The sequence below is a fragment of the Neoaquamicrobium sediminum genome, from assembly GCF_013240295.1.
Taxonomy (GTDB): domain Bacteria; phylum Pseudomonadota; class Alphaproteobacteria; order Rhizobiales; family Rhizobiaceae; genus Aerobium; species Aerobium sediminum.
In genome coordinates, this window is the sequence record NZ_JABETK010000001.1 from 112,041 (window position 1) to 573,413 (window position 461,373).

General features: G+C 63.4%; 369 protein-coding genes, 4 tRNA genes, 71 pseudogenes and 2 riboswitches (1 of these 446 cut by a window edge). Of the genes and pseudogenes, 202 read left to right on the forward strand and 242 right to left on the reverse strand.

All coding sequences use genetic code 11. The annotated features are described in order from the left end of the window. Nucleotides 1–112: 112 nt before the first annotated feature. Nucleotides 113–1,243, forward strand: coding sequence for an FAD-dependent monooxygenase (locus HK436_RS00610; protein WP_173186551.1), 1,131 nt, complete (start codon nt 113–115; stop codon nt 1,241–1,243). Between the two features lie 56 nt (nt 1,244–1,299). Here the strand turns inward: HK436_RS00610 and HK436_RS00615 are convergent, their stop codons facing one another. Next, entirely contained in the window at nt 1,300–2,301 is a 1,002-nt protein-coding gene (locus HK436_RS00615) for an MBL fold metallo-hydrolase (RefSeq protein ID WP_173186553.1), read from the reverse strand. Nucleotides 2,302–2,414: 113 nt separating this feature from the next. Beyond that, nucleotides 2,415–3,362 (reverse strand): cupin domain-containing protein, encoded by a 948-nt coding sequence (locus HK436_RS00620; protein ID WP_173186555.1) that lies wholly within the window; start codon nt 3,360–3,362, stop codon nt 2,415–2,417. Nucleotides 3,363–3,485: 123 nt separating this feature from the next. On the opposite strand from HK436_RS00620, the gene HK436_RS00625 reads away from it, so the two are divergent. The 10 genes and pseudogenes from HK436_RS00625 to hpaH all read left to right on the forward strand — a co-directional run bounded on the left by HK436_RS00625 (nt 3,486) and on the right by hpaH (nt 13,272). Then, entirely contained in the window at nt 3,486–4,256 is a 771-nt protein-coding gene (locus HK436_RS00625; protein ID WP_312860445.1) for an IclR family transcriptional regulator, read from the forward strand. 171 nt (nt 4,257–4,427) lie between these two features. Beyond that, on the forward strand, nt 4,428–5,432 hold the full coding sequence (locus tag HK436_RS00630; RefSeq protein ID WP_173186557.1) for an ABC transporter substrate-binding protein: 1,005 nt from the start codon (nt 4,428–4,430) through the stop codon (nt 5,430–5,432). Continuing rightward, the gene (locus tag HK436_RS00635) at nt 5,429–6,223 is read left to right on the forward strand and encodes an ABC transporter ATP-binding protein (protein ID WP_173186559.1); all 795 of its coding nucleotides are present in this window, start codon (nt 5,429–5,431) and stop codon (nt 6,221–6,223) included. Before HK436_RS00630 ends, HK436_RS00635 begins: the two co-directional genes overlap by 4 nt. Next, the gene (locus tag HK436_RS00640) at nt 6,223–7,008 is read left to right on the forward strand and encodes an ABC transporter permease (protein ID WP_173186561.1); all 786 of its coding nucleotides are present in this window, start codon (nt 6,223–6,225) and stop codon (nt 7,006–7,008) included. Before HK436_RS00635 ends, HK436_RS00640 begins: the two co-directional genes overlap by 1 nt. 146 nt (nt 7,009–7,154) lie before the next feature. Then, the gene (locus tag HK436_RS00645; protein WP_173186563.1) at nt 7,155–7,541 is read left to right on the forward strand and encodes a 5-carboxymethyl-2-hydroxymuconate Delta-isomerase; all 387 of its coding nucleotides are present in this window, start codon (nt 7,155–7,157) and stop codon (nt 7,539–7,541) included. Between the two features lie 11 nt (nt 7,542–7,552). Then, nucleotides 7,553–9,069, forward strand: a pseudogene (gene hpaE / locus HK436_RS00650) (5-carboxymethyl-2-hydroxymuconate semialdehyde dehydrogenase). A gap of 61 nt (nt 9,070–9,130) precedes the next feature. Continuing rightward, nucleotides 9,131–10,111: a 3,4-dihydroxyphenylacetate 2,3-dioxygenase gene (gene hpaD, locus HK436_RS00655; protein ID WP_173186565.1), complete on the forward strand. Its 981-nt coding sequence runs from the start codon at nt 9,131–9,133 to the stop codon at nt 10,109–10,111. Between the two features lie 61 nt (nt 10,112–10,172). Beyond that, nucleotides 10,173–11,594, forward strand: coding sequence for a pyridoxal phosphate-dependent decarboxylase family protein (locus tag HK436_RS00660; RefSeq protein ID WP_173186567.1), 1,422 nt, complete (start codon nt 10,173–10,175; stop codon nt 11,592–11,594). A gap of 41 nt (nt 11,595–11,635) precedes the next feature. Next, on the forward strand, nt 11,636–12,463 hold the full coding sequence (locus tag HK436_RS00665) for a fumarylacetoacetate hydrolase family protein (RefSeq protein WP_173189837.1): 828 nt from the start codon (nt 11,636–11,638) through the stop codon (nt 12,461–12,463). A gap of 5 nt (nt 12,464–12,468) precedes the next feature. Next, nucleotides 12,469–13,272 carry a 2-oxo-hept-4-ene-1,7-dioate hydratase gene (gene hpaH, locus HK436_RS00670; protein WP_173186569.1) on the forward strand — a complete coding sequence of 268 codons (804 nt, stop codon included), beginning with the start codon at nt 12,469–12,471 and terminating at the stop codon, nt 13,270–13,272. Between the two features lie 22 nt (nt 13,273–13,294). On the opposite strand, the gene hpaR is transcribed toward hpaH, so the two are convergent. From hpaR to uxuA, 3 genes are all read right to left on the reverse strand, one after another. Continuing rightward, nucleotides 13,295–13,759, reverse strand: a complete 465-nt coding sequence (hpaR, locus tag HK436_RS00675) for a homoprotocatechuate degradation operon regulator HpaR (RefSeq protein WP_173186571.1) — start codon at nt 13,757–13,759, stop codon at nt 13,295–13,297. Between the two features lie 84 nt (nt 13,760–13,843). Beyond that, nucleotides 13,844–15,337: a mannitol dehydrogenase family protein gene (locus HK436_RS00680; RefSeq protein WP_173186573.1), complete on the reverse strand. Its 1,494-nt coding sequence runs from the start codon at nt 15,335–15,337 to the stop codon at nt 13,844–13,846. Beyond that, entirely contained in the window at nt 15,334–16,551 is a 1,218-nt protein-coding gene (gene uxuA, locus HK436_RS00685) for a mannonate dehydratase (RefSeq protein ID WP_173186575.1), read from the reverse strand. Before uxuA ends, HK436_RS00680 begins: the two co-directional genes overlap by 4 nt. A gap of 106 nt (nt 16,552–16,657) precedes the next feature. On the opposite strand from uxuA, the gene HK436_RS00690 reads away from it, so the two are divergent. The 5 genes and pseudogenes from HK436_RS00690 (at nt 16,658) to HK436_RS00710 (ending at nt 21,338) form a co-directional block, all read left to right on the forward strand. Continuing rightward, complete coding sequence (locus HK436_RS00690) at nt 16,658–17,389, forward strand: GntR family transcriptional regulator (protein ID WP_173186577.1); 732 nt, start codon at nt 16,658–16,660, stop codon at nt 17,387–17,389. 41 nt (nt 17,390–17,430) lie between these two features. Next, nucleotides 17,431–18,411 carry a TRAP transporter substrate-binding protein gene (locus HK436_RS00695; RefSeq protein ID WP_173186579.1) on the forward strand — a complete coding sequence of 327 codons (981 nt, stop codon included), beginning with the start codon at nt 17,431–17,433 and terminating at the stop codon, nt 18,409–18,411. 61 nt (nt 18,412–18,472) lie between these two features. After that, nucleotides 18,473–18,979, forward strand: a complete 507-nt coding sequence (locus HK436_RS00700) for a TRAP transporter small permease (protein WP_173186581.1) — start codon at nt 18,473–18,475, stop codon at nt 18,977–18,979. A gap of 57 nt (nt 18,980–19,036) precedes the next feature. After that, nucleotides 19,037–20,157, forward strand: a pseudogene (locus HK436_RS00705) (TRAP transporter large permease). Between the two features lie 122 nt (nt 20,158–20,279). Continuing rightward, the gene (locus HK436_RS00710; RefSeq protein WP_173186583.1) at nt 20,280–21,338 is read left to right on the forward strand and encodes an L-idonate 5-dehydrogenase; all 1,059 of its coding nucleotides are present in this window, start codon (nt 20,280–20,282) and stop codon (nt 21,336–21,338) included. Between the two features lie 57 nt (nt 21,339–21,395). Here HK436_RS00710 and HK436_RS00715 read toward each other — a convergent pair whose 3' ends face one another. After that, the gene (locus HK436_RS00715) at nt 21,396–22,952 is read right to left on the reverse strand and encodes a hydantoinase/oxoprolinase N-terminal domain-containing protein (RefSeq protein ID WP_173186585.1); all 1,557 of its coding nucleotides are present in this window, start codon (nt 22,950–22,952) and stop codon (nt 21,396–21,398) included. Beyond that, nucleotides 22,949–24,028, reverse strand: coding sequence for an S-methyl thiohydantoin desulfurase family protein (locus HK436_RS00720; RefSeq protein ID WP_173186587.1), 1,080 nt, complete (start codon nt 24,026–24,028; stop codon nt 22,949–22,951). The genes HK436_RS00715 and HK436_RS00720 overlap by 4 nt, the downstream gene beginning before the upstream one ends. A gap of 128 nt (nt 24,029–24,156) precedes the next feature. Between HK436_RS00720 and HK436_RS00725 the strand changes: the two genes are divergently transcribed. The 9 genes from HK436_RS00725 to ku (HK436_RS00760) all read left to right on the forward strand — a co-directional run bounded on the left by HK436_RS00725 (nt 24,157) and on the right by ku (HK436_RS00760) (nt 32,132). Continuing rightward, the gene (locus HK436_RS00725; protein WP_173186589.1) at nt 24,157–24,591 is read left to right on the forward strand and encodes an AroM family protein; all 435 of its coding nucleotides are present in this window, start codon (nt 24,157–24,159) and stop codon (nt 24,589–24,591) included. Between the two features lie 8 nt (nt 24,592–24,599). Beyond that, on the forward strand, nt 24,600–25,094 hold the full coding sequence (locus HK436_RS32195) for an AroM family protein (protein WP_206680463.1): 495 nt from the start codon (nt 24,600–24,602) through the stop codon (nt 25,092–25,094). A 143-nt stretch (nt 25,095–25,237) separates the two neighbouring features. Next, nucleotides 25,238–25,915, forward strand: coding sequence for an AroM family protein (locus tag HK436_RS00735; RefSeq protein WP_173186591.1), 678 nt, complete (start codon nt 25,238–25,240; stop codon nt 25,913–25,915). Between the two features lie 36 nt (nt 25,916–25,951). Further along, nucleotides 25,952–27,541, forward strand: a complete 1,590-nt coding sequence (locus HK436_RS00740) for an ABC transporter substrate-binding protein (RefSeq protein ID WP_173186593.1) — start codon at nt 25,952–25,954, stop codon at nt 27,539–27,541. A gap of 55 nt (nt 27,542–27,596) precedes the next feature. Next, entirely contained in the window at nt 27,597–28,604 is a 1,008-nt protein-coding gene (locus HK436_RS00745; RefSeq protein WP_173186595.1) for an ABC transporter permease, read from the forward strand. Further along, on the forward strand, nt 28,604–29,518 hold the full coding sequence (locus tag HK436_RS00750; protein ID WP_173186597.1) for an ABC transporter permease: 915 nt from the start codon (nt 28,604–28,606) through the stop codon (nt 29,516–29,518). Before HK436_RS00745 ends, HK436_RS00750 begins: the two co-directional genes overlap by 1 nt. Further along, entirely contained in the window at nt 29,515–30,021 is a 507-nt protein-coding gene (locus HK436_RS30440; protein WP_206680464.1) for an ATP-binding cassette domain-containing protein, read from the forward strand. The genes HK436_RS00750 and HK436_RS30440 overlap by 4 nt, the downstream gene beginning before the upstream one ends. Beyond that, entirely contained in the window at nt 30,015–31,148 is a 1,134-nt protein-coding gene (locus HK436_RS00755) for an ATP-binding cassette domain-containing protein (protein WP_206680465.1), read from the forward strand. The genes HK436_RS30440 and HK436_RS00755 overlap by 7 nt, the downstream gene beginning before the upstream one ends. 162 nt (nt 31,149–31,310) lie before the next feature. Then, a complete protein-coding gene (gene ku, locus HK436_RS00760) occupies nt 31,311–32,132 on the forward strand; it encodes a non-homologous end joining protein Ku (RefSeq protein WP_173186599.1) in 822 nt (273 codons plus the stop codon). 3 nt (nt 32,133–32,135) lie between these two features. Here the strand turns inward: ku (HK436_RS00760) and ligD are convergent. Then, nucleotides 32,136–34,615, reverse strand: a pseudogene (ligD, locus tag HK436_RS00765) (DNA ligase D). Nucleotides 34,616–34,618: 3 nt separating this feature from the next. Next, entirely contained in the window at nt 34,619–35,461 is an 843-nt protein-coding gene (gene ku, locus HK436_RS00770) for a non-homologous end joining protein Ku (RefSeq protein WP_173186601.1), read from the reverse strand. A gap of 141 nt (nt 35,462–35,602) precedes the next feature. Between ku (HK436_RS00770) and HK436_RS00775 the strand changes: the two genes are divergently transcribed. Together HK436_RS00775 and HK436_RS00780 are read left to right on the forward strand one after the other, a co-directional pair. Further along, complete coding sequence (locus tag HK436_RS00775) at nt 35,603–36,583, forward strand: SDR family oxidoreductase (RefSeq protein WP_173186603.1); 981 nt, start codon at nt 35,603–35,605, stop codon at nt 36,581–36,583. Nucleotides 36,584–36,588: 5 nt separating this feature from the next. After that, complete coding sequence (locus HK436_RS00780) at nt 36,589–37,659, forward strand: DNA topoisomerase IB (protein WP_173186605.1); 1,071 nt, start codon at nt 36,589–36,591, stop codon at nt 37,657–37,659. A gap of 19 nt (nt 37,660–37,678) precedes the next feature. Here the strand turns inward: HK436_RS00780 and HK436_RS00785 are convergent, their stop codons facing one another. The 10 genes and pseudogenes from HK436_RS00785 to HK436_RS00830 all read right to left on the reverse strand — a co-directional run bounded on the left by HK436_RS00785 (nt 37,679) and on the right by HK436_RS00830 (nt 46,867). Then, entirely contained in the window at nt 37,679–38,149 is a 471-nt protein-coding gene (locus HK436_RS00785; RefSeq protein WP_173186607.1) for a deoxycytidylate deaminase, read from the reverse strand. Between the two features lie 5 nt (nt 38,150–38,154). Then, nucleotides 38,155–39,590: pseudogene (locus HK436_RS00790) on the reverse strand (aldehyde dehydrogenase family protein). A 17-nt stretch (nt 39,591–39,607) separates the two neighbouring features. After that, on the reverse strand, nt 39,608–40,462 hold the full coding sequence (locus tag HK436_RS00795) for a dihydrodipicolinate synthase family protein (protein ID WP_173189840.1): 855 nt from the start codon (nt 40,460–40,462) through the stop codon (nt 39,608–39,610). Nucleotides 40,463–40,466: 4 nt separating this feature from the next. Continuing rightward, nucleotides 40,467–40,814 (reverse strand): ferredoxin family protein, encoded by a 348-nt coding sequence (locus HK436_RS00800; RefSeq protein WP_173186609.1) that lies wholly within the window; start codon nt 40,812–40,814, stop codon nt 40,467–40,469. Nucleotides 40,815–40,820: 6 nt separating this feature from the next. After that, a complete protein-coding gene (locus HK436_RS00805) occupies nt 40,821–41,597 on the reverse strand; it encodes an enoyl-CoA hydratase-related protein (protein ID WP_173186611.1) in 777 nt (258 codons plus the stop codon). Next, nucleotides 41,594–42,775 (reverse strand): CaiB/BaiF CoA transferase family protein, encoded by a 1,182-nt coding sequence (locus HK436_RS00810; RefSeq protein WP_173186613.1) that lies wholly within the window; start codon nt 42,773–42,775, stop codon nt 41,594–41,596. Before HK436_RS00810 ends, HK436_RS00805 begins: the two co-directional genes overlap by 4 nt. Next, nucleotides 42,772–44,136 carry an FAD-dependent oxidoreductase gene (locus HK436_RS00815; RefSeq protein ID WP_173186615.1) on the reverse strand — a complete coding sequence of 455 codons (1,365 nt, stop codon included), beginning with the start codon at nt 44,134–44,136 and terminating at the stop codon, nt 42,772–42,774. Before HK436_RS00815 ends, HK436_RS00810 begins: the two co-directional genes overlap by 4 nt. 76 nt (nt 44,137–44,212) lie before the next feature. Continuing rightward, the gene (locus HK436_RS00820) at nt 44,213–45,022 is read right to left on the reverse strand and encodes an ABC transporter permease (protein ID WP_173186617.1); all 810 of its coding nucleotides are present in this window, start codon (nt 45,020–45,022) and stop codon (nt 44,213–44,215) included. Continuing rightward, a complete protein-coding gene (locus tag HK436_RS00825) occupies nt 45,022–45,819 on the reverse strand; it encodes an ABC transporter ATP-binding protein (protein ID WP_173186619.1) in 798 nt (265 codons plus the stop codon). The genes HK436_RS00820 and HK436_RS00825 overlap by 1 nt, the downstream gene beginning before the upstream one ends. A 4-nt stretch (nt 45,820–45,823) precedes the next feature. After that, the gene (locus HK436_RS00830) at nt 45,824–46,867 is read right to left on the reverse strand and encodes an ABC transporter substrate-binding protein (RefSeq protein WP_173186621.1); all 1,044 of its coding nucleotides are present in this window, start codon (nt 46,865–46,867) and stop codon (nt 45,824–45,826) included. A gap of 158 nt (nt 46,868–47,025) precedes the next feature. On the opposite strand from HK436_RS00830, the gene HK436_RS00835 reads away from it, so the two are divergent. Continuing rightward, nucleotides 47,026–47,931 (forward strand): LysR family transcriptional regulator, encoded by a 906-nt coding sequence (locus HK436_RS00835; RefSeq protein WP_173186623.1) that lies wholly within the window; start codon nt 47,026–47,028, stop codon nt 47,929–47,931. A gap of 106 nt (nt 47,932–48,037) precedes the next feature. Continuing rightward, nucleotides 48,038–48,487, forward strand: a complete 450-nt coding sequence (locus HK436_RS00840) for a pyridoxamine 5'-phosphate oxidase family protein (RefSeq protein WP_173186625.1) — start codon at nt 48,038–48,040, stop codon at nt 48,485–48,487. An 89-nt stretch (nt 48,488–48,576) separates the two neighbouring features. On the opposite strand, the pseudogene HK436_RS00845 reads toward HK436_RS00840, so the two are convergent. Then, nucleotides 48,577–49,663 (reverse strand): annotated as a pseudogene (locus tag HK436_RS00845) (DSD1 family PLP-dependent enzyme). A gap of 279 nt (nt 49,664–49,942) precedes the next feature. Here HK436_RS00845 and HK436_RS00850 point away from each other — a divergent pair. From HK436_RS00850 to HK436_RS00885, 11 genes are all read left to right on the forward strand, one after another. After that, nucleotides 49,943–50,998, forward strand: coding sequence for an ROK family protein (locus tag HK436_RS00850; RefSeq protein WP_312860447.1), 1,056 nt, complete (start codon nt 49,943–49,945; stop codon nt 50,996–50,998). 129 nt (nt 50,999–51,127) lie between these two features. Next, on the forward strand, nt 51,128–51,757 hold the full coding sequence (locus HK436_RS32200; RefSeq protein ID WP_280515570.1) for an ABC transporter substrate-binding protein: 630 nt from the start codon (nt 51,128–51,130) through the stop codon (nt 51,755–51,757). Further along, on the forward strand, nt 51,690–52,292 hold the full coding sequence (locus HK436_RS32205) for an extracellular solute-binding protein (protein WP_312860448.1): 603 nt from the start codon (nt 51,690–51,692) through the stop codon (nt 52,290–52,292). The genes HK436_RS32200 and HK436_RS32205 overlap by 68 nt, the downstream gene beginning before the upstream one ends. After that, nucleotides 52,265–52,387: a hypothetical protein gene (locus tag HK436_RS32210; RefSeq protein WP_280515571.1), complete on the forward strand. Its 123-nt coding sequence runs from the start codon at nt 52,265–52,267 to the stop codon at nt 52,385–52,387. The genes HK436_RS32205 and HK436_RS32210 overlap by 28 nt, the downstream gene beginning before the upstream one ends. Nucleotides 52,388–52,466: 79 nt before the next feature. Beyond that, nucleotides 52,467–53,354, forward strand: coding sequence for a carbohydrate ABC transporter permease (locus tag HK436_RS00860; RefSeq protein ID WP_173186628.1), 888 nt, complete (start codon nt 52,467–52,469; stop codon nt 53,352–53,354). Continuing rightward, nucleotides 53,351–54,223, forward strand: coding sequence for a carbohydrate ABC transporter permease (locus HK436_RS00865; protein ID WP_173186630.1), 873 nt, complete (start codon nt 53,351–53,353; stop codon nt 54,221–54,223). The genes HK436_RS00860 and HK436_RS00865 overlap by 4 nt, the downstream gene beginning before the upstream one ends. Before the next feature lie 20 nt (nt 54,224–54,243). Continuing rightward, nucleotides 54,244–55,338 carry an ABC transporter ATP-binding protein gene (locus HK436_RS00870; RefSeq protein WP_173186632.1) on the forward strand — a complete coding sequence of 365 codons (1,095 nt, stop codon included), beginning with the start codon at nt 54,244–54,246 and terminating at the stop codon, nt 55,336–55,338. 5 nt (nt 55,339–55,343) lie between these two features. After that, nucleotides 55,344–56,285, forward strand: a complete 942-nt coding sequence (locus HK436_RS00875) for an N-acetylglucosamine kinase (protein ID WP_206680466.1) — start codon at nt 55,344–55,346, stop codon at nt 56,283–56,285. A gap of 24 nt (nt 56,286–56,309) precedes the next feature. Next, on the forward strand, nt 56,310–57,302 hold the full coding sequence (locus HK436_RS00880) for an SIS domain-containing protein (protein ID WP_173186634.1): 993 nt from the start codon (nt 56,310–56,312) through the stop codon (nt 57,300–57,302). Between the two features lie 193 nt (nt 57,303–57,495). Beyond that, on the forward strand, nt 57,496–57,759 hold the full coding sequence (locus tag HK436_RS32215; RefSeq protein ID WP_206680467.1) for a nucleoside hydrolase: 264 nt from the start codon (nt 57,496–57,498) through the stop codon (nt 57,757–57,759). Further along, nucleotides 57,683–58,402, forward strand: a complete 720-nt coding sequence (locus HK436_RS00885; RefSeq protein WP_312860546.1) for a nucleoside hydrolase — start codon at nt 57,683–57,685, stop codon at nt 58,400–58,402. The genes HK436_RS32215 and HK436_RS00885 overlap by 77 nt, the downstream gene beginning before the upstream one ends. Before the next feature lie 121 nt (nt 58,403–58,523). Here the strand turns inward: HK436_RS00885 and HK436_RS00890 are convergent, their stop codons facing one another. Genes HK436_RS00890 through HK436_RS00900 form a run of 3 tightly spaced genes read right to left on the reverse strand, consistent with a single transcriptional unit; the run spans nt 58,524 to nt 62,520 of the window. Next, the gene (locus HK436_RS00890; protein WP_173186636.1) at nt 58,524–59,930 is read right to left on the reverse strand and encodes an FGGY family carbohydrate kinase; all 1,407 of its coding nucleotides are present in this window, start codon (nt 59,928–59,930) and stop codon (nt 58,524–58,526) included. Then, nucleotides 59,927–61,135 carry an FAD-dependent oxidoreductase gene (locus HK436_RS00895; protein ID WP_194248429.1) on the reverse strand — a complete coding sequence of 403 codons (1,209 nt, stop codon included), beginning with the start codon at nt 61,133–61,135 and terminating at the stop codon, nt 59,927–59,929. The genes HK436_RS00890 and HK436_RS00895 overlap by 4 nt, the downstream gene beginning before the upstream one ends. Beyond that, nucleotides 61,132–62,520 (reverse strand): NAD(P)/FAD-dependent oxidoreductase, encoded by a 1,389-nt coding sequence (locus HK436_RS00900; protein WP_194248430.1) that lies wholly within the window; start codon nt 62,518–62,520, stop codon nt 61,132–61,134. Before HK436_RS00900 ends, HK436_RS00895 begins: the two co-directional genes overlap by 4 nt. 175 nt (nt 62,521–62,695) lie before the next feature. Between HK436_RS00900 and HK436_RS00905 the strand changes: the two genes are divergently transcribed. Genes HK436_RS00905 through HK436_RS00920 form a run of 4 tightly spaced genes read left to right on the forward strand, consistent with a single transcriptional unit; the run spans nt 62,696 to nt 66,440 of the window. After that, complete coding sequence (locus HK436_RS00905; RefSeq protein ID WP_173186638.1) at nt 62,696–63,451, forward strand: DeoR/GlpR family DNA-binding transcription regulator; 756 nt, start codon at nt 62,696–62,698, stop codon at nt 63,449–63,451. Between the two features lie 35 nt (nt 63,452–63,486). Beyond that, nucleotides 63,487–63,999 (forward strand): TRAP transporter small permease subunit, encoded by a 513-nt coding sequence (locus tag HK436_RS00910; protein WP_173186640.1) that lies wholly within the window; start codon nt 63,487–63,489, stop codon nt 63,997–63,999. Further along, nucleotides 63,996–65,327, forward strand: coding sequence for a TRAP transporter large permease (locus HK436_RS00915; protein WP_173186642.1), 1,332 nt, complete (start codon nt 63,996–63,998; stop codon nt 65,325–65,327). The genes HK436_RS00910 and HK436_RS00915 overlap by 4 nt, the downstream gene beginning before the upstream one ends. A 36-nt stretch (nt 65,328–65,363) precedes the next feature. Continuing rightward, nucleotides 65,364–66,440: a type 2 periplasmic-binding domain-containing protein gene (locus HK436_RS00920; RefSeq protein WP_173186644.1), complete on the forward strand. Its 1,077-nt coding sequence runs from the start codon at nt 65,364–65,366 to the stop codon at nt 66,438–66,440. Nucleotides 66,441–66,863: 423 nt separating this feature from the next. Here the strand turns inward: HK436_RS00920 and HK436_RS00925 are convergent, their stop codons facing one another. From HK436_RS00925 to HK436_RS00970, 13 genes are all read right to left on the reverse strand, one after another. Next, the gene (locus tag HK436_RS00925; protein ID WP_173186646.1) at nt 66,864–68,192 is read right to left on the reverse strand and encodes a hypothetical protein; all 1,329 of its coding nucleotides are present in this window, start codon (nt 68,190–68,192) and stop codon (nt 66,864–66,866) included. Then, the gene (locus HK436_RS32220) at nt 68,189–68,317 is read right to left on the reverse strand and encodes a hypothetical protein (RefSeq protein ID WP_280515572.1); all 129 of its coding nucleotides are present in this window, start codon (nt 68,315–68,317) and stop codon (nt 68,189–68,191) included. The genes HK436_RS00925 and HK436_RS32220 overlap by 4 nt, the downstream gene beginning before the upstream one ends. After that, a complete protein-coding gene (locus HK436_RS00930) occupies nt 68,314–69,090 on the reverse strand; it encodes an HNH endonuclease (RefSeq protein ID WP_173186648.1) in 777 nt (258 codons plus the stop codon). The genes HK436_RS32220 and HK436_RS00930 overlap by 4 nt, the downstream gene beginning before the upstream one ends. Next, nucleotides 69,087–71,069 (reverse strand): chromosome segregation protein SMC, encoded by a 1,983-nt coding sequence (locus HK436_RS00935; RefSeq protein ID WP_173186650.1) that lies wholly within the window; start codon nt 71,067–71,069, stop codon nt 69,087–69,089. Before HK436_RS00935 ends, HK436_RS00930 begins: the two co-directional genes overlap by 4 nt. Beyond that, the gene (locus HK436_RS00940) at nt 71,053–75,447 is read right to left on the reverse strand and encodes an N-6 DNA methylase (RefSeq protein ID WP_173186652.1); all 4,395 of its coding nucleotides are present in this window, start codon (nt 75,445–75,447) and stop codon (nt 71,053–71,055) included. Before HK436_RS00940 ends, HK436_RS00935 begins: the two co-directional genes overlap by 17 nt. Further along, a complete protein-coding gene (locus HK436_RS00945) occupies nt 75,447–77,939 on the reverse strand; it encodes a DEAD/DEAH box helicase (RefSeq protein WP_312860449.1) in 2,493 nt (830 codons plus the stop codon). Before HK436_RS00945 ends, HK436_RS00940 begins: the two co-directional genes overlap by 1 nt. A 293-nt stretch (nt 77,940–78,232) precedes the next feature. Beyond that, nucleotides 78,233–78,670, reverse strand: a complete 438-nt coding sequence (locus HK436_RS30915) for a hypothetical protein (protein ID WP_244648432.1) — start codon at nt 78,668–78,670, stop codon at nt 78,233–78,235. 59 nt (nt 78,671–78,729) lie between these two features. After that, nucleotides 78,730–80,403 carry a helicase-related protein gene (locus tag HK436_RS30920; protein WP_244648435.1) on the reverse strand — a complete coding sequence of 558 codons (1,674 nt, stop codon included), beginning with the start codon at nt 80,401–80,403 and terminating at the stop codon, nt 78,730–78,732. Beyond that, the gene (locus HK436_RS30925) at nt 80,316–83,378 is read right to left on the reverse strand and encodes a DEAD/DEAH box helicase (protein WP_312860450.1); all 3,063 of its coding nucleotides are present in this window, start codon (nt 83,376–83,378) and stop codon (nt 80,316–80,318) included. The genes HK436_RS30920 and HK436_RS30925 overlap by 88 nt, the downstream gene beginning before the upstream one ends. A 236-nt stretch (nt 83,379–83,614) precedes the next feature. Further along, nucleotides 83,615–84,631 carry a nucleotidyl transferase AbiEii/AbiGii toxin family protein gene (locus HK436_RS00955; RefSeq protein ID WP_173186654.1) on the reverse strand — a complete coding sequence of 339 codons (1,017 nt, stop codon included), beginning with the start codon at nt 84,629–84,631 and terminating at the stop codon, nt 83,615–83,617. Beyond that, nucleotides 84,624–85,217 (reverse strand): DUF6088 family protein, encoded by a 594-nt coding sequence (locus tag HK436_RS00960; RefSeq protein ID WP_173186656.1) that lies wholly within the window; start codon nt 85,215–85,217, stop codon nt 84,624–84,626. Before HK436_RS00960 ends, HK436_RS00955 begins: the two co-directional genes overlap by 8 nt. Nucleotides 85,218–85,284: 67 nt before the next feature. Beyond that, entirely contained in the window at nt 85,285–86,622 is a 1,338-nt protein-coding gene (locus HK436_RS00965) for a hypothetical protein (RefSeq protein ID WP_173186658.1), read from the reverse strand. Further along, a complete protein-coding gene (locus HK436_RS00970) occupies nt 86,619–87,254 on the reverse strand; it encodes a hypothetical protein (RefSeq protein WP_173186661.1) in 636 nt (211 codons plus the stop codon). The genes HK436_RS00965 and HK436_RS00970 overlap by 4 nt, the downstream gene beginning before the upstream one ends. A 94-nt stretch (nt 87,255–87,348) precedes the next feature. On the opposite strand from HK436_RS00970, the gene HK436_RS00975 reads away from it, so the two are divergent. The 10 genes and pseudogenes from HK436_RS00975 to HK436_RS01020 all read left to right on the forward strand — a co-directional run bounded on the left by HK436_RS00975 (nt 87,349) and on the right by HK436_RS01020 (nt 98,417). Beyond that, nucleotides 87,349–87,903 carry a hypothetical protein gene (locus tag HK436_RS00975; RefSeq protein WP_173186663.1) on the forward strand — a complete coding sequence of 185 codons (555 nt, stop codon included), beginning with the start codon at nt 87,349–87,351 and terminating at the stop codon, nt 87,901–87,903. A gap of 16 nt (nt 87,904–87,919) precedes the next feature. Then, complete coding sequence (locus HK436_RS00980; protein ID WP_173186665.1) at nt 87,920–88,903, forward strand: HNH endonuclease; 984 nt, start codon at nt 87,920–87,922, stop codon at nt 88,901–88,903. 5 nt (nt 88,904–88,908) lie between these two features. After that, the gene (locus HK436_RS00985) at nt 88,909–89,835 is read left to right on the forward strand and encodes a restriction endonuclease (RefSeq protein ID WP_173186667.1); all 927 of its coding nucleotides are present in this window, start codon (nt 88,909–88,911) and stop codon (nt 89,833–89,835) included. A gap of 35 nt (nt 89,836–89,870) precedes the next feature. Then, the gene (locus tag HK436_RS00990) at nt 89,871–90,563 is read left to right on the forward strand and encodes a Fic family protein (RefSeq protein ID WP_206680469.1); all 693 of its coding nucleotides are present in this window, start codon (nt 89,871–89,873) and stop codon (nt 90,561–90,563) included. 190 nt (nt 90,564–90,753) lie between these two features. Next, nucleotides 90,754–91,155, forward strand: a pseudogene (locus tag HK436_RS00995) (DUF932 domain-containing protein); the annotation flags it as partial. 329 nt (nt 91,156–91,484) lie between these two features. Beyond that, nucleotides 91,485–92,840 carry a tyrosine-type recombinase/integrase gene (locus tag HK436_RS01000; RefSeq protein WP_245283067.1) on the forward strand — a complete coding sequence of 452 codons (1,356 nt, stop codon included), beginning with the start codon at nt 91,485–91,487 and terminating at the stop codon, nt 92,838–92,840. Continuing rightward, the gene (locus HK436_RS01005; RefSeq protein WP_173186671.1) at nt 92,837–94,675 is read left to right on the forward strand and encodes a site-specific integrase; all 1,839 of its coding nucleotides are present in this window, start codon (nt 92,837–92,839) and stop codon (nt 94,673–94,675) included. The genes HK436_RS01000 and HK436_RS01005 overlap by 4 nt, the downstream gene beginning before the upstream one ends. After that, a complete protein-coding gene (locus tag HK436_RS01010; protein WP_012112821.1) occupies nt 94,672–96,837 on the forward strand; it encodes a hypothetical protein in 2,166 nt (721 codons plus the stop codon). The genes HK436_RS01005 and HK436_RS01010 overlap by 4 nt, the downstream gene beginning before the upstream one ends. After that, a complete protein-coding gene (locus HK436_RS01015; protein WP_012112820.1) occupies nt 96,834–97,274 on the forward strand; it encodes a hypothetical protein in 441 nt (146 codons plus the stop codon). Before HK436_RS01010 ends, HK436_RS01015 begins: the two co-directional genes overlap by 4 nt. Before the next feature lie 216 nt (nt 97,275–97,490). Beyond that, nucleotides 97,491–98,417 carry an ArdC family protein gene (locus HK436_RS01020; RefSeq protein WP_012112819.1) on the forward strand — a complete coding sequence of 309 codons (927 nt, stop codon included), beginning with the start codon at nt 97,491–97,493 and terminating at the stop codon, nt 98,415–98,417. Nucleotides 98,418–98,433: 16 nt separating this feature from the next. On the opposite strand, the gene HK436_RS01025 is transcribed toward HK436_RS01020, so the two are convergent. Continuing rightward, on the reverse strand, nt 98,434–98,862 hold the full coding sequence (locus HK436_RS01025; protein ID WP_012112818.1) for a MerR family transcriptional regulator: 429 nt from the start codon (nt 98,860–98,862) through the stop codon (nt 98,434–98,436). Between the two features lie 86 nt (nt 98,863–98,948). On the opposite strand from HK436_RS01025, the gene HK436_RS01030 reads away from it, so the two are divergent. The 14 genes and pseudogenes from HK436_RS01030 to HK436_RS01090 form a co-directional block, all read left to right on the forward strand. Then, nucleotides 98,949–99,374 carry a mercuric transporter MerT family protein gene (locus HK436_RS01030; RefSeq protein WP_039194744.1) on the forward strand — a complete coding sequence of 142 codons (426 nt, stop codon included), beginning with the start codon at nt 98,949–98,951 and terminating at the stop codon, nt 99,372–99,374. A gap of 21 nt (nt 99,375–99,395) precedes the next feature. Continuing rightward, a complete protein-coding gene (locus tag HK436_RS01035) occupies nt 99,396–99,692 on the forward strand; it encodes a heavy-metal-associated domain-containing protein (RefSeq protein ID WP_012112816.1) in 297 nt (98 codons plus the stop codon). A gap of 1 nt (nt 99,693) precedes the next feature. Continuing rightward, nucleotides 99,694–99,942: a hypothetical protein gene (locus HK436_RS01040; RefSeq protein WP_036742955.1), complete on the forward strand. Its 249-nt coding sequence runs from the start codon at nt 99,694–99,696 to the stop codon at nt 99,940–99,942. Next, a pseudogene (merBA, locus tag HK436_RS01045) lies at nt 99,939–102,241 on the forward strand (bifunctional organomercurial lyase/mercury(II) reductase MerBA). The gene HK436_RS01040 and the pseudogene merBA overlap by 4 nt, the downstream one beginning before the upstream one ends. After that, nucleotides 102,226–103,212 (forward strand): FAD-dependent oxidoreductase, encoded by a 987-nt coding sequence (locus tag HK436_RS01050; RefSeq protein WP_312860451.1) that lies wholly within the window; start codon nt 102,226–102,228, stop codon nt 103,210–103,212. Before merBA ends, HK436_RS01050 begins: the two are co-directional and overlap by 16 nt. 137 nt (nt 103,213–103,349) lie before the next feature. Further along, nucleotides 103,350–103,637 carry an oxidoreductase dimerization domain-containing protein gene (locus tag HK436_RS33965; RefSeq protein WP_312860452.1) on the forward strand — a complete coding sequence of 96 codons (288 nt, stop codon included), beginning with the start codon at nt 103,350–103,352 and terminating at the stop codon, nt 103,635–103,637. A gap of 232 nt (nt 103,638–103,869) precedes the next feature. Then, nucleotides 103,870–104,667, forward strand: a pseudogene (locus HK436_RS01055) (DUF932 domain-containing protein); the annotation flags it as partial. A 173-nt stretch (nt 104,668–104,840) separates the two neighbouring features. Next, nucleotides 104,841–106,993: pseudogene (locus HK436_RS01060) on the forward strand (ParB/RepB/Spo0J family partition protein). A 169-nt stretch (nt 106,994–107,162) separates the two neighbouring features. Then, on the forward strand, nt 107,163–107,999 hold the full coding sequence (locus HK436_RS01065) for an NYN domain-containing protein (protein ID WP_173186673.1): 837 nt from the start codon (nt 107,163–107,165) through the stop codon (nt 107,997–107,999). Between the two features lie 182 nt (nt 108,000–108,181). Next, nucleotides 108,182–110,401, forward strand: a pseudogene (locus HK436_RS01070) (strawberry notch-like NTP hydrolase domain-containing protein); the annotation flags it as partial. Nucleotides 110,402–110,554: 153 nt separating this feature from the next. Beyond that, entirely contained in the window at nt 110,555–111,787 is a 1,233-nt protein-coding gene (locus HK436_RS01075; protein ID WP_007015824.1) for a site-specific integrase, read from the forward strand. Between the two features lie 143 nt (nt 111,788–111,930). Continuing rightward, nucleotides 111,931–113,139 (forward strand): tyrosine-type recombinase/integrase, encoded by a 1,209-nt coding sequence (locus HK436_RS01080; protein ID WP_244648437.1) that lies wholly within the window; start codon nt 111,931–111,933, stop codon nt 113,137–113,139. After that, nucleotides 113,136–114,140: a site-specific integrase gene (locus tag HK436_RS01085; RefSeq protein ID WP_009823939.1), complete on the forward strand. Its 1,005-nt coding sequence runs from the start codon at nt 113,136–113,138 to the stop codon at nt 114,138–114,140. The genes HK436_RS01080 and HK436_RS01085 overlap by 4 nt, the downstream gene beginning before the upstream one ends. A gap of 84 nt (nt 114,141–114,224) precedes the next feature. After that, nucleotides 114,225–114,978, forward strand: a pseudogene (locus HK436_RS01090) (strawberry notch C-terminal domain-containing protein); the annotation flags it as partial. A 199-nt stretch (nt 114,979–115,177) separates the two neighbouring features. On the opposite strand, the gene HK436_RS01095 reads toward HK436_RS01090, so the two are convergent. The 3 genes from HK436_RS01095 to HK436_RS01105 all read right to left on the reverse strand — a co-directional run bounded on the left by HK436_RS01095 (nt 115,178) and on the right by HK436_RS01105 (nt 117,992). After that, a complete protein-coding gene (locus HK436_RS01095; RefSeq protein ID WP_173186677.1) occupies nt 115,178–116,323 on the reverse strand; it encodes a site-specific integrase in 1,146 nt (381 codons plus the stop codon). A 104-nt stretch (nt 116,324–116,427) separates the two neighbouring features. Then, the gene (locus HK436_RS01100; RefSeq protein WP_152567572.1) at nt 116,428–116,871 is read right to left on the reverse strand and encodes a hypothetical protein; all 444 of its coding nucleotides are present in this window, start codon (nt 116,869–116,871) and stop codon (nt 116,428–116,430) included. Beyond that, nucleotides 116,868–117,992 carry a site-specific integrase gene (locus HK436_RS01105; protein ID WP_173186679.1) on the reverse strand — a complete coding sequence of 375 codons (1,125 nt, stop codon included), beginning with the start codon at nt 117,990–117,992 and terminating at the stop codon, nt 116,868–116,870. Before HK436_RS01105 ends, HK436_RS01100 begins: the two co-directional genes overlap by 4 nt. A gap of 30 nt (nt 117,993–118,022) precedes the next feature. Between HK436_RS01105 and HK436_RS01110 the strand changes: the two genes are divergently transcribed. Continuing rightward, nucleotides 118,023–118,337, forward strand: a complete 315-nt coding sequence (locus tag HK436_RS01110) for a hypothetical protein (protein ID WP_173186681.1) — start codon at nt 118,023–118,025, stop codon at nt 118,335–118,337. Nucleotides 118,338–118,483: 146 nt separating this feature from the next. Here the strand turns inward: HK436_RS01110 and HK436_RS01115 are convergent, their stop codons facing one another. Together HK436_RS01115 and HK436_RS01120 are read right to left on the reverse strand one after the other, a co-directional pair. Next, entirely contained in the window at nt 118,484–118,780 is a 297-nt protein-coding gene (locus tag HK436_RS01115; RefSeq protein ID WP_173186683.1) for a hypothetical protein, read from the reverse strand. 368 nt (nt 118,781–119,148) lie between these two features. Beyond that, entirely contained in the window at nt 119,149–121,143 is a 1,995-nt protein-coding gene (locus HK436_RS01120) for a hypothetical protein (RefSeq protein WP_173186685.1), read from the reverse strand. 24 nt (nt 121,144–121,167) lie between these two features. Between HK436_RS01120 and HK436_RS01125 the strand changes: the two are divergent. From HK436_RS01125 to HK436_RS01135, 3 genes and pseudogenes are all read left to right on the forward strand, one after another. Beyond that, nucleotides 121,168–122,601: pseudogene (locus HK436_RS01125) on the forward strand (strawberry notch C-terminal domain-containing protein); the annotation flags it as partial. Further along, nucleotides 122,601–123,638, forward strand: coding sequence for a DUF7146 domain-containing protein (locus tag HK436_RS01130; RefSeq protein WP_173186687.1), 1,038 nt, complete (start codon nt 122,601–122,603; stop codon nt 123,636–123,638). The pseudogene HK436_RS01125 and the gene HK436_RS01130, both read left to right, overlap by 1 nt. 309 nt (nt 123,639–123,947) lie before the next feature. Beyond that, nucleotides 123,948–124,871 carry a DUF2493 domain-containing protein gene (locus HK436_RS01135; RefSeq protein ID WP_173186689.1) on the forward strand — a complete coding sequence of 308 codons (924 nt, stop codon included), beginning with the start codon at nt 123,948–123,950 and terminating at the stop codon, nt 124,869–124,871. Between the two features lie 87 nt (nt 124,872–124,958). On the opposite strand, the gene HK436_RS01140 is transcribed toward HK436_RS01135, so the two are convergent. Both HK436_RS01140 and HK436_RS01145 read right to left on the reverse strand, forming a co-directional pair. Next, nucleotides 124,959–125,819 carry a restriction endonuclease gene (locus HK436_RS01140; RefSeq protein ID WP_173186691.1) on the reverse strand — a complete coding sequence of 287 codons (861 nt, stop codon included), beginning with the start codon at nt 125,817–125,819 and terminating at the stop codon, nt 124,959–124,961. Continuing rightward, complete coding sequence (locus tag HK436_RS01145) at nt 125,752–125,958, reverse strand: hypothetical protein (protein WP_173186693.1); 207 nt, start codon at nt 125,956–125,958, stop codon at nt 125,752–125,754. The genes HK436_RS01140 and HK436_RS01145 overlap by 68 nt, the downstream gene beginning before the upstream one ends. A 322-nt stretch (nt 125,959–126,280) precedes the next feature. On the opposite strand from HK436_RS01145, the gene HK436_RS01150 reads away from it, so the two are divergent. From HK436_RS01150 to HK436_RS01160, 3 genes are all read left to right on the forward strand, one after another. Next, nucleotides 126,281–126,448: a hypothetical protein gene (locus HK436_RS01150; RefSeq protein ID WP_173186695.1), complete on the forward strand. Its 168-nt coding sequence runs from the start codon at nt 126,281–126,283 to the stop codon at nt 126,446–126,448. 141 nt (nt 126,449–126,589) lie between these two features. Continuing rightward, entirely contained in the window at nt 126,590–127,033 is a 444-nt protein-coding gene (locus tag HK436_RS01155; protein ID WP_173186697.1) for a hypothetical protein, read from the forward strand. A 565-nt stretch (nt 127,034–127,598) separates the two neighbouring features. Further along, a complete protein-coding gene (locus tag HK436_RS01160; RefSeq protein ID WP_173186699.1) occupies nt 127,599–127,925 on the forward strand; it encodes a DUF736 domain-containing protein in 327 nt (108 codons plus the stop codon). A 287-nt stretch (nt 127,926–128,212) separates the two neighbouring features. On the opposite strand, the gene HK436_RS01165 is transcribed toward HK436_RS01160, so the two are convergent. The 3 genes from HK436_RS01165 to HK436_RS01175 are packed head-to-tail and all read right to left on the reverse strand — an operon-like array spanning nt 128,213 to nt 131,833. Further along, nucleotides 128,213–129,421 (reverse strand): MFS transporter, encoded by a 1,209-nt coding sequence (locus HK436_RS01165; protein ID WP_173186701.1) that lies wholly within the window; start codon nt 129,419–129,421, stop codon nt 128,213–128,215. 7 nt (nt 129,422–129,428) lie between these two features. After that, a complete protein-coding gene (gene chrA, locus HK436_RS01170; protein WP_173186702.1) occupies nt 129,429–130,832 on the reverse strand; it encodes a chromate efflux transporter in 1,404 nt (467 codons plus the stop codon). Between the two features lie 17 nt (nt 130,833–130,849). Beyond that, entirely contained in the window at nt 130,850–131,833 is a 984-nt protein-coding gene (locus HK436_RS01175; protein ID WP_173186704.1) for a chromate resistance protein ChrB domain-containing protein, read from the reverse strand. Between the two features lie 240 nt (nt 131,834–132,073). Between HK436_RS01175 and HK436_RS01180 the strand changes: the two genes are divergently transcribed. Then, nucleotides 132,074–133,120 (forward strand): IS110 family RNA-guided transposase, encoded by a 1,047-nt coding sequence (locus tag HK436_RS01180; RefSeq protein WP_173186706.1) that lies wholly within the window; start codon nt 132,074–132,076, stop codon nt 133,118–133,120. A 199-nt stretch (nt 133,121–133,319) separates the two neighbouring features. On the opposite strand, the gene relB is transcribed toward HK436_RS01180, so the two are convergent. Beyond that, nucleotides 133,320–133,538, reverse strand: coding sequence for a type II toxin-antitoxin system RelB family anti-toxin (gene relB, locus HK436_RS01185; protein WP_173186708.1), 219 nt, complete (start codon nt 133,536–133,538; stop codon nt 133,320–133,322). Between the two features lie 154 nt (nt 133,539–133,692). On the opposite strand from relB, the gene HK436_RS01190 reads away from it, so the two are divergent. The 26 genes and pseudogenes from HK436_RS01190 (at nt 133,693) to HK436_RS01310 (ending at nt 154,327) form a co-directional block, all read left to right on the forward strand. Next, nucleotides 133,693–133,947, forward strand: coding sequence for a helix-turn-helix domain-containing protein (locus tag HK436_RS01190; RefSeq protein ID WP_031304938.1), 255 nt, complete (start codon nt 133,693–133,695; stop codon nt 133,945–133,947). A 135-nt stretch (nt 133,948–134,082) separates the two neighbouring features. Then, the gene (locus HK436_RS01195; RefSeq protein ID WP_021239885.1) at nt 134,083–134,349 is read left to right on the forward strand and encodes a DNA -binding domain-containing protein; all 267 of its coding nucleotides are present in this window, start codon (nt 134,083–134,085) and stop codon (nt 134,347–134,349) included. 118 nt (nt 134,350–134,467) lie between these two features. Next, nucleotides 134,468–134,692 (forward strand): transcriptional regulator domain-containing protein, encoded by a 225-nt coding sequence (locus HK436_RS30930; RefSeq protein ID WP_025560838.1) that lies wholly within the window; start codon nt 134,468–134,470, stop codon nt 134,690–134,692. A 223-nt stretch (nt 134,693–134,915) separates the two neighbouring features. Next, a complete protein-coding gene (locus HK436_RS01200; protein WP_245442380.1) occupies nt 134,916–135,242 on the forward strand; it encodes a DUF2285 domain-containing protein in 327 nt (108 codons plus the stop codon). Between the two features lie 138 nt (nt 135,243–135,380). After that, entirely contained in the window at nt 135,381–135,662 is a 282-nt protein-coding gene (locus HK436_RS01205; protein ID WP_097622901.1) for a helix-turn-helix transcriptional regulator, read from the forward strand. A 10-nt stretch (nt 135,663–135,672) separates the two neighbouring features. After that, on the forward strand, nt 135,673–136,560 hold the full coding sequence (locus HK436_RS01210) for a replication initiator protein A (RefSeq protein ID WP_173186710.1): 888 nt from the start codon (nt 135,673–135,675) through the stop codon (nt 136,558–136,560). A 211-nt stretch (nt 136,561–136,771) separates the two neighbouring features. After that, entirely contained in the window at nt 136,772–137,425 is a 654-nt protein-coding gene (gene parA, locus HK436_RS01215) for a ParA family partition ATPase (RefSeq protein ID WP_173186712.1), read from the forward strand. Continuing rightward, nucleotides 137,422–137,673: a hypothetical protein gene (locus HK436_RS01220; protein WP_173186714.1), complete on the forward strand. Its 252-nt coding sequence runs from the start codon at nt 137,422–137,424 to the stop codon at nt 137,671–137,673. The genes parA and HK436_RS01220 overlap by 4 nt, the downstream gene beginning before the upstream one ends. Continuing rightward, the gene (locus tag HK436_RS01225; protein ID WP_173186716.1) at nt 137,670–138,191 is read left to right on the forward strand and encodes a DUF2840 domain-containing protein; all 522 of its coding nucleotides are present in this window, start codon (nt 137,670–137,672) and stop codon (nt 138,189–138,191) included. Before HK436_RS01220 ends, HK436_RS01225 begins: the two co-directional genes overlap by 4 nt. Next, a complete protein-coding gene (locus HK436_RS01230; protein ID WP_173186718.1) occupies nt 138,188–138,733 on the forward strand; it encodes a S26 family signal peptidase in 546 nt (181 codons plus the stop codon). Before HK436_RS01225 ends, HK436_RS01230 begins: the two co-directional genes overlap by 4 nt. Before the next feature lie 68 nt (nt 138,734–138,801). Then, nucleotides 138,802–139,149 carry a DUF736 domain-containing protein gene (locus tag HK436_RS01235; RefSeq protein WP_097622896.1) on the forward strand — a complete coding sequence of 116 codons (348 nt, stop codon included), beginning with the start codon at nt 138,802–138,804 and terminating at the stop codon, nt 139,147–139,149. 4 nt (nt 139,150–139,153) lie between these two features. Continuing rightward, a complete protein-coding gene (locus HK436_RS01240; protein ID WP_173186720.1) occupies nt 139,154–139,870 on the forward strand; it encodes a lytic transglycosylase domain-containing protein in 717 nt (238 codons plus the stop codon). 242 nt (nt 139,871–140,112) lie between these two features. Beyond that, nucleotides 140,113–141,850: pseudogene (locus HK436_RS33330) on the forward strand (relaxase/mobilization nuclease domain-containing protein). Between the two features lie 29 nt (nt 141,851–141,879). Then, complete coding sequence (locus HK436_RS01250) at nt 141,880–143,871, forward strand: conjugal transfer protein TraG (protein ID WP_173186722.1); 1,992 nt, start codon at nt 141,880–141,882, stop codon at nt 143,869–143,871. Nucleotides 143,872–143,876: 5 nt separating this feature from the next. Next, nucleotides 143,877–144,332, forward strand: coding sequence for a CopG family transcriptional regulator (locus HK436_RS01255; protein ID WP_173189852.1), 456 nt, complete (start codon nt 143,877–143,879; stop codon nt 144,330–144,332). Nucleotides 144,333–144,499: 167 nt separating this feature from the next. Next, nucleotides 144,500–145,528 carry a P-type conjugative transfer ATPase TrbB gene (gene trbB / locus HK436_RS01260; RefSeq protein WP_173186724.1) on the forward strand — a complete coding sequence of 343 codons (1,029 nt, stop codon included), beginning with the start codon at nt 144,500–144,502 and terminating at the stop codon, nt 145,526–145,528. A 17-nt stretch (nt 145,529–145,545) separates the two neighbouring features. Beyond that, nucleotides 145,546–145,857 (forward strand): TrbC/VirB2 family type IV secretion system protein, encoded by a 312-nt coding sequence (locus tag HK436_RS01265; RefSeq protein WP_173189854.1) that lies wholly within the window; start codon nt 145,546–145,548, stop codon nt 145,855–145,857. After that, complete coding sequence (locus tag HK436_RS01270; protein ID WP_048646184.1) at nt 145,857–146,138, forward strand: VirB3 family type IV secretion system protein; 282 nt, start codon at nt 145,857–145,859, stop codon at nt 146,136–146,138. The genes HK436_RS01265 and HK436_RS01270 overlap by 1 nt, the downstream gene beginning before the upstream one ends. Before the next feature lie 14 nt (nt 146,139–146,152). After that, nucleotides 146,153–148,592: pseudogene (gene trbE, locus HK436_RS01275) on the forward strand (conjugal transfer protein TrbE). Beyond that, a complete protein-coding gene (gene trbJ, locus HK436_RS01280; protein ID WP_173186726.1) occupies nt 148,589–149,347 on the forward strand; it encodes a P-type conjugative transfer protein TrbJ in 759 nt (252 codons plus the stop codon). Before trbE ends, trbJ begins: the two are co-directional and overlap by 4 nt. 13 nt (nt 149,348–149,360) lie before the next feature. Then, the gene (gene trbK-alt / locus HK436_RS01285) at nt 149,361–149,768 is read left to right on the forward strand and encodes a putative entry exclusion protein TrbK-alt (RefSeq protein ID WP_173186728.1); all 408 of its coding nucleotides are present in this window, start codon (nt 149,361–149,363) and stop codon (nt 149,766–149,768) included. A gap of 1 nt (nt 149,769) precedes the next feature. Continuing rightward, nucleotides 149,770–151,149 carry a P-type conjugative transfer protein TrbL gene (gene trbL, locus HK436_RS01290; protein WP_173186730.1) on the forward strand — a complete coding sequence of 460 codons (1,380 nt, stop codon included), beginning with the start codon at nt 149,770–149,772 and terminating at the stop codon, nt 151,147–151,149. Nucleotides 151,150–151,151: 2 nt separating this feature from the next. Then, nucleotides 151,152–151,835, forward strand: coding sequence for a conjugal transfer protein TrbF (trbF, locus tag HK436_RS01295; RefSeq protein WP_173186732.1), 684 nt, complete (start codon nt 151,152–151,154; stop codon nt 151,833–151,835). Next, nucleotides 151,832–152,857, forward strand: a complete 1,026-nt coding sequence (gene trbG / locus HK436_RS01300; protein ID WP_173186734.1) for a P-type conjugative transfer protein TrbG — start codon at nt 151,832–151,834, stop codon at nt 152,855–152,857. The genes trbF and trbG overlap by 4 nt, the downstream gene beginning before the upstream one ends. Next, the gene (locus HK436_RS01305) at nt 152,854–154,107 is read left to right on the forward strand and encodes a TraB/TrbI/VirB10 family type IV secretion system protein (RefSeq protein WP_173186736.1); all 1,254 of its coding nucleotides are present in this window, start codon (nt 152,854–152,856) and stop codon (nt 154,105–154,107) included. The genes trbG and HK436_RS01305 overlap by 4 nt, the downstream gene beginning before the upstream one ends. A 1-nt stretch (nt 154,108) precedes the next feature. After that, nucleotides 154,109–154,327 carry a DUF2274 domain-containing protein gene (locus tag HK436_RS01310; protein ID WP_173186738.1) on the forward strand — a complete coding sequence of 73 codons (219 nt, stop codon included), beginning with the start codon at nt 154,109–154,111 and terminating at the stop codon, nt 154,325–154,327. Here the strand turns inward: HK436_RS01310 and HK436_RS01315 are convergent. The 4 genes from HK436_RS01315 to HK436_RS01330 form a co-directional block, all read right to left on the reverse strand. After that, a complete protein-coding gene (locus HK436_RS01315; protein ID WP_244648707.1) occupies nt 154,324–155,241 on the reverse strand; it encodes a LysR family transcriptional regulator in 918 nt (305 codons plus the stop codon). The genes HK436_RS01310 and HK436_RS01315 overlap by 4 nt on opposite strands. Beyond that, complete coding sequence (locus HK436_RS01320; RefSeq protein WP_173186740.1) at nt 155,238–156,023, reverse strand: glutathione S-transferase family protein; 786 nt, start codon at nt 156,021–156,023, stop codon at nt 155,238–155,240. Before HK436_RS01320 ends, HK436_RS01315 begins: the two co-directional genes overlap by 4 nt. 24 nt (nt 156,024–156,047) lie before the next feature. After that, nucleotides 156,048–156,557, reverse strand: a complete 510-nt coding sequence (locus tag HK436_RS01325) for a DUF2269 domain-containing protein (protein WP_194248432.1) — start codon at nt 156,555–156,557, stop codon at nt 156,048–156,050. A gap of 301 nt (nt 156,558–156,858) precedes the next feature. Then, complete coding sequence (locus tag HK436_RS01330) at nt 156,859–157,740, reverse strand: class I SAM-dependent methyltransferase (protein ID WP_173186742.1); 882 nt, start codon at nt 157,738–157,740, stop codon at nt 156,859–156,861. 150 nt (nt 157,741–157,890) lie between these two features. On the opposite strand from HK436_RS01330, the gene HK436_RS01335 reads away from it, so the two are divergent. Together HK436_RS01335 and HK436_RS01340 are read left to right on the forward strand one after the other, a co-directional pair. Further along, entirely contained in the window at nt 157,891–158,469 is a 579-nt protein-coding gene (locus HK436_RS01335; protein ID WP_173186744.1) for a TetR/AcrR family transcriptional regulator, read from the forward strand. Between the two features lie 154 nt (nt 158,470–158,623). Then, the gene (locus tag HK436_RS01340) at nt 158,624–158,923 is read left to right on the forward strand and encodes a helix-turn-helix transcriptional regulator (protein WP_173186746.1); all 300 of its coding nucleotides are present in this window, start codon (nt 158,624–158,626) and stop codon (nt 158,921–158,923) included. On the opposite strand, the gene HK436_RS01345 is transcribed toward HK436_RS01340, so the two are convergent. The 4 genes and pseudogenes from HK436_RS01345 to HK436_RS30945 form a co-directional block, all read right to left on the reverse strand. Further along, nucleotides 158,889–160,145, reverse strand: coding sequence for a tyrosine-type recombinase/integrase (locus tag HK436_RS01345; RefSeq protein WP_173186748.1), 1,257 nt, complete (start codon nt 160,143–160,145; stop codon nt 158,889–158,891). The two genes, HK436_RS01340 and HK436_RS01345, sit on opposite strands and share 35 nt — an antisense overlap. Before the next feature lie 294 nt (nt 160,146–160,439). After that, nucleotides 160,440–162,013: pseudogene (guaA, locus tag HK436_RS01350) on the reverse strand (glutamine-hydrolyzing GMP synthase). A 67-nt stretch (nt 162,014–162,080) separates the two neighbouring features. Beyond that, complete coding sequence (locus tag HK436_RS30940) at nt 162,081–162,398, reverse strand: LysR substrate-binding domain-containing protein (RefSeq protein ID WP_312860453.1); 318 nt, start codon at nt 162,396–162,398, stop codon at nt 162,081–162,083. After that, nucleotides 162,395–162,970, reverse strand: a complete 576-nt coding sequence (locus HK436_RS30945) for a LysR family transcriptional regulator (RefSeq protein ID WP_244648439.1) — start codon at nt 162,968–162,970, stop codon at nt 162,395–162,397. The genes HK436_RS30940 and HK436_RS30945 overlap by 4 nt, the downstream gene beginning before the upstream one ends. Before the next feature lie 101 nt (nt 162,971–163,071). Here HK436_RS30945 and HK436_RS01360 point away from each other — a divergent pair, with 101 nt between their 5' ends. The 3 genes from HK436_RS01360 to HK436_RS01370 all read left to right on the forward strand — a co-directional run bounded on the left by HK436_RS01360 (nt 163,072) and on the right by HK436_RS01370 (nt 165,574). Further along, entirely contained in the window at nt 163,072–164,055 is a 984-nt protein-coding gene (locus tag HK436_RS01360) for an NAD-dependent epimerase/dehydratase family protein (RefSeq protein WP_173186750.1), read from the forward strand. A gap of 25 nt (nt 164,056–164,080) precedes the next feature. After that, nucleotides 164,081–164,515, forward strand: a complete 435-nt coding sequence (locus tag HK436_RS01365) for a DUF6220 domain-containing protein (RefSeq protein WP_244648441.1) — start codon at nt 164,081–164,083, stop codon at nt 164,513–164,515. Between the two features lie 195 nt (nt 164,516–164,710). Further along, entirely contained in the window at nt 164,711–165,574 is an 864-nt protein-coding gene (locus HK436_RS01370; RefSeq protein ID WP_173186752.1) for an alpha/beta fold hydrolase, read from the forward strand. A gap of 60 nt (nt 165,575–165,634) precedes the next feature. On the opposite strand, the gene HK436_RS01375 is transcribed toward HK436_RS01370, so the two are convergent. The 7 genes from HK436_RS01375 to katG all read right to left on the reverse strand — a co-directional run bounded on the left by HK436_RS01375 (nt 165,635) and on the right by katG (nt 172,362). Next, nucleotides 165,635–166,285 carry a 5'-methylthioadenosine/S-adenosylhomocysteine nucleosidase gene (locus HK436_RS01375; protein ID WP_173186754.1) on the reverse strand — a complete coding sequence of 217 codons (651 nt, stop codon included), beginning with the start codon at nt 166,283–166,285 and terminating at the stop codon, nt 165,635–165,637. Beyond that, the gene (locus tag HK436_RS01380) at nt 166,269–166,727 is read right to left on the reverse strand and encodes a PaaI family thioesterase (protein ID WP_173186756.1); all 459 of its coding nucleotides are present in this window, start codon (nt 166,725–166,727) and stop codon (nt 166,269–166,271) included. Before HK436_RS01380 ends, HK436_RS01375 begins: the two co-directional genes overlap by 17 nt. 85 nt (nt 166,728–166,812) lie before the next feature. Next, nucleotides 166,813–167,265, reverse strand: coding sequence for a TspO/MBR family protein (locus tag HK436_RS01385; RefSeq protein ID WP_173186758.1), 453 nt, complete (start codon nt 167,263–167,265; stop codon nt 166,813–166,815). Nucleotides 167,266–167,332: 67 nt separating this feature from the next. Next, nucleotides 167,333–168,622: an RsmB/NOP family class I SAM-dependent RNA methyltransferase gene (locus HK436_RS01390; protein WP_173186760.1), complete on the reverse strand. Its 1,290-nt coding sequence runs from the start codon at nt 168,620–168,622 to the stop codon at nt 167,333–167,335. A gap of 87 nt (nt 168,623–168,709) precedes the next feature. After that, a complete protein-coding gene (locus HK436_RS01395) occupies nt 168,710–169,357 on the reverse strand; it encodes a YoaK family protein (protein WP_173186762.1) in 648 nt (215 codons plus the stop codon). A gap of 44 nt (nt 169,358–169,401) precedes the next feature. After that, nucleotides 169,402–170,019, reverse strand: a complete 618-nt coding sequence (locus HK436_RS01400; RefSeq protein WP_173186764.1) for a L,D-transpeptidase — start codon at nt 170,017–170,019, stop codon at nt 169,402–169,404. Between the two features lie 165 nt (nt 170,020–170,184). Next, nucleotides 170,185–172,362, reverse strand: coding sequence for a catalase/peroxidase HPI (katG, locus tag HK436_RS01405; protein ID WP_173186766.1), 2,178 nt, complete (start codon nt 172,360–172,362; stop codon nt 170,185–170,187). A 209-nt stretch (nt 172,363–172,571) separates the two neighbouring features. On the opposite strand from katG, the pseudogene HK436_RS01410 reads away from it, so the two are divergent. Then, nucleotides 172,572–173,465 (forward strand): annotated as a pseudogene (locus HK436_RS01410) (hydrogen peroxide-inducible genes activator); the annotation flags it as partial. On the opposite strand, the gene HK436_RS01415 reads toward HK436_RS01410, so the two are convergent. The 8 genes and pseudogenes from HK436_RS01415 to HK436_RS01450 all read right to left on the reverse strand — a co-directional run bounded on the left by HK436_RS01415 (nt 173,466) and on the right by HK436_RS01450 (nt 185,082). Then, nucleotides 173,466–173,885, reverse strand: a complete 420-nt coding sequence (locus tag HK436_RS01415) for an MAPEG family protein (RefSeq protein WP_173186768.1) — start codon at nt 173,883–173,885, stop codon at nt 173,466–173,468. It abuts the pseudogene before it with no gap. Between the two features lie 272 nt (nt 173,886–174,157). Then, nucleotides 174,158–175,660 carry an IMP dehydrogenase gene (gene guaB / locus HK436_RS01420; RefSeq protein ID WP_173186770.1) on the reverse strand — a complete coding sequence of 501 codons (1,503 nt, stop codon included), beginning with the start codon at nt 175,658–175,660 and terminating at the stop codon, nt 174,158–174,160. Nucleotides 175,661–175,808: 148 nt separating this feature from the next. Further along, nucleotides 175,809–177,302: a glycerol kinase GlpK gene (gene glpK, locus HK436_RS01425; protein ID WP_173186772.1), complete on the reverse strand. Its 1,494-nt coding sequence runs from the start codon at nt 177,300–177,302 to the stop codon at nt 175,809–175,811. Between the two features lie 111 nt (nt 177,303–177,413). Further along, nucleotides 177,414–178,181 (reverse strand): DeoR/GlpR family DNA-binding transcription regulator, encoded by a 768-nt coding sequence (locus HK436_RS01430; RefSeq protein ID WP_173186774.1) that lies wholly within the window; start codon nt 178,179–178,181, stop codon nt 177,414–177,416. Nucleotides 178,182–178,473: 292 nt separating this feature from the next. Next, nucleotides 178,474–180,619 (reverse strand): annotated as a pseudogene (gene scpA / locus HK436_RS01435) (methylmalonyl-CoA mutase). Beyond that, nucleotides 180,619–182,627: pseudogene (locus HK436_RS01440) on the reverse strand (acetyl-CoA carboxylase biotin carboxylase subunit). The pseudogenes scpA and HK436_RS01440 overlap by 1 nt, the downstream one beginning before the upstream one ends. Beyond that, nucleotides 182,627–183,541, reverse strand: a complete 915-nt coding sequence (yghU, locus tag HK436_RS01445) for a glutathione-dependent disulfide-bond oxidoreductase (RefSeq protein ID WP_173186776.1) — start codon at nt 183,539–183,541, stop codon at nt 182,627–182,629. Before yghU ends, HK436_RS01440 begins: the two are co-directional and overlap by 1 nt. Nucleotides 183,542–183,549: 8 nt before the next feature. Further along, nucleotides 183,550–185,082: an acyl-CoA carboxylase subunit beta gene (locus HK436_RS01450; RefSeq protein ID WP_173186778.1), complete on the reverse strand. Its 1,533-nt coding sequence runs from the start codon at nt 185,080–185,082 to the stop codon at nt 183,550–183,552. 185 nt (nt 185,083–185,267) lie between these two features. Here HK436_RS01450 and HK436_RS01455 point away from each other — a divergent pair, with 185 nt between their 5' ends. From HK436_RS01455 to HK436_RS01495, 9 genes and pseudogenes are all read left to right on the forward strand, one after another. Then, nucleotides 185,268–186,680, forward strand: coding sequence for a helix-turn-helix domain-containing protein (locus tag HK436_RS01455; RefSeq protein ID WP_173186780.1), 1,413 nt, complete (start codon nt 185,268–185,270; stop codon nt 186,678–186,680). Between the two features lie 87 nt (nt 186,681–186,767). Further along, on the forward strand, nt 186,768–187,865 hold the full coding sequence (locus tag HK436_RS01460; RefSeq protein WP_173186781.1) for an enoyl-CoA hydratase/isomerase family protein: 1,098 nt from the start codon (nt 186,768–186,770) through the stop codon (nt 187,863–187,865). Between the two features lie 40 nt (nt 187,866–187,905). Continuing rightward, nucleotides 187,906–188,700: a 3-oxoadipate enol-lactonase gene (gene pcaD / locus HK436_RS01465; protein ID WP_173186783.1), complete on the forward strand. Its 795-nt coding sequence runs from the start codon at nt 187,906–187,908 to the stop codon at nt 188,698–188,700. A gap of 40 nt (nt 188,701–188,740) precedes the next feature. After that, nucleotides 188,741–190,834, forward strand: a complete 2,094-nt coding sequence (locus tag HK436_RS01470) for a 3-hydroxyacyl-CoA dehydrogenase NAD-binding domain-containing protein (RefSeq protein WP_173186785.1) — start codon at nt 188,741–188,743, stop codon at nt 190,832–190,834. A gap of 5 nt (nt 190,835–190,839) precedes the next feature. Further along, nucleotides 190,840–192,507, forward strand: a complete 1,668-nt coding sequence (locus tag HK436_RS01475; protein WP_173186788.1) for an AMP-binding protein — start codon at nt 190,840–190,842, stop codon at nt 192,505–192,507. Nucleotides 192,508–192,525: 18 nt separating this feature from the next. Beyond that, on the forward strand, nt 192,526–193,707 hold the full coding sequence (locus tag HK436_RS01480) for an acetyl-CoA C-acyltransferase (protein ID WP_173186790.1): 1,182 nt from the start codon (nt 192,526–192,528) through the stop codon (nt 193,705–193,707). A 147-nt stretch (nt 193,708–193,854) separates the two neighbouring features. Beyond that, the gene (gene pimC, locus HK436_RS01485) at nt 193,855–195,057 is read left to right on the forward strand and encodes a pimeloyl-CoA dehydrogenase large subunit (protein WP_173186792.1); all 1,203 of its coding nucleotides are present in this window, start codon (nt 193,855–193,857) and stop codon (nt 195,055–195,057) included. 15 nt (nt 195,058–195,072) lie between these two features. Then, nucleotides 195,073–196,223, forward strand: a pseudogene (locus HK436_RS01490) (acyl-CoA dehydrogenase family protein). A 98-nt stretch (nt 196,224–196,321) separates the two neighbouring features. Further along, nucleotides 196,322–196,657 carry a protein tyrosine phosphatase family protein gene (locus HK436_RS01495; protein ID WP_173186794.1) on the forward strand — a complete coding sequence of 112 codons (336 nt, stop codon included), beginning with the start codon at nt 196,322–196,324 and terminating at the stop codon, nt 196,655–196,657. 56 nt (nt 196,658–196,713) lie between these two features. Here HK436_RS01495 and HK436_RS01500 read toward each other — a convergent pair whose 3' ends face one another. The 6 genes and pseudogenes from HK436_RS01500 to HK436_RS01520 all read right to left on the reverse strand — a co-directional run bounded on the left by HK436_RS01500 (nt 196,714) and on the right by HK436_RS01520 (nt 201,666). Further along, nucleotides 196,714–198,036 (reverse strand): TRAP transporter large permease, encoded by a 1,323-nt coding sequence (locus tag HK436_RS01500; RefSeq protein WP_173186796.1) that lies wholly within the window; start codon nt 198,034–198,036, stop codon nt 196,714–196,716. Between the two features lie 121 nt (nt 198,037–198,157). Continuing rightward, nucleotides 198,158–198,268: pseudogene (locus HK436_RS30950) on the reverse strand (TRAP transporter small permease); the annotation flags it as partial. After that, complete coding sequence (locus tag HK436_RS30955; RefSeq protein ID WP_244648443.1) at nt 198,268–198,564, reverse strand: TRAP transporter small permease; 297 nt, start codon at nt 198,562–198,564, stop codon at nt 198,268–198,270. The pseudogene HK436_RS30950 and the gene HK436_RS30955, both read right to left, overlap by 1 nt. Nucleotides 198,565–198,680: 116 nt before the next feature. Beyond that, nucleotides 198,681–199,954: pseudogene (locus tag HK436_RS01510) on the reverse strand (flavin-dependent oxidoreductase). Between the two features lie 65 nt (nt 199,955–200,019). Further along, nucleotides 200,020–201,072 (reverse strand): TRAP transporter substrate-binding protein, encoded by a 1,053-nt coding sequence (locus HK436_RS01515; RefSeq protein ID WP_173186798.1) that lies wholly within the window; start codon nt 201,070–201,072, stop codon nt 200,020–200,022. 126 nt (nt 201,073–201,198) lie between these two features. After that, nucleotides 201,199–201,666 carry an Lrp/AsnC family transcriptional regulator gene (locus HK436_RS01520; RefSeq protein WP_173186800.1) on the reverse strand — a complete coding sequence of 156 codons (468 nt, stop codon included), beginning with the start codon at nt 201,664–201,666 and terminating at the stop codon, nt 201,199–201,201. 129 nt (nt 201,667–201,795) lie between these two features. Between HK436_RS01520 and hppD the strand changes: the two are divergent. Beyond that, a pseudogene (gene hppD / locus HK436_RS01525) lies at nt 201,796–202,907 on the forward strand (4-hydroxyphenylpyruvate dioxygenase). A 30-nt stretch (nt 202,908–202,937) separates the two neighbouring features. On the opposite strand, the gene HK436_RS01530 reads toward hppD, so the two are convergent. The 7 genes and pseudogenes from HK436_RS01530 to hmgA form a co-directional block, all read right to left on the reverse strand. Further along, the gene (locus HK436_RS01530; protein WP_173186802.1) at nt 202,938–203,135 is read right to left on the reverse strand and encodes a DUF2783 domain-containing protein; all 198 of its coding nucleotides are present in this window, start codon (nt 203,133–203,135) and stop codon (nt 202,938–202,940) included. Beyond that, entirely contained in the window at nt 203,132–204,748 is a 1,617-nt protein-coding gene (locus HK436_RS01535; protein WP_173186804.1) for an FAD-dependent oxidoreductase, read from the reverse strand. The genes HK436_RS01530 and HK436_RS01535 overlap by 4 nt, the downstream gene beginning before the upstream one ends. Next, nucleotides 204,748–205,281, reverse strand: a complete 534-nt coding sequence (locus tag HK436_RS01540; protein WP_173186806.1) for a DinB family protein — start codon at nt 205,279–205,281, stop codon at nt 204,748–204,750. The genes HK436_RS01535 and HK436_RS01540 overlap by 1 nt, the downstream gene beginning before the upstream one ends. 20 nt (nt 205,282–205,301) lie before the next feature. Then, nucleotides 205,302–206,252 (reverse strand): MBL fold metallo-hydrolase, encoded by a 951-nt coding sequence (locus HK436_RS01545; RefSeq protein WP_173186808.1) that lies wholly within the window; start codon nt 206,250–206,252, stop codon nt 205,302–205,304. 81 nt (nt 206,253–206,333) lie between these two features. Next, nucleotides 206,334–207,349: pseudogene (locus HK436_RS01550) on the reverse strand (fumarylacetoacetate hydrolase family protein). 10 nt (nt 207,350–207,359) lie between these two features. After that, nucleotides 207,360–207,713 (reverse strand): DUF1428 domain-containing protein, encoded by a 354-nt coding sequence (locus HK436_RS01555; protein ID WP_173186810.1) that lies wholly within the window; start codon nt 207,711–207,713, stop codon nt 207,360–207,362. Nucleotides 207,714–207,786: 73 nt separating this feature from the next. Continuing rightward, nucleotides 207,787–209,141 (reverse strand): annotated as a pseudogene (gene hmgA, locus HK436_RS01560) (homogentisate 1,2-dioxygenase). 125 nt (nt 209,142–209,266) lie between these two features. Between hmgA and HK436_RS01565 the strand changes: the two are divergent. After that, on the forward strand, nt 209,267–209,722 hold the full coding sequence (locus HK436_RS01565; RefSeq protein WP_173186812.1) for a MarR family winged helix-turn-helix transcriptional regulator: 456 nt from the start codon (nt 209,267–209,269) through the stop codon (nt 209,720–209,722). 40 nt (nt 209,723–209,762) lie between these two features. On the opposite strand, the gene HK436_RS01570 is transcribed toward HK436_RS01565, so the two are convergent. From HK436_RS01570 to tdh, 3 genes are all read right to left on the reverse strand, one after another. Next, nucleotides 209,763–210,698 carry a hypothetical protein gene (locus HK436_RS01570; RefSeq protein WP_173186814.1) on the reverse strand — a complete coding sequence of 312 codons (936 nt, stop codon included), beginning with the start codon at nt 210,696–210,698 and terminating at the stop codon, nt 209,763–209,765. A gap of 124 nt (nt 210,699–210,822) precedes the next feature. Beyond that, nucleotides 210,823–211,344, reverse strand: a complete 522-nt coding sequence (locus tag HK436_RS01575) for an HPP family protein (protein ID WP_173186816.1) — start codon at nt 211,342–211,344, stop codon at nt 210,823–210,825. A gap of 95 nt (nt 211,345–211,439) precedes the next feature. Beyond that, nucleotides 211,440–212,474, reverse strand: coding sequence for an L-threonine 3-dehydrogenase (tdh, locus tag HK436_RS01580; RefSeq protein ID WP_173186818.1), 1,035 nt, complete (start codon nt 212,472–212,474; stop codon nt 211,440–211,442). Nucleotides 212,475–212,608: 134 nt separating this feature from the next. On the opposite strand from tdh, the gene HK436_RS01585 reads away from it, so the two are divergent. The 3 genes and pseudogenes from HK436_RS01585 (at nt 212,609) to HK436_RS01595 (ending at nt 216,709) form a co-directional block, all read left to right on the forward strand. Continuing rightward, nucleotides 212,609–214,174 carry a trimethylamine methyltransferase family protein gene (locus HK436_RS01585; RefSeq protein WP_173186820.1) on the forward strand — a complete coding sequence of 522 codons (1,566 nt, stop codon included), beginning with the start codon at nt 212,609–212,611 and terminating at the stop codon, nt 214,172–214,174. A 31-nt stretch (nt 214,175–214,205) separates the two neighbouring features. Next, a complete protein-coding gene (locus HK436_RS01590) occupies nt 214,206–214,652 on the forward strand; it encodes a YqhG/Tai3 family protein (protein WP_173186822.1) in 447 nt (148 codons plus the stop codon). A 15-nt stretch (nt 214,653–214,667) separates the two neighbouring features. After that, nucleotides 214,668–216,709 (forward strand): annotated as a pseudogene (locus tag HK436_RS01595) (oxidoreductase). 4 nt (nt 216,710–216,713) lie between these two features. On the opposite strand, the gene HK436_RS01600 reads toward HK436_RS01595, so the two are convergent. Beyond that, on the reverse strand, nt 216,714–218,780 hold the full coding sequence (locus HK436_RS01600) for a putative bifunctional diguanylate cyclase/phosphodiesterase (protein ID WP_173186824.1): 2,067 nt from the start codon (nt 218,778–218,780) through the stop codon (nt 216,714–216,716). Between the two features lie 298 nt (nt 218,781–219,078). On the opposite strand from HK436_RS01600, the gene HK436_RS01605 reads away from it, so the two are divergent. Beyond that, on the forward strand, nt 219,079–219,903 hold the full coding sequence (locus tag HK436_RS01605) for a transporter substrate-binding domain-containing protein (RefSeq protein WP_173186826.1): 825 nt from the start codon (nt 219,079–219,081) through the stop codon (nt 219,901–219,903). 106 nt (nt 219,904–220,009) lie between these two features. Then, complete coding sequence (locus HK436_RS01610; RefSeq protein ID WP_312860454.1) at nt 220,010–220,951, forward strand: amino acid ABC transporter permease; 942 nt, start codon at nt 220,010–220,012, stop codon at nt 220,949–220,951. Between the two features lie 8 nt (nt 220,952–220,959). Here the strand turns inward: HK436_RS01610 and HK436_RS32770 are convergent, their stop codons facing one another. After that, a complete protein-coding gene (locus tag HK436_RS32770; RefSeq protein WP_173186827.1) occupies nt 220,960–222,135 on the reverse strand; it encodes a GGDEF domain-containing protein in 1,176 nt (391 codons plus the stop codon). A 171-nt stretch (nt 222,136–222,306) separates the two neighbouring features. Between HK436_RS32770 and HK436_RS01620 the strand changes: the two genes are divergently transcribed. The 3 genes from HK436_RS01620 to HK436_RS01630 all read left to right on the forward strand — a co-directional run bounded on the left by HK436_RS01620 (nt 222,307) and on the right by HK436_RS01630 (nt 225,910). Further along, nucleotides 222,307–223,491: a glycine C-acetyltransferase gene (locus HK436_RS01620; protein WP_173186829.1), complete on the forward strand. Its 1,185-nt coding sequence runs from the start codon at nt 222,307–222,309 to the stop codon at nt 223,489–223,491. A gap of 298 nt (nt 223,492–223,789) precedes the next feature. Further along, on the forward strand, nt 223,790–225,616 hold the full coding sequence (gene mutL, locus HK436_RS01625) for a DNA mismatch repair endonuclease MutL (RefSeq protein WP_173186831.1): 1,827 nt from the start codon (nt 223,790–223,792) through the stop codon (nt 225,614–225,616). Between the two features lie 63 nt (nt 225,617–225,679). Further along, nucleotides 225,680–225,910, forward strand: coding sequence for a DUF2093 domain-containing protein (locus HK436_RS01630; protein ID WP_173186833.1), 231 nt, complete (start codon nt 225,680–225,682; stop codon nt 225,908–225,910). A gap of 3 nt (nt 225,911–225,913) precedes the next feature. Here HK436_RS01630 and lpxK read toward each other — a convergent pair whose 3' ends face one another. The 6 genes and pseudogenes from lpxK to HK436_RS01660 all read right to left on the reverse strand — a co-directional run bounded on the left by lpxK (nt 225,914) and on the right by HK436_RS01660 (nt 231,578). Continuing rightward, nucleotides 225,914–226,948: a tetraacyldisaccharide 4'-kinase gene (gene lpxK, locus HK436_RS01635; protein ID WP_173186835.1), complete on the reverse strand. Its 1,035-nt coding sequence runs from the start codon at nt 226,946–226,948 to the stop codon at nt 225,914–225,916. A gap of 8 nt (nt 226,949–226,956) precedes the next feature. Then, nucleotides 226,957–228,282, reverse strand: a complete 1,326-nt coding sequence (gene waaA / locus HK436_RS01640; protein WP_173186837.1) for a lipid IV(A) 3-deoxy-D-manno-octulosonic acid transferase — start codon at nt 228,280–228,282, stop codon at nt 226,957–226,959. Further along, nucleotides 228,279–229,064 (reverse strand): lysophospholipid acyltransferase family protein, encoded by a 786-nt coding sequence (locus tag HK436_RS01645; RefSeq protein WP_173186839.1) that lies wholly within the window; start codon nt 229,062–229,064, stop codon nt 228,279–228,281. The genes waaA and HK436_RS01645 overlap by 4 nt, the downstream gene beginning before the upstream one ends. A 33-nt stretch (nt 229,065–229,097) precedes the next feature. Beyond that, nucleotides 229,098–229,334: a DUF4170 domain-containing protein gene (locus HK436_RS01650; protein ID WP_173186841.1), complete on the reverse strand. Its 237-nt coding sequence runs from the start codon at nt 229,332–229,334 to the stop codon at nt 229,098–229,100. 117 nt (nt 229,335–229,451) lie between these two features. Beyond that, on the reverse strand, nt 229,452–230,234 hold the full coding sequence (locus HK436_RS01655; protein ID WP_173186843.1) for a 3'(2'),5'-bisphosphate nucleotidase CysQ: 783 nt from the start codon (nt 230,232–230,234) through the stop codon (nt 229,452–229,454). 1 nt (nt 230,235) lies between these two features. Beyond that, nucleotides 230,236–231,578 (reverse strand): annotated as a pseudogene (locus HK436_RS01660) (TldD/PmbA family protein). A 194-nt stretch (nt 231,579–231,772) separates the two neighbouring features. Between HK436_RS01660 and HK436_RS01665 the strand changes: the two are divergent. After that, on the forward strand, nt 231,773–233,146 hold the full coding sequence (locus HK436_RS01665; RefSeq protein ID WP_173186845.1) for an MATE family efflux transporter: 1,374 nt from the start codon (nt 231,773–231,775) through the stop codon (nt 233,144–233,146). A 16-nt stretch (nt 233,147–233,162) separates the two neighbouring features. Here the strand turns inward: HK436_RS01665 and HK436_RS01670 are convergent. The 5 genes and pseudogenes from HK436_RS01670 to HK436_RS01690 all read right to left on the reverse strand — a co-directional run bounded on the left by HK436_RS01670 (nt 233,163) and on the right by HK436_RS01690 (nt 239,228). After that, a pseudogene (locus tag HK436_RS01670) lies at nt 233,163–233,938 on the reverse strand (patatin-like phospholipase family protein). Between the two features lie 136 nt (nt 233,939–234,074). Then, nucleotides 234,075–235,439: a M16 family metallopeptidase gene (locus HK436_RS01675; RefSeq protein ID WP_244648446.1), complete on the reverse strand. Its 1,365-nt coding sequence runs from the start codon at nt 235,437–235,439 to the stop codon at nt 234,075–234,077. Then, nucleotides 235,436–236,744 (reverse strand): annotated as a pseudogene (locus HK436_RS01680) (M16 family metallopeptidase). The gene HK436_RS01675 and the pseudogene HK436_RS01680 overlap by 4 nt, the downstream one beginning before the upstream one ends. A gap of 168 nt (nt 236,745–236,912) precedes the next feature. Then, on the reverse strand, nt 236,913–237,467 hold the full coding sequence (gene rsmD / locus HK436_RS01685) for a 16S rRNA (guanine(966)-N(2))-methyltransferase RsmD (RefSeq protein WP_173186847.1): 555 nt from the start codon (nt 237,465–237,467) through the stop codon (nt 236,913–236,915). Between the two features lie 2 nt (nt 237,468–237,469). After that, a pseudogene (locus tag HK436_RS01690) lies at nt 237,470–239,228 on the reverse strand (pseudouridine synthase). 78 nt (nt 239,229–239,306) lie between these two features. On the opposite strand from HK436_RS01690, the gene HK436_RS01695 reads away from it, so the two are divergent. After that, entirely contained in the window at nt 239,307–239,753 is a 447-nt protein-coding gene (locus HK436_RS01695) for a nucleoside deaminase (RefSeq protein WP_244648448.1), read from the forward strand. Nucleotides 239,754–239,903: 150 nt separating this feature from the next. Here HK436_RS01695 and HK436_RS01700 read toward each other — a convergent pair whose 3' ends face one another. The 7 genes and pseudogenes from HK436_RS01700 to HK436_RS01725 all read right to left on the reverse strand — a co-directional run bounded on the left by HK436_RS01700 (nt 239,904) and on the right by HK436_RS01725 (nt 247,461). Further along, a complete protein-coding gene (locus HK436_RS01700) occupies nt 239,904–240,428 on the reverse strand; it encodes a hypothetical protein (RefSeq protein ID WP_244648450.1) in 525 nt (174 codons plus the stop codon). Nucleotides 240,429–240,579: 151 nt separating this feature from the next. Continuing rightward, on the reverse strand, nt 240,580–242,847 hold the full coding sequence (locus HK436_RS01705) for an isoleucine--tRNA ligase (protein WP_376769116.1): 2,268 nt from the start codon (nt 242,845–242,847) through the stop codon (nt 240,580–240,582). Nucleotides 242,848–242,981: 134 nt separating this feature from the next. After that, nucleotides 242,982–243,653: pseudogene (locus HK436_RS33335) on the reverse strand (class I tRNA ligase family protein); the annotation flags it as partial. Between the two features lie 240 nt (nt 243,654–243,893). Continuing rightward, a complete protein-coding gene (locus HK436_RS01710; protein WP_173186849.1) occupies nt 243,894–244,700 on the reverse strand; it encodes a MipA/OmpV family protein in 807 nt (268 codons plus the stop codon). A 92-nt stretch (nt 244,701–244,792) separates the two neighbouring features. Further along, on the reverse strand, nt 244,793–245,779 hold the full coding sequence (locus HK436_RS01715) for a bifunctional riboflavin kinase/FAD synthetase (protein ID WP_173186851.1): 987 nt from the start codon (nt 245,777–245,779) through the stop codon (nt 244,793–244,795). A gap of 6 nt (nt 245,780–245,785) precedes the next feature. Then, nucleotides 245,786–246,636, reverse strand: a pseudogene (locus tag HK436_RS01720) (TIGR01459 family HAD-type hydrolase). A 153-nt stretch (nt 246,637–246,789) separates the two neighbouring features. Next, entirely contained in the window at nt 246,790–247,461 is a 672-nt protein-coding gene (locus HK436_RS01725) for a DNA-3-methyladenine glycosylase I (RefSeq protein WP_173186853.1), read from the reverse strand. A 168-nt stretch (nt 247,462–247,629) separates the two neighbouring features. Between HK436_RS01725 and HK436_RS01730 the strand changes: the two genes are divergently transcribed. Continuing rightward, entirely contained in the window at nt 247,630–248,406 is a 777-nt protein-coding gene (locus tag HK436_RS01730) for a L,D-transpeptidase (RefSeq protein WP_173186855.1), read from the forward strand. Nucleotides 248,407–248,621: 215 nt separating this feature from the next. Beyond that, entirely contained in the window at nt 248,622–249,479 is an 858-nt protein-coding gene (locus HK436_RS01735) for a bile acid:sodium symporter family protein (RefSeq protein ID WP_194248434.1), read from the forward strand. 4 nt (nt 249,480–249,483) lie between these two features. On the opposite strand, the gene glcF is transcribed toward HK436_RS01735, so the two are convergent. The 4 genes and pseudogenes from glcF to HK436_RS01755 form a co-directional block, all read right to left on the reverse strand. Further along, the gene (glcF, locus tag HK436_RS01740) at nt 249,484–250,815 is read right to left on the reverse strand and encodes a glycolate oxidase subunit GlcF (RefSeq protein ID WP_173186857.1); all 1,332 of its coding nucleotides are present in this window, start codon (nt 250,813–250,815) and stop codon (nt 249,484–249,486) included. Nucleotides 250,816–250,820: 5 nt separating this feature from the next. Next, nucleotides 250,821–251,198: a DUF4870 family protein gene (locus tag HK436_RS01745; protein WP_173186859.1), complete on the reverse strand. Its 378-nt coding sequence runs from the start codon at nt 251,196–251,198 to the stop codon at nt 250,821–250,823. Between the two features lie 45 nt (nt 251,199–251,243). After that, on the reverse strand, nt 251,244–252,449 hold the full coding sequence (gene glcE / locus HK436_RS01750) for a glycolate oxidase subunit GlcE (protein WP_173186861.1): 1,206 nt from the start codon (nt 252,447–252,449) through the stop codon (nt 251,244–251,246). A gap of 36 nt (nt 252,450–252,485) precedes the next feature. Continuing rightward, nucleotides 252,486–253,984 (reverse strand): annotated as a pseudogene (locus tag HK436_RS01755) (FAD-linked oxidase C-terminal domain-containing protein). 202 nt (nt 253,985–254,186) lie between these two features. Here HK436_RS01755 and HK436_RS01760 point away from each other — a divergent pair. The 4 genes and pseudogenes from HK436_RS01760 (at nt 254,187) to HK436_RS32790 (ending at nt 255,593) form a co-directional block, all read left to right on the forward strand. After that, complete coding sequence (locus HK436_RS01760) at nt 254,187–254,753, forward strand: heterodisulfide reductase-related iron-sulfur binding cluster (protein ID WP_312860457.1); 567 nt, start codon at nt 254,187–254,189, stop codon at nt 254,751–254,753. Further along, complete coding sequence (locus HK436_RS32780; RefSeq protein ID WP_312860458.1) at nt 254,723–254,869, forward strand: hypothetical protein; 147 nt, start codon at nt 254,723–254,725, stop codon at nt 254,867–254,869. Before HK436_RS01760 ends, HK436_RS32780 begins: the two co-directional genes overlap by 31 nt. A gap of 83 nt (nt 254,870–254,952) precedes the next feature. Then, nucleotides 254,953–255,069, forward strand: a pseudogene (locus HK436_RS32785) (serine/threonine protein phosphatase); the annotation flags it as partial. 101 nt (nt 255,070–255,170) lie between these two features. After that, nucleotides 255,171–255,593, forward strand: a complete 423-nt coding sequence (locus tag HK436_RS32790; protein ID WP_312860583.1) for a hypothetical protein — start codon at nt 255,171–255,173, stop codon at nt 255,591–255,593. 91 nt (nt 255,594–255,684) lie between these two features. On the opposite strand, the gene HK436_RS01770 is transcribed toward HK436_RS32790, so the two are convergent. Further along, on the reverse strand, nt 255,685–255,825 hold the full coding sequence (locus HK436_RS01770) for a hypothetical protein (protein ID WP_173186863.1): 141 nt from the start codon (nt 255,823–255,825) through the stop codon (nt 255,685–255,687). Nucleotides 255,826–256,075: 250 nt separating this feature from the next. On the opposite strand from HK436_RS01770, the pseudogene hisS reads away from it, so the two are divergent. From hisS to hisG, 3 genes and pseudogenes are all read left to right on the forward strand, one after another. Then, nucleotides 256,076–257,525, forward strand: a pseudogene (gene hisS / locus HK436_RS01775) (histidine--tRNA ligase). A gap of 223 nt (nt 257,526–257,748) precedes the next feature. Further along, nucleotides 257,749–258,866: pseudogene (locus HK436_RS01780) on the forward strand (ATP phosphoribosyltransferase regulatory subunit). Then, nucleotides 258,863–259,558 carry an ATP phosphoribosyltransferase gene (gene hisG, locus HK436_RS01785; RefSeq protein WP_173186865.1) on the forward strand — a complete coding sequence of 232 codons (696 nt, stop codon included), beginning with the start codon at nt 258,863–258,865 and terminating at the stop codon, nt 259,556–259,558. The pseudogene HK436_RS01780 and the gene hisG overlap by 4 nt, the downstream one beginning before the upstream one ends. Nucleotides 259,559–259,660: 102 nt before the next feature. Here the strand turns inward: hisG and HK436_RS01790 are convergent, their stop codons facing one another. The 9 genes and pseudogenes from HK436_RS01790 to HK436_RS01830 all read right to left on the reverse strand — a co-directional run bounded on the left by HK436_RS01790 (nt 259,661) and on the right by HK436_RS01830 (nt 268,305). Beyond that, nucleotides 259,661–260,041, reverse strand: a complete 381-nt coding sequence (locus HK436_RS01790; RefSeq protein WP_173186867.1) for a DoxX family protein — start codon at nt 260,039–260,041, stop codon at nt 259,661–259,663. A gap of 133 nt (nt 260,042–260,174) precedes the next feature. Beyond that, on the reverse strand, nt 260,175–261,566 hold the full coding sequence (fumC, locus tag HK436_RS01795) for a class II fumarate hydratase (RefSeq protein WP_173186869.1): 1,392 nt from the start codon (nt 261,564–261,566) through the stop codon (nt 260,175–260,177). 78 nt (nt 261,567–261,644) lie between these two features. After that, nucleotides 261,645–262,079, reverse strand: a complete 435-nt coding sequence (locus tag HK436_RS01800) for a YqaA family protein (protein ID WP_173186871.1) — start codon at nt 262,077–262,079, stop codon at nt 261,645–261,647. 40 nt (nt 262,080–262,119) lie between these two features. Further along, nucleotides 262,120–263,511 (reverse strand): MATE family efflux transporter, encoded by a 1,392-nt coding sequence (locus tag HK436_RS01805; RefSeq protein WP_173186873.1) that lies wholly within the window; start codon nt 263,509–263,511, stop codon nt 262,120–262,122. 287 nt (nt 263,512–263,798) lie between these two features. Next, nucleotides 263,799–263,978 carry a CsbD family protein gene (locus HK436_RS01810; RefSeq protein WP_173186875.1) on the reverse strand — a complete coding sequence of 60 codons (180 nt, stop codon included), beginning with the start codon at nt 263,976–263,978 and terminating at the stop codon, nt 263,799–263,801. A 213-nt stretch (nt 263,979–264,191) separates the two neighbouring features. Next, a pseudogene (gene groL / locus HK436_RS01815) lies at nt 264,192–265,833 on the reverse strand (chaperonin GroEL). 74 nt (nt 265,834–265,907) lie between these two features. After that, nucleotides 265,908–266,204 (reverse strand): co-chaperone GroES, encoded by a 297-nt coding sequence (groES, locus tag HK436_RS01820; RefSeq protein ID WP_173186877.1) that lies wholly within the window; start codon nt 266,202–266,204, stop codon nt 265,908–265,910. A gap of 173 nt (nt 266,205–266,377) precedes the next feature. Further along, nucleotides 266,378–267,591: pseudogene (locus HK436_RS01825) on the reverse strand (BaiN/RdsA family NAD(P)/FAD-dependent oxidoreductase). Nucleotides 267,592–267,597: 6 nt separating this feature from the next. After that, nucleotides 267,598–268,305, reverse strand: coding sequence for a type 1 glutamine amidotransferase (locus HK436_RS01830; RefSeq protein ID WP_173186879.1), 708 nt, complete (start codon nt 268,303–268,305; stop codon nt 267,598–267,600). A gap of 88 nt (nt 268,306–268,393) precedes the next feature. On the opposite strand from HK436_RS01830, the gene HK436_RS01835 reads away from it, so the two are divergent. Next, nucleotides 268,394–269,032, forward strand: a complete 639-nt coding sequence (locus tag HK436_RS01835) for a hypothetical protein (RefSeq protein WP_173186881.1) — start codon at nt 268,394–268,396, stop codon at nt 269,030–269,032. 3 nt (nt 269,033–269,035) lie between these two features. Here HK436_RS01835 and HK436_RS01840 read toward each other — a convergent pair whose 3' ends face one another. Further along, nucleotides 269,036–269,533, reverse strand: a complete 498-nt coding sequence (locus tag HK436_RS01840) for a GyrI-like domain-containing protein (protein ID WP_173186883.1) — start codon at nt 269,531–269,533, stop codon at nt 269,036–269,038. 134 nt (nt 269,534–269,667) lie between these two features. Here HK436_RS01840 and HK436_RS01845 point away from each other — a divergent pair. From HK436_RS01845 to HK436_RS01855, 3 genes and pseudogenes are all read left to right on the forward strand, one after another. Further along, a pseudogene (locus HK436_RS01845) lies at nt 269,668–270,404 on the forward strand (16S rRNA (uracil(1498)-N(3))-methyltransferase). A gap of 156 nt (nt 270,405–270,560) precedes the next feature. Continuing rightward, complete coding sequence (locus HK436_RS01850; protein WP_173186885.1) at nt 270,561–271,934, forward strand: glutamate--cysteine ligase; 1,374 nt, start codon at nt 270,561–270,563, stop codon at nt 271,932–271,934. A 121-nt stretch (nt 271,935–272,055) separates the two neighbouring features. Continuing rightward, nucleotides 272,056–272,941: pseudogene (locus HK436_RS01855) on the forward strand (DUF937 domain-containing protein). A gap of 99 nt (nt 272,942–273,040) precedes the next feature. On the opposite strand, the gene HK436_RS01860 reads toward HK436_RS01855, so the two are convergent. Continuing rightward, the gene (locus HK436_RS01860) at nt 273,041–273,331 is read right to left on the reverse strand and encodes a YjiS-like domain-containing protein (protein WP_173186887.1); all 291 of its coding nucleotides are present in this window, start codon (nt 273,329–273,331) and stop codon (nt 273,041–273,043) included. Nucleotides 273,332–273,513: 182 nt separating this feature from the next. Between HK436_RS01860 and HK436_RS01865 the strand changes: the two genes are divergently transcribed. Both HK436_RS01865 and xseA read left to right on the forward strand, forming a co-directional pair. Beyond that, nucleotides 273,514–274,470, forward strand: a complete 957-nt coding sequence (locus tag HK436_RS01865; RefSeq protein ID WP_173186889.1) for a LysR substrate-binding domain-containing protein — start codon at nt 273,514–273,516, stop codon at nt 274,468–274,470. Nucleotides 274,471–274,578: 108 nt separating this feature from the next. Next, nucleotides 274,579–276,102, forward strand: coding sequence for an exodeoxyribonuclease VII large subunit (gene xseA, locus HK436_RS01870; protein WP_173186891.1), 1,524 nt, complete (start codon nt 274,579–274,581; stop codon nt 276,100–276,102). Nucleotides 276,103–276,140: 38 nt separating this feature from the next. Here xseA and HK436_RS01875 read toward each other — a convergent pair. The 11 genes and pseudogenes from HK436_RS01875 to HK436_RS01930 all read right to left on the reverse strand — a co-directional run bounded on the left by HK436_RS01875 (nt 276,141) and on the right by HK436_RS01930 (nt 286,252). Continuing rightward, a pseudogene (locus HK436_RS01875) lies at nt 276,141–277,021 on the reverse strand (AbrB family protein). A gap of 261 nt (nt 277,022–277,282) precedes the next feature. Next, nucleotides 277,283–278,032: a type 2 periplasmic-binding domain-containing protein gene (locus HK436_RS01880; RefSeq protein ID WP_173186895.1), complete on the reverse strand. Its 750-nt coding sequence runs from the start codon at nt 278,030–278,032 to the stop codon at nt 277,283–277,285. 8 nt (nt 278,033–278,040) lie between these two features. Further along, the gene (locus tag HK436_RS01885) at nt 278,041–278,268 is read right to left on the reverse strand and encodes a type 2 periplasmic-binding domain-containing protein (RefSeq protein ID WP_173186897.1); all 228 of its coding nucleotides are present in this window, start codon (nt 278,266–278,268) and stop codon (nt 278,041–278,043) included. A gap of 53 nt (nt 278,269–278,321) precedes the next feature. Further along, on the reverse strand, nt 278,322–279,836 hold the full coding sequence (locus tag HK436_RS01890; protein WP_173186899.1) for a tripartite tricarboxylate transporter permease: 1,515 nt from the start codon (nt 279,834–279,836) through the stop codon (nt 278,322–278,324). 2 nt (nt 279,837–279,838) lie between these two features. Next, a complete protein-coding gene (locus HK436_RS01895; RefSeq protein WP_173186901.1) occupies nt 279,839–280,348 on the reverse strand; it encodes a tripartite tricarboxylate transporter TctB family protein in 510 nt (169 codons plus the stop codon). Next, nucleotides 280,345–281,226, reverse strand: coding sequence for an isocitrate lyase/PEP mutase family protein (locus HK436_RS01900; RefSeq protein ID WP_173186903.1), 882 nt, complete (start codon nt 281,224–281,226; stop codon nt 280,345–280,347). Before HK436_RS01900 ends, HK436_RS01895 begins: the two co-directional genes overlap by 4 nt. 29 nt (nt 281,227–281,255) lie before the next feature. Next, nucleotides 281,256–282,502, reverse strand: a pseudogene (locus tag HK436_RS01910) (MmgE/PrpD family protein). 179 nt (nt 282,503–282,681) lie between these two features. Further along, nucleotides 282,682–283,503 (reverse strand): annotated as a pseudogene (locus tag HK436_RS01915) (SDR family NAD(P)-dependent oxidoreductase); the annotation flags it as partial. Continuing rightward, nucleotides 283,427–284,050: a 3-isopropylmalate dehydratase small subunit gene (gene leuD / locus HK436_RS01920; protein WP_173186907.1), complete on the reverse strand. Its 624-nt coding sequence runs from the start codon at nt 284,048–284,050 to the stop codon at nt 283,427–283,429. The gene leuD and the pseudogene HK436_RS01915, both read right to left, overlap by 77 nt. Further along, entirely contained in the window at nt 284,047–285,450 is a 1,404-nt protein-coding gene (gene leuC / locus HK436_RS01925; RefSeq protein ID WP_173186909.1) for a 3-isopropylmalate dehydratase large subunit, read from the reverse strand. The genes leuD and leuC overlap by 4 nt, the downstream gene beginning before the upstream one ends. Beyond that, the gene (locus HK436_RS01930) at nt 285,443–286,252 is read right to left on the reverse strand and encodes an IclR family transcriptional regulator (RefSeq protein WP_173186912.1); all 810 of its coding nucleotides are present in this window, start codon (nt 286,250–286,252) and stop codon (nt 285,443–285,445) included. The genes leuC and HK436_RS01930 overlap by 8 nt, the downstream gene beginning before the upstream one ends. 133 nt (nt 286,253–286,385) lie before the next feature. On the opposite strand from HK436_RS01930, the gene HK436_RS01935 reads away from it, so the two are divergent. From HK436_RS01935 to HK436_RS30970, 3 genes and pseudogenes are all read left to right on the forward strand, one after another. After that, on the forward strand, nt 286,386–286,763 hold the full coding sequence (locus HK436_RS01935; RefSeq protein ID WP_173186914.1) for a VOC family protein: 378 nt from the start codon (nt 286,386–286,388) through the stop codon (nt 286,761–286,763). A 6-nt stretch (nt 286,764–286,769) separates the two neighbouring features. Next, nucleotides 286,770–287,108 (forward strand): annotated as a pseudogene (locus tag HK436_RS33340) (alcohol dehydrogenase catalytic domain-containing protein); the annotation flags it as partial. 127 nt (nt 287,109–287,235) lie between these two features. Then, the gene (locus HK436_RS30970) at nt 287,236–287,754 is read left to right on the forward strand and encodes a zinc-binding dehydrogenase (RefSeq protein WP_312860460.1); all 519 of its coding nucleotides are present in this window, start codon (nt 287,236–287,238) and stop codon (nt 287,752–287,754) included. 30 nt (nt 287,755–287,784) lie between these two features. Here the strand turns inward: HK436_RS30970 and HK436_RS01945 are convergent. The 5 genes and pseudogenes from HK436_RS01945 to HK436_RS01965 form a co-directional block, all read right to left on the reverse strand. Then, nucleotides 287,785–289,124: pseudogene (locus tag HK436_RS01945) on the reverse strand (CaiB/BaiF CoA transferase family protein). Further along, a complete protein-coding gene (locus tag HK436_RS01950) occupies nt 289,036–290,178 on the reverse strand; it encodes a thiolase family protein (RefSeq protein ID WP_173186918.1) in 1,143 nt (380 codons plus the stop codon). Before HK436_RS01950 ends, HK436_RS01945 begins: the two are co-directional and overlap by 89 nt. Beyond that, nucleotides 290,175–290,597: a Zn-ribbon domain-containing OB-fold protein gene (locus HK436_RS01955; protein ID WP_173186921.1), complete on the reverse strand. Its 423-nt coding sequence runs from the start codon at nt 290,595–290,597 to the stop codon at nt 290,175–290,177. Before HK436_RS01955 ends, HK436_RS01950 begins: the two co-directional genes overlap by 4 nt. A gap of 756 nt (nt 290,598–291,353) precedes the next feature. Beyond that, nucleotides 291,354–291,430: transfer RNA gene (locus HK436_RS01960), tRNA-His, on the reverse strand. Nucleotides 291,431–291,647: 217 nt separating this feature from the next. Further along, a complete protein-coding gene (locus HK436_RS01965) occupies nt 291,648–292,103 on the reverse strand; it encodes a phasin (RefSeq protein WP_173186923.1) in 456 nt (151 codons plus the stop codon). Nucleotides 292,104–292,357: 254 nt separating this feature from the next. Between HK436_RS01965 and HK436_RS33970 the strand changes: the two are divergent. The 3 genes and pseudogenes from HK436_RS33970 (at nt 292,358) to HK436_RS01985 (ending at nt 299,228) form a co-directional block, all read left to right on the forward strand. Then, a pseudogene (locus HK436_RS33970) lies at nt 292,358–296,208 on the forward strand (histidine kinase dimerization/phospho-acceptor domain-containing protein). Nucleotides 296,209–296,399: 191 nt separating this feature from the next. Beyond that, nucleotides 296,400–297,458 (forward strand): Fe(3+) ABC transporter substrate-binding protein, encoded by a 1,059-nt coding sequence (locus tag HK436_RS01980; protein ID WP_173186927.1) that lies wholly within the window; start codon nt 296,400–296,402, stop codon nt 297,456–297,458. Between the two features lie 69 nt (nt 297,459–297,527). Beyond that, the gene (locus tag HK436_RS01985; protein ID WP_312860461.1) at nt 297,528–299,228 is read left to right on the forward strand and encodes an ABC transporter permease; all 1,701 of its coding nucleotides are present in this window, start codon (nt 297,528–297,530) and stop codon (nt 299,226–299,228) included. Nucleotides 299,229–299,480: 252 nt separating this feature from the next. Here HK436_RS01985 and HK436_RS01990 read toward each other — a convergent pair. After that, a pseudogene (locus tag HK436_RS01990) lies at nt 299,481–301,438 on the reverse strand (acetoacetate--CoA ligase). 231 nt (nt 301,439–301,669) lie between these two features. On the opposite strand from HK436_RS01990, the gene HK436_RS01995 reads away from it, so the two are divergent. Both HK436_RS01995 and HK436_RS02000 read left to right on the forward strand, forming a co-directional pair. Continuing rightward, entirely contained in the window at nt 301,670–303,322 is a 1,653-nt protein-coding gene (locus HK436_RS01995) for an AsmA family protein (RefSeq protein ID WP_173186929.1), read from the forward strand. Further along, a complete protein-coding gene (locus HK436_RS02000; RefSeq protein ID WP_173186931.1) occupies nt 303,316–303,492 on the forward strand; it encodes a hypothetical protein in 177 nt (58 codons plus the stop codon). The genes HK436_RS01995 and HK436_RS02000 overlap by 7 nt, the downstream gene beginning before the upstream one ends. Before the next feature lie 6 nt (nt 303,493–303,498). On the opposite strand, the gene HK436_RS02005 is transcribed toward HK436_RS02000, so the two are convergent. The 6 genes and pseudogenes from HK436_RS02005 to HK436_RS02030 all read right to left on the reverse strand — a co-directional run bounded on the left by HK436_RS02005 (nt 303,499) and on the right by HK436_RS02030 (nt 310,243). Continuing rightward, nucleotides 303,499–304,317, reverse strand: coding sequence for an ABC transporter permease (locus tag HK436_RS02005; RefSeq protein ID WP_173186933.1), 819 nt, complete (start codon nt 304,315–304,317; stop codon nt 303,499–303,501). A 19-nt stretch (nt 304,318–304,336) separates the two neighbouring features. Further along, nucleotides 304,337–305,287, reverse strand: a pseudogene (locus HK436_RS02010) (ABC transporter permease subunit); the annotation flags it as partial. 15 nt (nt 305,288–305,302) lie between these two features. Beyond that, nucleotides 305,303–306,445, reverse strand: coding sequence for an ABC transporter ATP-binding protein (locus HK436_RS02015; RefSeq protein WP_173186935.1), 1,143 nt, complete (start codon nt 306,443–306,445; stop codon nt 305,303–305,305). A gap of 72 nt (nt 306,446–306,517) precedes the next feature. Beyond that, on the reverse strand, nt 306,518–307,615 hold the full coding sequence (locus HK436_RS02020) for a polyamine ABC transporter substrate-binding protein (protein ID WP_173186937.1): 1,098 nt from the start codon (nt 307,613–307,615) through the stop codon (nt 306,518–306,520). Between the two features lie 116 nt (nt 307,616–307,731). Further along, nucleotides 307,732–309,201 carry a glutamine synthetase family protein gene (locus HK436_RS02025; protein ID WP_194248435.1) on the reverse strand — a complete coding sequence of 490 codons (1,470 nt, stop codon included), beginning with the start codon at nt 309,199–309,201 and terminating at the stop codon, nt 307,732–307,734. Between the two features lie 88 nt (nt 309,202–309,289). Continuing rightward, a complete protein-coding gene (locus HK436_RS02030) occupies nt 309,290–310,243 on the reverse strand; it encodes a DMT family transporter (protein WP_173186939.1) in 954 nt (317 codons plus the stop codon). 113 nt (nt 310,244–310,356) lie between these two features. Between HK436_RS02030 and HK436_RS02035 the strand changes: the two genes are divergently transcribed. After that, complete coding sequence (locus HK436_RS02035; protein ID WP_173186941.1) at nt 310,357–311,334, forward strand: NADPH:quinone reductase; 978 nt, start codon at nt 310,357–310,359, stop codon at nt 311,332–311,334. Between the two features lie 187 nt (nt 311,335–311,521). After that, nucleotides 311,522–312,400, forward strand: a complete 879-nt coding sequence (locus HK436_RS02040; protein WP_173186943.1) for a LysR family transcriptional regulator — start codon at nt 311,522–311,524, stop codon at nt 312,398–312,400. A 14-nt stretch (nt 312,401–312,414) separates the two neighbouring features. Here the strand turns inward: HK436_RS02040 and HK436_RS02045 are convergent, their stop codons facing one another. Then, nucleotides 312,415–313,848 carry a helix-turn-helix domain-containing protein gene (locus HK436_RS02045; RefSeq protein ID WP_173186945.1) on the reverse strand — a complete coding sequence of 478 codons (1,434 nt, stop codon included), beginning with the start codon at nt 313,846–313,848 and terminating at the stop codon, nt 312,415–312,417. Between the two features lie 226 nt (nt 313,849–314,074). On the opposite strand from HK436_RS02045, the gene aceA reads away from it, so the two are divergent. The 5 genes and pseudogenes from aceA to HK436_RS02065 all read left to right on the forward strand — a co-directional run bounded on the left by aceA (nt 314,075) and on the right by HK436_RS02065 (nt 318,516). Then, a complete protein-coding gene (aceA, locus tag HK436_RS02050) occupies nt 314,075–315,364 on the forward strand; it encodes an isocitrate lyase (protein ID WP_173186947.1) in 1,290 nt (429 codons plus the stop codon). Nucleotides 315,365–315,404: 40 nt separating this feature from the next. Then, a complete protein-coding gene (locus HK436_RS02055; RefSeq protein ID WP_173186949.1) occupies nt 315,405–315,650 on the forward strand; it encodes an SMc00767 family acetate metabolism repressor in 246 nt (81 codons plus the stop codon). Nucleotides 315,651–316,040: 390 nt separating this feature from the next. Next, a pseudogene (locus tag HK436_RS02060) lies at nt 316,041–316,999 on the forward strand (glutamine synthetase family protein). Next, on the forward strand, nt 316,996–317,232 hold the full coding sequence (locus HK436_RS32225; RefSeq protein WP_280515573.1) for a hypothetical protein: 237 nt from the start codon (nt 316,996–316,998) through the stop codon (nt 317,230–317,232). Before HK436_RS02060 ends, HK436_RS32225 begins: the two are co-directional and overlap by 4 nt. Further along, nucleotides 317,233–318,516 (forward strand): annotated as a pseudogene (locus HK436_RS02065) (NAD(P)/FAD-dependent oxidoreductase). It begins immediately after the preceding gene. Here the strand turns inward: HK436_RS02065 and HK436_RS02070 are convergent. From HK436_RS02070 to HK436_RS02080, 3 genes and pseudogenes are all read right to left on the reverse strand, one after another. Next, nucleotides 318,513–320,283, reverse strand: a pseudogene (locus HK436_RS02070) (SLC13 family permease). The pseudogenes HK436_RS02065 and HK436_RS02070 overlap by 4 nt on opposite strands. 43 nt (nt 320,284–320,326) lie before the next feature. Next, the gene (locus HK436_RS02075) at nt 320,327–321,076 is read right to left on the reverse strand and encodes an SDR family oxidoreductase (protein ID WP_173186951.1); all 750 of its coding nucleotides are present in this window, start codon (nt 321,074–321,076) and stop codon (nt 320,327–320,329) included. Nucleotides 321,077–321,165: 89 nt separating this feature from the next. Continuing rightward, nucleotides 321,166–322,640: pseudogene (locus HK436_RS02080) on the reverse strand (aldehyde dehydrogenase family protein). Nucleotides 322,641–322,843: 203 nt separating this feature from the next. Between HK436_RS02080 and zwf the strand changes: the two are divergent. From zwf to edd, 3 genes and pseudogenes are all read left to right on the forward strand, one after another. Continuing rightward, nucleotides 322,844–324,313 carry a glucose-6-phosphate dehydrogenase gene (gene zwf, locus HK436_RS02085; RefSeq protein ID WP_173186953.1) on the forward strand — a complete coding sequence of 490 codons (1,470 nt, stop codon included), beginning with the start codon at nt 322,844–322,846 and terminating at the stop codon, nt 324,311–324,313. An 8-nt stretch (nt 324,314–324,321) separates the two neighbouring features. After that, a pseudogene (gene pgl / locus HK436_RS33345) lies at nt 324,322–325,019 on the forward strand (6-phosphogluconolactonase). Between the two features lie 14 nt (nt 325,020–325,033). Next, the gene (gene edd / locus HK436_RS02095; protein ID WP_173186955.1) at nt 325,034–326,851 is read left to right on the forward strand and encodes a phosphogluconate dehydratase; all 1,818 of its coding nucleotides are present in this window, start codon (nt 325,034–325,036) and stop codon (nt 326,849–326,851) included. A gap of 40 nt (nt 326,852–326,891) precedes the next feature. On the opposite strand, the gene HK436_RS02100 is transcribed toward edd, so the two are convergent. From HK436_RS02100 to HK436_RS02115, 4 genes are all read right to left on the reverse strand, one after another. After that, nucleotides 326,892–328,658, reverse strand: coding sequence for a vWA domain-containing protein (locus tag HK436_RS02100; RefSeq protein WP_244648454.1), 1,767 nt, complete (start codon nt 328,656–328,658; stop codon nt 326,892–326,894). 170 nt (nt 328,659–328,828) lie between these two features. Next, nucleotides 328,829–329,488, reverse strand: a complete 660-nt coding sequence (locus tag HK436_RS02105) for a glutathione S-transferase family protein (RefSeq protein ID WP_312860463.1) — start codon at nt 329,486–329,488, stop codon at nt 328,829–328,831. A gap of 1 nt (nt 329,489) precedes the next feature. Beyond that, nucleotides 329,490–331,187 (reverse strand): Rieske 2Fe-2S domain-containing protein, encoded by a 1,698-nt coding sequence (locus tag HK436_RS02110; protein ID WP_173186959.1) that lies wholly within the window; start codon nt 331,185–331,187, stop codon nt 329,490–329,492. A 20-nt stretch (nt 331,188–331,207) separates the two neighbouring features. Then, the gene (locus tag HK436_RS02115; RefSeq protein ID WP_173186961.1) at nt 331,208–332,110 is read right to left on the reverse strand and encodes an aromatic ring-hydroxylating oxygenase subunit alpha; all 903 of its coding nucleotides are present in this window, start codon (nt 332,108–332,110) and stop codon (nt 331,208–331,210) included. Between the two features lie 187 nt (nt 332,111–332,297). Here HK436_RS02115 and HK436_RS02120 point away from each other — a divergent pair. The 4 genes and pseudogenes from HK436_RS02120 (at nt 332,298) to HK436_RS02135 (ending at nt 336,994) form a co-directional block, all read left to right on the forward strand. Further along, nucleotides 332,298–333,841, forward strand: a pseudogene (locus tag HK436_RS02120) (ABC transporter ATP-binding protein). Beyond that, the gene (locus tag HK436_RS02125; RefSeq protein ID WP_173186963.1) at nt 333,825–334,928 is read left to right on the forward strand and encodes an ABC transporter permease; all 1,104 of its coding nucleotides are present in this window, start codon (nt 333,825–333,827) and stop codon (nt 334,926–334,928) included. Before HK436_RS02120 ends, HK436_RS02125 begins: the two are co-directional and overlap by 17 nt. After that, nucleotides 334,925–335,853: pseudogene (locus HK436_RS02130) on the forward strand (ABC transporter permease). The gene HK436_RS02125 and the pseudogene HK436_RS02130 overlap by 4 nt, the downstream one beginning before the upstream one ends. A gap of 91 nt (nt 335,854–335,944) precedes the next feature. Then, nucleotides 335,945–336,994 carry a BMP family ABC transporter substrate-binding protein gene (locus tag HK436_RS02135; protein WP_376769118.1) on the forward strand — a complete coding sequence of 350 codons (1,050 nt, stop codon included), beginning with the start codon at nt 335,945–335,947 and terminating at the stop codon, nt 336,992–336,994. 74 nt (nt 336,995–337,068) lie between these two features. Here HK436_RS02135 and HK436_RS02140 read toward each other — a convergent pair whose 3' ends face one another. The 5 genes and pseudogenes from HK436_RS02140 to HK436_RS02160 all read right to left on the reverse strand — a co-directional run bounded on the left by HK436_RS02140 (nt 337,069) and on the right by HK436_RS02160 (nt 341,443). Continuing rightward, complete coding sequence (locus tag HK436_RS02140) at nt 337,069–338,031, reverse strand: GlxA family transcriptional regulator (RefSeq protein ID WP_173186965.1); 963 nt, start codon at nt 338,029–338,031, stop codon at nt 337,069–337,071. A gap of 41 nt (nt 338,032–338,072) precedes the next feature. Then, nucleotides 338,073–338,968 (reverse strand): annotated as a pseudogene (locus HK436_RS02145) (bifunctional methylenetetrahydrofolate dehydrogenase/methenyltetrahydrofolate cyclohydrolase). A gap of 122 nt (nt 338,969–339,090) precedes the next feature. After that, complete coding sequence (locus tag HK436_RS02150) at nt 339,091–339,867, reverse strand: hypothetical protein (protein ID WP_173186969.1); 777 nt, start codon at nt 339,865–339,867, stop codon at nt 339,091–339,093. A gap of 41 nt (nt 339,868–339,908) precedes the next feature. Further along, nucleotides 339,909–341,153, reverse strand: a complete 1,245-nt coding sequence (locus tag HK436_RS02155; protein ID WP_173186971.1) for a GumC family protein — start codon at nt 341,151–341,153, stop codon at nt 339,909–339,911. Continuing rightward, nucleotides 341,150–341,443 (reverse strand): hypothetical protein, encoded by a 294-nt coding sequence (locus HK436_RS02160; RefSeq protein ID WP_173186973.1) that lies wholly within the window; start codon nt 341,441–341,443, stop codon nt 341,150–341,152. The genes HK436_RS02155 and HK436_RS02160 overlap by 4 nt, the downstream gene beginning before the upstream one ends. Nucleotides 341,444–341,640: 197 nt before the next feature. Here HK436_RS02160 and proC point away from each other — a divergent pair, with 197 nt between their 5' ends. Continuing rightward, nucleotides 341,641–342,453, forward strand: coding sequence for a pyrroline-5-carboxylate reductase (gene proC / locus HK436_RS02165; RefSeq protein WP_173186975.1), 813 nt, complete (start codon nt 341,641–341,643; stop codon nt 342,451–342,453). Between the two features lie 3 nt (nt 342,454–342,456). On the opposite strand, the gene HK436_RS02170 is transcribed toward proC, so the two are convergent. Further along, a complete protein-coding gene (locus tag HK436_RS02170; RefSeq protein WP_173186976.1) occupies nt 342,457–343,773 on the reverse strand; it encodes an NAD(P)H-dependent oxidoreductase in 1,317 nt (438 codons plus the stop codon). A 178-nt stretch (nt 343,774–343,951) separates the two neighbouring features. Here HK436_RS02170 and HK436_RS02175 point away from each other — a divergent pair, with 178 nt between their 5' ends. From HK436_RS02175 to HK436_RS02210, 8 genes are all read left to right on the forward strand, one after another. Then, nucleotides 343,952–344,833 (forward strand): methyl-accepting chemotaxis protein, encoded by an 882-nt coding sequence (locus tag HK436_RS02175; protein ID WP_173186978.1) that lies wholly within the window; start codon nt 343,952–343,954, stop codon nt 344,831–344,833. A 99-nt stretch (nt 344,834–344,932) separates the two neighbouring features. Next, entirely contained in the window at nt 344,933–345,961 is a 1,029-nt protein-coding gene (locus HK436_RS02180) for a LacI family DNA-binding transcriptional regulator (protein ID WP_173186980.1), read from the forward strand. A 94-nt stretch (nt 345,962–346,055) separates the two neighbouring features. Then, nucleotides 346,056–346,727 carry an amino acid ABC transporter permease gene (locus tag HK436_RS02185; protein WP_173186982.1) on the forward strand — a complete coding sequence of 224 codons (672 nt, stop codon included), beginning with the start codon at nt 346,056–346,058 and terminating at the stop codon, nt 346,725–346,727. A 13-nt stretch (nt 346,728–346,740) separates the two neighbouring features. Beyond that, entirely contained in the window at nt 346,741–347,397 is a 657-nt protein-coding gene (locus HK436_RS02190) for an amino acid ABC transporter permease (protein ID WP_173186984.1), read from the forward strand. 37 nt (nt 347,398–347,434) lie between these two features. Beyond that, nucleotides 347,435–348,226, forward strand: a complete 792-nt coding sequence (locus HK436_RS02195) for a transporter substrate-binding domain-containing protein (RefSeq protein ID WP_173186986.1) — start codon at nt 347,435–347,437, stop codon at nt 348,224–348,226. Nucleotides 348,227–348,244: 18 nt separating this feature from the next. After that, on the forward strand, nt 348,245–349,009 hold the full coding sequence (locus HK436_RS02200) for an amino acid ABC transporter ATP-binding protein (protein WP_173186988.1): 765 nt from the start codon (nt 348,245–348,247) through the stop codon (nt 349,007–349,009). A 12-nt stretch (nt 349,010–349,021) separates the two neighbouring features. Next, nucleotides 349,022–349,348, forward strand: a complete 327-nt coding sequence (locus HK436_RS02205; RefSeq protein WP_173186990.1) for a hypothetical protein — start codon at nt 349,022–349,024, stop codon at nt 349,346–349,348. A gap of 107 nt (nt 349,349–349,455) precedes the next feature. Next, a complete protein-coding gene (locus HK436_RS02210; RefSeq protein ID WP_173186992.1) occupies nt 349,456–350,571 on the forward strand; it encodes a saccharopine dehydrogenase family protein in 1,116 nt (371 codons plus the stop codon). Here HK436_RS02210 and HK436_RS02215 read toward each other — a convergent pair. Next, the gene (locus tag HK436_RS02215) at nt 350,520–351,023 is read right to left on the reverse strand and encodes an Lrp/AsnC family transcriptional regulator (protein WP_173186994.1); all 504 of its coding nucleotides are present in this window, start codon (nt 351,021–351,023) and stop codon (nt 350,520–350,522) included. The genes HK436_RS02210 and HK436_RS02215 overlap by 52 nt on opposite strands. Before the next feature lie 85 nt (nt 351,024–351,108). Next, complete coding sequence (locus HK436_RS02220; protein WP_173186996.1) at nt 351,109–351,789, reverse strand: hypothetical protein; 681 nt, start codon at nt 351,787–351,789, stop codon at nt 351,109–351,111. A gap of 276 nt (nt 351,790–352,065) precedes the next feature. Between HK436_RS02220 and HK436_RS02225 the strand changes: the two genes are divergently transcribed. Beyond that, the gene (locus HK436_RS02225) at nt 352,066–352,533 is read left to right on the forward strand and encodes a hypothetical protein (protein ID WP_173186998.1); all 468 of its coding nucleotides are present in this window, start codon (nt 352,066–352,068) and stop codon (nt 352,531–352,533) included. Between the two features lie 112 nt (nt 352,534–352,645). Here HK436_RS02225 and HK436_RS02230 read toward each other — a convergent pair whose 3' ends face one another. Beyond that, a complete protein-coding gene (locus tag HK436_RS02230; protein ID WP_173187000.1) occupies nt 352,646–352,867 on the reverse strand; it encodes a helix-turn-helix domain-containing protein in 222 nt (73 codons plus the stop codon). Nucleotides 352,868–353,056: 189 nt separating this feature from the next. After that, nucleotides 353,057–355,733 (reverse strand): annotated as a pseudogene (locus HK436_RS02235) (bifunctional acetate--CoA ligase family protein/GNAT family N-acetyltransferase). A gap of 108 nt (nt 355,734–355,841) precedes the next feature. On the opposite strand from HK436_RS02235, the gene HK436_RS34065 reads away from it, so the two are divergent. Further along, nucleotides 355,842–356,087 (forward strand): DUF302 domain-containing protein, encoded by a 246-nt coding sequence (locus HK436_RS34065; protein ID WP_512770943.1) that lies wholly within the window; start codon nt 355,842–355,844, stop codon nt 356,085–356,087. Further along, nucleotides 355,982–356,230 (forward strand): DUF302 domain-containing protein, encoded by a 249-nt coding sequence (locus tag HK436_RS34070; protein WP_376769119.1) that lies wholly within the window; start codon nt 355,982–355,984, stop codon nt 356,228–356,230. Before HK436_RS34065 ends, HK436_RS34070 begins: the two co-directional genes overlap by 106 nt. 143 nt (nt 356,231–356,373) lie before the next feature. On the opposite strand, the gene HK436_RS02245 is transcribed toward HK436_RS34070, so the two are convergent. From HK436_RS02245 to HK436_RS02275, 7 genes are read right to left on the reverse strand one after another with little or no spacing between them, the layout of a single operon-like run. Further along, nucleotides 356,374–357,162, reverse strand: coding sequence for an ABC transporter ATP-binding protein (locus tag HK436_RS02245; protein WP_173187002.1), 789 nt, complete (start codon nt 357,160–357,162; stop codon nt 356,374–356,376). A 49-nt stretch (nt 357,163–357,211) separates the two neighbouring features. Further along, the gene (locus tag HK436_RS02250) at nt 357,212–358,006 is read right to left on the reverse strand and encodes an ABC transporter permease (protein WP_173187004.1); all 795 of its coding nucleotides are present in this window, start codon (nt 358,004–358,006) and stop codon (nt 357,212–357,214) included. Further along, nucleotides 358,003–359,112 carry an NAD/NADP-dependent octopine/nopaline dehydrogenase family protein gene (locus tag HK436_RS02255; RefSeq protein ID WP_173187006.1) on the reverse strand — a complete coding sequence of 370 codons (1,110 nt, stop codon included), beginning with the start codon at nt 359,110–359,112 and terminating at the stop codon, nt 358,003–358,005. The genes HK436_RS02250 and HK436_RS02255 overlap by 4 nt, the downstream gene beginning before the upstream one ends. After that, complete coding sequence (locus HK436_RS02260; RefSeq protein WP_173187008.1) at nt 359,109–360,488, reverse strand: MmgE/PrpD family protein; 1,380 nt, start codon at nt 360,486–360,488, stop codon at nt 359,109–359,111. The genes HK436_RS02255 and HK436_RS02260 overlap by 4 nt, the downstream gene beginning before the upstream one ends. Nucleotides 360,489–360,526: 38 nt before the next feature. After that, nucleotides 360,527–361,924, reverse strand: coding sequence for a dihydroorotase (locus tag HK436_RS02265; RefSeq protein ID WP_173187010.1), 1,398 nt, complete (start codon nt 361,922–361,924; stop codon nt 360,527–360,529). 31 nt (nt 361,925–361,955) lie between these two features. Continuing rightward, nucleotides 361,956–363,005, reverse strand: a complete 1,050-nt coding sequence (locus HK436_RS02270; protein WP_173187012.1) for a CobW family GTP-binding protein — start codon at nt 363,003–363,005, stop codon at nt 361,956–361,958. Between the two features lie 59 nt (nt 363,006–363,064). Next, nucleotides 363,065–364,036 (reverse strand): ABC transporter substrate-binding protein, encoded by a 972-nt coding sequence (locus HK436_RS02275; protein ID WP_173187014.1) that lies wholly within the window; start codon nt 364,034–364,036, stop codon nt 363,065–363,067. Nucleotides 364,037–364,211: 175 nt separating this feature from the next. On the opposite strand from HK436_RS02275, the gene HK436_RS02280 reads away from it, so the two are divergent. Next, on the forward strand, nt 364,212–364,982 hold the full coding sequence (locus tag HK436_RS02280; protein WP_173187016.1) for an IclR family transcriptional regulator: 771 nt from the start codon (nt 364,212–364,214) through the stop codon (nt 364,980–364,982). Nucleotides 364,983–365,059: 77 nt separating this feature from the next. On the opposite strand, the gene HK436_RS30450 is transcribed toward HK436_RS02280, so the two are convergent. From HK436_RS30450 to HK436_RS02305, 6 genes and pseudogenes are all read right to left on the reverse strand, one after another. Then, on the reverse strand, nt 365,060–365,611 hold the full coding sequence (locus tag HK436_RS30450; RefSeq protein ID WP_206680471.1) for an FAD-dependent oxidoreductase: 552 nt from the start codon (nt 365,609–365,611) through the stop codon (nt 365,060–365,062). Further along, the gene (locus tag HK436_RS30455) at nt 365,608–366,330 is read right to left on the reverse strand and encodes an FAD-dependent oxidoreductase (protein ID WP_206680472.1); all 723 of its coding nucleotides are present in this window, start codon (nt 366,328–366,330) and stop codon (nt 365,608–365,610) included. Before HK436_RS30455 ends, HK436_RS30450 begins: the two co-directional genes overlap by 4 nt. A 10-nt stretch (nt 366,331–366,340) precedes the next feature. After that, a pseudogene (locus tag HK436_RS02290) lies at nt 366,341–367,155 on the reverse strand (ABC transporter permease). Between the two features lie 30 nt (nt 367,156–367,185). After that, nucleotides 367,186–367,955, reverse strand: a pseudogene (locus tag HK436_RS02295) (ABC transporter ATP-binding protein). A gap of 59 nt (nt 367,956–368,014) precedes the next feature. Then, a complete protein-coding gene (locus HK436_RS02300) occupies nt 368,015–369,028 on the reverse strand; it encodes an ABC transporter substrate-binding protein (RefSeq protein ID WP_173187020.1) in 1,014 nt (337 codons plus the stop codon). Nucleotides 369,029–369,085: 57 nt separating this feature from the next. Further along, nucleotides 369,086–369,745 carry a GntR family transcriptional regulator gene (locus tag HK436_RS02305; protein ID WP_173187022.1) on the reverse strand — a complete coding sequence of 220 codons (660 nt, stop codon included), beginning with the start codon at nt 369,743–369,745 and terminating at the stop codon, nt 369,086–369,088. An 86-nt stretch (nt 369,746–369,831) separates the two neighbouring features. On the opposite strand from HK436_RS02305, the gene HK436_RS02310 reads away from it, so the two are divergent. Further along, nucleotides 369,832–370,641: a shikimate dehydrogenase family protein gene (locus tag HK436_RS02310; protein WP_173187024.1), complete on the forward strand. Its 810-nt coding sequence runs from the start codon at nt 369,832–369,834 to the stop codon at nt 370,639–370,641. Between the two features lie 35 nt (nt 370,642–370,676). On the opposite strand, the gene HK436_RS02315 is transcribed toward HK436_RS02310, so the two are convergent. The 9 genes from HK436_RS02315 to murA form a co-directional block, all read right to left on the reverse strand. Continuing rightward, nucleotides 370,677–370,752, reverse strand: a tRNA-Phe gene (locus HK436_RS02315). 170 nt (nt 370,753–370,922) lie between these two features. Beyond that, nucleotides 370,923–371,123 (reverse strand): DNA gyrase inhibitor YacG, encoded by a 201-nt coding sequence (yacG, locus tag HK436_RS02320; protein WP_173187026.1) that lies wholly within the window; start codon nt 371,121–371,123, stop codon nt 370,923–370,925. A gap of 3 nt (nt 371,124–371,126) precedes the next feature. Then, complete coding sequence (locus HK436_RS02325) at nt 371,127–371,753, reverse strand: Maf-like protein (protein WP_173187028.1); 627 nt, start codon at nt 371,751–371,753, stop codon at nt 371,127–371,129. Between the two features lie 37 nt (nt 371,754–371,790). Next, nucleotides 371,791–372,009 carry a translation initiation factor IF-1 gene (gene infA / locus HK436_RS02330; RefSeq protein ID WP_006200926.1) on the reverse strand — a complete coding sequence of 73 codons (219 nt, stop codon included), beginning with the start codon at nt 372,007–372,009 and terminating at the stop codon, nt 371,791–371,793. A 102-nt stretch (nt 372,010–372,111) separates the two neighbouring features. Then, nucleotides 372,112–372,567, reverse strand: a complete 456-nt coding sequence (locus HK436_RS02335; protein ID WP_376769146.1) for an arsenate-mycothiol transferase ArsC — start codon at nt 372,565–372,567, stop codon at nt 372,112–372,114. Further along, on the reverse strand, nt 372,564–373,046 hold the full coding sequence (locus HK436_RS02340; protein ID WP_173187032.1) for a UPF0262 family protein: 483 nt from the start codon (nt 373,044–373,046) through the stop codon (nt 372,564–372,566). The genes HK436_RS02335 and HK436_RS02340 overlap by 4 nt, the downstream gene beginning before the upstream one ends. A 3-nt stretch (nt 373,047–373,049) precedes the next feature. After that, nucleotides 373,050–374,348, reverse strand: coding sequence for a histidinol dehydrogenase (gene hisD / locus HK436_RS02345; RefSeq protein ID WP_173187034.1), 1,299 nt, complete (start codon nt 374,346–374,348; stop codon nt 373,050–373,052). Between the two features lie 16 nt (nt 374,349–374,364). After that, complete coding sequence (locus HK436_RS02350) at nt 374,365–374,802, reverse strand: DUF2948 family protein (protein ID WP_173187036.1); 438 nt, start codon at nt 374,800–374,802, stop codon at nt 374,365–374,367. Between the two features lie 146 nt (nt 374,803–374,948). Beyond that, a complete protein-coding gene (gene murA / locus HK436_RS02355; RefSeq protein ID WP_173187038.1) occupies nt 374,949–376,238 on the reverse strand; it encodes a UDP-N-acetylglucosamine 1-carboxyvinyltransferase in 1,290 nt (429 codons plus the stop codon). A gap of 532 nt (nt 376,239–376,770) precedes the next feature. On the opposite strand from murA, the gene HK436_RS02360 reads away from it, so the two are divergent. Next, nucleotides 376,771–376,845, forward strand: a tRNA-Thr gene (locus HK436_RS02360). A 315-nt stretch (nt 376,846–377,160) separates the two neighbouring features. Here HK436_RS02360 and HK436_RS02365 read toward each other — a convergent pair. The 6 genes and pseudogenes from HK436_RS02365 to HK436_RS02390 form a co-directional block, all read right to left on the reverse strand. Next, a pseudogene (locus HK436_RS02365) lies at nt 377,161–378,862 on the reverse strand (IlvD/Edd family dehydratase). Nucleotides 378,863–378,958: 96 nt separating this feature from the next. Beyond that, nucleotides 378,959–380,458, reverse strand: coding sequence for a tripartite tricarboxylate transporter permease (locus tag HK436_RS02370; protein WP_173187040.1), 1,500 nt, complete (start codon nt 380,456–380,458; stop codon nt 378,959–378,961). Further along, the gene (locus HK436_RS02375; protein WP_173187042.1) at nt 380,449–380,940 is read right to left on the reverse strand and encodes a tripartite tricarboxylate transporter TctB family protein; all 492 of its coding nucleotides are present in this window, start codon (nt 380,938–380,940) and stop codon (nt 380,449–380,451) included. Before HK436_RS02375 ends, HK436_RS02370 begins: the two co-directional genes overlap by 10 nt. 55 nt (nt 380,941–380,995) lie before the next feature. Next, nucleotides 380,996–381,967: a Bug family tripartite tricarboxylate transporter substrate binding protein gene (locus tag HK436_RS02380; RefSeq protein ID WP_173187044.1), complete on the reverse strand. Its 972-nt coding sequence runs from the start codon at nt 381,965–381,967 to the stop codon at nt 380,996–380,998. A 43-nt stretch (nt 381,968–382,010) separates the two neighbouring features. Beyond that, a complete protein-coding gene (locus tag HK436_RS02385; RefSeq protein ID WP_244648461.1) occupies nt 382,011–382,874 on the reverse strand; it encodes an amidohydrolase family protein in 864 nt (287 codons plus the stop codon). Nucleotides 382,875–383,096: 222 nt separating this feature from the next. Continuing rightward, a complete protein-coding gene (locus HK436_RS02390) occupies nt 383,097–384,149 on the reverse strand; it encodes a LacI family DNA-binding transcriptional regulator (protein WP_173187046.1) in 1,053 nt (350 codons plus the stop codon). A gap of 83 nt (nt 384,150–384,232) precedes the next feature. Between HK436_RS02390 and HK436_RS02395 the strand changes: the two genes are divergently transcribed. The 4 genes from HK436_RS02395 (at nt 384,233) to HK436_RS02410 (ending at nt 388,761) form a co-directional block, all read left to right on the forward strand. After that, nucleotides 384,233–385,387 carry a mandelate racemase/muconate lactonizing enzyme family protein gene (locus HK436_RS02395; RefSeq protein ID WP_173187048.1) on the forward strand — a complete coding sequence of 385 codons (1,155 nt, stop codon included), beginning with the start codon at nt 384,233–384,235 and terminating at the stop codon, nt 385,385–385,387. Nucleotides 385,388–385,427: 40 nt separating this feature from the next. Next, nucleotides 385,428–386,357, forward strand: coding sequence for a 2-hydroxyacid dehydrogenase (locus tag HK436_RS02400; RefSeq protein ID WP_173187050.1), 930 nt, complete (start codon nt 385,428–385,430; stop codon nt 386,355–386,357). A 147-nt stretch (nt 386,358–386,504) separates the two neighbouring features. Then, nucleotides 386,505–387,824 carry an aspartate aminotransferase family protein gene (locus HK436_RS02405; RefSeq protein ID WP_173187052.1) on the forward strand — a complete coding sequence of 440 codons (1,320 nt, stop codon included), beginning with the start codon at nt 386,505–386,507 and terminating at the stop codon, nt 387,822–387,824. Nucleotides 387,825–387,915: 91 nt separating this feature from the next. Beyond that, the gene (locus HK436_RS02410; protein WP_173187054.1) at nt 387,916–388,761 is read left to right on the forward strand and encodes a fumarylacetoacetate hydrolase family protein; all 846 of its coding nucleotides are present in this window, start codon (nt 387,916–387,918) and stop codon (nt 388,759–388,761) included. A 75-nt stretch (nt 388,762–388,836) separates the two neighbouring features. Here the strand turns inward: HK436_RS02410 and HK436_RS02415 are convergent, their stop codons facing one another. From HK436_RS02415 to HK436_RS02530, 24 genes and pseudogenes are all read right to left on the reverse strand, one after another. After that, on the reverse strand, nt 388,837–389,724 hold the full coding sequence (locus HK436_RS02415) for an amidohydrolase family protein (RefSeq protein ID WP_173187056.1): 888 nt from the start codon (nt 389,722–389,724) through the stop codon (nt 388,837–388,839). 395 nt (nt 389,725–390,119) lie between these two features. Next, entirely contained in the window at nt 390,120–391,235 is a 1,116-nt protein-coding gene (locus HK436_RS02420; RefSeq protein WP_173187058.1) for a ribonucleotide-diphosphate reductase subunit beta, read from the reverse strand. A 190-nt stretch (nt 391,236–391,425) separates the two neighbouring features. Continuing rightward, nucleotides 391,426–394,314, reverse strand: a pseudogene (locus tag HK436_RS02425) (ribonucleoside-diphosphate reductase subunit alpha). Between the two features lie 104 nt (nt 394,315–394,418). Then, a riboswitch (cobalamin riboswitch) is annotated at nt 394,419–394,629 on the reverse strand. Nucleotides 394,630–394,705: 76 nt separating this feature from the next. Beyond that, a pseudogene (locus HK436_RS02430) lies at nt 394,706–396,293 on the reverse strand (isochorismatase family protein). Between the two features lie 24 nt (nt 396,294–396,317). Further along, a pseudogene (locus HK436_RS02435) lies at nt 396,318–397,165 on the reverse strand (N-acyl homoserine lactonase family protein). Between the two features lie 27 nt (nt 397,166–397,192). Then, complete coding sequence (locus tag HK436_RS02440; protein WP_173187060.1) at nt 397,193–398,074, reverse strand: amidohydrolase family protein; 882 nt, start codon at nt 398,072–398,074, stop codon at nt 397,193–397,195. Continuing rightward, nucleotides 398,071–399,183, reverse strand: a complete 1,113-nt coding sequence (locus HK436_RS02445; RefSeq protein ID WP_173187062.1) for a vWA domain-containing protein — start codon at nt 399,181–399,183, stop codon at nt 398,071–398,073. The genes HK436_RS02440 and HK436_RS02445 overlap by 4 nt, the downstream gene beginning before the upstream one ends. After that, on the reverse strand, nt 399,180–400,061 hold the full coding sequence (locus tag HK436_RS02450) for an AAA family ATPase (RefSeq protein ID WP_173187064.1): 882 nt from the start codon (nt 400,059–400,061) through the stop codon (nt 399,180–399,182). The genes HK436_RS02445 and HK436_RS02450 overlap by 4 nt, the downstream gene beginning before the upstream one ends. Before the next feature lie 222 nt (nt 400,062–400,283). Next, nucleotides 400,284–401,309, reverse strand: coding sequence for a xanthine dehydrogenase family protein molybdopterin-binding subunit (locus HK436_RS02455; RefSeq protein ID WP_173187065.1), 1,026 nt, complete (start codon nt 401,307–401,309; stop codon nt 400,284–400,286). A 1-nt stretch (nt 401,310) separates the two neighbouring features. After that, the gene (locus tag HK436_RS02460) at nt 401,311–402,963 is read right to left on the reverse strand and encodes a xanthine dehydrogenase family protein molybdopterin-binding subunit (protein WP_173187067.1); all 1,653 of its coding nucleotides are present in this window, start codon (nt 402,961–402,963) and stop codon (nt 401,311–401,313) included. Between the two features lie 9 nt (nt 402,964–402,972). After that, the gene (locus HK436_RS02465; RefSeq protein ID WP_173187069.1) at nt 402,973–403,458 is read right to left on the reverse strand and encodes a (2Fe-2S)-binding protein; all 486 of its coding nucleotides are present in this window, start codon (nt 403,456–403,458) and stop codon (nt 402,973–402,975) included. A 2-nt stretch (nt 403,459–403,460) separates the two neighbouring features. Beyond that, nucleotides 403,461–404,285, reverse strand: a complete 825-nt coding sequence (locus HK436_RS02470) for an FAD binding domain-containing protein (protein ID WP_173187071.1) — start codon at nt 404,283–404,285, stop codon at nt 403,461–403,463. Next, nucleotides 404,285–404,746, reverse strand: coding sequence for an SRPBCC family protein (locus HK436_RS02475; protein ID WP_173187073.1), 462 nt, complete (start codon nt 404,744–404,746; stop codon nt 404,285–404,287). Before HK436_RS02475 ends, HK436_RS02470 begins: the two co-directional genes overlap by 1 nt. Nucleotides 404,747–404,982: 236 nt before the next feature. Next, nucleotides 404,983–405,419: pseudogene (locus tag HK436_RS02480) on the reverse strand (SRPBCC family protein). 9 nt (nt 405,420–405,428) lie between these two features. Beyond that, a complete protein-coding gene (locus HK436_RS02485; protein WP_173187075.1) occupies nt 405,429–408,230 on the reverse strand; it encodes a flotillin family protein in 2,802 nt (933 codons plus the stop codon). 48 nt (nt 408,231–408,278) lie between these two features. After that, nucleotides 408,279–409,109, reverse strand: a complete 831-nt coding sequence (locus HK436_RS02490; protein WP_173187077.1) for a phosphoenolpyruvate hydrolase family protein — start codon at nt 409,107–409,109, stop codon at nt 408,279–408,281. A 4-nt stretch (nt 409,110–409,113) separates the two neighbouring features. Beyond that, nucleotides 409,114–411,296: pseudogene (locus HK436_RS02495) on the reverse strand (ABC transporter permease). Between the two features lie 21 nt (nt 411,297–411,317). After that, nucleotides 411,318–412,127, reverse strand: coding sequence for an ABC transporter ATP-binding protein (locus HK436_RS02500; RefSeq protein ID WP_173187079.1), 810 nt, complete (start codon nt 412,125–412,127; stop codon nt 411,318–411,320). Next, nucleotides 412,124–413,215: a branched-chain amino acid ABC transporter permease gene (locus HK436_RS02505; RefSeq protein ID WP_173187081.1), complete on the reverse strand. Its 1,092-nt coding sequence runs from the start codon at nt 413,213–413,215 to the stop codon at nt 412,124–412,126. Before HK436_RS02505 ends, HK436_RS02500 begins: the two co-directional genes overlap by 4 nt. A gap of 3 nt (nt 413,216–413,218) precedes the next feature. Next, nucleotides 413,219–414,226: a branched-chain amino acid ABC transporter permease gene (locus HK436_RS02510; protein ID WP_173187083.1), complete on the reverse strand. Its 1,008-nt coding sequence runs from the start codon at nt 414,224–414,226 to the stop codon at nt 413,219–413,221. A gap of 194 nt (nt 414,227–414,420) precedes the next feature. Beyond that, on the reverse strand, nt 414,421–415,257 hold the full coding sequence (locus HK436_RS02515) for an AraC family transcriptional regulator (RefSeq protein WP_173187085.1): 837 nt from the start codon (nt 415,255–415,257) through the stop codon (nt 414,421–414,423). Between the two features lie 90 nt (nt 415,258–415,347). Further along, nucleotides 415,348–416,094, reverse strand: coding sequence for an iron-containing alcohol dehydrogenase (locus tag HK436_RS02520; RefSeq protein ID WP_173187087.1), 747 nt, complete (start codon nt 416,092–416,094; stop codon nt 415,348–415,350). Further along, nucleotides 416,091–416,495, reverse strand: coding sequence for an iron-containing alcohol dehydrogenase (locus HK436_RS32230; RefSeq protein ID WP_173187089.1), 405 nt, complete (start codon nt 416,493–416,495; stop codon nt 416,091–416,093). The genes HK436_RS02520 and HK436_RS32230 overlap by 4 nt, the downstream gene beginning before the upstream one ends. A 112-nt stretch (nt 416,496–416,607) precedes the next feature. Next, nucleotides 416,608–417,861, reverse strand: a complete 1,254-nt coding sequence (locus tag HK436_RS02530) for an ABC transporter substrate-binding protein (protein ID WP_173187091.1) — start codon at nt 417,859–417,861, stop codon at nt 416,608–416,610. A gap of 299 nt (nt 417,862–418,160) precedes the next feature. Between HK436_RS02530 and HK436_RS02535 the strand changes: the two genes are divergently transcribed. Beyond that, nucleotides 418,161–418,589 carry a L,D-transpeptidase gene (locus tag HK436_RS02535; RefSeq protein WP_173187093.1) on the forward strand — a complete coding sequence of 143 codons (429 nt, stop codon included), beginning with the start codon at nt 418,161–418,163 and terminating at the stop codon, nt 418,587–418,589. A 6-nt stretch (nt 418,590–418,595) separates the two neighbouring features. Here HK436_RS02535 and HK436_RS02540 read toward each other — a convergent pair whose 3' ends face one another. The 3 genes and pseudogenes from HK436_RS02540 to HK436_RS02550 all read right to left on the reverse strand — a co-directional run bounded on the left by HK436_RS02540 (nt 418,596) and on the right by HK436_RS02550 (nt 423,338). Next, the gene (locus HK436_RS02540; RefSeq protein ID WP_173187095.1) at nt 418,596–419,747 is read right to left on the reverse strand and encodes an osmoprotectant NAGGN system M42 family peptidase; all 1,152 of its coding nucleotides are present in this window, start codon (nt 419,745–419,747) and stop codon (nt 418,596–418,598) included. Then, nucleotides 419,747–421,557: pseudogene (gene ngg / locus HK436_RS02545) on the reverse strand (N-acetylglutaminylglutamine synthetase). The gene HK436_RS02540 and the pseudogene ngg overlap by 1 nt, the downstream one beginning before the upstream one ends. A 4-nt stretch (nt 421,558–421,561) precedes the next feature. Next, nucleotides 421,562–423,338: pseudogene (locus HK436_RS02550) on the reverse strand (N-acetylglutaminylglutamine amidotransferase). A gap of 305 nt (nt 423,339–423,643) precedes the next feature. Between HK436_RS02550 and hemA the strand changes: the two are divergent. Further along, on the forward strand, nt 423,644–424,924 hold the full coding sequence (gene hemA / locus HK436_RS02555; RefSeq protein WP_173187097.1) for a 5-aminolevulinate synthase: 1,281 nt from the start codon (nt 423,644–423,646) through the stop codon (nt 424,922–424,924). Nucleotides 424,925–424,933: 9 nt separating this feature from the next. Here hemA and HK436_RS02560 read toward each other — a convergent pair. Both HK436_RS02560 and mscL read right to left on the reverse strand, forming a co-directional pair. Further along, a pseudogene (locus tag HK436_RS02560) lies at nt 424,934–426,099 on the reverse strand (pyridoxal phosphate-dependent aminotransferase). A gap of 72 nt (nt 426,100–426,171) precedes the next feature. Further along, the gene (gene mscL / locus HK436_RS02565) at nt 426,172–426,594 is read right to left on the reverse strand and encodes a large conductance mechanosensitive channel protein MscL (RefSeq protein ID WP_173187099.1); all 423 of its coding nucleotides are present in this window, start codon (nt 426,592–426,594) and stop codon (nt 426,172–426,174) included. A 220-nt stretch (nt 426,595–426,814) separates the two neighbouring features. On the opposite strand from mscL, the pseudogene HK436_RS02570 reads away from it, so the two are divergent. Beyond that, nucleotides 426,815–430,294 (forward strand): annotated as a pseudogene (locus tag HK436_RS02570) (PAS domain-containing hybrid sensor histidine kinase/response regulator); the annotation flags it as partial. Between the two features lie 18 nt (nt 430,295–430,312). Here the strand turns inward: HK436_RS02570 and HK436_RS02575 are convergent. Then, nucleotides 430,313–430,972 (reverse strand): response regulator, encoded by a 660-nt coding sequence (locus tag HK436_RS02575; RefSeq protein ID WP_173189877.1) that lies wholly within the window; start codon nt 430,970–430,972, stop codon nt 430,313–430,315. Nucleotides 430,973–431,196: 224 nt separating this feature from the next. On the opposite strand from HK436_RS02575, the gene HK436_RS02580 reads away from it, so the two are divergent. Further along, nucleotides 431,197–431,598: a hypothetical protein gene (locus HK436_RS02580; RefSeq protein ID WP_173187101.1), complete on the forward strand. Its 402-nt coding sequence runs from the start codon at nt 431,197–431,199 to the stop codon at nt 431,596–431,598. Nucleotides 431,599–431,601: 3 nt separating this feature from the next. On the opposite strand, the gene HK436_RS02585 is transcribed toward HK436_RS02580, so the two are convergent. Continuing rightward, nucleotides 431,602–432,030: a hypothetical protein gene (locus tag HK436_RS02585; protein WP_173187104.1), complete on the reverse strand. Its 429-nt coding sequence runs from the start codon at nt 432,028–432,030 to the stop codon at nt 431,602–431,604. 178 nt (nt 432,031–432,208) lie between these two features. Between HK436_RS02585 and blaOXA the strand changes: the two are divergent. The 3 genes and pseudogenes from blaOXA to HK436_RS02600 all read left to right on the forward strand — a co-directional run. Further along, nucleotides 432,209–433,012, forward strand: a pseudogene (gene blaOXA / locus HK436_RS30460) (class D beta-lactamase); the annotation flags it as partial. Nucleotides 433,013–433,078: 66 nt separating this feature from the next. After that, nucleotides 433,079–433,426, forward strand: coding sequence for a DUF952 domain-containing protein (locus tag HK436_RS30465; RefSeq protein ID WP_173189879.1), 348 nt, complete (start codon nt 433,079–433,081; stop codon nt 433,424–433,426). Next, nucleotides 433,423–434,510, forward strand: a pseudogene (locus HK436_RS02600) (quinone-dependent dihydroorotate dehydrogenase). Before HK436_RS30465 ends, HK436_RS02600 begins: the two are co-directional and overlap by 4 nt. Here HK436_RS02600 and HK436_RS02605 read toward each other — a convergent pair. After that, entirely contained in the window at nt 434,507–435,850 is a 1,344-nt protein-coding gene (locus HK436_RS02605; RefSeq protein ID WP_173187105.1) for an MATE family efflux transporter, read from the reverse strand. The pseudogene HK436_RS02600 and the gene HK436_RS02605 overlap by 4 nt on opposite strands. A gap of 95 nt (nt 435,851–435,945) precedes the next feature. Then, the gene (locus HK436_RS02610; RefSeq protein ID WP_173187107.1) at nt 435,946–436,209 is read right to left on the reverse strand and encodes a DUF6460 domain-containing protein; all 264 of its coding nucleotides are present in this window, start codon (nt 436,207–436,209) and stop codon (nt 435,946–435,948) included. 227 nt (nt 436,210–436,436) lie between these two features. Here HK436_RS02610 and HK436_RS02615 point away from each other — a divergent pair, with 227 nt between their 5' ends. The 3 genes from HK436_RS02615 (at nt 436,437) to HK436_RS02625 (ending at nt 438,839) form a co-directional block, all read left to right on the forward strand. Next, on the forward strand, nt 436,437–436,583 hold the full coding sequence (locus HK436_RS02615; protein ID WP_173187109.1) for a hypothetical protein: 147 nt from the start codon (nt 436,437–436,439) through the stop codon (nt 436,581–436,583). Between the two features lie 60 nt (nt 436,584–436,643). Next, a complete protein-coding gene (locus HK436_RS02620) occupies nt 436,644–437,000 on the forward strand; it encodes a hypothetical protein (protein WP_173187111.1) in 357 nt (118 codons plus the stop codon). Nucleotides 437,001–437,243: 243 nt separating this feature from the next. Beyond that, complete coding sequence (locus HK436_RS02625; protein WP_173187113.1) at nt 437,244–438,839, forward strand: BCCT family transporter; 1,596 nt, start codon at nt 437,244–437,246, stop codon at nt 438,837–438,839. A 59-nt stretch (nt 438,840–438,898) separates the two neighbouring features. On the opposite strand, the gene HK436_RS02630 is transcribed toward HK436_RS02625, so the two are convergent. Beyond that, nucleotides 438,899–438,972, reverse strand: a tRNA-Gly gene (locus HK436_RS02630). A 153-nt stretch (nt 438,973–439,125) separates the two neighbouring features. Between HK436_RS02630 and HK436_RS02635 the strand changes: the two genes are divergently transcribed. Continuing rightward, complete coding sequence (locus HK436_RS02635) at nt 439,126–439,902, forward strand: ion transporter (RefSeq protein ID WP_173187115.1); 777 nt, start codon at nt 439,126–439,128, stop codon at nt 439,900–439,902. 6 nt (nt 439,903–439,908) lie between these two features. Here HK436_RS02635 and HK436_RS02640 read toward each other — a convergent pair whose 3' ends face one another. Beyond that, entirely contained in the window at nt 439,909–441,000 is a 1,092-nt protein-coding gene (locus HK436_RS02640; RefSeq protein WP_173187117.1) for a 2'-deoxycytidine 5'-triphosphate deaminase, read from the reverse strand. 76 nt (nt 441,001–441,076) lie between these two features. Next, a riboswitch (SAM riboswitch) is annotated at nt 441,077–441,154 on the forward strand. A 43-nt stretch (nt 441,155–441,197) separates the two neighbouring features. On the opposite strand from HK436_RS02640, the gene HK436_RS02645 reads away from it, so the two are divergent. Further along, on the forward strand, nt 441,198–442,391 hold the full coding sequence (locus HK436_RS02645; RefSeq protein ID WP_173187120.1) for an O-succinylhomoserine sulfhydrylase: 1,194 nt from the start codon (nt 441,198–441,200) through the stop codon (nt 442,389–442,391). Nucleotides 442,392–442,477: 86 nt separating this feature from the next. Continuing rightward, nucleotides 442,478–442,870: a Co2+/Mg2+ efflux facilitator ApaG/CorD gene (gene apaG / locus HK436_RS02650; RefSeq protein WP_173187122.1), complete on the forward strand. Its 393-nt coding sequence runs from the start codon at nt 442,478–442,480 to the stop codon at nt 442,868–442,870. Between the two features lie 25 nt (nt 442,871–442,895). Here the strand turns inward: apaG and HK436_RS02655 are convergent, their stop codons facing one another. From HK436_RS02655 to HK436_RS02675, 5 genes are all read right to left on the reverse strand, one after another. Then, entirely contained in the window at nt 442,896–443,120 is a 225-nt protein-coding gene (locus HK436_RS02655) for a hypothetical protein (protein WP_173187124.1), read from the reverse strand. 115 nt (nt 443,121–443,235) lie between these two features. Further along, complete coding sequence (locus HK436_RS02660; protein ID WP_173187126.1) at nt 443,236–443,397, reverse strand: hypothetical protein; 162 nt, start codon at nt 443,395–443,397, stop codon at nt 443,236–443,238. A 164-nt stretch (nt 443,398–443,561) separates the two neighbouring features. After that, the gene (locus tag HK436_RS02665) at nt 443,562–444,551 is read right to left on the reverse strand and encodes an Hsp33 family molecular chaperone (RefSeq protein ID WP_173187128.1); all 990 of its coding nucleotides are present in this window, start codon (nt 444,549–444,551) and stop codon (nt 443,562–443,564) included. A 116-nt stretch (nt 444,552–444,667) separates the two neighbouring features. Then, the gene (argF, locus tag HK436_RS02670) at nt 444,668–445,585 is read right to left on the reverse strand and encodes an ornithine carbamoyltransferase (RefSeq protein ID WP_173187130.1); all 918 of its coding nucleotides are present in this window, start codon (nt 445,583–445,585) and stop codon (nt 444,668–444,670) included. Beyond that, nucleotides 445,582–446,781, reverse strand: a complete 1,200-nt coding sequence (locus HK436_RS02675) for an aspartate aminotransferase family protein (RefSeq protein ID WP_173187132.1) — start codon at nt 446,779–446,781, stop codon at nt 445,582–445,584. The genes argF and HK436_RS02675 overlap by 4 nt, the downstream gene beginning before the upstream one ends. A 380-nt stretch (nt 446,782–447,161) precedes the next feature. Here HK436_RS02675 and HK436_RS02680 point away from each other — a divergent pair, with 380 nt between their 5' ends. Continuing rightward, nucleotides 447,162–447,671, forward strand: coding sequence for a GcrA family cell cycle regulator (locus HK436_RS02680; protein ID WP_173187134.1), 510 nt, complete (start codon nt 447,162–447,164; stop codon nt 447,669–447,671). A gap of 21 nt (nt 447,672–447,692) precedes the next feature. Here HK436_RS02680 and HK436_RS02685 read toward each other — a convergent pair whose 3' ends face one another. The 3 genes and pseudogenes from HK436_RS02685 to HK436_RS02695 all read right to left on the reverse strand — a co-directional run. Continuing rightward, nucleotides 447,693–449,594, reverse strand: coding sequence for an acyltransferase family protein (locus HK436_RS02685; RefSeq protein WP_280515574.1), 1,902 nt, complete (start codon nt 449,592–449,594; stop codon nt 447,693–447,695). A 137-nt stretch (nt 449,595–449,731) separates the two neighbouring features. Beyond that, nucleotides 449,732–450,460 carry a phosphate signaling complex protein PhoU gene (phoU, locus tag HK436_RS02690; protein ID WP_173187138.1) on the reverse strand — a complete coding sequence of 243 codons (729 nt, stop codon included), beginning with the start codon at nt 450,458–450,460 and terminating at the stop codon, nt 449,732–449,734. Between the two features lie 98 nt (nt 450,461–450,558). Then, nucleotides 450,559–451,573, reverse strand: a pseudogene (locus HK436_RS02695) (ATP-binding protein); the annotation flags it as partial. Between the two features lie 140 nt (nt 451,574–451,713). Between HK436_RS02695 and ppk2 the strand changes: the two are divergent. Further along, nucleotides 451,714–452,610, forward strand: a complete 897-nt coding sequence (ppk2, locus tag HK436_RS02700; protein ID WP_173187140.1) for a polyphosphate kinase 2 — start codon at nt 451,714–451,716, stop codon at nt 452,608–452,610. Here the strand turns inward: ppk2 and HK436_RS02705 are convergent. After that, nucleotides 452,532–454,478, reverse strand: coding sequence for a glycosyltransferase family 2 protein (locus HK436_RS02705; RefSeq protein WP_173187142.1), 1,947 nt, complete (start codon nt 454,476–454,478; stop codon nt 452,532–452,534). The genes ppk2 and HK436_RS02705 overlap by 79 nt on opposite strands. Before the next feature lie 457 nt (nt 454,479–454,935). Here HK436_RS02705 and HK436_RS02710 point away from each other — a divergent pair, with 457 nt between their 5' ends. After that, entirely contained in the window at nt 454,936–455,952 is a 1,017-nt protein-coding gene (locus HK436_RS02710) for a transporter substrate-binding domain-containing protein (protein ID WP_312860466.1), read from the forward strand. 6 nt (nt 455,953–455,958) lie between these two features. Here the strand turns inward: HK436_RS02710 and HK436_RS02715 are convergent, their stop codons facing one another. Next, nucleotides 455,959–456,372 carry a tellurite resistance TerB family protein gene (locus tag HK436_RS02715; RefSeq protein WP_244648465.1) on the reverse strand — a complete coding sequence of 138 codons (414 nt, stop codon included), beginning with the start codon at nt 456,370–456,372 and terminating at the stop codon, nt 455,959–455,961. Between the two features lie 155 nt (nt 456,373–456,527). Between HK436_RS02715 and HK436_RS02720 the strand changes: the two genes are divergently transcribed. Beyond that, complete coding sequence (locus tag HK436_RS02720) at nt 456,528–458,186, forward strand: lysine--tRNA ligase (RefSeq protein ID WP_173187146.1); 1,659 nt, start codon at nt 456,528–456,530, stop codon at nt 458,184–458,186. Here HK436_RS02720 and HK436_RS02725 read toward each other — a convergent pair. The 5 genes from HK436_RS02725 to HK436_RS02745 form a co-directional block, all read right to left on the reverse strand. Beyond that, entirely contained in the window at nt 458,175–458,912 is a 738-nt protein-coding gene (locus HK436_RS02725; RefSeq protein ID WP_173187148.1) for a thermonuclease family protein, read from the reverse strand. The two genes, HK436_RS02720 and HK436_RS02725, sit on opposite strands and share 12 nt — an antisense overlap. Next, nucleotides 458,913–459,563, reverse strand: a complete 651-nt coding sequence (locus HK436_RS02730) for a S24 family peptidase (protein WP_173187150.1) — start codon at nt 459,561–459,563, stop codon at nt 458,913–458,915. It lies immediately after the preceding gene. Between the two features lie 89 nt (nt 459,564–459,652). Further along, nucleotides 459,653–460,267: a 2-hydroxychromene-2-carboxylate isomerase gene (locus HK436_RS02735; protein WP_173187152.1), complete on the reverse strand. Its 615-nt coding sequence runs from the start codon at nt 460,265–460,267 to the stop codon at nt 459,653–459,655. 97 nt (nt 460,268–460,364) lie between these two features. Then, nucleotides 460,365–460,910, reverse strand: a complete 546-nt coding sequence (locus tag HK436_RS02740) for a thioesterase family protein (RefSeq protein WP_173187154.1) — start codon at nt 460,908–460,910, stop codon at nt 460,365–460,367. 69 nt (nt 460,911–460,979) lie between these two features. Next, nucleotides 460,980–461,373 carry the end of a 3-hydroxyacyl-CoA dehydrogenase NAD-binding domain-containing protein gene (locus HK436_RS02745; protein ID WP_173187156.1) on the reverse strand. Its footprint extends 1,823 nt past the window's final position, so the window shows 394 of its 2,217 coding nt (coding positions 1,824–2,217); its start codon lies off the right edge, out of view; its stop codon occupies nt 460,980–460,982.

Below are 461,373 nucleotides of genomic sequence, written 5' to 3' on the forward strand. Positions count from 1 at the left end.
GTTGAAACGTCGGTACGCAAGGCGGCTGTCCCGGCGCGTTGACACGGGCATTCCACGCAAGTATCGTTTCTTTGAACAACTTGTTCATTTTTGAACACTGGAGTGATGCCTGATGAAGATCGTGATTGCCGGCGGTGGCGTCGGAGGAATGGCGGTGGCGATCGCCCTGCAGAAGCAGGGTCATGCAGTGACGATCTTCGAGCGGACGCGCGCGTTCGGCCGCATCGGCGCAGACGTCAACCTGACGCCCAATGCTGTCCATGCGCTGGACGGCCTCGGCGTGGGCGATGTGCTGCGTCAGACGGCGGCCCGGCCGGAATTTCGCATCAGCCGCACCTGGGACACAGGCGAAGAGACCTCGCGGCTGCCGATGAGCACGGCCGCGGAGGAGCGTTACGGCGCACCGCAGCTCACCGTTCACCGTGCCGATCTTCTCGCCGCGCTGGAAGGCGCACTGCAGCCCGGCACCATCCGTTTTGCGTCTGCGGTCGAGACTGCGGAGCCTGATGGCGATGGTGCCGCACTGGTTCTGTCAGACGGAACGCGGGTGCAGGCCGACGTGGTGATCGGCGCCGACGGCATCCATTCCGCGGTCCGTCATGCCCTGTTCGGCGAGGATCACCCACGCTTCACCGGCTTCGTTTCCTACCGGGCCGTGTTTCCGCGCGAGCGCGGCGACGGCATCCCCAATCTCGATTCCTTCACCAAGTGGTGGGGCCCGACCGCAGACCGCCAGATCGTCACCTTCCCGCTCAATCGCGGCGAGGAAATCTTTGTCTTCGCGACGACGCCGCAGCAGGACTGGACTGAGGAAGGCTGGACGCTGCCGGGCGATATTGGCGAGTTGCGCTCCGCCTACGCCGATTTCCATCCGGAAGCGCGCGCCCTGCTGGATGCCTGCGAGGCCGTCACCCGTTCCGCGCTGCATGTGCGCGAGCCGATGGCTCATTGGTCGCGCGGTGCGATCACGCTGCTGGGCGACGCCGCCCATCCGATGGTGCCCTTCATGGCGCAGGGCGCCTGTATGGCAGTGGAGGACGCAGTGGTGCTCGGCCGCGCCCTGGAAGGCGCTACCGGTGCAACGGTGCCGAATGCACTGAAGCGCTACGAGGCGGCACGCATACAGCGCACCGCGCGCGTGCAGGAAGGGTCGCTGGCCAACGACTGGCTGAAGCAGGGCACCAATGCCGATTGGGTCTACGGTTACGACGCCTGGGTGACGGAACTGAACGAGCCGGCTTGAGCCGGCTCCCTTCCTGGTCACAAGAGAGGCGACCGCAACCCGCCGCCCTCGCCGTTTCACACTTCCATCAGATCTTCACCGACGATGACCCTGCCGGAAAAATGCCTGCTGACGCCGGCAGTCCATCCTTCCGGCGTTTCTTCCGGGTCGAAACCCGGCACGAAATGATTGAGGACGAGCGTCTTGACCTTCGCGGCCTCGGCGATGCGGCCGACATCTTCGAGTGGCGTGTGAATGGCGATTACGGCCTGGAGAACCCGCTCGATTTCTTCGGGCGAGCGTCCCTGTGAGGCAAATTTCTCGCGGAACAATGCTGCCGTGCGCTCGGCATTGATAACCTCGTGCACCAGCACGTCGGCATCTTTCGCCAGTTCCGTCAGTTCCTCGCTGGCGGCGGTGTCACCGCTGAAGACTACGACACGATCCGCCGTTTCGAAGCGATAGCTGTAGGAAACATGGTGCACGCCGTCCTTGTGCCCCTGGTTCGGATAGTGGGTGTTCTCGACACAGGTCACGCGAACATTGTCGTCCTCGTAAACCAGCCCGGAGGCCGATATGTCGTGCCCACGGAATAGCTCGCGCGGCGGCTTCTTGCCACCGCTGAAGGCAAGCCGCACGGCTGCATTCGGTTCGAAATACTCGACGAACGCCTCAACCATGGCCTCCGTGCCGGGCGGCCCGTAAGCTTCGGAAGGTGAAGCGCGGCCATTCGACCAGGCGAGCCCCATCAGCGTTCCCATATCGGCATTGTGGTCGTCATGGTGATGGGTGATGAAGATGCGACCGACGCGGTGCGCCGCTATTCCGGCAAACATCAACTGTCGCGCTACGCCGTTCCCTGCATCGACAATGTAGGGCTCGTCATTGACCAGCAGGACATTGGCAGGCTGGTTGCGTCCTGGCAGAGGCGTTGGGCCTCCGCCTGTTCCCAACAGGATCAGCCGTGTCGATTTGGCCTGCGCCGGGGGCGACTTTGCTTCAGCCGAGATGGCCGGAAAAGCTGAAGCGGCAGCGCTGGCGACCATCAGCTTCAGGCCGGTTCTGCGTGTAATGCGCATATTTCCCCTCCTCCTCATTGTCGTTGCGGGCTGCGGCAAGAGGCGGGCATGCGCAGCCCGGTCTGTCGCCCCGGCTCTGGCCGGGGCGCAGGTCAGATCGAAGACCGTATGTCTCAGGCAGCTTCGTAGACGATGCTGTCTTCTTCCGCCGAACCGATGACCGACCACACCGTCGCGTGGGCGGCAGAGTTGTTGCGGAACCAGTGCTTGCGCCCGGCCGGGGTCTTGACCAGGTCACGCGGCCCGAGTTCGAGCTCGACCTTCTCGCCGTTCTCTTCCCAGCCCACCGTCAGCGAGCCTTCGAGGACGAGGTAAGCGTCTTCCACGTCGCGCACGATCGGCTTGATGCCGACCTGCGACGGGATGCCGAGCATCTCCTTGCGGCAGGTGTCGTCCTCGATGCCGCCCTTGCCGACATAGACCTTGCGGGTAAAGCCCACCTTCTCCCAGACGGTCGGCAGTTCGCTGTGGCGCACCACATACTTCGCCATCAGCTTCTGCAGCGGGTGGCTGCCATTGCGGTCGAAGGGCAGCGTCTTGCCGGGTGCTGCGCCGAAGCTGCGGGCGAGCTCCGCCGGATGCTCCTTCGGATGGTAGTGATAGACGGGCGGCAGCGGCTTGCCGACGTCGACCGAGATCGACATCAGCACCGGCGTGACGCCATCGTTGCGGAAGCCGTGGCCGATCTCACGGGCGTTGAGGATCATGTCCCTGGCGCCGAGTTTCACCTCGACGACCTCGCCGTCCTTCTCCCAGCCGACGACCAGCACGCCGTCGATGATGAGGAAGCTCTCCTCGATCTCGTGGCTGTGACAGGCGGCATATTTGCCGGGCTCCTTGTAGATCAGGCTGACAGTGAAATGGTCCGGCTTGAGCGTCGTCGTGTCGCCGACCTTGGGCGAGCCACCGGCACCGATATAGCGCATCTGCGCGCGGGCCAGATCGTCGAAGCCGGCATTGGAAGGAAATGCGTTCCAGTCGAACGACTTGTCGGTGAAGCGGCCGACATGGGCCGCGAGTTCCTGCGCCAGCGCGGAGGTGGGCGTCGTGTGCATGGTCATGGGGCTGTCCTTTCTCCTCAACTGCAACAAGGCTATCGGGACGGTGTTTTACCTGCTAGACGATGTTTTATGGATAAAACACAAGCCGACACTCCTCGTACACAGTCCGACGACAAATATCTCGTGCCCGGCCTGATCCGCGGCCTTGAAGTGCTGCAGGCTTTCACGCCCGAGACGCGCGAGATGACGCTTTCGGATATCGCCCGCCGCCTGGGCACCACCCGCTCGGCTGCCTTTCGCGCCGTTTACACGCTCGCCCACCACGGCTACCTGCTGCACGACCAGCAAACCGCCCGCTACACGCTCGGCCCGGCGGTGCTGCGGCTCGGCTATGGCTATCTCGCAACGCGCGAACTGGTGGAGATCGCACTGCCGGAGCTCGAGAAGCTGCGTGATGCGACCGACTGGTCGGCGCATCTGGGCGTGCGCGACGGGCGCTTCGTTCTCTACATGCTGCGAGTGCCCAGCCACCTTGGCCTGGCCAGCATCGTCCATGTCGGCAGCCGGCTTCCGGCCGCGGGCACCACCATGGGCCGCGTGCTCCTCACCGATCTGAACGAAGACGGCCTGCTGCGGCTCTATCGTGACGAGACCTATCAGAACGCGCCCGGCCAGACCCCGCGCAGCCTGACCGAGCTGGTCGCGCAATGGCGGCGCGACCGGAACGCAGACGCGATCGTCCAGATCGGCAGTTTCGAAACGGGGATTGCCAGCGTGGCGGCGCCTGTTCGTGACATCAGCGGCAACATCGTCGCTGCGATAAACGTCACCCGGGCGGCTTCCGGCAATATCGCCGACGACATCGAAGCGGGCGTCAAAACGGAAGTGCTCCGTACGGCCGCCGCCATCACCCGGTTGCTTGGCGGCCTCCCCGAAAGTACCGCAACCGAGTGAGGCCGCGCCTCTCACCCGGCGAAACACGCACGTATTGCGACCGGTAACACACGGATTTCATTGCGCAAGTCCTGGCTGCGCAATGTCCAGTCGAGGTCTGGACTTGCAACAGTTCTAATTTTGCGCCTAGTATTGAACAATAGGTTCACATTTGAACATGTAGCGAAACTGATGGAATTGACGCGGCGACGCCTGATGCTGGGTGCAATGGGGAGCGCTGCCTTGCTGTCGCTTCCGGTCGGAGCGCGAGCGCAGAACGCGTTCAGTTTCATTACCCCCTTCACCTTCTCCCTGGCCTTTGCGCCGGTGCTGTATGCCGACGCCGCCGGCTACTACAGCGACGAGGGGCTGGAGATGAACCTGCAGGCCGGCAAGGGCGCGGCGCTGGCAGCACAGATGACCATTGCCGGGCAGATGGATTCCGGCCGCACCGGCGGCACCAACTACATCGTCTCCCGCGTCAACAACGACGCGCCGCTGATCTCGATCGCCACCATTGCGCAGATGTCGCCTTTCTTCGTACTGTCCTCCACTGAGAACCCGGTGAACACGATCGCCGACCTGGAAGGCCGCACCGTGGGCATGGCGACGCTCGGCGGCTCGATGGAAGGTACGCTCGACCTGATGATGACCAATGCCGGCGCATCGCCGGAGAAGGTTAACAAGGTGAAGGTGGCCGATTCAGCCGCCTCCTTCGCGCTGATCGAAGCCGGCCGTGCCGGCGCATTCCTCGGCAATACATCGTCCATGGTGATTGCAAGCTCCGCACGCGACGACGTCGCGGCGATGCCGATCGATGACGGCATGCCCGGGCAGGTCTATGTCGCGCGCCCCGATCAGGTGGCGGAGAACCCCGAAAAGTTCGTCGCCTTCCTGCGCGCAACCCACCGCGCGGCGAAGGAGATCGTCGGTACGAAAGACCTGACGCCGATCCTTACGACGATCGGCGGCAAGCACGATGTCTCCGGCCTCAAGAACATGGAAACAGCCCAGAAGGACCTGCGCGCCAACGCCGAGAACTGGGCCTCGAAAGGCGAGGAAAACCTGCTGCGCAACATCCCCGAAATGTGGGACCGCGCCGTGGAGCTGCTTGCCGGCGCGAAGCTGATCGACAAGACGGTTCCGGCGGCCGAACTCTACACCAACGACCTGCTCGATCAGGCTCTCAAGGCATGAAGATGGAGACGGAGGCCGACATCCGTCTCGCGGGTGTCGGCAAGACCTTCGGCAGTGGCGCGAACGCCGTCCGCGCCATAGGAGATGCCACGCTGGACATGCAGCGCGGCGATTTCATCTCGCTTCTGGGCCCCTCGGGTTGCGGCAAGACCACGCTTTTGCGCATCATTGCTGGTCTCGAGAGGCCGACCGAGGGCGAGATATTGGTACGCGGCCGCGCCGTCTGGGAAGGCGGGAAGCGATCTGGTGAAGCGACCCGCCCGGTTTCGATGATGTTCCAGGAAGCGCGGCTCTTCCCGTGGTTCACGGTCGCAGAGAATGTGGCACTGCCGCTGCGCCTGCAGGGCGTGGCGAAGGCCGAGCGGGAAGCGCGCTCCCATGCGCTGTGCGAGACCGTCGGCCTCAAGGGCTTCGAGGCGATGCGACCGTCGGCCCTGTCCGGCGGCATGCGCCAGCGTGCATCGCTTGCCCGCGCACTTATCACCAAGCCGCAGGTACTGCTTCTCGACGAGCCCTTCGGCGCGCTCGACGCGATGACCCGCGACACGCTCAACATGGAGCTGATGTCGGTGTGCGCCGAAGCACGAGTGACGACCATCCTCGTCACGCACTCGATCACCGAGGCCGCGTTCCTTTCGGACCGCGTGGTGGTGCTCGCCGCACGGCCCGCGCGCATCACCGAGGTCATCGAGATGCCGTTCGAACGTCCGCGCACGCTCGACCTGCAGCGCACCACCGCGTTTCAGGACATGCTCGTGAGACTGCGTTCCAGCCTGACGGGAGGCCATTGATGCGCACAGATCGTCTCATCCGCGTCGCACTGCCGACAGGCACCGTCATCGCCTTTCTGCTGATCTGGACGCTCTATGTGCGCACGGCTGACGTGTCGGCGTTCATCCTGCCGACGCCGTGGCAGATCATCATGGCCTTTGTCGACCTCGTGAGCGACGCATCCGTGTGGCGCCACGCGCTCGTCACCGTGATCGAGGCCGTTTCCGGCTTCCTCATTGCCGTGTTTCTGGGCGTCACGCTGGGCATGGCCATGGCGCGCGTCCAGATGCTGGAATGGGCCTTCAAGCCGTTCATCGTCTGCCTTCAGCTCATCCCCAAGATCGCGCTGGCGCCACTGTTCATCCTGTGGTTCGGCTTCGGGCTGGAATCGAAGATCGTGATCGCCGCCGCGCTCGCCTTCTTCCCGGTCTTCTCAAACGCCCTTGTAGCCTTCCGCTCGGTGGAGCCGGGCGACCGTGACGTGTTCACCATGCTACAGGCGAACCCGGTTCAGCGCTTCACCATGCTCGACCTGCCGACTGCGTTGCCTGTCGTGCTGGCAGGTGTCGAGGTCGCGGTGGTAATGTCGATGATCGGGGCGATCGTGGGTGAGTTCATCGGCGGCAATGAGGGGCTTGGCTATCTCGCCGTCGCCATGCTGCAGGAACTCCAGGTGCCCGGCCTTTTCGCCGTGATCGTGCTGCTTACGCTCATCGGCCTTACGCTCTACACGCTGATCTCGCAGCTCCGCGCATGGCTCACACCCTGGCACAGCTCGGTCGCCGGTCGGGAGAATACGGCTTAGGCCTGTTTGCCCGGCGACGACAGCCGGCCACCGGCACACCCGGACAAAATCATTGCGACCACCGGCACTCTCGTGCCGGTGGTCGCTTTGCTTGACAAGGCTGCTATTATTTAACATGTTAATGAGAATGCGCATGGGGAGGAACGATGCCGCATCTGACCATCGAATATTCGGCCAATCTGGATGGGCGTGCCGATCTCGACGCGCTCTGCGCGGCGCTGCTGGAGACCGTGCTGGAAACCGGCCTGTTCGAGGTTGGTGCCGTGCGCGTCCGGGCGCTGCGCGCCGATCACTACGCGATCGCCGACCGCCTGCCGGAAAACGCTTTCGTCGACCTTAGTTTCCGGATCGGCAAAGGTCGCAGCGCTGACGAGAAGAAGCGCGCCGGAGAGGCTATTTTCGCTACCGCCAGCAGTCTGCTTGGTCCGCTCTTCGAGACGCCGCATTTCGCGCTGTCGCTCGAAATCCGCGAGATCGACGCCGAACTGAGCTGGAAGAAGAACGCCATTCATCCGCGCCTGCGCGGCAAGTGACAGGAAACCGCATGTCGAAGCTCGAGGAAAACATCGCGAAGGCAGATGCCTATCTTGCCCGCTTCAGGGAACAAGGCGTCATGAATCGCATCGCCGGCGAAGATCTGCCAGCCGCCGATGGAGTGACATTCGAGACCATCTCCCCGTCGATCTGAAGCCGCTTGCCACCATTGCTAGGGGTACGGCGGCTGACATCGACCGCGCCGCGAAGGCCGCCAGGGCTGCCTTCGCCGAATGGGCGGCGATGCCAGGCGAGGCGCGCAAGAAGCTGCTGCACAGAATAGCGGATGCAATCGTGGCGCGCGCGGAGGAGATCGCCTTCGTCGAATGCATGGATACCGGGCAATCGCTGCGTTTCATGGCCAAGGCGGCGCTGCGCGGGGCCGAGAACTTCCGGTTCTTCGCCGACCGTGCGCCGGAAGCCCGCGACGGCAAGTCGCTGCGCACGGAAGGCCAGGTCAACATGACGACGCGCGTGCCAATCGGCCCCGTCGGCATCATCACGCCGTGGAACACGCCCTTCATGCTGTCGACGTGGAAGATCGCGCCGGCGCTCGCGGCAGGCTGCACCGTCGTGCACAAGCCGGCCGAGCTTTCGCCGCTGACCGCGCGCCTTCTGGTCGAGATCGCGGAAGAGGCCGGCCTGCCGAAAGGTGTGTGGAACCTCGTAAACGGGTTCGGCGAAGACGCCGGCAAGGCGCTGACCGAACATCCGCTGATCAGGGCCATCGGTTTCGTCGGCGAGAGCCGCACCGGCTCGATGATCATGAAGCAAGGCGCCGACACGCTGAAGCGCGTGCATTTCGAGCTCGGCGGCAAGAACCCCGTCATCGTCTTTGCCGATGCCGATCTGGAGCGCGCTGCGGATGCCGCCGTCTTCATGATCTATTCGCTCAACGGCGAGCGCTGCACCTCCTCTTCGAGGCTGCTAGTAGAGCAGAGCATCCATGACCGCTTTACCGCACTCGTCGCCGAGAAGGCGAAACGCATCAAGGTCGGCCACCCGCTCGACCCGGACACGGTGGTCGGCCCGCTGATCCATCCGGTGCATGAAAAGAAGGTGCTGGACTATATCGAGACCGGCCGGACGGAAGGCGCGACGGTCGTTGCCGGGGGCGGCAAATTCGATGGCCTCGGCGGCGGATGCTATGTCTCGCCGACTTTGTTCACCGGCGCGAACAACACAATGCGCATCGCCCAAGAGGAAATCTTCGGACCAGTCCTGACCGCGATCCCCTTTGCGGACGAGGCAGAAGCGCTGGAGCTTGCCAACGACGTGCAATACGGCCTCACCGGCTATCTCTGGACTTGCGATGTCACGCGCGCCTTCCGCTTCACCGATCGCCTCGAGGCGGGCATGATCTGGGTGAACTCGGAGAATGTGCGACACCTGCCTACGCCCTTCGGCGGCGTGAAGAATTCCGGCATCGGCCGCGACGGCGGCGACTGGTCGTTCGACTTCTACATGGAGACAAAGAACGTCGCCTTCGCCACCGGCGCCCACGCCATCCCGAAACTCGGCGGCTGACCGCGCAAGCACACGATAGAGACCGCCCTCGCCTTTCGAGGCGGATCGGAGGAGGAACCCGATGCCCGTACCCCAGCCGAACCTCTACCCGCCGTTCAACATCGTGCGGCTCAGCCATGTCGAATTTGGCGTCAGCGACCTTGCGAAATCGCGCGCATTCTACGTCGACACGCTTGGCCTGCAGGTCACGGACGAGACGGCGGACACGATCTATCTGCGCGCCATGGAGGAGCGTGGCCACCACTGCATCGTGCTGAAGAAATCCGGCAAGGCGGAAGCCCGCGACCTCGGCTTCAAGGTGTTCGACGAGGACCACCTCGACAGGGCCGAACAGTTCTTGAGGGAAAAGGACCTGCCGGTGGAATGGGTCGAGCGCCCCTATCAGGGCCGCACATTCCGCACGCGCGACCCGCATGGTGTGCCGCTGGAATTCTATGCGAAGATGGATCGGCTACCACCGATCCACCAGAAATACGCGCTCTATCGCGGCGTGAAGCCGCTGCGCATCGACCACTTCAACTGCTTTTCGCCCAACGTCGACGAAAGCGTCGCCTTCTACAACGAGATCGGCTTCCGGGTGACGGAGTACACCGAGGACGAGGAGACCGGCCGGCTGTGGGCAGCCTGGACGCACCGCAAGGGCGGCGTGCACGACATCGCCTTCACCAACGGCCGCGGCCCGCGCCTGCACCACACCGCCTTCTGGGTGCCGACACCGCTCAACATCATCGACCTACTCGACCTTATGGCGACGACCGGCTGGGTTTCCAACATCGAGCGCGGCCCCGGCCGACACGGCATTTCCAACGCCTTTTTCCTCTACATCCTCGACCCGGATGGCCACCGCATCGAGATTTACTGCTCGGACTACCAAACGGTGGACCCGGATCTCGAGCCGATCAAATGGGACCTCAAGGACCCGCAGCGACAGACATTGTGGGGTGCGCCGGCGCCGAAATCCTGGTTCGAGCATGGCAGCCTTTTTGCCGGCACGGATGTGGTGGATGCTCAATTGAAGGCACAGCCGATCGTCGCCCCCTGACGGGCATTGCATCGCCGCGGACAACCGCAGACAACAGCCTGACACCGACAGGGAGCAGGATATGGACAGCGAAGAATTCCGCGACTGGTCGCGACGGGTTGCCGACTGGGGCGCGGACTATCGCGCGGGCCTGCGCGAGCGACCGGTGCGCGCGCAGACGAAGCCTGGCGACATCGCCCGCCAGATCGCGGACGCAGCTCCGGAGAACGGCGACACCATGGAGGCGATTTTCGCCGATTTCGAGCGCATCATCCCGGACGGGCTGACCCATTGGCAGCATCCGCGTTTCTTCGCCTATTTCCCGGCCAACGCGGCGCCGGTGTCGGTGATCGCCGACTATCTCGTCACGTCGATCGCCGCCCAGTGCATGCTGTGGCAGACCTCGCCGGCAGCAACCGAACTCGAAACCCGCGTCGTCGACTGGCTGCGCCAGGCACTCGGACTGCCGAAAGATTTCTCCGGCGTGATACAGGATTCCGCATCCACCGCTACGCTGACCGCGGTTCTGGTGATGCGCGAAAAGGCGCTCGGGTGGAAAGGCAACAGCGATGGCCTTGCGGCGCACAAGGCGGTGCGCGTCTACGCCTCCGAGCAGGTTCACACCTCCATCGACCGCGCCATCTGGATTGCCGGCGTCGGCGAGGCGAACCTCGTGCGCATTCCGACCAAGGGACCGCTCAACGGGATGGACCCGGACGCGCTGGACGCCGCCATTCGGGCAGACCTTGCCGCCGGCCATATCCCGGCAGGCGTGATCGCCTGCACCGGCGGCACCTCGATCGGCGCCTGCGACCCGATTCGCGCTGTCGCAGCGGTCGTCAGGTCACATGGGCTCTACCTGCATGTCGATGCGGCCTGGGCGGGATCAGCAATGATCTGCCCGGAATTCCGCACGCTCTGGGACGGCATCGAGGCGGCCGATTCCATCGTCTTCAACCCTCACAAATGGCTGGGGGCCAATTTCGACTGCTCAGTGCAGTTCATCCGCAGCCCCGAGGATCAGGTGCGCACGCTCGCCATCCACCCGGAATTCCTCAAGACGCACGGCCATGACGGCATCATCAACTATTCCGAATGGTCGATCCCTCTCGGCCGCCGCTTCCGCGCGCTCAAGCTCTGGTTCCTGCTGCGCTATCACGGACTCGAAGGCCTGCGCGGCATGATCCGCAACCACGTGAAATGGTCGCAGGAGCTGGCCGCGCGGCTTGCTGCCGAGGCGGATTTCGAGATCGTCACCCAGCCGGTGCTTTCGCTGTTCTCGTTCCGCCATGAGGCAGCCGACGATGCCGACGACCACAATCTCGCGCTCGTCAACGCCATCAATGATGACGGCCGCATCTACCTGACACAGACGCGCGTCGACGGCCGGATCGCGATCCGTTTCCAGGCCGGCCAGTTCGAGATGACGCGCGACGACGCCGATGACGCCTTCAAGGTGATCGTCGGCGTTGCCCGCAATCTGTCCCCGAGGAGCCCGACGTGACCGAGCGCCCTCGCCTCGCCGGCTTCTCCCATCGCGGTGTCCTGAAATACGGGCTCGTCAGAGACGACGGCATTGTCGATCTTTCCACGCGCTATGGCGAACGCTGGCCGAGCTTTCGCGAAGTGATCGAGGACAGCGCTTTGGCAAGGCTGGCTGAAGAAGCGGCGATTCTTCCCGCAGACTATGCACTCGCCGAGATCACCTATGAAATTCCGATCCCCGCGCCGGAAAAGATCATCTGCGTCGGCGTGAATTTCCCGGACCGCAACGCAGAATACAAGGACGGCCAGGACGCCCCACCGAACCCTTCGCTCTTCGTCCGGTTTCCGCGTTCCTTCACCGGGCATGACCGACCGCTTATCCGCCCGCCGGAGAGCCACCAGCTCGACTATGAAGGCGAGATCGTCATCATTATCGGCAAGGGCGGACGGCGCATCGCGCAGACCGACGCGCTCGGCCACATCGCCGCGCTGTCGTTGTGCAACGAGGGCACGATCCGCGACTGGGTGCGCCACGCCAAATTCAACGTCACACAGGGCAAGAACTTCGACGCCAGCGGCTCCATCGGCCCGTGGCTGGTACCCTATGCAGAGGAAAGCCAGCTTGCCGACATCAAGCTCGAAACCCGGGTCAACGGCGAAGTCCGGCAGAGCGACCGCACCAGCCGGATGATCTTCTCCTTCGCCAAGATCATCAACTACATCTCGACCTTCACCACTCTGGTGCCGGGCGACGTGATCGTTTGCGGCACGCCGACCGGCGCGGGCGCGCGCTTCGATCCGCCCGTCTGGCTGAAGCCAGGAGACGTGGTCGAGGTTGAGGCCGAAGGCATCGGCCTTTTGCGAAACACCATCGCCGACGAGGTTTGACGACCATGATGACGCCAGACGAGATCGAAGCGGCCGCGACCAGCCTCGACGAGGCCGAGCGCACGCGGGTGCAGACCGGCCTGCTATCGCTGAAACATCCCGACATCACCATGGACGACGCCTATGCGATCCAGAGTACGTGGGTGAAGAAGAATCTGGCGGACGGGCGCAAGGTGATCGGCTGGAAGATCGGCCTCACGTCCAAGGCCATGCAATATGCGCTGAACATCGACGTTCCCGATTCCGGCGTGCTGTTCGACGACATGGTCTTCGACAACGGCGCGACGGTGCCGGCGGACCGCTTCATCCAGCCGCGCGTCGAGGCCGAGATCGCCTTCGTCATGAAAGAACCGCTGAAAGGACCGGGCGTCACCGTCTTCGATGTTCTGAACGCCACCGACTACGTGACGCCGGCGCTCGAAATCCTCGACACGCGCATCCTGCGCGTCGATCCCGAGACGAAGAAGGCGCGGACCATCTTCGATACGATCGCCGACAACGCCGCCAATGCCGGCATCGTCACGGGTGGCCGCTCGATGCGACCGGACCAGATCGACATGCGGTGGATGGGCGCCATCGTCAGCCGCAACGCGGAGGTGGAGGAAACCGGCCTCGGCGCCGGTGTCCTCAACCAGCCGGCCCGGGGCGTCGCATGGCTTGCAAACCGGCTGGCGGATTATGGCGATGGTATCGAGGCCGGGCAGATCGTGCTCGCCGGTTCCTTCATCCGTCCCATCGAGGCGCGCCACGGCGACACCATCGTCGGCGATTTCGGCCCTTACGGTACTGTGAGCCTGTTTTTCGCCTGATGGCCGGGAAACGCCCGACAAACTAGCCGCCGCCTGTCCTGCCGTCCAGCTTTAGGGCAGCCAGCTCGTCGAGCAGATCGAGCAGTTCCTCGACACGGGCCGCGCCGAACCGGGCATCGATTTCCGCATAGACCCTCCGCGAATCCGGCATCACGGCGTCGATCAGTGCATGACCGGCAGGCGAGAGCTTGAGAAGCACGCGCCTGCCGTCGCTTTCGTCCTTGTGTTTCGTGATGAGCCCCCGCTCCTCCAGCGAGCGGATCATGCGGGTAAGGCTTGGGGCGAGGATGAAGGCCTTTTCGGCCACTTCCGTCGCGTCGAGCATGCCGGCTTCGGACAGGGTGCGGATCACCCGCCATTGCTGCTCGGTGACGTCGTGGGCAGCGAGTATCGGCCTGAAATGGCTCATGACCGCTTCGCGCGCCCGCAACAGCCCGATCGCGAGCGAGCGGCGGCGATCGGACCTTTCGGACTTTGACGACGCCATGGCACCCTCGGCACAGCAGGTTGATCTTCGACAGGCTTCTATCGAACATATAACCCGCCCGCGCAATCTGGAGCGGTGGCAGTGTCAGGTCTGCGTACGATCAGGCTGCAGCCTCGCATGGACACGTATCGCTTCGGTCATGCCCAGCTCAAGCATGGTGGATAGCGCCTCGACCACCGGGCCACGCATGCGCGGATCGCCGGCCAGTTCCTTAGGGAATATATCCTGGAGGGCACTCAAGGCGTCGAAAATCGCATCGGCCTCGCGCGGAACGCCATCGAGCCTTGCCGCGATAGCCGCCTGCCGCGGGTCTCGCAGGTCGTAGCTGCGGCCGTCATCCGTCACGCCGAGGCAGTAGCGCATCCATGCGGCAACGGCGAAAGCGAATGCGCCGGCATCACCGTTTGCCGCCAGGGTTTCGCGGAGCGGTGCGCCGATGCGCTGCGGTAGCTTCTCGGTACCATCCATCGCAATCTGGTAGGTCAGGTGACGAATGGCGCGGTTTGCAAAACGTGCAAGAAGCTCGGCGCGGTACACATCGAGATCGATGCCCGGCACCGGCGGAAGGGTCGCCGCACTGGCCTGCATCTGCCTTTCGGCGATGGCACGCAACGCCTCGTTGCGGACGGCTTCGCCCACTGTCTCGTGACCAGCGAGGAAACCCGCATAAGCAAGCAGCGAGTGCGTGCCGTTGAGCAGCCGCAGCTTCATCTTCTCATAGGGCACGACGTCTTCAACGAACAGCGCGCCGGCCGCCTCCCATTCGGGCCTGCCTGCAGCGAAATCGTCCTCGATGATCCACTGGCTGAATGGTTCGGTCTCCACCGCTGCCATGTCGCTGAACCCCGACAGCCGCTCAGCGTCTTGCAGGGTCTGCAACGTCGTAGCCGGCGTGATGCGATCGACCATTGAAGAGGGGAAAGTGACGGTTCGTGCAATCCATTGCGCCAAAGCCGACTCCACCCTTTCGGCGAAGTCGAGCACGATCCGCCGCACCAAACGGCCGTTCTCGGGAAGATTGTCGCAACACAGGATGGTTAGCGGCCCTGCCTCCCTTTCACGCCGTCGGCTGAGACCGGCGATCAGGAAGCCTACCAGTCCCTTGGGGGTTGTCGGGTTGTTCAGGTCGTGGGCGATTACATCGTGCGTAACGTCGACACCACCCGTTGTTCGGTCGAAGCCGTAGGCTTTTTCCGTGACCGTTAGCGTCACGATCCGCGTTTCAGGCGATGCAACGGCCTCGATCACCGTGTCCGGTTCGGCCGGCGCGACGAGAACATTCGCGATGCTGCCGATGAGGCGCGCGCTGTCACCCGCCTCGTCGCGGGCCATGAGGAGATAGCGCCCGTCCTGCGGATTAAGGGCGGACGCCACGTCGGCACTGCGCAGGCTGACTCCGGTTATGCGCCAGTCGCCGCCGGCGAGGCCCATCGCCGTATCGGTGTAGACGGCCTGATGCGCCTTGTGGAAAGCACCGACCCCGATATGTACGATGCCCGCGCCGCAACTTTCCGGATCATAGGCCGGCATCGCGATGCCCGCGAGCGGCATTGACGTTGCGCTAAGGCGCGTCGTCATTGCCCGAGCCCGGCCATCGGATGCGACAGCGCGACCATGATGCCGCGCAGTTCGGCGAGCCCCTTCAATCGGCCGATGGTCGGGTAGCCGGGCTGGCCCTTGCGGCCAAGGTCGTCGACGATGTCCTGGCCATGGTCGGGCCGCATCGGGATCTGGTGGTCGGTACGGCCTTCCGCCTTGCGACGAACCTCTTCTCTCAACACCTCGGCGATCAGCGCCACCATGTCAGTGTGGCCGCCGAGATGCTCAGCCTCGTGGAAGGAAGCCGGCGTTTCCGGCGTCTCGAGCGTGACGTTGCGCAGATGCAGGAAGTGCACGCGCGGCGCGAATTCGCGCATGATCGCGGGCATGTCGTTGTCCGGCCGAGCGCCCAGCGAGCCCGAACACAAGGTCATGCCGCTGGCCGGCGAATTAACCGCGTCGAGGATCCGGCGGTAGTCGTCGGCCGTGGACATGATGCGCGGCAGGCCGAGCAGCGGAAACGGCGGATCGTCCGGGTGGCAGCACAGCCGCATGCCCAGTCTTTCGGCGACCGGCGTCACTTCCTCAAGGAAGGCGACGAAATGAGCGCGCAGTCGCTCGGCATCGATGGCGGCGTATTCGTCCAGATGCTGCAGCACTTCCGCAGTCGACATGCTTTCGGTGGAGCCGGGCAGGCCTGCGGTCACATTGGCGGCGAGCTCGATCTTGCGCGTCTCGCTCATGCCGGCGAAACGCTCGGCAGCCGCTTCGACAACTTTGGCATCGAAGCCTTCCGCAGCACCCTTGCGCTTCAGAATATGGATGTCGAATGCAGCGAAGTCGATGAGATCGAAGCGCATGCAGGTCCCGCCATGTCCGACACGGAAAGCTAGATCGGTGCGCGTCCAGTCGAGCACGGGCATGAAGTTGTAACAGATGGTCTCGAGGCCTTGTGCGGCAAGGTTTTCGAGGCTCGCCTTGTAGTTGGCGATATGCTCCAGCCAGGCCCCTTTCTGTTTCTTGATGTCTTCCGAAACGGGGAGGCTTTCGACCACCTCCCAAGCGAGGCCGGACGGCGACCCGTCCTTCATGCGGCTTATCTCGGCCTGACGCCTGGCGATCTCGTCCTTCGCCCACACCGCGCCGGTTGGAACGTGATGCAGAGCGCTGACAACGCCTTCGACACCCGCCTGCCGCATGTCGTCGACCGAGGTGAGGTCACGCGGGCCGAACCAACGCCAAGTCTGTCTCATCTGTGCATCTCACTCCCAGGGCGGTCGCTCTGTAACAGCAGCGAGGCCAGCCATGTGTCCATAGTCAGGACCCGATTTATACACAAGTGTTGACTAGTATGGAAGTATGGTGGATAGTTTTGCTCAAGGGAGGAGCAATCTGACAATCGACACCGCCGTCATCGCGAGCGCCATAAACTCTTCGGCAGCAATCGCGCCGCAGATCTACCGGCTGCTGCGCGACCGCATCGTGCGCACCGAGCTCCTTCCCGGCGAGGTCATTTCGGAAACCGAGATCGCCCGCGGCTACGACGTTTCGCGCCAGCCGGTGCGCGAGGCCTTCATCAAGCTTGCTGAAGCCGGGCTCGTGCAGATCAGGCCGCAGCGCGGCACCATGATCACCCGAATTTCGACCGACGCCGTCATGGATGCCCGCTTCGTGCGCGAGGCGATCGAGGCCGATGTGGTCAAGCTCGTCGTCGAGCGGTGCGATACGGCGATCAGGACGGAACTGCTCGCGCAGATCGACCGCCAGAAGCGCGTCGCGGACGATGATTCAGACGGCTTCGTCAAGCTGGACGAACTCTTCCACCGCACGCTCGCCGAGATGGCCGGCAAGTCATACGCCTGGAGGGTCATCGAGGAGGTCAAGGCGCAGATGGACCGTGTGCGCTACCTCAGCGTCGAGAAGCTGCATGTGCGGCTGCTGATCAGCCAGCACGAGGAAATCGTCGCCGGCATCGTCGAAAATGACGCTCCGCGCGCGGAAGCCGCGATGCGCGCTCATCTGCGTGAAATCCTGAAATCCCTGCCCGAGGTAGCCAAGGCAAGGCCGGACCTTTTCGGCGCAGCGCGATGAAACTGAAAACCGAGAAAATCAATCCACAGGGAGGATACCTCATGACGTCTCGTTCCATCATCAAGTCACTCGCCGCTGGCCTGGCGCTTGCAGCACTGACCGCCACCGGCGCCCTTGCCCAGGAGCTCACGCTCAAGCTCGGCCACCTCGCCAACGAGCAGAACTCCTGGCACAAGGCATCGGTGAAGTTCGGCGAGGAGCTTTCCGCGCTCACCGACGGCCGCATCGCCGTCGAGGTGTTTCCGAACGACTCGCTCGGCCGCGAAATGGATCTCATCAACGGCATGCAGCTCGGCACCATCGAGATGACGATCACCGGCGAGAGCCTGCAGAACTGGGCGCCGATGGCCGCGCTTCTTGCCGTCCCCTATGCCTACACTTCTCTCGAGCAGATGGACGGGGTCGCGAGCGGCGAGATCGGCGACCAGATCGAAGCCCAGATCATCGAGCGCGCACAGGTTCGCCCGATCGCCTATTTCGCGCGCGGGCCGCGCAATCTCACCTCGAACCGGCCGATCGCATCGCCCTCGGAACTGAACGGTTTCCGTATGCGCGTTCCGAATGTGCCGCTCTTCGTCGACACCTGGTCGGCGCTCGGCGCATCGCCGACACCAATGGCCTTCTCGGAAGTGTTCACCTCGCTGCAGAACGGCACGATCGAAGGCCAGGAAAACCCGCTTGCGCTCATCCAGTCCGCTTCGTTCAACGAAGTGCAAAGCCATGTGAACCTCACCGAGCACGTCCGCTCCTGGATCTACCTGACGATTTCGGAGCAGATATGGGGCCAGTTGTCGGAGGAAGATCGCGAGCACGTGCTGGAAGCGGGACGGCGCGCGCAGGAATTCGAGCGTGAGCAGTTCCTCAGCGACGAAAAGGCGATCCGCGACGATCTGGAGAGCAAGGGCATGACCTTCGTCGAGGTCGATACAGCGGCTTTCGCAACCGCCGCGCGCGACGCCGTGATCAACAGCGTCGACGAGAGCATCCGGCCGATCGTCGAAGACCTGTTCAGCCAGCAGTAGTCACTTAAACGGAGCGCGGCCACCAACGGTCGCGCTCCCCTTCCAATGAGGTGGGCGCATCATGACGGCCGTCACCCGCATAGCCGACATCCTGGACATGCTCTGCCGCATCGCGATCGGCGCCGTCTTCGCCGTGCTGATCGCCTCGGTCGCGATCCAGGTCTATGCCCGCACCTTCACGGCCAGTTCGCCGATCTGGACCGAAGAGCTGGCGCGCTTCATGTTGCTTTATATGGCGGCCATCGGAGCAGGCCTTTCGCTTCGCAGCGGCGACCTAGTCAATGTCGACATTATCCAGGATGCGATGTCCGAACGCCTCGCATGGTGGATGCGGCTCGTGTCGACCATCCTTACCGCCGGGCTCGCGGCTCTGATGATCGCGCCGGCCTGGCGCTTCACAAGCATCGGCGCCATGCAGACCTCACCCAGTCTGCGCTGGTCCATGGACATGATTCACGCCAGCGTTCTGGTTCTTGCGATCACCCTGCTGGTGTTTTCGCTTCTCCGCGCCATCGGAATGCTGACGGGCACCGACGATGGCCGGGCGCAGTTTGCCGAGGAGGAATAGGTGGAACTTTTCTGGCTCTTCGGCACATTTCTCATCACGCTCGCGCTTGGCGTCCCGGTGGCGATCTGCCTCGGACTGGCGTCACTTGCCTATATCGTCGCCTCGGGCATGCCGCTGGTGATCATCCCGCAACGCATGTTCGCGGGCATCGATGTCTTCGTGCTCCTGTGCATCCCCGGCTTCATCCTCGCCGGCAACCTGATGAACGGCGGCGGCATCACCGAGCGCATCATCCGTTTCGCCAACGCGCTTGTCGGATGGATGCGCGGCGGGCTCGGCATGACCAATGTCGCCGGCTCGATGCTCTTCGGCGGCATTTCGGGCACGGCTGTAGCCGACGCCGCCTCGCTCGGCAGCGTGCTGATACCGGGCATGAAGAAGTCCGGCTATCCGGCAGACTTCTCGGCGGCCATCACCGCGGCGTCTTCCACGGTCGGGCCGATGATCCCGCCCAGCGTGCCGATGATCATCGTCGGCGCGCTGTCGGGCATCTCGGTCGGCCAGATGTTTCTGGCAGGCGCCATACCCGGCATCCTGATGGGCGTGGGCATGATGGTCGTGTGCTACATCATCTCCGTACGCCGAGACTTTCCCCGCCAGGAATGGAAAGGCGTGCGCGAACTCGTCGCGTCGTTCTTCAGCGCATTCTGGGCGATCGCCATGACGGCGCTCATCGTCGGGGGCTGATGTCAGGCGTCGCCACGCCGACCGAAACCGCCATAGTCGCTGCCATCTACGCCTTCGTCGTCGGCGCCTTCGTCTACCGCGAACTGCCGATCGCCAGAGTGCCGAAGATCGTCATCGACAGCGCCGTCTCGTCAGCGGGCATTCTCGCGCTGGTCGGCTTCGCCAACGTCTTCGGATCGATACTCTCAGCCGAACGCATCCCGCAGATGATCGTCAGTGCGGTTCTGTCCATCACTGACAACAAGTTTCTGGTAATCCTGCTGATCAACCTGCTTCTCCTGTTCGTCGGCATGTTCATGGAGACGATCGCAGCGCTCATCATTCTGTTCGTGCCGCTGCTTACGCTGGCGCAGGCCGTGGGCATCGACCCGCTGCATTTCGCCACCTTCGCCGTGCTCAACCTGATGCTGGGGCTGACCACGCCGCCGGTCGGCGTCTGCCTGTTCGTCTGTGCCAACATCGCCCGGCTACCGTTGCTCTGCCGGTGGTGAAGGCGATCATGCCTTTCCTGCTTTCAAACATCATCGTGCTGCTGCTGGTGTCCTACATCCCCGCAATCTCGACCTGGCTGCCAACCACGCTGATGGCGCGATAACCTGTACGGAGTCGTTCCATGAAAACCCGCGTCTGCCGCCTGCATGGGAAGGGCGATATAAGGATCGAGGAGATCGATGTCGCGGAGCCGGGCGCAGGCGAAGTGCTGGTTGCCATGGGCGCCGGCGGCATCTGCGGGTCCGATCTTCACTACTACCACCATGGCGGTTTCGGTCCCATCCGTGTCCGCGAGCCGATCATCCTTGGCCATGAGGTTGCAGGCACCGTTCGCGCTGTGGGCCCACAGGTTGAAGGGCTTGCGCCGGGCGACCGGGTCGCGGTCAACCCCAGCCGCCCGTGCAACCAGTGCCGCTATTGTCTCGCAGGTCTCCAGCAGCACTGCATGACGATGCGCTTCTTCGGCTCGGCCTTGCGGTTTCCGCATGAACAAGGCGGTTTTCGCGACTTGATGGTCGTCGACGCCTATCAGTGCGTGAAGCTCGAAAACGACGACGTTTCGCTTGCCGAGGCCGCCTGTGCGGAGCCGCTAGCGGTCTGCCTGCATGCGCTTAACCGCGCCGGCACGTCGGCCGGGAACCTCGCAGGCAAGACGGCGCTCGTCAGTGGTGCTGGTCCGATCGGTGCGCTGGTAATCGCTGCCCTGCGCCATGCAGGCGCGAGCCACATCGTCGCGACCGACCTGCAGGACGCCGCGCTGGACGTGGCGCGACGGATGGGCGCCGACGAAATCATCAATGTCGGCGCGAACCCGGAACGGCTCGACACCTACACCGAGGGCAAGGGCACGTTCGACCTCGCCTTCGAATGCTCGGCTGCGGCGCCAGCGGTACGCACCGCTATCGCGGCTATCCGGCCGCAGGGCACTTTGGTCGAAGTGGGCGTGGCCGGAGATGTCGCGGTTCCGCTGAACCTGATCGTCGGCAAGGAGATCGCGTTCGTCGGCACACACCGCTTCGTTGGCGAATACGCGCAGGCTGTCAGGCTGATCGACCAGCGCCGCATCGACGTCAGGCCGATCATTACCGGGGCGGTCGATCTCGCAGAGGCGCCTGCTGCATTCGAGATGGCGGGTGACCGCAGCCGCGCCATCAAGATGCAGCTCACCTTCGCAAGCTAGTTGACCATCAAGCGCAGATCGACGACGGCTTGACCGCCGCCGTCTGCACCAGATCGGTCAAGCGACCTCGCGCTTCTCGTTGAAGGCGATGTCGCCCACGACGCGTACCCTCACGCGGCGTGCATCGCCGGGCAGATAGGCGATCGGAATGTCTTCCGTGTCGAGCAAGGAGATCGTGCCCGGCTGGGCTCCAGCCTCGATCGCGCGCTGCCGGGCAAGTTTCTCGGCTTCCGCGATGGCAGCGTCGCGGCTCATCTCGGAGAAGACCTGATCGACCTCGCCCGATACCTGCGCCATGGCAGCGCCGAGCGCATTGGCGACGCCGGCGTGCTCGACGCGCAAGACCTCGCTGACGCCGTTCAGCTTTTCGGGGATGAGGAACGAGCCCCCGCCCACCGCGATGAGCTCGACGCCATCCGCGGAGGTTTTCATACGGTCGACGCTGTCCTCGACCATCTGCTCGATGCGCTTGAGCAAGGTCGAAACGAGCGTCTGGTCGAGGTGGCTGACCCGGTCGCGGTCGCCGATCTCGACAAGCCCCGCAGCAACCGCGATGTCGGTCGTGGTCAGCGTCGATCCGCCGAAGACAAGCGCCTCGCTGGTGATGCGGTAGCCGACGCTGCGTGGACCTATGGTGCCCTTCTCCGCGTCGATGATCGTGCCCCCGCCGAGCGCCATAGGCAACAGGTCTGGCATGCGGAAAAGCGTGCGCACGCCGCCGACCTCGACCACATTATTGGCCTCGCGCGGGAAGCCGCCGACAAGGCAGCCGATGTCACTGGTCGTGCCGCCGACATCGATGACCATCGCCTCCTTGAGACCGGTCAGGAATGCCGCACCGCGCATCGAATTGGTGGGGCCGGACGCGAAGCTGTAGACCGGGTTCGCGGCCGCCACTTCGGCGAGCACCACCGTGCCGTCGTTCTGCGTCAGATAGAACGGCGCATGGACACCCGATTCCTTCAGCGCCTTGGCGAACGCGTCGACCGTGCGCTGGCCAAGCCCCTGCAATGCGGCGTTGAGCAGTGTCACGTTCTCGCGTTCGAGCAAGCCGATGCGGCCGAGCGTATGCGACAGGGTGATCCGCGCGTCGGGCATCACTGAGCGTACGATCTCAGCAGCCTCGACCTCACATTCCGTGGTCAGCGGCGAAAACAGCGCAGTGATGCCGACGGACTGGATGCCAGCATCGCGGATGCGCATCGCAGCATCCCGCACGGCGTCACGATCCAGCGGCACGAGCGGCCGCCCGTCATATTCATGCCCGCCCTCCACCATGAAGCTCAGCGGATCGACTGCCTCGCGCAGGTCGTCCGGCCAGTCGACCATCGGCGGAAGGGAGGCGCCGGCCGGCATCGCGATGCGGATCGCACCGACGCGTTCGAGGCGAGCCCGCTCCACGACCGCATTCGTGAAATGCGTGGTGCCGATCATCACCGCATCGACCTGCGAGGCACTGGCCGGCTGGCTGGCAGTGACATGGCGGATCGCATCGACCACGCCTTTCATCACATCCGCGGTGGTGGGGAACTTGATTGAACTGAGAACGGTTTCGCCGTCGATCAGGACAGCGTCGGTGTTCGTCCCGCCGACGTCGATGCCAATACGCTTCATGATGCAAATACCGATTTGAAGTCCAGGTCGTAGCCGAACGCCCGGGGGCCGACGTGTTCGAGACCCTTGGGGGTCTGAAGCACGGCGGGAGCCGGAAGAGCGACGGCGGTGACGCGCTGCCCGTAGCGGACGGTCTCGGTCCCGATCGCTTCGCCCGACACCGTATCGAGCAGACAGATCAGGTCCGGCGTCATCGCCATTGGCGTGCCATCGCGGAAGGCGACGGCCCACTCGTTCTGGAAGGAGAGCTCCAGCAAAGACCCGCGATCCGAATCGAGCCCTTCGATCTTTGCGACACCGCGCAGGAAGCCGCCGGTCGTGGTGCGGTCGACATCCGTGACCTTGCCCCTGAAAAGCTCGACACCGCCCTCGTGCTCCAGCACCGCGGCAATGGGGTCGGTGTGGCGCGCGCGCGCCGAGAGCACCGCCCGGCCCAGGCTCGTTGCCTTGGTGACGGTGTGCAGCACGCCCCAGTCCTTCACCTCGCGGCCCGTACGTGGCGCCTTGCAGGTTGCCGAGGTGGAACCGACTTCGGTGCAGACCTTGCGCGAAATCCGCTCCATCCACTTCCAGCTAGCCGCCTTGGCAACGATCGCCTCGTTGTCGCGGCAATCGACCAGCGTCAGCGGGTACATCTGCAGATCGCCGATCGCGAAGGAGGTCATCTGCGCTTCCGGATAGGCGCGGCCCATCGCGTCGGCGTCAACGACCGGGATGTCGAGCATCGCACCGGCAAGGAAGGGCGACAGCGCGTTGCCGCCGCCGATCTCGACGCTCATAACCGCGCGGAACGGCCTGCCCGTATATTCTTCCATGAGTTTCATGGCGCGCGCGAGATGCGCCGGGTCCACCAGCCTCTCCTGACCGACGAGTGGCGCGCCCATCTTGGAAACGACAGCCACCGCATCGTCGTCATCGAGTTCCAGCGGGTCGATAAGCCTGCATTTGCGGCCGTCGCGATAAAGTTTCTTGAGATTGAGCTGCGCCAGATAGGGGCTGCCACCGCCGCCCGTTCCAAGTATCCAGGCGCCCACTGCCAGCGGATCGATCTCGTCCACCTCGAAGTCACGGATCATATTCACCTCCGAAAGATGCGCTAGAAGCTAGCTTCGGAGACCGGCCGACAATATAAGGAACTGCCCCTATATCGCGCTTGCCCAACGAATAGGCATTCCGCCCGGGGTCGACAGGAGTATCTCGCCACGTGACCACGACGGACAACAGCACCGCCCCGGCCCCGCCGAAGAAGGTGATGTTCGTCAGCGTCGGGCAGTCGCCGCGCTCCGACCTGATCGGCGACATACTCGCCAATCTCGACATGCCGATCGAGGCCCTGGAACTGGGAGCGCTGGACGGGCTGTCGGCACGAGAGATCGACAACCTCCGGGTCAGACCGGGCGAGACCAGCATCGTGACCCGGCTGGCCGACAACAGCGAAATCGTTGTTTCCAAAGCGCGGATCGGCGAGCGCATGGCGCAACTTGTCGCCGCGTTTCGGCCGAATGAATTCGACCTGGTCGTTATCCTTTCGACCGGTCTTTTCCGCGACTTCGACAGCACCTGCCTGACCGTCAACGCGCAGCGCGCGCTGGAATCGGCGGTTTTTCGCTGGCCGCGCAAGGCTCGTCGGTCGGCCTGATCCAGCCATTGGAACGGCAGATCAACGAACTCGACATCCCGGCGCTCCAGCCATATCGGATCACAGCCAGCCATGCGCTCGACAACGACAAGCAGTCGCTTGCGCGCGCGCTGTTCGACCTCGCCGACTGTGAGATCATCGTGCTCAACTCTGTGAGCTTTTCCGAAGCCGACCGCGAGATGGCAGCCAAGGTGACTGGCAAGCCGGTCGTGCTCGCCCGCAGGATCATTGCCAGCGCCGTGCGCCTGCTTCTCTACCAGTCGCAGCCGATTACCCTGCCGGGCATGTCGAGCGAGTTCACCGAGCGCGTGAACCGGCTCACCGCGCGCGAGCGGCAGGTCATGTCGCTGGTCGCCGAGGGGCTCTCAAACAAGGCGATCGCGCGACAGCTTGGCATCAGCCCGAAGACCGTCGAGATACACCGCTCGAACGTGATGTCGAAAATGGAAGTCGCTTCCTCGGCAGCCCTCATCCGCATGGTGATTCAGGCCGGGCATCCCTGATTTGCTGCCGTGGAAGGCACGCGATTGCACGGCGAAGCGGCAGCACCAATCCGCGTTTCCCTCCTCACCTAGGGGAGTTCCCTATAGTCGCGCGGACTTTTTGACGGCTAGCTTGGTTCCATCAGCAGGAGGAACCGAGCCACATGTCCGGCATAGCGCGCATCGCATTCGTTACGATCGGCCAGACCCCGCGTTCCGACATCGTGCCGGAAATGATGGCCGAGATCACGGCCGGGCTCGACGCCAAACCTGCCTTCCAAGAATTCGGAGTCCTGGACCACCTTGAAGGCGACGCGCTGGATACGTTTCGCGCACACGATGGCGAGTTGTCGTTCGCGACCCGCCTGCGCGACGGCACGGAGATCATTACCTCCAAGGAACGGACCGAAGCGCGCCTGAACGAAATCCTGGCCGAGATCGATGCCGGCGGATTTGATCTTGTGGTGCTTCTGTGCACCGGTACCCGCATCGACCCGCTGAAGAACACGCTTGTGGTCGAAGCCCAGAGGATCGTGGACTCCACCGTCGAGGCGCTTGCCGCTTCCTGCCGCAAGCTGGGCGTCATCGTCCCGCTCGAAAGGCAGGTCGCGGAATTTGCGCGCCGGCACGTCTTCGCAGGAGAGCCGACCGTGGTGTCGGCGTCACCCTATTCGGGAAACGGCGTATCGGACGGCGCGAAGGGCGTGGCCGACTGCGACCTCGTGGTCATGCATTGCATGGGTTACACGGCCGCAATGCTGGATGAGGTCCGTACCCAGACGAATGCACCTGTTCTGCTCTCCCGGCGCGTCGTGGCAGGCGTCGTTCGCCAGATGATTTGAGGCTTGGGTTGAACACCTGAAAAAGGGGAACTATCGATGAAGAAAAACCTTGTTCTGGCCGCGATGGCAGCAGCGCTGCTGAGCGGCACCCTGATGACATCGCCGGCATCCGCCTTCGAGCGCACCGACAATGGCGAAATCATCGTCTTTGCCGGTCGCCAGGCGATCCCTGTTCTCGATCCCCATGTGCGCTACGACTGGTCGACGCGCATGATCCAGCAGGCCGTCTATGACGCGCTGGTCAAATACGAAGGCGACCCAGCCGAGATCAAGCCGTGGCTCGCCGAGAGCTGGGAGACGAGCGAAGACGGCAAGACCTGGACCTTCAAGCTGGTCGAGAACGCCAAGTTCCACAACGGCGACCCCGTCAACGCCGAGGCCGTGCGCTATTCTTTCGAACGCGGCCTCAAGCTCAACAAGGGCGTGGCCTGGATGCTGAAGGACTTCCTCGCACCCGAAGGCATCACCGTCGTTGACGACTACACCGTGCAGTTCGAACTCAAGGCGCCCTACGCGCCGTTCCTGTCTTTCATGCCCTGGTGGTTCATCGTCAATCCCGAGCAGGTCAAGGCCAACGAGGTCGACGGCGACTATGGCGAGAAGTGGCTGACGGAAAACGCGGCCGGGTCCGGTCCCTTCAAGCTCGGCCGCTGGGAGCCGAACGTCCTCTATGAAATCGAGGCCGTCGCGGACTACTGGAAAGGCTGGCCGCAGGGCGAGAACCGTCCGGCTGGCGTCATCTACCGCATCATCCGCGAACCGTCCGCACAGCGCGCGTCGCTGCAGCGCGGCGAGGTCGACATTGTCGAGGGCCTGACCTCTGACGACTATGTCCAGATCGCCAACACGCCCGGGATCGAGATCCAGAACCACAAGGGCATGACCACCTTCGGCATCAAGTTCAACACTCAGCAGGGCCCCACCGCCGACATCAACCTGCGCAAGGCGATTGCCTACGCGCTCGACTACGATGCGCTCATCCAGATCTACAACGGCGCGGCGTCCTTGCAGACGAGCCCCCTGCCCGATGCCATGCGCGGTCATATCGACGTCCCCGATATTCCGCGACAGGACATGGCCAAGGCGAAGGAATATCTGGCGAAATCCCAATATCCCGATGGGGGCATCACGCTGCCTTACGTCCATGTCGCCGGTCTGGAAGAGGCGCGTCGTATCGGCCTGGTGCTTCTCGAAAACCTCAAGGAACTGAACATCAACGTCGAGATCACGCCGGAGCAGTGGCCCAACATGGTCGCCAACGGCTCGCGGGTTGAAACCTCGCCGGCGATGACCTCGGTCTACGTCACGCCGATCTCGACCGACCCGGATGCGGTGGCCTATCAGTATCATAAGAATAGCTGGGGCCAGTATTACGCGATGGCGTTCTACGACAATCCGGAGGTTGCCGGTATGATCGACAAGGCTCGCGCCAGCACCGACTGGGACGAACGCGCCGATCTCTACGCAAAGATCCAGACGCAGATTGTCGCCGATCAGCCGGAGGTGTTCGGCATGCTCCAGAACCGCCGCTGGGCACACCGCGACTATCTGGAGGGCTTCAAGTTCAGCCCCGTACGGTTTACCGGCGAGGTCGACCTCTATCCCCTGTGGATCGACGCGGAATAATACCGCTACGCGGGGAGCGTCCGCGCTCCCCGCACCGACAAGGACCAAAGGCCACATGCTGAGCTTCACGCTGCGGAAACTGGCGACCCTGGTGGGAACCATGCTCGGCATCGCCGCGCTGACGTTTCTCATCACCAATGTCGCGCCGGGCGATCCGGCCCGCCTCGTCGCCGGCCCCAATGCCACCGAGGACATGGTCGAGACCATCCGCGTGGCAAACGGGCTCGACAAGCCTCTTCCCGAGCAGTTCATCATCTACATGAGTGGCCTGCTGCGGGGCGATCTCGGCACATCCATCGTGACGACGCGCCCCGTCATCGACGAGCTTCTGCGTTACGCACCGGCGACGATAGAGCTGGTTCTTGTCGCCATGGCCCTGGGCATATTCGTCGGCGTGCCGCTCGGCATGCTGTCCGCTGTCTACCGCAATAGCTGGTTCGACCACCTGACGCGGATATTCTCCATCTCCGGTGTAGCACTTCCGGCATTCTGGTTCGGCATACTCCTGCAGCTATTCTTCGCGGTCCAGATGGGCTGGCTGCCCGTATCCGGACGCCTTCCGCTCGTCGCACGGCCGCCGGAACCCATCACGCACCTGCTCCTCGTGGATGCACTTCTGCGCGGGCAGTTCTCCCTGTTCTGGACGGCGCTCAGCCACATCATCCTTCCTGCGGTCGTGCTTTCCTTTCCGTGCCTGGCCTCAATCCTGCGCGTCAATCGCGCCGAGATGGTCGAGGTTTTGCAATCCGACCACGTCGTCGCTGCCCGCGCGCACGGCCTGTCGTCGCGCCGCATCGTTGCGCTTTACGCGCTCAAGAACGCAATGCTGCCAACGCTTGCGATGATTGGCCTGCGCTTCGGCTGGATGCTGGGGTCGACGGTGCTGGTGGAAACCGTCTTCGACTGGCCGGGAATCGGCCTTTACGCGGTGTCGTCGGCGCTGTCGTCGGACTTCAAGCCGGTCATCGGCGTGACCCTGCTGATCGGCTTCTTCTTCATCATCGCCAATACAATCGTCGACCTCGCCTATGCATGGATCGACCCGCGCCTGAGGAACGCCTGATGACGACCAACGACATCACGCCCCCGGCCCGGCTCTCCTTCCGCGAGCGGCACGAAAGCAGCATCCGCCAGTGGCGTCTCTACGCCTACACCTTCGCCGGCAGCTTTTCCTCCATGCTGGGCCTCGTTCTGGTGCTGCTGTTCCTGTTTCTCGCAGCTTTCGGGCCCTGGCTAGCGCCCTACCCCGAGCATACGACCGGCGGCTTCGACATGGCTCAGCGGCTTCAGCCGCCCAGCGCCGACCACCTCTTCGGCACTGACGAGATGGGCTCCGACATCCTGTCGCGCGTCATCGTCGGTGCCCGAACCTCGCTTTGGATCGGGGTGCTCATCACCGGTATCGGTGCGCTCATCGGCATACCGCTGGGCATCATCGCCGGTTACAAGGGCGGCTTCATCCGCGCGGCCATCATGCGTCTCACGGAACTGTTCCTGGCGGTTCCCGGTCTGGCGCTCGCGCTGGCCATCGTCGCCGCCCTAGGCCCCGGGATTACCAACTGCGTCATAGCGCTGGCGATCGTATGGTGGCCGGGCTATGTCCGCCTGGTCGAAGCCAAGACGCTTTCGGTCAAGGAAGAGCTGTTCGTCGAATCCGCCCGCTCGCTCGGCGCTCGCACGCCATGGATCCTTTGGCATCACATCCTGCCGAACTGCTGGTCGCCGATCATCGTCAAGATGAGCATGGACATGGGCATGGCGATCCTTTCGGCCGCCAGCCTCGGTTTCATCGGGCTGGGCGCGCGTCCGCCGGCGCCGGAATGGGGTGCCATGATCTCGGTGGCGCGCAGCTACATGCCCGACTGGTGGTGGTATTCCTTCTTCCCCGGAGCCGCGACCTTCCTGACCGTGCTGGGCTTCAACCTTCTCGGCGACGGCTTGCGTGACATTCTCGATCCGAGGAGCCGCGAACGATGAGCGACCTACTCGAGATCAGAGACTTCACGCTCGACATCGATACGTTCGACGGCCCGGTCCATGTGTTGAAGAACATCAACCTCACCGTGAAGCGTGGCGAGACGCTGGGCATCGTCGGGGAGTCCGGCTCAGGCAAGACGGTGCTGGTCCGTTCCATCCTCGGCATAGGTCCGAAGCGCTCACGCACGATCAGCGGCAGCATTGCTTTCGACGGGACAGACCTATCGACTCTGAGCGACGTGGAATGGAAGAAGATCCGCGGCGTACGGATCTCTATGATCTTTCAGGACCCGATGACCTATCTCAATCCGCTGTTCACGATCGGGCAGCAGATCGGCGACGTGATCGCCGCGCATGGCCGCGCGACCGGCACACCGACGCGCCAGAAAGCGCGCCGCGCACGCAGCGAGGAACTGCTCGACCAGGTCGGCATCCCTGATCCGTCACGCGTCTGCGATCAGTATCCGCATCAGCTCTCCGGGGGATGCGCCAGAGGGTGCTGATTGCCATGGCGCTGTCCGGCAAGCCCGACCTGCTGATTGCCGACGAGCCGACCACCGCGCTCGACGTCACGGTTCAGGCACAGGTGCTCGACCTCATCAACGAGCTTGTCGAGAAGCTGAACCTCACTGTCATCATGATCAGCCACGACGTCGGCGCCATCGCGACCGTGGCGAAGCGATGCGCGGTGATGTACCACGGCGAAATCGTCGAGGAAGGCGAGACCGTCGAAATCCTGCGCGCGCCTCGGCACGACTACACCAGAAAGCTGCTTGCCGCCGTTCCCGATATCGACGCTCCGCTCGACCTGCAGCAAGCGCCGACGGCCAGCGCGCCGCTGCTCGAGGTCAAGGATCTGTCGAAGGTCTACGCGACGCGCTCGGGCGGCGAAGTCCGTGCCGTCGACGCGGTCGATTTCTCCGTGGCCAAGGGAGAGATACTCGGCATCGTCGGCGAATCCGGCTCCGGCAAATCGACGATCGCCCGCCTCGTGCTGCGCCTTATCGAGCCGACCGGCGGACAGGTGATCTTTGACGGGCAGGACATTACCGGGCTTTCCGGAGAGCCTTTGCGGCTCATGCGCCGGCATATGCAGCTCGTCTTCCAGAATCCGCATTCGGCGCTCAACGGGCGCCACACGATCGGCGATGCCATCGGCGAACCGTTCCGCATCCAGTCGAAGCTGTCGCGGCGTGACATCGACGCGGAGGTGGACAGGCTGCTGGACATCGTGCAGTTGCCGCGCCTGTTCCGCTATCGCTACCCGCACGAACTGTCGGGCGGCCAGAAGCAACGTGTGTGCATCGCTCGTGCCGTCGCGCTGAACCCGAAACTCCTGCTTCTCGACGAGCCGACTTCGGCACTCGACGTGTCCGTGCAGGCGCAGGTGCTGGCGTTCCTGCGCGAACTGCGTGAGGAACTGGACCTGACCTACGTCTTCATTTCCCACGACCTCGCGGTGGTGCGCGAACTGTGCGACCGGGTGCTGGTGATGAACCGAGGCAGGATCGTCGAGCAGGGCAAGACGGCGGACATCTTCAACGCGCCGAGCGAAGACTACACCCGAGGACTTCTTGCAAGCGCGCGCAAGACCTCCAAATCGGCCTTCACGTCAGTGGAGGCCGCGTGATGCGGTCGTGAGCATCGGCCGCGGCGTTTCCCGCGCCGAGGTTTCCATCGCGATTGCCAGCCGTCGATGTCCAGCGTCTCAGCGCCCTTGCCGTTGCCCTGCAGGGCAGACGGAACGAAGGAGAAGCTCCCACGTTGCCTGATCTGGAACGTGGAGACGGCAATGGCGCCACGCAGCTTCTGGAAGGGTTATCTGCGGCTTTCGCTGGTGACATGCCGGGTTGCGATGGTTCCTGCCACCTCGCCCAGAGGCAAAGTGCGTTTTCACACAATCAACCGAGCCACCGGCAATCGCGTCGAAAGTCGCTATGTCGACGAGGAAACCGGCAAGCCGGTTCGCGAGAGCGACGAGGTCAAGGGCTACCCTGTTTCCGAGGACAGGTTCATCCTGCTCGAGGATGACGAACTGGAGGCGGTCGCGCTCGAAAGCGCACGAACCATAGACATAGACACCTTCGTGGCTAGGGAGGAGATTCCCTGGATATGGCTCGACAAGGCGCATTATCTCACGCCCGACGACAAGATCGCCGAAGAAGCCTTTTCGGTGATCCGCGATGCGATGGCCGCCACGGGGATGGTCGGCATTTCGCGTGTGGTGCTCTACCGGCGAGAGCGCGCGTTGATGCTGGAGCCGCGCGGCAAAGGCATCGTCGTCTGGACGCTGCGATACGGTGACGAGGTGCGGGAAGCGGAAGACTATTTCTCCGGCATCGACAAAGGCAAACCGGATACAAAAGCGCTGCGCATAATCAGCAAGCTGATCGAAGAGCGCACCGCCGAATGGGACCCTTCCATGGTGCAGGACCCGGTGCAGAAGCGCCTGAAACGCATCATTTCTTCAAAGAAGAAAAAGCAGAAGCCGCCGGCACCGCGAAAGGGTGGGAAGAAGGAAGCACCGGCCGAGACGCCCGACAATGTGGTTTCGATCATGGACGCGCTGCGTAAAAGCGTCGAGGCCGAGAAGAAGGGCGGCAAATCGCGCTGACGGCTACGATTTTTTCGCGGCGAGCGGAGCAGCGGCCTTTCTGAAATCGGCCCATGGATCGGCATCGAGATTGTCGAGCCGCGCCATCGCATTGTCGACGGTAAAGTAGCCTGGGCCGATCTCAGGCCCTAGATCCTCCCAGCCCAGAGGCATGGCAACCGTTGCGCCCTTTCGCGCACGCGTTGAATACGGCGCAATCGCGGTCGCGCCGCGGCCGTTACGCAGATAGTCGACGAATATCCTGCCCTTGCGCTCCGCCTTGGTCGCCTTGGCGATGAAACTGTCCGGAGCATCCGCTTCCATGGAATCGGCAAGTTGCCGCGCGAAGTCCTTGACCCGTCCCAGCCGACCGAGGGTTTCAGGGGCGCGACGACATGGAGGCCCTTGCCGCCAGTGGTCTTGACGAAAGCGGTGAGCTTGGCGGCTTCCAGCCGCTCACGCACCTCAAGCGCAGCGTCGATCACCGTACTCCAGGCAACGCCATCGCCCGGATCGAGGTCGATCACGAGCTGGTCCGGCCTTTCGAGCTCGTCGAGGCTGGCCTGCCAAGTATGGATTTCCAGGGAAGCGCCCTGGACGAGGCCGACCAGTCCATCCAGGGAATCGACGGCTATCAGGGTGTCATCCTCGCCGTCTCCCTGCGGATCGCGACGTGTCATGATTTCGCCGCTCATCCCCTTCCAACCGTGTTTCTGGAAGAAGCACTGCTGGGTTGTGCCTTGCGGGCAGCGCACAAGCGCCAGAGGGCGCGAAACGACATGCGGGGCCATCAACCGCCAGACCTGAGCATAATAGCTCGCAAGCCCCTCCTTGGTGACACCGGCATCCTTCCAGTAGACACGGTCGGGGTGCGTGAGCTTCACCTTTGAGGTCGACGCCTTTCTGGTTGCCACGCCTTCATCCTCGCGCACCACTTCGCCGGCGGGCTTGTCCTCCCGCAGGCCACGAAACGCAGCATGGCGCAGCCTGCCATCCGCAGTCCAGTCGCGAAATTCGACCTCGGCGACCAATTGCGGTTTGACGAAACGGACGCCGCGCCGGGCTACCGCGTCGAGCTTGTCGGCAAACGGAGACGTCTTGCGCTCCAGGGCGCTGAGCCGCGCGTAGAGGTCCCGTGCTACATCGCGACTGAATCCGGTGCCGACACGCCCCACGTGACGCAACTTGCCGTCGTCGTAGACGCCGAGCACGAGCGAACCGATGGCCTGTTTCGACGTTGTCGAAGGCATGAAGCCGCCAACGACCATCTCCTGCCGGTCGCTGCATTTCGACTTGACCCAGTCGCGCCCACGACCGGAGGCGTATTTGCCGGAGGCACGCTTGGAAACGACGCCCTCCAGACTGAGGCGGCAGGCGTGGCGCAGCACAATCTCGCCGTCTTCTTCGAAGTGGTCGGAGTAGCGTAGCGTATCCGGCGCGCCCTCGATAAGCTTGGCCAGCGCCGCCTTGCGATCCACGAGCGCGGCCCCGCGCAGGTCGCGACCGTCCAGATAGAGAAGATCAAAGGCATAGTAGATGAAACGGTCGGCGCGACCGGCGCTCAAATCCGCCTGCAGCGCTGAGAAGTCCGAAGCGCCGCCTGAAGCTTCGACGACCAGTTCGCCATCGAGGATAGCCTGCTCGACCGGCAACGCGCCAAGCGCCTTCGGCACGTCTTTGCCGAATTTCGCAGTCCAGTCGAGACCGCTTCGGGTCAGCAATGTCACCTTGCCCTTTTCGATGCGGGCCTGGAGACGGTATCCGTCGAACTTGATCTCGTGGATCCAGCCCTTGCCGGCAGGCGCGTGCGGCTTCAGCGTGGCGAGCTGCGGCGCGACGAATTCCGGCATGCGCGCCTTCTTCGTGCCACGAACCGCGGGTGCAGCCTTCTGTGGCGCCTTGTCGATCTTGCCGGTCCGGGACGACCAGCCTGGCTCCTCGCCGGCCACGTCCGCGACCTCCCTGCCGGTTTTGACGGATTCCGGCCGTTCCTCCAGAATGTCGGGATCGTCTTCCGAGCGGGCCTGGTCGTCGTCGCCCTTTATCAGCAGCCAGTTGTCGCGCTTTTCTCGCGGCCGCTTCGCCATCCGCACGAGATGCCAACGGCCGGAAAGCTTCTCGCCCTCGAGCGTGAATTCGAGATGGCCCTTCTTAAGCCCCTTCTCCGCATCGCCTTCCGGCGTCCACGTCCCGCGATCCCAGACAATGACCGTGCCGCCACCATATTCGCCTTTCGGGATCGTTCCCTCGAAGTCGCCATAGTCGAGCGGATGGTCCTCGACATGGACGGCAAGCCGCTTCTCCGACGGCACAAGGCTCGGGCCGCGCGTCACGGCCCAGCTCTTGAGAACGCCGTCCATCTCCAGTCGAAAATCGTAGTGAAGTCGGCGCGCGTCATGCTTCTGCACGACGAAGCTGTTTCCGGCCGCAGCCTTGCGATCCGCGCCCTTCGGTTCGGGCGTCTTTTCGAAGTCGCGCTTGCGGCGATATGTGTCGAGCGCCATTGCTCAACCGGCCTTGCGTTTGGGTGTTGAAGCCGTCGAAGCCTTCTTCTTCGCGTTCCGCTTTCCCTTGCCGGCGGCGGCGGCACTCTCGCGCAGCGCTTCCATCAGGTCGATGACCTTGCCCTCGCGCTTTCGCTTCGGCTTTTCGATCTCGCGGCCCTCCGCCTTGGCCTTGACCAGTTCGGCGAGCGCCGCGTCGTAGCGGTCGTCGAAGGCGGACGGGTCGAACGTGCCGGATTTGGTGTCGATGATGTGCTTGGCGAGGTCGAGCATCTCGCCCTTGATCTTCATTTCGGGCACGGCGTCGAACGCATCGTCGGCAGCGCGCACCTCGTAGTCGAAGTTCAGCGTGTTGGCGAGGAGGCCACAGCCCCGCGGCCGGATCAGCAGGGTGCGCACCCGCCGGAACAGTACGGCGCGGGCCAACGCAACCACCTTCTTCTTGCGCATGCCCTCGCGCATCACGGCGAATGCCTCTTCGGCCGCTTCGTCTGCCGGCGCCACGAAATAGGGCTTGTCGAAATAGACCGTGTCGACTTCGTCGCACGGGACGAAACTCTCGACTGCCAGCGTCTTGTCGCTCTCCGGCACCGCCGCCGCGATCTCATCCGGTTCGAGCAGCACGTAGTTGCCCTTGGACGTCTCGTAGCCTTTGACCTGATCGTCGCGATCGACCGGCTTGCCGGTTTCCTCATCAACGTATTCGCGCCGGACGCGATTGCCGGTCTTTCGATTGACTATATGGAAAGAGACGCGGTCAGAAGTCGTCGCGGCTGCGTAGAGGGCAACCGCGCAACTCAATTCTCCGATACTGAGATGGCCTTTCCAGAGGGCTCTCGTCGCCATCGATGCTTCTCCGTATGCTCCACAACACGGGGCGCTGGCGAAGGTTCCGCGGCGGCGATCCGGGGCGGCATTGCGAATTCGAAGCCGTCTGGAACCATACCGATCCACCGCCGTTCTGCGCTCAAAATCGAGGAGCAGACGATGGCTGACCAGAAGCACGATGAAACCGCTGCCGACGCCGTCGAGCAGCAGCACCGCATCCAGCAGCAGGTGGACAGCAGCGACCAGGAGCAAGGCGACGGCGCGAAGCCCGGCGCGATGCAGGCAGGCGCCCGAACCTATCCGGTGCCGCCCTTTCCGAAACAGCATCAGGCCAAGCCGGGCGACGAGGCGATACTCGAGCCGCCGCCCATGTACGACGCGCCGTTCTGGCGTGGCTCGGGCAAGCTGGAAGGCATGACTGCACTGATCACCGGCGGCGATTCCGGCATCGGCCGCGCCGTCGCGGTTCTGTTTGCCCGTGAAGGCGCCGACGTCGCCATTTCGTATCTGAGCGAACACGAAGACGCCGAGACGACGCGGCTGGCCGTTGCTGATGAAGGTCGGCGTTGCCTGCTTCTTCCGGGAGACGTCAGCGATGAAGCCTACTGCCAGCATGCCGTGGAGCAGGTCGTGCAGGAATTCGGCAGGCTCGACGTGCTCGTCAACAATGCCGCCTTCCAGTATCACGCGGCCGGTCTCGAGGACCTCACAAGCGAGCACTTCGATACGACCCTGAAAACCAACCTCTACGGCTATTTGTACATGGCGCGCGCCGCCGTGAAGCACATGAAGAACGGCGGCGCGATCGTCAACACCGGATCCGTGACCGGCATCGAAGGGAGCGCGGAACTGCTTGACTACTCCATGACCAAGGGCGGCATCCACGCGTTCACGCGCGCGCTCGGCTCCAGCCTCGTTTCGAAGGGTATCCGCGTCAATTGCGTCGCGCCGGGGCCGGTCTGGACACCCCTCAACCCCTCCGAGCGCCCCGCGGAGCAGGTCGCGACTTTCGGTGCGAACACGCCGATGAAGCGACCGGCACAGCCCGAGGAGATCGCGCCGGCCTATGTCTTCCTCGCGTCACCGCAGTGCTCCAGCTACATCACGGGCGAAATCCTGCCCATCATCGGCGGCTACTGACGGCGATGGACGCGTTGGTTGCGGGCAATGACCCGTCGGAGGCCGCAGAGCGCGCCGATCTGGTCTATGTAAACGATGCCGAACCGGGCATCCGCAGGCGCCGTGTTGGAAAGGGCTTCGTCTATCTCGACGAGAAAGGCAAACGCCTCGGAAGCGAAACCATTATCGGGCGGATCAAGGCGCTGGCCATACCACCTGCGTGGATGGATGTGTGGATTTGCACTCTGGCAGAGGGGCACATCCAGGCCACCGGCCGTGACCAGCGCGGACGCAAGCAGTATCGTTACCATCCGGCCTGGACGGCCTGTCGCGACGAAGCGAAGTTTTCGAGCCTTGCCATGTTCGCCCGCGCACTGCCGAAACTTCGCAAACAGATCGACAGCGATCTTCGAAGGCGTGGCCTGCCACGCGAGCGGGTTCTGGCTTCGGTAGTCAGACTGCTCGACAACACGCTGATCCGGGTCGGAAACGACATCTACAGCCGTGACAACAAGAGTTTCGGCCTGACCACGTTGCGCTCGAAACACCTCGATGTGGAAGGGGCAAGCCTGCGTTTTTCCTTCATCGGGAAATCCGGGCAGAAATGGCGCCTGAAGTTCACCGACCGGAGGGTCGCGTCAGTCGTACGCGCAGTGCAGGAACTGCCGGGCCAGCGTCTGTTCCAATATCTCGGCGACGACGGTGAACGACGCGATATCCGCTCGCAGGACGTCAACGACTACATCAGGACTGCCATCGGTGCGGAGTTCACGTCCAAGCACTTTCGCACCTGGGGCGCGACGGTTTCTGCCGCGCTCGCGCTGGCGGCCAGGGAGTTGCCGCCCTCGAAGCGCCAGCAGGCAATCGCGCTCAACGAAGTGCTGGACGCGGTGGCGAAGCGCCTGCGCAACACCCGCGCCGTTTGTCGACGGTGCTACGTGCACCCTGCGGTCATCGAAGCCTGGCAGGATGGCACGCTGAGTGACGAAATCCAAACACTGCGGCGACGCTATCGGCAGCCACTGAAAGGCTTGGACATCGATGAATCCATCGTGCTGCGCTGGCTTTCAGCACGGAACGCCAATCTCGATCGGTAAGGTCCGGAAGGCTGTTGGATCAGTTTTTGTGCGCAGGCGGCTCATCAAGCGTCAGGAGGGAAATACCCGCCTCGCGCAGCATGGTCTCTGAAACATCGAAACTGTGATCGAGTTTTCCATCGTTCCGGGGCTTCGGCGGACATTCAACGCAGACGATGCCCGACTGTATGATCGCGCGGGTGCAATCCGCGCAGGGGAAGCGGTTCACGTAGATCGTGCATCCCGCGAGTGCAGTTCCCGCGCGCGCCGCATTGTAGATGGCATTGCGCTCGGCATGTTCGATCCAGAAGAATTTCTCGCCGCTCGCGCGGTCGAAACGGCGCTCGTCGGCTGACGAGACGCCACGCGGCAGGCCGTTATAGCCAGTCGCGCGGATCTCGTGGCCGGGCCCGACAACCACCGCGCCGACCTTGAAGTCGCGGTCTTCAGACCAGCTCGCGACCTCGTCGCATAGGCCGAGAAAACGATCACGCCAGACGTCGTCTCCCATTCGATTCACCCCGCGAAGACGTATGCGGTCTTCACCGTCGTGTAGAATTCGGCCGCATACCGTCCCTGCTCGCGCGGACCGTAGGAAGAGCTCTTGCGACCGCCGAACGGCACGTGGAAGTCGACACCTGCCGTCGGCAGATTGACCATCACCATGCCAGCCTGGGACCTGCGCTTGAACTCGCGCGCCGATTTCAGGTTCGTTGTGCAGATGCCGGCGGACAGGCCGAATTCGGTGTCGTTGGCCACCGCAAGCGCTTCATCGAAGTCCCCGACCTTGATGATCGAGCCGCAAGGCCCGAAGATTTCCTCGCGGTTGATGCGCATGGAATTGTCGGTACCGAGAAACAGGGCCGGCGCCTGAAAGAAGCCGTTTGTCGCAAGTTCGAGCCGCTCGCCGCCGATCACTTCGGCTCCTTCCTTGCCGGCAAGGTCGACATAGGCGAGGTTGGAATCAAGCTGCTTGCCGTCGACGACCGGTCCGATCTGCGTTTCGGGTGCGAGCGCATCCCCTACCCGCAGAGCCCGCATCCCGGCAACGAGCCTTTCGACGAACGCGTCGTGGATGCCGTCCTCGACGATCAGCCGAGACGAAGCGGTGCAGCGCTGACCGGTGGAGAAAAATGTCCCGTTAAGGCAAGCCGAAACCGCTACGTCGAGATCGGCGTCGTTGAGCACCACCATCGGATTCTTGCCGCCCATCTCGAGCTGGCACTTGCGCTTCAGTCTCCCGCAGACCTCGGCGATGTGGCTGCCGGTGCCCACAGACCCGGTAAACGAGAGAGCATCGACGCCGGGATGCGTGACGATCGTTTCGCCAACCACCGAACCGCGGCCCATCACGAGATTGAAGACGCCCGGCGGGCAGCCGCATTCGTCCAGCAGCCGTGCGATGACATGCGCGCAGGCAGGCGTCAGATCGGCCGGCTTGAGGACGACGCAGTTGCCGTAAGCGAGTGCCGGGGCTGTCTTCCACGCAGGAATGGCGATCGGGAAATTCCATGGCGTGATCAGGCCGACGACGCCGACCGGCTCGCGGGTCACCTCGACATCGATGTCGGGGCGCACCGATGCCAGCATGTCCCCGGTCACGCGCAAGGCCTCGCCGGCGAAGAACTTGAACACCTGGGCGGCCCGCATGGTTTCGCCGATGCCTTCGGCCAACGTCTTGCCTTCCTCCCGCGACAGCAGGCGGCCGATTTCCTGCGACCGTTCGGCGAGCTTGCGGCCCACAGCCTCCAGGAGATCATGGCGCGCTTGCGGTGTGGCGCGGCCCAACCCGGTGCCGCAGCACGCGCTGCCTCCACCGCCCTCTCCGCATCGGCGCTGCTGCCGTGCGCATAAAGGCCTATCACCTCGTCCCAGTTCGAGGGATTGCGGTTCTCGCCATAGGTATCAGCGCCGACCCACGCGCCGCCGATCAGATTGTCGTGCTTGTCCATTGCCGCTCTCCCCGGATTCAAACCTGTTCGGCGATGCTGTCGAGCGCCGCACGCGAGACATCGCCAAGCGGGACGAATGGCGGAAGTACACGGTTCCAGATTGTGTCGCCGGACCGCTTGCCGACGAGATATTTGACCGCCGGAACCAGAGGATGCGCGGCGATGTCGGCCCGCAACTTGCCGATCCGGGCAGCAAGGCCGTTTTCGTCTCCCTTTTCGACAAGGGTCGCGCAGAGCGGGGCGCTGATGTTGACCGTCGCAGAGATACATCCCGCAAAGCCCGCCTCCTTCGCCTCCCCGAGGGCCGTTTCCGAACTCGGGAAAACCTTGAGGCCCGGCACCGCCTTCACCAGCGCGCGGCAGTAGGCCAGGTCGCCGGAGGAATCCTTGATGCCGGCAAAGCGTTGCGGATTGGCCTTCGCCAGGCGCGCGACCACGTCGACCGGGATCGGCACGCCCGTCATTTGCGGGAAATTGTAGAAATAGACCTGGATCGGCGTATCGCCGAGCGCGCGATCCAGCGCTTCATACCAGGCCACGAGACCATCATCGCTGACCGGCTTGTAGTAGAACGGCGGCAGGACGAGGGCCACCCGATAGCCCATGTCGGCGGCCGACCGGGTCAGGTCGAGCGTGTCTTCCAGCGCCGGCAGGCCGGTGCCAACCATCAGCTTGCCGGCATCGAACGCCCCTGCCGCCCAGGCCATGACGTGCTTGCGTTGCGCGACGCCGAGCGAATTGGCCTCGCCCGTCGTGCCAAGCACGTTCAGGGCATCGCAGCCATTGGCCAGTGCCCAGCCGCAGTGCTCCAGGAAGGCCTCTTTCAGGGCACGACCATTCTCGTCAACCGGTGTCGGAACCGCGGCTACTATGCCTTCATGCTGTCTTGTCCTCGATCATTCTACGTGGGAATTCATGCACTGCGCGGTGGTCCGGTATCGGCTTGTCGCCGCGGCGCCAGCCTCCAGGCTCGTTCAGTTTTCCGTCGGCGTCATAAAACACGTCATTGTTGATACGCACAAACGCTTGTTCAGCTTCGCCCACCTCGTCGGCGTAGCGGATTGCGTCAACGGGACAAATGCTTTCGCACATGCCGCATTCGATGCATTCCACCGGGTGGATGTAGAACATCCGCTCGCCTTCGTAGATGCAATCGACGGGGCAGCTTGTCGTGCAGATCCCATCCTTGACGTCGATGCACGCGCTCGTGATGACCAGAGGCATTGCAGCTCACTTTCCCTGCCAGACAGGTGCCCGCTTCTCCCGGAAGGCCAGCACACCCTCGTCCTGATCTTCGGAAAGGAGCGCTGCGATCAGCTCCGGGGTCTGGAAGGAGCGCGCCTCGCGCGGTGAGAGATGGGCGGTCTTTCGCACCGTTGCCTTTATGGCTTTGGTCGACAGAGGCGCACAGGCGAGAATGTCGGCCGCCCAGGCATCGACCTCCGCGTCCAGCCGTTCGGCAGGCACGACCGCGTTCACGAGGCCGTAGGCGGCGGCCTCGGTCGCGCTCATCATACGGCCCGTCAACATCAGGCCCGCCGCGATGTTGCGCGGCACGAGCCGTTGCAACGCGACCATGCCGCCGTCGAGCGGCAAGCGCCCCACCTTCGCCTCGGGAAGGCCGAAACGCGCGGTATCCGCAGCGATGACGATGTCGCAGCCAAGGACCATCTCCATGCCGCCGCCCAGAGCCAGCCCGTTGACCCGCGCGATAACGGGCACGTTCAGGCTCTCGCGCAATGAGATGCCGCCGAAACCGTTGGGGTTCTGCCGCGCCCAGTATTCCAGCCCTGAGAGGCCGGAACCTGATTTAAGGTCCGCGCCCGCCGAGAACGCACGGTCGCCCGCGCCGGTCAGAACGACGCAACGGAGCGCGTCGTCGCTCCCGATCTTCTGCCAGATCGCTTCCAGCGCCGCTTCCGTATCGGCGTCCACCGCGTTCATGCGCTCAGGCCGGTCGATCGTCACCCTTGCCACATGCCCGTCGACTTCGAGGCGAACTGTCATTCCGCTGCCCTCGCCGTCGGGTGCAGGCCGAACTCGTCGATCACCTCCTGGGTATGTTCGCCGAGACGCGGCGGCGCGTGCCGGAGGACCAACGGTGCGTCGCTGAGATGAACCGGCGAGCCGACGACCGTGAGCTGTCCCAGCACCGGATGCTCGAAATCGAGCAGCATGCCGTTGATGGCAGTCTGGGGGTCGTCTAACGCCTCGCTGAGCGCGCGCACCGGCGCGCACAGCAAGTCCTGTTCCTCCAGCCGCGCGATCCAGTGGGCAGTCGTGTTCGTCGCGAAGGCATCCCGGAAACGCCCCTGCAGGTAGGGCTTGTCCGCACGCTGGCTGGCGAGATCGGGAAACCGGTTCGACAGGTCTTCGATCCCCAGAGCGGTGCAGATGTCGCGAAGGGGATTTGCCTTGAAGGCACCGACCACGACCAGCGCGCCATCCGTGGTGTCGAACACGCCGGTGAGCGGCATCGCGGCCCAGTTGAGCACTTCGCGATGCTTGCTCCATTGAGCGGCTTCCTGCATCTGCATCGCGATCATGGAATCGTAGAGCGACACCGAGACCTTCTGGCCGTGGCCCGTCTTGCCGCGCGCCAGAAGGGCGGCAAGAACGCCCTGAACCAGATGCATTCCGGCGGTATAGTCGCACAGCGTCGTCGGGTAGATAGAGCGCGGTATGGACGGGTCGGAGGTCTTCTCCATGACACCGCTCATCGCCTGCGCCAGCACATCCTGCCCACCCTTATGGGCATAGGGACCCTTTTCACCGAACCCCGTGCCAGAGGCGCAGATAATGCGCGGGTTGATCGCCTTCAAAGTCTCGTAGCCGAAGCCGAGACGGTCCATGACGCCGGCGCGGAAGTTATCGACCACAACATCGGCCTGACGCACAAGGTCGTAGACCATCTGCTTGCCGGCAGGCGACTTGGTGTCGATTTCCACGGAGCGCTTATTGCGGTTGAGCGAGGAATAGACGGCATTGTTCATGCCGGCCTCGGACCGTTGATCGAAGAAATTGCGCGACAGGTCGCCGGCGCCCGGCCGTTCGATCTTGATCACATCGGCGCCGAAATCCGCCAGCATCTGCGTGGCGCAGGGGCCGAGCATGACCTGGGTGAAGTCCAGGATGCGGACTCCGGAAAGTGGGAGAGTATCGGTATTCACGGTCGTGTCCTTCATTCGGCGGCGACATTTTCGACGAGTGCGTTTGCAGACGGAACGTCGCCCGGGTCAGCGCCCTGCGCGCGCATGCGTTTCTGGATGGTCGCGACATCGGCGTCCCGCAGCGCGCAGTTCTGGTCCAGCGCCACCGCGACCGCCACGCCGGCCGCCTCGCCCTGGGCCATACAGGGCGGGATCTCGCGCGAAAGCTTCTGTGCCTCGCTCTCGACGGAGTAGTGCCGGCCGGCAACGATCAGATTGTCGATGCCCTTGGGCAGCAGTGCGCGGAACGGCGTGTAATAGTCGCGGCCACGGCAGACGCTGTCGGAGAAGTGGCGACGAGAGCGCACGTCGTCGCGCGTGACGACATATTCTCCCTGCAACAGCCGCGTCTGGCGAATTCCGATCTGCTCCGCGGCGCCCAGCATCTTTGCGTTTTCGAAGCCCGGCAGGTTTTCGCGTACGAAAGCCAGCAGCTTCATCATCCGCGAGCGGCCTTCCACCTCGGCGGCCAGCATGTCCTCGGGCGAGAGGCCGTCATAACCCGGCATGTGCGGACAGTTGCACCACACGATGCCCGGCAGGGGCGTCTTCAGCCACCACATGCCCCAGGCACCGCCGATGACCCGGCGCACCTGCCGGTCGAGCGCCTTGTATTCTTCCGGGTTCTCGTATTCGAAGGCTTCCGCCTTGTCCGTGTCGACGTCGCACAGGCGGAACACGGTCGTGACGATATACTGTCCGGTCATGAACGATGCCCCGGCCGAGGATGCCACGTCGAGGTCGCCGCTGGCGTCGATCACCATCTTTGCACGGATCGCCTGACGACCAAGCTTGGTCTGGCAGATCACGCCGGTCACGCGGCCGTCCTCCACCATCGCTTCGGAAAACCAGGAATGCAGGCGCAGGTTCACGCCGGCTTCGCGCACGAGGTCGAGGCTGACACGCTTCCAGCAGTCCGGGTCGAACGCGACGGCATGGATGATCGGCTGCGGCATGCCGGTCTTGTGGAAGTCGATGCAGCCCCAGCGCGACCACTTCTTCCACATATCCCAGTTGGTGAGGCAGTCCTGCGACGGCGGATAGACCGCGCCGTCCTGCGCTGCCATCCGATCGACGAACTCGCTGACGATACCGGTGGTGACGATCTCGTTTCCGTCGTTGACCATGTCGTCGAGAACGAGAACCATGCCGCCGGACGCCATACCGCCAAGGTGATGGTAGCGCTCCAGAAGGGTGACGGAGCAGCCGTTCCGGGCAGCGGAGACGGCCGCGCTCAGACCGGCCGGACCACCGCCCACGACGACCACGTCGCAATCGGCAACGACCGGTATCTGCTCGCTTCGGTTCAAGGAAATATGCGTTGTGTTGGTGCTCATTTCGGCGCACTCCTCCCGTTGAGCCGCTGCGGGCGGCCCTGTTTCAGTTCAAATTTTGCTTCTGCTCAGGTTGTGCTCACCATCGCACAACCAGCCGTTCAACGACCGAGACCGAGACGAACAACAGCACCGACAGGCCGGACGACAGGAAGACGGTCGCGTAGAGCAAGGCGGAGCGGAAGTTGAATGTGGCGTCGAGGATCAACGCGCCCAGCCCGAGATCGGCCCCGAACCATTCGCCGACGATCGCACCGATGACGCAGGTGGTGGCCGCGATCTTCAGTGCCGAGAACAGGAACGGCAGCGAGGACGGCAGGCGGATCTTCCAGAACACCTCCGACTTTGAGGCCGACAGGATACGGGCCAGCTCCAGCGCCTGCGGGCTGACCGCCTGCAGGCCCCGCACCATGTTGACCAGGGTCGGGAAGAAGCAGATAAGCGCCGCGATCACCACCTTCGCCGTCAGGCCTGCCCCGAAAATCAGGACCAGGATCGGCGCGATGGCCAGGATGGGGATGGTGTTGATGAAGACCGCGATCGGAAAGAATGCGCGCTCGGCCAACCGGCTATGCACGAACGCCACGGCGATCAGAACCGCGGCCAGATTGCCGACGACAAACCCCAATACGCTTTCGTAGAAGGTCGGCCAGAAGTTGCGCATGAGCTGCGGAAACTCGCCGACGAGCGTCGATGCCACGGCACTCGGCGTGGGCGCGATGTAATCGGGCACGCCAAAAGCACGCACGCCGACTTCCCACACCGCAATCAGCGCCGCAGCGGTTGCCACCGGCGTGGCGATGGCGATCACCCGGTTTCGCCGTGCCGCGGCGATCTCGGCGGCTTCGTCTGTCTGGATCACATTCAATGCGTTTTCGAGGGTGGTCATCAGCACGCCTCCAGCAGTCCGCGCAGATGCGCGGAATAGCGGGTGAATTCCGGCGTATCGCGCTGTGCGATACTGCGCGGATACGGCAGATCGATATCGACGATTTCGTGCAACCGGCCTGGATGCGCCTTCAGCATCAGCACCTTCTGCCCGAGAAACACCGCCTCGGGGATCGAGTGCGTGACGAACAGTATCGTCACGCCCGTCTCTTCCCACACCTTCAGAAGCTGCAGGTTGAGATGGTCCCTGGTCATCTCGTCGAGGGCGCCGAACGGCTCGTCCATCAGAAGCAGCTTTGGCTGGCACACCAGCGCGCGGGCGATCGCCACACGCTGGCGCATGCCGCCTGAGAGTTCGTGCGGCAAGGCGTTCTCGCGCCCCTTGAGCCCTACCAGTTCGAGAAGCTCCATCGGGGTCTTGTCGCTGACCGGAATGTCGATGCCGCGGCTGCGGCCGATCTCCAGCGGAAGTTCGACATTCTTCAGGGCGCTGCGCCAGGGCAGCAACGTTGCGTCCTGGAAGACGAAGGCGAACTCGCGCGCCAGTCGCGCTGCCTCCGTCGTTTTGCCGAAGACCGAGACCTCACCCGCCGCCGGCGGGATGAGGTCGGAGACCAGACGAAGCAATGTGGACTTGCCGCAACCGGACGGGCCGAGGATCGAATAGAAGGCGCCCGCCTCGATCTCAAGACTGATGTCCTGAATAGCCGTGAACTGCCCGAACTTGACCCAGGCATTGCGCAGGCTGGCTGCAGGGACCTGGGTTCCTGCAGCGCCATTCGTCGAAACAGCGACCATTGGATCAGCCGACCTTCGGGCGGACGTCGGCCGTCTTGTCGAGAATGTCCAGCGTCATGATGTCGTCGACCGTCGGAGCATCCTTGGCGAACTGATCGAGTTCCGCATAGGTATCGATCTGGGCCTGCCAGTTCTCACGCGTCATAACACCCCAGCCGCCGGTCTTGGTGCTTTCGCTGAAGGAATAGTCGACCACGAGCGGCACGGCCTTGAGTTCGCTATCCCTGTCGACATTGGGCAGGCGCTCGACGAGATGGTCGACGGCCTCCTCCTGATTTTCACGCACCCATCCCCAGCCTCGGGAGATCGCACGGATCATCGCTTCGACCTTGTCGCCATGTTCGGCCAGCACGCTGTCGGTGGTGTAGAACGGATTGGCATAGAGCTGGATGCCGGCATCCCACAGGGTCATGTCGACACGCTCGTCGCCGAGCACCGACAGCGCGTTGACGTTGGTTTTCCAGCCCGTGATCGCGTCCACCTGCCCGGTCATCAGCGGTGCCATGTCGCTGCCGATCACCTTGAGCTCGACCTGGTCTTCGGAAATGCCATTCTTTGCCAACAGGGCTCGCAAAAGGATGCGTCCTGTCGCCTGAGTACCGATGACCTTGCCGATCATGTCCTGCGGGGTCTTGATCGGGTTCTTCTTCAGCGAGAAGTAGGTGTAGGGGTGCTGCTGATAGCCGGCCGCGATGCATTTGATGGGAATGCCTGCCGAACGCGCCAGAAGCAGCGAAGGGCTGGACGAGACTTGGCCGAGATTGGAGCGGCCGGAAGCGACGGATGCGACGCCGTCGACATTCGGCCCGCCCGGTACTATTTCGAATTCCAGGCCTTCCTCAGCGAAGTAGCCGAGCTTGTCGGCGGCGATCTCGCCAAGGTTGCCGTTGCCAGTCAGCCAGCCGAGCTGCATCGACACCTTGAATTTGTCCTGTGCTGCTGCGCGCGAGATGGCGATGAAGGTTCCCGCGCCCGCCAGGCCTGCGGCGGCGCCCACGGTCTTGAGAAACGAGCGGCGGTTTACCCCTTTGGAAATTGCGTGCGACATTTGCAGTTCTCCCGGTTCCAACGATTGTGGCGATGGGCCGACTGTTCCCCGTGCCGGCTTCCATCACGAAGAGTAGAAGGGATATGCCTGATGCAAAAAGTGCAAAAACATGCTAACAGTGAGGCATATTCTGCATCGCCCCTTTCAGGAGCTGTACGGTGCATTCCAACTTTCTGCGGTACTTTGACGAAGTCGCCCGGCAGGGCTCGATCCGGAAAGCCTCGGCAATCCTCAACGTCTCGTCGACGACCGTGAACCGCAAGATCATCAGCACCGAAGCCGAGATGGGGGTTCGCCTGTTCGAGAGAACCCCGGAAGGGGTGACGCTGACAGATGCGGGTGCCATTGTCCTCGAGCATTGCCGCAAGACGCTGCACGACTACGAGCGCACCAGAACGCTCCTTGACGACATCCGCGACCTGCGTGCCGGCCATCTCAACATCGCGGCGATCGATTCCGTGACATACGGGCTGCTGCCGCGCATCCTTCTCAGCTTCAACAGCATCTATCCCCAGGTGACGTATTCGATCACCACGGCACAGCCCGACGAGATCATGCAGGCGGTTGCCGACGGCTTTGCCGACATCGGCATAACATTCACGTTCGATCTGCACCCGGACGTCCGCGTCATTTCCGAAAAGACCGCGCCTATAGGCATTATCATGCGGCCGGATCATCCGTTTGCAGGTCGCACCAACCTGACGATTGCCGATATAGCCGGGCAGAAAATGGTGCGCACGGTCGATGCGCGCGGCCGCAATTCGATCATCGACCAGGCGATTTCCGGCATGTCGGCGGCGCTGTCGACGAGCTGCTTCACCGACACTCTCCATGTTGCCAAGCAGATGATTTTGGCCGGGCGCGGTGTGGGCCTCTACACCAAAATCGGCTTTTACGAGGACATCCAGCAAGGCACGCTGTGCTTCGTGCCCCTGATGCACGACGTGCTTCTCAACCTGAGGATCGGCGTCGTGATGTCCGCGTCGTCCGGCATCTCGCCGCCTGAACGGCTGCTGGGCAACGAAATCCGTCGCGCTTTGGCGCAACTGCGGCTCGATTCGTGATCCGATGGTGAAGTGACCGGAGCGCGTTTCGGCGCCGAATTGACACGCGACAAAGCGGGTGCCGGCAATTGGCGCTTATTGATCAGTCTTCAACGGAGACGCCGCCATGATCATCCGCGATATTCCACAGGCCCAATGCAAAGCGCTTGTCGCTGCCAACCGGCTCGCGCGTCTTGCATGCTCCGAGGCAGATCGCCCCTATCTCGTGCCGATCTTCTATGCCTATGCCGATAGCTGCGCCTATGCCTTCACCATGCCGGGTCGGAAGCTGAACATGATGCGCAACAATCCGAACGTAGCGCTGCTTGTTGAGGAAAAAGGCAACGGCCGGGGCTGGAGCAGCGTCGTGGCAGAAGGACGCTTCGAAGAGCTGCCCGATCGCATCGGGTCCAAGAGACAGAGGGATTACGCCTGGTCGCTGCTCAGCCAACACGCCGGTTGGTGGGAACCGGGAGCTCTGAAGCCGGTCACGCCACCGCTTTCCGACCATACCGGGAACGTCTTCTTCCGCATCCGCATCGAGCACATGTCCGGTCGCGAAGCCGTCGACGAATAGAACCCGTCGGTGCAAGAGGCAGTCGAGCCCTGTTACAAAGAAGTCACCCGTGCCTTGCCCTCGCTTCAACCGTCACAGAAGGGCGCAGTTCAATAGAGTTTGCCGCGCGCGGTGACAGGCCAAAGCGTCTCGACGCGGCCGCCGCGGATGCCGACATACCAGTCATATAGATTGCAGGTCGGGTCGCAGTGGCCGGGGATCAGTTGCAGGCGCTGGTTGATCGCAAGCTGCCCTTGCGGATCGTCGAGCTGGCAATGCTCGTCCGACAGGCCGGTGCACGTTACGCCATCGAGCTGGTGGACCACAGGCAGGCCGCTGTCCACCGAGAAAGACTTCAGCCCCGCATCGCCGACCGCACGGCCGGGTGCCCTGCTTATGACCGAAGTGAGCACGAACAGCGCGTGTTCGAAACCGGCATTTGCCGTGGTCCCAAGCACCCGCCGGTAGTCGGCATCCATGAAGACGTATGAGCCGCACTGCAACTCGTTCCAGATCCCACTGGCGGCCTCGAGCGGATAGGTGCCGGTACCCGCGCCGCCGACGATGTCGCAGGAAAGCCCGGCTGCCGCCACAAGCGCGACGGTATCGCGCGTAAGCGCCTCGGCAGATGCGATGGCTGCGCGCCGCGCATCTGCCGTCGGCATATGCTGGGCGCGGCCATGATAGGCCTGAATGCCGGCGAAGCGCAGGCCCGGCGCTTCAGATATTGCCACCGCCAGGTCACGCGCCGGAATACCGGGCGCGATGCCGCAGCGCCCCGCGCCGCAATCGATCTCGACCAGCACTTCCAGCGTCGTGCCGGCCTCCACCGCTGCCGCAGACAGATCGGGCACGGCGGCCGGATCATCGGCGCAGACGATTATGCGCGCGTGCCTGGCAAGCCGCGCCAGCCGGGCGAGTTTTGCGGGATCGCGCACTTCATTGGCCACGAGAACGTCGCTTATGCCCGCGCGCACCATGGCTTCGGCTTCCGAGACCTTCTGGCTGGCAGCAGATCCCGCAGGCGGCGCCTCGCTCGATCTGGATGCGCGCAATATCGGCCGACTTGTGGGTCTTGGCATGGGCCCGCAAGCGCACGCCGCTCTCCTCGATCGCCTGCCGCATCCTGTCGATGTTACGGTCCAGCGCGTCGAGATCGACCAGTAGCGCCGGTGTCTGGATTTCGTGTAAAGCCATCCCAGGTATCGCTGGCACGTCGAAACCGAGTTCGCCAGCATCGGGCACGTGGCGATTATTCGCGTATGTCACAATAAAACTCCCTGGTGCCGGGCGATGCAGGTTGATGGCGCTCGGCTAATGCAGCTATTTTTGCAAAGCGGCGGAACAAAAGAAAGAGACATCGCTTGCGAGCAACGTTGCAATCGAGATCCCGGCAGCTCGCTTACAGCGAGCGCCAAGTCGATATTCAGGCTCCTGGCCGAGGGCAACCCGTCAACCCGTCCGCAGCTGGGCGAGGTGCTGAACCTGTCCCGGCCGACCATGTCGGCGGCGATGGGCGAGCTGGAACAGCTCGGGCTGGTGGCCAAGATAGGCGAAGTTCAGGGACTGATAGGCCGCAAGGCAGCAATCTATCGCCCTGGCCCACAAGCTGGTCACGTCATTGCGATCGATGCGGGCTCCACCCATGTGCGTCTGCGCGTATCGACCATCGACCGGCGGCTGCTCCACAGCCGGGTCTATCGCCTGCCGGCGAGCCAGCTTCTGCTCGGCGAGGAAATCAGCCGCGCCGTTGCCGACGAGGTTTCGGCCACCCTTGCCGAGACCGACGACGGCTGGGGCCCGCTACGGATGATCGGCATCGCGGTTCCATCGCGTGTCGTGGGACCGCAGGGCGATCAGAACGCGACCCGGCAAGAGGAGATATTCAGCCGTTTCGAGCCGCCGGCAGACGTGCCCGTCGTGTTGGAAAACAACGTGAATTGCGCGGCGGTTGCCGAGCGCTCCAATGGCGCCGCAAAGGACGCCGAAACATTTGCCTATGTCCAGATCGGACTGAAAATCGGCATGGGGGTCATGCTCGGCGGCAGGCTCCTGCGCGGACGCAACGGGGCGGCCGGCGAAATCGGCCACCTCGCCTTCCCCATGGCGGATGGCAGCAGGCCGATACCGGGTGAGATCGAGCGCTACATGGGGACTGAAGCGTTCATGCAGCGCGTGCTCGCGACCTGGCCGGATAGCGCTGATAGCCAACCGGCCGATGCCGCCGACCTGATGGCGAGGGCGGGTGAAGGCTGCGCGACCGCGCTGGCGCATGTGACGCGCCACGCCGAAGACATCGGTGCGATCGTCGCCAGTTGCGTCAGTGTGCTGGACCCTGGCCTGGTCGTGCTCGGCGGCGGGCTTGGAGGCAGCTCGTTACTCCTGCCCACCGTCTCCGACGTCGCCAACCGGCTGAGCTACCCCGTTGAAGTTCGCACCAGTACGCTTGGACAGGACGCGACCGTGCTCGGAATCGAAAAGCTGACCTGCGAGCAAACGGTCGACCTGCTTCTAGGCGAACGGCGGGACTGAAAATCTCGATATGCCGACGTGCCTGTGACGATTCCCGTTGCGCTTCCGAATTTTTTTGTTAACTTGCCTAACATAATAAGCGGCCGCTGGACGGACCGTGTTTCGAGGGTGTTAACAAGGGAGACGATCATGATCGCAATGACGTGCCGCGCTGCCATACTGGCAACCAGCGCAACCTTTCTGGGTACTGGCAGCCTGGCTGCCCAGGAACTGCAATACTGGGTCTATTCCGACTTCGCGCAGGGCGATGCGCTTGCGCTTCAACAGGAATTCATCGCGGAATTTGAAGCTGAGAACCCCGGCGTGAAGATCGTGATCTCCGGCCGGGGCGATGACGACCTGACCTCCGGTCAGATCGCGGGTGCCGCCTCGGGCACGCTTCCCGACGTCTTCATGAACGGCCTTGCCGTCGGCGCGCAACTCGTCGAGGTTGGCGCGCTCGCAAACATCCACGACGACTGGATGGCCATGCCGCAGGAATTCCGCGACCAGTTCGACGCGGACGCGATCGCGAGCTGCACCCCCAGGCCCGAGGAGATGTACTGCATCCCCTACACCGGCTTCGGTGAGATCATGTACCGCAACCTGACCGTCCTGGAAGAAGCCGGCATCGACACGGCGACACCGCCGGCCACCTGGGAAGAATGGTACGACCAGATGCTCAAGGTGAGCGAGATCCGGCAAATATGCCGTGCCGGACCAGACGCAGGTCTTCAATTCCGTTGCCAGCATGTATGCCGTGCGCGGCGACAAGTCTAAGTGGGGCATCGATTTCGAGGCGCGCAAGACGCTGATCGAACCCGAGCCGATGACGCGGGTCATGCAGATGTTCGTCGACATGGCACCGCTCAACAGCGGCACGAGCCGAAACGACCAGGGTACGCGAGACCTGTTCATCACAAACCAGCTCGCCTTCCATGTTGTGGGTCCATGGGTCAACCCCACCTACGCGCAGGCTGCTGCTGATTCCGGTCTGAAGTACGACTTCGTGCTGGTGCCGGGCGGCACGGATGGCGACCACGGCGGCATCAAGAGCTACGAGTTCGTCAGCGTCGCCCCGGGGCCGAACCGCGAAATCGCGTGGAAGTTCGCGACCTACATCACCGAAAAGAACCAGATGGCTCGTTGGGCGAAGCTGCTGTCGCGATACAATGCCAACGCCGCGGCGATGGCCGACCCGGAAGTCACCGCACTTCCGCTCATTGTCCGGTCGGTCGAGGCGGTGAAGTATGCAATGGATGTCATGCCCCCTATTTCGAGGGCGCGGTGCCGAACTGCTATCGCTCGATCATGACCGACATGGCTTCTGCCGTGGCCGATGACGAGTATTCGGCAGAAGAGGGCGCCGAGGAGCTCATCGCCGAACTCAACGACTGCCTGGCCGAATAAGCCCGCGTTCGGATGGCGCGGACATCCATCCGCGCCATCCGCCTTTCATCCCCTGAACCCGCTTCACCCTGGAGCCGTCATGAGCGTCAGACGACTTCTGCCGCATTACGCAATGGTGCTGCCATTCGGCGTCCTGTTCGCGGCATTCTTCCTCTATCCGATCGTGAGCGGGCTCTATTACAGCTTCCATAGCTGGAATGCCGCCACCGAAGCGCAGTTCGTGGGCTGGGCCAACTATGAGGCGGTGCTGAGTTCGCGCGACTTCTCGCGCTCCATGTCCAATCTCGTCGTCTACATCGCCATAACCGTGCCACTCGGCATTACAGTGGCGTTCGGACTGGCGCTGCTTGTCGACAGCTTCACCGGTTTCTGGGCCAACTTCTTCCGCAGCGCCTTCTTCCTTCCCGTGGTGCTGCCGGCATTTCTGGCGGCCACGATATGGCGCTGGATGTACGCACCGAACTTCGGCCTTGTGAACATGGTTCTGGGCTGGTTCGGCATGCCGTCGATCAACTTCCTCAACGACACCGGCACCATGCTTTACGCGCTCATCGCCGTAGATGTGTGGGTATCAGCCGGGTTCAACATGGTCATCCTGCTCGCCGGTCTGAAGAACATTCCGCAAGACCTTTATGAAGCGGCGCGGCTGGACGGCGCGGGCCGCTTCCAGCAGGTGCGCTACATCACCATCCCGATGCTTGCGCCGGTGCTGTTCTTTGTCATCACCTACGGCTTCATCTCGGCGCTACAGGTATTCGACGTGCCTTGGCTGCTGACGGGGTCGTCCTTCACCGCATATGGCGGCCGGCGCAGTGCCTTGCTGTTTCCGGTCATGGACATGATGGGACGGGCCTTCGGCTCGGTGCGTTTCGGCGAAGCCGCCGCCTATGGCTTCATCCTGACTGCCATCATCATCTTCATCACCGCTGCCATGTTCGCGGTGCGCGCCTGGAGGACGCCGAAATGAGCGCCAGCCAAGCCTTTGCCGCAAACAGATATGTGATTGCCGACCTGTGGACCTGGCGCTTCCTGAAATGGGTGGTGGCCATATGCGTCGCGATAGTCGCGGTGTTCCCGATCTGGTGGATGATCAACGTGGTCTTCGCCGACCCCGGCGCGCCTGTCTCGATCAACCCGCGCCTCTACCCGACTTCGCTCAGTTCAGGCCTGTCGAAGATACAGATGATCCTGACGGAGACCCAGTATCTGCGGGCCTACTACATCACCATCGCCTATGCGCTGCTGACCATACTGGGGGTGCTGTTCATCGGATCGATGGCAGCCTTCGAGTTCGCCCTGTTCGATTTTCCGGGCAAGCGCATCCTGTTCGGGCTCGTGATGCTGTCGCTGATGGTGCCGACCGTCGTCACGATCATTCCCACCTACCTTCTCGTTGCGGACCTCGGCTGGCTCAACACGATGCAAGGTCTGGTGGTGCCGGGGCTTGCCTCCGCCTTCGGGCTCTTCATGCTTGTGCAGTTCATGCGCACCCTGCCGATGGAGATGATCGAGGCCGCAAGGCTGGATGGCGCGAGCCACTTCAAGATCTACTGGTACATCGCCCTACCCTTGTCGAAGAACGCGATGGTCACGCTGGCCATTCTAACCTTCATGAAGACCTGGGGCAATTTCGCCTGGCCACTGATCGTGGCTCCGCGTCCCGACACATACACGGTCGGCCAGGTGGTAGGCCTGTTCAACGCGCCCTTCTCGCACCAGACCGTCGATGTGGTGATGACGGCCAACCTGCTCGCAGCCGTGCCGCCGCTGATCTTCTTCCTCATTTTCCAGCGCAAGATCGTCGAGGGCATCGCCATGTCGGGCTCCAAAGGCTGAACGGACACAGTGAGAAAATCATGGCTGAAGTAGAAATCAGATCCGTCTCCAAATCCTTTGGCGCAGTCGAGGTGCTCAAGGACATCAACCTGAAGATCAACTCGGGCGAGTTCGTCGTCTTTGTCGGGCCGTCCGGGTGCGGCAAGTCCACGCTGCTGCGCATGATCACGGGGCTTGAAACGGAAAGCGCCGGGGACCTCTTCATTGACGGCGAGCGCGTCAACGATGTCGACCCCGCAAAGCGCGGCACGGCGATGGTGTTCCAATCCTACGCGCTCTATCCACACATGACGGTGGCCGAAAACATGGGATTCGGTCTGAAAATGGCGGGCGAGCCGAAGGCGTCGATCCGAGGGAAAGTGGAAGAGGCCGCCTCAATTCTGCGCCTCGAGCAGCTTCTCGACCGCCGGCCAGGTCAGCTTTCCGGCGGGCAGAAGCAACGCGTGGCGATCGGTCGGGCCATCGTGCGGCAGCCCAAGGTGTTCCTGTTCGACGAGCCGCTGTCCAACCTCGATGCCGAACTGCGGGTGCAGATGCGCGCCGAGCTGATCGATCTGCACCGCCGCCTGGGCGCGACGATGATCTACGTCACCCACGACCAGGTGGAAGCGATGACGCTGGCCGACCGCATCGTGGTGATGAATGGCGGCGTGGTGCAGCAATACGGCCGGCCGCTCGATCTCTACGACGATCCAGACAATCGTTTCGTCGCCGGCTTCATCGGCTCGCCGAAAATGAACTTCATCGATGCAGCGGTCGCCGAGGCAGGCGCGGAGCATGTAACCCTTGCCGATGTGGGCGGCAGCGAAGCTAAACTTCGCATTCCCTTCCGCGGCTTCGATCCGAAAGTGAAGACTGTCGCGGTTGGCGTGCGACCGGAGCATGTCAGGCCCGGAACAGGCGGCGCAGACGAATTGCCGGTTGTCGTGAGCTTCGCCGAGGAACTTGGCGACGTCACCTACATTCATGGCAAGCTTCCGGCGGGTTCGCCGCTGACCATCCGCAGCGACGGTATGCGCCATGATGGCTCCAACGCCTGCCGGGTCGCTCTCGATCCCGCAGGGCTGCTGCTGTTCGACGCCGACGGTCGGCGCCTGCGCGAGAACGGGGCCTGACAATCATGACAATTCCTAAGGTGATGCCGCTGGCGCCGCAGGCCAGCGTCGTCGGCGTCGATATCGGCGGGACCAAGACCCATTTGCGGCTGCGGGACGCCACAGGCCAGCGCGACCTTGTCGTACCGACCAGCGACTGGCGGCATCGCGAATGGCAACGCGACGCTGGGTCGCTGCTGGAACTGGTCACGCATTTCAGCCAAGGCGCTCCGATCGCGGCCATTGGCGTGGGTGCACACGGGTGCGACGACAGCGACGAATGCCTGGCGTTCGAGGATGCTTTCCGCCGCGCAGGCCCCTTGCCGGTTCGGGTGGTCAACGATGCCGAACTCATGCCCGCCGCATTCGGGCTCGAACGGCAGATCGGCGTGGTGGCTGGCACCGGATCCATTGCGGTCTGTCGTGCGGCCGACGGCGAGATGCTGGTGGCCGGCGGCTGGGGCTGGATCATTGGCGACGAAGGCAGCGCGGCGAGCCTCGTGCGCGAGGCAGCCCGTACGGTCGCCCTGCACCTCGATCGAGGCGGGACCGCGAGCGACCCGCTCGTGCGTCGCCTGTTCGCCTCTCTCGAGATACCGTCCGCCGCACGCATCGGCAGCCGCCTCGGCAGCCTTGGCAATGCCGTCGCAGTTGGACGCCACGCCAGCCTGATCTTCGAGGCTGCGGAGGATGGGTCGCATCTTGCCGATGGTGTGATCCGCGATGGCGGACGTGCGCTGGCGGACCTCGTCACGCGGTTGCGACTGCGCGGAGCGCAGGCGTCCTCAGTCGTCGCCGGAGGCAGCGTCATCGCCTCTCAGCCACGGCTTTGGGAAGCATTCCAAGATGGCGTCGCGGATGCCTGCGGTGAGGAACTGGCGCTGTTTCTCCATCAAGGCCCGCCCGTCGAAGGCGCGATCGTCCTGGCCGACAAACTGGCGGCTGAAAAGGCCGCAGGCCCTCAATAAAACAGATCCGAAAAGGCGAGAACCATGAGCTATCGTTCCACCGTTGCGCGACAATCCGAGTCGCTCGCTGACACCCTGACCGCCGCGCAGGCCGAACTCAAAGGGCTCGACCTGACGCCTATGGCGTCGGGGGTTGTCGCCGTGACCGGCATCGGTGCGTCCTATGCGGCGGCTGTGGTCGTTGCGGCGGAACTCCAGCGCCGTGGTCGGCGGGCATTCGCGGTCCGCTCGGGTGAAATGATGGAGGGCTACGACATTGCCGATACCGTATTGGCGCTGTCGCATCGCGGCCGCAGCGTCGAGACGGTCGAGGCCCTGCAGAAACTGCCGCGGGCCAAGAGCATCGCGATCACCAATAATCCCGAAAGCCCCCTGGCGAAGGCTGCAACCTACCACCTGACACTCAACAACGGCACGGATGCGACGCCGTCCAGCACCGGCTATACCGCGACGTTGCTGGCTGCCGGCCTCGTTGTCGACGCCATCCACGGCAGCGGCGGCGCCGACTGGACCGGCCTGTCGGCGTTGACGAAGGACATTCAAAGCCGCGCGGCCGCGAAAATGCCGCGTCTGGCCGAACTGTTCCGGGATCGCCGAGCCATCGATTGTGTCGGCGCAGGTGCGTCCATCGGGACCGCCGACGGCGCTTCGCTATTGATCCGCGAGGCCGCACGGCTGCCTGCTTCCGGCTACGAGACACGGCACTATCTGCATGGCCCCATGGAAGCCATGGATGCGTCGACGGGGGTCGTGTTGTTCGGTGACGCGCGCGAGCTGGCTCTGGCGGAAAACCTGAACGAGATCGGCTGCCCGAGCCTACTGGTCACCAGCGACACCGGCATTTCGGATCACGGCAAACTCACAGTGGTGCACGCGCCGGCCTGCGACGACCTCGTGTTGCGCGGCATCGTCGACATTTTCTCCGCACAGCTTCTTGCCGCGGAACTGTCCGACGCGGCCGGGCTAACCGACGTCAAATTCCGCTACAAGCAGACCGACACCAAGATCGTCGATTAACCGCGCCGACAATCGCGGCGCTCTTGAGCGCCGCGAACCGTTCGCCCCGCTTAGCAAGAATAGCGCCCGAACCGGAGCGCTATCTGCAAGCGGAAACATGGCGTTCGCTCAGGCCTGATACCAGCTAGACCAACCAGGGCGATGATCGCATACGTCTTCCACAGACGCGCGACGTCGATTAAGACCTGGCGTCATGAAACTGATTATCGATACAGACCCCGGCGTCGACGACGCTCTGGCCATTCTCTACGCCGCAGCGGACCCGGAAATCGAGCTTCTGGGGTTGACCACGGTCTTCGGCAACGTCACCGTCGCCCAGGCTACTCGCAACGCGCTGCATCTCGTCGAACGTATCGGGCGCGACGTGCCCGTTGCGCAGGGTGCCGCACAACCCCTTGTGTTGCCCCCTTTGCACCCTCGCACCACGTTCATGGGCCCGAAGGCTTTGGCGCGCTAACCGCGCCGCTGCCCCGGGAGCGCCCCACACTGAAAGCGCCGCCGAATTTCTCTGCCGGACCGTTCGTGAACATCCTGGAGATGTTGTGGTCTGTCCGATCGGGCCGATTACCAACATAGCGGCCGCCATTCAAATGGACCCTGGCTTTGCTACGAACGTGCGCGAGATCGTCGTGATGGGCGGAGCGCTCGACGCACCCGGCAACGTGACCCCTTTTGCCGAGGCCAATACCTATCACGACCCTCATGCGCTCAATGTCGTGCTGGCCTCCGGCGCTTCGATAACCATGGTCGGCCTCGACGTGACCCTCAGGGTGCTGCTTACAGACACAGATTTCGATCTCGTTGCGGCCAGCAACATCGCAAACGGCCCGTTTCTCAAGGACATCAGTCGCTTCTACCTGGATTTCTACAGATCGATCGGATTGACGGGCTGCGGCCTTCACGACCCCATGACTCTGATCGCCGCCCGCCATCCTGAACTCTTTTCCGGCGAGCGAACGCCGCTGAGAGTGGATCTGGAAGGCCCTGCGATCGGAAAAACCCGCCGCACACACGGCCGCCCCTCGGTGAATGTTCTGCTCGATTGCGACGCCGAAGCGATCAAAGCGCGTTTCCTTGACGCCTTAGTCGACCCGAGCTGAAGCCAATAGCCTGTCCGAGAACTAGCATCCTTTCGTGTCTTCCCGGACGCTGGCGACGTTGCCGGCGCGGCCAAACGGCTGTCGATAATGGTATCCGAATCACGCTAACAGGTCGGGCGTGCTACCCGTTCGCGCCGAAGGCGCGGATCGCGTCCCTGGCCTTCGCGAACGTCTCGAACCACCCCGGGTCGACCGGACGGGGCGTCAACAGACGGCCGGTGGGCGCTCTCTCGAGCGAGAAACCCGCGCCGACGGCGGCAAGCTGCGCGCATCCCAACGCCGTCAGTTCGGGCTCATCCGAAATGATAAGCGGCCGGCCGAGCACGTCGCAGAGAAACTGGCAGAACCAGGGATTGCGGCTCATACCACCATCAATGCTGACGGGCTCCGAAATGGTAGTGGTTGCCGCGATGGACGACATCACCTCGGCAGTCCTGAAAGCCACGCCCTCCAGAACGGACTGCGCCATATCGATGGATTTACTGTCCAGCGACAGCCCCATCCAGGCGCCTCTGGCGTTGCGGTCCCAATGCGGGCAGGCAAGCCCGGCCAGTGCAGGCACGAAAGCTATGCCACGCGAGATCGCCGGTGGTCGGTCGAATTCATCGATGTCTGCGAAATCGGAGAACAGTCCCAAGCCCCTCGCCCAGTTGACCGCTGACGAGGCGGCATACACCCCGCCATCGAGCGCATGGACATTTCGACCAGCCTGATCGCTCCACGCGATGGTCGGCAATGGTCCGTTCCCGCGGGCTAACGTACCCGTCAGCGTGAGCGCGAAAGCGCCGGTGCCGAAGGTGATCTTGGTGTCGCCTTGCTTGCGCGCGCCATGTCCGTATAGAGCGGCCTGCTGGTCCACGACGGAGGCCGTCAGCTTCCTCCCGCCACGAAGGGTTCCGAGGATGCCGCTCGTAGGCCGTATTTCTGGAAGCGCCTCCATGGGTACGCCGAACAGAGCGCATAATTCCGGATCCCATGTCCCGGTCTCCAGATCCAGCAGGCTCGTGCGGGATGCGGTGCTCGGGTCGGTCGCGAAACTTCCAGTCAGCCTGTCTCGAAAGAACGCGTCGGTGGTTCCCAGCCGAAGCTTGCCTGCGCGCAGCAACTCCCGCGCCTCCGGCACATGAGTCATGATCCACCCCAGCTTCGACGCGGAGAAGTATGGATCGAGCGGCAGCCCAGCCTTCGACAAGGTGAGCGCTTCGGCCCCGCCTGCCTTGAGGCGGTCGCATATCTGCGCCGTGCGACTGTCCTGCCAGACAATGACCGGCGTTATGGCACGGCCCGTCTGCGCATCCCAGGCCAGACAGCTCTCGCCCTGATTGTCCAGTCCGACGCAATCGACATCGGGCGCCGCTTGCAGACATCCAGTCAGGTTCGCGATCAGCTCTTCAGGGTCGTGTTCCACATGCTCGGGAGCGGGATAGAACTGTCTGTGTTCCACGGAATGGACAGTGGTGACGCCGGCCTCATCCACCACCAAAGCGCGGGTCGACGTCGTGCCCTGATCGATGGCAAGCGCCCTCATTCTTCCTCCAGCACGATTTCGACCGAACCGCTTCTGTGGGGCAACGGCAAAGTTATGCGGCGCTCCGGGCGGGTACTGATGCGGCGCGAGGCGACTTCCACCCCGTTAACGCGCATGGAAAGCCGCCCCCGCACCGGGCGAGTGACACGCAGTTGCAGCCTATCCAGGGCGGCCTCCGCACCCGTTCCCACGTGCTGCGGAATGGCCCAGGCGAGCGCATCACCTACGAGATTGAGTCGTGGTGTCTCGCGTGCAGGCAAGGCGTTTTCCAACGCAAGGCACATGGCCTTACCTACGGCCCTGCCTTCAGCCCAGCTCCAGCCGGCGGTTTCCACCGGACGCAGTACGTTCCCGGCGGCGAAGTATGCAGGATCCGTACAGCGGCCGTAGCTGTCCACAACCGGGCCACCGGTGGCCGGATCACGCTCGATATGGCTCCCATGCAGCAGCGTCGCCTCTGGCAGGAAACGCCCACTGACGATGACTCCGTCGGTTTCAACCACCGTTTCGCCGGCCGGGCCTTCGAGCACGACGCGCTCCACCCAGCTACGGCCTTCAATGCGCTTTATGTCCGTCGACAAATGCAGGGGGATACCCTTGAGCCAGGGATAGATCCCCGTTGGCCAGCGTGCCGTGACCGTAGGATTCGGCTCGATCATCGCGACAGGACGAATGCCCGCATGGCCGCAGGTCATGATTGCAGAGAACGAGACAAGTTCGGTTCCCAGGATCACCGGCCGCCGGAATGGCCTTCTGCCTTCGAGATAGACCATACCCTGGAGTGCGCCCGTGGGTAGGATGCCACCCGGCTTGTCGCCACCGATAAGCCTTTGCGCCCGGGAACTTTCCCGTACCCCGGTCGCGATCAGGACCAATTTGGAGCGAATGTGCGAGCGGCCGGCATTCGACGTGACGCCAACCCGCGGTCCCGGCTCCAGTTCCACAACGTTGACGCCCGTCGCGACGCGCACCCCCGCCTTCACGGCACGGTCCACCAGCTTCTTCGCATAGTCGGGGCCCTTCATCAGCCGATGAAATTCCCGGAAGCCGAATGGATAGTGCCCGCAATGACGCGGGATGCCGCCTGCGCAATTCTCGCGATCCAGCACCAGCACCGACGCGACAGACGCGAGCGTCGTCGCCGCGGCCAGTCCGGCCGGTCCGGCGCCGATGACGACCACGTCTACTTCGGGCGGCAAGCTCATTCGATCCTGTCCGCCATGTCATGTTCGAGACGACCGGCCGTTATGCTGGCCAGCTCCGCCGAGCAGAAGAACCCCTGACAGCGCCCCATCGTGACGCGTGTACGACGCTTCAGACCGGCAAGGGACCGAGCGGGCAGCGGACCGTCGAGCGCTGCGAGCACTTCGCGCCGCGTGACCATCTCGCAGTGGCAAACGACCCCGCCATGACCAGGGACCTCCCAGTCGCGGGGAGCATACTCGCTTATATTGGAGACGGTCGGCCAAACCGGAGTAGACGGCGCATCGAGCGTCAGACCGGCAAGGCGCTCGACATGTGCCGCGATACCGAGAGCAGCCGACAGGCCGGTCGAACGAATGCCGCCGACGGTAATGTAGTTTCGACCCTCATGGCTGCGAATCTGAAAATCCTTGAACTCGGTCGCGGGGCGTAGCCCGGCGTAGATGGCAGTCACAGCGTGCGCGCCCAGTCCAGGGAGTATCTCCGCGCCGCGCTTGCGAAGCTGTTCGAGGGTCTCGGGAACCAGCGTGGCGTGCTCGCGCTCTTCCTGATCTTCGGCAGTCGGACCGACGAGCAGATTGCCGAAGGCCGTTCGGCAGACCACCACCCCCTTGGTCACCTTGTTTGGCACCGGAAGAATGATATGCGCTGCCAGCGCGGCTGCGGACTTGTCGTAGACGACGAACTGCCCCTTGCGGGGTCTGATGCTGAAATCGCGTCGACCGATCAGCCTTTCGTCAAGCACGTCGCCCCAGAGCCCTGCGGCGTTGACGACCAGCGATGCACTCACCGTGCCTCTCGTGGTTTCGAGAACCCAATGCCCCTCGTGGCGCCCTCCTACCACCTCGGCGCCGCGAAGCAGTTTCGCTCCGTTCTCGATAGCCTGCAACATATAGGCAAAGGGAGCCGACCACGGATCGATCAGGTATTCACGAGGAACACGGAACGCACTACGAGCCCCGGGACCCAGGCCCGGTTCGGCGTCCCGCATGGCGGAGTGGGAGAGCATCTCCACGTCCGTGACTCCGTTTTCCTGCGCCTGCGCCACCAAGCTTGGCAGGGCCGCCTCCTCCTCTGCTGTCCACGCCACGACGAGCGCACCAGAGCTGACGAGCGGCAGGCCGAGTTTCGGATGGATCCTCAGGTATTCCTCATATCCTTGCGCAATGCACGCCTGCTCGAGCGACCCGGGTGGGGCGTCAAACCCCGTGTGAAGGATGGCGGAATTGGCCTTCGAGGCTCCGTCCAGAATATCCGCCGCCCTCTCGACGACCGCCACGCGGGCCCCGGCCAAAGTGAACCGGCGCGCGAGCGCACAGCCGACCACGCCCGCGCCAATGATCGCGACGTCGAACAGACCGGACAGGGCTGGAGCCGAAGCGGTCAAGGAACTCTCCGTTTGAAAGCCTGTTTGTCAGCCAGATTGCCCAAATAGTCAACATCGAATGAGGTTTTGACCGTTTTGTCTTTGAGAAATGGATTTATTTTGTTGACATGGCCATTTCCGGCAGGCCTAAATCCTGAGACCGGACCATTCCAGAGTCTGGAGAAGGGGAACAGGGGTGAAGCCGCAGCAGCGTCGGACACGCGTGCTCGATATCATCGAACGCGAAGGCGAAGTGACCGTCGATACGCTTGCCTCCGATTTCGGAGTGTCGGCAGAGACGATCCGTCGCGATCTGGCGGTGCTTGCCGAAGAAGGATCTGTCCAGAAGGTTCACGGCGGCGCACGGCGGATGCGGCTCCATGCCGAGGGCACATTCGACGAACGCATGGATGAGGCCGCTGCGGGCAAGAGCGAGATCGCACGCAAGCTGGCGCAAATCGTGAAGCCGGGCGATACATGCCTGATCGACACCGGCTCGACGACCTTGGCGTGCGCCCATGCGCTGACCAGCACGACCGGGCTGACAATCGTTACGAATTCGGTGCGTATAGCTAACGTCATGGCCAGGGGGCCGGGGAATGCGCGCGTGCACCTGATCGGAGGCCTCTACGCGCCGGACAACGATGAATCCGTCGGCGCCGATGCGATCGAGCAGATTGCCCGCTTTCGCGCCGACTATGCGATCGTCGGCGTTGCGGCCCTGGACATGTCAGCCGGCGCCTATGCTGCGGATTTCGACGAAGCATCCATCGCGAGGGCGATGTGTTCCAACGCCCGCAAGATCGTCGTCGTTGCGCATGTGGACAAATTCGGACGGCAGGCGGCGCATCGCATCTGTCGGCTGGATGAGATCGACATTCTGGTGTGCGACGGGATGCTTGAAACGCAGACAAGGCTCGCGCTCCAGTCGGCCGCGGTGACGGTGCAATGACCGATGTTCACACACACACCACGCAGAGGTAACGGATGGCCGCTGTGATAAGATCCTATGTCAGCCTCATGGACCGCCTTGCCGAGTTCATCGGGGCTTTTGCCAAATATCTGATCTACCTGATGATCGGTGTCCTGCTGTTCGATGTGGTGTCCGACAAGGCCTTCGGCTTCGTTCAGAACTGGACCGTCGAGACCGCACAATTCACGCTTGCCGCCTTCTATTTTCTGGCCGGGCCCAAGACCCTGAAGGATGACAGCCACGTCCGGCTGGACCTTATCTATGCGAATTTGTCCGACCGGACCAAGGCCTGGATAGACATGATCACGATCTGGATCGTGACTTTCTATCTCTCCGTCATGCTCTGGGGATCTATTTCCTCGCTGCAATATTCCTGGGCGACCAATCAGCGCCTTCCGTCGCTTTGGGCGCCCTCGCTGGTACCAATCAAGATCCTGATGACCATCTGCCTGGTGCTGATGATCCTCCAGTGCTTCGCAATCTTCTTCAAAGACCTCGCCAGGGCGCGTGGCAAGGTGGTGGCATGAGTTACGAGACAATCGCCGTACTGATGTTCGCCGGCATGGTGTTTCTCATGCTGACGGGTCAACGCGTCTTCGCGATGATTGGCGCGGTAGCGGCCGCAAGCGCGCTTGCGCTCTATGGAAACGCGTCCGCGGAATTGCCGTTCAACGCCGCGTTCAAGCTGTTCTCCTGGCACGCGCTCCTGACACTGCCGCTATTTGTGTTCATGGGCCACATGATGTCGAAGAGCGGCATCGCCGAAGAACTCTACCAGATGATGCATGTCTGGTTCGGAAAGTTGCCTGGCGGCCTGGCGTTGGGAACCGTCTTCCTGATGGTGATCATCAGCGCCATCAACGGTCTGTCGGTGGCCGGGCTTGCAATCGGTTCCGCGATCGCACTTCCCGAGATGCTGCGCCGGGGATACGACAAGGCCCTGATCACGGGCGTGGTGCAGGGCGGCTCGACGCTGGGCATCCTGTTGCCTCCGTCGGTCGTCATGGTCCTTTTCGCCGTCATCGCCAGGCAGCCGGTGTCCGACCTGTGGCTCGCCGGCGTGTTCCCGGGGCTGATCATGGCCGTGATCTTCGCGGCCTATGTCTGGATCCGTTGCAAGCTGAACCCGTCGCTGGCGCCCAAGCTCAGCGATGAGGAACTTGCCATGCCGCTTGTGGACAAGCTGAAGCTGTTGCGGGCCGGAATCATACCGGTCCTCATCTTTGTCGTGATGATCGGCCTGTTCGTGACTGGCTACACGAGCCTGCTGGAGAGCGCCGCCGTCGGTGCCGTATCGGCCATTCTAGCCGCTGCATGGAAGGGGCGCCTATCCTTTGCCCTGCTCAACGAAACCGCGCGGGAAACCATGTCAGTGACTGCCCTGTTCATGTGGGTGATCCTGGGCGCGCTGGCTTTCTCGTCTGTCTTCGACGGCATCGGCGCCGTCAGGGCGATCGAGAACGTGTTCATCAACAATTGGGAACTGTCGCCATGGGCGGTCATCCTGCTGATGCAGGCCAGCTTCATCGTCATGGGCATGTTCCTCGACGACACTGCCATGCTTGTGATCGTCGCGCCCCTGTACATACCGCTTGTCGCGCAGCTCGACCTCGGCATCGACAATCAGATGATCTGGTTCGGCATCCTCTACACGATGACATGCCAGATCGCCTATATCAGCCCGCCTTTCGGCTACAATCTGTTTCTGATGCGCGGGCTGGCTCCAAAGGAAATCACGCTGATCGACATCTACAAGTCGATCTGGCCCTTCGTGATCATGATCATCCTGACGATCGGGCTGCTCATGACATTCCCGCAAATTGCGACCTGGCTGCCCAGCCAGTTTCGTGGATGAGAGTAGTGTTCACAGAGCGACCAGAGGAGAGACAGCATGACTGACAAAATCGATAAGACGCCTTCCCAAAGGATTCTCGCCAGCCGACGCAAGTTCCTCACGGCGGCAGGCCTGGCGATGCCGGCCACGCTTGCCGCACCCGCGATCGTGCGCGCACAGGCGCCGATCAGATGGCGGTTGCAGACCTATTCGGGCGCCCCGCTGGGCGCGCATGTGATCAAGCCACAGATCGACGCTTTCAACGCGGCTGCGAATGGCGAGATGGAGATCGAGCTTTACTACGCCGACCAGCTGGTCCCGACCTCGGAACTGTTCCGCGCACTGCAGAACGGCACGCTCGACGCCATCCAGTCCGATGAGGCGACCATGGCCTCACCCGTCGATATCGCCGTGTTCGGCGGCTACTTCCCGTTTGCCACGCGCTTCAGCCTCGATGTGGCATCGATGTTCATGTATTACGGGCTCGATGAGATCTGGCGGGAAGCCTACGCGGACGTCCCGAACGTGACATACCTGTCTACTGGTGCATGGGACCCGCTGCACGTCTTCACCGTAAACAAGCCGATCCGCAGCATCGCCGACTTCAACGGCCTTCGCGTGTTCGGCGTCCCAACTGCCGGCCGTTTCCTTTCACGGTACGGCATGGTGCCAGTCACCGTGCCGTGGGACGATGTGGAAGTTGCGATGCGCACGGGCGACCTCGACGGCGTGGCCTGGTGCGGCTTCACCGAAGCTTACGAGGTCGGCTGGGCGGACGTCTGCAAATACGCGCTGTCGAACTCGGTGACCGGCGCGTGGTTCGGCTCATATTTTGCCAATACCGAAAGCTGGGAAAAGGTCCCGCCACACCTGCAGCAGCTCTACAAAACGACGATCGATCAGTCGCACTATTACCGAAACGTCTGGTACTGGGGCGGAGAAGCGCAGCTTCGCGTACACGGCGAGAAGATGGAACAGACTTCGCTGCCGGCCGAGGAATGGAGCCAGATCACGAAAGATGCCGAAGGCTTCTGGGATGAAATCTCCCAGGAATCGGAGCGCGCGGCTCGCGTGGTCGAGATATTCAAGCGCTACGCCGCCGACCAGCAGAAGGCAGGTTACCCGTACCGCTGATTTTCAGCGCAAACATCGTCCGGCGCGGCCACATGCGCCGGACAATGTCTAGTCTTACCGGGGTTGACCACGGCGCGTAGCGCGCCTGCGTCATAGACGCTCGAGCCGGCCTACCGCCTGCAACGCGGGAGCTAGATTATTCCCACTCAATTGTTTTTATCCCAGTTAGGTCATTGATCTAGCTGGGTTTTTTCTTGTTGAGGCCACCGAAAGCCGACCCTCGGGCCGTCAAAAACTTACGGTGTTGATTTTAAAGGGAAATTCCCTCGAAAATATTTTTGCGTGGTTTCGGTATCTATCGAGGTCGATTACCTCTCCAGACCCGTTTTCGACCGCACGGATGGATCTCACTTCGAGCGAAGAAAGTACCGTCACGAAGCTCATAGCACAGTCTGCTCTGCGACGCGATCCGCCAGGGCAGCGTCATCCAAGCGCCAATCCTCCATCCGGCGACCAGATAACTACGTCACGCGGCCGCCCACGGAAAGGCTCTCCCAAGAGGGCCAGGCCGTCACGGAAAAGCGCATAGCGGTAAGGCTCGTCTGCGTCGGCCACGGCAGCGCGATCTCCCGCGGAGAGCGCAAACCCTGTTGGTTCGACGGTTGGTAGCCTCATCGTCGCTGGCAGCCGCCCCACTCCTCGGTCACGGATCGCATTGCTCAGCGCGTTCAGGAATTCGGCCCCCGCCTTCTCCTCGATCGCGAACCAGCCGAAATCAGAGCCAGTATGACCTGGTGGCGATAGCGGCGAGCGCCGCGCAAATCGCCACCAGCCATGATGATCGAAGAAATCTTCGATCCACCATGGCGGACCGTCTGGTCGCGAAAGCCACGGCGTCGCCGCCAGATAGGTCCGACCGGCATAGTCAAATCGAAGAAGCGGAACATCGGATCGCTCTGGAGGCGCGGAATCCGGCAAACGAAGCCAGTCGATCCAATTCGTCACATGCGGTACGCCCATCAGCAGAAAGTTCGAACGATGAGTCGCCAATGCCATCGACGCAGGCGTACCTTCGGGTGCCTCGTCCGCCTGTTCGACGCCAATGGATGCGGTCCGTTTTCGCGGCTTGGAGATCCGCGTCTCCGATACGGCCAGGAAGCTCCCGGCTGTCGTCGGCTTTGACCCGAATGCAATCGAATAGCCGTGGATTACCTTTCCGAACGGCGACGGCTTCGCGACAAAGGGCTTTACCTGCTTGATGTACTTTTTCTTCGCCGCGTTCGCTATTTTTGCTGCGCTCGCATCTTTGGCGAACGAGCCGTGCGCCTCGGCGAGCACAACACCGTGGCCGGACGCGTTGCCGCCTTCGTAGATAAAATCCGCATGGGGATCGAGCGACGAGGACAGGCACGCCGCGTTCGCTCGCCATGCGTAGCCGAGGGCGTCCATGTAGAGGTGGGCAATGCCAGCGCCGACCTTGGCCGCAAACTGAGACCCGGCAGTATCCGCGAGAAATTTGAAATGAGATTCGAGCGCAAATGCCGATCCATCCTGGAGCAGCGTCTGCAATTCGATCAGAGCACTTTGCTGCAATCCGTCGAGCAGCGCGACCGGCGCATCATCCCAGGTCGTTGCCGTCCTCGCGATCGCGGCCGCCAACGCCGTCGGGTTGAAAAATAGGCTCGACTGGGCCGGCGGCGCCACGAAATGCGGAGAGACCGGGCTTGGTACGTGGCCGTGCTTCGTGTGCTTCGTCAAACCAATCAGCTTGGTCGACGTCCCCAGTCCGGCAGTCGATACAGGCCCGCTCATTCCTTGAACTCCGCAGCCTGCGGGGCGGTGCCGGCATGATTCAGCGGGCGCTCCAGCGCCTTCAGCAGATCTTCGAAGTCCAACCCAGCCCCCTCATGCAGGCTCAGAGCACCTGCCGCCGTCAATTCCGGATCCAAACGTGGTTGCGATGATGGGCCAGGTAAGGCCGATGCTCGTCGCGCAACGGCAGCCTCGGCGCTTTATCTAAGGACAGGGCGTCAAGCGCAGCATCCTCCAAACGAGCAGAAGTCAAAACCAAACCGTCGTCATCAAATGTCACCAGCCCGGCGTCGAATGCAGCGTCCCATAGGGCGGACAGAAGAAGTCCGTTATGCACGTCGAGTCGCTGCGCGTCAGTCGTGCAATCGGACCATGGGATCATGTGCGAGGCCCTCAGCAGCGAAGGACTCGAAATTCCACTCAACGGGCAGGTTCCGTTCCAGTATTCCATCAGGGCATCGCGAAAGATGTTCTGCCCGATCCTGAATTTTTGTGCGCGTTCGCCTTCAGTCTCGCCGATTCCCGCGACAGCGTGTTCGTATTTCTCAAGGGGAAAGTTGGGCAAGCTAACTGACAGGCGGTACACAGCTTGGACCCCGGCATGCAACTCATCACGCGTGGCAAACATGAAGGCCCCTACGTGACCTTTGGCGCAAGGTGCCGCGGGTTGGGCGTCCAGCGCTCGCGCCACTCCCGGCAGCATCAAAGACAGAAAGAATGGACCGGTGCCGTTTACGGCGGCCAGTCCGATCTCCCCTGGCGCACTGGCCGACCGGAAAAAGATCCATCCACCAGCCTCTTCAGGGCCAATACGGTATCCATGCTCGTTCGCAGCATCGCGCAGCTCAGAAAGAAGGAGGAAGGGATAAGCCGGTAGACGTCCTTCGGTGCTGCTCATAGGTCAACCCCGAGCAAGCGCTGTGTGGGTGGATCGCCATGCAATTTTAGCTGCAGGTAGGGACGTTCCCTGAACTCGGTTGGAGGTGCCGTGGTTGTCGTTACGATGTACTGAAACAGTGGCTTTCCGCCGACGCGCTCCAAATCCTGAACTATATCGAAGAGCCGTCCATAAATTGACAAACCAAGATCGGCCTCACGTGGGCTATCGTGAAGCAGAAATGACGGCACACGTGTCGCGCCTTCGATGCTCACGCACATCGCAGCGAGGTCGAAAGCCAGAACCTTGAGAGAGTCGATCGCGGCTGTCCTGCGGTCGCCGCCCATGTCTACCGACAGATCAAGCCCGTTCCCGCTAAGGGTGATCCGGCCCTTTGCATCGTGGCCGACCAACCGGCGGACGATCGGGTCGAACTTCTCGCTCATGCGTCCGAAAACCCGGGCCTGTTTGTCACGAAAGGCGCCCAGCCGTTCTCTCTCAGTCTCTAGTTTTGTGCCCAATTCGCGCAGACGCTTTATACCCGCCTCCTGCGTTTCGAAGAGTTCTACAAGGCGCTCAACATCGTCTTGGAGCCTGCGGGCGGAGTACCAAGTGGACTCTCGGGCATCCCGCGTCTTCTCGATGTTCGCGACGTGATCGACGGATCGATCGAAGTGCTGCTTGGCCAGAGCAATCTGGGGCAAGAGCTTCGTCTGCTCTTGCCGCAGATCCTCAACTCGTTTCGCTTGGGAGTCGTGATCAGCTTGTCGTTGATTCCAACGCTGCCGGCAGGCGTCGGCATCAGGAATTTTGTGCGAGAGCTTGCAGCCCTCTGCCAGAGCGCGGTCGATGGGGACTTCGCATATCGGGCAGACCGGGCTTTCAGCCTCGACTTTCGAATAGGAAAGCCCCGGCAATTCCCCGCGTATCATCGCCAATGTGCGTTCTTCAGCGGGGATTAGGGCTCCAATACGGATACGTTCCCCTTCGAGGCGCGCCCATTCATTTCTCGCGGCCTCTCGTTGCTCGCGGGCTGCGGCGAGTTCAACGTCGCCGCCAGTCGGAATCTTACTTGCCGACGCCAAGCGTGTGCTGGCGGACCTGCGCATGAGGTCGATCAGCAACGGCATCTCTGGAAGCGACTGCCCCTCAAGGTCGAGCCCCGTAACGAGCCGTGTTTGCGTACGTTCGATTTCCCACCGGCGATGGCCAATCTCTTGATCCAGGACACGGCGCTCCTCGCTGAGGCTGTTCACTTCACCACGCGTGGCCTGTTCCTCAGGCGTGATCGCCATCAGAAACGAACGGAGCGCCTCAAGCCTTGGTCCCTTCTCCTGTCCGCTCGCGGGCATCGGTGAATCAGAGTCCGAGGACGGCGACCGCCAGTCCAGGACATCGTCAAATCGACACTCTTGGTCCCGCGTGAGCCAGGCGAGCGCGATCGGCCAAATTGGCCCGTTCGCTTGAGGGCGAACCAATTGGGCAAGCGCGGTGGTGATGATTTGCTGATCGACCGCCTCGACGAACGGCTCCATTCCCGTTGAAGCGCCCTCACCAGCGGCGATCTCGTCGAGATTTCCGCCCGGTACAGCCATATGTCGCCGACGCACGCCTAGTGGGCGAACGATCGCCCAGCAGATTCCGTCTAGTATGACTTCGGCACCCACGATGCCGTTCAGGAATGCCGTGCCAATCCGATCACGCTGAGGCTCCGTGGCGAAGCGATCCTCACCAAGGCAATACCGGATAAGCCGGCAAAAAAGCGTTTTGCCGCTACCATGCCCGACAGCATTTGTTTGACCTACGGAAGCGGCATCATCTGCTCCGTCGGGTGACCATACGATGTTCAGGCCCGGACGAAGCTCGATGTCCCGTACCTTCTCCCCACCGGGCTCCTTCCACACGACAAGACGTCGAACCCAAAGCCGCGGCCCTTCCAGCCCTTCAGCGGGCGTTACCGTCAGAACCTGCGGGGTGAGAAGGTCAGGCTGCTGTGGCATTGATCACCCACTGCTGAATGTCAGCGGGCAGCGAATCCACCGCCACGTCTAGATTGATGTTCTCCAGTGCGCCGAAAACGAAGACGGCGCGGCCATCGGGCCAACCCGAGGTGTCAATCACCTCGAGTCCTGCTCCGGGCGCCCAGGTAGCGTCATTAAGATTTTCGACTAACCTGCCGTTGCCGCGGTGATTTCGAAGAGCAGCGCCCCACGCCGTGTTGTTCCTCGCGACGAATGTAGCGACATTGCCGGCAAGAGGATCGGCCTCCGTTCCCACCAAGCGACGCCATTCTGCCACCTTGGCGGACGGTAGGAGCGGAGTAAGTAGGCGTGGTTCTAGGACGAAGGCGGCGGCCAAACGGATCTCGGGGATCGGCTTCGGTCCAGCGATTGTCTTGAGAATCGCAGCTAGGACGGCACCAGTGTCACCGGGCTGTGCTTGCGTTGGGCGAGCCAAGGCACCATCCGACCGGAGATGATCACTGACGGCTGCGGGAGTGACTTGCACCACAGCAAGCCGCTCCCAAGCACTTAATATCAGCTTCTGAGTTCTGTATTCATTAAATTCCCGAATCTCGCGGTTGCGTAGCGCCTTAAACGTCTCAATATCGCTTTCCGCACCAAGGACATTAGTGGGATCAAGGATATACAGCATCTCTTGCTTGCTCAAGCCATACACATCACGAGCAACAAGAACATCAATCTCAGCAGCGATTTCCGCGCGCCGATCAGGATCCTCTTCGACTTTGACCGAACTTAAAACCACTTGCTGCTGCACTGCTGCCTGTCGCAGCTCTTCCATTTCATCACCGACTGCGCAAAGCTGGTAGACACGCTTGACGAGTTCCTGGGCGACAGGCAGGGTTTTGGCATTTCGTGGGAATGGAAGACTGTCCAAGATCGTGTAGGACATCTTCAATGAGACCTTCTTGCGGACTACAAAGTCCATGGCCAGCGAATTTGCGATTGCCAGCCACAAGAGTAGGTCATCTATTTCGGTTCCGAAAGTTATCGTCGGCACTTTGTCGCCGCAGATCGTATTCGGAGGAACCAGCGCAGCTATCAGGCTTCTCGAATTAGTCGGGCTGGCGACATCACAGAAACCAATCCTGTATTCGTCGATCCGTCCAATGAGCTTGTCCGGAACTTTTGCAGGGAGGACGCGCCATTGTGGTTGGATGCTCTTGCCAGGCGTGCCGAAAGGGAAATCCGGCCAATCAGCCGATCGGCCGCGCCCCGCCGAGTATCCCTTGGCTCGGTAGTCGTAGGCATCGATCATACGCCCCTCGAAGACAGGAAAGCCGTCAGACCCTTCGGAAAACAATCCCCGGTCAGTGCCCATGTCCACTTCACGCATATAAAATCGCTGAGGAACCCCATCGATTTGCTCACCAAATTTCGGATAGCGAGCGTACATCTTCCTGCAGATGTCTATGTCTTCTTGTGCGGCAAATTCCATCACAGCCCGAGCATCTGGCGAAAATTCGATGACCAGATCAGTTGGGATGCTGAGCACTCGTCCTGCCGAGAAGTCGACTAGTTTCTCCAAAGTATTGACTCTGAACGCGGCACCAAATTGTTCAGTCCGACCATCTCGCCATGCAACGTACATGCAAAACTTGGTACGCGTGTCGATCGAAGGAAACCAGATTCCTTTGGTGTTCTCGAAGCCCGCCAGCTTCTCCAATCGGCGCTGATCGAAGATCTCGCCACGGATCGCCGTTGCATTGGCGCCGTTGTAAAGCCCCTCGGGCACAAACTGCGCGGCCACCTGTCCCGGACGCGTTAAGGCGAGCGCAGTTTCAACGAACATGCGGTAGACGTTGAAATCGCCCTTGCCGAGATTACCCGGAGCGAAAAGACGATACCGCCCACTCGACTTCATGAAATGCACTGCCGCGTAAAGATCGCGGCAATGCTCGTCCCATCTGTCGGAGATTGAAGCGTCCTCTAGAAGATGGTCGATCGCTGCTCTCTGATCCGGAGGCGACATAAACCGCACCTGAGGATCGTATGACGCAAAGAATTCCTTGTTGTCGGGGCTCATCGTCTCCCAGGGAGGATTCCCGAGAACGACGTCGAAGCCACCACGCCCCATTACGTCCGCGAAAGCGATGGGCCAATGAAAGAAGCGATAATGAGCCGCCAAATCGGCAACCGCGCCGGAGAGCGGCCCAAATGGCTCGTGTCCGCGCAGGAGTTGCCATACGGCACCCGATGTTGCGACCGTTTCGGCGCCACGTCGCGGCAGGCCATCGGGGCCTGCATATTGCCCACCCATGATTTTTAAAGTGAAGAAGGCTGAGGTCCAGAGATCACAGGCACGCTCCACCGTCCAAGCAGCCGCGCCGTGGCTCATAAGCTCGTCAAAACGAGACCGCTTCTGTGCGATTTGATCAAGGGTGTCTTCGGGCATGTCGGCTAGCGCGACAAGATCGCGGGCCAGGTCCCGTTGGCGATTGAAACCGAAGCCACTTTCAATCCGGTCACGCTCGGCCTGCTCGCGACGGTTCTTAGCCTTGTAGTGATTCACTACTTCCCGATCATCACCATTCAGTGGCTTATAGGCGTCGTCGGGAATCCCGTCTTTCAGCACGGAGAGATCGAAGACCCCTACGAGGCTATCGCCACATCGAATGTGGCTGTCGAGGAAAGTCAGCGGCTTGCCCGGTTCGACCGCCTCGATCCACATCGCCACTTTTGCCAGTTCGACGGCCATGGGATTGCGATCGACGCCATAAATACAACGGCGCGCGATATCGCGCATCGCAGCGGGATAATCTGGCGCCTCACTATCTCGTAACAGCGCCACACGCGTTGCCATCCTTCGCGCAGCGCCAAGAAGGAAATGGCCAGAGCCACAGGCGGGATCGATTACGGAGAGCTTGAGGATCGCGTCAGCACCGCCTTCAGCCTCAGCCCGTGCGAGCACCGGATCGAGCGCATTGTCGAGCAGGGTTTGAACTAAATTGTCTGGCGTATAGTAGCTGCCGCTGATCTTGCGTGCATTTCCGCGCGCCTCATTGCCGCCCGAAAAGCAGAAACGCCGGCCATTTTCTTCACGCGTGGGTACAAGTTCGAGCAAACCTTCGTAGACTGAACCCAATTCTTCCGTGGCCATATCACGCCAGTTGATACGGACACGGCGCCCATCCTCGATCAACCAGCTTAAATGGAAGACCGCGCGCAGAAATGCCCTGTTAGGCAGCCTCGCCTCATCGAGATCGGGTGTCTGGCCTCGCGCGAACAGGCTTCCAAGCGGCGGCAACCCCAAGAGCTTTTCGCCGCGCTCCAACCCCCGAAAAACGATCTTGGCTCCTTCCCAAGCATCAAGATGATGGTCGTGCGCGGATCGGCGGGCCGAGCGCTCACGCATGTGGCCGAAGCCGTAGGCTGAGGCATAGAGGTCGCGTGATATTGCTGATGCATCAGGTCCGTGCAGAAGATTGCGGTCCTCCGATACAGCTAGGAAGATCAGCCTGTAGACGATGCGCAGAAGCTGCTCGAACCACCCTTGGACGCTGAGCCGATTCTCATCTAGCTTTGCCCGAAAGTCTGGATTCGCGTCTAAAAACCCCTGCCCAAGCGCGAGAAGCGCCTCTTCAACGCTCTCCCCGAGCCGCTCACGCGCCGCTGTGCCGGCTCTCAGTCCGGCCTCACGCCACCGTTCCAGAGCACAATCGTTAGCAGGCGCGTTCTCACCGCCAAAGCGTGTGGCATGGATCAGCAGCCATGTCGCAGTGAAGTCAGCGAACATCTCGTCGCGGAATATCGCCCCGAGATCAGCTTCAATATAAGCTGGGCGTGTAAAACTGGCATTGTCCCGCATTAGGCGGACACGATCACCGGCGAAGACCATTCCCCACAAGAAATCGGGATTGGCGTTTAGCCAGTCTTGAAGCAGTACGCTGGGCGAACGCCGTGGGATGGTCCCGTCGTGGCCATCACCTAGCTGCGGAAGCGCCTTGGTGAACGCCTCACCATCCGACACCGCTGCCGCAACCACGACAGGTACGCGCCCGCTCTTGGCCTCAAGGGTTACGTGAAAAGTGTGCCCATCCCTGCGATGAACGTGTGGACCGTGGAGTGCCTCAAATCCGAAAGCCTCCTCAAGCAGGCTTTTTGCGAACGCGGTGGTCTGACTCACATTAGGCGCCGCCAACTTGGCATAGGCCTGCCAGTGGGCCTGGCCGATCCTGAAATAGCGGGTGATTTCGTCCCGCAGATTTGTCCCCTTCGGGCAACCATAAGCGGCGGCGGCCTTCTGATCCGGCGTGGTAGCGGCGATCGCCGCCACCTGATCCGGCGAAATGAGTCCGCCCTCGATTGAGATGGCGGTGAACCCGATGTCGGCGACACGTTTGAGATGGCGGGCCATTATTCGCCCTCCGGAAGGAGGACATAGAGACCTATGACGTCCGCTGGCAAAACAGGAACGACCTCGACCGTCGCCCCGCCGCGCGCGGCTTCCGTCAGCCGAAGATGGTCGGCAGAAAGCGCAGCTCCGCGTTCCGCTGCGAAGGCCTCTATCGCAGGTTGGTAGCTCGCCAGTCGTTCATGAGCTCTCTGGAGCTGACGCGCGGCAGCGAGTTCATCGAGATTTCCTGCTGCTTCGGCCTCGAGAAGCTCAAGGGCAGAATGTCCTTCGAGAAACGACGCTGGGGCTATTCCGCCGAATGCGATTCCCGTCGCTTCCTCAGCCAGCAACAGGCGGTTTGTGCGGCCGCTGGTGATGAGCTTGAAGCGAAGCCGTAAAAGCATCAGCGTCGTCATCTGAGCGACGGCTCGCGTGCGCCAGGCGCCGCACCGGCCAAGGGGACGGAATGCTGCCCCTTCCGGATCTAGCGCCCCCTCCGCCAAACTTTCTGCCAGACTTGCAACCAGGGGATGGACGCGCCCAAGATGCGTCACACCCGGCGCCGGATCATCTTCGAAGCCAATCCTTCGCGTCCCACGCAGACCACGCGCTTCCACGCGTTCCTTGATGGCGTCGGGCATAGCGTCCAGATGCACGAGATGATGCTGTCCGGCCCTCTCCAGGGGCGCACCGGCACGCTTCAAAGCACGTTCCGTGAAGCGCGCGACTTCGGTCGGGCCGCCGTTTAGTGCGCGCATCTGCCGCCACTCCGGCAACACCTCATCAGGTTTCAGCGCACCTTGCGCATAGCGCGCGCGGCTTGCTTTCGCGTTTTCCTCGGCGTCGCGCCACTTGCTGTCGAGGCGCTCGCTTGAAAGGCCGAAATCGAAAGCCAACTGCTCTCGGTGTCCGCCGGCGCGAAGCATGAGTGCTTGCATGAGCGCGGAGGTCACGCCTTCGCTGTCTTCGGGCATCGGAACCGAAATGCCCGTCGCCTTACGAATGGCGTCCGCTTTGCGCAGGATGACCTGCAAGACTGCGCCATCGATCGCACTGTTGTCGCCGAAGATCGTCACGGAGCGGACGACCGGCGAACGCTGACCAAATCGGTCGACACGCCCTTCGCGCTGCTGATGACGAGTCGGATTCCAGCTCAGATCGTAATGTACGACGGCATCGAACAGCGCTTGCAAATTGATGCCCTCGGACAGGCAGTCCGTCGCGACGAGGATTCGGCTCTCGGAGTCTTCAAGCTGATCGATGCGAGTTCGCCGTTCTTCAGGCGGTAGCCGTCCTGTCACGACTGCCACGTCAGCCTTTGGCCAAGCACGCTTGATCTCTTCGCCCAGCGCCTCCGCCGTTGCGATGAACCGGCAGAAGATGACCGGCTTGGCTCCTTCCTGAAGCAGCGCTTTTAGAACCTTTAGCAGACGCGCCACCTTGGGATCCTCGCCACGACGGCGATCAAGGGACTCTGCAATCGCGATCAGCTCGGCGAGTTCACCACGCTCTTCGGCGCTCGCGCTGGCCGTGCCGGGCTCCACGTCGCCTTGGTCGAGCAGGCCTTCATCTTCGTCGAAGACAACGGGCTGCATCGCCTCTTCATCCGCCACTCCGGACAGGCGATTGCGCAGTGCATTTGTTGCGGCCGCCGGCGAGGAGCCGACGCATCGCATGAGCGCGAGCGTCCCCCAAAAAGCGAGCCGTCGACTGCGCTGGTCAGCACCGGCGCGCTGCGTAACAGCAAGACAATAATCCAGAACGCGATCATGGAAAGCGCCGAACTCGCCGCTGAGACTGAAAGGCTCATCCTTCACCTGGTGAACAGGGAAAGTCCGTTTCTCGTGCCAACCGGACTCCGTGATATCGGGTCGGCGCCGCTGGACATAATGTTGAGCGAGGCGGCGTGCATATCGCGTGCGCGCATTCTCATCGCCTTGGGGACCTCCCGCGAAGTCCGGGCTAATGAGGCCGAGCAGACGATCGAACGCCGCTTCATCACCACTGTGCGGCGTTGCCGTCAGCAGCAGCATGTGGCGTTCCTCATCGGAGGCGAGGCGTTCGAGAAGCTCGAAACGCTGATGTCTGCCGCGATCTCCACCGATGCAGGCATGCGCTTCATCAACGATCACAAGGGACGGGCACGCCCGGGCAAATTCGTCGCGGCGGCTGTCGGCCTTGATATAGTCGAGGCTGACGACGGTGTGCGGATAGGCCTCAAACAGGCTTTGAGCCGCGGGAAGACCCCGCTCCAAGCTGCGCGCCCTGGCCGAGGTGACAGCCACGGCGTCAATATCGAACTTCTCTGCAAGCTCACTCACCCATTGCTCGACGAGATGGGGCGGACACAGCACGGAGAAGCGGTCGATCAGACCACGGTCGAGCATTTCGCGGACGATCAATCCCGCCTCGATCGTTTTGCCGATCCCCACATCGTCGGCGATCAGCAACCGCACCACGGGGAGCTTCAAGGCCATCATCAGCGGCACGAGCTGATAGGCGCGCGGCTCCACGCCGAGATGCGCAGCGCTTCGGAACGGGCCGGCGCCTCGGCGAAGCGACAGACGCAGCGCATCCGCTAGCAACCGCGCACCGTCCTGGGTGTCTCGCCGCTCGGGCGTTGGTGGAGCAAATCGCGCAGGCCTGACGGGATTGACTTCAAGCGCTAGCGCAATCCGTTGCGCATCGGCCTCCGAACCCGACAAGGGCCGCACATTGAGGATGTCGTCGTCCGGAGACGGAAGGACAACCCATTCGCGTCCCCGCGCCTCGACAAGATCCCCCGGTGAAAATCTGACCGCTTCCACTACGCCGCCCCCAACAACTCAACCAATTCCCTCGGCGCGGCTTCGCCAGGCACCTCGGGTAGCTCGACGACATCCACCCCCAAGTCGGCGCATGCCGCAGCCAGCCTGTCCGGTACACGACCTGACACCGCGAGCACCTGAAAGCTTGGCCAATAAAGCTCGTATAAGGTGCCGTCGACCTTGCGCGGGGATGGTGCTGGCAATCCCCACCGGCCTATCGCGCCAAGCCAGCCGCTTGCGGCCTCCACCGGCTCTGCCTGCACCAATTCAGGCTCTGCAAGCTGGCAGAGAAAGGCCGTGACCTCCGCGTCGCGACGATCGATCAGATTATGGTCGGGCTGGTTGAAGTAGGAGAGCAGGCAGCGGTAACAGCCGGCAACGCAAGCATCCGACCGCTCCTTGAGGCCGCCGCCGTTCGGCGCGAAATCATAGTGCATGAGATCCAGCGCCTGATGGGCGATCTCCGCCGTTCGGCGCGGATCGGAGACAAGGCGGTTCAGAACTCCAGCTCCCCCTCGGTCGCCTCGTAAAGCAGGATTGCCTTGCGGTCCTCGCGCGCAGGCAACGGCTCGCCCAAGAGTTCGCCTTCTTCAAGCTCGGCAACAATCTGGATGCCTCGCAGAAGGGCGTGCTGCAGGGTTGCCATCTGCCGCTCGTCAAAATTTGCAAGCGGCCGTACCAGAAGCGCGTTCTTATGGTCCTCGACGATCGGCACGATCCGCTGCGACTTCGGGATCGTGACGTCCATGTCATCATCATCCCCGCCGTTGAGCGTATCCTTTACCCATCGGCCTGACGTCGGATCGATGCAGAACCCGTTTATCGACTTTGACTTCCGACGGCGAAGACCCTTGTTGACGCGCGATAGCTTCGCGCGCGCGCCATAATCGAGAAGCAGCAACGGCCCTGCTTCCGAACGCAAGGTGAGCGTGCGGATATCGGGAACGCCCTTTTCGTATTGCCATTGGAAAACGGTCTGGATCTCAAAGCCGCGCCTTTGTCGGTCTTCATCATTCGCTGTGATCCGAGACGATGGCGCCGTTTCGACATTGTCGATCCGATAGACATTGTCGAGCCGATCCACACCGGCCAACGACGCGCCGCACGCGTGGCATCGCTCGAGCTTGTCATCAGTGTGAGCCGCTCCGCACTCTCCGCACAGGATGAGGCTGGTGGTTGCTAGTTTACCGTCGTCGAGGCGACCGTGGGCCGGCAGCTTCGCCCGGACAACCCGGTAGGCGCGCCCCTCGTGATAAATCAGGCTGTTGGGACCGAACTCGGAAATGGCGAGAAAACGCGGCCTTTGCAGGACGGCCGCACGTTTGGTCGCAGGGATGAAAGCATAGAGCGGGAGACGCGGGAAGTTGTATCCCGGCAGAAATCCTTCGGTCGCCAGATATCGATAAGTGTAAAAATCGGAGCCGTTCGAAGCCTGTCCGCGCTCGAGCATGTCAAGTTCTTCAGTCGCCCGGAAATGACGGCGCGCGGCCTCTTTGCGTTCGCCCGGTTTGAAGGACGTCTTCTGCTGAATTTGATGCGCCTCATCCTGTTCGCGCCGAGCGCTTCTGTATAGCTCCCGCCATCGGCTAAAGCTCCCAGCGAAATTCTGCGCTGCTTCCCGGTTGGTCTCATCGACAAAGGCATCGATATCAGCCAGCCAAGGGGCATCGGCCAACTCGACCGCGCTGGCAGTTTGCTCGAGAAGGCGGCGCATCGTCGGCTTTGCGGTCCCGCCTGCGATAAGTTTTGCAAACGCGCTCTGGATTTCGTCAGAGATGGGCATCTCCGCCGCCGCCATATTCAAATTTTCAGGGATTGACGGCTTCAGCGGCACGACAGCCGCCGCCAGCCATTCGGCGTGGAGATGGCTTCGCAGAAGATCCCGATTGGCAAGATCGAGGGCTGGCGGCTTCACGACGCCGGCGACAAGCCCTTGTCGATTGTTAAAGTAATATTGGTCGTGGGGGGACTGAGCAGCGCAATAGGTGACGACGAGCGCAGCTTGACCACTACGCCCAGCACGGCCGGCTCGCTGCACGTAATTTGCCGGCGTCGGCGGTGCATTCCGGAGAAAAACAGCGTTCAGCGCGCTGATATCGACGCCGAGCTCCATCGTCGGAGAACAGAAGAGCGCCGGAAGGAAATTCGCGGGTTCGCCTTCCTGGCGCATTTCGTCCCGGTTCTGGGCGATCCTCTCGATATCCGATTTCCCGAACCGAAATCGATCTTCACGCCAAGCGCGAACTTTCTGGTCGACTTGCGCAGTGTGCTCCCGAGCCTCGAAGGCAAAGGGCAAGTTACCTTCCTGCCCAAGCATCTCGGCAACATCCTCGTAGAGCGCGCGGAAGAACGGATTTTCGCGTCTGCCATCGGCCCTCCTTGTCGCGGGAAAGAGGCGCAAGGCGGTCGACGATAGCCGCCACGCAGGAGCTTCTCCGCCGGTAACCACTCGCCGGACAACTTGGTGATTCTCGGCCGCACGCAGGAGTGTGGCGATAACGTCGTCATACTCTTTAACGGGAAGCGGCTCCCCCACAGATCCTTGCTGCGGAGCGCCTTCCCCAAAGCCGTCCGCCAGCCGGCTCGCACGATCAGCACATCTTCCGCAGCGCTGATCTCCGCCTTGCTCGGTGGATCGATCATCAGGAATCCGGCCTGCCGCAGTTCCTGTTCTTCGTTTTGATCAATCAGCCAGGGATCGCGCAGGTGATTTCTGGACGTCTCGGCGACTTGCAATATTCGCTGGCGATCCAGCGCCTCGGTGGCAATCGCGAGGCCGCGGCGCATATAGTCGAAAAGCAGCGTGAAGAGCTTGGCCCGCAATTGGGGCGAACTGTCCGCCAGCCGCGGATTGGCAGCGAACTCCTCGTCATCACTCGCCAGTTCACCCAGTCCGGGAAACCGCACCTCCACGAGACCGGCTTCTTCGAGATTGGGGTTTGTAAAACGCCAGCCCTTCCGAAGATCCGCCCATACCCGATGTGCCAGGATCGAGGTCAACACTTCCTCGGCAGCTTGCCGGTTGTGGAATCCCTTTACGCGCGGATCGGCCATCCAATCGGAGAGCCGATCAGATTCCTCCAGATCGAAACCAAGCGCCTTGCGGACAGCCTCCCCGAATCGAACGTCCGCGAGGCCCTTCTCACCTGCGTCACGCACGGCACGTAAGATACCGCCCCGGAGCAAGCTGACGAAAATGAAGTCATTGAAATGCCCCGCTTGCAGGGCCGCATCCTGCCGATTGTCCGTGAAGCCCAGCAGCTTGCGGGTGCTTTCCTCAAACGTTCCGTCGGCCTCCATCCAAGCCAGGATGGTCGAGACGATGAGCGTCGTCGCCGAACTACGGCCTTCAGCCGACAGGCCCGCCAGCTTGTTGATGTCGCGTGCCTGTTGAGGCGGCTGATGGCGGCAATGGGGGCAGAAACGATATTTGCCGCTGAAGAACCAGGCTGGCACCCCATCGTCGCCGAGCGACCCATCTGGCTTCACAAAAAGGAGTTGCCCCTCATGCTTCCCGCGATGTCCTCCCTTGAGGCGCTCCTGTCCGGCCGGAGTGGTTTCTTGCCAATCGTCTGGATAGTCAGCGACAGCGCCCCCGAACTGGAAATCGGCATTAACGGCGGGAACCAGAAAGCCTGTTCGCGAGCCGTCTGGTTCAGGGTCTTCACTTGCCGGCTCATCGATTGCCCGCGCGAGAACGCGGATCCCATCAAGCGCATTTTCGATGCGTACGCTATGGTGCTCCTGACCACATTCTCGGCAAAAGAAGACCGGATACAAGCGTGCATTCGGATCAGAGGGGTGAAAGACCTGCCCCTCCAACACGACACGCCGGCCCGTGGCAGGCTCTAGCGTTGCGTAGGCATGCCCAGCGCCGGAAATAAAACGGTGAAGCTTGAACGCCAGAAATGCTCGGTCGCTGACACCGCCGCGAAGATCTTCGCGGCGGCCCATCAAAGACAGCATCCCGGCGAGGGCACTCCTACATTCTCCAAAGGAAAGCTTCGTTTGGGTCGACAGTTTGGCAGTCGCATCGCTCAAGGTCATGGGCGGCCGACGACGTAGCTTTTCGCCTTCCGCAAGTCCGATCTCAGTCTCGATCCAGCAGGCGAGCGGATTGCCGTACAGATCCTTGTCCCTAAGCCCGGTAGGAATTGGCGCCCGGACCGCATCTACGAGTGATGCTCCGAGGCTTGTGCTGTTGATGCGGGGATCTGTCGCCCGGGCAAGATTTTCGTCGATGATCGAGGCCGAACTCATTTCTTCCCCGAAAATGAGCTTGCCGACACGAGCAACTGCACTTGCTCGCTCCACCTCGTCCTGTGCGCTCGACATCGTTGCCGAGGTGCCGATGCAGAGTAGTTTGCGCTCTTTGACGAGGCGATCCTTAACGCGCCGCACCAGCATCGCGACGTCCGCTCCCTGACGGCCGCGATAGGTGTGCAATTCATCCAGCACCAGGAAATCCAAGCCGCTTGCATTGGCGATGACGGCACGATCGAGCTCGTCCTGACGGGTCATGAGCAGTTCGAGCATCATGAAGTTCGTGAGCAATATGTCGGGCTTGGCCTTGGCGATGGCCTGTCGCTCCGCATCACTTTCTTGACCGGTGTAGCGACCAAAGGTCGGGCGCAACTCCTCTTCGACCCCTGAGCCACCGATGAACTTTTCGAGCTCCTCAAGCTGGCTATTGGCCAACGCGTTCATGGGATAGATGATGATTGCGCGCGTCCGCTGCGCTTCGCCTGCCCGCCGTGCGCGAACTACCGCATCGACGATCGGTAAAAAGAAGCAGAGCGATTTTCCGGACCCCGTACCGGTTGTCACGATGAAGCTTTCACCATTGCGGGCTTTCGCGACAGCACGCTCTTGGTGACGGTGAAGCTTGATCGGCATCCGGTCCGGACCGCTGGCGAATATCCTGCTGAGAGCCGGATCAAGCACGTCTTGAGCGACAAGCTGATCAACAGAATGACCAGCCTCGAAATGCGGATTGATAGTAATGAGAGGCTCGGGCCAAAAGCGCTGCTCGTTATATGCAGCATCGACCTGAGCACGGATTTCCGGCGCGTGGATCTCCGAAAAGGAGCGTGCGAACGATTCGTACCGTTCTATCAGCGCTTGATCGAGATCGAATATATCCACCACATCCCCCTACAGTTATCTCCCGAGAGATATCTGGCCTAAATCTTAGAAATATTATTGTTTACCAGCAGTTGTATAGCGTTCCGCGTTGGAAATTTCCCTAAATTGCTCACAATTTTCCTTCAACCGTATTTGGCCGGCAGAAAGATTCCTGAGAGGAACGGCAGGATCGAAGCAGCGCAAGCCGCTCGCGTAGATTTCGGAAATGTACGCCGTCGCCTCCCAGTTCGTTTTTCTTATCCTGCCGCGCTGTTGGCTCGCGCGGTGATGTCTGCGCAGCGCTCCATGAGTGTCTCGAAAGGCTCGGCTTCATCGAGAAGAAGCCCGTCGTCGACCATGCGCGCGTAATCTTCTTCGAGAGCTTTTGCGCCGTCGCCGACTGGCACGAGCTGTAAGCCACCGTTCACGGCCGAGGCGTAGTCAATCTGAGAGCGGTCCACGGCTTTCTCGGCGAAGAACATCGCCTTGTGACGAGCCACGGCGTTGGCCAGCTCACGGTCCGCGAAAGCGGCAGCGGCAAAACCAGCTTCATCGAGACGCACCACGTCATGCCAGTGACGCGCGAAACGATCGCCGCGCAGCCTTTCCTGGAGGCAGAAGACGTGGATCGCGGTGGCCTTCTCCCAGAAGGTCCGCTCGGCATGCATGACACGCGGCCGAGCGGTTGGAAAGACTACGCCATCCACCAGCCCGGCCGCGTCGCAGGCGACATCGCGCAGGCTCGCCGGCTCACCGGTCGAGCGGGCGCCGAATTCGAGCATGACGCTCGGCGATACATAGCCCGAGCCTGCCGCTGTCGCCTCATAGTCGATGAAGAGTCTCTCGCCATCGATCCGGGTCGCCGCTGACAGGGGCGCACCCGCCAAGGCCTCGGCGATGACCGGCTGAACGGCCCCCGCTACCCAATGCGGCAGACGCTCGCGCACTGCACTCGTCCAGCGTTTTTCCTCGCTTCGCGTCTTCGGCAGCGCCTCGCCATTGTCTCCGATGAGGTCGGGGGCAAGCGCGCGAATGTCGTAGGTCAGATCGACGTCCTCGGAAAACCGCCGGATGACGCCATAGGCTTTCGACAGCGAAGTGCCGCCCTTGAAGACCAAATGTTCGCCGAGCGGCGAGCCGTAGAGCGTGGATAGCGCCCACACCACCCACGCATCCTTCTCCAGCAGGTGCGCCGGTCGGCCCGAGCGGTCGGCAGCGACGCTCAAGGCTTCCCGGCGATCTTCGGCCGTAAGGAGGAGGAAGGCGTCAGCCATGCGCAACCTTTCCCACGCTGCGCGCAAGCCAGGTCGGGAGCTGAGGGGCTGCCGCCACCAGCTCACTGAACGCGGCGGGCGGGAGCTTCCGCTTCAGGGTTTGGAGGGCGGACTCGGCCCTTTCTGGGCCGAGCCAGGCAAGCGCTCGCACCGCTTGTCCCGCTGGCCGATGCGCCATGGCGAGCTGCCAGCGAGGAGCGTGGCGAAGTTCGACGATCTGCTTGCCGAGGCTCATCTTCCGGGTGCGCCCCGATGTCAGGTAGACCGACCGGACCGGTACCTGCGTCGTAAGCCCGAGGCTGTTGGCGGCGGCCGCACCGCTCGAGACGATGACTTCGCCGCGCTGGGCGGCAAGCGCTTCGACCGCCTGCTCTATCGACGGCGCCCTGGTCCCGAACCGGCTCGTGATCGGCAGCAGATAAACACCACGACCGGCCCGGATCAGTCGCCCCCTCTCAGCCAAGCGCGACAAGGCCTGATCCACCGCAGCGCGATTGCCAAGGTGAAGCAAGCTCTTAGCTGCGACCGGCGTGCCTTCCGGCAGCCGCGCCCCATGATCAAGAATCTGTTCGGTCAAGCGCTGCATGGCCTTTTCTCCTGTCAGAAATATACGCGGTTTTCTGACAGTTTTCAACCTTGGCGTGGCTTGTCGGCTAGATGAGCGGTGCGCCCTTATCGAGAAGACCGTCGAGAAAGTCCTCGCGGGACGAAATGGGGCCAGCCTGGGTGGCGAGGATCAGCGCTTCCACCACCTCCCGAGCCAGCGAGCGGGCCATCACCCGCTCGGTCGTCGAGATGGCTGTCATCGCGCGGCCATGCAGGAAGGCGCTTCGCACGTCGAACAGCCGCTCATACTGGTCGGCGTAGCGGCGATCGCCGAGAAGCCCGGCGACGCGTCCCCGCATCCTTTTCGTGGGGCTCATTCCCTTGTGGCGATCGGGCGCCACCCGGAAGTTCTTCTGATAGTCGGCGCGCAGGCCCAGCGCCGCTTCGATCGTCGTGATATGCGCCAGAAACTCGTCGACGCCTTCCGCCAGGAACGCGCGGACCAGGAAGTGAGTGATCGGCGTTTCGAACAGAACCGATTGCTTCGCCTGCTCGACGATCGTCCAACGGTTCTGATCCCAAACCGGCAGCTCGGTTGCGACCTCGTCTTCCAGGTGCAGCTCAACTGGCCGCTCCTCCTCAATGGTCCCACCATAGCCGTCGTCGTAGATACGAGGTTCCCAGCTCAGCGTATCCGGCGACGGCGGAGTGTTGAGGTGGACGAAGATGTCGCCATCGACGGTGTAGACCCACGGGACACGGAAGCCGCGCCAGTCGACCTCCGCCATCGTCGACCAGCTCTCCCACGGTGCCAACAGCAGGAAGAACAGCGCCTCCTCGACCGCGCCGGGAAACCGCCCCTTGTGCGGTTCAATCTGGCCCAGATCTCGGCTCAGGTCCATGAACAGCACGGGGACGGCACGCGCCTCGGGCTCCTGGTCGAGCGCCACCGTCTCCTCGACAACCAGCCAGTGGAATTCGGAAAAGCGCTCGGCGTCGAAATCCTGCCGCGGATAGAGCCGCTTCAGTCTAGCCTCATCAACGAGGGTCCGCAGTTCGTCCGAAGTCAGCCGGCCGAGCTTCGCGGGGCCGAACGCGATCGACGGCAGGTCATCGGCCAGATCGAGCGGCACGAGGTGAATGCGTTTGGCGTTGGTCGCCCGCATCGCTGCATCGAGGCCCTTTGCCGCCTCCTCCACCGGCAACGACAAATGGACCGTTTCCTTCCGCAGACCGCAAGGAAGGCCAAGAGCGCGCAAAGCGGCCGAAAGCGCAAAACCCGGTCCTTTCTTGCCGCCATTCGGATAATCGTCACGGCAGGCTTCCCGCAGTCGCTCGAAGGCCGGATGAGCCATGATGTTGTCGGGCCCTGGCGGACGTAGCCGCCACAGGTCCGACATAGCAGAGATTATCGCGTCGCTGGGACCGCTCGCCGCTTCACTCATCGGCCGATCCTTTCCGCCGCCAGTTCGCCGGTTGCACCCGGCTTCACATCCATGACCTCACCGCGGCTGCCGACAAGGGCGATTTCGATTCCGGCCAACGCGCAGCGCGGCGCAAGCCGCTCAGCCAGGCGCAACGTGCCCTCGGTCAGCGGCACCACGGCGATCTGACGACCCTGCGATGGCGTCGCCATTAGCAGCCCGACCGTCTCGCACAGGCCGCGGTAGAGCCGCGAGACCTGGCCCGGGTGCCGCGTGTTGATGATGCCGCCCTTGCACTCGGCTGAAATAACGTGGCTTTCGACCTCGGCGACAACATCGCCGAGCCCCGACTTGGGATGGACGGTGATCATCTGACCAGCGGAGTTTCGATAGGCGCCGCCGTAGGCCGTGCCGCCGATGCTGGAAATCTTCGCAAAGTCGCGCCGGCCGAGCCAGGCCGTGAAGTCGAACTGCTTTCCGTGTTCGCCATCGGGATGGATGCGGACGTCCCGCGCGCCTTGCGTGCGGAGCAGATGCATCGCGAAGGCGAGCATGACCGCCCCCTCGTAAAGATGATGTTCGTGTGGACCGTCCGATTTTCCGACCCGGTTCGCTGGCGGGGCCAAGGCCGTCACGAGATCTTCGAAGTCCAACCCAGCCTCCCCGGCGGAATCAGCGGGCGCCCGTCGCCCATCATTGACATGAGTTTATAACCGTCCATATTTGCCCGGTAAAGGAGGGACGCTCATGTTGACCTACCGCCCGGAGAAATTTGCCTCGCTCTATGACTCCGAGCTGGGCCAGCGCATCTGGAGCTTCCTCACGCGGGACGACAACGTCGCGCGCCTCGAAATCGCGTCGGAACTGAGCAAGCCCGCCGTCGAAGGCATCGAGGAGCAGCTCCTCGCCGAATTCCGCGAGGAGGTTCTGGCCGATCGCGTCAAGCAGATGGTCGGCCACATGGTGCGGCAGATCTTGGAGCAGCGTGATTGGGTGCTCGACCAGACCGACGTGAAGGTTCAGTCCGTGCCCTTCAGTAAGGCGACGCGCTACCGCCGGCCCGATTGGTTCACCTTCTACGCTTTCCGCAACAGCAGTGACCCGCGTGACGTCGTCATCACCGACCGGCGGCAAAACCCGACGCTGCCCGCCGGCGCGCGCTGGACCTTCTATGCGACCTTCGCCAGCCCGTTGAAGGCCGCCGTGGCTTTCGGCGTCAACGACATCAAGCAGCTCCGCGAGGAAGTCCACTCCCACGGCTATCACCGCGTGCAGGTCCCGCGCATGCTGCGGCGCGCATGATGGAGGCAGAAAACCGATGACCGATCTCGACGCCGCCACTATCGCTGCCGCCGACTTCTACGACAAACACTATGCAGGAACCGAGCCGATTTTCCTCGAGCCCGGCAAGAAGCTGACGCTCGGAAGCGCGGAACATCCTCGGCATTGCCGCTTCTGCCGCCGGGATGAGCCGGCCGTGACTTTCAAGGATGAAGCCCACGCGCTGCCAGCGGCCTTCGGCAACACAGGCCTTTTCAGCAACTATGAGTGCGACGCCTGCAACCATCTCTTCGGCGAGGGTATCGAAAATCATCTCGGGAACTGGACCAAGCCCATGCGCACCCTCTCGCGCATCAAGGGCCGAAGCGGCGTCCCGACCATCAAGAAGCCAGGTCCCGACAAGGGCTGGCGTGTCGAATATTCGGGTACGGGCTTTCAGCTCAAGGAGTACGAAGACGATCCATTTTTCGTGGTGGACGAGGCGGCCAAGCAGCTTCGCTTCGAACTCCACCGCGACACCTATATCCCGGTCGCTGCGCTGAAGGGCCTAGTCAAGATCGGCCTTACCCTCATCCCGGACATCGAGACCCAGCATTTCCAGGAGACCTATGACTGGATCCGCGACACGGACCATTCGCGCAACTTCGTCGCGGAGTTTCCCATCATTCGGACGTTCATTCCCGGTCCGATGCGCAACGACCTCATCGTTCTCATGTTGATGCGGCGGCGCGCGGGAATCGACACCGTGCCCTACGCCTTCTTCACCATGGCCTATGGGAACGACGTGCTTCAGGTTTTCCTACCCTCGATCTTACAGGACCGGTGTATCGACGGCCGGCCTCTGTCGCTCGTGCCCTTTCCGACGCCGGGATCTCCCAACCCAGCTCTCTATGGCCGGCCCAAGGTGAAGGTCGAGAAGCTGACCGGACGTGAACCGGTGAAGGGCGAGAAGGTCCCTGCGATCTTCGGCTTCGATTCCGTGCAGGAAAACGCGACCGATCAGACCGATGGTGGGGCCTGATCGGGATGAACATCCAGCCTTCTGCCGTGACGGCGTCACGCTCGTACTACATCAAGCTCGGCCGCGGCGGCGATTGGGAGGCTGAGAGCCTGCGGGATGGCGTGCTTCGCTTCGGTTATCGCGAAGCGCCCCATGACCTTTGCATGCGAGGCGATTGGCAGGCCGTCTGGGAGGCGATGAAGCTCGTCCGCGGCGATGCAGGCGCCGCGACCAGGGACGTCAACCAGATTCGTGCCTATTACGAGGCCAATGAACAATCGATCTTCATCACCTTCGTCGGCGGCCTGCTCTATTGGGCACGGCCCACAGGGCCGGTCGAACTTCTGGAGGATCGCAGCCATCGTCGCGCGACTGTGGACGGCTGGCGCAACACGAGCATCGGCGGCAGCCTCCTCTCTGCTGATCGGCTTTCAGGCCGCCTGCTGAAGGTGCAGATGTTCCGTGGCACCATCTGCGACGTCCAGGCCGCCGACTATCTCTTGCGAAAACTTAACGACCAGCTCTCTCCGGAGGTCGCCGCCGCCGAGGAGGCGGAACGCGCCCTCGTGACAGCGATCGTGGGGCTCATGCGTCTGTTGACCTGGCAGGATTTCGAACTCCTCGTTGATCTCGTGTTCTCGACCAGCGGCTGGCGACGCGTGAGCCAGGTCGGGCGCACGCAAAAGACGGTCGATCTGGAGCTCATCTTGCCAAGCACCGCCGAACGGGCGTTCGTCCAAGTCAAGTCTCAGGCGACGCCCGCGGCCCTGAACGACTATGTGGCGCGCCTGGCGCAGGCGGAGGCCTATGACCGCATGTTCTTTGTGTGGCACACGGGCGAGCTGCCCGAAGACGATCAGCCGACTGGCGTCATCCTTCTGGGGCCACAGAAGCTCGCCCGGATGGTCCTCGACGCGGGACTGTCGTCCTGGCTTCGGGAGAAGGTGTCCTGATGAGACCGCCTGCAAAATGGAAGGGAGACGGCGGGGTGAAACAGCCGACACCGAAATGGCAAGCTCATAGCGCAGTCGGCTACGACAGCCAGATGACAACCATATGCGACCGGCTCCTTGTTGAAATCCAAACCGATCCTGAACGGCGGCAGGCGATCCTTGCGGATCCGCGGGAGCTGCACCGCGAGCTTTTCGCTCCCTTTGCTCCTGCGAGCCATGCCGAGTATGCGGGGACCTATCGAGGCACCGCCAACACCACGTTAGTCGATCGAAGGATTTCGGCGGAAAGCCAGCTCGAGTTGGGCACAGAATATGAATTCTGCCTGCCCGGCGAAGTAGCTTCGCGGATGGCCGAACTGCTGAAAAATGCGGGAGACCTGCTCGCTGACACCAATCCAGACGACTTCGGCAGGCTCATCGCCCTGACTTACACTTTCTGCTGGTTCGGAAAGATTCACCCATTCCTCGACGGCAACGGCCATGTCCAGCGTGCCATCTTCGCTGCCATGGCGACAGAGTTCGGCTACCCGCTCTCCGCGCGCTTCGCCATCCATCCGCGGCCCTACGACCGGCTGCTCGCGACTGCCTTGGAAATTTTCACACGGGCGCCGACCGGCAAGGAGAACGAGGAATTGGGTTTGGTAGCCGAATATCTGGCGTTCTTTCTCGACGGGCCGTTCAAAGCACCCCGCAAGCACGTCGGAAGCGCGTCCCCCTATACATCGTGAGTTGGCCGCGCCGGCCTGAACACAAACCTGGAGGGGAAAGCCTTCCCCCACGGCCGAGCCGAAGTCTCGGCCGCCCCCTTCTGCGGGGAACCCCCGCAACGCCCCCGAGAGTGAGAGTGTGGACGGGATTTCCGTGATGGGTTGAGTGCCGAGAGAGAGGCTTTCGGCGCCCGTCATGGAGTTTGGTCCCATGAACATGCAGGTTCTCGACGCGCGCCGCGACATAAGCGGCGGCTACAAGGTGGATGTCAGCCGCGGCGAGCGGATCGGCCGTGTATCCTCGGAATGGTTCTCGCGCCCCGACGATGAGCGTTATCTGTCCCTGTCGGAACTGGCGGATTCGGTGCGCGGTCGGTCGGAGCGCAGCCGGACACGCGTGGTGGAAACCGCGCTGATCCATGTCGAGGCGAGCCGCACCGATCCGGAACGCTTGTCGCTCATCCTGCCGGGCTCGGACACGCCCGTCGCACCGACGCATTGGAGCTTCGGTCAGCTCGCCAGCCAGGTCGGAGCTCCCGCCGCCTATCTGCGCCAGCTCCCTGCCGCCCTGGCCGGCATCAACCTGCAATATGGGCTGACCTCGCATCGGGCCTTATCCTGACTCTGTGATCCTGTCTCAGAATCATGCATTGGAGGCGCCTCACCACGGCTCCGGTGAAGCTCTTCAGACGTCCGGGTCAAGCGTTCCCGCAGCGTAGCGAGGACAACGCTTGACGCGGCGGCGGCACGACAAGCTGTTCATGGGGTGCAGGCTAAGTCCTGCACCCCTGCCACGCGGCGAGAGGGAGAGCGCGAGGGGAACCCCTCGCATTCTAAACAATGAAGTTGCGCCGAAGGCGCTCCGCTTGGGTATCGTGCGTGCATTTGTATTTTACCGATCTTGACACTATTTCGCGTCCGCTTTTCCTTGATGACCTTGCAGTGAGCCTCGCGCCCGGTGCGCTCGACGCGGTCGAGCGCACCGGGCTGATTCACGGCATGCCGTTCATCCTGATGGATGACGGCAGCTACGATCTCGCTCTCAACCGGTTCTTTCGTGCCTGTCCTGCTATGGGAGCGCGATCGCCGAACACGTGGCGCTCCTACGCCCGCGACATTCTCGTCTGGGCGCGCTTTCTTGTCGAACGGCGCGGCGGCAAGACGGTCTGGCAGGCCGGCCGCGACGATGTCCTGGCCTTTCACCGGGCGCGTCGGCTGTCGGCAGCTCCCTACCGCATCTCGGCTGCGAGCTGGAACCGGAGCGTTGCCGCGCTCGACAAGCTCTATCGCTGGGCTGTCGAGGAAGGAATCATTGCGATCTCGCCCTTCAGCTACGGCGCCACCCTTCGCAGGGCCGGCGGTAGCCGCGCAGTGCTCGCTGTGACGACGAACCGTGCCCGCGAGCGCGCCGCGCGGCGCCACGATACCCGTTACATCGATCTTGGCCGCTACCTGCTGTTCCGCGAGGTGGGATTGCGCGGCCGGCTTCCCGACGGCTCGGAGGACGCGACGTGGCGCGGCCGCAACGGCGAGCGCAATGCGTTGTTTGCCGAGCTTCTCGTCACGACCGGCCTGCGGCTGACAGAGGCCGGCAGTCTGCTGCTGAGTGAGCTGCCGCGCCTGACCGATCCCGAATCGCGCTCGGTGCCGTTCGATCTCCCCGGTCCGATCGCCAAGGGCGGACGACCACGGCGCATCCGCGTTCCCCGCCGGGTATTGAGATTGATCGGCGACTATGTCGATCTCGAGCGCACGGTCTCTGCCGCGCGCTCAGAGCCTTCGGTGTCCGATCCGCTCTGGCTGATGCTGGAGGACGGGAAGGCAACAGACGCGGCGGGCAAGCGTGTCCGGCTCGACCGTCTGACGCTGGGCGAACGCCGCCGCGTGCTGGTCGGCACGCCCGGCCAGGCGCAGCATGCCTTGCTCTGGCTGACTGAAGGCGGCAAGCCCGTGCCCTCGGCGACTTGGGAAGCTGCCTTTCGGCGGGCCTGCACCCGCTGCCGCCGTTTCGGCATCGAGGTCGAGGTGACGCCACACACGCTGCGGCACACCTTCGCCGTCAACATGCTCTCCATGCTGATCCGCGAGCAGATCGGATCCGTGTTCGATCCGCAGGACCAGCACGGCGCAGCCTATCGGCGGATTCTCGGCGATCCTCTGCAGAAGCTCCAGCACCTGCTGGGGCATGCGAGTATCACCAGCACCTACATCTATCTCGACAGCCTCGCCGAGGCGCAGGAGCTGGTCGAGGCCGCCGCGGATCGCTGGGCCGAAGACACGGCTGGCGGCGCGGCATGACCGCCGCGGCGGCTCCATCGGTGCGGCGGCCGGGTCGCCGCGCCCTCTTTCCCGAGGCGCTGCCCGATCCCGAGGGCGAGGCCGCCGCTGCGATCGCATCGCTGCGCTTTACCGTCACGCTGGCGGATCGCAGCAAGACGATCGACCTGACGATGCTCGCCGGCCGCAAGGCATTGGCGCGGACCTTTGCCGGCGCGCTCTGGCGCGCCTGCCAGGTCGGTGGTCCGGCCGGCTCGATCTCGACGGCCTACGCCTATGCCAATGCGCTCAAGACATTTTGGCGCTATCTCGATTCCGCCGGATCGCACGTCGCCCGTCTCTCCGACGTCAGTGCCGTCTGCATCGACGGCTTCGATTCCTGGATGGAGGGGAGCGGCCTGCATCCCAATCACCGCCTGCACCGCATGAGCAAGGTGCTCAACCTGCTGCGGCTTGCCGAGGCCGCGGAGCCCAGCCACCTGCCGCCCGATGCCTCACGCCGGCTGATGTACACGAGCGATCGGCCCGGCGTGCGCGCCAGGCCGCGCGATGCCTATGGCGATGATGTCGCCGCGGCATTGCGGAAGGCGGCGCGCACCGATCTCGCCGCCATCATCCGCCGCTTGGGCGAGGCCGATCGTATTCCGGCGGTCGAGGATTCCGATCGGAGCAAGGCGCTGGCAGCAACCCACAAACAGGTAATGGAAGTGATCGACGCGGAAGGCGTCATCGGGCACAGGCACCCTCTCTTCAAGCGACTCTACACGCTCCGCCGCGAGAGTGGCCTGCCGAACGATCGCCTGATCCACGATCTGCATGGCCGCCGGCATCTCATCGCCGCCGATCTCGTGCCGCTCATCGTGCTTATCTCGCTCGACACCGGCATGGAGATCGAAGCGATCAAGGGCTTGCGAGCGGACTGCCTGAAGAACCCGGCGGGCGGCTATGTCGAGATCGAGTATTGCAAGCGTCGGGCGCGCGGCGCCGAGTGGAAGCGGCTGCGTGTGCGCGACGGCGGTTCCTCGACGCCGGGCGGCTTGATCCGCAAGGCGCTGCAGTGGACCGGTCCGGCGAGAAGCCGGCTCGGCGCCGACACGCTCTGGGCGCACTGTGCCTGGGGCCGCCTGACCCCTCGGGTGCTCAGCATGAAGGAGCTCGCGGCTTCATGGACGCGCCGGCACGGCATCCTTGATGAGCGGGGCCAACGCCTTCGCCTCAATCTGACGCGCCTGCGCAAGACGCATAAGGCGGCATGGTACCGGCGCACGGGCGGCCAGCTCGACCGCTTCGCCGTCGGCCACACTGTCGCGGTCGCGGCCGACCACTACGCCGACATTCCCGCGCTTCGTCATCTGCACGAGGCGACAATTGCCGACGCCATGACCGATGCGCTCGACGCCGCGTTCCCCCTGTGTCCTGTCGTCGGAGGAGGAGCGGCCGTCCAGACCGATCCCGACAAGGCGACCGGCCTTCCCGTTGTCGGCGCCGCCGCGGTCAAGGCGCTGTTCGGCGGCGAGCAGGACGTCTGGCTCGCCAGTTGCGGCGGCTTCTACAACAGCCCGTTCGGCTCGGAGGGAGAGGCCTGTCCGTCCCCCTTCTGGGGGTGTCTCGAATGCAGCAATGCCGTGGTCACCGCCCGCAAGGTGCCCGCGCTCCTGGCCTTCCTCAACTTCATCCGGGCGCAGCGGCAGGTGCTGAGCGAAGCCGACTGGATCGCCAAGTTCGGCCGGGTTCACGGACGCATCGCCGAACAGATTCTGCCCCGGTTCGCCGACGCCGAGATCGAGGAAGCCCGTCGGATTGGGTCATCGGACCCCGCGCTCCTCTACCTGCCGCCCGAAGCGAGAGCGCCATGATGCCGGCACCGATCAAGCTGCCGCAGCACGCGTCGCTGCCTTCGGCCATTTATGGCAACGACGAGCCCGTGCTTGCCGGCGTGGCGGTCAGGGACGATGCCGACCGCACGCGACTTCCGCGCTTCGGTGACGATCTTTGGGACCTGGGCGCCGCCATTTTCCGGGTGAACGCCCGCTACAGCAATTACCGGCTGAACCTCGCCCGCATCGCCGATCCCGTCACGCGGCGGCTGGCGAAGGAGTACGTGATCGCCCGCCTGCGCATCCATGTGCCGGGATATCGGGCGCCCTGCGGCGCGACCTCGGCGATCCGCCTGCTGCGCTACATCCAGCATTTCGCCGCGTTCCTCCGCGCAAGGACTGGCGCCGTCGATCTCAGCCGGATCGATCAGGCGCTGCTCGACGCCTATCTGGCGTATGCCCGTGACGGCGGACGGCGAACGCCTCACGAGACGGTGAAGTATGTCGAGGTGCCGATCGACCTGCATCACCTGGCGCCATGGCTAACCGGCGGCGGCATCGGTTTCCTGCCGTGGCGTGGACGTGCGGCGCACCGCGTTGCCGGCCGGCCGCCAGCGCCCGCCGAGAACGCCACGCCGCGCATTCCCGAGCCGGTCATCGGCGCCATGCTGCGCTGGGCGCTCAAGTATGTCGAGGTCTATGCGCCCGATATCCTCGCGGCGCGGGCCGAGCTTGACGCTCTCGAAGCCCGCTGCGCCCGATTGATGGCGCGGGACGCGCGGGCCGGACGGGCCGTGGCCAAGAACTATCGCGCCCGCGTGGCCAAGTGGCTCGACGTGCGCCGGGCCATGGGCCGAGGCGTGCCGATCTGGGAGCACGCGCCCAATGTGGCCCGCCGCATCGACCCGCTCACCGGCGAAGAGACCCCGCCCTACAATCTCCATCTGATGCGCCTTCACGCCGGCGCTCCGCAGAGCGGCCGCATCAGCCAGTCCGAGCCGACTGCACGACTGATCGAGAAGGCAGCCGCCGAGCTCGGAACCGAGATCGGCGGGCTCGATACGCCGATCTCGATCGATCCGGACACCGGACTGCCATGGCGCGAGCGCTTCGACGGCCTCAGCCTCGCCCGCGAAGAACGGATGTTGCAGGGCGCCTGCTATCTCGTCTGCGCCTACCTCACCGGCATGCGCGACAGCGAGGTGCAGGCGATGCAGCCGGGTTGCGTGTCGCCGGTGCGCAGCGCCGACGGCCTGGTCGAGCGGTACCGGCTGCGCAGCACGGTGTACAAGCGCCATGGCGCGCGCGGCGTCACGGCCGACTGGATCACGATCGAGCCCGTCGCTCGCGCCGTCGCGGTGATGGAGGTTCTCTCGGCACGCAATCGCCGAGAGAAGGAACTGTCATCCTTGTGGGTGGCGCTGAAGGACTGGCCCTGGAGCAACGATCATCTCGGGATGGGTGCAACGCCGACACTCAACCTTTTCCGCGAGGGCCTCGACACGCGCTCGGAGGCCGCGCCGGCGATTCCGCGCATCGGCGACGAGCCTTGGAAGTTTACGACCCGGCAGCTCCGACGCACGATCGCCTGGTACATCGCCAACCGGCCGTTCGGCACGGTCGCCGGCAAGATCCAGTACAAGCACGCCTCGGTCGCCATGTTCGAAGGCTATGCCGGATCGGCGCAGGCCGACTTCCGCTTGGCGATCGAGCGCGAACGTGCACTCGGCCAGCTCGACGACATTGTCGCCCATTACGAGGCCTATCTTCGCCGTGAAGGCCCGGCGGGACCGGGTGCTGCGCGACTGCGACGCGAGTTCGGCCGCGTGCAGGAGGAACTTGGCGATCTTCCCGGCCGGATCTTGGACCGCAAGCGGCTGCGCACCATGGTTGCCCATCTCGGGCGGACCCTGCATGTCGGTTTCCTCAACGACTGCCTGTTCGATGCAGCGACCGCGCTCTGCCTCACCGGCGCGCCAGATGCCGAGCGGACGGCGCCGGCCCTATCGCGCTGCAGCCCCGACCGGTGCCCGAACGCCTGCCTGACCGCCCGGCACCGCGAACCGTGGCAGGCCTCGATCGTCGAGGGCGAAGCGCTTCTGGCCGACCGGCGTCTATCGCCGCTGCAGCGCACGGCGATCCTGCGGGACAACGAGCGCAAGTGCCGGCTGATCGCGCCTCTCATGGACGGTGACGCATGACCGCGCTCGGGCCGAAGAGCCAAGCGGCGCTAAGGGCTGCCATGAAGCGGTTGCTCGACGGCCGCCCTGAACGCACCGACGGGGCGCTGACCGTCGCCAACCTGGCGCGCGAGGCCGGCGTCAGCCGAGCGACGGCGAACCGGGCCGGCGATCTTCTCGCCGAGCTCCGCGCGGCCGAAGCCCGCCTGCGGCGATCGTCGCCCAGGGCCCTCAAGGAACGCATCCATGCTCTGGAAGCGGAACTACGCGCCGTGCGTGGTGCCGAGATGGCGGAGCTGCGGGCGCTCACCCGGACGCTCGCGCAGCACATCCAGATGCTGACGTTGCAGCTCGCCGAGCGAGATGCCGTCATCGAAGGTCTGCGAGCGGAGCTGTCTCGATCCGTGGACGCCAGGGTCGTCCCGTTGCGGCGTCCGCCTCTGGACGGCACCGGCTGACAGCCGCGCTTCATCCTGACCGGTCCAGGCGCCGCTCGCCGGTCATGGCTGCCTCCCGTGCTCGCCCGTCGAGGCAGGGCTCGGGTTGTGGCAGACGCTGCCGGCCCATCAACCCTGTTCCGCACCAGCACCGAGAACAGGGTGTGACGGCCCGGCTTCCCGCGTCTGCCCCTGCCGCCTCGCCCTCGACGGAGAGGGCGAACACAGGAGGCAGCCATGACCACCGATCGCACACCCCAGCCCCGGAACGACATCTACGAGCGTGTCACCAGCCAGATCATCGCCGCCATCGAGGCCGGCGCCGACCAGTACCGGATGCCCTGGCACCACGACGGATCGGCCATCACTACGCCCGTCAACGTCGCCTCGCGCAAGGCCTATCGTGGCGTCAACGTCATCGCACTCTGGGCCGCCGCGCACGCCGCCGGCTTTCCCGCCGGCATCTGGGGCACCTATCGCCAGTGGCAGGCGCTCGGCGCCCAGGTCCGCAAGGGCGAGCGCGGGCACCTCGTCGTGTTCTGGAAGACCGTCGATCGCCACGGCAAGGCAGACGTACAGGACGGCGACGAGGATCGCGACGAGCCCGCCCGGCGCATGTTCGCCCGCGGCTACACGGTCTTCAACTGCGCGCAGGTCGACGGCTACACGCCGCCCGAGATACCGGTGCTACCCGAGGCCGAGCGCATCGAGCGGGCCGAACGGTTCTGCGCAGCGCTCGGCATCGACATCCGCCACGGCGGATCGCAGGCCTGTTACCGCCCATCCACCGACCACGTGCAGATGCCCGACTTCGCCTGCTTCCGCGATGCCGCAGCCTATTACGCCGTGCTGCTCCACGAATGCGGGCACGCCTCCGGCGCCAGGCATCGCCTCGACCGTGATCTCTCCGGACGGTTCGGCTCGGCCGCCTATGCTATGGAGGAATGCACGGTCGAGCTCCTGAGCGCCATGATCTGCGCCGACCTCCATCTCAGCGTCGAGCCGCGGCCCGACCACGCCAGCTATATCGCCTCCTGGCTCGAGGTGCTTCGCTCCGACAAGCGCGCGATCTTCACCGCCGCAGCCAAGGCGCAGCAGATCGCCGACTGGCTGCACGCCCAGCAGGGCAACGCTTGCCGGAACGACGTCAGGGGCGCCGCATAGGCGCTCCTCGACCCGATCAGTTGACAGTTCGCTCCCGGAACAGCGCCTCAATCAGCGGACATTCCGGCCGCGTGCCGTCGGCGCATTGCGCGACGACGTCCTTGAGCACCCGCTCCATGCGCTTCAGGTCAGCGATCTTCGCCCGCACATCGTCGAGATGCGCGGCGGCGACCGCGCTTGCCTCGGCGCAGGGCTGGTCGCGTTCGTCGACCAGGCGCAACAGCTCGCGGATTTCGTCGAGTGAGAAGCCGAGCTCGCGTGCCCGCAGCACAAAGCGAAGGCGCCGCTCGTGCGTCGTGTCGTAGCTGCGGTAGCCGGCCGCCGTGCGCGGTGGCTCGGGCAGGAGCCCGACCTTCTCGTAGTAGCGCACAGTCTCCAGATTGCTGCCCGTCCGCCGGGCGAGCTCAGCCCGCTGCAGGCCCTTCACGCCAGCGTGATCGCGCATCGCAAAAATCCCTCTTGACCCTGTAGTTGCTACAGACCGCATGGTACTGCGCAATGAGGATTTCGGCAAGGAAAGCGAGATCGGACATGGATATATCGCGACCCAGCACGGCGGGCATGACGTCCGCCACGACCGACGTGCTCGCGTCGGACCGAGCCGAAGTCGGACGGCAGCGCCTGGTCGCCGTCGGCGGCATTCTCGGCGCGCTTGCCGCCTCCTCGTGCTGCATCGTCCCGCTCATCCTGTTTAGCCTAGGCATTGGTGGCGCCTGGATCGGCAATCTGACGGCGCTCGCGCCCTACAAGCCGCTCTTCGTCGCCGGGACGACGGGCGTTCTCGGCTACGGCTTCTATCTCGTCTACTGGAAGCCGAGGCGGGCCTGCGCCGAGGATGCTGCCTGCGCGCGCCCGATCCCCAGCCGCATTGTCCAGATCGCGCTCTGGTTTGCGACGGTGCTCGTCGCGGCCGCCTTCGCATTCGACTACGTCGCCCCGCTGCTGCTTTCCGCCTGACACCAAGAGGAGACCCGTCCCATGAAGAAGAGTTTGAGTGCTCTTGCTTTGATCATGTCGGTGATGACCGCGCCTGCCGTGTTCGCTACCGAACGCACAGTCACCTTCGCCATCGACAACATGACCTGCGCCTCCTGCCCCTACATCGTGAAGACCTCGATGGCGGCGGTCCCCGGGGTCTCGACGGTGGCCGTCTCGTTCGAAGCCAAGACCGCGACCGTGACCTTCGACGACGCGCAGACGACCCCGGATGCCATCGCGGCCGCCAGCATGAATGCCGGCTATCCGGCCCGCCCGACGCAGGAGCAAGGCAGTTGACATGCATGACCGCGCCCTGATCCGCACCGGCGCCGCAGGCGCCATTGTCGTTGCGATCTGCTGCGCGGCGCCACTCCTTGCCGTGCCCCCGCCGCTGGCCGGCCTCGGCGCGTGGTTGACGGGTTCGGGTCTGGTCGTGCTTTCCCTGATCGCCGCGGGCCTCGGGCTTGTCGCCTGCGGCATCCATCATCGCCGTGCAAAGGTCGTCTGTTCCAACACGAAGATTCTGAATGAAGGCCTGAAGCCATGAACGATTGCTGCACATCCTCCGCGTCCCGCGACAAGGCGACGGTTTCTACATCCGCAACGGTGCCGAGCTTGGCCGTGCGGCCGGGTGTGACGTTTCCGGACTGGTCGGTGGTTTCGTCACCCGTGGTGAAGGAGGCCCTGCTGGCCATGGTCGGCTCCGACCATGTGCTCAACCGCTGGAGCGGCTACGAGGCGGCCACGGATCGCGTGCGCGTTGCGTTGCTACAGCTCTACGCCGAACACGGGCGAGCCCCGACCCCAAGCGCGCTTGCCAAGCGTGCGGGGCTGAGCGAGGAAGCCGTCCGTGCGCTGCTCGAAGAGCTCCGCCGTCGCGACCTCGTCGTACTCGATGGCGACATGATTGTCGGCGCGTATCCCTTCACCGACCGCGACACCGGCCACCGGGTCACACTGGACGGACGCACTCTTACTGCGATGTGCGCGGTCGACGCGCTCGGCATCGGCGCTATGACCGACCAAGACATCTCGATCGTCTCGCGCTGCCGCCACTGCGGCGCGCCGGTCCGGATCACCACGCAGGAACGGGGCCGGGCTCTGGCCGACGTTGAGCCGACGACGGCCGTCGTATGGCTCAGCGTCCATTACGAAGGCGGATGCGCTGCGAACTCGCTGTGCACTGCAACATCCTTCTTCTGTTCCGACGATCACCTCGCCGCGTGGCGCCGGCAGCGTCCTGCAGACGAGCCGGGATTCCGGCTGTCGATCGAGGAAGCTCTCGAAGCAGGTCGGGCGATCTTCGGGCCCAGCCTTGCCGGAATCGGCACAATCGCCGGCCACGGCAACAACGCGGCCGAGACACAAGGTGAGCCTCAATCGTCGGGCGATACGGCATCGCCGGACAGGCCCGTGACGCATCGGCGCCTTGGCACGAATGGCCGCAACAATGGTTCCTACGACCTTGCCATCATCGGCGCCGGCTCGGCCGGCTTCTCGGCCGCGATCACGGCAGCCGATCAGGGCGCCCAGGTGGCCCTCATCGGCAGCGGCACCATCGGCGGCACCTGCGTCAATATCGGTTGCGTGCCGTCGAAGACGCTGATCCGCGCCGCCGAGACGCTCCACAATGCCCGAGCCGCGGCACGTTTCGCCGGCATCACGGCCGAGGCCGAACTGACCGACTGGGGCGGAACCGTCCGTCAGAAGGACGCGCTGGTTTCGAGCTACGTCAGGCCAAGTACGCCGACCTGCTCCCGGCTTACAACGGCATCGCCTATCGCGAAGGGCCGGCGCGCATCGTGGACGGCGGCGTCCAGGTGGACGGCACGTTTGTCTCAGCCGGCAAGATCATCATCGCGACCGGCGCGCGACCGGCCGTCCCTGTCATCCCCGGCATCGAGACCGTGCCATACCTGACGAGCACGACGGCGCTTGATCTCGAGGCGCTGCCCCGATCTCTGCTCGTGATCGGCGGCGGCTATATCGGGGCCGAACTCGCCCAGATGTTCGCCCGCGCCGGCGTCGAGGTGACGCTGGTGTGCCGCTCGCGTCTCCTTCCGGAGGCCGAACCCGAGATCGGCACGGCGCTGACGGGGTATTTCATGGACGAGAGCATCGCGGTGATTTCCGGCATCACGTACCGGACGATCCGCAAGACCGCGGACGGTGTTGCACTCACTGTCCATCGCGACGGCAAGGACGTCACGATCGACGCCGATCAGGTGCTCGTGGCGACGGGCCGCGCGCCCAATATCGAAGGTCTCGGGCTCGCCGAGCATGGGATCGCTCTCTCGCCGAAGGGCGGCATCTTCGTCGATGACCGCATGCGCACGACAAGATCGGGCGTGTACGCTGCCGGCGACGTCACCGGTCACGATCAGTTCGTCTACATGGCCGCCTACGGTGCCAAGCTCGCGGCGAAGAACGCCCTCAACGGCGACAGCCTGCGCTACGACAACAGTGCCATGCCGGCCATCGTCTTCACCGATCCGCAGGTGGCGAGCGTCGGGCTGACAGAGGCGGCTGCGCGGACCGCCGGCCACGCCGTCCGTGTCTCCACGATCGGTCTCGACCAGGTGCCGCGCGCGATTGCCGCCCGAGACACACGCGGGCTCATCAAGCTCGTCGCCGACGCTGGCAGCGGCCGGCTGCTCGGGGCGCATATCCTCGCACCGGAGGGAGCCGACAGCATCCAGACGGCGGCCCTGGCAATCCGGCACGGCCTCACCGTCGACGACCTCGCGGATACGCTCTTTCCGTATCTCACCACCGTTGAGGGCCTGAAGCTCGCGGCTCTTGCCTTCGACAAGGACGTGGCGAAGCTCTCATGCTGCGCCGGCTGAGCCGTGAAGGCTCGGATGTCGAACGTGACAATGTTGGAGGAGATCTAGTGGCGAAGAGATATGACCTTGCGATCATCGGCACGGGAACGGCTGCGATCGTAACAGCACACAGGGTTCGTGCGGCTGGCTGGAGCGTCGCCGTCGCGGACTTCCGGCCCTTCGGGGGCACCTGCGCCTTGCGCGGTTGCGATCCGAAGAAGATGATGGTCGGCGGCGCCGAGGCGGCTGATCACGCCTGGCGCATGAGCGGACGTGGAATCGAAGGGGACGCGACGCTCGATTGGACGGGACTGATGGCCTTCAAGCGCAGCTTCACCGATCCGGTACCGCAGAAGCGTGAGAAAGCCTTTGCCGACAAAGGGATTCACGCCTTCCACGGTCACGTTCGCTTTATCGGCCCGAATGCGCTCGAGTTCGGAGGAGAGAGGATCGAGGCGGACCGTATCGTGATCGCCGCCGGCGCCGAGGCCGTGCCGCTCGGCATTCCGGGCGAGCAGCACCTGATCACCAATGAAGGCTTCCTGGAACTGGAGAGCCTGCCTGAACGCATCGTCCTTGTCGGCGGCGGTTATATCGCGGCCGAGTTTTCGCACATCGCGGCGCGCGCCGGAGCACAGGTCACAATTCTTCAGCACGGGAAGCGAATGCTCAAGCAATTCGACCCCGATCTCGTCGGCTGGCTGATGGACAAGTTCAGCGAGCGCGGCATCATCAATGTCCGCACACAGGCAGGGGTGACCGCCATTGAGAAGGTATCAGACGGCTATCGCGTCCGGGCGGACTGTCCTGACGGCGAACTCGATATGGACGCAGATCTGGTCGTCCATGCCGCGGGTCGGGCGCCGGCGCTCGCGACGCTCGATCTCGATGCCGGGAGCGTAAAGCACCATAACGGGCGGCTGGCGTTGAACGGATTTTTGCAAAGCGTCTCCAACCCGCGGTCTACGCAGCAGGTGATGCCGCCGGCCTAGGACCGCCGCTCACTCCGGTATCAAGCCATGACGCGAAGGTAGTCTCGGCGAACCTGCTCAACGGCAACACGGTCAGGCCTGAATACACAGGCGTTCCGAGTGTCGCCTTCACCATCCCGCCGATCGCAGCCGTCGGCATGAGCGAAGCCAAGGCGCGTGAGAAAGGCCTGAACGTTCGCGTAAAGACCGAGCGCGTGGACGGCTGGTTCACCGCACGCCAGCAGGCCGAGACGGTGTATGGCTTCAAAACGTTGGTCGACGCGGACACTGACCGCATCCTCGGCGCCCATCTTGTCGGTCCGCACGCTGACGAAGTGATCAACATCTTTGCACTGGCGATCAGGCAAGGGCTGACGGCAGAGCAGTTGAAGACCACCATGTTCGCATATCCCAGCGGCGCGTCAGATATCGGCGAGATGCTTTGAGCGTAAGTGAGGTGGTCGACCGGTACGGCCGCGGAGCAGTCTGCACGAAAGAAATCCCTTCACCAGTCGCATTCGGTTCGCTGAGCAGTCGTAAAAACCACGAACCGCAATGCGAAGAGCAGCCCTCCAGATACTCCCGAGTGTCTCACCCGTTCTAAAACCGCGCAACGCCGCCAGATCGGCTGGTTTCGGCTGATGAAAGTCCGCTGAGACAGCTTGACTGTTCAGATAACGCGCTGAGCAGATCAAGACGCTCGAAACAGATAACGGCCGCATTGAACTGCGCGCCGTCACCGGCCCCGACTATGGTCGGATCTACGACCACGAGCTGGTCGAGGCGGTGCAACGAATCGCGGGCAATGGCACGGGCGACACGCGATGGAAGGTGCCCGGCGTGCTCGATTGGTCGACGGGCGTCTACAATCCCCGCGTCGACATCACGAAGGACACGACGACCCTCTATGCGTCCGACCGCGACGTGTTCCTCTTCCTCGTGGACGATCTCAACCCGATTGAGGCCGGTCGGCTCCCCGATGGTTCACCCGACCTCTATTTCCGCGGCTTCTACTGCTGGAATTCCGAAGTCGGCGCGAAGACGCTCGGCATGGCGAGCTTCTATCTCCGCGCGGTCTGCCAAAACAGGAATTTGTGGGGCGTGGAGGATTTCGAGGAAATCACCATCCGTCACAGCAAATACGCGGCATCCCGTTTCGCCCACGAAGCTGCGCCGGCGCTGCTCAATTTCGCGAACTCCTCGCCGATGCCGTTCATCAACGGCATCAAGGCGGCCCGCGAGCGGGTCGTCGCGAAATCCGACGAGGACCGCACCGAATTCTTGCGAAAGCGCGGATTTTCGAAGGCCGAGACCGGCAGGATCATCGACACCGTGCTTACCGAGGAAGGCCGGCCGCCTGAGTCGATCTTCGATTTCGTCCAAGGCATCACCGCCGTCGCGCGCGACAAGACCCACCAGGATGCTCGCCTCGACATGGAGGGCAAGGCCAAGAAGCTGCTCGACCGCGCTGCCTGACTTCCGTGAAGCCGGACGTGCGGTCTTCCGCGTCTCCGGCTTTGCGCCTTCGTGTCCTTCCGCTTCTCCGTATCCGTGGCGCTGCCCTCCAAGAGTGAGAGGGTGGCGCTTCGCTTCGTGACGAGTTCGGGTTCGAGAGAGAGGCTCTCGGCGCTCGTCGCGGAGTAAGGAACATGGCAACTGCCGTTCAGAAGATCACTCTGTCGTCCTCGCGCGACATTCCCTTCAATAAGCTGGTGCTGAGCCAGTCGAACGTCCGGCGCGTGAAGGCCGGCGTCTCGATCGAGGAGTTGGCCGAGTCGATCGCGCGTCGCGGCCTGATCCAGAGCCTTCATGTGCGCCCCGTTCTCGATGGAGAAGGCCAGCAGACCGGTATGTTCGAGGTGCCCGCCGGTGGCCGCCGCTACCGCGCGCTCGAACTGCTCGCCAAGCAGAAGCGTCTCAACAAGACCACCCTGGTCCCCTGCGTCGTATCGACCGCAAACGCCGCAATCCTCGTCGACGAAGTTTCGCTGGCCGAGAATATCGAGCGCGCGCCGCTCCACCCGCTCGACCAGTATCGCGCGTTCCAGGCCATGCGCGACAAGGGCATGACCGAAGAGGACATTGCCGCAGCGTTCTTCGTCGATGTCAATATCGTCAAGCAGCGGCTGCGCTTGGCGTCGGTTTCGCCTGCACTGCTCGACATTTATGCCGAAGACGGCATGGAGCTGAAGCATCTCATGGCCTTCACCGTGTCGCACGACCACGCGCGCCAGGAGCAGGTCTGGGAGGCGATCCGCAATAGCTGGCAGAAGGAGCCCTATCATATCCGTCGCATGCTGACCGAGACGACGGTGCGCGCGTCCGACAAGCGGGCCGTTTTCGTCGGCGTCGACGCATACGAGGCCGCAGGCGGCACCGTCTTGCGCGATCTCTTCGAATCCGACAACGGCGGCTGGCTTCAGGACGCCGGGCTTCTGGACCGGCTCGTGTCCGAAAAGCTCACGACGATCGCCGATGAGGTTGCCGTCCAAGGCTGGAAATGGGTCGAGGCCGCCGCCAGCATCCCCTACGGCGTCACCCACGGCTTGCGCGAGATCAGGGGAATCCCTGTCGACATCACGGCGGAGGAGCAGGCCACGCGCGATACGCTGCAGGACGAACTCGACCGCCTGACCACCGAGTACGAGGCCGCCGATGAGCTTCCAGACGAAGTCGATGCCCGTCTGGGCGAGATCGAGGCGGCTATCGAAGCCCTCGACAACCGTCCCGTCCGCTACGAACCGGACGAGATCGCCATCGCCGGCGTCTTCGTCAGCATCGATGCCGACGGTTCGCTCTCCTTGGATCGCGGCTACGTCCGGCCTGAAGACGAAAGGCCCGTGGAAGCTACTGACCACGACGCACAGGACGAAGAGATCGATCCTGAAACCGGTGAGATCCGTGAGCCTGCCATCCAGCGCACGGTCATCACCATCGGCGGCCAGCCTGTCCAGACCAACGACGAGGATGAGGACGACGGCCTGAAACCGCTGCCCGAGCGTCTCGTGATCGAGCTGACGGCCCATCGCACGCTGGCGCTGCGCAATGCGCTGGCGGAAAATCCGCACGTCGCCATGACGATGTTGCTGCACAAGCTCCTCAGCGACACGTTCGTCCACACCAACCCGACCGGCTGCCTCGAGGCGAATGTTCGCCACATCTTCTTCTCGGCCCAGTCTGAGGATCTGAAGGACAGCCCTTCCGCCCACGCGGTGAACGATCGCCACGAACGCTGGGGGATCACGTTCCCGCCGACGATCAGGCTCTCTGGGACTGGCTGACCAATCTTGATGACGGCACGCGCATGGAGCTGCTGGCCCTTTGCGTCAGCTACGGCGTCAATGCGCTGTTCGAGCGTCCGAACCCATATTCCGGCTCGGGCGTCAGTCAGCACGGTCTCGACGTGCGCATGGCACAGGCCGATCGTCTCGCGCGCGCGACTGGAATGAACATGGTGGCTGCGGGCTGGAAGCCCACGGCAGGCAACTACCTCGGTCGCGTGACCAAGCCCCGTATCCTCGAAGCCGTGCGCGAGGGCGCCGGCGAACGGGCCGCCCAGCTCATCGAGCATCTGAAGAAGGGCGACATGGCGAAGGAAGCAGAACGCCTGCTCGCCGACACGGGCTGGCTCCCTGAACCGCTACGTCTCACCAATCTCGACGAGGGGCAGACCGGGAATGCGCCCGCAGACGGTGGCTCCAGTGACGAGGCCACGCTGCCGGACTTCCTTTCAGAAGACGGCGACAGCGAAGACCAACTCGATGCCGAAGACGACGAACCGGCAGCGATCGCGGCCGAATGACCACGACAGCAGGGAGCGGCGCGTGTCGCTCCCCGCTGGCCTTGTTCAAGGAGACATCCATCGATTGCGTTTGTCGGCAACGCCAAGGATAGTTTGCTTGAGTCACAATCGTGCGCGCACCACATATCGATGCTATCAATGATGATGTGCAGAGAGGGCGAACAATCGAATGGAAAATGAGGATCGGCCGCGAAACACATCTGATCGCCGGATTGCCCTACTCATCGATGCGGACAATGTGTCCCACAGCAAGATCGCCGCGATATTGGCAGAACTCTCAAAATACGGCACGGCCAATATCCGCCGCGCCTATGGCGATTGGGCAAGCGCCAATCTCAGGAGCTGGAAAGACAAGCTGCACGATTTTGCAATCCGGCCCATTCAGCAGTTCAGCTATTCGGCCGGCAAAAACGCGACCGATATTGCCCTTGTGATCGACGCGATGGAACTTCTCTACACGCAGAAACCTGACGCTTTCTGCCTGGCTTCCAGCGACGCCGATTTCACACCACTGGTGATGCAGTTGAAGGCCAATGGGCACGACGTCTACGGATTTGGGGAACGCAAGACGCCCGCACCGTTCGTCAACGCCTGCACGACCTTTCTCTATCTCGATGGCTTGGACGATGCCGAGCAGCCGACAGCTCCCGCAGTAACCGGCGAGAAACCGAAGGCCAAGGCCGGATCAGCGGCCAAATCCAAAACGCCCGCTGAAAAGCCCTCCGACAAGCGAGCCGGCAAGTCTCTATCGCAGGACACTACCCTTGTGACGATCCTGCGCGGTGCTGTGGAAGCCACGGCTCAAGAGGACGGATGGGCGGCCATGTCATCGGCAGGAAGCGCAGCCAAACGGCAGGCGCCGATCGACCCGCGAAACTATGGGGTGAAGAACTTTCCCGCACTCTTCGCGGCGACCGGCCTCTTCGAAATCGTGAAAATGGAGAACGGGCAAAGCTACGTCGCAGACAGGCGGAACAAGGACCGCACGCCACAGCCGAGCCGATAGGGGCAAGGAATTCCATCATTGCCGCTGATCGCAAAAGCGCCCGCCTTTCGGCCGGGCGCTTTTTTCATGCCGGCTAACGCCGCCATCTGAGAGCGAGAGGAGTGCCGGAACGGGCGAGTTCGGGCGGTCGAGAGAGAGCGCCGGCCGGGCTTTCCCGTTTCCGCTCTCCCGAGGATCTCCCGATGACTATCCTGTTGCCCGTGGCCGCCTCGGCCGCGTCCGTTGCCCGTGCGCCTGCCATCCTGTCGGCCGCCCAGAACCTGCTCGGCCATCTTGAACGCGGCGAGCGCATCGATCCATTACTGCTGCGCGCGGCGATGGAGGCCGCCTTCAGCGCCTCCGATTCCGCCGGCGCCTGGGACTGGAAAACTGCCTATGAGGCATGCGAGGTCGCTACCGTTCTGTTCCTGCGCAAATACGGACGTGCGCTTTTCCGTAAATCCGCATCTCCGGCAGCGCGGCTTTCTACCCTGTCGAAAATCACCGGGCTCCTGCCGACCCACACCCGCCGCTCGGAGGAGAGCCAGGCTCTCCAGCAATTCTCGACGCCGGTCCCGCTCGGCGTCGCCGTGGTGACGGCGGCGGGGATTACGCCGGACGACATCGTGATGGAGCCGTCTGCCGGCACCGGCCTACTCGCCATTCTCGCATCGACGGCAGGCGGTTCGCTGATCCTCAACGAGCTGGCAGACGTTCGCGCCGATCTCCTCGCTTCTCTCTTTCCGGCCGTCACCGTCACGCGGTTCGATGCCGCACAGATCGACGATCATCTCGATCGCGCAGCCGTTCCCTCCGTCGCGCTGATGAACCCGCCATTTTCAGCCATGGCCAATGTCGCCGGCCGTGTCGCCGATGCCTGCTTTCGCCACATCGCCTCGGCCCTGAACCGGCTCGCGCCTGGTGGCCGGCTCGTGGCGATCACCGGCGCCAATGTCGGGCCGGACCAGCCGGATTGTCGTGACGCGTTCGTGCGTTTGCAGGAACGCGGCACCATCGTCTTCTCCGCCGCTATTGCCGGATCAGTCTACGCCAAGCAAGGCACGACGTTTCCGACTAGGCTAACCGTCATCGACAAGATGCCCGCTGCCGATCCGACGTCGCTGCCAGCATCGGCCGGCACGGCTCCCGACGTGGCGACGTTGCTCGACTGGATCTTGCGGGACGTTCCGCCCCGTCACCCGGTCACGCTCTCAGTGGCTTCCGCTCCGCGTGCTCGCACGGCGCCGAAGACGGTGCGCAGCTATCTCGCCCGCTCCGCTGAAGCACGCCCAGCGCCGGTCAGCGATCCCGACGGCATTCAGCTCGCCTACGAGACCGTGGACTGGACGCCTGCCGACAGCCCGCACCTGACCGATGCCATCTATGAAGAGTACGGATTGCAGTCGATCCGTATTCCCGGCGCGCAGGCGCACCCGACCAAACTCGTCCAATCCGCCGCCATGGCGAGCATCGCGCCGCCGAAGCCGGGCTATCGGCCAACCCTGCCGGCAAACATCCTTAGCCTTCTGTCCGATGCCCAGCTTGAGACGGTGATCTATGCCGGCGAGGCACACAGCGATTATATCGCTGGATCGTGGACGGTCGATGAGACTTTCGATCTCGTGAAGGCCGCGCCCGCCGATGCGGCCGACACCGTTCGCTTCCGCCGCGGTTTCATGCTTGGCGACGGCACCGGCGCCGGGAAAGGTCGCCAGTCCGCCGGCATCATCCTCGATAATTGGCTCCAGGGCCGGAGCAAGGCTGTCTGGATCAGCAAGTCCGACAAGCTGATCGAGGATGCGCAGCGCGACTGGGCGGCACTCGGTATGGAGCGCCTGCTGGTCACACCGCTGTCGCGGTTCCCGCAGGGCAAGCCCATCACGCTCTCGGAAGGCGTCCTATTTGCAACCTATGCCACGCTACGCTCCGACGATCGTGGCGAGAAGGTTTCGCGTGTCCGGCAGATCGTCGAATGGTTGGGCTCCGACTTCGACGGAGTGATCATTTTCGACGAGAGCCACGCAATGCAGAACGCCGGCGGCGGCAAGGGAGAACGGGGCGACGTCGCCCCCTCGCAGCAAGGTCGCGCTGGCCTGCGGCTTCAGCATGCCCTGCCGAATGCGCGCGTCGTCTATGTTTCCGCTACCGGCGCGACAACCGTCCACAATCTCGCCTATGCCCAGCGGCTCGGCCTCTGGGGCGGCGACGACTTCCCCTTCGCCACGCGCGCGGAATTCGTGGAGGCGATTGAGGACGGTGGCGTCGCGGCGATGGAAGTGCTGGCCCGTGATCTGCGTTCCCTCGGGCTCTACACCGCCCGCTCGCTCTCCTACGACGGCGTTGAGTACGAGCTGGTTGAACACCAGCTCACCGACGAACAGCGCCGCATCTACGATGCCTATGCCGGTGCCTTCGCCATCTTATGGCGAGCTGCGCATAAGATGGCTTATCGCGAGGAAGCGGTAATGCGGAGGAGCGCGGCGTAACCGGCGAATTCCCATGATAGTGTGCGCAGTTGCTGCGCATTATATTGGTTGCGAACCTCGGCGGTCCCTGGACCAGCTGAGGAGGCAATCATGTTGAAGTTGCATGACGAGTTGATCACCGAACTCTCGAATTCGCTCACCACACAGAATTACAATCCCGTGGTCGTGGCGAACCACCGTCTCTACGCCCGCGCGTTTCTCGATTATCTGGCCGAGTGCGATATACAGGTCGAGACTGTGACGCCGCAGCAGGTCGATCAGTATTTTGGCTATGCGGTTCAGGATTTTGAGATCCAGTACGGTCGGCCTCCCAGTGCGCGTTGGCACATGTTGCCCCGCACCGCGATCGCCAAGCTCCTCCGGCTTGCTCAAGGCAATTGGCCCCCGGACGCAGAAATGATCGGTCCCGATGACGAGCATCGACATGAAATTTGCCGCGAATACGAGGCATGGCTGCGCGAGGAGCGCGGTTTGGCAAGCGCGTCCATTGCGGCGCTGATGTGGGAGGCGCGAAACTTCCTGCGATGGCAGTTCGACCGGGCCGGTGCCGCCAGCCTCGAAACGTTGAGCATCGTGGACATCGATCTCTACATGGACATGCGCGCGCCTGGTTTACGGCGCAAATCATTGGCCGATGTCGCTGAGCGTCTCCGTTCGGTGGTTCGCCATCTGCATCGGACGGGTCGCATCCCGACCGATCTGACGCCACACATCATCGGCCCCATGCTCTATGCCTACGAAGATGTGCCGTCGACGCTGGAAAGGAGCCAAATCGCCGCGGTTCTGGCGACAACGCAGGAGGACAGATCGCCACGCGGACTACGCGATTATGCGATACTTCAGCTGCTTGCCACGTATGGGCTGCGCGAAGGTGAGATATGCCGCCTTCGGCTCGATGACGTGGACTGGCGCGCAGAATCCCTCCGGATCTGCCACACCAAGACCAACGCGTACTCGTACATGCCGCTAATGGTGACTGTTGGTGAAGCGCTGCTGGATTATCTGCGCCTTGGGCGGCCCCAGGTTGAAGTGCGGGAAATCTTCGTCCGATCCTGCGCACCCTATATCGCAATGACGAACCTGTACGGCATGATCCGCGGTCGGTTGGCCGCCGCAGGCGTAGTGCCAGCAGGAAAGCGGGGGCCGCATGTCTTCCGCCACGCACGTGCGGTCGAAATGCTGCGGGCATCGGTCCCGCAAAAGATCATCGGCGACGTGCTCGGGCATCGATCCACCGAATCCACCAATACTTATCTCAAACTGGCAACAGATGATCTCCGAGCCGTGGCACTCGAGGTGCCTGGAATGGAGGTGCTGTCATGAGCGCCTGGCACGATCCCGATCGCACCGTCGTCGACGCCTTCCTGGTAAAATCGCAGTTCCGGCCGGGAAGCGTACCGACATATCGCTGGTTCCTTTGCACCTTCGAAGATGTTGCCCGCCGGCATCCGGCGGTGGACCGGCAGATGCTCGACGCCTGGCTGAAGGAGATGCAAAAACGTTGGCGATTGTCGACGCTGCTCAATCAGGTCTGCATTGTCGACCGCTTCCTCGACCACCTCGTCGAAATCGGGCTGATCGCCGACAACCCTGTTGCTGCACTTCGCCGTCGGTACAACGTCAAGCAAAGCAAGCCGATCTGGCGGGCCTTGGCTTCCCCGAATCCCGACGAATCCTTGGCCGCGTTACGACGGCCTGCGCCCTTCGGCAGCGTGCTGGGTGACTTCATGCAAGACCATGTCATGCTGATGCGCAGCCGGGGATATCAATATGAAGCGCAGGCTCACTGGCTGCTGCGGTTCGATCGGTTCCTTCAGGCCCGTCCCGACCTCGCGGAGCAACCACTTGAGGCAATGATTGCGAGCTGGGCGGCTGCCAAGCCGACCCGCAACCACGCGGCTGAATGCCAGAAGCTGGCGCGCATCCTGACCAAGGCGCGGTTCCGCCTCGATCCGACTATCCCGCCAAAGCGCTTCAATCCCCGGCCAGAGCGGGAAGTAGCGCGGGAGCATCGGCAACCGCATATCTTCAGCCCGGCTGACGTTCGGCGTATGCTCGATACCGCACGGACTTATCCGTCGCCGGACGCTCCGCTGCGGCCGTTGACCCTCTACACCATGATCATGCTGGCCTATTGTGCCGGGCTACGGCGAAGCGAGCTGGCATGGCTCGATCTTGGTGACGTGGACCTGCAATCAAGCACGATCACGATCCGGGAAACGAAGTTCTACAAGACCAGGATCTTGCCTCTATCCGACAGTGTCGCGGTCGAACTGCGCGCGTACATCGATGCGAGGCGGCGCGCTGGCGGCCCACAGAACCCGAAATCAGGGCTGTTCTGGCATGCCCACTTAAATGACCGCTACAGGCCCGAGGCGGTTACGACAATGATTACCAACGTCATGCGCCGTGCTGGGCTCAAGCCCGCTTCGGGCCGGACCGGGCCGCGGGTCCATGACCTTCGTCACTCGATGGTGGTGAACCGCATCCTCCAGTGGTACCGGTCCGGCATTAACCCTCAGGAAAAACTGCACTTCCTCTCGACCTACATGGGGCACCGGGATCTCCACTCCACGCTGGTCTACATCACCGTCACGCAGGATCTGTTGCAGGAAGCCAGTGAACGGTTCCGCGCGCTCGGCGCCCCGTGCCTTGTCACGGAGGCGCGGCCATGAGGAAAGGCAATCCATTGCCCGCGTTGTTGCGGGCGTTCTTCCAGGAGTGGCTGGCCGAGCAGCGCAGCGCGTCAATCCACACGATCCGCTCTTATCGCGACACCTGGCGGCTGCTGCTTCGGTTCGTCGCGGAGCGAAAAGGCTGCGGGGTCGCGCGGCTGACGCTCACCGACGTCTCGGCCGGCGAGGTGCGCGCGTTCCTTCATCATACCGAGCATGGCCGCAAGACCACGATCGGCACGCGGAACTGCCGACTGGCCGCCATCCGCAGCTTCTTCAGCTTCGTGGCGGACAAGAATCCGGAATACATCGCGCAGTGCTCAGAGGTCCTGGCTGTTCCGTTGAAGCGGGAGCCCACCTCCGCGCCGTGCTACCTCGAGCCCGAGGAGGTCGAGGCCATCCTCGCCCAGCCCAACCGATCGACACTCGAAGGGCTGCGCGACCATGTACTGCTCTCGTTCCTCTATAACAGTGGCGCGCGAATCCAAGAGGCGCTTGACCTCTGTCCCGAAGCAATCCGGTTCGATGCACCGAACTTCGTGCGTCTTTACGGCAAGGGGCGCAAGGAACGCATCTGCCCGCTCTGGCCAGAAACCGTGGCATTGCTCAGGAAGCTACTGGAGCGACAGCCGCGTGCGCCCGATGAGCGGATCTTCGTCAATCGATACGGTGAACCGCTAGGGGCGTCAGGGGTGCGGTTCAAGCTCAACGCCTACGTGGAACAAGCCGCGAAATCGACGCTGACCCTCCAGTCAAAACACGTTACGCCTCACAGCTTCCGGCACGCGACCGCCGTCCACCTCGTTGCCGCCGGGGTCGATATCACCGTCATCCGCAGTTGGCTCGGGCACGTCAGTCTCGATACGACCAATCACTATGCTCAGGCCAATCTGGAGACCAAACGAAAGGCGCTGGAACAGGTTGGCGCCCCGGCGGCGAGCAACGTGCCACCTTCGTGGAAGCGAGATGCCAATCTGATGGGATGGCTCGACACCCTATAGAATAATGTGAAGGACGTGGCGAAATGTTCCGCAGCTTTGCAGGACTACGCCGCGTTCCTCCGCATTACCGCTTCCTCGCGATAAGCGATCATCCACAATCACCTCGACGCGGCGATGGAGGCCGCCAACATCACCGGCTCATCAGGCACATTGAACCGGCAGGCGAAGTCCGCCGCCCGCTCGGCCTTCGAATCCGCGAAACAGCGCTTCTTCGGCCATCTGCTGACGTCAATGAAGACGCCCACCCTGATCGGCTCGATCGAGAACGATCTGGCGGCTGGCCACGCCGCCGTCATCCAGATCGTGTCCACCGGCGAAGCCCTGATGGCACGCCGTCTCGCCGAGATTCCCACCGAGGAATGGAATGATGTGCGCGTAGATATTACGCCCCGTGAGTATGTCTTGTCGTACTTGCAGACCGGCTTTCCGGTCCAACTTTATGAGCCCTTCTCCGATGGCGAGGGCAATCTGTCGTCTCGTCCGGTCTATCGCGATGGCCAGCCAGTCGAGAGCCGCGAAGCCGTCGCGCGCCGTGATGAGCTGATCGAACGGCTTGCGTCGCTTCCACCCGTGCCGGGCGCGCTCGACCAGATCGTCCAGCGCTTCGGCACGGACATGGTGGCCGAGGTGACGGGTCGCTCTCGGCGGATCGTCCGCAAGGGCGACCGTCTGGCCGTAGAGAACCGCGCCCCGTCCGCAAACCTCGCCGAGACAGCCGCCTTCATGGATGACCTGAAGCACGTGCTCGTGTTCAGCGATGCCGGCGGCACCGGCCGCAGCTACCATGCGGAGCTGTCGGCCAAGAACCAGCGGCTGCGCGTGCATTACCTGCTTTTGACGTATTCCTCGTTGGATATCCTTAGCGCGGTACGGCCGCAGAGTCGACGGTTACGGGAGACTTGGCCGCGACACTTACGGCCGGGATCGGCTGCTGCTGTGTTGGCGGAGGGCGTAGCCCGGAGCCAACACAGCAGCAGCCGATGGCCTTTCAAATTCTGGGGTGCAGGGGGTTGCGGGAGCGAGCCTTATGGAGATCCTCAACTTGTCGCGGGCCGGACGGCGCGGTTGAGAGCAGCATAGTTTCGAGCCGCCCTGTTGAGATAGTATCGCAAGCTACGCCAGTCGGAATGCCCAAGTTCTTCTGCGGCGTCGATCAAGATCTGGTGGTCATCGAACAGGATGTCGGAACTCCCCTTTGCCAATGCATACAGCCGGAAGACGACTTCCTCCGCAAAGCAGGCACGCAATCGATGGCCGCTACCCCGAACGTCAGCCACGACGAAGGCATCCTTGACGATATCTCCGACTGCCTTGGCGGTTAATCCATCTTTGGTTTTCAGCGACAGCCACAAATATCCGTGAAACACCGGCCCGGAAGACTGCACCTTGGCGCGTTCCGACCATATAAAGTCGAGGGTCTGGTGGAGTAGTTGAAACGGCACCTTGATTTCGCGGGTCTTTCCGCCCTTCTCTATGATCTCTGCGGTGACGAATGTGCGGCCGCTCTGACGGAAGCGTTCCACCGCGCCGCGCATCTCCGTACGAGATTTCGATGATGTGCCTGCGCGCGTAAAATGTTCGTTGGGCGCGAGAATGCCCTCGGCGACCAGCGACGCCCGCAAGCGTTCGATCGTCAACGAGGCAACGCCCGCACGACGTAAGCCCACGTCTCGCATCCAGCGTGCGATCAGCCAGTTCCTCGCGGCGAGATAGGGATTATCCGGACTGGAAAGCACATCCAGCACCTGTTCGACCGCATCATCCGACGGCGTCGGGCGGCCACCGTTTTTGGCTTTTGCGCTATAACCGAACGTCACCTTGCCTGTGCTGGGGTCAGATAAACGGGCATCCAGACGCGCAACATAGTTTGCCGCGCGCCATTCCTCATGGCCCTGCGAGTAGCTGTGTTCCTGAAGCAGGTAACGATGGAAGCGTGAGATTACGTCGAGGCAGCGCGACAGGCGGCGACGCGTTCTGGCTCCCGGGTTTCCGAGCCTCAGACGTTCGAGTTCCGTTCCTGTCCAGCTGACAATCGAGTCGAGGCTTATGCTGCTCGTCGCGGGTTGCCCGAGTACGAAGTCCCACCAGGCGCAGAGAATATAAGCCTCATCTTCAATACTTCCCGGCGCCAGATGGCGCTGAACGGCCTGGGCGCGCAAATAGTCGAAGATCGGTTCGACCAACGCCCCGCCAGGATCGAGAACGAGCGGGAATCGCGGTAGACGATGCTTTTGCAGCACAAAGTCTTCGGATGCCCGCACGATCCTGGTACGGCCTAAGCTGGCCTTCATCGGATCGGCACAATGCGGGCGAGCTCGGATCGCGCTTCCGCAAGTTGGGCCTGGGCGATCTCCTTCAACTGTCGCTCACGGGTCAGAGCTTGTCCCATAAGTCGGTGCTCGCTGGAGAGGACAGCCATTTGCTGGGCGAGCGCCTGGACCTCTCGTTTCAGAGACTGAAGTTCCGTGCCCGGTCGTTGTACGGGTTTCAAGAGCTTGGCCGCAACCGTATCAAAACGCGCGCGCAATTCTGGATAATGACCGGACGGGGCCGGAGCTGCCAAATTGGGATTCGACCAGGCGGTGAGCCCCCGTTCCATATCGACCCAACGGGCAAGTTCTGCTGGCCCGCGTGGGCAATATTCTCCCTCCGGAAGGCCTCCCTTCGCAGCCCAGGATTCGAGCAATTCAACTTTGCGCTGAAAGGATTCCCTGGCAGCAGATGGTTTCATTTCTGATCGACTCCATGGAAACGGGCCAGGTGATCTTCGGCCGCTTGCCGTCTTTCGGCCATCCTGGCTGCCAGCACTGTTCCCGGGCACATGAGGCAAGCGCTATTGGCGCTTTCTATCACCTTTTCCCAGTATCTCCTGTTCTCGGCCAACTGCACATTGTGCGGGCATCCGGCGCAGATCAGATCTTCAGCGTACCGTAAATCGGGACCTTGGCGTCGTTGTGCCTCCGGATTCTTTCTTCGGGCCGCAATCACACAGCCCGCCACGCTGAGGTCCTTTTCCGAGTTACCACACGCGCAATAGGAATGGCCCTGGCCATTCGGTTCCAGACTTTGCGCCCCCGCAAACTCAATGAGCAGTCGATCGAATGTCGGCCCGTCTGCACCGTAGTCGCCGACCTCGGCGCGTGCTTGCCAATCAGCCTTGAGACGTTGAAGGTCGTTCAGGATCCTTGTCCCGGCCCTGCCGCTGAGTTGCTCATGACCATCGAGTGCCCGACGATAGATCTCGAGACGGAAGTCGAGGCCGACCTCCTCGAATGTTCGCAGCCTCAGGTCTTCGCGTGCAAGCGCACGCCTGGCCTGTTCAAGGTCTGCTCGGGCATGGTCGACAAGCTTGAAGAAACCTCCGAACCGCGCTTCGGTGATGTACGAACGGGTGCTGTCCGGATCATAGTGGCAAAGATATTGGGATAGGGCGGTCAGCGAGCGGTCCCGATACCGATAATAATAGACGACCGCGAAAAACCGACGGAACTGGTGTGGAGCGAAGGACCAATAAGTGCCGTCGGGAAGCGCAGGCACCTTCATCTCCTCGGCAAAGGCCAGCAAGCCGCGGCTGATGTTGGGGGTCTGGACCGACGGGGCCCTGGCGAATGGGTTGTGTAACTGTAGCAGCCACCGTGATCCGGATTCCTTGCGTGCGGTTGCACTCAGCCACATCAATATCTCCACGGCTTTTGCTACCGCCGCCGGGGCCGGAATCCGCTCCCGACCGCGGACGCTTTTGGCGATGAAGGTCTTGAGCCAAAGCTCACCGCCATCATCCTCCAGGCAATCATCTCGTAAGCTGAGAATTTCCTCGATCCTTCTTGCCGAGAAGGCCGCGATGACGATCACGCACGCAGTGGGAAGCAGGCGCAGGAAGATATGGTGGAGGCTGGTCGTGACATTGTTGATAGCCGCGCCATCGAAATGGCCGATGCTGGGAATGCCCAGTGCTCCATCCTCGCGCACATGCTTGAGCGCCGGACTGTTCCAGATGTCGTGGACCAGTTTTGCACGACGCCATTTGCCAGGCTCGTTCCTGAACCCTCGCTCGGCATGACGGACGTCATCGACAAGTGTCTTCAGATCGTCGGCGTAAAACAATACCCATCGAAGTGCGCGATCAATGAGAAAACAGGTTTGGGTTGCCGGCGCGGTCGGGGTTTTGGAAAGCGGTGCACCGAGCTTCCTGGCTAACCGGGCGGAGTCGATCCTTCTGTTGAATGGTCTATATCCAATCGGATCATGTGTGAGTTCTTCCTGGAGGCGGCCAAGTCGTTCCCAAACGCGCATATAGCGATCTAAGGATTGCCCACAGAATGTCTGATCTCTCTTGCGATTGTTTACCCGGTTATGAAGACAGGGGTGATTTTGAGGCCGTTCTCAACGGCCCAATCAGCAAAAATCTTCGCCGCATTGTCCGATAGCTGTTTGCTATATTCGAAACCGGCCAGCCTGCTGGCCGCTTCGACGGAGAAAGTATTCGGGTCACTTTGTTGAACAGGCGGAGCGCGGCCGGCATGACGACATCTTTTAACGGCTTCTCGCGCCGCAGCTTCAGATCGGATCAGTCCTTCCATGCCGGCGTGCTTCAGGCTGTCGCAAAACTCCTCGAACCAGGCCTGTGTCAGATCCGACATGCCAGGAAGCCCACACGCGGTGCGCCAACGAAGGAATGCAACGAACCCCGCATATTCCTCCCGGATGGTCGAGGCAGAGCGGACCCAGGCATTCGGCCCGGTAAGCGCGTAATAGACGTATTTCTTGGCGGTAAGGAGATCTCGCCATTCGGCGTAGTCCGTCAGGCGTCGGTCTGGTGCGATCAAGATGTCGAACCGGATCGTCGTGCTCGCGTGCCGGCGTATCGTCGGGTTGTCGAGCTCAACCAACCAGGCATTATCCTCGAGAGTGCCGTCCTTGAGCCAGAGCGGCCTCGGGTTTTGCAGGAACTCGCAAAAGGCGGCAGCACCTGCCTCGCGGGCGTGTCGTGGCGGTTGATGGACCCGGCTCACCATAACTCGATGGCCCGCACAGTGCCCGCCGTCAGGCCGGCATCGACTTCGGCCTCCATCATCCTGAGAGCGCGACGGTGATGGGAGGACCGCAACCGATCAAGAATGACTTCGCAGAGAGCCTGGAAATTCAGCCAGACCTCGGCCCATCTTGCAGGATTGTTCGCCTTGAACGCTTCCTCCTGCCGGCCAAGAGATCGTTGGAAAAGGACAAGCGCCCGGATGCTATCGTTGCTCGGCCGGAACTGCCGGAAATGACAAGTCGCGCATTTGTCGATGGCCATGCAGGGTCCTGTATCCTCGTTGTTGGACGTCTTGGGGGCCGTGCAGAGAAAGCCCAGGCCCGTGGTTCTGGCGTGGTCCAAGGCGCTCTCGTGCGTCATCGATGTTCCAAGGGTATCGGCCGCTCCTTCGATGGGTTCGATGAGGCCCGCTTCTAATGCGGCTAGGAATGTCCGCATTTTTGAGGCAAGAAGGGCTTTGAACCACGGACGGCTCAGATACCGCATGGTGGTGGCTGAGTTCTTGTGCTGAGCCAATCGCGCCGCGACCGTATGTTCGAAATTGGCGCGCGCCGCTTCCAGTTGAAGGACCGTGGGCCGGATCATCTGGCGACGTAGCGGTAGCCGGCCAATGACGGGGTGCTCGAAATTCTCGGCCAGCATCGCCTGCCAGTGGTGATCGATGGCAGCGGTTGTCATCGGACCGATACGGTTGCGGTCGGATTTATATCCAGGCACGATCCAGAGCTTATCGGCAGTGGGCAATTCGAGGTATCGGGCCGTTGCCCGAATGCGCTCCGACAGCTTCTGCCAGGCGCGGATCGCTTCGGCACCGCTGAGATCGCCGTCGTTGTGGCGGACGTCAATGTCGGCGCCTTCCCAAAGGGTGCCTTCCTGGATTTCGCCACGGGCGCGCAATTTTGCCGCGGCGACGGTGATGATCCGGACTTTGCCCCGGTGAATATCACCGATGAAGGGATCTGCGGCGAGCCGGTCACAGGTCGATACATTGAATGCGGTGTCGATCATGACGATGGTTTGCGCAGCGAGCAGCAACCGAACGTTGCCCTCAACGTGACTGACGGCTTCCGTCCAGCCACCGAGCGCCGTGCCATGGCAGCCCAGCATCGTATTCTTCCAGTCGTTGAAACTCCGTCGATGCGGTTCCGCCAGCGCGAGATAGCGCACCATGATGGCCATGCCTCGCTGTCTGGCATTGGCACGATTCTCGTCGGAGAGCGTGGCTCTTCGGACGTGAAGCGCGCTCAAATCCTGGAGGAGGTCCTCTGGTGTCCGCGGTGTCGGTAGATCCCGCGCTGCTGTGAAAGCCTGACCAGTTTCCCACTTGGCTATTCCGGCGCGCAGAGTACGCACGCAGATTGCCCGCAGCGCATAAAGTCGTTCATCGTTGAGACGGATGACTTCGCGCCAGTCGAGCTGGTCGTATTTCGGTCGTACCCACCCTTGTAGATCCGTCGGCAGTTCGACCTTGTTGAGTTCGCCGAATGATGGAATGTTCCGTCCCGTCAGTTGCCCCCGGGCAACGGGTGTAAATCTACCGGGATCGCTCCAGAGGCCGGCGCGGGACAGCCGCCGCAGGCAACTGACAACGGCTTCGAGGAGAGCTTTCCTGGAAAGCAGGTTGGTGTTGTTGATGATTTCGAAGCACTCGATGTCGCGTAACCGTGACGCCCAAGCCTCGCCCACCTCGTACATGAGCATTTTCGTCAAGCGCTCTGACCGCCCGAGCTGGATCGAATTGAAGAATAGGGCCTCTGCAGATTCTGCGCATATTTCGGCCCTCAGAGCCACCCAGCGGAGAAAGCGGACGAACGCCCGAAAATAACCCGCAGTTGTCGACGCGGTACAGCCGATGAATTGCTGCTCCCACGCAGACGCGAGGCGCTTGGCCGCCGCGGTGCCATAGAGCGGAACCACCACGGCGAAATCGAAAATCCTGCCGTCGACCTTGACTTCGAAGCTGTCCAACGTACCCTCCAATCAAGCCTGTGAGGATACATATCGAGTCGAGCAGATTCGCTAAGCGGCTGTGTTGATAGCGAAAATCTGATTCGATATCGATCGCAAAACGCCAAAAATCTGCTCGAACCGGGCTGGAAGGCCGATGCTGCGATCCAGGGGCTCGGTCGCACCAATCGGACCAACCAGGCGCAGCCGCCGCTCTTCCGCCCGATTGCGACCGACGTGAAGGCGGAAAAGCGCTTCCTCAGCACCATCGCCCGGCGACTCGATACGCTCGGCGCGATCACCCGAGGGCAACGCCAGACTGGCGGCCAGGGTTTGTTCCGCCCCGAGGACAATCTGGAATCCTGTTACGCGCGCGACGCGCTGCGCCAGCTCTATCTCCTGATCGTGCGCGGCAAGATCGAGGGCTGCTCGCTCCATCGCTTCGAGTCCGCCACCGGCCTCAAGCTGATGGACGACAATGGCATCAAGGACGAGCTGCCGCCGATCACGACCTTCCTCAATCGGCTGCTGGCACTCACCATCGAGCTGCAGGGCATCCTCTTCACTGCCTTCGAACAGCTTCTTGATGCGAAGGTGTCGGGCGCGATCGCCAGCGGCGTCTATGACGTCGGCCTCGAAACCCTGACGGCGGAAAGCTTCGTGGTCACCGATCGCACGACGATCTACACCCACCCGGCATCGGGCGCGCAGACCCGGCTACTCACGATCACCCAGCGGACCCGCAATCGTCCGCTGTCACTCGACGACGCGCTCGGCTGGCTGGATGATCGTGGTGCGAAGCTGCTGGTGAACGAACGATCCGGGCGAGCCGCCGTGCAGATCCCGGCGCCATCGCTCATGCTCGACGATGGCGAGATCGAGCGCCGCGTTCGCCTGATCCGTCCGATGGAGCATCATCATGCCTCGCTGAAGTCGATGGCAGAAAGCCATTGGACGGAGGCCGATCGCAGCACCTTCGCTGCCGCCTGGACTCGCGAACTCGCCGACGTGCCCGCCTACAGCGAGAGCACCATCCACATCGTCGCGGGATTGCTGCTGCCGGTGTGGAAGCGCCTGCCGAACGAGTCGACCCGCGTTTATCGGCTTCAGACCGACGATGGCGAGCGGATCATCGGTCGGCGCGTCTCTCCGGCCTGGGCCGCGAACGCCGCGTCGACCGGCACGACCGATCTGACGGCCGACGCCGCCTATGCAGCGCTGATCGACGGGCGGACCATCCTCGACCTCGCGGAAGGGCTCCAACTCCGCCGCGTGCGCGTCATGGGCGCGAACCGCATCGAGCTGTCCGGCTTCACCGAAGCGATGCGCGATCGTCTTCGCGCCTATGGCCTCTTCAACGAGATCATCTCCTGGTCGCTGCGGTTCTTCGTGCCCATCGACAGCACAGGGCCGACAGTGCTCGGCAAGCTGCTCGACACCTATCCGGTGGCGCGCATCGGCGAGCGGGAGGCAGCGTAATGGCCCGCCGCGACGCTTCAGATCTTGCACACCGCCTCGGCCGACAGGCCGAGGCGGTGTGCAAACGCTATCTCGGCGCCGGCCGCCGACAGGGCAACTACTGGCAGGTTGGCGATGTTCGCAACGCGCCCGGCCGGTCCATGTTCGTGCGCCTGAAGGACACCGTCAAAGGCCCCGCCGGTAAATGGAGCGATGCCGCGACGGGCGAGCATGGCGACCTACTCGACGTGATCCGTGAATCGCTGGGTCTCATCGACTTCGCCGATGTCGCCGAAGAGGCTCGCATCTTCCTCAGCATGCCGCCCGATCCCGAGCCAGCTCCGCAACAGCACACTCGCACGCCAGCACCATCGGGTTCTGCTGAAGCCGCACGCCGACTCATCGCCATGTGTCAGCCCAACAGCGGTACGCTCGTAGAAGCGTATTTGCGCGGACGCGGCATTACGGCTTTGCACGGTTGCGGAAGCCTGCGTTTCCATTCCCGGTGCTACTATCGTCCGGACGAGCATAGCCCGACCGAAACCTGGCCGGCCATGGTCGCCGCCGTCACCGATCTCACAGGCAGGATCACCGGCGCACATCGGACCTGGCTCGCCCCGGATGGTTCCGGCAAGGCGCCGATCAGCATCCAGCGCAAGGCGATGGGCGACCTTCTCGGGCACGCGGTCCGTTTCGGGCTATCCGGCGACGTACTGGCGGCCGGCGAAGGTATCGAAAGCGTGCTATCGGCCCGTGAGGTCATGCCCGGCATGTCGGCGGCGGCGGCACTCTCCGCTGCGCACCTCGCGGCCATCCGGTTCCACGATGCATTGCGTCGGCTCTATGTCGTCCGCGACAATGATCGCGCGGGGGATGGTGCGCGAAACACACTGATCGAACGGGCGAGCGCGGTCGGGGTCGAGGCGATTGCCCTGTCACCCATGCTCGGGGACTTCAACGAAGATCTCCGCACCTTCGGCCGTGACGCGCTGATGGCGCATATCCGGGTGCAGCTCGCCCCGCAGGACGTCGCCCGCTTTATGTTGCTGGCGGCATAGATCGGGGCTGAACGGTGGCGGCGCGCGGTCGCCATCATGCTCGCATAGATGCACGAACCTTTGGAGAGGACCGCGCCTCGGCCTTCGAGAGGGCGATCGGCCCACATGCGGTTCGGACAGGCAATGCCTGCGGCCGACTATTTTCCGGCGGCGCGTGCCGCGCCTTTCCATCGCGAAACAAAATAGCCGGCCTCCGGCATCCTCCGCGTTCGCTCCGGCCCGGCGCGCGCCGGGTGCAGGTCCGCTCCGCCCGTGGGCTCCGTCGCCATGAAGGCCGCGACGGTCGCGGTCCAACCAAAGGAGCATTCCATGACCGAGCACGATGACTACGAACCCCACCACGAATCGTCCCCAACCGACCACGTCCTCAAAGAACTCCAGCTCCACGGCTACCGCCCCTTCGCCGACGAACCAGACCAGCGTCTCCTGCCAGACGGCAATCAGGTCGCAGGCGCAATCGCAGACATCTTTGACGCCCTGATCTCGACCCTGGAGGACACTCGCCTCGAACCCGACCTCGACGATCTCCTCTGGTCGACCGTCAACGTCTTCCACCGCGCCGCCGAACGGATCGCCCGCGAACTCGACGACAACGAGCAGGCGCAGAAGCGCTCGCAACGGCAACAGGACGGCAGCGAGGTGAAGTCAGTCGAACTCGAGCGCCAGATCGCCGAGGGCAAGACGCTCATCGAACGACAGAACGCTTTCGAGCTGATGCGCGACCAGGCCGCCGAACACTACGAGCGCCAGATCGGCAAACCGTGGCTCCCCCGCACAGGCTCAAAGGTCAACCATCGCAACCTGACCTCCGCAATGATCGACAGCCGCGACTTCCTCATGGCCAAGAAGCGCGCCGAGCAAGAAGTCCTTCTCCCTCCCGGTCCGAAGATCGTCGTCACCGGCGGACTGGACTTCAATGACCACCGGCTGATCTGGGCCAAACTCGATCAGGTCCACGAGAAGCACTCCGACATGGTGCTGATCCACGGAAAATCCCCGAAGGGCGCCGAAAAGATCGCCTCGCTCTGGGCCAACAATCGCAACGTCCCGCAGATCGGCTTCGCACCGGACTGGACGAAGCACGGTCGCGCAGCGCCCTTCAAGCGCAACGACGACATCTTGGCGATAGTGCCGAAGGGCGTGATGCACTTCCCAGGCACCGGCATCAACGACAACCTCGCCGACAAGGCCAAGAAGCTCGGCATCCCGGTCTGGAAGTTCGGCAGCGCGTGAGCCCGCCATTCCAATCTCACAGTGGCGTTGCGCCAGCGGTTCGTTTCCAGCGCAAACAGTCTCTAAGCGCCTCAGCGAAGCTACCCGCTAAAGCGCAACTGCTTTGTCCCAGTAATTCAGTAAGGCAGCGGTGAAGTTACCCTCTCGAACGGCGGTACGAATGTCCGCCCCTGTCAGCGGCACCACGAGCAACTCCTCACGGCTACCTCGCAGCATCTCCTTCGTGACCGTTTCCGCGAACCCATTCCAGGAGACGAGAAACCCAAGGGAGCAGCGCCGGCTTCGGTTCTGCATCTTTTCATGAAAGATGACGAACTCGTTCTTGCCGCAACGGCCTGACCAGTTCTTGCACTCTACGAGGATCACTGCCCCCTCACGCGCGAGACGAGGTTCGCTGCTCCCGTTCACGACCGAAATATCAATTTCCTCCGTCTCCGTCCGGATACGCTGTTTCACGACAAATCCGGGTACCGAAGAAAACAGACGGGCACAAAGTTCTTCAAGTGCTCGCCCTTTTTCGTCAGCACTTTCCGCTCCGTCTACTGCATCTACTAATCCATCGAGACTGTTGGCTCCCCAGCCTGAAAGGCGCGCCGCAACCTCGGAAATTCTAGCCCCGACTTCGTCGGCCGCTTGCTCGGCGGCTTCGACCAATTCGGCATCGATCTTGATAACCTCAGCGTATGCTCGATCCAGCTTCCTCTCCGTCGTGACGATGCGATACCGCAGTTGGATGTAGGCTCCATCGTCATCGTAGTGGACCAGCGTGACATCACCTTTCACGCGTTGCCGCACCTCGACAGCACGACGCACAAGGTCAAGATACTGCTCAAGGCCGAGCGATGAATACCAATACTTGCGCGTCCAAGTATGGTCTGCCTCACCGAACAGCTTGCCATCCTCTACAAAAAAAAGAACCATTCCAGGCCAGCCGAACAGCGCCGTCATCCATGGTTCCGATCTCATACCGCACACCTTCCGGTACATCGGCAATTGTCAGTTTTCCCAGAACAGCCGTGCCAAGCAGCACGGCCTCATCATCATCCACCGCATCTGCCAGCGCGTGTTTCGCCGTCTCGGGAGTCATCCGGTAACCAGTCTCGTTCTCGCTATAGCCACTCTTCCTTGAAGGCTAACGACCGGCAGCCGCAGATGTCCATAGTTTACGGAAGAATATGTGTCAGTTCTTTGTGTGGATCTGCTTCCCGACTCCAAGAGTACCACTCCCCGCTTATCTGCGCTGATCCTTGGTCCGACTGATCGCTTGACGCCATCAACCCGTAGAGGGTCGGCTATGCGAGCATGCCGCCGCTACGGCTTCGCCTGCGCGGTGATTGCAGCGCTCAGTCCGACACATCGGGCGCCTGTCAGCGGGGGATGGTCCTCCGCTCGGAACAGGAGCCGGATCGATGTCCCTCAACGACGCCCACGCCTTCGCCTTCAGCCTCGCCACCACGCTGATGGCCGCCATCATCATCTTCCAAGCTGGCGACGGCACGCTGTCGGTGACGCCCGCCAGCGAATATGACGGCGACATCGCCGCCATCATCCATGAGATCGATCCCTTCGCCCCCTGACCGGGGCGACCCGGTCGCCCGCGCGGAAACCGCCGATGATTTCCGCTCCCGGTATCGCCGCTCTTGCGCTATACCTCGGATGCGCCGTGGTGGTGGTGGAAGGCGCGACCGTCAGACCTTGTCCTTACGGAGGCCACCACGATGATCATCCTCGCAATACTTGCATCCCTAGCAGCGATCGGCTTGCTCTGCTGGATGCTGTTCACACTGGCCGTCTTTGCACTGCCGGCATTCGTTGGCGTGACCGCGGGCGCCTGGGCGCACGGCACGGGGGCAGGCATACCGGGCGCCATCCTGGTCGGCGCCTTCGCGGCCGCCACCACGCTGGCGGCCGGACATCTGCTCATCACCTTCGTTCGGCCGATGTGGTTGAAGCTGATCGTGGCCGCCGCCTTCGTCGCGCCGGCGGCGATCGCCGGCTTCCATGCCACCCATGGCATCGTGAAGCACCTCATGCCCTCCGACGCATGGCAGATCGCATTCTCCGTCATTGGCGCAATCGCGGTCGGCATCACTGCCTTCGTGCGGGTCGCAGGAATGGCAACGGCCCCGAGCCCGTCCGGCCGAGATCTTGCGCAGGCCTGATCTTCGTCATCGCCGTCAGGAGGATCAAAACAGCGAGTGGGTGTCGCCTTCCTCGTCGCCTCATCCTGTTGCGATGGGCGGGTGCGGTGCGGATCGACGCTCAGCCCGGAAAAGCGGTCGTCGTTAGAGCGCAGCCTGGGCAGAACCATCCCTCTGCGGCGCACCGGGCGCTGGCGCGGCGATTTCCCGGAGGGCGGTGGAAGGTCAGAATGCAGCAGCGTAGGTCTGCCGGAAGGAGACGAAGCTGGTGAGCATCCGGTGACGCCGGTTTGCCGGTGCGGGGCGGCCGCCATCTTCTCCGCCTTCTGACCGTGCCTCGACCGCTCCAAACGGCCTCTTCAATGGCCTGATCTGGCCGAAGGGCGGCTGCGCCTCGATCGCCTATGACGCAACAGCGGCGTCAATCTTTCTTCCCCTGCCGGCTGCGCCGTCATTCCTCGCGAAACAAGAAAGCCCTCCTTAGCTGTCAGGCCCCTTCGGGGTGCGCCGTCGATCGCCTCCGGCCTGCCGATCGCCATCGAGGCCGTAATGGTGCGGGCTCGGGAACGGAAAACGGAGACTTACAATGGCGACCATCGGCACCTTCAAGAAGACCGGCTCGAACGAATTCACCGGCGAAATCGTCACCCTCAGCGTCCAGGCCAAGGGCGTGCGCATCGTCCCCGACCAGCGCGCCACCGGCGAGAACGCTCCCAGCCACCGGGTCCTGGTCGGCCGGGCCGAGATCGGCGCCGCCTGGACGAAGCGCTCGGGCGAAGGCCGCGACTATCTGGGCCTCAAGCTCGACGATCCGAGCTTCAACGCCCCGATCTACGCCAACCTCTTCGACGACGAGGAAGGCGACACCCACTCGCTGATCTGGTCCCGCCCCAACCGCCGCAACGGCGACTGAGGCCCGCAGCCGCCCCGCCCGGATAATCCGGGCGGGGCCTAAGCTTGTCACGGCGACCGAATCAGTTGGCTCGCAAAGTCCGCGAAAGGTCGCCCTCAAGCAGAAATAGCTTGGCCAAGAACTCCAAGAGCGACTATTATAGATGGGGTATTCGGGCGGCGTAATCTTAATCCGAATATATCAATGTTATTTCCGCAGTGATCGCTTGATAATCAGCGGATAGACGTGAACGGCACTTTCTCCCTGTTCGTTCAGATGACCATTCCGCACTGAAGTACTCATCTCCGCTATTTCTGTTCTTCCGGTGGCTTGATGTGGCGGAACTGCGCAAGCAGCAGCAGGTCATAGGTGATCTTGAGCGCGCCGCAGATCAGGAGCGGCCAGGCCTTGTAGGAGGCGGCGAACAAGGCGCCGGCCAGTGCGGGGCTGGCGGATGCGGCGAGGCTGCGCGGAACGGAGGTGAAGCTCGCGGCGGCGGCGCGCTCAGCCTCCGTCACCACGGCCATGACGTATGACGAGCGCGTCGGCACGTCCATCTGCGAAAGCGCTGCCCGTATCAGCAACAGGGCAAGGGCAATGCTCAGATTGGGGGCGAGCGCCGCCAGCATCAGGGCGATGCTGGAGGGAATGTGGGTGAACACCATCGTGTTGACGAGCCCGATGTGCCGCGACAGCCAGGCGGCGACCGGGAAGGAAAAGGCAGAGAGCATTCCCGACCAGAAGAAGAACACGCCCGCGGCTGACAGCGACAGGTCGAAGCGCTCGAACAGCCACAGCGCCAGCAGCGACTGCACGACGAACCCGCCGGCGAATGCGTCGAGACTGAAGAGTGCCGCGAGCCTGAAGACAATGGCGCGGGAGGGACCAAGCGCGGCGGCCGCCTCGCTTGCGGGCGGGCGCTTGGGGATGCGGGCATAGAACAGGCCGCCCAGGAGCCCGACGACCGAATAGAGGACGAACATCAGCTTGATCGCCGCGAACTGGTCGAGGCCGACGGTGGTCATCACATCGGGGACAGCCGAGGCGAGCGCGCCGACGGCGCTTGCGAGCGCTCCTACCAAGCTGTAGCGCGCGAACATCCTCGTCCGGTTGGCGTCACTCACTTCCCGCGTCAGCGCCGCATGCTCGATCGGCACGAACACGCTCACACTGCCGGCAGACGGGTTGATCGTGCCGGCGAAGGCGACAACCAGGAGCAGCGCGTAGTCGTGAACCACGGCGAAGGCGACGCCGGTTGCGATCATCAGGCTTGCGGCCGCCAGCAGAAGCTGACGATGATCGAAGCGCGGGCCGAGGAAGCCGACCGCGATGGTCAGCAGCGCCGAGCCGAGCAGCGATGCGGTGGCGATGACGCCGACCTCGAGCGGACTGAAGCCGAGCGCGAGCAGATAGACCGGCAGGAGGACGGCCACGAAGCCGTCACCGAAATCGCGCAGCGCCCGCGCCGCAAAGAGACAGGTGGCTGGGTGAAGCGACGGGCGCGGCCGAGCGTCCATTTGAGTGTCAGATGAGCCCATAGGCGAGCCCCGCCAGGGAACAGGCGGCGAGCACCTTGAGCATGCCGACCTTGAAACGGAAGACGGCGATCAGCGCGCCGAGGGTCAGCACGAGCGAAGCCACGTTGACCGAGCTCAGGACCGGTGCATCGACGCTCATGCCGAAGCCGCTCACCGTGACCAGTTCGCCGAAGAGCACGTGCAGCCCGAACCACACCGCGAGATTGAGGATGACGCCGACGACGGCCGCCGTGATCGTCGCCAGCGCGGCCGACAGCGCCCTGTTGCTGCGCAGCGCCTCGACATAGGGCGCGCCGAGGAAGATCCACAGGAAGCAGGGGGTGAAGGTGACCCATGTGGTGAGAAGCCCGGCGAGCGTGCCGGCCAGCAGCGGATCGAGCGAACCCGGTGTTCGGAAGGCGCCCATGAAGCCCACGAACTGTGTGACCATGATGAGCGGACCGGGTGTGGTCTCGGCCATGCCGAGCCCGTCCAGCATCTCGCCGGGCTGGAGCCAGTGATAGGTCTCCACGGCCTGCTGCGCGACATAGGCAAGAACGGCATAGGCGCCGCCGAAGGTCACCACGGCCATCTTGGAGAAGAAGACGGCGATGTCGGCAAAGACGTTCCCGGTGCCAAAGGCTGCGACAAGGGCGATGACCGGCGCAAGCCACAGCACGAGGAAGGCGCCCGCGATCTTCAGCGCCCATCCGGTCGAAGGCCGCGCATGGGCCGGGATCGTCTCGCCCAAGACGCTGTCGGCATCGGCGACCTGCTTGTCGCCCACCTTGCCGTGCCCGTTGGAGGCGAGAAAGGGGGCAAGGCCCGCGCGCCCGCCGGCAAAGCCGATCAGGGCCGCTGTCAGAACGATGAGGGGAAACGGCACCTGGAAAAAGAAGATGGCGATGAACGCGGCTGCGGCGAGTGCCACCATGATGTTGTTCTTGAGGGCACGGCTACCGACGCGCACGACGGCGTGCAGGACGATGGCGAGCACCGCCGCCTTCAGCCCGAAGAACAGGGCCTCGACCGCGCCGACATTGCCGAAGAGCGCATAGATCCAGCTCAGCGCCATGATGGCGATAACGCCCGGCAGCACAAACAGCGTGCCGGCGACGAGCCCGCCCCTGGTCTTGTGGAGAAGCCAACCGATATAGACGGCGAGCTGCTGCGCCTCCGGCCCCGGCAGGAGCATGCAGTAGTTGAGCGCATGCAGGAAGCGGTTCTCGCCGATCCAGCGCTTCTCCTCGACGATGATCCGGTGCATCACGGCGATCTGCCCGGCCGGGCCGCCGAAGGAGAGCGCCGCCACCCGCGCCCAGACGCGCACGGCCTCTCCGAACGGGATGCCGTGGTCGGGCGCATCGTCGCGCTCGATGGATTGTGTGTCGTTGCTTACATTTCTGTTCATGGATCCATCCCTGCGCGTCAGCGGCGCTTCTTGCGGAAATACTGGTAGAGGTTGTCGAAGACGGGCGCGCCTTGAGCGATGCGCTCCTCGTCGTCCGCATGCGCCATGGCGATGCCGGCGATGAGATGGGCAATGCCGGCGGCTTCCTCGCGCCCGAACTTGCCGTCCTTGAGGTCGATATCGTGTACGATCTCACCGATCGCCCGAAGGGCCGGGTCGTCGAGACCGGCGCGGGTGAGCAGCACTTCGAAGCTGCAGCGGTCGCCCTCATGGGTGAACTCGCCTTCGAACATGTCGAAACGCAGCTCGCCCGGTTCCGGGACGTAGTCCTTGCCCGGCACGAAGCGGATGACGGCATCGGGGTCGATGAAGCGGCGGATCAGCCAGCTGCAGGCGACGCGGTCGATATGCACGCCCTTGCGCGTGACCCAGACACGGCCTTTGAGGTCTTCGGCTGTGGGCAGGGCCTGTGGCTCTGCGGCGTCCATGCCATCGTCCACTGCGAGCAAGCCCTCGAGTTCAGCAATGGAAGCTTCTGCAGCAAGGCGGCCGGTCGCGCCGAAGAAGTCGATCGCCATGACGTCAGTGAGCCGCTTGCGCAGGCGCCGGACCTGGGCGCGCGCTTCCGTTTTCTCCTCACCGCTAGCTGCCGCATCGAGAGTTGCTGTGAGTGCCCGGGCCTCGTTGGCGATCGCCTCATAGTCGTCATCGCGCGCCGTATCGAACAGTGCCCGCGCCTGATCGTCCGATAGACCGTCGATCAGGCGTGCCTCGCACACCATTGCCTCGCCGCCGCCCTCGACAATCTCCTTCAGGAGCCACGCGAAATCCTCCCGCGCCTCGGCGGTCGCCGGTAGCGCGTAGACCGTGCTCTTGACGGCGACGGCGCCGATGCCCTGCAGCCGGCGCCATATCTTCACGCGCAAATAGGCCGGCTTGCTGGGAAGCTGGTGGATCAAAAGAAGCCAGGATGGGTTCGGCAACAGCTGCTTGTCGTTCATGTAGTGACTGTATCATTGCGTGAATCATGTGCAACATCTGTATCAAACGAGATCGAGTCTGTTACTCGCTCAGCCGGATCTGACAGGGCTCCGCGATGTCAGATCCGGTCCACATCACGCCCGCTGCCGATGGGCGCGCTCGATCATTTGGCGAAGAACAACTGAAATAGTCGTAGTTTACAAAACCGTCTGAAGATTGGTTATGAGAAGTGCCGTTCCTTGATTCGGAGAGGATTCGGTATGTCTCAAGATCACTACATCGGTCTGGACGTCTCGGCACGCAGCGTGAACCTCTGCGCAGTCGATCACGAAGGCCGAGTTGTTCACGAAGCAAAGCTTACTTCCGAGCCGGAAGAAGTCGCGCGACATATTCTGGCACTGCCCTTTGCCGTTTGCCGCGTGGGTCTGGAGGCCGGAATGTTGTCACAGCATATCTTCGGCACACTTGCCGAAGCAGGCATTCCCGCCATTTGCGTCGAGACACGGCACATGAAGGCTGTGCTTGCCGCGCAGCTCAACAAGACCGACCGGCACGATGCGCGCGGCATTGCGCAAATGATGCGGGTCGGGTTGTTCAAGGAGGTTCATGTCAAGACGCCGACGAGTCGGCGCCTGCGGGCCGTCCTCACCGCCCGGCAGCTGCTCCGCAACAAGCTTCAGGATGTCGAGAACGAAATCCGGGGGCTGATGCGCGACTTCGGCTATCATCTGGGTAAGGTGACGGCTCGTGATTTCGAGCCGCGTGTGCGCGAACTGACCGCAGACACGGAACTGCACGTCGTCTCAGATACGCTTCTTTTGGTTAGGCGTGGATTGCGGGAGCAGTTCGGCAGATTGGACGACCTGTTGGTCAAATTAGCGCGGCAGGACGAATTGACCCGGAGGTTCATGACGGTGCCCGGCGTAGGGCCGCTCGTCGCGCTGACGTTCCGGGCGACGGTGGATGTTCCCTCGCGCTTTGCGCGGTCTCGGACCGTCGGTGCCCATTTTGGCCTGACACCGCGCAAGCAGCAATCTGGTGAGGTCGATCGGAGCGGCAGGATTTCCAGGTGGGGAGACGCCATGATGCGCAGCCTGCTCTATGAGGGCGCACAAGTCCTGCTGACACGTGTAAAGAGATGGTCTGCGCTGAAGGCTTGGGCGATGCAGGTGGCGCGGCGGCGCGGCCACAAGAAAGCGATTATTGCCCTGGCGCGCAAGATCGCTGTCATTTTGCACCGCATGTGGGTAGACGGGACCGAATTCGAATGGGGCAAGCGGCCGGAAACCGCTGCGTCATCAGTATAGAGTTCGACCAGGTTTTGCTGGTCGAGGCACTTCCCCGCGAGGGGACGGGGAACGGCGAGCGCGCAAATACGACTTGACCGCCAAGGCCGATGCCAAGGTGATGTCGCATTATAGATTGTCCCGCCGGCTCCTCTGATCCCATCCTGTGGCGGTCTCGTACCGACCACGAAGAGAAGCATGATCCTCGCGGGGGTGCCATTCAAACCTCGTCGTCGGGCACGACCAGATCGACGTGGCTGACGCCGAGGGCTTGGGCAAGCTCATACAGCGTGATCACGGTCGGATTCCTCCGGCCGCGTTCAAGGCTGCTGAGATATTGCTGGCTGAAGCCGGAACGCGCTTCGACCTCTTCCTGGGTCAGGCCCTTCTCCCGACGCAGGCGGGCGAAGTTCCGGCCGACCAGTTTGCGCATATCCATGCGCAGGAAGATCGCGATTTACATACTTTAAGTTTATCAACTATAATATGTAATTGGGCCGCTGGTGAGGGAGAAGACCTCTCTATCCGGTTGGTCCGAATAGAGAAGTCGTAGTTCTGGCGCGCGTGCCGGCGTGAGTGGGAGGTGATCATGCATGATCACCGCCCGACAATCACGGGCCGCACGCGCGTTGCTGGGTTGGACACAGGAGACGCTCGCTGACAAGGCCCAGGTATCACTGACCGCGTTGAAGCGCCTCGAATCCGAAAGTGGCCTCGAGGTGTATGAAACGACGCGCGATCAGGTTCGTCGGGCCTTTGAAGGCAACGGCATCGTTCTCCTCACATCCGACCAGGGTGAAGGTGTGATGCTTGTCCGTGCGAAAATCGACAGCCGCAAGTCTTCGTGATTTCTGCCCGTTTGAACTGACAGGCGATACACGCGGCGCATCGCCTGATGCGTCGCGATACTCGCTGTTTCACGCCCAAATCCAATGGTTAACACGGGGATTTAGAACGGCTATAAATGGGTACTGGGGCACAATATGACGGATATAGATTTTCTCGACGAACCGCCGGAAAGCGCGGTGCTGACGGCATACGACCGTAAGCACATGGTTCTCTATCTGCGCCTGCTCGACGCGGCGACGGACGGCGCTGACTGGTGTGAAGTCGTTACGATCCTGTTCGGCCTCGACCCCACGAACGAGCCGGAACGCGCGCGCCACGTCCATGACACCCATCTGGCCCGCGCGCGCTGGATGACGGAGCACGGCTATCGCCTGTTGGTGCGCGAAGGCCGTCTTCATTGATCGAATGCGATGCAGTCGCGGCATCGCACGTTGCAACCTTCAGGACTTCCGACCGGCATTGCAACCGGGAATCATCACAGGCCGCGATACGCACGAACGATGCGAGCCTGGAGGAAACATGACTCCCGATATATCGAACTGGAGAGCGTCACCGAACTACGACTATATCGATCGCCTTGTGGCGCCCGATCTCGCCTGGGAATGGTTGAGGCGCAACAGCGAGTATCAGCATGACTATTCCAAGGTCGAAGGCCAGACGGAAGAGTCCGAGTTGCTGGTGAACGCAGTGCGGCGGCGCTGGGGCCTGCAATTTCCTTGTCCACCCTATTTTCACCGCCGTTGAGATTCCTGTCTTCTGGTCGCCTGAAGAAGACAGCAGCGTTATCGTTCTGACGGACGTTCCCTCGCTTCTTCCCTCCGACAGCAATTTCATCGACGCGCTCCATCCAGACGCGCCCCGCCTCGACGAAAACGGGGCACATTTCCTCTATGATCTCGGTAACGGGCAGTCGCTCCACCTGGTCCGCCTGATCGGCGTCGATGGAGCCCGGCCGCTGGCGGCTCTTGTGCCCCTCGACGCGGACGGCCTCGATCGGGTCGAAGCGGTCAGCCGCCTCGTCAAGGCGCTTCATGGGCGCGCCGTGCCACAAGATACTCGACTGACCGACCAACAATCGCGCCGTGCGCGGCATATGCTGCAAGCCGTCGATGGCCGAACCAACGGCGCAAGCTACCGCGAGATCGCCGAAGCTCTCTTCGGCGTGCGTCGCGTCGCCGATCAGCCGTGGAAAACCTCTGCGCTGCGAGACACCGTCAAGGATCTCGTGCGGGATGGCCTGGCCATGATCCAGGGCGGATATCGTCAGCTTCTGCGTCATCGCCGCCGATCCTAGCGAATTCCCTCCTTTTGAAGGGGGAGAATTTAGCCTTCCCATCTTCGCCCTCCCTCCTGCCGGGCCTTCTTCGCCACCGTGCTTTTCGTCCGCCGCCGATCCTCGACGGCCCTAACGAACCCCACGGAGGCCCGCTCGATGCGACCCGATCTCGCCGTTTTGCCGCCACGCTTTCTGCGCACGAAGGAGGCGGCCGAATTTCTCAGCCTGTCGGCCCGAACCCTCGAAAAACACCGGACCTACGGAACCGGACCTGCCTACCGCAAGCTCGGCGGCCGTGTCGTCTACGCTGTCGACGACCTCCAGGCCTGGGCCGAGCGTGGCGCCGTAACCTCGACCTCCGACCCTCGCGGCGCGGTGCTGCCCGCCAAGCGGCAAGAGCCGACGCAGCCGGCCCATGCCGGCCGTTACGCCCGCTGAGCGTCCGGCCATGACGTTTCACCGTCACAGCAGCGAGCGGGATCAGCTCGATCTCTTCCGGACGTTGCCTGGCGATCTCGCGCCGCGCGACGCCCAGGACCTGATGGCCTATCCGTTCTTCTCGCTCGCCAAGTCGAAGCGTCTGGCGCCGATCAACTTCAAGGCCGGGTCGATCGTGATCCGCGTCGAAGCCGTTGCCAAACACGGCATGGCGACCATCTGGGACGCCGACGTGTTGATCTGGGCGGCATCCCAGATCGTCGAGGCGCGCGATCTGGGTCTGCGGCCGTCCCGCCTGATGGCGACTACGCCCTACGAAATCCTGACCTTCATCGGCCGCGGCGTCAGCCTGCGTGACTACGACCGCCTCAAGGCGGCACTCGATCGCCTTCAGTCGACCACGGTGGCGACATCGATCCGCCAGCCGACCGAGCGGCGGATGCACCGCTTCTCCTGGATCAACGAATGGAAGGAGAAGGCCGATCATCGCGGGCGTCCGCTGGGGCTCGAACTGATCCTGCCCGATTGGTTCTACGCCGCCGTGCTCGACGACGCGCTCGTGCTGACCATCGACCACGCCTATTTCGATCTGACGGGCGGGCTTGAGCGCTGGCTCTACCGGCTCGTGCGCAAGCATGGCGGCCGTCAGGAATATGGCTGGAGCTTCGATCTCCTCCACCTGCACGCCAAGTCCGGGTCGCTCTCGCCCCTCAAGCATTTCGCCTACGACCTGCGCGACATCGTCCGGCGCCAGCCGCTGCCCGGCTACCGGCTCGTGATCGAGCAGCCGTCAGGTCTTCCCGAACGCCTTTCCTTCGCTCCGACCGACCCGGCGCCCTTCGGCGTGCCGCGGCTTCGCCGTCGCCGTGCAACCGCTCGCTCTGGGGATAAGCTGTGAATAGTCTCGTGCTATCAGGGACCGCGCCTATCGTGCCATCGGGGACCAGATCCTCGTGCTATCGGGGACCGGAATCGTCGATTCCTCGCCTTGAATCAAAAGCTTGCGGCGCCCGTAACTTATCTAACCAGAATTCCTATGGAATTCTTCTAACGCACTCCGCCGTTTCTACGATTGCGGAAAACCGCTCGCCGACGATCGGGAGCGCGTCATGATCGTCGCGCTGCTCAATCAAAAAGGCGGTGTCGGCAAGACGACGCTGGCGCTGAATCTCGCCGGGGAACTGGCCCGTCGTGGTCAGCGCGTCACCCTGATCGACGCGGACCCGCAAGGCTCGGCGCTGGACTGGTCGCAGCAGCGCAGCCGTGAAGGCCTTCCACGCCTGTTCGGCGTCGTTGGCCTGGCCCGCGACACGCTGCATCGGGAAGCGCCGGAACTGGCCCGCGACGCCGATCATGTGGTCATCGACGGGCCGCCGCGTGTCGCCGCGCTGATGCGCTCGGCGCTGCTCGCCTCCGACCTGGTCCTGATCCCCGTGCAGCCGTCGCCACTCGACGGCTGGGCTTCGGCCGAAATGCTGGCGCTCGTCACTGAGGCGCGCATCTACCGGCCGGAACTCGCCGCGCGCTTCGTCCTCAACCGCTGCGGCGCGCGCACCGTGCTGGCGCGAGAGACGGCAGAGACGCTGGCCGATCACGATCCGCCGGTGCTCTCCAGCACCATCGGCCAGCGCATTGCCTTCGCGGCGGCGGCGCAGTCCGGCCGCCTCGTCTCGGAACTCGACGACGACACGCCTGCTGCACGCGAGATCGCAGCGCTGGCAGACGAGCTCGACCGGCTTGGCATCGGGAGAGCCGCGCGATGAGCGAGCATCCGACGCGCCGTGGCTTCGCTGCCCGTCCAGCCGATCCCGAACATTGGATCAAGGCGGCCGACACTCCGCCACGCGACGGTAAGGCTAGCGGTTTCACCGCGCGGCTCACGATCGATGTAACGCCGGAGCTGCGCGGCCGGATCAAGATCGCCGCCTTCCGTCGGGGCATCACCGTCGCCGACATGCTGCGCGACCTGCTCGCGCGCGAATTCCCCCAAACCGAAGGAGATCATCCATGACCAGCGCCGCGGTTCCCTCCGCGCGCGGCGGCCCGATGCCACGCGCGCATTCCGCCGACAGCCTTACTCATGTCGAACTGGCGCATATCGAGAAGCGGATCGAGAACTGGATCAGGTTCGGCCGCGAAGTGAGCGAGCAGGTGCTCGACCGTCGCCGTCGCATCTTTTCCTACCGGCCCGGCAGCGTCTTCGCCTTCGTCCGCTGGGCGGCCAACGACTTCGGCACGATCATCTCGCGCATCGACATTGTGCGCGCGGTTGAACCGGGCGAACCCTACCAGACGCTGCCCTTCGTGCGTCCCGGCGGCGACATCCTGCTCAAGATCGAGGGCTGGCCCAAGGTCGAACAGGTGCTCCGCCACATCGACGCGGTGGAAGCCGCCGGCATCGACGCTTGCGACGTTGCTCCCGATCACTGGCGGCATGTCGCCAACCGGATGAGCGCCGGTCATGAACCGCGCGCGTACACGGCTGACCGCCATCAGGCCTGGCTCAAGCGGCGGGAGATCGAACAATGACCCGCTTCGGTTATGTCATGGTGACGTATTTCTCGGTGATGGGCGTCGCCATCGCCGCGTTCATTCCGACGCCGCTGCGCCTCGTCTGGAACGCCTCGGCCAGCGTGCCGATCGGCCTCTATGATCTCGATCCGCCACGCCATCTGGAAATCGGCGATCTGGTCGCCGTCATGCCGGACAAGCCGCTCGCCGACTTCATGATCAAGCGCGGCTATATCGGTCGCGGCGTGCCGCTGATGAAGCGCGTCATGGGGCTTCCCGGTCAACGGGTTTGCCGTACCGGCAACGCCGTGACCGTCGATGCCGTGCCGCTCGGCGATGCCCTCGACCGCGACAGCCAAGGCCGAGAGCTGCCCATCTGGCAGGGCTGCCGCCGCATCGCGGACGGCGACATCTTCCTGATGAACCCTGACGTGCGCGACAGCCTGGATGGCCGCTACTTCGGCCCGATCCCGGCGCGCACCGTCATCGGCAAGGCCACGCCGCTCTACACCGACGAGGCCAGTGACGGTCACTACGTCTGGCGTGCCGCCACGCGCTGACCGCTTCCCCATCGGCGGGAGCGGTGTCCGCCCGATGGATTTCCAACACCACCGCACAGGAATCAGCCATGCCGCAGATTGGTCAATTCACACGCGAGAATGTCGACTTCGTCGGGCGCATCGAGACGTTCACGCTCTTCCGCGACATCGTCATCGTTTCGGCAGAGCCGTCCGATGCCGAGAACGCGCCGGACTTCCGTATCCACGCCAGCGACGACGGCAAAGCGGAGGCCGGCCCGGAAATCGGAGCGGGCTGGAAGCGTACCGGCGAACGCGCCGGCGAATACATCGCCTTGCTGATCGACGATCCTGCTTTGCCGCAGCCGATCCGCGCCAACCTGTTCCGCGACGACGATGCCGGCAACGCATGGTCACTGCACTGGAGCCGCCCGCAGGCGCGCGGCGGAAAGGACTGACGCCATGCGCCGTTCCGCCCTCCTTCTTCTTTCCGGCCTGATCTTTGCCGCCCCATGGACGGCCTCCGCACTGGCGCAGGCGGAGCCGGTGCAGCGTCCGGCGCCTGTCGATCCCTATGCCGCCTATATCGCGGAGGCATCGAAGCGCTTCGGCATCCCGACGGCATGGATCAGGGCCGTCATGCGGGTCGAAAGCGCAGGCGACCGCCAGGCCGTCTCGTCGGCCGGCGCGATGGGGTTGATGCAAATCATGCCCGACACCTGGGCGGAACTGCGCGTCCGGCATCGGCTCGGCAGCGATCCCTATGAGCCGCGCGATAACATCCTCGCGGGTACGGCTTACCTGCGCGAACTCTACGACCGTTACGGCGCCCCGGGATTTCTCGCTGCGTACAATGCCGGTCCCGGCCGTTACGAAGCCTCGCTTTCCGGCCGCCCGCTGCCAGCCGAAACCCGCGTCTATGTCGCAACCATCGCGCCGATCATCGACGGCGGTGAAACCGTCAACCCTGTCATGGTCGCTTCGGTTGAGGCACTCACCTGGACCCGCGCGCCGCTATTTGTTGCGCAACGGATAAACGCCGCGGCTGCCGATCCCGAGTCGGCAGATCGTCCATCGGACGACGCACCGGCAGCAGTTGCCGTGCGCGATGTCTCTGCCATCGCGCCGCAGTCCGGCAGCTTGTTCGTGCCACGCCGTGCGGAAAGGCCGGTCCCATGACCGCATTGCCTCCCATTCGCATCCTGTCGGGCTCTGGCGCAGCATGGAGGGCGCAGAGGTGGGCACCGGGCACCACGACCGAAGGAGGGCAGGATAAAGGGCGCACATTGCGCTTCGGTCGGTTGGTTGTTTTTGCTGGGTTTTCTTGAAGGTTGCGCACCTTGCGGCCTTCAACGGCAATGTGTGCCGCAGGCCCAAACCGCTGTATCTCCACGAGCTTTCGCACATTGCAGAGCCGCGCCATGTCCGATGAGCGCGAATTCCGTGTCCGCCCGGGCCGCATCCGCTCCTCCGGCGCGCAGCGGGCCAAGCCCTTCATCGCGCAAGCATTGGCAGCGGCGAAGAAGGCCGGTGGCGGCGTGTCGCGCTCGGGCCGCATCGTGCCCGGCAACCGCTCGCGCTTCGGGCACGGCCAGCGCGCGAGCATCCAGGCGAACCGCCTCATCACCTCGCGCTCACGCGGAGCCGTCATCAAGGCGCGCGTTGTGCGCCACACGGCCCGCACCGCGCCGCTTGGACAGCACCTCAACTATCTGCGCCGCGAGGGCGTGACCCGCGACGGGGAAAAGGCCCGCCTGTTCGGGCCGGGCAGCGAAAACGCGGATGCCGGTGCCTTTGCCGAGCGCTGCCAGGACGACCGGCACCATTTCCGCTTCATCGTCTCGCCCGACGACGCGCTGGAGGTGGCCGATCTCAAATCCTTCACCCGCGATCTCGTCGGGCAGATGGAAAAGGATCTCGGCACCCGGCTCGATTGGGTGGCCGTCGATCACTGGAACACCGAGCATCCGCATGTCCACCTGATCGTGCGCGGCATTCGTGACGACGGCCAGGACCTCGTCATCGCGCGCGACTACATCAAGGAAGGCATGCGCGATCGGGCGCGCGATCTCATCACCCAAGAGCTGGGGCCGCGCACGGATATCGACATCCGTCGAACCCTTGAGCGGCAGATCGAAACGGAACGCTGGACCCAGCTCGACCGGCAGCTTGTCCGCGACGGGCGCGATACCGGGATCATCGACCTTGCGCCACTTCCAGGCCAGCAGCCCGACGAGTTCCATGCCCTGAAGGTTGGGCGTCTGCGCAAGCTGGAATCGCTCGGCCTCGCCGGCCAGGTCGGCAATGCGCAATGGTTCATCAAGTCCGAAGCCGAGGCGACGCTGCGCGAGCTGGGTGAGCGCGGCGATATCATCAAGCGGATGCACAAGGCGCTGACCGAGCACGGCATCGAGCCTGGTTCCACCAGCTATGTCCTGGCGGCAGAAAGCCTCGATGTGCCCGTCGTCGGCCGGTTGGTCGAACGCGGACTCGACGACGAGTTGAACGGCACAGCCTATGCCGTGGTCGATGGCGCGGATGGGCGCACGCACCATATCAAGCTGCCCGACCTCGATGCCGCCGGCGACAGCGCGCCGGGCTCGATCGTCGAACTGCGCAAGTTCGATGATGCGCGGGGCCAGCGCCGCGCCGCGCTGGCCGTCCGCTCCGATCTCGACATTGACGCCCAGGTCAGGGCGTCGGGCGCCACCTGGCTCGACCGGCAGAACATCGCCCGCGAGCCGGTCGCTCTCTCCGAAAGCGGCTTCGGCGCGGGTGCGAGAAGCCATGTCCGCCCGCGCCGAACGTCTGGTCGAACAGGGCCTTGCCGAGCGGCAAGGCCAGCGCATCAGCTTTGGCCGTAACCTGATCGATACGCTGCGGCGCCGAGAACTGGAGGCAGCCGGTGAGAAGCTTGCAGCCGAGACCGGCCAGCCATTCAACCGGGCGGGCAGCGGGGATTATGTCGCCGGCACCTATCGCCAGCGCCTCACGCTCGCCTCCGGCCGCTTCGCCATGATCGACGACGGGCTCGGCTTCCAACTCGTGCCCTGGACACCCTCGCTCGAAAAGCAGCTCGGTCGCCATGTCTCCGGCGTCGCCCGTGACGACGGCGGTATCGACTGGAGTTTTAGCCGCAAACGGGGGCTCGGCCTCTAACCCTTCATTCCCAAGAAAGGACCGTCGCCATGTCGGCCACCAAAATCCTCTGGGGCCAGATCCTCACCGTCTTTCTGATCGTGCTCGCCACCACCTGGGGCGCCACCGAATATGTCGCGTGGAAGCTCGGCTTTCAGGCGCAACTCGGGCCGCCGTGGTTCACTGTCTTCGGCTTCCCCTTCTACCTGCCCCCCGCCTTCTTCTGGTGGTGGTACTTCTACGACGCCTATGCACCTGGCATCTTCACCCAAGGCGCGTTCATCGCCGCATCAGGCGGCTTCATCGCCGTGGCCGTCGCCATCGGCATGTCGGTCTGGCGGGCACGTGAGGCCAAGAAGGTCGAGACCTATGGTTCCGCTCGTTGGGCCGAGACAGAAGAGGTCAAAGCCGCCGGGCTTCTCAGCCCGGATGGTGTGGTGCTCGGCAAGCTTGATCGCGACTATCTCCGCCATGACGGGCCGGAGCATGTACTGTGCTTCGCGCCGACGCGCTCCGGCAAGGGTGTCGGTCTGGTCGTGCCATCGCTGCTGACCTGGCCGGGCTCGGCCATCGTTCACGACATCAAGGGCGAGAACTGGCAGCTCACCGCCGGCTTCCGCGCCCGGCACGGCCGTGTGCTGCTGTTCGATCCAACCAATGCGAAGTCCTCCGCCTACAATCCGCTGCTCGAAGTGCGGCGCGGCGAATGGGAGGTCCGCGACGTCCAGAACATCGCCGACATCCTGGTCGACCCGGAAGGCAGCCTTGAGAAGCGGAACCATTGGGAGAAGACCAGCCATGCCCTGCTGGTCGGCGCCATCCTCCATGTCCTCTATGCCGAAGAGGACAAGACGCTTGCCGGTGTCGCCGCCTTCCTCTCCGATCCGAAGCGGCCGATCGAGTCGACGCTCGCGGCGATGATGAAAACCGCGCATCTCGGCGAAGCCGGGCCGCATCCGGTAATCGCCAGCGCCGCGCGCGAGCTACTGAACAAGTCGGACAATGAGCGGTCGGGCGTGCTGTCCACCGCCATGTCGTTCCTCGGCCTCTATCGTGATCCCGTGGTCGCCGAGGTGACGCGCCGCTGCGACTGGCGCATCACCGACATCGTGACGGCCAAACAGCCGACGACGCTCTATCTCGTCGTGCCGCCGTCCGACATCAATCGGACCAAGCCGCTGATCCGCCTGATCCTCAATCAGGTCGGCCGCCGCCTGACCGAGGATCTGCAGGCCAAAGCCGGGCGGCACAGGCTGCTCCTCATGCTGGACGAGTTCCCGGCCCTGGGGCGGCTGGACTTCTTCGAGTCCGCACTGGCCTTCATGGCCGGCTATGGGCTCAAGAGCGTCCTGATCGCGCAGTCGCTGAACCAGATCGAGAAGGCCTATGGGGCGAACAACTCCATCCTCGACAACTGCCATGTCCGGGTGAGCTTCGCCACGAACGATGAGCGCACGGCCAAGCGCGTGTCGGACGCACTCGGCACCGCGACCGAGATGAAGGCGATGAAGAACTATGCCGGGCATCGTCTCTCGCCCTGGCTCGGGCACCTGATGGTCTCCCGCTCCGAGACGGCGCGCCCGCTGCTGACCCCCGGCGAAATCATGCAGCTTCCGCCGAGCGACGAGATCATCATGGTCGCGGGCACACCGCCGATCCGGGCGAAGAAGGCGCGCTATTACGAGGACATCAGGTTCAAGGAGCGCATCCTGCCGCCTCCCACCCTCACCACACCGAAGCAGGGGCGCCCCGACGACTGGACCACCTTACCGCTTCCGCCACGTCCCCAGCTCACCGAAGCGAAACCGGTCGAGGCCGCCCAGGATGAAGACCCAACCGAATCCGAGCGCCGCCATCAGCCGGAACTCAATCGCGTGCAGCCGGTCGAGAAGACGCCGCCCATCGGAAACGAGTTCGAGATCGATGCTGATCGCGATGACGAGATGGAGGACGCTGCCACCCGCAACAGGCGGATGAGCGGGATCATGCAGGGCGTAGCGCGACAGGTCTCGCTCGATCCGAACGACGGCATGGAGCTATGAAGGCCGTGGAGACCCGCAAGAAGAAGGCCCAGATCTCGGTCTATCTCGATCCGGCGATCATGGCGATGCTTGCCGACCATGCGGCGCGCCGGGACCAGTCGCAGTCGATGATCGCCGAGGCTGCGATCGCGTCCTTCCTGTCACCGGATGCGGCTGAGCGTCGGGAAGCAGTGATCGCCAAGCGTCTCGATCAGCTCGACCGGCGCATGACCCGGCTCGAACGCGATAGCGGCATCGCGGTGGAAAGCCTGGCCGTGTTTATCAAGTTCTGGCTCGCGACCACGCCAGCCTTGCCCGAACCCGCTGCGCAGGCAGCGCGTGCAAAAGCCGCCGAGCGATACGACCAGTTCGTCACTGCGCTCGGTCGGCGTCTCGCCAAAGGGCCGAAGCTCCGGCAGGAGGTTTCGGAGGACTTTGGGGAATCTCCAGCATCGTCCCGCGCTGACGCACGAGGCGAATAGCGATCCATCTCGTAAGTTCAAGAGAAAGCCATCACCGCCGTTCTCCTGTATTTGCGCGCTACACTACTACGCCTCTGAATTCTTGTTGAACCTGCCCCAAATAGGGCTCTTTTAATCATCCCCGTCCGGGGACCGTTTGATGTTTCCCCGGCGGACACGGGGATCAGATGGCAGTTTCTCACCACAATTCGGAAGGCTTGGCGCGCGGCGCGCGGATGCTCCGCACGGCGCTCGGCCCCGCCATCGCCCGGCTTCTAGAAGACGCCGCGATCGTCGAGGTGATGCTGAACCCGGACGGTCGCATCTGGATCGATCGCCTCTCCGAAGGGCTGTCCGATACCGGTGAGAGACTGTCGCCCGCAGATGGCGAACGCATCGTGCGCCTGGTGGCACACCATGTCGGCGCTGAGGTCCATGCCGGCGCCCCGCGCGTCTCGGCAGAACTCCCGGAAACGGGGGAGCGGTTCGAGGGGCTGTTGCCGCCCGTCGTGTCGGCTCCGGCTTTTGCCATCCGCAAGCCCGCCGTCGCTGTCTTCACCCTCAACGACTATGTGGCCGCCGGGATCATGTCCGCCGCACAGGCCGGAGCGCTGCGCCAAGGTGTTGCATCGCGCGCCAATATCCTCGTCGCGGGCGGCACCTCCACCGGCAAAACGACGCTGACGAATGCGCTGCTGGCCGAGGTCGCAAAGACATCCGATCGCGTCGTCATCATCGAGGACACGCGCGAACTGCAATGTGCCGCGCCGAACCTCGTCGCCATGCGCACGAAGGACGGCGTCGCCTCGCTCTCCGATCTCGTTCGTTCGTCACTTCGCCTGCGCCCCGACCGCATCCCAGTCGGAGAGGTGCGCGGCTCGGAAGCACTCGACCTGCTCAAAGCTTGGGGCACCGGCCATCCCGGCGGCGTCGGCACCATCCACGCGGGTAGCGCCATCGGCGCGCTTCGCCGCATGGAACAGCTCATCCAGGAAGCCGTCGTCACCGTCCCGCGCGCGCTGATCGCCGAGACCATCGACCTCGTGGCCGTGCTGTCCGGCCGAGGCTCCGCGCGTCGGCTTTCCGAACTCGCCCGTGTCGAAGGCCTTGGCCCTGGCGGCGACTACCGCGTCACGCCCGCCGTCACGGCCTTGGCTGCCGAGGGCGACAGCGGTGCGACCTCTCTCACCCCCAGCCCCGAAGGAGATAACCTGTGATCCAAACCTCACGCTCAATGCGCCATCGCCTCGCCATGGCCCTGTCCGTCACCACGCTCAACGTCGTGATGGCCGTGCCCGCCCACGCCTCCGGCTCGTCCATGCCGTGGGAAGCGCCGCTGCAATCCATCCTTCAGTCGATCGAAGGCCCCGTCGCCAAAATCATCGCCGTGATCGTCATCATCTCGACCGGCCTGGCGCTGGCCTTCGGCGACACGTCCGGCGGCTTCCGCCGCCTGATCCAGATCGTGTTCGGCCTGTCGATCGCATTCGCCGCCAGCTCGTTCTTTCTCAGCTTCTTCAGCTTCGGCGGCGGAGCGCTGGTCTGATGGCGGGCGTCGTCGATCAGGGTAGCGAGGTTCCTGGCTTCACGGTTCCCGTCCACCGGGCGCTGACCGAGCCGATCCTGCTTGGCGGCGCTCCCCGCGCCATTGCGATCATGAACGGCACGCTGGCCGGCGCGGTTGGGCTCGGTCTGCGCCTCTGGCTGGTCGGCCTGGCCATCTGGGCGATCGGTCATTTCGCGGCCGTGTGGGCCGCAAAACGCGACCCGCTCTTCGTCGAGGTCGGCCGCCGCCACCTGCGCATCCCCGCGCATCTCACGGTCTGAGGGGAGTAGCGCCGATGATGAACCTCGCCGAATACCGCAATCGCAACAACCGGCTCGCCGACTTCCTGCCCTGGGCCGCGCTGGTCGGCACGGGCATGGTGCTCAACAAGGATTGCAGCTTTCAGCGCACGGCGCGGTTTCGTGGTCCCGATCTGGATTCTGCCGTGCCTGCCGAGCTGGTTGCAGTCGCAGGACGATTGAACAACGCCTTCCGGCGTCTCGGCTCCGGCTGGGCGATCTTCGTGGAGGCGCAGCGTCATGCCGCCGCGACCTATCCGGCCAGCACCTTTCCCGATGCCGCCTCGGCCCTGGTCGATGCCGAGCGCAAGGCGGATTTCGAAGAAGCCGGGGCGCACTTTGAATCCAGCTACTTCCTGACCTTCACCTATCTGCCGCCAGCGGAGGATGCCGCCCGCGCCGAGACCTGGCTCTATGAGGGCCGCGAGAAGACCGGAATCGACCCCAACGAGGTGCTGACCGCCTTCGCCGACCGCACCGACCGCCTGCTGCGGTTGATCGAAGCCTTCATGCCGGAATGCCGATGGCTCGATGATGGCGAGACGCTGACCTATCTGCATGGCTGCGTTTCCACGCACCGCCACCGCGTCCGCGTCCCCGAAACGCCGATCTATCTCGACGCGCTGCTCGCCGATCAGCCGCTCACCGGCGGGCTGGAGCCGCGACTGGGCACGTCGCATCTGCGTGTGCTGACCATCACCGGCTTTCCGACCGCGACCACGCCTGGTCTGCTCGACGAGCTGAACCGGCTGGCCTTTCCCTATCGCTGGTCCACCCGTGCGGTCCTGCTCGACAAGACGGACGCCACCAAGCTGCTCACCAAGATCAGGCGGCAATGGTTCGCCAAGCGCAAGTCTATCGCCGCGATCCTCAAGGAGGTGATGACCAACGAGGCCTCCGTGCTGGTCGATACCGATGCGGCGAACAAGGCCGCGGACGCCGACCTCGCGCTGCAGGAACTCGGCGCCGACTATGCGGGCATCGCCTATGTCACCGCGACGGTGACGGTATGGGACGCCGATCCGCGCATCGCCGACGAGAAGCTGCGGCTGGTCGAAAAGGTCGTCCAGGGCCGCGACTTCACGGCGATGGCCGAGACTATCAACGCTGTGGACGCCTGGCTCGGCAGCCTGCCGGGCCATGTCTACGCCAATGTCCGGCAGCCACCGATCTCCACGCTCAATCTCGCCCACATGATCCCGCTTTCGGCGGTGTGGGCGGGGCCGGAACGGGACGAGCATTTTGCAGCGCCCCCACTGCTCTTCGGCAAGACCGAAGGCTCGACCCCGTTCCGGTTTTCCCTTCATGTCGGCGATGTCGGCCACACACTCGTCGTCGGCCCGACCGGCGCGGGCAAGTCCGTGCTGCTGGCGCTCATGGCGCTTCAGTTCCGGCGCTACGCCGGCGCACAGGTCTTCGCCTTCGACTTCGGCGGTTCGATCCGCGCCGCAGTACTCGCCATGCGCGGAGATTGGCACGATCTCGGCGGCGGCCTGACGGACGGTTCGGAGACCTCTGTCTCGCTTCAGCCGCTGGCGCGCATCGAGGAGACGAGCGAACGTGCTTGGGCGGCCGACTGGATCGTCGCCATCCTGACACGGGAGGGCGTCGTCATCTCGCCGGAGGTGAAGGAGCATATCTGGACGGCGCTGACCTCGCTGGCTTCGGCGCCGGTCGAAGAACGCACCATCACCGGCCTATGCGTCCTGCTCCAGTCCAACGACCTGAAGCAGGCGCTCCGCCCCTATTGCATCGGCGGCGCATGGGGCCGCTTGCTCGACGCCGCCGAGCGAACATCTCGGCACCGCGACGGTCCAGGCCTTCGAGACCGAAGGTCTGATCGGCACCGACGCCGCGCCCGCCGTGCTCGCCTATCTGTTCCACCGGATCGAAGATCGGCTCGACGGCTCGCCGACCCTCATCATCGTCGATGAAGGCTGGCTGGCGCTCGACGACGAGGGTTTTGCCGGACAGCTCCGCGAGTGGCTGAAGACGCTCAGGAAGAAGAACGCCAGCGTCATCTTCGCCACACAGAGCCTCTCGGATATCGACGGCAGCGCCATTGCGCCTGCCATCATCGAGAGCTGCCAGACCCGGCTTCTGCTCCCCAATGAACGCGCGATCGAGCCGCAGATCACCGCCATCTATCGCCGCTTCGGTCTCAACGATCGCCAGATCGAGATCCTCGCGCGAGCCATGCCCAAGCGCGACTATTACTGCCAGTCCCGACGAGGCAACCGGCTGTTCGAGCTGGGTCTGTCGGAGGTGGCGCTGGCGCTCTGCGCCGCATCCTCCAAGACCGATCAGGCCACCATCGCCCGCATCACTGCCGAGCACGGCCCGGACGGTTTCCTCGACGCCTGGCTACGCCTGCGCGGCGCCGGCTGGGCCGCCGACCTTATTCCCAACCTCACCAACCTGGAGAAACTGCCATGAAACTGCGCCGCTCCCTTGGCGCGCGGCTTGCTGCCGCGCTGCTCACCGCCCCCGTCGTCCTCGCGCCCATGCTGGCGACGCCCGCGCATGCCATCATCGTCTACGACCCGACCAACTATGCGCAGAATGTGCTTCAAGCCGCCCGCGCGCTCCAGCAGATCACCAACCAGATCACCTCGCTTCAGAACGAAGCGCAGATGCTCATCAACCAGGCCCGCAATCTTGCGAGCCTGCCCTATTCCTCGCTGCAACAGCTCCAGCAGTCCGTGCAGCGGACGCAGCAGCTTCTGAGCCAGGCACAGAACATCGCCTACGATGTCCAGCAGATCGACCAGGCATTCCAGCAGAAATACGGGAACGTCTCGCTCTCCACCTCGGACGCGCAGCTCGTCGCTGACGCCAAATCGCGCTGGCAGAATACCGTCGGCGGCTTGCAGGACGCCATGAAGGTGCAGGCCGGCGTCGTCAGCAACATCGACACCAACCGCGCCCAAATGTCCGCGCTTGTCGGCCAGAGCCAGGGCGCCACCGGCGCGTTGCAGGCGACGCAGGCCGGCAACCAGCTCCTCGCCCTTCAGGCCCAGCAACTCGCCGACCTCACCGCCGTCGTCGCGGCAAACGGTCGTGCGCAGGCGCTGCAATCTGCCGAACAGGCGGCCGCGGCAGAACAGGGCCGCGAACAGCGCCGCCGCTTCCTGACGCCGGGCACGGGCTACCAGCCGGGCAACGCCCGGATGTTCCCCGGCAGCAACTGAACGGGGGATCGCCATGGACGGCAAGATGCTCGCCCGGCTCGGCGCCGTCGTCTTCGTCGGCGTCGCCATCACCGCCACGGTCATAGAACTGACCCGCAAGCCCGAGGAGCCGCAGGTCCGCACGCTCGTCCATGAACGCGACGACACCGATGCGCTTCGCCAAGTCCTGCGCCGGTGCCGCGACATGGGCGAAGCGGCCACGCGCGATCCCGCCTGCCTCGATGTCTGGGCAAAGGCCCGCGACCGATTTCTAGGTCAAAGCCCGAAGCCTTCCCAACCGGGCGGGACGAGGACGTTGGGACCGGAAGCGCCGACGACTCTCTTCCCGGCCGAAGCCCCGGCCATGAAGGAAAGCGCGCCCGCGCCCAAGGACACCGCACCGGACGCACAGCCCGAACCCGTCGGGCCGGGAGCGCACTGACATGGGCGGCACCGGCGTCATCGACCATTTCCTCGAGGTCTTCACCCGCTACATCGACGGCGGCTTCGGCCTGCTCGGCGGCGAGGTCGCCTTCATCGCCACCACGCTGATCGTCATCGACGTGGTGTTGGCAGCACTCTTCTGGTCGTGGGGCGCCGATGAGGACATCATCGCGCGCCTGGTCAAGAAGACGCTGTTCGTCGGCGTCTTCGCCTACATCATCGGCAACTGGAACAATCTCGCCCGCATCGTCTTCGAGAGTTTTGCCGGCCTCGGCCTGAAGGCATCCGGCACGGGCTTTACCGTCACCGATCTTCTTCGCCCCGGCAAGGTGGCGCAGACCGGCCTCGACGCCGGCCGCCCACTGCTCGATTCCATCTCGAACCTGATGGGCTATTGGTCCTTCTTCGAGAACTTCATCCAGATCGCCTGCATGCTGTTTGCCTGGATGCTGGTGCTGCTCGCCTTCTTCGTCCTCGCCGTCCAGCTTTTCGTGACGCTCATCGAGTTCAAGCTGACGACGCTCGCGGGCTTCGTGCTGATCCCCTTCGGCCTGTTCGGCAAATCCGCCTTCATGGCCGAACGCGTGCTCGGCAACGTGATTTCTTCCGGCATCAAGGTGCTGGTGCTCGCCGTCATCATCGGCATCGGTTCGACGCTGTTCTCAGAATTCACCGCGGGCTTCGGCGGCGCGACGCCGTCGATCGATGACGCCATGGCGATCGTGCTCGCGGCGCTGTCGCTGCTCGGCCTCGGCATCTTCGGTCCCGGCATCGCCAATGGCCTGGTCTCCGGCGGCCCGCAGCTCGGTGCAGGCGCGGCAGTCGGCACAGGCCTCGCGGCCGGCGGCGTGGTCGCAGCAGGTGCAGCCACGGTGGGCGCAGTCGCATCCGGTGGCGCTGCCCTTGCTGGCGGCGCCGCTGCCGCTGCCCGGGGTGGGGCCGCGCTCGCCGGTGGTGCGTCCACCGCCTACAGCCTGGGTGCCGCCGGCCAATCCGGCGCATCGGCTGTGGCGTCGGGTCTCGGCAATGTCGCCAATGCCGGTGCGCAGGCCGCAGCCTCGCCGTTGAAACGCGCGGCTTCCCAGGCCGCCGATGGCCTCAAGTCGAGCTACCAGTCTGGTGCGCGTGCTGCGTTCGAAGTGACCGGCGGATCGTCCACCGCCGGCACCATCGGCGGTGGTTCAGAGGACGCCGAAGCCGAAGCGCCTCCGGCCGCTGCCACATCCACGTCTTCCGCCACCGACGGCCCGCCCGCCTGGGCGAAGCGCATGAAGCGCTCGCAGCAGATGTCGCACGGCGTCCAGGCCGCGGCTCACGCGGTCAAGTCGGGTGACAGCCACGGCGGCGGCTCTTCCGTCAACCTCTCCGAAAGCGACTGACCATGTTCAAACGACCCGCCACCCATTACGGCAAATCACCGCAACCTGAGACCCCCTACCAGCGCGCCGCCCAGGTCTGGGACGACCGGATCGGCTCCGCCCGCGTGCAGGCCCGCAACTGGCGCTTCATGGCCTTCGGATCGCTGGCGCTCTCGGCCGGATTGTCGGCCGCATTGGTCTGGCAGTCGATGAGCGGCTCGATCGTTCCCTGGGTGGTTCAGGTCGACAAGCTCGGCCAGGCGCAGGCGGTCGCCGCCGCTGTCGCTGATTACCGTCCGACCGATCCGCAGATCGCCTTTCATCTCGCCCGCTTCATCGAAGAGGTCCGCTCGATCCCGGCCGACGCGATCATCGTCCGGCAGAACTGGCTCCGGGCCTATGACTTCACCACGCAGGCCGGGGCCTTGGCGCTCAACGATTATGCCCGCGCCAACGACCCCTTCACCAAGGTTGGCAAGCAGCAGGTCGCCATAGAGGTCTCCAGCGTGATCCGCGCCTCGCCGGACTCGTTCCGCGTCGCCTGGATCGAGCGTCGTTATCAGGACGGCTCGCTCGCCTCGACCGAACGGTGGTCCGCCATCCTCACCGTCGCCGTGCAGATACCACGCGACCCCGAAAAACTCCGGGCCAATCCGCTTGGAATCTACGTCAACGCCATCAATTGGTCGAAGGAGCTTGGACAATGACACCGACCTTCCGCGCCGCCGGGAGGCCGGCTTTCCGTAAATCCGCTTTCTCGGCTCTCCTCGTTTGCACCTCGGCGCTCGCCGGTTGCGCCACGATGCAGAAGCCCCCGGAAATCTCCTATGACGATGCTGCGCCCGCCGTGCAGACGGTCGATCCGCCCGCACCTGTCACAGTGGTCGAACTGCCAAAGCCGCTGCCGCTTCCCGGCCAGATGAAGCCGATCGAAGCCTCGCGCCGGACGCCAGAGCCAACCGATCCCGCCGCCCGCGTCAATCTGGCCAACGCTGCCGCCCGCATCCAGCCCGTCCGTGACGGCTTCATCAATTCCATGCAGGTCTATCCCTTCACGCAGGGCGCGCTCTATCAGGTCTATACCGCCGTCGGGCAGATCACCGACATCGCGCTCCAGCCCGGCGAAACCCTGGTCGGCTCCGGCCCGGTCGCAGCCGGCGATACCGTGCGCTGGATCATCGGCGACACCGAGAGCGGCACGGGCACGACCAAGCAGATCCACATCCTGGTGAAGCCAACGCGCACGGAGCTGATGACCAACCTCGTCATCAACACCAACATCCGCACCTACCATATGGAATTGCGCTCGACCGAGAAGACCTACATGGCCTCGGTCTCCTGGCAGTATCCGCAGGACCAGCTCATCGCGCTACGTCGCCAGAATGCTCAAGCCGAGGCGGCACAGCCAGTCGCCAGTGGCGTCGATCTCTCCCGCGTCAATTTCCGCTACGAGGTTACGGGCGATCGCGCGCCGTGGCGGCCGCTGCGCGCCTTCGACGACGGCAAACAGGTCTTCATCGAATTCCCGCGCGGCATCGGCCAGGGCGAGATGCCGCCGCTCTTCGTCGTCGGCCCCGAGGGCGACACGTCCGAGCTGGTGAACTACCGGGTGCGCGGCAACTACATGATCATCGATCGACTGTTCGCCGCCGCCGAGCTACGCTTCGGCGCGGACAAGAGCCAGAAGCGCGTGCGTATCTCCCGGACCGACGGGAGGCCCGCGTCGTGAGCGAGATCGATCCCGAGAAGGAGGAAGGCCGCAAGTCCGGGCTGGAACCCCAGCCGGAGGCCGTCGATGACGCCCGGCCGCTGACCGGAGAACCGGCCGCGCCCATGCGACTGCGTCCCGAGCCGCCGCGCGTCACTCGCCTCTCGCGCAAAGTGCTGGCCGGTCTCGGCCTGGTCGCCGGTGTTGGTATCGGCGGCGCGCTGATCTATGCACTTCAGGTCCAGCATGGCGGCCGGTCGAACGAGGAGCTGTATTCGACCGACAACCGGACGACACCAGACGGCCTCAACGCGCTTCCGAAGGACTATACCGGCCCGGTCCTCGGCCCACCGCTGCCAGGCGATCTTGGCCGCCCGATCCTCGACGCTCAGAATCGCGGCCAGCCCGTGACGCCGTCACGAATCGGCACCCCTGCCGTGCAGCCCGGCGTCAGTGCCGAGGAACAGCGCCGATTGCAGGAGCTGGAGGCCGCGAGGACCGCACGCCTCTTCACCTCGACCGAGACGCGCAACATGGCGTCGCCCACCACCACGGCAACGAACACAACGACGCCCTTGCCGGACCTGACCGGTCTCGGCCTCGCGCCCCAGCCAGCGACGCCCTCGGCGCAGGACCGGCAGCTCGCCTTCCTCAACCAGGCGCCCGACAAACGCACCGTCTCGACCGATCGCGTCGCCGCTCCGGCATCGGCAAACATCCTTCAGGCCGGCGCGGTGATTTCCGCAGCGCTCATCACCGGCATTCGTTCCGACCTGCCCGGCCAGATCACGGCGCAGGTGACGGAGAACATCTACGACAGCCCGACCGGGCGCATCCTTCTCATCCCGCAGGGCACGCGTGTCATCGGTCAGTATGACAACGGCGTCGGTTTCGGCCAGCGCCGCATCCTGCTCGTCTGGAACCGACTGATCTTCCCGAACGGCCGTTCGATCGTGCTGGAACGCCAGCCTGGCGCGGACACGCAAGGCTATGCGGGCCTGGAGGATGGTGTCGACTATCACTGGGGCGAGTTGTTCAAAGCCGCCGCGCTCTCGACGCTCCTCAGCATCGGTTCGCAGGCCGGTTCGTCGGACGAGGAAAGCGAGATCGTCCGTGCCCTGCGCCGAGGCGCTGGCGACAGCATCAGTCAGACGGGCCAGCAGATCGTCAGCCGTCAGCTCAACATCGCGCCGACACTAACAATCCGGCCGGGCTTCCCCGTTCGCGTCATCGTCACCCGCGATCTCGTGCTCGAACCCTATGGAGGCTGACATGACGAAGTTGAAACTTGGTCCGATCGCTGATGACAAGCCGGTGAAGGTCACGCTCGAGCTGCCTGCCAGCCTGCATCGCGACCTGACCGCCTATGCCGAAATCCTCGGCCGCGAGAGCAGCCATCCGCCGGGCGATCCCGTCCGGCTGATCGTGCCGATGCTCGAACGATTCATCGCAACGGATCGTGGGTTCGCAAAAGCAAGGCGAGGCCCTTAACCGCCAACGGACACAGAGGGGTGGCGCTCTTTGAGGAGCGAAATGAAACCCGCCAAGGCCGGGTTGTTATTGTCGCTCCGCCAACAGGCTGTGTAGCTGATCCGACTCGGCCCATTGCCGTCCCGAGCCTCACGATAGACCAGACCCGGATAGTTCGCGCCGATGCAAGCCTCGCACATGAGGCTCACACCAAAACCCGCTCCAACCAGGCTCTTGATGTTCTCCCTGGTGATGTCGTGGCTGACCACCCTGGGCCGCTCGCCGGGCGCAGCGAGCTTCGAAAGCAGAATGTCCTGGATCTCCGGCCCCGGGTCGCGTTGGCTGAGCAGAAAGGTCTCATCTTTCAGGTCGGTCCAGTAGACGATGTTGTTTCCGGCCAGCCGATGGCTTTCCGGTAGCGCGACCATGATGCGCTCGCTCCAGAGGGCCATGACATTGCCATCCCGGGCGATCGGATCTCCCGTCGTGATAGCAATGTCGATCCGGCCTGAATCGACACCAGCAAACAGGCATGCACGTGCGCCTTCATGAGTCCGGATATCGACCTTCGGGAAGCGCCCGGCATATTCGATCAGGCTCGCGCGCAGGTTTCCGGCCGACAGTGACGTGTAGAAGCCGATGGCAATCCGACCGGCATCGCCGTTGCCGATATTCCGGGCCGTCGAGATCATCTGATCCAGTGTTTCGACCAGGTGCGCCGAGGTCCGCAAAATCTCGTCGCCGGCCATTGTCAGCCGAACACCGCCGCTGGTGCGCTCGAATAGGATGACGCCGAGACGCCCTTCCATCAGGGCTATGCCGCGGCTGAGCGTCGACTGTTTGACCCCGAGGGCATCAGCCGCTTTCCGAAAGCTCCTGTAGCGCGTAGCGGCGATTGCATAGCGCAGATGTTTGAGTTCGAGCTGCGCTGTCAGGACCCGGGCCTCCTCAAGGAACTTCCGGCGCCTCCAGTCCTATGGGGAACGTAACGAGCCCTGTGCAACCATTCGACAAGTTCCGAAAGGAAATTGGATACTGTCGGTACGAAGAGAACGAAACCGCTCTCACCACGGCTGCTGACGTAGGTGTCGTTCGATGTCTGGTCGATCCGTCTGATGCCCGGCGACACAGAGCAGAACGTCCCTGAGGCACCATCGGAACGAGCGGCAACCCTCGCATCGATCTCATGTGTCCGAATGAACGCGGACCGACTTTTAATGCGATGGAGGTAGTCGGCAAAGGGGGCAAGATCGGCAGCGATAAGATCTCCCATCCGAGCGATCCTGAGGTCCGCAGCGAGATATATGTCGGCCACCGTGAACTGCTCGCCGAGAAGCCACGGCCCCGGTGTCAGGGCGGCGGACATGACGTCCCGCACCCTGTCGAAATCACCCCATCCGTTGTAGCAAGGGTTGGGCGTCCAGCCTTGGAAGCGTTCGCGCATCGCGGACGCCAGATTGGAGCCAACGAAGAAGAGCCATTTGATGCAGGCCGCACGGCGCGGATCGCCGCGTTGCGGTATAAGGTCCGAAGCGGCTGGATTGTCGACAAGATGGAGAATGATAGCGCCGGTTTCGGTCACGACGGTTTCACCGTCCGCCAGCGTAAGCACTTTCATCATCGGATTGAGCCGTCGATAATCGTCGGCCTTCTGTGCCCCTTGCCGTAAATCGACAATCTTCAGTTCGTATTCCGAGCCGATGTCTTCGAGAGCCATTACAGCACCTGTGCTTCATCACCCTTACTGATCGGCGGCCGTGATCTTATGGTCCCCGGCGCCAATGATGCCCGCGGCGTCGTCACCTGCTTGAAAACGAGATTGGCGCTGCGCTTGTTGCTTGCGCCATCCGTACCGCGTCATGCCAGCCGGCTTGTAGATTGCGAGGATCAGGATCGTCAGCAACACCAGCGCGCCGCCGATCGAATGCGGTAATGAGCCGGGCAGATCGCGCGGGTCTGCCCCGGTGGCCGCCACGGCGGCCATCGCGCCGATCGCGCGTGTCTCCAGAAGCAAGATCATCGTGGCGAAGAGCGTGAGCAGCAGCTTCACAAGGACCCAGTAGTGGCGAAACAAACCCCACGGTGTTCCCAGTGCGAGGAAGATTCCAATCAGGACCGCCGCGAGCGCCAACGGCACGATGCCGTAGAGGACAATCAGCGACATCGCCATGAAGGCGGCGCGCACTGTCGGGACATCCTGTCCAAAGGTCGCCAAAAGATCGAGCACGAGATAGGCCAGGACCGCACCCATCCATCCGACCGAAGACGCGACATGGGCGGCGAGGACAGCTTTGCGAAGTCGCGGTGTCAGCAACATCGGCCGGGTTACTTCTGTTGGTCCGATGCGCCGCCGCTGGCGAAATGCCGTCCGGGGCCATGCTCCCCGCCGACGAATGCCATGGCTGCAATTATCAAGAGGAGCAGCGCGGCAGCGACATAGCAGGAGCGCTTGACCCAACGCGGCATCGGAGGCGGCCGATCAGATGCAACAGCCGGTTTTGTGAACTGTTTTGTCATGTAGCTCTCCAGAAAATCTCTCGGCCAAGTCGGGTCTATCGCGGTTGAAGGCGAGCGTCGGCTTCACGCCGGGCGATCAGGTATCGGAGGCCCTTGGTTCCAACGTTGCCTTGCGCGATGATGTTGAATCCGGTCGCAGCGAGATCGGACGCGATCCTGTTGAGATCGACATGACCGTGCCGATGAAGCCGGAAGAAACGCGACCGGCGCGGCTGCTTGGCAAAGTCGACGATGAGCCACCGACCGCCCGGCTTCAGGACGCGGAAGGCCTCGCGGCCGAATGCGGCGCGGCCGGTCTTCGGGAGATGATGAAACATCAACGTGGAGAGGACGACGTCGAACTCGTTATCTTTGTATGGCAATTGCTGTGCGGTGGCGTTCGAGAAACAGACCTGAGATCCGGCGCGTTGAGCCTTCGTGGTGGCGCGTGCGATCATGTCCGAAGATGCATCGACGCCGTCCACGCGCCCTTCCGGCCCGACCTTTCTCTTGGCGAGTAGCGCGACAGTGCCTGTGCCACAGCCGACATCGAGAACAGCTTCTCCGGGCTTCAAGTCCGCGAAACCCAGCATCTTCTCGCGGAAGGCGCGCTCACTGCCGAAGGTGAGAAGCCAGGCCAGCGTGTCGTACATGCCGGCTGAGTGCAGCAGGATGCCGACATGCGGCGTCTTTGGCTGATCCGATTCCGGCTTGTCAGCATCGACCGCCATCGAACGATGCGCGCCCTGCCATATGAGCAGCCCCGCAACCACGGCCAGCGCGCCGACATGCAGCATCACCGTTGGTGCTCCCACGGGAAACAAGGTATCGACCGTTCCGAGCAGAACGAGTGCGGCAAGTACCAAAGTCAGCTTGACGGCAATGATCGCAGGCCAGCCACGCTTTCCGTGCAATGTCGCGAAAAGACCCTGGTGCATCGCTTTCCCTCCTGCCGATCTCGACTTGAACCACGGAAGGGAGCATATGATATCGGACACGGTGTCCAGTATCACTTTTGCTGGCCGCTGGCCGCGGCCGCGCCCAATACTGGACAGCCGCCCGTCTCGTGACCAGGAAAGGATGCCGCCGTGGCTACCGGATCGATCGATCGTCGTGTCGCCAGAACCCGCAGGCTCCTGCAGGAAGCGCTGTTCGAGCTGACGGCGGAAAATGGATATGCGGCGGTTACCGTCGAGGACATCTGCGGGCGGGCCGATGTTGGACGCTCAACCTTCTATACCCATTACCCCGACAAAGACTCATTGAGAAAAGCGGCAATCGAAGAACATCTCGAAGCCATGCGCTTGGAGGGCGATGCCGGAGACACTAAGCCGAGCTCAGGCGGTTTCGCCTTTAGCGGGCCTGCATTCGCCCATGCGGACGCGACGCGGATGATGCACCGCGCAATGATGGGTGGGAAAAATCACGAAATTCCGGAGGAAATCCGCGACTGGATCGGGAAGCAAGTTCGGCACGAATTAACGGGCATAGTTGGTAAGGACGCCATCGGGCTCGAAGTCGCTACGCGGTTTGTGACCGGCGCATTCTTGGAGGTGATGCACTGGTGGCTCGACGCGGATGCCGGGCTTCCACCTGCGGAAATCGATCGCCTCTTCCAGGCGCTCGCCTTCGACGGGACGAGAAGGATGCTCACCTCGCCGGAGTGACGTCAGCCGCCGACATTTCCAATGAGCCCATTGGCGAGGCCGGTGTTGCAGACCCGCCGATTTCTGCGCCACCGCCCGCCACTGCCCTACGAACTCATTTCAGGGCTTCCCACTTCCGACCACTATCGATTTCAATCGTCCTCATCTTTGAAGTATGAGGAGATTTGATTTGGCGAGGATCACAAATATCCCGATCAGGCGAACCATCCGGCGTCAACAATTGCGCGAGATGATCCCGCTGGCCGACAGCACGATCTATGAGATGGAGCAGCGCGGCGAATTCCCGCGACGCTTTGCGCTTTCGCCCAGGTGCATCGTGTGGGATCTGGCCGAAGTCGAAGCGTGGCTGCTGGCTCGCCGGGCTGCGCCGATTCGCCGAGCTCAGCATCCAGACGTCACCAAGCGCAAGACACGGCCCGTCAAAGGGAAGGATCGAGCTGCATCAGGGGCATAGCCGGCGGCAAGAGCACGGGCATGTGTCTGCGCCCCTCCACCCAGGCATCCACGGTGTCCGACCATTCCTGCATCATATGGCGCCGCTGAACCTCATACTCGGCCTTGTTATAGACGCCGCGCGACGACCGTCCGTCCTCGTGCGCCAAGCACTTCTCGATCCAGTCGCTATTGAAACCCAACTCGTTCAACAGCGTCGAACCCGTGCGCCGCAGGTCATGAACGGTGAAAGGCTCCAGTGGCAGGCCTTCCTTCTTGGCCTGTTCGACGACCGCATAGGTCACGCGATTGAACGTCGCCCGCGACATAGGCGCGTCAGCGTCGTACCTGGACGGGAGCAGATATCGTGAGTTGCCCGCGCAGGTCTTGAGCGCAATCATGATGTCGAGGGTCTGTCGAGACAGATAGACATTGTGCACCTTCGATCGCTTCATGCGCTCCTTTGGAATGGTCCAAACCGCATTCTCGAAATCCACCTCGTCCCAGACCGCATCCTGCAGCTCGCTTTTCCGCACCATCGTCAGCAGATAGAGCTTCATGCCCAAGCGGATCGTCGGCAGAGTCGCGACGTGCTCGAGCTGCCGGAGCATGATCCGGATTTCAGCGGGAGATAGCGAGCGATCCTTCGGTACGAAGGTTGCGATCGAGGCCGGCCCGACGTCGTCGGCCGGGTTCGCGACCTTCTCGCCATGGAGGATGGCGAACCCGTAGATTTGCTTGAGGATGTCTCGCACATGGATCGCAGTCGCCGGCGCACCGCGATCGACGATCTTCCCGCAGTGCGCACGCAGGTCATCCGGAGTGATTTCCGTGAGGAGCCGGTTGCGCCAAACCGGAAGCAGCTCCCTTTCGAAGATCGAGCGTCTCATGGCTCGAGTGCTGTCGGCCATCGGCGCACTCACGAGCCACTTCTCGCCGAACTCGCTGAAGCTCTTGGCTTCCTTGATCCGTCGCTTCTCGCGCTGTTTCTCGATCGCAGGCGACCGCCCTTCGCTGACGGCCCTCCTTGCATCGATGCAGAGTTCGCGAGCACGGGCCAGTGAGATCCCATCGCGCCCGTATTTCCCGAGATAGACGGTCTCGCGGCGCCCGTTCAGACGATAGTCGAGGCGAAACGAGACCGCTCCCGAAGGCATGACACGCACGTACATGCCGTCCCGATCCGAAACCTTATACATCTTGCTCTGCGGCTTGAGCGCCTTGATTGCAGCATCCGTCAGCATTTCCGCGCCACCTCCAAAAAGTACCGTCATGCGGTTTTGGGCGTGCCTTGGCGAAAAAAATCAGTGTCTTTTCAGATGTTTAAATCTAAAAAAGTACCGTCAAGGGCCTCATATGCCCTGACGGTACTTCGAATTTTGGAGCTGATCAATATGGCTGAGACCCGTCACCCGGTCCGTCAAGCCGGATCTCTATGCACCGATAGACACCGATAGACGCTGACCTATTTTTTATTGTTTATCAGTGTATTAAGACGCATTATGGCGCAGTTTCGGATACCGCCGGATGGGCAAAAATCATTCCCACTCGATGGTGCCGGGCGGCTTTGAGGTGACGTCGTAGACGACACGGTTGATGCCGCGGACCTCGTTGATGATGCGGGTGGCGGCGCGGCCGAGGAAATCCATGTCGTAATGGTAGAAGTCGGCGGTCATGCCGTCGACGGATGTCACCGCACGAAGCGCGCAGACATATTCGTAGGTGCGGCCGTCGCCCATCACGCCCACCGTCTGCACCGGAAGAAGCACGGCGAAGGCCTGCCATATCGCGTTGTAGAGCCCGGCCTTGCGGATCTCGTCGAGATAGATCGCATCCGCTTCGCGCAGGATGTCGAGCTTTTCACGGGTGACCGCGCCGGGGCAACGAATGGCGAGGCCCGGCCCGGGGAAGGGATGACGCTCGATGAAGTGGTCGGGCAGCCCCAGTTCGCGGCCGAGTGCCCTCACCTCGTCCTTGAAGAGTTCGCGCAGCGGCTCCACCAGCTTCATGTTCATGCGTTCCGGCAGACCGCCCACGTTGTGGTGCGACTTGATCGGTACCGATGGTCCCCGGTGAACGACACGCTCTCGATCACATCCGGATAGAGCGTGCCCTGCGCCAGGAATTCGGCCTGCTTGCCATCGCGCTCGAGCTTCTTCGCCTCTTCCTCGAACACCTCGATGAAGAGGCGGCCGATGGTCTTGCGCTTCTTCTCCGGGTCGGCCTCGCCGTCGAGCGCGGCCAAGAACCTGTCCTGCGCCTGCACATGGACCAGCGGGATGTTGTAGTGCTCGCGATACATCGAGACGACCTGCTCGCCCTCGTCCTTTCGCATCAGGCCGTGGTCGACGAAGATGCAGGTCAGCCGTTCGCCGATCGCCTCATGGATCAGAACCGCTGCAACGGAGGAGTCGACGCCGCCCGACAGCGCGCAGATCACCCGGCCATCTCCGACCTGCGAGCGGATCGCGGCAATGGCCTGCTCGCGATACGCGGCCATGGTCCAGTCGCCCTTGAGGCCGGCGATGCGATGCACGAAATTAGCAAGCAGCATCGCACCGTCGGGCGTATGCACAACCTCGGGGTGGAACTGCACGGCGTAGAAGCGGCGCTTCTCGTCGGCTATCGCGGCGTAGGGCGCGCCGGTGGACGTGCCGATGACTCGGAACCCTTCCGGCAGCGCAGTCACGCGGTCGCCGTGGCTCATCCACACCTGGTGGCGCGTCCCCTTGGCCCAGACGCCTTCAAACAGGGCGCTTTCGTCCTCGATATCGAGGAAGGCGCGCCCGAATTCGCGATGGTGGCCGCTTTCCACCCTGCCACCGAGCTGCGCGCACATGGTCTGCTCGCCATAGCAGATGCCGAGCACCGGAATGCCGGCTTCGAAGATCGCCTGCGGAGCGCGCGGGCTACCGATGTCGACAGTGGAGGCAGGGCTGCCGGAAAGGATCACCGCTTTCGGGGCAAGGCGGATGAACGCCTCATCGGCCAACTGGAACGGCACGATCTCGGAATAGACGCCGGCCTCACGCACGCGACGCGCTATAAGCTGCGTCACCTGGCTGCCGAAGTCGATGATTAGGACGGTGTCGGGATGGGCTGTCTCGGTCATGGTGAGCCTTTAGTGAAAGAAGCGAGTCGGCGCAATGGGGGCCGGTCGACCGCATGCCGCCTCCTCGTCAGACCGATCGGGACATTTCCCGGAAAGACTCGACCAGGGAATCGAAGACAGCCCGAACGCGCGGAACGCGGGCGAGGTTTTCGTGGGTCACGATCCAGGTTTCCAGCACCATGACGTCGAGGTCGGGCAGGACGCGCACGAGGTTGGGATCGCGCTCGCCTACTGGCACCTGCGCCACCGCTATGCCCACGCCGGCGCGGGCGGCGGCCACATGAGCGGGGTGGCTGTCGGTGCGCAGAACAAGGCGGTCTCGCGCAAGGCCGCCGAGCCTTTCGACCATCGCCAGGTCGCTGCGATTGCGGTCCGGGCCGATCACGTCATGCTCGGCCAGTTCAACGAGGCTGGTCGGGCGGCGCGGCGCTCGACATAGGACGGTGAGGCGAAGAACCCCAGCGGTATAGCCGCGACCTTGCGCGCCACCAGAGCGTCCTGCTTCGGGGCGACGGTTCTGACGGCAACATCGACCTCCTGAGCAAGCAGATCGGCCGGCAGATTGCTCAGCGACAGCTCGATGCGGATGGCCGGATGCGCCTCGCGCAAGCGCGCGAGCATGGCCGGGATCACCTCGATGCCCATGAAATCCGGCACGCTGATGCGCACCGTTCCTGAAGCCTCACCACCTGAGGCGGATGCCTGCCTGACGAAGAACTCCGATGCCATGGCCATGGCGCGCGCGGGCTCTCGCAGCGCCTCGGCTGTCTCGGTCGGGGTCAAGCCGTTGACGGACCGTGTAAACAGCACGGTGCCGAGCTGCTGTTCCAGCGTCTCTATACGGCTGCGCACGGTTGGATGCGACAGGCCGAGTCGCCGCGCCGCAGCCGAAAGGCTGCCCTCCTCAAGGACCGCGAGAAAGATGCGCTGATCGTCCCAGCCAACCATATCGCTCATAAATATATTACAGACCAATGTTGGATCGTTTGCAATTCCTTTTCATGCCCGCATGCGCCACTTTCCTTCCATCGCAATGTTGGACATCAGGAGCTGGACCGATGGAAACGACGAAAACAGCACTCGTGCTTGGCGCGACCGGTGGCGTAGGCGGCAGTGTCGCCGCTGCACTTGCGCGCCATGGCTGGCAAGTGCGCGGCATGGCCCGCGACGTGACGAGCCTTCGCAGCCAGGGTCATATAGAATGGGTACAGGGCGACGCCATGCAGCGCGCAGACGTGATGCGTGCAGCCGAAGGTGCGGCCGTGATCGTCCATGCCGTAAACCCGCCCAACTACATGAACTGGGACAAGTTCGTCCTGCCGATGATCGACAATACGATCGCGGCCGCAAGAGCAGTCGGTGCCCGTGTCGTGCTGCCGGGCACGGTCTACAACTACGATCCCGCGAAGACGCCTGTGGTCGAGGCCGGCACGCCGCAGAACCCGACAGGTCGTAAAGGTGCGATCCGCGTCGCCCTGGAGCAGCGGCTGGAACAAGCCGCGCCCGAGGTGCAATCGCTGATCCTGCGAGCGGGCGACTTCTTCGGTCCGGGCGCCCGCTCGAGCTGGTTCGCGCAGGCGATGGTTGCGCAAGGAAAGCCCGTTCGCCGCATCGTCAATCCGGCGCGTGGTAGCGGGCATAGTTGGGCCTACCTGCCCGACCTGGCCGAGACCTTCGCGCGTCTGCTCGACAGGCCGGAACGTCTTCGTCCGTTCGAGCGTGTCCAGTTCGAGGGCCTCTACGACGACACCGGCATGCGCATGGTGGACGCGATCCGCCGCGTCTGTGGCCGCAAGGTTCCCGTCTACGGCTTTCCATGGTGGGCGATGCGGCTTCTGGCACCGTTCGCCAGCTTCCCGCGTGAGGCAGCAGAGATCGCACCTGTGTGGCAGCACCCGATGCGGTTCGACAACACCCGTTTGGTAGAACTCATCGGTTCCGAGCCGCGCACGCCGCTGGACGAAGCGATGCGGGCGACGCTGATCGAGATGGGCTGCATTGCGGACACCCCATTGCCCCTTTTGCGCCAGGCGTCGGCCTAAAGACCGCCAAGCAAGAACGGATACGATGATGGACAACACCCACGACGCGTTCGCCGATCTGCATCCTGCAACACCTACGTGGTTCACGGTGCTGGCATGGCTGATGCCGCTTGGCCTGTTTGCCCAATTCACTAGCGCCGGGCTTGGCCTCTTCCTAAACCCGGACCTGATCGGGCTGCATGCTTCGATGGGTTTCACGCTGACGCTGCCGGCGATGGGCTTGTTCCTAGGCGCGCTTTTCGTCAGACGCCTGCGCGGCTTTGGTTGGTGGGCCGGCCTGGTCTTCGCGCTTTACATCGCGCAAGTCTCGCTGGCAGCCACCGGCGCACCGCTGCCGCTCTCGCTGCATCCCGCCAACGCGGCGCTGCTCCTGACGGCAAGCCTGACGCTTCTCGCCAAGGTGGAACATCGGCGCGGGCAACATAAAGGCGCTTATCCGGCAACCAGCAAGGCCGCCTGACCTCGAACAGCCGGCGGCCTTGTGCCAACCGCGGCGGGCATGTATCAACCGCACCGACTATGATCGAGACGACAATGAAACTGATCCGTTAGCGAAGCTCGCAGACCATTCGCCGGCCCGCCTGAGATGGCAGGGCCGCTTTCTGCATTCACGATAATGGAGCGCAAGGGCGAAGTACCTTGCGAATATGTTTTTATGTCTCAATCCACGAACACCCTGGCGGTGCGTGGCGCGGTCCCGCGCGACGGCTTCTCCTTCGGCTATACGATAGAGGGGGAAGGACCGACGCTTCTGGTCATCGGCAGCCATGTCTTCTATCCGCGCACTTTATCGACACAGCTTCGCCAGAAGCGGCGGCTCGTCTTCATCGATCACCGCGGCTTCGCGGAGGCGCAGCGCCCGCTTGAAGCGCGCGATTGCGAACTGGAGACCATCGTCGACGATGTGGCGGCGATGTGCGACGTGCTCGATTTGGGCGAAGTCGATGTGCTCGGCCATTCCGGCCATGGCTATATGGCGCTGGAATTCGCGCGACGTTTTCCGGAACGGGTTCGTCGGACCGTTCTCGTCGGCACCGGACCGAGCCACGCGGAGGCTCACATGCAAACGGGCGCGCAGATATGGGAGGCTCTCGCGGCCCCAGAGCGCAAGGCGCGGCTGGAGGCCGATCTGGCCGTGATGGAGAAGCGCATCCGCACTGACCCCGAACGTCGCTTCATCTGGATGTGCCTGGGGCTGGGCGCGCGAAGCTGGTTCGATCCGGTCTACGATGCTGCCATGCTGTGGGAAGGCGTCAGGGTCAACATGCCTGTCTTCGACCGCTTGTGGGGTGAGGTCTTTGCCACCTATCCGACGCGCGACGTGCTAGCGGAAATCGTACAGCCGCTGCTGATCTGCATGGGACGCCACGACCACCTTGTGGCGCCGACAGAGACGTGGCTACCGCTGCTGCCGGAGGGCAACACGCCGAGACTGGCGCTGTTCGAACGCAGCGCCCACACGCCGCAACTGGAGGAAGCTGAGCTGTTCGACACAGTCCTGCTCGACTTCCTGAGCTGACGCCAACGGTCCGCGCGGCACACGCTGCGCGGGCCACCTCCCTCATTGGCAATGCCAGCGCTAGAGCCGGACCTTCCCCTCGGCCAGAGCCGCCTCCAAACGGTCCACCGCCTGCGCGAGCTTCTCGTCGATCACGTGCAGATATTCGGTCCAGTCGGCAACGTGGCGCAACTCGGCCGCCCCGTCGGAGATTCCGCGCAAACCGATTAACGGCACGTCGAATGCCTGACAGGCGCGTAAAACAGCGAAGGTCTCCATGTCCACCATGTCGGCATCGATCGTGTCATAGGCAGGCCCCGAGACGATATTTGCGCCGGTCGAAAGGCTGGCCGAAGGAACACCCGGCACGGAAAGCGGGAGGTCGACGACGCGCGAAAGATCAAGGAACGGCGTTTCGCCCCTGGGGAACCCCAGCGGCGACGCGTCCATGTCGCGGTAGGACACCGAGGAAACCTGATAGACGCCGGTCTGCTCAAGCGTGCGGCTACCGGCCGAACCAAGCGAGACAACCAGATCGGGCAAGTTGCCTGCGATCTCGAGCCGGGCGAGCGCGGCAGAGAGCGCCACCGCCGCTTCAACCGGCCCGACGCCGGTCATCAGCGGGGAAAAGCGAACCTTGAGATGCTGCCCGTATTCTGGCTGCGCCGCCATCACGAAGAGAATGCGACGGCCGGCAAGCGGCGTCAGCGCAGGTTCAGCCTTCGATGCCATCGCGACCGCTCACAACCATGATCGTCGCCGTCATAGTGGCAACGAGACGTGCGTTGCCGTCCCCGTCATAGGCATAGGCTTGGCCATCGGCGACGATGATCGTGCGGCCGGGCTTCGTGACGGAGCCGCGGAACAGGAAGCGCTCGCCCTTGCCCGGCGAGAGAAGATTGACCTTGAACTCGATGGTAAGCACGGCCGCGTTTTCCGGCATCACCGAATAGGCGGCATATCCACAGGCGGAATCCAGCGCGGTGGAGATGATGCCGGCATGCAGAAAGCCATGCTGCTGGGTCAACTCCGGGCGGTAACCCATTTCGATCTCGACCTCGCCGGCGTTCACCCGCGTGAGCTCGGCGCCGATGGTGGTCATTATCTGCTGGCGCGCGAAACTCGCGCGCACGCGGCCCTCGAAATCACCGGAAGGCTCGAAACGAACCGACATGCATCTCTCCCTCAGCTTCGCCGGCTTCGCTTATCGCAAAGCGGCATCGTGCAGGCAACGTGCAATTTGTGCAGCGCAGCAGAGGTTAGTTGAGAACCAGAATCGAGCCGTTGAGTAGTGCAGCAAATGCGACCCATGCCGCGTAAGGAACAAACATCAATGCAGCCACCCGGTCCCGCCGTCTTGTAACCGAGATAAAGGCGAGGATGCTCACCAGCAATGCGAGGATGATAACAAAGGCCGGACCTATCGCTTTTTGCGTGAAAAAGACGGGCGACCAGAGGAAGTTGAGACCAAGCTGCAGCCACCAGATGGCCATAGCTCCTGCGGTGTGGGTCCGGGTCCATACACGCCAGCCCGCTACGGCGATCATCACATAGAGGATGGTCCAGACCGGTGCGAAAATCCAGTTGGGCGGATTGAAGGCCGGTTTGGCCAGAGCCTCGTACCATTCACCCGGGACGGTTGCCGTTCCAATCAGCACTCCGCCGCCGACGACAAGGACAAGAAACAGAACAAGCGTGACGATACGCGACATAAGCGGCGTCCCCCGATGTTTCATCAAAGGGTAAACGGCGGTGTCGCCTTGGCGTTCCGTGTCTGCCTCAGGCGGGGCGCCGCTGAAGTGCGGCAAAGAAGAACCCGTCGGTTCCCGTGTTGGCTGGGGTTAGAACGATGCCGCCGTCGCCGAGGCGCGCGCGATCCGCAGCCTTTGCAAACCGGGCGCGCCATAGTGGTACGGGTTCGACGAGCGAAAAATCCGCGTTTCCAGCGAGAAATGCCTCCACCTGCCGCTGGTTTTCGCGCGCGAAGATCGAACAGGTGATATAGGCGAGCCGACCGCCGGGCTTCACGAAGGCGCTGGCCTTCTCGAGTATATCCGCCTGCTCGCGCAGCCGCACATCGAGCTGGCGCTCGGTGAGCCGCCATTTCGCATCCGGCCGCCGCCGCCAGGTCCCGCTGCCAGTGCAAGGCGCGTCGACCAGGACGAGGTCCATCTGGCCAGCCAGCGGTCCAAGCCCTGAGGCATCGGCGACAGCCTGGACGTTTCGGGCACCGGCGCGGCGGAGCCGATCGAAGATCGGGGCCAAACGCTGCTTCTCGGAGTCATGGGCGAAGATCTGGCCGCGATTGTCCATCGCCGCCGACAGAGCCAGCGTCTTGCCGCCGGCGCCGGCACAATAGTCCAGCACCTGCATTCCTGCTTCCGCACCGGCAAGCTCGGCAACGATCTGCGAACCTTCGTCCTGAACCTCGAACCAGCCTTTGCGGAATGCGGGTTCGGCCTGCACGTTCGGGTGCCGGCCTGCGCCATCGATGGGCGGGATGCGGATGCCGTCGGCCGCCAGCAGGCATGGCGCGGCGCCAGTGCCCTTGAGTTCGCTCAGGACCTTGTCGCGTGTAGCCGCAAGCGTGTTGACGCGCAGGTCCAGCGGCGGGCGCGCGGCCAGCGCCGCCAGCTCTTGCACCCAATCGTCACCGAAGGCGTCGGTCACCAGCGGCACGCACCAGTCGGGGCAGTCGGCGCGCACTGCATCCGGCGCGTCATCGAGCGAGCGTGAGGAAAGTGCAGCCAGTTCCGCGCCGTCGAGCATCGCCGGCGCGAAGCGGTCGCCGTCAAGAGCGCTGTTGATCGCAGCACCATCCATAGCCCACTCCAGCGCCAGCGCGCCGAAGGCGAGCGCGCGCGAGGTATCGGCATCGAACAGCCAGCCCGCCGATCGCCTGCGCCGCAGTGCGTCATAGACGATGTTGCCGATGGCCGCGCGGTCGCCGGCACCGGCAAAGCGGTGGGAAAGCCCCCAATCCTTGAGCGCTTCGGCTGCGGGGCGGTGCCGTCGTTCCATGTCGTCAAGAATTTCGATGGCTGCCGCCAGCCTGCCGCCTAAACGCATTTTCGGTGTTCCCGCTTCGGTTGACCCGTCGTCCGGCTGTTAGACGCTTCGAGCGCCGGCGGCAACCGACCACGGATAGAAACCGCTTCAGGCGGTCTCGTTGGCCGGATCGAGGAGAAAGAAGAACACCGTGATCGTCACGGAGATGGCTACGGCGATCCAGATCGCGCCAAGGCCGAGTGCGAGGAAAGCGCCTGCTCCCATCACTGCGCCAAGAGCGAGCCCCAGCCACAAAAGGCCATGCCAGGCCCATGCCGTGCGGCTGCCACCCCGCAATGCGGAGGCTATGCGCTGCCCCATCTTGACCAACGTGCCTGTCATGTAGGTGACACCGATGCTGACCTCGCCATTACGCTCGAACACTGCGTTCTCGGCGCCCATCGCGACTGCCAGCGCGCCCATCGCAAGCCATGGGAATCCGGCAATGGAAGCCAGACCGGCCAAGGCCAGCATTGCGGTGACCAGAGCCATGACCCAGCCTTGGCCGCGCGACACCGCCGCCTGCCTTACCAGCGTTCCCGCGACAACGCCGGAGACGAATAGGACGATGAGCAGGGCCGGCAGCCACATCCGGCCGTTGGCCTCGGCAATCGACGCGCCAAGTCGCGTCGTGTTGCCGGTCATGAAGGAAACGAAATAGCCCCCGAGGTGGAGAAAGGCGACCGCATCCACGAAGCCGGCGAGCGCCGCCATGGGCATGGCGACGAGCCGCTCGCGCGTGGAATGCTGGATCATTCTGAGAGCCCTGCGGACATCCCCCTCGCCTCGCTGCCTGCCGATCAGGCCTGAATGACGACCACGCGGGCGCCGACAGGCACCCGCTCGTAGAGATCGACCACGTCATGGTTGAGCATGCGGACACAGCCGCTCGAGACTGCCTGCCCGATCGAGTTCGGCTGGTTAGTACCATGGATGCGGAACATCGTGTCGCGGCCGCCGCGATAGAGGTAGAGCGCTCTGGCACCCAGCGGATTGCTCAGCCCGCCCGGCAGGCCACCGGCATAGCGCCGGTTGCGGGGGTCGCGGCGGATCATGTTGTCGGTAGGCGTCCAGCTCGGCCACTCGCCCTTGCGGCCGACGGTGGCATCGCCGCGCAAGGCCAGCCCTGCCCGGCCGACACCGATGCCATAGCGCATCGCGCGACCATCACCCATCACGTAGTAGAGGCGGCGGGCCGGCGTATCCACAACCACAGTTCCCGCCTTGTAGTTGCCGTCATACGCCACTTCGCGGCGGCGCAGCTCCGGCTTTATCTTTTCCGGCGAAAGGGCCGCCAGCGGGAAGCGATCATGCGGGACCGCGGCGTAGTTGAGCTGGTCGGATCGGTATTCGGTGACAGCGCAACCGGCGAAAAGAAGCGGCAGGCCCGCAATGAAACCGCGGCGTGAAATGGTCATGACGTCCCCCAAAGCAATTGTTCGCCAAGATCGATATGGCGTTATGGTTAATGAATTCTTGCTTCTTGGCTAGCAGGGACGGGATGAAGGCAAGATGAACCTTATACGCAAACGAAAGCGGGCGCGGATTTCTCCGCGCCCGCTAGCTCTTGTTCAGTCACGCTTTTAGGCGATGTCAAAGCGATCCGCGTTCATCACCTTCACCCAGGCAGCGACGAAGTCCTTCACGAACTTCACCTGCGAATCCGCGCAGGCATAGACCTCGGCCAGCGCGCGAAGCTGTGAATGCGAGCCGAAGATCAGGTCTACGCGAGTCGCGCGCCACTTTAGGGCATCGCTCTTGCGATCGCGGCCTTCGTAAGTGCCATCCGACAGCGCCTTCCACTGCGTGTCCATGGTCAGCAGGTTGACGAAGAAGTCGTTCGTCAGAACGCCGGCCCTGTCAGTCAGCACGCCGTGATCCGAGTTGCCGGCATTGGCACCGAGCACGCGCAGACCGCCCAGCAGAACCGTCATCTCCGGCGCGGTCAGTGTGAGAAGCTGCGCCTTGTCCACCAGCGACTCTTCCGGGGCCATGAACTGGCGGCCGCTCAGATAGTTGCGGAAGCCATCGGCACGCGGTTCGAGCGCCGCGAAGGACTGCACGTCGGTCTGCTCCTGCGAGGCGTCGGCGCGGCCTGGCGTGAACGGCACGGCGACGTCATAGCCGCCGTCCTTGGCCGCCTTCTCGATGGCGGCGCCGCCGGCGAGCACGATCAGATCGGCGAGCGATACCTTCTTGCCGCCTGACTGTGCGCCATTGAACTCGGCCTGGATCGCTTCGAGCTTCGACAGAACCCTGGCGAGCTGTTCGGGCTGGTTAACCTCCCAGTCCTTCTGCGGAGCAAGCCGGATACGCGCGCCGTTGGCGCCGCCGCGCTTGTCGGAGCGGCGGAAAGTGGACGCCGAGGCCCAGGCGGTGGAGACGAGTTCGGAGACCGAAAGGCCGGAAGCAAGCACCTTTGCCTTGAGGGCGGCGATGTCCTGCTCGTTGACCAGAGGATGATCGACCGCGGGAATGACGTCCTGCCAGATCAGGTCTTCGGCCGGAACCTCAGGGCCGAGGTAACGGACCTTGGGGCCCATGTCGCGGTGGGTCAGCTTGAACCAGGCGCGGGCGAAAGCGTCGGCGAACTGGTCCGGGTTTTCCAGGAAACGGCGCGAGATCTTCTCGTATTCCGGGTCGAAGCGCAGCGACAGGTCGGTCGTCAGCATCGTCGGCAGGTGCTTGCGCGACGGATCGTAGGCGTCCGGGATCGACGGCTCCGCGTTCTTGGCCTTCCACTGCTTGGCACCGGCCGGGCTCGCAGTCAGCTCCCATTCGAAGTTGAACAGGTTCTCGAAGAAGAGATTGCTCCACTGCGTCGGTGTCTGAGTCCAGGTGACCTCGGGTCCGCCGGTGATCGTATCGGCGCCGATGCCTGTGCCATGGCCGCTTTTCCAGCCGAGCCCCTGATCCTCGATATCCGCACCCTCGGGGTCAGCGCCTATAAGCGACGGATCACCCGCGCCGTGGGTCTTGCCGAAGGAATGGCCGCCAGCGATCAGCGCGACGGTTTCCTCGTCGTTCATCGCCATGCGCGCGAATGTCTCGCGGATGTCGCGGGCTGCAGCGACGGGATCGGGGTTGCCGTTCGGGCCTTCCGGATTGACGTAGATGAGACCCATCTGGACCGCGCCGAGCGGCTCCTGGAGCTGACGCTCGCCGCTGTAGCGCTCGTCGCCGAGCCAGGTGCCCTCCGGGCCCCAGTAAAGCTCCTCCGGCTCCCACACGTCGGCACGGCCGCCGGCGAAGCCGAAGGTCTTGAAGCCCATCGATTCCAGCGCGACATTGCCGGTGAGGATCATCAGGTCGGCCCAGGAAATCTTGCGACCGTATTTCTGCTTGATCGGCCACAGCAGCCGGCGCGCCTTGTCGAGGTTTGCGTTGTCCGGCCAGGAATTCAGCGGAGCGAAGCGCTGCTGGCCCGCACCCGCGCCGCCACGGCCGTCAGTGATGCGGTAGGTGCCGGCGCTGTGCCAGGCCATGCGGATGAACAGGCCGCCATAGTGGCCAAAGTCCGCCGGCCACCAGTCCTGCGAATCGGTCATCAGCGCGTGAAGGTCCTGCTTCACCGCATCAAGGTCGAGTGACTTGAACTCTTCGGCATAGTCGAAGTCCGGGTCCATCGGATCCGACAGATCGGAATTGCGGTGCAGGCCGTCGAGATCGAGCTGTTCCGGCCACCAGTCACGGTTCCTGTGTCCGCGCGCGCCTCCGCTGAACGGGCATTTACCCGCGCTGTCGTCAACCTTCTTGTCCATCTTCATCTCCGATCGTTAGGCGCTTGCTCATTGTCCCGGGTGCGACGAGCGCGGCGGGGCATGTGTAAAATATGCCGGTTTCCAGCCAAGGCTGCCGCATCCCGCCTATGGCAGGTTTGCCGGCTTCCGAGTCTGGAATTATTCCAAACTACCCCGGCGCGCCGATAGGGACAAATTGCATTTCCTATTCGTTTCGATAATCTGTGATTATGATCAGATTGACGCTCCGACAGATGGAATATTTCGAGGCGCTGGCTGAAACGCTGCATTTCGGCCGTGCTGCCGAACTTGCCGGCGTGACGCAGCCCGCCCTTTCCTCTCAGATTGCGGAAATGGAAGAGCGGCTTGGCCGTCGGCTGTTCGACCGTGGCGGCAAGACCGTGCACCTGACGGAGGAAGCGCGAGCTCTGAAACCGCGGATAGATTGGGTGCTTGCCGAGACAAGGGAAATCGAAGCGACGGCGAGGCGAGGTCGAGCGTCGATGGAAGGTCGATTTCGGCTGGGCGTCATTCCCACTGTCGCGCCCTATCTCCTCCCGGCGCTTCTGCCGGAGCTGCGCAAGCGGTTTCCAGCACTGGCCGTGGAACTGCGCGAGGCGGTGACGGCGACACTTACAGAGGAGACGGTAGCTGGCCGGCTCGATGGCATGATCGCAGCGCTGCCGCTCGACCATGCGGGCGTGAGCGTGGAGCCGCTCTTCGAGGACCGCTTCTTTCTTGCCGTGCCGAAGGCTGATCCGGGCTTCATATCGCCGCCGGTGCCGCCCGAAAGTCCGGCGCTCGAGCGACTGATGCTGCTGGAGGAAGGCCACTGCATGCGCGACCAGGCGCTGGCGGTCTGCGGCTCGGTGCGGCCGGCCGCCATGGCCAACTACGGCGCGACCAGCCTGACCACGCTGCTGCAGATGGTTGCGCACGGCCAGGGCGTGACATTGATCCCGGAGATGGCGCGCGCGGCCAGCGAAGCGATGCCCGAACTCAGGGTTGTGCCCTTCGCCGAGCCGATGCCGGCGCGGATGCTGGGTTTTGCCTGGCGGCGCAACTCGAGCCGGCAGGGCGAATGCCGGGCACTGGCCGAAATCGTCCGCGGGCTTGCGCCCGCCTCAGCCCGCGCTCAGCAGATCGACGGCGAGCAGCACCCACAAGGCGATGAGCGCCAGGAAGCCAACAGTGAAGGCGGGCTGACGGTAGCGGATGCGGTTGGACGTGACGTGGATGAAGGTGTGCACATAGCGTGACACCGCAAACACCCATGCGAGCCCCAAAGTGAGTGCGCCGACAGCGCCGCTCGCCTGCAGCGCGAGGCAGACGGCGTAGAAGAGCAGCGGCAGCTCGAACTGGTTTTCCAGCGCATTGCGCACGAACAGGCTCTCGGCCGGTTCGTCGCGATTTTCCCTGAATTGCGAGACCTTGGCGTTGCCGGTCATAACCGCCTGCCGGCGACGCAGGCCGAGCAGGACATAGATCGCGAAGACCAGCGCCGCATGGGCGATCATCGGCCAGAAGATTGCAGTCTGGTTCATGTTTGCTTCCTCTGCGACGGTGCTGATTGGACGGGGAAAAACAGGCTATGCGACTTCAAGTCGATCGTGCGTCCTTCGAGGCTCCCCTTCGACGAGCTCAGGGTCGCACCTCAGGATGAGGAGTACTGTACATCGCTCCTGCAGGCTTGTGGGCTCGAGGACCGTTCCGTTGGCTTGTATCGAGCTCACTTTAAGCGGGTTTGATCAAACCACCTCCCTGATCCTGAGGTGCGCGCGCAGCGAGCCTCGAAGGACGCACCCCATAAGCGGCCCTACATGCCGCCCGGGTAGTTCGGGCTTTCGCGGGTGATGGTCACGTCGTGCGTGTGGCTCTCGCGCAGGCCCGCATTGGAGATGCGCACAAAGGTCGCGCGGTCGCGCAATTCGGTGAGGTTCGCAGCGCCGACATAACCCATCGCAGCCTTCAGGCCCCCGACGAGCTGATGCAGCACGCCGCCGACCGGCCCCTTGTATGGCACCTGCCCCTCGATGCCTTCCGGCACCAGCTTGAGCGTATCGCGCACCTCCGCCTGGAAGTAGCGGTCAGCGGAGCCGCGCGCCATCGCGCCGACGGAACCCATGCCGCGATAAGCCTTGAAGGAGCGGCCCTGGTGCAGATAGACCTCGCCGGGGCTCTCGTCCGTGCCGGCCAGCAAGGAGCCGACCATGGCGGCCGATGCACCTGCGGCAAGCGCCTTGGCAAGATCGCCGGAGAACTTGATGCCGCCGTCGGCGATGATGCCGACGCCCGCCCGGTCTGCGGCCTCCACCGCCGACATGATGGCCGAAAGCTGCGGCACGCCAACGCCCGCTACGATACGCGTGGTGCAGATCGAACCGGGGCCGATGCCGACCTTGACGCCATCCGCGCCGGCATCGACCAGCGCCATGGTGCCGTCGGCAGTGGCGACATTGCCGGCGATGATGCGCACCGAATTGGACAGCTTCTTCGCCCGCGCAACGGCATCGAGCACGCGCTGCGAGTGGCCGTGGGCCGTGTCGATGACCAGGAGGTCGACACCGGCATCGATCAGGCGTTCGGCGCGCTCGAACCCGTCGTCGCCGACACTGGTGGCGGCCGCCACGCGCAGCCGGCCCTGCGCGTCTTTCGCCGCATGCGGATTGAGCTGCGACTTCTCGATATCCTTGACGGTGATGAGGCCGACGCAGCGGCCCTCCCCGTCCACGACCAGCAGCTTCTCGATGCGGTGGTGGTGCAGGAGACGCTTGGCTTCTTCCTGCTCGACGCTCTCGCGCACGGTGACGAGCCGCTCCTTCGTCATCAATTCGCGGACCTTCTGCGCCGGGTCGGAGGCGAAGCGAACGTCGCGGTTGGTGAGAATGCCGATCAACTTGCCCGTGGTGTGACCGCCGGTGCCTCCGTTTTCCACGACAGGAATGCCGGAGATGCCGTGGGTGCGCATCAAAGCCTGCGCATCGCCCAGCGTGGCGTCAGGGCCGATGGTGAGCGGGTTGACGACCATGCCGCTCTCGAACTTCTTGACCTGGCGCACCTGCTCGGCCTGCTCCTCGGGCGAGAAGTTGCGGTGAACGACCCCGATGCCACCCGCCTGTGCCATGGCTATCGCCAGCCGCGCATCGGTGACGGTGTCCATCGCTGCCGACAGGATCGGGATATTCAGCTCGATGTCGCGCGCGATCGTGGTGGAAACGTCGGTCTGCCCAGGCATCACCTCCGAATGGCCGGGCTGAAGCAGCACGTCGTCGAAGGTAAGCGCCAGCGCGCCGGTTGCGGTCTCGATGATTCTTGCCATTGCCGATCCTTCGACGTTCGGGTGCGCGGGAGGAGCGCCCTGGCCCGAAGGCTGGCGGCGACTCGTTTTCTCCCTTTCAGGATGGCGGTGGCTGGTAACACGGAGATGGCAGAAAGGAAAGCGCCCGATTGAACGATGAGGCCAAGGATCAGCTCGATAGTGTGCGCCGTACGGCATCCGTCCAGCCGGCAAGCTTGGCCTTGCGGGTCGCGGCGTCCATCGACGGCCTGAAACGCCGGTCGAGCGACCAGGACTTGGCGAACTCGGCGGCCTTCGGCCAAACGCCCGCGCGCTGGCCGGCAAGCCAGGCCGCGCCCAAGGCGGTCGTCTCAAGGATCGTGGGGCGGTCGACTGGCGCGTCGAGCAGATCGGCCAGGCGCTGCATGGTCCAGTCCGAGGCGACCATGCCGCCATCGACCCGCAGCACGGTGTCGGCGTTGGCGCCGCCCTTCCAGTCCTTGCGCATCGCCGTCAGCAGGTCGTGTGTCTGGTAGGCAACGGATTCGAGCGCGGCGCGCGCGAATTCGGCCGGGCCAGAATTGCGCGTGAGACCGAAGATCGCGCCGCGCGCGTCGGCGTCCCAATGGGGCGCGCCGAGGCCGACGAAGGCAGGCACAAGATAGACCGACTGGGTCTCGTCGGCTTCGGCCGCAAGCACACCGCTTTGCTCGGCCTTGCCGATCACCTTGATACCGTCGCGCAACCACTGGACGGCAGCGCCCGCGATGAAGATCGAGCCTTCCAGCGCATAGGTCGTCTTGCCGTCGAGCCGATAGGCGATGGTGGAGAGCAGCCGGTTCCGCGAACGCACCAGCTTGTCGCCGGTGTTGAGCAGGGCGAAGCAACCCGTGCCATAGGTCGATTTCAGCATGCCAGGCTCGAAGCAGGCCTGGCCGATGGTGGCCGCCTGCTGGTCGCCGGCAACGCCGAGAATCGGAATCTCCGCGCCGAACAGTTTCTTGTCGGTGACGCCGAAATCGTCGGCGCAGTCCTTGACCTGCGGCAGCATGGCTGCGGGAATATCGAGCAGCTTCAGCAACTCGGCATCCCATTCGTTTTTCTCGATATTGTAGACGAGCGTACGCGAGGCATTTGTGGCGTCTGTGACATGTGCCTTGCCGCCAGTCAGCCGCCAGATCAGGAAGGAATCGATGGTGCCGGCCAGAAGCTCGCCCTTGGCCGCGCGGCGGCGCGCACCCTTCACCTTGCCTAAGAGCCAGGCGATCTTGGTGCCGGAGAAATAAGGGTCGAGCAGCAGGCCGGTCTTGCGCGCGAATACCGGCTCGTGCCCCTGTTTCTTGAGCTTCGCGCAGAGGCCGGCGGTGCGCCTGTCCTGCCACACGATGGCGTTGTGGATCGCTGCGCCGGTCTGGCGATCCCAAACGACGACCGTCTCGCGCTGGTTGGTGATGCCGATGGCGGCGACATCGGCAGCGGTGAGCTTCGCCTTCTTCAGCGCCGTCTTTACCGACCAGACGACCGTCGACCAGATCTCCTCCGGATCGTGCTCGACCCATCCCGACGCTGGATAATGCTGGGCGAACTCCTTCTGGCCGACCGCGACGACCTTCATGTCGGGACCGAATATGATCGCCCTGCTGGACGTGGTGCCCTGATCGATCGCGAGAATATGCCCGCTCATGTCCCCTCCCGGCGGTATTGAGTTCCGTCACAAACGTTAGCGGCAATACCGAAACTCAAATGCGATTATTTCGAAATCAGAACGAATGTCAAACGAAGCACGTCGCCGCAACTACTCGCGGGTCGTCTCCAGGAGTTCCACTTCGGAATCGCGGCAAATGGTGCGTATCGCGTCGACCGAACAGGTATCGGTGATGAAGGTGTCGACCTGGCTGAGATGGCCGATCCGCACGGGCGCCGTACGCTCGAACTTGGTGGAGTCCGCGACAAGGATGACATGGCGCGCATTGGCGATGATTGCCTGCGCGACCTTCACCTCGCGAAAATCGAAGTCGAGAAGTGCGCCATCATGATCGATGGCGGATGCACCGATGACCGCGTAGTCCACCTTGAACTGGCGGATGAAATCCACCGCCGCCTCGCCGACGATGCCGCCATCTGCGCCACGAACAACGCCGCCGGCGATAACCACCTCGAGCGAGGGATAGACGCGCATCCTGTTGGCGACATTGATGTTGTTGGTGATGACCATCAGACCCTGATGGTCCAGGAGTGCGTTCGAGACGGCCTCGGTTGTGGTGCCGATATTGACGAAAAGCGACGCGCTGTCGGGGATGAGGCGGGCGGCGGCGCGGCCGATGGCGTCCTTCTCGTCGGCGGCGATCTTGCGGCGCGCCTCGTATTGCATGTTCTCGATGCCAGACGGGAACAGCGCACCGCCATGCACGCGCGTCAGCATGCGTTGGTCGCAGAGGTCGTTGAGGTCCTTGCGGATGGTCTGTGGCGTCACGCCGAAATGGCTCGCAAGGTCGTCGACAAGCACCCGGCCATTATCCTTGGCCATCTGGATGATCTCGGCGTGGCGCGGCGGCAGGTACATCGCTTCCCTCCCCTTTCGTTTTTCCTGAACTTAGCGAAAAGCGAAAGCGAAGGATAGCACCGGCATCATCATTGGACGCGGTATCATCGTTGAGTTGCACGGAAGGCTTCTGATGCCTGGTAGTGCGTCCTTCGAGGCTTGCTGCGCTCGCACCTCAGGATGAGGACCGTAGTGCATTGAGCCCGACGAGAGTGGGTTCGATAAACCAACCTCCCTCATCCTGAGGTGCGAGCGCAGCAAGCCTCGAAGGACGCACCATATTCCACCGGGTTTCAACCACCGCAACCGCCACTCACTCGTTGCGGCGCTTGCCTTCCATGAGATCGATGACGGCGCGAGCTGCATCGAGCACGTTGGTTCCCGGACCGAAAACGGCGGCTACGCCGTGATCGAGCAGATATTGATAGTCCTGGCGCGGCACGACGCCGCCGACGACGACGATGACGTTTTCAGCGCCCCTGGCCTTCAGTTCCTGCACGAGTTGCGGAGCGAGCGTCTTGTGTCCGGCGGCGAGCGACGACATGCCGACGACGTGAACCTTTGAGGCAACGGCAAGATCGGCGGCCTCCGCCGGCGTCTGGAACAGCGGACCTGCGATCACCTCGAAACCGATGTCACCAAACGCCGAAGCGATGATCTTGGCACCACGGTCGTGTCCGTCCTGGCCGAGCTTGGCGACAAGAAGCTTGGGCGAACCGCTGAGCGCGCCGGCAAGCTGCTTCAGTCGGCCGACGAGGTTTTCGTATTCCGGCTCGCCCTCATAGGCAGGCCCGTAGACCTCGCGAACCACCTCGGGCACCGCGACATGGTCGCCGAAGGCCTCGCGCAGAGCATCCGAGATCTCGCCCAGCGTCGCGCGGGCGCGGGCAGCCTCAACTGCCGCCTCGAGGATGTTGCCCTCGCCGGTGCGGGCCACCGCGCGCAATGCGTCAAGCGACGCTTCCCACTTCCCAGGGTCGCGCTGGCGGCGGGTCTTCTCGATGCGCGCGATCTGCGCCTCGCGCACTGCCTTGTTGTCGATGTCGAGGATGTCCAGATCGTCCTCGTTTTCGAGGCGGTACTTGTTGACGCCGACGATCACCTCGTCGCCGCGGTCGATGGCCGCCTGCTTGCGGGTCGCCGCCTCCTCGATCAGCCGCTTCGGCAGTCCGTCGTTGACCGCCTTGGTCATGCCGCCCAGCGCCTCGACCTCCTCGATCAGCGCCCATGCCTTTTCGGCAAGCTCGTTCGTCAGGCTCTCGACGTAGTAGGACCCGGCCAGCGGATCGACCACCTTCGTCACGCCTGTCTCATGCTGGAGGATGAGCTGCGTGTTGCGGGCAATGCGCGCCGAAAACTCGGTCGGCAAGGCGATCGCCTCATCCAGCGCGTTGGTGTGCAAAGACTGCGTGCCACCAAGCGCCGCGGACATCGCCTCATAAGCGGTGCGGATGACGTTGTTGTAGGGGTCCTGCTCCTGCAGCGAAACGCCTGAGGTCTGGCAGTGGGTGCGCAACATCAGCGAGGAGCCCTTCTTTGGCTCGAACTCCTCCATGATGCGCGTCCACAAAAGACGCGCCGCGCGCAGCTTTGCGGCTTCCATGAAGAAGTTCATGCCGATAGCGAAGAAGAACGACAGCCGGCCGGCGAAAGCGTCGACGTCGAGCCCCTTCTTCAGCGCGGCGCGTACATATTCGCGCCCGTCGGCGAGCGTGAAGGCAAGCTCCTGCACCAGCGTCGCCCCCGCCTCCTGCATGTGGTAGCCGGAGATCGAGATGGAGTTGAACTTCGGCATCTCCTTTCGCCGTGTACTCGATGATGTCGGCGACGATGCGCATCGAGGGTTCGGGCGGGTAGATGTAGGTGTTGCGGACCATGAACTCCTTGAGGATGTCGTTCTGGATGGTCCCCGAAAGCTTGTCGCGCGAGACGCCCTGCTCCTCGCCGGCGACGATGAAGGAGGCGAGGATCGGAATGACTGCGCCGTTCATGGTCATCGACACGGAAATCTGGTCGAGCGGGATGCCGTCGAACAGGATCTTCATGTCCTCGACGGAATCGATCGCCACACCAGCCTTGCCGACATCGCCTTCGACACGCGGATGGTCGCTGTCGTAGCCGCGATGGGTCGCGAGGTCGAAAGCGACCGAAACGCCCTGCTGGCCGGCTGCCAGCGCCTTGCGGTAAAAGGCGTTGGACGCCTCGGCTGTGGAGAAGCCCGCATATTGGCGGATGGTCCAAGGGCGGCCGGCATACATGGTAGCGCGCGGCCCACGCACGAATGGCGGCTGGCCCGGCAGTGAGCCGAGATGCCCGACGCCTTCAAGGTCCTCGGCAGTGTAAAGCGGCTTGACCGCGATGCCCTCGGGCGTCTGCCAGACAAGCGTTTCAGGGTCGCGCTTGACCTCCTTTTCGGCGGCGGCGCGCCAGGTGTCGAGTTTGGAATTGCCCGCAGCCATCACTCGAACTCCATGATCAGCTCGTCGACGGCGAGGCTGGAGCCGGGCTCGACGGCGACGCTCTTGACCACGCCGCGCCTTTCGGCACGAAGCACGTTCTCCATCTTCATCGCCTCGACCGTGGCAAGCGCCTGGCCTTCCTGCACCTCGTCGCCAGCAGCAACGGCAATCGCCGTGACAACGCCGGGCATCGGGCAGAGCAGCATCTTCGACGTGTCCGGCGGCAGCTTTTCCGGCATCAGCCGCGACAGCTCCGCGATGCGTGGGCTGCGCACGTGAACCTTCACGTCGATGCCGCGCCAGCGCAGCCGCCAGCCGGAGTTGGCAGGCTGGACCTTGACGCCGATGCGCCGGCCGCCAACGGTGAAATGCGCATGGCTGCGCCCTGGAAGCCAGTCGGAGGCGACAGCCAGCGAGCTGTCGTCATCCACGAACGCGACCTGCGTCTTGCCGCCTTCGTCGCGCACGTTCACCGCGAATTCGCCGCTGCCGTTGAGCTTGACGACCCAGTCGCGGCCGACATGGCGCGGATGGTTGGCGAGCGTGCCCGAAATGAGCACGTTGCGCTTCTGCGTGCGCAGGTTGACGAAGGCAGCGACGCGGCAAGCGTGCGAGCCTCGCCATCGTCAGGCGTTACGCCCGCGAAGCCCTCAGGCCATTCTTCGGCGATGAAGGCCGTGGTCAGCCGCCCTGCCTTGAAGCGGGGATGCTCCATCACCGCCGACAGGAACGGCAGGTTGTGGCCGATGCCCTCGACCTCGAAATCATCGAGCGCCCCACTCATGGCGCGCACTGCGTCCTCGCGCGTCTGCCCCCACGCGCACAGCTTGGCGATCATCGGATCGTAATACATCGAGATTTCACCGCCCTCGAAGACGCCGGTATCGTTGCGGATGACCGTACCGTTGTCCTGCGTGCCTTCTTCCGGCGGCCGATAACGCGTCAGCCGGCCGATCGACGGCAGGAAGTTTCGGTAGGGGTCCTCGGCATAAAGGCGGCTTTCGATTGCCCAGCCGTCGAGCGTCACATCATCCTGGGCGATCTTCAGCTTCTCGCCGGCGGCGACGCGGATCATCTCCTCGACCAGATCGATGCCGGTAATGAGCTCCGTCACCGGATGCTCCACCTGCAGTCGCGTGTTCATTTCGAGGAAATAGAAGTTCCGCTCGCCATCGACGATGAACTCGACGGTGCCGGCCGAGTGATAGCCAACCGCCTTAGACAACGCGACGGCCTGTTCGCCCATCGCCTTGCGCGTCGCCTCGTCGAGGAAGGGCGACGGCGCCTCCTCAACCACTTTTTGATTACGGCGCTGGATCGAGCATTCGCGCTCGCCCAGATAGATGGTGTTGCCATGCTTGTCGCCCAGCACCTGAATCTCGATATGGCGGGGCTGGGTGACGAACTTTTCGATGAAGATCCGGTCGTCGCCGAAGGAGGACTTCGCCTCGTTCTTCGACGACTGGAAGCCCTCGCGCGCCTCGGCGTCGTTCCAGGCGATGCGCATGCCCTTGCCACCGCCGCCCGCCGACGCCTTGATCATTACGGGATAGCCGATCGAAGACGATATTTTCACAGCCTCGTCGGCATCGGCGATCAGGCCCATGTGGCCGGGCACGGTGTTGACCCTGGCTTCGGCGGCAAGCTTCTTGGAGGTGATCTTGTCGCCCATCGCCTCGATGGCGCCGACCGGCGGGCCGATGAAGGCGACGCCTTCCTTTTCCAGCGCCTCGGCGAACTTCGCGTTCTCCGACAGGAAGCCGTAGCCTGGATGAACGGCATCGGCGCCGGTCTGACGGATCGCATCGATGATCCGGTCGATGACGATATAGGACTGCGACGAGGGTGCCGGCCCGATATGCACCGCCTCATCGGCCATCTTGACGTGCAGGGCATCGCGGTCGGCGTCGGAATAGACGGCTACCGTAGCGATGCCGAGCCTCGATGCCGTCTTGATGACACGACAGGCAATCTCGCCGCGATTGGCAATGAGGATTTTCTTGAACATTACTGGCCCGAGACCTTGTCCTGCGTCTTCAACTCGAAATCCGAAGCATCATGGCGCTCGTGGAGCTGCTTGGTCGGGTCGCCGAAGGTGCGGTTGACCATGGAGCCGCGCTGGGCCGCCGGGCGCTCGCCGATCGCCTTGCGCCAGCGCTGGACGTGCTCGTACTTGTCGACCTCGAGGAAGTCGCCGGCATCCTCATAGGCGCCGCTGGCAGCCAGCCGGCCGTACCAGGGCCAGATAGCCATGTCGGCAATCGTATAGTCCTTGCCGGCCATGTATTCGTTCTTCGCCAGATGCCGGTCGAGCACGTCCATCTGGCGCTTCACCTCCATGGCGTAGCGGTTGATGGCGTATTCGATCTTCATCGGCGCATAGACGTAGAAATGGCCGAAGCCGCCGCCGAGGAAGGGGGCGGAACCCATCTGCCAGAACAGCCAGTTCATCGTCTCGGCGCGGGCGCGTATGTCGGTCGGCAGGAAGGCGCCGAATTTTTCGGCCAGATAGAACATGATCGAGGCGGATTCGAAGAGGCGCACCGGGTCGCCGCCGCCCTTCGGCGCATGATCCATCATCGCCGGGATCTTGGAGTTCGGATTGACCTCGACGAAGCCGGAGCCGAACTGGTCGCCGTCGCCGATCTTGATGAGCCAGGCGTCATATTCCGCGCCGGCATGGCCCGCCGCCAACAACTCCTCGAGCATGATGGTCACTTTGACACCATTGGGCGTGCCCAGCGAATAAAGCTGCAGCGGATGCTTGCCGACCGGCAGCTCCTTGTCGTGTGTCGGGCCGGCGATCGGACGGTTGATGGAAGCAAACGTTCCACCGCTTGCCGAATCCCATGTCCAGACCTTCGGCGGCACATAGCCTGCGGGGAAATTCTTCTCGGGCGGGAATTTGTTCTCGTCGGTCATGTCGTTCCTCACAGGGGGATCGTGTCGTGTTTCTTCCAGGGCTGGTCGAGCTTCTTCGTGCGCAGCGCGGCGAAGGCTCGCGCGATACGCTTGCGGGATGAATGCGGCAGGATAACCTCGTCGATGAAGCCACGCTCGGCCGCCTTAAAGGGGTTGGCGAAGTTGATCTCGTATTCCTTGGTGCGCTCGGCGATCTTTTCCGCGTCGCCAAGCTCGGAGCGGTAGAGGATTTCGGTGGCGCCCTTCGCACCCATCACCGCGATCTCGGCCGTCGGCCAGGCGTAGTTGATGTCGGCGCCGATATGCTTCGACGCCATGACGTCGTAGGCGCCGCCATAGGCCTTGCGAGTAATAAGCGTGACCATCGGCACCGTTGCCTGGCTATAGGCGAACAGCAGCTTGGCGCCGTGCTTGATGACGCCGCCATATTCCTGCGCGGTGCCCGGCAGGAAGCCCGGCACGTCGACCAGCGTCAGGATCGGGATCGAGAAGGCGTCGCAGAAGCGCACGAAGCGCGCCGCCTTGCGCGATGAATCGATGTCCAGGCAGCCCGCCAGCACCATCGGCTGATTGGCGACCACGCCCACCGTCTGGCCTTCGATACGCATGAAGCCGGTGACGATGTTGCGGGCGAAAGCCTCCTGTATCTCGAAGAAATCGCCCTCGTCGGCCAGCGCCAGGATCAGCTCCTTCATGTCGTAGGGCTTGTTGGCGGAATCAGGAATGAGCGTGTCGAGCCGCATCGCCGCCCGGTCCGGGTCGTCATGAAAGGGGCGCACCGGCGGCTTTTCGCGGTTGTTGAGCGGCAGGAAGTCGAACAGCCGTCGTACCTGTTCCAGGGTCTCGACATCGTCGTCGAAGGCACCGTCGGCGACGGAGGATTTCTGCGTGTGCGTACGCGCCCCGCCAAGTTCTTCCGCAGTTACGATCTCGTTGGTGACGGTTTTCACCACGTCCGGCCCGGTGACGAACATGTATGAGCTATCGCGCACCATGAAGATGAAGTCGGTCATCGCCGGCGAATACACCGCGCCGCCCGCGCACGGCCCCATGATGACGGAGATCTGCGGCACGACGCCGGAGGCGTCGACATTGCGCTTGAAAACATCGGCATAGCCGGCAAGCGAGGCAACACCCTCCTGGATGCGCGCGCCGCCGCTGTCGTTAAGGCCGATTACCGGCGCGCCGTTGCGCACCGCCATATCCATAATCTTGCAGATCTTCTGCGCATGGGTCTCTGACAGAGAGCCGCCAAGCACGGTGAAATCCTGCGAAAAGACATAGACGAGCCGGCCGTTGATGGTACCCCAGCCCGTGACGACGCCGTCGCCGGGATACTTCTGGCTCCCCATGCCGAAATCCACCGCGCGGTGGGCGACGTACATGTCGAATTCCTCGAAGGAGCCTTCGTCGAGCAGCACCTCGATGCGCTCGCGCGCCGTCAGCTTGCCCTTGGCGTGCTGCGCATCGATGCGCTTCTGGCCGCCGCCGAGGCGCGCCTGGGCGCGGCGCTCTTCCAGTTGCTCAAGGATTTCGCGCATCAGCGGTATCCCCGCGCGGCGTCGGCTTGTCTGTGCATCGGGCGTCCCCTGGGCAGTTTGTTCGCGTTTGTTGCGGCATGGCCGGCACTTTCCGGCATAACGCCTTAGCAAGACGGCGAAAAGGCTTGAACGGGCGGAGGCGCATAAAGTAGGTTTCGCAATATTGCAAAAAGCGAATTTGCGAAATGCGAAACACCAAACTGTTCATCGGCCGTAAGATACGCGACCTGCGCGAGGCCAACCGCCTTACGCAGGCAGCGTTTGCCGAGCGCATCGGCATATCGACAAGCTACCTGAACCAGATCGAGAACAACCAGCGCTCCGTGTCGGCGGCCGTGCTGCTGGCGCTGGCCGAGACCTTTCGCATCGAAATCTCCGATTTCTCGTCCGGGGAGAGCGACAGGCTGCTGTCGGCGCTGTCCGAGGCGGTGACTGATCCGTTGTTCGAGAATTTCAAACCAAGTCTCCAGGAAATGAAGCTGGTAACCCAGAACGCGCCCGGCTTCGCGCACGCGCTCATCACCGCGCATCAGGCCTATCGACGCAATTCCGAACAGCTTGCGAGCTTCGACGATACGATTGGCCGCGGGGCCGGCGTGGCTGAGCCAAGCGCCTATGAGGAGGTGCGCGACTTCTTCCACTTCGTCGACAACTACATCCATGAACTTGACATCGCCGCCGAGGAACTGGCTGCAAAGCTTGGCATCCCCGACCGCGACCCTTCTGCCGCCCTGCCCGACTATCTCGAGCGTCAGCATGGGGTGACGACCGCGCGCGCAGCACCTGAAGAAAACCTGCTGCGGCGCTTCGACCCCGTCAGGCGCACGCTGCACCTCAATCCCTTCTCGCCAGTCTCGACCCGCAGCTTTCAGGCCGCATTCCAGATCGGCGAACTCGAGATGGCGGAGATCATCGCAACCATCGCGGAGAATGCCGGCTTCCACAGCGGCGAGGCCGTCGAGATCTGCCGTATCGGGCTCGCCAACTATTTCGCCGGCGCACTGATGATGCCTTACGAAGCGTTGCTGGCATCGGCGCGGGAACTGCGCCACGACCTCGACCTGCTGGCGAGCCGCTTCGGCGCCAGCGTCGAACAGATCGCCCATCGGCTTTCCACAATGCAGCGCCCCGGCCGCAAGGGTGTGCCGATCTTCTTCGCCCGCATCGACCGTGCCGGCAACATCACCAAGCGGCACAGCGCGGCCAAGCTGCAATTCGCACGCTTCGGCGCGGCCTGTCCGTTGTGGAACGTGCATCAGGCGTTCGAGACGCCGGGGCGCATCATCCGCCAGCTTGCCGAAACGCCGGACGGGGTGCGCTATCTGTGTCTCGCAACGGAGATATCGAAGGGCGGCGGGGGCTTCCGTGCACCGCAGCGGCGCTATGCCATCGCGGTGGGCTGCGAAGTGACGCATGCGGGCGACTTCGTCTATGCCGACGATCTCGACATTGCCAACCGCGCCGGCTTCGACCCGATCGGCATATCCTGCCGTATCTGCGAAAGGCCCAACTGCGCGCAACGCGCGGTGCCGCCGCTCAAGCGCAGGCTGGTGGTGGACCACAACCATCGCGGCGCGGTGCCCTACCGGCTGGATTGACGGGGCGCACAACGGCGGTGCGCATTTTGATGTTCCAGCACGAACGATAGCCGCTATGGTCGCCTCGAAGCAGCAAGGAGGAGCCGCATGAGCGACGAGCCGGACATCATCTTCGAGACGCGCGGCCGTGCGGGCGTGGTCACGCTCAACCGGCCCAAAGCGCTCAACGCGCTCAACAGCAACATGGTCGCACTGATGCATCCCCAGCTCGTTGCCTGGGCGAACGATCCGAAGGTGGAACTCGTGATCGTCAAGGCCGCCGGCGAAAAGGCGTTCTGCGCGGGCGGCGACATTCGCCAGCTCCACGACTGGGGTAAGGCCGGCGACCCGGCGATACGCTCCTTCTATCGCGACGAATACCGACTCAATGCGTTCATCAAGCGTTATCCGAAGCCCTATGTGGCACTGGTGGACGGTATCGTGATGGGCGGCGGTGTCGGCCTTTCCGTTCATGGCAGTCATCGCGTGGCTGGAGAAAAGCTGATGTTCGCGATGCCCGAGACCGGCATCGGCTTCTTTCCCGATGTCGGCGGCACCTACTTCCTGCCTCGCCTGCCCGGCAGGACCGGTACCTGGCTTGGGCTCACCGCAGCACGGCTCGGCCAGGCGGATGCGCTGTGGACAGGTTTCGCCACCCATGCCGCCCGTTCGGCCGATTTCGATGCAATCCTGGAGGCGCTTTGCGACAAGGGCGATCCCGACGCCACGCTTGCGTCATTCGCCCAGGTTCTGGATGGAGCCAAGGCACCGGCCCTGCAGCCGGTGATCGATCGCTGCTTTTCCGCCAACACCGTGGAAGAGATTTTGGCGCTGCTCGATGCAGAAACCGGCGAGCATGCCGAATGGGCAGCCAAGCAGGCTGCAACCATGCGCCAGAAGTCGCCCACCAGCCTCAAGATCGCGCTGCGGCAGATGCAGGAGGGCGCAAAGGTGGAGTTCGAGGCCTGCATGGGCATCGAATACCGGATCGTCAGCCGCATCATCGATGGCGTCGACTTCTATGAAGGCGTGCGCGCAGTCATCATCGACAAGGACAACGCGCCCAACTGGCAACCTGCCGGGCTCGACGGCGTTTCAACGGCCGATGTCGACGCCTATTTCGCACCGTTGCCGGACGAGCTGGATCTGTCGGGGCTCGATCGCGCCTTAAATTCCTTACAGGCACGATTGACCGCGCTCCGATGATGCAACATACTCGGTAGTATGTTCTTGAGGGAGGAGCCATATGGCGTTCGCGCGGGTGAACGGCGTCGTTCTGCATCATGACGTACGCGGCAGGCCTGACGGGCCTGTTTTGGTGTTCTCCAATTCGCTTGGCACCGACTTCCGCATCTGGGACAAGGTCGCGGAGACGCTAGGCGACGATTATCGCATCGTGCTCTACGACAAGCGCGGCCATGGCCTGTCGGAGGCGACGCCCGCGCCCTATCGTCTGATCGACCACGTGCACGATCTCGCTGCGCTGCTCGACCATCTCGGAATCGAGAAGGCGGGCGTCGTCGGCCTGTCGGTCGGGGGCCTGATCGCGCAGGGGCTGGCAGCGATGCGGCCCGACCATGTCGCGGCGCTGGTGCTATGCGACACGGCCCACAAGATCGGCAATGACGAATTGTGGAACACCCGCATCGACGCGGTGACGAAGAACGGCATCGAATCTATTGCCGGCGCGATCCTGGAGCGCTGGTTCACCGTCGGTTACCGCGACCCCGAAAACGCCGACTATGTTGGATACACAGCAATGCTGACGCGGACGAACGTCGACGGCTATGCGGGAACCTGCGCGGCACTGCGCGATGCCGACTTGACGGAATCCACCCGCGCGCTGAAGCTGCCGGTGCTCTGCGTCGTCGGCGGCCAGGACGGATCGACACCGCCCGATCTCGTGCGCTCGACCGCCGACCTGATCGAGGGCGCGCGCTTCGAGATCATCGAGGGCGCCGGCCACCTGCCGTGTATCGAAAGACCGGATGAAACCGCCCGACTGATCGGCGGGTTCCTGAACGACGCCGGCTGGCGCTGACGCCGCCATCCCAAGACAACGAACACCGAGGATACGACCCATGAGTGACTATGTGACAGTGGCGCGCGATGGCGCAATCGCGGTCATCACGCTGGACAATCCGCCGGTCAACGCGCTCAGCCACCACCTGCGCGAGCCTTTGTTCAAGGCGCTGGAAGCCGCACGAGACGATGCGGCGGTCGAGGGGATTGTCATCGCCTGCGCCGGGCGCACCTTCATATCCGGCGCCGACATCACGGAATTCGGCACGCCGAAGGCGCTTGCAAGCCCCTCCCTGCCGGAACTCTGTGCGCTGCTGGAATCGCTGCCCAAGCCGGCGGTCGCCGCCATTCACGGCACCGCACTGGGCGGCGGGCTCGAGCTGGCGCTCGCCTGCCATTACCGCGTCGCCGACAAGGGCGCCAAGGTCGGCCTACCCGAGGTCAAGCTCGGCCTTCTGCCAGGAGCTGGCGGCACGGTGCGCCTGCCGCGCCTCGTTGGTCCCGAAAAGGCAGTGGCGATGATCGTCTCCGGCAACCCGATCAACGCCTCAGCAGCGCTGGAGGCCGGTGTGGTCGATGCCATCGCCGCGGGCGATCTGACAGCCGATGCCATTGCCTTCGCAAAGGCCAGGGTGGCCGATGGCGGCCCGCATGTTCCGGTGCGTGATCGCGACGACAAGATCGCTCCTGCACGCGCCGACCTCTCCGGTTTCGAGGCGGCGGTCAAGGAGGCGACCAGGAAGACGCGCGGGCTCGAAGCGCCGCTTGCCTGCGCCACTGCCGTTCGCAATGCCGTCACCCTGCCCTTCGACGAAGCGTTGAAAAAGGAACGCGAGCTCTTCATCGGGCTCGTCAACGGCGTCCAGTCGCAGGCGCAGCGCCACCTGTTCTTTGCCGAGCGCGAGGCGGCCAAGGTGCCGGGCGTCGGCAAGGAGGTCCAGCCGCGCATGGTCAGGAAGGTCGGCGTCATCGGCGCGGGGACGATGGGCGGCGGCATCGCAATGTCCTTCGTCAATGGCGGGTACCCGGTCACTATCCTCGAAATGAGCGACGAAGCGCTCGACCGCGGCTTTGCCACCATCGACAAGAACTACGGGATCTCGGTCTCACGCGGCTCGCTGAGCGAGGAAGCCAAGGCCGAACGCATGGGCCGCTTCTCGCGCACGACGAATTATGCTGACCTTGCCGATTGCGACCTCATCATCGAAGCAGTCTTCGAGGAGATGGGCGTCAAGAAGGAGGTTTTCGGCAAGCTCGACGCCATCGCCAAGCCCGGCGCGATCCTTGCCTCCAACACGTCCTATCTCGACGTCAACGAGATCGCGGCATCCACCGCCCGTCCGCATGACGTCGTAGGGCTGCATTTCTTCTCGCCGGCAAACGTGATGCGGCTGCTGGAGATCGTGCGCGGCGACAAGACCGCGCCCGACGTCCTTCTGACGGCGCTGACCGTTGCCCGCAAGATCGGCAAGGTGCCGGTCGTCGTCGGCGTCTGTCACGGCTTCGTCGGCAATCGCATGCTTGGCGCGCGTTCGACCGAAGGCGAGGACCTGCTGCTGGAAGGCGCATCGCCCGAGCAGATCGACAAGGTCTTCGCCGATTTCGGCTGGCCGATGGGACCGTTCGAGATGGGCGATCTGGCGGGTCTCGACATCGGCTGGCGCAACCGCAAGTCGCTTGGCAAGACGGCCGCGATCGGCGACGCGCTGTGCGAAGCCGGCCGCTTCGGCCAGAAGACGGGCAAGGGCTTCTATCTCTACGAACAGGGGTCGCGAAAGCCCATCCCCGATCCGGAAGTGGCAAAGCTGATCGAAGAGAAGGCGAGCGAGCGCGGCGTCAACCGGCGCGACATCTCCGACGACGAGATCACCGAGCGGACGCTCTATCCGATGATCAACGAAGGCGCCCGCATCCTCGAGGAGAAGATCGCCGCGCGGCCTTCCGACATCGACATCGTCTGGACCAATGGCTACGGCTTCCCGATCGGCAAGGGCGGTCCGATGTTCTGGGCCGATACCGAAGGGCTGAAGAAGATCGTCGAGCGGCTGGAATACTGGCACGGCAAGACGGGCAAGGACGTGTTCAAGCCGGCGGCCCTCCTCAAGCAAATGGCCGAGGACGGCGGCAGCTTCTCGGGCCGGCCAGCGGCCTGAGCGCGATGAACCTGGCCGCCGCTCCCTGGAGAAGCGCCTACCCTCCCGGCCTTGCGCCGGACGTCGAGCTTGCGGCCTTTCCGGTTCACGAGATCGTCGAGCGGGCGGCGGCGCGCTGGGGGAGCAAGGCGGCATTCCGCTTCCGCGATACGGTGCTCAGCTACGAGGCGCTGGCGGCCGAGGCGGAGCGTTGCGCGGCCGCTTTTATGCGTGAAGGCATCGCCAGCGGTTCGAGGGTGGCGCTGCTGCTGCCCAACACCCTCTATCACCCGATCGCCTTCTTCGGCGCGCTCAAAGCCGGCGCGGCGGTGGTGCATCTGTCGCCGCTCGACAGCGAGCGCGTGCTTGCCCACAAGCTTGCCGACAGCGGCGCAAGGCTTTTGGTGACGACGAATATCGGCAATCTGGGACAGCGCGCGGAGGCGCTGCTGAGGGATGGCGCGGTCGACAAGGTCATCATTGGCGAGGACAGCGCGTGGGGACCTCCAGCAACATCCGGGGAAGTGATCTCAGGCGCGGGGATCGTCACCTTCGCAGACTTTGTCGCCGACGCGCAGGCCGAACGTTTTCCCGATGTCGGCCTCGATGACCTTGCCCTGCTGCAATATACCGGCGGCACGACCGGCATGCCCAAAGGCGCCATGCTGAGCCATCGTAACCTCTCGACCGCTGTGTCAAGCTACGACCTCTGGTTCAACGGCTGGGGCCTTTCGCGGCCGGGCCAGGAACGCGTGCTTCTATTCCTGCCACTGTTCCACATCTACGCGCTGGTGGCAGTGATGCTGCGGGCGCTGAAAAGCGGTCAGGAACTGATCCTGCATACGCGCTTCGACGCCGAGACCGCCTTGGCGGAAATCGAGGCCGGTGCCACCAGCTTTCCCGGCGTGCCGACCATGTGGATCGCAATAGCATCCTTACCCGGTTTCGAGAAACGCGACTTCAGCTCGCTGCGCTATTGCGCATCGGGCGGGGCGCCGCTGCCGGTCGAGATCGCACGGCGGCTGCGGGCAGCAACCGGGCACGCCATTCTAGGCGGCTGGGGCATGACAGAGACATCGCCTGCGGGCACGAACATTCCCTTAAACCGGCCGGACAAGGTGGCGACCATCGGGGTGCCCCTGCCGGGCGTTCATCTCGACATCGTCGCGCTCGACGATCCGGCGCGCGTGCTGCCCGCTGGCGAGACCGGTGAGTTGCGGGTGTTCGGTCCGAACGTCACAGCCGGCTATCTGAACCGCGAGGACGAGACGCGCGCCGCCTTCAGCGAAGGCGGCCTGCTGACCGGCGACATCGGCTTCATGGACGAGGAAGGCTTCTTCACCATCGTCGACCGCAAGAAGGATATGATCCTGTGCGGCGGCTATAACGTCTATCCGCAGATGATCGAGCAGGCGATCTACGAGCACCCGGACGTCGAGGAGGTGCTGGTGCTGGGCGTGCCAGATGGCTATCGCGGCGAGACGCCGAAGGCTTTCCTCAAATTGAAGGCAGGCGCGCCGCAACTCACGATCGAGGCGCTGCGCACCTTCCTCAAATCGCGGCTCGGTCCGCACGAATTGCCCACGCTTGTCGAAATCCGGGACGCTCTGCCGCGAACCCCGGTCGGCAAGCTTTCCAAACTCCAGCTCAAACAGGAAGAAGCCGCGCGGCAAGAACCCGCCAAGGTTTCTTGAACCCACAGGGAGAACAACATGGCTGATGCCGTCATCGTCTCAACCGCACGAACCCCGGTCGGCAAGGCCTATCGCGGCGGGCTCAACGACACGCCCGGCGCCACGCTCGGCGCCCATGCGATCAGCCACGCGCTGAAGCGCTCGGGCCTGGAGGGCGGCGAGATCGAGGACGTGATCATGGGCTGCGCTATGCAGGAAGGCACCACCGGGCTGAACGTCGCACGGCGCGCCCTGCTCGTCGCTGGGCTGCCGGTAACGGCGGCGGGAACCACCATCGACCGTCAATGCTCGTCCGGCCTGCAGTCGATGGCGCTGCTTGCAAACGCGATCCGTAATGACGGCGTCGTAGCCGGCATCGCCGGCGGGCTGGAATCGATCAGCCTCGTGCAGAACGACCATCGCAACACGTTCCGGCTTGTCGACAAGACGCTGACCGGCCCAGCCGCCGACGTCTACATGCCGATGATCGACACGGCCGAGGTGGTCGCCAAGCGTTACGGCATTTCGCGCGAGCGGCAGGACGAATACGGGCTGGCGAGCCAGCGGCGCGTGGCGGCCGCCCGCGAGGCAGGCAAGTTCACCGACGAGATCGCTCCTATCAAGACGCGCATGGCCGTCATCGACAAGGAGACGAAAGAAGTCAGCCATCGCGACGTGGAGATCGCGCATGACGAGGGCCCGCGCCCCGAAACCACCGCCGAGGGCCTGGCCGGCCTGAAGCCGGTGCGCGAGGGCGGCACGATCACCGCCGGCAATGCCAGCCAGCTCTCAGACGGCGCTTCGGCCAACGTCATGATGAGTTCCAACGAAGCCGAAAAGCGCGGCCTGACCCCGCTAGGCATTTTCCGCGGCTTCGCGGTCGCAGGCTGCGAGCCTGACGAGATGGGTATCGGTCCGGTCTTCGCGGTGCCGCGCCTGCTGGAGCGCCACGGCCTGAAGGTTGACGACATCGGCCTCTGGGAGCTCAACGAGGCCTTCGCAGTGCAGGTCCTCTATTGCCGCGACCGGCTCGGCATCGACCCGGAGAAGCTCAACGTTAACGGCGGCGCGATCGCACTCGGCCACCCCTACGGCATGAGCGGCTCGCGACTGGCCGGCCACGCACTGATCGAGGGCAAGCGGCGCGGCGCGAAATACGCAGTGGTGACGATGTGCGTCGGCGGCGGCATGGGCGCTGCCGGGCTGTTCGAGATCGCCTGACTTATACCGCCCCTTTACCGCCTTCGATGACGGTCCTTCCCCCAAACGGGGGAGGACTTCGCAGCGAAGATAATAACAACGTCGGCAGCTCTGCCCCGAGGCAGGTCCGGCGAGGCGGCGGGGCAAATCAACATTGGAGGAATACAGATGGACCTTCGATACACGCCCGAGGAACTGGCCTTCCGCGACGAGGTGCGCGCGTTCCTGAAAGAGAACCTGCCCGAAGATGTCCGCCAGCGCCTGGACAATGGCGAATACGGCAACAAGGAAGATCTCGTAAGCTGGTCGCGCATTCTCAACCAGAAGGGTTGGGCCGTGCCGCACTGGCCGGAAAAATACGGCGGCACCGGCTGGGATCCGATGCGGCAGTACATCTTTCTCGAAGAGACACAGAAATGGCCTGCCCCGCAACCACTCGCCTTCGGCGTCAACATGGTCGGACCGGTGATCTACACCTTCGGCAGCGAGGCACAGAAGGCGCAATACCTGCCGCGCATCGCCAATCTGGACGACTGGTGGTGCCAGGGCTTCTCCGAGCCCGGCGCGGGCTCCGACCTCGCCTCGCTGAAGACGCGGGCGGTGCGCGACGGCGACCATTACATCGTTAACGGCCAGAAGACCTGGACGACACTAGCGCAATATGCGGACTGGATTTTCTGCCTGGTGCGCACGGACACGCAGGTGAAAAAGCAGGAAGGCATTTCCTTCCTGCTGATCGACATGAAGACGCCCGGCATCGAGGTACGGCCGATCGTCACCATCGACGGCGGGCGCGAGGTCAACGAGGTGTTCCTCACCGACGTGCGGGTGCCGATCGAGAATCTGGTCGGCGAGGAAAACAAGGGCTGGGACTATGCCAAGTTCCTGCTCGGCAACGAGCGCACCAACATCGCCCGTGTCGGCATGTCGAAGCAGCGCATCGCCCGCATTCGCGAGCTCGCCGGCAAGGAAATGTCGAGCGGCAGGCCGCTGACCGAGGATTCGCGTTTCCTCGAAAAGCTGACCGCGGTCGAGATCGAACTGAAGGCGCTGGAGCTGACCCAGCTTCGCGTGGTGGTCGCAGACGCCAAGCGCGGCAACACGGGGCGGCCCGACCCGGCGTCCTCCATCCTCAAGATCAAGGGGTCGGAGATACAGCAGGCGACAACGCATCTGCTGATGCAGGTGATGGGGCCGCACGCGCTGCCCTACCACGATCATGACATCGAGGGTTCCAACATGCCGCCGATCGAGCCCGACTACGCGGCGCACGCCGCGCCGTCCTATTTCAATTATCGCAAGGTCTCGATCTATGGCGGCTCGAACGAGATCCAGAAGAACATCATCGCCAAGGCCGTTCTGGGACTCTAGGGAGCGAATACAGACATGGATTTCGACCTCACAGAAGAACAATCGATCCTCAAGGCTTCGATCGACCGGCTGCTGACCGACAAATACGGCTTCGAAGACCGCAAGCGCCACATGGCCGCGCCCGAAGGCTGGAGCGCGCAGATGTGGGCAAGCTATGCCGAGATGGGCTTGATGGCGCTCCCATTCGCTGAAGCCGATGGGGGCTTGGCGGCACCCCTGTCGAAACGATGATCGTGATGGAATCGCTCGGCCGCGCGCTGGCGCTCGAACCCTACTTCCCGACCGTCGTACTCGGCGGGTCGTTCCTGCGTTTTGGCGGCAATGACGACCAGCGTGCCGAGTATATCCCGGCGGTGGCTGACGGTTCGCTGAAACTGGCCTTTGCGCAGGTCGAACGCAATTCGCGCTACGACCTCCATCATGTCGAGACGACGGCCGCCAGGGACGGCGAGGGCTACCTGTTGAACGGCCAGAAGAGCGTCGTGCTGCACGGCGACAGTGCGGACAAGTTCTTCGTCACCGCGCGCACGGCCGGCGGGCCGCGCGACGAAGGCGGCATCGGCGTCTTCCTGGTCGATGCCCGGGCGAACGGCGTTTCGGTGCGCGGCTACCCGACGCAGGATGGCGCGCGCGCGGCCGAAGTCACGTTCGACAACGTCAAGGTAGGGGCGAACGGCGTCTTCGGCGATCCCGAAAACGGGCTCCCGCTCGTTCGCCGCGTTGTCGATGCCGGCATCGCGGCGCTGGCGGCCGAATCGGTCGGTGTGATGGCGGCAATGCACGCTCTGACCGTGGATTACCTCAAAGTGCGCAAGCAGTTCGGCGTTGCGATCGGTCAGTTCCAGGTGCTGCAGCACAAGGCCGTGGACATGTTCGTCGCCATCGAGCAGGCCCGCTCCATCGCGCTCTACGCCACGATGATGGCGGACAGCGAGGACGAGGACGAGCGCGGCAGGGCCATGCACGCCGCAAAGGCCGAGATAGGGCGCGGCGGGCGGCTGTGCGGCGAGAATGCGATTCAGCTTCACGGCGGCGTCGGCATGACCATGGAATACGCGGTTGGCCACTACTTCAAGCGCATGACGATGATCGACACGACGTTCGGTGACGGCGACCATCATCTATATCTGCTGTCGACCGGCGGCGGGCTGTTCGCGGCGGCCTGAGCGGCAAAACGGCATTGGCGGGCGCCCTGTGCTTGGCAAGCGCGGGGCGGCATGCCTACATGCCATCCGAAACCGCTTCACAGATACAGGACAGATCCATGGAAATCCGCCAGATCACCGAGAACTATTCCGTCGCCCCGCAAATCAGCATCGACGACATCGCGCAGATCAAGGACGCCGGCTTCAAGAGCGTGATCTCCAACCGGCCCGATGCCGAGGATGGCGCGGTGCCACACGATGCGATCGAGGCGGCCGTCCGTGAGGCCGGGCTGGAGTTCCGCTATATTCCGGTCATAAGCGGCCAGATCACGCAGGAGAATGTGGACGACCAGGCGGCGGCACTGGATGCCCTGCCTGGCCCGGTGCTGGCCTACTGCCGCTCCGGCGCCCGCTGCACGAACCTTTACGGACTGGTCACGCAGCAGCGCGGCTGAGTGCTACGACAGACCTGAAAGACGGCCGGCAGATGCCGGCCGTTTTCTTTTTGCGCTCAATAGAGCAATCGCACCATGAACAGCGAGATCACCGGGAAAAGCACCAGCAAGGCGGTGCGGACCACGTCGCTGATGACGAAAGGCGTGACGCCGCGATAGGTGTGCAGGATCGGAATATCCTTTGCCATCGAGTTGATGACGAAGAGATTCATCCCCACCGGCGGTGTGATCAGCCCGACCTCGACCACGATCAGCACCAGTATGCCGAACCAGAGCGCGAACTCCTCCGCACCGAGACCGAAATCCAGCCCGCTGACGATCGGGAAGAAGATCGGCACGGTGAGCAGGATCATGGACAGCGAATCCATGAAACAGCCCAGCGCGAGATAGAACAGCAGGATGCAGATCAGCACGATCCAGGGGTTAAAGCCCTGATCGGTGATGAAGGCGGCGGCTTCAACAGGAAGCTGCGAGAGCGCCAGGAAGCTGTTGTAGATCGCCGCACCGAAAACGATGAAAAAGATCAGCGCTGTTGCCGAGGCGGTGGTGAGGATGGAAGCGACCAGCGTCTCGCGGGTCAGCCCACCATTGATCAGCGCGATCAGGCCGGTGCCGGCAGCGCCCACGGCAGCCGCTTCGGTGGGCGTGAACCAGCCTGTGTAGATGCCGCCAACCACGGCGATGAAGACCAGCAGCACCGGCCAGACATCGGCCAGCGCCCTGAAACGCTCGCGATAGGTCTGCCTCGGGTGAGAACCGGCCGCGCCTGGGAAAAGCCTTACATAGATCGAGATGGCGATCATGTAGCCTATGGCGGCCAGAATACCGGGAATGAACGCAGCCACGAAAAGCTTGGCGATGTTCTGCTCTGCAAGGATCGCGTAGATGACGAGCACGACAGACGGCGGAATGAGCACGCCCAGCGTGCCGCCCGCTGCAAGCGTGCCGGTCGCCAGCGCCCCGGAATAGCCGTAACGACGCAGCTCGGGCAGCGCCACCTGCGCCATCGTGGCGGCCGTAGCGAGGGACGACCCGCAGATCGCGCCGAAGCCGGCGCAGGCCCCGATTGCCGCCATGGCAACGCCACCCCGGCGATGGCCGAGCCACGCATTCGCGGCCTTGAACAGCGACTGCGACATGCCGCCAAGCGTGGCGAACTGCCCCATCAGCAGAAAGAGCGGGATGATCGACAGCGAATAGCTTGAGAACGTCGAGTAGGTCTCGAATTTCAGGCGCGCGAGGATCGGCGCGGTCGAGCCCATGATTAGCCATGTGCCGGCCAGCCCGCATGTCAGCATCGCGAGACCGATGGGGATACGCAGGAAGATCAGCAGCAGAAGGACGGGAAAGGAGTAGATACCCAGCTCGAGATTGCTCAAGACGCATCTCCCCCTTCGTCGGCGCGAACTGGCTTTCACCGGCGAACGCTTCCTTAGCCCGGACAATCGTCATGTATACGGACACGATCACGCCCACGACGATGGCGCACATGGCGGCTGCAAAACCCCACCACACCGGGAACTGCAGGATGAAAGTCGTCTCCTGATAGCGGATCTTGTCCATCATGCCGTACCAGAGCCGCCAGGCGAGCAGGATCATGACCAGCGTCATCAACAACTCGGCGAGCAGGTCGATGACCCTGTTGATCCTGTCGGGAAAAAGCTGGTGAATACATCCACCGTCGCATGCGCACGCTGGAGCTGGCACCAGGGCAGGAACGAGAAGACCGCGAAGGCGGTCATAGCCTCGACCAGCTCGAAGTCGCCGGGTATCGGCCCCAGACCCTGACGCACAAGCCCACGGCCCGTGATGCTGACCACGATCAGCAATGTAATGACCACCAGCACGAGCCCGCCGAGAATGGCGAGCGCCCGCGCCAGCCACTCGATGGCCGCCGATCGCCTCATCCAGTTCCTCCACCCACCAGACTTCCGGATCGGAACGCTACTCGCTGCCGAATGCAGCGACAACCGTCCGGCTGTTCATTTTTGTTATGTTTCATAACAGATTGCCCCATCCGCATTCAAGCCGGAACCGATGCGCCACGTGGCGGAAGCAGCGAGGGTCGCGCGTTCAGCGTCTCCACGTCGAAACCGGCAAGCTTCTTGTAAGCGGCTGCCGTCTGCTCCAGCTCTGCGCGGGAGAGCACCTCCGTCACATCGTCGAACTCGCCCCCGCAACGCTCCTCCACGAGCTGCATTACCTGATCCGGTCCATTGCCGCGATTGGCAACGACGATGCGCGTTGTCGCCGGGCGGCGCTCTGCTTCATATACGTTGAGCGCGTCCTGACCCATGCCATGGTCGATGAACGCCCTCGTGAGCACGCGCGCATCGATGATGGCCTGCGAAGCACCGTTCGAGCCGATCGGATACATAGGGTGTGCGGCGTCGCCGATGAGCGTGACGCGCCCATGCGTCCAGCGCTCCAGCGGGTCTCGGTCGACCATGGGATATTCGAAGCATACGCCGCCGGCGCGCATCAGCGACGGGCAATCCAGCCAATCGAAACGCCAGTCCTCGAAAGCCGGCAGGAAATCGGCAAAGTCGCCTTGCCGGTTCCAGTCCTCGCGGTTCCAGCCGGCACCGGCGTCATATTTCAACTCGCCGATCCAGTTGATGAGTGCCTCGCCGGTTTCCGTATCCGGCCGCGAGATCGGATAGGTGACGAACTTCTGCCATTCGTGCCCGGCCATTGCCATTGTCGCGCCGGTCAGAAACGGCTGCGCGCGGGTCGTTCCGCGCCACAGTACAGCCCCGCCCCATTTCGGCGGGCCCTCATGCGGGAAGAGCTGCCTGCGCACGGCAGAATGAATGCCATCGGCGGCAACCAGTATGTCGGCCTCCGCCCGGTAGGCGGCACCGCCTGCATCGCGGAACGTCACCTCGACCTTGCCGCCCGACTCGTGGAAGCCTTCGGCCGCCATGCCGGTGACAACCGCCCCCTCCCCGAGGCGCTTGCGTACTGCGTCGAACAGCATGGTCTGCAGCATGCCGCGATGGACAGAAAATTGCGGCCAATCGTAGCCGGCGAACCGACCGCGGGCTCCGACCAAATCAGGCGCCCGCGCTTGGAGAAATAGGCGACTTCCTGCGTCCGCACGCCGATGGCCTCGAGTTCAGCCTCCAGCCCCATTTCGAAAAGCTCACGCACCGCATGCGGCTGCACGTTGATGCCGACGCCGAGCGGACGGATCGCCGAAACCTGCTCGAACACGCGGGCTGCAATGCCGGCCTGATGCAGAGACAGCGCAAGCGACAGTCCCGCGATGCCGCCGCCGACGATAATGACGCTCATTGGCTTCCCCGGATGCGAAGCGGGGCGGACTCGTCATCCGCCCCGCTTCATTCTGTCGGACGATATTACTGCGCGGCCGTGTATTTCTCAATCAGCGCGCGGGCATCTTCCAGAAGGCCCTTGCCGTCCAGGCTCTTGCCATCCATCTCGGCGACCCAGTTGTCGATCACTGGCTGGGAGGCTTCCTTCCACCGGGCAACCTCGGCCTCGTCGAGCGTGATGATGTTGTTACCGCGATCGACGGCAATCTGGCGGCTCGGACCATCGGCGCCGGCCTGCGTACGACCGGCGAAAGCGGCAAATTCCTGGCCGGAATTGTCGTCGAGCACTTTCTTCAGATCGTCAGGCAGGCTGTCATACTTCGCCTTGTTCATCGCGAGCACGAAGGTCGTCGTGTAGAGCGCATGGTCGCCACCGAACTCCGTGTGGTTCTCCACCAGCTCCGGCACCTTCAGTGCCGGCGTTACCTCCCACGGGATGACGCAGGCGTCGATCACACCCTTCGACAGCGCTTCGGTGATCTGCGGCACCGGCATACCCACCGGGGTCGCGCCAAGCGTGCCCAGAAGCGTGTTGATGATGCGTGTCGGCGCGCGCACCTTCATGCCCGTCAGATCTTCCAGCTTCTCGATCGGCGTCTTGGAATGCAGCATGCCCGGTCCATGGACCCAAACGCCGATGACGTGGACATCCTTGAACTCGGTGTCCTTCATGCGCGACTCGAAGAGGTCCCAATAGGCCCGCGACGTCGCCTCGGCGTTGGTCATCATGAAGGGCAGTTCGAACACCTCTGTCGAGGGGAAGCGTCCCGGGGTGGAGCCCGGAAGCGTCCACACGATGTCGACCGTGCCGTCCTGTGCCTGGTCGATGAGCTGGGGCGGCGTGCCGCCGAGCTGCATGGCCGGGTAGCGCTCGATCTTGATGCGGCCGCCCGACTCAGCCTCAACCTTGTCGGCCCACGGGTCCAGCACAAGCTTCGGCACGTTTGCCTGCGGCGGCAGGAACTGGTGGAGGCGCAGGGTGACTTCCTGCGCAAGCGTGGTGGTTGTGGTTGCCAGCCATCCCGCCGATGCAATCGATGCGGCGACGACGAGCGATTTGAAGAATGCAGGCTTCATTCTGTTCCTCCCTGAACGATCCGATTTCCGGGTGGCTCCTCGATGCCCCTTTTACCCGGTCCGGGCTCGCGATCCTACAGAACTTTATGTAACAATAAAGTATGCCTTCGGCATTTTTTGTAACATTCAGATAGGCAGTGCGTTGGTCTCCTTGAGCGTTTCCAGCACGATCGCCGTCTTAACGTGCTGCACGGAATCGTGTGGCAGCAGCACGTCGTTGACGAAATCGGCCAATGATTTCAGGTCCGGAGTCACGACCTTCAGGATGTAGTCCATCTCGCCGGTCAGCGCGTGCGCTTCCTGCACCTCGGGCAACCGGGTCAGAAGTTCGCCAAAGCGCCGTGCGTTGTCGCGGTTGTGCGTCGCGAGCGTCACCGAGATGACGTTGACGAGCGGGAAACCGAGGCGGTCGCGGTCGAGGACGGCGCGATAGCCGCGGATCAGCCCTTCATCCTCAAGGCGCTGCCGCCGGCGCGAACATTGCGAGGGTGACAGGTTCACGCGCTCCGAAAGATCGTTGTTCGTCAGTCGCGCATCCTCCTGCAAATGTGCCAGTATCTTGCGGTCAAACTTGTCGAGACGCTCCACTGCCACGATATTCCTCCTCATGATGCATCATCCCCGCATGCATAGTGACCTTACGCACGTCGAATGCAAGCCCCTTGCGGAGGGCAGGTGCTAGTATTCCTCCAAGCTTCAATCAGCTCCCAAAGGAGGAACATCATGGGTCCGTTCCCGCACGACGCACCGCCCGCTAAAATCACTGCGGAAAATCCCGCCGGCACCGACGGATTCGAGTTCGTCGAGTTTGCGCATGAGGACCCGGCGAAGCTGGAAGAGCTGTTTTCGCGAATGGGCTACACGCCGGTAGCCAAGCATCGCAGCAAGAACATCACCGTCTGGCGCCAGGGCGACATCAACTATGTGGTGAATGCCGAACCGGGTTCGCACGCCATGCGCTTCGTCGGCGAGCATGGCCCTTGCGCGCCATCGATGGCGTGGCGCGTGGTCGACGCCCAACATGCTTTCGAGCACGCCGTTTCCAAGGGCGCCACGCCTTATGAAGGCGACGACAAGACGCTGGACGTGCCGGCGATCGTCGGAATCGGAGGGTCGCTGCTCTATTTCATCGAGCGATATGGCGACAAGGGCTCGGCCTATGACACCGAGTTCGAATGGCTGGGCGATCGCAATCCGAGGCCCGAAGGCGTGGGCTTCTATTACCTCGACCACCTGACGCACAACGTCTATCGCGGCAACATGGACAAATGGTGGGACTTCTACCGCGAGCTGTTCGGCTTCACGCAGATCCATTTCTTCGACATCGACGGTCGCATCACCGGGCTGGTCTCCCGCGCGATCACGAGTCCCTGCGGCAAAATCCGCATTCCGCTGAACGAGTCGAAGGACGACACCAGCCAGATCGCGGAATACCTGCGCAAGTACAAGGGCGAAGGCATCCAGCACATCGCCGTGGGCACCGATGGCATCTACGACGCCACCGACAGACTGGCCGGCAACGGGCTGAAGTTCATGCCCGGACCGCCGGAGACCTATTACGAGATGTCGTACGACCGCGTGAACGGGCATGACGAACCTCTGGAGCGGATGAAGAAGCACGGCATCCTGATCGACGGCGAGGGCGTAGTGAACGGTGGCATGACCAAGATCCTGCTGCAGATCTTCTCCAAGACCGTGATCGGACCGATCTTCTTCGAATTCATCCAGCGCAAGGGCGACGAAGGATTCGGCGAAGGCAACTTCCGCGCACTTTTGAGTCGATCGAGGAAGACCAGATCCGGCGCGGTGTCATCAAGACGGAAGCCGCGGAGTAGGTCGACGGTCCCGTTATAGGGGCCTGGCAGCTACTTCATGGCCGCCGCCAGCAGCTTTTCCAGTCGGTCGAGGTCGCCGACCTCGTTGGCCAGCAGCAGCACGAACCGGGCGTTGAGCCGGGCGCTTTCTTCAAGGCTCAAGCCCTCATGCGCCGCAATCAACGCCGCGTAGAAATCATCGCCGGCGGGGCCAAGCTGGTCGGCACCGATGTCTTCGTCGCCGCTCATACGCCCCTCCCCGTCGCGCGCCGCAGTGCCGAGGCAACCGCCTCGCCAGTGGCTCCGTCAAATCGTGCTGCAATGTGCTGATCCGGACGGACCAGATAGGATCGGCCCGCGCCGTAGCGGGCAATGGCGTGGCCTTCCTCGTCGAACAGCGTGGTTGCGCCGTTGGCGCGGCGCGAGCGGTCTGCGGTGATCAGAACGCGGTCGAGGCCGGCCGGCAGATCGTCAGGGATCGCAGCTTCCACCGCAAGGAAGGTGAAGCCGCCGCCGACATGACCGAGCAACCAGCCGGCATCGCCGTTGGCGACCGGCGCGTCGGGCATAGCGGTACCGGGTGCAACGCCTGCCCCCTCGCCAACGGCCGTCTGCAACGACAGATCACCGAGCCCGCAGGGTTTCGACAACCGGCCGGAATTGACAAGCTTGCGCGCAAATTCATGCGCATGGGCAAGATCGAGGACGCTGTCGCGGAAGATGCGCTCCATCTCCGTTTTCGGCGTCATGAAGGCTGTGGAACGCGAGGAATTCAGGATGTTTTCGTCTGCGCCGTGGATGCGCTCCTCGTCGTAGGTGGCGACGAGGCTTTCGGGCGCTTCGCCGCGCACTACCATCGCCAGCTTCCAGATCAGGTTGTCGACATCCTGGATGCCGCCATTGCCGCCCCGCGCGCCAAACGGCGAGACGATGTGAGCCGAGTCTCCCGCAAAGACGACGCGGCCGTGAATGAACCGCTCAAGCCGGCGACACTGGAATGTGTAGACCGACACCCAGTCGAGCTCGAAATCGCGATGACCGATCACCTTCTCGATGCGCGGGATGACGTTTTCCGGCTTCTTCTCCTCGTCCGGGTCGGCGTCCCAGCCAAGCTGAAGGTCGATGCGGTATATGCCGTCGGGCTGTTTGTGCAGAAGGGCCGATTGCCCGTTGTGGAAGGGCGGCTCGAACCAGAACCAGCGCTCGGACGGGAACTCCGCCTTCATCTCGACATCGGCGATCAGGAAGCGTTCCTCGAAGACGCGGCCGGCAAAGTCGAGGCCCAGCATACCACGTACAGGTGAGCGCGCGCCGTCGCAGGCGATCAGCCAGTCGGCTTCGAGCGTATATGCGCCGTCCGGCGTCTCTATGGAGACTTGCACGCCGTCGGCGCGGGGCGCGACATCCGTCACCCGGTTCTTCCAGCGCAGGTCGATCATATCGGGAAACTCGGCGGCGCGCTCGACCAGATATTGCTCGACGTAATATTGCTGGAGATTGATGAAGGCGGGCATCTTGTGGCCTGCTTCCGGCAGCAGGTCAAAGCTCCAGACCTCGCGGTCGCGGTGGAACAGGCGGCCGACCTTCCAAGTCACGCCCTTTTCCACCATGCGCTCGCCGATGCCTAGCCGGTCGAATATCTCCAACGTGCGCTTCGACCAGCAGATGGCGCGGCTGCCCAGCGAGACGACGTCGTTGTCGTCGAGAACGACGCAGGGCACGCCATGCAGCGCGCAGTCGATCGCAGCCGCCAGCCCGACAGGTCCCGCGCCGACGATAACTACCGGCGCGCGCCGCAGCTTGCCACCGGAGAGTTCAGGCGGGGTGCGGTATGGAAACGGCTTGTAATCGTAGCGCGGCATCACAGCAGTCCCATGCGTGCGATCTCAGGATCGCGGTCGTAGTCGAGGAAGAACTCGTCAAGTTGCGGCGGCTTTACCGACGTGCCGGCGAGCATGGCGTGAACCTGGCCGCGATGATGAATCTGGTGCTGGAAGAGATGCGCTAGCAGATTGTCGATGCGTTCGGGAATCTGGCCATTGCGCCCTCGATCCGTGATGACGCTTCGGTCCAGATCGCTCTCCTCCAGCCGATCGCAGAATACCATCAACGCCTCGTCCTGCGCACGCTGGGCGTCGGCCAGTGCCTGCGGTTCGCCGCAGGGCTTGAAGGCATGGAATGCGGCCGGGCCAATGCCGCCCTGCGCGAGCGCGTCGAGATAATAGCGGTCTATCGCGAGATTATGGTTCAGCGTCTCGGCGATGGACGGGAAGAAGCTGGTGCGCTCGGCCTCGAACTCGCCCGGCTGAAGCGCGCAGACCGCGCGCAACAGTACATGGTTCGACCAGCGATTGTTGCGGGCCATGGCCGAAAAATGCGCCGTCAGCGACGCCATGCCTGCTCCTCCCTTTGGCCTCAGCCCTGCAGGGCCTCCCACATCTGCCGGTCTCGCTCGGCGGTCCAGATGCGCGGCGTGTCGATGCCCAGCGCCTCGTCATAGGCGCGCGCGACATTGAAGGGCAGGCAGTGCTCATAGATCGCGTAATCGGCGAACTTCGGGTCGCAGGCTGCGCGGCAGGCGTCCCACGCCTCCTTGAGGGAGCCGCCGCCCTGGGCGACGCGGGCCACCGGACGATAGGTGGACATGACGAAGTCAGCCGTGTTGTCGAGCGCTTCGTCGACCATGTCGGAGCCCACCAGCGCATCGCCGCGACCGGGTGCGATCGCGTCCAGATCGAAGGCGCGGATCGACTCCAGTGTGGCCGGCCAGTCGCCGAAATGGCCGTCACCGCAGTAGCAGGCCGAGTGATATTCGACGATGTCGCCGGTGAACATGACGTTGGCGTCAGGCACGTAGGCAACGATGTCGCCCGCCGTGTGCGCGCGGCCGAGGAACTCGAGGTCCACGCGACGCTTACCGAGGTAGAACGTCGCGCGGTCGGTGAAGGTCAGGGTCGGCCAGGTGAGGCCGGGGATCGACTCGTGGCCCTGAAAGAGCCGCGGGAACCGGCCGAACTCGCTTTCCCAGTCCTCCTGGCCGCGCTCGACGACCATCGCGCGCGCCTTCTCGGACATGATGGTCTCGGATGCACCATAGGCCGATGCGCCAAGCACGCGCACGGCGTGGTAGTGGGTCAGCACCACATATTTGATCGGCTTGTCGGTAACGGTCCTGATCTTCTCGATGACCTTGTTTGCAAGCCTGGGCGTCGCTTGCGCGTCAACGATCATCACGGAATCATCGCCGATGATGACGCCGGTGTTGGGATCGCCCTCGGCGGTGAATGCCCACAGGTCGCGGCCGATCTCCGTGAAGGAGATCTTCTTTTCGGCAAGGTCGCCCTGCGATGCGAATTGCTTGGTCAATGCAAACTCCATTTCAGTCTTTACGCGGTTCCACAGCCGTCTGGCGACGGGTCGTCAGACGGAGAGAACGTTCGGGAGGGCTTATTCGGCCGCCTGTTTTTCCACGACCTGCTCGATGGCGCCGAAGATCGAGTGGCCGTCCTTGTCCTTCATCTCGATACGAACCGTATCGCCGAAGCGCATGAAGTGGCTGGTGGGCTTGCCGTTTTCCAGCGTCTCGACGATGCGCAGCTCTGCAAGGCAGGAATATCCGACGCCGCCCTCGGCGATCGTCTTGCCAGGTCCGCCGTCAAGCTTGTTGGAAACCGTGCCGGACCCGACGATCGTGCCGGCGGCGAGCGGGCGCGTCTTTGCCGCGTGGGCAATGAGGGTCGGGAAGTCGAAGGTCATGTCGATGCCGGCATTGGCGCGGCCGAAGGGCTTGCCGTTAAGATCCACGCACAAGGGCAGGTGCAGCCGGCCGCCATCCCATGCTTCGCCAAGTTCTTCGGGGGTGACCGCCACGGGCGAGAATGCAGAAGAGGGCTTGCCGTGGAAGAAGCCAAAGCCCTTGGCAAGCTCATCCGGAATCAGGCGGCGCAGCGAGACATCGTTGACCAGCATGACAAGACGGATCGCATCCCGTGCCACATCGACACTCGCGCCCGCCGGCACGTCGTCCACGATGACGGCGATCTCCCCTTCCATGTCGATGCCCCAGGCATCGTCGGCCATCACGATGGGATCGCGCGGACCGAGGAAGGAATCGGAGCCCCCTGATACATCAACGGGTCGGTCCAGAAGCTTTCAGGCAGCTCCGCCCCGCGCGCCTTGCGCACCAGTTCGACGTGATTGACGTAGGCCGAGCCGTCCGCCCACTGATAGGCGCGCGGCAGCGGCGAATGGGCGTCATGCTCGTGGAAGCGCTCGGACGGCACCGAGCCGTGATCGAGGCTTTCGGCCAACGCTTCGAGATGCGGCGCGATGCGCCGCCAGTCATCAAGCGCGGCCTGAAGATTCGGGACGAGGAAGGACGCGTCCGTATAACGCGTCAGGTCTTTCGAGACGACGACGAGTCTTCCGTCACGCGTCCCGTTCTTCAGGCTGGCAAGTTTCATTCTTCCTCCGTCAGGCTTCCACAAACACTTGGAAGCCACCATAGATCATTCGTTTCATGTAGGCGGGCATGTTTTCCATGCTCGCCGCCAGGCGCGGGTCGGCCATGACCTTCTTCATCACCTCGTCGCGATGTTCTCGCGACTTGTAGGTGGCGCAGGAAAAGACGATCGTCTCGCCTTCCCCCTGCTTTACTGCCATGGGGAAGGAGGTCACCTCCCCGTCCGGCACGTCATCAGCCTTGGCCTCAACATAGGACAGGGCGCCGTGCTCCATCCAGACCGTCCGGCCCAATTCGGCGTTCTTTCGATATTCCTCGAATTCGGCGTTCGGCACCGCCAGAACGAAACCATCCACATAGGTCATGACAGACTCCTCTCTTGGTGTTGACTGTCAAAGGACGAATGGACGGCGCCGGTTCCGACAGGCCCCAAACAAATCAGCTCCAGTCACCCTCCGGCGTACCGTTGAAACGCTTCTTCAGATCGGACCAGCAGTCGACGTAATCCGCCTGCAAGGTTTCGAGCCCTGCGGCGTAGCCGGTCAGGAGCTGCGGGAACCGCGTCTCGAACATGAACGCCATGGTGTGGTCCAGCTTGACCGGCTTCAGCTCGGCGCGCGACGCCTTTTCGAACCCCGTCGCGTCGGGGCCGTGCGCGAGCATCATGTTGTGAAGGCTCATGCCGCCGGGCACGAAGCCCTCTTCCTTGGCGTCGTACTGGCCGTGGATGAGGCCCATGAACTCGCTCATGATGTTGCGGTGATACCAGGGCGGGCGGAACGTGTCCTCCGCCACCATCCAGCGCGGCGGGAAGATGACGAAATCGATATTGGCCGTGCCTTCCTCACCAGACGGCGCCGTCAGCACCGTGAAGATCGACGGATCCGGATGGTCGAACAGGATCGCACCGACGGGAGAGAAGGTAGCTAGGTCATACTTGTAGGGTGCATAATTGCCGTGCCAGGCGACGACGTCGAGCGGCGAATGGCCGATCTCGGTGACGTGGAAGCGACCGCACCACTTCACCACGATGCGGCAGGGCGTTTCCTTGTCCTCATACCAGGCGGTGGGCGTCTTGAAATCGCGCGGATTGGCGAGGCAGTTGGCGCCGATAGGCCCGCGGTCGGGGAGCGTGAACTTGGCGCCATAGTTCTCGCAGACATAGCCGCGCGCCGTTCCATCCATCAACTCCACCTTGAAGGTGAGGCCACGAGGCAGCACGCAGATTTCGCCCGGCTGCACCTCGATCACGCCCATCTCGGTAACGAAGCGGACGCCGCCCACCTGCGGCACCACCATCAGCTCACCGTCGGCGTTGAAGAAATGATCGTCCACCATGTCGGTATTGGCGACATACACGTGCGAGGCCATGCCCGCCTGCCCGAACACGTCGCCGGCGGTGGTCATGGTGCGCATGCCATGGATGAAATCGGTCGGTTCCGACGGCATCGGCGTCGGGTTCCAACGCAACTGGCCAAGCGGAAGCTCATGGTCGCCGACGTTCGGTGCTGATTTCCAGAGCGGCAGGTCGAAAGCCTTGAAACGACCGTGATGCTTGACGCTGGGCCGGATGCGGTAAAGCCAGGAGCGCTCGTTGGTGCCGCGTGGCGCGGTGAAGGGGAGCCCGAAAGCTGCTCCGCGTAGAGGCCATAGGCAGGGCGCTGCGGCGAATTGCGTCCCTGCGGCAGGGAACCCGGTAACGTCTCGGTCTCGAAGTCGTTGCCGAAACCAGGCATGTAGGTATAGGCGGACGCCACCTTGCCGGCTCGCGCCTGCGCGGCGGGGGTGCTCATCTCGTTCATCTTCGCCTCCCGATCGGATCGCGGCGACATCTCGCCGTGGCGCATGTCCTTTGACAGGCGCCCGAATTTGTTACATCGGTAACAATTGAATATGTAACTATCAACCCGGCCTGACTGTGAACGACGACCTGCTTTCGCTCGAAGAATTCCTGCCCTATCGCCTCAACCGGTTGGCCGACGCCGTCAGCCGCGACTTTTCACGGCTCTATCGCGACCGCTTCGGCCTGACCCGGCCTGAATGGCGGCTGCTGGCGACGCTCGGCCAATATGGCACGATGACGGCGACCGCGATCGGCCAGCATTCGGCCATGCACAAGACCAAGGTGAGTCGCGCGGTGACCGCGCTGGAGGAACGCCGCTGGCTGCGGCGGGCACCCCACGCGACGGATCGGCGGGTGGAACACCTGACGCTGACGAAAGCCGGTGAGGACGCCTACCGGGAACTTGTGCCGCTGGCGCGGGAGTTCGAGACGCGCATTCTAGAGCAGATGCGCCCCGCGGAGAAAGGCGCCATCATAAGCGGGCTGGCAGCGCTGGAACGCGCCATGCTGCAGCAAAGGGATCAGGATTGAAGCGCATGCGGCGAAACACTTTCGCCGCATGCGTCAATGACTACTCCGCCGCTTCCTTGAACGGCTGGCTCGCCGCTTCAAGCTGCTTCTTCTTGCTGATGCTGAAATCCGGCTTGATCTTCGCTGCGAAATGTTTCTTGGCGCCGGAGAGCTTCCAGGCAGCCGCGAAACCGGCCTTCATCCAAAAAACCGGACCGCTGATCGCGCGCGAGCGGGTTTCCAGCCGACGAAATGCCGTCCCACCGTTGGCGAGATTGACGAGATAGTGACGGCGGATTTCGTCGGTCCAGTATTCGACCGTGAAGGAAACGTTGAGGCTGTCGCCGTTTACGACCCGGTGCGGATAGTTGAGCGGCCAAAGTGCTCCCATGCCCGGCTTGAGGTGCAGGACAGTCGCCTTTTCCTCGAAGGTCGGGTCGTAGTCGATCTCCTCGTAGGAAAGACCAGTGACGACGCGCTCCAGCGCTTCCTGCGGCAAGAAGGGGTCGCCGTCGGGATAGATCCAGATGGTTTTCTCGCCGCGGACGTGCATCAACCCCTGCCCTGGAATATCGCAATGGTAGAACACGCGCGCGTTTGGCGAGGAAATCAGCAGGCCGATGCGGTGCTGGAACGTCTTGAGGCCCGGAACCTGCGCGGCCAGATCGCCCAGGAGCTTGTCGATGATCGCCTGGTAGCGCGGATCGAAGCTGCCGGCTTCGGCAACGTTGATCCACAGAAGGCCGTCGCGCACGGCCTGGAGAATTTCCATGCCGCTCATGTCCTCGAAAGACGCACGCTTCCAGCTGGCGCGGTCCTCGCGACCGGGATCCATGGTCGAGACCTCGCGGATCGCTTGCGGATTGCCCTCGATCAGCTTGGCGAGCGCCTCGTCGGCAAAGAGGGGATTGGTCGCCAGATCATGGCGTACCGGAACGATTTTCTTGTTCCACTCGGTGGAAAGATTGTCGGCTTCGAAGTGAAAAGTGCCCCGCATGGTCGATCTCCATGGCCCTGTTGATGCGTTCATCACTGCCACGGAAGTGCAAATCGGCACTTAACCCAACGTCAAACCTGCAGATGCGGTAAACGAGCCGCATACCGGATCGTTCAATTTCTATCTATCCGCTCTTCCGATCGGGCTCCTCCGGCATCGGATAAGGCCGGCGCGGCGGCAGGTTGTGCACCACGAGTGCAAACGCGATCAGCACGACGCATGCCATGAAGACGATAAGAAAGAGCTGCACGCCGTGTACAGGCTCGCCGAACCCGAGGATCGGCAGCGCCGCCGCCGGCGGATGCGTGACCCGCAAAGCGCGCATCACGACGATGGTGAGGCCGACGGCCACGGCAGCCGCCAGCCAGGCGCCCGGAAAGATGAAGAAGGCCGCTTCGCAGACGATCGTGCCGATCAGGTAACCGCCCATCACGTTGATCGGCTGGGAAAGCGCGCTCGACGGCTGGCCGAAAAGAAGACCCGAGGTGGCGCCCAGCGGCGCAATCAGCAGTGGCAGCTCGATCCAGGTGGCAAGCCCGCCAACGAGCGCGATGCCCGCGATTGCCGCAAGCCCAGCGCGCAGATTGGCCCGTAGCGCCACCGGAGGTTCGTGTCTGACGAAAAAGGCTTTGAGGAAGGCTTTCATGGGCGGGATGTTCTATTTGTAGGACATTCTGGCCTAACAGGCCCGGCCCGCATTCTCAAATGCGGACTGCTCACGGCGTTCCACAAGGCGATCTCTCACCAGTCCATCACCACCTTGCCGGAATTGCCGCTGCGCATCGCGTCGAAACCGTCCTGATAGTCGTCGATGCCGATGCGGTGCGTGATCAGCCCTGTCACGTCCAGCGGACCCTGCACCAGCGCGATCATCTTGTACCAGGTCTCAAACATCTCGCGGCCGTAGATGCCTTTCAGGTGCAGCATCTTGAAGATGACCTTGTTCCAGTCGATCTCGAAGCCGGTCGGCGCGATGCCGAGGATGGCGATCTTCCCGCCATTGTTCATCGTGTCAATCATGTCGCGGAAGGCCACGGCAGAACCCGACATTTCGAGGCCGACGTCGAAGCCCTCCGTCATGCCCTCTTCGTTCATCACGTCGCGCAGGCTCTCTTTTGATGCGTCGACGACGTGATGCACGCCCATCCTGCGCGCCAGGTCGAGGCGGACGGGGTTGATATCGGTAATGACCACCTTGCGCGCGCCGACGCACTGGGCGACCAGCGCACCCATGATGCCGATCGGCCCGGCGCCGGTGACGAGCACGTCCTCACCCACCAGATGGAAAGACAGCGCCGTATGCACGGCATTGCCGAGCGGATCGAAGATCGCGGCGATCTCGTCCGGCACGTCGTCCGGAATGGGCACGACGTTGTGCTGCGGCAAGGCGAGGTATTCGGCGAATGCGCCGGGCCGGTTGACGCCGACACCAAGCGTATTGCGGCAGAGATGTCCCCTGCCCGCGCGGCAGTTGCGACAATGGCCGCAGACGATATGGCCCTCGCCGGCGACCCGCTGGCCGACCCTGTATTCGGTGACGGCGGAACCGAAATCGGCGACCTCGCCGACGAATTCGTGGCCGGTCACCATCGGAACCGGCACGGTCTTCTGCGCCCACTGGTCCCAGTTGTAGATATGCACGTCGGTGCCGCAGATCGCGGTCTTCTTCACCTTGATGAGCACGTCGTTGGGCCCGATCTCGGGAACCGGCACCTGTTCCATCCAGATGCCCGGCTCGGCCCTGGCCTTCACGAGTGCGCGCATCATGTTCGACATCGTCGCCTTCCTCCAAAATCGCCTGCGCCAGATAGCACAGCTTTGTGCCATTTACGTCATTGGAAGCCGCAACGAAGCATGGCCATGACGATTTTGGCAGCCTAGCCTCGACCGTGACGCAAGGGCACCATGGCATGCACGCTTCCGAAGCCGCCACCACGAACCCGACCGCTCAACGCCGCGAACGCGGCGGCAGGCAGGCACGCCGTGAGCAGCGCAGCCATGGCCAGGACGGGCTGGGCCGGCCCTACATCGTCCGTAATATCCCCACCTACGACGTGATGTCGGAAGAAAACCTGCGTCGCATAGAACAGACGGCAGATCGGATTCTCGCCGAGATCGGCATCGAGTTCCGCGACGATCAGATAGCGCTCGACCATTGGCGACGAGCCGGCGCGCGCATAGACGGCGAACTGGTCAGGTTCGAACCCGGCATGTTGCGGGAAGTTCTTTCCACCGCGCCGTCCGAATTCGTTCAGCATGCGCGCAACCCGGCCAAGTCGGTTGCCATCGGCGGCAGGAATGTCGTGTTCTCGCCCGCCTATGGCTCGCCCTTCGTGATGGATCTCGACCGGGGCCGGCGCTACGGCACGATCGAGGATTTCCGCAATTTCGTGAAGCTGGCGCAGGCCTCGCCCTGGCTGCACCATTCCGGCGGCACGATCTGCGAGCCGGTCGACGTGCCGGTCAACAAGCGGCATCTCGACATGGTCTATGCCCATATCCGCTATTCCGACCGGCCCTTCATGGGCTCCGTGACGGCGGAGAGCCGCGCCGAGGATTCAATCGAGATGGCGCGGCTCGTCTTCGGACGGGACTTCGTTGACCGGAACTGCGTGATCCTCGGCAACGTCAACGTCAACTCGCCGCTGGTCTGGGACGCCACGATGACCACCGCGTTGCGCGCCTATGCGCGGGCCAACCAGGCGGCGGTGGTGGTGCCGTTCATACTCGGCGGCGCGATGGGCCCGGTGACCAATGCGGGCGCGATCGCACAATCGCTGGCCGAAACCATGGCTGGCTGCGCGCTGACGCAACTCGAGCGGCCGGGCGCCCCTGTGATCTTCGGCAATTTCCTGTCGTCGATGTCGCTGCGCTCGGGCTCGCCGACCTTCGGCACGCCCGAACCGGCCATCGGCTCGATGATCGTCGGCCAGCTCGCCCGGCGCCTGAACCTGCCGCTGCGCTGCTCGGGCAACTTCACCACCTCGAAGCTTCCCGATGCGCAGGCGATGAACGAAGGCACAATGTCGATGCTTGCCGCCGTCCATTGCGGGGCGAACTTCATCCTGCATTCGGCAGGCTTCCTCGACGGGCTGCTGTCGATGTCCTACGAAAAGTTCGTCATGGACGCCGACTTCTGCGGCGCGCTCCATACATATCTCGACGGCGTTACCGTCGACGACAACCAGCTCGCGCTCGACGCCTTCCGCGAGGTTGGGCCGGGCAGCCATTTCTTCGGCTGCGCCCATACCATGGCGAACTACGAACACGCCTTCTGGGATTCCGGCATCGCCGACAACGAGCCGTTCGAGAAATGGGAAGCGGCCGGAAGCGAAGACGCCGCGACTCATGCAAACCGCAAATGGAAAGCGATGCTGGCCGAATACGAAGCGCCGCCCCTTGACGAAGGCGTGGACGAGGCGCTGAAGGATTTCATCGACCGGAAGAAGGCCGCAGCCGACGATGCGTGGTATTGATTGCCCACACCCACCTGCACGGAGCGTACGCGTGAAGAAGCTGTTCGGCCCCCTCCTGGCAATCGCGGCCGTGTGGTCGCATCCGGCATGGGCCGGACCCGCAGCCGATGCAGTCGGCTATTTTTATTCCGAGGGGATCGGCATGGAGGCGGATGAATCGAGCCGGGGCCGCTTCACGGGACCAGCGAAGGCCTATCTCGACGCCAGCGATCGCGCCTTCGACGAACGGGAGGAGATCTGTCTCGATTTCGGGCTTGCCGTCGACGGGCAGGATTTCGACCCTACGGAAATTGCAAGCACGCTGGAGCTTGACGAGACCGCCAATGACGGTGCGGCGATCGTGGTCGCACGCTTCACGAATTTCGGCCAACCACGCGAGATCGAGTGGACACTGGTTGAGCAGAACGGCACCTGGAAAGTCGCCGACATCGCCAACGAGGCGGCGGGCTGGCGCGTGAGCCAGTTTGTGTGTGAATAGGCGCTCCACATCAGCATGACGACCGACCCCCTTCTCCAGCCGTATCGCCTGAAGCATCTGACTTTCAAGAACCGGCTGATGTCGACGGCCCACGAACCGGCCTATTCGGAGGAAGGCCTGCCGAAAGAGCGCTATCGGCTCTACCATGCCGAAAAGGCGAAGGGCGGGATCGCCCTGACGATGACCGCGGGCTCGGCAATCGTGTCGCGTGACAGCCCTGCCGCGTTCGGCAATCTGCAGGCCTATCGCGACGAGATCGTGCCGTGGATGACGGAGCTGGCGGAAGCCTGCCACGAGCACGACTGCAAGGTGATGATCCAGCTTACCCATCTTGGGCGGCGGACCGGGTGGAACAAGGCGGACTGGCTGCCGGTACTCTCCGCCTCGCCGGTGCGCGAGCCCGCTCACCGCGCCTTTCCGAAAGAGGCCGAGGACTGGGACATAGAACGCATCATCGCCGACTATGCCTCAGCGGCCCAGCGGATGCAGGCCGCAGGCCTCGACGGCATCGAGTTCGAGGCCTACGGCCACCTGATGGACGGGTTCTGGTCGCCGGCCACCAACCATCGCGATGACGACTACGGCGGTGCGCTCGAGAACCGGATGCGCTTTTCAAACCGGGTTATCGACGCGGTGCGGGAGGCCGTCGGACCGGATTTCGTAGTCGGCGTGCGCATGGTAGCCGACGAGGACCTCGCAACCGGGATTTCGCGAGAAGAAGGCATCGAAATCGCGCGACGCCTGGCTGGGTCGGGCAAGATCGATTTCCTGAACATCATCCGCGGGCACATCGAGACCGACGCGGCGCTGGCCGACGTCATTCCGATCACCGGCATGCGCTCGGCACCGCATCTGGACTTCGCGGGTGACGTGCGTGCGGCAACCGGCTTCCCGGTATTCCATGCGGCCCGTATCTCCGACGTCGCGACCGCACGGCATGCCATCGAGGCCGGCAAGCTCGACATGGTCGGCATGACCCGTCCGCACATCGCCGACCCGCATATCGCGCGCAAGGTCGCGGCGGGGCAGGAACATCGCATACGGCCCTGCGTGGGCGCGACCTACTGCCTCGACCGCATCTATGAGGGCGGCGAAGCGCTGTGCATCCATAATGCCGCGACGGGACGCGAGGCGACGATACCGCATGTGATGACACCTACCGAGGGTATATTGAAGCGCGTCGTCATTGTCGGCGCCGGTCCCGGGGGCTGGAAGCCGCACGCGTGGCTGCGGAGAGAGGCCACGCGGTGACGGTGCTGGAAGCGTCCGGCAAGGCGGGCGGCCAGATCAATCTGGCAATCCAGAACCCGCGCCGGCGTGAGCTGGTCGGCATCGTCGACTGGCGGCTTTCCGAACTGGAGCATCTCGGCGTCACCATACGCTACGACTGCTGGGCGGAGGTAGAGGACGTGCTGGCGCTGGAGCCGGACGTGGTGGTCGTTGCAACCGGCGGCCTGCCGCAATCTCCTCCGCTCGAAACGGGCGAGGAACTGGTGACATCAAGCTGGGATCTTCTGTCGGGCGCGGTCAAGCCGGCGGAAAGCGTGCTGGTCTACGACGACAATGGCGGCCACCCCGGCATGAGCGTCGCGGAAGTTGCCGCGAATGCCGGCGCGCGGGTTGAACTAGTCTCGCCCGAGCGCTTCTTCGCGCCCGAGATGGGCGGGCTCAACCACGTGCCCTACATGCGCGCCTTCCATGAGAAGGATGTCACGGTCACCATCAATACGCGGCTCGTCGCCGTGCGCCGTGACGGCAACAAGCTGGTGGCGACGCTCGGCTCCGACTTCGCCCAGGGATGGCGCGGCGAACGACTGGTCGACCAAATCGTGGTCGAGCACGGCACCATGGCCAATGACGAACTCTATCATGCGCTCAAGCCGCTGGCGAAGAACGGCGGCGCGGTCGACTACGAGCGGCTGGTGGGCAACGGTGCGATTTTCCCCATCGCGAATCCAGATGCAGCCTTCATGTTGCTGCGCATCGGCGACGCCGTTGCCTCACGCAACATCCACGCGGCGATCTATGACGGCATCCGGTTCGCTATGCGTATCTGAACCGTCAAGCCATCGTGCCCTGAACGACCGTCAGAACTGGACGGCGCGGCGAGCGTGCCACGAGCCAGTCGCGCGTCTGCGCATCCGGCATCGGAAACGCGATCGAATAGCCCTGCACCTGCTCGCAGCCGATCGACAGCAGCGCCGAAAGCTCCTCCTCAGTCTCCGCGCCTTCGGCGATGATGGAGATGCCGAGGCCGCGAGCCAACTCCGTGATCGCGCGGACGATCTTCGAATTGTCGCCGTTCAGGTTGATGTTCTGCACAAACCGTCGGTCGATCTTCAGCCGGTCGATCTCGTTGGGATTGACGTGGCTAAGCGAGGCATAGCCAGTGCCGAAATCGTCCAGTTCGAGATGCACGCCGGCTGCGCGGATCATCCTCAGCTTTGATGCAATGCCGGTCTTTTCGTCGTCCAGAATGACGGATTCGACGATCTCCAGCGACAGCTTCTGCGCCGGAAGGCCGGCATCCTCGAGCGTCTTGAAGAGGAAGCGGGTGAAGTCGGGTTCACGCAGCTCCATTCCGGAGACGTTAAGCGCTAGGCGCCCGAATTGCAGCCCGGCGCGATGCCACGATGCCGCTTCCTCGATTGCCTTGCGCATGACGATGCGGCCAATGCGCGGCATTTCGCCCGCCTTCTCGGCTACCGGGAGAAATTCCACCGGCGGGATCATCCCGCGTTCGGGGTGATGCCACCGCAGCAGCGCCTCGACACCGGTTATCGAACCGTTGACGAGCGAGACCTGAGGCTGGAAGTAGACACTGAAACCGTCATTGGCGATCGCATCGGCAATGTCGCGCTCGAGCTGCTTGCGGTGTTCCAGCTCGCGTCGAAGCTCATCCGAGAAGAAGGAGAAGGTGCCGCCGCCCTGCTTCTTGGCCGCATAAAGCGCGAGATCGGCGTGCACCAGCAAATCGCCCACATTGTCAGCATCGACGGGATAGACAGCGATGCCGGCACTCGCGCCGCAGAAGATGGTAGCGCCTTCGTAGACGATCGGCTCATTGAGTCGCGTGAGTATGCGCCGCGCCAGACTGTCTATGTCTTCCGGATTTCCGGCGGCCGGCATGACCATGACGAACTCGTCGCCGCCGAGGCGGGCGCATATGTCGGAGGCACGGCACGAGGACCGCATACGCTCGGCAGTGGTGACCAGAACAAGGTCGCCAGCCGCATGTCCGAGCGTGTCGTTGATCTGCTTGAAGCGGTCGAGATCGATCTGGATAACCGCCAGCCGTTCCTGACGCCGGTGAGATGCCTTGATGAGCGTATCGAAATGGTCGCGCATGAAGGCTCTATTATAGAGACCTGTAAGACCGTCACGGACGGCAACCATGGCCATCGAGTTGCGCGCGTCGACAAGTTCGCTCGTGCGGCGGCGGATGATCTCCGTCACCGGCCGGAAGATGAACAGCACGACGAGACCTATGACCGCCAGCGTCGCCGCAAACAGCATGCGATGGACCGCAAGCATCCGCGCCAACATGTCCTGCGAATGCGCGGCAAGTATGTTGCCCAGGGCCGTGTAGCCCGCAAGCGTGGCGGTGGCGACTGTTTCGTCCAGCACCGTATTCTCGATGGCCCGGTTGTCGGTCGGGCCTACGCCGGACGGTTCGAGCCGCAACCCGAGCGATTTCAGCAAGTGCCTGCTGCTGCTAGAGAGGTTCGCGGAAAAATGGGCGAGATGGTGAGGACTGTCGTTCAGCACCCGATCAGCGTTGACACCGGCTTCATTTTCCTCAACCCGAACCTGCGCTACGATTGCCGAATAGTTGGAATCGAAGCGGTCGGTTGCAGCGCGCAGCGAGGCAAGCAATGGCAGCCGGTTGTCGGGCGCAGCCAGCCGCGCTTCGCTGGCAAGGAATACAATCCGCTGCGAAAGTGCTTTCTGGTCGTCGACAAGATCCAGCAGCGTTTCGTCGCGCTGGTGTGCGCCGATCCGCTGCTGAAGCAGCATATAGCCTGCGAACACCATGGCGGCGATGATGAGCGCTGCCATCCAGTAAGCGGCCTTGATGGTCAGGATCAGTCTGTCCGATCCCGATATTGGCTGATCCGTAGACGCCATGGAATGGAAATCCCCCTGTAGTGCTGTTGCCCGCGCTTTTGGGGGAATCCTTGCCGGAGGAGACATTAACGGAACTGCGCATCGCGGCCACGGCGCGTGCAAATGGCCGTTTTTTCTGACCTGCTGGTTAGCGTAGAATTCCGCCAATCGCTCGAATTGCGCGCAATCGTCTCCCGATCGGGACAGCAGGGCTTTCACTTCCACGTGCTTCCGCCTTAGTCTGAGGGTTGTGATAGCCGGGACGACAAAAACGGGAACGCGACCGGCAGAGATGCGAAACAGCAATGGGAGACGACCTATGACGATGACCAGACTGCCGCTCGTGGCGGCCGCGATCGCATTCCTGGTTTCACCGGCCGTGGCCGGTGAAACCCTGGACCGGGTGACGAGCACTGGAACGCTGACGATGTCGTCAGACCCGGAATATCCGCCGCAATCCTTCCTGAACGACGCCAACGAGATGGACGGCTTCGACGTCGACGTCGGCAAGGAGATCGCAAAGCGGCTCGGTGTGGAGCTCAAGATCGTCACGCCGGCCTGGGAGGTCATCACCGCCGGCGGCTGGGCCGGGCGATGGGACATGTCGGTCGGCTCGATGACCCCGACGGCCTCGCGCGCGGAGGTGCTGAGCTTCCCCGCAGTCTATTATTACACGCCGGCGTCGTTCGCCGTGCACACGGATTCGTCCGCGGCAACGCTTGCAGACCTCGACGGCAAGGTGATCGGAACCTGCGGCGGCTGCACCTACGATGCCTATCTCAACAAGGATCTGGTGATCGACGCGGAGGGCGCACCGCCTTTCGAATATCAGGTGACCGCGGGCGAAATCCGCACCTACGAAACCGACACCAACGCCTTCGACGACCTGCGGCTGGGCGACGGTGTGCGCGTGGACGCCGTGTTCTCGGCGCTGCCAACCATCCAGGAAGCGATCAAGAACGGCTACCCTATGAAAGTAGTGGGCGACCCCGCTTTCTACGAACCGCTTTCGGTGGCAACGGACAAGGGTGACGCCGAATTCGATGCGAAGATCGCCGAGATCGTCGGCGCGATGCACGAGGACGGTACCCTCACGGCGCTCTCGGAGAAGTGGTATGGCGTCGACCTGACCACGGCAGAGTGAGGTGACGGCAGCAGCAAGCCGGACGGGATCGCGCGAAGATCAGCCCGCGCGATCCTGGCACGACGCGGCAAGGCCATCGCGCGGCGAGGCGATCGCAATTGCGTGCGTGGCTATATTACTCATCTGGCTACAGCTCGGCGGAACGCGTATCGGCGGCCTGATTGCGCCGCTGACCGGTGGCGCAACTGGCGAAGGCGCGGAACCGGGTTGGGGGCTTCATGTGCTGACGGGGCTTCTCGTCGCCGGTGCGGTCTGGGCAAACATCATCGTTCTGCGGCTGCTGCCCTTCCGGCTGCAAGTGATGATCGTGTGGGCGGAGCTGCTGTTGCTGTTCGTCGCCTTCGTCAACAGCTTCAACCGCGATTTCGGCATCTGGTTCGAGCAGAGCCAGGACGGCGTTTCCAACATCGCCTACATGATCACCACCGGCGCGGTCACCACGCTCTACGTCTCGGCGATCTCCATCGTCGTGGCCTGCATTTTTGCCATGACCGCCGCCCTCGCCCGGCTCTCCAGCTTCGGCCCGGCCTATGCGGTCTCGACTTTCTACACCTCGTTCTTTCGCGGCACGCCGCTGCTCCTGCAGGTCTACCTGATCTATCTGGGCCTGCCGCAACTCGGCCCGCAATTCGCGCTCGACGCGGTGCCGTCGGGCATACTCGCTCTGTCGCTATGCTACGGCGCCTATCTCGCGGAGATCTTCCGGGCGGGCATACTGGGTGTACCGCACGGTCAGCACGACGCAGCCAAAGCGCTGGGCCTGCCGCCACGACTGACCTTTCGCAAGATCGTCTTTCCACAAGCGATGCGCCTGATCGTGCCGCCCACAGGCAACCAGTTTATCGCGATGCTGAAGGATTCGTCGCTGGTGTCGGTGATGGGGGTGTGGGAACTGACGCGCACTGCGCAGATCATCGGGCGGCGGGATTTCCGCGTCTTCGAGATGCTGATCGCCGCCGCGATCATCTACTGGGCGCTGTCGATCTGCTTCGAGCTGATCCAGGCACGCATCGAACGCCACTACGGCAAGGGCCACGAGAGGCGTTAGCCGCCTTGTCAGGCGACGTTGCGGTTCCCTTCAACATCGCCACCGATGCAGACCCGGTTACGGCCTTCCGACTTTGCGCGATAGACGGCCACGTCGGCCTGCTCCATCAGCGCCGCCAGTGATCTGGTCTCGTCCGCGCCGCGGACTGCGAGCCCGATGCTGACCGTGACATCCCGTTTGATCCGCGCCCTGCGGGCCGACTTGAGCGCCTCGATGTTGACGCGCATCCGTTCGGCAATGGTCGACGCCTCTTCCGCGCTCACTCCATTCAGAACGACTGCGAACTCCTCCCCGCCGAGGCGGGCGAGAAGATCCACATCAGGGCGAATGCTGCGCTCCAGCGCGGCGGCAACCGCGACGAGGCAGGTGTCGCCTTCGACGTGACCGAAGCTGTCGTTGTAGGATTTGAAGTGATCTATATCGACCACGAGGAGCGCGCAGCGGCCGCGTACGGCCCGCGCGAAACTCATCAGTCGGCGCCGATTGGCAACGCCGGTAAGCGGATCGGTGTGGCTTTCGATCTCGAGCTGCCGGTTGGCGGCCTCCAGTTCCGCACCACGATCCTTGAGCCGCTCGGCCAGCCGCTTGTTTTCCATCGACAGATGCAGCGCATTGGAAAGCTGGTCGCCGAGAGCCCGGCCTATTATGATCGCGAAGGCGCCCATCAGGAAGAAGCCGGAAGCGATGAGCCACTTGAACTGCAACGTGCTGAGCGCGAGGCCGAGCGCATAGGTCCAGAAGATCGGCAGGTGGAAAAGGTTGTAGGCCCTGAGATAGACGACAGACGGGATCGACACCGTGACGGCCGCCATTCCGATAGACAGCGTAAGTACAGCCTGGTTCTCGTTGGCGAATGTCAGCATCCAGGCGCCACCGACGCCCCAGGCCAGCCCCGACACAAGGTGCATGACACAGACGAAGCGGGCCCAGGACCTCGCACCCCAACGTTGCGGACGATTGCGGGCGTAAAGCACGGTCGACACGAGATTGGTAACCGCAACCGCGGTGATGACGAGCTGCCAGGCGATCAACGGGATGGCCGTGGAGGGCGACCAATAGACATAGACGGCGAAGAGCGCGCCAACGAGGCTCAAAAACGACGCGGGCGACGAATTGAGCATCGCATCCATGCGCATCTTGAGGATGGCGTCGTGTTCTTCGTTTTCTGCCTGTGTTTCCGCCACCGCGACCCGCCTCTACTTCCGCCATGTAAGCTTAGGCAGCCAATCCTAATATTTGCTTGCCCCGCGTCTCCGCGCATCGGCTGCCACAGCTTGCACTCCGCAGATCGGATTGCTGGTGGATTTCGAACCGCGTCGGCGCAAGACTCGGCCGATACCGATCGGAGGCGAATCATGACGCAGGATTTTATCGCACATCTTTCCCGAGAACTCGCGGGGCTGGAGGATTCGGGGCTCTACAAATCGGAACGCGTCATCTCGTCCATGCAGTCTGCCGAGATAGAAGTCGGCGGTCGCAGGGTCCTCAATTTCTGCGCCAACAACTATCTCGGACTTGCCGACAGCGAGGACCTGCGCGATGCGGCCAAGGCCGCTCTCGACCGCTACGGCTACGGCATGGCGTCCGTGCGCTTCATCTGCGGCACGCAGGAGGAGCACAAGCTGCTCGAGAAGCGCATCTCCACATTTCTCGGCATGGAGGACACGATCCTCTACTCCTCCTGCTTCGACGCCAATGCCGGCCTGTTCGAGACCCTGCTTTCCGAAGAGGATGCGATCATCTCCGATGCGCTCAACCATGCCTCGATCATCGACGGTGTGCGGCTCTCCAAGGCCCGGCGCTACCGCTATGCCAACAATGACATGGCCGAACTGCGCGCGCGCCTAGAAGAGGCGAAGGATGCACGGTTCCGGCTGATCGCTACCGACGGCGTTTTCTCGATGGATGGCATCATCGCCAATCTGCGCGGCGTTTGCGATCTCGCGGAGGAGTACGGCGCCATGGTGATGGTCGACGACAGCCATGCGGTCGGCTTCGTCGGCGCCCGCGGACGCGGTTCGGTCGAGCATTGCGGCGTCGAGGGGCGCGTCGACATCATCACCGGCACGCTGGGCAAGGCTCTGGGCGGCGCATCGGGCGGCTATACATCCGCGAAGAAAGAGGTGGTGGACTGGCTGCGCCAACGCTCGCGTCCCTATCTCTTTTCCAACACATTGATGCCGGCGATCGCGGGCGCTTCCCTCAAGGTCTTCGACATGATCGATGACGGCGACGCGCTGCGCGACAAACTCAATGCCAACGCGGACCGATTCCGCAAAGCGATGACCAAGGCGGGCTTCACGCTGGCCGGCGCGGACCACCCAATCATTCCGGTGATGATCGGCGATGCCGCGCTGGCCGGAGACATGGCCGCGAAGATGCTGGAGCGCGGCATCTACGTGATCGGCTTCTCCTTCCCCGTGGTGCCGCGTGGGCAGGCCCGCATCCGCACGCAGATGTCCGCAGCGCATTCGTTCGACGACATCGACCGAGCGGTGGAAGCGTTCGCCGAGATTGGCGGGGAGTTGGGGGTGGTCTGAGCGACCCGAGGGATTTGGTGAGATATCCCACCACGTCATCCCGGCCGACCGAGCTTGCGAGGGAGAGCCGGGACCTATTGGTCCGAACATCATAAAGAACGGCCCGGTCCTCGCATCGGCGAGATCAAACGCCGTCGCTAACCCGGAACCCGGCCGCGCCGCTCAATGGGTCCCGGCTCCGCAGTCGCTTCGCTCCCTTGGCCGGGATGACGGCCTGGATGTCATCAATCCGACACGATCACCTCTTGGCCTCCTTCCGACCTTACCTTGGCCCTGCGAATCCCGCTAGAATGGCGCCATGAACATCCGCCAGCTTTCAGAGACCGTCATCAACCAGATCGCCGCCGGTGAGGTGATCGAGCGCCCGGCCAGCGTGGTCAAGGAACTGGTCGAGAACGCGCTGGATGCGGGCGCCTCGCGCGTTGAGATCGCGACAGCCGGCGGCGGGCTTTCGCTCATCCGGGTCACCGACGACGGCGGCGGCATGGATGCCGGCGACCTTGCCCTTTCCATTGCACGGCACTGCACGTCGAAGCTTTCCGACGACATTCACGACATCCGTTCGCTCGGCTTTCGCGGCGAGGCGTTGCCTTCCATCGGCTCGGTCGGGAAACTCTCGATCCGCTCCCGCCCTGCCGATGCAGACACCGCGCACGAGATCGCGGTCGAGGGCGGCCGCATCGTCCCGGTGCGCCCGGTGGCGGGTAACCGCGGCACTCTGGTCGAGGTGCGCGACCTGTTTTTCGCCACCCCGGCACGGCTCAAATTCATGAAGGGCGAGCGTGCCGAGGCGACGGCCGTCGCCGACGTCGTGAAGCGCATCTCGATCGCGTTCCCCCATGTACGGTTCACGCTGTCGGGCACCGATCGCTCGACGCTGGACCTTGCCGCGTGCGGCCAATCCCGCGAAGGCTTGCAGCAGCGTATCGCACAGGTCATCGGCCGGGAGTTCGCCGACAACGCGCTGGCCGTCGAGGCGATGCGGGACGACGTGCGGCTGTTTGGTTACGCGTCGATCCCCTCCTATACCCGCGCCAATTCGCTACACCAGTATCTCTACGTCAATGGGCGCCCGGTGCGCGACAAGATGCTGGCGGGCGCGATCCGCGGCGCTTATGCCGACGTTCTGCCACGTGATCGCCATGCCGTAACGGCGCTGTTCATCGAACTCGATCCGGCGCTGGTGGACGTCAACGTGCATCCGGCCAAGGCGGACGTGCGTTTTCGCGATCCGGGCATGGTGCGCGGGCTGATCGTCGGCTCGATCCGGCAGGCTCTCGCCCAGGCAGGCATCCGTCCGGCCACCACCGCCGCAGGCGCGATGATGGACGCGTTCCGGCCAGGCGGCACGGGCGGCGGGAGCCAGCCGGCATACGCCCATGCGGGATCGCAGGCCTATGCCGCAGCCGGCTTCGATATGGCAGCCTCACCGCACCGCCCGCTGAACGGTGGGTTTGCCGAGGCTGCGCAGGCGATTTTCGATACGACGGCCCCGAGCGCGGATGCACGTGCCGGCGTTGCCGAGCCGATGCCCGAAATGACGGGGAGGCCGCTCGGAGCCGCTCGTGCGCAGGTGCACGAGAACTACATCGTGGCGCAAACCGACGATTCACTTGTCATCGTCGACCAGCATGCCGCGCATGAACGGCTGGTTTACGAGGCGCTGAAGCAGGCGCTTGCCTCGCGCGACGTGCCCGCGCAGATGCTTCTCCTGCCGGAAATCGTCGACATGTCGGAAGAAGATGCCGAGCGGCTCGCCTCGCATGGCGACCTGCTGCGCCGCTTCGGTCTCGGGGTGGAACGCTTCGGTCCCGGCGCGGTTGCCGTGCGCGAGACGCCCGCGATGCTGGGCGAGGTCGACGTGCAGCGGCTGGTGCGAGACCTCGCCGACGAAATCGCCGACACAGATACGGTGGAAACCCTCAAGGAACGTCTCGACGCGATCGCCGCCACCATGGCCTGCCACGGCTCGGTCCGGTCGGGCCGCAGGCTTCGGCCTGAGGAGATGAACGCGCTGCTGCGGCAGATGGAAGCGACACCCGGCTCCGGCACCTGCAACCACGGTCGGCCGACCTATGTGGAGTTGAAGCTCTCCGACATCGAACGGCTGTTCGGCCGACGCTGAGCTGCCGGCTTGACCTGACAACGGTTTTATGGCGGTACAGGCGCGTTGCGAAAGGCGAATGAGATGAACCGTTTCGAAGGACCCGGCGGCAAGGAGGCTCGCATCCGCTATCTGGATGGCGACTTCCAGGTTCTTACGCCGGGCGCGTTCGTTCGCTGCGCCGTCACCGGCGAACCGATCCCGCTGGACGAACTGAAATACTGGAGCGTCGCGCGGCAGGAGCCCTATGCGAACGCGGCCGCCTCGCTTTCCCGCGAGATCGAGGTCAACCCCGAGCTTCGCAAGCGCGGCTAGGACCTACCGCGCCTCGACGCGGCGCAGCCGCCACGCTTCAAGCGTCGCCTCGATGATGGCGCGCGGCGCGCGGGCAACCTCGAACACCGTTTCGATCTCGATGATCTTGACACGTTTGCGCAGCGCGGAGAGCGCCTCGCTGGCGTGGTCGAGCCGCACGGCATCCTTGGCGGTGGTGACGATCTCAAGGCCCTGCGCGTCGGCTGTCGCGAGAAGGTCCTGCGCGTCGAAATCCGAATAGAAATGATGATCGCCGAAACTTTTCGCGATCTCGATCTGGCCGCCGACCGCCGTGACAGTGTCGAAGAATTTCTGCGGCTCGCCGATGCCCGCAAAAGCCAGGCAGCGCGCGCCTGCGATGCCTTCGGGCGCAGCCGGCTTTATCGATGCTTCGTGGAACGGTCTCGCGGCGCGGGCTGCCTGACGAAGCACCACATCTGCGCCCGGTCCGTCGCCGACCTTGAGCACGCTGTCGGCATAACGCATCTGGTCGACGAGTGCCGCCCGCATCGGACCTGCGGGAATCGTGTAGCCGTTGCCAATGCCGCGGCGCGCATCGACCACGATCAACGCATGATCGATATGAATGCGGGCGCTCTGAAAACCGTCATCCATGATCAGAAAGTTGCAGCCAAGATCGATCAGCAGCCGTGCGGCGGCGGACCTGTCGGTGCTGACGGCGACCCGTGCCGCGCGCGCCAGAAGCAGCGGTTCGTCGCCGACATGGCGCGCGCTATCGTGATGGGCATCCACGAGGTGCGGTTCACCCGCGACCGATCCGCCGTGTCCGCGAGACAGGATGCCGGGTTTCAGCCCTATCGTGGCGGCTTCGCGCGCCAAGGCGATCGCAACCGGCGTCTTGCCGGAACCGCCGACCGTCAGGTTGCCGACGCACAGCACCGGCGCATCGACCTTTTCGCGTGGCGCATTCAGAAGCCGTTTGCGGGCAACCGCACCGTAGATCGCGGCAAACGGCCATAGCCCCCAGGCGCGCCAGTCGGGCTTACCCCACCAGAAGGGCGGCGCTTCGCTGACCATGGCCGGCCCTAGCACCCGCTGCCGTTGACGGCGGTGCCCAACCGCGCCTGAACGATGAGGGGATGGATGTAGGGCTCAAGCGCCTGCAGCGTCTTGGCGAGGGAGCCACGCATCTCCTCGACCGTGCGCATGCCCGCGTCCATCATCTTGCGCCGCTCCGGCTCATTGTTGAGCAGGAAATTGACCGCACCCGCCAGCACATCCTTGTCGCGCACGAACCGGGCACCGCCGGCGGCCGCGAGCTTTTGATAGGATTCGCGGAAATTCTGCACGTTTCGGCCAGCCAGCACCGCCGTCTCGAGCATGGCCGGCTCCAGCGGGTTCTGGCCGCCTTGTCCGGTCAGCGAGCGCCCGACAAAGGCAATCTCGGTAAGGCGCAGATAGAGCCCCATCTCGCCGATTGTGTCGCCGAGGAAGATGTCCGTGCCCGATGAAATCTTGTCGCCGAGGCTGCGGCGAGCCACGGTCAGTCCCTTTTCGGCGCAGGCAGCGGCGATAGCATCGGCGCGCTCGGGATGGCGAGGGACAATCACGGTGAGCAGATCCGAATGACGGCCCCGCAGCAGGGTATGCACATGAACCGCCGCGTCCTCCTCGCCGTCGTGCGTGGAGACTGCGGCCCAGACCTTGCGGTTACCGATCTCGCCCTTGATCCGCGCCAGAACCTCGGCATCGACGGGCGGTGGCACCGTGTCGACCTTGAGATTGCCGGAAACCGTAACGGGGCGCGCACCGAGCTTGTGGAAGCGCTCGGCGTCCACCTCCGACTGGGCAATCACATGGGCGAGGTTCTCGAGCAATGCTTCCGCGATGAACCCACGCTTGCTCCAGCTCGCGAACGAGCGATCGGACAGCCGGCCATTGACCAGCACCTGCGGCACCCGCCGCGCGCCCAGTTCCAAAATGGTCATCGGCCATATCTCGGATTCGGCGATGATCGCCAGATCGGGCTGCCAATGGTCGAGAAACCGGCTCACTGCGGGTTTCAGGTCGAGCGGCACATACTGGTGGATGATGCGGTCGCCGAGGCGTTCCTTAGCGACCTGTGCCGACGTGACGGTGCCCGTGGTGAGCACGACATTGATGCCGAAATCGACGATACGCTCGATCAGCGGCGCCACTGCTATCGTTTCACCGACACTCGCCGCATGCAGCCACACCAGCGGCCCTTCCGGGCGGGGCAGGCCAGCGCGGCCGTAGCGTTCGCGCCGGCGGTTGTGTTCTTCCTTGCCCTTGGTCGCGCGCCAGGCCACATAGCCGCCGATGACGGGATAAGCGGCTGCGCCCGCCCATCTGTATGCTGTCAGCAGGGTGCGGGCCCAGCGTTCACTCATCGCGGGCCGTCGACCAGTTTATACGCCCGCTCGGTCGCCGCGTTGAGCGATGCGGTCACCTCGCGCCGCTTTGCCTCCATCATTTCAGCATCGGCATCGGAAGGCACGTAGATTTCCTCCCCGACCGCCAGCGCGTGGCGCCCGAAGGGCAGGTTGATCGTGGTCTTGTCCCAGCTCCGCTCCAGCACCTTGCGGCGGCTGGTGGCAATCGCCACAGGGACGATGGGCCGGCCGGATACCTTCGCCAGCGTCACGATGCCGAGCCCGGCCTGGCGCGGCGTGCCGTGCGGAATATCGGCAATCATCGCCACGTTCATCCCGCTGTCGAGCGTCTTCTTGAGCGTGATGAGCGCCTTGGCGCCGCCCTTGTCGGCCTTGGTCCCTTCACGGCCGCCCGAGCCGCGCACGATGCCGAAGCCGAGCTTCTGTGCAACGAGCGCGTTGAGCTCGGCATCGGCACTGCGCGAGAACATGGCAACCAGCTTGTGGCGGCGCGGATTGACCGCCGGCCCCAACAGGTGCTGACCGTGCCACAGGGCCCCGATTGCTGGAGACAGTGCGGCAATGCGTGGTGCCGGATCGTCGGACCCGGCAACAGCCGGATTGGTCCAGTAGATGAATTTGACCAAGCCCGCGATGAGCGTCGCCAGCAGATGCTTCACGAATGTCGATCGGACGAGCGGCTGCCTAATCTTCTTCCAGGTGGCCTTGAAGACGCCCGGCTTGGACTTGTGCGCCTGCGCGCGCGTCTCCGGCAGGGGTGAAACGGCGTTGTCGTCCATGCGTATCGTTATTCTTGTTGTTGTCGTTCTGGCTTATTTGGCCTGCGGGTCGAGCAGACGATGCAGGTGGACGATGAAATAGCGCATATGAGCATTGTCCACGGTCGCCTGCGCCTTTGCTTTCCACGCAATTTCGGCGGATTTGTAGTCGGGAAAGATTCCGACGATGTCCAGCTCGTCGAGATTGCGGAAATCAACGTTGGACAGCGACGTCAGCTCGCCGCCGAATACGAGGTGTAGGAGTTGCTTGCTTCCGGTGTCTTCGGCCATATCGGTCACACATGTCTTGGGTGGAGCAGCACCCCGGCGCGGGGGCGGCGCCGAGGCGATGGCAATTCCTCTAGAGGAATTCGTTACGTTTTGAAACCGTCGCGTGAAGGCGCTGCGTCATTCCGCAACCGCTATTACCTGCGCCATATCATGCAGCAGCTTGCCGCTGCCGGCCGCCAGCGCGCCGTGGCGCGGATCAGCGCCGGCATAGAACGGCGCTTCGCGCCTATCATTGACCACGGCACCGCCCGCACGGCGCAGGATCAGATCGGCGGCGGCAAGGTCCCAGTCATGGGAATTGGGCTTGACGAAGGTTCCGTCGAGACGCCCGCTCGCCACCATTGCCAGCCGATAGGCAAGCGATGGAATGTATGCGATCTCCGGGCCGGCACGCATATAAGCGGGCGCACGCGCCAGAAGCTGCTTGGGGCCGGCGACGCGCGGGCGTTCGCCATGGCCGGCGACGGCGATCACCTTGCCGTTGCACATCGCCGGACCGCCAGCGGCCGCCTCGTAGATCTCCTGCTTGGCCGGGCAGTCGAGTACGCCCGCCATGGCAACGCCGTTCTCGACCACGGCGACGGAAACGCACCACGTCCGCCTGCCCGCGATGAAGGCGCGCGTGCCGTCGATCGGATCGACCACGAATGTGCGTCGCGCTGAAAGCCGATCAAGATTGTCGACCGTCTCTTCCGAGAGCCAGCCGTAGGAAGGTCGCGCGGCGCGCAGCGTTTCGAACAGGAACCGGTCGACGGCAATGTCGGCGGCGGTTACCGGAGACGAGCCGTCCTTGAGCCAGGCCTCCGGCTCCTTGCGGAAATAGCGCATCGCGATCTCGCCGCCCTCCCGCGCCGCGTCGCGCAGCAGCGCAAGGTCAGCATTCAGATCGTCAACGACCATTTCATTCGCCTGCAAGCGTCATCCCTTCGATAAGAAGCGTCGGCGCGGCCGTGCCGAAATTGCGATCGAGGTCGCTGGCCGGAACCATGTTCAGGAACATGTCCTTGAGGTTGGCGGCGATCGTGACCTCGGACACCGGCCAGGCGAGTTCGCCATTTTCGATCCAGAAGCCCGAAGCGCCGCGCGAATACTCCCCGTCACCATGTTTACGCCCTGCCCGAACACTTCGGTGACGTAGAATCCGGACTTGAGCGAACGAATCATCTCTTCCGGCGACTGGTCACCGGGCTCGATCGCCAAGTTGGTCGACGATGGGGACACCGATGACGATGCACGCACACCGCGCCCGTTGGTCTGCAGCCCGAGCTCGCTTGCAGCAGAGGTCGAGAGAAACCAGTGACCGAGCACGCCGCGGTCAACCATGGTCATGCTCTCGCCCTGCACGCCTTCACCATCGAACGGCCTGGAGGACTGGCCGCGCAGCTTGAGCGGATCGTCGGTTACCGTGATGCCGGCTGACGCCACCTTCTTGCCCATCATATCGCGCAGGAAGCTGGTCTTCCGCGCCACCGACGCGCCATTTATGGCGCCCGCCAGGTGTCCGGCGATGCCACGCGCGACACGCGGGTCGTAGATGACCGTCACAGGGCCTGTGCGTGCCTTGCGGGCACCGAACCTTCTAGTTGCGCGCTCGCCCGCCTTGCGGCCGATCTCGGCAACCGCGGCGAGGTCTGCGAAGTGGAGACGGGACGAATATTCGTAGTCGCGCTCCATGCCCGTGCCTTCGCCAGCGATCACACTGACGGAACGCGAGAAGCGCGTTGCCATGTACTCGCCAAGAAAACCATGCGAGGTGGCGAGCACCAGCCCGCCCATGCCCACCGACGCGCCGGAACCGCTGGAATTGGTGACGCCTGATACGGCCATGGCCGCCTCTTCCATCGCAAGCGCATCTTCGCGTAACTTTTCCGCCGACAGTTCCGTCGGGTCGAACAGATCGAGGTTGCGGATCGAACGTGCAAGCAGCGTCTGATCGGCAAGCCGTTGATGCGGATCTTCGGGCGAGGCCTTCGCCATCGCCACCGCACGTTCGGCAAGCGACGCCGGATCGGACGCGGCATTGGCTGAAACGCTGGCGGTGCGATTGCCGAGGAAGACGCGAAGCGAGACGTCGTCGCTTTCGGCTGCCTCGGTGTTCTCCACCTTGCCCAGCCGCACCGAAACGCTGGTCGACCGCGAACGGACAGCAACGGCATCGGAAGCATCGGCCCCGGCACGCTTCGCAGCGTCCACAAGCCGCGCAACGAGATCGGCGAGGCTGCTGGAATCGATCTTCTGGTTCATCAAAAAGCTCTGGTCCTGCGGATACGGGAGGTGTCTGGCGGTATGTAGCCTCCATCTATGGCCATGGGTTGCGCGTTGCAATGGCTGGCGGAGACGCCAATTCGTGGTAGGAGCGATAAACACCGCGCCCGAGTCCGATGCCAGCACCCGCATCCGCCACATCTACACAGGCCAAATTCGTCACAGGATCGACGATGCGCCATGTCGCCGTGATGACAGCGACGGGCTCGGTGGGTCTGGTCGCCATCTTCATCGTGGATGCCCTCAATCTCTTCTACATTTCGATGCTCGGCGTGCAGGAGCTCGCAGCGGCAATCGGCTTTGCCAGCACGCTGATGTTCTTTACCCTGTCGGTCTCCATCGGCCTGACAATTGCGGCCTCGGCGCTGGTTTCGCGCGCACTCGGACGCGGCGACCGGGCGGAAGCCGCGCGCATGGGCGGCGCGGCGATGATGTTCATGGGCCTGACGACGGGCGTCATCGTGCTGGCCATCTGGCCGTTCCTCGATCCGCTCGTCGGTCTCCTGGGCGCAACGGGCGAGACCCGCCAGCTAGCGACGCGGTTTCTCCAGATCGTGATCCCGTCGTCGCCGCTCGTCTCCATGGGCATGTGCGCAACCGGCATCCTGCGTGGCGTCGGCGATGCACGGCGCGCCATGTATGTGACGCTGGCTGGCGGCGCGGCGGCTGCGGTGCTCGACCCCATCCTCATCTTCGGGTTCGATCTTGGGCTTGACGGCGCGGCGATCTCGACGGTGCTGTCGCGACTGGTCCTGCTCGCAATCGGTATCCATGGCGCGCATGTCGTGCACCGACTGATGGCGCTGCCCGGCCCGCGCAAGATGGTGGCGGCAGCGCGGCCATTCTTTGCGATCGGGATACCCGCCGTCCTGACCCAAATCGCAACGCCCGTGGGCAACGCCTATGTGACGATCGAGATGGCGCGCTTCGGCGACGAGGCGGTCGCAGGGTGGGCGATCATCGGCCGGCTCATCCCTGTCGCGTTCGGAGTGATTTTCGCGCTTTCCGGCGCTGTTGGACCGATCCTTGGCCAGAACTACGGCGCGCGGCGCTACGATCGCCTCAACGCCGCCCTGCGCGATGCGCTGGTCTTCGTCACGCTCTATTGCCTGGGCGTCTGGATGCTACTCGCCCTGCTGTCGACGCCGGTCGCCGATCTTTTCGGCGCTGTGGGCGAAGCGCGCGAGCTCGTTATCTTCTTCTGCCTCTTTGTTGCGGGCAGCTTCCTTTTCAACGGCATGCTGTTCGTGGCGAATGCCGCCTTCAACAATCTCGGCTTTGCAACCTATTCTACGGTTTTCAACTGGGGACGGTCGACGCTGGGCGTGATCCCGTTCGTCTGGGCGGGCGCGCAGCTTTACGGAGCCAAAGGGGTCATCGCTGGCTGGGGTCTCGGCGCGATCGTGTTCGGCATCGTCGCCGCCGTCGTGGCCTTTCGCGTCGTTCGCGGCATCGGCGACAAGCCACCGGCTGAAGATGACGTGCCGTCGCCGCCGCCTGCCGCCAACTCGCCCTTCTCCACCGGTAAGGCGGCGACACTTCAATAGCGACGGGGAGCGATGCTCAGGCCGCGTCCTTCTCGAAGCGCTCCACCGCGGCGCCGACGGCCTGTTTCAGCTCGTCCTTGATGGAGGCTGTCTCTGCCATGACGCGGTCGACCTTGAGGAAGTCCAGCGCGCGGAAGTGCGACACGGGCGGACGCAGCAGTATCTGCGGACGGCCCTGTTGCAGCTTAAGTGCGATAATCGACTGCATCATGATCTGGCTGGCGCCGAATACGAGATCGAGCGAGTTGGGCTTGGCACGGCGGTCATGCACCGGCGAGCCCACAACGTCGATGGCGATCAATATGTCGGCCTTGCCTTCGAGCAGGTCGAACGGGACGGGATTGGCTATACCGCCGTCGACCAGGATGCGACCCTCATGCCTGACCGGGCGAAACACGGCTGGAATGGCGCGGACGCCGCGACCGCCTTGTAAAGATCACCGCTATCGAAGATCGTTTCCCTGTGGGCGAAGAAATCGGTCGCCGTCACCTGCAGCGGAATCTGCAGTTCCTCGAAGGTCTCCGGAATGACCGGCGGCAGGAACGCGTGGATGATGCGCTCTACATTGAACTGCGTGAGACCCACCCCGCCGGAAACCATCTCCGAAAAGCTTCCCGGACGTGCGCGCCACATGCGCGCTGCCACCTCGGACCGTCGCCCGAGTATCGAGTGCGCATAATCGTGGATCTCCTTGCCCGACATTCCGGCGGCCATGCCGGCGCCCATAATTGCCCCGATCGACGAGCCGGAAATCGCCACCGGCCTGATGCCGAGTTCGTCGAGCGCCTCGATGACGTGGATATGAGCAAGGCCTCGCGCACCACCGCCGCCGAAGGCGACCGCAAAGGTCGGGTCACGACCTTTCTCGAGCTGCGGCGCGCCGCTTTCCGTGGCGCGCTCGGGGATCGAGGCTTCCATAGCCTTCCTTTCAGCCGCCGTCTGCCGCCTCCGGACCTATCACCAGTATCGCAGGTTCGGCAATAAGCAGGCGACGGGCAGCCGCCTTGACCTGATCGAGCGTCACGGCGTTGATGTAGCCGACCCGGCGGTCGATGTAGTCGATGCCACGATCGTCGAGCTGCAATTCGACGAGCGTCCGCGCGATAGCCGCCGACGAATCGAGATTGTTGATCGGATATGCGCCAATCAGATAGGTCTTGGCGCGCTCCAGCTCTGCCTCCGTGGGGCCCTCCTGCGCCATCCCGCGCACCACGTCGCGAATGAGTTCGAGGGTTTCCTTCGCCCGATCGGCGCGCGTGGACGTGCCGATCGTCAGCATGTCGGCGTATTCGCCGGTATGAAGGCCGGAACCAACGCCATAGGCAAGACCGCGCTTTTCCCGCACCTCGTCGAACAGGCGCGAAGAGAAGGTGCCGCCACCAAGGATGTGGTTCATGAGAAAGGCTGGGAAGAATTCCGGATCGTCGCGGGCAATGCCCGGATAGACAAGCTGGATCGTCGCCTGCGGCAGGGGATAGGCGTAGGAGATTTTCTGGTCCAGCTTTGGCGAAACGTGTTCCACCGGCAGCAGCTCGGGTTCCTGCGGCAGGTCGCCGAACACCTTGTCGAGCATCGTCTTGAGGGTTTCGGCATCGATGGCACCGACAACGCCAATGCTGACGTTCGAGCGCGCGAAGGTGCGCGCATGCAGCGCCTTCAGGTCCTCTGGCTTTACCGAGCCGAGCGTCTCGTCGGTCCCGTCCGAGCGGCGTGCGTAGGGATGATCGCCGTATAGCGCGCGGGCGAATTCTTCCTGCCCCAGCGATTCCGGATCGCGCATGTCGCGCTGGATGCGCGTCATGATCTGGGCGCGGATGCGGTCGACCGGCTCCTGGTCGAAACGCGGGTTGTTGACGGCAAGCCGCAGAAGGTCGAACGCGTCGTCGCGCCCCTCCTCGAGCACACGCATCTGGCCATAGACGGCATCGCGCGTGGCGTTGAAGCTCATTTCCGCGCCAACCTCGTCCAGCCGTTCCTGAAAGGCGTCGGCATCGAGATCGCCTGCACCCTCGTCGAACAGGCCAGTCATGAGCGTGGAGACACCCTCCTTGCCCTCCGGGTCCTGGGTGCTGCCGCCATTGAAGGCAAACCGCACGGAGATGATCGGCACGGTGTAATCTTCCACCAGCCAGGCCTTGACGCCACTGTCGGAGGTGACCTCCTGGATGTCGACGGCCGCGCGCGCCGGAAGGACGGCCGGCAGCGTGAGAAACATCAACGCCAGAAGAAGCGTCGTCAGCGTCAGCGTGAAGCGATTGGCCTGCATTGAGGGGGTTGCCTCCGTCGCGTTCATGAGCGGTCATCCTTTTCGGGCCGCAGATAGCCGGTCACAGACCGGCGCTGATCGAGGTAGCGCGCGGCGACCCGCTTCACGTCGTCGGCGGAGACGGCGTCGATGCGCTCTGGCCACTCCAGAACATCCTCGACTGTCCCTCCGGTCGTCAGTGTCGAGCCGTAGATACGCGCCATGCCGGACTGGTCGTCGCGGGCGAAGATCATGGAACGGGTCGCCCGTTTCTTGGCTTTCGCAAGCTCGTCCTCGGAAATGCCGTCTTCTGCGACTTTCGCGATCTCCTCATCGATCGCGCGCTCGACGTCCTCGATCGTGGAGTCGCCGCGCGGCGATCCGTAGACGACAAACGCCGTGTCATCGAGCGACGTGCCCTGATAGTAGGCGCCGGCCGACGAGGCGATGCCCTGCCGCACGATCAGTTCCTGATAGATACGGCTGCGCATGCCGCCGCCAAGTATTTCGGACAACAGGTCGAGCGCCTCGGCCTCGCCGTCCTCGGCGGTCGTGTAGGAAGGCACGACCCAACGCTTGAGTAGCTCGCCACGCCGACGCGCGGGTCCGACATCTCGACGATACGGCTCGTGTTCTGCTCCGGCTCCACCGGGCGTATGCGCGGCGGCAGGTCCGGGCCGCGCTCGACAAGCCCGTATGTCTCCTCGGCAAGGTTGCGCACGGTCGCGGCATCCACGTCGCCTGCTACGACCAGCACAGCATTGTTCGGCGCGTAAAACCGGTCGTAAAACTCGGTCGCGTCCTCCCGGTTGAGCTGCTCGATCTCCTGCATCCACCCAATCACGGGAAAGCGATAGGGATGGTTCTGGTAGAGCGTAGCGTTGACTTCCTCGCCATGCAGCGATTCAGGGCTGTTCTCGACCCGTGAATTGCGCTCCTCGATGATGACGTCGCGCTCGGGCCCGATCACGTCATCCGTGAGGATGAGGTTGCGCATCCGGTCCGCCTCGAACTCCATCATGGTCTTCAGCTCACCCGGCGCGACCTGTTGGAAGTAGGCGGTGTAATCATAGGAGGTGAAGGCGTTCTCGCGCCCCCGATCTCGGCGATACGGGCGGAAAACTCACCGGGGCCATGATTGCTGGTGCCTTTGAACATCAGATGTTCGAAGAAGTGGGCGATGCCCGATTTGCCCGGTTCCTCGTCGGCGCTGCCGACCTTGTACCAGACCATCTGGGTAACGACCGGCGCGCGCCGGTCGGGGATCACCACGACCTCGAGCCCGTTGTCGAGAGTGAAATGCTCGACCTGCGGCGCTTCCTCTGCGGTGGCAAAGGCAAGCGGGACGGCCATGAACGCAGCGGTGAGCACTGCCCTGAAAGGCGCGCTGGCACCGCGGCCGGGAATCAGCATCATGAAAGCTTCCTTCTCCAGAGACCCTGCGAGACTTAGCGCCTGCGGCGATGCAAGCAATCGCGGCGGCACTAACATCTGCGTCATCGGGCGCAACCGTGACGAAAGTCAGGCGCGCTCGCAGAAAGTCACGGTGGTGTCGCCATAGTCGCGGCGCTGAACCAGTTTCAGCCCCGCGGGCGGATGGAATGGGGATCCGCTCGCCTCCTCCACCATCACGAAGGCTTGTTGCCTGAGCCAGCCGCCGGCAATTGCCGAGGCAAGCGCGCGTTCACCCAGTCCCTTGCCGTAGGGCGGATCGGCAAAGACGATATCGAAAGGCTGGATCGTACCCGTTTCGCCGAGCGCGGTTGCGTCGCGGCGGAATATCTTGGTGCGGCCCTGAAGCCCCATCGCTTCGACATTGGTGCGGATCAGGCCACGACCTTCGGCTGATTCCTCGATGAAGAGGCAATGCGCCGCGCCGCGCGACAGCGCCTCGATGCCAAGAGCACCGGTGCCCGCGAAAAGGTCGAGCACGCGCGCGCCTTCAAGCCGCACCGACTGGCTGTGGGTGATGATGTTGAAGACCGCCTCGCGCGTGCGGTCCGTCGTCGGCCGGATCGCATCAGAACGCGGCGCGGCCAACGGGCGCCCGCGCAATTCGCCCCCGACGACGCGCAAGCTCAGCCCTCGCCTCGCGGCTTACGCGGGCCGCTGCCGCGCGGTCCGGGCTTCCCGCCGCCTTTGCCACCCTTGGCACCGTCAGGTCGCGGTTTTCCCGCGTACCGGCGCCCGTCGTTGCGCTCGGCAAGTGCTGCCGCCTTTTTCTCGCCCATAGGGCGTGCGCCGGGCGCCATCCAGACATTGGCCGTACGCGAACGCTGCTTCTCGGGCTGACGCTCCTCGCGCGGACCGTCCTTGGCTCGCGGGAACTTTCCGACGGCCGGCGCGGCCCTGTCGTTGGGATTTCCCCGTTTCGGGCCCGCCCCACGCATCGGCTTAGTCTGCAGCCGCCCCAGCGCGTCCTCGCGCTTTTGCTCGCGTTCGCGCTTGCGATTGGGCCTTTCAGCCGGCTCCTCGCGCTTCTTCTCCGAGGTGGCCGAGACCGGCTTGTTGGAGAATTCGTTGAGCACCGGCGCATCGAAATTCGCGCCCGATTCCTCGATCAGGCGTTCGCCGAGCTGGTCGCGCAGGAGCTTGCCCTTGAGTTCTCGCACCTCGCCCTCGGCAAGTTCGCCAAGCTGGAAGGGGCCATAGGACAGCCGGATCAGCCGCGTCACGTCGAGCCCGAGCGCGCCGAGGATGTTCTTGACCTCGCGGTTCTTGCCCTCGCGCAGGCCGACCGTCAGCCAGGCATTGGAGCCCTGCTCGCGATCGAGCGTCGCTTCAACGCCGCCGTAGAAAACGCCGTCGACGGCGATGCCATCCTTGAGGGCGGCCAGCGCCTCCGGCTCGACCTTGCCGTGCACGCGCACGCGATAGCGGCGCAGCCAGCCCGTGGCCGGCAGTTCGAGCACACGCGACAGGCCGCCATCATTGGTCAGCAGCAGCAGCCCCTCGGTGTTGATGTCCAGCCGCCCGACGGTCATGAGCCGCGGCAGCTTCTTCGGCAGGATGTCGAAGACGGTCGTGCGGCCCTCCGGATCGCGGTTGGTGGTGACCACACCGGCCGGCTTGTGGAACAGGAACAGCCGCGTCCGCTCGATGGCGGGAATTTCATTGCCATCGAGCTCGATACGGTCGCGTGGACCGACATTGACCGCCGGCGTGTCGAGAACCTTGCCGTTGAGCCTGACGCGGCCGGCCGCGATCATTTCCTCGGCGTCGCGACGCGAGGCCACGCCAGCCCGTGCAAGACGCCGGGCGATGCGCTCGCTCGTAGCAGCCGCCTCACCCGCATCCACTGCCACCTCGCGTTCCCGCTTGCCTGGACGCGGTGCTGCGGTGTCGTCGCGTTTATGGAACGGCTTGCGCTCCCCGTCCGCCTTCGCATAGGGCCTGCGTTCGCCGTCCTCGCGCTTGCGGAATGGTCGCTTGTCGCCACCCTCTCCCCTTGGACGATCCTCGCGCTTCTGGAACGGTTTGCGCTCGCCTTCGGCCTTCGCATAGGGCCTGCGCTCGCCGTCCTCGCGCTTGCGGAACGGACGCTTTTCGCCCTCCCCAGTGGGACGGTCCGCGCTTTCGGAAGGGTTTGCGCTCACCTTCTGCCTTCGCGTAGGGCCGGCGCTCACCATCCTCGCGTTTACGGAACGGACGCTTATCACCGCCTTCGCCGGCGGGACGGTCGTCGCGTTTGCGGAAGGGTTTGCGCTCGCCATCGGCCTTGGCGCCGGGCCGGCCTTCGCCGTCGTCACGCTTGCGGAACTGGCGCTTTTCGCCACCTTCACCGCGCGGGCCGCGTCCTGCGTCGCCGCGCGGCGGTCTTTTCTTGTCATCGTTCATGTGGCGCTCGCCTTTCAGCGCGGGTAACTATCAGACCGCATAGGGCCTTGCGAGTGAAATGTCAGTGGCGGAGAACGCATGAGATCGTCCCCCTTCATGGAAGCCGCGTTTGCCGAGGCGGAAGCCGCGCGCGACCGCGGCGAAGTGCCGATCGGCGCTGTCGTCGTCCACGACGGAACGGTGCTTGCAAAGGCGGGAAACAGGACACGTGAACTGAACGATCCCACGGCCCATGCCGAAATCCTGGCGATCCGCGATGCCTGCCGGCTCGTGGCCAGCGAAAGGCTTCCCGACGCCGATCTATACGTGACGCTGGAGCCTTGCCCGATGTGCGCGGCGACAATTTCCTTCGCGCGCATCCGGCGGCTCTATTTCGGCGCAGTCGACGAAAAGGGCGGCGCCGTCGTCAGCGGCGGACGCTATTTCGCGCAGCCCACCTGCCATCACGCGCCGGATGTCTACGCCGGCATCGGCGAACAACGCGCTTCTGAAATGCTGAAAAACTTCTTCAGGGACCGGCGCTGAAGACCGGTCCTCAAAGCCAGGGTACGTAGTCGCGCCAGGAAGACTTGCTCGACGCACGCTTGACGCGACGTTCCTTCTTCCACTCTTCCTCGCCGAGATCGCCAACGGGCGCCGTCGCGTTCGGCTGGCGGTAGTCGAGCGGCGGCTCGCTCAGGTAACGGCGGCTGGTCGCTTCGCCCTGATTGCGCTCGCGTAGGCGACGCTGCACTTCCGCCCGCTGGGCAGCACCGCTGACCATGGGCTGAGCCCCCAGCGCTCCGGATCGTAGTTGGGATCGGATTTGCCAACGCCCCCGGGCGCAACCTGGGGCCTGTAGGAGGAATTGTTCTGGTTGGCGGTCGCCTCGTCGCGAATGCGCGCGCGGCGTTCCTCGGGCGACTCGGGCCAGGCCGGATTGCCAGCACTGGCCAAATCCTGCTGTGGCTCGGGCAGAACCTCGAGCGAGGCCGGCTGGACCAGCTTCGGCCGTGGATTGTAGGCGATCTCGGGGCCTTTGTCGGCCGGGCCGACAGAGAGAATGCCGGTGAGATCCTCGACAAGCTGCTGGTTGGCGGTCTTGCCGGTGCCGTAAGTGGGCGAGCCCATGCAGCCCGAAAGCAGCGTTGCGGCGCATGCCATGGAAGCACCAAGAAGGAGCGGCGTGCGGCCACGCGTTTGAATGCGGTCGATCTTCACTGAAACTTGCCTCTCACATCGGGCGAAAAACGCGCCGGACGTCCAGTTTCGCCAGAAAATCCGGCGACAACAAGGCGTTCAGTCAGCGCGCCTTGTACCCTAATCGGCTCCGGCGGGCAATGTCGGAGGACATTTGCCCGCCGATGACTGTTTACAACCGGCCGAGCGCACGCAGTTCGTGCAATGCCGCGGCATCGCGCGCCGAAACGTCCGGGAACTCCGGATCGGAGCCGACATCGGACGTATAGCGCCAGGAGCGCGCGCACTTGGCTCCACCGGCCATGGCCGGGACGACGCCCACGCCCTTCACCTCGTCCAGCGTGAAGGCGATGTCGGGTGCCGGCGTATCCACGATCGTGATGCCGCTTGTGATGCAGGTCTCGGCCATGTCGACGTCGGCGATTGCCGCACGCAGCTCCGGATCGGTAACGTGAACGATCGGCGCGGCCTCCAGCGAGGAGCCGATGCGCTTCTCGCGCCGCTCGATCTCCAGTGCGCCCGTGACGACGCGGCGAACCTGCCGCACCTTGCGCCACTTGGCGGCAAGCTTCTCGTCCTTCCATTCGGCGGGAATGGTGGGGAACTGCTCCAGGTGCACGGATTCAGCCCGCGGATGACGGTCGAGCCAGGCTTCCTCCATGGTGAACGGCAGCATCGGCGCAAGCCAAGTCACGAGGCTGTCGAACAGCCGGCGCACGACGACGATGGCCGCCTTGCGCCGCGTGCTCGATGGAGCGTCGCAGTAGAGCGTGTCCTTGCGCACGTCGAAATAGAACGCTGACAGCTCGACGACCATGAAGTCGATCAGCGTGCGGGTGATGCGCTTGAAGTCGAAAGCGTCGTAGCCCTTGCGCACGAGTTCATCGAGCTCGGCCAGCCGATGCAGCATCAGCCGTTCCAGCTCCGGCATCTCGGCGACGGGAACGTCTTCGCCATCGTCATGGGCGAGCGTGCCGAGCATCCAGCGAATGGTGTTCCGGAGCTTGCGATAGGCGTCGATATTGGTCTGCAGCACGTTCTTGCCGAGGCGCTGGTCTTCCCAATAGTCGGTGGTCATGACCCACAGGCGCAGGATGTCGGCGCCCGACTGATTCATAACGTCCTGCGGCACGACCGTATTGCCGAGCGACTTCGACATCTTGCGGCCGTCCTCATCCATGGTGAAGCCATGGGTGATGACGGTGTCGTAAGGCGCCCTGCCCCGCGTGCCGCAGCTTTCCAGCAGCGAGGAATGGAACCAGCCGCGATGCTGGTCGGAGCCTTCGAGATAGACGTCGGCCGGCCACTTCAGGTCCGGGCGATCTTCCAGCGTGAAGGTGTGGGTCGAGCCCGAATCGAACCAGACGTCGAGGATGTCCATCACCATCGTCCACGGCTCGTTGGCGCGCGAACCCAGGAAGCGCTCGCGCGCGCCCTCAGCAAACCAAGCGTCCGCGCCCTCGGCTTCGAAGGCCTCCAGAATGCGGGCGTTGACGGCCACGTCCTTCAGCACCTCGCCATTCTCGTCGGCAAAGACACAGATCGGCACGCCCCATGCCCTTTGACGGGAAAGAACCCAGTCGGGCCGGTCCTCGATCATCGCGCGCAGGCGGGTCTGGCCGGCGGCCGGCACGAAGCGCGTGTCGTCGATGGCCTTGAGCGCGCGGCTACGCAGCGTGTCGGGTTCGTTAGCGCTCACGGCCGAGCGCTCGCTCCGCTCGCTGGCCTCCGCGGGGGCGGGCGAAACGTCGCCCGGCGTCCGGTCGGACGCTCGGCCTTCCCGAGGAAGGCCGTAGCCGCCCAGGTCCTTGTCCATATAGACAAACCACTGCGGCGTGTTGCGGAAGATCACCGGCTTCTTGGAACGCCAGGAATGCGGGTAGGAGTGCTTCAACCGCCCACGCGCAAACAGCATGTTCGCGGCGATCAACGCCTCGATGACGGCCTTGTTGGCGTCGCCCTTCTTGCCGTTGTCGTCGATGACACGCGCGGCCCCGCCTTCGCGGTCCGGCCCGAAGCCCGGCGCATCCTTGGTGAAGTAGCCGGCATCGTCCACGGTGAAGGGGATGCGCGTTTCGATGCCGCGCGCGGCAAGCTCCTTGCCTGCGTCCATCCACGCGTCGAAGTCCTCGCGGCCATGGCCCGGCGCAGTGTGGACGAAACCAGTACCGGCATCGTCGGTGACATGGTCGCCGGGGAGAAGCGGAACTTCAAAGTCGTATCCACCACCAAAGCCCGCCAGCGGGTGCGCCAGCACCATGGATGACAACTCATCAGCCTCGACCTTGCGCAGCCTTTTGTATTCAAGCTTTGCCTTGGCGAAAGACTCTTCGGCTAGCGCATCGGCGAAGATCAGTTTCTCGCCGGGCTTCGGGCCAAAATCGTTCTCCGCGGCAGTTACCTCGTAAAGTCCGTAGGAGATGCGCGGCGAATAGGCCACTGCACGGTTGCCGGGGATCGTCCAGGAGTCGTCGTCCAGATGACGACCGAGGCGTGCCCAAGGCTCTCCGGCGGAGAAACAACAGCAGACCCTCCTTCAGAGAATTGCACCACCGTTGCGTCCGGTGCAATCATCACTGGGAACTTCACCCAGATCGTATCCGACTCATAGTCCTGATATTCGACCTCTGCCTCCGCCAGCGCGGTGCGCTCCACCACGGACCACATCACCGGCTTGGAGCCGCGATAGAGCTGGTCGGACATGGCGAACTTCATCAGCTCGCCGGCGATGCGCGCCTCGGCGTGGAAGTTCATCGTCGTATAGGGATTGTCGAAATCGCCCTCGATGCCGAGGCGCTTGAACTCCCCGGTCTGCACCTCAATCCAGTGCTGCGCGAAGTCGCGGCATTCCTTGCGGAATTCGTTGACCGGCACCTGGTCCTTGTCCAACCCCTTGGCGCGGTACTGCTCCTCGATCTTCCACTCGATCGGCAGGCCGTGACAGTCCCAACCCGGCACGTAATTGGAATCATAACCGCGCATCTGGAACGAGCGGGTGATGACGTCCTTGAGGATCTTGTTGAGCGCGTGGCCGATATGGATGTTGCCGTTGGCGTAGGGCGGGCCGTCGTGCAGCACATAGAGCGGCCGGCCGGCAGCGCTTTCGCGCAGGCGGTTGTAGAGCTTCATCTCCTGCCAGCGCTTGACCAGCAGCGGCTCCTTGTCCGGCAGGCCGGCGCGCATCGGAAACTCCGTCTGCGGCAGATAGAGGGTCTTGGAATAGTCGATCTTCTCAGCGGTCGTCATGATCTCGTCGCATCGTCGGCCCGGGCGGCGTGGCTCCGGGCGGGTGTCTTGTCAAACAGGCGAAAGGCGCGCGGGCGGGCGGCGCGCGAAATACCCGGACCTTCCGGCAGCCGCTCAGGCCGCCCGGAAAGCCGGGCCAATAATTCGTATCGTGATCGCGATGGGAAGCGCGCGCTGTCTCATGGTCCGCGCTTTTAGCCGAGCGGAGACGCGGAATAAAGAGGCGAATGCACGTGTCGGCTAGCGGATCGAAAAGTCGAAGCGCCACGTCGCGCTGGCGCCGAGCGTGAACTGGTCGCGGGAGCCGCCCTCGCGAACCAGGCTCGAATCCGCCGCCGGCCCCGTCAGCCGCGCGTATTCGGCGAAGAGGCTGGTGTCGAGCCTGTCCGTCGCCTTCCAGTTGACCGCGCCGCCGACGCCAGCAGAGGCGAAGCCGCTGCCCGGCGCATATTCGGACAGGCCGGTTGCCGCCGACTCGGCTGCATCGACGCCGTAGTAGGCATCGAAATAGTCCGCCGATGCCCAGCGGGCACGCGGACCGGCCGAAATCTGGATCGTATCGGTAACGTTGACGAAGAAGTCGGCCGACAGGTCGGCCACTACGCCGTCATGCGAACGGATGCCATGGCGCAGCTCGGCACGCATGCGCATGTTGTCAGTAGGATAGATCTCGGCAAAACCGCCTAGCTCCCCGCCGAAGCGCACCGGCGACAGGCCGATCAGGCGCGCATCGGTGTCTCCATCGCGGCGGAAAACCAGCTTGCCGGCAGCGCCCGCGCGGATCAGACCGGTATCGACCAGCGCCAGCGAGATGTTGTCATTGCGCGAGGAAAAGCGCGACGAGCGACCGTGCTTGCCCAGCGAAACGATCGGCTGGAAGGCGAGCGAACGACCCGAAGCACCGTCGAATTTCGGTGAATAAAGCGCGGTGCCTCCAAGCTTCAGATACCAGTCTCCTGAGAACCATCCCTCGGCGGCTGCAGGCGCGGCCAGGCCAAGTGTAGCGAGCGCTGTCAGCGCGATACCCAGATATTTTTGGCGGTTCATACCACTCACCTACGCGATACTCTTGCATTCAGCACTGCAAGCGTTCGGTAAATTTTGCATTAAGGGTCCAGATTCGTCCACCCGCCGGACGATTAAAACGCAATCGTGCGATCCAGTTCGGACAAAGGCTGCACAGCAGAGAGCAGCGCGCGCGCTTCGTCCTCGTCGCGCTTCATCTGCGCGATGAGCGGCTCCAGCCCGTCGAACTTCTCCTCACCGCGCAGGAAACCGAAGAACGAGACGCTGCAGACCTCACCGTAGAGATCGCCGGAGAAGTCGAACACGAATGTCTCGAGCAGCGGCGCGCCGTCCTCGGTGACGGTCGGCCGGCGGCCGAAGCTTGCCACGCCGTCATGAAGCGAACCATCGGCGCGGTGCAAGCGCACCGCATAGATGCCATGCCTGAGGCCGGTGGAAACGGGCAACTGCATATTCGCGGTCGGAAAGCCGAGCTGGCGGCCCAGCTTTTTCCCGTGCGAGACCTCCGCCTCAACGGTGTATCGGTAGCCGAGCAGCCCCGCTGCTTCCGCAACCTCGCCGGCCGAAAGCAGTTCGCGGATGCGGCTCGACGAGACAACTTGAGCGCCCTCATCCCGGAAGGCGTCGATGAGGCTGACGCCGAAGCCGAGCCGCTCGCCGGCTTCCATCAGGAAGGCAGGCCCGCCCTGCCGGTTCTTGCCGAAATGGAAATCGAAGCCGGTAACGACATGGCTGATCCCGAGCCCGTCGACCAGCACGTCGCTCACGAACGCATCGGCGCTGAGCGACGAGAACTGCCGGTCAAACGGCTGCTCGATCACGGCCCTGAAACCCAGCACCTGAAGCAACCGGGCGCGAACGGGCGCGGGCGTGATACGATAGAGCGGCACGTCCGGTCGGAAGACGGCGCGCGGATGCGGCTCGAAGGTCAGCGCCAGCGCGGGCACGCCGCGCCGCTCGGCCTCGGCCAGTGCGCGGGCGAGCACGGTCTGGTGGCCGCGATGCACACCGTCGAAATTGCCGATGGCGACCACGCCTCCCCGGCACGAAGCGGGAAGGGTTGAAGAGCCGGCAATGCGCTCGATCGGCTGGCGGCTCATGGACGACTACCGGAGACGCGGGATGACGGCGACTGGGCGGTAGCCGTGCTTGTCGAGAAAGGCCGTCAGGCGCTCGCGATCCGGTGCAAGCTCGCTACCATACTCGGCGGCATGGATGCCGCCGGAGACGTAGAGCACGTCGAAACCGTTGCTCGCCGCGCCTTTGACATCCGTGAGCATGCCATCTCCGATCGCCAATACCTCGCTACGTTCCACGTCACGGCGAAGAACGTCGGCAGCAGAAGCCAGCGCGGCTTCGTAGATCGGCCGGTGCGGCTTGCCGGCAATCTCGGTGCGCCCCCAAGCTGGGCATAGTCGCGGGCGAGCGCGCCGGCGCACCATATCAGCCTGTCGCCGCGTTCGACCACGATATCCGGATTGGCGCAGATGAATGGCAGGTTGCGGGCGCGCAGGCGCTGCAGCAGTTCGGCGTAGTCCTCCGGCCCCTCCGTTTCATCGTCGAGAAAGCCCGTGCAGACAACCGTCTGCGCCTCGAATTCCTCGACGAGCTCGACATCTAGATCATCATAGATCGCAAGCTGTCGCTCGTCGCCGATGTGGAAGACGCGCCGCGGGCCATCGCTGATCAGGTCGCGGGTCACGTCGCCCGAGGTGACGATACTGTCCCAGCAATCCTCGGCAACGCCGATCGCACCCAGTTGCTCGACCACGCCCTTGCTCGGGCGCGGCGAATTGGTCAGCAGCACGACCGCTTTGCCCTTCTGACGCGCGCGCCTGAGCGCATCCACTGCATTCTGGAAGGGACGAATGCCGTTGTGAACGACACCCCAGACGTCGCAAAAGATCGCCGCGTAGCCTTCCGCGAGTTCATCCAGTGTCTCTATCAGTTCGGCCATTGCACTCCGTCCGCTGTCATTATTGCCGGCCTCTGCCGGGCGCCCGGAATTAGCCGAAGCGGCCTAGCCTGTCACTAGTGCCAAACTGCCGCCCATCGATGACCAGATTAATACGGCTCGCATGCCTGCCAGGCCGCATCGTGCAGGAACAGCCTAGAGCGGCCGCTTGAATGCAGACCTTGCCTGCTCGACTTCGGCACGACAGATGCAGCCTTCGATGTGGTCGTTGACCATGCCCATCGCCTGCATGAAGGCGTAGACCGTGGTCGGGCCGACGAAGGACCAGCCGCGCTTCTTCAGCTCCTTCGAGATGTTGGTCGAAGTCTCCGTCTTCGGCATGGCGCGCACGGCTGCGATGTCGATCACCGCGGGACGCTGGGTCGGTGTGGGCTCGAACGACCAGAAGAATGCGGACAACGAGCCGCGTTCCGTTGACAGGTGAACCGCCCGGCGCGCGTTGTTGTAGACCGAGGCGATCTTGCCACGATGGCGGACGATGCCGGGGTCCTGCAGATGCCGTTCGATCTCGGCGGTCTCATCCGCGACGGCCAGCTTGCGGAAGTCGAATCCATCGAACGCCGTACGGAAGTTCTCGCGCTTGCGCAGGATCGTCAGCCACGACAGGCCGGACTGGAACCCTTCGAGGCAGAGTTTTTCGAACAGCCGGATGTCATCCACCACGGGCCGCCCCCATTCCTCGTCGTGGTAACGCTGATAGTCCGGCAGGTTGCCGTGCCACGCGCAGCGCACCACGCCGTCTTCGCCCGTCACCAGGCCGTTCGATCCATCCATCTTCGAAAGGTTCCTTAAGTTCGCTTTTACCATGCCGCTCAACGACGCGGTAACCACACCTGAAGGTTTACGCAAAAGGCGGCATTTTACGGAAGTCCGTTCACACTTTTTGCGTTGCCTCTCCTGACAATCAGCCATGAAACAGCCGCCTGCCACCCGGTTTGCGGCATTTCTCACGACGAGATGTTGCGAGTAGGTTCGATGAGACATTTTCTTTCGCTGGCGGTCGCCGCCGCCCTGACTGGACTGACGTCGCAGGCCATTGCGCAGGAGCGCTACCGCGAACGGCCGCCGGTCGTCGTCAGCCCCGATCTTTCTGCGCCCTGGGTGTTGCAGTTGCAACGCGCGCCCGCCGGCTACCAGCGTCGCGAGCCGGTTCGCCATGGCCTGCCCGGCGTGCAGGTCCGCGTTGCGCCGCAGCCGATCGTCCGTGAACGGGCGCGTGTGGCAATCGCGCCCGCACCCGACCAGATGCAGACGGCGGCGCTACCCAGCGCCACACGTGACGCGGGTGCGCAGATCGATCCGAAATTCCTGCCGCAGACCGTCGCCTATGACGGCCCTCACGCACCCGGCACCATCGTCATCGATACCACGCAGAACCTGCTCTACCTCGTCGAACCGGGCGGCCAGGCGCGCCGTTACGGCGTCGGCACCGGCAAGCCGGGCTTCGAGTGGGCTGGCTCGCACAAGGTGACGCGCAAGGCGGAATGGCCCGACTGGCGTCCGCCGGCGGAGATGATCGCCCGTGAGAAGAAGAAGGGGCGCATACTGCCCGCGCATATGAAGGGCGGCCCGGCCAATCCACTCGGCGCGCGTGCGCTCTATCTGGGGTCCACACTTTACCGTATCCACGGGACGAACCAGCCCTCGACCATCGGCCGGGCGGTGTCATCAGGTTGCATCCGCATGCGCAACGAGGACGTCATCGACCTCTATGACCGCGTGCCCGTCGGAGCCAAGGTGGTCGTGATCTAGTTTCTGCGCGTCAATTCCGGAGCAGGGGATGGCGGTACGCCCAGGGGACGGGCGGCGCCGACAAGCGGCAGTCAGCTCCGCTGTCGCTAAAAAGGGGCGGTCCGGCATTGGTCGGGCCGCCCCTTGTTTAGGTTCGCCGCATTTGTCTGACGTAGCGGCTTTCGCTAAGGATTGGCGAGGCTGCGGGAGGGCAGCCGTTCGGGGGACCAATAAACATGCTTCTGACAGTATTCCTGCCGCTTGCGCTGGCAATCATCATGTTCTCGCTGGGTCTCGGCCTGACCCTGGCTGACTTTCGGCGCGTATTGCTGCAGCCGAAGGCCTTTGCCATCGGTGCGGCCTCGCAACTGATCCTCATCCCGATCGTCGCTTATGCGCTGGCGGTAATCTTTAACCTGCCGCCGGAGCTAGCGGTCGGCATCATGATCCTGTCGCTGTGCCCCGGCGGCGTAACCTCCAACGTCCTGACGAAATACGGCAAGGGCGACCTCGCACTTTCGATCTCGCTGACAGGCATCATAAGTCTCGTGGCGGTGGCGACGGTGCCGTTTCTGGTTGCGTTTTTCGCGGACCGCTTCATGGGCCTCGACGCGCCGGCAGTCGACGTGACGGCGCTCGGGCTTTCGATGTTCCTCATCACCGCGGTGCCGGTGATCCTCGGCATGCTGCTGCGCGGGTTCGCGAGCGGCTTCGCACAAACGATCGAAGGCGCTGTGGAGAAGATCGCGCTGGCGTTGTTCGTCATCGTGGTTGTAGGCGCCGTCGCGACCAACTGGCGGCTGCTCGTCGAGAACCTCTACGCGCTCGGCCCGGTCGTGGTGATTCTCAACGTGCTGCTGCTGGCCCTCGGACTGGGCCTTGCCCGCCTGTTCTCGCTCAGCCGCGATGAAGCAACGGCGATCTCCATCGAGACCGGCATCCAGAACGCCACACTGGGCATCACCGTCGGCTCGCTGATCGTCGAGCAGGCCTCGGCGCTGCCGCCGTTCAGCCTGCCATCGGGCGTCTACGGCATCACCATGTATGTGGTATCGATCCCGTTCGTGCTGTGGCGGCGGCGCCTGGCTGGCTGACGGTTCAGGCAGCCACCTCGGGCGAAGGCGCTATTGCATCCGGCAGCATGGCCGGCTTCGGTCCGCCCCAGGCCCAGTCGAGAAGCTGGACGGTATGGATCACCGGCAGCTCGGAGCCGGAGGCGATCTGCGTCATGCAGCCGATATTGCCTGTGGCGACCGCCACCGCGCCGGTCGCCTCGATGTTCCTGACCTTGCGATCGCGCAGCGTGCGCGAGATTTCGGGCTGCAGGATATTGTAGGTGCCGGCAGAGCCGCAGCACAGATGCCCTTCTGCCGGCTCCCTGACGTGGAAGCCCGCGCGCGCCAGCAGGTCCTTCGGCTGGCGCAGGATTTTCTGGCCGTGCTGCATCGAGCAGGCGGAGTGATAGGCCACGGTCAGGCCCGGACGTGTGTCGGGTTCCGGGAGATCGAGGGTCGCGAGATACTCCGTGATGTCCTTCGCCAACGCCGACACACGGGCGGCCTTTTCCGCATAGGCCGAATCGAGGCGGAGCATGAAACCGTAATCCTTGATCGTGGTGCCGCAGCCCGACGCGGTAATGATGATGGCATCCAGCCCGCCGGCTTCGATCTCACGCGTCCAGGCGTCGACATTGCGCCTTGCCGCAGCCAGCGCGTCATCCTCGCGGCCCATGTGATGGACCAGAGCACCGCAGCAACCCTCCCCCACTGGCACGACAACCTCGACGCCGAAGCGCGCGAGCAGCCGCGCGGTCGACGCGTTGATGCCTGGGTCCAGCACCGACTGCGCGCAGCCGGCAAGGATGGCGACGCGGCCGCGTCGTTGGACGCCCTGTGCTGGGGCGGTCGACACCGCGTCCTGCTTTGCCGGCACGGAAGAAGGCGCCAGCCTCAGCATGGCCGCAAGCGGCTTCAGCGGCCGGACCTTGTCGAACAGCCCCGCGAACGGCCGGCCAAAACGCGCGAGCCCGAGCGCGAACCGGAAACGCGCCGGATAGGGCAGGACCGCCGCCAGCACCGCGCGGATCGTGCGGTCGAGGAACGGCCTGCGGTAGGTCTGCTCGATATGCGCACGAGCGTGATCGACGAGGTGCATGTAGTGCACGCCCGACGGGCAGGTCGTCATGCAGGAGAGGCACGAGAGGCAGCGGTCAATGTGGGTGACGATCTCCTCGTCCGCGGCCCTGCCGTTTTCCAGCATGTCCTTGATTAGGTAGATGCGCCCGCGCGGGCTATCCAGCTCGTTGCCGAGCGTCACATAGGTGGGGCATGTCGCCGTGCAGAACCCGCAATGCACGCATTTGCGCAGAATCTGCTCCGATTCGGCGACATGCGCGTCGGCAAGCTGGGCGAGGGAAAAGTTGGTCTGCATTCGAACTAGATCAGCCAGCTTTGCGGGTTCTTGATCGGCTCGCTGCGGCCGATGGCCTGTAGCCCGATCACGATGCGCACGATTGCCCAGACCGCAGTCGCAAGCGCCGTCAGGAACCCGATGGCGACGAACAGCAGCAGCAGCGAAATGAAGCCGAACAGAAGACCGATCCAGAAGGTGCGGATTGCCCAGGTGTAATGGGTTTCGACCCAGGCGGGCGACTTGCCGCGGTTGAGGTAGGCGAGAACGATACCCACCAGCGTGGTGATGCCGATCACGAAACCGACGATGTAGCAGATATAGATCACCTGCACGTTCTTCGGGCCCGGGTCGAGCCAGCCATCCGTGCTGCGCGGCACCGGGTTCATGTTCGGATCGGACATTGCGTGATCTCCCTGTGAGAACGGATCGAAGCTGTCATGGACCGGTTAGGCATTCAACCGTCCGGGATTGAGGATGCCTTTCGGATCGAACTGATCCTTCAGGCGCTGCGAAAGCGCGGCAAGCGCCGGCGGCTGTGGCTGGAAGACCGGCACGGCGGCACGGACAGACGGCGCGGCACGGACCAGCGTCGCGTGGCCGCCGCCATGGCGGGCGATCAGGTGCCGCAGCGCATCGGCCTCGGGATCGCCCTCCATGCGCAGCCAGACGAGGCCGCCCTGCCAATCATAAAAGGCATCGACCGCGGCACCCATGCGCAACGCCATGACCATGCGATGGCCGTCCGACGGTGCCATCGAGACGCGCCAGACCGGGCGCTGGGTGCCGTCGGCGAAGGGAAGGCAGTCGCGGATCTCGCGCCAGACGCGGCGCGACTGTTCTTCCTCCAGCCGCTCGTGCGTTCCATGGCCTGAAAGAAGAGCAGCAAGCCGCTCGAAACGGTAGGCGACCGAGGGGCCGAACCCTTCGAGGCGCAAAAGGGTGGAGCCCTGGCCCGCCAATGCTCCATCGAGCACGCGGCCGGTCACGCTTTCGGGCAGGTGGGACGCACCGGCAACCTCGCCGCTCGATCCCATGGCGATCGCCATCGCATCGGCGGCCTGTTCCTCGGTCAGCCCGCGCAGCACAAGCGTCGCTTCGGTCTCTGCCGCGGGCAACACCTTGAAGGTCACGTCGGTCACCACTGCCAGCGTGCCCCACGAGCCGGCCATCGCCTTGGAAAGGTCGTAGCCGGTGACGTTCTTGACCACCCGCCCGCCCGACTTGAACGCCTCCCCGCGCCCCGAAACGGCATGGACGCCGAGGATATGATCACGCGCCGCGCCTGCCTTGAGGCGGCGCGGGCCGGCAAGATTGGCCGCGAGCACACCGCCGATGGTGCCCCGGCCCGGGTCGACGCCGAGCAACGGTCCATAGTCCATCGGTTCGAATGCAAATTCCTGTCGATGCTGCGCCAGAAGCGCCTGCAATTCGGCCAGCGACGTGCCGGCACGTGCGGACAGCACCAGTTCCTCTGGTTCGTAGAGCGTCACGCCGGTCAGCCGTGACAGGTCCACCGCATGTTCGGTCTGCGCCGGGCGGCCGATCCCGCGCTTGGAGCCCTGCCCCAGCACTTCAAGCGGCGTCTCCTCGGAGACGGCCCAGCGAATGGCCTCGAGCGTTTCGTCGGCTGTATCGGGGGTGAAGGTGGTCATGCCTGTTTGTCAATCTGGCCGGGCCGTGGGCCTATCTCAAAACCTCGGAATGTCCGGGAACGCCACCTGTCCGCGATGGACGTGCATGCGGCCGAGTTCGGCACAGCGGTGGAGTTGCGGGAACACCTTGCCGGGGTTGAGCAGGTGGTTCGGGTCGAAGGCGCATTTGACCCTGATCTGCTGATTGAGGTCATCCTCGGAGAACATCTCCGGCATCAGGTCGCGCTTTTCGACCCCGACGCCGTGTTCGCCCGTCAGCACGCCGCCGACCTTGACGCACAGGCGCAATATGTCGGCACCGAACGCCTCGGCGCGCTCAAGCTCGTCGTCCTTGTTGGCATCGTAGAGAATGAGCGGATGGAGGTTTCCATCACCAGCATGGAAGACGTTGGCGACCCGCAGCCGGTATTTTTCCGAAAGCTCGCGCATGCCCGCCAGCACCTTCGGCAGTTCCTTGCGCGGGATCGTGCCGTCCATGCACAGATAATCGGGGGAGATGCGGCCGACCGCAGGGAAAGGCTGCCTTGCGGCCGGCCCAGAACGCCATGCGCTCCTCTTCGGAGGTGGATATACGGCAGGTGGTCGAGCCATTGCGGCCGGCGATCGCCTCGACTTCGGCAATCAGGTGGTCGACCTCGGCGCCCGGTCCGTCGAGTTCCACGATCAGCAGCGCTTCCACGTCGAGCGGATAACCGACCTGGACGAAGTCCTCCGCCGCCTTGATCGCCGGGCGATCCATCATCTCCATGCCGCCGGGGATGATGCCTGCGCCGATGATGTCGGCGACGCACTGGCCCGCCTGTTCACTGGACGGGAAGCCGAGCAGCACGGCGCGGGCCGTCTCCGGCTTCTTCAGGATGCGCACGGTAACCTCTGTCACTACGCCCAGCAGCCCCTCCGAACCGGTCATGATGCCGAGCAGGTCGTAGCCCTCCGCGTCGAGATGCTTGCCGCCCAGGCGCACCACCTCGCCATTCATCAGCACCATCTCGACGCCGATCACGTTGTTGGCCGTGAGCCCGTATTTCAGGCAGTGCACGCCGCCGGAATTTTCCGCGACATTGCCGCCGATCGAGCAGGCGATCTGCGAGGACGGGTCCGGCGCGTAATAGAAACCTTCGTGCTGGACGGCGTTGGTGATGCCGAGATTGGTGACGCCCGGCTGCGCCGTGACGGTGCGGTTGGCGTAGTCGATGTCGAGGATGCGGTTGAAGCGGCTCATCACCAGCAGCACCGCATCGCCCAGCGGCAAGGCACCGCCCGACAGCGAGGTGCCCGAGCCGCGCGGCACGACACGGATATTGCGGTCGGAGCAATATTTGAGGATGCGCGCCACCTGCGCCGTCGTCTGCGGCAGCACCACCACCAGCGGAAGCTGCCGGTAGGCCGTCAGCGCATCCGTCTCAAACGGACGCATCGCGTTTTCGGTGTCGACCACACCCTCGCCGGGCACGATGATGCGCATATCGGCAACGATCTCGTCGCGCCGCGCAAGCGTGGCCGTATCGAGGGCCTGGCATGGCAAGGCCGGACATCGCTTCCTCCTTCATCGCGGCGGGGCCTTCCGCCAGCGAAGCACAGTCCTTATAACCAGCTCAAGCGCCGCGGGTAGTGGAAAATCCGCAATCGCGACAGGCAAATAGTGTGCGTACGGGACCAATTTTGCGGCAAACCAGTTCAAAACCGCCGCGCGTCGGCCTGTTCGTTACGTGTCTTGTCGATCTGTTTCGACCGAGCGTGGGTTTCGCGGCGGTGAAGCTGCTCGAGGATGCCGGCTGCATCGTCGAGGTGCCGGCAGCGCAGAGCTGCTGCGGACGGCCATCGCGCGGCGTTGCCGATGCAGCCGACGCCCGTGCGGCTGCCGAAGCAACCATCCGCGCCTTCGAGGATTTCGACTATGTGGTGGCGCCTTCGGCAAGCTGTGCCGAGACGTTGATGGCCTATCATGCGGATTACTTTGCTGGCGATGAGGCGTGGACGAAACGCGCGCAAGCGTTCTGTGCCAAGGTGCACGAGCTGGTCGCCTTTCTGGTCGACGTCAGGGGCGTTTCGCGCGTGGATGCGCGGCTTCATGGCAGCGTGACCTATCAGGACGCGTGCGGCGGCGGGCTTGCGCCGCAGCCGCGCCGGCTGCTCGCCTCGGTAGAGGGGCTGGCGCTCCGGGAGATGGAGGGTGCTGCCACCTGCTGCGGACTTGGCGCCGCAGGCTGTGTCAGCCTCGCGGGCAAGGCTGCGGCGCAAAGGCTGCCAGCATCCGTGCCGCCGGCGCGGGCATGCTGCTCGCCGGCGATCTCGGTTGCCTGATGGGGCTGGCAGGGCGCCTCAAGCGCGACGGATCGGCGGTGGAAGTTCGACACGTGGCCGAGGTGCTGGCAGGGATGAACGACACGCCGCCGATCGGCGCGGGAGGCGCATCGTGAACGAAGGCGTACATTTCCTGGATGCGGCTGCGCCTGACGGCATGAGGCTCTACGCCAATGGCCGCTTTGACCTGCTGACGCGCATGCACGCGCTGATCGCCGACGAACTCGAGCGCGACCGGCCTTCGGATTGGCGCATCATCCACCTCGGCGATTATGCCGACCGCGGGCCACAATCCGCGCAGGTGCTGGACTTTCTGGTGGAGGCAACCGCGCGCGACAAACGTATCGTCGCGCTGATGGGCAACCACGACGAAGGCATGCTGGACTTTCTCGCCTCCCCGCCGATTCGGAGTTGTTCGTGCGCTATGGCGGCTTCGACACCGCCGCCTCATACGGTGTGGTGCTGGATGTGCAGACGCCGCAGGCCCGCGCCGACAGCCACCGGCGGCTGCTTGCTGCGATGCCCGACGCTCATCCGCTTTTTATCCGCGATCTGCCGCGCTCGATCTCGTTCGGCGATTTCTTCTTCTGTCACGCCGGCGTGCGACCCGGCGTTGCGCTCGACGCGCAGAGCCCGCACGACCTGATCTGGATTCGGGGCGAGTTCCTCAACCATCCCGGCCTGTTCGAGAAGGTCGTGGTGCATGGCCACACGCCGCATCACGAGCCGCAGGTGATGGGGAACCGTGTCAACGTCGACACGGCCGCGTTCGACAGCGGGCGGCTGACCGCACTGGTGGTCGACGGAACGGAAAAGCGGTTTCTGGTGGCTCAAGCCTAGCGTAGGCAACGTTCTGACGAACGTTGCTCCAGCCTGATTTTCTCGGCCAGATTTGCGCGAGGCCAGACGGTTCCGTGTGGCTGCAGAAACTCTAGCGCGTCGCCATGGTGACGCCGTAGCCGTCGACGGCGATGTGATCGCCTGCCGCGTCGGCGGCATAGATGCCCGCGCCCCACATCAGGATGCCGGAGAGCATGAATACGGACAGGATAACGGCTTTCACGGGCGACATCTCGGTTGGTTTTCCGATGTTATAGCTTCAACAAAGTTACGATCCGGTTTCGGGCCGGGTTCGTTCGGAACGCGCTGATAGGGCCGGCGTTCCACAAACGCCATATCCATTTGGTACGTCCCCTGGGGATTCGGCTGAGCGTTGCTGAAATGCAACGCACCTGCCGCCCTTGCCGCCCGGACCTTATCGGCTAGGAAACCGGCGCTCCCCGCCGGGGATGCATTCTCCAAGACAGACGGACGGAAAAACCATGGCTGACAAGGCGGACAGGATGAAGGCGCGGCTCCCGCGAGGCTTCGTCGATCGCCATGCGGCCGACATACGCGCCGTCGATGCGATGACCGCGCGCATCCGCGAAGTCTACGAGCTCTACGGTTTCGAGCCGGTCGAGCAGCCGATGGTGGAATACACCGACGCGCTCGGAAAATTCCTGCCAGACCAGGACCGGCCGAACGAAGGTGTCTTTTCCTTCCAGGACGACGACGAACAGTGGCTGTCGTTGCGCTACGACCTGACCGCGCCGCTGGCGCGCTTCGTGGCGGAGAACTTCGACCAGGTGCCGAAGCCGTACCGGTCATACCGGCAGGGCTGGGTGTTCCGCAACGAGAAGCCCGGCCCCGGCCGCTTCCGTCAGTTCATGCAGTTCGACGCCGACATCGTCGGCACGCCCGGCGTGGCGGCGGACGCCGAAATGGCGATGATGATGGCCGACACGCTGGAAGCCGTCGGCATCAAGCGTGGCGACTACGTGATCCGCGTCAACAACCGCAAGGTGCTCGACGGCGTGCTGGAGGCGATCGGGCTCGGCGGAGACGAGAACGCCGGCCGCCGGCTCACCGTGCTGCGCGCCATCGACAAGCTCGACAAGTTCGGGCCGGACGGGGTGAGGCTCCTGCTTGGCAAGGGCAGGCTCGACGAGAGCGGCGATTTTACCAAGGGCGCGGGGCTGAATGATACAGCCATCGATGCGGTGCTCGACTATATCGAGACAGGCAAGGTAGCGGGCAACGAAGGCGTCGACGAACTGGAGCAGATCCGCGCGCTATGCGCTGCCGCTGGCTACGACGATGGGCGCGTAAAAATCGACCCTTCCGTAGTGCGTGGCCTCGAATACTACACCGGCCCCGTCTACGAGGCGGAGCTGCTGTTCGAGGTGCCGAACGAGAAGGGCGAGATCGTGCGCTTCGGCTCGGTGGCGGGCGGCGGACGTTATGACGGGCTGGTCTCGCGCTTTCGTGGCGAGCCGGTGCCGGCGACGGGCTTTTCCATCGGCGTCTCGCGCCTGACCGCGGCACTCAGAATCTCGGCAAGCTCGACGCTTCCGACGTCGTTGCCCCGTGGTCGTCCTCGTCATGGACAAGGACACCGAGGCGCTCGGCCGCTACCAGAAGATGGTCGCCTCGCTGCGCCAGGCAGGCATTCGCGCGGAGATGTATCTCGGCGGCTCGGGCATGAAGGCGCAGATGAAATATGCCGACCGACGCGGCAGCCCTTGCGTCGTCATTCAGGGCGGCGACGAGCTGGAAAAGGGCGAGGTGCAGATCAAGGACCTCGTCGCCGGCGCGAAAGCCGCCGAGGCGATCACCGACAACACCGAATGGCGCGAAAGCCGCCCTGCGCAGTTTTCCGTGCCTGTGAGCGAGCTTATCGAGGCGGTGCGCAAGGTGCTGGCGGATCAGGCCGCGGAGCGGGACCAATGATTGCAGAGGCCGGCGTCCTGTCGCGCCCCCTCCGTCCTGCCGGACATCTCCCCCACACGGGGGAGATCGGCAGCTTCACGCCCTTCACCTTCTCTCCAACGCCGACGATTGGCGAAAGCCGTGCAGTCGGCTGATCTACCCCCTTGTGGGGGAGATGTCCGGCAGGACAGAGGGGGCAACGTGGAGCGCAAGCGTCTGCCGCGACATTTACGCAGGCCAACCCATGACCGCCCTGCCCTCATTCGCGCCTGATATTCTCGCGCTGTTTTCCGAACGCGGGGCCGGGCTGATCGACGTGCCGACCATCCAGCCCGCCGATCCGTTCCTCGACATGGCCGGCGAGGATCTGCGCCGCCGCATATTCCTGACCGAGAGCGAGACCGGCGAGGCGCTGTGCCTGCGGCCTGAATTCACGATTCCCGTCTGCCTTGACCATATCGCCAGCCGCGCCGGCACGCCGCGACGCTACGGCTATCTGGGTGAGGTGTTCCGCCAGCGCCGCGAGGGCGAGGCGGAATTTTTCCAGGCCGGCATCGAGGACCTCGGCGAGGCCGACATCGCCACCGCCGACGCCCGCTCGATTGCCGACGCCCATGCCCTGCTGGCACGCACCCTGCCAGGCAAAACGCTGACCGTCACGCTAGGCGACCAGCGCGTGTTCGAGGCTGTGCTGGCCGCACTCGGCCTGCCGCGCGGCTGGCAGAAGCGGCTGGCGCGCGCCTTCGGCTCGCGCGAGCAGCTTGCGGCCGCGCTCGACGATCTGGCCAACCCGTCCCAGCGCGCGGCGCCCGCCGAGGCGGTCGCCGATTTCGTATCCGAGGGCGATATCGATGGCCTTGCCGGCCATGTCGGCGTACTGATGGAACAGTCCGGGCTTTCGGCAAACGCAGGGCGCACCCCCAGGAAATCGCGCGGCGGCTTATCGAGAAGGCCGAACTGCGCAGCGTCCGGCTGTCGAAGGACGCCTTCGACGCGCTGAAGCGGTTCCTCGCCATTCGCGTGCCGCTGGAAGAGGCGGCCGCCGCTCTCGGCGGTTTCGCCGGCGAGGCAGGCGTATCGCTGGGTGCCGCGCTCGATCTGTTCGGCGCGCGGGTCGAGGCGCTTCGGGCGCATGGACTGGCAACAGGCGGCGTCGACTACGATGCGAGCTTCGGCCGACCGCTCGACTATTATACCGGCCTCGTCTTCGAGATTTCAGCCGCTGGCGGCGCAAGGCCGCTCGCCGGCGGCGGCCGCTACGACCGCCTGCTCACACTTCTCGGCGCTGCGAACCCCATTCCCGGCGTCGGCTTCTCCGTCTGGCTCGACCGTATCGCAACGCTGCGGGGAGAGACGGCATGACCATCACGCTTGCACTGCCTTCCAAAGGCCGCCTCAAGGATGAGGCGATGGCGGCGCTGACGCGCGCCGGGCTCGTGGTCGTGCAGCCGGAAGACGAGCGCCGCTATCGCGCGCGGGTCGAAGGTCGCGACGACATCGAAGTCGCTTTCCTCTCCGCGTCCGAAATCGCCCGTGAGCTCGGCGCAGGCACAGTCGATCTCGGCGTGACCGGCGAGGACCTCGTGCGCGAAACCATACCGGAATGGGAAAAGCGCGTGTCGGTTGGCGCGCGGCTCGGCTTCGGCCGCGCAGACGTGGTCGTCGCCGTGCCGGACGCCTGGCTCGACGTCGACACCATGGCGGACCTCGACGACGTCGCTGCCGATTTCCGACAGCGGCATGGCCGCCGTTTGCGCATCGCAACGAAATACTGGCGGCTGACCCAGCAGTTCTTTTCGAGCCAGCACGGCATTCAGGTCTATCGCATCGTGGAGAGTCTCGGCGCGACCGAGGGTGCACCGGCGGCGGGTTCGGCGGACGTGATCGTCGACATCACCACGACGGGCTCGACGTTGCGCGCCAACCACCTGAAGATACTGGAAGACGGTGTGATCCTGCGCTCGGAAGCGTGCCTCGTGCAATCGCTGAAGGAGCGGAGCAACGCGGATGCTGCAACCCTCGATGGCGTGCTGACAGCGGTGAACGGCGGGTAGTTTCTCTCTAGGCCAGTGTATGCACGGCCTGCTTCAGCCTACCCAAAGAAAAGGCCCGGATCGCTCCGGGCCTCTTCGTATCCGCCTTGGGAGGGCTTGGGATCAGCGGCGGCCGGAAACCGACAGCGCGCCCGGGCCCGCGACCGACAGGGCAAGGAAGCCGCCGGCGATCGCGAAATTCTTGAAGAAGTTGTTGAACTCGTTCATGTCGGCCCAGTTGGTGTGGCCGAGCAGTGCCGAGCCGATCGAGAAGGCGGCAAGAGCATAAGCTGCATAGCGCGTCTGGAAGCCGACGAGAACGGCCAGTCCACCAAGCACCTTTACGGCGATGACGATCCACGTAACGAGCATGGGTGCGGGCAAGCCGATTGAGCCCATGAAGCCGGCGAAGCCGCCAGGAGCGAAAATCAGCGGGATGCCGGAAGCGAGGAACAGCGCGACGAGAAAGATGCGCGCGACGAGTAGTACGAGGTCGTTTGACATTGGCAGGTAACTCTCCGGGTTTCGTTCCACCCAAATAGACTATCTGTGCGCTGCAACAATCCGCAGAGCTGCAAACTCAGTGTTCATTGATTGCGAACGGCACCGAAAATTCCGTTCACAATCTCTGGGTGCCTCACCCCGGCTGCGTCATCGCCTCGGGCCGTACGATGGAATCGTACTCTTCCGCCGTCACCAGCCCCGTGGCCAGCGCTTCCTCGCGAAGTGTCGTGCCGTTCTTGTGCGCGGTCTTGGCGATCCTAGCCGCATTGTCGTAGCCGATCTTCGGCGCCAGTGCCGTCACCAGCATCAGCGATCGCTCCACGCCGGCCTTGATGTTGTCCACACGCGGCTCGATCCCGACGACGCAATTGTCGGTGAAGGAGACCGCTGCATCCGCCATCAGCCGCACCGACTGCAGGAAGTTGTAGGCCATGACCGGGTTGAACACGTTCAGTTCGAAATGGCCCTGGCTGCCCGCAAAGGTGAGCGCCGCGTGGTTGCCGAAGACCTGTACGCAGACCTGCGTCAGCGCCTCGCACTGGGTGGGATTGACCTTGCCCGGCATGATCGACGAGCCGGGCTCGTTTTCCGGCAGCGCCAGTTCGCCAAGGCCCGAACGCGGACCGGAACCGAGGAAGCGGATGTCGTTGGCTATCTTGAACAGCGACGCCGCGACCGCGTTGATCGCGCCATGGGAGAATACCATCGCGTCGTGGGCTGCGAGCGCCTCGAACTTGTTGGGCGCGCTGGTGAATTCGAGCCCGGTGATCGCGGCAATGCGCGCGGCGACCTTCTCGGCAAAGCCGACAGGTGCATTGAGGCCGGTGCCTACGGCCGTGCCGCCCTGCGCGAGCTGCATCAGGCCCGGCAGGGTCTGTTCGATGCGAGCGATTCCGTTTTCGACCTGCTGCGCATAGCCGGAAAACTCCTGGCCGAGCGTCAGCGGTGTTGCATCCTGTGTGTGGGTGCGGCCGATCTTGATGATGTCGCCCCACATCTTTGCCTTTGCGTCCAGCGCGCCGTGCAGCTTCTTCAGCGCCGGCAGCAGCCGGTGCACGATCTCCTCCGCGCAGGCGATGTGCATCGCCGTCGGGTAGGTGTCGTTGGACGACTGGCTCATGTTGACGTGGTCGTTGGGATGGACCGGCTTCTTGGAGCCCATCTCGCCGCCGAGCATCTCGATTGCCCGGTTGGAAATCACCTCGTTGGCATTCATGTTCGACTGGGTGCCCGAGCCCGTCTGCCAGACGACCAGCGGGAAGTGATCGTCCAGCTTGCCATCGATCACCTCTTGCGCGGCATCGACGATCGCCTTGCCGAGCGCCGGGTCGAGGCGGCCGAGGTCCATGTTGGCCTCTGCAGCAGCCTGCTTGACGATGCCGAGCGCGCGCACGATCGGCTGCGGCTGCTTCTCCCAACCGATCCTGAAATTGCCGAGCGAGCGCTGCGCCTGCGCGCCCCAATATTTTCCGGCATCGACCTCGATGGGGCCGAAGGTGTCGGTTTCGGTGCGGGTTTTCGTCATTGTCGGTCTCCTTATTCAGAGCCGTCCGTGGCTTGCTCGTCCGTAGGGGGCTGGCGTGGCCGGCATTAAATCTGGTGCTCAGATCAGGTCGATCAACCAGAGCAAGGCTGCATAGCGCGCCGTCTTGGCAAAGGCCACAACGATCAGGAACAGCCATAGCGGTGTGCGCAGGATGCCGGCCATGACCGTCAGCGGGTCGCCGATGATCGGAACCCATGAAAGCAGAAGCGTCGGCCAGCCCAAACGTCGATACCAGTCTGACGCACGGTCCAGTTGCTCGGGCGTTGCCGGAAACCAGCGCCGCCCGGCACACAGGGCCGCGAACCGGCCTAGCATCCAGTTGACACATGAGCCAACGACGTTGGCCGTCGACGCAACTGCCAGCAAAAGCCAGCCCGGTGCGACCTGCGAAAGGTGCAGGCCAATCAGCGTTGCCTCCGAGGATCCGGGCAGCAGCGTGGCGGAGGTGAAGGCGGCCAGCGCCAGCACAAGGAGCCAGGAACTATCCGCCACGTCTCACGCTCAACCCTTCCTTCGCCCTATCCGGGCCGGTTCACGATCTAGCAGCCCGCAACACGCCCCAGCGGTAGCCGGTTGCGGCCTGGGTATAGGCCAGCAGGCCCAGCGCAAGCAGGAGCATAAGCCCTTCCGAGGTCGGTCCGGCGTACCAGATACCCCACTCTCCGATCGCAAATGGCAGGGCGATAGTCAGCGGGATCGTGAAACAGTAAGTCCGTGTCACGCTCAGGAACAGCGCCCGTCGCGCATCGCCAATCGCCTGGAAATACCCGGAAAGCATCATCATCGGTCCGGCAACGACATAGAGCATGATCGTAACCGGCAGAATGCGCCCGACCTCCGCGATGGTGGCCGGATCGTCGACGAAGATACCGCCGATCACCGGGGCGGAAAGCAGCATCGCGACCTCGAAGGTAAGGCAATAACCTAGCGCCACCACGAGGCCGAGCCGCAAGCCGGCATCCGAACGCGACCAGAGCTTCGCCCCGAAATTGTTGCCGACGATCGTCTGCATGGCCATGTTGAGGCCTAGCAGCGGCATGAATGCAAAGGTCATGATGCGGGTGATGATGCCATAGGCCGCAACCGTTGCTGCATAGTCTTCGCCGGACCAGCGCTGGACCGACAAAATCACAGCCGCGGCCGTCAGCGAGATGCCGATGAAGCTCAGGCTCTGCGGCGCGCCAAGGGCCAGGAACGATCCCCAATGCGCGCGCCAGTGCCGCACGGAAAGCACGCCGTAGCGAAGCGGCGTCCTGCCTCTCGTCCGATAGATGACCACGATCGTCAGAGCGATAATTTGCGCAAGCACGGTACCGATTGCGGAGCCGGCAACGCCATAGCCGAATTCGACGATGAGCAGGTAGTTCATGGCGATGTTGGCGAGGGAAGTGACGAGGCTAGCCACGGTCATCAAGCCAAGCCGTCCTTCGCTGCGCAACGCATCGCCATTGATGGACAGGACGAACATCAACGGAGAGCTCCAGATGACGATCGCGATATAGGTGTAGCCCATGGCTGCAAGCGACGGCGAACCATCTGCAAGACGGTTGACCAGAGCCTCGCCGCCCAGCCAGAAACAGGCGATCAGCACCGCGCAGACCAACAGCGCAAGGCCGTGCGCGCCGGCAAAGACCACGCGCGCGGCGCCGATATCGCCGGCGCCGAAGGTGCGGGCCAGCACGCTTGCCATGCCGCTCGCGACGAGTGTCGAAAGCGCGGCCAGCAGCATGAATGCCGGAAACATCAGCGTTACGGCAGCCAGTGCATCCGCGCCGACGAATTCGCCGAGGAACCAGGCATCGATCACGGTCTGCAGACCGTTCGTGCTCATGATGAGAATGATGGGAAGTGCAGTCTTGATGAAAAGCGGGCCCAATGGGCCATGCAGGAACGCGTTTTGACGCGACGGTTCAGGCGTCGTCATGTGGTCGTCTCCAGATCGCATCGACGGAGAGCGAATGGGGCTCGCATTGCCATTGTTGCCGATGCGTCGGTTACGACGAGCGTGTCGGAGAGGCTTCACCTTGGCTTTCGCCGCGAGCGGCCGGCGCCTCTTGCCGCGGCGGTGGGTAGCGGGCAGCGTCAAAGCTGTCAATGGCGCATCGCGCTCATCGCCCTTGCAGCGCCTTCGCTAATTCCTGATCTCTCCCTCGCCTAAAACAAAAAAGGGAGCGATTGGCTCGCCCCCTTGTCTTGCTCAGAAGCAATGCTTCACAGCGCCTTCTTGACCTTTTCCTTGGCATCGCCAAAGCCCTTCTGGACCTTGCCGGCGACCTTTTCGGCCTTTCCCTTGGCTTCGGTTTTCTTCGAGCCAGTGGCTTTGCCGACGGCTTCCTTGACCGAACCCGTGGCCTGCTTTGCGACACCCTTGACCTGATCCTTGTTGACCATCTGCCTGGTTCCTTTCGAGCAACCGCGCGCTTGCGGCGTCAGACAACGGCAGGACAGGATTTTGGTTGCCTGAGCACAAAAGAAAAAGGGGCGACATTGCTGCCGCCCCTTCATATTCTGAAGCTTTATGGACTTCCTAGAAGTCCATGCCGCCGCTCAAGCCCGCTTGACGGGCTTGAGATTCTCAAGTGATGGGCGAGCTTTATGGACTTCCTAGAAGTCCATGCCGCCCATACCGCCCATGCCGCCGCCGGGCATCGCAGGAGCCGCAGACTCCTTCTTCGGAGCCTCAGCGATCATGGCCTCGGTGGTAACCAGCAGGCCGGCAACCGAAGCTGCGTCCTGCAGCGCGGTGCGTACGACCTTGGTCGGATCGACGATACCGTTGGAGATCATGTCGCCGAACTCGCCGGTCTGGGCGTTGTAGCCGTAGGTCTGTGACTTGTTCTCGAGGATCTTGCCGACGATCACGGAAGCTTCGTCACCGGCGTTGGTCGCGATCTGGCGGGCCGGAGCCTGCAGAGCGCGACGAACGATGTTGACGCCAGCGTCCTGATCGGCGTTCTCGCCCTTGGCCTTGAGGTTGTGGGAAGCGCGCAGCAGCGCGGTGCCGCCGCCGGGAACGATGCCTTCCTCAACGGCCGCGCGGGTCGCGTTCAGGGCGTCATCGACGCGGTCCTTCTTTTCCTTGACCTCAACCTCGGTCGCACCGCCGACGCGGATGACGGCCACGCCGCCAGCCAGCTTCGCCAGACGCTCCTGGAGCTTCTCACGGTCGTAGTCGGACGAGGTCTCCTCGATCTGCTGCTTGATCTGGGCAACGCGGCCCTGGATCTCGCCCTTCTTGCCGGCGCCGTCGACGATGGTGGTGTTCTCCTTGGAGATCGACACCTTCTTGGCGCGGCCGAGCATGTTGAGGCCGACATTCTCAAGCTTGATGCCGAGGTCTTCCGAGATCACCTGGCCGCCGGTGAGGATCGATGTCCTCCAGCATGGCCTTGCGGCGGTCGCCGAAGCCCGGAGCCTTGACGGCAGCGATCTTGAGACCGCCACGCAGCTTGTTGACGACGAGCGTGGCCAGAGCCTCACCCTCGACGTCCTCGGAGATGATGAGGAGCGGCTTGGAGGTCTGAACGACCGCTTCCAGCACCGGCAGCATTGCCTGCAGGTTGGAGAGCTTCTTTTCGTGCAGCAGGATGTAGGCGTCTTCCAACTCGGCAACCATCTTGTCCGGGTTGGTGACGAAGTACGGCGACAGGTAGCCGCGGTCGAACTGCATGCCTTCGACGACTTCGAGCTCGGTCTCGGCGGTCTTGGCTTCCTCGACGGTGATGACGCCTTCGTTGCCGACCTTCTGCATGGCGGCGGCGATCATCTCGCCGATTTCCTTCTCGCCATTTGCCGAGATGGTACCGACCTGAGCAACCTCTTCCGAGGTCTTGATCTTCTTGGTGGCCTTGGCAAGCTGCGCGACGACGTCGCTGACAGCGAGGTCGATGCCGCGCTTCAGGTCCATTGGGTTCATGCCGGCAGCAACGGCCTTGTGGCCTTCCTGAACGATCGCCTGAGCCAGAACGGTCGCGGTGGTGGTGCCGTCACCGGCAATGTCGTTGGTCTTCGAGGCCACTTCGCGCACCATCTGGGCGCCCATGTTCTCGAACTTGTCTTCCAGCTCTATCTCCTTGGCGACGGTGACGCCGTCCTTGGTGATGCGCGGGGCGCCGAACGACTTGTCGATCACGACGTTGCGGCCCTTGGGGCCGAGCGTGACCTTCACAGCGTCGGCGAGAATGTTGACACCGCGCAGCATGCGCTCGCGGGCGTCACGGGAGAATTTTACGTCTTTGGCAGCCATGTTGAGCTCCTGTTTTCACGGCTGGTCGCCTTGGCGAACCGGCCATCGTGAACCTGAATTCGGATTTGGTCGGATTAGCCGATGATGCCCATGATGTCGGATTCCTTCATGATCAGAAGGTCTTCGCCATTGAGCTTCACTTCGGTGCCGGACCACTTGCCAAACAGGACGCGGTCGCCGGCCTTGACGTCGAGCGGCACGAGCTTGCCGGCCTCGTCACGAGCGCCGGAACCGACGGCGACAACTTCGCCTTCCTGCGGCTTTTCCTTGGCGGTGTCCGGGATGATGATCCCGCCGGCGGTCTTTTCCTCGGATTCGACCCGACGAACGACCACGCGGTCATGGAGCGGGCGGAATTTCGACTTTGCCATGTCTCTGGTGTCCTCGATAAGGATAGGTTAAGGGGTTCCCTCCGTCCGGCTGGGCCGGATCGCGGTTAGCACTCACCTGAAGAGAGTGCTAACATGACCGGTGAGATAGTCACTGCGCCCGGGCGAGTCAAGAAGATCGACTCGCGTCTTGGTTAAGGGCCGTGCGGTTTTACTTAATGCGCCGTACCGCGTTCGGCGATAGCCGTCCCGGTGGCCCAGCCCGACGACCACGCCCACTGAAAATTGTACCCGCCCAGCCAGCCGGTCACGTCGACCACCTCGCCAATGAAATAGAGGCCATCGGCCCCCTTCGCTTCCATCGTGCGCGAGTTCAGGCAAGCCGTATCCACGCCGCCCAAAGTCACCTCGGCGGTTCGGTAGCCTTCTGATCCGACGGGATACAGCTCCCATCCGTGAAGCGCCTGCGCGATCGACAAGAGCTTCCGGTCGCTTGCCTCACCGAGGGTTCCCGACCAGCCATGCGTCTGCGCCAGATACGACGCCAGCCGCTTCGGCAGGATTTCCCCCAGCGCGTTTGCGATGCTTCGTCGCGCGTTCTCCCGTTTGGCATCCAGCAGGACGCGAGCGAAGTCTACGTCCGGCAGCAAGGCTATGCTGATCGGCTGTTTCTCACGCCAGTAAGACGAAATCTGCAGGATGGACGGGCCGGAAAGGCCGCGGTGGGTGAACAGCAAAGCCTCTTTGAAGGCGGCCTTGCCGCAGGAAACGCGCGCATCGACCGCCACACCGGCGATCTCGCGGAAACCGTCCAGCATGTCCTCGCCGAATGTCAGCGGCACCAATGCGGGTCGCGTTTCGGTGACGGCAAGCCCGAACCGCTCCGCGATCTGATAGCCCAACCCCGTCGCGCCCATCTTGGGAATAGACTTCCCCCGCAAGCGACCACGAAGTGGCGGCATCGCACCTTGCCCGCGCCATCGCCCGCCAGCACAAGCGAAAACCCCGCATCCGTTCGTTCGACCGTACCGAGGCTTGTCTTGAGCCTGATCTCGCAACCGACCTGCGCCATCTCATCCAGCAGCATCGCTATGATGTCCTTGGCGGAATGGTCGCAGAAGAGCTGCCCGAGTGTTTTCTCGTGGTAGGCGATGCCGTGCTTTTCCACCAGCGTGATGAAATCGTGCTGCGTGTAGCGGCCTAAAGCCGACTTGGCGAAATGCGGATTTTGCGAGAGGAAGTTGCGGGGGCTTGAGCCCAGATTGGTGAAATTGCAGCGACCGCCGCCTGAGATTCGAATTTTTTCGCCTGGCGATTTTGCATGATCGATGACAAGGACGCGACCGCCGCGCGCAGCGGCATGAATCGCACACATCATGCCCGCCGCGCCCGCGCCGAGGATGACGGTATCGAAATTTTCGGTTCGCATCACGGGTTAAGGCGCTGCGATGGTGCGCACCCAGTTGCGGGCGATGGTCATGCCGGCAGCGTCGGCCTGCGGCCCGTGCAGGGCGGCCTCAGCCGGGTGCCGCTCGGCCCAACCAGGCTGGAGATCGGCCAGCAGCGTCGCGAATGCATCGCTCCATTGCTCGACCATTGGCCGGTCGGCCTCGAAATGAAACTGCATGCCATAGGCCGCGCGGCCAACCCTGAAAGCCTGATTTTGAACGTCGAGATTGCCGGCAAGCCGCACGGCACCGCCGGGCAACATGAATGTATCGTCGTGCCACTCGAAGGTGCGAAAGCGCTCACCCACGCCTTCAAAGATCGGGTCGGCAACGCCATCGCCCGTCAACTCGACCTCGCGCCAGCCGAACTCGGTCGCCCCGCCTACGATATTCTGCCCACCATAGGCGCGAGCGAGAAGCTGACTACCAAGGCAAATGCCCAGCACGGACCGATCGGCTTCGGAGAAATCGCGCATCAGATCGCACAGTGCGGGAAGCCACGGGCATACATCGTCGGCCAGCGCATTTTGCGCGCCACCCAGCACGACCAGTGCGTCGTAGCCATTCGCGCCGTCCGGCAGCGGCTCACCCTTGTCGGCGCGGATCGTCTCGACGCTTGCATTGGCTTCGTCGAGCGCAATCGCCACCTGTCCAAGGCTCGCACCCTCGAAATTCTGGACAACAAGAACGTGCATGGAAGCTTCCGGCTTTTTTTTCGGGTGGTGTCGAAGACTGCGCGGAGCGATAGCATGGCGCGCGCGACGCAGGAAAGGGAGGCTGCTTGTGCCACTGCAGAACCGGGTCGACCCCGCCGGTGAGATCGTCGCGACGCCGGCGCGGGGTCTCTTCACAGGCAATCGCGGCGTCATTCACGATCCAGCGTCGAAGACGCTTCTTTCGCGACGGTGGACGACCAAAGCGTGGATCGTCTGCACATTGGAACACCCGCACGGAACGCGGCGGGAGCCGATGGGGCGCAACAGTCCTTCCAGGGGAGCAGGCTGGACCGAACTCTTCTTCCTCGACGAGGTGACGGCGCTGGCTGCGGGCCACCGGCCCTGCTTCTATTGCCGGCGCGACGCTGCGCGAGATTTCCAACGGTTCTTCGCCAGGGGCAACGGTCTTGCCACTGCAACGGCGCCTGAGATCGACAGCCTGCTGCACGCCGAAAGGCACGCCGTCACCGGCGAGAAGCCACCGCTGCAGCAAGACCAGATCCGCCAGCTTCCCGACGGCGCGGCAATCGTGGCCAATGCAGGGATATTTGCACTCCGAGCCGGACTGGCTCTGCCATGGAGCTTCAGCGGGTATGGGGAGCCCCGGGCCTTGCCTGCGCATGCCCGGCTCCTCACGCCACGATCCACAATCGCGGCGTTGCGAGCAGGCTATGCGCCGGCATGGCATCCCAGCGCACTGCCTTGACGGTCAGTCGGCGACCTTGATGGCGACCGTCGTCACCAGGTCTTTCGGATCTTCGACTTCGGCAGGGTTGTTTTCGTAGATTTCGATGCGGGCAGCGAAGCGGTCGCCCTCCGGAGTTTCCTGCGTGTCCCAGCGGACACCCTTTTCCTTCGCCCAACCGACCAGAACAGCGTTGACATCGACGAGCGCGTCATAGGGTCCGGTCCATTTGACCTGAGCATAGTGGCCTGCCGGCAGCATGGCTGCGGTGATCTCTCCGCCTGCATCGACCTCTTTTGCTATCGGTACAGCGAACTCGACTTCCAACATTCCACCCATGTCGATGACATTGTACTTGAAGAAAGCAGCGCCGACCGGCTCCAGCCCGTTCGCGCCGAGCCATCCGAACAGCTTCTGGAACGCCCGGTCCACCGCCGGCTTCATCGCGCCGAGCAAAACACGTTCTCGCACGGCGACATAGGGCTGCGGACCACGCTCGACAATTTCCGGCAGGGTGAGCATTGCATTCTTCTCCTTCGCGTTGCGTAACTGCGAACGCAGGACGCTTGCGGCGGGACCGACCCGACAGAAGGGCGGGAAAAATTCAGCGCCCCGCGAACTTGACGAATGCCGGGCAGCCATCGCAACACAGCATCATGCGCGCCAACTACAAGCTTCAGCGGCTCTACGTGCCGCACGATCTCGCCCAGAACACGACCCTCGAGGCCGACAAGGCACAGAGCCACTATCTGACCCACGTGCTGCGCATGGCCGAAGGGGATGAAGTGCTGGTCTTCAACGGGCGCGACGGCGAGTGGAGCGCGAGAATAGAAGCGCTCGGAAAGAAGGCCGTGCGCATCGCGGTGGAAAGCCAGACACGGCCGCAACCGCCCACACCCGACCTTGTCTACGCCTTTGCGCCGCTGAAAGTCGGCCGGCTCGATTATCTGGTGCAAAAGGCCGTGGAAATGGGCGCTGGCGTGCTGCAGCCCGTCATCACCCAGCACACGCAGAACACCAGGACATCGGTTGAGAAGTTCGAGGCGAACGCGATCGAGGCGGCCGAGCAGTGCGGCGTGCTGGCAGTGCCGCCGGTGCGCCCGCCCCGGAAACTGGAGCGGCTGCTCGGCGACTGGGAACCCGACAGGCGGCTGATTTTCTGCGACGAGGACGCCGCAACAAACAACCCGGTGCCGGCGCTGCGCTCAATCGCTGAAACCAGACTTGGCCTGCTCGTCGGTCCCGAAGGGGATTTTCAGAAGACGAACGCCGAATGCTGAGAGCCTTGCCGTTCGTGACCGCCATACCGCTTGGCCCGCGTATCCTGCGCGCCGACACGGCGGCGGTTGCTGCTCTCGCCGTCATCCAGGCGACAATCGGCGACTGGAGCTGATGCATAGGAACGCCGCGAGAAGCTTTCAACGTGCGACAATCAACTTAGCGTCAACGTGCTGTCAGGATTTTTCGCTTGATCGCACGGCGGTCTTTCGTTCAACACTCGCGCGCCGTCGCAAGAACGGCCGGCCGGACATTTAGTTGAGGAAACGACATGGCGCGCGACACGACCGATTTCCGGCCGATCGAAGGTATCGACGAACTGGTCTCCTATTTGAGCGCCGGCAACAAGCCGCGCGACCAATGGCGAATCGGCACCGAGCACGAGAAGTTTCCCTTCTATATCGACGGCAACGCCCCGGTACCCTATGGCGGCGAGCGCGGCATCAAGGCACTACTGGAAGGCATGCAGCGCGTGCTCGGCTGGGAGCCGATCGTCGATGCCGGCCACATCATCGGACTGGTGGAGCCGACCGGACAGGGCGCGATCTCACTTGAGCCGGGCGGTCAGTTCGAGCTCTCCGGAGCGCCGCTCGAGACGATCCACCAGACATGCCGCGAAGGCAACGCCCATCTCGCCCAGCTTCGCGAGATCGCCGAGCCACTGGGAATCCGCTTCCTCGGCCTTGGCGGCAGCCCGAAATGGACGCTCGCCGAAACGCCGCGCATGCCGAAATCGCGCTACGACATCATGACGGCCTACATGCCGAAGGTTGGGACGCAGGGCCTCGACATGATGTACCGGACCTGCACGATCCAGGTGAACCTGGACTTCGAGAGCGAGGCGGACATGCGCCGCAAGATGCAGGTCTCGTTGAAGCTGCAGCCGCTTTCGACGGCGCTTTTCGCGAACTCGCCATTCACCGAGGGGCGGCCGAACGGCCTGCAGAGCTGGCGTGGCGAGATATGGCGCGACACCGACAACCAGCGGGCGGGCCTGCTGGAATTGTGCTTCTCGCCCGATTTCGGCTTTGCAGACTACGTCGAATGGGCGCTCGACGTGCCGATGTATTTCCTGATCCGCGAGGGGCGCTATTTCGACGTGACCCACGTCACCTTCCGCCAGTTCATGGACGGGGCGCTCCGCGACAGCGTTCCGGACGGGTTGCCGACGATGGGCGACTGGGCCAACCATCTGTCCACGCTGTTTCCCGATGTACGGCTCAAGCGCTTTCTCGAAATGCGCGGCGCCGACGGCGGGCCGTGGCGGCGTATCTGCGCCCTGCCCGCCTTCTGGGTCGGTCTTCTTTACGACGAGGCCGCGCTGGACGCCGCCGAGGCATTGACGAAAGAGTGGACCTTTACCGACGTCGAGGCAATGCGGAATGCCGTGCCGGCGCAGGGACTGGCGACGCCCTATGGGAACAGGACGCTGCGCGAGGTTGCGCGCGACGTGCTCGACATCTCGCGCGGCGGCCTCGCCCGCCGTGACCGCAAGAACCGCGAAGGCTACGACGAGACCGGCTTCCTGGCCCCGCTGGAGGAAGTGGTCGCGCGCGGCAGCACGAGCGCGGAGGAGATGCTCAAGGCTTACAACACGCGCTGGGGCGGCTCCATCGAACCCGTCTTCCTCGAATACGCCTACTGAGGCAGAGGGCTTCCGGCACCGCACTCCACGATGCCCGTCTATGGCAAACTTGCGATGACGCTTGCGAACGCCTGCCCATAGGGTAGGCTTTCGGCCTAAAGCGATACCGGAGGAGACCGCCATGCTGCCGTTGTTCGACATGCTCGCCCAGGCCCAGAACGGCAATGCCGTCGACCAGATGGCGCGGCAATTCGGCCTTTCCCAACAGCAGACACAGCAGGCCATGGAAGCGCTGCTGCCTGCCTTCAGCCAGGGGCTGAAGCGCAATGCCTCGAACCCCTACGATCTCGGCTCGTTCCTCACTGCGTTGTCTTCCGGCCAGCACGCCAAATATTTCGAGGATGCGACACGGGCCTTCTCGCCTCAGGGAATGGAAGAAGGCAACGGCATCCTAGGCCATCTTTGGCTCCAAGGAGCTTTCGCGCGCAGTGGCGGCACAGGCCTCGCAGGCGACAGGCATCGGCCAGGACGTCCTCAAGCAGATGCTGCCCGCGCTGGCGACCATGATCATGGGCGGGCTTTTCAAGCAGTCGACCGGCCAGGTGCAGGCGGCCGGCTTCGGTGGTCAGGGCAATCCGCTCCAGGAAATCATCGAGCAGATGATGAAGCAGGGTGGCATGCCCCAGCAGCCGGCACCACGCCCGGAAGCGCCGCAGCCCGACCTCAACCAGTTCGACAACCCATTCGGCAAGATCCTGGAAGGCATGTTCGGAGGCGGACAGGCCCAGCGGCAGGCGCCCAGCGCACCGCAGGGGCCGTTCGACAACCCGCTCGGCAAGATTTTCGAGGAGATGATGCGCGGCGGGCAACAACAGCCTCGATCGCAGACCCAGCGCGAATCCCAACCCCAGCCGCGCACCAATCCCAGCGGACGCGGGCGAACGCCCTATGACGATCTCTTCGGCGACATGTTCGAAAGCGGCCGCAAGACGCGGGACGACTACCAGAAGAATATGGAATCGGTCTTCGATCAGTTCCTGCAGGGCATGAAGAACCCGCGGCGCTAATAAAAAAGCCCGGCCATCCTGGGAGGATGACCGGGCAGCATGCAGGCTACCGGAGGGGAACCGGCGGGATGTGGGAGTCAGCCTGCGGAAACTGTGGCATCAGCAGACCCGGCGCGCGCCATCCTCGGTGAGGTAGCGTTCGCGGGCGATGTCGCTGAGGCGCGCCGTCGGATCGATGCTCATCGGCGAGCGCATGGCGACCACGAGGTCGGTGCGCATCAGGCCGATGTCGGCGAGTTCGTGGTCCGACAGGTCGCCAAGGCGGTTTACTTCGCGTCGATTGATGAGCGCGCGCAAGAGTGCGCGGAAACCGTTGGCCACGCGCGACACGGCGGCAACCGTGCGCCGTTCGGCAGCGATCGCATGCGTGTGGTGGTCAAGGGCGGTCATCTCATCTCTCCTTTAAAATCGACGCGGCTCATCACAGATCCACCGCCAGCGCATGAATGCGCCGCGGCAGCCGCTGTTGAATCGCGTCTGCTGGTTAGCATCGAGACAGTCCCACGAGGCGATTGATTAGTCTAACGAATGTTTTTAATGTGTTGGATCAGAAAACATGATGGATCACGCGCATGGCCGCTCCGCTCGATCTCGACCAGCTTCACACGTTCATCACCATAGCCGACACCGGCAGCTTCACGAGGGCCGCAGATGAAGTGCATCGCACGCAATCGGCGGTCTCCATGCAGATGCGGCGGCTGGAGGAACGCCTGGGCAAGGCGCTCTTCGAAAAGGAAGGCCGCACAAACCGGCTGACCGAGGAAGGCGAACGCCTGCTGACCTATGCACGAAGACTTCTGCGCCTGAACAGGGAGACGCTGGCGGCCTTCGACGACGCCAGCCTGGAAGGCCATATTCGCATCGGCACGCCGGACGATTATGCTGACCGATTCCTGCCCGAGATCATGGCCCGCTTCGCGCGGTCCAACCCGCGCGTGGAACTGTCCGTCATCTGTGAGCCAACGGTGAACCTGATCGACCACATCAAGCGCGGCCATCTCGACATCGCCCTGATCACCCACGACAGCGACAAGGGCGCGGCCGAGGTGGTGCGGCGCGAGCCGCTTCTGTGGGTCACCTCAGCGAACCACTCGATCCACATGGAGGACGTGCTGCCGATCGCTGTCGGCCGCGCCACCTGCATGTGGCGCAGAACGGCCTGCGACATGCTCGACCAGATGGGCCGCGACTACCGCATCCTGTTCACGAGCTGGTCGGCCACCGTCATCATCGCTGCGGTGCTGTCGGGCCAGGCCGTTTCGATACTGCCGGAGTGCGCGCTGCGGCCGGGCATGCGCATTCTCGGGGAGACGGACGGGTTCGGCGCCCTGCCCGACGTGCGGATCGGAATCGTACGCGGCCATTCGAGCCAGCCGGAGCTGGTCGATGCGCTTGCGCGGCACATCTGCGACAGCCTCGACAACATCTCCGTGCCTGTGCCGGAGGAGACCGGCCAGTTCGACTTCGACGGAATGGCGTTTGCCCGCGTGAAGAGGCAAAAGCAGCGCCCGGCGATGGCTGGCTGGTGACGGATGCTGGACGCACGGTGGAGCAGCGGCTTTTACTGTCACGTTGCCGCCGGTTGAATGTCTCGTGCGGCTTGACGCGAACGGAGGCTTTGGTGCCATGTTTTGCCGATGAGCGATTCCTTTCTCACGTCTGACCCGTCGTCCGGCGCCGCAACCAATGCCGCCGAATTCACCGTTTCCGAGATTTCGGGCGCGCTCAAGCGCGCGGTCGAGGATCAGTTCGGCAATGTGCGCGTGCGTGGCGAGATCTCGGGCTATCGCGGTCCGCACTCATCCGGCCACGCCTACTTCGCGCTGAAGGACGAGCGCGCGCGACTGGAAGCGGTTATCTGGAAGGGTACGTTTTCGCGCCTGAAATTCAGGCCCGAGGAAGGGATGGAGGTCATCGCCTCCGGCAAGCTGACCACCTATCCGGGCTCGTCGAAATACCAGATCGTCATAGACAATCTGGAGCCGGCCGGAGCCGGCGCCCTGATGGCGCTGTTGGAAGAACGCCGCCGCAAGCTCGCAGCCGAGGGGCTGTTCGACGACGAGCGCAAGCGCGCCCTACCCTACATGCCGCGCGTGGTCGGTGTCGTTACATCACCCACTGGTTCGGTTATCCGCGACATCATTCACCGCATAACCGATCGCTTCCCGCTGCACGTGCTGGTGTGGCCCGTGCGGGTGCAGGGCGACACGACCGGTGCGGAAGTTTCCACTGCGATCGAAGGCTTCAACCGGCTCGACCTAGCAGGTCCCATACCGCGGCCGGACGTTCTGATCGTCGCGCGCGGGGGCGGCAGCCTCGAGGACCTGTGGGGCTTCAACGATGAAGCGGTGGTACGCGCAGCCGCCGCATCAAGCATTCCGCTGATCTCGGCCGTTGGCCACGAGACCGACTGGACGCTGATAGACCATGCAGCCGATGTGCGCGCGCCCACGCCGACCGGAGCGGCGGAGCTCGCGGTGCCGGTAAAGGCCGATCTGGAAGCGGCGCTTTCGCGGCTCTCGGCTCGTCTCAAAGGTGCCGTCTCGCGCAGCACGGAACGCAAACGCCAGGGCCTGCGCGCTGCGGCGCGCGCGTTGCCCTCGGCCGACCAGTTGCTGGCCCTGCCGCGCCGACGCTTCGACGAGGCCGCAAGCCGGCTGGGCCGCGCTCTGTTCGCCAACACCGAAGCGAAGCGCCTGCGCTTCCGCGGCCTGCGCCTTTCGCCGGCAATGCTTCAGCGTCGCGTCAACGAGGCCCGGACGCGCTTTGCCCGCGATGCCGCACGGGTTGCACCGGCCACGCTTACGCGAAGGATGGAGACGCACCGTCAGACGCTGCAATTGCTCGGCCGGCGCGCAGATCAATGTATTGCCGCGACATTGGAACGGCGTTCGACGCGTCTTGCCCAGGCCGGACGACTGGCGGAAACGCTATCCCACAAGTCGGTGCTGCAACGCGGCTTCGCCCTCATCCGCGATGCTGATGAAAAGCCGGTCAAAAGCGCGACACACATAAAGCCGGGCGACCTGCTCAGCATCGAGTTTGCAGACGGCCGGGCCGGCGCCGTGGCATCAGGTAGCGAGGTGCCCGCGAAGCCTCCAGCCAGAAAGCAGGCGACAAAGCCAAAGGCCGGCGGCGGGGAACAGGGCTCGCTTTTCTGAGGGTGCTTCCGACGGAAGCGGGCCTATCTAGCCGGCTGTCACGGCTTGATCAGTCGGGCGATGAACGGTGCCGTTGTCAGCATCAAGAAGGTACGAAAGACCTGGCAAGTGACGATAAAGGCAACGTCGATACCCAGTGCGTATGTGATTACCGCCATTTCCGACATTCCGCCGGGTGCCAAGGAAAGCAGCCCGGTAGAATAAGGTCGCGCTGAATAATTTGTGACCACCCATGCCGCGGCCACCGTCATTGCCACGAGAAGCAGCGCCCACGTTACCGCCGCGAGCGCCGTAACCCAGGCTTCGCGCCATTGGATGCCGGCAAACCTCGAGCCCGCCACAGCGCCGATGACAATCTGGGCACCGGCGACAAACCAGCCGGGGAAAGCGGCGGAACTGATACCGAGTCCATGGACGACTGCTGAGATCATCATTGCCGCCACCATGATGCCGCCCGGCAGTTTCAGATAGTGTCCCAACACCAACCCACTGATCGCACAGCCGATAAGTATGCCCCAGTCCTTGATGCCTGCGGCGATCTCACCTGCCGCCACGGGAACGCGCCCGACAGCGTGCCCGAGTACGAACTGCAGGATCAACGGAACACAGAACACGATCGCTACGATGCGGATCGAGTGGATGAGTACCAGAGATTTTGTGTTGCCCCCAGCGATCCGCCGATGACCGTGAGTTCTGCCAGACCCGCAGGCAACGAGCCGAAAAATGCAGTGACCCGGTCGAACCTGAAGACATATCGGAAGAACAGGAAGCCGGTGACTGCCACGATGGAGCCGAACAGCGCGACCACGAGAACCTCGCTCCACCAGGTTCCGATGGAGGCCACGACGACCGGAGTGAACCCACTGCCCGCCATGACACCGATGGCCGGCCGCGCGGCCAGGAGCACAGAGCCCGGCATGAGCCAGCGGCTTCCGACCGTTGCGGCGAAAGCGCAGAACGCGATTGGTCCCAGCGTCCAGGGCAAGGGGGCGTGGAGGTGGAAGAATACGAAACCTCCGATCGTTGCCCAGACCAACGTAACGAAGCCGACGAAGACGGGGTGAGATGGGAGGTTCAATTTGTGATCCAAGATCAGCCGCTGCACGGCGGGCGATGCCGTGAGATTGCGGATGTGCGGCCCCCGCACGAGGCGGGAGCCAGTTTCGTATTTGGCGAGGTGCTACTCAAGCAGGCGCGAATATTCGACCAGCAGGCCATAGTTGCGCTTGACCAGTTCAGTGGATGCTTCCGGGCCCCGCCAGTCACGGCCGTAGTTACCTTCTTTGGCCGATGCTTGGTATTCTTCGCTCTCGACCACGCTTTTGTAAGTGTCGACGAACTTCTGGTAGCGGTCGGGATATTCCTCTTTCAACTTAGCGAGAACGACCATTGAGCGCACCGACGAGTCCAGGATCGGCATCTCCACACCGTAGGATTTAAGTGCCTCGTTGATCGGCGTAGCGTCCGGCCAGTCAGGGTTTGTTTCGTCGGCCACGACCATGATCTTGTTCACTTGATCGAAGATGACCTCGCTGCCCTGTCCCGGCACCATGCCGAAATCGACCTGGCCTCCGATGATCGCTGTGCGGGTAGGCCCGCCGCCATCATAGGTGACCAGACGCAGGTTTTCTGAGGGAATACCCAGCTTCTCCATCATCAGCAAAAGCGAGATATGCTCGCTGGATCCGGTGATGACGGCCGCAGAAAGCTTGCCGGGTTCTTTCAGTCCTTCTATGATTTCGTCGAAGGATTGAACTTGGCTTCCCTTTGGCACCACCATCAGAGACTGCGCGACTTCCTGAGCATTGACAAATATGAAGTCGTCCAGCTTGAACGGCGCGTTCATCACCTCAATGTGGTTCACGAAGTAGGGTGTAGGCGGAATAAACATGACGGTGTAGCCGTCCGCGGGCTGATTGTGGAAGTACACGGTGCCAGTCAGCGTCCCCCGCCGGGACGGTTGACGACGTTTACGGGCGTCCCCAACGCGTCCGCAAGGAACGGCGCAAGGTGGCGCACCATCCGGTCGGTAGCACCGCCCGCATCGTAGGGGGCAGTAATCTCGATCGGCTTGTTGGGATAGTCGTCCTGGGCGTAGGCCGCTTGTCCGCCTAACGCCAGGCCAAGGGTCAGAACCGCCCCTTTCAGGTTCTTCCAACTGTTCATATTTCTTCCTCCTGATTATCGTTCTCGTGATTTCCGGCTTCACCGGCCGGTATTCACCCGACACGCAGCGACCGTCGTGCGCGCAGGTAATTCTTCATCGCCGGGTAGGCGATCGAAGCGATCAGCAATGCAAGCATGACCAGCGCGATCGGCCTCCCGAAGATAAAGGACAAGTCGCCGCCACTGATCTGGTGGGAATATACGAACTGCCGTTCGACGAAGGCCCCCAGCAGCAGGCCGACCACGGCGGCTGGCGGCGCGAACTCGTAGCGCGCGAACAGCCAGCCCACGATCGAGAACACCGCGAGAGTCAGCGGTCCCATGATGTTGCCGATGAGCGCGTAGCTGCCGGCCATCGCCAGTACGATCACGGATGGGACAAGGTAAAGGATCGGAACCTTCACGATAATCACCGCGATACGAATGAACAGGAGACCAACGATGACCAGGAGCAGGCACTGGACCATGTTGCCGAAGAGGATTGCGTAGACGATGTCCTTGTTGTCTGCGATGAAACGTGGCCCACCTGTAATATTGTGCATGGCGAAGGCGGCGAGCAGTACGGCGGTGCCCCCTCCGCCCGGCAGACCAAGGGCCAGCAGCGTTGCCATCGCGCCGCCTTCTGAGCTGCTGTTGGCGGATTCGGAGGCAACGACACCGTTGGGGTTGCCCTTTCCGAAGCTGTCCGGATCGTCGGAAACGCGGCGGGCATCAGCATACGATATCAGGTTAGCAACCGAGGCTCCCACGCCGGGGATCGCGCCGACGAACACGCCAATTATGGAGCCACGCAGCAACGTTTTCCAGTATTCGCGCACGCCGGCGAAGCCCTGCAGGATGCGCGAAAAACTGATGACGCGGTCTTCCTGCTTTTCCACGATGTAGCGGGACCGCGCCAGATTGAAGAGTTCGGCGGTCGCCAGAAGACCGATCATCGCCGGAACGACGGGAATGCCGTCGAGGAGCTCGGCAAAACCGAAAGTGCCGCGCATCTGGCCTGTCGGGCCGATCCCGATAGTGCCGATCATCAAGCCGAAGATTCCGGCGAGGATTCCGCGCTCGAAATTGCCACCCCGCAGTGTGGCAATCATGGTGATACCCCAGATCGCTACCATGGCCATCTCGAAGGGGCCGAGCTTGAGCACTGCCCACGAGGCGTAGTTGATGAGCAGGAACAGCACCAGATAGCTGATGAAGGTGCCGATTGTTGAGGCGGCAAGCCCGATTCCCAGCGCCTCATTGTGGCGCCCCTGCCGGGACATAGGAAAGCCGTCGAACGCCGTGGAGACCGATGCGGTGGTGCCCGGTGTGTTGATCAGGATTGCGGGTATCGCGCCGCCAAAGCCGGCCCCTGTGAACACCGAGGTAAGGAACATTACCGCGGTGAAGAAATCCATATAAAGCGTGAAAGGCAGCATCAGGGCGATGATCATCGTTCCTGAAATGCCCGGTAGCGCGCCGCCGGCCAGGCCGGCGAAAAGGCCGGGGATGATAACCGCCCATGGAACCCATGACGTTCCCAGAATACCGAGGGCCAGTCCGACAGCGCCGAAATCGATAAGTTCCATTGTTACAGCCCCGGTACGATCATGGTGGGAACCGGCGACCGCGCTCCATTGATGAGGAGCCAGGTGACCGCAAGTCCTGACGGAATGCTGAATGCTGCAAGCACGACAAGCCGTCGCTCGCCCTGTATGAAAAGACAAAAGACGAGGAACAGGATGCTCGCGACATCGAAGCCAATCCACGGAGATGCCATGGCGTATGCCAGAAGACCCATCATCATCGCGGCAATCGCGCTCGCCGACGCGCCAGCCTTGTCGCCGGATGGTGCCGGCGGTTTGGCCGACTCCTCGGCGTCCCTGCTGGCGATCCGTCGGAACCCGAGTTCCTTGATGAAGATGATGGCCGCGAGCACCACCACGATAGCTGTCATCGGCACCAGCATGATGAGGTTGTGGATGCGTTTCGACGCAGCATAAGCGTCGCCCATATAGGCCAGCGCCAGGATCAGCACCGCAAGGGTGACGAGTACCGGGCCGAGCCGGTCAAGCTGCGCCAGGAAACTACGGTCCTTCATGGCCTGCCTCCTGCCCGTGCGTCCGACGTCTGTCGCAGGGCGTTCCAGTCTTCGAGGTCGAGCAGATTGTGATATTCGTCGAGGCTTGCTGCACCGCCGATGGCTGCCTCCAGGGAACCTGTGTCCGCAAGCTTGCGCAGCAGCCCTCGCATGGCGGGTATCGCCATCAGCAGCAGATAGACTGAGAACCCCATCACCTTGAAGCCGAGCAGCGAAAGTTGCTCCTGTGTCAGGGATGGGGTCTTCCCATCCGGGGTGACGATGTAGAATTGCGGCCGGTCGATTTCGGCTACCAGGCGCTCAGCTTCGTCCTTCCCGCGTGGACCTTGTACGAAGATCGCGTCGGCTCCGGCCTCGGCGTAGCGGCAGGCCCGCTCTATCGCGGCGTCCAGACCTTCGACCGAGCGCGCGTCCGTGCGCCCGACAATGACGAGGTCGGGATCGCGGCGCGAATCCACCGCCGAACGCAGTTTGTCTTCCATCTCCGAAATGGGGATCAGCGCCTTGCCGGCAAGCATGCCGCACCGCTTGGGCGAGACCTGGTCCTCGATCATGATGGCTGCGGCGCCGGCGCGTTCGAACTCGCGGATCGTCCGTTTGACGGTTATCGCGTTGCCGTAGCCGGTGTCGGCATCGGCGAAGACGGGCAGCCCGGTGGCGTCGAAAATGCGCGCAACGTTGTCGGCATTCTCCGTCATCGTCAGCAGTCCGACGTCGGGCATGCCGAGCCTTGTCGCGGATGTGGCGTTGCCGGACACCATTACGCCTTCATAGCCCTCGGCGCGGGCAAGCAGCGCGCTGAGTGGATCCCCCACCGCCGGCAGGATTGTAGCCTTGTCCCTCGACAATATCTCGCGGAGACGGGTGGTCGCCTTCATGGTTTCGTCCTCCCTGACGAACCCTTGCTTCAGAGTGCGAGCAGGCTCGCGAAGCGCCGGCTGTCATCCAGTTTTTCGATGTCGAGCAGAGCGTTCAGGATCTCCTCACCCCGCTCCTCTCCCATCACGGGCGCGATCAGGTCGCGCGCCTTGTCGATCACTTCCTGCCTGCTCATGGGATCGTCCGGCGTCCCGCGCACGACGCGCGCGTGATGGCGCAGGACCCTCCCGTCACCGCAGCGGATTTCCACGATCGCCTGCCGCCGCGCCGCGCCGCCGTCAGTGCGGCGTCCGGTACGACCTTCGCGCGCTTGCGCAGTGCTGCCACAGCCGGATCGTCGACCCGACCTTCGTCGTGCGTGGAGGCGAAGTTGAGCTTCCGGTCGACGAGATAGACGGCGACCAGATGACAGATATTGACGTTCGTTGCCCCGCCTTCGCCGACCACGTGCGAGACCTCGTCGGGCAGGATGACGTCGATCTCGTCAATCTCGTCCGGCATCGGGTCGTGCTCTGCAATCAGCGCCGTAACCGCGTCCAGGGCTGCCTGGCCCGGCGAGCCGACCGACCATTTCTTGATGGACGACTCCATGATCTCGTGGCGCGTTCCCAGGTCCGCCCAAGGCGCCTTCCAGTCGAAGTCATCGGGCGCGTTGACCTGAAAAAGGCCGTTGACGCCGGTCAGCGCATCGTCGACGCCCGGCATGCCCGAAGCCACCATGGTTGCCGCCATCACCCCATTGCGCGCGGCCATGCCGGCAAAGTCGAACGCCTTTTCGATATGGGCGTCGTCGCGCCGCCAGCAGGTGAGCCCCGATGCCTGCTGCGCGGTGAAGGACATCACATGTGCCACCTGGCGCGGCGTCATCGAAAGCAGCGATGCGGCGGCTGCCGCGGCGCCGAACATGCCGCCGAGGGCGTGCATGCCGCGCCCTGCCTTGAACTGCCGGTAGGCGTCGATGGAGACGGGAATACGCCCGCAGATGTCGTATCCGACGGCCACCGCCTTCATCAGATCGAGCCCCGAATTACCGTTTGCCTCAGCAATCGCCAGGGCTGCCGGTACGACCGCGCATCCTGGGTGGGTGATCGAGGCGACGTGGAAATCGTCGGTCTCGTCGCCATGGCCGGCCATGGCATTGGCCTGCGCTGCGTTGACGACGTTGGTCCAATGGCTGGAACCTGCAACGGTTGCCTGCGGCAGGCCGCCCAGCGTCTCGGCATAGCGCAGGCCCGCCTCGCCAGCCGGCCGGGCGCGAGCCGGACACGACGGCAGCTACCGTGTCGATCAGGTGGTCGCGCGTCTTTTCCAGCAGGGCGCCCGACAGGTCGCGCGACAGCGTTCCGGATATGTGGTCGCCGATCGCCTGTGTGATCGGATCGAGTTTGCCCGTCTGCCCGGACAGCGAAGTGCGGTTTGGATGATGGTTCATGGCATATAGACCCCCCGTTGACGTGAATGGTCTGGCCGGTGACGTAGCCGAATGATGGCAGGGCCAGCGCGACAACGGCGGCCGCGATTTCCTCCGGCCTGCCGCCGCGTCGCGCCGGCATCTTGTCGACCTGATATAGAGTGCGGCGGAACGCGGCCTTGCTGGGGTCGTCGGCCTCGTCCTCGATAAGTCCGGGAGAGACGATGTTGGCGGTTACACCCTGCGGGCCGAGATCGTGCGCCAGCGCCTTGGTCAACCCAACCAGTCCCATCTTGGCAGCCATCACATGCATGTGGTTCGGCGTACCCATATGGGCGGACGCACCGCCGATGGAGATGATGCGGCCCGATCCCGACTTGATGAGGTAAGGCCGGGCTGCCTTGGCGCACAGGAAAGCCCCATCCAGGGTGATGCCGAGAATGCGCCGCCAGTCCTCATACGACGTCGTCTCGATCGTGCTCTTGCCGCGAACCGAGGCGTTGTTGACCAGGATGTCCAGCCCACCCAGCTTTTCCGCCACCTCGCCCACCAGGCGCTCGACATCGTCCGGCACGGCCACGTCGCCGAGAACGACGGCGCAGCGCACCCCCTTCGAACGAACCAGCTCGGCGGTCTTATCCGCCTCTTCGCGATTGCTGCGGGCGTGGACGGCAACGTCGGCGCCTGCGTCCGCCAGCGCCAGCACGATCTGGCGTCCGATACGGCGAGAGGAGCCGGTGACTAGTGCGACGCGACCGGCCAGTGGGCGATCGCTATGCCGGGCGGTGTCAGTATTCATTGCGGAGATAGACCCATGGGCGCCGGGGCGCGTCTTTTTCCTGGAATGCGCCGATTGCAGCGGCATGGCGTAACGTCAAGCCGATCTCGTCGAGGCCTTCCAGAAGCGCGGCCTTGGGCTCCTCCTCGATCTCGAAACGGTAGCTCGGGCCATCGTCCAGCGTCACAGTCTGCTGCGGCAATGACACGTGGATGAGCTGCTTGCCGCGGCTTCGGGTGACCGCTTCGGCGAGATGCTCGACCTCATTCGCCGCCAACATCACCGGAAGGAGGCCGTTCTTGTAGGCGTTGCGCCGGAAATGCACGCCGAAGCTCGGCGCGATCACCGCCTTGAATCCGTAATCCATGACCGACCAGACTGCATGTTCGCGCGATGAGCCGCAGGCGAAGTTGGGACCTGCGATCAGGATCTGCGGATCGGCTGCCCAGTCCCAGTTAAACGGAAAGTCCTCCACGCGCTTGCCGTCAACGAAACGCCAGTGATGGAATAGCCCGCGACCGAGACCCTTGCGCGACTTGGTGATCAGGAATTCGCGAGTGATCATCTGGTCGGTGTCGATATCGGCCATCATCAGCGGCACCGCCTTGCCACGTATTTCGATGAAGGGCGTCATTGGCGCGTCTCCCGCCAGGGATCGACGATGCGCCCGGCCACGGCCGAAGCAGCCGCGATCTCCGGACTTGCGAGATGGGTTCTGGCGCGCTCGCCCTGGCGCCCCTCGAAATTGCGGTTGGAGGTGGCGACGCAACGTTCGCCAACGCCGACCATGTCGCCGTTGACGGCCGCGCACATCGAGCATCCGGGCTCGCGCCACTCGAACCCAGCATCGATGAAAATCTGCGCCAGTCCTTCCTCTTCCGCCTGGCGGCGGATACGTCCAGAGCCAGGAACGACCATGGCTCTGACGCCTTCGGCCACCTTGTGCCCCTTCACATGCACCGCCGCGCGTCGCAGATCGCCGATGCGGGCGTTGGTGCAGGAGCCGATAAATACGTGCTGGATCGGAAAGTCGGACAAGCGGTCGCCGGGCTTAAGACCCATGTACGACAGAGCCCTTTCCATCTGGCTGCGTACGCGATCGTCCGCGCCCGCGGGGTCTGGCACTGGATCGGCGATGCCTATGACCTGCTGCGGCGAAGTCCCCCAGGTCACTTGCGGCGTCAGCCGTGAGACGTCTATCATGACGAGCTCGTCCCCGGTCTTCTCGCAGCCGTCGGCCAATGCCCGCCAGGTGGCCAGGGCCTTGTCCCAGTCTTCGCCCTTGGGCGCATAGGCGCGGCCCTTGCAGTATTCGAAGGTTTCTTCGTCGGGGCGTACGATCGCGATCTCGGAACCGGCCTCGATCGCCATGTTGCAGAGCGTCATGCGATCTTCGACGGACAGCGCACGGAAACCGTCGCCGTCATATTCGAGCGCGTAGCCACGACCGCCGGAGGTGCCGATCCTTGCAATAAGCGCCAGGATCAGATCTTTCCCGCCCACGCCCTGCGGCAGCTTCCCGTTGAACTCGACTCGCATAAGCTTGGGGCGGGTCGCCCGGATTGTCTGCGTTGCGAGGATATGCTCTGCCTCGCTGACGCCGATGCCCCAGGCGAGCGCGCCGAGCGCGCCTACCGTGCAGGCGTGGCTGTCGATGCAAAGCACCGACAGACCAGGCAACGCGATGCCCTGCTCAGCGGAGACGATGTGTACGATTCCCTGGTCGCGGTCGGTCGGGCCGAAAAGGCGCACGCCGCTTTCGGCCGTGTGCTGCTCGAACGCCTCAATCAGCCCGGGGCCGCCCTCGATAGTGGGGCCGGCTCGATTTTTCTTCGAAGAGATGAGATGATCGACCACGCCCCAGGTCAATTCGGGATGGCGTACCGACCGCCCGCCAGCCTTGAGCGAAGAGAACGCGAGAGCGCCGGTGAGGTCGTGTAGCAAGTGCCGGTCGACATGGATGAGGTCGACACCGCCCGGCAGCGATGCCACCACATGCATGTCCCACAGGCGATCGAGGTATCTGTCAGCCATTTTTCTGCACCCTCTTGCCGGCAGGCTGCAGCACCCCGGTATAGCCGAAGGTCGCCGATAGCGCGGCGGCTTCCTCGACGATCAGCTTTGCGATCGGGGATTCCATCGAAGGCTCGTAGCGAACCTCAGGAACGGTGACGCAGAGCGATCCGAACAGCGATCCGTCGCTTTCGAAGACAGGTGCGCCGAAACCGACTGCACCAGAGATTTTCTGGCTTGTCGTATGGGCGTAGCCTTTGGCCCGTATTTCGGCGACCTGCGGCTGGATCTCCTCCCAGCTCGGTGTCGGCAGGGCTTCGACCGGTGACTGTTCGCCCTCGGCCAGGATGGCACGAATCTCGTCGTCGGGCAGGAATGCGAGAACTGAACGGCCGCTGGCTCCCCACAGAACGGACAGCGGCTCGTAAAGGCTGATCGAATAGCGCAGCGGGTGCAGGCTATCCACCGAGTCCTCCAGCATGACCTTCCGCGAGCCCTTCATGTAGCGCATCAGCAGAGAGACCTCGCCGCAGCCCTTCGCGACGCGCTCGAGGAACGGCCGGGCGACGGCGCGTGGCGACGTCTGGGTAAAGACGAGGGCGCTCAGCCGGTAGAACTCGACGCCGATGCGATAGGAATGGGGCGACTTCCCCCGCTCGACGATCTCGACATTCATGAGGAGCGCGAGGAGGCGGTGCACGGTGCTTGCGGGCAACTCGATGCGATCCGAGAGCGTCTTGATCGACACATCGCCGCCAGCCTCCGCAAGCGCACGCATAAGGGTAATCACCCTCTCAACGGTGCCTACCGCCGTGTCGCGCATGCAATCCTCCCTTTATTCCGTTCACCGGAATAACATTCTACTTGACGGAAGCTAAGGTCATTGTCACTCTCCCGTCAAGACCAAAAATCAGAAAGCCGGCTCGATACAATCGGGACGCCAAAGGGAGGAAAGCATGGCAAAGATCGTCCACATCTCGCTCAAAGTTGAGGATATAGAGGCCTCCAGCGCTTTCTATCGGGATGTCTTCGGCTTCGAGATCGTCCGGACGGAGACGAAGGCTGGCCGGGTTACCCGCGGTATGACCGACGGCACCATGGACCTGACGCTGATGCGCTACGACAGTGAGGACGCACCCGAGGCAACAATATCGGGACGCGGACCATGCATTCATCATTTCGGCATAGAGGTCGATGACCGCCATGCCTTCGCCGCAAAGGTGCGCGCCGCGGGTGGCGAAATCCTCTCCAAACCCGAGGCGAAGGCCATCAAGTTCCGCACGCCACACGGCATTGTCGCCGAAGTGGTCGACGAAGGCGCTTTCGGCGGCTGAGCGGAGATGCTGGCCGCCTACTACGACGATACCGGCCCTGCTCACACGGTGCTGCAGCTCGGCGATGTGCCTACGCCTGAACCAGCCGCAGGCGAAGTGCTCGTTCGCGTGAGCGCGTCGGGCATCAACCCCACCGATACCAAGGTGCGCGGCGGTGCGCCGGGGCGACAGAAGCCCTATCCCCGGATCATCCCGCACCATGACGGCGCGGGTGTCATTCAGGACGTGGGAGCGGGCGTTCCGCGAGACCGTATCGGCACCCGTGTCTGGACGTTCTGCGCGCAGGCGGCACGGCCTTTCGGCACGGCCGCCCAGTATGTGGCGCTTCCCGAGGCGCTGGTTGCGCCTTTGCCGGATGCGGTTTCCTTCGAGGTAGGCGCCGCGATCGGTATACCTTGCATGACGGCGTTCAACGCGGTGCTTGGAGACGGTCCGGTAGCGGCAAAGACTATCTTGGTCGCAGGAGGAGCCGGTGCTGTCGGTAACTACGCTGTTCAGATCGCGCGCCTGTCCGGTGCGCGGGTCATTTCCACCGTATCGTCGTCGCAAAAAGGCCGCGGAGGCCGAGACGGCGGGTGCGCATCACGTCCTGAACTACCGCGATCCGGATGTCGACAGGGCCATTCTCGACATCACTGACGGTCGCGGTGTCGACCTCTTTGTCGATGTCGACACCACTGCGAATGCCGGCTTGATCGGCAAGGTGATAGCGCTTGGCGGTCGTGTGGCCAGCTACGGGTCGGGCGGGCTGGCGGCGGATGTCCCCGTGCGGGACCTTCGCCAGAAATGTGTTTCGATCCGCTTCCTCACGATTCATCGCTTCGGCCCGGAGGTTCACGGTCCGATGGCTGCCGGCATCAACGCCATGCTGGAACGCGATGCGTTAAAGCACCGCATCGCCACGTCGCTTCCTCTCGAGCGCATTGCCGATGCGCACGAAATGGTCGAGCAGGGGTTGGCGCATGGCAAGGTTGTCCTGACCATCGACTAGAACAAGACTTTCCCCTGTCACGCAGCCAGGTCAGGCGGGTTTCGGTGTGTTCACACCTTTGCTGCGCAGGTCAGCGAGTTCGTCTTCTCCAAGGTTCAGGATGTCGCGCAGGATGTTGTCTCCATCGGCACCGAGTGCCGGCGGGTAGTGATGTTCGGCTCGCATCGCCTCTGCCAGCTTCACCGGGTTGCCCATCACCTTTGCACCAACGCCGTCACGCTCCAGCGCCAGAACCATCTCCCGGTGCAATATTTGCGGATCGTTGACCACCCGGTCGAGCGTGTTGACCACACCGACCGGCACTTCTTCCCGCTCGAGCTTTGCTACCCAATCGTCAGCCGGCGCCGCCAGAAAAGCCGCTTCCAGCAGCGGCCACAGTTCCAAGCGATTCTTGTAGCGTTCGCGATTGGTCAGGAAGCGCGGATCTTCGATGAGATGGGTAACTCCCAGCGCCCGGCACAGGCCTTGCCACATGCGCTCGGTATTGGCAGTGATGACGACCTCTATACCGTCCTGTGCCGTGAAGGTGCGGTAGGTCGGAATGGAATCGTGGCCCGAGCCCTGTCGATCCGGTACATGACCGGAGTGCAGGTGATAGGCTGCCTGATAGGAAAGCATCGCCGCCTGGCAATCAAGCATGGAAATGTCGATCATCTCGCCTTGGCCTGTCTGGTGCCTTCGGTTGATTGCCGCGAGAATGCCGATGGCCGCATACATGCCGGCTGAGAGGTCGCCAAGCGGGATGCCAGCACGAACCGCACCGCGGCCCTTCTCTCCTGTCATGCTCATTCCACCGGACAGCGCCTGGACGATCATGTCGTAGGCAGGCTTGTCGCGATACGGACCGCTCTGGCCGAAGCCGCTGATAGCGCACCAGACGAGCGAAGGCTTTTCCTGGCGCAACGCATCGGGCGATACCCCGAGCCGCTCCAGCACCCCCGGTCGAAAATTCTCCACCACGATGTCGCTGACAAGCGCGAGCCGGCGTAGCAGATCGCGTCCCTCCTCAGACTTGAGATCGAGCACGATGCTCTTCTTGTTGCGGTTGATGGACAGGAAATATGCACTGTCGTCACCGACGAAATGCGGGGGACGTGCCGGGATGAGTCGCCCTGGGGTGGCTCGACCTTGACGATCTCCGCGCCAAGGTCTCCCAGAATAAGAGTGCAGTAGGGCCCCGAAAGAAATTGTGTCAGGTCGAGTACGCGCAGGCCGGCGAGAGGGCCGCCGGGCGCGCTGTTAGCCCGCCCGTCTTTTGACGTCATTGCATCCATGGTGTCGTCAGCGTGCCAGAATGTGGATTGAACATGCGCCGTGGTCGAAGCCGGCCAGCCCGCCGCCCGTCGCGTGGGTAAGCCCAACCTTGGCATCCGGCACCTGGCGCGCGCCGCATTCGCCACGGAGCTGTCGCACGACTTCGACTACCTGGGCGGCGCCGGTCGCACCGACGGGGTGGCCCTTGGCCAGAAGTCCGCCAGAAGGATTGACTGCCACCTTGCCATTGATCGCGCTGGCGCCGCTCTCGAGGAAGGCGCCGGCCTCGCCGCGGGCGCAGAACCCGAACGCCTCGTAGTAGATCAGCTCGGCGATCGAGAAGGCGTCATGTACTTCGGCCAGATTGATGTCCTGCGGACCGACGCCTGCCTCCTCATAGGCCTCAGCCGAACCGCGGACCGTGATTTCCGGGGAGGTCATGTCGCGGAAGCCCGGGGTGAAGCGGCCGGATGTAAGGTCGGAAGCGAGCACCCGAATGGGGTGCTTGCCGGCATACTTCTTCGCCGCCTTGTCAGATGCGACGATGATCGCCGCCGCGCCGTCGCCCGTCGGGCAGCATTGCAGCAGGGTGAAGGGATCGGCCACGGGGCGCGACGCCAATACCTCCTCGACCGTGACCGGCTTCTGCATCTGAGCATCAGGATTCTTGGCTCCGTTGGCCCGGTTCTTCACGGAAACCAGCGCGAGCTGCTCGCGCGTCAGCCCGTAGTCGTGCATGTAGCGCATAGCCCGCATTGCGTAGAGCGCGGGCATGACCATGCCCTGGGATGCCTCCCAGTCGTCTTCGTTCAGCGGAAGGGTACCGCCGCCGAGCGCGGTCAGCTTTTCCGCGCCTATCACCAGGACGGTATCGTACTTGCCCGCACGAACCGCCATCACTGCCTGCTGCAAGGCAGTTGACGAGGAGGAGCATGCGTTCTCGACATTGGTAATTGGAATTCCGGTCATGCCGATGCGCGCAAGGATGCTCTGCCCAACCATCATGCCGCCGAGCGCCGACCCGCAATAGGCAGCCTGAATTGCGCCGGGCTCAATTCCGGCGTCAGCCAACGCACTCTTGACTGCAGGCCACGCAATATCAGCCAGATGGCTTTCTGGATACTTGCCGAAACGGGTCATGCCGACCCCGATGATGTTCGCCTGGCTCATTGACCGTTCTCCTTGCGAAACACGTATCCGGTGAGATCCGTCTCGTCCGGGTCGCGGCCGACGATGGCGACATCAAACTTCATGCGTTCGCCGATTTTGAAGGTGTCTCCTTCCAGATGGGAAAAGACACGAACGCCGTTGTCGAGATCGACGTAGCCGAGCGCCAACGGCCGCCGGAAGCGTTTCGGGCCTACATGAACGACCGTGTAGCTGTAGAGCACACCCTCGTCGGGCTGCACGGCTTCGCGCATGTCTTCGCCGCCGCACACCGGGCACACGGAGACCGGCGGAACCATCTCCTTCTGGCAGGCGGTGCATTTACATCCCAGCAGAACGGGCTCTCCGTTCGCTCCTCGTGCGATGGCTGCGGCTCCGATCAGCCGCTCACCGCCAACCGCCCTGTCGAGCGTTTCCAGCATATTTGCTCCCTTCATTCCACTCAGCGGAAAGTGATTTTGATCAATGAAATCACACGCAAATACGTCCGTCAACAAAGACCTTTGTGAAGGTTGAAATCGCGTGTTTGGCCGCATCCTCACCGGCCTTGCAGGCGAGGGTCGGAAACCGAACGCATCATGCATCTGAAGGCCCACCGAACGGCGGTAAGTCTGCTTAAAAGGGGATGTTCCCCGACCTAGCGGACGCACGAAGGGCGGGCTGAACTCGAACTTTGACACCGTCTGCGACGGTGAAGGCCGGCCGATGATCCTGCTCCTGTCGGAGCGAAGATGAACGACACAAGGACGCCCGCCTCGTACTCGGCGCCTTGGCCCAGGCAGCCCATCTCACCGCCGACCGCGGCTATGACCGCGCCTGTTTTTTTTCCCGAAGAGCTCGAAGCCCCGAGGCACCGAGCCCTGCATGCCGTCATGCCCGGAGCCGGAAGACGCCATTCGATTGCGACAAGCCCCTCTATCGCCAGCGACACAAAGTCGAGGACCTGTTCGCCAGCATACGTCACGCACGCAGCGAGCACCGAGTGCGTGAATGCCGAAAGGGTCCGTCAGGGAACCCATCAACATGGCAGGAGGTGCTGGGATGGCGGGGTCGAAGGTTGAACGCAAATCGGAGGGGTAGGTACTTTTAGAGAGTGCAATCGATCACTCTAGGGCACCCATTTGCAACCCTGCACTGCCTCCGAAAACAATGGTGTTGTCAAAAGCCATTGAAATTAGTGGTACGGTTGGCTGGGCTCGAACCAGCGACCCCCAGATCCACAATCTGGTGCTCTAACCAACTGAGCTACAACCGCACGCGCCAAGCTCTGGCTGGCGAGGCTCTTACGGACTATCGGCGGCGATTTCAAGCCCGATGCGCCGCAAGCCAAGCCTAAAAAAGGAAAAAGGCCGGGGGAGGAGATCCCGGCCTTTTCCTGTTAGGAGACCGGCGGGAGGAGGAGCCGGTCTTCTGAGCCGCGATCGGGAAGGGAGGAGGTTTCCTTCACGCGGTGTACTTGCAACCTGAACGCGTCAGGCGATCTTGAGTTCCTTGACGGTCGACTCGAAGGCTTCCTTCATGGGCTTGGAAACCTCCTCGGCAGCCTTGGTCGACGCAGCCTGGAAATCCTTGCCCTGCTCGACGGCGGTCTCAACAGCCTTGCGCAGGAACGCTGTCTGCAGCTCGATCACCTCGGAGAGGGACTTGGCAGCGACGAGCGCCTCGAGGTGAGCAAAGCCGGCTTCCGTGTTGGCACGGGCGGCTGCGATCGACTTCATCGAGAATTCGCTGCCGGCGGCGCGGGCGGTTTCTAGGGTCGATTCCATGGCCTTCTGCGCGTTCTCGGCGCCGGTCTTCATCTTGGCATAGGCTTCCTTCGACTGCTCGACGCCCTTCTCAGCGAAGGCGCGGAACTGGTCTGCCGTCTTGTCGGCGTCGAAGGTCGGGAATTCGATGGTTTCGGCAGTCTTTGCGGCGGCTTTGGTCATCGCTCGATCCTTTACACTTGGTCCGGCAACGTCTTATCGTGCCGGCTCGTTTGACTTGACGCCAATATAGGCGCTCCTTTTGTGCATTGCAACAATTTTGTTGCGATGCAGCAAATTTGCGCCCCGGGGATTAACCAAGGAACAAGATTCGCGCGCTGTGGGGTCCCGACTTTCTGGACGCGGCGCCACCGAACTTTTACTAACAAAGAGTTAACAACGGCTCGTCCGTCCACTCAACGGCTTCAGGTTTTCGCATGGCTTCAGGCCCCTATTCCTTCATCGACATTGCCGTGATGGAAGAGGTGCGTACGCGTTTTGCCGCAGGCGATGCGCTGGCAATCCTGACGATCGACCTCGATGAAGTGATCTGGGCGAATGGCCCTGGCGCGGCATTGCTCGGCTATCCGGACATCGAGGCGGTGATGGGCGGCTCGCCCGGCCTGGGTTTTGCGGCGCGCAGGCAGATTGCAGCGACGCCGGGCTTTCCACGCATGGATCGCGACCGGCAGGTAATGGTGCGACTGGCAAGCGGCATGACGAGCCGCGCCGTGCAGTTTCTCGTGTCCGGCGTCACGCTACCCGATGGCGAGCCTGCGGTACTGCTGGCCGTTCCGACACAAACGCCCAGATCCCTTGGCGGTGACGAAGCCGCTGCGCGCGTCATCGAAGGGTTCGGCGAAGCAGGTTATTTCGCCGCCCTCATCGACGATGCGGCGCATGCGAGTGCGACGTCGCCCGGCTTCGACGGCCTTGGAATTTCGCAGGAGACATTGTCGCGGCTGGTGGAAGAGGTTGCCCGCGAAAGCGACCGGCTGGTGAAGCGGCTGATCCCGGCTGGAGACGGACTGATTCCAGCGGGCATCGCACGGCTCGTGGACGAGCCTGCCCTTCACCTGCTTGTCGCGGTGGATGAGCCCGTGGAGGAGATAGAGCCAGATAGCGAAGGCGGCCGCGACGAGATCCCGACACAGACCACCGTCGATGCGCGGCAGGAGCCGGTGGAAGACGAAGTCGCACCGCTGCCGTCCGATGCCGATCTTCCGGAGCGTGTCGTCGAGGATGAAGCCGCGGAAGTCGCGCACTCTTCGGAGGCCGCGACCGAGCCTACCCCTGCGGCCGATCCCATCTCTGCCACGCGCGACGACCAGGAAACACCGGCGCCGGATGCGTCGGATGACTGGCACTTTGACGATCGGCAGCAGCAGAGGCCGGATCTGCCCAAAGGTCCCGTGCGCTTTGTCTGGAGAACCGACGCCGATGGCGCATTCAGCGCCGTCTCCGACGATTTCGCCCGCGCCGTCGGCAAGGAGGCTGCCAACGTGCTGGGCCGGCGGTTCAACGATGTTGCCGCCGCGTTCAAGCTCGACCCGCGGGGCGAGATCGCCGGCCTGCTCCAGCGTCGCGACACCTGGTCAGGCCGTTCGGTACTGTGGCCCGTCGCCGGCACGGACCTGCGGGCACCCGTCGATCTTGCAGCCCTACCCGTCTACAACCGCGACCGCGAATTCGAAGGTTTTCGCGGCTTCGGCGTGGTGCGCATGGGCGACGTGACTGCCGACCCGGATGCCCTCGGCATGAAGCTGGCGGGCGGCGGCAGCGTGCCTCCCACAGAGGGAAGGCCGGCAGAAGAATCCGGCGACGCGACCGGTACGACGCCGACACCGGCCGACAACGATCCATTCAACGGAGAAGTACCGGCGCTGTCACTCACCGAGGGGCATGAGCGGCGGTCGAGCGACAAGGTCGTGCGCCTCGCGGAGCACCGGCCGGTCCGCACACCGGGCAGGCAGCTTTCCCCGGGCGAGCGCAACGCGTTCGAGGAGATCCGGACACGGCTGCGCCGCGACTACGATGAAGCGCGTCAGGCAGAGCAGGACCACGCCAGAGAGAAGGCAACCGAGCTCTCGGATGATTTGAAGCCTGAAGCTCCTGAAGCGACGAATGACCGAACGGCGGATGAGGCCCCTGCCGACGTTGTGAACGCAGAAACCGCGATGGTGCGGTTCGACGGCTCGACGGACGATGATGCCGTTACACTGGAGCCGGAAAACCACCACGAAGTTCCGGACGAATTCTACGACGAGCCGCGCCTTGCCGAGCTAGACGGCGCCGATGATGCAGGCTCGGACTTCGATGAGGACATAGTAGGCCCCTCCAACAACGCCGACGAGCGAGACGCCGACGCGGCCGGCGTCGCTGCCAACGACGATGGCGCCTCCGGCGATGCGGCCCACGATGAAGCGGTTGCGGAAGATGGCGTCGGCGACGTTGAGCGAAAAGTGCCGGACGCGCCAGAAGCCTCTGGCGACACAGCGGGTGATGAAGAGTCAGGGTTCGCCACCGTCAGACAGGACGAAGGTTCGGCCGAATATGACGAAGAAACCGAAGCCTATCACGACGAACCCGGCGAAGAGGACATGCCTGTACTCGAGGCCGATGAAGAGGTCCCGACAGCAGGCACTCAGGATGCCGTATCCGAAGAGACTGCGGATGGGGTGCCGGCTGGATCGATAGGCGCCGACGTCGCGCCTCCCCTGCCCCGCCGATCGCCGTAGACGGGTTCACCCCGTCGGCTTTCGTCTCCAGCGAGCGCAGCCACGAAACCGGGCTGGATGCCGAACTGGTAGCCGGATTGCCGCTGCCGCTTCTGGTGCACGCCGGTGACGAGCTCTATTTCGCGAATCGCGAATTCCTGAACCTGACCGGCTACGCCAGTCTCGATCAAATCCGTCGAGAGGGCGGCCTCGACAGGTTGTTCGTCGACAAGAGCCCGGATGCCGCATCGGAGCCCGACGGGAGCAAGCTGCGGCTGCGCACGCTGGGCGGCGAGGAATTTCCGGTCGACGCACATTTGCAGTCCATACGCTGGCGCAACGGATCGGCGTTGTTGCTGGCGCTGCAGCGCGCCGATGGCGCACAGCCAATGGCGGCTGCGGAGCCTCTTGCCCAGCCGGCGATCACGGCCGATCCCACCGAGGTCGAGGATATGGCGCGGCATGTCGCCGAGATGCGCACGATCATCGACACGGCGACCGATGGCGTGGTGCTGATCGCGGCCGACGGGACCATCCGTAACATCAGCCGACCAGCCGAGGCGCTGTTCGGCTTCGATAGCGCGGCGGTCGAAGGCAAGCCCTTTGCGTCGCTGTTCGCCATAGAAAGCCAGCGCGCCGCGCGCGACTACCTCGCCGGTCTTGCCGAAAACGGCGTTGCAAGCGTGCTCAATGACGGACGCGAGGTTATCGGCCGCGAGGCGGAAGGCCGTTTCATTCCGCTGTTCATGACCATCGGTCGGCTGCCCGGCGACAGCGGCTATTGCGCCGTCGTGCGCGACATCACGCAGTGGAAGCGCGCTGAAGAGGAACTGACCCAGGCGCGTACGCAGGCCGAGCGCGCGTCATCGCAAAAGACCGAGTTCCTTGCCCGCGTCAGCCATGAAATCCGCACGCCCCTCAACGCGATCATCGGTTTCTCGGAATTGATGATCGACGAGAAGTTCGGGCCGATCGGGTCGGACCGCTATCGCGACTATCTGCGCGACATCAACCGTTCGGGCAACCATGTGCTCGACCTCGTCAACGACCTGCTCGACATCTCGAAGATCGAGGCCGGCGAGCAGGAGATGAACTACGAAGCGGTGTCGCTCAACGATACGCTGGGCGAATCCGTCGCGGTCATGCAGCCGCAGGCGAACCGCGACCGCGTCATCATTCGCTCGAGCTTCGCATCGCGTCTGCCGGAAGTGGTGGCCGACCTGCGCAGCGTACGCCAGATCGCGCTGAACCTGCTTTCCAATGCGGTTCGCTACACACAGGCCGGCGGGCAGGTGATCGTATCGACCTCGTACGAACCGTCGGGCGATGTCGTCATGCGGGTGCGCGACACCGGCATCGGCATGAGCCTGTCGGAGATCGACCAGGCCCTGAAGCCCTTCAAGCAGATCAACGCCCTGAAGCGGGGCCGGCATGACGGGACCGGGCTTGGCCTGCCGCTCACCAAAGCCATGGTGGAAGCGAACAGGGCCAGGTTCTCGATTTCCTCGACACCGGGCGAAGGCACGATGGTGGAGATCACATTTCCGTCAACCCGGGTGCTGGCAGATTGAGGCGGCAGAGCCAAATCCCGAGATTCACAGATTAAAACATGACTGATCTAGTTTAGAATTATTCTAAACTGCTGATTTTGTTGTGCTTTCTATTGACCGCTCTCGCTGTTTCGATCATGAACCGCGTGTTCCAGCGCTGGAACAAAATCCATTCGAACACGGGGCCTTGAACCCCCTGCCTGGAGGAAGTCATGATTTTCGGAGCATCTCGCTCGACCAGCACCCGCCTCGCGGCGGCGGCGCTTGCAGCCGGCATTGCCTATGTACCCTTTGCCGCGGCGGCCGATGAGGTGGTCAACATCTATTCGTATCGCCAGCCGGCCCTGATCCAGCCTGCTCTCGATGCCTTCACGGCCGAAACCGGCATCCGCACCGAAATCCTTTTCCTGGACAAGGGGCTCGAGGACCGCATCGCCGCCGAGGGCACCAATTCGCCGGCCGACGTCATCCTCACCGTCGACATCGCACGCCTGACGAACGTCAAGGAAAAGGGCGTGACTCAGGCTCTGGAAGACGAGACCGTCAACGCCAACCTGCCTGCCGAGTATCGCGACCCGGAGGGTCACTGGTTCGGCATCACCAAGCGCGCCCGCGTGCTCTACGCCTCGAAGGAGCGCGTCGGCGACGAGCCGATCACCTATGCCGAGCTGGCCGACCCGAAGTGGAAGGGCAAGATTTGCATGCGCTCGGGCCAGCATGACTACAATCTGGCGCTCTTCTCCGCTGCGATCGCTCATTGGGGCGAGGAGAAGACAGAGGAATGGCTGACCGGGCTGAAGAACAACCTCGCCCGCAAGCCGGATGGCGGCGACCGCCCGCAGGCCAAGGCTATCATGGCCGGCGAATGCGACATCGCGCTCGGCAACACCTATTATGTCGGCCTGATGCAGACCAACGAAAAGGACCCGGAAGAAAAGGAATGGGCCAACGCGATCAAGGTCGTGTTCCCCACCTTCGAGAACGGCGGCACCCACGTGAACGTCTCCGGCGTCGCGCTCGCCAAGAACGCGCCGAACCGCGACAATGCCGTGAAGCTGATCCAGTTCCTGTCCAGCCCGGAAGCCCAGCAGATCCAGGCCGAGCAGTCCTACGAGTATCCTGTCCAGCCCGGCCTTGAGGCTTCGCCGGTGGTGCAGGCTTTCGGCGAGCTGAACGCCGACACCCTATCGCTGGCCGAGATCGCCGCTCACCGAAAGGCGGCTTCCGAGATGGTTGATCGCGTCGCCCTCGACGACGGCCCGTCGAGCTAGGCTTGCTCCAATGCAAGGCAGAAGCCGGACTGCGCATGCAGCCCGGCTTTTGCATTTAAAGGATCCGGCGTGACCAGTCTGGACGGAACCGCACGAACGCAGACAGCCTCTGCCCCGCGCGTCAAGCGCGAGCGGCACGGTGTGGTCTTCTTCATTGCGCTCGCCGTATGCGCGATGGTGCTGCTGCCGGTCGCCACGCTCGCCGGAATCGCGTTTTCCGGCACCGGCGAGGCCTGGCCGCATCTGGCATCAACCGTGCTGCCGGGCGCCACGCTGACGACGCTGCACCTCCTCGCGCTCGTATCGATACTGACGTCCGTTACGGGCGTCGCATGCGCCTGGCTCGTCGTGGGCTATGACTTTCCTTTGCGCAAAACGCTCGCTTGGGCACTAGTGCTGCCGCTCGCCGTGCCACCTTATCTGGCTTCCTACGCCTTTGCGGAATTCTTCCTGTTTGCCGGCCCAGTGCAGACGGCGTGGCGCTCGCTCTTCGGTTTCCATACCGCCCGCGATTACTGGTTTCCGGACCTGCGGTCGACAGGCGGGGCCGCCCTGGTCATGTCCTGCGTGCTCTATCCCTACGTCTATCTGACGGCGCGCGTCGTCTTCATCATGCAGGGCCGCAACATTGCCGACGTCGCACGCACACTGGGCGCCAAGCCGTCCACGGTGTTCCGCCGCATCCTGCTGCCGGTGTCGCGTCCCGCTATCATCGCGGGCGTCGCGCTCGTCCTCATGGAGACGCTCAACGATTTCGGAGCATCGGAATATCTCGGAGTGCGCACCCTGACGCTGTCGGTCTTCACGACGTGGCTCAATCGCGGCAGCCTCGAAGGTGCGTCGCAGATCGCAATGCTGATGCTCGTACTGGTCTTCACCCTTTTGATGGCCGAGCAGTGGGCACGCCGACGCCAGCGTTTCCATTCGGCGCGCGCGACACACATGAAGGCGCGGCCGCCGCGCGTGCAACTCACCGGCTGGAAGGGACCGGCAGCAACGCTTGCCGTGGCTACACCCATGCTGCTCGGTTTTGGTGTTCCTATCTATGTGTTCGGCACCTATGCACTTCGCCGCGCTCACCAGTTCTTCGATCCGGCGCTGGCGCGCGCCTTCGTCAACAGCCTCACTACTGCATTGGCCGCGGCGGTGCTGGCGGTGTTGATCGCACTGTTGCTGATCAATGCAGCCCGCGTCGCGCGCTCCAGGAGCGTGACGCTTGCCACGCGCTTCGCCATGATCGGCTATGCGCTGCCGGGGACCATCATGGCGCTGGGCCTGCTGTTTTCGCTGGCGCGCTTCGATAACTGGCTCGACGCCCAGATGCGCGCATGGTTCGATGTCTCGACCGGTCTCCTGCTCACGGGTTCTGCAACGGCGATCGTGCTCGCCTGCTCCATCCGCTTTCTGGCGCTGGCAGAAGGCTCCATTCGGTCGGGACTGGAAAAGCTGCCGCCAAACATCGACGAAGCAGCCCGAAGCCTCGGGCGCTCATCGCTGCAGAGTGCGGCTAGCGTTACCATCCCCCTGTTGTGGCCGGCGATATTCACGGCGGGCGTGCTGGTGTTCGTGGATACGATGAAGGAGCTTTCGGCGACGATCCTGCTGCGGCCGTTCGGCTTCAACACGCTCGCCACCTTCATCTACGAGAGCGCATCACGCGGCATGGCCCAGGATGGCGCCGTGGCGGCATTGCTGATCATCGTGACGGCCACCGTCCCGATAGTCCTCCTGTCGGGCGCCCTGATGCGCGATCGCGAAGCGATGATGTAAATCAGTCCCGCTACCGCCAAAGAAAAAGGCGCTTCAGAGAAGCGCCTGAGTATGAATTTGGCTGTCACACAAGAAGCTTGAGCGTACCGGGCTCCAAGGCAGCGGAGCGGGATTTCTCCCTCAAGTTGAGTAGGACTATCGGGCCCGAACCTTAACAAAACCTTACCTGACTATACGGCAGTTTACGATTCTGTATCATCCGTGAAATCGAGGTAAATTTCGCGGCAACCGTTTTGATAACCATAGTCGCGGTCAGGACTGCAACGCGGCGATGTCCCGGTAGAGCTCCAGTGCCTCGGGATTGGCAAGCGCCTCCTTGTTCTTGACCGGACGGCCATGCACCACGTCGCGCACGGCAAGCTCGGTGATCTTGCCCGACTTGGTGCGTGGGATATCGTCCACCGGCACGATCCGCGCTGGTACGTGACGGGGCTGGCGCCGGTGCGGATCTTCGTGCGGATTTTCTTTTCCAGCGCCTCGTCCAGGACAACGCCTTCCGCAAGCCGTACGAAGAGCACGACGCGAACGTCGTCGTCCCAGGTCTGGCCGATGCAGAGCGCCTCGAGGATTTCCTCCATCTGCTCGACCTGGTTGTAGATTTCCGCCGTTCCGATACGCACGCCGCCCGGATTGAGAGTCGCATCGGAGCGGCCATGGATGATGAGCCCGCCATGCTCGGTCCATTCGGCGAAATCGCCATGGCACCACACATTGTCGAACCGGTCGAAATAGGCGGCCTTGTATTTGGAGCCATCCGGGTCGGCCCAGAACTTCACCGGCATGCAGGGAAACGCCCGGGTGCAGACGAGTTCACCCTTCTCCCCGCGGACAGGATTGCCGGAATCGTCCCACACGTCCACGGCCATACCCAGCCCTGCACCCTGGATTTCGCCAACCCATACCGGCTTGATCGGCACGCCGAGGACGAAACAGGAAACGATGTCGGTGCCACCGGAGATCGACGCCAGGTGAACGTCCTTCTTGATGCCGTCATAAACGAAGCGGAAGCATTCCGGGGCCAGCGGCGAGCCGGTCGACGAGATGATCCGCACGGAAGAAAGGTCGTGAGTCTCGATCGGGCGCAGTCCTTCCTTGCGCACGGAATCGATGAACTTCGCGGATGTTCCGAAATAGGTCATCTTCTCGGCCTGGGCGAAGTCGAAGATGGCATTGCCGTTCGGATAAAAGGGCGAGCCGTCATAGAGAAGAAGTGTCGCGCCGGATGCCAGGCCGGACACCAGCCAGTTCCACATCATCCAGCCGCATGTGGTGAAATAGAAGAAGCGGTCGCCGTCGCCGATGCCGGCATGCAATCGCTGTTCCTTGACGTGCTGCAGCAGCGCGCCGCCTGCCGAATGAACGATGCATTTGGGAATGCCGGTCGTGCCGGAGGAGAACAGGATATAGAGCGGATGATCGAAAGCCTGCCGTTCGAACTGGAGAGATGCCGGCGCGAATGGCGCGAGTGCCGTGTCCAGCGCCTCCGCTTTCGCGATGCCGCCCGCCACATCCTTGGCAGTTCCGAGATAGTCGACCACGAAGGCCGCTTTCACCGATGGCATCTTGTCCAGTACCGCAGCGATCTTCGCGCCAACATCGATGCGCTTGCCGGCATACCAGTAGCCGTCGGGCGCGATGAACAGTACAGGTTCGATCTGTCCGAAGCGGTCAAGCACACCCTGCTCGCCGAAATCCGGTGAACAGGATGACCAGATCGCGCCGATCGAGGCAGTCGCAAGCATGCAGGCGATGGTCTCGGGCATGTTGGGCATCATGGCGGCGACGCGATCGCCGGCCTTGACGCCATGGGCACGAAAGAGCTGCTGAAGCTGTGAGACCAGCGTACGCAACTCATCCCAGGACAACCTGTGCTCAACCTTGTCCTCACCGCGGAAGACAAGCGCGTCGGAACCTCCCGTCTTGCGAAGCAGGTTCTCCGCGAAATTCAGCTTCGCATCCGGAAAAAACCGGGCGCCCGGCATCCTGTCTCCGTCGATCAGCATCCGCTCGCCGCGGTCGCCGATCACATCGCAATAGTCCCACACCAGCGACCAGAACGCTTCGCGATCGTCGATCGACCACGCATGCAGCGCTTCGTAATCTTCAATCGGCTTGCCGCTCGCCTTCGCAGCCAGCGCCATGAAGGCTGTCATGGGCGACGCCGCGATTTCTTCGGCCGACGGGCTCCAAAGCGGGGCGGTCTGGTTCATGCGGGTTCCTCCTGAGGGGCCGGGCGGCGCGGAATATGCCGACGACAATTCGCAGACGGTTAAGCATATCGTCCGCCAGCAAGGCAAGGTGGCGAAAATACCCTTATCTGGCTGGTGGAAAACGCCATCGGCAGGCCACAAAAGGTTGAAAAACAGCTATCCTGCGGGTCGGGTAGTGTAGGGAGCGTCGCCGGCGACATCCCGCAGCGGCGAGGCGAGATGCGGCTTTCCATGTTGAAACGAGGCGTTATCGCGCTGGCGGCAGTGCTTGCGCTCGCGGTGTTGTTCATAGCCGCGCTGCCTTGGGTGGCATCCACACAGATCGTACGGGACCGCATCGCCCATGAGCTCAGTCTCTGGAGCGGCTACCGGGTAGTACTGGGTGAAGCGCCGGTGCTCGACGTCTGGCCGACCTTCAGGGCAACGCTTCACGACGTTGCATTCCTCGAATGGGCGGACAACGGAAATCCGCCCGTGCTGAAGGCCGACAGGCTGGAGGTGGGCCTTTCGGCGCTGTCGGCGCTGCGCGGCAATGTGGTGCTTTCGGCCGTGGCGATGTACCGGCCGGTGCTGCGGCTCACCATCGAAGGTTCGGTCATCGATCTCCCCGCTTCGCCCGGCGGCGGGCGCATGACCCGCGCGGTGACCGCGGCGCGGAGGATCGTGGCCAGCAACCCGGCCAATCCGGACCGCAGCGCATTGCCGGACGATGCGTTCGGCACGGTCGAGTTCTTCGACGGTCGTATCGCGGTCGTCGATGGAGACGATGATGATGGCATCAGCAGCCTCAACGGCAAGATCGTCTGGCCATCGCTTAACCGCACCGCGCGGCTGAACGCCACCGGCATCTGGCGTGGCGAGAACATCAGCGTCGAAGGGTCGAGCGCGCAGCCGCTGTTGCTTCTTGCCGGCGGCAATGCGCCGGCGACCGCAAGCCTGAAATCGGCACTGCTGGAAGCAAGCTTCGAAGGAACGGCAAATCTGTCGACGAATACGTACTTCGACGGAAAGGCCAGTCTCTCGTCGCCGTCTCTGCGGCGCATGCTCGAATGGTCGAAGACTGACATCGCGCCGGGCGCCGCGATCGGCGCGATGTCTATTGCGGGAACGGTTCAAGGCACAGCGCAGCGGCTGCGGCTTGACTCGGTCGCGCTGAACCTGGGCGGCAATTCGGGACGCGGCGTACTTGAGGTTTCCTTCGCCGATCCACTTCCAGCCATTTCTGGGACGCTCGCATTCGATACGCTCGACGTGCGATCTTTTCTTGCAGCGTTCACGCCGATCGCTTCCACGAGCGGCAACATCTACGACCAGATCGATACGGGCTTCGCCGAGCAATTGTCGCTGGACCTGCGCCTGTCGGCCGGCAATGCGACACTCGGATCAGTCGCCATGACCGAGCTGGCCGCTGCGGCTCAGGTGAAGGGCACCCTTGCCGCCTTCGACATTTCCGACGCCACCGTGTTCGGTGGCAAGCTGCAGGCCGGCGTGCGGGTCGACCTGCAGGGCGAGAACAAGGCTGTCGAAATGCGCATGATGGCCGACAATGTCGATGCGCAGGCACTCGCAAAGGCCACTGGCGCGACTCAGTTGATGCCACAAGGCCGCGCGAATCTTTCACTCATGCTCAAGGGTACCGGGCGCGACTGGAACACGGTGATGGGCAATGCCGAAGGTACTGTCAGCGCGACCCTTGGTGAAGGCGCTCTGCAGGATTCGACCTGGCCAAGTTCAGGGAGCGCGCATCCGCAGGCGGATTCTTCGCCCTGTCGGAAATCGTCGGCGGCACGCTGCCGCTGCGCGGCGCGGAATTCAAGGCGAAGGTCAATGGCGGCGTCGCACAGATCGAGAAGGCCGAATTCCGCTCAAATGGGCAAGTGCTGACGCTCGGCGGCATCGTTCCCTATTTCGGTCGCGCGCTCGCCCTCTCCGGTTATCTGGCGCCGATGGGCCAGGACGGCCAGCAGGGTGACGCCGATCTGTCCTTTTTCATCGGCGGCGCCTGGGATTCTCCCTTTGCAGCGCAGGTCGGCCCCACAGTCGATTTCGAATAGTTTGCGCTATCCGCGCTGGGCGGCCTGCTCGTCGCGCCGGCGCTGCACGTCACGCCGCTTGTTGAGAACGGCAGCGGTCAGTACGCCCGCGGTGACGACCACGATCAGGATCGTGCAGACCGCGTTGATCTCCGGCGTCACGCCCAGCCGCACCTGACTGTAGATGCGCATCGGCAGCGTGGTGGCGCCGGGGCCCGAGGTGAAGCTTGCGATCACGAGATCGTCCAGCGACAGCGTGAAGGCCAGCATCCAGCCGGACACGATGGCGGGCATGATGACCGGCAACGTCACCTGAAAGAAGGTGCGCACCGGCGTTGCACCGAGGTCCATTGCCGCCTCTTCAAGCGACCGGTCGAAGCTCAGCAGGCGCGACTGCACAACCACCGCTACGAAGCACATGGTGAAGGTGATGTGGGCAAGCGTAACGGTGAGGAATCCACGATCGAGCCCGACAGCAACGAACAGCAGAAGCAACGACAGGCCGGTGATGACCTCTGGCATGACCAGCGGCGCGAAGACCATGCCGGAAAACAGGAACCGCCCGCGAAAGCGCGTGTAACGCGTGAGCGCGAGTGCCGCCAACGTGCCCAGCACCGTGGCCACGGTTGCCGAAACGAAAGCGATCCGAGCCGTCACCCAGGCGGCGTCGAGAAGCTGCTGGTTGGACAGCAGCGACACATACCAGCGCGTCGAGAAACCGCCCCATACCGTGACCAGGCGCGAGTCGTTGAAGGAGTAGATGACCAGCAGCACGATCGGCAGGTAGAGGAACGAGAACCCCAGCACCAGCGAGGCGATGTTGAAGCGGCTGAGTTGCCCCTGCATGGCCTACCTCCCCTGTTCCTGCGCGCGCCTGAGCACGCTGGAAGAACATCATCGGCACCACGAGGATCAGCAACAGCACGATGGCGACCGCCGATGCGACGGGCCAGTCGCGATTGGAGAAGAACTCGTTCCAGAGCGTCTTCCCGATCATCAGCGTCTGCGAACCACCGAGCAGGTCGGGGATCACGAATTCGCCGATGGCCGGAATGAAGACCAGCAGGCAACCGGCGACGACGCCCGGCAGCGACAATGGAAATGTGATCTTCCAGAACGCGGTCGTCGGCGGGCAGCCAAGGTCCTGCGCCGCCTCGATCAGCGAGTAATCCATCTTTTCCAGTGTGGCGTAGAGCGGCAGCACCATGAAGGGCAGGTAGGAATAGACGATACCTATGTAGATCGCCGTATTGGTGTTCATGATCTGCAGCGGGGTGTCGATAACACCAACCCACAACAGGAACTGGTTCAGAAGGCCCTCAGGCTTGAGAATGCCAATCCAGGCGTAGACGCGGATCAGGAACGACGTCCAGAACGGCAGGATCACCAGCATCAACAGGAGCGGACGCATGGATTCAGAAGATCTGGCCATGCCGTAGGCCAGCGGATAGCCGATCAGCAGCGCCAGAAATGTGGAAACCGCGGCGATGACGACACTGGAGACGTAAGCGTTGAAATAGAGCGCATCATCCAGAAGCCAGAGATAATTCTCGAAGGACAGTTCGCGCAAATTGGCGATGAAGCCCGAGACGCCGTCGCCGAGGCCGAATACCGGCAGGTAGGGCGGCATAGCGATGGTCGTCTGCGACAGCGATATCTTGAGCACGATGCCGAACGGCACCAGGAAGAAAATCAGAAGCCAAAGATAGGGGACCAGGATCACCGCGCGATTGGCCACCGCAGCCAGAAGCCGGCCGCCGATCCCTTCATTCCGGTCTGCCGGTGCGGCGACATCTTGTGTGATCGTTTGGGCCATGGCCGCCTCCCGATCCTAGCGGGTCAGCACGACGCCGGCATCCGGCGCGAAGGAAATCCAGGCCCGGTCATGCCAGCTCAGAGGGTCGTCCATCGTACGTGCGCTGTTAAGCGCGCTGGCCTTTACCACCTGCCCGTCGGACAGCTTGACGTGATAGACCGTCATGTCGCCGAGATAGGCGAGATCCCAGATCTCGCCTTCCATCACGTTCGTGGCGCCGTCCGCCGGCGGCTTCGACGACACCTTGATCTTCTCGGGCCTGATCGCGAAGGCGACGCTGCTGCCCTCGGTTGCCTCGCCGGCATTCTCGACACGAATGCGCGCGCCGCTGGCGCCCGTAATTGTCGCCGCGTTGTCGCTTAGCTCTGCGACCGTGCCCTCGAGCATGTTCACGTTGCCGACGAAATCGGCCACGAACCGGGAAGAAGGCGCTTCGTAGACCTCGGCAGGGGTTGCCACCTGCATCACCTGGCCCTTGTCCATGATGGCGATTCGGTCAGCCATCGTCATGGCTTCTTCCTGGTCGTGGGTGACGACGACGAAGGTGAGGCCGAGCTCCTGCTGGAGGTCCATCAACTCGAACTGCGTTTCCTCGCGCAGCTTCTTGTCGAGCGCGCCGAGCGGTTCGTCCAGCAGCAGCACCTTGGGCCGTTTCGCCACGGAACGTGCCAGCGCAACGCGCTGCCTCTGGCCGCCGGAAAGCTGGTGCGGCTTGCGCTTGGCGAACTGCTCCAGCTTGACCAGCTTGAGCATCTCGGCAACGCGCGACGCGATGTCCGCCTTGCTCATACCGTCCTGTTTGAGACCGAAGGCGATGTTTGCTTCCACCGTCATGTGCGGAAACAGCGCGTATGACTGGAACATCATGTTCACAGGCCGGCGATAGGGCGGAATGCCGCGAAGATCCTGCCCTTCCAGCAGGATGCGGCCCGATGTCGGCTCCTCGAAACCAGCCAGCATGCGCAGCAGCGTGGACTTGCCGCAGCCGGAAGCGCCGAGCAGCGCGAAGAACTCGCGTTCGTAGATCTCAAGCGAGAGGTCGTTGACGGCCGTGAAATCGCCGAAGCGCTTGGTCACGCGTTCAAACGAAATGTAGGGTTTCGCCTCGGGATCGTTCCAGGGCGCGAAGCTCCTGCGAATGCTGCCAAGCGATTTCATCTCGGGTTCCCCAATCCAGATGCCACGCTCAAAAGGAAAACGCCGGCGCGATGCACCGGCGTTTTCGTCGTCCTATTGGCCGGTCACCACCTTGGTCCAGCTCCGGGTGACCACACGCTGCGTTCTGGAATCGTAGGGAATGTGGGTGAACAGCGTCTCCAGCGCATCCTTGTCCGGATAGATCGCAGGGTCGTTGATAACCTCGTCGTCGATGAACTCCTGCGAGGCGAGGTTGCCATTGGCGAAGTAGACGTAATTGGTCGCCTTGGCGATCACCTCCGGCTCCATGATGAAGTTGAGGAACTCGTGCGCTTCCTCGACATGCGGCGCATCCGCCGGGATCGCCATCTGGTCGAACCACATCTGCGTGCCTTCCTTCGGTGCGACATAGGCAACCGTCACACCCTGATCGGCCTCCGCCGCGCGGTCGCGCGACTGCAGCACGTCGCCGGACCAGCCGACCGCCATACAGATGTCGCCATTGGCGAGCGCGTTGATGTACTCTGAGGAGTGGAACTTGCGAATGGATGGACGGATCGAAAGCAGAAGCTCTTCGGCCTTGGCGATCTCATCGGGCTCGTGGCTGTTAGGGTCAAAGCCGAGATAGTTGAGCACGATCGGGATGATGTCACTCGGCGAGTCCAGCATGTAGATGCCGCAGCTTGCGAACTTCTCGGCGTTCTCCGGCTTGAACAGCACGTCCCAGCTATCGATTTTCTCGGTCCCCAGGATCTCGGCAACCTTCTGGACGTTGTAGCCGATGCCGACGGTGCCCCACATGTAGTTGATGGAGTATTCGCCACCCGGATCGTACTTGTCGGTGCGGGTGGTCACCACGTCCCACATGTTGGAGAGATTGGGCAGCTTGTCCTTCTGGAGCTTCTGAAAGACGCCAGCCTGGATCTGACGCGACAGGAACGACCCGGTCGGCACGACGACGTCGTAGCCCGATCCGCCTGCAAGCAGCTTGGTTTCGAGAATCTCGTTGGAATCGAACACGTCATAAACGACGCGGATGCCGGTCTTTTCCGTGAACTCCGCGATGAGCGAATCGTCGATATAGTCGGACCAGTTCAGCACGTTGACGACGCGCTCCTGCGCCTGCGCGGCAAACGCGAAGGTCGCCGCTGCGAGCGAGACGGTCGAATAGACAATTGCCTTGCGGATCATGATGTTCTCCTCTGTAAGCCCCGTCCCGGCTCGTTGTCTGCGTTCACGGCCGGGTTGTTGGGTGAAAGCCTATTGGCGTTTTCGCAGTGCGACAAGCACGAAAACGCTGCGTTGCATCAAAGATAGGTCGTTCGCTCCAGAGGCGTGATCTCGCCCCAGAACGCCAGTATCTCCGCCCGTTTCAAATCCTTGTAGACCTTGGCGAGAAGCGGTCCGAGCGCCCTGTCGACGAACCTGCTCTTCTCCATGAGCTGAAGCGCGTCATCCATGTCGTCCGGCAGGAAGAGCCCTTCGTCGTCATAGGCGTTGCCCTCGACGGGCGGCGGCGGCACTGCCTTCTGCTCCACGCCCTCCACCATGCCCTGGATGATTGCGGACATGACGAGGTATGGGTTTGCGTCGGCACCCGCGATGCGATGCTCGACGCGGCGATTTTCGTCGTTGGATACCGGTATGCGCAACGCAACGGACCGGTTGTTTTCCGCCCACACGGCACGCGTCGGCGCATAGGAGCCGGGCGTGATGCGGCGGAAGCCGTTCCAGGTGTTGATGAACAGAAGCAGCGATTCCGGCATCGTCTTGAGCAACCCGGCCACTGCCGACTCCAGCCGCTTCCTGCCCTTCTTGCCACCGAAGATGTTGACGCCGTCCGCGTCGAGCATCGAGGCATGAACGTGCATGCCGTTGCCGGCATATTCGAGGAACGGCTTGGCCATGAAGGTGGCGGTCAGCCCGTGGGCACGTGCGCAGCCGATTACGATGCGGCGCAGCATGATGACATCGTCAGCCGCACGCAACGGATCGGCCCGGTGCTTGAGGTTGACCTCGAACTGCCCGGGCGCGGCTTCCTTGATGATCGTGTCGATCGGCAGGCTCTGCGCAGCCGCCGCGTCGCGGATCATGTCGAACAGCTCCGCATGCTCGGCCAGATCGTCGAGCCCATACATGCGCAGCCGGTCAGGCCCGGCTGTCGCACCCACGGGGGCGGGCATGCCATCGTCCCAGTCCGTGTTCGGATCGAGCAGATAGAACTCGAGCTCGAACGCGACGACGGGGAAGAAGCCCTTGGCGTTGGCCTCCGCGACCTTCTTCTTCAGCACCTGTCGCGGATCGGCCATGAAAGGCTCGCCTTCGGGCGAGAAGGTCTGGAGCAGCACCTGCGCGGTCTTGCGCTTGGCCCACGGTACGATCGAAAGCGAGCCGCGGGTGGCGCGGCAATAGCCGTCCTTGTCGCCGGTTTCGATGTGAAGGCCAGTCTCCTCGACCTCCCTGCCCCACACATCGAGGCCATGGAGCGACATCGGGAAATTGACGCCTTCTTCGAAGGCCTTCTTCAACGCATCGCCCGGCGCCCACTTGCCACGCATCACCCCGTTGGGATCGACCATGAGGAACTCGACGGCTTCGATGTCCGGATGTTCTCCTACGAATGCCAGGTATTCGCGCTCGTGATCGGGCGAGATAAAGCCAGTCGCTTTTGCTTTCGCGCGAGGCTTGCTGCCGGTCTCGCCGGCGGTGTCGGTTCTTTTGGATTTGACGGTGCGCTTGCTTGCCGGTGCGATGACGCCGGGTGACGTTGGACGCAAAATAGACCTGTATGGTTGTTGCCGATGTGCCAGCCTGCCCCTGCCCCATCGCGCTTGTCAATGGGGACAGGCGCGGCGGAAGCGCGCCTCAGTGCGGTGCAGCTATGCCGCTGACACCCGGGCGGGCGGGCCGCGACATGCGTCGAAACTCGATCGCGATGTAGATGATCAGCGCCGCAAAGACGATCGCGCCCCCGATCAGTGTACGCGACGACGGCACTTCGCCATGAACCAGCCACACCCATACCGGACCGAACAGAGTTTCGAACGTTGCCAGCAGTGCGGCATAGGCGGCGGGGATGACGCGTGCACCGGTGGCGAAGAAGGCAAGGCCGAGTCCCAGATTGACAGCACCGAAAACGAACAGAAACGCCATGTCGGAACCTGACGCGGCCAGCGTCGAGGCCTGGCTCGCCGCAAAGATGGCAGCAAAGACGGTGCCGAGGCACATGGCGGGCGTCATGCGCACATGCGCGAAACGACGGGTCAGGACGGTCGCAACCGAAAAGGCGAAAACGATCAGGATCGCAAGCCCGTCGCCAACGATCGACATGTTGCCGGTCAACGAATCCGACACCATGATGGCAACGCCTGCGATGACCACCGCAATGGCAAGCCACGTAATCGATGAAATCCGCTCTCCGAACAGCAGGAACGACAAAAGCGCCGCTATCAATGGCGCGCCTGCCTGCATCAGAAGGATGTTGGCGACGGTGGTGTAGGTCAGCGCTATCACGAAGGTCGATGTCGCGATGGCGAAACAGCAGGCGACAGCCAGTCCCGGCAGGCCCATGGCGCCGAAGAGCTGCAGCGTGCCGCGTAAGCCGTCACGCCACAGCATGTACAGAAGAAGGAACGCGGCAGCCCAGATCGAACGCCAGAAGATCGACGTGAACGGGTCGTCCGCCTCGATGAAGCGGGCAATGACCCCGCCCAGGCTCCAGCAGAGCGCAGCCAGGAAAACGAGGAGAAAGCCGATGCGCTCCTCGCGCGCGGCCGGCGTTGCCGACGGCATCTCGTGCTGTGGCGCTGCGTGGGCCATGGCCGCTGTTCCAGACGTGACGAAGGGAATTATCGCTAGCGCGAATGGTCGGGGCTGGCGTGGTCCAGCCACCTCGTCTAGTTGTGGCACCCACGCAAAGCTGGAGGGATGGTATGAAGGCGGCCTGGTACGACCGGAATGGCGAAGCACGTGAAGTTCTGGAAGTCGGCGAGATGGAAACGCCCAAACCGGGGCCGGGCGAGGTTTTGGTGCGGCTGCACGCATCCGGCGTGAATCCCTCCGACGTGAAGAGCCGCAAGGGCCGCCCCATGATCGCGCCGCGCATCATCCCGCACTCGGACGGCGCAGGAATCATCGAGGCGGTGGGCAAAGGCGTCGAGGATAGCCGCGTCGGACAGCGGGTCTGGGTCTGGAACGGGCAGTGGAAGCGGCCGATGGGCACGGCTGCCGAGTATATCGCCGTGCCGCAGGAACAGGCTGTCCCCCTGCCCTCGAACATCGACTTTGCCGTCGGCGCTTGTCTCGGCATTCCGGCCCTGACGGCGCTGCATGCGGTGAGCCTGCATGGCGACATCGAAGGAAAGACCCTGCTGATAACCGGAGCAGCCGCCGCCGTAGGCCACTACGCCGTTCAAATCGCCAAGTTGCGAGGCGCGCGGGTGATTGGCACCGTTTCCCCGGTCCGGCAGGCCCATGCCCGGGCGGCCGGCGTTGACGAACTGATCGACTACCGCCACGAGGACGTCGCCGAGCGCGTCAAGGCGCTGACCGGCGGAAAGGGCGCCGACGGCATCATTGACATGGACCTGTCAAGCACCGCTGCATTGTTGCCCAAGGGCGCACTCGCGCCTCATGGCACCATGGTGTGCTATGGGTCCAATGTCGCCGGCGAGATACCGATCTCCTTTCCGGCAATGTTGTGGGGCAGCCTCAAGCTTTCGGTCTTCGTCGTTTACGACCTGCTGCCTTACGAGAGGACGGCGGCGGTTGACGAACTTACCCGTTTGCTCGAGGCGGACGCACTCAAGCACTCCGTCGGCGCGACTTTCCCGCTCGACGAGATCGCTGCCGCGCACGAGGCCGTCGAAGGCGGCCGGCTGACTGGAAACGTGGTTCTCATCGTCGGATGATCGGGCTCGGGCGTGTCGAGCGTCCAATCCCGCCGCTGTTGGTGCGACTGTCGTGTCAGTTCGTGCTGGAGGAGCACAAGGCCTGTCATGAAATCCATGGCGCATCTCCTGAATTCTTTCGTAATTGAAAGATAGGAGTAGGCATCCGGCGCTTGAACGCCGGAAATCCGGATGCCATGTTTCACTGATGAAAAACATCAACTGGGACGACCTGCAACTCTTCATCGCCGTTGCCCGCGGCGGCGGGCTGTCGGCAGCGGCAAAGGCGTATGGATCGAGCCCCGCCACGATCGGCAGGCGAATGCTGGCGCTCGAGCAGGCGGTAGGCCGGCCACTCTTCATCCGCCGTCAGACCGGCTACGAACTTACCGCCGACGGGCAATCGCTCCTCATCAAGGCGCGCACGATGGAAGACGGCGCGCGGACGATCGACGATTGGCTCGATATGGGCGGCAGGCGGCCGCTGGTCCGCATCTCGTCCGGAACCTGGACGACCAACTTCCTCGCCGACAATTTCGCCCGGCTGTGGACCCCTGACGACCCGTTCCGCATCGCCTTCAAGGCAACCGAGGCGAAGCTGGACATCGCCCATCGCGAAGTCGAAATCGGCCTGCGCAACGCACCGCCGGAAAGCCCGAACCTAGCCAGCAGACGGACCGTGACGGTCGCGCAGGCACCCTTCCGGGCCCGTGGCCACTCGCATCCGGGACGCGAGGAAGGATGGGTCGCGATCGCGCCGGAGGATATGGCGACCCGCTCTGCCCGCTGGCTTGCCGACCATGCCGAGGGCGATGTCGTCGCCTGGGCGAACTCACCGCGCACGCTGCACGATCTGGTCCGCGTCGGTGTCGGCAAGGGCCTGCTGCCCTGCTTTGCCGGCGACCGGGACCCGCTGCTGGAGCGCGCAGGCGATGAGATCGAAGAGCTGCGCGGCGCGCAATGGCTGGTCATGCACAATGACGACCGGCACCGCGCCGAAGTGCGAACCGTCATCGACCGCATCGTGGAACTGGTCAGCGCCCACGCGCCGCTGTTCCAGGGCGATCGGCCGGTCGGCGGAGTGTAGAAGCCAGGCTGCTGCTACTGGAAATCGAACGCGCTGAGACCTGTCGACATCTCGTCGAGGCCTAGCGGCCGTGTGACCGGCGGTTCGGCGCGCGAGAGACAACCGACCCGCTCGCACAGCCGGCAGGCAGCCCCGACCGGGGTGAACGGCACCAGCCCCTTGCCGGAGGAACCGGGGAGAGCCGCGCCGTAGACGACCTCGTCCCTCAAAGCGATATCGCAGCCGATCAGGATCGCAGTGCGCCGAGGGCGCTCGTTGAAGCCGCCTTGCGGCCCTTCCAGCGTACGCGCGATCGTCAGAAACTCGGCGCCGTCCGGCATCTCGACCGCCTCGACCAGCACCTGCCCCGGCTGAGCGAAGGCCGCATGCACCGCGAGCTTTGGGCAGCCGCCGCCGAAACGCGCCTGCGGAAAGCCCTGCGCGCCGGCGCGACGGAAGCGGTTGCCGGCATTGTCCACCTCGAGCATGAAGAAGGGCACGCCCGCTGCGCCCTGCCTTTGCAGCATGGCAAGCCGGTTCGCAGCCTGTTCGAAGGACACACCGAAGCGCGAGCGCAGCACATCGATGTCATAGCGGGCGCGCTGTGCCGCAGCCAGAAACGCCGCATACGGCATCATCAGCGCGTGGGCCGCGTAGCGCCCGAGCTCGAAGCGGGCAAGCCGGCGCGCCTCGTCGCTGCTGAGCTTCAGCGCCTTCAGCTCGGCGGCCACCGCCACCTGCATACGGATGAGGCAGGCCTCCATTGCAACCTCGCGCAACTGGTCGAAGGGCGACAGCCGCTCCGAGATGAACAGGCGCTGCGAATGGCGGTCGTAGCGCCGCCGCCAGTTCGGCATGGTGGCAGCCGGCAGCACCTTGACCACGATGCCGTAATCGCGACGCAGCCATTCCTTCAACGCGGCATAGAGATCGTCGCCGGGCTGGAGGAGCTGGATGAAGGCCTCGGCCTCCTCCTCCAGTGCCGGAAAGTGGTTCGGGCGGCGCTCGAACGTTTCGCGCACCTCATCGATGGGCAAGCGGGCTGAGGAAAGCGTGGTCGCGCGTCCCTCCCGCGCGAGCAGTTCCGAAAGATCGGACAGCCGCTCCGCCTGCTCCTTGTAGGCGCGGAACAGCTTGACGACCGCAGCCGACGCATTGGGCGCGGCTTCGGCCACCTCGAGCAGTTCCTGGTCGCTCGGCAGTTCACCTGAAAGCAACGGATCGGCGAACACCTCGCGCAGCGCGGCGACGGAACCGCCAGCCTCGCCTTGCAGGGCTTCCGGCTCGACATCGTATACAGAGGCAAGCTTAAGGATGAGCTGGACCGTGAGCGGGCGCTGGTTGCGCTCGATCAGGTTGAGATAGGAGGGTGAGATACCGAGCCCCTCCGCCATCGCGGTCTGGGTCAGGCCCATCGCGTTGCGGATCCGGCGAATGCGCGGCCCGGCGAATATTTTCTGGTCAGCCATTTCGCTGCCTTTGACCGGATTTTACAACTTTGCCCATCTGGCAGTATTTACATTTTTTACAAATTTACAGACCGTCTATGTCAAACGCAATACAGCTTCACCCGAATTTTTGCAGCCTTTTCCTGATTTTCCTCGTTGTCTTCGGCAGCGCAATGTAAATCTCGTCACATACGGGGTCGACGAAATTGGCTCCTGAAGAATAGCAAAGATTGCCACGGAGTTTGCAATGACCGATTTTTACAACCTCGTCCCTTCCGCTCCCGAGGGCCGCTATGATGGCATCGAGCGCCCTTACTCCGCTGCGGACGTGAAGCGACTGCGGGGCTCCGTCCAAATCCGGCATACGCTGGCCGAGAACGGCGCCAACCGGCTGTGGCAGCTCATCCACGAAGAAGACTTCGTCAACGCGCTGGGCGCGCTTTCGGGAAATCAGGCGATGCAGATGGTGCGCGCCGGCCTCAAGGCTATCTACCTTTCGGGTTGGCAGGTTGCCGCCGACGCGAACACGGCGTCCGCGATGTATCCGGATCAGTCGCTTTATCCGGCCAATGCAGCACCCGAACTTGCAAAGCGGATCAACCGCACGCTGCAGCGCGCCGACCAGATCGAGACCTCCGAAGGCAAGGGCCTGTCGGTCGATACCTGGTTCGCGCCGATCGTCGCCGACGCCGAAGCTGGTTTTGGCGGCCCGCTCAATGCCTTCGAGATCATGAAGGCCTTCATTGAAGCCGGTGCTGCGGGCGTGCACTACGAGGACCAGCTCGCATCCGAAAAGAAGTGCGGCCACCTCGGTGGCAAGGTGCTGATCCCGACTGCGGCCCACATCCGCAACCTCAACGCCGCTCGGCTCGCCGCCGACGTCATGGGTACGCCGACGCTGGTGATCGCTCGCACCGACGCGGAAGCCGCCAAGCTGCTGACGTCCGATATCGACGACCGTGACAAGCCCTTCGTCGACTACGACGCCGGCCGCACGGTGGAAGGCTTCTACAACGTCAAGAACGGCATCGAGCCTTGCATCGCCCGCGCGGTGGCCTATGCGCCGCATTGCGACCTGATCTGGTGCGAGACCTCGAAGCCCGATCTCGAGCAGGCGCGCAAGTTCGCCGAGGGTGTGCACAAGGCGCACCCGGGCAAGCTGCTGGCCTATAACTGCTCGCCGTCTTTCAACTGGAAGAAGAACCTCGACGACGCGACGATCGCCAAGTTTCAGCGCGAGCTGGGCGCGATGGGCTACAAGTTCCAGTTCATCACGCTCGCCGGCTTCCACCAGCTCAACTTCGGCATGTTCGAGCTGGCGCGGGGCTACAAGGACCGGCAGATGGCCGCCTATTCGGAGCTGCAGGAAGCCGAGTTCGCGGCCGAGGCAAACGGCTACACGGCGACGAAGCATCAGCGCGAGGTCGGCACCGGCTATTTCGACGCCGTCTCCATGGCGATCACCGGCGGGCAGTCGTCGACCACCGCCATGAAGGAATCGACCGAACACGACCAGTTCCGCCCGGCGGCGGAATAACCGGATCAACCGCCCAAGGGCATACCGAAGGAGAAGACCAATGGCGCCCAGAACCCGTGTCAAGGAAAGGGCCGAGGAACAGTCCTCGAGCATGAACATCGACCAGCAGGCCGTCATCCGCATGGTGGCGAACGACCTGCACCGGCTCAATCAGTCCGTCATGAAGGCGGTGGAGGCGGGCGTGTCGGTCGAGCTCGTTCGCTCGGCTCGCCACCATGGCGGCGACGGAAACTGGGGCGACCTGCTGGTGCCGGTGATCGTGACCCAGGCGCGCAACGCCGCCTGACCCGACCGACATTACAAAACCGATGAAGGGCGGCGTGTCGACACGCCGCCCTTCGCATTGATCGACCGCGTCAACACCTGAGCCCCCTTTCCTTCGCTCACCGGGCCCGGCTATACTGGCATATCTCAAACGACCCACCGGTGATTGATGCCCGTCCAGAAGAAGGAAGCCCGGCCTGCCAGCCGCAATGGCAGGACACGCATACCTGCATTCGTGCAAAGCCAAAGGGGCGTGAAGAACTGGAAGGAAGCGTCCGGCTGGCTGGACTGGCGCGGCATTGAGGACATCGAGTGCATCACGCCCGACCAGGCAGGCGTGGCGCGCGGCAAGATGATGCCATCGAAGAAGTTCACCTCGAACACATCGCTCGCTCTGCCCTCGGCCGTCTTCATGACAACGATCTCGGGCGATTATCCGGAAGACGGCAACGGTTTCACCTACCCGGAAGATGACGGCGACCTGAAGCTGCTGCCTGACCTGTCGACACTTTCCGTCGTGCCGTGGGAGAGCGATCCGACGGCGCAGGTCATCTGCGATCTCGTGCACCAGGACGGGCGCTCGGTCGAGTTCACTCCGCGCAATGTGCTCAAGCGTGTGGTCGCTGCGTACGCCGATCGCGGACTCCGCCCGGTGGTTGCCCCGGAGATCGAGTTCTACCTCGTACGCAAGAATCCCGATCCCGATTACCCGCTCGAACCGCCGGTCGGCCGATCCGGTCGCGCCATCGGCGGCGGACAGGGCTATTCCATCGCCGGCGTCAACGAATTCGACGAGCTGATCGACGACATCTACCACTTCTCCGAAGGCCAGGTCTGGAGATCGACACGCTCATCCATGAGGAAGGCGCCGGGCAGCTCGAGATCAACCTGCGCCATGGCGATCCTGTCGAACTCGCCGATCAGGTGTTCATGTTCAAGCGCACGATCCGCGAGGCCGCGCTGAAGCACGAGACCTACGCAACCTTCATGGCAAAGCCGATCCAGCGACAGCCCGGCTCGGCCATGCACATTCACCAGTCGATCGTCGACAGGAAGACGGGAAAGAATATCTTTGCAGCCGATGACGGCAGCGAAACCGAAGCCTTCGGGTATTTCATCGGCGGTATGCAGCGCCACATTCCCAACGCGCTGGTGATGCTGGCGCCTTACGTCAACTCATATCGCCGGCTCACTCAGGCAGCCTCCGCGCCGGTCAACACGAAGTGGGGATATGACAACCGCACCACAGCCTTTCGCGTGCCGCGCTCGGACCCACAGGCGCGCCGCGTGGAAAACCGGATTCCATCTTCAGACGCCAACCCCTACCTCGCACTCTCGCTGCCTCGCTGGCCTGCGGGCTTATCGGCATGATCAACAAGGTGCCGTGCGATGCGCCCGTGGGGACATCGGTGAACGAGGACGAGATCGAGCTGCCGCGCGGTCTTCTGGAAGCGGTGGACCTTTTCGAGAGCGACGACGCGTTGCGCGACATGCTGGGCGAACCCTTCGTTTCAACCTACGCTGCGATCAAGAAGGCCGAGTTCGAGACCTTCATGGAAGTTATCAGCCCGTGGGAACGCGAATATCTGCTGTTGAACGTCTGAATGCCTTACCAATCCCCCATCTCTCCCGGCTTCTCATGGTATGAAGATACCGCTGGCGAGCGACCTGAATATGGGGCGCTCGACGGCGACGTTTCGGCCGACGTCGTCATCATCGGCGGCGGCTTCACCGGCCTGTCAGCAGCAGCGCATCTGGCCAAGGCCGGTACGAATGTCGTGCTGATCGAAGCGCACCGCTTCGGCGACGGCGCTTCCGGTCGCAACGGCGGCCAGTTGGGAACAGGCCAGCGCGCATGGGGGAGGAACTTGAAGCGGAGCTGGGCTTGACGCGTGCCCGCGCCCTCTTTGAGCTGGCAGAAGAGGCCAAGGCACATCTGCTGGGTTTCGCCGAGGCGAACGGCATCGAGATCGACTACGCGCCGGGCCAGATGTCGGTCGTGCACAAGAAGCGCTATCTGGCCGATTACCGGGCCCATCCGGACGTTATAGCCGAGCGTTTCGGCTATCCGCACCTGAACTTCATGGACGCCGCAGAGACGGCCGAACGGCTCGGCTCCAACCGTTACTTCGGTGGCGTCCGCGATACCGGCACGGGCCACATCCACCCGCTGAAGCTGGTCATCGGCACCGCGCGTGTGGCCGCGGATGAGGGTGCGCAACTCCATGAGAAGACAAGGGCCACAGGCATCGCCAACCACGGCGGTAAAGTGCGCGTCACGACGCCTTCGGGAACGATTACCGCCGACAAGGCGCTGATCGCCGTCAACGCCTATGGCGAGAACCTCGAGCCCGAGAGCGCGTCGCACGTGATGCCGATCGGCTCGTTCATCGGCGCGACGGTGCCGCTGGGCAGCGACAGCCCGGTCATTCCCGGAGGCGAGGCGGTCGACGATTCACGCTTCGTGGTGCGTTACTTCCGCAAGTCCAAGGATGGCCGCCTGCTCTTCGGTGGGCGCGAAATTTATGCGCCGGGCAATCCGCATGACATCGCCGTGCACATCCGCCGGCAGATCGCGGAGATATACCCCGCATTGAAGGACGTGGAGATCACCCATTCGTGGGGCGGCTATGTCGGCATCACCATGCCGCGCAAGCCATTTGTGCGCGAGGTGATGCCGAACGTCATTTCCGCCGGCGGCTATTCCGGCCACGGTGTCATGCTGTCCAACTTCGTGGGCAAGCTCTACGCCGAGGCGGTAGCGGGAAACCGAGACAGGCTGAAGCTGTTCGAAGACCTGAAGATACCGCCCTTTCCAGGTGGGCGACGCCTGCGCGCCGCTGCTCTTCCTCGCCCTCAACTGGTATGCGCTGCGCGACAGGATCTAGAGCGGCCAGAAAAAGAGCAGTGCCGGCACCGAGACCGCCACGATGATGATTTCCAGAGGCAGGCCCATTCGCCAATAGTCGCCGAAACGGTAGCCGCCCGGTCCCATGATGATCGTGTTGTTCTTGTGCCCGATCGGCGTCAGGAAGGCACAGGACGCGGCAACCGCGACCGCCATCAGAAACGGGTCAGGCGACACATTCAGACCCTGGGCGATCGACAGCCCGACCGGCGCGGCGATCAGCGCGGTCGCAACGTTGTTCAGAAAATCGGACAGGGTCATGGTTACGATCATGAGGATCGTGAGGATCGCCCAGGCTGGCAGCGCACCGGTCAGCGACAGGATCGAGTCGGCGATCAGCTTGGTTCCTCCCGACGTTTCGAGCGCCAGGCCGAGCGGAATGAGCGAAGCCAGCAGCACGATCACGGGCCATTCGACCGCTTCATAGACCTCGCGCGCCGCGACGACGTTGAAGAGGCAGTATATCGCCACCGCCGCTGCCAGCGCGACGACAAGCGGCACGAAGCCCATGACCGACGACGCGACAGCAGCCGCAAAGACCGCCACGGCAAAAAACGCCTTGCCGCGCTGAATGACCGTGTGGCGCTTGTCAGCCAGAGGCAATACGCCAAGCCAGTCAGTCGCATCCATCACCCGGCTTTCCGGGCCAAGCAGCAACACGACGTCGCCGGGCTTGATCGTCAGCTTGCGGACGCGCTCGCGAAACCGCTTGCCCTGTCGGGAAACGCCAAGCAGCGTAACGCCGCGCCGATACAGAAGCCTCAAATCGAGTGCAGTGCGTCCCACCATGCGCGCATTGTCCGGCACGATCGCCTCGACCAGAACAAGCGACTGACCGCGAATTCCGCCGTGCTTTTCCGACGCCGACGTATTGAGTTCGGCGGCGCCGATGAAGGCCTCGATCGCCTTCGGCTCGCCTTCCAGAACGAGATGGTCACTCTTGCGGATTTCCTCGCTCGCGGCAAAGCCAGGCGGGCGCTTGCCACGCCGCACCAGCCCAAGAATGGCGACGTCGTGCTCTTCGGCCAGGGGGTAAAGTTCATCGACTGGCTTGCCTATCGCCTTGGAATTTTCCTTCACCCCCGCCTCTGCCACGAACAGGCCCGGCTCATCGGCTCCGCCGCGGCAGCGGCCTGTCCCGTTGTCGGTATCAGGCGCCATCCGACCAGCGTCACGAAGGCAATGCCAACGATCGAGCAAATGAGGCCGACGGGAGAAAAATCGAACATCGAAAAGGGTTCGCCAAGGGCGCGCCCGCGAAACTCGGCCACGACGATGTTGGGGGCGTTCCGATCAGGGTGATCATGCCGCCGAGGATGGTCGCGAACGACAACGGCATGAGCGATTGGGAAACAGGTCGCTTGGCCTTTTCGGCAGCCTCGATGTCGAGCGTCATCAACATGACCAGCGCGGCCACATTGTTGATAACGGCCGAAAGGCCTGCACCGATGACCGACATGAAGCCGATATGAGACGAGAGCGAGCGTCCCGAGGACAGCACGACCCGCGCGATCAACTCCACGGCCCCGGCATTCATCATCGCGCGCGAAACGATCAGCACCAGCGCGATGATGACGACCGCTTCATGCCCGAAGCCGACAAAGGCGTCGTGCGGTTCGACGACGCCGCCAACCACAGCAACGATAAGTGCTGCAAAGGCGACGAGGTCGTAACGAATGCGACCCCACACCAGAAAGCCAAACACCACCCCCAGCAGGCAGAAGAGGAAAATCTGCTCGTAAGTCATGCGGTGCCTCGGCGTCTATCGGGAGCGGGGTCGAGAGAGTTGCTCAGATGCAGCGGCCGCCATCGACCTCGAGCGCGACGCCGGTGATGAATGCCGCTTCGTCAGAAGCGAGCCACAGCGCGGCATTGGCAATGTCGAGCGGCGTCGAGAGCCGCCCGAGCGGGATCGAGGCGCGGAATTGCGCGCGCTTCTCGGGCGTGTCCTCGCCCATGAACTGCGCCAGCATGCCGGTCTCGCCGGCCACCGGGCACAGGCAGTTGACGCGTATGTTCTTCGGTGCCAGCTCGACTGCCATCGACTTGGTGGCGGTGATCGCCCAACCCTTGGAGGCGTTGTACCAGGTCAGGCCCGGACGCGGCCGCAGGCCGGCCGTGGAGGCGGTGGTTATGATCGATCCCCCGCCCTGCTTTTCCATGATCGGTGCAACGGCCAGAGTGGAATAGTAGATCGCCTTCATGTTTACGGCGGCGATTAGGTCGAAGGTTTCTTCCTCGATCGAGAGCATGTCGCCGTTGCGGTGCGTATAGCCCGCATTGTTGACCATGATGTCGACGCGGCCGAAGGCATCCATGGCTGCGGCGACCATCTCGTCGATCTCGGACCTCAACGATACGTCAGTCTGCACATGCACGGCCGCTTCGCCGATCTCCCTGGCAACCCGCTCGGCGCCCTTCACGTTGAGGTCGGCAACAACAACCTTCGCACCTTCTTCGGCAAAGCGCTTTGCCATGCCCTCGCCGAAACCCGACGCGGCGCCGGTTATGATCGCGACCTTGTCCTGCAGACGTGCCATATGCGTTGCTTTCCTTCTTGCTTGTTGCCCGCCTCTCGCTGCAGCGGCGGGCACAGTCACACAATACAAACCGACGGATTTCGATCCGCTCAGCCGTGATTAAAGACGACCGTCTTGGTCGCCGACATGTCGTAAAGCGCCTCGAACCCCTTTTCGCGGCCATGGCCGGACTTCTTGAAGCCGCCGAATGGCAGCTCTATGCCGCCGCCCGCACCATAACCGTTGATGAACACCTGCCCGGCACGCACGCGCTTGGCGACGCGGTGCTGGCGGGCGCCGTCCTTCGTCCATATGCCGGCGACAAGACCGAACTCGGTGCCGTTGGCCAGACGGATCGCCTCTTCCTCGCCCTCGAACGGGAAGAGTGTCAGCACCGGACCGAAGACCTCTTCCTGCGCGACCGCAGCGCGCGGATCGACGGCGCCGAACAGCACAGGCGCCTGGTAGTAGCCGCCTGCCGGTGCATCGACATGAACAGAACCCTCGGCAAGCACCGATACGCCCGCTTCCCTGGCCGCCGCGATCATCGCTGCGACACGAGTCTGCTGCGACTTGTTGATAAGAGGTCCGAGGTCGAGGTCGGCGTCATGCGGACCGGCGACAAGTGCGGAGAACCGCTCTGCGAGAGCCGAAGCTATCTGCTCATAAAGCGGCTTCTCGATCAGCACGCGGCTGCCCGCAGAACAGGTCTGGCCGCCATTCTGGATGATCGCATTGACCAGCACCGGCAGTGCCGCCTCGACATCGGCGTCGGCGAACACGATCTGCGGCGACTTGCCGCCAAGTTCCATGGTCACGCCGCGATTGTTGACGGCAGCGGCCTGCTGGATAGCCGTGCCGGTCATCGGCGAACCGGTGAAGGTGACGTAATCGACCAGCGGGTGGGAGGAGAGTGCGGCGCCTGCGTCGCGGCCATAGCCGGTGATGACGTTGAAGACACCTTCGGGCACGCCGGCCTCTAGCGCGAGCTGGGCAATGCGGATCGTGGTGAGCGATGCGTCTTCTGCCGGCTTCACCACCAGCGTGTTGCCCATGGCAAGAGCGGCGCCGGCAACGCGGGCCAGAATCTGCATCGGATAGTTCCAGGGAATGATGCCGGCAACGACGCCGTGCGGCTCGCGCAGCGTCAGCGCGGTATATCCGTCCAGGAACGGAATCGTGTCGCCGTGGATCTTGTCGCCCGCGCCGCCATAGAACTCATAGTAGCGCATGGTGGCGGTCACATCCGCCCTGCCCTGCCGCACCGGCTTGCCGGTGTCACGCGATCGAGCGCGGCCAGTTCGTCGCCATTCTTCTCGACGAGCTGGAACAGGCGCGTCAGGCAGCGCCCGCGCTCCACCGCCGGCATGCGGCTCCACGGCCCTTCATGAAAAGCCTCGTGAGCCGACCTGACCGCGCGGTCGACATCGGCTGCATTGGATGCGGGAATGGATGAGAACACCTTCCCATCGGACGGCGACGCGACATCGATACGCATCCCGGAAAGCGAATCGGCCGGCTTGCCGTCTATGAGGTTCATGAAGGCTGCGCCTTCGGCGACGGTGCGGGAAAAGGGGGTGCCCATGGTCGACAGTCTCCAGCGTTCGCGATCGTGCCGGTCCTATCGGCTTGAAAGCGCGGGCGCGATGGACCAGTCTTGCCGCGTGACAAACCCAGCGCGGCAAAAGGTGTCAAGGGCTACACAGCCGAATATCGGCACTGGCCATTTTAAATCGATTAGATTATACGCCTTTTGCAGATGCGAAGTGCAGGATTCCCGCGACCGACATGACCAGCCAGATCATCCCCGTCGACCCGTTCGACTTCATCATCTTCGGCGGCACCGGCGATCTCGCCGAACGCAAGCTGCTGCCGGCGCTCTATCAGCGTCAGATGGCCGGCCAGTTTTCGGAGCCGACTCGCATCATCGGCGCGTCGCGCTCTTCGCTGTCGGATGACGAGTACCGGGAATTCGCCCGCAAGGCGATCACCGAACATGTGAAGCCCGATGAAATCGTCAATGGCGAGCTCGACAGCTTCCTGGCGCGACTTTCCTACGTGCCGGTGGATGCGAAATCAGGAGAAGGCTTCGAGCGGCTGAAGGAGGCCATCGGGGACAGCACGGCCGTGCGCGCCTTCTACCTCGCCGTGGCCCCGGGCCTTTTCGGTGACATTGCCGGGCATCTCGCCAAACACGGCCTCAATGAAGGCGATCCGCGCATCGTCGTGGAGAAGCCGATCGGCCGCGACCTTGCCTCGGCGCGGGCACTGAACGACGCCATCGGCTGCGTGTTCAACGAACAGCAGATTTTTCGCATCGATCACTATCTCGGCAAGGAGACGGTGCAGAACCTGATGGCGCTGCGCTTCGCCAACACGCTCTACGAACCGCTGTGGAACTCGGCGCATATCGACCATGTCCAGATCACCGTCGCGGAAACGGTGGGGCTGGAAGACCGCGTCAGCTATTACGACAAGGCCGGCGCGCTGCGCGACATGGTGCAGAACCACATGCTGCAGCTTCTGTGCCTGATGGCGATGGAACCGCCTTCCTCCATGGATGCCGACGCGGTGCGCGACGAGAAGCTGAAGATCCTGCGCTCGCTGAAGCGGATCAACGGCAACGAGGCGCCAAAGCTGACGGTGCGCGGCCAGTACAAGGCGGGTGCATCGGCGGGCGGTGCGGTAAAGGGATACGCCGAGGAACTCGGCAACGACAGCGACACGGAAACCTTCGTCGCCATCAAGGCAGAGATTGCCAACTGGCGCTGGGCCGGCGTGCCCTTCTACCTGCGCACGGGCAAGCGCCTCGCCGAACGCGTCTCGGAAATCTGCATCCAGTTCAAGCCGGTGCCACACTCGATCTTCGACGACAGCGCCGGCGTCGTCACCGCCAACCAGCTCGTCATCCGGCTTCAGCCCGACGAGGGCGTCAAGCAGTGGATCATGATCAAGGACCCGGGTCCCGGCGGCATGCGGCTGCGTCACGTGCCGCTCGACATGAGCTTCGCGGACGCCTTCGAGGTGCGCAACCCGGATGCCTACGAGCGCCTCATCATGGATGTGGTGCGCGGCAACCAGACGCTGTTCATGCGCCGCGACGAGGTCGAGGCGGCATGGCAGTGGATCGATCCGATCCAGGCCTCGTGGGAAGAAAACCGCCACACCGTGCAAGGTTACACCGCCGGCACATGGGGCCCTTCTGCGTCCATCGCGCTGATCGAGCGCGACGGGCGGACCTGGCACGAGAGCATGTGAGTCTGGAGATGGCTGCATTTCCAGACTGGCGGATCTATTCCACGTCGCAACAGCTCGCAACCGCGCTGGCGACAGAGGTGGCGCGTGTTCTTTCTGCCGCCATCAAGGATCGCGGGACGGCACTGCTGGCAGTATCGGGCGGCACGACCCCCGGGCTCTTCTTCGACGCGCTCTCGCAACAGCCGCTGGACTGGAAACGCGTGATCGTCACGCTCGTGGACGAACGGCTGGTTCCGGAAAGCTCGCCGCGCTCCAACGCAGCGCTGGTGCGGAGCAGGCTTCTGCGAGGCAAGGCAAATGCCGCCCGGCTCGTTGGTCTCTACCATAAGGATGCAAACGCCGAAGAAGCCGCGACTGCGGCTTTGCAGATTTGCGCGATCTCCCGATGCCCCTCGATGCCGCCATTCTGGGAATGGGAACGGACGGCCACACCGCATCGTTTTTTCCCGACGCCGGAAATCTCGACGCATTGCTCGATCCGGACAAAGAGGCTCTCGTATTGCCGGTTCACGCTCACAGCGCCGGCGAGCCGCGGCTGACCCTCTCGCTGGGGCGTCTTCTGGAAGCGCGCTTCCTCGCGCTGCATATCGAAGGGGCGGAGAAACGCGCGGTGCTAGAAAACGCACTTGCCCCAGGCGGCGACCTGCCGGTCAGCGCGGTTTTTGCCTATGCGGAAAGGCCGGTCCCCGTCTATTGGGCCGGCTGAAAGGACGGACAGCCATGACAGCCAGACCTGAGATCGAAGCCATCACAGCACGTATCCGGGAGCGGTCGAAGCCGACACGGGAGGCCTATATTGCGCGTGTCGACGCCGCGATCTCCAGCGGCCCACACCGTAGTGTGCTGTCGTGCGGCAACCTCGCTCATGGCTTCGCGGCCTGCGGCCCCATCGACAAAGCCGCTCTTGCCGGAGACCGCGTCGCCAATCTCGGCATCGTGACATCTTACAACGACATGCTTTCGGCGCATCAGCCGTTCGAAACCTTCCCGCAGCTCATCAAGCAGGCGGCGGCTGACGCGGGCGGCGTGGCGCAGGTGGCCGGCGGAGTTCCGGCCATGTGCGATGGCGTGACTCAGGGCCAGCCGGGCATGGAACTGTCACTGTTCTCGCGCGACGTGATCGCGATGTCGGCGGCGATCGGCCTGTCGCACAACATGTTCGATGCCGCCGTCTATCTGGGAGTCTGCGACAAGATCGTCCCCGGCCTGCTGATCGCCGCGCTGACCTTCGGCCACCTGCCGGCGGTGTTCATCCCGGCAGGGCCGATGACGTCGGGCCTTCCCAACGATGAGAAGGCGCGCGTGCGCCAGCTCTATGCCGAAGGCAAGGTGGGTCGCGCCGAGCTCCTCGAAGCGGAGTCCAAGTCCTACCACGGACCGGGCACCTGCACGTTCTATGGCACGGCCAATTCCAACCAGATGCTGATGGAGATCATGGGCCTGCACACGCCGGGCGCGTCCTTCGTCAATCCCAACACGCCGCTGCGCGACGCCCTGACCCGGGAAGCCGCCAAGCGTGCCCTTGCCATCACCGCGCTCGGCAACGAGTTCACGCCGGTGGGGCGGATGATCGACGAGCGTTCCATCGTCAACGGCGTTGTCGGCCTCAACGCCACCGGCGGGTCGACCAACCACACCATCCACCTGATCGCGATGGCGGCTGCCGCCGGCATCCGGCTCACCTGGCAGGACATATCCGAACTTTCGGATGCAACGCCGCTGCTGGCGCGGGTCTATCCCAATGGGCTTGCCGACGTGAACCACTTCCATGCTGCCGGTGGCATGGGCCTCCTCATCCGCGAACTGCTGGACGACGGGCTGCTGCATGAGGACGTGCGCACGGTCTGGGGCGAAGGACTGCGCAACTACGCCATCGAGCCGCATCTGGCTGACGACGGCTCCGTCTCGCGCGCACCGGCCCCCGAGAAAAGCGGCGACGACAAGGTGCTGACGACGGCGGGCAAGCCGTTCCAGCCGAGCGGCGGCCTGAAGGTGCTGAAAGGCAATCTAGGGGCGGCGATCATTAAGGTTTCGGCCGTAAAGCCGGAGAACCGTGTCATCGAGGCTCCCGCGCTAGTGTTTCACAGCCAGGAGGCGCTGAACGAGGCGTTCAAGGCAGGACAACTCGACCGCGACTTCGTCGTCGTCATCCGCTTTCAGGGGCCGAAGGCCAACGGCATGCCAGAACTGCACCGGCTGACGACTGTCCTCGGAATCCTGCAGGATCGCGGCCGCAAGGTCGCGCTGGTGACGGACGGACGCATGTCAGGCGCATCCGGCAAGGTGCCGGCGGCAATCCACGTGACCCCGGAAGCGCTCGACGGCGGCATGATCGGCCGGATCGAGGATGGCGACGTGATCCGCCTCGATGCGGAGGCCGGTACGCTAGAAGTGAAGGTGGGGGACGGCGTTCTGGCAAGCCGGGCTCCCGCCGCACCGGATCTTTCGGACAACGGGTTCGGCATGGGCCGCGAACTTTTCGCCGGCATGCGCGCCCTGGCACTACGCGCCGATGCGGGTGCAGGTGCCTTCGGTTAGATTTTCAGGCTGGCAGGCGAGTTGTCTGCCAGCCTGAACTCTATTGAACCGTGATCGGAACCCGGGTCAGAACCCGACGTCCACCGGGCGCTTCGAGAACGTAACGCAGCTCATAAGCTCCAGGTTTTTCGGGCGCCGTCAGCTTCGCGGTGCCATCCTCCGACTGCGCGACATAAAAGTATGCGAGTTCGCCTGAGGTCTCCGAATGCCCCTGAGGCACCAGATCGATGTAGTCCTGATCGGCCCTGGGGCCTGTCCATTCGACAGCAAAGGTCGTTCCGGTCTCCACGGCTTCGGGGGCGTTGAGCGTCGCGGCGGCAGGCGTCACCGCGATCGGCTGGCTGGCCATCACGCGTCGGCCCCCAGGAGCCTCCAGAACATAGCGCACCTGATACTCACCGGCATCGCCTGGCGCCTGCATGGTCGCCGTCTCGCCGTCTGGCGAACCGTCGATGTAGAAATAAGCCGTCTCGCCGCTCGGCTCCGTGTGCCCTTCGGGCACAAGGTCGAGATAGTCGCCGCTCGAAGCCGGTCCCGTCCAATGGATGTCGATCTTCTCGCCCGCGCCGACAGTCGGCTGAAAAGCAAGGCTCACAGCCGCGTCGGAAACTTCCAGCGGGATCGACGTCAGCATGCGGCGACCGTCCGGCCCCTCGAGGATGTAGCGGATCTGGTAGTCGCCGGCCTTGCCCGGCGCCTCAATCTTCGCCGGATTGCCGCCCTCGACATAGAAGTAGGAAATTTCGCCTGAAACCTCGGTATAGCCGGCGGGCACGATGTCGATGTAGTCGCCGCCGGAGTCGGGGCCTTTCCATTCGACATTGAACGCTTCTCCCACCGAGACCTTCGGTGGCGCGACAAGCGCAACCTCGCTGTCGATCACGCCAATCGGCTTCGAAGCCAGCACGTGGCGACCGTCCGGCCCCTCCCAGACATAGCGCACGACGTAGTCGCCGACCTTGCCAGGCACGCGGATCGGCAGCGGGCTGCCGCGATCGACATAGGCATAGGCAAGCTCGCCGGACACTTCATCATATCCCGCGGGCACGATGTCGATGTAGTCGTTGCCCGTGCCTGGACCGGTCCACGACACCTCTATGCCTGAGCCGATCGGCGCGGAATCCGGCGCCGTTACAGCCGCCTCGGGCAGGACGACAGGTTCCGGCTTTTCCGGTTGCTCCGCGCGCGCCGAAGCCGGCGGGGCGGCGACGGTCTCGCTGAGAGCTTCGTTCAGCCCTTGCCCATCGCTTGCCTGGATATAGCGGCCGCCGGTATTTTCGGCGAGGCAGGCGACCTGCCGGCCCTCGTCCCGAGAGAGGCCGAAACCGACAACGTGGGCGGTGAAGTCGACGCCCGATTGCTCGAGTTCTTTGCCGAGTGCGCAGGGGTCTGCGTTGCACGTCTCGATACCGTCGGTAATCAGGACGACGGTGGCTTTGTCCTCGGTGTAACGCAGCGCCTCCGCGGCCTGGCGTACCGCATCGGAAAGCGGCGTCTTGCCGAGAAACTTCATCTTGTCTGCGGCAGCCGCGATGGCGTCAGCGGTGCCCGCGGCCGGTTCGACCACCAGTTCGATGTCGGTGCAGTTTCCCTTCTGCCGGTGACCGTAGGCCATCAGACCGAGTTCGCGATCGGCCGGGATTGTCGGCAATACGGAGCGTAACGTCTCGCGCGCGATTTCCAGCTTGGGCTTGCCGTCTATCTGGCCCCACATGGAACCCGAAGCATCCAGGACGATAATCGTCCGTTCAGCCGACCATGCAGCGAGGGACGATGCCGCCACCATTCCCGCCGCAGCAAGACCCATCACAATCGCCCGCATCCGCCACCTGTGTCCATGTCGCCTAAATTCCCCAGCGGAAGCTAATGGACGATCACGGGGCCGGCAACGGCAAAGTGGGTGCTAGTACATCTAGTCTAGGCCGGAGCTCTGAAGACCTCCGGTTTGGCTCTGCCACGGTGTTCGCACGCCGGTGCTCACGACGCGGCTTGCGCCTCCAGCGCCGGCCCTGCCGGGAAGATGCCGGACATGACGGTGAAGCCGGGGACGCGGCGAACCCGATCGGTCCAGCGGCGCAGGGCGGGGTAATCCTGGCGGGATACCTCCGCCTCGTCGGAAAGCATCACATAAGGAAAACAGGCGATGTCAGCCGTCGTCGGATGGGCCGGCCGGCAAAGCCAGTCGCGCCCTTCCTTCTCACCGAACCAGAGATGTTCGTCCATGATGCGGAAGATGCGGTGCGCGCCCTTTTGCGCTTTCTCCAGATCGAAGTCGTAGAACATGCCCAGCACCAGCCGCGCGGCGGATACGGTCGACGTCAGGTCGTCGCCGACGGCATGCCAGCGCAGGATTTCAGCCATCGTCGCCGGGTCATCGGGAAACCACTGGCCGGACCTGTCGTATTTGCGCGCCAGATAGACGAGGATCGCACCGCTGTCCGACAGTGTTTCCTCGCCGTCCTGCAGGACCGGCAACTGGCCGAAAGGATTGAGCTCGAGGAACCAGTCAGCGCGATGCTCGCGGCCGGGATAGAAATCAACCGGCACCACCTCGTAAGGCACCTTGAGGATGCTCATGAGCAGGCGCAGCTTGTAGCAGTTGCCGGACAGCTCGAAATCGTAAAGCTTGATGGCCACGTCAGATATCCAGAACCAGACGAGCGGATTTGGCGCGCGACACACAGGTCATTATCGCCTTGTTTGCGCGCTTCTCGCTTTCGTTGAGATAGACGTCCTGATGGTCGACCTCGCCTTCGATCACCGTGGTCATGCAGGTTCCACACGCACCCTGCTCGCAGGATGAAAGCACGGTAACGCCAGCCTCGCGCATCACCTCCAGGATGGTCTTGCCAGCGGGCACCTGCAGCGTCATCGCGGAGCGGGCAAGCTCAATCTCGAAGGAGGAGCTGTCGTCGATCACCCGGTCGTTCCTGAAATACTCGAAATGGACCGCCTCGTCCGGCCAGTCGAGATCGGCTGCGAGCGCCCTCACCATCTCCAGCATCGAACCCGGCCCGCAGATGTAGACGTGCTGGGCGAAGCTCCAGCGGCCGAGCGCTTCGCCGATGGTCTGCCTGATCGCGTCTCGGGCGAGCGCATCATGCACCGTTACCTTGCCGCGCAGGGCATTCAGCCTGTCACGGAAAGCTGCGGCGTCGGCATCGCGAACGAAGTAGTGCAGTTCGTAGGGCAGGTCCGACTTGTCGAGGAACCGGGCCATGGAAAGGATCGGCGTAATGCCGATGCCTGCCGCGACGAGTACGGTGCGCGTTGCATCGCGGCGGAGCGGGAAGTTGTTGCGCGGTTCCGAGATCGTCAGCAGGTCGCCTTCGCGGACGCTGTCGGCCAGCGCATGCGAACCGCCCTTGGAAACCTCCTCCCGCTTGACGCCGACCACATAGCTCAGCAATTCGCCGGGACCGTTGGTGATCGAATATTGCCTGACCAGCCCATTTGGAAGATGGACGTCGATATGCGCCCCAGGCTGGAAGGTCGGCAGGTGGCTGCCGCTACGGTCGGCAAGCTCGAAACCGGTCACGCCGCGCGCCGTCTGCCACTTCCGCTTGACGACGACGATCATTGTGCCGCCGTGCGGCACGGCGATGTCGGGCATCGTGGCAAGTTCGGCCGAGACCTTCTCGTAGGTAGGCTGCAGCGGGGCTGGCGCGGGCTTGCGTGCCGCCGAACGTTCCAGCCGGTCGCGCAACTTCACCAGGAGGCGGTTCCTGTCACGCAGCAGTGCGAGCGTGTCGGTTCGCGGATCAGCGATGAGGCCACGGATCACGCTGCGACCTGCATCAACGGGCTGCACGAAGTAGACCGCGTCGCCGGCGCGAACGGTGAGGCTATCCGGGGATTCTGCGTCAAAGGCCTTTGCGAGGCCTGCGGCCACATCTTCAGGGGCTACATTGACAGGCATCGGTCGCAGAGGCAGCCACGTCCCCGCTCCCGCTGGCGGCAGGTCCGGAAATGCCGCGTTTTCGCTCGGAGCCGACCAGACGAGCCCGAATGCTTCCCGCACCGGATAGGTCCTGTTCTGGATGCGGCGCGCCGGCGCGTCGGCCGGATGAGCAGGAATGTATGTGCAGCCGGCGGAGCGGTTCGCATAACGCCAGCCGTGATACTGGCATTTCAGCTCGCCGCCCTCGTTGATGCCGATCGAAAGCCGCACGCCACGATGCAGGCAGCGGTTTTCCCAGATGTTCACATTGCCGTCGTCGGCGCGCCACACCGCAAGTTCGCGACCGAGCAACTGGCCGTGGAAGACGTGCCGGAAAGGCAGGTCGTCACTGGAGGCGATGGGATGCCAGCGGGCATCGTCGATGGAAAGGGTCATGGTTTCAACGATATGCGCTATCAGCCAGCTTGAGGAATGACGCCGTAGGCGATGCCCTTGCGGCTGAGCCAGCGGCGGTAAGCGATCGCCGACTTGTCGGCGCGGATCGGTGTTTCGGCGCGCGGATCGAGTGGCAGGCGGCGCGGCATCTGGTTTTCCAGGATGGGCTTGTCCTGGCCGAAGATCGTCTGCTGGAACCGGCGCAGCTCGGTGATCGTCGAGACCGAATCGACCATCGATTGCAGCAGATGGGCGCGGCAGCGGTCCTGCGTCATCGGCTGCAGGAAGATGGCGATCACGTCGCGGCGGCTCTCGTCCTCCGGACAGGATTTATAGAGCACCGAACAGAACGGGTGCGGCACGCGGTAGACATATTCCACCTCGATACCCTCCGTCGCCGAGAGCGCGGCACGCGGCTGGAAGAACCGGCAGCGCGTTGCCAACACCTCGTCGCGCTCCTCCGACACCTCGACGTCGTATTCCTTCACCTCGGTGTGAGGCTCGGCGCCCAGAATGTCGGTGTGGACATATGGGAAATGCCCCATGTCGAGGAAGTTCTCGACCGCGCGCGGTGCGGAAACGTTCACGCCGATCGACCCGCAGCTCATGTTCTTTCGGTCGGGCTCGGCGTATTCGGGAATCGGGAAGATGTCGGGCGGCGGATTGCCGAGGCTGGTCCAGACATAACCGTAGCGCACCAGCACGGGGAGCCGCTCGACGATTTCGTCCGCGTCGATCTCGTCTCCGGCTTCCTCGACGGTTCTGAGCCACACCACCGGCTGCCCCTCGCCGTCTCGCGTCAGGGCAATCGGCGTATCCAGCAGCAGCGTCGTTTCGACGGCGCCAATGGGCACTTCCTCGGCTGCCGCGATGACCTGCCAGAGGTCGCGGGTGACGGGGTCGATCAACTTGTCGGACTTCATGACACCTTCATCGCACGGCTGCGTTCGCGCGCTCAAGATTAATTTTTGTGCATCCTCGGTGAGGGCCTTGCAAAGAGGCAATGTTGATGCTTTGTGAGACTAGCACCGCACCGAAACTTGGTGCAACATGGCGCTGGGGAACATAAGAGTTGGGCGCGCGTGAAGCGCCGGGAAACCGAGGCTTGGATTGAACTGCGATACGCCGTTTCGGCTGGAACTTTCCGGCATCACGAAACGATTTCCGGGAGTACTCGCCAACGACAGTGTCAGCTTCGGGGTGAAGCCGGGCGAGATACATGCTCTGCTGGGCGAAAACGGAGCCGGCAAGTCGACGCTCGTCAAGATGATCTACGGGATCATGCAGCCGGACGCGGGCGAAATTCGCTGGAACGGCGAGCCGGTCACCATCTCCAATCCCAATGCCGCGCGCCGCCTCGGCATCGGCATGGTTTTTCAGCACTTCTCGCTTTTCGAAGCCCTAAGCGTATTGGAGAACATCGCGCTCGGCATCGATTCCAAGGTGCCATCGCGCGAACTGCGTGCGCGCATCGGCGCGATCATGGAGCAGTACGGCCTGACGCTCGATCCCAACCGTACGGTCGAGACGCTCTCCGTCGGCGAGCGCCAGCGAATCGAGATCGTGCGCGCGCTGCTGCTCGATCCCAAGCTGTTGATCATGGACGAGCCGACATCCGTGCTTACCCCTCAGGAGGTGGAGCAGCTTTTCGGCGTGCTGCGCCAGCTTGCCGCACAGGGTTGCTCGATCCTCTACATTTCCCACAAGCTTCACGAGATCCAGGCACTTTGCGACACGGCGACGATCCTGCGCGCGGGGAAACTGGTGCATACCTGCGATCCCCGTCAGGAAACCTCCCGCTCGATGGCGGAAAAGATGATCGGGGCAGGCTTGCGCGACGTCACCCGCAGCCATGACCGGGCGCTTGGGGAGCCGCGCCTCATCGTCTCGAAACTTTCGACCGTACAGACGGACCATTTCGACGTGCCCGTCCGGGAGGTCAGCTTCACCGTGCGGGCCGGCGAGATTTTCGGCATCGCGGGTGTCGCCGGCAATGGCCAGAACGCACTTCTGGAGGCGCTTTCGGGCGAAGCACCGGCCAGCGAAGCCGGCGCGGTCGCCGTCGACGGCAAGCCGATGAGCACGGCCGATGTTTCGGCGCGTCGAAGCAAAGGCCTCTCGGCGGTGCCCGAGGAGCGAAACGGCCATGCAGCGGTCGGCGACTTTACGCTTGCCGACAACGCGGTGCTGACGGCGCGCGATCGCATCGACATGGTCACGCTAGGGCTGATCGGCCGGGACAAGGCCGAAGCCTTCGCCGGCAAGGTGATCGAGACGTTCGGCGTCAAGGCACAGGGACCCGGCGCGATCGCCGGTTCGCTTTCCGGCGGCAATCTGCAGAAATTCGTCATGGGCCGCGAGATACTCCAGCGACCGTCGGTGCTGGTCGTCAGCCAGCCGACATGGGGTGTCGACGCGGGCGCCGCGGCGGCGATCCATCAGGCGCTGGTGGATCTTGCCGAGGCCGGTTCGGCGATCGTCATCATCTCCCAGGACCTGGACGAACTGCTTGCACTCTGCGACACGATGGCGGTCATCAACGGGGGCGGCTGTCGCGCGCGATGCCGGTTGCGGAGGTGGACGTTGAAGAGGTCGGCCTTCTGATGGGCGGCATCCACGGCGAAACGGAGGCTTCCGATGCCGTTCCGGCTTGAGAAGCGCCCTGCCCCAAGCAGGCTGATGCTCTATGCAACGCCCTTCGGCGCGCTGGCACTGACGATGATCGCAGGCGCGCTCGTTTTCTCGCTGATCGGCTATGACGGCATCGCCGCTGTGCAACAGATTTTCATTACGCCGCTGACCAGCACCTTCCGCTGGCAGGACCTTGCGGTGAAAGCCTCGCCCCTGATCATCATCGGCGTGGGTCTTGCCGTCGCTTATCGCGCGAACGTCTGGAACATCGGCGCGGAGGGGCAATACATCGTCGGCGGCCTGACCGGCACATGGGTCGCGCTCGCCACCCATGGCATGACGGGCATCTGGATCCTTCCAGCCATGGTACTGGCGGGCATGGCCGGCGGCATGGCTTACGCGGCGATCCCCGCCTTTTTCAAGACGCGGTTCAACGTCAACGAAATCCTGACGTCGCTGATGCTGACCTACGCCTCGGTCCAGCTCGTCTATTATGTCGTGCGAGGCCCGTGGAAAGATCCGATGGGCATGGGCTTTCCCCAGACGCGTGTCTTTTCCGAGGCCGCGCGCATACCCAACATGATCCCCGGAACCATCGTGCATTGGGGCGTGCCGGTAGCGCTTCTCGTCGCGCTCGTCGTCTGGTTCGTGATGTCGCGCTCCGTGTTCGGCTACCGCATCAAGGTCGTGGGCGCGGCGCCGAAGGCCGCCCGCTATGCGGGGTTTTCGACCAATGCCACGATCTGGCTGGCGCTGCTGGTCAGCGGCGGGCTCGCGGGCCTGGCGGGAGTGCTTGAGGTCGCAGGGCCGTTCCAGCGCATGGTGCCCGGCTTCCCGACGAATTACGGCTTCACCGCCATCATCGTCGCCTTCCTCGCCCGGCTGCACCCGATCGGCGTCATCTTCGCGGCAATCGTTCTCGCGGTAACCTTCGTCGGCGGCGATCTCGCCCAGACGACGACGGGGCTGCCGAGCGCGGCCAGCGGCATCTTTCAGGCGATGCTGCTGTTCTTCCTGCTCGCAGGGGACATTCTTGTCCGATACCGGATCCGGCGCATTTCCAGTCAGCCGGCAGCCGAGGTACGCGCAGCAGCGGAGGCCCAGCCATGACAATCGGCCTTCTGATCGCCGTCACGATGACCCTGATCGTCGCCTCGACGCCGATCCTGATCGCTGCGTTGGGAGAACTGGTTGTGGAACGCGCCGGGGTGCTCAATCTCGGTGTCGAAGGCATGATGCTGATTGGTGCGGTGACGGGCTTCATCACCATGTTCACGACGGGCAATCCGTGGCTCGCGGTGCTGGTCGCCGCCATCGCCGGGCTGCTATCGTCCCTCATCTTCGGCTTTCTGACGCTCAGCCTGTCGGCAAACCAGACCGCGACCGGCCTAGCGCTGACCATCTTCGGCACCGGTTTTTCGGCGCTCGCCGGCCAGAGTTATTCGGCAATGCCCGTCAGCCTGTTCCGCTCGGTCTTCCCGGCCGAACTGACGACGCATCCGTATCTGCGCGTCCTTTTCGGCTATTCGCCGCTGGTGTATTTCTCACTCATCATGGTCTTCGTGGTTTGGTGGTTCCTGAAGCGCACCCGCGGCGGGCTGATCCTGCGCGCGGTGGGCGAGAACGACCTGTCGGCGCATTCGATCGGCTACCCGGTGCGTGCGATCCGCTACGGAGCGATCGCCTTCGGCGGCGCGATGGCCGGCATCGCCGGCGCGTGTTTCCCGTTGCTGCTGACCCCCAGTGGGCCGAAGGCATGACCGCCGGGCGCGGCTGGATCGCGGTCGCGCTCGTCGTATTCGCCTCGTGGCGGCCGTTCCGCCTGCTGGCGGGCGCCTACCTCTTTGGCCTCGTGATGACCATGGAACTCTACGCCAAGGCGGGCGGCGGCCCGTTGACCGCCATCCCGTCGGAACTGTGGGCAGCCATGCCCTATCTCGCGACGATCGCCGTGCTGGTGCTCATATCGATCCGCCGCGATGCCTCGACCAATGCGCCGGCCTGCCTCGGCAAGCCGTTCCTGCCAAGCAATTGAAGTGGGCGAGGAGCTCCTTCGATCGACCGAACCACAAGCTCAGGAGAAACCAACATGACACTATCACGTCGTAACGTCCTTAAGATCGGCGGTGCAGCCGCCGCTGCTGCCGCTGCTCGGCCACAAGGCTTTCTCGCAGACCGAACCGCTCAAGGTCGGCTTCATCTATATCGGCACCATCAACGACAATGGCTGGAACTACGCCCATAACCAGGGCCGTCTCTACATGGAGCAGGAGTTGGGCGACGCGGTCGAGAGCGTCTTCGTCGAGAACGTCGCCGAGGGCCCTGACTGCGAACGCGTCATGCGCGAACTCGTGCAGGCCGGCTGCAAGCTGATCTTCGCCACCAGCTTCGGCTACGGCGACTACGTCATCAAGATCGCGCAGCAGTTCCCGGACGTGAAGTTCGAGCACGCGACCGGCTACCAGCGCTCCGAGAACGTCGCGACCTACAATGCGCGGTTCTACGAAGGCCGCGCGGTTTGCGGCACGCTCGCCGGCCACCTGTCGAAGACCGGCAAGGCTGGCTACATCGGCTCGTTCCCGATCCCCGAAGTCGTGATGGGCGTCAACGCGTTCGTGCTGGCGGCGCGCAAGGTGAACCCGGAATTCACGATCACGCCGGTCTACATCTCGACCTGGAACGACCCTGCGCGCGAGGCCGACGCTGCCCGCGCCATGATCGACCAGGGCATCGACGTCATCGCCCAGCACACCGACGGCCCTGCCGCCCTGCAGGTGGCCGAGGAACGCGGCATCGTCGGCGGGTTCGGCCAGGGCGCAGACATGAGCGCCTTCGCGCCGAAGGCGCAGCTCACCTCGATCATTGACAACTGGGGTCCGCACTACGCCGCGACCGCCAAGGCGGTCATCGACGGCACCTGGGAGAGCAAGGATAGCTGGCCGGGCCTCAAGGAAGGCGAAGTCGTAATCGGCGACTACAACGAGTCGATCCCCGACGATGTCGTTGCCGCAGCCGAGGCCGTCAAGAACGGCCAGATCGACGGCTCGATGCACATCTTCACCGGCCCGATCAACGACCATACCGGCGCCGAGAAGGTCGCCGCCGGCGTGACGCTGACCGACGCGGATCTGCTGTCGATGGACTGGTATGTCGAGGGCGTCATCCCGCCTGCATAAGGCGAAGTAGCATTGATGGAAATGGAGACGCCGCCCATCGGGCGGCGTTTCTGTTCTTGGCACGGCTCATCGCGTCAGTACGTCGTCCGCCGTTCCTCGCTCGGCGGGCGGCCGAACAGCAGCCGGTAGCTCTGCGCGAAATAGGAATGCGAGGTGAAGCCGGTGGCGATCGCCACGTCGAGGATCGGCATATTGGTCTGGCGCAGCAGTTCGCGCGCGCGCTCCAGCCGCAGCCGCATGTAGTAGCGCCCCGGCGTCATGTTGAGATGACGCAGGAACAGGCGCTCCACCTGCCGCACGGAGAGACCGGCGGATTTGGCTAGCTGAACGGCCGAATAGGGTTCGTCGAGGTTGTCCGCCATCAGTTCGACGATCCGCCGCAGCTTCTCGGACTTGCCGGTCAGATCGCGTTCCGGCCCGACACGCTGGCGATCGCCCGCCGAGCGGATGCGCTCATGCTGGAACTGGTTGGCGACCTCGTTGGCGAGGTTCTGGCCGAAGTCGGTACGGATGATCTCGAGCATTAGGTCGATGGAGGTCGTGCCGCCCGCGCATGTGTAGCGCTTACGATCGATCTCGAAGACGTTTCCGGTACAGTCGATCTCCGGAAACCGCTCCTTGAAGCCCGCTTTGTTCTCCCAGTGGATCGTACACCGATGACCTTCGAGCTGGCCGGCTTCGGCAAGCAGGTAGGAACCCACGGAGAGCCCTCCGAGGGCCGCGCCGCGACGCCCCAGCGAGCGAAGCGCGCCGAGCACCTTGGACTTGCCTGGAAATTCGTAGGAGAGCCCGGCGCAGACGAAAAGGATGTCAACAACCGGCAGGTCGGTGATCGCATAGTCGATCTTGATGGGCAGGCCGTTTGACGCGATGACGGAATCGCCATCGGCGGAGACCGTCGTCCAGCCGTAGAAGTCGCGGCCGAGCAACCGGTTGGCCGAGCGCACGGTGTCGATCGCCGCCGCGAGCGAGAACATCGAGAACTTGTCGACGAGCAGGAAGGCGAACTGGCGGCCGGGCGAAGGCGTATCGGTCATAACCGCGTTCTACTCGCTGGTTTGAATGTCGAAAAGCGGCCTCAGAATTTCGGCGGCTCGATGCCCGCGGTCCGACTGGCGGAAACGAGCGTGTTCGCCATCAGCATCGCGATGGTCATCGGTCCCACACCGCCCGGCACGGGGGTGATTGCACCTGCCCGCTCGAATGCCTCACCGAAGGCGACGTCTCCGACGAGCCGCGTTTTCCCCTCGCCCTTCTCGGGCGCTGGAATCCGATTGATGCCCACATCGATGACAGTCGCGCCTTCTTTCACCCAGTCGCCCCGCACCATTTCCGGCCGGCCCACTGCGGCGACAAGAATATCGGCGGTGCGGCACAGCGCTGGCAGGTCTTTGGTGCGCGAATGCGCAACCGTGACGGTACAGTTGGCCGCCAGCAGCAGGTTCGCCATCGGCTTGCCAACGATGTTGGAGCGGCCGACGACGACGGCACTCAGGCCGGAGAGATCACGTCCGCGTTCCCGCTCGATGAGCAGCATCGAGCCAGCAGGCGTGCAGGGCACGAAGGCGCTTGCCACCTCGCCAGTGCCCAGTCGACCGACATTGACGAAGGTGAAACCGTCGACATCCTTGTCCGGGGAGATCGCCTGAATGACGGCGCCGGCATCGATATGGTCAGGCAGCGGAAGCTGCACCAGAATGCCGTGGATCGCCTGATCGGCGTTGAGGTGCCCGATCAACGCCAGCAAATCGGCCTGCGGCGTGTCGGCTGCCAGCGTGTGCTGCACCGAGTGGAAGCCGCATGCCTTCGCCTTCTTCGACTTGGAGGCGACATAGACCTGGCTGGCCGGGTCCTCACCGACAATCACGACGGCAAGCCCGGGGTGACACCCTTTTCGGCAAGCGTTGCGGTCGCTTTCGTCACCGTCGCGATGACGTCTTCGGCAACCTGTTTTCCGTCGATGATGTTCGCCATGATTCTCCCCGCGTCGTCCGGTTCCGGGATCGCATTCTGGCGATTTCGACGCAAGGCGATCCCGTCATTGCGCCGTCCGATGCCGTAAACCCGAAAACGCGCGGCGGAATCGCGACTGCTTATCAGGTGCCGTAGCGTTTGCGCGGCGCACGGCTGTGGGCGAAGTCCTCGATCGCGTCCCGGAACTCGCGCAGGCTCTGGCGGATTTCCTCAATCGCCGCGTCCGTGCTTTCGTCGATATATTCGTTCTGGTCGAAGGCTGCCTCGGGCGCGGCCCGCCGTGGCTCATCGACCGGGCGCGGCGCTTCCTGGCTCTGCGGATAGGCATGCTGCTGTGGCGGCGCATAGGCAGGCGCGCCGAAGTAGGGTTGCTGCGGCACGGGATAGGCCCCGGCCTGAGGATAATAATGCGGCGGCGGGGCCGGATAGTGCGCTGCGGGCCAGCCCGGCATTGGCATCAGCGGGGGCTGTGGCTGGTAGACGCCGTGCATCGGCATCTGCGGCCATCCGGGCGGCGCCGGGGGAACAGGCTGCGCGTACATCGCACCGGGGTGATGAGGCTGCTGCGATGGCTGCTGGCCGTGCCCAACGGCCGGCTGGTTCGGCCGGGCTTCGGCCGACGCCGGCTGCCCGCCGGCCTGGGCATCGTTATGCGGATAAGCGCTGTAGGGATTGTGGGAATGCATTTCGTCGGTCTCCTCGACGTTTCCGCTTTCTGCGGAACGAATGTCACTATCCAGGTCAGTTTCCGGTGCTTCGGTGAATGCCTCGTCGGCCTGAAGCGATGCATACGCATCGTCCTTGAGCCAGGCATCGTCGTCGCGCCGCCTGCGCAGCCCGGCAAAACCTAGCCCTGCGAGCAAACCGGTCAGCGCACCGGCCATCGAAAAGGCCGGCACCGAAGGGCCGCTTGAAAAGAGCGGCGGGGCCGCCCTTGAAATCAGGCTGGCACTGCCGGGCGCCGAAGCACCGGGACCGGCCTGTGCGGCTGCAAAGACTGCTCGTAGATCGAGCGCTTTGCTGCGGCCTCCCGCTCCAGCTCCCTCAAGGCGACCAGTTCGCCACCGATGTCGCCCTGGCGCGTCTTCATCTCGGCGAGTTGTGAGGCCAGTTCCTGCTCCTCGCGCACAGCCCGCGTCAATTCGGTCTGCAATGCCGCAGCCACCCGCCGCAATTCGTCGGCAATCTCCTGGCGCGTGCCTTCAAGCTCGGCGCGGGCGGAGAGCAATTCGGGGTGACGGGGTCCGAGCTTCACGCCCAGCCGATCCACCTGTTGGCGCGCGGCCGCGTACCGGCTTCTCAGATCCGTCAATGTCGAGGACGCGTATTGCTCCGGCAGCGAGCCGGTGACGATCGAATCGACGTTAGCCTCGCGGGTCGACGCGGTGCGTGCATTGAGCTCCACCGTACGCGCCTGCGCCGCCGAGAGGCGCTCGCTGAGGCGAACGATCTCATCATCGGAGATCAGCCGCCCCTGTGCATCGACAAGATCGTTTTGTGCCTTGAAATCGGCGATCGCCCGTTCAGCCTCCTCCACGCCTGCGCGCAGTTCTGAAAGACGTTCGCTCATGCTGCCGCTGGGCGAGGCAGTGCCGCCGCCGGCATTCGCCAGAAACAGCTCGGAGATCGTGTTGGCGATCAGCGCCGATTTTTCTGGATCGCCGGTTCGCGCCGAAACCTCGATGACGGACGAGCCGCCTTGCCGGTTCGTCTCGACCGCACGTCCGAGCGTCTGCAAGGAACGGGCCCGGCGGCGCTCCACCGAGCTGGCACCGTCGCCTGCCACAAGGTCGCCAAGACCGGCAAGCGAGCCGCCCAGGCCGAACGGGCCGGCGGTGTCGCCGTTGAACTCGGGGTCGGCGGCAAGGTTCAACCGGTCGGCGGCTGCCTCAAGCATGGTCCCCGAACGCAGCACGCGAAGCTGGTTGTCGACCAGAGCGAAGGCGGTATCGGCCGAGAGTTGCCCCGAGACCACGCCGGCGCGCAGGGCCTGCGGATCGATCAGCAATTCGCTCGTGGCGACATAGGACTTCGGCCATGCAAAGGCGACGGCGGCGCCGATCGCGGCACCTGCAAGCGTCAGCCCGATCACGGGACGCATCGACATTCCGCCGCCGGTCCGCCGGTCAGTCGGCGATACGGCACCGTCGGCATTCAACGGTTCTGATACTGTCTTGCCGGTCACGTCGCCCCCAGCGGCTCGGATTCCATCGGCGATTCGGTGCTGCCACGATCGTCTTCGGCCAGATGACCGGAAATCAGGTCCCTCAGCCGATGCGGTTCCGGCTGCTCGTGCACCAATGGTTCATCGACCGCGTCGACCTCCGGTTCAATCGGCGCGGAAAGAACAGGATTCGCACGGCGTTCGCGCCGTGCGCGTGCCCGGGCATGGCGCGTTACGGCGTCCTCTTCGTCGCTGACCATAGCCAGCAGCGAAGCGCGACCTTGCCTGTAATCGTTTGTTGAACCGGACATCGTTGCCTGCAGAAGATGCGCGCACGACGGCGAGCTGGGTACTTCATTCGTTAAGGCAAGCTAAACGGGGATGGAAAACAAAAGGTTAATTTCGGGCGGAACCGACGCGACCATCCGGTTGTGTTGAACATTGGTGGCCGAAGGCCTAAACGGCTTCGCAACGCTGGCAACGTGCCGGCAAAGCTCGGGAGAATGACATGGCTGCCAAGATCGTGCTCGTGGGATGCGGGAACATGGGATACGCGATGCTGGCGGGGTGGTTGTCCTCGGGCAAGCTTGCGGCGAATGAAGCAATCGTCGTCGAACCAACCGACGCCCTGCGCGAGCGCGCGGCTACGCTTGGTGTCATTGCACTTTCGGACGCGGGGGAGGTTGCCGCCGATGCAGCCCCACGCCTCGTCGTTTTCGCCGTCAAGCCGCAGGTGATCCTCAACGTCGTTCCCGCCTATGCGCGCTTCAAGCCGTCAGCAACCTATGTCAGTGTCGCAGCCGGTACGCCGATCTCTGCCTTCGAAGGTGCGCTGGGTGCAGACGCAGGCATTATCCGCTGCATGCCCAATACGCCCGCCGCAATCGGCAAAGGCATGATGGTGGTTGTCGCCAATGACAATGTCGACGCAGACACGAGCGACTTCGTGCGCGATCTTCTGTCGGCCAGCGGCGAAGTCGCGATGATCAACGATGAGGGGCTGATGGACGCCGTGACCGCGGTCTCCGGATCCGGCCCCGCCTATGTCTTCCATTTCATTGAATGCCTGACGGCAGCAGGAGAGAAAGCCGGCCTGCCGGTCGAGACCGCGAAGCTGCTTGCCATGCAGACGGTCTATGGAGCCGCGGCACTTGCTGCCGAAAGCCGTGAGGAACCCGGCACGCTGCGCCAGCAGGTAACGAGCCCCAACGGCACGACGGCCGCAGCACTTTCGGTGCTTATGGGCGACGACCGCCTGAAGATGCTGGTCACGGAAGCCGTCGAAGCGGCGAGGGCGAGATCGGTCGAACTGGGCAAGTAGCGGCTAAGCAACGCCGACCAGTTCGTCCTGCTTGCGGCGGAGCGCAACGAGGCCCGAACCGGCATCCGGAGCGGCATTGGCGTAGGTGAGCAGCTCACCCTTCGCGATGGGCGCCGTCACGACCCCACCTTCGAGGAGACCGCACGGGATCGCCTTCGCCGCGCGAGCGTCCTCGACGGTCATGATCCAGGAGCGGTAGGTGTATTCGCCGATCGCGTCGAGCCTGTCGCCGGGCTTCAGGTCGCGCTTGGCGACCGCGCACACCTCCGCCACCGGCCTGTCGAGCGGCACCATGTCGGCCTTGCCGTAAAGCACGGCGCGAGCGCAGGTCAGCGGCACTTCGAGGCTGGTCAGGTGATAGGGCCGGAAGAAGGTGTAATACGGCCCCTCGCCCAGCTTCAGATCGTTCATCCGCTCGCGCAGGCGCGGATGCGCCATTTCGGCGATGACGAAGACGCCAGGCGCGACACCCTTGCCGATGGAAAAATCTACGCAGCCCTTGCGCGACAGCACACCGCCATCCTCCACCGGGCAGAGAACCCGCGAAAGTTCGTCGCGCGTGGCGGCTGGACCGTGCATGCCCGGCCTGTCCGGCACAAGCCCGGTTGCATTGGCGATCGCCGCCATCTCGACCATGGTCTTGGAGCCGTCCACGAACTCGACCAGCATGCGTGGGTTCATGTTGCGGCGTTCCGCTTCCTCGCGGTATTCGTCCGGTGTCGCATCGTGGTTGAGCGGGTTGTTCTTGCCCTTGCCGGCCGCGACGACCCGATGGCCCATCGCCGAGACGAACTCGATCAGCTCCATGCAGGAGGACGGTTCGTCGCCCGCGCCAAGCGAGTAAACGACGCCCAGCTTCGCGGCCGCATGCTTCAGATAGGCACCGATGGTGACATCAGCCTCGACATTCATCATCACGAGATGCTTGCCGTGCTCCATCGCCTTGAGCCCGATCTCAGCGCCGACGGCCGGCTTGCCGGTGGCGTCGATCACGACGTCGACCAGATCATGAGTGACGACCATGGACGAATCCGGCACGATCGCGGTGCGGCCGGCCTCGATCAGTGCCGACATGGCCTGCGCGCTTTCCGCATCGCCTGCGCTTTCGGGCGGCCGCTGGGCGATTGCGACCGCCTGCCGCGCGCGCTCTCCGCGCGTATCGGCGATGGCCGCCACCTCGATGCCACGCATCTGCGCTACCTGGGTCACGATGTCCGTGCCCATCTCTCCGCAACCGACCAGGCCGATGCGCACGGGCCGGCCTTCGTCGGCGCGCTGCGCCAGATCGCGGGCGAGGCCCGTCAGTGCGACATTGGTCATGGCGTTTCCCATCCTTGGCAGTTTTGCGGGCAGATAGAATGACGGCCGCACGGAATGTCAACCGCGCAGCGGCGCTCCTGCCTGATGCAAGCTTGCGCTTGTACGATGGCAGAATAGATCGAGCATGGGAATTCGCGCCCGCATGCGTACGCGCAGCCACCAAAGGCGGGACATTTCAATGTCGCCAGCCACACGGATCGCCATCGCAGCCGGTGGCGTGTCGGCTGCTGTCGCGTGCTGCACCGTCATCCTGTGGAGCTTCTCGGCGGAAGCAGGCACGTCGTTTGCGCTCATTGCCGTCCCGCTGATCGCAATGCCGATCGTTGTTGCCGCGACTGCATGGACAAGCGCACATCGCGCCATCGCGGCAAGCCTCGAACCGGCGATCGATAGCCTGGAACGGATCGCGCAGAACGACTTCACGCTGCCGGCCGCGCCCTTTGCGGACAGCGAGACCGCCGGCCTCGGCGCGGCCATCGAACGCTGCCGGTCGGGACTGGAGGGCAGGCAACGCGCCGGCAAGGTTCACGCTGCTGTCGCTCGATTGATGGGCGCGGCCATAGGCAGCCTCGCCGACGGCGACCTTTCGCGACGCGTGACGCTCGACCTTCCCGAGCCCTACCGGGCCTTTCGCGACGATTTCAACACGACCATGGAAAGGCTGGAGGCCGCCTTTGCAACGCTGACGACGAGCAGTAACCACCTTGCGGCGCACCAGCAGGAAATCGACGCGGCTGCCGGTCGGCTCGGACAGCGCGCCCAAAAGCTCGCCGAGCGGATAGACATAGAGCTGTTGGCTATCGAAAACTGCGACGATCGCGAAGAAATGTTGCAAAGGGTGCAGCATTTCATGGGCGGGATTGCCGTTGCCGCAAAGCGCAACCTGGAAGCTGCCGAAAGATTCTCCGAGATTGGGCGTCTCGTGCAGGAGGAGGCAACCGCGCTTGCTCAGTTGGGAAGTCGAAACCCCACTTCCGATGAGGCCGGCAACGAACCGGGCGACACAACCGCCCGCCTTCCGGCGGCAACCGCGCCTGTACGCATCCACTCCGCGGCGTGACCGCGACCCTCGAACTTGCGAAACATCCCCAACTGGTACTAAGTTCTATTAGATCGATCCAAGCCAGGAGGAAGCCATGGCCGCCCAGCGTGTCCTGGCATGAAGAGGGTCACCCTTCTCGACGTGGCGAAGCATGCCGGGGTATCGCGCGCCACCGCATCGCTGGTGGTGCGGGATAGTCCCTTGGTAGGCGCGGCGACGCGCGCCAAAGTCGAGGCCGCCATGGCCGAGCTCGGCTATGTCTACAATCTGGGCGCGGCACGGATGCGCGCGGCGCGCAGCCGAACGGTCGGAGTCATTATCCCGAACCTCACCAACCCGTTCTTCGCGGTCCTGCTGGCGGGCATTGAAAGCATTCTGGAAACCGCCGGTCTTGCCGTCATCCTCGCCAATTCCAACGAGAATGCCGCCAAGCAGGACGGTTTCGTCAATCGCATGCGCGAGCATGGCGTGGACGGGCTTATCGTATGCCCGGCAGAGGGCACGGAGCGGCGCTTCGTCGACGATGCCGGCAAATGGGGCGTGCCGCTGGTCCAGACGCTGCGGATGGTGCCGGAAACGGCGAGCGACTATGCAGGCATGGACCCGACGCCGGGCATGCGCGAGGCAGTCGACTGCCTCGTCGGCTTTGGGCATCGCCGCATCGGCTATGTCGCGACCGACACCCATCATTCCGCCCGCACGGAGCGCCTCGAGAGCTTTCACGCGGCGATGAACGCTGCAAATCTCGCGCCGCTTTTCGTGCGCCCGCTCGAATCCACCCACATGAGCGCCCGCATGGCCGCCCCCGAGCTCATGAGCCGGCCCGCGCGCCCGACGGCGATAATCTGCCACAACGACGTTCTCGGACTGGGGCTTCATCGCGGGCTATGCGATCTCGGCGTCATGCCGGGCCGGGACGTTTCTCTTGTCGGTTTCGACAATGTCGCGGAGGCGGACCTCGTGATGCCGGGCCTCGCATCGGTCGCGACCGAACCTTTCGTGGTCGGCGAGAATGCGGCGCGGCTGCTTCTGAGGCGGATGGATGCGCCCGACGGCCAGATCGCCAGCAGCATCGAGGAAACGTACTTCGTGCAGCGCGGCTCCTGCGGGCCGGTGCGCATGGCAGCGGGAACCGTTCCCGCTTGACCCAGCCGGCGTAATCATTTAGATCGATCTAAACGCACAGAGGAGTTAAGTGCGCTGCCGCGCACGCCTTGGCGACGCGGCCGGGAGGTCAGTTTTGGATTATCAATTCAACTTCGCGCCGGTCTTCCGGAACTTCGACCAGTTGCTGGCCGGCGCGCTGGTGACGATCGAGCTTTCCTTCGGCGCGATGATCCTCGGCACAATCGTCGCCATTGCCTGCGCGATCGGCAAGACGGCAGGACCGAAGCCGGTGCGCTGGTTGATCGACGCCTATATCGAATTGATCCGCAACACGCCGTTCCTCGTCCAAATCTTCTTCATCTTCTTCGCGCTGCCGGCGCTCGGCATCAGGCTTTCGCCCAACGTCGCGGCCCTAACCGCGCTGACCGTCAATGTCGGGGCCTACGCCACGGAGATCATCCGGGCCGGTATCGAGTCGATCAATCGCGGGCAGGTCGAGGCCGGTGTCGCGCTCGGCCTGAAGCGCTGGCAGATCTTCCGCTACATCATCATCAAGCCTGCGTTGCGGACCATCTATCCGGCGCTAACCAGCCAGTTCATCTATCTGATGCTGACATCGAGCGTCGTTTCGGTCATCTCGGCCACCGATCTTGCGGCGGCCGGCAATAACATCCAGTCGCAGACCTTCGCGGCGTTCGAGGTCTATCTGGTGATTACCGCCATGTATCTGGTGCTGGCGCTCGGCTTCTCCGCGCTTTTCTCGGCGGTCCAGCGCTACGCGTTCAACTACCCGCTGGCGCGTTAGGGAGGGACGAAGAATGATCCGCCCCTTCGGCATCAATGAATTCTGGTTCATTGTCATGGCCGTCCAGTGGACGCTGGCGCTGTCGGCCGTCGCCTTCGCGGGCGGCGCTCTCGGCGGGCTCGCGGTCGCACTGGCGCGCGTCTCCCCGGCCGCGCCGCTGCGTTACGCGGCATTGGGATTCATCCGCCTGTTCCAGGGTACGCCACTGCTGATGCAGCTATTCCTGGTTTTCTTCGGGCTCAATATCTTCGGGTCAGGCGTCAATCCGTGGGTCGCCGCCGCGATCGCGCTCACGCTGCATGCGAGCGCGTTCCTGGGCGAGATATGGCGAGGCTGCATCGAGGCCGTGCCGAAGGGCCAGTCGGAGGCGGCCTGGGCTCTCGGACTGCGCTACTACGACCGCATGAAATCCATCGTCCTGCCGCAGGCTGCCAAGATCGCAGTGGCGCCGACGGTCGGCTTTCTGGTGCAGCTCATAAAGGGCACGTCGCTGGCCTCGATCATCGGCTTCGTTGAGCTGACGCGCGCCGGACAGATCATCAACAACGCCACCTTCGACCCGTTCACCGTGTTCGGGCTGGTGGCCGCTCTCTACTTCATCCTCTGCTGGCCGCTGTCGATCCTCGCGCGCCGCATGGAGGCCCGCTTCGCCGTGGCGACACGGCGCTGAGAAGAAACCGGAAGGTCAAACAGGGAAGGAAACGACGATGAACATCTTGAAGAAACTGGCAGGCCTCGCGCTTGGTGCCGTGCTTGCGACGGGCGTGGCAGCGACAGCAGCTTCCGCGCAGACGGTCGACGAGATCAAGGCGCGCGGCACCGTGAACATCGGCATGCTGGTGGACTTCGCACCCTTCGGCATCATCAACGAGCAGGGCCAGCCAGACGGCTACGACGCCGATGTGGCTAAGCTTCTCGCCGAGGATCTTGGCGTCACGCTCAACCTCGTGCCGGTTACCGGCCCCAACCGCATCCCCTACCTGCTGTCCAATCAGGTCGATATTCTCGTCGCTTCGCTCGGCATCACCCCCGAGCGCGCCGAGCAGGTCGACTTCTCGCAGGGCTATGCGGGTATCGAGATTTTCGTGTTCGGAGACGTCAACACCGAAGTGAAGGAGGCGGCCGATCTCGCCGGCAAGAACGTTGCCGTTGCCCGCGCCTCGACGCAGGACACCTCCATCACCGAAATCGCGCCTGAGGGCACCAACATCCAGCGTTTCGACGACGACGCATCGGCGGTGCAGGCGCTGCTTTCGGGCCAGGTGCCTCTGATGGGCGCGTCCAACGTCGTCGTCTCGCAGGTCCAGTCCGTTGCTCCGGACCGCTACGAGACCAAGTTCTCGCTGCGCCAGCAAAGCCAGGGCATTGCCACCCGCCCCGGTCAGGACAATCTGATGGAACACATCAACGCGTTCCTGGCGAAGGTCAAGAAAGACGGCACCCTGAACGAACTGCACGAAAAGTGGGTCAGCGCCCCGCTGCCCGAATTTCTGCAGTAAGACCGAAGGAGCGCGGGCATGTCCCAGACCAAGACGGCCGATAGCGGCATGCCCGCCGTGAAGATGGAGGGCGTGGACAAGTGGTACAACACGTTCCACGCCCTCAAGAATATCGACCTCCAGGTCGCGCGCGGCGAGAAGATCGTCGTGTGCGGCCCGTCGGGGTCGGGCAAGTCGACGCTGATCCGTTGCGTCAATCAGCTCGAGGAGGTGCAGAAGGGGCGCATCTTCGTCGAAGGCATCGAGCTCACGGCCGGGCCGAAGAACGTCGAGCAGATCCGTCGCGATGTCGGCATGGTCTTCCAGCAGTTCAATCTGTTCCCGCACATGACCGTGCTTGAGAATTGCACGCTGGCACCGATGAAGGTGCGCGGCGTCTCGAAGGCCGAAGCGGAGAAAACCGCGCGGAAATATCTCGCACGCGTGCGCATTCCGGAACAGGCCGACAAATACCCCGCCCAGCTTTCGGGCGGCCAGCAGCAGCGCGTGGCCATCGCCCGCGCGCTGTGCATGAACCCGAAGATAATGCTGTTCGACGAGCCGACCTCTGCGCTCGACCCGGAAATGGTGAAGGAAGTGCTCGACACGATGATCGATCTCGCCACCGAAGGCATGACGATGATGGTCGTGACCCACGAGATGGGTTTCGCGCGCAAAGTCGCCGACCGGGTAATCTTCATGGATCAGGGAGAGATCGTCGAAGTGGCGGAACCTGAAGAGTTCTTCTCGAACCCGAAGCAGGAGCGCACGCGCACCTTCCTCGGGCAGATCGCTCACGGCTGAAGGCCACCGTTCATGATTGTCCGCCAGGCCTTCTTCGAGGGAACGATCCATGCCGGCCGCGAGGCGGAGTTCCGCGTTTTCGTGGAAGAGCGGCTGATGCCGCTCTGGCGGCTCTTCCCCGGCGCGCTCGACGTGCGCGTACTCTTCGCGCAAGCACGTGACGAAGGTGCCCCGCCCTTCGCGCTATCGCTGGCGATGACCTTCGAAAGCGAAGACGCGCTTGGGGCAGCACTTCAGGCGCCGGTGCGGTTCGAAAGCAGGGCCGTGACCGGCGAGCTGATGGCGATGTTCGACGGGCATATTCACCACCACGTCTTCGAGCTTCATTCCGCATTGTGACGGTTCGTCCGGCACATCGCCGGAAACAGGCTTGCCAACCGACATTCCTCCGCTTTGTCCCGGCGCCCCCTCCGGCACTTTGGTGCCGAAGCAGAGGGAGTTTCTTGATGAAGCAGATAGTCGTCATCGGAGCCGGCAAGGTCGGTTCCACCATCGCGGACATGCTGGCGTTGACCGGCGATTATGACGTTACCGTCGTCGACATGGGCGAGGCGCAGATCGCGGCGCTGCAGGTCTGTGCGCGGGTCAAGACGGCGGTCATCGACGTGCGCGACGAGCAGGCGCTCGCTGCCCTGCTCGACGGCAAATACGCCGTGCTGAGCGCAGCTCCTTACCAGCTTACGGTTGCGATCGCGCAGGCTGCGGCAAGCGCAGGCGTCCATTATTTCGACCTGACGGAGGATGTTGCCAGCACGCGCGCCGTCAAGGCGCTGGCTGCCGGTTCGGCAAACGCCTTCATGCCGCAATGCGGCCTTGCGCCCGGTTTCATCTCCATCGTCGCTCATGACATGGCCAAGGGCTTCGACACGCTCGACGCGATCAACCTGCGGGTGGGCGCTCTGCCGCGCTATCCCAACAACGCTCTCGGCTACAACCTGACCTGGAGCACCGACGGCATGATCAACGAATGCTGCGAGCCCTGCGAGGCGATCGTCAACGGCAGCGCGGCCGAGGTGCCGCCGCTGCAGGAAATCGAGCAGATCATCGTCGACGGCGTTACCTACGAGGCGTTCAACACGTCAGGTGGGCTGGGCACGCTGTGCGAGACCTATGGCGGTCGCGTGCAGAACCTGAACTACCGCACCATCCGTTACCCCGGCCACGCGGCTGCGATGAAGCTGTTGCTGCAGGATTTGAAGCTGCGTGACCGCCGCGATCTGCTGAAGGAAATCCTCGAGACGGCCATTCCCGCCACGCTGCAGGATGTGATCGTGATCTACGTAACCGTCACCGGCCACAAGGCGGGACGCCTGATACAGGAAACCTACACAAGGCAGATTTTCGGCCGCCGGATCGGCACGCTGCACCGCAGCGCGATCCAGATCACGACCGCGGCCGGCATCTGTACGGCCCTCGACCTCCAGGCGCAGGGCGTGCTGCCGAAAAGCGGCTTCGTGCGTCAGGAAGATGTTGCCCTGTCGGCCTTCCTCGGCAATCGGTTCGGCCAGGTCTATGCGGACTTGCCGCCAGCGCTTGGCCCTTCGGTCACGGCAGCGGCCTGACCGGTCGCCGCTGCTCCGCGCTGTATATGCCGGCCTAGGATGATCCACGACTTGCAACGCTCGATCCCCTCGAAGCCGAGAATCTCGTCAAGCACCGCGTCGATGTCCTCGACGCGGGGCGTCTGCACCGTCAGCACCAGGTCATAGTCCCCTGCTATCGTAAGGCAGTTCACCACCTCAGGCAGGGCGCGCAGACGGTCCAGGATATCCTTCTGCCGGCGCTGGACGATGCTGACCATGACCAGCGCCTGCGCCGCATCCCCGAACGGATCATGCGAAAGGATCGCGGAGTAGCCCGCGATCAGCCCGCTGCGCTCCAGCCGCGCGATGCGCTCCTGCACCGTGCTGCGGCCGACACCCAGCTTGCGGGCAAGCTCGGTCGCCGATGCACGACCGTCGGCGAGCAAGAGCCCGACCAGTTGACGGTCGATATTATCGCGAAGTTCGTTCATGCGGGAATCCCGGGAGCGATGGTCGCGCAACCCCTAGCGCCGTAGCTATTGGCGGGCAAGCGCCGGTGTTGGGGCCACGGATACCTCACGGCTCCACACGAATGTGGATTTCGTCGCCGTAGAGGCTGATCTGCTCCGCTCCCACCCTGGCAGCCGTGAACAAGATGGCCCTGGCGGGAACGCGACCGCCACACTGGCGGCTCAACCGCGTGCCAACGCCCCCATCCGTCAGGGTGCCCGTCACCAGCGTCGGCAGCAGCTCCCTGGCGCTGTCCCAGGACGGTGCCGGACCACATTCGTTGCCTCGCGCCCCATGAATGATGACAGCGTCTCCCACCTGTACGGATACATTGCGCACGTATTCCGCCTGGACCCCTTCGAAAGTCGCTGCGGGGTCTGTTGTCGGCGCAAAACCATGCGGCCACAGCAACCACGCAGCAACCAACGTCACGGCCGACGCAGCCAAGGCGATCCCGAGCGCCCGAAAACGCCTTTTCGACCAATGCGCGTCGTGCAACGGAGCCTCGCTGGAGGCATTGTCCTCGTCGTTCTCGCCGCCGGACTTGGCTTGGACATAAAGCCTGTTCCAATGTTCGAGCAGGTCAGGACGCTCGTTGACGTACAGGACCTTTGCAAGCAGCACGAAGTTGCGACGCCGGGGGATGTGTACACCCCGCCGCCAGTTGCGGAGATTTTTCACCGCTGTGTCGAAAGCAGCCTGGCTCGTGTTGCCGGCGGCCGAACAAAGCTGGTCGGCAAGCGCCATGTTATCCAGATGTCCCTTCTCGATGCAAAGCGCATCCAGAAGCTCATGCCATGTTTCACAGGCTGCCCAATCGCCTGATCCGCCCATCGATCACACCAAAATCAACCCCAGTCGACAATGGATAGCATGCCTTTGATATTAATGTGAAATTTTTGCGTTTTTTCCTGGCACTTCCACTTCTTCCCCGATTCTGCGCTGACCAGACGGACCAGGCCGCATATGCACCTAGAGGCTCATTCGCCGAATGAGTGGATCCAAACGGTAAGGGGAAAATCCATGAGCCCACGCAAGCTTGGCGGGATGCTTGTATCAATCTGCGCAGCATTTGCGGTGTCGGCATGCTCGACCAGCGGCGAAAGCACGGGACAGGCGACTGCGCCCGCGATGCCTTTCGCCCTAGAGAGCGTCAGCATCAGCCCGATGACGACGTCGAACCTGTGCAGCCAGCTCGGCGGACAGGGACAGGCGCCAACGGTGACCATCAAACACACGGCTGCGGCAGGCGTGCCGATCCGCCTCAGCCTCCAGGACAAGCTGAGTGACGGAAGCACGTTCAATCATCGCAGCACACGCGTAACCTCGGATGGCTCGGGAACGACAACGGTCAATCACCGTTTCCTGCCGCCGTGCAATACCACCGGGGGCCGCCTCAACTCGAACTATCAACTGACGGTCGAAGCCGGCGGGAAATCGCGCACGGTGGGCTGGGCCCGATTCAACTCGGCAACACGCACGATCCAGTAACCAGCAGGGGACGGGAAAGCCGCTACCCAGTGCGGCATTCCCGATTTGCGGAGCGTTGCGACATCGTCGCCGCTCCGCCTTTTTAAGATGCTTTCGCCACGGTTGGAGACGTCTAAAGCGCCACCACGCTCTCTGGCAACCCGAGCGCGGAAGCCAGTCTCGTTAGCCTGGCCTGGTCCACGGCCCCTGCCTCGAGATCGACGAGTTCGGCTTCGGCAAGACCGGACGTTACGGCGAGCTGTTCGATCGTATAGCCCGTCGCTTCACGGATGGCTGTGACCGGGTTGGTCCCGGAAGATAGCGCAACCGTGATGGCTTCGATGAGTTCGGCCATCTGAGTATCCTCTGACAATCTGAATGGGCGCCATCCGCAAGAACCTGCAGGGCGCGATTCTATGTGGGATTCTTGACGGCCAGTTTCAAGATTGGCAGACGCAATTGCGCGCCCGCATCTCGCATGGCCGCGCAACTGTCGAAGGTCAGCCGCTGTGCCCGCGTGGGAACGCAGGATATCGCAATAATATCACAAGTTAAGCCAGACACGCATGGCGCCTGCTTCTTCCGGATGAGGTTCGACCTTGAAACCGGCCTCGCGGCACATGGCAAGCATCTTGACGTTGTCGGCCAGCACCATTCCCTCGAAAAGGCCGATATTCTCCGCTCGGGCGTAGTCCAGCAGGTGATGCAGAAGCGCCCAACCCAGACCGTGGCCCTGCAAGTCGCTGCGCACGAGGATCGCGTGTTCCGCGCGCTCCCGCCCCGGATCGCAAGACAGCCGGCCGACCGCTGCCAGATCGCCGCTGTCTTCAAGAGCGACGAAGGCGATATCCCGGTCATAGTCGAGTTGCGTCAGCCGTTTGAGCATCTCGTCGGGAAACCGACGCCGAGGCGCCAGGAAACGAAGGCGCACATCCTCGGGAGACACCTCTGGCGAGGAACCGCGGATACAGGGCCACATCCGCCGGCTTGATCGGACGAATATCGAAGTCTTGATCCCCGAGCGTGACACTCTTGGCCCATTCGGCGGGGTATGGCCGGATCACAAGAGCCGGGTTCGGGCCGGGTTCATCGACGTGTTCGGGGTCGATCTCGATCCGTGCATCGAGTGCGATGGCGCCGTCGGCATCTGCCAGCAGCGGGTTGATGTCGACACCAACCAGGCACGGAAAGTCCACGACCAGTTGCGACAGGCCGTTGAGCGCCTTGACGATCGCGGCGCGGTCGGCCGGCTTGCGGTCGCGAAACCCCGCCAACAACCGGCCGATACGAGTCCGTTCGATGAGATCGCCGGCCAACACCTCGTCCATCGGCGGCAACGCCATGGCGGTGTCGTCAACGACCTCGACCGCGACCCCGCCGGCGCCGAACAGGAGGACCGGACCGAAGATCGGATCGATGCTCATGCCAAGGATCAGTTCCTGGGCATGTTTGCGTTCGATCATCGGCTGCACTGCAAAACCCTGTATGTCGGCATCCGGCCGAATCTTCCGCACTCGTTCACCGATCGCGCCCGCCGCCTCGGCCGCCGCGTCGTCGGTCTCGATCCCCAGCACCACGCCGCCGACATCCGACTTGTGCGAAATCGCTTTGGACAGCAATTTGACGGCGACCTTTCCGCCAGCCGCAAGCATTGACTGTGCCGCCTTTTGCACCGCGTCGGGCGTGGCAGCCACAACAGTTTCCGGCACATCCATTCCATAGGCGCCGATGACGGCCTTGGCTTCCGGTTCGGTGAGCATCCTGCGACCGTCGGCAGCTACCCGTCGGAAGATCGCCAGCGCTGCGGCGCGATCGACGGATACGTCCTCGCCACGCGTTGCCGGCACGCGGCCGAGTGCCTTCTGCGCCTTGGACCAATCCGACAGAAACCGCGTGGCGCGCGCTACCTCCGCGGGCGTGTCGACGCTGGGTATTCCCGCTTCCTGAAGGATCGCCCTGCCCTGTCGTGCGGTCTGCTCGCCCAGCCAGCATGAGATGACCGGCTTGCCGTCGATCAGTCCGTTCGTGGCAAGGTCGGCTACGGCTTTCGCGGCATCTACGGGCGATGCCAGGCCGGTCGGGCAATTGAGCACGACCAGCGCGTCGACGCCTGGATCGGCGGCGATTGCGGCCACCGACGCCCGGTAGCGTTCCGGTGGGGCATCGCCGATGATGTCGACGGGATTTGCGTGAGACCACGTAGCAGGCAGGGCCTCGTTCAGTGCCGAGAGTGTTTGCTGCGCGAGGTGAGCGAGTTCGCCACCGAGGTCGATCAATCCGTCGACCGCCAGCACGCCGGCGCCACCGCCATTCGTCACGATCCCGATGCGGGCGCGATCCAGCGGTGCAAACCGCGCAGTGATCTCGGCAGCGTCGAAGAGCTCGGCAAGTCCATCGACGCGCAATACGCCTGCGCGGCGCAAGGCAGCGTCGACCACCCTATCCGCGCCTGAAAGCGCTCCGGTGTGTGTGGAAGCCGCCTTGGCGGCTTCTTCATGACGTCCGGACTTGATTGCGATCACTGGCTTGATGCGAGCGGCAGCGCGGGCTGCCGACATGAATTTTCGCGGTTCGGGGATCGACTCCAGATACATCACGACGGCCCGCGTGGTCGGATCTCCCGCAAGGAGATCGAGCCAGTCGCCGACGTCCACATCGGCCATGTCGCCGAGCGAAACGATGTAGGAGAAGCCCACATTGTTTTCACCAGCCCAGTCTATAAGAGAGGTGGCGATGGCTCCGGACTGTGACAGGAGCGCTATATTGCCGGGCTGCGCTGCCATGTGGGCGAAGCCTGCATTCAACTTCAAAGGCGGGATCATCAGACCGACCGTGTTGGGGCCTATGATCCGGAAGAGATGAGGACGCGCGGCATCGAGCATTGCCTGGCGAAGTCCGTTCTCAGGCGTCAGGCCGGCAGTAATCACCACGCCGGCACGACAGCCCTTTCTGCCGAGTTCATCGATAATCTGCGGCACGGTTGCGGCCGGCGTCATGATGATAGCAAGGTCGGGCGCATCCGGAAGCGCGGCCGCATCCGGATAGCATGACAGGCCGGACACCTGCCGATATTTGGGATTGACCGGCCAGACCGTTCCCACAAACCCACCCCGGACGATATTGTCGATCACGACGCGCCCGACGGACCCTTCGCGGTTAGAGGCGCCGATGACTGCCAGCGAACGCGGTCGCACTGCCAGATCAAGATTCCTGCTGCTCACGGGTCCCCTTCCTCCATCATCACTGCCGCTCGCAGGGTTGTGCCAGATCAAGGAGCTCAGGCCCCCGCGTAGCGTATGCAAACATGCACGATATTGTGGAGTGCTACCATGAGCTACTATTTCGCCAGAACCCTTGCCTCCTCGCACGATGCGGCGATCGAACGGGTAAAGACGGCGCTTGCAGATCGCGGCTTCGGTGTGCTGACGTCGATCGACGTCGCCGCCACGATGAAGAGAACAAACTCGGCGTGGAATTCCGGCCCTACACCATCCTCGGAGCGTGCAATCCGCATTTCGCATGGCGAGCACTGCAGGAAGAAGACAAAATTGGTGCTCTGCTGCCTTGCAACGTGATCGTCACTGAAACCAAGCCGGGAAGCGTCGAGATCGCGGCTGTCGATCCGGTGGTCAGTATGGCATCAGTTGCCAATCCGCGGCTCGCGGAACTGGCAGGGACGGTCCGGACCGCACTGGTCGACGCCATCAATTCCGCATGATCGTAACCAGAAATAGTGTAGTCGAACGCAGCGCGATCTGCGAAAACCTATATCGAAGGCTGCGGCGCACTTAAACTGACAGTTTGTGTCTCCCGTCATTACGCTGCAATCAACGCCTTTGCGGCAACTCCAGGTAAGCAGCTTCAGCTTTTCATGCCCATACGCACTTCCTGTTCGATCAATTTCCAGATGTGATCGACATACGCGACGAAGGTGGCGCTCCGCTTGACCTCGAGATCGCGCGGGCGCGGCAGTTCTATCTCGATTTCTTCGCGAATCTGACCCGGGCGCGCACTGAAAACCACCACACGATCGGAAAGGAACACAGCTTCGTCGATCTGGTGCGTTATCAGCACAACGGTCTTCTTTTCTTCTTCCCATATCCGAAGCAGCTCGGTCTGCATAACCTCGCGGGTTTGGGCATCAAGTGCCGCGAAGGGCTCGTCGAGGAGAAGGATGTCGGGGCTGACGGCCAGGGCCCGCGCGACGTTGACGCGCTGGCGCATGCCGCCCGACAACTGGTGGGGGAAGTGGCTTTCGAAGCCCTGCAGGCCCGACACGTTGATGAAATGGCGCGCGGTCTGCTCGCGCTCGCGCCGGCTGACCCCGTTGATCGCGAGCCCGTAGGCGACATTGTCGATCACGGTCTTCCAGGGCAGCAGCGAATCCTGCTGGAAGACCACCGCCCTGTCCTTGCCGGGGCGGGTCACGATCTTGCCGTTGACCGAGACTGTACCGCCGGTAGCCTGCGTCAGCCCATCGACAATGCGCAGGAGAGTGGACTTGCCGCTGCCGCTGGCGCCGACGATGGAGACGAATTCTCCCTGCTTCACCGACAGATTGATATCCCTCAAGGCTTCAATCGTGGGGCGGCCGGGGCGCTCGAACTTCTTCGAGATGTTGCTGATCTCGAGTGCAGTGGTTTTGGACATGGATGCCTCTCGGGTGGAAGAAGTGTTGCTCGCCATGATGAGAAACCGCCTATTCGTGTCGCCAGGGCGCCAGACGACGCTCTGCACTTTCGAAAACCAGGCTGCCGATAACCCCCATCGCGCCCAGCAGAATGACGTAGGCGAGCAAGGTTGCCGTGTCGAAGGTTTGGCCGGCTGCCAGGATGGCGAAACCGAACCCGGCGAACGATCCGAAGAACTCCGCGACGACGATGCCTACCAGCGCACGCGCCCAGGCAACACGAACACCGCTGACCACATAAGGAAGCGCGTAGGGCAACGTCACCGTCGTGAATATCTGCCAGCCATTGGCATTGAACGAACGGGCAGCGTCGACAAGTGCCTTGTCGGTCGCGCGCAACCCGACTTCGGTTGTCACCAGAACCGGGAACACCGCAACCAGCGATACGATCACGAACTTCGAGGCAAACCCCAGTCCAAGCCATGCAATGAAGAGGGGCGCCAGCGCGACGACTGGAACGGAATACAAGGCCATCAGCATCGGCCCTGCCGTCAGTGAAAAGAGCCGGTTCGACGCGAGGATCAGTCCGCCCGCGACACCGATGAAGACGGCGACAGGAAACGAGACAAGCAGCGCGACCCCGGTCGCCACGCCGTTTGTCCAGACATTGCCATTAGCCAGTTCGCGACCGAGCGCGGCAAACACTTCCAATGGCGGCACCAGCAGGAGCGAGTTGGTCACCACCGTCGCCGTCAGTATCTCCCAGATCAGCAGCACGACCGCCACCGAGAACGCGACCCGAACTAGGGAACTCGTCCGGCTGTCTCCTTGCAGGAAGTCGTAGGTGCGCGCCCAGAATGTCATTGGCTTGTTCCCTCGTGGAAAGGCGTGACGGGCCGAAGCCCTGTTGTGGCGAATTCGATAAGCTGGTCGTGCGACATGGCATCAAGGCCCAGCACATCGAGAATCGTGTTTGTTTGCGCAAAGTCGACGTCGAGGATCGAGCCCGCAAGGAGGACCGTTGCATCGTGGATCGGCGCTGGCACGCCCGCAACGCGCGCGACCCTGGACGCGAATGCCAGCCCGTAGGGGATGTCCTGCATCAGATAGCGGTGCATTGCCGTTTTCGGACCTTTGGGTCCCCTGCCCGAGGCATGAAGCGTTGCGTTCATCACGTCCATGTGGGCCAGCGGGATCTTGAAGGACCGGTGAAAATGCTCATTCACGGAGTGAATGTCGAAACCAAACGCCGCCGCAATGGCCAGACGTTCACGGTCCAGCGCTTCCATCATGCGGCCAACGGCGGTCGTCGTCTGCCCGTAAGGTGCCCAGTTTTCCGGGCGTTCGATACGCGTGATATTAAGCAGGCACACCGGCACGTGAAAGACAGGGTTGCAATTGGCCAGAAGGCCGATCGCCAAGGCGCTCTCGCGCCGCGCAAACTGCGCCGGCAGAAGCTCCGCGCATATATTCAAGGCATCCGTCTGTGAACCGTTCGGCGTGACGGATGCTTCGATATGCGCACGCACGACGCGGATGTCGACCTTGCCGTTTTCAGTGCGGTGCGCGGTTCCCGGGCTGGTGTTGAGCGAAACCACCGCGGCATCGATGCCGCGCGTCTGTAGAAGCTGCGCCATGTAGAGGCCGCTCAGCGAATGGGCGGCGCTGACTATGAAAGGAACGCCCGCCTGCATATGAGGCGCAACTGCCTCCATGACGGTGCGATGGCCGTTTGCGTCAACCGCAAGCAGCACCGCCTCGGCGTCCGCGACGGCTTCCTTGGCCGTTTGGGCGATGGAAACGGACCAGTTGCCCGAAAGCGCACCGGTGGATTCGATCCGGGACTTGCTGCCGAGACCCTTGGTCGATGCTCCCGATGGCGACCACAAGACGACATCGTGGCCGCGCGAAACCGCGAGAGCGGACGTAGTCAATCCCATCGCACCAGCGCCCAGGATCGCTAGTCTCATGACTGACCTTCCGCATCGGCGAAAAGGAGGGTCACGTCGGGCATATCCTCAATGTTCTTCAGCGCCTCAAGCAACGCTGCCGCTCGAGTCCGGCCCAGCCCGGGAACCGTGTTCGCCAGGAACTTGCGCTCCAGCAGCGCGTCGCTCATCGGCTTCACCGGCTTTCCCGTCGACGCGTTCAGGCGCATTTCTCGGGTGCTGCGATCGGAGAGGCGAACAATGACGCGCGTGGCTTCGGGAGATTCGCGCTCTAGTGCTTCATTGTCGAAACGAAGCGATGCTTCCATCCTCACCTTTTCCATCTGGCGTCGTATCTCGCCAGAGCCGATCTTTTCGGCCGTGAGGTGCCGCCAGGAGAATTCGCCGTCCGCCAAGATGCATCCGAGCGCGTAGGAGATGGAGAACTGGGCCTGCGTTACGTTCTGCGGATCGTCGAAGGTGAGGTTGCTGGCGATATGGGGCGTCACTTCGCAGGTGACGCTCTCCACACGATCGCCCGAAACGCCATCCCGAACGAGCATTGTTTCCAGCGCCTCGGCTGCGGCCTGAACCGAGGAGCAGGCCGGATAGAGCTTCAGTGACGGGCCGGCGTCCTCGAACGATCCGAGCGACGCGAAAGCCTCCGAGGTCCATTGACCCCGGTTCACCACCTGCACCAGGCCCCGATATCCCTCTATCGCATCCCCAGGCGCCAGCGCACCCTTGCGCGCCAGCAACGCTGCTCGCAGACCGGTTTCGGCGGCGCGCGCCGCCAGCAACGGCTTCATGTCGGAGCCTACGCCGATCCTGAGACCGCACGCCTGCACGGCGGCGATGGCGATGGCGTTGCGCGCCTGCTCCGCTGAAAGCTTCAACATCCACGCACAGGCGGCCGCCGCGCCGATCGGGCCAAGCACGCCCGTGTTGAACCAGCCAAGATAGAACAGGCTGTCCCGCGACTTCGTATAGGGCCGCGGCGAAAGGCTCTCGGCGAGCACCCGGCAAACCTCCGTGCCGATCGCGAACGCGCTCAGAAGCGCACGACCATCGGACTTTTCAGCTTCGCCGAGCGCAAGCAGCGCCGGGAAAAGAATGGCCGGCCCGAAGACCATGCCGCGATTGAAGTTTGCATCGAAGTCAAGCGCGTGCGCAGCCGTGGAATTGACACGGGTTGCGGCAACCGCAGGGAGCCGCAACCCGGTGCCGGGAACACTCGCTGGCCCTGCGGCGCTCTCCTGTACCACCTCATCGGTGATGAGGCGAACAATGGGCATGTCCATGCCCGCATGCATCACCCCGGCAACGTCGATCAACGACCGCCGGGCGGCGGTCAGCGCCCCTGCGGGAATTGCGGAGGCGTGCAGCTCCACCAGCCATTCAGCCAGCGTCGCTGCCACCGTCCTATCGTTCGTGCCGGGGCGATGCGGAACGTTCATCAGGCCCGGGCCCCATGCACCGCCTTGGCCTGACGTCCGTATCCCTTCTCGCCAACCACCTTGCCGTCGAGATAGACGGTGCGGCCGCGCAGGACGGTGCGGACAGGTTTGCCCTTGAGCTTGCGACCCGCATAGGGGCTCCAGCCGGACAGGCTGAGCACGTCCTCGTCGCGGATCTCGTATTCGTTCTCGAGATCGACCAGCACCAGATCGGCATCGTACCCTTCCGCGATCCGGCCCTTGGTCGTGAGACCGAACAAACGGGCGGGTGCAGCCGACGTTGCCTCCGAGACGCGCTCGAGGGGAATCTTGCCTTCAAGTGCGGCAGTCAAGAACATGCTCAGGTAGAACTGCGCGGACGGCGTGCCGGTATGGGCCTTCCAACCGTCGGTCCAGCCGATCTCCTTTTCCTCGCGCACGTGCGGAGCATGGTCCGTCGCCACGATATCGATCGTGCCGTCGTTGAGACCCTCCCAGAGGCCGGGCACGTTCTTTTCGGGCACCCAGTATGACAAAGCATACGATCCCAACCGCTGGATTGACGACCAGTCGCAGCCGAGGAACAGCGCCCACGGGTTGATCTCGCAGGTAACCTTCTGGCCGTTCGCCTTTGCCTGCCGGATCAGTTCGACGCTGCCCGCGGTCTGTGTATGGAGAATATGCAGATGGCATCCCGCAGCCTTTTGCAGGCGCAGCAGCGTAGCGATCGCCGTTTCCCAGATCACCCCGTCATAAGCGGCATAGGCCTTGGCGTAGGCGAGAGCGTCGCGCTCGCCGCGTGCCCAGTATTCCTGCTCGATGATATCCATAAGCGCCTGATCGTGCGGATGCACCATCAGCGGCACGCCTTCCTTGGCGCAGGCCATCATGATTTCCAGGATCTTGCCATGATCGTGTACGCCGATGCCCGGCATGTGCGGATAGTCGCGACCGGTATCGACGACCATGAAGAACTTAAAAGCCGCGATATCGGCTTTCGCCATCGCCGGCACCTCCTCGATGATGGTCGGTGCAGGATTGAAATTCCAGTCGACGATCGCATCGGTCTCGTAGATGGCGAACTGATCTTGCAGCAGCTGCATCGTATTCGGCGGCGGGGTCACGTTGGGCATGGCAACCGAGGTCGTCACGCCGCCGGCCGCGCACTGCTGCGTCGAGGTGTAGATCGTGTCCTTGTATTCGAACCCGGGCTTGGAGCCCTGCCGGTGATGCGAATGCATGTCGATGACGCCGGGAAACACCGCCAGCCCGTTGGCGTCTATGATCTCGGTATCGCCGGATGCCGGCGCCTTGCCTGGCTCGTAGATGGCTGCGATCTTGCCGCCGCTGATGGCGATGTCGCCCTGGTACCGGCCTTCCGGCACGACAATGGTTCCGTTCTTGATCAGCGTGTCCATCTGCAAGTCCTTATGTTCGAATGGAAAGGGATCAGGCCTGCGCGGCCACCGGCGCACGGCCACGGATCGTGTCGAGCACCTCGACGACGAAATCCCGGGAGAGATTGCGCGTTATGAAGACCACGCGTGAACGCGCTTCGCCCAGCGGCCAGCGTGGCAGCTCGAAGGGCGGATGAAACAGTGTCTGCACCGCCTGGACGACGATCGGCTTGGACTGTCCAGCAATGTCGAATATGCCCTTCACGCGCAGCAAGTCGCTGCCGTGCGCGATCACAAGCGCATCAAGCCAATGGGCAACATGCGACCAAGCCAGCGGCTCGTCGAACTCCAGCGTGAAGGTGGTGAAGCCGCTCTCGTGATGGTGGTGTTTGTGATCATGGGCGTGGTGATGATCGTGGTGCGGGGTCTCGGCCGCAAAACCGGCATCGGCGATCCACTTTTCGACGTCGACGACGCTGCCCGCCGGATTGAAAGCCCCGGGAGCCAGCAGGTCAGAGGGCAGCACGGGGTCCGCACCGCCGGATTCAAGAACCCGCGCAGATGAATTGAGCGCGTTGATCTGTGCCAACACACCTTCCCGGGCGTTTGCAAGATCGGTCTTTGACAGGATCACATCGTCGGCGACCGCGACCTGTCGCGACGCTTCCTGGAAGTCGCGCAGGGTACGCTCGCCCTGTACTGCGTCGACCACTGTCACCACGCGGTTGAGCACGTAGCGCCCCGCGACGGGGAACGTCATCAGCGACTGGATCACCGGGATCGGGTCGGCGACGCCAGTCGTCTCGATGAAGACGCGGCTGAACGGACGCACATCGCCGCGGGCGAGCTTTTCATTCAGCTCCCGGAGAGTCGTGACGAGATCTCCCGACACCATGCAGCAAAGGCACCCGGTGCTCAGTTCGATGGTGTTGTCGTTGCTGGCGGCGATCAGGGCGTGGTCGATGCCGATCTCGCCGAATTCATTGACGATGACCGCGGCATCGGACAGCGACGGATCACGCAGCCAGGCATTCAGCAGCGTCGTCTTGCCGCTACCCAGAAAACCGGTCAGCAGGGTCACAGGAATAGGCATGTCGTTCATTTGGAGAGTTGGCTCGGCTGCCGCGCATCCGGTTCGATGCGCGGCTTCGGACGAGCGCTTCAGTTTCCGGCGAGGTAGCTCGGGTCGTAATAACGCGAGATATCGAACGTCTGATCGCTTTCGCGCGACGCGCCAACGGCATCACTGATCTTCAGGAGGTTTTCGAGGCTTGCCGGCGTCACTTCAAGGCCGACGCCGATTGCTTTCTGCTGCTCGACGATGAACGCATAGGATTCTGCGCACAGCTCGCGATCGACATTCGTGAAGGCCGCCAGGATATCGATCGCCTTTTCCTTGTTGGCGGGATCGTAGATCCAGTTGGCGGCGTCGCGGGTTGCCTGCGTGATGCCCACAGCCGCCTCGCGATTGGCTTCCGCCCAGCTGGTGTTCAGGATAAGCGGCGTCTGCAGATAGTCTTCCGTGTAGTCTCCAAGGACCTTCATTCCATCGCGCTGGGCCATGGAATCAAACGGTGCGATGAGAAGCGAGCCGGCCACCTGCCCGTTCTGCAGAGCCACGATGCGGTCGCGCGAATTTGCCATCGCAACCAGTTGCGCCCCCGTTCCGTCCACGCCCTGCTCGTTCATCAGATAACGCAGCAGATTGGCCGTTCCGCCCTGCACGCCACCTGCGGTCACCGGACGTCCGTCTATATCTGCCGCCGTTTCAACACCCTTTCCGCCGACGAAACGCAGGATCGACTTGCCGAGCACCGCGCCGGAAATGATGATCGGCGCATTCTGGTCGATTGCCCTCATTGCGAGGTCCGCCACCGAGATGCCGGCTTCGACGCTACCGCTGGAAACAGCCTGGAGAAGAGCCGGGCTGGTGGATGCAACCAGTTCCTGAACCTCGATGTCGTGCGCGTCGTAGAAGCCCTGGTCCTTGGCGATGGCGTGGAGCCAGAGGAGCGAGCTGGGCCCGAGCATGGCGACACGGACTTGGTGCTTTTCCTGCGCATTCGCGACTGGAACGGCAAACGCGATGGCCGCAGCAGCGACACATGCAGCGATCAATCTGAAAGGTCTCATATCTGTTCCTCATCTGTCGGTTGGGGCGAGCGTCTCTGCGCTCTTGCCTGAAACCGACTATAATTGCCTCATTTCAACAATCAAGATGAATTGTCGTATTTTGTCAATTTTGACTATTTGCAAATCCTCGGCCATCATTATAGTGGCAGTCGGACAGCCGGATGTGGAACGTTAAATGGCCAGTCAAAACAACCTTCTGAGCATTCTCCAGCTCTTCGACGGCGATGGCGTGGTGCTCACGGTGGAAGACATCGCGGCCGCACTCGGCATCTCGGTTCGCACCGCCTATCGCAACGTCCGCGAGCTGAGCCAGGCGGAGTTTCTCGACCCCGTTACCGGTGCGGGCTATGTTCTTGGGCCTGCCTTCATCCATTTCGACCGGCTTATCCGTCAGAGCGACCCGCTGATCCATATCGCGGACCAGCCGATGGCTGAGTTGCTCGAAAAGGCGTCCCAGGCCGCCAGCGTGATCATGTGCCGCCGTTTTCGCGATCGGATCATGAGCGTGCACAAGCGCGAGGGCGATGCGCCGCATCTGCCCGTCAGCTACGAGAGAGGCGTGGCGATGTCGCTTTTCGTCGGTGCGCCAGCCAAGGCCATTCTGGCCTTCTTGCCCGATCGGGCGCTGAAGGCGCTCTATCTACGCAACGAAGAAGAACTGCGTCGCACCGGCGCACCCGCCTATGCTGAAATGCGCAATGCGCTAAAGGCTGTCAGGAGGCAGGGTTATTCCGTCACCACTTCGGAAGTCGGCTCCGGCCGCGTGGGCATCGCTGCACCGATCATGCGCGGGTCGGCTGTGGTGGCAAGCATCAGTCTGGTTACCGACGCCAAACAGGCAGATCTCGAACGCAGGCTTCCGTCGCTCATCGAGGGCGTGGTGCAGACCGCAACGACCATATCGGATGAGATTGAGAAGCACGATGCGCAGATATCACGCGCATAGTTGGGGCTTTCACCATAGCCATCAGGGCAGTGGATGGGTGCACCGCGGCTCCGCCTGGCAGACCAGTTCCCTCGCTCTTAGATAAGCGCTCCCTGTTCGCGCAGCTTCGACTGGATCTGCCCGAGATCGGTAAGATGGCCAGCATCGACATGGTCGGCCGCGGCGACCCCGGCTGCCTGTCCAGTGGCAAAGGCTGTGCCCATGACCCGGATCGAACCGTAGGCCTGCGGGTCGGCGCCGATGACGCGACCGCCGTACCAGAGATTGTCGAGGCCCTTGGCGCGGATGGAATCGTAGGGCACGTGGCAGTATCCGGCACCGCCGATCGAAGTGTAGCTCGGCTTGCCGGCTTCACCGTGCAATTCGATCGGCCATGCAGCGCGCGCGATGCCGTCGTCACGGCATCGCCCCAGGACAACGTCCTCCCCGGTCATTTCGTAGCGCGCGGCGGGATGACGGGTCTCGCGCACGCCGATTTGCGGACCCGTTGCGACGAGATATGCGCCTTCGAAGCCCGACAACTCACGTTTGAGCATCGCGACATAGTCGTTGGCACGCGCCCGCGCTTCCATCTCGGCTGCGGTGAAGCTCTCCGACGATAGATCCGAAAGCGGAATGTCGACGGTCATCCACCACATGTCGTGCGACAAGGGCAGCCGGAGGATGATCCCCCGTCCGTGCGCTGGATCGGGTATGCACCCTTACCGTTGTAGCGCGCGATAGCAGCTTGAAGCGCCGCCCGGTCAATCCTGAGATCGCGGTCGATGCCGCCGATGCGGATCGGCATGGTCAAGGCCTGCAGCTTGCCTTCGCCGTCGCCAATCTGGAACGGGACCCCGGCCAGCATGGCCAGATTGGCGTCGCCGCTGGCGTCCACGAAAGCTTCGGCAGCCACCCGCGTGCGTCCACCCATGCCAGCCAACGTGATGGCTTCGAGACGGTCGGCGGTGCGTGCCACGGAAGCCACGCGCGTGTGCAACTTCACATCTATGCCATAACTGCGGACAAGATTGTCGAGAGCGAACTTCAGCACCTCGCCATCGAGCAGCACGATCCAGTTGCCTGTCGTTTCCGAACGATAGGCCTCACCGTCGAGTCCGTGCGTCTTCAATTCGTCGGTGACTTCGGCCGCCACGCCGGCAACCGCCCGCTTCGGTTCGACACCTTGCTGGAACAGGCCGCAATAGGCGTAGACCTGTGATGTGGTGGCCGCGCCGCCAAGGAAGCCGTATTTCTCGACCAGGCAGACCTTTGCTCCAGCCTTGGCCGCGCCGATGGCCGCAGCCACGCCGGCAGCGCCTCCGCCGCAGACCGCGACGTCGTAGTCGGCCTCGAAACGCTTTGTCATGCCTTGCTCTTCACGTCCGCCAGTTGAGGAAATACTGCTCAGCCTTGCCGATCAGCCAGCTGACGGTAAGACCCAGGATCGAGAGCATGGCAACGCCGGCGATCAACTGGTCGGTGGCAAACAGCGCGCCCGCCATCAGGATATAGGCGCCGATACCATACTGTGCTCCGATCATCTCGGCGGCCACAAGCAGGACGATCGCAATCGATGCCGAAATGCGGAACCCAGACAGGATTGCCGGCAGCGCGCCGGGAATGATGATCTTACGCACGATGGAAAACCAGGAGAGCCCGAAGGACTGGCCCATTCGGATCAGGTTGCGATCGACATTGTCGACGCCGCCATAGGTCGCGATGACGGTTGGGAAGAAGGTGCCGAACAGGATCGTTGCGACCTTGGAGCCCTCACCAATGCCGAACCAGACGATGAACAGCGGCAGAAGCGCGATCTTGGGGATCGGAAACAGGGCCGAGACGATCGGCAGCATGCCGGCGCGCGCGAGCGAGAAGAGGCCGATCGTCAAGCCCACCGCGACGCCAAGCGCCGAGCCGAATATCCAGCCGACCGACAGGCGATACAGGCTGGCTTCCAGATGCGTCCAGAGCATGCCGGTGCGCACGAGATCCTGAAAGGCGCGCGAAACGCCTCGGACGGCGCGGGCAAGGCAATCGAACTGATGAAGCCCGTCCGCGAGCCGATTTCCCACAGGCTGATCAGGACGATGAACACCAGTGGCGAGATCAGCCGGTATTTCCGCACCTTGAAGCCGCCGCCGCGAAGGGCACCGGGCGGGCATCTGGCGGAGCGACGACGTCCTCCTGGGATGTCGTCGTCGCGTGCAACGTATTCGCGGTCTCAAGCGACATCCGACAGCTCCATGTCCGCGCGCGCGCTTCTTCGCGCATCAGGTTCCACAGATGGCGCTGGGTCGTTTCCAGTTCCGCGATCCGCCCGGCGCGCTCGTCAAGCGGCATGTCGATCCTGACGATCTGGCGTATCCGGCCGGGGCGGCGCGACAGGACGATGATCTTGTGGCCCAACCTCACTGCTTCGGCGAGATTGTGCGTGACGTAGCAGGCGGAAAAGCGTTCCCGCGTCCATAGTTCGATCAGATCGTCGAGCAGCAGCTCGCGGGTCTGGCTGTCGAGCGCCGAAAGCGGTTCATCCATCAGCATGACGGCGGGATTGACTGAAAGCGCGCGCGCGATCGCCACGCGCTGCTTCATGCCGCCGGAAAGCTGACGCGGCAGCGCCTTGCGAAAATCGGAAAGCTTGGTGCGGCGCAGAACGTCGTCGATGATCGCGTCTGCCTTGCCTCCCTTGATGCCGTGGTCCTCGAGAACCAGGCTGACATTGCCTTCGACCGTACGCCACGGCAGCAGCGCGAAGTCCTGGAATATGTAGGTGAGCGGATTGAGAGACCCCGCCGGCGGCGAACCGGCGATCAGGATACGGCCCGACGTCGGCTGCTCAAGACCGCCAATAAAGCGCAGCAGGGTCGACTTGCCGCAGCCCGACGGCCCGATGATACAGACGATCTCGCCGCCCTTCAGCTCGAAGGTGATGCCGTCGAGCACATCGGTCTGCCCGTACCGGTGCGAGAGGTTGTCGACCACAATGTCCATGATCATCGCCTTGTTGGGGAGGAGCCGGCCCCACGGGTGTAGGGGCCGGCGCCTCGATTTCAGAAGGTTTCGACGAAGCTCGTGTCCACAAGCTTGTCCATCGAAGCCTCCGCCGGAACCAGGTTCTCCGACTTGAACCATTCGAGCTGGTCTTCGATACTGGACACGTTCAGCTTGGCGTCTTCGTTGATGCGCATTGCCCCAGCGCGGATTGCCGGGTCCGCAGCGTCGAGCGGGCGGTCGGAATAGACATATTCGTGGATCATCCCGACGACCTCGGTGCTGTCTTCATCCGACATGGTCTTGTCGACAAAGGCGGCGTTGTAATCGGCAACACCCTTCGAGAGCGCGGCGAGGTATTTCTCGACGAGTTCGCGATTGTTGGCGACATTGTCTGCCGAGGTGAAGACGGTCGTCACCTGGTAGCCGTCGATGTAGTCCGAGACCTTGCCAATCTCAAAGACCTCCCCGCTCTTGGTCAGGCCCGCGGCAATGTTCGGCACGATCGACCAGGCATCGATCTGGCCCGACTTCAGCGAAGCGATGACTGCTGGCACGGCATTGAGCGGAACCAACTCTAGCGCCGAGCGCTCGAAGCCTTCCTTGTCGGCGATCTTGTGCGCCATGTAGTGGAAGGACGATCCCGCGGTGGTGATGCCATAGCGCTTGCCCGCAAGATCAGCGGGCGTCTTCACGCCTGCCTCGTGAGCCGCCTTGGATACCAGGATTTTCTGGCCGTCGATCTCCGGCGTTTCCTGCAGCGCGCCGCCGATGATCTTGACCGCGCCCTTCTCGGCGAGGCTGATCAGGCCGGCTGTCATCGCCGTCATGCCGAAATCGACATCGCCGGAGGCAATCGCCACTGCCATGGGCTGGGCTGCCTGGAATGGCACGAACTCGACTTCAAGGCCCTGTTCGGCGAAGTAGCCCTTGCCTTCTGCGATGATGCTCGGCGAGTGCGACACCAACGAGAGAATGCCGACCTTGATGGGCTCTGCGCTGGCGGCGCCGGTGCCTGCCAGAATGGTCGCGGCGGCAAGCACTGCGAAGGCTCTGCGGGTAATCTTAAGCATGTCATTCCTCCCTGTAATCAATACGCTTTTGGTGATGGTCCCGGCGGATGCCGTATCTCAACGCGTCAAAGCGCCGAGAATCTGGTTCGAAAGCAGTTCACACGCCCGATCCGCATCGCGAGAGAGCGTCGCCTCAACGACTTCCCCCAAGCCGCGGGTCTCCGCGGCGAGGTCGATGCTGCCCTCGACGAGCGCGGCATAGCGAAAGCGCCGGCTCTGTGTGAACAGCCTGTCCTGGAACCCGATCAGCCGCGGCGAGCGGCAGGCGGCCACCAGCGTCGCGTGGAAGTGGCGACCTGCCTCGTCCCATTCGATGGCGAAGGCCTGGCGATCGGCATCCGTCTGCATGCAGAGCTTCGAATAGGTGTGGAAGGCGGCGAGTACCTCGCCTTCCCAGCGCAGGTCCCCGTGCTTGATCGACCAGCCAAGGCCCAGGCTTTCGATTTCGGCGCGCAGGCGAGAGATGTCTTCGAGATCGGACTGGGTCGCCGAGGCCACGCGGAAGCCGCGCTGGGCGCTGGCCTCGACGATGCCCTCGCTGGCAAGAAGCGTCAGGGCCTCCCGGAACGAATGCGCCGAGCCCCCATAGCGCTGGCGCAGTTCATCGATCTTGAGCTTGGTATCCGGGGCGAGCACGCCGACGGATATGTCGCGGCGCAATTGCGAGGCGATCAGCCGAACGACCGTGTCGGAATCCTGGGTTTTCCTCCCGAACACGCTATCTCCTCCAACGTGTCAGAAAATCTTCAACATTTCGCCTGCTATTGAACGATCAGGAGCAAGTCAACCCAAGGGAGGGAATTTTGGCTGCAGGAGAACGGCTGGTCACCGGGCAGACCCGGGTGATCTTCATGATCGGAAGTCCGATCACACAGGCAAGATCGCCCTATCTTTTCAATACGTATTTTGCCGACCATGGGGCGGACCGGATCATGGTTCCAGTCGATGTGGGCGCGCGCGCGCTTCCAGGTTTTGTGGAGATGATCCGGGAGGCTTCGAATTGCGACGGTTTCGTTTCGACAATTCCGAACAAGGGAAGTCTGCTCGATCTGGTCGATGACGCCTCTCCGACCGCAAAGGCACTTGCAAGCGTCAATGTGGTGAAACGTGGCGCCGATGGCAGGCTGTCGGGCGACATGGCCGACGGCGCCGGCTTCTGGAATGGCGTCAGTCGCGCCGGCTTCGAGGTTCGAGGCAGCAGCGTCGTCCTTGCAGGTGCTGGCGCTGCCGGCATCGCGATTGCCCACGAGTTTGCGGAGCGCGGCGGCCGCAGGCTCGCCGTCTGGTCGCGCGAACATCGGGAAATTGAAGCGCTCATAGCCGTGCTGGCAGGCAAAGGCTTGGCTGTGGAGCCGGGTATTCCCCTGTCGCTGGACGGATTTTCGATGGCGATCAATGCCACGCCCGTCGGAATGGCTTACGCACCGGGCAGTGTCTTCCCGCGTGAGCTCCTGGCAACGATGCGGAGAGGAAGCTTCGCAGCAGATGCCATCACCGAACCCGTCGAGACACAATTTCTGCGTGACGCAGCGGCCATCGGCCTCCAGACCGTGAATGGCCGCGCGATGACGTTCGGCCAGTTCGAACGGCTGCGCGAGTTTCTTGGTGTTTGAAATGGATTGTCCGTGAGAGTACCGGCAAACAATAGTGGTGCCCAGAGGCGGATTCGAACCACCGACACGCGGATTTTCAATCCGCTGCTCTACCAACTGAGCTATCTGGGCATCCGGCAAGGTCGCCTGAAGGCGTTCCTTGCAACGAGCGGCGTTGGTGTTCCGCCCGAAAGCGCGTGGGTTATAGCACGAGTTTTGCGCCTGTCCAGCGCGAAGCGGCGCGATTTCGCGACTAAATTCGGTGGGCGTCGCTGGGCGCGCTAGCCCTCACGTCCGAGCGGTCAGTGCTCGTTGTCGTCGAGGTTCTCTTCGGCCTCAGTGACGGGAATTGCATAGGAGCCGGAGAGCCAGCGATTGAGGTCCACATCCTTGCAGCGCGGCGAGCAGAACGGATAGTCGGCGCGTGTCGACGGCTTGCCGCACTCCGGGCATGGGCGGCGGGGGCGAAGCGGCGTCACCTTGCCGGTTTCCTGACCACTCACGGTTCAGGCCCTCGTGCCCGCCAGCCAGTTGAAATGAACCTTGTAGCCGTCGGCCGTCAATAGTCCCACCGTCTCGTAGAGCGGCAGACCCACCACGTTGGTGTAGGAACCGACCATCTTGACCACGAAGGTGCCAGCCAGGCCCTGTATGCCGTAGCCGCCCGCCTTGCCGCGCCATTCGCCCGAGGCGAGGTAGCTTTCGAGTTCCTCCCGTGACAGGCGCTTGAAGCGCACGCGCGTCTCCACCAGTCGCTGGCGCAGCTTGCCGGACGGCGTGATAAGGCAGACGCCGGTGTAGACCCGATGCGTGCGCCCGGAGAGCAGCCGCAGGCAGTTCGAGGCTTCGTCGACCAGCTCCGCCTTGGGCAGGATGCGCCGGCCGACGGCAACCACCGTGTCGGCGGCAAGGATGAACGCATCGGTCTCGCCGTCCCTGACGAGCCCTTCCTGCGCCTTCTCGGCTTTCGCGCGCGACAGGCGCTTGGCCAGCGAGCGCGGATGCTCCGCGCGCAGCGGCGTCTCGTCCAGATCGGCAGGAAAGAGGCGGTCGGGCTCTATGCCCGCCTGCTGCAGAAGCTCGATCCGTCTCGGCGAGCCCGAGGCAAGCACAAGCTTCTGGAAAACACTCATCGAAGACCCGTCGGCATGCGGGAGAGAACGTCGACCGCTACTTGAAGCGGTAGGTGATACGACCCTTGGTCAGGTCGTAGGGCGTCATTTCGACAAGGACCTTGTCGCCGGTCAGAACGCGAATCCGGTTCTTGCGCATGCGGCCGGCCGTATGCGCTATGATCTCGTGTTCGTTCTCGAGCTTGACCCTGAACATGGCATTCGGCAGCAGTTCAGTGACGACGCCCGGAAACTCCAGTACTTCTTCCTTCGGCATCCGATTCCTATGGCTTGTTGGATATCGCCGGCCTCGGCCGGAAATTCCGGCGGAACCTATATGATTACTCCGGATTTGTGAACATGCTTATTCTTGGAATGTTCACGGTCCTCCGGCAGCGAAGCGGGCGGCTATTCGTTGCTCGATCCTGTCGCGCACATCGCGGTAGGCGTCGAGTATGCGATCGCGCGTTCCAGCCGCGCCGGATGGATCCGCCGTCGGCCAGTATTCGACATCGACAGCCATCGAGCGGGTCAGTTCCAGTGCGGCGTGATGCGCCTCGGGCGCGAGTGTAACGATCAGGTCGAAATAGGCGTCTTCCATCTCATCGAGCCGTTGCGGCTGGCGATTGCCCAGCGTTAGCCCCTTTTCGGCAAGAACGGCATCGACAAAGGGGTCGCGCGCGCCAGCTCGTACGCCGGCCGAGGCAACAAAAGTCGCCTGAGGCAAGACCTTCCTGGCCAGCACTTCCGCCATCGGCGAGCGTATCGCGTTCATGCCGCACAGGAACAGGATCGAACGGGGAAGCGGGGCCGCGCCCGTCGCCGGCATCGTCAGCCCCGCCAGTGCAGCACGCAGACCAGGGTGAATATCCGGCGCGCAGTATCGAAATCGACATCGATCTTGCCGGAGAGGCGATCCATCAAGGTTTGCGACCCTTCGTTGTGAAGACCGCGGCGACCCATGTCGATCGCCTCGATCTGCGACGGAGTCGAGGTGCGGATCGCTTCGTAATAGCTCTCGCAGATCAGGAAATAATCCTTCACCACGCGCCGGAACGGCGTCAGCGAGAGGATGTGGGTGACGACGGCCTCGCCATCCTCGCGTGAAATCGCGAAGACCAGCTTCGAATCGACAACCGACAGTCTCAGCTTGTAGGGCCCGCCCTTTTCATCGCCGGCAGGCCGAAACGAGTTATCCTCGATGAGGTCGAAAATCGCGACTGCGCGTTCGTGCTCGACGTCCGGCGTCGAGCGCCCGATCGATTCGTCGAGTTCGACATCGATCAGCCGGGCGTTTCGATCGCGCTCGCTCATGACCTAGCTTTCGGGATTGAGCCGAATGGCGACGGAAGCCGCATGGCCGTCCAGATTCTCGGCGCGCGCGAGCGCGATTGCAGCAGGCGCCAGCAGGCGCAACTGCTCGGGTCCTAGCTTCAGGAGAGACGTGCGCTTGACGAAATCGAGCACCGAGAGACCAGACGAGAAACGCGCCGACCGCGCAGTCGGCAAAACGTGATTGGAACCGCCGACATAGTCGCCGATCACCTCGGGCGTGTGGCGGCCGAGAAAAACCGCGCCCGCGTTGCGGATTTTTTCGACGTAGTTTTCGGCGTCGTCCATCGCGAGCTCGAGATGCTCGGCCGCGATGCGGTTTGCGAGCGGCACGGCATCGGCGAGATCCGCCACGAGGATGATCGCACCGAAGTCGCGCCAGCTTGCAGCCGCCATCTCGCCGCGCGGCAGGCGCGCCAGTTGGCGCTCCACCTCGGCCTCGACCGCGTCGGCGAGCACTGCATCGTCGGTTATCAGGATCGACTGTGCGGCAGCGTCGTGCTCGGCCTGCGCAAGCAGGTCGGCGGCCAGCCAGGCCGGGTCGTTGTTGCCATCGGCAATCACCAGCACCTCGGACGGGCCGGCGATCATGTCTATGCCGACGGTGCCGAACACGCGGCGCTTGGCGGCGGCGACATAGGCGTTGCCCGGACCGACGATCTTCGCCACCGGCGCGATGGTCTCGGTGCCATAGGCAAGGGCGGCAACCGCCTGCGCGCCGCCGACACGGTAGATTTCGGACACTCCGGCAAGCCGGGCTGCGGCAAGAACGAGCGGGTTTAGCTGTCCGTCCGGCGACGGCACCGTCATGACAATGCGCTCAACGCCCGCGACCCTGGCCGGCACGGCGTTCATCAGCACTGAACTCGGATAGCTTGCGGTGCCGCCCGGCACGTACAAGCCAACCGCTTCGACTGCCGTCCAGCGCGAACCAAGCTCGACGCCGATCGGATCGACATAACGGTCGTCCTGCGGCATCTGGCGTGCATGGTGAGCGGTGATGCGCTCATGTGCGAAACGCAGGGCAGCAAGCGTATCGGCATCGACTTCGGCCATTGCCGCGTCGACCTCGGCTTCGCTTACGGCTATGCCCGTTTCAGAGAGATCGAGCCGGTCGAACCGCCTAGTATAGTCGATGAGCGCCGCGTCGCCCTCTTCCCGAACGCGCGCGATGATATCGCGTACGACCGTGTCGACGTCCTCCGACACTTCCCGCTTGGTGGCGAGGAATGCGGCGAAGTCGGCTTCGAAACCGGCAGCGGATCGGTCGAGGCGTAATGGCATGGTCGGTAGAGCTCCCTCAACCCGTATGGACGGGGCGGGACGGTGTTTCCCATGCGGCGCCAAGATCGGCAAGGCGCGCTTCGATGTAGTCCACCTCCAGCCGGATAGCCGCACCGCCGGAGAAGGTGAGTTCGATCGAACCGGCCGGCGCCTCTGCGCCCGGTTCGAAGCGGATCGCCAGCAGCGACAGCACATCGTCCGCCTTGCTGCGATCGATGCCCGTCAGCTTGACGCCGCGAACGCTCTCGAAATGCAGCGCACTGCGCCGTCGTTCGTTGTGGCGTGAGAAGAACCCCTTCTTTGCTTCCCAGGCGAAGCGGTTGATCGCGGCCACGAAACGCTTCTCCGCGGCAAGGTAGGACAGGTCGGCGACCTTCATCACGGCATCCTGCGTGTGGGCAGAGATGACCTGTAGATCCTGTTCGTCGAGCGCGACAAGCTTCAGTTGTGACATCGATACGCAATCCGCGAGGGCCGGAACGGTTCAGTTCCGGTGTTAGGCCGTCTTGATGTGCGGCGCAACAGGATGAGAGGGAATAGGGGAGTAAGGCAGTAGGGAAACAACCACCCGTTTCCCCACGGCCCTAATGCCTTGGGGTCCTATGAAGACAGGCGCTCGATCGTCGCGCCGCAACCGGAGAGTTTCTCTTCCAGCCGCTCGAAGCCGCGGTCGAGATGATAGACGCGGTTGACGACGGTCTCGCCCTCGGCGGCAAGCCCGGCAATCACGAGCGAAACCGAGGCGCGCAGGTCGGTCGCCATCACCGGTGCGCCCTTGAGCTGCGGCACCCCGTCGACGATGGCCGTCTGCCCCGACAGCGTGATCTTTGCGCCGAGACGCGCGAGCTCCTGCACATGCATGAAGCGGTTCTCGAAAATGGTCTCGGTGATGCGCGAGCGGCCTGCCGCGCGCGTCATCAAGCCCATGAACTGGGCCTGCAGGTCGGTCGGGAAGCCGGGGAAAGGTTCGGTCGTGACATCGACCGGCAGGATGCCGGCACCGTTTCGGCGGACGCGGATACCGGAGTTGAGCGGCGTGATTTCGGCCCCGGCGCGCGAAACGGCGTCGAGCGCGTCTTCCAGAAGGTCGGCGCGCGCGCCTTCCAGCACAACATCGCCACCCGTCATGGCGACCGCCATGGCGTAGGTGCCGGTCTCGATGCGGTCGGGGATAACCTGGTGCGTCGCGCCCGACAGCGAGGTGACGCCGTCGATCACGATAGTCGAAGTGCCGGCGCCGGAGATGCGCGCGCCCATCGCGTTCAGGCATTCGGCCAGATTGACGATCTCCGGCTCGCGGGCAGCGTTCTCCAGAACCGTCTGGCCGCGCGCGAGAGACGCCGCCATCATCAGCACATGGGTCGCGCCGACTGAGACTTTGGGGAATACATAACGGTCGCCGATCAGGCCCTTGGGCGCGCTGGCATGGACGTAGCCTTGCTCGATCTCAATCTCCGCACCCAGCGCTCGCAGACCGTCGATGAAGAGGTCGACGGGCCTCGTGCCGATGGCACAGCCGCCCGGCAGCGAGACGCGGGCCTCGCCCATGCGCGCCAGCAGCGGACCGATGACCCAGAATGACGCGCGCATCTTCGACACCAGCTCATAGGGCGCCACGGTGTCGACGATATTGCGGGCGGTGAAGTTCACGGTGCGGGCATAGGTCGAATTCTGCGCCTCGCGGCGGCCGTTGACCGAATAGTCGACACCGTGATTGCCGAGGATGCGCGTGAGCTGCTCGACATCGGCCAGATGCGGCACGTTTTCGAGGCTGAGCGTCTCGTCGGTCAGGAGCGATGCGATCATCAGCGGGAGGGCGGCGTTCTTGGCGCCGGAGATCGGGATCGACCCGTTCAGTTCCTTGCCGCCGACTATCCTGATACGATCCATGCGTGGTCCCCTCGCCGGCCTGCCGGCATGCTTGCGTCCAATGGTCCGAGGCCGGCCCGTCTAGCGCGGCGGGCGGTCTGATTCAACAGGATCGTGGGGGAAGCAATTGCGAAGCGGCACCCGGCAAGCCGGCTCATTCGCTGTCGTCCCCTTCCCCTTCAACAATCCTTCGGGGCGCGAATCGGCCCCGCCTTCCCGTCTCGATCGCGCCTGCGCCTTTCGCCTTTGAAGGTTTGCCCGCAGCTTCTGGGCAAGCCGCGCGGCCTTCCTGTCCTGCTCTTCGGTCTGTTTAGACCCGGAATCGGTCGGTGAGGGCACGCGTGGCGGGTTCAATCGGGAATACCCCGGCTAAAAGCAAATTGTGTTCATCTGGCGGCGCAGCCTACAGCACAGGCGCGCCCGCGCTCAAGCCGCCCGATTTGCAGGATCGGTCGCCGGTGCGGCACCCAATGCGAAACGCGCTCAAGAATGCACCGATCCGCGCTTGCGCTTAGCCGACGCTTGTGGCAGAAGTCCGCCGCATTCAAGGCCTGCTGCGGTAGCTCAGTGGTAGAGCACTCCCTTGGTAAGGGAGAGGTCGAGAGTTCAATCCTCTCTCGCAGCACCATTCTATCTGATTGAAATATTTGCAGAAATTGGCCTGCAAGTGCATTCTCCCGTGAAGACGCTGCAAGCAATGGTGTATCGCGCGCTGCACGATGCAACGTTCTTCAATCGAAGTAGACGATGATTTCGCGTCCGCTCATCTCTTGCAGCACGTCACCCGGTCGGCGCAGGCAAGAGCCCATCGCGCCTTTGTCGTGACCCACACCATTGGAAGCGCAGCTTCTGCGGACACTGATCAATCTGGCCTCACGACCGATAGACCCCGGAACATTATCGATCCTGCCATGCCTGCAATGGTTTGCACGACCGGCAGCCTTCAGAAAGACTCCTTGCTTTTCTCAAGCTTCGTCGTTCCCACCAGGAAATCGAAATCGACGCCGAGATGTGCCTGCTGAACCGATCTTGTGAACATCTGCCCATAGCCGCGTTCGAAATGCGCGTCCGGCAGTTCGAGTTCGGTGCGGCGACGCAATAATTCGTCTGGGTCGACCAGAAGCTCCAGCCGGTTACCTGATACGTCCAGAACGATTTCGTCACCCGTGCGGACGAGTGCGAGCGGTCCCCCTACCGCCGATCCGGGGAAACATGCAGAACAACCGTACCATAGGCGGTGCCGCTCATGCGCCCATCCGAAATGCGCACCATGTCGGCGATCCCGCGCCGGACGAGCTTTGTCGGCAAGGCGAGGTTGCCGACTTCGGGCATGCCCGGGTAGCCGACGGGGCCGGCACATTTGAGGACCAGGACCGAGCTTTCATCGACCGGCAGGTCCGGATCGTCTATGCGGGCGCGATAGTCCTCCACGTTCTCGAAAACGATGGCCTTGCCGCGATGCGACATCAATTCCGGCGAGGCCGCTGACGGTTTAATGACCGCGCCTTCGGGCGCGAGATTGCCACGCAGCACGACGATGCCTCCCTGAGAAGAGACCGGGTTGTCACGGATGCGGATCACCTCGTCGTTGTAGCAGTCGGCCTTCGTCAAGCGTGCCCGCAGTGTGCCGCCCTCGACGGTGGGGGCATCCAGATGCAGCAGATCCTCGATACGCTTCATCACCGCGGAACGCCGCCGGCATCGAAGAAGTCCTCCATCAGGAAACGCCCGGAGGGTTTCAGGTCTACAAGGCACGGCACGCCCGCGCCAAGCCTGTCCCAGTCATCCAATGACAGCGGCACGCCAAGGCGGCCGGCCAGCGCCAGCAGATGGACGACGGCGTTGGTGGAACCGCCGATGGCGCCGTTGACCACGATCGCGTTTTCGAACGCAGCACGGGTCAGGACACGGGAGATGGACATGCCACCACGCACGAGTGAAACGATGTGGTGACCGGCTTCCTCCGCCAGGTGCCTGCGCCGGCTGTCGACGGCGGGGATCGCTCCGTTCATCGGCAAGGCTATCCCCAACGCCTCGGCCAGCGAAGCCATCGTCGAGGCGGTCCCCATCGTCATGCACGATCCGGCCGAACGGCTCATCGCGGCTTCGGCTTCCTCGTAGTCTTCCTTGCTGAGCCGGCCGGAGCGATATTCCTCGTCGAAGCGGAAGACGTCGGTGCCGGAGCCGAGATCACGCCCCCGGAAACGACCATTGAGCATTGGGCCGCCGGAAACCAGGATGCTCGGGATGTCGCAGCTTGCAGCACCCATGAGCAGCGCGGGCGTGGTCTTGTCGCAACCGGCAAGCAGCACGACGCCATCTATCGGGTTGGCGCGGATCGTCTCCTCGACATCCATGCTCACCAGGTTGCGGAACATCATGGTCGTCGGCCGCATCAGCGGCTCGCCGAGGCTCATTACCGGGAACTCGAGCGGGTAGCCCCCTGCCAGGAGGACGCCGCGCTTCACATGCTCGGCGAGCTCCCGCAGATGCCGGTTGCACGGATTCAGCTCAGACCAGGTATTGCAGATGCCGACGACCGGCCTGCCGTCGAACAATTCCGGTCCGAAGCCCTGGCTGCGCATCCAGCTTCGCGGGATGAAGCCGTATTTGCCTTCGCGCCCGAACCACTCGGCGCTGCGCATGCGCTTTTGCTCGTCTGCCTTCTTGCGGGACACAGTGCCTCCTTCCAGGGCGGCGCCTGGCTATAGATTCGACGGTTTGCCTTGGCTCCGCGCCTGTCAGGCCTCGGCCCGACGCCGCCCCGCCCGTTTCAGGAGCAGCATAACCAGCGGCGACAACCAGATAAGGATGGTAATCACACCGAGCGTTGCCGAAATGGGGCGCGAGAAGAATTGCAGGAAGTCGCCCTGGGCCTTGATCATCGAGGTCAGGAACGTTTCCTCCAGCATCCGACCCAGCACCACGCCGAGAAGAGCGGGCGCGATCGGAAAGCCGTTCTCTTCCATGAACCAGCCGATAACGCCGAAGACGAGCATCGTGACGACCGCGCTCAGCGTGTTGTCCATGGCGAACGCGCCCACGACGCAGAAGAGCAGGATGATCGGCATGAGATAGGCACGCGGAACATCGAGGATGTAGCGCGACAGCTTGATGGCGGCATAGCCAAGCGGGATCATCAGCAGGTTTGCCAGGATAAAGGACAGGAAGATGCCGTAGATGAGTGTCGGCTGGTTCTGGAAGATCGCGGGTCCGGGGGTCAGCCCCTTTATGAACAGCACCCCGATGACGATCGCGGTCATGGAATCCCCGGGAATGCCGAGAACCGTCGCAGGCACGTAGGAGGTCGACACGCTGGCGTTGTTGGCCGCGCCGGCAGCCACGATGCCTTCGAGGTTGCCCTTGTCGAACTCCTTGCGGTTGATCGAGAAGCGGCGCGACAGGGCGTAGGAGATCCACGCGGCGATGTCGGCGCCTGCACCCGGCAGCGGCCCGGTAACGGTGCCGACGACGATGCCGCTGCCGAACCCCCGTCGATAACGCCACAGCTCGGGCGCCAGGCCCTTGAAGATGTTGCCGATCTTGTTCGTCGCCATCGGAGGCAGCGGATCGCGGGATAGCGCGTAGCGGAGAATTTCGGCGATCGCGAACATGCCGATCAGCGTTGCGACAAGTCCGACCCCGCCATAGAGGGCGGTGCTGCCGAAGGTAAAGCGCGGCTGGCCGGTCACCGGAAACAGGCCGACCATGGCGACAAGCAGGCCAAGGAAAAGGGAGATCATGCCTTTGATCGCACTGCCGGGCGCAATGAACGCCGCAGACGTGAGCCCAAGGCAGACGAGCCAGAAATATTCGTAGCTGCTCATATTGAGAGCGAACTTGGCGACGGCCGGTGCGAAGAACATCAAAAAGACGCCGCCGAACAGCCCGCCCACCGCCGAGGTGACGACGCAGGCGCCGAGGACCAGCTCTCCCTTGCCCGCCATGGTCAGCTTGTAGGCAACATCGGTATAGGCGGCAGACGACGGCGTGCCCGGGATCCGCAGAAGCGCCGAGGGGATGTCGCCTGCAAAGATGGCCATGGCACTCGCGCTGACGATGGCGGCGATGGCCGGCAGGGGATCCATGAAGAAGGTGACGGGAACCAGCAGTGCGACTGCCATCGTGGCGGTCAGGCCGGGAATGGCGCCAACGAAAAGTCCGAAGATCGACGCCAGCAGGATGACCAGCAGCACATCCAGCCGCATGAGCGCCAGAAAAGCTTCGTAGATCACCTCCATGTCAGGACTCCCGCGTAAGGTTCGAGGATGCCCCACGGAAGCGGCACGAGCAGCACGTCCTGAAAGCCGATCTTCACGACCAGCGTTGTTGCCACGGCCACGATCAGCGAGCGAACGGGCGCGCGGGTGAACTGGAGCAGCGTAACGAATATCACCACGAAACCGGCCAGGATGAAGCCGAGTGATTTCGAGAAGAGGATGTAGAAGAGAAGTGCGCCGAGTACGACGGCAGCATTGGCGATGTGACGGGGTGACCTTATCCAGTCGCCTATGACCAGGAGCGGCTGGCTTGCTCGTTCTTTCCAGCCGTTCAGGGTCAGAAGGGCCCCGGCGAGGAGGAGGCCGCACCCGACCACCGTGGGGAACAGCCCTCCTCCGTAACCGGTGCCGAAGAACGGCTTCGGCTGCATCGAGGCGGCGATGAGGGCGACAATGCCTATCCCGACGATGATTGGCCCCATAAGGATGTCGGATAGTTTCATGGCACCTGTCTCCGCCGCCTCCTGCTATGCCTTCCGTGCGTGCCTCAGGCAGCGCTTACTGGATTGCGCCGGCTGCACGAAGCACCGTTTCGGTGTCCGCCTCGTGCGTCGCCATCCAGTCGACAAGCCCTTCGCGATCGGCAAACCGAAGACCGAAACCGGCGTTGGACATCTTCTGCTGGAAATCCTCGCTTTCGTAAATTTCCTTCATGGCCGCCTCGAGCTGAACCACGATATCTTCCGGCAGGCCGGCAGGACCAACGAGGGCGCGGAACACGCCGCCGGGGGCGGCATCCGGAATCTGCTCACCGGCGGTTTCAACATCCGGGAAGGCGTCGAGGCGGTCAGGCGCAAGCACGGCCAGCGGGCGGACCTCGCCGGCGTCGATGAGCGCGGCGGCTTCCGGCAGCGATGCAGTGAGGATGTCGACGCCACCGGCGACGAGTTCCTGGAGACCCGCGGCAGCGCCGGCGCTCGGCACCCAGCGAAGAACCTTGATGTCTATGCCGTTGTCGATCAGCACCTTGGAAAGAGCGCTGCTCCAGCTGCTGGGGCAGACGGCGCCGCAACCGATGGTGATGGAATTCGGATCGGCCTTCAGCTTTTCGAGCACTTCGGCGAGCGACTGGATGGGGATGTCGGCCTTCACATGGACCGCGGCATAGTCGAAATTGTACTGTGCGATCGGTGTGTAGGACTCCGCCGACAGGCTGCCCATGCCAAGCAGGCGGAAAGGCGCGTAGTTGAACAGGATGCCGATGGTGTAGCCATCCGGGTCGGCATTGGCGAGTTCGGTGATGCCGGCGATGCCGCCACCTTCAGCGCGGTTCACCACATTGAAAGGCTGACCGAACTTCTGTTCCAGACCCGACGCGAGCCAACGCGCTGTCGCGTCCGTGCCCCCACCCGCGCCGGCGGCAACGATGAGCGTGACCGGACGGTTCGGCCAATCGCTTGCCGCCGCCGTGGACAACGCCATGCCGGCAGCCATGACGCCAGCCGTCATGAAGCTGAGAACTTTCTTCATTTGACAATCTCCCATTGAATTTTCGAATGCAAGCGAGAAACCTTCAGACCGACAGTGGGCTATGCCACCAGTGGTCGAAGGGATTTGAGTGGAGGATCGCGTCGATCGTCTCCTGCGAGACCTTCGGCAACGGAGTACCCTCGACAAGGCGATTGATGTTTCGCAGACCCTCGATCGATTCACCGACCTGCGCGAACGGAAAATCCGTTCCCCAGAAGATCTTGTTGCGGTCGGTGATCAGATATTCCTGGGCCGAGACCAAAGCCTGGTAGAACTGCCAGGGGCGGTAACACAGCGCCGAAACCTCGGTGTAGACGTTGGGCCTCTTGCGGGCGACGACGATGCACTCGTCCATCCACGGGTGGCCCATATGCGCCATGATCATCTTGAGATCAGGATAGCGCTGCGCCACGGCGTCCACGTGCAGCGGCCGGCCGGCATCGAGCAGCGTGTCGCGCGCGAAGGTCGTGCCCATATGCATGGTCAGAGGGACGTCGTTCTTCTGGCAATAGGCATAGACCGGATCCAGACGCGGATCGTCGAGCGGGACGCTGTTGTAGATCGGGCCGAACTTGACGCCCTTCAGTTTCAGCGTACCGATCGCATGCTCGAGCAGTTCCATATAGTCGGGACGACGCGGATCGACGCAGGCAAAGCCGACGAACTTGTCTGGATATTTGGCCACGGCCTCGGCGGTGACCTCGTCATTGCCGTCGACGCCGACCGAATCCTTATAGCGAAGGGAAAAGATGATCGCCTTGTCCACTTCGCTCATTGCCGAATAGAGCGTATCCGCGTCTGCCGCCATCGCCACACCGCCCGGACGCGCGCCGCCGCTAAGATCGACATCGGGCGGAGAAAACTGGTCTGCGTTGAAGATGTTCACGTGGCAGTCGACAATCATCATCCAGGCTCCGTTCAACGCCGTCTACCGTTCTCTCACGGCATCTTTCCAAGTGTTCGCAAGGATCATCCGGGAGTTCGCGCCGGCCTCTGGCCTGCTACTCCCACCCACCGGTTCAACCGCCGGCAACGTCTTGCTCCCCTTTTGATTTAACGATACACCGATCTTTCAGGTTGTCAAACGCGTCGTGCGCGAAATCTGCAAAGTCGCGAGGGGGCATCGATGTCAGGAGGGAGAGCGCGTCGAGTTGCCCGGCTGGAATTCCACCGGCAGAACGATCTCGCGCTGTCGGAACTGGCCCGACTTAAAACGGGCAATCAGCTCTTCCGCGGCCCGCTCACCCAAGGCATGGGCTGCCGACCGGACGGTCGTCAGCACGGGGTCGACATAGCGCCAGATTTCAAAGGCGTTGAAGCCGGTGATCTGCACCTGCTCAGGAATCCTGAAGCCCGCATCGAGACACGCCTTCATCGCCGCGATGGCCATCTGATCGTTGCCACCGATGATGGCATCCGGCGGCGGGCCCTGCCGCAACGCCTGGAGCGTCGCGTCGTAGCTCACCTCAAAACTCTCATCGCCGCAGCGGATGATCTTGAGTTCCGATGCGCCCGCTTCGGCGAATGCGCTGTCTGCGCCTGCCATGCGGGCGCGCATGGCGGCCCATTCGACCTGCGGAAGAAGCACCCAGCAATTCCTCGCGCCGGTCGCCAGGATATGCTCGCCGACCTGCCGCCCGCCGCCGAAATCGTCCTGACGAATGATCGCGCAATCGGCCTCGTCGGGAAGGCGCTGCTCCTGCATCAGCACGACGGGAACCCGCAGCGTGGAAAGCTCCTGGATGAACCATTCGCGCTGCTCCTGCTCGCCAGACAGGATCGCGACCATTCCATCCGCCTCGATGTCCTGAAACAGGCCCGTCGTACGGAAATCCGACGGTTTGATGCCTCGCAGGATGAGACTGTAGGAATGCGCCGTCAGGTAGTTCGTGAGGCCGGTGACCTGGGCGGTGATAAAGGGGTCACTGAGGAAATCAGGATCCTCGACCACGATCAGCATGCCGATCGTCCACTGCTGGGACAGTCGCAGGCGCCTTGCTGCAACCGAAGGGCGATAGCCAAGCCTTTCGACCACCGCACGAACGTGGTCGGCCGTCGCCTCCGAAATGCGGCCGCGACCGTTGAGCACATTCGATACCGACATCGCAGACACGCCGGCCTCTCGCGCGACGTCCTTGATCGTCACGGTCCGGTCCGCGGCGGGTTTCTTCGGCGTCTTCAAGTCTTCGATCCTTTCGAGCGCGCCCGCGCCCTTTCGCGCAGCCGCAACCTCTTTGTTTCCGCCAACGAACAGGAACGCAACCCATGAACGACACGACGATCACAAACGTGCAGTGCCATCTGCTTACCCAGGACATCAGCCGAATGGCGATTCGCTGGGCCGGCGGCAACATGCGCTACTGGAACACGGCCCTCATCGAGGTGACGACCGCGAGCGGCCTGCGCGGGTTCGGCGAAGCCTATTATCCGGGGCTGAGCGCGCCGCTGGCAACACGCGCGCTGGTGGACAATTACGCGCCGCTGCTCATCGGTGAGGATGCCACACAAGCTACCGCACTTTTTCACCGGCTGCGCACCAAGTCCCTCGCATGGGGCAAGGCCGGCCTGCCCCTGATGGTCGCCGGCTCGATCGAAGTCGCCCTATGGGACATCAAGGCACAAGCGCTTGGCGTTCCGCTGTACCAGCTTCTCGGCGGCAAGGCCCATGACGCCATCACCGTCTATGCGAGCGGTGGCAACGACGCGCCGCGCGAACAGCTCGTCGCCGAGATGGAAAGCTATCTCGAACGTGGGTTCCGCGCGGTGAAGATCCGCATCGGCAGGTCGGTGGCCGAAGACGTCGAGAAAGTGCGCCTTTGCCGGGACGTGCTGGGGCCAGACGTCGAGCTCATGGTCGACGCGGTGATGGGACACAATCCTCGCCCCTTCAGCGCCAAGGAAGCACTGGCCCACATCGCAGCCATCGAAAAGTTCGATATCACGTGGTTCGAGGACCCGGTCGGCAATCGCGACTATGAAGGATGCGCCTTCGTTCGGCAGCATTCGCCGGTCCCGGTGGCGGCCGGCGAGACAGCCGTCGGCGTGCACGAATTCCTGCCCTTTTTCGAGCATGGCGCGCTGGACTGGGTTCAGCCCGACCCCACCCATTCCGGAGGGATCAAGGAATGCATGGACATCGCCGCCGTCGCCCGCGCGCATGGCGTGCGCGTCATCTATCACTCATGGGGCATGGCACCCTGCCTGGCGGCAAACTACAGCCTCGCCTTCGCAGACCCCCACGCCCGCTATCTCGAATATCCGACCCATGGTCTGCCGCTGGTGGAGGAACTCGCTCAAACGCCGTTCCAGCTCGTCGACGGCAAGTTCGCGGCCCCGACGGAACCCGGGCTCGGCGTCAAGCTGACCGACGAACTTCTTGCCCGCTACGCCTTCGTCGAAGGCAGCACGTTTTGGCCGTGACGCCCATCCCGACCCGCCTTCCCGACAGGACAGGAACACCATGAGCATTCATATTCTGCAAACATACCCGATGCCCGAACGCACGGAGAACGTGCTGGCCGAGCGCTTCACCGTCCACAAGCTGCATGCGGCTTCCGAGCCGCACCGCCTCATCGACGAAGTCGGCGGGCTGGTCAGGGCAATCGCCGGTATCGGCGTTCCGAAGGCGCTCATGGATCGGCTTTCCGCGCTCGAAATCATCGCCAATTTTGGTGTCGGCTACGATTCGATCGACCTGCCGACCGCGCAGGCTCGCAATATCCGGGTGACGAACACGCCGGACGTTCTAAGCGATGCGGTGGCTGAACTCACGATCGGCCTGATGCTCTCGCTTGCCCGCCACCTGCCAATGGCGGACCGCTACGTTCGCGACGGCCGCTGGCCGGCCGGGAATTTGCCTATCTACCGGGAGATCGGCGGCTACACGCTTGGCATCGTAGGGCTCGGCCGCATCGGCAGGGAAATCGCGAACCGCGCGCAGGCCATGAAGATGCGTGTCGTCTATCACGGGCGGTCGCGCCAGCCGCGCCAGCCCTACGTCTTCTATGGCGATCTGGCGGAAATGGCGAAGGATGTCGACTGGCTGGTCGCCGTCACGCCGGGAGGATCGGGCACGGAACGCCTGGTCAGCCGCAAGGTGCTGGAGGCCCTTGGGCCCCAGGGCATGTTCGTCAACGTCGCCCGCGGCTCCGTCGTCGATCAGGATGCGCTCATAGACCTTCTTGCGACCGGAAGGCTCGGTGGCGCGGCCCTCGACGTTTTCGATGCCGAACCTGAAGTGCCCGAGACTCTGCGGAGCCTCGAAAACGTTGTTCTGTCGCCGCATCAGGGATCGGCGACCAAGGAAGCCCGAGACGCCATGGGCGCATTGGTCGTTGCCAATCTCATCGCCCACTTTGGCGGCAAGCCGCTTCTCAGCCAGGTCGTATAAGGAATCTGTCGATTGGAACCGTTTCTGTCGTTGACTTAACGTTAAATCTATCTCATTTTCGCTCAGCAACACCGGGTTGGGGCTGCTATCGGCCGCTGGCTTGCGGTCAAGGAAACGGCCGCGACCCACAATCTGAAAGACGAGGATATGTCACAGAACCTGCAGGACACCGTAGAGCGGCAGCGCCAGTACATCGCGGGCGGCACGATGTCGCTGAACCGCGCGATCAATCCATCGAAGCTGTTCGTACGCGCCAACGGCGCTTACCTCTACGATGCCGACGGCAAGGAATATATCGACTATCATGCCGGCTTCGCGCCGTATCTATTCGGGCATGGCGACACGGAAGTGGATGAAGCCGTCATCGAGGCTATCCGCTCCGGGGCGTCGCTGATCGGCGCCGGCACCATGCCGTGGGAAGCCGAGATCGCCGAGCTGATTGCCGAAGCGGTCCCCGGCATCGAACAGCTCCAGCTTACCAGCACCGGATCTGAAGCGGTCGGTTACGCACTGCGCCTGGCGCGCGCCTATACGGGCCGTGACGTCGTCGTGGTCATGCAGGGTGGCTACAATGGCTGCTTCGACTATGTCAGCTACAACCTGATGGACCCGGCTGCCTTCGTGGAGCCTCACAAGCCGGGCGAGGAATATCCGCTCAGCGTCACGACGGCGGGTGTGCCGAAGGTCATCGACCAGGTTGTACGCGCGATCGAATACAACGACCTCGAAGCGGCCGAGCGCGTGCTCGCCAAGGGGGACGTCGCCGCGATCATCCTCGAGCCGATCCTGCAGAACATCGGCATCGTCAAGCCACTGCCGGGCTATCTCGAAGGGCTACGCGCGCTGTGCGACAAATATGGCACCGTGCTGATCTTCGACGAGGTGAAGACCGGCTTCCGCCACGCCCTTGGCGGCTATCAGTCGCTTTCGGGCGTGACACCGGACTTGTGCACCTTCGGCAAGGCCGTCGCCAACGGCTATCCGATGGGCGTTGTCGGCGGCAAGCGCGAGATCATGAAGCTGTGCAGCGACCCCTCGCCGGCAAAGCGCGTCTCGGTCGCCGGCACCTATAACGGCCATCCCGTCAACGTCGCTGCTGCCAAAGCCTGCCTCACCCGGCTCAAGACGCGCGAGAAGGAAGTGTATGGCGAACTAGAGCGTCTCGGCGCGCGGCTCGAAGCAGGGCTCAAGCAGGTCTTTTCGACCCGCAACTACGCAACCACGATCGTCCGTCAGGGTTCCGCCTTCGCGGTATATTTCATGGATCACGCACCGGTTAACTGGCGCGACGTGGTGCTGAACCATGACGGCGAGCGGGACATCGCTTTCCGTCGCGCGCTGATCGAGGAAGGCGTTTTCCAGTTCCCGGTGATCACGAAGCAGGGCAGCATCTCGCTGGCCCACACCGACGCTGACATCGACCGAACGATCGAGCTTGCCGAAAAGGTCGTCTCGACGCTGAACTGACAGCAGCGCGCCTTTGCATGCCGCGTCCTGTGGGCGCGGCATGAGGGCCTTGGCGACAAAGACGACAGCCACCCTACTCAAGGAACAACCTATGAAGCTGCTTCGCTACGGTGAAGCGGGCGCCGAAAAGCCCGCTCTTCTGGACGCCGATGGGGCGATCCGCGATCTTTCCGGCGTGATCGCCGACGTGGCGGGCGAGCATCTGCATCCCGATGCGCTGAAGGCGCTGTTGCAGACCGATCCCAAGAGCCTGCCGCTCGTTGCCGGCAATCCGCGCATCGGACCCTGCGTTGCCGGCGTCGGCAAGTTCATCTGCATCGGCCTCAACTATGCCGACCATGCCGCCGAATCCGGCATGGCGGTGCCGCCCGAGCCGGTGATCTTCATGAAGGCGACCTCGGCGATCGTCGGCCCCGACGACGACGTGCTCATCCCGCGCGGATCGGAAAAGACCGACTGGGAGGTGGAGCTCGGCGTGGTGATCGGCAAGCCCGCGAAATACGTGACGGAAGCCGAGGCGATGGACTATGTGGCCGGCTACTGCGTGGCGCATGACGTGTCCGAGCGCGCCTTCCAGCAGGAGCGGCAGGGTCAGTGGACGAAAGGCAAGAGTTGCGACACGTTCGGCCCAATCGGGCCCTGGCTGGTGACGCGCGACGCGGTGGCAGATCCGCAGAACCTCGGCATGTGGCTGAAGGTGAACGGCGAGACGATGCAGGACGGCTCGACGAAGACGATGGTCTATGGCGTCGCGCATCTGGTGTCCTACCTGTCGCAGTTCATGTCGCTGCTTCCCGGCGACATCATCTCGACCGGCACGCCGCCCGGCGTCGGCATGGGCATGAAGCCGCCGCGCTACCTCAAGGACGGCGATGTCGTCGAACTCGGCATCGAGGGCCTCGGAACCCAGAAGCAGACATTCCGCGCGGACGGCTGAGGCAGCACCTCCCAAGAATGAAAAAGGGCCCGGTCTTTCCGGGCCCTTTTTCATTTTACCATCTGCGCTGCGCAATCAGTCGATACCGAGAAGGGCAAGGCTGTCGCGATGAATGATCTCTTCGATCTTGTCGAGCGGCACACGCGGCATGCGCGTTCCTTCCACGATGTCGTTGACGCCGCGCAGGCCGGCCATGGTCTCAGCCGGCGTGGTCACTGGGTAGTCCGAGCCGAAAAGCACCTTGTCGAGAATGTTCCATTCAGTTGCGCGGATAAGCGCTTCGTAGTGGGTGAACGGCCGATAGAAGAGGCCGGAAATATCCGTATAGACGTTCGCATGCTTGCGCACGACGACGGTCGCATCGGCCGTCCACGGATGGCCCATATGCGCCATGACGATCCTGAGTTCCGGGTAGCGGCTGGCAATCTCATCGATGGTCAGGGGATGCGCTGCCGGGATCGGCGCGGATTTCACCGCCGAGGTGCCTGTGTGGAACAGGATCGGCAAGCCATGGCGCTCGGCGTACTGATAGACGGCAAGCGCGCGACGGTCGAGCGGGTCGTAGGCCTGATAGTTGGCGCCGAGCTTGACGCCTCGCAAGCCGAGATCGACGCGGCTGCGCTCCATCTCGTCCATGGCCTCTACATCGTAAGGATGCACGCACATGAAGCCAATGAGCTCATCCGGATAGGCATGCACGAACCGGGCCGTGAAATCGTTGGCCTTGTCGGCGACGTCTCCATGGTCACGCGGACCGTTGCTGCCCCCAACCCTCTCGCCCGGTTCCCAAGCGATCCCGAACACGATCGACTTGTCCACCGTCGACTGCGATTCGCGATACTCGGCCCATGAGAAGTTGGAATTTCGGTCGGTATCGGGCCGCCAGCTCTTGTTAACCGTGCGCTTGTCGGCCGGAACCTCGCCTCGGTATTGCGGTGTATGGGTATGGATATCGATGATCATGCCTGGTCCTTCGGTGATTGGTATGGCGATTTCAAGCAATCCGCCCGGGGCCACTCGATGCCGAGGACCAAGGGTGTCCGGAAATTTCTAAGCTCATCTCGACCTGCTCGTATCCAGCACAATACCGCTTCGCAACAAAGCTCAGTTCCGCAATGCTTTAACGTTATAGCAAATTAGCGAACAGCTCCGGAAATGCAACGCCGATCTTGTTAGATGCTTCGGGTTTGCCGCGTAGGTCGACGCTGGCGTGGGCCAGCCGGATTCCTGCCTCACCGTCGAACTGGCAGAAATGGGCAAGCCCGCTGAAACACTCCAGCGGGCTTTAAGATCGTCAGCGGCGCGATGACGGTTGAGCCGACGCTAGAATGCGCTTCCGTCGAATTTCCCGCGTTAAATCAGTCCCAGCAAAGCGCCCCGCCGTTCTGGTATTCGATCACGCGCGTTTCGAAGAAGTTCTTTTCCTTCTTCAGGTCCATCGCCTCGGACATCCATGGGAACGGGTTCTCGGCTTCCGCGAACACCGGCGCGAGGCCGAGCTGCGCGCAGCGCCGGTTGGCGATGAAATGCATGTACTGTTCGCACAATGCCGCATTCAGACCGAGGAAGCCGCGCGGCATGGTATCGCGACCGTAGGCAGCCTCCAGCCTGGCTGCATCGGCGATCATGCCGCGCACCTCATCCTGGAACGCCTTGGTCCACAGATGCGGATTCTCGAGCTTGATCTGGTTGATGACGTCGATGCCGAAGTTCAGATGGATCGACTCGTCGCGCAGGATGTACTGGTACTGCTCGGCGATGCCGACCATCTTGTTCCGCCGGCCGAGCGACAGGATCTGCGCGAAGCCGGTGTAGAACCACATGCCCTCGAAGATCACGTAGAAGGCAACAAGATCGCGCAGGAAGGCGGTATCGCTTTCTGGGGTGCCGGTCCGGAAATCAGGATTGTCGAGATTCTGAGTATGCTTCAGCGCCCACGCCGCCTTGTCGGTGATCGACGGCACCTCGCGGTACATATTGAAGAGCTCGCCTTCGTCGAGGGAAAGACTTTCCACGATGTACTGGAAGGTATGCGTGTGGATCGCCTCCTCGAACGCCTGGCGCAGCAGGTACTGCCGGCATTCGGGGTTTGTGAGATGGCGATAGATGGCCAGCACGATGTTGTTCGCCACCAGCGATTCGGACGCGGCGAAGAAGCCGAGATTGCGCTTGATCATGCGCCGCTCGTCATCCGTCAGCCCGTCCTTCGACTTCCACAGCGCGATGTCGGCCTGCATGGACACCTCGGTCGGCATCCAGTGATTGTTGCAGCCGGACAGATATTTCTCCCACGCCCAGCGATATTTCAGCGGCAGAAGCTGGTTCACGTCCGCGCGGGCGTTGATCATGCGCTTGTCGTCGACCGAGACGCGCGCGGCCCCGCGTTCGATCTCGCCAAGGCCTGTTGCGTCGGCAGCGGGTGCGCCGAGCGGCGGGGCGGACGGGGTAGCTTTTGGTTCTGACCAGTCGAGCATTTTTTTGTTCTCCTTGAATTCCTTGAGAGGTCGGCGCTGCCCGTCACCTGCCTGCTGGCATCCTCTCCCTACAAACAGGGAAAGGAGAGCAGTTTCAGCGTTGCGGCCGACCTCCTTCTCCCCGTTTACGGGGAGAAGGTCCCGGCAGGGGGATGAGGGGCGGCGCGAAGCTGCGCGATTGCCTTTCCGCCTACTGGCAAGCCTCGCAGTCGGGATCGTCGATGGCGCAGGCCTTACCCCATGCGGCGTCAGGGTCGATGGCGATCGGCGCGGCGGCGGGAGCAGCAGCCGCCATGGCGGCCACAGCGTTGAGTTTGCCGTCGGTGCCCTTCAGCGTCGACTTCTCGACATGGGTGGCCGAGCGCGAGCGCAGGTAGTAGGTGGTCTTGAGGCCCTTCTTCCAAGCGAAACGATAGAGCTCGTCGAGCTTCCGACCGCTCGGATTGGCGATGTAGAGATTAAGCGATTGGGCCTGATCGATCCATTTCTGGCGACGTGATGCGGCCTCGATCAGCCATGTGGAATCGATCTCGAACGCGGTTGCGTAGATCGCCTTGAGATCGTCCGGTATGCGGTCGATCTGACCAAGCGAACCATCGAAATATTTGAGGTCCGACACCATCACCTCGTCCCACAGGCCACGCTGTTTCAGGTCGTGCACGAGCTGTGCGTTGACCACGGTGAAGTCACCGCTCATGTTCGATTTCACGAACAGGTTCTGGTAGGCCGGCTCGATCGATTGCGACACGCCGCAGATGTTGGAAATGGTCGCCGTCGGCGCAATCGCCATCGTGTTGGAGTTGCGCATGCCGGTCTTCCTGACCCGCTTGCGCAACGCTCCCCAATCCAGCGTCGAACCGCTTTGCATCTCGACCCCCGGTCGCGCCTCCTCCAGCAGCCGGATCGAATCGACCGGCAGGATGCCCTTCGACCACAGCGAGCCCTCGAAGCTTGCATAGCGGCCGCGCTCGGCGGCCAGATCGACCGACGCCGAGATCGCGTGATAGCTGATTGCCTCCATCGAACGATCAGCAAATTCGACCGCCTCGTCCGAAGCGTAGGCGACGCGCAGCTTCTGCAACGCATCCTGGAAGCCCATCAGGCCGAGGCCTACCGGGCGATGGCGCAGGTTGGACGCGCGCGCTTCGGGGATGGTGTAGAAATTGATGTCGATGACGTTGTCGAGCATGCGCATGGCAGTGCCGACAGTCATCGCAAGGTGCGCGAGGTCGAGACCCTGCTCGCCGATGTGATTGAGCAGATTAACCGAGCCGAGATTGCACACGGCAACCTCGTCCTTCGAGGTATTCAGGGTGATTTCCGTGCACAGGTTGGACGAATGCACAACGCCGACGTGGCCCTGCGGCGAGCGGATGTTGCACGGGTCCTTGAAGGTGACCCACGGGTGCCCGGTCTCGAAAAGCATGGTCAGCATCTTGCGCCACAGGTCGAGCGCGCGGACCTTGCGGAACACCTTCAGCCCCCGGAAGCCGCCTTCGCCTCGTAGGCCTCGTAAGCCGTCCTGAAAGCCTTGCCGTAGAGGTCGTGCAGCTCGGGTGTCTCGTCGGGCGAAAACAGCGTCCATTCCGCGTCGGCCCCCACGCGTTCCATGAAGAGGTCCGGCACCCAGTTGGCCGTGTTCATGTCATGGGTACGGCGGCGGTCGTCGCCGGTGTTTTTCCTGAGGTCGAGGAACTCCTCGATGTCGACATGCCAGGTCTCGAGATAGGCGCATACCGCGCCCTTGCGCTTGCCGCCCTGGTTGACGGCGATGGCGGTGTCGTTGGCGACCTTCAGGAACGGCACGACGCCCTGGCTCTCGCCGTTGGTGCCCTTGATGTGGGCGCCAAGGCCGCGCACCGGCGTCCAGTCGTTGCCAAGCCCGCCCGAATATTTGGCAAGCAGCGCGTTGTCCTTCACGCCCTTGAAGATGGCGTCGAGGTCGTCGCCGATGGTGGTCAGGAAACAGGAGGAAAGCTGCGGCCGCGTCGTCCCCGAATTGAACAGCGTCGGCGTGGAAGCCATGAAATCGAACGACGACAGCAGGTCATAGAACTCGATCGCCCTGCCTTCGCGATCGATCTCACGGATCGCCAGCCCCATCGCGACGCGCATGAAGAAGGCCTGCGGCAGCTCGAAGCGCTTGCCCTTGGTATGCAGGAAATATCGGTCGTAGAGGGTCTGGAGCCCGAGATACTGGAAGTTCAGGTCGCGCTCCGGCTTCAAAGCCGCGCCGAGACGAGCCAGATCGAAACGGCCGAGTTCCGGGTCGATCAGCTCAGCCTCGATGCCGGTCTTGATGAAATCGGGGAAATAGCTCGCGTAACGGGCCGACATCTCGGCCTGCGTTGCCTGCTCGGCCCGGCCGGAAACGAAGGTCAGCGCCTCGCGCCACAACCTGTCGAGCAGCAGGCGGGCGGAAACGAAGGCGTAATTCGGCTCCTGTTCGACCAGTGTGCGCGCGGCGAGAATCGGTGCCAGAGACAGTTCGTCGAGCGTGATGCCGTCATAAAGGTTGCGCCGCGCTTCGGTAAGGATTGGAGTGGACGAGACCGCATCAAGGTCGGCACAGGCCTCTTCGACGACCTGCGCAAGGCGCGCTTCATCGAGCGGGAGAAGCGATCCGTCGTCCGCCTTCACATGCAGGGACGGCACGGCGCTTTCGGTCGACGTCGCCTTCCCGGCGGCACGCTCTCGCGCCCTCTCCTCGCGGTAGAGCATAGGCGCGCGCGACCTTGTGGTTTTCACCGCGCATCAGCGCGAGTTCCACCTGGTCCTGCACATCCTCGATGTGGAATGTGCGCCCCTCGCCGACGCGACGGGTGAGCGCGGAGACAACCTGCTCGGTCAGTTCCTCAACGACGTCGTGGACGCGCCGCGAGCCGGCCGCCGTCGAGCCCTCCACTGCGAGAAACGCCTTGGTCAACGCTACCGTGATCTTGGTCGGGTCGAAGGGCGTGACAGCGCCGTTGCGGCGAATGACGCGGTAGCCCGGTTCGGCCGCTGGCCGGTCGGCGGTTCCGATGGAAATCGGAACCGGTGCGGTCCCGCTGGTTTGCTGAGTAGAGGTTGCCGGCATCTTGTCCCCGTAGGTTTTGGACGGGGATTTCGCGGAACGCATGCCGGGGCGCACGGCGGACCGCGCATCAGCAACGCGCACCATCGGGACACCCCGCCCGAGGTTCGTGTGTGTTCGTCACGGCAGGTCTCCTGGCTCGCAGGTCGCCGCTTTCGTCGGCCTTCCCGGCGCTTTCGCACCAGTGGCGTAACTCGACGCAAGCTCACTGCTTACAGTTGCGGGGGCAGCGCCGGCCTTGCACTACATGCGCACCGGCTTCCCTCTTAGCTCTTGAGTCCATTCCGACTCGCAAGAACCATGACGACTACATCTAGTATCTGCTACGCGGACCATGTCAACGCGTAGCGTGAGATTTCCCGCGAGCAATGTTGCGCAGCCGGGTGAGCAGGCGCTAGCCGGCCGCTCCGAGTGCCCGCAGGACCTCATCGGTCGTGGTCACGGCGGCGACGTTCTGCAACGCGTAGTCAATCGAGGCGCGGTGCCAGTCGGCGTTCATGGTCGAGCAGGCATCCTCCGGCACGATCATGATGTAGCCCTTGTCGGCGCCGGTCCGCGCCGTGTGCTCGATGGACATGTTGGTCCAGGCGCCGGTCTCGATGATCGTGTCCCGCCCTTCGGCCTTGAGCACGGTTTCCAGAATGGTGCCTTCCCAGGCGCTCATACGGTTCTTGGAGACGACATGGTCGCCCGCCTGGGCTTCCAGCCCCGGCACGGGCTGGGCGCCCCAACTGCCTTTCACCAGCGCGTTGGCCTGCATCGTGTTCTCGAACAGCGGCGCATTCAGCGTCATGCCGCGTCCAGCATTGTCCACCTCGAACCAGACATGGATCACCGGGATACCTATGGCGCGACAATGCTGGGCTAGTCGGCGCGCATTCTCGATCGCGTTCTGCTCGCGGCAATGCTGCGGCGAACCGGAATCTGCGAAGGCTCCGCCCTCCATCACCACATCGTTCTGCATGTCCTGTATGATGAGTGCGCAGCGCGACGTGTCGAGCTTGAAGCTGCCATCGCCGGCCGCAGCGACGGGCTGGCTGGCCGATGGGCCTGAGCGCGCAGCAGCACGCGGGCGCATGAAAGGTTCGATACGCGGGCCGATCTTGACGTCCACGGCATAGACCGAGGTCGACGCGCAGAGACAACAGCGTGCGCCAGTCTTCCCCGCCCCAGTGAAGGTTGGCTGGGAGTTCGGGGATCGAAACCTTGCCGAGAAGCTGCCCCGCCGGATCGTAGACCCATACGCCGCCCGGCGCCGTCACCCAGACGTTGCCGTCCGCGTCGCACTTCATGCCGTCGGGCACGCCCGGCTTCAGCGTATCCTTGATGCCAGATGCGAACAGGCGGCGGCCGCCCAGCGTGCCGTCCGGCTTCACGTCGAAGACACGGATGTTGCACTGCTCGGTGTCGTTCACATAGAGCAGCGTCTCGTCGGGCGAGAAACACAGTCCGTTGGGCTGGCTGAAGAGGTAGCGGTCGACCAGCAATTGTGGTTCGCCGCCGACCTGTCCGGGCGGGATGCGGAACACGCCCTGCCAGCCGAGCTGGCGCGGTCGCTCCACGCCGTAATGCGCCATGCGGCCGTACCATGGGTCGGAGAAATAAATCGCCCCGCTGGAGTGTACGCACAGATCGTTCGGACTGTTCAGCTCCTTGCCATCGAAATGGCTGGCAACGACATCGCGGCGGCCGTCAGGCCCGAACCGCGCTACGCTCGACGTGGCGTGCTCGCAAACCAGCAGGTTGAGGTCGGCATCGTAGGTCATGCCGTTGCCCTTGTTGGCCGGCCGCATGACCTCCCGCACGCCGTCGCGGTCCCAGCGCCGGCGCACATCGCCGGGCATGTCCGAGAACAGCAGATGATGCTCGAGCGGATGCCAGATCGGCCCCTCGGTGAAGATGAAGCCGGACCCGATCTGCCGCACCGGCGCGTGTTCGTCGATCAGATCGCGGAAATGCGGTCTTGCTGCGTCGTGCGCCATTGTCCCCTCCTCGTATCGCCGAACCTAGACCGGGAACCAGTTGCGGCGGTGCACCGTCTGGCTCACCGGGCCCGGCACGGCCATGTCGAGCCGGCCGACGATCTGGCCGTTTTCCACCTTGGCCGGCTTGTCGTGCACCGGCAGCAGGAAACGCGAACCGTTAAGCAGCTTCTTGATCGCAGCCTTTTCCGAGCGTTTCGATCCGGCATGGTTGCCGGTGACCTGCGGCTCGTTGGCCTGGATCTGATGGAACGGTTCGACGATCTGGTTCTGGATGTCGTAGATCACATCACCGCAGATGGTGGCGCGGCCCTCGGCGGTTTCGACATGGACGTTCATCGAGCCCTCGGTGTGGGCGTTGGCGGCCTCCAGAACCACACCCGGGATCAGCTCCACCGGCCCCGAAAGCTCCAGATCCTCGAAGCGCAGCGCGCCGGGCGTGTGCAGCCGTTCTACGAGATGCATGATGTCAGGCTTCGGATATTGCGGATGCATGAGCCCCGAGACCGAGCATTCCATCTCACGGCGGTTTATCACCACCGTCGTGTTCATCGGGAAATGGTCGTCCTTGCCGGCGTGGTCGATGTGCAGATGCGTATGGCAGATGTAGCGGACGTCGCCGGGCTTCACCCGTGCCGGGCAAGCTGGTTCTCGATCATCTGCTCATGGAACTGCAGGCCGCGCATGCCAAGCGTTTCCATGATCGCGTTGTCGCGGAATCCGGTGTCGACAACGATCGGATACTGCCCGCCGAGGATCAGAAACCCATAGGTGTAGACACGCGCCCTGATCCCGCAGTTGCGGCCGAGCACGAGGAAGCTCGATTCGAGCTCGATGTCGCCATAGTCGAGAACCTTGATTTCAAGAGCCATGGTCCCTCTCCCTCCCTTGCCTGATGCTCAAAGCCGGTAGACCCGCTTTGCCGTGTCGTAAAAGATCGCTTTCTGCCGTCCCGCGCTGAGGTCGTTCGCGGCCTTCAGGAAGGCGCGCATGAGCTCCCCGTAGCTGGTCCACAGTTTCTCGATGGGGAAATTGGAGCCGTAGAGGCAGCGTTTCGCGCCGAAGATCGCGACGGTGTCGTGCAGGATGCGCTCGATGTGCGCAGTGTCGTTCTGGTGGATGAAGGTGCCGAAGGCCGAAAGTTTCGAGACGACGTTCTCCTGCTTTGCAAGCTTGCGCATCTGCGCCTTCCACGTGGCGCGGCCGTCGTCGGAAAGGTCCTCCAGCATGCCGGCATGCTGGAGGATGAACGTGATCTTGGGGCATGCTTCCGCAAGCTCGGCCGCCCCGTCCATCTGGTCGGCAAAGACCTGCAGGTCGAAGCTCCAGTCGTAATCCTTCAGATAGGCGACGTTGCGCTGCACGTTGGCGTCACGACATAGGTCGGGCGTGCTGGCGAAACGGTACTGCTCGTTCTCGTGCCAGTGGAACTGCTGGCGGATGCCGCGCATCAGCGGATATTTCGCAAGCTTGTCGAGGGCGGGCCGCGCGTCCGGAACCGTCATGTCGCAATAGCCGACGATCGCATGCGGCCATCCCGTGCGGTCGGCCGCTTCCTGCACCCACGCAACCTCATCCTCGGCCCAGTTGGGCGCCCAGTTCGCCTGCACGTAGACGGATTTCTCGACGCCGCTTCCCGCAATGTCCTCCAGATATTCTTCGATCGGGTAGTCGCGCTTGATCGCGTCATAGGCGCCGAAGATGCGCGGCTGGGTGGGCCCGAGAAGCCAGGGCAGATCCGCTTGCCGCCAGATATGATGATGCGCGTCGATGATCTTCATGCAGACAGTCTCCGTTCGAAGCCGAGCACCTCCGCGCACACGCTTCGCGCGCTCGATCCATCGCCGAGCCGGTCGATGAATGGCAGCACCGATCTGAGCGCGCCGGTCTCGGCGGTATAGGCCGCACCGCCGGCAAGCGGGCTCAGCCACAGGATGCGCCATGCAAGCCGCGCCAGGCGTTGCATCGCATCGGTCATGGCGGTGTGGTCGCCACGCTCCAATCCGTCGGAAAGAACGACGACCAGCGCCCCGCGCGAAAAACCGGAAAAGCGCGGCACGGCGAGGAATGCCTGCAAGGCATCGCCAAGCCGCGTGCCGCCATCCCAGTCCGCCACGAGCGTCGAAGCGAGCCCAAGCGCCTGGTCGCGGCTGCGTCGACGGAGTGCCCGCGTGATGCGCGTAAGACGGGTTCCGAGCGTGAAGACCTCGAGCCTGTCCGCCGCCTGCGCCAAGGCATGGGCAAAGCGCAGATAGGTGTCGGTGTTGTCCTTCATCGATCCGGACACGTCGATCAGCAGCAAGATACGCCGGCGCCGCTGCCTGCGATCGAGCGTCGGCAGATGCACGACCTCGCCATCGCGCGCGACCGCTTCGCGCAGCGCCCCGCGCATGTCGAGACGACCGCGCCCCTTACCCGCGACAAGCCTTCGCGAGCGCCTGCGCGGCAGTTCCGATGGCGCGCGGCGACGGAAACGGCGCAGCGCCTCAGCCCCCGAGAGCTCGGCAAATCGGCGATTAAACAAGCGCTCCGCCCCCGTCGGCGTGCCGCCCGACTCTTCGGCCTCGTCGGTTTCAGGCGGCTCCACACCGCCATCGCGATCGTCATAGGCCTCCAGTTCGTCCTCGTCCGGCTCGCCGGTCGCGGCCGGGAGCGATTGTCCGAGGAAGGCCAGTCGAAACAGCGCATCGAACTCGTCGCGGCGATCCGGCGACGGGCCGATTGTGGCGAGGGCTGCGCGGTGAATCTCCTCCATCGAGCGCGGACCGAGCAGTCCCACCGCAGCGACGAATGTCTGGGTCTGCTCCGGCGCAACCGCGAAACCGTTGGTCCGCAGCAGGGTCGCGAACTCGACAAAGGGCAGAAGCGGACGGGGAAGCGGATCGTTCACGCCGCAGCCTCCCGCAGCATGTCGTCCAGGCGGGATTCGAGAAAGGTCAGGTCGTCCTGGTCCTTCAGCGCAACGCCGATGGCCCGCCGGAACGCCGCCGGCCACTCAGCACCCTGCTCGTGCAGCAAGGTCGCTGCTTCCGCCCACTCCACGGTTTCCGCAACGCCCGGCGGCTTCGCAAGCGGCTCGGCACGCAGCGCACCGACCGCCGCCACCACGCGATAGGCCGTGTCGTGCGCCACCTGGCTGGCGCGCATCATTACGATCTCGGCCTCGCGCGTCGGATGGGGATAATCGATCCAGTGATAGACGCAGCGCCGCCGCAAGGCCTCATGAAGCTCGCGCGTGCGGTTGGAAGTGAGCACCACAACCGGATGTTCCTGCGCGCGGATCGTCCCGCGCTCAGGAATCGAGATCGAGAAGTCGGAGAGGAACTCCAGCAGGAACGCTTCGAACTCGTGGTCGGCACGATCGATCTCGTCGATCAGCAGGACGGTGTCGCGCGGATGGCGCAGCGCCTCCAGCATGGGCCGTGCGATGAGGAAGTCGTCGGCATAGATGTTGACGAATTCCTCCCGCGCCTGGCGGATCGCCAGCATCTGGCGCGGATAGTTCCATTCGTAAAGCGCGTGGGCGGAATCGATTCCCTCGTAACATTGCAGCCGCACGAGCTGGCGTCCAAGCACGGAGGCGATGGCCTTTGCACCCTCCGTCTTGCCGACGCCAGGCGCGCCCTCGAGCAGCAGCGGCTTGCCGAGCGCCAGCGCGAGATAGGCGGCCGTCGCCAGGCTGTCATCGGCCAGATATTGCGCATCGCGCAGCGAGGTTGCGAGGCGATCAGGGCTGTCTATGCCGACGATGGAGCGCCTTATCGGCATGGGGCACCCCGCTGGTCACCGTCGCGTTCCTTCGCGCCCCCTCTGTCCTGCCGGACATCTCCCCCACGAGGGGGAGATCAGCCGACCGCCCGACTTTCGCAAATCATCAACCTGGGCGTTGCAGAAAGGACGATGAGCGCGAAGCTGCCGATCTCCCCCTCGTGGGGAGATGTCCGGCAGGACAGAGGGGGCAACGTAGAGCACCTGCATCCTAGAAGCCCCTCAACCCCGCCGGCCCTGCGGCTGCGCACCGCCGTTGGCGCGGATGCCGCGCAGCACCTTTTCCGGCGTGATGGGCAATTCGTCGATGCGGACCCCGACGGCGTTGAAAACGGCATTGACCATCGCCGGCAGCACCGGATTGGCGCACATTTCGCCCGGCCCCTTGCCGCCAAAGGGGCCATCCGGCGCGGGACGCTCGAGGATCGCGATGTTATGCGGGGCGATGTCGCCCGGCCCGGGCATCAGATAGGTGTTGAAGTCGAGCGGACCGTGGCTGCGTTCGGGATAGTAGGGTTCCGTGGTCTCCCATGCTGCATGGCTCATACCCATCCAGGCCCCACCCACGAGCTGCTGCTCGACAAGGCGCGGGTTCAGCGCTCGCCCGAGCTCGTAGGCACTGTTCATCTGGATGACATCAATTTCGCCGGTCTCGTCGTCGACATCGACGTCGACGATCAGCGCGGCATGGGCGAAACAGGACACCGGCGTCATCTCGCCGGTATCGGCGTCAACCTCCGACAGCGGGATCAGGAAGATGCCGCGCCCCGAAACGGTGCGGCCCTGCTTGAACTGCGCCGCCCCGCAGGCTTCGGCCGTGGTGATCGATTTCGAGGGGGCGCCCTTCACGTGGATGTTGCCCTTGCCGTCGGTTACGAGATCGGCGGGGTCGACCTCCAGTTCCTCGGCCGCCGCTTCGAGCATGACCGAGCGCGCTTCCTGCGCGGCCTGGATCACCGCATTGCCGACGCGGTGCGTGCCGCGCGAGGCGAAAGAGCCCATGCAGTGCGGGCCGGTGTCGGAGTCGGCCGTATCCACATAGACGTCCTCGACCGGCACGCCGAGCGTTTCGGCAGCGATCTGGCGTGTCACCGATTTCATGCCCTGGCCGAGATCGATGGAAGACAGCGCCACCATGAACTTGCCGCCGGGATTGGAGTGCACGAGCGCCTGAGAAGGGTCACCGCCGAGATTCATGCCGATGGGATAGTTGATCGAGGCAAAGCCACGTCCACGATGGATCGCCATGTCATCGCCTCCTGAGGCCGGAGATAGAGGAAAACCGCGTGTGTCGTTGCTCGGTTGCAGCCGGTGGCGGGGGCGGTGCAGAGGCGGGTTGCACAGGCTGCGGCCGGGGCTGTTCGACACGCGGCGTCACCGGCGCACTTTCGTGCCGCGCCATCTGGGGCGGCGGCGTCGCGGATGGCTGCGTCGCCCTGGACTTCTTGGCGTAACTCTGCGCGGTGAACCCGGTGACGAGACCGTTCTGGTCGGTCGCCGTATGGGCGGGCAGCCGGCCGCGCTCGCCGCCGCCATCGCGCAGCGACGATGCCTGGCTGGCCGCCTGGCTGATCGGCCACTTGGCCTTTTCGGCAGCCACCTGGCAGCACTCGATCAGCGCCGTGTTCTTGGCGAGGCGACGATGCGCCTTCATGTCGCCGTCGCGATAGGCGTTGAGGATGCGCAGTTCGATCGGATCGATGCCGACTTCGTGCGCCACCTTGTCCATATGCGCTTCGATGGCGAAATCGACACCGGTGATGCCGAAGCCGCGCATGGCGGTGGCCGGCGTGCGGTTGGTGAAGACGCAATAGACGTCGGCATAGACGTTGGGGATAGTGTACGGCCCGGGCAGGTGACCCACACCCTTTATGATGGCGTAGCTGGAAAGCCGCGTGTAGGCACCACTGTCGAAATAGCCGACGAACTTGCGGGCGACGATGCGCCCGTCGTTCATCACACCGTCCTTGAGATACCAGCGTTCCGCGCCGCGCGGCGCGCCCACCTGCATCTCCTCCTCGCGGTCGAAGATGTATTTGCATGGCCTGCCGGTCAGCATCGTGCCCAGCACCGCCATGGGCTCATGCAACGAATCGACCTTGCCGCCGAAGCCGCCGCCCACGGTGCCGCCGATGAAATGCAGCCGGTTGGACGGCGTCTTGAGCAGCTTCGACGTGGTGTCGAGCGAGAAGAACAGCGCCTGCGTGGACGTGTAGACGACGTAGCGGTCGTTGGTCTCGGGGGCAGCGATCGCGCCGCAGGTCTCCGTCGGCGCCTGCTCGATGGGCGACATCTGGTATCGTCCCTCGATGATGCGGTCGGCCTGACGGAAACCGGCTTCCACGTCGCCGTAGCGCAGCTTCTGGTGGTCGTACCGGCCGTGATAGACGAAGAGGTTCTTCGGGTAGACCTCGTTGACCACCGGCGCGCCCGGCTTGACCGCTTCCTCAACGTCAAAGACGGCTGGAAGCTCTTCCCAGTCGACCCGAACCTTCGCGACCGCGTCGCGTGCGGCCCGCTCGGTCTCGGCGACCACCGCCGCTACCGGCTCGCCCTTGTAGGCGACCTTCTTGTCAGAAAGCAGCGGCTCGTCATCGAGGCCGAAGTCGAGCAGCGACAGCAGCGTATTGAGGTTATGCGGCACGTCCTTGCCGGTGATGATCCTCACCACGCCCGGCATGCGTTCTGCTTCGCTTGTGTCGATGCGCCGGATGCGCGCGTGATGGTGCGGGCTTCTCACGCAGCGGATGTGAAGCAGTCCGTCGAAGAGATGGTCGTCGAAATAGGGCGACCTGCCGGTGACGTGGCCAAGCGCATCCTGGCGCTGGGTCGGCTTGCCCACCTCGTTCAGGTTGTCGTCGCGCTCGTCGGCGAAATATTCCTTGCGGAACTCGATGCTCATTTGGCTCACCTACCCGTAGCGCCGCGCACCGCCGGCCTTCGCCGCGGCAAGGATCGCGTTGATGATCGGCTCGTAGCCGGTGCAGCGGCAGATATTGCCGGAGATGGCTTCCACGATGTCCTCGCGCGAAGGGTCCGGGTTACGCTCCAGCAGCGCGCTCGCGGCCATCAGCATGCCCGGCGTGCAGTAGCCGCATTGGGCGGCGAACCCATCCATGAAGGCGGCCTGCAGCGGATGAAGCTCGCTGCCGCGCGCAAGCCCGGCGGTGGTGGAGACCTGCCGGCCGTCGATGGTTTCGGCGAGCGTCAGGCATGACAGATGCGGCTCGCCATCGATCAGCACCGTGCAGGTGCCGCAGGTTCCCTGCCCGCAGCCATATTTCGGCGTCAGGTCGCCGACTCCGCGACGCAGCACATCGAGGAGGTTCTGCCCGTCGTCGACGAACACCGCCTTTTCCGAGCCGTTGAGACGAAACTGGACCGGTTTCTTCGCCATGCCTATCTCCGTTCCCCGGCCAGAAGCCGTTTCAGATGCACACCGGCCACCTCCGCCCGATACCAGGATGAGGCGAGCGCGTCGGTCGGCGGCGCGATGCCCTCTACCGCCAGCGCGGCCGCCCGATCGATGGCAGCGGCATCGAGCGCCTGTCCTTCAAGCGCGCGTTCGACCGCAATAGCGCGCAGCGGCGTCGGCCCCATTGCGCCATAGGCGACGCGCGCGCCCTGCACGCGCCCGCCCGACTGCGGCAGGAGCGCCGCGATCGACATCAGCGACACACCCTTCGGCTTCACGCGACTGACCTTGGTGAAGCGAAATGCGGCGGGGTCACGCGGCCGTGGCACCGTGACCGACTGGACCAGCGAGGTCGCATGGCGGTCGCGGTCGCGGTCGCGCAGGAACTCGTCGATCGGCATGCTGCGGCTGCCGCTGCCGGCGAGCTGCACCGTGGCGCCCAGAGCCAGCAGCGCCACGGCGAGATCGCCGTAATTGCCGCTGGCAAACAGGTTGCCGCCAACGGTCGCCATGTTGCGGATGGCCGGACCGCCGATCACCCGCGCGACGGTTGCGAGGAATGCCGCATCGCGATTGGCGACGAGCGCGGCCATGGTGACCCCGGCACCGATGACGAGACCGTCGCCCTGCATCCTGATCGTCCGAAAATCGGGATCGCGCAGTCGAATGATCGTATCGAACGACTGGTCGCCGGCATTCACCGCGCGCATGACAAGCGTGCCACCGCCAAGAAAACGCGCCGAACGGCTTGCCGAGAGGGCGCGCGCGGCCTCTTCAACGCGATCGTAGGTCTCCACTTTCACGGGCATCAGGCCCCTCCCTGCGATGCGGGCGCTAGCCCCATGAAGGCGCGGACAGCGTGAAAGCCGCCCTCGTAGATTTCCTCGCCGACCTGCTTCTGAAGCTCGGCTTCGCGGCCCGGCGGCGTGTCGAAGCGCGACTCCCAGTGCCAGAACGTCATATCGCCGTCGGTCACCGGGATCAGACGGACATGGGCGACGTAGTTGAGCAACGGGATCGGCGTATCGAGCAGGCAATAGGAGAACGCCATGTCGATGTCGGACATGGTCAGAAGCTGCTCGCGCAGTTCCGAACCATCGGCCAGATAGAAGCGGCGAACGCATCCAACCTTGTCGGAGGGCTGTCCGCGCTCGATGTGGCTGTCGGCGACCGCCGGGTGCCACTGGTCGTGGCCGTTGAAGTCGCGCAGCACCTCCCACACGGCCTCGACAGGCGCTTCCATGATGGTGGATTTGACGATCTTCACCATGGGGCGATCTCTTTGGTTGATCGCAACTCCCGAATGCTTCGCGTTCCTTCACGCCCCCTCTGTCCTGCCGGACATCTCCCCCACAAGGGGGAGATCGGCAGCTTCACGCTCAGCGCTGCCTCTCCAACGCTGGAGATTGGCGAAAGATCGGCCGACGGCTGATCTCCCCCGTGTGGGGGAGATGGCCGGCAGGCCAGAGGGGGCAACGTAAAGAGGCAGCGTCGGCAAGCATCCGCCTATCCCCCGAAATGTCGCTTGAGCGCGTCGAAGCCGCCCTGGAAAACATTGGTGCCGATCCCCCGACGAGGTCGTCGGCCACCTCGTCGGCGCACTCGAACTCGGCCGACCATTCGGCAAAGGTGCGGTCGCCATCCGTTATCGGCGTTAGCCGCAACGTCGCGACGTAATCGGTCAGCGGCATCGGTCCTTCGAGGATCGCGTAGGTGCAGAACATGTCGTAGTCCGACAGGCCGAGCAGCTTTTCGCGTAGGCGGTCGCCGTTCTGCAGCGTGAAATCGCGCACGCAGCCGACCTTGTCGGAAGGCTCGCCGTTTTCGATGCGGCTTTCGCGGATGCGGGGATGCCAGCGCGGCAGCGCGTTGAAATCCCTGATCCGTTCCCAAACCCTGGCGGGCGGCGCATCGATGACAGTGGAGACGAATACCCTTGGCATTGCCGGCTCCTATTTCTTCGACCGCGAACCGGACGACGATTTGCCGCCGCCATCGGACCCGCTGCCGCCACCGCTGGAGCCACCGTCACCTCCAGAGCGCTGCTGTTTCTGCACCTCACCGGCGATGCGCGTCAGGTCGGACGCCTCGCGGATCAGGCCGCCCTGCTTCGTCAGGTTGCCACCCTCGATGCCGATGTCGGCAAGCAGGCTGTCGACCAGCGGGGCCTGGACGCGATAGCGAAGCGCCGAGTTGATGACCTCGTCGGTCATGTTGGCCCGTTCGCCCCCGTGTCCGCCTGCGATGCCGTCGAGCTGCATGATGCGGATGTCCTGGATCTTCTCCAGCGGCTTGACGGAGGCCGAAACGATGCCCTCGACATGCTCCAGCAGCTTGCGGCGGAACAGCGAATGCCGGGCCGGATCGGACAGCACGTTTTCGGCCTCGTTGAGCAGCTTCTGCGCCTCGGCCTCGACCGCGCGGCGGACCTTCTCGGCCTCGGCGGCGATCTTTTCCTCCTGAGCGCGCTTCTCCGCCATCAGCACATCGACGCTCTTGCGACGGTTGGCCTCCTCGGTCTCGCGGGCGGTCTTGATCTGCTCCTCGGCCTCGGCCGCGCGGGCTCTGGCAATGTCGGCCTCGGCACGGGCAGCCGATTCCTCCAGCGATTTGCGGTAGAGCACGATGGCCTTTTCCATCTGCGCGCTCTCGATATTGCGCTCGCGCTCGACCTCCAGCCGGCGCCGCTCGGTCTCGTGACCGATGCGGGCCTCGTCGAGACCTCGCTCGGACGCGATGCGGGCGCGTTCAATCTCTTCTTTCGAAGCAATCTCGGCCTCGCGAAGCGTCTGGACGCGGGCGATCTCGAGCTGTTCCAGCGCGCGCTGGCGTTCGAGCTTTGCCGCGTCCAGAGCCTGCTGGCGTGCGATGTCGCTGCGCTCCACGTCGCGCTGCGCCAGGATCTCGGCCTGCCGCACCTTGGCGTCCGCCTCGGCGCGTTCGCTCTTTCTGGCGGCGAGCTCGACGATGCGCCGTTCGCTCGCCTCCTCGACGATCCGCTCGCGTTCGATCTCGCGTTCCCGCGTCTCCTGCTCGGCGGTGATGCGCTCGAAGTCGAGCATCTTTCTCTGCGCGATGCGGGCGGCCTCGACCGCCTCGTCGGCCGCGACCTGCGCCTCGTCCAGCATCTGCCGGCGTTCGATGTCGCGCTCACGCGTGCCGCGTTCGCTGTCGATGCGCTCGCGCTCGATCTTGGCTTCCACCTCGATGCGGGCACTTTCGATCAGCTCGCGTGCCGAGATGTCGGCCTGGTCGACGGCCCGGTTGCGGGCGATTTCGCGTTCGCGCGTTTCCTGCTCGTAGGCGATGCGTTCGGCCGCGATCTTCTTTTCGCGCGCGATGCGGGCTGCCTCTGTGGCTTGTCCCGCAGCGATCTCGGCTTCCTCCAGCGCCTTCTGCTTGCCGATCTCCAGCTCGCGGATCTTGCGGTCCGTCTCGATGCGCTCTTCGTTGGTGTTGGCAGCTTCGAGAATACGCAACTTCTCGGTCGCCTCGCGTGAGGCGATCTCGGCTTCCTCGATGGCACGGCTGCGCTCGATCTCGCGCCGGCGAATGTCCTGCTCGGTCGTGATGCGGCTTTCGGCGACCGCGCGCTCCTGTTCGATGCGGGCCTTCTCGGTCGATTCCTTTGCTGCGATCTCGGCCTGATCGACTTCGCGCTGGCGAGAGATTTCGCGAGTTTGCGTTTCCTTCTCGTTATCGATGCGCGCTTCCTTGATCGCGCGTTCCTGCGCGATGCGGGCCTTCTCGATCTCCTCGCGCGTGGTGATTTCGGCAGAGTCGATTGCGCGCTGGCGCTCGATCTCGCGCTGCCTGATCTCGCGTTCGGAGGCGATGCGGCTTTCTGCAATCGACTGCTCGTTGGCGATGCGCGCGCGCTCGATCGCTTCTCGCGCGGTGATCTGCGCACTTTCGGCCTCGGTATCGCGTTCGGCGCGTTCGCGGGCAAGCTGCGCGCGCTGGTGGGCGCGCCGGAACTCGACGTCGCGCTCCTGCTCCAGCCTTGCCTCTTCGCTCGCGCGCTCGATCTCGAGCGACTGCTTCTCCGCCTCGAGGTTGCGGGTGCGGATCTGGATCATCGCACCCTGCTCGATGTCGTTGCGCAGCGTGCGACGCTCTTCGATGTCCTTGATGAGCGCCGTCAGACCTTCGGCATCGAAGCGGTTCGAGGGGTTGAAATATTCGAGCGCGGTCTGGTCGATGTCGACGATAGCGACCGACTCCAGCTCCAGGCCGTTGCGGGACAAGTCTTCCTGCGCCGCCTCGCGAACGCGGCTGACATAGACCCCGCGCTGCTCGTGCATTTCGCCCATCGACATTTCGGCCGCGACCGCGCGCATGGCGCTTTCAAATTTGCCGACCAGCAGTTCGTGCAGGTTCTTGGCGTCCAGCGTTCGCCGGCCCAGCGTGGAGGCCGCAACCGACACCGCCTCGCGTGTCGGCCGCACCCGCACATAGAACTCCGCTTCCACATCGATGCGCATGCGGTCGCGGGTAATCAGGGCCTGGTCCTTGTTGCGGACGACCTCCAGCACCAGCGTGTTCATGCTGACCGGTGTTACGTCGTGGACGATGGGCCATACGAAGGCGCCGCCGTCGATCACAACCTTCTCGCCGAGGAAGCCGGTCCGCACGAAGGCTATCTCCTTCGTCGACCGGCGGTAGAGCCAGTTCATCACCCAGTAGATGATGGCGATGACTATGACGGCTGCGATGAGCCACAGGATGAGCTGGCCGATGATCTGTCCAGTCATTTTCGTCCCTCCCGCGAAGGTGCCGACGTGATGAATTCTATCGGCATGTCATTTTCCCTTGATCCGCTTGAACTGGCGGGTCTGCTCGGTAAGCGCGACTTCGGTCGGCAACCTCTCCATCGAAGAGGCTCCATAGAAGCCATGGCAATTGGCGGTGTTCTTCATGATGAAATCCGCGTCTTCGGGCATCGCGACCGGCCCGCCATGGGCAAGCACGATCGCATCCGGATTGACCTTCAGCGCGGCCTCGGCCCAGGCATCGATAAGCCCCGGGCAGTCCTCCAGCTTCAGCGCAGTCTCGGCGCCGATGGAGCCGCCCGTCGTCAGGCCCATATGGCATACGATGATGTCGGCACCCGCCCGCGCCATGGCCGCCGCCTCGTCCTCGTTGAAGACATAGGGCGTCGTCAGCATGTCGAGTGCGCGGGCCTTGGCGATCATGTCGACCTCGAGCCCGTAGGACATGCCGGTCTCTTCCAGATTGGCGCGGAAGGTGCCGTCGATGATACCGACGGTCGGAAAGTTCTGGATGCCGGAAAAGCCGAGGCGCTTCAGCTCCGGCAGGAAGACATCCATCACACGGAATGGATCGGTACCGTTGACGCCGGCCAGCACAGGCGTGTGCTTCACCACCGGCAGCACCTCGCGCGCCATGTCAACGACGATCGCGTTGGAATCGCCATAGGCAAGCAGGCCCGCAAGCGAGCCGCGACCGGCCATGCGGTAGCGCCCGGAATTGTAGATGACGATGAGGTCGATGCCGCCTTCTTCCTCGCACTTGGCCGAAAGTCCCGTGCCGGCGCCGCCACCGATGATCGGCTCGCCTCGCGCGATCATCGCGCGGAATTTTTCCAGGATTTGCTGTCGCGGTATCGCCATGCTGCTACCTAACCTTTGCCCGCCGCTGCGGCCGCCCGCCGCCATGCAGCGTCCGGTAGGCCTTCACGATCTCGGCGGAGAATTCAGGGGCGTTGATGTGATGCGGCAGGCGGATGAGCTGCCGTGTCGAGGTCTGGCGCACCGTGCCTTCCAAAGCCGCGAACAACGCCTCGTCGGCCGCCGGGTCATGGAACGGCTGGCCGGGCGCATCGAGCGCGGAAACACCGCCCTCCGGCAGGAAGAAGCGCACCGGCGCTTCCATCCTGTTCAACCGTTCGCCGATCCAGCGCCCCATGGCCGCGTTCTCCTGCGGGGTGGTTCGCATCAGGGTGATTTCCGGATTGTCCCGGTAGAGGTTGCGACTACGGAAGGCCTCCGGCACCGTCTCGAAAGCGCGGAAGTTCACCATGTCGAGCGCGCCGACCGAGCCGATATAGGGCATGCGCGCGCGAATCATCGCGCCGAAGCGGTCTTCCGTCGCGGGAAAGACACCCCCACCAGCATGTCACAAACCTCGGTGGTGGTGACGTCGATCACGCCTTCGAGCTGGCCGGACTCGACCAGCTTCTCCACCGACTGACCACCGGTGCCAGTGGCGTGAAAGACGAGGCAGTCGTGGTCGCTTTCGAGTTCGGCCGCGATCTGGCGCACGCAAGCGGTGGTCACGCCGAACATGGTAAGCGCGACCGCGGGCCGATCGTCGCGCCCGGACTGCTGCTGCGTATCCCGGCGCGCCCGCACCATGCCGGCAAGCGCGTTGGCGCCGTTGGCCAGCACCTGCCGCGTGATCGAATTGAGGCCCTGAACGTCGGCGACCGAATGCATCATCGTGATGTCGGCCGGGCCGACATAACGCGAGACGTCGCCCGACGCGATGGTGGAGATGATGATCTTGGGCACGCCGACGGGCAACGCTCGCATCGCAGGCGCCACCATCGCCGTGCCGCCCGATCCGCCTGCCGCGATGATGCCGGCAATGCCCGACTGGCGGCGGATCCACCGTTCGAAGGCGAGCGTCATGCCAGCGACGGCCTCGCCACGATCGCTGGAGAAGACGCCGCTTGCCCCGCGCGGATGATAGGCCGCGATCTGATGGGCTGGAATCTCCGCGCCGGAATGACGGCCGGCAGTGGAAAGGTCGGCCATGCGCACTGGCAGCCCGGCTTCGCGAATGAGGTCGCGCATGAAGCGCAGTTCCTCGCCTTTCGTGTCGAGCGTGCCGGCAACGATCACCACCTGCTCACCGGGCGTGGCGAGCGGCCGCAGTTCGGGGAGCCCTCGCGCTGCCGCCGGCCCGGTGGTGCCGCTGACCGTACGTGCCGACTGAATGATCTGGCGGCGAGGCACCGGCCGGGACCATCGTGTCGGCACGACCGGATTGGAAAGGTAGATTTTCTGCGCGGCCGGCTGAACGGGAACTGGAGCGGCCTCGCCTTCCGTGTCCGTCGTGGCCTGGCGTCGTCCGTCATCCTCCGAATGGCGGCCGACGCCCAGCAGCCGCTGCTGCAGATCGCGGTCTGTGGCGAGCTGGGCAGAATCGATCACGCGGTTGATGCGACCGTTGACCATGATGCCGACACGCTCGGCCACCGCCGTCGCCACGCCGATATTCTGCTCGATGACGAGAACGTCGATGCCGTCCTCCTCGCCGATATGCAGCAGGATTTCCTCGACCTGATTGACGATGACCGGCGCGAGGCCCTCCGTCGGCTCGTCCATGACCAGGAGCTTCGGGTTGACCAGCAGTGCGCGCGCGATGGCCAGCATCTGCTGCTCCCCGCCCGAAAGCTGCCCGCCGCCATTGGTCTTACGCTCGGCAAGGCGCGGGAAGGTTGAATAGACACGGTCGATGGTCCAGGCGCCGCTCCTGCCTGCGCCCACCATGCGCAGGTGTTCATCGACCGTGAGCGAACGCCAAAGGCGGCGTCCCTGCGGCACATAGCCGATGCCGAGCTGCGCGATACGCGACGGCGTGAGACCGACCAGTTGCTGCCCGGCGAAGGTGATCGATCCGCTGGACACGGGCACCAGGCCCATGATCGCGTTGCACAGGGTCGTCTTGCCCATGCCGTTGCGGCCGACAACCGAGACCACGCCGCTATCGAGCGTCAGATCCACGCCCTGCAAGGCGTGCGAAGCGCCGTAATAGACGTTGAGCCCGCGTATCTCGAGCGTCGGCTGGCCTATGCGCCGTCTCTCCCCTGGCGTTCAGCCATGGCCTCCTCCGAGGTAGAGTTCCTGCACCTCGGGATCGTTCTCGATCTCGCTCGGCAGGCCTTCCTTGAAGATGCGGCCGTTGTGCATCATCGAAACGCTCTCTGCGACGCGCAGCGCGACGTCCATGTCATGCTCAATGATGATGAAGCCTATATGCCTAGGCAGGCTGGTGAGGATCGCTACAAGGTCGGCTCGCTCGGTCGGTGAAAGGCCGGCAGCAGGCTCGTCGAACAGGATGAAGCGCGGCGCACCGGCGAGCGCCAGCGCGATTTCGAGCTGCCGCTGCTGGCCGTAGGAAAGCTCGGCCACCAGCGTCTCGGCGACATCGCTCAGGTGCACGGCCTCGATGAGCTCGAAAGCCGACTGCATCAGCGCGTCATTGCGGCGTGGGCGCACCAGCGAGAAGCGGCCGCGCGAAACGCCCCGGCAGGCGAGGTAGACATTGTCGAGAACGGTGAGGCCGCCGAACAGCAGCGATATCTGGTAGGTGCGTCGCAACCCGCGGCGGATGCGTTCGTGTGCCGGAAAACGAGTCACGTCCTCGCCGAACAAGCGGATCGTGCCCGATGTGGGCAGGAAATCGCCGGTCACACAGTTGAACAGCGTCGTCTTGCCGGCACCGTTGGACCCCAGCACGCCGCGCCGTTCGCCGGGCTTGACGGTCAGCGTCACATCGGTCAGCGCCGCGAGTGCACCGAACATGCGGGTGACACCGCGCAGTTCCAGCGCATTGCCGCTGCCGGTCGCGTTCAGGAGATCGCCCACGCTGCGCGGTTCCACGGTGCTGGCGGCCGGGCTCATTGCGCGTCTCCGCCACGTGTCAGCGGATCACCTGCCTTGGCGCGGCGAGCGCGCCAGTGCTCCCACAGCCCGAGCACACCATCCGGCGACCAGTAGACGATGGCCAGGAAACCGAGGCCGATCAGCAGCTTGAAACGATCGCCCGAAAGACCGAGCGTCAGCAGGATGTCCGGCGCGAAAGTGCGTAGGACGACGTAGATCAGCGCCCCGATAAACGGGCCGATCGGCCGCTTCATGCCACCGACGACAGCGATGACGAGGATGTCGATGACCGCCGGCAAGCCTGCTGTGCCCGGCGATATCTGCGCGTTCTGCCAGGCCATCAGAATGCCGGCGACGGCGGCGATAGCGCCCGCAAACGTGTAGGCGAAGACGCGGTGCGCGAAAACGTTGAAGCCGAGGGCGGCCATGCGGCGGGGATTGTCGCGAACGCCCTGCAGGGCAAGCCCGAAGGGTGAGCGGGACACGTAGACCACGACGCAATAGGCGATGACCGCGCAGGCCAGCGACAGGTAATAGAATGGCACGGATTGGCGCCAGTTGATGCCGAACAGGTCCGGCGGGACCACGTTGGCAAAGCCGGTATAGCCGTTGAAGATCGTGTAGTTCTGACGCGTGAAATAGAAGAAGGCCGCCGCGATCGCGAGCGTGATCATGATCGTATAGATGCCCTCGGTACGCACCGCCAGCGCACCGATCATGGTGGCGAACGCGGCCGCTATGAAGATCGCTACCGGGATCGCCAGCCACCACGGCCAGTTGAGGCTGATGGTCTGGACGCCGCTGCTGCCGAGTATGGCGATCATGTAGCCGGCAAGGGCTGCGATCGACATCTGCGCGAGGCTGACCATGCCGCCATATCCGCCCAAAAACATCAGGCTGAGCGCGATCATGCCGAGGATGAACCCCCAGCCGAAGATCTGGAACAGGATGAAATCATTGGCAACGACCGGCATGAACAGAAGGATGACGCCGACGACCCACCATGAGACGGGCAACCCCTGGAGCCAGGCCGGCACGTCCGAGGCTTGCCCGGTCCTGGCCGCCCTCCTGCCTCCTTCAACGCTGGTCGGGTCCACTGCGGCCATGGCTCAGCGCCCGAGGAGGCCCTGCGGGCGAAATGCCAGCACGAGCGCCATGATGAGGAAGGTGAGAACGACCGAATAGGTCGGCGCGTAAACCGAGCCGAGCTGTTCGGCGAGGCCGATGAGCAGCGCGCCGAGCGCTGCCCCGAAGATCGATCCCATCCCGCCGACGATAACGACGACGAGCGAGGCAAGCAGGAAACGCATGTCCTCGCCGGCCGCGACCGACTGGAAGGTGCCGCCGACTATGCCTGCCATGCCGGCGAGACCCGCGCCGAAGGCAAAGACCAGCACGAAGACATACTGGATACGCACGCCAGAGGCGGCGAGCATGTCGCGGTCGTCGACACCTGCGCGGATCAGCATGCCGATGCGGGTGCGGTTGAGCGCCAGCCACATCAGCGCGCCGAGCACGATGGAAGCGACAAGAATGGCGATGCGTACTGCCGGGAATCTCAGATAGACGATCTCGCCATCGCCGCGTACGCCCGCGATCAGAGGCAGCGTCGTCGGTCCGCTGAGGAAATCGGGCGACAGTATCTGGTATGAATGGCTCCCCCAACGCCACAGCATCAGGTCCGCCAGCACGATCGAGATGCCGATCGTCACCAGCGTCTGGCGCAGGTCCTCGCCCTCCATCCGCCGGAAAACGACATATTGCAGGACGATGCCGAGCAGCGCCACGATGACGAAGGAAACGACGAAGGCTCCGAGCCACGATCCCGTCGCTTCCGCGAATTCGTAGCCGATATAGCCGCCCAGCAGATAGAGCGAACCATGCGCGAGGTTCACGTTCTTCATCAGGCCGAAGATGAGGGTGAAGCCGCTTGCCACGAGGAAATAGAGCGCGCCCAGCGTGATGCCGTTGAAAAGCGCATTGAGGAAGATCTGCTTGCGCCCGACCACCGCCTCCATGCCGGGCGGCCAGGGTGCCACCACGGCCCAGACGAACGCGGCGACGAGCACGGCAATGATTACCGTCCAGATAGGGTTGCGCTGGACAAAGCCGTTCAACCCGTCCTCCCGGACCGGTCTTCCGACAACGGTCGCACTCGACTGCCGATCATGCCGATACTCTCCTCCCTAGAGCCGCATCGCATCTGTTCGTCGTCAAGCTAAGCGCAAGATGCGCGATCGCGCATACCCGACAGTCTCTTGCTGTCGCCAATCATCGCCAAAACCGACTGCCGTCGACGGAAATGCTTCCGTCAGGCAACGCCGGCGAAATGAACGACGCGCCGATAGTCGCTCGGCGCGATGCCGGCATTGGCGATGAAAAAGCGCGTGAAACTCGCCTGAGAGGAGAAGCCGAGATCGAGACCTATATCGGTCACGGCGTCGTGCGAGGTTGTCAGACGCTGAAGCGCGCTCTCCATGCGCAGGGTGTTCAGGTAGATATTGGGTGTGATGCCCACCTGCTGGCGGAAGAGCTTGTAGAAGTGCGGCCGCGACAGGCCGGAGTCCTTGGCGATTTCGTCGAGGACGATGCGCTCGCTGACGCGATGCTGCATGAGCTTGACCGAGTTGCGCACGCGGAAGTCCCGCACGGGCGGCGCGCAGCGGGTGAAGGTCGCGCCTTCCGCGACCCACTGCCACGACTGGTCGAAGCAGGCCTGCGTCAGCTCGTAGAGATAGCCGGCGACGAAGCTGTCGTCCGCATCCTCAAGCATGGCGGACGATACCTGCAGCGACAGGCGGCAGATCTGTTCCGTCACATCGATCGGGCTGCGCCCGAAGCGCAGCGCGGCATTGGCCTGGCGGCTCGCCTCGAGAAACCAGAACGGCTTTATGTACAGAGTGAGAAAGAGCGACGGCTCATCATGATCCAGCGACATGTAGTTGTGCGGCTGCCATGGGCTGATTGCTACAGCCTGCCCGCCGGACAGTGGATAGACGTCTTCATCGATCCTGATGGACGCGGCGGGGCCCTGGATGTGAAAGATCAGATGGCCTTCCCTGTGTGCATGCAGGGCCAGCGAACGATCAAGATTGTACAGCGCCACGCGACCAAATGGCCCGTGATGCACTGCCAACGCGGTGCTCATGCTCCTCCCTTTCCGCAATTTTTCGGGATGCGGATTTTTTCTTTCACTGTAATCCAGCCTGCGGCCGAGTCCAGCCCCCATGACGCAACGTCAGAAAGACGGCTCATAATGCGGCCTGCAGCATGGAAAGATAGTCGTGTGCGCCGGCATGGCGGGGGTTCGTACGGTTGGCGTAATCCGCGGCTGCCAATGTCGCGGCGCGCGCGGCAGGTCACCGCCAATCACGCCGATGTCGCCGAGACGCGCCGGCAGCGCGATGCGCTCGCGCAGCCGCATGATGGCGTCCGCAAGGCTGGCACGGGCCGGAAGCCGGAACTCGCGCTTGATGTCCTCGTAGCGGTCGGCCACGGCCGGTGCGTTGAACTCCAGCACCAGCGGAAGAAGCACAGCATTGGTGGCGCCATGATCGAGCGTACCGGACACGACGCCGCTCAGCGCGTGGCTCATCGCATGAACGCCACCGAGCCCCTTCTGGTTGGCCAGCGCCCCATTGAGCGCCGCCGCCATCATCTCGCGGCGGGCGTTGAGATCGCTACCGTCGGCGACGGCGCGCTCCAGATGGGCAATCGCCCGGCGTAGTCCGTCCCGTGCGATGCCATCTGCCGGTGGGTTGTACGCGGTGGAAATATAGGTCTCGAGGCAGTGGGTCAGAGCGTCCATGCCGGCAGCGGCCGTATCGCCGGCAGGCAAATCAAGCGTCAGCGTCGGATCGCATATCACTACACGCGGCGTCAGGAACTGGCTAACAAACGAAACATTGGAACCGTCGCGAAGGGAAACGACAGCGATGCCGACAGTCTCCGCACACGAACCCGCGATTGTCGGGATGGCGATCATCGGGGAATTACATCGAGGATGCGCGGCCTGCCGCCTTCGGTGCCCGCGTAATTGCGCAAGGCGCCATCATGGCTCACGCGCAGCGCGACGGCCTTCGTCAGGTTGAAAGCGGCCGCCCCGCCGAACGCAATCAGGCCATCCGCCTCGCAATCGAGGTAAAGGTTCGCGGCCTCGGCACAGGCCTCTTCCGTTGCCCGGCAGCATCCGCTTTCGTAGACAGTTGGGGAAACCGGCCGCGGCACGGCTGCGAGCAGCCGATCCAGCACATTGCGCCGCGAGGTGCCATTGTCTGAAACGATCATCAGCCGACACAGACCGAGCCGCTCCAGTTCGGCCTCGAGCGCGTCCTCCAGGACGTTCTCCGCGAAATGAATCTTGGTCACGTAGCTGATGAGCGACATGGCAACGCGCTCCGCCGGGCGACGGCGCGATGAGTGTCGTCCGCCCTGCCGAATGAATCTGTCCGAAGAGAGCCGACGGGCAGGGATCGAACCCTGCCCGTCCGCATTCGCGTTACGGATTCAACGCCGCGCAATCCGGCGTATCGCGGGAAGGAAGGCCGATAGCATCGAACTCCTCCTTGGTCATGCCGAGCTTCTGGTCGACATTGTCGACCTTGGCCTTGAACGTGTTGTAGAGTTCGCCGTCGTCGCCTTCGACCACTTCGGTGATGAACACCGAGCCGATAGCCTGACGATTCTCGTCGAGCTTTATGTGGCCGTTCGGCGTATCCATCTCCACCGCCGAAAGGGCGGCGTGGAAGTTTGCCTGGTCATCGTCGAGTTCGCCGTCGATCGCCTCAAGCGCCATCAGCGCACCTATGGTCGAGTTGTAGTAGTTGGTGGCAAACAGCGACGGCGTGGGCAGCCCGTCCGGGAACGCTTCCTGATAGGCCTTCACATAAGCCTGCCAGTTCTCGTCCTGCCAGTCGTCCGCCTGAACGCCGGAGCTCGGCGTGCCGATCAGCGCTTCCTTGGCGCGCCCGCGCGCGGTCAGAACCGTCTGGTCGACCATGATCGTGCCACCGATGATGTTGGTATCGCCGCCGGCCTGCTCGTACTGGTTCAGGAAGTTGATGGCGTCCGTGCCGCCGACACCGAGATAGATGGCATCGACGTCATAGGGCAGAGCCGCGATGATCGACGCGAAGTCGCCACTGCCCAGCGGCAGCCAGAAGCGCTCCACGATCTCGCCGCCGGCCTTACAGAAGTCGACCGCAAAGCCCATGAAGTTGGTGTAGCCGAACGAATAGTCGGCGGCGATGGTGGCGACCTTCTTCCAGCCCTTTTCGTTGACGACATAACTGCCAAGGCCATAGCCCCACTGCGCGCCATCCGGATGGAAGCGGAAGAAATTCGGCGCCGGATCGACATAGGTCGTTTCAAGCGCGCCCGACGCGGCATTGATGATCGTCTTGCCGGGGATGGTCTTTGCGTAGTCGCGCAGCGCCAGGCCTTCGGAGCCCGACAACGGCCCGATGATGAAATCCACCTGGTCCTGCTCGATGAGCTTTCGGGCCTCGCGCACCGCGCGATCAGGCGTAGCGTCGGTCGGGCCGAGCACCCATTCGATCTTCTTGCCGTTGATCTCGCCGTTGAACTTCTTCAGCGCGAGCTCGAAACCACGGATGCCGTCATTGCCGGGCTCGGTGAAGACGCCTTCCTGCGGCGCCATCAGACCAATCTTGATCGTGTCGTCCTGTGCCAATGCCGCGGCGGGCGCGAGGATCGCGAGCGCTGCGACAGTACTGATGAGTTTCAGTTTCATGCTTTCGGTCCTCCCTTGCGGGCCAGCGCGGTATTCCTCCCGGTACGTCTGTTGCGCGGCCGTGCTGTGACAGCACCACGTTAGGCAACACGCGACCGCGCGCGCTGATCCCCCGTGTTCCGACTTATATCCGAGCGTCTGATTTTTGGCCGTCGTAAGACCGCGGCGAGACCTCGATCTCTCATGGCGCTGTAACGCAAGCGGTTATTAAGCCTTTTTCTTCATAACGCGAAAATGAATTGTCGCTATATTTGGAAGCGACTATCCTGTTCTCGGCATAAACGGGGCTTAGGGCAGAAATGAAACTGATTGCAGGTATCGCACTCGCGTCGGCTATCGTTATCGGCGCGCCACTAACGGCAGAAGCAGCGACGATCGTCGCCAAGGTCGACATCTCGACCCAGACCATGACGGTGATGCATGGCGGTAAGGTCAAATATCGCTGGAAGGTTTCGACGGCCCGCGCGGGCAAGGTGACCCCGTCGGGAACCTGGTCCGCCAAATGGCTTTCCAAGAACCATCGGTCCAGCCGCTACAACAACGCGCCGATGCCGTACTCTATCTTCTACAACGGCAATTACGCCGTGCACGGCACCGATCAGATCAGCCGGCTCGGCCGACCCGCATCGTCAGGCTGCATCCGCCTGCATCCGGAAAATGCCAGGGTTCTGTTCGAGATGACGCGGCGCGAAGGCCTGAAGAACACGCGTATCGTCGTGCAGCGCTGACGCCGCCTACTCCGCGCCGGCGATCTTCTCGGGATCGAAGTCGGGCTGGCTGGCCTCTTCGGTCGGCTGGCTCGGAAAGCCTTCCGGCCCTGACACGTCCTTGACGTCGCGCGCAATCTCCAGCGGGCTCGACGCGTAGGCAGCCGTCAGCGACGCAACCGATGTCAGCGCGTGCGTGTGAATTCGCTCATAGCCGTGAGAGGCATCGATGCCGAACGCAATCAGCGCGGTGCGCACGTCATGGCCCGCCTCGATGGCCGAGGCTGAATCCGACCGATAATAGCGGAACACGTCCTTCTGGAACGGGATGTCCTCCTCGCGGCATAGATCGACCAGCTTCTTCGTCAGGTGATAGTCGAAGGGACCGGCCTGATCGGCCATGGCGATCGTGACGCCGAACTCGGATGAATTCTGGCCGGGGGCTGTCGTGCCGTTATCGATCGTCACCATCGATGCTATCTCCGAGGTAACGATAGCGGCAGCGCCCACACCCACCTCTTCAGCGATGGTGAAGAGGAAATGCACGTCAACGGGCGTCGTGACGTTTTCCCGTTCCAGCGACTCCAGTGCCGCCAGCGCGATGGCGACGCCGGCCTTGTCATCCAGATGGCGCGAATTGATGAAGCCGTTGTCGAGGAACTCCGCACCGGTGTCGAAGGCGACGAAATCGCCAACATCGATGCCCATCGCGCGCGTCTCGGCGCGCGACTGCGTCACCGCATCGATGCGCAGCTCTACATTGGGCCAGCCGATTGGCAGCGTATCGACATCGTCGTTGAATGTGTGACCGGACGCCTTCAGCGGCAAAACGGTTCCACGGAAACTGCCCTGCTCGCTGTAGAGCGTCACGCGACCGCCTTCTGCGAAACGCGCCGACCAGTGACCGATCGGCACCAGTTCCAGCCGGCCGTTGTCCTTCACAAGCTTGACCTGCGCGCCAAGCGTGTCGAGGTGGGCGACGATGGCGCGGGCGCCCTTGCGCCGGCTTCCCTGACGCACCGCGCGGATAGCGCCGCGCCGGGTCAGTTCCGGTTTAAGACCAAGGCGCTCAAGTTCCTGCGAGCAGTAGTGGACGACCTGATCCGTGTAGCCGGTGGGGCTGTCGATCTCCAGAAGCGCCTTGAGTTGCGCTAGCAGATAAGCTTCGTCGATTGCCATTAGAGCTTGCCGAGTGCCTGTGCAGCAGCCCTGTGTCCCGAGAGAGGGAACAGCAGATCGAGGAAGCGCTCCGCCGTCGGCTGCGGTTCGTGGTTGGCAAGTCCAGGCCGCTCGTTCGCCTCGATGAAGACGTAGTCCGGATCGCTGGGCGAACGCACCATGAAATCGATACCCACGACAGGGATGTCGATTGCGCGCGCGGCCACCACCGCCGCCTCGACCAGGCGCGGATGAACGATGCCGGTGACGTCGTGGATGGAGCCGCCCGTATGCAGATTCGCCGTTTTCCTCACGACTATATCCTCGCCTTTCTTTGGCACGGAGTCCAGTGTGAGGCCCGCAGCGGCAAGGCAGCGTTCCGTCTCCGCGTCGACCGGGATGCGGCTTTCGCCGCCGGTGGCGGCGGCGCGGCGGCGCGACTGGCTTTCGATCAGGCTGCGTATCTTTTGCCTTCCATCGCCCACAATGCGTGGCGGACGGCGCACCGCTGCCGCGACCAATTTGAAGTCGATGACGACAAGCCTCAGATCCTCGCCCGCAAAGCAGGCCTCGACGAGAACGCGGTCGCAAATCTCGCGGGCGGCTGCGATGGCACGCTCGATATCTTCCAGCGTTTCGAGCCCGACTGCGACGCCCCTGCCCTGCTCCCCACGCGCCGGTTTCACCACAACGCTGCCGTGCTTCTTGAGAAAGGCCTTCAGCGCCTTGGCGTCATCCTCTGCGACCATCTGCTCCGGAACCACGAGGCCTGCATTCTCGACCACGCGGCCGGTGACGGCCTTGTCGTCGCAGATGGACATAGCAACGCCCGAGGTCAGCTCGGAAAGGCTCTCGCGGCAATGGACCGACCGTCCGCCTTGAGAGAGGCGAAAAAAACCGCCCTCGGCATCGGTGATCTCCACATGAACGCCCCGACGCCGAGCCTCGTCAACGATCAGTCGGGCGTAAGGATTGAGCGCGTCATATTCGGCGAGCGGGCTCGAATAGAGTTTCTCGTTTATGGGGTTCTTGCGTTTGACCGCGAAGACGGGCACGCGCCGGAAGCCGAGCTTCTCGTAAAGCGCGATCGCCTGGTCGTTGTCGTGCAGCACGGACAGGTCCATATAGGCCGCGCCGCGCGCCGAGAAATGCTCGGCCAGCCGGCGAACGAGCATCTCTCCGATGCCCGGGTGACGCGCCTGCGGGTCGACGGCCAGACACCAGAGCGACGAACCGTTTTCCGGATCGGAAAATGCACGGCCATGATCGATGCCGGTCACCGTGCCGATGATCTCTCCGGATGCTTCGTCCTCGGCGACGAAATAGGTGATGGCGCGATTATCGCGGTTCGACCAGAAGAAATCGGGCCGCACCGGCACCATGCCGCGCGCGGCATAAATGCGGTTCACGGCGCGGGCGTCGGATTCGGAGGAAAGTCGCCGCACGAAGAAGCCGCGCGGTTGGCGCCTGCTCGACCGGTAGGTCGCAAGTTCGAGGCGGAACGTGTGCGACGGGTCGAGAAAGACTTCCTGCGGTGCCGCCGCGAGCAGCACATGCGGGTCCCGGACATAAAGGCAATGTCGCGCCGCTCCGGTCCTTCCTTGCGCATCGCCTCGATCAGGTCTTCGGGCTCCCCGAATGTCTGGGCGAACAGAAGCCTGCCCCAACCGCAATCGACCGAGGCGTTTTCCTCCCGCGCCTCGGTCTCAGCATCCGAAAGCCCCATCGGGGGTTTCATCGATTCGGCTCGCAGCCGCTTGAGCCGGTGCGCAAGCGCCTTGTCCGACCGACTGCGCGGCTGTCGATCGTCGCCCCCGGGGTTCTTGGCCATTCCACTATACCCCATGGGTCTGCATCCAGAGTTCGAGAAGGCCGACCTGCCAGAGCTCGGACCCCTGAAGCGGCGTGATGTGGTCCGACGGGTTGGCAAACAGCGTTTCCAGATAGTCCTCACGGAAAATCCCCCGCTCTTTCGCTACCCGCGACGTGAGGGCATCCCGCACCATGTCGAGATAGGGGCCATCGACATATTTGAGCTGCGGAACCGGGAAATAGCCCTTCTTGCGGTCGATCACCTCGTGCGGAACAACCAGGCGCGCGGCATCCTTGAGCACGCCCTTGCCGTTCTCGCGCAGCTTTTCCTCGGGCGGAATCTTGGCAGCCAGTTCAACCAGTTCATGGTCGAGGAACGGAACTCGGGCTTCCAGTCCCCAAGCCATCGTCATGTTGTCGACGCGCTTGACCGGATCGTCGACCAGCATGACCTGACTGTCGAGCCGAAGCGCGGCATCCACGGGCGTATCCGCACCGCCTCGCAGCAGATGTTCGGACACGAGTTGCCGGCTGGCATCCTCGTCGACGAGCCAATCCGGATTCACGTGGCGCGACATCGTCTCGTGCGAGCGGTCGAAGAACACGCGTGCATAGTCCCCGACGACATCGTTGGATGCGGCCAGCGGCGGATACCAGTGATAACCGCCGAAGACTTCGTCGGCGCCCTGCCCCGACTGAACCACCTTGATGTGCTTCGACACCTCTTGCGACAGCAGGTAGAAGCCGACATTGTCATAGGAGACCATCGGCTCCGACATGGCGGCAAACACGCCCGGAAGCGCCTCCATCAGGCGCTCGGACGGCACGAAAATCTTGTGATGGTCGGTTTCGAAGTGCTTGGCGATCAGATCGGAATAGACGAACTCGTCGCCCTTCTCGCCATTGGCTTCCTCGAAGCCCACGAAAAAAGGTCATCAAGCCATGCTGACCCTGCTCGGCCAGCAGGCCGACAATCATGCTCGAATCGACGCCGCCCGAAAGCAGCACGCCGACCGGAACGTCAGCGACCATGCGGCGCTTCACCGCCGTACGCAGCGAATCCAGAACAAGGTCACGCCAGTCCTGTGACGACAGGCCCGACATCGACGGATCGCGCTCGTGGGGCGGCGACCAGTAGACGGTGTCGGTTTTGCGTCGGTCGGGCTCGATCACGCGGATCGTGGCCGGCGGCAGCTTGCGCACGCCGTTGATGATCGTGCGCGGCGGCGGCACGACGGCGTGGAAGGAGAGGTAGTGGTGCAGCGCGTGACGGTCGATCGAGGTGTCGACTTCGCCGCCTTTCAAAAGCGCCGGCAGCGAAGAGGCAAAACGCACCGAATGCGGCGTTTCGGCCAGGTAGAGCGGCTTGATCCCGAAGCGGTCCCGGGCCATCACCACACGACCGCTGTCGCGTTCGTGGATCACGAAGGCAAACATGCCGTGGAAACGGTTCACGCACTCCTTGCCCCATGCATGCCACGCCTTGAGGATGACCTCGGTGTCGCCGTGGGAGAAAAAGCGGTAGCCCTTCTGCTCCAGTTCCTGGCGAAGCTCCGGATAATTATAGATGCATCCGTTGAAGGCGATGGTCAGGCCAAGCTCGGCATCGACCATCGGCTGGCGGGCCTTTTCGGTCAGGTCGATGATCTTCAGCCGGCGGTGTGCAAGGGCTGCATTGCCATGCATCACGAGGCCGCTTCCATCCGGTCCACGTGGTGCCAGCGCCTCCATCATCCTGGTCTGGGCGAGTGTCGATGGCTGGGCGCCGTCGAAGCGTACTTCTCCGCAAATTCCACACACGGTTGGGGCAAAACCTCCGTTTGTCGTTTCCACACAGCGGTTTCACCGGGCAAGCCGAAACCGGCCCTCATCCGTGACCCGCTTGTTCGCCAACGTGACGTTGCGGATATGGTTCCAATAAAATTTCAAATGGTTGCGCGAGATCAACGCGCCGGATCCGAATCGGCTCAAAAGCCGCCGGATCCGGAATCGGCTCAAAAGCCCATGAAACGTCGCTTTCGCGGCGTGGCAATTTGCCCGACCGGGCGACATGGACGCATCTGGCCGCAACGACTATTTTCCGGCCGCAATCTCAGGAAGGCGACATGAACTACCAGCGGTTTTTCGAAGAAGCGATCGACCAGCTCCATGCGGAGCGGCGCTATCGGGTGTTTGCTGATCTGGAGCGGATCGTCGGTTCGTTTCCCAAGGCGATCTGGCGCGCCAATGGCGATGCGCGCGAAATCACCGTGTGGTGTTCCAACGATTATCTCGGCATGGGACAGCATCCGCAGGTTATCGCCGCCTCCCAGGATGCGGCCGGGTCGATGGGTTCGGGCGCCGGCGGCACTCGCAACATTTCCGGCACCAACCACCCGCTGGTCGAGTTGGAACTGGAACTGGCCGACCTGCACGACAAAGACGCCGCGCTGGTCTTTACGTCGGGCTTCATTTCCAACGAGGCGTCGATCTCCACTATCGGCAGGCTGCTGCCGAACTGCCTTATCCTCTCTGACGAGCTCAACCACGCCTCGATGATCGAAGGCGTGCGCCGCTCCGGCGCGGAGAAGAAGATTTTCCGCCACAACGATCTTGCGCATCTCGAAAGCCTGCTCCAGCAGGCCGGGCGCGAGCGCGCCAAGCTTATTGTCTTCGAGAGCGTCTATTCGATGGACGGCGATATCGCCCCGATCGAGGCGATTGCCGATCTCGCCGACAAATACAACGCCATGACCTATATCGACGAAGTGCATGCCGTCGGCATGTACGGCGCGCGCGGCGGCGGCATTACCGAGCGTGACGGGCTGGCGCACCGCATCGACGTGATCGAGGGTACGCTTGCCAAGGCATTCGGCGCGCTCGGCGGCTACATCACCGGCACCCGCGAGGTGATCGACGCCGTCCGCTCCTATGCGCCAGGATTTATCTTCACCACCGCGCTGCCGCCTTCGATCGCAGCGGCGGCGACCGCCTCGATCCGCCACCTGAAGACGTCGCAGGCGGAGCGCGACGCGCAGCAGCGACAGGCCCGGCACACCAAGGACGTGCTGTCGTCCGCGAACCTGCCGGTAATGCCGTCGGAGACGCATATCGTGCCCGTATTGGTCGGCGATCCGGAGCTGTGCAAGATGGCGAGCGACCGCCTCCTCGCCAAGCATGGCATCTACATCCAGCCGATCAACTATCCTACCGTGCCGCGCGGCACGGAGCGCCTGCGCATCACACCGACGCCGTGCCACGACGATGCGCTGATCGGTACGCTGAAGGATGCGCTGGTCGAAACCTGGACCGCGCTCGGCATACCGTTCCGCGATGAGACGCAGCCGCAGGAACCTGTGCGTTCCGACCGCATCGTGCCGCTGGTGGTTGCCAAGTCCGGCGGCTGAACCGGCCGTTCAGCGCGCTTCGATCCAGCGGGCGACCTTTCCACCGCTTCCTCGACCTCGTCGAGCCGGCGGTGGAAACAAAAGCGGAAGTAGCTTTCGCCGCCCACGCCGAACGCCGTTCCGGGCGCCAGCCCGACGTTGGCCCGGTCGATGATGTCGAACGCCGCGGCCGTGGTATCTTCCACGCCGTCAATTTTGAAGAAGGCGTAGAACGCGCCGGCGGGCGGCGACAACGACACGCGACCCGTTGCCTGCAACCTGTCGCAAACGATGCCGCGCGCGGCCCGCGCCCGCTCGACCTGCTCCGCGATGAAGGCATCTCCCTGATCGAGTGCGGCGACGGCGCCTTTCTGCAGGAAGGCCGGCACGCCCGAGATCGAATACTGCATCAGGTTCTCGAAGACCTGCTGCAGTTCGGGATGTATCTTCAACCAGCCGACGCGCCAGCCCGTCATCGCCCAGTTCTTCGAGAAGCTGTTGACGAAAATGATGCGGTCGTCCGGGTCCATCACGTCGATAAAGGACGGTGCGCGCGTACCGCCATAATAGAACAGCGAATAAATCTCGTCGGCGACGATCCAGAGACGGCGTTCACGCGCCAGATCGAGGATCGCAGCCAGCGTTTCCCTGTCGGCCGTCCAACCGGTTGGATTGGACGGTGTGTTGACGAAGATGGCCCTGGTGGCCGGCGTGATCGCGGCTGCGATCTTTTCAACGTCGCAGGTCCATCCATTTCCTGAAGCATCGAGGACGACAGGCACCGGCTTGGCGCCTGCAATTCCGGCAGCAGCCGCGAAGTTCGGCCATGCCGGGGAAAGGTAGATTACCTCGTCGCCATGCCCGGCGACTGCGTCAAGCGCGAGCTGAATCGCGTGCATGCCGCCATTCGTCGCGATGAACTCCTCGGGTGCGAACGCGCGGCCGAAGTGGCGACCGTAATAGCGCGCCAGTGCCGCGCGCAGTTCGGGGATACCGCGTTGCCAGGTATAGAACGTCTCGCCGGCGGCAAGTGAGGAGGCAGCGGCATCCGAGATAAATGCAGGTGTGGGCAGGTCGCCTTCGCCAGCCCACAGCGGGATCAGCCCCTCCCTGCCCCGACCATGGCTCATGACTGCGACGATGCCGCTTTCGGGTGCGCGTTGCGCCTCGGCTCGAAGATGGGAAAGCTGGTTCACGCTATGCCTCGCCAAAGGAAGACCCCGGCCATGGAAGGCCGGGGTCTTGATACCTGTGATCTTACCTGCGGGCTATTTCTTGGCAAGCAGATCGCGAATCTCAGTCAGAAGCTGGACGTCCACCGGCGGCGGCGCGGCCGGTGCCGCCTCCTTCTCCTTCTCCAGACGGCGACGCATGTTGTTCACCATCTTGACCATCAGGAAAATGATCCAGGCGAGGATGAGGAAGTTGATCACCACTGTGAGGAAGTTGCCGTAGGCAAAGACCGCACCCTGCTCCCTCGCGGCATCGAGAGTCGATGCGGTGACCTCCGAGGACAGAGGCAGGAAGTAGTTGGAGAAGTCGAACCCGCCAAAGATCGCGCCCACGACCGGCATGATGATATCGTCCACCAGCGATGACACTATGAGGCCGAACGCGCCGCCGATGATGACGCCGACGGCAAGGTCCATCACATTGCCCTTGGCAATAAACTCCTGAAATTCCTTGATCATCCGTCCCTCCTGGAGAATGGAATCGTTGTCGAATCGAGAGCCGCTGAAGGCCGGCCACGTTGACCATAGCAAAAAGTGCGCTCGCGATAAGCGCGAATGCGCGATTGCCGCAACCGTCCGCGATGCACACCCCGCCGTAAGATCAATGGACAGCCTTGCCGAGCTGTGATTGCCTCATCGAGAATACACGCCACCGGCTGGATGGGAGGTTGGACGGCAGGTGCAGGGTTGGGTCATCGTCATCGTGGCAATCGCCTACGTGACGCTGCTGTTCGCGATCGCGAGCATCGGCGATCGGCGCGCCGCGACCCATGGTCCAGGCCGCGCCAGACCTTATATCTACGCGTTCAGCCTGGCGATTTACTGCACGTCGTGGACATTCTTCGGCTCGGTGGGCTTGGCGAGCGAGCGCGGCTTTGAGTTCCTGACGATCTATATCGGCCCGGTGCTCGTCTTCCTGTTCGGCTATCCGTTCCTGACGCGGATCATCCGGCTCGCGAAGTCCGAGAAGATCACGTCGATCGCCGATTTCCTCGGCGCACGCTACGGCAAGAGCTTCACCGTTGCCGGCATCGCAACCATCATCGCGATGTTCGGTACCGTCCCGTACATAGCCCTGCAATTGAAGGCGATCTCGGGCTCTGTCAGCCTCATGGTAGAGCACTACAACGGCGCGCCGCCGGCGGTCGATCTTTTCATCGGGGACATATCGCTGGCGGTGGCGCTGCTGCTCGCCATGTTCGCCATCCTCTTCGGCACGCGGCATGCTGATGCCACTGAGCACCAGGACGGTCTGATCCTGGCCGTGGCGGTGGAATCGCTGGTCAAACTCGCGGCGTTTCTTGCCGTGGGCATCGCCGTCCATTCATCCTACTTGGCAGTCCCGCCGAGCTGATCGCGACGGTCGCCGCAAATGCCCAGGTGCAGAGCGCGATCGGCTACAGCACCTCGCTGCCTACCTGGATTGTCATGACTGTCCTGTCTGGCTTGGCGATCATCATGCTGCCGCGTCAGTTCTACGTAACCGTCGTGGAGAACCGCTCCGAGGAGGAACTCCGGAAGGCGAGCTGGATGTTTCCGCTCTACCTCGTGGCGATCAATCTGTTCGTCATCCCGATTGCATTTGCCGGGCTGGCGGTCATGCCGTCCGATGCCAATTCCGACCTCTACGTCGTCTCGCTGCCGCTTCACTACGGCCAGAACGCGCTCGCGCTCTTTGCATTTATCGGTGGGCTGTCGGCGGCGACAGCGATGGTCATCGTCGCCAGCGTCGCGCTGTCGATCATGATCTCTAACGACCTCGTGATCCCGCTCGTCATGCGACGCCTGCTCAAGTCGCGACAGCCGGACCGCGAAGACTGGTCTCAGGTCATCCTGAACGTCCGCCGTGCCGCCATATTCGTCATCCTGTTCGCTGCGTTCCTCTATTACCGAGAGACGACGACCAATACCCGGCTTGCCTCGATCGGCCTGATCTCTTTCGCGGCGATCGCCCAGTTCGCGCCGGCCTTTATCGGTGGCCTCATCTGGCGCGGCGCCAACGGGCGCGGCGCGGTGATGGGCATGTCGACCGGCATTGCCGTGTGGGCTTACACGCTGCTGTTTCCCTCGCTCGCACCGCCGGATACCGAGATCCTTCGCACCGGTCTATTCGGCATGGAAGCCCTACGGCCGCAGGCACTCTTCGGAACGGTCGGCGAGCCGCTCAATCACGGGGTGATCTGGAGCCTGTCGGTCAACACGCTGTTCTTCGTGCTCGGCTCGCTCTCTCGCGCGGCCAGACCGCTGGAGCGCATCCAGGGCGCATTGTTCGTGCCGCGCGATGCGGGGCCGATGCCGAACCTGCGCCGCTTCCGCACCGCCGTCACCGTCAACGACCTCAAGGACACGATCTCCCGCTACCTCGGTGTCGAGCGGACCGAGCGTTCGTTCCAGAACTTCGAGGCGAAGGAAGGCCGCGCGATCAACGGCAACGAGCTTGCCAGCATGGCGGTGATCCGTTTCTCCGAGCAGCTTCTCACCAGCGCGGTCGGCTCGTCATCGGCGCGGCTTATCCTGTCGCTGCTGTTCCAGCGCAATGACAGCAATTCGCGCGGCACGCTGCGGCTGCTCGACGACGCGACAGAAGCGCTGCAGCAGAACCGCGACCTGCTCCAGACCGCGCTTGACCAGATGGAGGAAGGCGTCACCGTCTTCGACCGCGATTTCGGCCTGACTTGCTGGAACCGGCAGTTCCGCGCCCTGTTCGACCTGCCCGACGAAATGGGTCGAGTCGGAGTCTCGCTGCATCAGGTGCTGCGCTATCTGGCCGATCGCGGCGACATCCCCGGGGTCCGAATACCAGACGCTGAACCGGATGACGTGGTTCGGCGAGGTATGGTCGATCGAACTCAAGCGTTCGGGCCGCATCATCGAGCTGCGTACCAACCCGATGCCGGACGGCGGCATCGTGGCGACCTATACCGACATCACGGCCCGCGTGCAGGCCGACCTTGCGCTCAAGCGCGTCAATGAAACGCTGGAGCTGCGCGTCGCCAACCGGACGGCGGAACTGACGCGCGTGAACGAGGAACTCGCGCTGGCTCAGATGCTGGCCGAGGAAGCCAATCTCGGCAAGACGCGCTTTCTGGCTGCCGCCGGCCACGACATCCTGCAGCCGCTCAACGCCGCGCGGCTTTACTGCGCGGCGCTGTTGGAGTCGGTGGGCGATGGCAAGGTGGGCGACGCCGTCGGCAACATCGAATCCTCGCTGGAATCGGTCGAGTCCATTCTCGGCGCGGTGCTCGACATTTCGCGCCTCGATACCGGCGCCATGAAACCGGTGGACAGCGTGTTCAAGCTCGACGGCCTGCTTCGCCAGGTCGAAACCGACTTTCAGCCGCTGGCCGCGGCGAAGGGGCTTCAGCTCACCATCGTTCCGTCGACGCTTGCCGTTCACACCGATCGCAACCTTTTCCGCCGGCTCGTGCAGAACCTCGTCTCCAATGCGATCAAATACACACGCAAAGGGCATGTTTTGGTGGGCGTGCGCAGACGTGGCGAGCTGGTTGAGCTTCAGGTGTGGGATACCGGCATCGGCATCGACGACGACAAGCTCAACACCGTGTTTCGCGAGTTCACGAGGCTCGAGGACGGCGCGCGGGAAGCGCAGGGGCTCGGCCTGGGTCTGTCGATCGTCGACCGCATCGCGCGCGTGCTGCGCCTCGAAATCCAGCTACAGTCGCGCAAGGGTGCGGGCACGCGTTTCTCCGTCATCCTGCCCAAGGTGGATGCCCCTCACATCGAGCTGGTCAGCGAAGTGCGAGCGTCGGTGCGCCACAACATCATGCTCGATGGGGTAAGCGTGCTGTGCATCGACAATGAAGCGGCAATCCTCAGTGGCATGCGGCTGCTGCTGGAGGGCTGGGGATGTCGGGTCGAAACAGCAACCGGCGCGTCGGAGATGGCCATTTCCGAGAGCGTGCCTGGACCGGACATCATTCTGGCCGACTATCATCTCGACGGCGGTGAAAACGGGCTCGACGTAATTTCCAAGCTGCGCGATGCGTATGGGATCGAGATGCCGGCCGTTCTCGTCACCGCCGATCGCTCTCATGAGGTGCGCGAGGCCGCTGCACGGATGAACGTCACCGTCATCAACAAGCCGGTGAAACCCGCGAGCCTCCGGACAGTGCTGACACGCTGCCGCAAGATGCTTTCGCGGCGGAGTGAGCAGGCTTCAGCTTGCTCCTGCCAACGGATCTGTGGCGATGCGGGACAGGCGGATGACTGCCTGGGTGCGGCTGTCGACACCCAGCTTCAGGAGGATTGCGGAGACATGCGCCTTGATCGTCGCCTCCGAGACGCTGAGCTCGTAGGCGATCTGCTTGTTGAGCAGTCCTTCCGCGAGCATGCCCAGAACACGTGTCTGTTGGGGCGTCAACGTCTGAAGACGTGCAATCAGATCGGAGATTTCAGGGTCTCCCTCCTCGCCGAGATCGATGCCTTCCGGCGTCGCGACGCCGCCATCGATGACGGTCTGCACCGCGCGGCGGATTTCTTCCATGCTCGCCGATTTCGAGATGAAACCCGACGCGCCCAGTTCCAGCGCACGGCGGATGGTGACAGGATCGTCATGGGCCGAGACGATGACGATGGGCACGGTGGCATCGATGCCACGCAGGGCAACCAGTCCGGAGAGGCCGCTCGCTCCGGGCATCGTCAGGTCCAGCAGGACGAGGTCCGCGTCGCCAGTGCCCGCAATCAACGACTTCACGCCGTCGAAGTCGCCCGCTTCCAGCACGCGACTGTCCTCACCCACTCCGGCAAGAGCCTGCTTGAGCGCACCGCGAAACAGCGGATGATCGTCCGCAACGACGAATGTAAAGCCCGGTGGCAAACTGTCCTCCCCCAGATCGCCGCCCCGAGTGTACCCTCGGGTGCCGACGCCGCGACGTCGATTATGCGCTCCCACCCGCTCAATGCAAGCACGTGCCCCTCGAGTCGCCCCGGATACATACGGCGGCAACTATTTCAGCGATCGCTCATTCTCCCCTGAATGTGACTTGCGGCTGATTGCTGGTCGCGTTCATTATTAGACTTTGGTCTATGATGGAGACCGCCATGGAAACCATCCGCCAGATCGCATTCGTCTGCGTGGGGCGCGCGGTCGGGTTTGGCACGCTCGCGATTGCCTGCATCATGCTCTCGTTTGCCTTCAGTCCACCGACTGCCTTCCGGGCAGGCGCGTTGCTCGCGCTGATCATGGCGGGGATACTCATTCTCAAGGCGCACTACGCCGGCCGACAACAGCCGAAGCACACCGAGGTCTGGCTCTATCTGGAAGACGGCCTGCGCCCTCGCGACGCGGAAGCAAGGCGCCGCTTCGCCGGAGTGCTCCGCGAAACCTATGGCCGCTTTGCCGCAGGGGCGCTCGCGGCCGCATGCTGCATGTTTTTCGTCTCAGTCGTGCTTGTCGCCACCGGCCTGGAAACTGAAAGCATTGGACTTGTCGTCGCGCGATAAAGCTCAGGTGCGGTCGGCAGGACGCTCGGGCTGGATCGTCTTCTCCTCCCGGTCGAACTCCTCGACAATGCCCATGAAGCGGCGGAAGAAACGCTCCATGTAGCCGAGCGTCTGCTCGAACTCCTCTTCGCTGGGCAGTTCCTCAGTCCGGCTGCCGGCCTCCAGCGTCGCCAGCCGGTCTTCCAGCGCCTCGACCCGCGCCTCAAGATCATCGATCTGGCTTTCGAACGCGACGCGCTCCTCGACCGCCATCTTGCAGACCAGTTGCCCGCTGCGTTCCTGGCATAGCGTCGTCCGCCCTGTCTTCGTGTCGAGGCGTACGTAGCCATCGTCGGTGCGCTCGAGCCGATAGCGCTCAACCTCCTGAGCCGGGGATGGGGAAACGGACAGCACCGTGAGGGCGGCGGCCGCCAGCATCGTTCCGTGTCGCATGTCTGCCTCCTTCGAGTAGGCATTCAGTTGAAGCGTGTTTTTGCGCCGGAATTGCGTCGGGAGGCAAATTCCGCCGCGCAATCGCCACAGGCATAGCCGATTGCTGCGTCAGGTCGATGACCTCTCCACATATGCGTCGATAATGCCTCAAAACCCTGCGAACCCCAAGGACCGCCTCATGAAGCTCGTGTTTTCCTGCGCGACGACCCTGCTCGCACTGATTGCCGCCGCGCCTGCCGAGGCGCGCAACATCTGCACGATCGTCGCCGACGCAGCGAGTGGCGCTGTGCTTCATGAGGATGGCGATTGCCGGACGCGGGTGACGCCGGCCTCGACGTTCAAGGTAGCGCTGGCGCTCATGGGCTACGACGCGGGCTTTCTCAAAGACAGTCACGACCCGGTTCTGCCGTTCAAGGACGGATATCCCGCATGGGGCGGCGAAAACTGGACACAACCGACCGACCCCACCCGCTGGATGAAATATTCCGTCGTCTGGTATTCGCAACAGATCGCCAAAAGCCTCGGCGCCGAGCGCATGACCGACTACGGGGTCAAACTGGATTACGGCAACGCAGATTTCACCGGCGACCCCGGCCGCAACAACGGGCTCGAACGTTCCTGGATCGGTTCGTCGCTGAAGATATCGCCGCGCGAGCAGATCGTCTTTCTCCACAATTTTCTCAACCGCAAGCTGCCGGTGAGCGAGGCCGCGATCGAGCGTACGATCGAGGTTGTTGAAAGCACCTCGACCGAAGGCGGCTGGACCGTTTCCGGAAAGACGGGCTCGGCCTATCCGCGCAATGCGGACGGTTCGCTCAACCGCGCGCGCGGCTGGGGCTGGTTTGTCGGCTGGGCTACACGTGACGATACAGCCGTCGTTTTCGCCAGGCTCGACCAGGACGAACAGCGCCAGAAGCGGTCGGGCGGGGTAAGGGCACGCGAAGCGTTTTGGAGGCCTGGCCGGCGCTTGCGGAAAAGTCGGTTCGATAGTTGTCGAGAAGACGCCGCGCTGCTTTTCTTCGCGCGGCTTTACGCCTATAGCGCGGGCATGACCAAGCTCATCTACAAGATCGTCCCCGAGCCCTTGTGGCGCGAGGCTCAGACCGGCGGCGTGTTCCTCGGTGCGCCGGTCGATCTAGCCGACGGGTACATCCACTTCTCGACGGCGGAGCAGGCGCGCGAGACAGCCGCAAAACACTTCGCAGGACAGGACAATCTGCTGCTCGCGGCCATAGAGGAGAGCAAGCTTGGACCGGCGCTGAAATACGAAGTCTCGCGCGGCGGCGCGCTATTCCCTCACCTCTTCGCGCCGCTCGAACTCGGCGCGGTGGTGTGGGTCAAGCCGTTGCCGCTCGGCGTAGACGGCGTCCATGTCTTCCCGGATCTTCCGGTATGATCGGCGGCGTCGAACGGATCGGGCAGAAGCTTCTTTTTGCGTTCGATCCCGAGACGGCTCATGGACTTTCAATAGCAGCCTTGAAAGCCGGCGGCAGCTTTTGCAGGGGGCCTGCCCGCGAAGCGCGGCTCGAAGTCAAGGCGGTGGGACTGACATTCCCCAATCCGCTCGGCATGGCTGCCGGCTACGATAAGAACGCAGAAGTGCCAGATGCGCTCATCGGGCTCGGTTTCGGCTTTGCAGAAGTGGGCACGGTGACGCCGCTGCCTCAGGCGGGCAACCCGAAGCCGCGCATCTTCCGGCTCACGCAGGACCATGCCGTCATCAACCGGCTGGGCTTCAACAACGAAGGCCACGAACGATGCCTGGCGCGGCTTCGGGCCCGGACAGGCAGACGCGGCATCGTCGGGGTCAATATCGGCGCCAACAAGGACAGCAGCGACCGCATCGCCGACTACCGGCTGGGCGTCGAGCGTTTCGCCAGCCTTGCGTCCTATCTGACAGTGAACATCTCTTCGCCGAACACTCCAGGGCTTCGCGCTCTACAAGCGCGCGAAGCCCTGGCCGAACTGCTCGAGGCGGTGGTGGAGGCACGCGATGTTTCGGATGCGGCCAGCAACAAGCACACGCCGCTCTTCCTCAAGATCGCGCCTGATCTCGGCGAAACAGAGCTCGACGACATCGCGGCGCAGGTGCTCGCAAAAAGGTCGACGGCGTGATCGTCTCCAACACCACGCTGTCTCGACATGGACTGGCGAGCAGCCATGCCGTCGAAGCTGGCGGCCTCTCGGGACGGCCGCTGTTCGCGCGCTCGACGGCCGTGCTGGCGCGCATGCGGCGCAGGCTGGGGCCGGAAGTGGTGATTGTCGGCGTCGGCGGCATCACATCCGCGGAGACGGCAGCGGAGAAGATCCGCGCCGGCGCCGATCTCGTGCAGCTTTACACCGGGATGATCTATGATGGCCCGGCCCTGCCGGCGCGCGTCGTGCGCGGTCTTTCGGCCATCGTGCAGCGCGAGGGCGTCGCTTCGATCGGCGCGTTACGCGACACCGCGCTGGCCAAGTGGGAAGCCACGCCGATCTAGTCGCGGAAGGTCGCTCGCGCCCTTACCGGCATGATGGCGAGCAGGCTGATGCCACGCCCGATCAGGAACAGGTGCAGCGACATCCAGAGGCCGGCATTGCCGAACTGCGCAGGAAGCGTCATCATTGCGGCGATGAACAGCGCGAACGACAGCAGCATCATGTTGCGGAGGTCGCGCGACCAGGTGGAGCCCATGAAGACACCGTCCATCTGAAAGGCCAGAACGCCCGTCACCGCCGTGAGTGCTGCCCATGGCAGATAGTCGCCTGCCATTGCGCGGACCTGAGGTTCGGTTGTCATCAGCGCCACCAGGGCATCGCCCGTCAGCAGAAAAAGCACTGAAACCAGGCCGGACACGGCAAAGCCCCAGAAGGCCGTAAGCTGAACCGCCCGCATGAACGCCGGGCGATAGCGCGCACCCACTGCACGGCCGGCTAGCTGTTCAGCTGCGGTGGCGAAACCGTCGAGGAAATAGCCGGAGAGCAGGAAGAAGTTCATCAGCACGGCGTTTGCGGCCAGCGTCAACGTTCCTAGCTGCGCGCCCTGGCGCGCGAACAGCGCGAAGGCGCCGAGCAGAACGAAGGAACGGATCATGATGTCGCGATTGAGAGCGAACATTGTCTTCAGAGCTGCGACGTTCCTCAACGCGCCGGGCGCCAGCGGCGGCAGACGCCGGAAGCGCAGAATGAGCAACGTTAGACCAATACAGGCCGCAACGGCTTCCGCCACGACGGTTGCCCACGCGACGCCGGCGACACCCCATCCCATCCACAGGCCGAGCACGACAGACAAGGTCATGTTGACGAGGTTGAGCAGAAGCTGAAGCCCGAGGCCGAAACCGGATTCACCGCGGCCGAGCACGTATCCGAGGATCGCATAATTGGAGAGCGCGAAGGGTGCGGACAGCAACCGGATGGCAACGTAGGTGGCCATCGCGTCCGTCACCGGCTCCGCCGCCATGAAGCGCGCGCCGGCCCAAACCACCAAAGGCGCGGCCACGGCGAGCACAGCGCCCGCGCCAAGCGCAACGATCAGCGCCCGCCAGAAGACGGCCTGCTCCTCGGCAGACTCTTCACGGCCAAAGGCCTGCGCGACAAGTCCAGTGGTGCCGGTACGCAGGAAATTGAAGGTCGCAAAGACCAGATCGAAGATGATCGCGCCGGCTGCAAGGCCGCCGAGCAGGGCCGCATCACCCAGCCGCCCGATGACGGCCGTGTCGACGATGCCCAGCAGCGGGGTCGTCAGATAGGCCAGCATCATCGGGAGCGCGATCGACAGCACGAGCCTGTTATCGACCTCGAAAGGTCGCCGGACCGGCGCCGCGCTTTCACTTGCTGTCATGCTGGTTGAGCTCTGTGGACCTTGCGCCGTCTGTCATGCCGCATCGGTGCCGCGCCTGCCATATCCAGCCAGCGGCAAGTGCATCTGCCAGCGCATTAGCGCCGGTAGCTGAGCAGGCGCAGGATGAGGAACCCGGGAATGACCACGGCGGCACCCAGCAGGAAATAACCCCAGAACCTGTAGATCGCATCGAAGCCGAGATTCCAGATGCCGACGAAGAAATCCTCGATGCGATAGAGCACGTCCCAGGCCGACCAGCCGAACGTCGCCATTACGATGCCCACCAGAAACGACACCACAATCAGCTTGATGATGACGCGCAGCGGCGAGTCACCCAGAAAACGGTTGATGGCCGACATGCCTTATCTCCTCGGGACGATGGGCGGCAGATACGCGCCGCAAACGGCAACTTCAAGGCCGCATGCCAACCAATGCATGCAACCAACAGACGGCGCTGCGCGTTATAGGTCACCAAAGCGAAATGGGTAGGGGCAAACGCTATACGGGCAAAGAAGCCACTCGATAACGCGGCCATTTTAAGCTCCTTCCGATCTTCAACCTCATCTTCCTTACGTATGGAGCGCACATGAAGCAGAACTACCTCTATCTCCTTGTCGGCGCGCTGATTGTCGTGGTCATCGCTCTTGGCGCCTATGTTCTGCGCGAGGAGAGCAAACCGAGTGGCGTCGAGTTGCGCATCGACGAATCCGGGGTGTCCGTAGAGCAGAACTAATATCAGGAACTGACGCGTCACGCCGGCGGCATAACGTCGGCATCAACAGGAGAACCTCCCATGGCAGATTCAGACAAGATTGACGTCGACGGCATCCGCAAGGATCTCGAGAAGCAGATCGCCGACCTTCGGAGTGAGGTCGGCAGGCTGAGCGCATCGCTCGCCGAGCGCGGCGAGGCGCTTTACGAAGACGCAAAAGACGAAGCGAGCGAGCTCTATGCAAGCGCCGCCACGCAGGCGCGTGGCGCGGCGCGACAGGTGAAAACCCAGGCCCATGCCGTGTCCGAGGCGATTCGCGAAAACCCGGGCACCGCTGCAACCGTGTTGTCGTCGGCTGGACTTCTTGGTTTCCTGATCGGTCTTGTCGTCGGACAGGCCCTTTCCGACAACAACAATCACAGCAGACGCTGGTACTGAGGCAGCCTGAGCAAAAAACGAAAGTGCCACGGCCTTCGGGGCAGATCGCCCCGAAGGCCTTTTTTCTTGCCTTGCAGCCTCGTTCTACACCGCCATGTTTGGGCTTTGGTCGCAACTCACCTAGCATTGGTCGCGAATCGGCACCTTAATTTCCGCCGCCGGTTCCATGCTCCCCCGCGGAGGAAGATGGTCTGCGGCGCCTGCCGCGAGGGACCGAAATCATTGCAGAGGAGGGATTATGCAATGAGCGACACAGCTCCCATCGTGCCTGAAGAGCACGGCCTTGAGCCCGGTCAGGACAACGTCCAATTCATGGGCCTCGACATCCACAATCCGGTGTTCGCCATCTCTGGCGTGCTCACCGTGGCCTTTGTGATCGCCACGCTGATATTCCGTGAATCCGCTGCGGAGCTGCTTGGCAGCCTGCGCGTGTGGCTGACCACGACCTTCGACTGGGTGTTCATGATCTCGGCGAACGTCTTCGTACTCTTCTGCCTCGTGCTCATCGTCACGCCGCTCGGCAATGTGCGTATCGGCGGCAAGGATGCGACGGCCGACTATTCCTACTGGGGCTGGTTCGCGATGCTTTTTGCGGCCGGCATGGGAATCGGCCTGATGTTCTTCGGCGTGCTGGAGCCGATGTACCACTTCAACAACCCGCCGCTCGGCCTTGCGCCACCCGTCGTCGATGGCGCGCTTGTGCCCGAGGCCGTTGACGAAGCGCGCCGCATGGGCATGGCTGCCACAATCTTCCACTGGGGTCTGCACCCCTGGGCCATCTACGCGGTCGTAGCGCTTTCGCTGGCGCTGGCGTCCTATAATCTCGGCCTGCCACTGTCGGTGCGATCGGCCTTCTATCCGATCTTCGGCGAGAGCGTTCGCGGCTGGACCGGACACATCATCGACGTGCTTGCTGTCTTCGCAACGCTGTTCGGTCTTGCAACGTCGCTCGGCTTCGGTGCTTCGCAGGCGCTGGCGGGCCTCAACGACCTCTACGGCGTGCCCAACACCGACAATATGAAGGTGCTTCTGATCGTCGGCATCACCGCCGTCGCGCTCGGCTCGGTGCTTGCCGGGCTCGACGCCGGCGTCAAGCGACTGTCGGAAATCAACCTGTTTCTCGCCCTGCTTCTGATGGTATTCGTGCTCGTTCTAGGCCCGACACTAACCATCGTCACCGGCTTCTTCGCCAACAGTGCCGACTATGTCATGAACCTGCCGGTGCTGGCCAACTGGATCGGCCGCGAAGACGATGCGTTCGTCCATGGCTGGACGACGTTCTACTGGGCGTGGTGGATTTCGTGGTCACCCTTCGTTGGCATGTTCATCGCCCGCGTCTCGCGCGGCCGCACGGTGCGCGAGTTCGTCACCTGCGTGCTCATCATCCCGACCATCGCGTCGATTGTCTGGATGACGACTTTCGGCGGCACGGCGATCACGCAGTTCCTCGCGGACGGTTATGCCGGCGTGCAGGACACGGTCGTGGCCTACGTTCCCGAACTGTCGCTGTTCCGCATGCTGGAGCCGCTGCCGCTGTTCAGCATTACGGCGCCTCTCGGCATCATTGTGGTGATCCTGTTCTTCGTCACGTCGTCCGATTCCGGCTCGCTGGTCATCGACACGATCACTGCGGGCGGCAAGGTCGATGCGCCGGTGGCCCAGCGCATCTTCTGGTGCACTTTCGAAGGACTGATCGCCATCGCGCTGTTGCTGGGGGGCGGGCTGGCCGCGCTGCAGGCCGGCGCTATCGCGACCGGCTTCCCCTTCGCGATCCTCCTGCTGCTCATGACCTACGCGCTGTTCAAGGCACTGCGAAGCGAACATCAGCAGCAGCAGTAGACGTCTCTACATGAAAAACGAAAACCGCCGCCTCGGTCGAGGCGGCGGTTTTCAGATTCTGGAGCGGGTGAAGGGAATCGAACCCTCGTCGTAAGCTTGGGAAGCTTCTGCTCTACCATTGAGCTACACCCGCGACACGCGCATTAGATCGCGGGCGGCGGCCTGCCTGTCAAGCGGCATGTTCGACGTGTCGCAAAAGCGCAGTTGAAGCGGCCGGGGCGCGGCTCTATTGAAGGCGCTGGCGCAGCCCTTGCCGCGTCGCTTCAATCTCGCCGGAGAGACAGACTTGGACGCCCTCAGGACGCTCATCGAATCGCGCCGCTTCGAAGCGGTCATCACCGCCCTCATCATCGTCAACGCCATCACGCTGGGGCTTGAGACGTCTTCCACGGTCATGGCGCGTTTCGGCGGCCTGCTGATGGCGCTCGACGTTGCCGTGCTCGCCGTATTCGTCATCGAACTCGCCGCGCGTTTCGTCGTTTATCGCACCGACTTCTTCCGCGACCCGTGGCGCGTGTTCGATCTGATCGTGGTGGCAATCGCGCTGATCCCGTCCACCGGCAATCTGTCGGTGCTGCGTGCGCTGCGCATCCTGCGCGTGCTGCGCCTCGTCAGTGTCGTGCCGTCGCTTCGCAGGGTGGTCGGAGGATTGATCGCGGCGCTGCCAGGCATGGGCTCGATCGTTCTCCTGCTCGGGCTCGTCTTCTACGTCTTCTCGGTGATGGCGACGAAGCTGTTTGCCGCAACTTTTCCCGAATGGTTCGGCTCCATCGGCGAGTCCGCCTATTCCCTGTTCCAGATCATGACGCTGGAAAGCTGGTCCATGGGCATCGTGCGGCCCGTGATGGACGTGCACCCTTATGCCTGGGTCTTCTTCATCCCGTTCATCGTGCTGACCTCGTTTGCCGTGCTCAACCTGTTCATCGGTATCATCGTCTCGGCGATGCAGGAGGAGCACGAAAGCACGGCTTCGGAGGAGCGGTCAGCCATGCAGCACGAGCAGGAGACGATCCTGGCCGAAATACGCGCCCTTCGCGAGGAAGTGCGGTCGCTGAAATCGTAGGTCCGGTCAGTCGGCGCGGAAGTGCTTGGAGAGCTTCAGGCCCTGGGCCTGGTAGTTCGACTTCAGGTCGACGCCATAGAGCCTGTCGGGGCGCGACAGCATGTGTTCGTAGACCAGCCGGCCGACGATCTGCCCGTGCTCGAGGATGAAGGGGACTTCGTGGCTGCGAACCTCAAGCACCGCGCGGCTGCCGGTGCCGCCCGCCGCCGAATGGCCGAAGCCCGGATCGAAGAAGCCCGCATAGTGAACCCGGAACTCGCCCACGAGCGGATCGAACGGCGTCATCTCGGCTGCATGATCCGGCGGCACGTGGACCGCCTCGCGTGACACGAGGATATAGAACTCGTCCGGATCGAGGATAAGCTCGTTGCGCCCTCGCGCAAACAGCGGCTCCCAGAAATCGTGAAGGTCCTGAGCGGCGCGCTTGTCGACGTCGACAACCGCCGTGTGATGCTTGCCGCGATAGCCGATGAGCCCGTCTGCATCGCCGCGCAGGTCGATCGACAGGGCGATACCGCCGCCGGAAATGTTTGGCTCTTCCGCCGCCACGAGCGTCTCGCGGACATGCAGCCCCTGCAGCTCGGCTTCCGACAGAAGCGCCAGCCCCTTGCGGAAGCGTATCTGCGACAGGCGCGATCCGGCGCGGACCACGATCGGGAATGTGCGCGGGCTGACCTCGATGAAAAGCGGGCCGCTATAGCCAGCCGGTATCTTGTCGAATTCCTGGCCGTAATCGGCCATGACGCGGGTGAAGATATCGAGCCGGCCGGTTGAGCTTTTCGGGTTTGCGGAAGCGGAAACGTCCGCCGGCAGCGCAAGGCTCTCCTGCAGCGGCACGATGTAGACGCAGCCGGTCTCAAGCACCGCGCCGGCCGTGAGGTCGATCTCGTGCAGCTTCAGCCGCTCGAGCTTTTCGGCCACGGTGCTCGCCGGCCCCGGCAGGAAGCTCGCGCGCACGCGATAGGCCTTGGCGCCCAGCCGCAGGTCGAGGCTCGCAGGCTGGATCTGGTCGGCATCGAGCGGTCCGGCGGACGCAAGCGCGCGGGCGTCGAACAGCGCCGCGATGTCGCGATCCGGTAGAATGCCTGTGCTGCGCAATGCCGCGTCCCCGTTCCAGTGCGGCGAGGTTTAATGAGCCAGCCGATTGACGCAAGTCCGCCATGGGCGTAAAGGGCGTTTATCCCGTGGTGATTTGCCGGTCGGCTTGCAGCCACGTTAAACAAGTCGCTAAAAGGGACCGAGAGGAAACCGGCATGCGACTTCGCGGCCGGTTTTTTTGTGTCTGGGGTTTGACGATGACGACTGAAAAGAAGCGCAACTGGAAGCCGGCGACCGCGCTGGTGCATGGCGGAACCACGAGATCCGCGTTCGGCGAAACGTCCGAAGCGCTCTATCTGACCCAGGGCTTCGTCTATGACAGTGCCGAGGCCGCCGAGGCGCGTTTCAAGGGCGAGGAGCCGGGCTTCATCTATTCGCGCTATGCGAACCCCACCGTTGACATGTTCGAAAAGCGGATGTGCGAGCTGGAAGGAGCGGAGGACGCGCGCGCGACGGCATCCGGCATGGCCGCGGTGTCGGCGGCACTCCTGTGCAGCGTCAAGGCTGGCGACCACGTGGTCGCAGCGCGCGCCCTTTTCGGCTCCTGCCGTTGGGTTGTCGAGAAGCTTATGCCGCAATACGGCGTCGAGACGACGCTCGTCGATGGCCGCAACCTCGCCGAATGGGAACAGGCTATCCGGCCCAATACCAAGCTGTTCTTCCTCGAAAGCCCGACCAACCCGACGCTGGAAGTGGTTGACATTGCCGCCGTCGCTAAGCTCGCCAACCAGGCCGGCGCACGGCTGGTCGTCGACAATGTGTTTGCCACGCCGCTGCAGCAGAAGCCGCTGGAACTCGGCGCGCACGTCGTCGTCTATTCGGCCACCAAACATATTGATGGCCAGGGCCGCTGCCTCGGCGGCATCATCCTTTCCGACAAGAAGTGGATCGACGAGAACCTGCACGACTATTTCCGTCACACCGGGCCGTCGCTGTCGCCTTTCAATGCCTGGACGCTGCTCAAGGGACTTGAGACGCTGCCGCTGCGGGTCAAGCAGCAGACCGAGACGGCGGCACGCATCGCCGGCCACCTTGCCTGTCATCCGGCGATCGAGCGGGTGATCTATCCCGGGCGCAACGATCACCCGCAGGCCGCCATCATCGCGCGGCAGATGACGGGTGGATCGACGCTGGTATGCTTTGACGTCAAGGGCGGCAAGCAGCAGGCGTTTTCGTTCCTCAACGCTCTGGACATCGTGAAGATCTCCAACAACCTCGGTGACGCCAAGAGCCTGGTCACGCATCCCGCCACGACTACCCACAAGAACCTTGCCGAGGACGCGCGGCTCGATCTGGGCATTCTCGGCGGCACTGTGCGCCTGTCAGTGGGACTCGAAGACGCCGACGACCTGATCGAGGATATCGACAGGGCACTGGGCAAGGCGGCTTGAGGGCTGTTCGACGTCAGATTTCCGCCATCGGGCCTTGACGGTGTAGAGACCAGCACCAGAATCGGGTGCAGAGTCGAGCCATCGCCATGTACCGCAGCACGACACGAGATATCGAGGTGGAGGTCGAGCCCTTCTACCTCCCCGACCGCTCCGATCCCGACGACAGCCGCTACGTCTGGGGCTACCGGGTAACGATCGCCAATAATTCCGACGTATTCGTCCAGCTTCTGGCACGCTACTGGCGGATCACGGACGGCATTGGCCGGGTTGAGGAGGTTCGTGGACCGGGCGTTGTGGGCGAGCAGCCGGAGCTCAATCCCGGCGACAGCTTTCAGTATACGTCCGGCTGTCCGCTACGCACCCCTTCCGGCATCATGGTCGGTGCCTATACCGTGCGCAGCAGCGACGGAGAGTTCTTCGACGTGGAAATACCGGCCTTCTCGCTGGACCTGCCCGACCGCACCCAATCGGTGAACTGAACGATGGCGCAAGTCTGCGTCAAGGTCAGGAGGTCTCGTCGCCTTCGGGGAACAGATCGCGGTCCATGAGCGCGCGACCAAACCGATAGAGGATATCGGCGGCGAGTTCTTTCCGCTCTTCCAGAAGCCGATTGTAAGCCTTGCCAGCGGTGAAGTTCATGCGGCGGTGCGCGGAAGGATCAAGTTCGTGAATCGCCTGCGCCAGGCAAATGGCGATCTCGCACACGGCTTGTGCCGTCTCCTCGCGCATCTCGGCGCGTGTAACCATGGTATTCGCCATGCAATCGGCCCGTCGGTCCTGTCCTGAAATGCCGAATCCTGCACTTTATGCGTTGAGTATTCATTAAGGCTGGCAGCGTGCCCCGTCAGGGCGCAGGCATCCGCGCACAACCCTCACCCGCCCGGTCAGTGCATGCAACCGGCGGATTGTCCGGCCGGATCGTCTGGTCCGCATGCTCGACCAGGGCGGAAAATCCCCAGCCAAATGCCGCGGCGGTCAGGGCAATGAGTATGATCTTGAACGTCATCAGCTTTCCAGTGCGCGCCCCCACTGCCCACGTAGCCGCGGTTAACATGAAGGGACAAGGTTCACAAAGGCTTTCGGAAACCATTAACCGAAGGCCGGGAGCCCCAACCTTCGGCAATTCGTGAACCGCGCGGCCTGAGCCAGCATGCCGATATGGGCAATACGCTACTGTGCCGGCGCGAACTCGGCCGGATCGAATTCGTACTGCTTCGAGCAGAATTCGCAGGCGACGCTGATCGCGCCGTTCTCCGTGCTTTCCGCGATTTCCTCGGCCGTGAAGCTGTCAAGCACGGAGCGGATGCGGTCGCGTGAACACGAGCAGTCGTCGATCACGGGCGTGCCTTCGAACACACGCACGCCATGCTCATGGAACAACCGGTACAGCAGCCGCTCCGATCCTACGGTCGGATCGAGCAGTTCGTCGTGCTCCACGGTTCCGAGCAGGACCTTGACCTCGTTCCAGCTCTCGTCGGTCGGGTCCGGGGCGTCGCCATCGTCGCCGTCCCCGCCCGGCAGATCCGGCAGTCGAAGCCTATCGGACGCCTCGGGCAGGAACTGCGCAAGCAGTCCACCGGCACGCCAGTTCTCCACGGCGCCATCGTCCCCGCGCGTGAGCTGGCGGGCGACCGACAATCGAACCTCGGTCGGTATCTGCTCCGACTGACGGAAATAGGTGCGCGCGGCTTCCTCCAGAGAGGTGCCGTCAAGCTGCACGATGCCCTGGTAGCGCTGCATGTACTGGCCTTGGTCGATCGTTAGCGCCAGAACGCCCACGCCAAGCAAATCCGAGGGCGATGCCTTGCCCTCGCGCACCGCCTTCTCCAGCCGCTCTGCGTCGAAGCGGGCATAGGCGCGCAGCGACTTCGGCGTCGAGAAATCGGCCACCAGCATATCCACCGGACCGTCGGACCGGGTCTGCAGGATGAACTTGCCGTCGAACTTCAGCGATGTGCCAAGCAGGACCGTCAGCGCGACCGCTTCGGCCAGCAAGCGCGCCACCGGCTCGGGATAGGCGTGGCGTGACAGGATGGCGTCAAGAACCGGGCCGAGCTGCACGACACGTCCACGGGCGTCGAGCGCGGCCACCTCGAAGGGAACCACATGGTCGTCCCCGGCGAAACCGAATTCGCCGAGCTTGATGTCAGACTCAGTCACCAGAACACTTCCTGTCGTGGCGCTGCCGGCGCACCTAAGCGGCGCCGGACAATGCGCGGCTGTGAATACCCAATGGTCGGGATGAGCCCACTAGATAGGGGCGCATCTGCACGCGATCAAGCGCCGAAGCACCAGGCGAGAACAGCCTTCTGGGCATGCAGGCGGTTCTCCGCCTCATCGAACACTACCGAATTCGGCCCGTCGATCACCGCATCCGTCACTTCTTCGCCCCGGTGGGCCGGAAGGCAGTGCATGAAAAGCGCATCAGGCTTTGCATTCTCCATCAGCGCTTCGTTCACCTGATAGGGCGTAAAGACGTTGTGTCCCCTGGCGCGATGCTCCTGCCCCATCGACACCCAGGTATCGGTGACCACGCAGTCGGCGTCGCGTACAGCATCCTCCGGCGAGCGCATGACCTTGACCGCGCCGCCATTGCCGTTCGACCAGTCGAGGAACGGGCCAGCCGGCTCGCTGCCTTCCGGCACAGCCACATTGAGCCGGAAATCGAAGCGCGCGGAGGCCTCCATCAGGGAGTGCAGCACATTGTTGCCATCGCCGGTCCAGGCAAAGAGCTTGTCCTTAACTGGACCGCGATGCTCCTCGTAGGTCATCACGTCGGCCATGATCTGGCAGGGATGTGTATCGTCGGTAAGACCGTTGATGACCGGTACCGTCGCGTGTTCGGCCAACTCCAGCATGCGCTCATGCGATGTCGTGCGGATCATGATCGCGTCGACATAGCGCGACAAAACCTTCGCAGTGTCGGCGATCGTCTCCGAGCGGCCGAGTTGCATCTCGGTGCCGGTCAGCATGATCGTCTCGCCACCGAGCTGGCGCATGCCGACGTCGAAGGAAACGCGCGTGCGCGTCGACGGCTTCTCGAAGATCATCGCCAGCACCTTGCCGGCGAGCGGCTTGTCGACCTCGCCGGACTTCAGGCGATGCTTGCGAGCGCGCGCATCGTCGAGGATCGTCCGCAGCTCGCTGGAAGGAATGTCGGAAAGATCGGTGAAATGCCGGAACGAGCCGCTCATGATGCGCCTCCCGCACCGTTGACCGAGGTCAGCTTGCCGGCAGCCGTCCGGATGCGTTCGACACCGTCGCGGATTTCTTCAACGGTCACCGTCAGCGGCGGCAGCAATCTCACAACGTTGTCGCCGGCTGGTACCGCAAGGAAATGCGCATCGCGGAACGCGGCGTTGACCGCCGTGTTCGGCACCCTGCATTTGAGCCCGAGCATGAGGCCAGTGCCGCGCACCTCCTCGAACACGGACGGGAATTCGTCCACAACCGACGCGAGCGCCTGCTTGGCCGCGAGCGCCTTGTCCTGAACGGCCTGGAGAAACCCGTCTTCAAGAACGACATCGAGCACCGCGTTGCCGACCGCCATGGCAAGCGGGTTGCCGCCGAAGGTGGTGCCATGCACGCCGGCCGTCATGCCCATGGCCGCGCGGTCGGTCGCCAGGCACGCACCGACCGGGAAACCGCCACCGATGCCCTTGGCGATGGCCATGATGTCAGGCTCGATTCCAGACCATTCATACGCGAACAGCTTGCCGGTCCGGCCGATACCGCTCTGCACCTCGTCGAAGATCAGTAGCAGGCCGTGCTCGTCGCACAGCGCACGCAGCTTCTGCAGCATTGCCGCCGGCAGCAACCTGATACCGCCCTCGCCCTGCACGGGTTCGATCAGGATCGCGGCCGTCTCCGGCCCAATCGCCTTTGCGGTGGCCTCGAGGTCGCCGAACGGCACCTGGTCGAAACCCTCGACCTTGGGACCGAAGCCCTCGAGATATTTCGGCTGCCCGCCCGCGGCGATGGTTGCCAGCGTCCGGCCATGGAATGCGCCCTCGAAGGTGACGATCCGGTAACGCTCGGGCGCGCCGTTGACATAATGATAGCGACGCGCGGTCTTGATCGCACATTCCAGCGCCTCGGCGCCCGAATTGGTGAAGAACACCTTGTCTGCGAACGTCGCGTCCACAAGCCGCTCGCCCAGGCGGCGCTGGCCGGGAATCTCGTAGAGGTTGGACACATGCCACAGACGTGCCGCCTGCTCGGTGAGCGCGGCAACCAGATGCGGATGGCTGTGCCCAAGCGAATTGACAGCGATGCCGCCGGCGAAGTCGAGATAGCGCTCGCCGCTGTCCGTCACCAGCCAGCTTCCCTCGCCTCGGTCGAAGGCCAGGGGTGCGCGAGCGAAGGTCTCGTAAAGCGCCGAACCGTTCATTATATGCCTCGTCGACTGCGTCGCGGCGAATGCGCGAAGTAGATCAAAAAAGCCGCCCAAAGGGCGGCGGAGGCCAACTTATATCGGCTTTTCGGGCACTTGTGTCAAATGAAACCGATTGTCCCAGAGGCCGCCCGGCGCCTGCGCCATGACAGATTGACGGCGAAGCGAAGCCAAGTTGGGGAAAACCGAAAAAACAGATTCGGCGTGGCAGCCGGACTCTTGTCACGGAGTCAGCCGATACTGTAGTTTGAAGCCAAGAAATAACTAGATTTCGTGCGGCGGATCTAATCATCCCAGTAGATGTGGTGCCAGCTGGCTACGGCCGGATGGCGATGGATTCGGATTCCGCGAACTTTTGATAGCAGGAGCCTGTTCTGATGAACTGGACCGATGAACGCGTAGAATTGCTCAAGAAGCTATGGGCGGATGGTTTGAGTGCGAGCCAGATCGCAACCCAGCTCGGCGGCGTCAGCCGCAATGCCGTCATCGGCAAGGTGCACCGGCTCAAGCTCTCCGCACGCGGTCGTACGTCATCCACGCAGCCACGTGCGAAGAAGGCCCCGGCAACAACCGGCGTCGCCAAGGCGCCGAGCCGTCCGACACGCACCGTAACGGCAACTGTCGGCGCCACCGCGCTTGCCGCGCAGTTCGATGCCGAGCCGGTTGTCCGACAGGTGATGCGCCCGCCTGCAAACGTCGTCGTGCCGATCTCGCGCAAGCTGGCGCTCATCGAGTTGAACGAACGAACCTGCAAATGGCCGAACGGCGATCCGCTGAGTGAGGAATTCAGCTTCTGCGGCAACGAGGCCGGTGAGAGCGGACCCTATTGCGGCTACCACTCCAAGGTCGCATACCAGCCCGTATCGGAACGCCGCCGCGCCCGCTGAGAGGTTGGGGCACCAATAGTCCTAGCGGGCCGCGACACTCGCGCGCGCCACACCGTCCAGAAGGCCCTGCTGAATAAGCCGATCTATGACAAGGCGCGCGCCTTCGCGCGTCAGATGTCCATAGTCATACTGGATAGGCACATTGCCGTCCGTTACCGTCTGGCAGTTGCCATCGGCATCGCAAAGCGCCTGCAGCGGCGAGACATAGGTGACGGGCAATCCCTCAAGAGCAGACTTGACCTCCTCCTCGAGCGCTGAGACCTCCTCGTAGCGGTTGAAGGCACGGATCTCGTGGCTGCGCCGCGGCAGTGAAGCGCTTGCCAGCAAGGAAGGCAGAGGGGTCGTGTATTCTATCGGCTGACCGATCACATACACATGCTCGGTGCTGCGGAGGATTTCAGTGAGTGTTTTCCGCAGCTTCCTGATGTCGTTACCATTGCGCCAACGAGCCGCAAGAATAACGGCATCGAAGTTGCCCTCGCTCAGATAAGTGTCGAATGCGCGCGCCATCAATTCAGTGCATTGTCGCCTGCCAACGCTGTCGAGCACGGGGCGACAGCCATTGTTGCCGATGGTTATCAACGTCGCGTTGTCAGCGGATTGATAGACAGGCAGGGCGAGCTGTGTTGCATAGCTGTCGCCCAATATCAGCAACCGCGTTCCCCCCTTGCGGGTCAAGCAATCCGGCAAACTGTCATCGGCAGGCACCGCGCGGACGCTGCAACCGGAGTACTCGTGCTCTCGCTTGTATGGGTCGAACGCTGCGTAGTGGCGCGCCTGTTCATCGAGACGTCCTGGCAGGCCGTTGCCGAGATAGGAGTAGGATGCGATGGCGGCCGTTACCGCCATGGAGACCGCACCGGCAATAATCGTGCGCCCGGGCGTCCAGAACTGAAAGCGCATCTGCCGCACCGGTCGCTCGACCAGATGCAGCGAAATCCAGGCCGCCGCGATGGAAAGCCCGATAAGCATGATCGCTTCGGTCAGCGTCGGCATGGCAGCATTGGCGTAGTGCCGGAAAAAGACGAGAACCGGCCAGTGCCAGAGATATAATGAATAGGATATCAACCCTACAAAAACCGCCGGCCGCAGGCTCAGCAGACGATGCGGTGAGGTGGTAACGCCCTTCGGCCAGACCAATAATGCAGCACCCACGCACGGGTAAAGCGCATTCCAACCAGGGAAAGCCGTCTCTGCCGTGAGTTGGACCGCAGCATAGAAGATAAGAGCCAGGCCGACCCACCCCATGCCTTCGCCCAGAGCACGTGAAGCAATGGGTTTTGCAAAAACCAGGGCGGCACCGGCAGCGAGTTCCCATGCACGGGTATGAAGCATGAAAAATGCTACAGGTTGATCCGTTTCGACCCAATAGACAGATGCGACAAAGCTTGCGAGCGCGATAACCGCCAGCACTGCCAGCAGGAACACGGCTGACTTGCGCAACCGCCATACACACCACATGATTAGCGGCCAGAACAGATAGAACTGTTCTTCGACGGCCAACGACCAGGTGTGGAGCAGCGGCTGCATCTCCGCGGCCGGATCGAAGTAGCCGGAACTCCATAGAAAATAGAAATTGGAGAAACCGAACGCGGCGAACATGCCGCTCTCTCCCAGGCGGGCGAAATCTCCTGGCAACAGCAACAGGTAGCCTGCTGCCACGGAGGCAACCAGGACCACCAGAAGTGCAGGAAGGATGCGTCGGAACCGCCTGTCGTAAAACCGCACCAGCGAGAACCTGTCGCCGGACAAATCCGTGAAAAGGTTCTTCGTAATCAGGTAGCCCGAGATCACGAAAAATACGTCGACGCCGATAAACCCGCCGGTAAACGGAGCGATCCCGTAGTGATAAAGCACGACGGTCAACACTGCGATCGCCCTCAGGCCATCAATGTCGGAACGATAGGCAGGAGTGGGCGTCAAAATACGGTCCGGGCTAGCTCGGTTCGGCGCGTGTTTTGGCCTGCGCAGAGCCCGAGGTCAACCATCGTGGTTCAAGCTTACGTCCCGGCTATCTGGATGATTGCAAGCAAAGGCACTCTTGCCGGAAAACCAGCTCGTCAGCTCCGGGCCGGCGCCGGGTTCATCATGACCACCCGATGGCTCTTGTCTTCCTTGGGGCGCTCCAGCGGAAGCTGTTCGCCGGTGACGACGTAATAGACCGTCTCGGCGATATTGGTCGCGTGATCGCCGATGCGCTCGATGTTCTTGGCACAGAACAGCAGGTGCGTGCATGGCGATATGTTGCGGGGGTCTTCCATCATGTAGGTGAGCAGCTCGCGGAACAGCGACGTGTACATCGCGTCGATCTCCTCGTCGCGATCGCGCATGAACGCGATCGCGCCGACCGAGCGCGAGGCGTAAACATCGAGCACCTGCTTCAATTGCGTCAGCGCAAGCGTGGCGAGGGCTTCCAATCCTCGGAAAAGCTGCACCGGCTGGCGCGTGTCGGCAACGGCGACTACGCGCTTGGCGATGTTCTTGCCGAGATCGCCGACACGCTCGAGATCGGCCGAGATGCGGATCGTTCCGATGATCTCGCGCAGGTCGTCCGCCATTGGCTGGCGCTTGGCGATCAGCACGATCGCACGGTCATCGATCCAGCGCTGTCCTTCGTCGAGCACGACGTCGTCGGCAATCACCTTGCGCGCCAGCGCCGCATCGGCGTTGATCAGCGCGGCGACCGCCTCATCGACCATGCGCTCGGCATGGCCGCCCATAGCTGCAATGCGATTGCCCAGAGTGGCGAGCTCTTCATCATAGGCGCGGACGGTGTGCTGCGAGTTCATGGCGGACGATCTGCCGGGGCGATTCTTGTCGATAAATCTAAGGTAGTCGGATGACAGGAAAAAGAAAGCGTCGCACGCTGGAGCCGCTGTTTTCTCTCCTACTCCGCCGGCAGATGCACGGTAAACGCAGACCCTTCGCCCAGCTTTGACTTAACCGTCAACCGACCTTCATGGCGGGTGAGAATATGTTTGACGATCGCCAATCCGAGCCCGGTGCCGCGCCGTGTGACGGTGGTCTCCACGCGATAGAATCGTTCGGTGATGCGGGGGATGTGTTCCTCGGCGATACCCGGACCGAAGTCTCTCACGGTCACTGCCACTTCCGGCGCCGGCCCGGCGCTGGTTCTTTTGATCTCGATGTCGACCCGGCCGCCTGCTGAGCCGTATTTGCAGGCGTTTTCCACCAGGTTCTCGAACACCTGGATGAGCTCATCACGGCTGCCCGGGACAAGGATCGGCTCATTTGGGCGTGTGTAGAAAACCTCCACACCGCTTTCGCGTGCCAAGTGGCCGAGGGACTCGACCACGCCCGCCACCACCTCGCCGAGGTCGATGCGCGCCTCGGATCGCATGTAAGGCTTCATCTCGATGCGCGACAGAGACAGGAGATCGTCGATCAGCCGCGCCATCCGCTCTGTCTGCGCCTGCATGATCTGCAGGAAATTGTCGCGCGCCTTTTCATCGTTGCGCGCCGGCCCGCGCAGTGTTTCGATGAAGCCCGAGATCGAGGCGAGCGGGGTGCGCAGCTCGTGGCTGGCGTTGGCGATGAAGTCGGCGCGCATACGGTCGATGCGGCGCGTTTCGCTCTGATCCTTGAAATGGACGACAAACAGGCCTCGCGCGCCAACGGGTGCCGCCGAAACCCGAAATGCTCGCTCGATCGGCACTCTTTCGCTGTAGTCGATCGCGCCGGGCCGTCGCTCGCCAAGCAGACTCACAATGAGCTGCTGCATTTCCGGCGTGCGGAACTTATGGTGCAGCAGCGTCCCCGGGGATCTGACCAAAGGCGGCAATGGCAGCCTGGTTAGCGTGGAGCGCGGCGCCTCTAGCATCGAAGATGATGATCGGTTCTGGAACGGCGGCAGCCAGCTCCCGCGCCGAAAGCATGTCGATCTCATCACTGTCGCCGATACGCAGCTCTGTCGCCTGAACCATCTACGAGCCTTGCAATTCCGATGTCGCCGGTCCGTTGCCTCTAGACCCGGGCGGGACCACCACATAGCATGGTTTCCCCGCATCACAGGAATATCTCAATGGGCAACCCCTCCCCCAAGTTCGAGACACCCGTCAAGCCGATCAAGCTCGTCATCGACGGCAAAAAACGTGTCTTCGACATCGACGATCCAAAACTCCCGGATTGGGTCGACGACATGGAACTGAAGGCGGGCGGCTATCCCTATGACAGCAAGATGGACAAATCGGACTACGAGGACACGCTGGAAAAGCTTCAGGTAGAGCTGGTGAAGCTGCAAAGCTGGATGCAGAAGAGCGGAGAACGCGTGCTGGTCCTGTTCGAGGGGCGCGATGCAGCTGGCAAAGGCGGCACGATCTTCGTCACGCGACAGTACATGAACCCGCGCACGGCGCGGAACGTCGCGCTGACCAAGCCGACGGAGACCGAGCGAGGCCAATGGTACTTCCAGCGCCACGTCGCGCATTTTCCGACCAGCGGCGAGTTCGTGACCTTTGACCGTTCCTGGTACAATAGGGCCGGCGTCGAGCCCGTAATGGGCTTCTGCACGCCCGAGCAGCACGAGAAGTTCCTTGAGGAAGCGCCGCTGTTCGAAAAAGGTATCGTCGCCGACGGCATCCGCTTCTTCAAGTTCTGGCTCACAATCGGGCAGGAAACCCAGCTCGGCCGGTTCCATGACCGTCGGCACAGCGCGCTCAAGGCCTGGAAGTTCTCGCCGATGGATGTCGCAGGCATGGAAAAGTGGGACGAGTACACGAAAGCGCGTGATCTGATGTTCGAGCGGACCCACACCGAGCATGCGCCGTGGACGGTCGTTCGCGCCAACGACAAGCGACGTCTGCGTCTGACCGTCATCCGCCGCCTGTTGCTCACAATTCCCTATGCTGGGCGCGACCTCGACGTTATCGGCGCGGAGGACGACAAGATCATCGGCGCGCCTTCCTCGGCCTTGCGCTGAGGGTTTTCGGCCCTGGCGCGTACGAGAGAGCGGGCGGGCCGATGCTGCGTCTTGTTCCAGTGGTGCGGCCGACGATAGATTTCCCACAGCGCCAGCCAGGCCGCCAGCGACAGCCGCATCCAGTGGAAAGGCGTCTGCAGGGCGATCGAGACCAGCCCGACCTTCTCCTTTAGCGTGAGTGTCGCCATTCCGATTGCGACGAAGGCCGCATATCCGGCAAGGATGTTGACGAAGCCGATCGTCACCAGCACGATTTCCAGGTTCTGCATCGAGCCGACCCAGGCGAGTTTCGCGATCACATAGAGGATCGTGAGAAGGAAGACCGGGTGGACCAGCGCCGATACGAGCATACCCAGAAACAGTACCTGCATGAGCAGGAAGGAAAGTGGGCCAAGATCTTTCCAAAGGGTATGTGGTGAACGCATGTGGACCAGCCAGGTCTGCGCCCAGCCCTTGAACCAGCGCACACGCTGCGGCAGCCAGGTCTTGAGATCGTCCGGTCCGTCTTCGTAGGTTGGATGCGTGATGACGCCGACGCGATAACCGAAGCGTTTAAGCCGAAGCCCGAGATCCGCATCCTCGGTCACGTTGTAGGCGTCCCAGCCGCCGGCGTCCACGAGTGCCGATCGCCGGAAGTGGTTCGACGTTCCGCCCAGCGGCAGAAGCGTGCCCAGGCCGGCCAGCCATGGCAGCACACCGCGGAAAAGCCCTGCATACTCAAACGCGAACATCCGCGACAGCGGGCTTGCCGATGCGTTGGTAATGACGAGCGGCGCCTGCAGGCAGGCGAGCGTATCGTCCTCGGCATGAAAGCGTTGCCATGCCTCGATGAGCTGATGCGGGTGCGGCCGATCCTCGGCGTCGAAAAGCGTGACGAATTCTCCGCTGCATAGCGGCAGCGCATATGCCAGCGCCTTCGGCTTCGTGCGAGGCAGTCCTGGCGGCACGGTTATGATCTCGATACAGGGACGCAGCTTGTGCTCGCGCAACGCCGCCAGCGTCTCGTGGTCGTCCTCCTCGCAGACCAGCTTGATCTCCAGCTTGCTGCGAGGCCATTGCAGCCGGCCGAGAGCGACCAGAAGCTGCGGGATCACCTCCCGCTCGCGATAAAGCGCGACCATGACGGAGTAGACCGGCAAAGCGGATGGATCGACAGGCGGCGGCGGACGCAACCTCAGGGGCTGCGCGGCGGTCAAAGCCAGGATCCGCAGCGCGACACAGGCGCCAAAGGCGAGCGTCGCGACCAGATGCAGCGCCAGGATGGTCTCCATCGCCGCGACGGCCAGACAGAGCGGCAGGACAACGAGGATCGTCGCGACGCACGCGCCCTGCCAGGCATTCGCGACGATGCGTGCAGACAAGTCGGTGTGGCGAAGGAAGAGACCGTTCTGGGCATCCTCGACCAGTCGCCGCTTCGTCAGCTCCAGAATAGCGGTGCGAAGGACGCCCGGCGGAGACACCGCAAGACGCGTCTTCAAATGTGGCGATGCCGCCAGCCTGGCGCGCATGAGTGAAATTCCGACATCGGGCGTAGCGATCACATGCAACGTGGTGCCGTCCGGCCGCTCGAGCAGGGCCAGAGGCAGACCGCGGGGGCGGCGCAAGGCCGCCAGGCGGTAGCGCTCGGGCACTTTCAGCCTCTTCGCATCGATTTCGGACAGAAACGGCAAATCCAGTTCATCGGCGATGGCACGGAAAAGCACTGCCTCGTCGATTTCGCCGGAAGCGAGCAACTCCACAACGAAGCCGGTGCCATTTGCGGACGCGCGATCCAGCGCCCGCAGCACGATTTCGGATGTCAGTCTGGTTCGTCGGATGACCGGCAACCATTCGCGCATAAGCAGATCGCGAGGGCTGGCCCGGGACATTTCCGCTGCTGCGGGGCGTGTGGACGGACCCGAGCCGAGGGCGACTTCTGGAAGACCATTATCTGGCGCGCAGTTCAGTCGCCCAACGGTCAACAAGGACGGGCCTATCGGCGGCGCTACGCTGGTAACATGCGACGCGCCGGAAAAAGCCACGGCCTAATCTCCGCTCGCAATGCGACAGGCCAGGCATAACGGCCGGATACGACGGAAGGCAGCAAGGCCTTTCGTTGCTAACGAGCGTATCTGACAGCAAAGATCGACAGATCGGACAGACTGCCCGAAAGACACCGAGTACATGGAACCCCCACCCCAGGTTGCAATGTATTTGGTGTTTTTTTCTTTTCAATAGATTTTTAATCATCTGCATCCGCAGTAATTTTCCACATTGACCTTGTTGCATCGCAATCCATCTGGATTTCGATCCTCCAGACAAGAGCCCGCGGGTTGCGCGCCCCAGTTGATAGGCCCGCAGGTAAGCGATCAGGCAGACAGCAGAAGGCGCGACGACGCGGTATCTGCTTCATGTCACTACAGTTCGGCCGCGCGTGAGATGCGACATTCGATTTGCGAGACCGCCCCCAACCCGTTATCGAATGGCAATCTCGTTCCACCGGCGACGGCGTTTCATGCACCGGACACTAACCCTTCTTCTGTCTGCTTTGGCGATCATGACCGGACTGGCCGGTTCAGCCGCGCGTGCGGCCGAGCCGTCCATTCCAAACTATTGGGACGAGCGGGAGCGGCTACCGAAACCCGACCTATCCGACGTCGAGCGCCTGCGCTTCCTGACGACGATCGATTTTCCCCCCTTCAGCTTTTGGACGGGCAAGGCAGACTGTCCGGTTTCCATGTCGACCTGGCGCGGGAAGTCTGCCGCGAACTCGACATCGTGGCGCGCTGCCAGATCCAGGGGCTGCCCTGGGACGAACTGGACACCGCCATGGCAACGGGCCAGGGAGAAGCGCTGATAGCGGGGACGCCGATCAATGCGCAGACCCGGGAAAGCTACCTCTTTTCCCGGCCTTATCTGCGCTTTCCGGCGCGCTTCGTCGTTCGCAAAAGCACCACGCTGTACGAACCCCTGTACAAGGCAATTGACGGCAAGCGTACGGGCGTGATGGCGGGCACTGCCCACGAGGCCATGCTGCGGCGTTATTTTCCGGACGCCAAAGCGGTGACCTTCACGAAGCCTGAATGGCTTCAGGACGCACTGCGCGAAGGCAGGATCGACGGCATCTTCGGCGACGGGATGCGGCTTTCCTTCTGGCTTGCCGGATCTGCATCGCAGAATTGCTGTCGTTTCGCCGGTGGACCGTACCTTGCACCGGAATTCCTCGGCTCGGGTCTGGCTATCGCCGTCAAGCGCGACGATGCCGTGCTGGCGCGCGCATTCGACTTCGCGCTGCGCGAAATCTCGGTCAACGGAACGTTTGCCGAGCTCTACCTGAAATATTTCCCCGTCAGCTTCTACTGAGCGGTTTCAGCCGGACGTGCGGTGCCTGATGGCGGCCGAGCGCTCGATCGCCGCCACGGCCAGCGGGTCCAGCCCGAAGCGATCCTTGACCAGATCGAGCACGCGCGTTTCCTCTTCGCGCACCGAAAGGTCGGCAGCCGCAATGTCGACTGCAAGCGCGTAGGCAGTTTCGCGCAGATCCTCGGAAAGTGCGCCCTTTATGAGCGCCAACACGCTCGCAAAGCCGTCTTCCTGCTGCAGAAGTTGCTGGCACTCCTGCGCCACGGCAAGCGTGCGAGACTGATCGAAGCCCTGGAAGATGGGCAGCGTGCGGACAATCGCACCGATGCGCGCCAGTTCTTCGTCACCCATGTCGCGGTCTGACGCCGACATGATGACCATCAGATAGACCATCGCTTCCTGCGGGGTCGGCTTCGACATGTTCTGCTCCATTGATGCTGTCCGAACCGCAAGGTAGGAAGCTGAGAGCGCTGCCGCAATGAAAAACCCCTGTCGCGATTGACGCATTGCTCAAGCGCGCATAGACGTTGCGCGCGCTGGCAAGAAGGCCCGCAAATCTTCACAGGACACTCGAAATGACCACTTCGCGATCAAACTCGCTGATGCTTTCGCCCGAAATCCTTTCGGCGGCACGCGAGAGCAAAGCGTGGCCGTTCGAGGAGGCCCGCAAGATCATCAAACGTTACGAAGGCGGTAACTGGCCGGAGGTCGTGCTGTTCGAGACCGGCTACGGCCCCTCTGGTCTGCCGCATATCGGTACGTTCGGCGAGGTGGCGCGCACATCGATGGTGCGCCACGCCTTCCGTATACTGACCGAGGACCAGGTTCCCACCAAGCTGATCTGCTTTTCGGACGACATGGACGGGATGCGCAAGATCCCGGACAACGTGCCGGATCGCGCGTTCCTGGAGCCTTATCTGCACAAGCCGCTGACCGTGGTGCCGAACCCCTTCGGGGGCGACTATGAGAGCTTCGGCCATCATAACAATGCCATGCTGTGCCGCTTCCTCGATACGTTCGGCTTCGACTACGAGTTCGCCAGCGCTACGGACTATTACAAGTCAGGTCGCCTCGACGCGATCCTGAAGCGCGTGGCGGAACGCTACGACGCGATCATGGCGATCATGCTGCCGACGCTCGGCGAGGAACGCCAGGCGACCTACAGCCCCTTCCTGCCGATCTCGCCGAAGACGGGGCGCGTGCTCTACGTCCCTATGAAGAAGGTCGATGCAGAGGCCGGAACGATCACCTTCGACGACGAGGACGGCACGGAGACGACCCTTCCGGTCACCGGCGGCAAGGTCAAGCTGCAGTGGAAGCCAGACTTCGGCGCGCGCTGGGCGGCGCTGGGCATCGATTTCGAGATGTTCGGCAAGGACCACGGGCCGAACATGGGCGTCTACGACCGCATCTGCGTCGCGCTCGGCGGCCGTGCACCGGAGCACTTCGTCTATGAACTCTTCCTCGACGAGAACGGGCAGAAGATCTCGAAGTCGAAGGGCAACGGCCTGACGATCGACGAATGGCTGACCTATGCGCCGACGGAGAGCCTTGCGCTCTACATGTTCCAGAAGCCGCGCACGGCCAAGAAGCTCTACTTCGACGTCATTCCGCGCGCGGTCGATGAGTATTACCAGTTCCTGTCTGCCTATCAGCGGCAGGACTGGAAAGAGCGGCTGGGCAATCCGGTCTGGCATATCCATGACGGCAATCCGCCGGTCGTCGACATGCCGGTGCCGTTCGGCCTGCTGCTCAATCTCGTCAGCGCTTCGAACGCGCACGACAAGTCCGTGCTGTGGGGGTTCATTTCCCGCCACGCTGCAGGCGTGACACCGCAGACCCATCCCGAGCTCGACCGGCTGGTCGGCTACGCGATCCGCTACTTCGAAGACTTCGTGAAGCCGCAGAAGCAGTTCCGGGCGCCGGATGCGGTGGAAGCAGAGGCCCTGCAGGCGCTCGCCGACAAGCTCGCGACGCTGCCGGCCGGCTCCGATGGCGAGGCGATCCAGAACGCCGCGCTGGATGTCGCCCGCGCAATCGAGCGCTATCAGGATCATTCCAAGAAGAGCCCCGAGGGCGGTCCCGGGGTCTCGGTGGCCTTCTTCCAGATGATCTACCAGGTGCTGATCGGGCAGGAACGCGGCCCGCGCTTCGGCTCCTTTGCCGCGCTCTACGGCATCGAAAACACGCGTGCGCTGATCGGCAAGGCGCTGAGCGGGGAGCTAACCGCCTGAGGTTTCAGGCAGGGTGACCGTCAGCGGGGGCGGCGCGGCACTGGAAGGTGCTGCGCCGAAGAGCCCCCGCCCCTTTTCCCGCGCTTCGGCCTCCATTTCGGCATAGGGTCCATCGGCCACGGCACGCACCCAGCCCTGCGCGACCAGCCAGGCTGCCGCGTCATGTCCGCCAAGCTTGCACTGGGTCACGACGGTTTCCTGCGGAGCAACCGGCGGCACGACGCAGGACAGCGCGCGGCCGCGCAGCCAGTTGCGGAAAGCGGTGCGGGCATGCACGCCGCACGGCCAGGATGCGCCATCGCTGCCACAGGTCTCGTCCGCACCGGTGACCTCGATGCCCGAAAGCGCGACGTGATAGCCACGCGCCTCGAACGCGCCGGCAGCGGTTGCCACCGGCCGGTGAAGCATGGTTTCAGCGGGCGGCCCTTCGGACGGTACCTGCGCGCGGCCGATGCCCAACGCCTCGCGCGGATCGATCCGCTCCAGCCCTTCCTGCTCCACCAGTGGTGCCGCGACCACATCCGGTGCAACGGGTCGAACCCGAGAAGGAACCGGCAGCAGCGGCACACGCGCGGGGGCCGGCTGTGCCACGGCCTCGGGCTCCACGGGAACCGTCTCGATCGCGGCAGGGTCTTTGTGGCTGGTCAGCAAATCGCCGGAAGACAGAAGCGCGGCGCTCACACCGGCGAGCCCGGCCAGAGCGACGATTGCCGCCAGGGGCCGCACCTACTGGCTCGCCCAGACGATGCGCGCCATCCACTCGATCTCGGCCGTCGATACCGTGCGATCGGGATGGGCGGGATTGAGAGACACGAGTTCGATGGCCTCGGTGCTGCGACTTGCGAGCACTTTCGCCGTAACCTCGCCGCTGATGATCTTGACCACGACACGGTCGCCCTTGCGCACCTGCGCGCCGGGTTCCACGATCAACACGTCGCCGTCGCGATAGAGCGGCAGCATGGAATCGCCCTGAACCTGCAGCGCATAGGCGCCCTCGCCCGCGCCGGCTGGAAGCTCGATCTCCTCCCAGCCCTGGCCAACCGGGAAGCCGGCATCGTCGAAAAAGCCGCCCGCGCCTGCCTGCGCGAAACCGAGCAGCGGAACAGCGGGACGCCTTTGACGCATCCGGCCAACGGGCCGTCGTGGATGTTCCTCGACCAGCGCGAAGAGATCGCCGAGCGTCACCCCGGTCGCCTCGATGATCTTGGCGAGCGATTCCGTCGACGGCCAGCGCGGCCGGCCGTCAGCCGACAGCCGCTTCGACTTGTTGAAGGCGGTGGAATCGAGCCCGGCCCGCTTGGCAAGTCCCGATGCCGACAGCGAATGCTCCGCCGCGAGCGCGTCGATTGCCGCCCAGACACGTTCATGCGAGAGCATCGCGCCCTCCCCGAAGACAGGAAAAAATACCTTTCCCGTCTAGTTAATCCCTGCGCGGCAGACTGTCCAGCCCAATGCCGCCGGTTTCCTCAGGCTCTGAACGGCGCGCGCCCAGTTTCCAGCGCGTGGGCAAGGTGATCGAGCCGATCCTGCCCCCAGAACGGTTCGCCGTTGAGCACGTAGACCGGCGCGCCAACCGCATCGGCGTCGCTCGCTTCGCTGGTGTTGCGGGCGAGCGTTTCAGCGGCTTCGGGCTCGCCCGCGGCCTTCAGCACGGCGTCTGCATCGTGGCCCTCGGCCATAAGATAGGCTGCGAGCTGTTCAGGATCGGCGATGTTTTCACCCTTGGCCCACACACCCTGATGCACGCGCCAGATGAAGCCTGCGGGATCGGCTCCCTGCCTGACGAGCGCTATCACGCAGCGATCGGCAAGGCCGGGATCGACGGGGAAGAATTTGGGCTCGAGCTCCAGCGGCAGGCCGCGCATGTCGGCGATGCGCTGCAATTCGATCCGGCGGTAACGCTGGCGCAGCGGCGTGCGCTGGCCGAGGGGCACGGAGCCGGACTTTTCCCAGACGCCGCCAATGTTGATCGGCTTGTAGCGGATTTCAGCGCCGTGCCTCGCCGCGAGTTCATGGAACGCCTTGTGGCCGAGATAGGCGAAGGGCGAGGAACAGATGAAATAGTAGTCGATGGCGGTCATGGCGCAGCTTTCTCGTTTTGCCTGATTTTAACGTCGCAGGTCGCTGCTACAACGCTCGTATTGCCGACAGTGTGCTTTTTCTTGCGCCAGCGCTCGGTCAGGTCGCATCCTTGGCAAGTTGCCGAAGCCGCCCATGGGAGGCCATGAAGGTGCGTTCCTCCTCCGTGGGCTGGCGCGGTTTCGCGTCAACACCAAGATTGCCGACAACCTCGTCGATCGGCACGAAACGCCGCGCGCCGAAATCGTAGACGCCTGCCGTGGTCATCACCAGTGCCGCGGTGCGGCCATCCTCCAGCACGAAACGATGCCGCCCGATGACCTGCGTGTCTTCCCAGGTCTCCACTGTGGAGACCACTTCGAATTTTTTCCAGAGCCTGATCTCGCGCACATAGACGGCCTGCAAGCCGCCCATCATCGGCGCCCAGCGGTGCTTTCGCGCCAAGGCTATAAGCCCTGCGCGGGCAAATATGTCGATGCGGCCGACGTCGGCAAGCATCATGTAGCGGGCATTGTTGAGATGCAGGTTGGAATCGATGTCCGTCGGCAGGCAACGGAAGGTCAACCGGCTTTCGTCGCCCATGCGATAGCGACCGCGCGATTTGGCGGTCGCCATCATGCGGGCGAGGCGCAGCCAGACATACATAAGAGTGCTCCGTTGCTGCCGGCCTCGCGGTCCCCTCCCCGCTCACGGGGAGAGGAACGACTTCGGGGCCTAGGCCGCCTTCTTCGCCTTCGGGTAAGGGTTGAAGCGCTCGTAGAACGTCTCGTCTTTGCCCGCCATCTCTACCAGAAGCTTGGGTGCCTTGAACTGTGCGCCGTACTTCTTCTGCAGCTTCTTGGCGAGTGCGACGAACTCGGCCACGCCCATGCCTTCGATGTAGGAGAGCGCGCCACCCGTATAGGGCGCGAAGCCGAAGGCCAGGATCGAGCCGACATCCGCCTCACGCGGATCGGTGACGATGCCCTCTTCCATGACGCGGGCCGCTTCCAGCGCGATGGTCACGAGGAAGCGCTGCTTCAGCTCCTCGACATCGATCTTGTCGGCATCCTGCTGCGGATAAAGATCCTTGAGCCCCGGCCACAGGTGTTTCTTGGCCGGCTTTTCC

Bases quoted from the DNA above. Each gene is read 5' to 3' on its own strand.
- trbL (WP_173186730.1), top strand. From the start codon at position 149,770: ATGGGCGGCACCGGCGTCATCGACCATTTCCTCGAGGTCTTCACCCGC.
- tdh (WP_173186818.1), bottom strand. From the start codon at position 212,474: ATGTCGAACATGATGCGCGCACTCGTGAAGGCCAGGGCCGAGCCGGGC.
- HK436_RS02375 (WP_173187042.1), bottom strand. From the start codon at position 380,940: ATGAAACTATCCGACATCCTTATGGGGCCAATCATCGTCGGGATAGGC.
- HK436_RS02580 (WP_173187101.1), top strand. From the start codon at position 431,197: ATGGAAACCATCCGCCAGATCGCATTCGTCTGCGTGGGGCGCGCGGTC.
- HK436_RS02370 (WP_173187040.1), bottom strand. From the start codon at position 380,458: ATGGAGGTGATCTACGAAGCTTTTCTGGCGCTCATGCGGCTGGATGTG.
- HK436_RS01265 (WP_173189854.1), top strand. From the start codon at position 145,546: ATGCGCCATCGCCTCGCCATGGCCCTGTCCGTCACCACGCTCAACGTC.
- HK436_RS01325 (WP_194248432.1), bottom strand. From the start codon at position 156,557: ATGGGTGCGGTCCTGGCCTATCTCGTGCTCGATCTTTTGGCGACCTTT.
- HK436_RS02210 (WP_173186992.1), top strand. From the start codon at position 349,456: ATGAAGCAGATAGTCGTCATCGGAGCCGGCAAGGTCGGTTCCACCATC.
- HK436_RS01600 (WP_173186824.1), bottom strand. From the start codon at position 218,780: ATGGCGTCTACGGATCAGCCAATATCGGGATCGGACAGACTGATCCTG.
- HK436_RS02245 (WP_173187002.1), bottom strand. From the start codon at position 357,162: ATGTCCAAAACCACTGCACTCGAGATCAGCAACATCTCGAAGAAGTTC.
- HK436_RS01715 (WP_173186851.1), bottom strand. From the start codon at position 245,779: ATGAGCCGCCAGCCGATCGAGCGCATTGCCGGCTCTTCAACCCTTCCC.
- HK436_RS00630 (WP_173186557.1), top strand. From the start codon at position 4,428: ATGGAATTGACGCGGCGACGCCTGATGCTGGGTGCAATGGGGAGCGCT.
- HK436_RS01230 (WP_173186718.1), top strand. From the start codon at position 138,188: ATGACCCGCTTCGGTTATGTCATGGTGACGTATTTCTCGGTGATGGGC.
- HK436_RS00880 (WP_173186634.1), top strand. From the start codon at position 56,310: ATGAGCTATCGTTCCACCGTTGCGCGACAATCCGAGTCGCTCGCTGAC.
- guaB (WP_173186770.1), bottom strand. From the start codon at position 175,660: ATGGCAAGAATCATCGAGACCGCAACCGGCGCGCTGGCGCTTACCTTC.
- HK436_RS01810 (WP_173186875.1), bottom strand. From the start codon at position 263,978: ATGGTCAACAAGGATCAGGTCAAGGGTGTCGCAAAGCAGGCCACGGGT.
- HK436_RS01850 (WP_173186885.1), top strand. From the start codon at position 270,561: ATGGCGCGCGACACGACCGATTTCCGGCCGATCGAAGGTATCGACGAA.
- HK436_RS02300 (WP_173187020.1), bottom strand. From the start codon at position 369,028: ATGCTTAAGATTACCCGCAGAGCCTTCGCAGTGCTTGCCGCCGCGACC.
- HK436_RS01015 (WP_012112820.1), top strand. From the start codon at position 96,834: ATGACCGCGCTCGGGCCGAAGAGCCAAGCGGCGCTAAGGGCTGCCATG.
- HK436_RS01930 (WP_173186912.1), bottom strand. From the start codon at position 286,252: ATGCGCGACACGGCGGTAGGCACCGTTGAGAGGGTGATTACCCTTATG.
- leuD (WP_173186907.1), bottom strand. From the start codon at position 284,050: ATGACGCCCTTCATCGAAATACGTGGCAAGGCGGTGCCGCTGATGATG.
- glpK (WP_173186772.1), bottom strand. From the start codon at position 177,302: ATGAGCGGGCATATTCTCGCGATCGATCAGGGCACCACGTCCAGCAGG.
- HK436_RS01330 (WP_173186742.1), bottom strand. From the start codon at position 157,740: ATGCACCAGGGTCTTTTCGCGACATTGCACGGAAAGCGTGGCTGGCCT.
- HK436_RS01140 (WP_173186691.1), bottom strand. From the start codon at position 125,819: ATGACGGCGCTGTTCGGCTGGCCTGGAATGGTTCTTTTTTTTGTAGAG.
- HK436_RS00865 (WP_173186630.1), top strand. From the start codon at position 53,351: ATGAGCGCCAGCCAAGCCTTTGCCGCAAACAGATATGTGATTGCCGAC.
- HK436_RS01645 (WP_173186839.1), bottom strand. From the start codon at position 229,064: ATGGACGACAACGCCGTTTCACCCCTGCCGGAGACGCGCGCGCAGGCG.
- HK436_RS02440 (WP_173187060.1), bottom strand. From the start codon at position 398,074: ATGAAGATCATCGACGCGCATCATCATATCTGGCGGCAAGCGGATCTG.
- HK436_RS02205 (WP_173186990.1), top strand. From the start codon at position 349,022: ATGATTGTCCGCCAGGCCTTCTTCGAGGGAACGATCCATGCCGGCCGC.
- HK436_RS02610 (WP_173187107.1), bottom strand. From the start codon at position 436,209: ATGTCGGCCATCAACCGTTTTCTGGGTGACTCGCCGCTGCGCGTCATC.
- HK436_RS01665 (WP_173186845.1), top strand. From the start codon at position 231,773: ATGCGCCATGTCGCCGTGATGACAGCGACGGGCTCGGTGGGTCTGGTC.
- HK436_RS01965 (WP_173186923.1), bottom strand. From the start codon at position 292,103: ATGACCAAAGCCGCCGCAAAGACTGCCGAAACCATCGAATTCCCGACC.
- HK436_RS02455 (WP_173187065.1), bottom strand. From the start codon at position 401,309: ATGGCGATCCATCGTGGACGTGGCTTTGCCTCGATCAACTATCCCATC.
- HK436_RS01365 (WP_244648441.1), top strand. From the start codon at position 164,081: ATGATGGACAACACCCACGACGCGTTCGCCGATCTGCATCCTGCAACA.
- HK436_RS32200 (WP_280515570.1), top strand. From the start codon at position 51,128: ATGATCGCAATGACGTGCCGCGCTGCCATACTGGCAACCAGCGCAACC.
- HK436_RS01205 (WP_097622901.1), top strand. From the start codon at position 135,381: ATGCGACCCGATCTCGCCGTTTTGCCGCCACGCTTTCTGCGCACGAAG.
- HK436_RS02265 (WP_173187010.1), bottom strand. From the start codon at position 361,924: ATGGACACGCTGATCAAGAACGGAACCATTGTCGTGCCGGAAGGCCGG.
- HK436_RS02680 (WP_173187134.1), top strand. From the start codon at position 447,162: ATGAACTGGACCGATGAACGCGTAGAATTGCTCAAGAAGCTATGGGCG.
- HK436_RS00660 (WP_173186567.1), top strand. From the start codon at position 10,173: ATGGACAGCGAAGAATTCCGCGACTGGTCGCGACGGGTTGCCGACTGG.
- HK436_RS02220 (WP_173186996.1), bottom strand. From the start codon at position 351,789: ATGGCGCTTGCCGACCAGCTTTGTTCGGCCGCCGGCAACACGAGCCAG.
- HK436_RS02535 (WP_173187093.1), top strand. From the start codon at position 418,161: ATGAAACTGATTGCAGGTATCGCACTCGCGTCGGCTATCGTTATCGGC.
- HK436_RS00965 (WP_173186658.1), bottom strand. From the start codon at position 86,622: ATGAGTGAAGCGGCGAGCGGTCCCAGCGACGCGATAATCTCTGCTATG.
- xseA (WP_173186891.1), top strand. From the start codon at position 274,579: ATGAGCGATTCCTTTCTCACGTCTGACCCGTCGTCCGGCGCCGCAACC.
- HK436_RS01455 (WP_173186780.1), top strand. From the start codon at position 185,268: ATGCGAAACACCAAACTGTTCATCGGCCGTAAGATACGCGACCTGCGC.
- ppk2 (WP_173187140.1), top strand. From the start codon at position 451,714: ATGGGCAACCCCTCCCCCAAGTTCGAGACACCCGTCAAGCCGATCAAG.
- HK436_RS02715 (WP_244648465.1), bottom strand. From the start codon at position 456,372: ATGTCGAAGCCGACCCCGCAGGAAGCGATGGTCTATCTGATGGTCATC.
- HK436_RS01605 (WP_173186826.1), top strand. From the start codon at position 219,079: ATGACGATGACCAGACTGCCGCTCGTGGCGGCCGCGATCGCATTCCTG.
- HK436_RS00620 (WP_173186555.1), bottom strand. From the start codon at position 3,362: ATGACCATGCACACGACGCCCACCTCCGCGCTGGCGCAGGAACTCGCG.
- HK436_RS01730 (WP_173186855.1), top strand. From the start codon at position 247,630: ATGAGACATTTTCTTTCGCTGGCGGTCGCCGCCGCCCTGACTGGACTG.
- HK436_RS00745 (WP_173186595.1), top strand. From the start codon at position 27,597: ATGCTGAGCTTCACGCTGCGGAAACTGGCGACCCTGGTGGGAACCATG.
- HK436_RS02405 (WP_173187052.1), top strand. From the start codon at position 386,505: ATGTCACAGAACCTGCAGGACACCGTAGAGCGGCAGCGCCAGTACATC.
- HK436_RS02170 (WP_173186976.1), bottom strand. From the start codon at position 343,773: ATGACCAATGTCGCACTGACGGGCCTCGCCCGCGATCTGGCGCAGCGC.
- HK436_RS02255 (WP_173187006.1), bottom strand. From the start codon at position 359,112: ATGAGACTAGCGATCCTGGGCGCTGGTGCGATGGGATTGACTACGTCC.
- trbJ (WP_173186726.1), top strand. From the start codon at position 148,589: ATGAAACTGCGCCGCTCCCTTGGCGCGCGGCTTGCTGCCGCGCTGCTC.
- HK436_RS00860 (WP_173186628.1), top strand. From the start codon at position 52,467: ATGAGCGTCAGACGACTTCTGCCGCATTACGCAATGGTGCTGCCATTC.
- mutL (WP_173186831.1), top strand. From the start codon at position 223,790: ATGAACATCCGCCAGCTTTCAGAGACCGTCATCAACCAGATCGCCGCC.
- HK436_RS00740 (WP_173186593.1), top strand. From the start codon at position 25,952: ATGAAGAAAAACCTTGTTCTGGCCGCGATGGCAGCAGCGCTGCTGAGC.
- HK436_RS01165 (WP_173186701.1), bottom strand. From the start codon at position 129,421: ATGGACGCTCGGCCGCGCCCGTCGCTTCACCCAGCCACCTGTCTCTTT.
- HK436_RS30915 (WP_244648432.1), bottom strand. From the start codon at position 78,670: ATGCACTATGATTTCGCGCCGAACGGCGGCGGCCTCAAGGAGCGGTCG.
- HK436_RS02515 (WP_173187085.1), bottom strand. From the start codon at position 415,257: ATGAGCACCGCGTTGGCAGTGCATCACGGGCCATTTGGTCGCGTGGCG.
- infA (WP_006200926.1), bottom strand. From the start codon at position 372,009: ATGCCGAAGGAAGAAGTACTGGAGTTTCCGGGCGTCGTCACTGAACTG.
- HK436_RS01695 (WP_244648448.1), top strand. From the start codon at position 239,307: ATGAGATCGTCCCCCTTCATGGAAGCCGCGTTTGCCGAGGCGGAAGCC.
- HK436_RS30440 (WP_206680464.1), top strand. From the start codon at position 29,515: ATGAGCGACCTACTCGAGATCAGAGACTTCACGCTCGACATCGATACG.
- HK436_RS32215 (WP_206680467.1), top strand. From the start codon at position 57,496: ATGAAACTGATTATCGATACAGACCCCGGCGTCGACGACGCTCTGGCC.
- HK436_RS00955 (WP_173186654.1), bottom strand. From the start codon at position 84,631: ATGGCTGACGCCTTCCTCCTCCTTACGGCCGAAGATCGCCGGGAAGCC.
- trbK-alt (WP_173186728.1), top strand. From the start codon at position 149,361: ATGGACGGCAAGATGCTCGCCCGGCTCGGCGCCGTCGTCTTCGTCGGC.
- HK436_RS00695 (WP_173186579.1), top strand. From the start codon at position 17,431: ATGACGTCTCGTTCCATCATCAAGTCACTCGCCGCTGGCCTGGCGCTT.
- HK436_RS02160 (WP_173186973.1), bottom strand. From the start codon at position 341,443: ATGTCCGGTTCAACAAACGATTACAGGCAAGGTCGCGCTTCGCTGCTG.
- hisG (WP_173186865.1), top strand. From the start codon at position 258,863: ATGACCATCACGCTTGCACTGCCTTCCAAAGGCCGCCTCAAGGATGAG.
- HK436_RS02075 (WP_173186951.1), bottom strand. From the start codon at position 321,076: ATGGCACGTCTGCAGGACAAGGTCGCGATCATAACCGGCGCCGCGTCG.
- HK436_RS02520 (WP_173187087.1), bottom strand. From the start codon at position 416,094: ATGATCGCCATCCCGACAATCGCGGGTTCGTGTGCGGAGACTGTCGGC.
- HK436_RS01360 (WP_173186750.1), top strand. From the start codon at position 163,072: ATGGAAACGACGAAAACAGCACTCGTGCTTGGCGCGACCGGTGGCGTA.
- HK436_RS02420 (WP_173187058.1), bottom strand. From the start codon at position 391,235: ATGCTCGACTGGTCAGAACCAAAAGCTACCCCGTCCGCCCCGCCGCTC.
- groES (WP_173186877.1), bottom strand. From the start codon at position 266,204: ATGGCAAAGTCGAAATTCCGCCCGCTCCATGACCGCGTGGTCGTTCGT.
- leuC (WP_173186909.1), bottom strand. From the start codon at position 285,450: ATGGCTGACAGATACCTCGATCGCCTGTGGGACATGCATGTGGTGGCA.
- HK436_RS01395 (WP_173186762.1), bottom strand. From the start codon at position 169,357: ATGATCCAGCATTCCACGCGCGAGCGGCTCGTCGCCATGCCCATGGCG.
- HK436_RS00920 (WP_173186644.1), top strand. From the start codon at position 65,364: ATGACTGACAAAATCGATAAGACGCCTTCCCAAAGGATTCTCGCCAGC.
- HK436_RS00610 (WP_173186551.1), top strand. From the start codon at position 113: ATGAAGATCGTGATTGCCGGCGGTGGCGTCGGAGGAATGGCGGTGGCG.
- HK436_RS02125 (WP_173186963.1), top strand. From the start codon at position 333,825: ATGCCGTTCCGGCTTGAGAAGCGCCCTGCCCCAAGCAGGCTGATGCTC.
- HK436_RS01175 (WP_173186704.1), bottom strand. From the start codon at position 131,833: ATGAACGACAAGCAGCTGTTGCCGAACCCATCCTGGCTTCTTTTGATC.
- HK436_RS00680 (WP_173186573.1), bottom strand. From the start codon at position 15,337: ATGACGACGCGCCTTAGCGCAACGTCAATGCCGCTCGCGGGCATCGCG.
- HK436_RS02270 (WP_173187012.1), bottom strand. From the start codon at position 363,005: ATGAACGACATGCCTATTCCTGTGACCCTGCTGACCGGTTTTCTGGGT.
- HK436_RS02200 (WP_173186988.1), top strand. From the start codon at position 348,245: ATGTCCCAGACCAAGACGGCCGATAGCGGCATGCCCGCCGTGAAGATG.
- HK436_RS01400 (WP_173186764.1), bottom strand. From the start codon at position 170,019: ATGACCATTTCACGCCGCGGTTTCATTGCGGGCCTGCCGCTTCTTTTC.
- HK436_RS01475 (WP_173186788.1), top strand. From the start codon at position 190,840: ATGAACCTGGCCGCCGCTCCCTGGAGAAGCGCCTACCCTCCCGGCCTT.
- HK436_RS30945 (WP_244648439.1), bottom strand. From the start codon at position 162,970: ATGAGCGATATGGTTGGCTGGGACGATCAGCGCATCTTTCTCGCGGTC.
- hpaR (WP_173186571.1), bottom strand. From the start codon at position 13,759: ATGGCGTCGTCAAAGTCCGAAAGGTCCGATCGCCGCCGCTCGCTCGCG.
- HK436_RS02625 (WP_173187113.1), top strand. From the start codon at position 437,244: ATGAGCGACACAGCTCCCATCGTGCCTGAAGAGCACGGCCTTGAGCCC.
- HK436_RS02605 (WP_173187105.1), bottom strand. From the start codon at position 435,850: ATGACAGCAAGTGAAAGCGCGGCGCCGGTCCGGCGACCTTTCGAGGTC.
- apaG (WP_173187122.1), top strand. From the start codon at position 442,478: ATGTACCGCAGCACGACACGAGATATCGAGGTGGAGGTCGAGCCCTTC.
- pcaD (WP_173186783.1), top strand. From the start codon at position 187,906: ATGGCGTTCGCGCGGGTGAACGGCGTCGTTCTGCATCATGACGTACGC.
- HK436_RS01210 (WP_173186710.1), top strand. From the start codon at position 135,673: ATGACGTTTCACCGTCACAGCAGCGAGCGGGATCAGCTCGATCTCTTC.
- HK436_RS02740 (WP_173187154.1), bottom strand. From the start codon at position 460,910: ATGTATGTCTGGCTGCGCCTCGCCCGCATGATGGCGACCGCCAAATCG.
- HK436_RS01415 (WP_173186768.1), bottom strand. From the start codon at position 173,885: ATGAACCAGACTGCAATCTTCTGGCCGATGATCGCCCATGCGGCGCTG.
- HK436_RS01735 (WP_194248434.1), top strand. From the start codon at position 248,622: ATGCTTCTGACAGTATTCCTGCCGCTTGCGCTGGCAATCATCATGTTC.
- HK436_RS00785 (WP_173186607.1), bottom strand. From the start codon at position 38,149: ATGGGAGACGACGTCTGGCGTGATCGTTTTCTCGGCCTATGCGACGAG.
- HK436_RS01035 (WP_012112816.1), top strand. From the start codon at position 99,396: ATGAAGAAGAGTTTGAGTGCTCTTGCTTTGATCATGTCGGTGATGACC.
- HK436_RS02490 (WP_173187077.1), bottom strand. From the start codon at position 409,109: ATGGCGATACCGCGACAGCAAATCCTGGAAAAATTCCGCGCGATGATC.
- HK436_RS01530 (WP_173186802.1), bottom strand. From the start codon at position 203,135: ATGAGCGGCGACGAAGACATCGGTGCCGACCAGCTTGGCCCCGCCGGC.
- HK436_RS30450 (WP_206680471.1), bottom strand. From the start codon at position 365,611: ATGACCGTCGACATTCCGCTTTCGGATCTATCGTCGGAGAGCTTCACC.
- HK436_RS01885 (WP_173186897.1), bottom strand. From the start codon at position 278,268: ATGAACAGTTGGAAGAACCTGAAAGGGGCGGTTCTGACCCTTGGCCTG.
- HK436_RS00830 (WP_173186621.1), bottom strand. From the start codon at position 46,867: ATGTCGCACGCAATTTCCAAAGGGGTAAACCGCCGCTCGTTTCTCAAG.
- argF (WP_173187130.1), bottom strand. From the start codon at position 445,585: ATGAGCGGCTCGTTCCGGCATTTCACCGATCTTTCCGACATTCCTTCC.
- katG (WP_173186766.1), bottom strand. From the start codon at position 172,362: ATGGACAAGAAGGTTGACGACAGCGCGGGTAAATGCCCGTTCAGCGGA.
- HK436_RS01135 (WP_173186689.1), top strand. From the start codon at position 123,948: ATGACCGAGCACGATGACTACGAACCCCACCACGAATCGTCCCCAACC.
- HK436_RS01390 (WP_173186760.1), bottom strand. From the start codon at position 168,622: ATGCGTTTAGGCGGCAGGCTGGCGGCAGCCATCGAAATTCTTGACGAC.
- HK436_RS01805 (WP_173186873.1), bottom strand. From the start codon at position 263,511: ATGACGACGCCTGAACCGTCGCGTCAAAACGCGTTCCTGCATGGCCCA.
- mscL (WP_173187099.1), bottom strand. From the start codon at position 426,594: ATGATCAAGGAATTTCAGGAGTTTATTGCCAAGGGCAATGTGATGGAC.
- HK436_RS01540 (WP_173186806.1), bottom strand. From the start codon at position 205,281: ATGGCGTCGCTGACGGCGCATTTTTCGGCCATGGCCCGCAACAATCGC.
- HK436_RS01535 (WP_173186804.1), bottom strand. From the start codon at position 204,748: ATGCCGCGCTACGATTACAAGCCGTTTCCATACCGCACCCCGCCTGAA.
- trbF (WP_173186732.1), top strand. From the start codon at position 151,152: ATGTTCAAACGACCCGCCACCCATTACGGCAAATCACCGCAACCTGAG.
- HK436_RS01005 (WP_173186671.1), top strand. From the start codon at position 92,837: ATGACCGCCGCGGCGGCTCCATCGGTGCGGCGGCCGGGTCGCCGCGCC.
- HK436_RS02275 (WP_173187014.1), bottom strand. From the start codon at position 364,036: ATGAGACCTTTCAGATTGATCGCTGCATGTGTCGCTGCTGCGGCCATC.
- HK436_RS01890 (WP_173186899.1), bottom strand. From the start codon at position 279,836: ATGGAACTTATCGATTTCGGCGCTGTCGGACTGGCCCTCGGTATTCTG.
- HK436_RS00815 (WP_173186615.1), bottom strand. From the start codon at position 44,136: ATGAGCACCAACACAACGCATATTTCCTTGAACCGAAGCGAGCAGATA.
- glcE (WP_173186861.1), bottom strand. From the start codon at position 252,449: ATGACCACCTTCACCCCCGATACAGCCGACGAAACGCTCGAGGCCATT.
- HK436_RS01575 (WP_173186816.1), bottom strand. From the start codon at position 211,344: ATGAAAGCCTTCCTCAAAGCCTTTTTCGTCAGACACGAACCTCCGGTG.
- HK436_RS01745 (WP_173186859.1), bottom strand. From the start codon at position 251,198: ATGTCCGATCCGAACATGAACCCGGTGCCGCGCAGCACGGATGGCTGG.
- HK436_RS02675 (WP_173187132.1), bottom strand. From the start codon at position 446,781: ATGAACGGTTCGGCGCTTTACGAGACCTTCGCTCGCGCACCCCTGGCC.
- waaA (WP_173186837.1), bottom strand. From the start codon at position 228,282: ATGAGTGAACGCTGGGCCCGCACCCTGCTGACAGCATACAGATGGGCG.
- yghU (WP_173186776.1), bottom strand. From the start codon at position 183,541: ATGACCGACGAGAACAAATTCCCGCCCGAGAAGAATTTCCCCGCAGGC.
- HK436_RS02340 (WP_173187032.1), bottom strand. From the start codon at position 373,046: ATGAGCGAGCGCGATCGAAACGCCCGGCTGATCGATGTCGAACTCGAC.
- HK436_RS01430 (WP_173186774.1), bottom strand. From the start codon at position 178,181: ATGTACCTGCCGCCGCGCCACGCCGAGATCATCCAGATGGCCAAGGAT.
- HK436_RS01345 (WP_173186748.1), bottom strand. From the start codon at position 160,145: ATGCTGACGGATGCTGCAATCAAGGCGCTCAAGCCGCAGAGCAAGATG.
- HK436_RS02280 (WP_173187016.1), top strand. From the start codon at position 364,212: ATGGCCAGTCAAAACAACCTTCTGAGCATTCTCCAGCTCTTCGACGGC.
- HK436_RS01065 (WP_173186673.1), top strand. From the start codon at position 107,163: ATGGAAAATGAGGATCGGCCGCGAAACACATCTGATCGCCGGATTGCC.
- HK436_RS00640 (WP_173186561.1), top strand. From the start codon at position 6,223: ATGCGCACAGATCGTCTCATCCGCGTCGCACTGCCGACAGGCACCGTC.
- HK436_RS02380 (WP_173187044.1), bottom strand. From the start codon at position 381,967: ATGAAGAAAGTTCTCAGCTTCATGACGGCTGGCGTCATGGCTGCCGGC.
- HK436_RS00635 (WP_173186559.1), top strand. From the start codon at position 5,429: ATGAAGATGGAGACGGAGGCCGACATCCGTCTCGCGGGTGTCGGCAAG.
- HK436_RS02720 (WP_173187146.1), top strand. From the start codon at position 456,528: ATGACCACTTCGCGATCAAACTCGCTGATGCTTTCGCCCGAAATCCTT.
- HK436_RS01790 (WP_173186867.1), bottom strand. From the start codon at position 260,041: ATGTCAAACGACCTCGTACTACTCGTCGCGCGCATCTTTCTCGTCGCG.
- edd (WP_173186955.1), top strand. From the start codon at position 325,034: ATGACAGCCAGACCTGAGATCGAAGCCATCACAGCACGTATCCGGGAG.
- HK436_RS01675 (WP_244648446.1), bottom strand. From the start codon at position 235,439: ATGAACGCGACGGAGGCAACCCCCTCAATGCAGGCCAATCGCTTCACG.
- proC (WP_173186975.1), top strand. From the start codon at position 341,641: ATGGCTGCCAAGATCGTGCTCGTGGGATGCGGGAACATGGGATACGCG.
- uxuA (WP_173186575.1), bottom strand. From the start codon at position 16,551: ATGAGACAGACTTGGCGTTGGTTCGGCCCGCGTGACCTCACCTCGGTC.
- HK436_RS01150 (WP_173186695.1), top strand. From the start codon at position 126,281: ATGTCCCTCAACGACGCCCACGCCTTCGCCTTCAGCCTCGCCACCACG.
- HK436_RS01240 (WP_173186720.1), top strand. From the start codon at position 139,154: ATGCGCCGTTCCGCCCTCCTTCTTCTTTCCGGCCTGATCTTTGCCGCC.
- HK436_RS01155 (WP_173186697.1), top strand. From the start codon at position 126,590: ATGATCATCCTCGCAATACTTGCATCCCTAGCAGCGATCGGCTTGCTC.
- HK436_RS30930 (WP_025560838.1), top strand. From the start codon at position 134,468: ATGACTCCCGATATATCGAACTGGAGAGCGTCACCGAACTACGACTAT.
- HK436_RS02030 (WP_173186939.1), bottom strand. From the start codon at position 310,243: ATGGCCCACGCAGCGCCACAGCACGAGATGCCGTCGGCAACGCCGGCC.
- HK436_RS02400 (WP_173187050.1), top strand. From the start codon at position 385,428: ATGAGCATTCATATTCTGCAAACATACCCGATGCCCGAACGCACGGAG.
- HK436_RS01840 (WP_173186883.1), bottom strand. From the start codon at position 269,533: ATGCTCACCCTGCCGGAAATTGTCGAGCGTGGTCCGCAGCCCTATGTC.
- HK436_RS02540 (WP_173187095.1), bottom strand. From the start codon at position 419,747: ATGGCAATCGACGAAGCTTATCTGCTAGCGCAACTCAAGGCGCTTCTG.
- HK436_RS02055 (WP_173186949.1), top strand. From the start codon at position 315,405: ATGGCGCCCAGAACCCGTGTCAAGGAAAGGGCCGAGGAACAGTCCTCG.
- HK436_RS00735 (WP_173186591.1), top strand. From the start codon at position 25,238: ATGTCCGGCATAGCGCGCATCGCATTCGTTACGATCGGCCAGACCCCG.
- HK436_RS00875 (WP_206680466.1), top strand. From the start codon at position 55,344: ATGACAATTCCTAAGGTGATGCCGCTGGCGCCGCAGGCCAGCGTCGTC.
- HK436_RS01770 (WP_173186863.1), bottom strand. From the start codon at position 255,825: ATGTCGCCCGTGAAAGCCGTTATCCTGTCCGTATTCATGCTCTCCGGC.
- HK436_RS01075 (WP_007015824.1), top strand. From the start codon at position 110,555: ATGTTGAAGTTGCATGACGAGTTGATCACCGAACTCTCGAATTCGCTC.
- HK436_RS01950 (WP_173186918.1), bottom strand. From the start codon at position 290,178: ATGAGCCAGGCGAACATCATCGGGGTCGGCATGACCCGTTTCGGCAAG.
- HK436_RS01130 (WP_173186687.1), top strand. From the start codon at position 122,601: ATGGCCCGCCGCGACGCTTCAGATCTTGCACACCGCCTCGGCCGACAG.
- HK436_RS30955 (WP_244648443.1), bottom strand. From the start codon at position 198,564: ATGAGGCGATCGGCGGCCATCGAGTGGCTGGCGCGGGCGCTCGCCATT.
- HK436_RS00980 (WP_173186665.1), top strand. From the start codon at position 87,920: ATGACCGATCTCGACGCCGCCACTATCGCTGCCGCCGACTTCTACGAC.
- HK436_RS01495 (WP_173186794.1), top strand. From the start codon at position 196,322: ATGGAAATCCGCCAGATCACCGAGAACTATTCCGTCGCCCCGCAAATC.
- HK436_RS01020 (WP_012112819.1), top strand. From the start codon at position 97,491: ATGACCACCGATCGCACACCCCAGCCCCGGAACGACATCTACGAGCGT.
- trbB (WP_173186724.1), top strand. From the start codon at position 144,500: ATGGCAGTTTCTCACCACAATTCGGAAGGCTTGGCGCGCGGCGCGCGG.
- HK436_RS01480 (WP_173186790.1), top strand. From the start codon at position 192,526: ATGGCTGATGCCGTCATCGTCTCAACCGCACGAACCCCGGTCGGCAAG.
- HK436_RS34065 (WP_512770943.1), top strand. From the start codon at position 355,842: ATGAGCTACTATTTCGCCAGAACCCTTGCCTCCTCGCACGATGCGGCG.
- HK436_RS00820 (WP_173186617.1), bottom strand. From the start codon at position 45,022: ATGACCACCCTCGAAAACGCATTGAATGTGATCCAGACAGACGAAGCC.
- HK436_RS01470 (WP_173186785.1), top strand. From the start codon at position 188,741: ATGAGTGACTATGTGACAGTGGCGCGCGATGGCGCAATCGCGGTCATC.
- HK436_RS01220 (WP_173186714.1), top strand. From the start codon at position 137,422: ATGAGCGAGCATCCGACGCGCCGTGGCTTCGCTGCCCGTCCAGCCGAT.
- HK436_RS01380 (WP_173186756.1), bottom strand. From the start codon at position 166,727: ATGTCGGTTCGTTTCGAGCCTTCCGGTGATTTCGAGGGCCGCGTGCGC.
- HK436_RS01385 (WP_173186758.1), bottom strand. From the start codon at position 167,265: ATGTCGCGTATCGTCACGCTTGTTCTGTTTCTTGTCCTTGTCGTCGGC.
- HK436_RS01180 (WP_173186706.1), top strand. From the start codon at position 132,074: ATGTCTCAAGATCACTACATCGGTCTGGACGTCTCGGCACGCAGCGTG.
- HK436_RS01115 (WP_173186683.1), bottom strand. From the start codon at position 118,780: ATGTCGGATCTGACACAGGCCTGGTTCGAGGAGTTTTGCGACAGCCTG.
- parA (WP_173186712.1), top strand. From the start codon at position 136,772: ATGATCGTCGCGCTGCTCAATCAAAAAGGCGGTGTCGGCAAGACGACG.
- HK436_RS01900 (WP_173186903.1), bottom strand. From the start codon at position 281,226: ATGAAGGCGACCACCCGTCTCCGCGAGATATTGTCGAGGGACAAGGCT.
- HK436_RS00805 (WP_173186611.1), bottom strand. From the start codon at position 41,597: ATGACAGTTCGCCTCGAAGTCGACGGGCATGTGGCAAGGGTGACGATC.
- HK436_RS02500 (WP_173187079.1), bottom strand. From the start codon at position 412,127: ATGAGCCCGGCCGCCAGCACCGTGGAACCGCGCAGCGTGGGCGATCTC.
- HK436_RS01710 (WP_173186849.1), bottom strand. From the start codon at position 244,700: ATGAACCGCCAAAAATATCTGGGTATCGCGCTGACAGCGCTCGCTACA.
- ku (WP_173186601.1), bottom strand. From the start codon at position 35,461: ATGGCGACGAGAGCCCTCTGGAAAGGCCATCTCAGTATCGGAGAATTG.
- trbG (WP_173186734.1), top strand. From the start codon at position 151,832: ATGACACCGACCTTCCGCGCCGCCGGGAGGCCGGCTTTCCGTAAATCC.
- HK436_RS01225 (WP_173186716.1), top strand. From the start codon at position 137,670: ATGACCAGCGCCGCGGTTCCCTCCGCGCGCGGCGGCCCGATGCCACGC.
- HK436_RS01195 (WP_021239885.1), top strand. From the start codon at position 134,083: ATGACGGATATAGATTTTCTCGACGAACCGCCGGAAAGCGCGGTGCTG.
- HK436_RS00895 (WP_194248429.1), bottom strand. From the start codon at position 61,135: ATGAGCTTGCCGCCCGAAGTAGACGTGGTCGTCATCGGCGCCGGACCG.
- HK436_RS01955 (WP_173186921.1), bottom strand. From the start codon at position 290,597: ATGCTGGAAACGCTCGACAGGGCGGTTGGCGGTGAGCGGCTGATCGGA.
- ku (WP_173186599.1), top strand. From the start codon at position 31,311: ATGGCGCCACGCAGCTTCTGGAAGGGTTATCTGCGGCTTTCGCTGGTG.
- HK436_RS02450 (WP_173187064.1), bottom strand. From the start codon at position 400,061: ATGCCGATAAGGCGCTCCATCGTCGGCATAGACAGCCCTGATCGCCTC.
- HK436_RS00720 (WP_173186587.1), bottom strand. From the start codon at position 24,028: ATGATCCGTGACTTCGAGGTGGACGAGATCGATCCGCTGGCAGTGGGC.
- HK436_RS02225 (WP_173186998.1), top strand. From the start codon at position 352,066: ATGAGCCCACGCAAGCTTGGCGGGATGCTTGTATCAATCTGCGCAGCA.
- HK436_RS02325 (WP_173187028.1), bottom strand. From the start codon at position 371,753: ATGAGTGTTTTCCAGAAGCTTGTGCTTGCCTCGGGCTCGCCGAGACGG.
- HK436_RS02505 (WP_173187081.1), bottom strand. From the start codon at position 413,215: ATGGCCGCAGTGGACCCGACCAGCGTTGAAGGAGGCAGGAGGGCGGCC.
- HK436_RS32780 (WP_312860458.1), top strand. From the start codon at position 254,723: ATGCTGCTCGCCGGCGATCTCGGTTGCCTGATGGGGCTGGCAGGGCGC.
- HK436_RS00930 (WP_173186648.1), bottom strand. From the start codon at position 69,090: ATGAGCAGCACCGAAGGACGTCTACCGGCTTATCCCTTCCTCCTTCTT.
- lpxK (WP_173186835.1), bottom strand. From the start codon at position 226,948: ATGGTCAGCGAAGCGCCGCCCTTCTGGTGGGGTAAGCCCGACTGGCGC.
- HK436_RS00780 (WP_173186605.1), top strand. From the start codon at position 36,589: ATGGACGCGTTGGTTGCGGGCAATGACCCGTCGGAGGCCGCAGAGCGC.
- HK436_RS01375 (WP_173186754.1), bottom strand. From the start codon at position 166,285: ATGGCATCGAAGGCTGAACCTGCGCTGACGCCGCTTGCCGGCCGTCGC.
- HK436_RS02655 (WP_173187124.1), bottom strand. From the start codon at position 443,120: ATGCGCGAGGAGACGGCACAAGCCGTGTGCGAGATCGCCATTTGCCTG.
- HK436_RS02110 (WP_173186959.1), bottom strand. From the start codon at position 331,187: ATGACCCTTTCCATCGACGATGCCCGCTGGCATCCCATCGCCTCCAGT.
- HK436_RS01830 (WP_173186879.1), bottom strand. From the start codon at position 268,305: ATGCACGTTCTTGTTGTCCAGAATTTCGAGGGTGCGAGCCTTGGACAG.
- HK436_RS02585 (WP_173187104.1), bottom strand. From the start codon at position 432,030: ATGCGACACGGAACGATGCTGGCGGCCGCCGCCCTCACGGTGCTGTCC.
- HK436_RS00890 (WP_173186636.1), bottom strand. From the start codon at position 59,930: ATGAGGGCGCTTGCCATCGATCAGGGCACGACGTCGACCCGCGCTTTG.
- HK436_RS01320 (WP_173186740.1), bottom strand. From the start codon at position 156,023: ATGGCTCTCGAAGACATCGGCTCGGAATACGAACTGAAGATTGTCGAT.
- relB (WP_173186708.1), bottom strand. From the start codon at position 133,538: ATGGATATGCGCAAACTGGTCGGCCGGAACTTCGCCCGCCTGCGTCGG.
- hemA (WP_173187097.1), top strand. From the start codon at position 423,644: ATGAACTACCAGCGGTTTTTCGAAGAAGCGATCGACCAGCTCCATGCG.
- HK436_RS02735 (WP_173187152.1), bottom strand. From the start codon at position 460,267: ATGACCGCCATCGACTACTATTTCATCTGTTCCTCGCCCTTCGCCTAT.
- fumC (WP_173186869.1), bottom strand. From the start codon at position 261,566: ATGACGAAAACCCGCACCGAAACCGACACCTTCGGCCCCATCGAGGTC.
- phoU (WP_173187138.1), bottom strand. From the start codon at position 450,460: ATGAACTCGCAGCACACCGTCCGCGCCTATGATGAAGAGCTCGCCACT.
- HK436_RS00925 (WP_173186646.1), bottom strand. From the start codon at position 68,192: ATGAGCGGGCCTGTATCGACTGCCGGACTGGGGACGTCGACCAAGCTG.
- HK436_RS00915 (WP_173186642.1), top strand. From the start codon at position 63,996: ATGAGTTACGAGACAATCGCCGTACTGATGTTCGCCGGCATGGTGTTT.
- HK436_RS00940 (WP_173186652.1), bottom strand. From the start codon at position 75,447: ATGGCCCGCCATCTCAAACGTGTCGCCGACATCGGGTTCACCGCCATC.
- HK436_RS00935 (WP_173186650.1), bottom strand. From the start codon at position 71,069: ATGCCACAGCAGCCTGACCTTCTCACCCCGCAGGTTCTGACGGTAACG.
- HK436_RS02465 (WP_173187069.1), bottom strand. From the start codon at position 403,458: ATGGCGAAGAAACCGGTCCAGTTTCGTCTCAACGGCTCGGAAAAGGCG.
- HK436_RS02215 (WP_173186994.1), bottom strand. From the start codon at position 351,023: ATGAACGAACTTCGCGATAATATCGACCGTCAACTGGTCGGGCTCTTG.
- HK436_RS01570 (WP_173186814.1), bottom strand. From the start codon at position 210,698: ATGCGGGGCACTTTTCACTTCGAAGCCGACAATCTTTCCACCGAGTGG.
- HK436_RS00690 (WP_173186577.1), top strand. From the start codon at position 16,658: ATGGTGGATAGTTTTGCTCAAGGGAGGAGCAATCTGACAATCGACACC.
- HK436_RS32230 (WP_173187089.1), bottom strand. From the start codon at position 416,495: ATGTCGCTCATCAGCTACGTGACCAAGATTCATTTCGCGGAGAACGTC.
- HK436_RS01190 (WP_031304938.1), top strand. From the start codon at position 133,693: ATGATCACCGCCCGACAATCACGGGCCGCACGCGCGTTGCTGGGTTGG.
- HK436_RS02530 (WP_173187091.1), bottom strand. From the start codon at position 417,861: ATGAAACTGAAACTCATCAGTACTGTCGCAGCGCTCGCGATCCTCGCG.
- HK436_RS01145 (WP_173186693.1), bottom strand. From the start codon at position 125,958: ATGACTCCCGAGACGGCGAAACACGCGCTGGCAGATGCGGTGGATGAT.
- HK436_RS01050 (WP_312860451.1), top strand. From the start codon at position 102,226: ATGCTGCGCCGGCTGAGCCGTGAAGGCTCGGATGTCGAACGTGACAAT.
- chrA (WP_173186702.1), bottom strand. From the start codon at position 130,832: ATGAACAGAAATGTAAGCAACGACACACAATCCATCGAGCGCGACGAT.
- HK436_RS01370 (WP_173186752.1), top strand. From the start codon at position 164,711: ATGTCTCAATCCACGAACACCCTGGCGGTGCGTGGCGCGGTCCCGCGC.
- hpaD (WP_173186565.1), top strand. From the start codon at position 9,131: ATGCCCGTACCCCAGCCGAACCTCTACCCGCCGTTCAACATCGTGCGG.
- HK436_RS02730 (WP_173187150.1), bottom strand. From the start codon at position 459,563: ATGCTCTCGCATGAACGTGTCTGGGCGGCAATCGACGCGCTCGCGGCG.
- HK436_RS00840 (WP_173186625.1), top strand. From the start codon at position 48,038: ATGATCATCCGCGATATTCCACAGGCCCAATGCAAAGCGCTTGTCGCT.
- HK436_RS02470 (WP_173187071.1), bottom strand. From the start codon at position 404,285: ATGCCCGTGAAAGTGGAGACCTACGATCGCGTTGAAGAGGCCGCGCGC.
- HK436_RS01515 (WP_173186798.1), bottom strand. From the start codon at position 201,072: ATGAAGCCTGCATTCTTCAAATCGCTCGTCGTCGCCGCATCGATTGCA.
- HK436_RS01460 (WP_173186781.1), top strand. From the start codon at position 186,768: ATGAGCGACGAGCCGGACATCATCTTCGAGACGCGCGGCCGTGCGGGC.
- HK436_RS01555 (WP_173186810.1), bottom strand. From the start codon at position 207,713: ATGACCTATGTGGATGGTTTCGTTCTGGCGGTGCCGAACGCCGAATTC.
- HK436_RS00750 (WP_173186597.1), top strand. From the start codon at position 28,604: ATGACGACCAACGACATCACGCCCCCGGCCCGGCTCTCCTTCCGCGAG.
- HK436_RS02615 (WP_173187109.1), top strand. From the start codon at position 436,437: ATGAAGCAGAACTACCTCTATCTCCTTGTCGGCGCGCTGATTGTCGTG.
- HK436_RS02660 (WP_173187126.1), bottom strand. From the start codon at position 443,397: ATGACGTTCAAGATCATACTCATTGCCCTGACCGCCGCGGCATTTGGC.
- pimC (WP_173186792.1), top strand. From the start codon at position 193,855: ATGGACCTTCGATACACGCCCGAGGAACTGGCCTTCCGCGACGAGGTG.
- HK436_RS00775 (WP_173186603.1), top strand. From the start codon at position 35,603: ATGGCTGACCAGAAGCACGATGAAACCGCTGCCGACGCCGTCGAGCAG.
- glcF (WP_173186857.1), bottom strand. From the start codon at position 250,815: ATGCAGACCAACTTTTCCCTCGCCCAGCTTGCCGACGCGCATGTCGCC.
- HK436_RS00810 (WP_173186613.1), bottom strand. From the start codon at position 42,775: ATGAAGGACACGACCGTGAATACCGATACTCTCCCACTTTCCGGAGTC.
- HK436_RS02180 (WP_173186980.1), top strand. From the start codon at position 344,933: ATGAAGAGGGTCACCCTTCTCGACGTGGCGAAGCATGCCGGGGTATCG.
- HK436_RS01650 (WP_173186841.1), bottom strand. From the start codon at position 229,334: ATGGCCGAAGACACCGGAAGCAAGCAACTCCTACACCTCGTATTCGGC.
- HK436_RS00700 (WP_173186581.1), top strand. From the start codon at position 18,473: ATGACGGCCGTCACCCGCATAGCCGACATCCTGGACATGCTCTGCCGC.
- HK436_RS00870 (WP_173186632.1), top strand. From the start codon at position 54,244: ATGGCTGAAGTAGAAATCAGATCCGTCTCCAAATCCTTTGGCGCAGTC.
- zwf (WP_173186953.1), top strand. From the start codon at position 322,844: ATGACCAGCCAGATCATCCCCGTCGACCCGTTCGACTTCATCATCTTC.
- HK436_RS02410 (WP_173187054.1), top strand. From the start codon at position 387,916: ATGAAGCTGCTTCGCTACGGTGAAGCGGGCGCCGAAAAGCCCGCTCTT.
- HK436_RS02045 (WP_173186945.1), bottom strand. From the start codon at position 313,848: ATGGCTGACCAGAAAATATTCGCCGGGCCGCGCATTCGCCGGATCCGC.
- HK436_RS01100 (WP_152567572.1), bottom strand. From the start codon at position 116,871: ATGAAACCATCTGCTGCCAGGGAATCCTTTCAGCGCAAAGTTGAATTG.
- hpaH (WP_173186569.1), top strand. From the start codon at position 12,469: ATGATGACGCCAGACGAGATCGAAGCGGCCGCGACCAGCCTCGACGAG.
- HK436_RS01865 (WP_173186889.1), top strand. From the start codon at position 273,514: ATGGCCGCTCCGCTCGATCTCGACCAGCTTCACACGTTCATCACCATA.
- HK436_RS02385 (WP_244648461.1), bottom strand. From the start codon at position 382,874: ATGATGATTGTCGACTGCCACGTGAACATCTTCAACGCAGACCAGTTT.
- HK436_RS02415 (WP_173187056.1), bottom strand. From the start codon at position 389,724: ATGATCATCGATATCCATACCCATACACCGCAATACCGAGGCGAGGTT.
- HK436_RS01895 (WP_173186901.1), bottom strand. From the start codon at position 280,348: ATGAAGGACCGTAGTTTCCTGGCGCAGCTTGACCGGCTCGGCCCGGTA.
- HK436_RS02020 (WP_173186937.1), bottom strand. From the start codon at position 307,615: ATGATCCGCAAGGCAATTGTCTATTCGACCGTCTCGCTCGCAGCGGCG.
- HK436_RS00960 (WP_173186656.1), bottom strand. From the start codon at position 85,217: ATGCAGCGCTTGACCGAACAGATTCTTGATCATGGGGCGCGGCTGCCG.
- HK436_RS01235 (WP_097622896.1), top strand. From the start codon at position 138,802: ATGCCGCAGATTGGTCAATTCACACGCGAGAATGTCGACTTCGTCGGG.
- HK436_RS01250 (WP_173186722.1), top strand. From the start codon at position 141,880: ATGTCGGCCACCAAAATCCTCTGGGGCCAGATCCTCACCGTCTTTCTG.
- HK436_RS00985 (WP_173186667.1), top strand. From the start codon at position 88,909: ATGAACATCCAGCCTTCTGCCGTGACGGCGTCACGCTCGTACTACATC.
- HK436_RS02620 (WP_173187111.1), top strand. From the start codon at position 436,644: ATGGCAGATTCAGACAAGATTGACGTCGACGGCATCCGCAAGGATCTC.
- HK436_RS02250 (WP_173187004.1), bottom strand. From the start codon at position 358,006: ATGACATTCTGGGCGCGCACCTACGACTTCCTGCAAGGAGACAGCCGG.
- HK436_RS01085 (WP_009823939.1), top strand. From the start codon at position 113,136: ATGAGGAAAGGCAATCCATTGCCCGCGTTGTTGCGGGCGTTCTTCCAG.
- HK436_RS01025 (WP_012112818.1), bottom strand. From the start codon at position 98,862: ATGCGCGATCACGCTGGCGTGAAGGGCCTGCAGCGGGCTGAGCTCGCC.
- HK436_RS01620 (WP_173186829.1), top strand. From the start codon at position 222,307: ATGACGCAGGATTTTATCGCACATCTTTCCCGAGAACTCGCGGGGCTG.
- HK436_RS02035 (WP_173186941.1), top strand. From the start codon at position 310,357: ATGAAGGCGGCCTGGTACGACCGGAATGGCGAAGCACGTGAAGTTCTG.
- HK436_RS01585 (WP_173186820.1), top strand. From the start codon at position 212,609: ATGCACGCTTCCGAAGCCGCCACCACGAACCCGACCGCTCAACGCCGC.
- HK436_RS01935 (WP_173186914.1), top strand. From the start codon at position 286,386: ATGGCAAAGATCGTCCACATCTCGCTCAAAGTTGAGGATATAGAGGCC.
- HK436_RS00910 (WP_173186640.1), top strand. From the start codon at position 63,487: ATGGCCGCTGTGATAAGATCCTATGTCAGCCTCATGGACCGCCTTGCC.
- HK436_RS00975 (WP_173186663.1), top strand. From the start codon at position 87,349: ATGTTGACCTACCGCCCGGAGAAATTTGCCTCGCTCTATGACTCCGAG.
- HK436_RS01630 (WP_173186833.1), top strand. From the start codon at position 225,680: ATGAACCGTTTCGAAGGACCCGGCGGCAAGGAGGCTCGCATCCGCTAT.
- HK436_RS02190 (WP_173186984.1), top strand. From the start codon at position 346,741: ATGATCCGCCCCTTCGGCATCAATGAATTCTGGTTCATTGTCATGGCC.
- HK436_RS01450 (WP_173186778.1), bottom strand. From the start codon at position 185,082: ATGCGCGAAATCCTTGAGCAACTGGAAGAGCGCCGCGCCCAGGCGCGC.
- HK436_RS02350 (WP_173187036.1), bottom strand. From the start codon at position 374,802: ATGTCACAACTGAAGCTTGTCGCGCTCGACGAACAGGATCTACAGGTC.
- HK436_RS30465 (WP_173189879.1), top strand. From the start codon at position 433,079: ATGACCAAGCTCATCTACAAGATCGTCCCCGAGCCCTTGTGGCGCGAG.
- HK436_RS00615 (WP_173186553.1), bottom strand. From the start codon at position 2,301: ATGCGCATTACACGCAGAACCGGCCTGAAGCTGATGGTCGCCAGCGCT.
- HK436_RS02115 (WP_173186961.1), bottom strand. From the start codon at position 332,110: ATGAAGTCCGACAAGTTGATCGACCCCGTCACCCGCGACCTCTGGCAG.
- HK436_RS02100 (WP_244648454.1), bottom strand. From the start codon at position 328,658: ATGGGTCTTGCTGCGGCGGGAATGGTGGCGGCATCGTCCCTCGCTGCA.
- HK436_RS02705 (WP_173187142.1), bottom strand. From the start codon at position 454,478: ATGTCCCGGGCCAGCCCTCGCGATCTGCTTATGCGCGAATGGTTGCCG.
- HK436_RS01310 (WP_173186738.1), top strand. From the start codon at position 154,109: ATGACGAAGTTGAAACTTGGTCCGATCGCTGATGACAAGCCGGTGAAG.
- HK436_RS02475 (WP_173187073.1), bottom strand. From the start codon at position 404,746: ATGGTGAAGATCGTCAAATCCACCATCATGGAAGCGCCTGTCGAGGCC.
- HK436_RS01860 (WP_173186887.1), bottom strand. From the start codon at position 273,331: ATGACCGCCCTTGACCACCACACGCATGCGATCGCTGCCGAACGGCGC.
- HK436_RS01010 (WP_012112821.1), top strand. From the start codon at position 94,672: ATGATGCCGGCACCGATCAAGCTGCCGCAGCACGCGTCGCTGCCTTCG.
- murA (WP_173187038.1), bottom strand. From the start codon at position 376,238: ATGGATCGTATCAGGATAGTCGGCGGCAAGGAACTGAACGGGTCGATC.
- HK436_RS02460 (WP_173187067.1), bottom strand. From the start codon at position 402,963: ATGAGCATCGAGTTCCGCAAGGAATATTTCGCCGACGAGCGCGACGAC.
- aceA (WP_173186947.1), top strand. From the start codon at position 314,075: ATGACCGATTTTTACAACCTCGTCCCTTCCGCTCCCGAGGGCCGCTAT.
- HK436_RS32225 (WP_280515573.1), top strand. From the start codon at position 316,996: ATGATCAACAAGGTGCCGTGCGATGCGCCCGTGGGGACATCGGTGAAC.
- HK436_RS02175 (WP_173186978.1), top strand. From the start codon at position 343,952: ATGTCGCCAGCCACACGGATCGCCATCGCAGCCGGTGGCGTGTCGGCT.
- HK436_RS30920 (WP_244648435.1), bottom strand. From the start codon at position 80,403: ATGCGCCAGGAAGGCGAACCCGCGAATTTCCTTCCGGCGCTCTTCTGT.
- HK436_RS02485 (WP_173187075.1), bottom strand. From the start codon at position 408,230: ATGACTGGACAGATCATCGGCCAGCTCATCCTGTGGCTCATCGCAGCC.
- HK436_RS01160 (WP_173186699.1), top strand. From the start codon at position 127,599: ATGGCGACCATCGGCACCTTCAAGAAGACCGGCTCGAACGAATTCACC.
- HK436_RS02005 (WP_173186933.1), bottom strand. From the start codon at position 304,317: ATGCAGGGGCAACTCAGCCGCTTCAACATCGCCTCGCTGGTGCTGGGG.
- HK436_RS00710 (WP_173186583.1), top strand. From the start codon at position 20,280: ATGAAAACCCGCGTCTGCCGCCTGCATGGGAAGGGCGATATAAGGATC.
- HK436_RS01030 (WP_039194744.1), top strand. From the start codon at position 98,949: ATGGATATATCGCGACCCAGCACGGCGGGCATGACGTCCGCCACGACC.
- HK436_RS30455 (WP_206680472.1), bottom strand. From the start codon at position 366,330: ATGACAAAGCGTTTCGAGGCCGACTACGACGTCGCGGTCTGCGGCGGA.
- HK436_RS01040 (WP_036742955.1), top strand. From the start codon at position 99,694: ATGCATGACCGCGCCCTGATCCGCACCGGCGCCGCAGGCGCCATTGTC.
- HK436_RS01270 (WP_048646184.1), top strand. From the start codon at position 145,857: ATGGCGGGCGTCGTCGATCAGGGTAGCGAGGTTCCTGGCTTCACGGTT.
- HK436_RS02040 (WP_173186943.1), top strand. From the start codon at position 311,522: ATGAAAAACATCAACTGGGACGACCTGCAACTCTTCATCGCCGTTGCC.
- hisD (WP_173187034.1), bottom strand. From the start codon at position 374,348: ATGCCATTACGCCTCGACCGATCCGCTGCCGGTTTCGAAGCCGACTTC.
- HK436_RS02645 (WP_173187120.1), top strand. From the start codon at position 441,198: ATGACGACTGAAAAGAAGCGCAACTGGAAGCCGGCGACCGCGCTGGTG.
- HK436_RS01110 (WP_173186681.1), top strand. From the start codon at position 118,023: ATGGTGGAGGCTGGTCGTGACATTGTTGATAGCCGCGCCATCGAAATG.
- HK436_RS33965 (WP_312860452.1), top strand. From the start codon at position 103,350: ATGAGCGAAGCCAAGGCGCGTGAGAAAGGCCTGAACGTTCGCGTAAAG.
- HK436_RS01340 (WP_173186746.1), top strand. From the start codon at position 158,624: ATGAGGAGATTTGATTTGGCGAGGATCACAAATATCCCGATCAGGCGA.
- HK436_RS02230 (WP_173187000.1), bottom strand. From the start codon at position 352,867: ATGGCCGAACTCATCGAAGCCATCACGGTTGCGCTATCTTCCGGGACC.
- HK436_RS00825 (WP_173186619.1), bottom strand. From the start codon at position 45,819: ATGGTCGCTGTTTCGACGAATGGCGCTGCAGGAACCCAGGTCCCTGCA.
- HK436_RS01655 (WP_173186843.1), bottom strand. From the start codon at position 230,234: ATGGTCGTTGACGATCTGAATGCTGACCTTGCGCTGCTGCGCGACGCG.
- HK436_RS01725 (WP_173186853.1), bottom strand. From the start codon at position 247,461: ATGGTAAAAGCGAACTTAAGGAACCTTTCGAAGATGGATGGATCGAAC.
- HK436_RS02395 (WP_173187048.1), top strand. From the start codon at position 384,233: ATGAACGACACGACGATCACAAACGTGCAGTGCCATCTGCTTACCCAG.
- HK436_RS02015 (WP_173186935.1), bottom strand. From the start codon at position 306,445: ATGAAATCGCTTGGCAGCATTCGCAGGAGCTTCGCGCCCTGGAACGAT.
- HK436_RS01080 (WP_244648437.1), top strand. From the start codon at position 111,931: ATGCTCGACGCCTGGCTGAAGGAGATGCAAAAACGTTGGCGATTGTCG.
- HK436_RS00715 (WP_173186585.1), bottom strand. From the start codon at position 22,952: ATGAAGCGTATTGGCATCGACGTCGGCGGGACGAACACCGACGCTGTC.
- HK436_RS01995 (WP_173186929.1), top strand. From the start codon at position 301,670: ATGTTGAAACGAGGCGTTATCGCGCTGGCGGCAGTGCTTGCGCTCGCG.
- HK436_RS00800 (WP_173186609.1), bottom strand. From the start codon at position 40,814: ATGCCTCTGGTCATCACGAGCGCGTGCATCGACGTCAAGGATGGGATC.
- HK436_RS02140 (WP_173186965.1), bottom strand. From the start codon at position 338,031: ATGACCGATACGCCTTCGCCCGGCCGCCAGTTCGCCTTCCTGCTCGTC.
- HK436_RS02195 (WP_173186986.1), top strand. From the start codon at position 347,435: ATGAACATCTTGAAGAAACTGGCAGGCCTCGCGCTTGGTGCCGTGCTT.
- HK436_RS01980 (WP_173186927.1), top strand. From the start codon at position 296,400: ATGATTTTCGGAGCATCTCGCTCGACCAGCACCCGCCTCGCGGCGGCG.
- HK436_RS00645 (WP_173186563.1), top strand. From the start codon at position 7,155: ATGCCGCATCTGACCATCGAATATTCGGCCAATCTGGATGGGCGTGCC.